Consider the following 432,990-nt stretch of genomic DNA (forward strand, 5'->3'; position numbering starts at 1 on the left):
GTCCGCTCACGCTCCCAAGATTCATCAAATTCCGTCGCGTAGCACTCGCTGAGCAGGTCTGCGAGCATTGTCCCAAACAAACTCTACGACCTGCTCACTTCTCAAGCTGGCCTAACTAGACACTGCCGTCTTCTTCGTCGCCCCAGTAGCGGGGTAGTGACGGTTTCTCGTTGAGTTTCCCAGCGTGGTATTTCTCGTTGAGGCTGAAGAACGACCGCCATGCTTCGCTGTTCTTGCGGATTATTTGCTGAGCGACACTACTACTGAGGACGCCTTTGTACTTGCCTTCGAGTCTACCAGTATCGGCACTCCAAACAGATTCGTCGTTGAGGAACTTTTGACGGCGAGCGTAGTTGGTTTCGTTCCAGAGACTGGCAGAAGCGTCCAACCAGCGTATGACCACCCGACGCTTCTTCTGCGAAGCAGGGCGGACGCTAAACTCGTTGGAACGCTTCATCACATTTGAGTACGTGAGGAGTATATGTAAAATTATTGTTTGACGTGGGAGACTCAGCCTGCTGTCTCGCGTGGATTGTGTCGTCCTTCGTCGGATTCATTCCACGACTAAAGTCGTGGGCTTTCTCCTTGCTCTCGTGTAATTACAGCGAGAACGAGGACGGATCCGAACCGCGGCGGAGGACGCTGATCCGGCGCTGGCAATCCCCCGAGAGGGGAACGGTGGAGTCGACTCCGTTCTGGATGCGACCCCTCCGGCCGACGCCGGGGGTCAGCAGGAACCCCGCCGTTCACGGCGGCGAGGGTGACAGCTATACCGTTGGCGTGCGTACTTGTATCATGATATCGAGTGCTGCGAAGACACCGCTCGAGGACATCGGGTACCTCGCGCGGTCGGACCACCGCGTGGCCGCGCTCGATGCACTCACCGAGCGCCCCCGTAGCAGGACCGATCTCCGGGAGCTGACCGGCGTTTCCCAGTCGACGATCCGACGGACGCTACGGACGTTCGAAGACCGCCACTGGATTCGGAAGGACGGCCACCAGTACGAGGCGACGGCGCTGGGTGCGTTCGTTGCCGCGGGAATGCGAGACCTGATCGACAGGTTCGAAACGGAACGGAAGCTCCGCGACGTCTGGCAGTGGCTCCCGATCGAGGCGAGCGGATTTCCGATCGGGATCGGTTCAGATGCGGTCGTCACGGCGGCCGAGGTCGATGACCCGTACCGCCCGGTGAATCGGTTCGTGTCGCTGCTCCGTGAGACGGACCGATTTCGATTCGTCGGATTCGATCTGGGGCTCCTCGAGCCGTGCAGGGACGAACTCGCCCGTCGAATCGTCGACGGGATGGAGACGGAGATCATCGATCCGCCGCGCGTTGCCGGCTACATCCTCTCGACCTACCCCGAGCACTGTTCCGGACCTCGTGAGAGCGATACTCTCACCGTCCGGTTGCACGACGACTTGCCGCCGTACGGCGTCGCCATCTTCGATCGTCGAATCGCGATCAGCGGCCACGATCCCGAGAGCGGGACGGTTCGAGTAGTGATCGATACCGGCGCGCCGGAGGCACGCGAGTGGGCGGAGTCGATGTACGAGAGCTACCGGCGCGACTCTCGACCGCTCGTTCCCGAACTGGTCGCGGAATGACCGCGCGACGCGGTGAACCCGGAGGCGGCCGCTGACTCCCGTCACCGCCCGCTTCGATGGCCACTCTCCGGGAGTACGCCGATCGCCGCGAACGCGATGATCTCGTGAGCGCCCCTCCTTCGCCGCCAGCCGGAGACCATCGGTCAGCGGCTGCACGGACGTCACCGACTGCACGGACTCCACTAGATGCCTACACGATCCCCCGACTCGTATCCGCTTTTGCCGGGAGGCGAAACCATGACCGACGATATGCAATCGCAAGACAGTACGATGGGCCTACAGGTAGCGTGTGACACGGCGGTTTCCGGCTGCGTGTTCCGCATGCGGACCGAGGAAGACGACAGGGAACGACTGCTCGAGGTGACGCGCGAACACGTCCGAGAGCGACACGGGCGGGATGTCACGATCGAGGAAATCGAAGATCAACACGTGGAAACGGTCGAGGTCCCGCTCGAGGAGCAGGTCCGATGAGTGTGAACCGGCCGACGGCTGACGGGTACGAGACCGAGTACGAACTCGAGCGGGGAACCCGGATCGGCTCGCTCCTGATGGCGTTCGCGGGCGTCGCCTTCGTCGGCTACGGGGTCGTCTTCCTCGCGAGGACGTTCTTCGGCACCGGCTTCGAACTCGGCGTCGCGACGTTGAACGGGGTCACTCCTGCGGACCTCGACGCGATCGATCCGGCCATCATGCACTACATCAACCACCTCCACGTCGCCACCGCGGCGTTCATCATCGCCACCGGGATCGCCATCACGGCGCTCGCGTGGTACGGCGTCCGAAGCGGACAGCTGTGGGCGTGGGCGACGGCGATCGTCGCCGCCGTAATCGGGCTCGCGATCGCGCTCCCGATGCACTACGCCGATCTCTTCGCCCACGACTGGGTGACGCACCTCGGTCCGATCTACCTCGCGACGATCGTGTTCGTGGTCGGGGCCGCGCTCTCCTACCGTGGCATCAGATCCGGCCCCCGAACGGCGAAAACCGGCGAGAACGTCGAGGCGTAACCGTTCCTCTTTTCGAGAGTCGATCGAACGACCTCGTCCGTCGCCCCGGAATCGCATAGCGAACCGTCGCTCGACTACCGACGGCGACCGCTCGAGAACGGTGACGGGTATTTTCGGCCGACGGTACCCGCGGCGGACGCGCGATCAGTCCCGATCCGTCTCGCTCCAGTCGCACTCCTGGCACTTCCAGCCGGTGACGAGTTCGGTGACCGACGGCATGTACACCACTTTCAACACGTTTTCGCCGCAGTCCGGACACGCTTCGTCGGCCTCTTCGATCGAATCGACTTCCATCACGGAGTCGCCTTCGACGAGCTCCGCGAGCTTTTCGGCCGTGACCATTCGCCCCTGAACGACGCGATTCTCGCTCACACTCGAGAGTCCGAGCGCAACGCCCTAAGCGTTTCCCGAACCGATCGCCGGCACGGCTCGAATCGATCGTCGACCGCCGTCCGTCCGTCACCGTCGCGGGACGACCACCCGAGGCTTCGCCGGGATTTCGCGAGACAAAAGAGAGAACTCCGAGACGATCGGTACCAGAACTCCGCGGCGCAGGGACCGGTCGGTCGCGGCCCGTCGGTTGACACCCCTCCCCATCCGTCGGCCGTCAGCGGCGTGCGACAGCGTGGTCACCGGCGTACCACCTACCGCATCGTACGCTTCGATTCGAAGGAGTATCAGTGTATGCCACACAGCGTGTGCATACCATGCACACCGCTCCCCGCCCCGTCCCGATCACCGACTCGAGTCCCATCTCGGGCCGAGACGCTCATTCCGCGATATCGATCGGCTCTGAGCGACGCTCGAGCGCGTCGAACCGGTCGATCGCCCACTCTCTGACGCGCTTGTCGGTCGACTCGAGGAGTGCAGTCGGCACGCCGTTTTCGTCGTAGACGGCGATCTGAACGGTTTCGTCCAGGACTCCCAGATAGAAGGAGATGCCGTCCTCGGCGACCGAGACGGTCATCGAATCGGCGTCGGCGATCGCCGCGAACGAATCCGAGACGAGCGGGTCAGTCCGCACCGTCTCCGCGACCGCCTCCGTGACGACCACCTCGAACACGGCACCCGAATCGATGGCCCGCCGCGATTGTTCGAGCTGGTTGGCACCCGTCGCCGGCAGTGCCAGTCTTGCGTGTTCGACCCCGGAGAGAGACGCGACGTGACGTTCGACCGGTCCGTACGGGTTCGCAGGGGTCGATTCGACGACCGTCGCATCGGCCAGCCGGTTCGGATCGAATCCGAGCGCGTCCGCCGGCAGTCGCTCGAGCACCGGCCGCAGCCGGACGGCAGCGCCGACCCGTTCCAGCGCCGTCGACAGTCCGGCGGCGACCAGGGACCCGGCCGACGTCAGCTCGTAGCGCCGGTCCCGTTCCCGGATCAATCCACGTTCCGCCAGCCCGATCAGGTTCCGCTGTAGCGTCGTTCGAACGACGCCGGTCTCGGCCATCAGCGATTCCCTCGAGACGGCCCCCTCGGCCGAGAGCGTCTCGAGGATTCGAACTCGGTTCTGCGATCGCGACACGTACTCGAGCGTCTCGATCGCGAGTCCGTTCCGGTCGCTCATCACATCACGTCCTCTGAGCGAGCCCACTTTACCGCACCGGCCGCGACGGGAACCGGCGGCGTTCGCGAAAGCGATCCCAGTGACCGACGCGAGTGGTCGCCGCCCCCGACCAACGCGTCGTAACCGGCCTGTGTCTGCGGGCACAACCGTATAGGCCGTGACGCTCGAACGACGGTGTATGGAGACGCGATGGGCGACCGTCGACGGTGTTACCCTCGAGTTACCGGCCGACAGTACGGTCTGTGAACTCCGAGACGGACTCTACAAACCCGATGACGCTGTGCTGATCGCAGTAACGGGTGACCTCGTTGCTGTCGTCCACGACGAGGACCGACCGCTGTCGGAGCTCGTCGCCGGCTGTGCGGACACCTACTACTTCCGTCGACCGGGCGAACCCGACCGAAACGAACTGATCGCCAGATTGGACCTCGAGGACACATTGGACCGGTCGGAACACGATCGAGAGGGGGCCGAAACGACGTTCCAGCGGCCGGGAATCGATCACTGAGTCTCGACGGTCTCGACCGGATCGTCAACGCGAAGGCGAGTGCCGCGATCGCGGTCGCGAACCCGCGTGATGATCATCAGCGAGTAGTAGTGATCGAAGGCGTCCGCGTCGGCCCACTCGGGGAAGGTTACCTCCCGCTTTCGGACGAACTGCTCCCGAAACCCCTCGATCGGCTCCCCGGTATCTGGATCGCGCTGTGGGACCACGCAGCGACCGCAGGGGGTGACCCCTTCGAACCGGACGTCACCGATCTCGAACGCCGGCGCGTCCGCACCGACGAACCGATCCTCCCAGAACGGATCGACGCCGCCGACCTCGATATTCGCCCGCAGTCGGCGGCGTGCGCCCTCGAGCGTCATCTCGTCGAACCAGGACGCGACGGTTTCGAGCGTGGCAGTGCTGACCACCGACGGCCCCATCTCGCGGCGGTCTACGAACCCGAGTGAGGCGTCCCGCTCGAGCGAGAGGTCCTCGTCGAAGAAGTCGCTGAACCAGGACTCGGCGCGTTCTCGATCCGCGTCGAGATCGAATTCCCGCGTCTCTCCGTCTGGCGCTTCGACGAGAAGCACCGACGTCTCCGAGTCGAAATCGGTCTCGAGCGCGTGTACTCGATCGGTCCGTTTCCCGTTGAGAACGTCGCCGGCCGCGTCGAACAGGGCGAACTCCCTGTCGCGGGCCACCGTGCCGCCCTCGAGGACGTCGGCGCTCTCGAGATCGATGCCGTCGAGGCCCTTCACCGGATAGACGGTGAGCCGCTCGAGTCGTGCCATCGGGTGGACGTTCCCGCCGATCCCCTATCAGTGTTCGTTCGAACGACCCAGCGACCGGAACGCGATCGCGGGACGGTCCACATGGGGGCAGTCGGTAGCCGATGCCTGGCCGAAACTGTGGACGAACGGCAGACCGGAAGATCGAACGACGGATCTCCGTCAATCGATCGTCACGAGGGGGACGTCACTCCCGTCGAACTCGACTGTCACCTGATGGCCCACGTACCTGAAGCTGATCCGGCCGGTTCGCTCGCCGCCCGACACCGTCGTCGCAAAGATCGCTGTGAGCGCGTCGGGATCGACTGCGCCGAACAGGGGCGGTAACGCCGTCGGGTCGACTCCCTCGAGCGCCGCAACCCCGGTGACGATTCGTTCGTGCACCGCGTCGGCATCGACTGCGAGGGAGTGTGTCATTATCAGGTAACCCCACACCGATCTATTAATAGCTTCTGAACGTTGGGTTATTTACAAAAAACAGCATACGATATTGATCCGACAGCTCGGACTGGGGGCCGACGGTCCATCGCGTTCGATACAGGGCGTACGGCCGGTCCGTCCGTGCTGACCGGTGTCTGAGTCTCCGCAACCGGCTCGAGGTCGACTACGGTCTCGGGAACACCCGCACTCAGGTCAGGTCGAAACGGGGCGATCGTCGACCGTTGTCGCCACCGATCGCGTCGGCGGACGCCGATTATCGAACCGACAGATCATCGCCACCGCTCGGTTCCGTGAACTCGAGTTCGATCTCCAACTCTCGGTCGCTGTGCTCGGAGAACTCGATTTCGACTTCGACCGGATCGCTGTAGTCGAAGGGGATCTCCCACTCCGAGGCGGAGATCGTAAACGAGGACCCGGCCTCGAGTTGGTCGGCGAGATCGTGCAGGAACGCCGCCGTCTCCTCCCGCGAGAGATACACTTCCCGTTCGAAGAAGCCGCTCGTGATCGTCCGCCGATCGTCGGTCCGGTCGTCCGGGAACTCCACGCGGTCGTTCATAGGGGGATCTGCCACGACGAGGCGAATAAAGCCCCGTTCACATCGTTCGACACGTCGTGGCACCGGCCGGCCTTGAACCGGGATCATCTAGACCGATCGCCGAAACCCTTCTTGTGGCCAGAGAGTGTCATTTAGTGGCATGAGTCTGCTCGAGGCCCTGGGAAACGGAACGCGACTCGCCGTTCTCAGAGAGCTCTCCCGGGAACCGATGTACGTCTCGGAGCTCGCGGACGCGACCGGAATGGACGGGAAAACGGCAGTTCACCACCTTTCGACCCTCGAAGAGGCCGGGTTGGTCTCTCACTACCGACGCGGGAACAGGAAGTACTACGAGCTCGTTCGGAGCGTCGAATTGCGAATCGCGCCGCCGCCGGAACGGACCTTCATTTTACAGGCCGACGACGCCGACGAAGCTGACAGCCACACACGCGGCTAGCCGGATCGGTCCCCGATCGTCGGATCCCGCCGCGTCCAGTCGGAGTGCCCGTGAGCGGCGAGATTCCGTGCGTGTATAGATTTCCAACGGACATTCCTCTCCGCCCTGTTAGATATATGTGAACAGGTGTCGTGAATCAGGGACATGATCGAAGCGGTCCTCGAGGGGCTCGTCGAGTCTCAGGGCACGTGGTTCGCGTATCTGGTGCTCGCCGTCGGCGCGATCGCCCTGACCTATAGCGTCGAAAAGCTCATCAGTTACCTCACGCGGGCGGCGATGGGGCTCGGCGTCTCGATATTCGCGCTCGCGATCGTCTTCACGGGAATCGAGTTCGACGACACCGTCGTCGCGCTCGTGTTCGGTGCCGGCGAGCTCGAGCAGGTTGCGCTCGGGACTGCACTCGGAACGGCCCTCGCCATCACCGGGATCACGCTGGCCGCCGCGGCGATCTACAGACCGTTCCCGGTCGACGTTCCCCGCGACTACCTGGCCCTCCTCGCGATCTCTCCGCTGGTTCTGGTACCGTTCGTCTTCGTCGATCCGCTCGCGCTCGGCCACGGGATCGTCCTGGTCGTGATCTTCATCCTGCTCTTCGGGTACATCGTCTCCCGGGAGGTTCAGCGCGACGTTCCCGTCTTCAGGGACTCCGAGATCGCAGAGCGAATCGAGGCCGACGGCGGCGTGCCGATCGACGAACTCGCGATCGAAGACGTCGATAGCAGAACCGTCCTCGAGGAGATCCCCGAAGATCGGTACGTGGGCGAGCGGTCGTACGAAGGCGTCTTCTGGCTCGGATTCGCCGCCGTCGCACTGCTCGGCATCGTGGCCGGGGCCATGCTCCTCGAGGCGGGATCCGAGGCGATCGTCGAATCGTGGGGGATCGAAGAGACCGTCTTCGGGGCGACAGTGCTGACGCTCGTGTTGACGATCGAGAACCTCCTGTTGACGATCGAGCCGGTCCGCCGGGGGATTCCGGAGATCGGAATCGGTCACGTCATCGGCAGTGTCATCTTCTCGGTAACGGCCAACGTCGGCGTGATCACGTTCGTCGCCGACGTGACCATTCCACGAGACGTTCTCCGCTTTCATCTCCCGGCCGTCGTCGTTCTCACCGTCGTCTCCGCCGCGTTCATCTCGAGCGGGCGGCTCCGGCGACGGCACGGCTACGTCCTCCTCGGTCTCTACGTCGCCTACTGGCTCGTCTCGCTGCTCGTCTTCGGTGGCGTCCCGATCCCCGAGGCGCTTTGATCGGAACCGGTCCGCTCCGGTCGTTCGTTCCTCCGAATCCGGACACGTCTTCGCGTCTCGTGGTACCGAGACCCGAGCATAAGTACGACGACGGTGTATTCCGACGATATGGTCGTTCCGGATTCTCCGGTCACCCTCGTCACCCTCTTCCTCGTCGGCGTCGTGCTGGTGATCTGGTGCGTCGAGGTCTTCATCGGGGCCGTCGCGCAGAGCGCCGTTTCGCTCGGGATGTCCGGGTTCTTCCTCGCGGTCGTCTTGGCCGGCGTCGACCTCGAGAACGCGGTCCTCGGCGTGACCGCCGCGTTCGTCGACCTGCCGGCGCTCGCGCTCGGGACGGTGTTCGGTGAGTCGCTGTTCGTCCTCGCCGTCGCCGTCGGGCTCGCGGCGATCCTCGTCCCGTTCCGAATGGACGTCCCGCGGGCCTATCTGCTCATGCTCGTTCTCGTCCCCCTGCCCGCGTTCGCGCTGTCGATCGGCGGGGCGATCGACCCGCTCGAGGGCGCGGCCCTCCTCGCCCTGTTCGTCCCGTTGCTCGCCTACATCTTCTGGCACGAGAGCCGGTCCGAAACGACCTACCTGCTCTCGGAAGAAGTGACGGCGGTCGTCGACCTCGAGCCTCGATCGGCCGGGGAAGCGCCGGACGGCGGCGACGAACCGGGCGGCTGGTCGGAACGGGACGTCGACCTCGATCTCGACGAACTCGTTCCGTCGTTCGAGCACCGGAGCGGGCTCTTCAATCTCGGCGTGGCCGTCCTCGCGGTCGTCGGGATGACCATCGGGTCCGGAATTACGGTGGTCAGCGCCGAGGGGATCTTCGTCGCGCTCGGAATCACTGAGCTGGCCTTCGGCGCGACTGTGTTGAGCTTCATCGCCTCGATCGAGGAACTGGCGCTCACCGTCGAACCGGTTCGGCGGAATCGGCCGGAACTCGCCGTCGGGAACGTCGTCGGCAGCACGGTCTTCTACATGACGGCGAACGTCGGACTCATCGCCGTTTTCCACCCCGTTACCACCGGCGGCGACGTCCTGGCGGTCCACTGGCCGTTTCTCGCCGCCAGCCTGCTCGTCGTGACCGCCATGCTCGCACGCGGCCGCGTCACTCGCGTCGGCGGAATCGCCCTGTTCGGACTCTACGTCGGCTACTGGATCGCAAATTACCTCTGAGACGCACCTGCGACGGGTTCGGGAACCCCGACTGACCGCAGACCTAGCAAGTGGAAAACCGTCTCGAGACGGGCATCCAACTCCGTCCTCGTGTCCGGTCGTCTCTATCGGCGTCTCGACGCCGACGGACGATCACTCCGTGTCGAGCTCGAACTGCTCGTTTTCGGAGACCGCGTTGAGGACGATGCTCGTGTTCGACTGGTTGATGTCCGGATCGGTGATCAGCGTCTTGATCTGATCGTTCATATCGTCGGTGTCTCTGAACTTCCCGATGGCGATCACGTCGTAGTCGCCGGTGACCTCGTAGACGGAGATCATCTGCCGGTGGTCTTTCAAGGTCTCCGTGATTTCGGGAAGCGCGTTTCCTTCGGCTTTGAGCTGCATAACGGCGGTGACGTCGTAGCCGACCGCATCGTAGTCGACCTTCGGCGTGTATCCTTCGATCACGCCCTCCTCCTCGAGATCGGAGAGGTGGTTCGAAACGGTCGTCACGGAGACGTCGAGTTCTTCGGCGAGGCTGCGGAGACTCGCGCGGCCGTCGTCGAGCAGTTCGTTCACCAGATCGGAGTCAAGGTGTTCGTATGTCATTGTGTGGTATGAATCCCTCCTCTTATTAGGAGTTTACGAATATCCAGTTCTATCCGATTCTGTTGAGTCGGTGTTGTGATGGGGAGATCCTTTCTATGCGAGGCGTGAATTAACTCAGAACGTTCGAACGCCTGCCGGAAAAGCTGTTTCTCGCGTTTCCGGGACCATCGAACGGTTCAGTACAGCAACGTTCGTTCTGATCGATATCCGGGTTTCGACGACCAATGAACGATTATCCGCCGTCTCCGGGAGGCCAACCCGTTATCAGATCGAGTACGGACTGAACTGGAGCGAATAGTGGACGAGAACGAGCTGGATCGAAACGAGGACGGCGATCGCGAGCGATCCACGGACCCTCCACGCATCGCCGGATTCGGTCGCGGGGAGGAGAATCGCCGCGGACAGCGTACTCGAGCCAAGAAGCGCGAACGGGAGCATCCGGTAGGGAACGCGGAAGTACTCTATGAGCGGCCAGTATCGATAGAGTATCGCGTACGGTGCCCACTCCGAGAACGGCCCCCACGCCAGGATCAGGCCGATACCGAACAGGAAGACGAACGGAACCAGTTGCCGTTGGCGACTGGGTGTCGTCGTCACGAGGACGACCGTTCCAAGGAAGAGGAGGCCGAGTCGGATGAGCATCTGGAGCGGAGTGTCGGCGGCGAAGAAGACACCGGGGCATTGTCTAGTTGAGTCAATTTGAGAAGTGAGCAGATCTGCGAGCATCTAACCAATTCACTCAACTAGACAGTGCTACCTACGTCGATGTCTCGGCCGACGATATTACGAACGTTTCTTCGGCCGACGAGTCTCGATTCTGCTCATCCGGCGTATTGATGCTCACCGAGAGATCGAACTCACCGTCCGCGAACGCTTTGCCGTCGAACTGAATCTGGTACGCGAGGGCGTCCCCGCCGTTGACGCCGTATCCGACATCGTCGCGTTCAGACTCGAGCGCGATATCGAGGGACGTCTCGAGTTGTTTGATATTGATCGTCTCCTTAGTGACGCCGGAGCTCCGCACGTCCAGTACGGTTCCGTCGGGAGCGAACGTGACCGTCACCGACTCCCCGGTATCGGTCATGATGACTACATTCAAACTATCGACATCGACCGGATCCGATCTCGTATCGACGACGGCGTCGAACGACGCCCGTTCGTCGGGCGTCACCTCCGACGGTCCGTCGACCGTGATATCGACAGCCGTAGCTGGCTGTGCCAGCACCAAGAGCGATCCAGCGACGAGCACCGTTACCACGAGCGCAACCAATTCGAGATCTCTATTCATTCATTTGTCACCGGACCCGTTGATCCTAGTTCCGTTCGTCGAGAAGCGCACACACAAAAGGATCGGACAGTTTTGGCCGGTAACCGAGGACAGATCCGCTGTTTCAGTCCGAAACGCGTGACTGGCCGGAAACAGAAATCGACTCTTTGATCCAGACATTATCGATCACCGACCGATCGAGATGCCGGTATATCGGTACTTTCGTCCTCTCGGTCGGCCGACTCCGACGCGACTTCGCGCCCTTCTTTCACCGCCGTCACGAGCGAGACGTTGAACAGGAGCGTCGAACCGACGCCACCGGCTAGCGTCACGAAGTTTTTCACCGCGTGATCGACGACCGCGGCCGCGAGAGCGACGCTCCAGCCGACCGGTGTGAGCGCAACGATGATGAATGCGAACGCGCCCTCGTAGAGCCCGACTCCGCCGGGCGTCAGCGGAAGGACCTTCGCTAGGTTGCCGACGGAAACGGCGAAAAAGCCGACCGCGAGGAGCATCCAGAGCGGGAGATTGACCCCGAAGGCGACGAACACGAGCAACGCCGTCAGGACGTCGATCGTCCAGATGACGGCGCTCAACAGCCCGACGCGCACGAACGCGCCCCGGTCTCGAGCGATCAGTTGCAAGTCGCTTACGAACCCTTCGATCGCATCGCGTAGCGATTCGACGGACGGTCCGCCGCTGATCCGACCGATCGTTCGATGAACGTAGTTCCGATCCGACCGCGCCGTCGTAACCAGACCTGCGACGGTAGCGAGCGTCCCCACGGCGACCGCTGCGGCGGCGACAAGTGCTGTACGTCCGGTTTCACCCGTCGTCGAGGCGCCGCCGGTGGCATCGCCAGCCCAGAAGACCGACACGTCGGTCCCACCGAGCGCGAGCACGCCGAACATCACGCCTGCCATGACCGTGATCACGAGCAGGTCGAAGACCCGTTCGATCGCGAGCGATGCGAACCCCGACGAATACGGGATGTTTCGCCGTGCTTTGAGTATGTACGCACGGATGCCGTCGCCGGCACGGGCCGGAAATACGAGGTTTCCGGTCTGACTAATAAACACCGCGCCGGTGAGAAATCCGGTCCGCTCGGAGAAATCCAGCTTCGCGAGGATGTCTCGATACCGGAGCCCGCGAATCGGCCACGACAGAAAATACGCGCTGGCGCCGAGAGAGACGAGCCCCGCATCGGCCGATCGAACTGTCTCGAGGAGGACCATCGGATCCAGGAACATTCCGGCGAGCAAAAAGAGTCCAACGGTCGCTAATATCCCGGTTATCGATTTGGTTCGAGCGGTTACCCGCGGGCTGACCGACCGCTCCCACCACAACCGGAATATCTGTGATCCCATCCCGAACACGTCTCGGGTGATATCGACTTTCGAATCCCCTTTCGGCTCCCAGTCGACCGGAAACTCCTTGACGTCGTACCGCTGTTGTGCCCGGACGAGCACCTCGGTGTCCCAGAACCAGTGGTCGCCCTTGACATCGTCTAGCAGTTCGAGCATCACGTCTCGATCGAACGCTTTGAATCCACACTGGTGGTCGCGGAGGTCCGATCGGAGGAACAGCCGGACGAGTCCGTTGTACCCTTGGGAGAAAACCTGCCGCTTCAACGGTCGATCCGCCATGTTCTCCGGTAACAGACGTGATCCCGTCACGACGTCGTACTCGGCCGACCGAACGCTTTCGACCAGTTCCTCGAGGTGGTGAAGATCCGTCGCGAGGTCGGTATCGAAGTAGACCAACACGTCGCCGTCGCCCTCCTGGAAGGCCCGTTTGAGCGCCCCGCCGCGTCCGAGCCGCTCGTCGCTGTGGAAGTGGCGAACGCGGGGGTCTTCGCTCGCGATTCGCGACGCGATTTCGGGTGTCCGATCATCGCAGCCGTCTTCGGCGACGATGATATCGAAGCCGCCTTTCGGCAAGAATTCTGCGAGCGTCTCTCTCGTTACTGCGATCGTTCGTTCGATCGTCTCGGCTTCGTTGTACGCTGGCAGGACGACGCTCACCTCTGGCGCTTCCAAATCCGTGCGGTCCGGCGGATCGGGTTCAGGCTGGCGATAACGCATACGATGGTTCCTCGAACGGTTTTATTAACCAGTCAGGACCGTCTCGAGGGAGAAGACGATTTTAACAGCGAAACTGTATTATGGGTATTTTTATAAGTAATAGCCGAAGCAAACAAATAGGAAGTTTATTATCAAAGATGAACAACCGCGCCCTCAGGTAATTTTTATTGGTCATGGCCGTAAGTAACCAAGTCGCAGTTTATGTCTGAGAGGGAATATGGAGGTGGATTGATGAATGGGAAATCATTCAATAAATAGGTAGTCAAAGCGAACTCTATAGGCTACAGATACTGGGCTATAACACGGCTAGCACCGTGATCCGGTGCATGATCGGAATCGTCGGCGGCGGGATCGCGGGGCTTTCGGCTGCGTACCGTCTCCAGCAGAACGGGTACGATGTTCGGGTGTTTGAAGCGTCCGACGACATCGGCGGCCTCGCAGCGACGTACGAGACGAGCGGAGACTCGATCGAGAAGTTTTACCACCACCTCTCGCAGTCGGAGGAGACGATTATCGAACTCGCCGAGGAGTTAGGACTGGGAGACGCCGTCGAGTGGCGCCACAAATCCGACGCGTTCTACGTTGACGGCGACGTCTACCCGATGGACACTATCTGGGAGATCGCGACGTTCCCTCACCTCTCGCTGTACGACAAGTTCCGCCTCGGGATGTTGACGATGGAGGTCGACGTGCGCGGGGGCCTTCCGTCGTTCGACACGTACGACGATTTCACCGATTTCGAATACGTCCCCGTTACTGACTTCTTACTCCAGCACACGACGGAAAACGTCTACGAGACGTTCTGGGAGCCGCTGCTTGACGCGAAGTTCGGCTCTCGGAAGGACGACGTCAGCGCCGCATGGCTCCTCGGACGAATCAAGTTCCGGGGCGAACGCGACATACTCCGCGGCGAGCAACTCGGCTACTTCGAGGGTAGCTTCGCCCGGCTCCTCGAGGCGCTCGTCGAGGCCGTCGGACGGGAGAACATCGTCACTGGTGCCCGCGTCTCCGACGTCCAATACGCGCGCGGGGCAGTGGAGTCCCTGACCGTGAGGAGGAGCGACGAGACGGAAACCCACGACGTCGAGACCGTCGTCGTCGCGACGATGCCGAACGTACTCGAATCGCTGACCAATTACGAGTGTGAGATCGATTTTCAGGGGACCGTCTGTGCCGTCGTGAGTATTCCTGAACAGTTGACGGACACGTACTGGCTCAACATCGTCGACGACGCACGATTCGGCGTCCTCATCGAACACACGAACTTCGTCCCCACCGACCGGTACGGCGGCGAGCACCTCCTGTACCTCGCGAGCTACGTCCAAGATCCCACCGAACCCCTCTGGCAGATGAGCGACGACGAGGTACGATCGTACTGGTTCGAGGGTATCCGTGACCTGTTTCCGTCGTTCGATCCGGACGCCGTCAACTGGATTTCGGTCGCACGAAACCCGCGGACCGCACCGATATATGAACAGGGCTACCTCGATATGGTTGTCCCGTACGATCTCTCGGACGAAGTCGCCGATGGTGTCTACTATGCTGGGATGGCGAGTCGCGCGCAGTACCCAGAGCGGAGCCTCAACGGCGGAATCGAGGCAGGTTACACCTGTGCGGAAAAAATCGACGAAAACGAGGTCGCAGCTCGTAGAGAGGCGACGATCCCTCGAGAGACGTGAGGTCCTCTCCGTCCGATTCGAGGCGGCGACGCTACTGCGCGAGGTCCGTCGCGAAGAGACACCAGGTGCCGTCTGGCAACAGCATGTAGAGCCCATCGCCCGATCCGTCGTCGGTATCGGTGTACTGGACGAGGTCGCCGGGCTGCCAGTCGTCGGCCGCCGGCCGCTCGCCGGTACCCGACGCCACACCGATCCCGCTTCGGGTCACGCAGTCGCGATCGATCCGCCAATTCTGGTTCATAACGTTCCGCGTGACGACGCTCTCGAACGCGATCGGCGTCCCCGTCTCGCCGGCGCCGCTCGCGAGAGAAATACCCTCTGTTAGGTCCTCGAGGACGAGTTCGTCGAAGCGGACGTTCGAGAGATCCACGCTACCATCGATCCAGACGCCGTCCCATTCGCCGGTGCCGACGACGCGGATGTCTCGCCAAGTCACGTCGCGCCACGTCCCACTCTGGACTTCCCACTTCGCTCCGGGTTCTGTCAGCCACGGGTTCTCGTGTGTGATATCCGAGAACGTCGCGCCCACGAGTTCTCCGCCCTGATCGTCCTGGTAGAACAGTTGTCCTCCGCTCTGGATCTGACAGTTCGACACGGCGACGTTCTTCACGTACGCAGGGTGTCCATCAACTGCGTTGTGGTTCCAGAAGTGACCGTACACGTTCGTGGCGGCGAAGTTCGAGATGGAAACGTTATTCACGTGACCCCACGTCCGGACGATATCATATGTGTGATCACAGGTGCAGTTGGAGACGGTGATATTCTCGAGTTGTCCGTAGTCGGACGTCCCACCGGAGTCGTTGTTGTTCATGAGCTTGATCTCTCCGCCGTTGTACCCGTGATAGTCGGTGACCGAGACGTTCCGAATCACCGTATCATTCTCAGTATACAGGCGGACGAACGGTCCGTGTCCCGTCTCGTTCGTCTCGTACTGATACATAACCCCGCCGCGGTATGCCAAAGTACTCAGATCGCCCCCGTCGCCCGCGAGCAGGTCGCTCTCGGACCAGTCGAGAGCGCTGTAGGCCGTCACGAAGTCGTCGTTGACCGTTCCAGCGAGGTTCGACATGATTCCGCGCTCGCCCGGACCGGCAAACGAGATGCCGTCCTGATTGTCGTGGGAATCGTCCTGTGCGATGAAGATGTCGTGGACGAACGCGTCCGTGAAATCCTCGACTATGCCGCCCCAACCGGCTGTGGGACCGAGCGTAAATCCGCCGACGCGTAGCCGTTCGACGTTGTGAAAGACGAATCCGTAGTGTTCGCTCACCTCGGGTTCGTTCCTGCCGGCGTCGTTCTCGTAGGGACGATTCTGTCCGGCGGCGTTGCCGTCTAGCCTCGCGGCCCCCCGCCCGACAACGGTGATGTCTTCGTCGCGATCTTTCGTGTTCTGGAACGCGAGTTCGTTCCGCAACAAGTTCGTTCGGGCGGCGTCGTCGAGGAACAGGTAACTGCCGTCGAGAACGAGCGTCGTCTCGGACGGGATGGTGACGGCATCGGTAACCAGCCACCCGTCGGCGCGCTCGCTGTGATCGTAGCCCGCCAAGTCGTCCGGACCTTCGGCGGGGACGACGACCGTTCCGCGGACTCCGTCGAGATCGTCAAGCGCCGCCTGAATCTGCTCACCGCCGTTGGCACCGTCGAACCGCGTCGCGTATACGACCTGGCTCCCGAGGGTCGGTCGTTCGCCGTCGACAACGAGCGAACCGAGTTCGAGACGGTCGCCGTTTTCGTCGAAGCCCCCGAGGAGCCGATCAAGTTTTTCGAAGTCAGTCCGGTGTTCCCACGATTCGCCGTTATCGAACAACTGGAACCCGTGGTTACTGGTGAAGGAGGGCATTGGGCACCCTTTCGAATCGAACGTCATGGGTACGTGGCTGGACACCTTCCACCTTTAAGCCGAATCATCGTCGTCCGAACTGTCGTTTCGTCCGATATTGTCCGAACCGACGAAAATGACGCACCGTCGGTAGTACGCTCGTCCTACAGTCGGATGGAACCTGTTCGAGCAGCAAGCACGAGTTGCATCCAGTGTCCCGGTTCGTCAGTCCATTCTCCTCGACGATCGAGTGATTCGGTCGGCTGCGCCGGTTTCGTCCTCCGGATTCCGCTCGAGGACGACCGTTATCCGCTCCAGTTCAACGGTGGCGGTGGGATCCAGCAGACGGCCGCGGAATTCGACGTCGCCGCGGGTTCGCTTGAGGTCGAACTCCTGGGTCACCGCCCGGAGTCCGTCCGTCTCGTTGACCGTCTGGTTCGCGAGAACCTCGGCTTCGGTCTGCCCCCGAACCATTCCGGCGGTCGTGTCGAGGGCGACGGCACCATTTTTGCTCTCGGTTCCGCCCGAGACGTCGAGGTAGTACGTCACCTCGTAGGTTCCCGGGTGGAACAGATCTCGCGGACCGTACCACGCGAAGTCGCGAGCGCCGGTCGCGACGAGCCGACCGTCCTTGAGCTCGGCCGACGAAGCAAGTGGCCGGAAGTCCGCCGGTTCGTACCGATATCGTTCGGTTATCTCGTAGGTCCCGTCGTATTCGAGTTCGTCGTGATCGATTTCGTAGATCGTGACCGCGTCGTTTTCGTAGGCGATGGAGACTCCCTCGAGTTCCGTGAAGGGCCGAACCTCGCCGTATCGGTCCTGCTCGAGCGGGCCCGCGTGGACGTACTGGACGTCGTACTTCTCGAGGATGTCGACGCGTTCGGCGGGCGTTCCCTGGTAGAGCGCGTCGACGTCGTGGGTACGCTCGTAGTAGGCGGTTTCGTCACGGTATACGCGCTGGTGTTCCCAGCCGACGACGGTGGGGATGCCGGTCAGGCTCGAGGGAGCGCTGTCCCAGCGCCACCGGCCGCCGGGCGCCGACGCCATCGTCGGCTGTCCCTCGACGTGGTCATCCAGCCAACTAATTGCGTCCATCTCCGCCGGGTGCAACGCCTTCGCGTAGAGGTGGCCGTCCAGCGTCGGATCCTCGTCGTTGACGGTGACGCCCGATCGGCCGTCCAGCGTCTCGAGATGCGTGACCGACACCGACTTAAGCCGTATCGTCGCGTTCTCCTCCTCGAGTTCGCCGGCGACGACGACGTTCTCGTGCGTGCGATTGATTCGCACTGTCGTCGACACCCGTTCATAGCCGTCGGTTTCACCGATCGGCATTGTTTCGAATCGGGTCTGCTCGCGTTCGTGTGGAATCCGGCCCTCGACGGCGACCGTCCCGACCCGTTCGTCTTCGTCCTCGCTCTCGGCAGTCGCGTTGACGACGGCAACAATCTCGTAGACGCCGGGCTGGAGCCACGTGTACGGGCCAGACCACACCCGTCTCTCGGCACCCGAGGCGACGATTTCGCCGTCGATAATGCCACTGCTGAGCGTCGTATCGAAGTCAGTCCCGCTGTACGTTCTGGTCTCGTGGACGCTACTCACCTCTAATCCGGGCGGTTCGTGGCTGTAATAGCCGGTGTTATCGGGCGGGGACGTCGATCCGTGGACGAACTGAGCGAAAGCGATTCCTCCGTATAACGACGTCATGACCAGTACTACTGCGACTAAAACGGCGCCTCCGTTCACCGGCCGATCTCGCGACGGGAGTCGATCGCGAGTGAGGAGACGCGCTGATAGCACGCCAGCGGCGATTCCCCAGAGAACCCAGGTCTGGAAGTACGCCCTGAAAAGGGTGTTCGTTCGGCCGACCACGATCGGGTCCGGGTCGTCGAGGTAGACGAACTCGATCGTCAGCAGCATCACCGAAACGGCAACGAGCAGCACCATCGCGAAGTTATCGTCCTCGCGAGCGGTCCACCACGCGAGAACGAGGAGCGGGCCGAATATGACGCCGGCCGCAAGATCGATCGTGAGCCAGAGGAGGAGAGCGAGCACGGCGGTGCCAGCAAGTTCGAGTCTGCGCAGACTCGTCTCCCGATTGAGCACCGGGATCGTCACGGTCCGAGTCCGCTGCGTTCCCCCGTCAGTCGATTGATCACCGCCGACGGTGGAGTCGACTCGGTCGACCACGACGAAGTAGACGATCGTTACACCCGCGAACGCACCGTACAGGAGGACGAGTTGGGGACCGGTGGTACGTTGGTCAGAACCGATTAGCGCGACGGTTCCGCTTTCGACGCTGATAGTCGCGAACAGGGGCGCCGAACTGGCGACCGTCAACACACCGATCGCGATCACAGCGACAGTGGCACGGAGGACCGACGACAGTTCGGCTACCAGCCGGTCTTCCGTTTCCGAACCATCCGCTCGACGGAGACGAGCAGCGACGTTGGCTCCGGCGGAGTCGAACGCCACGACGAGCCAACACAATCCAAGTGCCGTCGGGAGCGTCCAGACGTCGATAACGGTTGTCGTTCCGATAGCGATCGGAACCGCGGCGAAGAGGAGTGCTCGTCGGCGACGTCGATCCTCCAGTGGCGTCCGGTAATAGGCGTACAAGAGCGCGGCCGTGAAGACGAGAAACGGCGCGCTCGAGAGGTGTGCGTGGAGTTCACCGTGTAGCGCCTCGAGTAACGGAACGGGCGTCAGTCCTTCCTCGATCAGGAACTTCGGATCGTCGTACCGGAATTCGGATAAGCCGTCCCACAACAGCTCTGCCCTAGCCCACGTCAGGTGGGGAGCGAATATCACGAGTAGCGGCTCCGCAATCCTGTCCGGGACCCGGGACGTGACGACGATGAGCGGGACGAAGAGGTTGCCCGCGATACCGACGAAGAACGCGCCGAGGAGACCGGCGAGGCGGCGCGATCGATCCCGAGCTACCGCGATTGAGCCGGCGAGTTCGTACGATCCAGTTACCAGCAGCGCGTAGACCGTCGCGACGGCGAGATTGTGCCCGTAGCGCGGATCGACGCCCGACAGTTCGACCAAGATCGCCGATAGGAGAGGGCCGCCGTAGTGATATTGAATCGGCTCCCCGGCGAACCACGGGTCCTCCGGTGGGAGCGTCTCACCTCTGAGTATCGACTGTAGGATCGAATGGTTCAAGAAGTGTTCGTGCTGAGGCAACAGACTCGGATTCAGCGAGAGAACGCCGACGATGAACGCGAACGTGGCCGCGAACACGAGCGCCGACTCGACTGTCGCGCGACGGTCGATCGGAACACCTCGAGCGACGAAGAACACCGTCGCGATCGCGAGTATCGCGACGGCGGCAACCACCGTCATGCCCCCGAATCGAACGTGGCCGAACCAGAAGACGAGGAAGCCGACGATCGTCAGCGACGTCGGCAACGCGAAGCCGGCCCCGCGCCCGGGAAGCGACGCGAACAATACGCTCGCAACGGGGACGCCGAGACCGAGCAACACTAGCAGGACGAAAAACCAGCGGCCGACGATCGCGAGGTCGCCGATCATGGCGGATCAGCTCCCGTCCCAGTGGGGACGAGTTCTCGTCGTCGGTCGACATTTTCGCCGGGCCGATCCGGGTGAGTCTGCCTCGGTACACGAGCGGCTTGAGAAGTCGAGTTAGCCGCCGGTCCGGTCCGCTCGACGACGACCGACTCGAGCAGCTCCGCTCCGTTCCCGGGACCCACGATCCCCTCGAATCCGACGTCCGTCGTGGTTTCGTTCAACCGGAACTCTGTGGTGACGTTCTGCGATCCGTTCGCCGCTTCGATCGGCGCCGTCTCGAGCGTCTCGAACGTGGCACTCGGCGTCTTCCACCCCCTCGTTACTCCGACCTGGCTGATCGATTCGTCGTCGCTATCGGCGGCCGTTTCCAGTTCGAACGTTGCTCCGTACGTCTCTGGCCCGAACGCCTCGTACGGGCCGGCCCACGCTCGTTCCTGCGACTCGTTCGATTCGTTACCCCTCGCGACGATTCCGTCGTCCGTTCGCTCTCCGGCATCGATGGCGACGAGAGCGTCGGGATCTACTCGCCGCGGATCGTCGTCTCCGAGCCCGTCCTCGCGAACGACGTCGATCCCGGCCAGTTCGACGGTGGCGGTGGGGTCGAGCAGACGGCCGCGGAATTCGACGTCGCCGCGGGTTTGCTCGAGGTCGAACTCCTGAGTCACCGCCTGAAGTCCGTCCGTCTCGTTGACCGTCTGGTTCGCGAGCACTTCGGCCTCGGTCTGACTCCGGATCATTCCGACCGTCGTATCGACGGCGACGGCACCATTGTCGCTCTCGGTTCCGCCCGAGACGTCGAGGTAGTACGTCACCTCGTAGGTTCCCGGGTGGAACAGATCTCGCGGACCGTACCACGCGAAGTCGCGAGCACCGGTCGCGACGAGTCGACCGTCCTCGAGTTCGGCCGTCGGCGGGTGGCCCAACAGCGTCTCCGGTTCGTACCGGTAGGTCGTGTCGATCTCGTAGGTCCCGTCGTATTCGAGTTCGTCGTGATCGATTTCGTAGATCGTGACCGCGTCGTTTTCGTAGGCGATGGAGACTCCCTCGAGTTCCGTGAAGGGCCGAACCTCGCCGTATCGGTCCCGCTCGGGCGGGCCCACGTAGACGTACTGGACATCGTACTTCTCGAGGATGTCGACGCGTTCGGCGGGCGTCCCCTGGTAGAGCGCGTCGACGTCGTGGGTGCGCTCGTAGTAGGCGGTTTCGCCCCGGTATACGCGCTGGTGTTCCCAGCCGACGACGGTGGGGATGCCGGTCAGGCTCGAGGGAGCGCTGTCCCAGCGCCACCGGCCGCCGGGCGCCGACGCTAGCGTCGGCTGACCGTCGACGTGCTCGCCCAGCCAGTCGATCGCGTCCATTTCGGCTGGATGGATCGCTTTTGCGTAGAGGTGGCCGTCCAGCGTCGGATCCTCGTCGTCGATATCGACGTTGGAACGTCCCGCTAGCGTCTCGAGGGGAGTGACGGTTACAGACTCAAGCCGCATCGTCGCGTTCTCGTCCTGAAGGTAGCCGCGAAAGACGACGTTGTCTCTGGTTTGATTGACCCGGATCACGAGCGATATCCGCTCGTAGCCGTCGGTTTTGTTCACCGACGTGCCGTTCAGCACCTCGAAGTCGTGTTCCATTCGTTCCTGGCCTTTGACCGTTATCCCGCCGACTGGATCGTCATCGCCGGTCGCGTTTACGACGATGGTGACTTCGTAGACGCCCGGATAGAGCCACGCGTACGGTCCCGACCACACTTGCCCCGTATTGTTCGCGGCAAATACGTCGCCGTCCCTGATCGCGGTATCACCGAGCGGAACGAAATCAGCTCCATCGTACGTCGTCGGCTCGTGAACGCCGCTCACGTTCAGCCCCGGCTGGTCAGTCGTGTAGTAGCCGGTCGTGTCGGGCGGCTCTGTCGCTCCTTCAACGAACTGGCCGATTACGAGAACGCCGTAGATCGAAGTCGTCAGGAGTACCACCGTCACCAACGCGACAGTCGCCGTTCGCTTTGCTTTCCGACTCGAAAGCCAGTTCCGATCCAGCAACTGGAGCGAAAAGACGCCCGCGATAGCCCCCCAAACGATCCACGTCTGGAAGTACGCCCGGAAGACGGTGTTCGTTCGGCCGACGAGAATCGTCTCCATATCGTCGAGATAGACGAATTCGATCGTGAGCAGAATGCCGACCACGCCAATGAGAAGGACCATCGAGAACTCGCCGGTCGCTCGAGCACGTATCCAGCTGACGTACAGCAACGGCCCGAACAGTATCGCTGCGGGAAGATCGAGAGCGACCCAGAGGAACACACTGAGTAGCCCCGTTATGATCAATCCGATCTTCCGTCGATCCAGTTCCCGTCCCAATACGGAGGGAGCGTTTCGCTGGTCGATCACCCCTCCGTTCGTAGCGAAGAGGTGTTGTCTATACGCGAGGAGGTATCCCACCGTGATAGTTACGAACGCTCCGTACAGAATAACGAGCTGAGGAACCGTGGTGCGCTGGTCAGAACTGACGAGCGCGATTCCCTCTCCCCCGCCGACGATCGTACCGAAAAACGGCGTCAAACAGACAACCGAAAGAACTCCGACTAGTATCGCAGAGACGATCCCACGGTATATCGTCGATACTTCGCGCGTCACCCAGTCGGGCGCGTTCGTTCCTACTGCCCGTCTAACGACCGGTTGAACGGCGTCTGACGTGGTTCCAAACGTCACTGTGAGCCAGACAAATCCGACCGACGTCGCAAGTGTCCACGTGTCGATCAGCGTCGTCATCGCGATACCGAGCGGCAATGCGACAATCAGGAGCAGCCGTCGATGAAAGTGATCGTCCGAGGGAGTCGTGAAATACGCGTAGAGCAATCCGATGATCAGCACCAGAAACGGCCCACTCATCAAATGCGGGTGAAGCTCGCTGTGAATCCCCGCCAGGAAGGGAAACGAAGTCAATCCCTCTTCAAGAATAAATACCGGATCGTCGTAGCGGAACCGAGCGAAACCATCACGCAGTAACGCGGCTCTCCCGTCGGTCATGTGGGGTGAGAATATCGCGATAATGGGCGCCGCAAGCTCGTTCGGGAGCCATGTAGTAATCAGAATAAGCGGGACGAACAGATTGCTCGCGATGCCGACGAAGAACGCGCCGAGGAGACCACCGAGTCGGCGCGACCGTCCCTTCGTCGCAGCGATCGAACCGGCGAGTTCGTACGATCCAGTTACCAGTAGCGCGTAAAATGTTGCGACGGCGAGATTGTATCCGTACTGTGGTGAAATCCCTGTCAGCTCGATCAGAATCGCAGTGAGAAGCTGCCCACCGTAGTGGTAGCGGACCGGTTCACCAGCGAACCATGCGTCTTCCGGTGGGAGCGTGTTTCCCTCGAGAAGCGATTGCAGAATAGCGATGTCGAGAAAGTGTTCGTGCGAGGGCATAATACTCGGATTCAGTGATAGAATACCCAACAAGAGCGCGAATGCAGTCGAGAATACGACCACGGATTCCGCCGTCGCTCGACGGTCGATTAAATCCACACCATCACGGTACACGCGATACCCTCCCAGCGCCGTGAGTATCCCGATGGCGAGCAGGACGACGCTGTGACTGAAACGAAGGTGGCCGAACCAGAACACGAGGAGACCGACGATCGTTAGCGACACCGGTAGCGCGAAGCCGGCACCGCGCCCCGGGACTGAAGCGAATAACGCGCTCGAGAGCGGGAGTCCGAGACCGAACAGCACCAACAAAACGGCGAACCAGCGGGCGACGACTGTGAGTTCGCCGATCATCGATCGACTCCGGGGTGATCGGTCACTACCGATTGGAGAGCAGGTCGCCACGGCCACCGAGGCCGATTAGAGTTGATATGTCCGATGACGGCACGGAGACACCCACCCGTCTCGTCGGTCGAAATCACGAGATCCGTATCGAACCCGTCACTGATTCGATCTACTGTTCGCTCTGCTGCCAAGGCCCCACACTCGACGATGGCCCAGGGATTGGCCTTGATCGCGTGTTCGGTGTCCGTTCGACGTCGATTCATTACCATCAAGAGAAGTAATTCCTAAGTCCACCGACCGGACCGGCGGTTAGAAAACGAGTTGTCGGTTTCGCGAGGAAACGTCAAATGGAACGGTCAGTCGATTGACTACACTACTGTAGGATATCGTTTCGAATCGACTGTGGCTCAGGATTCAGTCGACCGATCGTCCAGCCGTGGACGGACGTAGATATGGATTTTCCCTTCACCGGTTTCAGCGGGGACCATGCCTGGACGAAGGGTGTCTACGCTTTCTCGAAACGGCAGACGAGCTTGGGACGGAAAGAGGACGCCGATTCGCGCTTGAGTTCCGGTCGATCCCGATCGATGGTCCGTCACGTTGCCGTAAACTGTCGTAACAAGATGTTACCAACGGAGGACGCTCGGACAAATGAATCGGATCCATGGAAGTTCGTATCCCGGTCAGCAGATCTACCGTTTCGTCGGCCGGGCGAACGTACTGCCCTCTCCCGGCAGGATCTGTTCAGGATTCGCTACTGATCGTCACAGCTCACTCTCAGTCCGGTACCCTTTAAAACGCTAATACGTCCACCCGCGGATAGATAGCTCGACGTGAACGTAGCTGTGTCATGCCCGACGAGAAGTCTGGAATGACGCAACGGCCACTCGATCGCTCGAGGAGGACTTCTTCACCGGTCGAAACGTTACGTGCGGGCGACGGCGATTCGACGATCGGCCGTCGATCGCTACTCGCGGTGCTCGGCCTCGCCGCCGTTCCAATTCCCGCCGCAGAGGAGACGAAAGCGGCGACATTTACCGGTTACGGCGAAGCTGGATACGGGACCGGCGGCTACGGTGGTTCGGACGACAGTAGCAACGAACCGACCGAGCCGGTCGTCGCGACCGGAACACCAACCGACGTAACCGCGTCGTCAGCGACGCTTCACGGCGAACTCGTCGACAACGACGGTGGTAATACCGTCTCCGTCTCCTTCTCGTGGCGCAAATCTGGGAGCGATACTTGGGAAATGACCGAGGCGCAACGACTCGAGTCGACCGTCCAGTTCAGCGAGTCGCTTGAGAGACTCTCGAGCGATGCAACGTACGAGGTCCGCGCGGTCGCGGACGCCGGCGACGGTGAGGTGTTCGGCGGCAGGCGCGAGTTCACCATTGCCGAGGAGTCCACCGACGAACCGCCCGTGATAGATGAGTTCAACGTGACGGCCCACGATACGCCGAACCCACACTCGTAGCTTCGCATCGACTGGACCGTGTCAGATCAGTACGGTGACCTCGAACGTATCACGCTCGAGGTGTACGACGATTCGAAACCGAACAAATCGATCGATTCCAAGACGATTGACGCGAGCGGATCGGTCGACTCCGGTGACCGAACCTTCGAGGTCAAGCACGGCGAAGGAAGTCAGTACCGCATCGTCTTCGAAGTCACGAATGGCAGTCACGTCCGCACGCGGGAGCGCGAGGTTCGCGGGTAGCCCCGCAACGATCACGGTCCACACCGACGTAATATCCTACCAGACCGACAACCCAGTCTCGCAGGCGGCCGCTTGGGCGTCGTCGACGCGGAGCTCGAGGGTGAGTGATCGGAACCTTCTCCTCGAAATCGTCGGCGTGATCGAAGAGCAGGGACTCGATCAGAACGAGTACCAACTGTGCCGAGTAGTCGATATCGAGGCACTCGAACACCTCGTTGACTCTGCAAGCACGGATCTCGAAGTAAGATCCGTTGTTGGTGAGTTTCGACTCTGCATTACCTAGCCAACATACCCCCACCCGGACGTTTCTATTCCTATCAAATAGCATACTACTCATGACCGGAAGCGGCACTGTCGAACGGGTTTTATTGCGCCTGAAGCCGAAGCGGAGATGGGAGAATCGCTATGAGGCATCGGGTTAGAAAGCACAACTCTCCCATCATCTTGGAGACTCTTGTCTACTCCAGTTGAGAGCGAAGTGAGAATTGCATGACAGCAAGGCCGTCGTATGCTCCGTCTGGGATTTGAACCCAGGTCATCGGCTCGAAAGGCCGAAATGATTGGCCGGACTACACCAACGGAGCACGTCTCGCAACTGGTTGTTGCCGAGGGCTAATGAAAAGCGTTCCGTTCCGATCCAGCAGTGGCACGGTATCACGCACGCTGACCGATAATATCTCTGACACCGATAGCGATCTCACGCCAGAGGACGTCGACCGTCCTACCCGCGCCGAAGCGACGTCCCCTCGAACGGCATCGACAACTCACCCTCGAGTCCGAGCAGATCCGCGATCGTCGGGGCCACGTCGATCGCGTCGACCGGCTCGTCCCCCTCGAGCGCGGGTGCTGCCGGACCACCGAGCCCGAAACACCCGAACGCGGACTCGTCGACGCGACCGTGGGAGCCGCTCACGTTCGAGGCGTCCAGCGAGACGAGTCCCTCGTCGCCGAAGAACAGCTCGCAGGGGTCGAAGCCGGGCTTGGCGTGAATGTCCATCTCGGTCGCGTACGGCGGCGCGTTCGCGCGGTCGTCCCACCAGTAGTACTGAAACCATGCGTTCGGCGCTGCGACGAGGACGAACTCCCCGGCGTTCGGGTGGTCGATCTCGCGCTCGGCTTTGCCCGCCTCCTCGAGCACGGTATCGATCCCCTCGAGCCCCGCGAGCCCCGCGAGCGCGTCGCGAGCGGCCTCGATCGCCCCCTCGTCGACGTAGACGTGTGCGATCTGGTGGTCGACCATGGCGAATGCGTCCGAGGCGGCGAGATCGACGTCGCCGTCGTCGGCCGTCTCGAGCAGGCCGGCGTCGCGGAGCGCGCGGTTGGGGAACACCGGCCGATCGACCTCGTGAAAGCCGTACTCGCTGACGAGGGTGAGCAGGGTCTCGTCCCAGCGGTCGGTCGCGGAGAGGAAGTCGAGGAACTCCTCGAGGAGCCCGTCGACGACGTCGAGCTGTTCGGTAAAGGCGTCGCTCTCGGGGCCGTCGCTCTGGCCGACGTAGTCCAGGTGGGGAACGTAGATCCAGAGGAGATCGGGATCGAACCGATCGATCGCCTCGCGGGCGGCCGACAAGATCCAGCGGCTTCCCTCCTCGTTCGCCCCGGGGCCCCAGTAGTTGTGCAGCGGGAAGTGACCCAGCTCCGCCCGGAGGTCGTCGTAGAAGCCGTCCGGGTTCGTCCAGCAGTTCATCTCGAGAATGTCGTTGTTCTCGTCCTCGATCGGCGAGGGGGTGACCGCGACGTCGGCGCTCGTCCCGATCAGGTGCTGGAAGTTCAGGACGCCGGTGGTCAGCCCCGCTTCGTCGCTCGCGGTCTCCCAGAGCCGGTCTCGTCCGTCGCGGTCGCGCTCCCAGAACTCGGCGGCGTCGCGCTCGCGGTCGTACTCGCCGCTCGAGATGTCGCCGTGCTCGCCGGGGCCGCGCCCGGTCCCGAGCGTCGTCTGGGCGGGAACCGTCACGGCGGGGAACGGCGGCCGGAGGTCGGTCATCGATTCGGTCGAAACGAACGACTCGAGCGCCGGCGTTCGGTCGGCGTCGACGTGTTCGGGCCGGAGGCCGACGACGTCGAGAACGATCACGCGGCCTGCAGTGTCAGTCGCGGCGGGAATCGTCGGTTCGGTCATGGTTTCACTGTGGGCAGGTGGTGGTCGGGGTCAGCGGTACCGCTCGGCGTAGTCGTACAGGCGATTCAGCTGCAGGGAGAAGTCGTGCTCCTCGACGCCGAGGGGCGCTTTGAAGAACGACGCGAGCTGGGGCTGGAGCCCGCCGTGTCCGTGCTCGTCGGCGTGGGCGATCAGGCGCACCAGATCGAGGACGAGCGGGGCGGCCAGCGCGGAGTCGGATCCCTCCCACGTGAACTGCATTTTCATCTCCGTCTCGAGGAAGCCCTCGAAGTGGATGTAATCCCAAGCCGTTTTCCAGTCAGCCAGCGACGGCGTGTAGTCGATCCGGACCCGGTTGTGATCGATGTCGGGCAGGATCGACTCGAGCACGTCGCCCTTGGTCGCGAGCTTCCCCGCGGCGTTGGCCTCGTCCTCGAGGACGAGCCCGTCCGCGTTGCCGAGGATGTTGTGCCCCTCCCAGCTCATGACGTGGAGGTTTCGCCCGGCGAACATGGGCGCCAGTGCGGACTTGACGAGCGTCTCGCCGGTCTTGGCGTCGCGTCCCGTGTGGGGGACCTCGTTTTCGGCCGCGAACTCGCGGATCCCGCCGAGGGCGTTGCCCGTACTCGGCGTGAAGTTGACGAACGGATGCCCGCCGGCGATCGCGGCGTAGGCGTAGCACACGCTCGCCGGCAGGTCGCGGTCGTCCTCGTCGATCGCCCGTTCGAGGGCGTCTCGACTGTCGTATCGTTCCGGATCGGGCAGTTCCGGTTCCGTCGAGGCGACGTTGACGACGACGAGCCGCTCGAGGTCGTGGCGGTCGCGGAACGACTCGTAATCGTCACCGATCTGCTCGACGACCTCCCGAATCGCCAGGTCTTCGTCTAACCGTTCGCTCTCTTCCGAGAGGGCGGCCCCGCAGTTGATCGCCGTCCCGACCTCGATCCGCTCGTCGATTTCGGCGAGGTCGTCTCGGACCGCCTCGAGCGCGTCCGCGTCCGGGACGCCGTTTCGGTCGCGCTGGCGTTCGGCCTGCGCGACGATCGATTCGGGTTCGATGTCGTGGCCGCCGAAGACGAGACCCTCGACCGGCGGGAGATCGAGGCTCGAGACCTGCTCGCGTTCCGTGACCATTCCGGTCGTCCCGGTACGCCCTCGGGCGATCGCGCGGGCACCGACGATCGCCATCGTCGCGACGTTCCCGCGGGCACCGACGAGCCAGACCCCCGTTCGCTCGTCGACCGGTCTATCCGTCCCCTGACTCATCGCGAATCCTCCCCGCTCGACGGGTAACGGCTATCGAATTGCGACCGCCCGCTCCCCCCGGGATCGATCGCGCGCCACCCGTCGACTCCGATCGCTCGTTCGGTCGGGATCATTCCCACGAACGTGGGGACCGTACCGGTTTCGTTATGGCTTCCGTAGCGGAAGTAATTCGGATTTGATCGGCCGTAACACCGTATTCCAGCGGAGGAGGAGTCGATCCGTCGGGATCAACGCCGGGTTTGCCGAGCGAACGATCACAGCACCAAACCGTCCGTTCGTCGGACGGCGGGTATGCGGATTATCGATCCTCACATGCACATGGTATCGCGCTCGGCCGAGGACTACCGACGGGCGCGGCGAGCGGGTGTCGAGTGCTGCATCGAGCCGGCGTTCTGGAGCGGCCAGGACAAACGCAACGCGGGCTCGTTCTTCGATTACTTCGAGCAGATCATCGACCACGAGACCGATCGCGCGGAACGAGCCGCTAATATGGATCACTACGTGACGATCGGCCTCGAGCCGAAGGAGGCCAACTACCGCGACATGGCCGAAGACGTCCTCGACCGCATTCCGGAGTACCTCGAGCGCGACCCCGTCGTCGGCGTCGGCGAGATCGGTTTCGATCAGGTGACCGACGACGAGGAGTGGGCGTTCCGCCGCCAGCTCGAGATCGCCGACGACCGCGAGCTGCCGGTCATTATCCACACCCCACACACCGACAAGCCGTCGGGCACCGAGCGCATCGTCGAGATCGTCGAAGAGATGGGCGTCACGCAGGAGCGGATCATCATCGATCACAACACCGAGAACACGATCGATATCTCGACTCGGACGGACTGCTGGATCGGCTTCACGCTCTATCCCGGCAAGATCGAGACCGGGTCGGCGATCGACCTGCTCGAGGAGTACGGGACCGACAACATGATCTTCAACAGCGCGGCCGACTGGGACCCCTCGGACCCGCTCGCGGTGCCGAAGGCCCGCGACGAGATGCTCGATCGGGGCTGGGACCGCGAGGACGTACGGAAGGTGGTCTTCGAGAACCCCTACGAGTTCTTCGACCAGTCGCCGAACTTCGACTACGAGGCCTGAACGCATGCAGTTCGGCTTCTCCACCAACGCCTTCCGGGAGTACCAGCTCGAGGACGCGATCGAGGCCGTCGCCGACGCGGGGTACGACGGCGTCGAGATTCTGCTCGACGAACCCCACCTGTATCCCCCCGACTGTTCCCGCGAGGAAATCGAGCGCGTCGCGGACGTCCTCGAGCGCCACGACATCGCCGTCAGCAACGGCAACGCGTTCATGCTGACCGCGATCGAGGACTTCCATCACCCCTCGTACATCGAGGTCGACGAAGGGTATCGGCAGAAGCGGATCGACTACACCCTCGCCGCGCTCGAGACCGCGGCCGACCTCGGTCTCCCGTACATCTCGATCGAACCCGGCGGACCGATTCCCGAGGGGAAGTCCCGCGAGTGGGCGATGGACACCTTCGTCGATAGCCTCGAGCGGGTCGTCCCGAGGGCCGAGGAGCTGGGCGTCGACCTCCTCGTCGAACCCGAACCCGACCTGCTGATCGAGACGGCCGACGAGCTCCTCGCGCTGCTCGAGCGCGTCGACTCCGAGCGCGTCCGGTGTAATTTCGACGCCGGCCACTTCTACTGCGTCGGCGAGGACCCCGCCGAACTCGTCGACCCGCTCTGGGAGCACACGAGCCACTACCACCTCGAGGACATCCCGGCCGACCGGAGTCACGAGCACACGCGACTCGGCGACGGGGCCATGGAGATCGACGCCTTCCTCGGCGAACTCGAGACTCGCGGCTACGACGGCTTCGTCACCGTCGAACTCTACCCCTACGAGGAGACGCCGGTCGAGACCGCGCGGGCGGCGATGGACTACCTCGAGGAACGCGGGTGGGCGTAGGGTGGCCGGCGGCGCGTCGTCGGACCGCGACGAGCGGGCGAGCGCGGTCGACGACGGCGACCGGAGCGACCTGCGGGCGATCCTCGGCGGGTACGCCGAACTGGTCCGGCTTCCGAATCTCTTCACCGCGCCGCCGGACGTGATTCTCGGCGCCGCGCTGGCGGCTCTCGCCGGTGGGACGCCGCTACCGACGAGAGTCGGCGGACTCGCGCTCGGATCGGTGCTCCTCTACGCCGGCGGGACGACGCTCAACGACGCCTTCGACGCCCCCGTCGACGCTCGAGAGCGACCCGAACGGCCGATCCCCTCGGGTCGGGTGGCTCGACGAACCGCGTTCGGACTGGGATTCGCACTCCTCCTCGTCGCCGTCGCGGTCGCGTTCGCCGTCGCGGGCGGTCCGGCCGGCGTCGCGGCCGGGCTGGTCGCCGTCGCAATCGTCGCCTACGACGGCTTCCTCAAGGGATCTGCCGCCGGTTTCCTCGCGATGGGAATCACCCGCGGGCTAAACGTCGTTCTCGGGACGACCGCGGTCGGAGCCGTGGTCCTCGAGTCGCCGCGTCGACTCCTGGCCGTGCCCGCGGTCGTCACCGCCTACATCGCTGCCGTCACGTTCATGGCCGCGCGAGAGACCGAGGGCGGAAATCGGCGCGCCGTCGCGGTCGCGTCCGCGGGTGCGGTCGCGGCGGTGCTCGCCCTCGGCTGGTTCCTCGCGGGCGTCGAGCCGGCAGCGCTTGAGGCCGCCGTCGCCCTCGCCTTCGCGGGCGCGTTCTGCTGGTGGGTCGGCCGACCGCTGCGGGCCGCGTTCGCCGATCCGGTGCCGAGTACCGTGGGGCCCGCGGTCGGCGCGTGCGTCCTCGGGCTCGTGTTGCTCGACGCCGCCTTCGCCGCCGCCGTCGGCGTTCGCTGGGGGCTCGCGGCCGGCCTCGCTCTCGTTCCGGCGGTGGGACTGTCGCGCGCGTTCGACGTGACGTGACTCACCACGTGCGCTGTGATCTCGTGCGGTGTGATGTGAGTAACCGCGTTGCGGTGGCGCGCGCTGAACCGCGGTGAGTCGATGACGAACCGCGGTTCGACACCGTGTGAGGGACGAGGGAGGGAGCACCGCGACCGACCGAGTCGGTTGGGGAGGGTGTGGAAGTTCCCCGTTGCCACGTAAGTGAGGAGTCGCGTTCGATTCAGCGCTCCCTGAATAAGATAGCTCTACTCGATCTGGCACCGGGGAATCGTCACGCCCCTCCCCACCCGACTCACTCGCGCAGTATCCTCGGCCGACAGCGCGCGCCACAGCAAGAGGCCGTCACAGTACGCAGGTCTGACTCCCGGTCGAGAGGGAGGGCCAACGAATTAGTGGCATTTCGGTGTACGAGGCACAGATCGATGGTCGAACTCGCATTCTCGACAAACGCGTACACGCGCCACTCCCTCCCCGAAGCCGTTCGGCGGATCGCCGACCACGGCTATACGGGCGTCGAACTCCTCGGTGACGATCCCCACGCCTACTTCCCCGAGTTCGGCGACGACGACCGTGCCGCCCTGCTCGAGACACTCGAGGAGACGGACCTCGCCGTCTCGAATGTCAACGCGAACACGGCGATGGGGTACTACGACGACGCGCCGCCGTCGTCGTTCTTCGAACCGAGCGTGATCCGCGCCGACGACGAGGCCCGCGAGTGGCGCGTCGAGTACACCAAACGGGCGATCGATCTCGCCGAGACGGTCGGCTCGCCGGCGGTCTGTCTGGCGAGCGGCCGCCCGCTCCCGGGGACGATGCCCGAGGCGGCCCGCGAGTACCTCCACCAATCGCTCCGCGAGATCCTCGACTACGCCGAGCCGCGCGGGGTCGACGTCGGCATCGAGTTCGAGCCCGAGTTGCTGATCGAGAACACCGAGGAGGTGCTCGCACTCATCGACGAGCTCGGCCGCGACTCGCTGGGCGTCAACCTCGACGTCGGCCACGCGGCCGTCTACGGCGAAGACGTCGCGGAGAGCATCCGCGCCAGCGCCGGCTCCATCACCGGCGTCCACCTCGAGGACATCGTCGGCGGCCGCCGGGGGAAACACTACCATCGGATCCCCGGCGAGGGTGATCTCGACTTTCGGGCGATCTTCGACGCGCTCGAGGACGTCGGCTACGACGGCTTCGCGACGCTCGAGCTCTACACCTACCCCGACGAACCGGATCGCGCGGCACGAGAGGCCTACGCGGAACTCGAGGCGTACGTGTAGCTCGGCGAATCGCGAACCGACCCCTCGGTCTGACCGGGTCCTCAATCCTTTTTACCCCCTGCGACCATTCCACCGAGCATGAAATACGTCCGCTTTCGCGATCCGGCCGGTGCGGTCCGCCGCGGCGAGTACGAGAACGGGACCGTCCACTTCGCGAACGAGAGCTACGACCTCGCGAGCGACGAGATCGACGTGTTACCGCCGTCGGAGCCGTCGAAGGTCGTCTGCATCGGGCGCAACTACGCCGACCACGCCGACGAGATGGGATCGGACCTCCCCGACCGCCCGATGCTCTTCCTGAAGCCGCCGAACGCGCTCGCGGCTCACGGCGATGCGGTGACCGTTCCCGCGGGCAAGGAGCGGATCGACCACGAGGCCGAACTCGGCGTCGTCATCGGCGAACAGTGTCGCCACGTCTCCGAAGCCGACGCCATGGACGTCGTCGAGGGCTTTACCTGCGTGAACGACGTCTCGAACCGCGACGATCAGCGCCGGGAACAGAACTGGATCCGCGGCAAAGCGTTCGACGGGGCGGCGCCAATGGGACCCGTCCTCGCGACCCCCGACGAAGTCCCCGGCGACGCGTTCGTCCGATCGCGCGTCAACGGCGAGCTCAAACAGGACGGCTCCCGCGAGCAACTCATCTTCTCGATTCCCGAACTGATCGCCGAGATTACCACCTATCTCACGCTCGAGCCCGGCGACGTGATCGCGACCGGCACGCCGGAGGGCGTCGGCCCGCTCGAGGACGGCGACGACGTCGAGATCGAGGTCGAGGGCGTGGGCTCGCTCGAGCACTCGGTTCGGATCCCCTGACCCGGGACGAGTCGTAGCCGATCGCGAGTCGAACACTTTTCGGCCTGCTCGAGAAAGAGTCCGGCAATGACCGTCCGATTCGACGCGGTGACCGTCGACTGGTTCGGCCTCGCGACCGTCCGTCTCGAGGGACAGACCGGCGCGGTCGTCTACACGGACCCCGGCCCGGAACGGTACGGGTTCCTGGACGACCGCGAGCCTCGAGACGGCGATCTGGTGCTCGTCTCCCACGATCACCACTACGACCCCGAATCGATCCGGCGGGTGGCTCGCGAGGAAGCGCTGATCGTGCTCCACGAGTCGATCGCCGCCGGCGAAATCGATGGTATCGACGAGCAGCCCGAAAGCCTCCCGTTCGAGGTCGAACGCGTCCGGGCGGACGAGTCGTTCGTCCTCGGGCCGCTCGATCTGTTCACGACGCCGGCGTACAACGATCCCGACGGCCCCCACACCGACGAACAGGGAACGCCCTACCATCCCGAAGGGCGGGGCTGTGGGTTCGGCGTCACTATCGACGGCATCACGGCATACTGGCCGGGAGATACCGATGTGCTTCCGGTTCACGAGGAGCTGGACGTCGATCTGTTCCTACCGCCGATCGGTGGCACGTTCACGATGGATCGCCGCGAGGCCGCGTCGCTGGCCGCCACGATGGAGCCCCAACTCGTACTTCCGGTTCACTACGATACGTTCGACGCGATCGAAACCGACGAGGACGCGTTCGTCGCCGACGTCGCGAGACGGGCCGTCCCGGTCGTTCTCGACGGGTAGCGGGCACGGAGAACGGTCGAAACGCGGGGACATCGAGCCATCGACGACCTCGAGTCGCGCACCGACGGACGGTCCGAACGCGAATCGGAGCTCGGTCGAGTGAAGACAGCGAACGGAGAGACCGTCTCCGACGGGATCAGACCCCCGTTCGCGACCAGGCGAACACCGCGATCGCGACGAGTACCAGCACCGCGAACGCGGCCCACTGTCCGAGGCCGGTGTCGGCGATCGGCGCCAGGACGTCGACGCGACCGGTCCCCTGGAGGAGACCGAGCGCGAGCAGGAGCGTGGCACCGATCGCGATGAGACCGATCGTGACCCCCTCTTTCATCATCCACGCGGTCTCGTCGGCCTCCTGCGCGCTCGAGGTCGTGGGCTCGTCGATCGCCTCCTCGTCCGGCTCACTGTGCGTCGGCCGTTCGCTGTCTTTGTCGTCGGCCATACGAGTCTAGACGATAGCACTCTCCACAGACGGGAACCGGTTGCACCTGCAGTCACAGGGAATCGGCGGCCAGCCGGTCGTTTTTCCCGGCGAGAGCGACAGCAGGGAACGTCGCATCGGTCCATTCCGGTTCTGTGAGCGGTGCGTACCCGAGCGCCGAAAGCGGTCGCCCTCGGCGATTCGCACGATATAAGTGGTCCCTGGGGAATTCTTCGACACCTATGATTCGTGTTGGCACAGTAAAACCGATTGATCGTCCCATCGCGCCGGTCTCGGGAACCGAGATGGCTGCACCTGCGACCGGTGATCACGATGGCCAGTGAGGGGGCGACGGAGGGTTCCAGAGCGGACCTCGAGTATCCGGAACGGGACTGGCGCGGCTTCTTCAGGGAGCATTTCGGACCGTCGATGCTGTGGGCGCTGATCAGCATCGGCGGGAGCCACATCGTACTGGCGCCCACGCTGGGCGGCACGTTCGGGCTCGCAGCGATCTGGATGTTCGGCCTCATCTACGCCGCGAAGTACGGCGCCTGGGAGCTCGGGATCCGCTACAACTACGGCGTCGGTGCGAACCCGATCGAGGCCTACGATCAGCTCCCCGGTCCCAAGAACTGGGCGCTGTGGGTGACGATCCTGGTGTTCACGGGCATGTACACGTTCATCACGGCCAGCGTCGGGATGAGCACGGCCGCGTTCGTCGCCGCACTGACTCCCGGCTGGTTCACCGCCACCATCGCGTACGTCGTCTTCGTCGGCGGCGCTGGACTGCTCGTCGCAGCGTCTCGCTATAGCCTGCTCGAGACGGCCCTGATCGCGTTTACCATCGCGCTGGGCGTCCTCGTCCTGCTCGGCGTCCTCGTCGGGCCGCCCTCGGGCGACGTCGTCCTCGAGACGGCCTTCGCGGTACCCGATCTGACCGGGCCGGTGTTCATCGCGCTGTTCGCCGCCGCCGCGGGCTTCGCACCGACCGGCTTCAGTACGAGCATCCTGATCGGGAGCTGGAGCATGGCGAAAGGCGAAGGCGCGAGCGAACTCGAGGAACGAGGACTCGATCCCGAGGATCCGAAACACCACGACTACATCCGCGCGTGGATCCGAACCGGTCGCCGCGACTTCAACATCGGCTACGTGTTCAGCTTTCTGTTGATCGTCGCGATGGTCGTGCTGGCGTCGAACGTCCTCTATCCGGAACCCCCGACGGACGCGAACCTCGCCTTCGCGATCGGCAACATTCTGAGCGATTCGTTCGGCGAGTGGTCGTATTACGCCATGTTGCTCGGCGGGTTCGCCGCGCTGTATTCGACCGTCATCACGCTACTGGACGGCGCTGCGCGCGCCACCGGTGATATTCTCCCCATGGCGCTCGAGAACGACGATATCGACAGCGAGCGAGTGCGGAAGCTGGTCGTCCTCGGCGTCGTCGTGGTCAGCAGCGCGATGGTCGTCGCGCTGGGCGAGGTCCCGCTGACGCTGTTGCTCTACGTCGCCGCCGTCCTCGCGGTCACGGAGATCTTCTTCTATCCGGCCAACTGGTACGTCGTCGAAAGGAACCTGCCCGGACCGTTCCGCCCGTCGCGGGCCTGGCACGCCTACTACGTCGTCAGCCTCGTTCTCGTGCTCCTCTTCGGTGCGATGGGTGCGGCGGTTCGGCTCGGACTCATCGGCTGACGCCCCGACCGACTTCTCGCCTCCGGGGGAACGGTGCTGGCTGTTCCACTGAACGAATCGGTCGAAGGAGAGCCGTGACGAACGATCGGTTCCGTTACTCGCCCCGATTACGCCGTCTACGGGACCGGATCCACGGCCGAATCGGGACGTTGTACGGCAGAAACTGTAGCGATTTCCTCGAGCACGGGCCTCGGTACGGCACGGAAACAACGGGTACGTGGTCCACCCAGAATTCGGTACGCGGCGGGAGTCGCCTCGCTACAGGACGCCCATGTCGTCCAGTCGGTCGGGCAGATAGGTGTCCGTCACGAAGTCGAGGCCGCGAGCCGCGAGCGACTGCTGTTCGGACTTCTTCCCGAGATCGAGCTGCAGTTCGATCTGTTCCTCCCAGTAGTCGGTCTGGAACCGCGGATCCTCGAGCTCGCTCTCCAGAGCGTTGACGTCCGAATCCGACAGCGGGTCGGACGGCAGGTCGTACTCGACGATGTCGGCGGGCTGAATGCCGATGAAGTCGGCCTCGGGGGTCGCGAGGTACTCCGAGAGGTGGGCGGACTTGATCGAGCCGTAGGCGACGGAGCCGTAGATGCGGTACGACCACGGGTCGCCGTCCGTAAACACCGTCACGGGAAGCCCGAGCTCGTCGTGGAGTCGCTTCGTGATTCGACGGGTCGCCCGCGCGGGCTGGCCCTTGAGGTGGACGATCAGGGCGTTGTACTCCTCGTCGAACCCGTTCTCGACGAGCCGGTCGCGCATCCCACCGGTCTCTACCGCGAGGATGAAGTCGGCGTCGTTGTCGAGGAACTCGATCGTGTCGGGGTTGTTCGGGATCTGGTAGCCGCCCTCGCCGACGTCCTCCTGGCAGTGGATCTCGCGCTCGCCCCGTCGGGTCTGCTCGCGGAGGAACAGCGGCCCCATGATGGTCGCCCCCGATTCCTCCGGGCGCATGTGGAAGTCCTCGCGGGTGACCCCCGAGACGATCTCGAGGTCCTCGACCATGCTGTTCGACTCGTCCTGATCGTTGAACTGGGCCTCGTTATTGTCCCAGCTCTCCGAGAGGTAGTAGAGCTCACGCAGGGTCGACGAGCGGTCTTCCTCGAGTTGCTCCGAGAGGAACTCGATCGTGTAGATCGCCTTCAGGAGCTTTCGCGCGCCGCGAACGGAGTTGGCCGAGCGGGTCGACTCGCGGTCGCCGTAGACCCAGACGTCCATCTCCTCGTCGTACTCGATGTTGTTCTTCGTCCGCGTCGGCACGGACATGTGGGGAATCTCGCCCAGTTCGAACTGGTCGTAGAACTGCGCCGCGAGATCGATCAACTGCTCTCGTGCCTCCTGGGTATCGTCCGTGCTCATTGTTTCACCGTCAACTTCTCGCTCTCGACGCCTTTGACGTCCAGATCGAACGTCGCGTCGTCCGGTATTTCGTATTCGAGTGCCGCCTCGTCGTCGCTCGAGACCTCGGGTTCCCACTTGACGAACCACTCGCCGTCCATCTCGACGACGGTCGCGCCGTCGGAGAGGTTCCGCGGCTCGGCCGAGACGATGTCGGTCACTTCCAGCGACTCGTTCGTACTCGAGTTGTTCTCGACGACGACGGAGACGGCGGTTCCGTCGCCGTTCGCCTCGGTGTGGCGCTCGACGAGGACGTTGTTCATGATGCGCGCGATCGCGTCGTCGATGTCCGGCTCCTCGCGGCCGGTGACTTCGGCCACCTTCTCGGCCATCTCCGGGAGGATCTTCCCGAGGACGTTCTGTTTCTTCCGGCGCTGTTGCATCGACCGGCGCTTGTTGAGGTAGCTCTTGAGCTCTCGAGCCGCCTCGCGAATCGCGAGCTCGATCTCGTCTTCGATCTCGGGGACGTTCGCGACGGCGTCTTTCGATTCGCTGGTGAAGGGAACGTTCGTCGAGGCGACGTGGACCATGATCACGACCGGCCCGTTGGGCAGGCCGGAGCCGCCGGGCTGGTCGAGGCCGTAGTTCCGCCAGCCGATCGACTTGACCACGTCCGTCGTCGCACAGGCACCGCGCTGGTAGACCAGCGGGACCCGATTCGCAAAGCGCATGACTTCGCCGGTTCCCTCGGCGGGGAGGTCGCCGCCGTACGCGATTCCGGCCTCGACGATGAACGGATCGCCGCCGGAGACGCCGGCGTCCCGCGTCGCGGATGCGTAGAAGTCGGCGTCGAACTCCTTCTCGAGGCCGGCGGTGATGAGGTCCTCCGAGATGGGGGCGAGACACCGCGTCGGCGGTGCCATGATGTCGGTCCCGCGCATCGCGTCGACGAGGTTGCTGGTGGCGTCGCGGTCGCCGTCGAGTTCCCGGACGAGCGGCGGGTCGTCCGGCACGGTGGCCATCACGTCCCAGATCGCGTCGGTGACGTTTTCGCGGGCCGTCTCGCCGAAGGAGACGTCGTCGTACTCCTCGGTGAGATCGGCGGCGCGATCGACGTGGTCCCGAAGCCGCTTGTGGGTGAGCCGGTGGCGAACGTTCCCGTCGTCCTCGTCGCCTCCCTCGAGTTCGTCCTCGAACTTGGCCGCGAGCCGGTCCGCGAAGGCGTCGATGACCGCGTCGTCCTTGCGAGTGCTCGTCGCGTCGTCCGCGAGGTCGTAGAGGTCGGCGACCAGTCGCGAGTCGACGTCTCCCTCGGACTCGTCGCTATCGTCGGCTTCGACGGCGTCGATCAGCTCGAGCCAGACGGCCTCGACGGCGTTTTCGCGGACGGTGTCGCCGAAGGTCGTTCCGTGGTCGTCCTCGACAGCCTCGGCGGCCGACTCGACGGCCGCGACCAGTTCGTGGTGGGCGATGCGGTCGGCGTCCGCGACCGCCTCGGCGACGGCGTCCGCGAACGCGGCCGTCGCGTCGGCTCCCTTGTTCGCCGTCGCGTCCTCGACTGCGGCGTGGAGATCGACGGCCTCGTGGCTGGCTGGCGGCCGCCAGCGCATCTCGCGGCCGTAGTGGCGGTCGCGGAACTCGTCGATGATCGACTCGGCGGTCTTCTTCCCGACGCGGGTGAACTCCTCCTGGACGAACCCCGACACCGTCTGGGAGTCCGTCGCCGCCAGCATCTTCATCACGGTCCCGAGTTCGACGCCGTGGGGATGGGGACGGATCTCCTCGGTTTCCTCGGGGAGCTGGTCGGTCGCGCGCTCGAACTTGAAGTGTTCCTGGGGTTCGCGCAGCTCGAGGCGGGCGTGGGGGTTGACGACCGCCGTGTGCTTGATGTAGTCGTGGAGCTGCTGGCGGGCGCGCATGTTCGCTTCCATCTCGAGTTCGATGCGCGTCCCGTGGGGCCGATCCCAGGTGGTCGTTTCCTCGACGCTAATCTCGGGCTCGTTGTTGTCGGTATCGACGATGAGCTCGAAGTACTCGGCCTCCTCCGAGCCCTGGGTTCGACTGGTGATCTTGGCGGGTTTCCCGCTGGTCAGCTGGGCGTAGAGAACGGCGGCAGAGATACCGATCCCCTGCTGACCGCGGGATTGTTCGCGCGCGTGAAAGCGAGAGCCGTAGAGTAGTTTCCCGAACACTTTCGGGAGCGATTCCTTCGTCAATCCCGGTCCGTTGTCCTCGACGATCAGGCGGTAGTAGTCGCCGGCTTCCTGAATTTCGACGTAGATGTCCGGGAGAATGCCCGACTCCTCGGCGGCGTCGAGGGCGTTGTCGACGGCCTCCTTGACGGCCGTGACGAGGCCTCGAGCACCGCTGTCGAAGCCGAGCATGTGCTTGTTCTTCTCGAAGAACTCGGCGATGGAGATCGACTGCTGGCTCTCCGCCAGCTCCTCCGCGATCCCCGCATCCTCACCGAGCGTCGACTGGAACGACGTCATCGTTGCCCCATACTAACGGAGAGGCTAAAAGGTGTGTGCTACCGGAGTGAAAGTGAATCCGCAACGGGTTTTTCGGTGATCCGCGGACGACGACGGCCCGCTGTCGGCTTCGCACTTCCGATTAGAAGGTGATGATCTCGTAGTCGTCGTCGACCAGCGAACGGATGCTCGGGTGACCGTCGTTCTCGTCGATGGTGACGACGCCGGCGTCGTTGATCGCCTGGTCGACGCCGAACGCGCCGGCACAGTGGTCGCAGGCGGCCGCTTCGTTGCTCACGGACTGATAGAGATCGTGGTAGTCGTGGTCCTCGTCCTCGAGTTCCGGGATCCACTGCGTTCCCGCGCCGTCGAAGATGAGTTCGAGTTCGTCCTCGGCGTTGTCGGCGAACTCCTTGGCCGCTTCGAGTCCGTTGACGAGACGGCCGAGGTCGCTGTGAGATTCGGTACCTGCCAGAATGATAACTGCTGCTTTCGTCATTACGGTCGATATACACGATGTGATACTAAAAGGGGAGTGCGGTCGTGTGCAACGAATGCACCTCCGTCGCCCGCGCGTGATTGTAGCGCGGTACTGCCGCGTCGCGAACGCCGCTTCCCAGTCCCGTTCCGATCCGTCGGGACCGTACCGATCAGTGATCGTGACTGTGGTCGGGAGAGCCGCCGCGAGTGAACTGCCCGGAGAACGCGCGCTGGACGACTTCCGAGAGGGCGGGATGGATGTGGACCGACTGGCGGATGTCCTGGACCGTTCCGGAGCCGGCCGTCATCGCGACGACGACCTCCTGAATCAGATCCGAGGCTTCGGGCCCGATGATGTGACAGCCGAGGATCTCGCCGTCGAGGTCGATGATCGGCTTGACGAACCCCTCCGCTTTCATCGCGCTCCCGCGGGCCGTCTCCTCGTAGCGGTAGGTCCGCTTGGCGTATTCCCGATCGCTCGCGCGGAGTTCCTGTTCGGTCAGTCCGACGCCGGCGACTTCCGGCGACGCGAAGACGGCGAAGGGCATCGCGGAGTAGTCGACCGGCTCGAGGTCGTCCCGGAAGAGGTTGCGCGTGACGGCCTGTGCCTCGTGATTCGCGTTGTGTTTCAGCAGGTACTCGCCGACGATGTCGCCGAGCGCCCAGACGCCGTCGGCGGTCGTCCGCAGGTACTCGTCGGTCTCGACGAACCCGGCCTCGTCGGTTTCGATGCCGGCGGCCTCGGGGTTCAGCGTATCGGTGTTGGGCACGCGACCGGCCGCGACGAGCAGTTCGTCGCCGGTGACCGAGACCGGGTCGTCCGAGTTCGCGTCGCCGCCATCGCCGTACGTGTAGGGGTTGGCCTCGACGGTGATCGAACCGTCGGATTCCGAGACGTTCGCGGCCTCGTAGCCGGTGTACAGGTCGAACCGGTCGGCGTAGCGCTCGGTGAACGCCTCGGCCACCTCCTCGTCGGCGTCGGGGAGCAGGTTCGGTCGCCGGCCGACGATCGACACGTCGCTGCCGAACGTCCCGAAGAACTGGCCGAGTTCGGCGGCGATGTAGCCGCCGCCGACGATCACGAGGTGATCCGGAGGGGACTGCAACTGCAGCGCTTCCTTGCTGGTGAGGTAGTCGACGGTCTCGATGCCGTCGATCGGCGGAATCGCCGGACGGGTGCCCGCCGCGACGAGGACGGTGTCCGCGGCGAGTCGCTCGCCGTCGTGGTCGCCGCCGGCGAGTTCGATCGTTCGGTCGTCGACGAATCGGCCCTCCGCGTCGTACAGGTCGTGGCGATCGGAAGACGTCAGTCCGCGCCGGATCGAGTCCGAACTGTCGTGAACGTCCTCGGTGACCTCCCGAACGATACCGGCGAAGTCGACGTCGTTCACCGTGGCGTCGATCTGGAACTCGTCGGCGCGCTCGATCGTCTCCATGACGTCGGCGTGGTACAGCAGCATCTTCGAGGGGATACACCCCCGATTGAGACAGGTCCCGCCGAGTCGGCCCTTCTCGACGACCGCGACCGATTGGCCCTGATTCGCCGCCGCGTTCGCCACGTCGAGACCCGACCCGGACCCGATGACGAGAAAGTCGTACTCCTCCATGGGGAGGAGTGGGTTCGGAGCGCAAAGAATCCTCCACCCCGTTTCCGCGTGAATCGACCTGAATACATCCGATACGTCGTCTGAACCGACCGCGGGGACGCGACCGACGGCGGTTCACTCTTCGACGGGCGGCCACTCCCACGCGTCGGCTTCGACCACCGCGAGGAGTCGCCGCCGTCGATCGGTCACCTCGGCGAGGGCCTCGGCGAACTCCCGATCCGAAACGGTCGGGATACCGTCGTCGCGCAGGCGCTCGAGGTCCGGGGCCCGCGGAACGGACGGCGCGGGCTCGATGAACGCCGTGTCGAGCGTCTCGAGGTAACTCTGCGCGCTCGAGCGGCCGTTCTCGATGGTCGCGGGGTCGAGGCTGTGTTCGTCCGGAACGGCGTGTCGAAAGAGCATGAGCGCTTCGTCGAAGATGGGGACGGCCACGGCCGAGGCGCGGTCGTCCTGTTCGCTGTGGTAGTAGTGCAAGATCGGGTAGGACTTGTGTTGCTCGGCGAGGGTGCTCAGCTCGGAGGCCAGCGTCTCGAGAGTGAGTTCGAGCCCCTCGAAGTCCTCGCCGGTCCAGCCCGTTCGCACGAGCGCCTCGCTTCGGTGTCCCAGCCCCGTGACGGTGCTGGCGAAGGAGCGTTTGTCGGAGACCGCGCCGAGAACGGTGAGGACGTAGGAGACGCCCAGCGTGACGAAGGCCATGCCGGAGGCCGTCGTGAACGCGCTGGCGACCTCCCAGATGTCGCCGCCGTAGACGGGGGTGTAGTCGCCGTTCCCGTCGGTGAACATCGTGTAGGCGACGTAGTAGAACCGTCCCCACCAGTCGGCGGGACCGCCGGTACGCGTGTTGACCACGGCGAGGGATTCGCTCGAGAAGACGATCGTCCAGCCGATCCAGATGAGACCGATCCACGTCGCGAGCGTGAGGACGAGAATGAGCGGGCCGGCGATACTGAGCGCCCTGTTGCGATCGCCGGTCGCGATGCGGAGCCCCTTCCAGACTGCGGTCGTGAGCCGACCGGAGACGGGACCGGATCCGCCGTCGACCCAGAGGGTCGTCCAGATGATGTCCACGATCGCGGCGACGAGGATACCGATTCCGACGACGAGATAGACCGGATTCATTCCACGATGGCTCGCTCTTCGACGACGCCCGCCAGCACCTGCGCGATCTCCGCGTTGGTCTCGGGGCTGTAGTGGCCTCCTTCCCCGCGTTCGACGTACAGCGACTCGACGTCGCCGTCCTCGGGAGTGAGGTGAGTCGCCATATCGATCGTCGTCAGGTCGTCGTAGCGCTCGTCGAGGCGGTCCATCAGGTCGCCGTAAATCGGTCCGTGTTCCGACTCGTACGTCGCGTACCGGAGCTGCTGGACCATCACGAACGTCGGCTCGAAGTCGTGTTCGTCCGCGTAGTCGACGAACCGCTCGATGAGCGCGTCGAAGAGGTACTCGTGCGTGTCGAACAGTCGCTCGTGGTACCGGACGCGGGGTTGCTCCAATCGCAGCGCGGACTGTGTCTGAGCTAGATCGAAATCGATGCCCGGGATCGAGCGCTCGAGTCGGCGCTCTAGCTCCTTTCCGGCCGTATACGCCGCGTACCGGACGTGTTCGTTCTTCTCGAGGAAGTCGGTCGTGTACGGACGCGACGCGAAGTGCGGCTCGAACCAGTGGTCGTAGTGAAAGTCGTACTCGCGGAGGAAGTCGGCCTTCGACTCGAGGTCGAGCAGATCCTCTTTCTCGTCGACGGGGCTTTCGACGCGCCGGAGGTCGCCGTCCTCGAGGACGTATCGGGGTTTGACCGCGAGGATGTTGCCGAACTCCTGGTAGTGTTTCCAGACGCTGAGGATGCGCGCGATCGAGGAGGCGGTGACGACCACGAAGACGTGATCGGTCGGGTCGTCGGGATACTGGCGCTCGAGTCGCATGAGCGCTTGATCGAGGCCGTAGTTGCCGCCGCCGTAGTTGGCCACGTGGGTATCGAGCTCCCCCGCGAGGTAATTCTGGAACGTCTCGTCGTTGTCGACCTCCCGGCAGAAACAGTAGGAGTCGCCGTACGTCGAGACCGTCACGTCGGCGTCGGGATCGCGGTCTCTGGCGGGACAGACCCGACTCCCGTACTCGTCGGTCGAGTACGTCACGACGCTGCGGAGCTCCTCGCCGGGGAGGTGATCGCCCGTGTCCTTCTGTTTCTCACGGTTCGGCTGTGGGCACCAGCCCAGTTCGGCGTCGAAACTGCTGAACTTCCCCAGTAATTCGCGGTCGATCTCGGGGAACTCCTCGGTCGCAACCGACGGAATCCGTTCGAGGGCCCGGTACGACACGATCTCGAGAACCACCACGCCGACGACGAGAGCGAGCGCGGTCGCGACGAGCGGAAGCATCGGACCACCATACCAGAACGGGGGATAAGTCGATTGGGCCGGAGTATGCCACTTTCACGATTGCGAAGAGGAACGGCCTCAGAGCGATCCGTCGACGGGAATCGGCGGTTCAGGTCGCCGTTCGTCGCACATCGACCTGCCGACGGCGGTCGCGGATCGCGTAGGCGCTGTAGGTGCTGACGGACGTTCTGTCGCGGCCGGTCAGTTCGTCGTCACCGCGACCGTCGTGTTCGGACGCACCGTCTTCGTCGCCCGGCCACGGGGTATCGCGGTTCTCCGTGCCGTCGTAGTCGCTCATCGTCGGTCTCGACTCGACGATCGGCATCGCTCACGCAAAGGTTCGCTGCCCGTGTATGCAGGCTCTTGTGACGGAGGTAACGGGAGATTCGACACGGCGTCCCCTCACCGAACCACGGTAACAGGAACCGGCGAGTGGCGGACGACGACTTCGGCGACGCTCCCGAGCACGATTCGTGCGACGCCGGATCGACCGTGACTGCCGATGACGACGTGGTCGATGGGGTTCCGTTCGACGTACTCGAGGATTTCCTGCGCCGGCGTCCCCGTCCGAGTCCGCGTTTCGACGTCCCTGCCGCGTTCGTCGGCGATGGTCTCGGTTGCTGTCCGGTCGGCAGTGGCTTCGCTCGGACCCGTCCGGGCGTCGTCGCTGGCTCCGGCATCGCCCGCGGCGTTCGGAATGTACGAGACCGAAGCGGTATCGATGACGGTCAAGACGACGACGTCGCCGTCGGGAAACAGGTCGAAGGCGTACTCGAGGGCGTCGGCGGCGGGCTCCGAATCGTCGAACGGAACGAGGACCCGTGGCGTCATGGGTTCGTCCGTCTATCCGCGTCCCCTTCAGTCTGGTTCAGGCGAGTTCACCGTTGCCGGGGACCGGTCGGAAACGACGATCCGGGGATCAGTGCTCGATTCGGCGGTCAGAGGGCGAGATAGGGGCCGACACCGAGCAGGACGACGCCCAGACCGACCTTCAGCCGCTCGGGATCGACGACGTGAGCGACCCGCCAGCCGATGACGACGCCGAGCAGGAGCGGCGTCCCGACGACGACCGCGACCGGAATCGAGACGTTCCCCTGCAGGAAGTAGCCCGAGGCCGCGAACGTCGCGATAAAGATCGACTGGACCTGTGCAGCGGCGACGGCGAGCAGCATCGGTACCCCGACGAGCACCAGGGCGGGGACGGCCAGTACAGGGCCGCCGATCCCGAGCAAGCCGCTGCAGACGCCGAGCACGAACCCGAGCCCGCCCAGGACGATCCGGCCGGACCGAGTCAGCGGCTCGAGGTCGTAGATCGGTCGAAATCCCCGGCGCTCGCGGTAGAGAATGATACCGCCGACGGCCATCGCGACGCCGCCGAGCAAGAGCCCGAACAGGGCGCGCGACACGAAGGAGTTCGCGTACGCGCCGACGAGCGCGCCGAAGACGCTCGTCGCGCTGAGGACGATCGCGATGGCACGGCCCTCCCCGGTGCCCATCTCGCCGGAGTACACGTAGGCGGCGCTCCCGACGAGTCCAGTGACCACGAAGGTCGCGTGAGCGGTGCCGGCGACCTGACTCGAGGCCAGCGGCGTCAGCGAATAGAGGGCGATCGTCACGAAGATCCCGCCGGGGCCGATGGTTGTGATCCCGATCCCGGAAAAGAACGCGATCGAGACGAGCAACAGCGTCAGCGAGAGGTGGAAGGGGAGTTCGAACATGGAGGGACGGCGTTGTTCACGTGTCCGTCCCGGCACGCCTGACTCTTCTGGTCGGACCCGGTCTGATCTCAGAGGAGTTCGACGATCGAGCGAGCCAGCGATTCGGCCGTCACGAGCGACGTGAGGAACACCAATACGACGACCGCGAGGAAGATCACGCGCTCGAGTCGACTCGGCTCGACGTACCGTTCGATCGCGGCGAACAGTGCGAGCGCCGTGATCGGCAGGCCGACGACACCGTTGACTGCGGGCATCAGTAGTGCGAGCCGCACTGGCGTAAACTCGGTAAAGGCGAGGATCGGGATCGCGAGGAGGACCGACAGTCCGATCAGGAAGTGGACGGTCCGCCGGAAGTGCATGTCGCCGAAGTGGGTCGTCAGTTCGTAGGATTGCGGGACCATGAAGCCGGCGGCGAACAGCGTTCCGGTCGCGCTCGTGAACGACGCAGCGCCGACGGCGAGGACGAACACCGAAAGCACCCACGGGCCGATCATATCGGTGAGCGGTTCTGCGGGTGCGGTCAGCGTGAGCGTCCCGTCGGGGATGGCCATGGCAGCCGCGATAATAACCGTCGCACTGAGGGCGACGACGGCGGCCAGGCCGACCGTGTGGTCTTTCCGATATCGAGAGACGGCCGTCCAGTCTTTCTCGTGTTGCATGCTGGTCTGAATGAAGAAGTTCGGATAGTAGACCGTCGTCCCCAGCAGTGCGATGATCATCGTCAGGTAATTCAGGTCGGCGGAGATCGTCGGAACGAACCCGAGAGCCACGCCACCGAGCGGGGGCTGAAGGTTCGCGACGATGACCAGATAGGACGCGAAAATCGCCAGCACGAGCGCCGCGATGACTCCCTCGATGCGGCTATAGACGCGGAGTTCGACGAGCGAGATACCGAGCGCCGCCGTGATGATGATACCCACGTACAGGTTCGAAACCGGGGTGAGAAAGACCAGCGCAGCCCCTGCGAGTGCGTAGTTGGCGACGCTCCAGAACTGCATGATGAACGCGATGCCGATCGCGAACGGTTTCGCAGCCCGCGGCCCGATCACGTCCCTGATGTAGTCCATCAACGGTTCGTTCCTCGCCGCCAATCGAGCGGACATCTCGTGCATCGTCAGTCCGACGCCGAGGGTCAGCGGCAGGACCCATAGGAGGCCGAACCCGAAACTGACGCCCGCCTGTGTCAGAATGTAGACGGACCCGGCTCCGAAAATATTCGCCGCAAAGAGGAGTCCGAGCCCGTACTGGTGAATTGTTTCTTTAGCCTTTTCGACAGGAACGTCGACCGCGGTACTGTGTTCTTCCATGTGTCGTAGTCTCCCGAAAAGCTCGGTTGTCGGATTCCTCGAGCCCGCGACCGATCCCGCGATTCGAGGGACTGCCAGGTGCATGTCATCCGTGTACTGTAGTACGGAATTCCGTAGCAGATGCAACGACCGGGATTCGGTTGAGGGGAAAGCTTGAGATAGCAGACACCCCTTCCCATCCGGGGTCGGGTAATATCGAAGTTGCTCGAACCGGCTACGACAGCGGCGGCCGAGCCTCGTGCGACGGCGAATACGCGATCGGAAAACGGGAGCCGGCGCGAAAGGAATTCGGGTGTCTCGGATAGCTACTCCGCCCCTAGATCGGAGACGTCGGCCCTATCAGGGGGGTCCGTTCGTCACGATCGACGCGCTCGAGAGTGTGCGGGCAGTACGTTCTTGTCGCTCCGGATCGAACCGACCGGTGGAGAGGAAGTTGCCTTCAGAAGAAGGCCTATATATTTCTATCCCTTACCAGAGGTGAAGACCGAAATCTATGCAAGGACAATCCAATCAGCAGGCGTACGACCGCGGGATCACCATTTTCTCCCCGGACGGACGCCTCTATCAGGTCGAGTACGCCCGCGAGGCCGTCAAGCGCGGAACCGCGAGCGTCGGACTCCGCACGCCCGACGGCGTCGTCCTCGCCGCCAACCGGCAGGTGAGCTCGCCGCTCATGGAACGCGAGAGCGTCGAAAAGATCCACAAGGCCGACGATCACGTCGGCGTCGCGAGCGCCGGGCACGTCGCCGACGCCCGCCAGCTCGTCGACCTCGCCCGTCGCCGCGCGCAGGGCGAACAGCTCCGGTACGGCCAGCGGATCGGCGTCGAAACGTTGACGCGAGCCGTCACCGATCACATCCAGGAGTACACCCAGACCGGCGGTGCCCGCCCGTTCGGCGTCGCCCTCCTCGTCGGCGGTATCGACGACGGCGAACCGAAACTGTTCGAGACCGACCCCTCGGGGACGGACTACGAGTGGAAAGCGGCCGCCATCGGCGGCGACCGCGACACGATCCAGGGTTACCTCGAGGAGCACTACCGCGAGGACCTCGACGTCGACGCCGGTATCGAGCTCGCGCTGAGCGCGCTCAGCGAAGCCGAAGAGGAAGTCGTCGATCCCGAAGACGTCGACGTCGCGACGATCACGACCGAGGACGAGTCGTTCCACTCGGTCGAGACGGACCACCTCGAGTCGATCGTCGCCGAGATCGACCAGCCCGAGGAGGAGACCGATGAATAACTGGACCCAGCCGTCGACGCCGCAGGGGAACGGCGATCCGTCGCCGTACGAGCCCGAACTGGGTTCGCTCCCCGACGGGAGTCAGGGAAGCGACGACTACGGCGAGAACGTGAACTCCACGGGGACGACGACCATCGGGATCACGACCGACGAGGGCGTCGTCATCGCGACGGACATGCGCGCCAGTCTGGGCGGCCGGTTCGTCTCGAACAAGGACGTCCAGAAGGTCGAGCAGATCCACCCGACCGGCGCGCTCACGCTCGTCGGCTCGGTCGGCGGCGCGCAGTCGTTCATCCGAACGCTGCGGGCCGAGGTCAACCTCTACGAATCGCGCCGCGGCGAGCCGATGCCGATCGAGGCGCTGGCGACGCTCGCGGGCAACTTCGCCCGCGGCGGCCCGTTCCGGGCGATCAACCCCATCCTCGGCGGCGTCGACACCGAGGGCAGCCACGTCTACAGCATCGATCCCGCCGGCGGCGTCATGGCCGACGACTACACCGTCACCGGCAGCGGGATGCAACTGGCCTACGGGCTCCTCGAGAACGAGTACGAAGACGACCTCTCGCTTGAGGAAGCCCAGTCGGTCGCCGCTCGCGCTATCAAGAGCGCGGTCGAGCGCGACACCGGCTCCGGGAACGGCGTCTTCCTCGCGGAGGTCACCGACGAGGGCGTCGACATTCGGGGCCACAACGACTTCGACGACGTCATCTAGGCTCGCATCGTTTTCCGGCATTGGATCGTTTCGGTTCGCGCTCGCGCGCGTACACGTGACTTTTATTAGGGGCGGACTGCTATCCGAAAGCAGGTTTTACATGTCCCAGGAAAGCGAGTACGGAGCCGGGCAGATTCAGGTCCTCGAGGGCCTGGAAGCGGTCCGAAAGCGACCGGCGATGTACATCGGCTCTACCGATTCTCGAGGCCTTCACCATCTCGTCTACGAAGTGGTGGACAACTCGATCGACGAGGCGCTGGCCGGCCACTGCGACGACATCACCGTCACCATCCACGAGGACGGCTCGGTGAGCGTCGCGGACGACGGCCGCGGTATCCCCGTCGACACACACGAAGAGTACGACCGCCCCGCACTCGAGGTCATTCTGACCGTCCTCCACGCCGGCGGCAAGTTCGACAACAAGTCCTACCAGGTCTCCGGGGGACTCCACGGCGTCGGGGTTTCCGTCGTGAACGCCCTCTCCGAACGCCTCGAGGCCGAAGTCAAACGCGACGGCGGCGTCTTCCGCCACGCGTTCGAGGCCGGCGAACCCGTCGGCGACATGGAGCGCGTTCGCGACATGGAGCCGGACGAGGAGACCGGGAGCCAGATCACGTTCTGGCCCGATACGGGCGTCTTCGAGACGGGCGACGTCTCGTTTTCGACCCTGTCGAACCGGCTCCGGGAACTGGCCTTCCTCAACTCGGGCGTGCGCATCACGCTTCGAGACGAGCGCGAAGCGACGGACGAGGGCGACCCCGTTTCCGAGACCTACGAGTACGACGGGGGCATCCGCGAGTTCGTCGACTATCTCAACGAGACGCGCTCGGCGATGCACGACGACATCATCTACTTCGAGGACGAGGAACAGAACATTCAGGTCGAAGTGGCGATGCAGGCCACCGAGGAACTCCAGGGTTCGATCCACGCCTTCGCGAACAACATCAACACCCGCGAAGGCGGCACCCACCTCACCGGGTTCAAGACCGCGCTGACCCGGACGGTCAACGACTACGCCAACGACAACGACCTCCTCTCCGACCTCGACAACAACCTCAAAGGAGAGGACATCCGCGAGGGGCTGACCGCGGTCATCTCGATCAAACACCCCGATCCCCAGTTCGAGGGCCAGACGAAGACGAAACTCGGCAACTCGGAAGTCCGAGGCATCGTCGAGAGCGCCATGCACGAGGGCCTCGGTACCTACTTCGAGGAACACCCAGACACCGCCGAGGCGATCGTCGCCAAAGCGGTCGAAGCGGCGAAGGCACGTATGGCCGCCCAGAAGGCCGAGGAACTGACCCGCCGGAAGTCCGCCCTCGAGTCCACCTCGCTGCCGGGGAAGCTGGCCGACTGCCAGACCAAAGACCCCGACGAGGCCGAACTGTTCATCGCGGAGGGTGACTCCGCGGGCGGCAGCGCGAAACAGGCCCGGAACCCCGAGTTCCAGGCCGTCCTCCCCATTAAGGGGAAGATCCTCAACGTCGAGAAACACCGGCTCGACCGCATCCTCGAGAACGACGAGATCCGGAACATGATCACCGCGATCGGCGCGGGGATCGGCGACGAGTTCGACGTCGAGGACGTCCGCTACAAGAAGATCATCATGGCGACGGACGCCGACGTCGACGGCGCGCACATCCGGACGCTCCTGCTCACGTTCTTCTACCGGCACATGCGGCCGCTGCTCGAGGGCGGCTACGTCTACGCGACCCAGCCGCCCCTGTACCGCATTCGGTACCGCGGCGAGACGTACGACGCGATGACGGAGGCCGAACGCGACGAGATCATCGAAGAGAAGTGCAACGGGAGTCCGTCCCAAGTCCAGCGGTTCAAGGGGCTCGGCGAAATGAACCCCGAGCAGCTCTGGGAGACGACGATGAACCCCGACAACCGCATCCTCAAGCAGATCACGATCGAGGACGCGGCCGCGGCGGACAAGATGTTCTCCGTCCTGATGGGCGACGCCGTCGAACCCCGCAAGCAGTTCATCAAGGATCACGCCCCCGAAGCCGAGTGGATCGACATCTAACGAAATTTTGCTCTGCGGGCCAGCGTAGCTGGCCCTCGGCAAAATTTCGATCAAAAGCACTCCTCCCTCCCCTACGGGTCGGTCGTCGGCCCGTTCGCGAGTTCGCGGTGCGAACTCGCTCACGGATGCAGTGCCTGCCAACCAACCGACAAAAACCAGTGAACGAATGAGTTCAGACGTACCCGATCCGACGGACGTAGAGGCACGGTCAGTCGAAAACGTCCGTATCGAAGACGAGATGGAGCAGAGTTACATCGACTACGCGATGAGCGTCATCGCCGGTCGCGCCCTCCCCGACGCCCGCGACGGGCTCAAACCCGTCCACCGGCGCATCCTCTATGCGATGCACGAGATGGGCGTCTCCTCCGGGAGCAGCCACCGCAAGTCCTCCTCGATCGTCGGGGAGACGATGGGTGACTACCACCCCCACGGCGACAGCGCGATCTACGACACCCTGGTCCGGATGGCCCAGGACTTCTCGATGCGGTATCCCCTCGTGGACGGTCAGGGGAACTTCGGCTCGATGGACGGCGACCCGGCCGCCGCACCCCGATACACGGAGGCCCGGATGGCCCCCGTCGCCGAGGAGTTACTCGAGGACATCGACAAGGACACGGTCGACTTCTCGCCGAATTACGACGACCGCCTGCAGGAGCCGGACGTGCTCCCGGCGGCGTTCCCGAACCTCCTCGTCAACGGTTCCTCGGGGATCGCGGTCGGGATGTCGACGAACATCCCGCCCCACAATTTGGGCGAGGTCATCGACGCGACGATCGAGCTGATCGATAACCCCGACGCGACCGTCGACGACCTGATGGAGCACGTCAAGGGGCCTGACTTCCCGACGGGCGCGAACATCGTCGGCCGGGACGCCATCTACTCGGCGTACAAGACCGGCCGCGGCCGCATCCGCGTCCGCGCCGAGTTCGAAGTCGAGGAGTGGCAGTCCAACCGGGAGCGGATCGTCGTCACCGAACTCCCCTTCCAGGCCAACAAGGCCCGCCTCGTCGAGCGCATCGCCGAGGACGTCAACGAGGGCGAGATCGAGGGCATCTCCGACCTGCGCGACGAGTCCGACCGCGACGGCGTCCGCGTCGTCATCGAACTCAAGCGGGGCGCGAACGCCGACGTCGTCAAGAACAAACTGCTCGAGAACCACCTGGAGCGGACCTTCGGCGTCATCAACCTCGCGCTGGTCGACGGCCAGCCGCGGGTCCTCTCGCTGAAGGAGACTCTTGCGGAGTACATCTCCCACCGCCGCGAGGTCGTCCGCCGACGCAGCGAGTACGACCTCGCGGAGGCCGAGGACCGAGCCCACATCCTCGAGGGCCGGCTGACCGCCGTCGAGAACGCTGAAGACGTCGTCGAGCTGATCCGCAACAGCGAGGATCGGTCGGCGGCGAAGGACGCGCTGCAGGAGGCCTACGACTTCTCGGCGGATCAGGCCGACCACATCGTCCGGATGCAACTCGGGAGCCTCACGTCCATGGAGGCCGCCGAGATCGAGGACGAGTACGAGGAGGTCCAGGCCGAGATCGAACGCCTGACCACGATCCTCGAGAGCGAGTCGGAACTGCTGACCGTCATCAAAGACGAACTCCGGGAGATCAGAGACGAGTACGCCGACGACCGCCGGACCTCGATCATCGAGGACCAGGGAACGGTCACCCACGAGGACCTCATCCCAGAGGAGGAGGTCTTCGTCGTCATGACGGAGGACGACTACGTCAAGCGGATGCCGATCGAGAACTTCGACCCCCAGGGTCGGGGCGGCAAAGGGATCATCGGCGCGGACGTCAAGGAGGACGACCGCGTGTCGACGGTCTTCCGGGCCAACACGCACGATTACCTGCTCTGCTTCACCAATCAGGGCGAGGTCTACCGGCTCAAGACCTACGAGATCCCGGAGATGGGCCGGACCGCCCGCGGCAAATCGGCGGTCAACATCCTCGATCTCGATCCCGGCGAGGACATCACGGCCATCGTCGACACCGACGCCTTCGGCGACGACGAGTTCGTGACGATGGCCACTCGGAACGGCTACGTCAAACGCACTGCCGGCGAGGAGTTCGACAACATCCTCTCGACGGGCATCATCGCGGCCGACCTCGAGGAGGGCGACGAACTCGTCGACGTCGAAGTCACCGACGGCACGCAGGATCTGGTCATCGCGACGGAAGGCGGGATGACGATCCGCTTCGACGAGGACGAGGTCCGTTCGATGGGGCGGAACGCCCGCGGCGTCAACGGGATCAAATTACAGGACGACGACGCCGTGGCGGGGCTGGTCGCGACCGACGAGGGCGACGAGCGGGCGCTGCTGACGGTCACCGAAAACGGCTACGGCAAGCGGACGCTGCTCGCCGAGTATCGCACCCAGTCCCGGTACGGAAAGGGGCTGATCGACATCAAGACCGGCGAGCGCAACGGTCCCGTGACGGCCGTCAAAGCGGTTGCAGACGACGATCAGCTCGTCCTGATGAGCGAGCGCGGCCAGATCGTCCGGACCCGGGTCGACGAGATCTCGACCGTGGGCCGGAACACGATGGGCGTCATCGTCATGGAAGTCGAGGACGGCGACGCGGTCGCCGCAGTCGACGACATTCCGGCGGCGGCGACCGCGGACGCCGACGGCGCAGTCGAGGAACCGAACTGAACGGACCGTCCCGTTTCGAGAGCGATTTTCCGATTCGGTCGACGACGGAGAGCAGACGCTAGAAGGATAGAGAGAGAGATAGCCGGCTGCTGCGGTTCAGTGGGCCGGTTCCTCGGCGGGCGCGACCATGTCGTCGATCCGCAGGATGATGATGTTGTTCGTGTCGTCTTTCCCGTCGACGGTCCCCTCGATGACGAGTTTCGAGAGCGGCGTCGGGCCGACGGTGACGGAGTCGTCTTCGTGAATATCGCTGAGCGTGCCCTGAATGTGGATCTCCGCGCGGCAGAGTTCGGGGTGGTGAACGCTCGAGAGATCGATCTCCTCGATGATCATGTCGTCGATGGGCTCCCCTTCGTGTTGCATCGGGACCGCAGCGGGCTCGTCCATCTGCTGGATCTCGAGGGCCTCGTAGGCCGTGGCCGTGGGCTTGTACCCCCCTTTCGGTCCCGGTACACCCTCTACCAGTTGGAGGGCTTTGAGACTCTGCATCTGGTTTCGGATCGTCCCCGGATTCCGGTCGACCTGTTCGGCGATATCCTCCCCTTTGATGGCGTCTTCGGTCTCTTTGTGAAGGTTCGTGAGCGCACGGAGGATTTTCTTCTGGCTCGGTGTGAGTTCGATTGATGACATAGGTATATATTCGTATTTGGTTTCCTTAAACCCGGCGGGTGAGCCGGATCGGTTTCCTCGTATTGGGACGTTTCACTCCGGTACGGGAAGGTGTTTCTCTTCGTTTTTCCGGGCGAGTACCATCTTTCTTGTCGATCACTGGTGTCTAGAAACACGACCACTGCCGAGTGAAACGCCGCTGGGGAGATATCGAGGGATCCGATGAGAACTGTCGGCGCACTCCGTGACGGTGAGACCCTCTTGAACCCTCGAGAGCTGCTGTGAATCGCGAAACCTTCCGGTTACGGTTCGGGTTCCGCGGGCGGGACGACCCACACGTGGCTCGCGACTGATTCGGGGAGCGAGACGGGGTCGTCGGCCTCGCTCGAGCGGGCGGTCACCATTCCGAACGGTGCGATCTCGATGATCTCGAGTTCGACGCCCGGTTCGACGCCGTGCTCCGCGAGATAGGAGAGGACCGCCGGATCGTGGTCGGCGACTTCGGCGACGGTGACGACGGTTCCCTCCTCGAACTCGGCGATCGACTCGCCGTCGGGACGCGTCGGTGGCTCGAGGTCTGCGCTGGGGATCGGGGAGCCGTGCGGGTCGACGTCGGGCTCGCCGAGGGCGGCGGCGACGCGCGCTTCGAAGTCCTCGCTGATGTGGTGTTCGAGCCGGTCGGCCTCCGCGTGGACTTCGGACCAGTCGTAATCGAGGTGTTCGGTGAGGTACGCTTCGAGGAGGCGGTGGTGACGGACGATCTCGAGGGCGACGGTTTCGCCCTCGTCGGTCAGGGTCACCCCGCGATACTTTTCGCGGTCGACCAGCTCCCGCTCCTCGAGCTTGTCGAGCATGCTGGTGACGGTCGGCGACGTGACGTCCAGTTCGGCCGCGATCTCGGAGGTCTTGATCCGATCGTCGGTCTCCCGCTGGAGCTGATAGATCGCTTTGAGATAGTCCTCCATCACGTCGCTCAACATCATTCTGTGCCGGATTTAGAGACGTCTAACCCTAAAGCTATCGCCAGCGAAACGGCACCGAATCGTCACGATCAAATCGGCCGTCGACGTATCGAAACTATGGAACGGAACGTCAGGATAATCGGTGCGCCGATGGACTACGGTGCGAATCGGCGCGGCGTCGACATGGGGCCGTCCGCGATCCGGTATGCCGGTCTGGCCGACGGCCTCGAGCGGGCGGGCGTCGAACCGATCGACGACGGTGATCTATCGATGCCTCGGGCGGAGGAGCGAGATCCGGACGCCGACCAGCCCAGCAGCGGGAACGCGAAGTTCCTCCGGGAGGTCCAGGACGTCTGTACGCGGGTCGGCGATCGGGTCGCGGCGACGCTCGCTGACGGCGAGTTCCCGCTCGTGCTGGGCGGCGATCACTCCGTTGCGATCGGATCGCTCAACGGCTCGTCGCGGGGAGCAGACCTCGGTGTCGTCTGGTTCGATGCCCACGCCGACCTCAATACGCCCGAGACCTCTCCCAGCGGGAACGTTCACGGAATGCCGCTGGCTGCGTCCCTCGGCCGCGGCGCGTTCGGCGAAACGGACTGGGCCCCCGCGCCCGATCTTCGGGAGTCGTCGATCGCCTACGTCGGCCTTCGGAGCATCGACGAACGGGAGCGCGAACTGATCCGGGACAGCGACATGACCGCCTTTACCATGTCCGATATCGACCAGCGCGGGATCTCTGCGGTCGTCGAGGACGCGCTCGCGGTCGCGACCGACGGGACCGACGGCGTCCACGTCAGCCTCGACCTCGACTGGCTCGATCCGAAGGAGGCACCCGGGGTGGGTACCCCGGTCCGGGGCGGCGTTACCTACCGAGAGGCCCACGCCGCGCTCGAGGCCCTGTCCCGCCGCGACGAGGCCGACGGGATTCTCCGATCGATGGACGTCGTCGAAGTGAACCCGATCCTGGACGAGGCGAACGAGACGGCGACCCTGGCGGCGGAACTGACGGCGAGCACGTTCGGCAAACGGATCCTCTGAGGGACGTTTCGGGGCGATCCGCTTCGTGACTGCGGATAAACAAGTGTGAATCTTTTGCACACCGATACTCGTTCCAACACCTTTGTATCATAGTGATTCCCAGTGTGGGATATGACTGAGAACGTCGTCGTGCTCGGTGCGGGATACGCTGGCACCGGGACGATCAACAGGCTCCAGTCGGAGCTCGGGGGCAACGCGCGGCTAACGTGGATCGCCGACGTCGATTATCACCTCGTCCTACACGAGTCCCATCGTGCGATCCGGGACCCGGATGTCCGCTCGGACATCACGTTCCCGATCGATCAGATCGCGGATCCGTCGACCCAGTTCATCGAGGACGAAGTGACCGGTCTCGACGTCGACGAGCAGGTCGTCGAACTCGCCGACGGCGACGACGTCGACTACGATTACGTTCTCGTCGGCCTCGGCAGCCAGACCGCCTACTACGGAATCCCGGGCCTCGAGGAGCACTCCCTGACCCTGAAGAGCCTCGACGACGCCCTCGAGATTCACGAAGCCGTCAGCGACGCCAGTCAGGAGGCGACTCGCGGCGAGCCCGCCCAGATCGTCATCGGCGGTGCCGGCCTCTCCGGCATCCAGACGGCGGGCGAGATCGCCGAGTTCCGCGACGAGCACCGCGCCCCGATCGAGATTCACCTCGTCGAGGCCCTCGAGGAGATCTTCCCGGGCAACGATCCGGAGGTCCAGCAGGCCCTTCGCGACCTGCTCGAGGAAGCGGGCGTTCAGATCCACACGGACGACCCGATCACGGAGGCCACCGAGGACCACATCGAGTTCGACGAGGGCGAGCCCCTCGATCACGACGTCCTCGTCTGGACCGGCGGGATTACGGGTCGCGACGCGATGGACGACGCCGACCTCGACAAGGAGCACAACCGCGTCAACACGGGGGCCAATTTCCAGACCTCCGACGAGCGCGTGTTCGCCATCGGTGACTCGGCGATCATCGATCAGGGCGACCAGCCCGCGCCGCCGACGGCACAGGCCGCCTGGCAGGCCGCGGAAGTCGCCGGCGAGAACATCGCGCGTGCGATCGAGAACCGGCCGCTCAAGACCTGGGAGTACGACGACAAGGGGACGGTCATCTCCGTCGGCGAGAAGGCCGTCGCCCACGACGTCAAGCCGGCCTTCGGCATCTCGCTGCCCGTCGACACCTTCGGCGGCTTCCCGGCCCAGAACCTCAAGAAGATGATCGCCGCCCGCTGGATCGCCGACATCACGTCCTGGAACGTCGCGCGCAAGTCCTGGTCGTCGCTGTAGACCCCCACTCGCGCACCCCCCAACGACTTCTTTCGTCTCCGTTTTCGAACTCGCCTTTCGGATCGCCGTTCGCGTCTCCCGGTAGCCGACCCGCAAATCAACGTAGTCGAGCGATACTTCGCCGCTCGAGTCCGGCCGTCGACTTACTCACTCGAATCCGAGCGAGGCGTCGGGGCTGACGGGTTCGACATCGCCTGCCGCCGCGGCTTCGTTGTAGATGTGACCCCACATGGCGAACAGCAGGTTGAGCTGATACGCCACGAGAACGAACGCCAGCGGAACGATGAGGACGATACCGAAGACGGTGATCATCAGGACGAACCAGACGATATTGACCACGATCGACAGCACGACCGAGAACGCGATGTACGCGAGCACGCCCTTGAGGTAGTGCATCGAGAGCGCGAACTCGAGTATTCGGCCGTCGGAGAACACTTTCCTCACACTTCCCGTCCCGATCACGACGGGCACGATCGCACCCGTGAGGTAGGATCCGGCCAGCGAGAGGAGGAATCCGAGTCCGGCGATCGCGATGACGAGCGACGGGGTATCGCTGACCGCGATGATCGCGAGCACGAGCGCCCCGATCGCTGCGCTGAACGCGACCGTGATACCCAGGAGGAGCCCGCCGAGTAGCAGTCCGTCTCTTCCCAGTCCGCCCCAGTCGTCGAACGACGGCGGGACCTCGTCACCGCGGGCCGCAGCGCGGCCGACCCGATAGGCGTAGCCGAGAGCGAAGATCAGCGGGATCAACAGAAAGGAACCGAAGAAAACGAGGACGGAATCGATCAGCAACGGTTTCCCGTCCTTGCCGAGGGGGAATTTGAACGAGAACTCGAGGAGATCCCGGTCGTGTCGTTTCGGCCTCGACTGATCGTCCGCGTCCGTTGCAGCCGAAACCGGGTCTTCGTGTATGCTCGACGTTGTGTCTCCCCCCGTTGAATCGGTACTCGACCAGCCAGCCGATCCGTCGGCATTCGCGGAGTCGGCGCTCGACCACTCGGACCTCGGCTCCGCGTCGCTCCGATCCGCTGCGAGCTTCGAGCCGCAATCCGGACAGAGAATCGTCCCCCCTTCGAACCCCTCGTCACAGTCGTGACAGTACGGCATAGGCGAAGACTCGTTCACATCTGTATATGAATTCTGGTTTGAATGATGAGACCGATCGAACGAGTTCTGCATGTCCAGTACTGTACGCACAGCCGTTCTACTGTGCGACATCGACTACTCGGCGGCCGGTGGTTCGTCCTCATCCCCCCGGTCCTTCCCCATCGGCCGGGCCGGGACGCCTGCGACCGTCGTGTCCGGTGGCACGTCTTGGGTCACGAGCGAGTTCGCCGCGATGCTGGCCCCCTCGCCGATTTCCACGCCGGGCAGGACGATCGCACCGGCCCCGATCATCGCCCGTTCGCCCACGATGACCTCACCCGTCCGGTACTCGTCTTGCAGGAATTCGTGACAGAGGATCGTCGCGTCGTAGCCGATTATCGCGTCCGCCCGCACGGTGATCAGGTCCGGCCAGAAGACGTCCGGCGTGGCCTCGAGGCCCCAGGAAACGCCGTCACCGACCGTGACGCCGATGCGGCGCAGGAGCCAGCGCTTGAGCCGGAGGCTGGGCGATATTCGGACGAGCCACACGACGACGTAGTTGATCGCGACCCGGAGCGGGTTCCGGGCGGTAGTCCAGTGGGACAGCGAGTTTCGCGGCCCCGGGGTCGCGTGGCGCTGGACGCGGTCCTGTCGCGGCGTCGTATCGTCGGAAGCTGTCACTGATCGCATCGTTTGACGTATCGGTACATCAAACCGACCGGTTCGGAAACCGGATCGCTCGATCCGGCCGTGCCGGACCGCCGGGACAGCGACGATGGCCCGGTGTGAATCCGCGATCCGGCGATGGAGCCGATCGGTGGTCCGGCGAAACCGTCGCGCCACACCGGTCCGGCCCTCGAATTCTCGTGCCACAACTACTCCCCGATCGAATTCCGACTATCTCGACCGTGTGTGGACGACAGATCCCTGCTTGGTTAGGGGATGTCGCTGTCCGGACGGCCGACAACGACGACCTATGCGACAGCCCCACTCGACGCACCTCGAGACGGATACAGTCTTCGCGATTCTGTCGAACCCGACGGATCGGTCCGTCGTGCGGTATCTCTGTACGGTTCGGGAAACGACCGTTCGAGAGCTCGCGAGACAGATTGCGACGTCGGAGCGAAACGACGCTCCCAGCGAGGCGGGACCGACCGCCCGACCGGCCGTCGTCACCGCACTGCATCACAATCACCTCCCGCGGCTCGATACACACGCCGTGGTGTCGTACGACGACTCCGCAGACAACGTAACGCGCGGGGCGAACTTCGAGGAGATCGAAGCGTTCGTCGAACCCCTCGAGGCCCGCCACGTCGAATAGACTGGATCGATCGAATCGACATCGTAACTGCGAGGCCCGAGCAGCGGTTTTGCCGGGTCTCGGTCGAGACGGTTCTCAGACGATATCGGACGCCCCGCTCGAGCGTTCGCCGGGGAGTCCCACTCGGTCGCGGAACGCGGCACCCGAGAGATCACAGCGATAGGCCGGCTTGAACATCATGTTCGCGCCGCCGGCCTCCACGTTCAACGCGGACGCGATCTCCTCGCGCAAATAGTACTGCGCCCGTTCGTTGCCGTCCCTGACGTAGTAATCGCTGAGCCGAATCGGGTCTCGTTCGAAGCAGCCGCCGGGCTCGCGACCGTCGACGATCACGACCGGCTTCTCGAGGTAAAGGTCGCCGTCCCGGGCGCGTTTCGCGTGGGCGTTGTCCGAATGCGCCTCGAGAATCGCCTCGCGCTCGGCCGGCGGGGTGTCGGGGCCGACGACGGCCACCTCGTCGACGGTAAAGTAGCCGATCAGGTAGCGATGGGCGCGGTCCCCGCCGGGGCGGCGCAGGCCGGCGTAGAAGCCGACGACGTCGCCGGGCTCGAGCGCGCCCAGTCGCGAGACGTAGCCGCTGGTCCGGTGTTCGCCGTAAGTCAGCGCCTCGAAGTTCGGATCGCGGTGGAGCGGCCACGACTCGAGGGCCTCGCCGGTGACCGTTTCGGTCCCGTCGTGGACGGGCTGGGGCGTGATGCGAGTCGTGAGATCCGCCGCAGTGCCCTCGCCGGTACGGAGCGACCACGAGCCGAGGGTTTCCGACTCGGTCGTCTCGCGGGTTTTCTCCGGGATCGGAACGTACTCGAACCGGCCGTCGTCGTACAGCGGGGCCAGCGCGCCGACGTTCGTGCTGTCAGCGCCGACGCCGGCGAGAACGACAGTCATGGGAGTATTCGTATCCCGAGATGGGATCGAGGCGGCGATAAAACCGCTGGTCGGCGGCCAGCGGGGACGGTCCGTCAGCGATCGGTCGATCGAGCGGCGTAGTAGAGGGGGAGAGCGAGGATCAGAAAGACCGACCCCATCGCGACGATGCCGATCCAGACCGTCGACAGCCAGCGTTCGGGAAACACCCCGGCGATCTCGAGGACCCAGAGGAGACTGTAGACGCCTGCGACGAGGACGATCGCGAGGTACGCCCGCAGGAGCCAGCCGACGACGCGATATAGCGTCGTCTTCGTGACCGACGGCGGGAGCGACTCCTCGAAGCGGCCGATCATCCCCTCACCGTCGGATCGGCGACGTGCGATTCCATCGAAACGATATCGGAGATGATGGTTCCATTCGCTTGAATCTTTGTGCCGGCTCGAGGCGTCCCGATCGCCCGTCGACGAGCGGGCGGAGCGGCGACGACGGCGAGCACTACCCTTATCGGGGAGGCCGTTCCAGAGCCGCGTATGCGTGTTACCTTTCTCGGAACGGGCAGCGCGATGCCCACGGGCGAACGCTATCAGGCGGGAATCCTCGTTCAGGACGACGGGCGAACGCTGCTGGTCGACTGCGGTGCCGGCGCGCTGCAGCGGCTCCAGCAATCGGGCGTCGGCTACGAGAACGTCTCGACCGTCCTCCTCACCCACCACCACCTCGACCACGTCTCCGACCTGTTGCCGCTGATGAAGGCCCGCTGGCTCGCCGGGGAGGAGCACCTCGAGATCGTCGGCCCGCAGGGGACCAAGGCGCTGGTCGACGACCTGCTCGGGGTCTACGAGTACATGCGTGACAAACTCGAGCTCCAGGTTCGGGAGGTCGTCGCCGGCGAGTTTTCCGTGGCGGGGTTCGACGTCTCGGCCTACGAGACGCGTCACTCGGTGCCGTGTCTGGCCTACCGGTTCGACGACCGCTTCACGTTCAGCGGCGACAGCGAGGCCTTCGCCGGGCTCGCGAACTTCGCGGAGGGGTCGGCGATCCTCGCTCACGACTGTTCGTTCCCCGACGACGTGGACGTCTCGAACCACCCGACGCCGGAGTCCCTCGGGCGAGAGCTGGCGGGCCGGGAGATCGGCCGCGTCTACCTGACTCACCTCTATCCCCACACCGAGGGTCGCCACGACGAGATGCTCGAGTCGATCGCCACCCGCTACGACGGGGACGTCCGATTCGCCGAGGATCTCACGACGGTTTCCATCGAGTGACCGAGAACTGACCGCCCACGGACCTCGGTGTGAGTTATCGTCGACAAACGGACGACGGAACGGTGGAAGCCAGTTCGAGACCGGGTACCGGTCGTCTCCACCGCCCTGAAAATCGGTGAGACGGAGCGGGCAGACATATCCGCGGCCGTGAAATTGTTGTTAGTATTCGACTAACAACAGGTATATGTTCCCACGTTTACGAGAAGAGTACAACGAATGCATTCGACGATCAGACCGGTGGACGGTGATCGACGGTGAGCCTTCCAGAGCGCATCGCGGACGTGGTCACGACGCACTCGGCGATCGTCCTCGTCGCACTCCTGTTGACGACGGCGGTGGTCGGCGCGGGAGCGCCGATGGTCGACGACGAGTCGTCCCTCGACCAGTACGAGAGCGACTCGCCCGAAGGGGACGCCCTCGAGTACGCACAGGAGAACTTCTCGTCCGACGACCGAGAGAACACGACGACGGTACAGGTGATCGTCAGGGGCGACGACGTCCTCGCGAAGGAGTCGTTGCGCTCCTCGCTCGAGTTCCAGCAGACGATCCGCGAGAACGAGTCGATAAACGCGACGCTGGTCGACGAGGAGCCGATCGTCGGCGTCGAGAACCTCGTGGCGACGACCGCGATCCGCGAAGAGCAGGCCGACGAACTCGCCGACCGCGGGGCCGAACTCGAGGCCCGCAGCGCTGAGCTCAACGAGACCGCGGCCGCCCTCGAGTCGTCGCTGAACGAAACTGTCGCGCTCGAGACGGAGTACAGCGAGCTCAACGCCTCCTACGAGGCCGGCGAGGTCTCCGAGGAGGAGTACGAGCAGCGTTCGGCCGAACTCGAGGCCGAGTTCGACCGCGTCTCCGAGAACGCCACGGCCGAACTGGACGACGAACAGGCGGCCCGATTCGCCGACGCGATGACGAACGCGCGGGGGATTCAGTCCGAAATCGTCGCCCTCGAGCGATCGTACGCGGCCGGTGAGATCTCCGAGGAGGAATACGAGTCCCGCTCCGAGGAGCTCGAGGGACAACTCGAGGACGTCTACGTACAGGGGACGGAAGGCGTTCTCGAGGAGGAGTTCGCGCAACTCGAGGCCGACAGCGAACGGCTCGCGGAGGACCGCGAAGAACTCGAGTCGGCCGGGCAGCCGCCCCTCGACGAACAGATCGACGCGCTCGAGTCGATGAACGAGTCGGAGTACGAGGAGACGCTCACGAGCGTGCTCTCGGAAGACGGCGGTCAGGGCGGTGCCATGGCACTGCGCCTGATGCCGACGTCCTACGATCCGGGCACGACGGAGGCCGATGCGCGGATGCTGTTCGTCGTCCAGTCGACCGAGAACGGCGATTTCCAGGGCCCGGGATCGGTCGACGAGACGATCAGCGAGAGCCAACTCGAGTTGCGGGACCTCGCGGACGCGAACGACCAGGAAATGGTCGTCTTCGGCTCGGGTATCATCACCGACGAGATCGACCGCTCGATGAGCGACAGTCTGGCGATCGTCTCGCCGCTCGCCCTGCTGTTCGTCGTCGTCGCGCTATTGATCGCCTACCGCGACCCGCTCGACATCGGTCTCGGCATCGCCGGGATTTTCGCGGTGCTGCTCTGGACGTTCGGCTTCATGGGCTGGGCGGGAATCTCCTTCAACCAGATGTTCGTCGCCATCCCGGTGCTCCTGATCGGGCTCTCGATCGACTACGCGATCCACGTCTTCATGCGCCACCGGGAGCAACGCGAGGCGGGCGTCTCGGACGCCGGGAGCGGATCGGGGGCTCGCGGGGACGTGCCGACGGACGTGCGCGGTTCCATGTCCGTCGCACTGGCGGGCGTCGGCGTCGCGCTCGTCTGGGTGACGGCGACCACCGTCATCGGCTTCCTCTCGAACCTCGTCAGCCCGATCGCTCCGATCCGGGACTTCGGTATCGTGAGCGCGTTCGGCATCCTCGCCGCGATGATCGTCTTCGGCGCGATGATTCCCGCGGCGAAAGTCGAACTCGACGCGCGACTCGAGGACCGCGGGATCGACCGCCACAAGCGAGCGTTCGGGACCGGTGGCGGCCGACTCGCCGACGCGCTCTCGGTCGGCGCGATCATCGCCCGGAAGGCGCCGCTCGTCCTCCTCCTCGTCACGCTCGTCGTGACCGCAGGGGGCGTCTACGGCGCGACCCAGGTCGACACCAGCTTCGATCAGAACGACTTCATCGCGGACAGCCCGCCGGCCTGGACGAACGACCTCCCCGAGCCGTTCGAGCCCGGCGAGTACAGCGCGAAGTCCGACCTCGAGTACGTCAACCAGAACTTCCAGCGCCAGGACTCGCAGGCCCAACTGCTCGTCAGGGGTGCGGTGAGCGACGACGAGACGCTCGATCGGGTGGCCGCTGCGCAGGACGACGCCGCGAACAGCTCCGTCGCCTTCGAGCTGGCGAGCGGCGAGGCCGACGTCCGCAGTCCGCTGTCGGTGATGGAAGACGTCGCTGCCGAAAACGAGTCGTTCAACGAATCGTTCCACGCTGCGGACACCGACGGCGACGGGGTTCCCGACGAGAACGTCGAATCGCTGTACGACGACCTCTACGAGACCGACTCCGAAGCCGCGAGCGACGTGCTCTACCGCAGCGACGGCGAGTACGAGGCCGCCCGACTGGTCGTGTCGATCGAGGGCGACGCCTCGAGCAGCGAGACGACCGAGGGAATGCGCGAGATCGCCGCTGACTTCGCCGACGGCGACGACCGCTGGTCCGTGATCGCGACCGGCGATCCGATCGTCAGCTACGTCGTCGAACAGGACCTGCTGGACACGGTCCTCGAGAGCCTGCTGATAACGCTCGTGGCCTGTCTCGCCTTCCTGACGATCGCCTACTGGCTGACCGGAAACAGCGCGACGCTGGGTATCGTGACCCTGCTCCCGGTCGCGCTCGCGGTCAGCTGGATCCTCGGGACGATGTACCTGATCGGGATGCCGTTCAACGTCCTCACGGGGATGATCACCAGCCTGACCATCGGGCTCGGCGTCGCCTACAGCATCCACGTCAGCGCCCGCTACACGCTCGAGCTCGAGCGGCAGGGCTCCGTCTGGGACGCGATGGAGACGACGGTCACGGGGACCGGCGGCGCGTTGCTCGGCAGCGCGGCGACCACCGTCGGCGGGTTCGGCGTCCTCGCGTTCGCGATCTTGCCCGTGCTCGAGCAGTTCGGGATCATCACCGCGCTGACGATCGTCTACGCGTTCCTCGCGAGCGTGCTGGTCTTGCCGACCCTGCTCGTGCTCTGGACGCGGTACTTCGGCCCGGACGTGCCCTTCGAGTCGCCCTCGCCCGCGAGCCCGCAACCCGCGAGCGACGGCGGCCACCGCGAGGACGGAGGTGACGACGAGTGAGTGCCGACGAAGCCGACGCCCTCGAGGCCTTCGAGCGGCTCGGGCTCACGAGTTACGAGGCGAAGGTGTTCATCGGCCTCCACCGCATCGGGTCCGGGACCGCCCGGGACGTGGCCCGAGTCGTCGACGTCCCGCGCTCGCAGGTCTACGGCGTCGCCGAGAGCCTCGGCGAGCGGGGGCTGCTCGAGGTCCAGCAGTCGAACCCGATCCGCTACCGGCCCGTGAGCGTCGACGAGGCCCGGGAAATCCTCCGCGATCGGTTCGAGGCGGAGCAAGAGCGGGCGTTCGAGTACGTCGAGGACGTCGTCGAGGAACCCACCGTCGAGGAGGAACTGGAGGATATCTGGACGGTTCGCGGGAGCGGCCGCGTCGAGGACCGCATCGTCGACCTCGTCGCCAACGCGGAGGACCGCGTCGTCTTCGTCGTCCGGTTGCCGGAACTACTCACCGAAGAGATCGGCGCAGCGCTCGAGGAACGGGCCGCGTCGGGCGTCGACGCGTTCGCCGTCAGCAGCACAGTACCGGTCCGCGACCGGCTCGAGCAACTCGCGGACGTCGCCGTGTTCTCGCCGCCGACGCACCGGCGGGACGACGAGCGCTCGGGCCGCATCGTCATCGCGGACGACGACGCGATCCTGCTCTCCGTCGTCGACGACGACGGGAGCGAGACCGCGATCTGGAGCGCCGGATCGCTGTTCGCTTCGGTCCTGATTCAGTTGATCGAGGCGGGCGAGGAGACGCCGTTCGGATCGGCGTAGGGTCGCTGCGGACGGTTGTGCTGGGGGCGGTCACTCGAGGCGATAGCGCAACAGCGCCGCGATCCCGCCGAGGTTCGACAGCTGCTGGCCGGGCGGGAACTCGCTCGAGAAGACCGTCACGTCGCCGCCCTTCTGCTCCGTCGTGCGGACGATCTCGTCGACGCTGACGGCCCACTCCCCGTCCGGGCCGCGTTCCTTCTGCAAGCGATCGTCGAGCACGAGCAGGCGCTCGATCGCGCCGAACTCGGCGGCCTTCTTCACCTGTTCGGGGCCGTACGCCGCCTTCGCGCCCTCCGCGATCCGCCGGGTGAGGTCGTCGATGTACTCGGCCTCGCTCTCGATGCGGGTCTCCTCCTGAACGTCCGCGACGGCCCCGCGCTTGAGCACCTCGTGGACGCCGCGGTCGCCGACGGCCGCCGTGTCGACCATCGTGATCTGCTCGGCGACCTCGGGCTCGTTGTTCTCGAGGTGCTTGTAGGCGTCCTGCTTCGTGAAGCCGGGGCCGGCGAGGATGATCGCATCGACGTCGAGCCGTTTGAGGACCGTCGCGAGCTCTTCGAACAGCTCCGAGCGCCCGCGGGCGTACTCGCCTTTGCCGGTCGTGCCGGTGATCGTCGCCCGCTCCTCGGTGCCGTACTGGGCGACGGTGTGGACGTGGGCCTGTCCCTCCTCGACGGTCGCGATCGCGACGTCCGGGTTCTCCGTGGCCTCTTCGGCTTCCTCGAGGCGGGCCGTCTGATCGGGCTTGAACCGCTTCTCGATCGAGATCTCCTCGCGTTCCTCCACGTTGAGCGTGTGGTGAAACCCGAGCTGGTCCTCGCGCGAGCAGGCGACGATCTCGCCGCCGACTCGCAGCCGATTGGCGAACTTGTGGAACTCGATGTCGTCGACGGCGATGGCGACCCACATGGGCTCGCGCTCGCCGCCCGTGTCCCGCATCTGGTCGTCGTTGCGCTGGATGCGCCGTGTCGTATCGCCCGCGACGCGGTCGCCGGGCTCGAGGACGTACTGCAGGTGCCAGAGGTCGTCGACGCTCTCGGGGACGACAGTGACCCGTTCGCGCCCGCCCTCGACCTGCTCCCGGTCTTTGATCTGCATGGGCGGTCGTTCGCGGGGTGGCGGTAAGTGGACTGCGATCGGTACATGTCGCGGGGATCGAGATTCGCGACCTTTGTCAACAATCATCATAGTTAGGGACTGAGGGTATGACCGCTGCGAACCTCCGTACGAGTATGAACCTCGGATACATCTCCCAGTTCGAAGACTTCGGCACGCGGTCGCTCGCGACCCACGCTATCATGGCGCTGACGTTTGCCGGTGCGGTCGTGACGGGACTGTTCGTCGGCGGCGATATCGGCCTCGTCTCCTTCGTCGCGTTCCTCAACTTCACCGCCGGCGTCTGGGTCGCTCAGTCGATCCACTCTCTCGGGAACGCACGGACCGACGACTCGTACAACGGAATCCTGTCCGTATTGTCGGATACGACCGGCGAGAAGGAGTTCCACGGGCTCGATACCGGGCGACTCGCCCGACTGCTCACGCTGATCGCGGCCGTCACGGCGGTCTCGCTGCTGGTCTCCGGACAGGTCCTCTCGGGCGCGGTGGCTTCGATCGGTGCCGTCGCGATCGGTGCCGTCGCCCTCGTGACCGCGATGGTCGGCTTCCTGATCGCGATGGGATCGGCGTACGATGCGTCCGAACGCCGGACCGATCGTCGCGTCGAAGGCGACGGCGCCCGCATCGAACGGGATCAGCCCGACCGACCGACGACCGAGTTCGACGACGCTTCCGACATCCGCATCTCGATTCACGAGATGCACATGGACGACTCGCCAGCCAAACATCGGTAGCGACGCCTCTCGGAATCCGGTTCGCTCTTTACTCGAGCTGTCGTCGCCCGAATCCTCGGCCGTCGTCAGGAGAGTTCCGCAGTGACGTCGGTCGAGGAGATCATCCCGACGTAGTCGTCCTTCTCGACGACCGGCAGGTGGCCGATGCCGAGACCGGTCATCATCGCGGCGATCTCTTCGAGGTAGAGGTCCGGCGGCACGGTCTCGACGGACTCCGTCATCACCTCGCTGACCTGCACGTCGGTCGGGTCACGGCCCTCGGCGGCCACATCCACGAGGTCGGTGCTGGTGATGATCGACGGTGGATCCGTCGTCACGACTAGCGCGGTGATCTCCTCGTCGCGCATCACCGTCGCGGCCTCCTGAATCGTCGCCGTCTTCGAAACTGTCTCCAGCGGCGTCGACATCACGTCCTCGACGCGGGTGCTGTTTGGTGACATACGCACTGATACAGCGACGACCACCATGGGTTTTGCCCTCTCTCTGCCGTCCGAAACGGCGGGCGGACCGTCGTCGATCCGGCGTCAGTCTCGGAGACCTTCGATCTTCTCCTTCGCTTTCTCGAGGCCGGACTCGAACGTGTCTTCGATCTCCTCGACTGAACGTTCGACGTAGTGGACGCGCTGGCGGGGGACTCGGCGGACGACGTCGTTCCCGTCGTCGTCGGTACCGTACGCGAACAGCCAGTGGTCCTGAAAGTAAGCGATCCGGTCGTTGTCGACGGTGACTCGCTCGACGTCTTCCTCCGGCGTCCGGTAAACGACGGTCGCAGTGCCCAGTTCCGGCTCGGTCTCCGTGTCTGTATCGATATCTACCATGGACGGGTCGTCCACCGTCGCGCGTGTAGTCGTGGGCCCGGTAGTCGCAGCCTTCGCTCGAGACCCGAGCCGAGAAACGGCGTCCCGGAGAAACGAGTGCTACCGTCCGTCACCCGGACTCGGAGCCGCGCCGCGAATCGGGTCGGTCCTCCGCGTCGGCGTCGCGATCGCCCTCGTCGTCGGTCGGCGTCGGCTCGGCGCTCTCCGCCTGATACGGTTGCGTTCCGGGACCGAACGTCAGGAATACGACGACACCGATTATGAGCACGATCGCGACGACGAGGACCATGCCGATGACGTCCGTCGCGTCGATTCCGCCGCCGAGGACGGCGGGGTGGAGTGTCTCGAGTGGGAGGGACATCGTCTCCCCTAGTCAGGGCGTACCGATCAGTGTTGGGCCGTCAATAGCGGGGGTCAGTCGGATCCCCGGCGGGCGAGTCGCGATGACTCGCGACGGTCGAACCGGTCTCCCGTCCGATCAGTCGTCTTTGATCCGGCTACCGCCCGGCGGCATGAAGTGTTGGATCCTGTCGGGGCTGGCGATCTTGCGGACGAACGTCTCGTCTTCGAACCGCTCGCGGAACTCGCGGTAGAGCCGCTTGGCCGTGTCCGCCTGCGCGTACTGTCCCGGCTCGAGTTCGATCGTGGTCACCGCTCGGCCCTCGATCGCCGACGGCGGGCCGCCGATGACTCGCGTGTACGGTTCACACTGGATTCCGACCGCCGCACCGACCGCCGTATCCCGGTAGTACGTTCGGTCGCCCCGAATCGCGAACCCGCCTTTCTCGAGGTACTCGCCGCTCTCTGGGGTCTTCGAGACCTGATCGGAGTCGACGGCGTAGACGTCGCCCGCGTAGCGGCCGTCCTTCCAGATCGACGAGTAAGAGACCGCGAACTGGGCGGCCTCCTCGAGGCTCGACTCGGGGAGTTCGATGTCGCTCGAGGACGCCTCGCTGGGATCGGTCGCTTTCAGCACAGTGACGGGGCCGCCGTGGGCCTGCGTGTGGAGCACCATATCGCCGGGCTCGAGATATTTCTTGACGAGTTCCTCGTTCTGGTCGGCGCTTCGCCCGCCGATCACGAGGAAGTCGTCGCTGGTCTCGAACCAGCGGAATCGGTCGAACCAGGGCTCGTTTTCGCGGATCGGGATAGATGGCTGGGAGAGCCAGTCGCGCGGGGCGGACTCCTCCTCCTCCGACTCGTCTTTCTCCGCCTCCCCGCTCTCGTCGGCCTCCCACTCGTCGCGGCGGCGCTTGGCGTCCTCGAGGTCCTCGCGCGTGTTCTCGATCGCCGCCAGCGCGCCCTCCTTCTTCTCCTCGACCCGCTTGGCCTCGGTGTAGAGCCGATCGGCGTTCTGCTCGACGCCCTGCCGAGCGACGAGATCGATCCGTTCGCCGTCGATCTCGACGGTGACCGTTCCGTCGCTGCCGTCGACACCGACGACGGCTTCGGCGGCGTCGATGCCCCGGTCGGCACCTTCCTCGAACCGGTCTCGGATCTCGTCCCAGGACCGGTCCTGCTCCCGGGCCTCCCGGACCGTCGAGAGGATGTCGTCGACCAGCCCGTACTTCGCGTACAGCAGTTCGGCCTGCTCGCGGAGGGACTCGGCCTCCTGTTCGAACCCCTCGATCGCCCCCTGCTGTTGTTCGATGATCCGCTCGTGTTTGGCGATCTCCGACTCGAAGTCCGGCCGCTGATCGGTCGGGTCCGGCTCCTCCTCGTCGGCGAGCTCGAGCCGGAAGAAGTAGTCGTCCAGCGCCGACAGGAACGAGTCGTAGGGTTCACCGTCGAAATCGGCGTGTTCCTCGAGCGGGAACGGCGTCACGTCGACGACCTGCCCGCCGCTCGCGTCGTCGTCCTCGTCGGACTCGTCGTCGCCCTCGAGGTAGAGCCGCGGGTCGAAGTTTCCGTTCCGCAGGTCGAGCGCCAGCCGTTCGATCGCCTCGTAGAGCCGATCGTAGACGGCCTCGTCCGCGTCGTCGATGTCCATGCCCTTCTCGACCCCGGCGCGGGTACACAGCTCCTCGGCGTAGAGCCCCCCGAAGTTCAGTTGCGTGGCGAGCGTTCGAACCACGTCCGTATCGGAGTCCTCCATCTCGTGATCGAACGCCTCGCGGGAGATCGTCAGCGGGTTCGTCCGGGTGTCGGGGAACTCGTAGCGCGAGCCCGGAACGACGGTCCGCGATTTCAGGCGCACGGTCTCGAGGCAGTCGATCACCTCGTACTCGCCGTCGGTGACCGCGACGTTGCCCTGGCCGAACAGCTCGACGATGATCCGGGTCGTCCCGTCGTCGCGCTCGAAGACGAACTCGAGGATGCGGTCGAACTCGTACTGTTCGACGCCGGCGAAATCGGCTCCGGACAACCGGTTCCGGAGCATCATCGCGAACTGCGGCGGGCGGCCCGGCGCGTCGGGGACTCGCTCGGGCGCGACCGTGTGTGCCCGCTTGACCTCGCCGACCTCGAGAATGAGTTCCATCCGGCCCCGATCGAAGTCCCGCATCTTGAGGCGGACGAGATCGTCGCCGTAGAGGTAGGCCTTGTCGACCTTCGCCCCCTCGTAGGCACCGAACTCCCCGACGAGGGCGGCGAGGTCGACGCTCGTAAGCTCCCGCTTTGGATCCATACTCACACTGCCCGGTCCGGTCAAAAAGACGTGTCGCTCCGACGGCGGGGCCGGGTCGACGGTCGTACTCGCGTTCGAGGTCGACTCCCGGGAGCGTAGCCGAGGTCGGAAAACCTAATCCCCACCGGCACGCAGTGTCCGACATGGACGACGATATCGGTGGCGCTACCTGCGATTCGACCGGGTCGATATCGCACGACGGAGACGCGTGCCGAGCACGCGTACCACGAGGAGGGACGGCCGTATGAGCGCGGACGACGAACAACCGTGGGAGAACGTCTCCCAGTTCCCGGACTTCCTCGATCACCTCCACAACCAGGGCGGCGCAACCGTCAGCGGAATCATCGATCGGATCGACGCGGACGTCGACATGGACGGGGTCGTCTACCACGACCGCGGGATCCGATCGCCGGGCTACGACGCGACCTTCGTCCCGGAGCCGGAAGGGTCGCGCATGCGCCCCGCGTTCAGCGTCGAGCTCCACACGATCGGCCCGCGCAGCGTCTGGGCCGTGTTCGACGCGACGCTCTCGTGGGACTTCTACCTCCTCGAGGCCGACGACATCGCGGCGATCGCCTGGGTGAGCGACGAGGAGTACAACGCCGAGGAAGCGGGGATGTTCCTGTCGAAACACGAGGCCCTCGCCGCGGGCCGGTTCTCCTTTGGCACTTTCATCTACGCCGGCGACGAGTGGCAGGAACAGCGCGATCTCATTGACGGAACCGACACGCCGGCGTTCCTCCAGCGCGACGACGGCAGCACGCTCGTGCCGACCAGCCAGTCCGATTTCTACAACGTCGTCAACGCGACCCCGGAGGACTTCCGAACGAACGGCGGCGGTGCCCCCGCTCATCTCGGACTCCTCGAGCTCGAAGTGACGATCGAGTAGGAACCCGCTCTCGGTTCGCTCGGGTCGGCGCAGCCAGAATCGTTTTCGGTCAGTGGTATCGGCTTCGAAGTGGACGCGATCGCCAGATTCGGGTCACTCGGTCGGTCCGGAATCGAGCGGTCGCTGCTCGTCGCCCTTGCAGACCGAACCGACGTATCCGGGTCCATCCCCGAGCGAGTCCGAGCCGCCGCCGTCGCTCGTTCTATCGACTACTGAACGCGGCCAGTCGACGGCAACTGTCCCCCGAGTCGGTCAGCGTCGACGTCCGGAGTGACCGATCCGAGAGCGAGTCCGTCCGATGCCGACGATCATAAAGGGGGTCCGGGTAGTGAGCGTACCGAACCGTCGCTCCAGGGGATCGAGCGAACGGGCGGGTGGAATCGGTACGCTCGGACGAGGGGCGATCAGAGTACCGCTGTCGAAGTGGGGTGCTGACAGCGGTGCCGACGGATGTCGGCATTAGCTATTACCATTTCGGCCCTTATGAATTTTTCGAACAGTGTCAGTTCGATAATAACGAGGGCCAGCCGTCGGATTCGAATGAGCGCGGAGACCGGCGATCGGTCGACCGCCAGCAGCGATGGAACCAACGATGCGAGGGGCCGTTCGATGAGATCCTACAGGCGTTTGCTGACGTACGGCCCGTCCTGATGGTAGCCGAGCTTGTTCCGATAGTACTCGCGAGCGCCGATGCCGGAGATCACGCTCACTTTGTCGTAGCCGGCGTCGGCGGCGAGCTCCTCGGCCCGATCCATCAGCCGGCGACCGTACCCCTGATGCTGGTGCTGGTCGGTTGCTCCCTCGTCACCCATCGCGACCTCCGAGCCGTAGACGTGGAGTTCCCGGACCAGCGCCGTGTTCTCGAGTTCGGGCCGAACCGGGTCGTTCGGGAACCGGAGCCGACAGAAGCCGACGAGGAGGTCCTTCTCGAAGTCTTCGAACGAAATGAAGTGCTCGGTGCCGCCGCAGGCGTCGTACGTCATCACGTCGAGTTCGACGTTCTCCGCGGTCTCCTCCTGCATCCCGGCCTCCCGACAGCGGATGCACTCACACTCCCAGCCGTGCTCGTCCATGCGCTTGCGAGCGAGCTGCCGGAGGTTCGACTTCCAGACGCCTGCGTCGATGAAGTCCGCGGGAATGTCTCGCTGGACGCGCTGGAGTCGGGTGTAGCGGGGGATCATGTCCTTGATCTCCGCGATCAAGTCCGCCGCCTCGTCGTTCGAGAGGGGGTCGTACTCGTCTTTGTGCCACCAGTCGTAGGTCGCAGTGCCCCGCACCACGAGCGTCGGGTAGATCTTCAGGTAGTCGGGCTTCCACTGTTCTTCCTCGAAGAGCCGCCGGAAGTCCTCGAGACACATCTCCTTGCTCATCCCGGGCTGGCCCGGCATCATGTGGAAGCCGACCTTGAACGCCGAGTCCCGCAGTCGCTGGTTGGCATCGATCGACTCCTGGACGCCGTGGCCGCGGTGCATGTCGCGGTTGATCCGCTCGTAGGTCGTCTGGACGCCGACCTCGACTTTCGTCCCGCCGAGGTCGAGCATCCGATCGATCTGTTCGGGATCGCACCAGTCCGGCTTCGTCTCGAACGTCGTCCCGATGTTTCGGATGTCCGCGGTCTCGTTCTCCGCGATGACGTCCTCGAGGTACTTCCACTCGTACTCCGCGGGGTCCTCGGCGAAGCTGACGCCCTGGGCCGGCTCGGGCTCCTTGTCGACGTCGTAGTCGTTCATCGCCTCGAGCGCCCGCTTGACGAACCACTCCTGGTAGTCGTGGCTGCGGGCGGTCATCGTTCCGCCCATCAAGATCAGTTCGACCTTGTCGACGGGGTGGCCGATCTGGCGCAGCTGCTCGAGCCGGAGGGTCACCTGCCCGTAGGGGTCGTAGTCGTTCTGGACGCCGCGAGCGGCGGCGGGCTCCTCGCCCGTGTAGCTCTGTGACGACGAGAACTCGGAGTCCGGACCGCCGGGACAGTAGAGACACTTGCCGTGGGGACACCGCTCGGGCGAGGTCATGATCGCGACCGGCGAGACGCCCGACGCCGTCCGAACCGGCTTGCGCTGGAGTACGGGTTCCAGGTCCTCCCGGTACTCTTCCGGCGCGTAGTCCAGCAACTCGGAGTTCTTCGGTACCTTCGGTGCCGAGTGTTCCGAACAGGCCTCGAGTTTGGCTTTCTCGACCTCGTCGCGTTCGACCTCGCCGGCGAGGATTCGCTCGACGAGCGTCTCACAGACCCGTTCGAACGCTTCGGTCTCGGTCGGTTCTGGCGTCTCGGTACTCACTACACGTGAATCGTCGCCGTTCGCGAATAAGCGTGTCGGACTCGTCGATCAGGTTTCCAAACGAGACCTAGGTCATCGTTTCGCCCTCGAGTCCGGCTGCGAACTCGCGGAGTTCGCGATTGAACCGTTCCGGCTCCTCCCAGAACGGGGAGTGACCCACTTCCGGGTAGAACGACGTCTCCGCGGTCCCGATCAACTCCGCGTGCTCCTCTGCGGCGGCGGGGAGGACGATCGTGTCCGCCTCGCCATGGGTGATGAGAACCGGCTTCTCGATCGCGCGGAGGTCCTCGTCGTGTGTGAGTGTCCGGGAGTGGAGACCCTCTCTGACGTGCGGCGGAACCACGGCGTTGTATCCGAGCATGAAATACCGGTCCTCGGGAAGCAGTTCCCCGTGGACGCAGCGCTCCACGAACGTCTCGAGCGCGTTCACGCTCTCTTCGGCGTCCGTCGACTCGAAGCCGGGGATCAGTTCGACGAACTCCTCCCCGATGACGGCCATCGCGTCGTCGGTTCCGTTTTTCGAAATCGCACCGACCAGGTTGATACCGGCAATCTGCTCGTCGCCGTACTTCTCGAGGTAATCGGAAATGATCAACCCACCGTACGACCAGCCGACGAGCACTGGCCGGTCCAGTTCCAGCGTCTCGATCACCCGCTGTACGTCGTCAGCCCACAGTTCCGACTCGGCGTACGCGCTTTCCGGTTTCTCCGACTGGCCGTGACCGCGATTGTCCATCGCCACGAGCCGGAAGTCGTCCGCGAGAGTCGACTCGAGCTGTTTCGTCCACGATCTCCGAGACTGAGTATAGCCGTGGATGAACAGAATGGGGCGGCCGTCTGCGTTTCCACGTTCCTCGACGTGGAGTTCGATCCCTCCGCCACCGGTAACAGTATGTTCCTTCATAACTCACTCCATGGTATCTTATTGCACGATATAACTCTAGGGCCGAGTTGACGGTCACTGTGCCGTTACTCTCGATCGTGGCGGAAACACTGTCACCGCTTGAGACGCGACGCGTTCCGGTCACCGCTCACTGAGAGCACAGCGAGAGCCGAAACCCTCGCTTCTCGATGTACGTGGCGGTGTTCCGAAAGGTAATCTCTTAAGGGACGTCTCGCCCTATCCTCCGCGTACCGAATGTCCCCCGACCTGGCGATCGTCGTCGCCGCGGTCGCGTTGCCCTTCGTCGTCGCAGCACTCACGCCGGTGCTGTTCCGCGTGCTCGGCGAAGGAACGGGATTCGCCGGGACCGCGGTCGCACTGACGTCGTTCGGGCTTCTTGCGACTCAGTACGGACGAGAGGGGGCCGTCGCCCTGCCGTGGGTCCCGTCCCGAAACATCGCACTCCAGTTCTACGTGGACGGCTGGGCCTTGCTGTTCGCGCTGTTGGCCTGCGGGATCGGCGCACTCATATTCTCCTATTCGCCCGCGTACATGCACGGTGAGTCCGGTCTCGTCAGGTACTACGCGGCGTTGCTCGCCTTCATGGGATCGATCGTCGGGGTCGCACTCGCCGCCGATCTGATCGCTATTTTCCTCTTCTGGGAACTCACCAGCCTCGCGTCGTTCGTCCTGATCGGCTACTACACCGCCGACGACTCCTCGCAGTACGCCGCCCGGATGGCCATGTTCATCACCGTCGGCGGCGGTCTCTTCCTGCTCGTCGGCCTCCTCTTGCTCTCCGTCGTCGCCGGCGACGTTCTCGGTCCCGGCGCGGCGTTCGATCTCGCCGCGATGCTCGAGAACCCCGACGAGATGCAGGGGGCCCTGCGCGATCGCGGGCTGTTCCTGCCGGTGCTCGGACTGCTCGCCATCGGAGCCGGAACCAAGTCCGCACAGGTCCCGTTGCACTTCTGGCTGCCCAACGCGATGGCCGCGCCGACGCCGGTCTCCGCATTCCTCCACTCCGCGACCATGGTCAAGGTCGGCGTCTACTTCGTCGGACGGACCCGACCGTTGCTCGTCAGCGCGGAGTGGCTGTTCCTCTTCGCGTCGCTCGGACTGACGACGATGACGGTCTGTGCGATTCTGGCCGTCGCGTCGACGGACATCAAGGAACTGCTCGCCTACTCGACGGCGAGTCACCTCGGACTGATGATCGCCGGCTTCGGTTTCACTTCCGTGTACGGCGCTGAAGCGGGCGTCTTCCATCTCCTCAATCACGCCCTGTTCAAGGCCGCGCTATTCCTCGTCGCCGGCATCGTCGCCCACGAAGCCGGCACCCGCGAAATCGACGAACTAGGCGGCCTGCGACGCGATCTCCCGATCACGGCGGCGATCACGACGGTCGTCGCGCTCAGCATGGCCGGCATCCCGCCGTTCAACGGGTTCTACTCGAAGGAGTTGCTCTTCGAGGCCGCCGTCGAGGCGAGCCACCACCACGATATCGGGATCCTGGGCTGGCTCTACCCCGCAGTCGCCGTCTTCGGGAGCATCTTCACCGTGTTGTACTCGCTGAAATTCCTCTCGCTGTTCTTCGGCGAGCGACCCGAGGGGCTCGATCACGTCCACCGGCCGCCGGTTTCGCTGCTCGTCCCGCCGGCCGTCCTCGCCCTGCTCGCCGCGTTCGTCAGCGTCGACCCCCAGCGAGCCGTCGACCTCATCGTCCAGTCCGGCCTCGAGGCGACGGCGGTCGATCCCCACGAGATGCACGTCGGCATCCCGACCTCGTACTCGCCCGCGCTGGGAATGAGCGCCGTCACGATCGGGGTCGGCCTCCTCGCGTATCCGACCTACGGACGGCTCCACGACGGGATCCGTGCGATCCCGCGAACGGTCCCGCAGGTCGGCGCGAACTGGTGGTACGATACCGTCGTCGACGGCCTCAGCGACGAGGGCCGCCGGTTCGCCGAGACGGTCCACAACGGCATGCTCCGGACGTACGCGACGTGGACGCTGGGTGCGACCTGTGCGCTCGCGCTCGCCGGCTTCGTCGCGGCCGGTGCGATCGAGCCGACCGCGCTCGGGATCAAGGCCACGGTTCCGATCGCGCTCGTCTTGCTCGTCGCGGTGATCGGCGCGGTCGCCGTCGTCACGTCCGATTCACACATCGCGGGCGTCCTCACGCTCTCTATCCTCGGGTTTATGGTCGCCATCTTCTACATCCTCGCGAGCGCGCCCGACCTCGCGCTCACCCAGCTCGTCGTCGAGACGCTCGTCCTCCTCATTTTCCTGCTCGTGATCGAGGAGATCCCCGAATACTACGAGGTCGGGATCGGACGGGTCGCCCGCGATGCCGTCCTCTCGGTCGCCGTCGGTGCGACCGCGTTCGTGACGGTGCTGGTCACCACCGACGCTCGCCCCGACGGCCCGACGGAGATCGCCCGCGGATACGCCGAGCAGGCGGTCCCCCGGGGTGGCGGAACCAATATCGTCAACGTCACCCTCGTCGACTTCCGCGGGTTCGACACGCTGGGCGAACTCGCCGTCGTCGCGCTCGCCGCGATCTCGATCCTGACGCTGATCGTCATGCGCGGTCGCGACGAGGGACGGATCGGTCCGAGGGGAGAGGACCGTCCCGACGATCCAGCCGGGGCCCGCAGCGACGGCGACCCGTCCGGGGGTGACGACGAATGACGACGGTTATCATGCGCACGACCGCGCGAGCGATCGTTCCGATCATCCTGGTCGTCGCCATCTCGCTGTTCTTCGAGGGGCACAACCTGCCCGGTGGCGGGTTCATCGGCGGCGTCCTCACGGTGACGGCCTTCGCGATCATCTACATGGCCTTCGGACTCGACTTCCTCGAGCGGGGCATCCTCGGCCGCGACGTCGACCCCGGGAAGGGGCCGTCGCGGGACCGAGTCGTCGTCGCGTACCGCCGCCTCTTCGCGTACGGGTTCGCGATCGCGGTCGGCAGCGGCCTCGTACCGCTGCTGTTCGGCCGGCCGTTCCTCACGCAGACCTACGAATCGCTCGAGGGAGTCCCGATCTACGGCTACCTCGGGATCGCCAGCGCGCTGGTGTTCGACTTCGGGGTCTACTGCGTCGTCGTCGGTGGCCTGCTCACGATCCTCTCGGTGGTGGGTGCCGAATGACGGGGGTCGTGCTCGCGGCCGCGATCGGTGCGCTGTTCGCCCTCGGGACCTTCCTGCTCCTGCGGCGGGACCTGATCCGGGTCGTCTGGGGGCTGGCGATCATCAGCCAGGCCGCGAACGTCTACCTGCTGACGATGGGCGGGATCGCGCCGGCGACCGCCGACTCGGTCCCGGTGTTGGCCGGCCGCGGCGAACACGTGCCGGTGACGGCGGACCCGCTGGTGCAGGCGCTGGTGTTGACCGCCATCGTCATCGGCTTCGGGATGACCGCCTTCGCGCTCGTGCTGTCGTATCGGGTCTACGAGGAACACGACACGCTCGACGTCACGGAACTGGGTGATCGCGAATGACCGCGGTGACGACGAGACTACTGCTGGGAACCGACCGACGACGGCCGCCGGCGGACGCGACGGGTGATCGGCGATGACGGCGACGCCCGGCGGGATGGAATCCCAACTCGTGATCGCGCCGATGGTGGTCGTCCTCGTGACGGCGGTCGGCTCGTTGCTACTGAGTCGGCGGCCGCGGGCTCGAGCGGCCGTGAGCATCGCCGGCGGTGCGGCCTACGCGATCGCAGTCGGGGCGATCGACTGGTATATCGTCCTCGCGCCGGACGCGCCGGGGATCGCGACCTACCAGGTCGGTGACTGGCCAGCACCCTTCGGCATCACGCTGGTCGCCGACGGGCTATCGGCGTTCATGCTGACGATGGTCGCGGTCCTCGGGGTCGCGTCGCTGGTCTTCTCGACCAGACACCTGCCCGGCGGCGGGGGGCGCAGTTACTACTTTCCGCTCTTTCACTTCCTCGCGCTGGGCGTCACCGGCGCCTTCCTCACCGGCGACCTCTTCAACCTCTTCGTCTGGTTCGAGGTGATGCTGATGGCCAGTTACGTCTTCGTCGCCTACAGCGGCGGTCCCCAGCACACTCGGGCCGCGTTCTGGTACGTCGCGCTCAACCTGCTCGCCAGCGCCATCTTCCTGCTCGGCGTCGGCGGGATCTACGCGACGACGGGGACGCTGAACATGGCCGATCTCGCCCTGCGGCTCGCCGATCCGGCGGCCTACGGACTCGATCCGGTCCCGGTCGTGGGCCTCCTCGGATTGCTCCTATCCGTGTTCGCCATCAAGGCCGGCCTCGTCCCCTTCCAGTTCTGGATTCCGACCGCCTATCGGGCCGCTCCACCACAGATCACCGCGTTGCTCGCAGGTGCGACGAAAAAGGTCGGGATCTACGCCATCATTCGACTCTCCTTTACGGTCTTCGCCGGTGCGGAGGTCGCCGTCGACTTCCCGATCCCGCTACTGGGGCTGTCGATCGCGGGCGATTCGCCGCTCCCGTTCGTCGGCGCGGCGCTGTTCCTCATGGCCGGTGCCAGCATCCTCGTCGGCGGTATCGGGGCCGTCGGCCGCGACTCCATGGAGGGCGTCTTCGCCTACTCGAGCATCGGACAGGTCGGCTTCATCGCGATCCCGGTCGCGATCGCCGCGACGACGATCGATCCGGGGCTGCGGGAACTTGCCATCGTCGCTGCGCTGGTGTACGCCCTCAACCACACGCTGGCGAAGGGGCTGCTCTTCCTCGCGGTCGGCGCGGTCCGATCCGCGACGGGGACGAGCCGCTTCGCCGATCTCGGGGGGATAGCGAGCCGATCGCCCCCGCTGGCGATCGCGGTGTTCGTCGGCTCGCTCGCACTCGTCGGGATCCCGCCGCTGTCGGGCTTCTTCGGCAAGTTCCTCGTCTTCGAGGCCGCGGCGAAGGCGCGGGCGGGATCCGTGCTCGTCCTCCTGCTCGTCGGCTCGCTGTTGACGATCGCCTACGCGACCCGCACGTGGAATCGGAGCTTCTGGGGGGCGCAAACGGACGCCGTGGAGACGTCGACGGTCGATTCCGTGCAGGTGGCCGTGCTCGTCCTCCTCGCGGCGACGATCGTCGCCGTCGGCGTCGGCTTCGAACCGGTCTACGCCTTCGCGGAAGCCGCGGCCGAAGCCGCCCTCGACACTGAGGGATACGTCGACGCGGTCGATCCCATCGATGCGAGCGAACTGGACGACTCGACCGGAGGTGACCACTGATGCGAGTTCGGACCTGGCCGGTCGCCGGCGTGGTCTTCGCGGTCCTGTGGGTGTTCGTCGTCGGACAGTCCCTCACTCCCTCGTCGCTCGTGGGTGGCTTCCTCGCCGGACTGATCGTCGGCCTCCCGGTCGCGTACGTCTTCCGGCGGCTGTACGGCAAGTACCTCGATCTCGGTCGCGGACTCCGCGTCCTCCCGTACGCCGGGCTCTATCTGGGCGCGTTCACGCGGGAACTCCTCCGAGCCAACGTCGACGTCGCCTACCGGGTGCTCTCGCCGGGCATGCCGATCGAGCCCGAAGTGATCCTGGTGCCGCTCCGCGTCGAGTCCGATATCGCGATCACCGTCATCGCGAACAGCATCACGATCACGCCCGGCACGGTGACGCTGGACTACGACGACGAGACCAACGCCCTGTACGTCCACGGCGTCAACGGCGAGGACCCCGAGGCGATCGCCGAGCCCATCCGCACCTGGGAGGACTACGCCCTCGAGCTGTTCGACGAGGACGCCTCGCCCTCGGATCCGCCGCCGGCGATCGTCGTCTCCGGCGGGGAAAGAGACAGGACCCCGGACGGACAAAGCGGGGGTGACGGCGATGACTGACGCGACTCCGGCCGTCCTCGAGACGGCGATCCGCGGTGCCCTCGTCCTCGTCAGCGGGCTCTGCGTCCTCTGTGGCTACCGCGTGATCCGGGGACCGACGAATCCGGACCGCGTGGTCGCGCTGGACGCCATCGCGACCAACGTCGTCGCGATCGCCGTCCTGTTCGCGCTCCTGACCGGGCGCGGGCTCTTCATCACCGTGAGCCTCGTGCTCGCGATCATCGGCTTCATCGCGACGGTCGCCGTCGCCAAGTTCGTCACCGACGGCGAGGTGATCGAATGATCCACACCGTCGTCGTGATCGCGCTGGTCATCGTGGGCGTCTTCTTCCTGACCGTCGGCACGATCGGCCTGCTCCGCCTGCCGAACGTCTACAACCGGATGCACGCCACGAGCAAGCCCACGACGCTGGGCACCGCCGCGATCTTCGTGGCCGGCTTCGTCCGGTTCGGCCCGGGCAGCGAGGGGTTGACCGCACTCGTCGGGATCGTCTTCCTCTTCCTGACGGTCCCGACCGGCTCCCACATGATCGCCCGCGCCGCCGAGAGAATCGGCGTCCCCTTCCTCGGTAGCGTCACCTGGCCCGACGCCTCGGCGGTCGAGCGACCCGACCGCGCCGAGCAGGCGGAGGAAGCCGAGACGGACGACGACTGAGATCGAGTCTCGCGGGTGCTCGAGACTGGTTCCACGATCCCGGTATCGAGAGTCTGTGAGAGACCGTCCCGCTCACTGCGGGAGGGGAGTGACCATTCAGACGAACGAAACTATTTCACCGCTGTGAAAAGTATTCATAGACGATGAAAGAGGTTCTGCACCGGCTCGAGCGACCGTTACTGTATCTGATGGGGCCGGCCTACGTCGTCGCAGGCGCGTTGCACTTCGTCGTGCCGGAGTTGTACGTCCAGATCGTCCCACCGATCTTGCCGGCAGCGCTCGCACTCGTCTACCTGTCCGGGCTCGCCGAAATGGCCGTCGGGGTCGGGCTATTGATTCCCCGAACGCGACGGCGCGCAGCGTGGGCGACGGTCGCGTTACTCGTCGCGATTTTTCCGGCAAACGTCTACATGGCGACCCATGGGGTCGTCATCGAGGGGGCGCCGGGCGGTGGCGACCCCTCCGACCTCGTTCGCTGGGGACGACTGCCACTTCAGGGCGTGTTGATCCTCTGGGCGCTCTGGTATACCCGACCACCGACCGATACGGATCGCCGGTAACACTGCCGGAAAGCGACCCTCTTCAGGCGGTTCGTAACCCAGCACCGGCGAGAATCGTTCGGCGGTCCACAGCAGGCTATACTGGGCAGAACATACCATTACGATTGTATTTCAGCAGTATCGTATAGGATCGACCGGTCAGAATCTCTCTTCGTACCGAGTCGTACCTGACTCCCAAACGGAACCAACGGACGTTTTCACCGTTCGTACTCGAGGTCCCGATCACGATCCCGATCGCCGCGATCGCGTTCTCGAGCCCACCGTTCGGCGTCCTCGAGCGTCTCCGTGTCCAGTAGCCGCTCGAGTTTGCGTTCGAACTGGTCGTCGGTCAGTTCGCCCGCCGCGTAGCGCTCGCGAAGGGTCTCGAGCGCGTCGCGCGTGTCGGGGTCCCCGGCGGTCGTCGTTTCGGACTCGGGTTCGTCCGTACTCGTGTAGTCGTCGGCCCACTCGTCGCCGTCTATCTCGTCGTCGAACAGGATCGCGGCTAACGGCACGACGACGATGTACCCGACGAGCAACGCTGCGAGCCACCACTCCTGCCCCGTGAACATGGCACCGAGCCAGACCGCCGTCACGAGCAGCGACACGACGCCGCTGGCGTTCTCGCGGAGGCGGGTCCACGGCGTGTCGGCACTGCGTTCGCGACCGTCCCCCTCGATCGCATCCATACTGCACCCTTCACCACGGTATCGGAAATACGTTACCGGTCCGAGGTGTTCGCGGCTCGAGACCGCGCTCTCAGTGGACCGCTCAGTGACGGACGGCGTTCGGTACAGACAAGCTGCGCATTGCTATCGATTGATCAATCGACACGCGGTGGCGCACGCCGTCGGACGACCGAACGATAGTGAGGGCGGCCGGCAAAGCCGTGCGAGGGATGAGCGAGTGACCGACGGGAACGAGCGAATCGGCTGGGGAGGGCGTGGCGATTCCGTGTTGCCAGAATGGCAGAACGCGTCGTCTCTGTCTCCTCCGAGTCGTATCCAGTCGCTCTATTCGCATGTATGGCGTCCCCCTTTGTCGGTCGATATCTAACCGAAAGACCGATTCGATGGCACTGCTTCTGACGCAGTCTGCACTCTGTATCTCCGGACCCCGCTTCCCATCTCACGACCGCTGGTACTCGAAGCCCAGTCCCCACTCACGCCGGCTCTCGCTCGAGCCACAGGATAAATCCATCACCGAAAACAATAGGTATAAGTAACAACGCGGTGACGAGTAATTCGGAGGCCACGTCTCCGTGGGGGCGTACGCAAACGCCCCGGGTGCTAGGAACACCCGAGACTGGCTTCCAAACCGTGACAGGTTTCGGAAGCATGATTCCGTACATTCTACCGGGATATAAACGTCCCGCACGACAGCCGAATCGCCCGACAGGATTAGCCTCGCCGCCGTCGCCGGACTCGAGGCGCGATCGCCATGTGTGACGACCGCGACGCGAGACGTGACGACTCGGACGCGTGCGATGAGCACGACGTGCCGGACGGCCGCGACTCGTTGCCGCCCGACTGTCCCACCTGCGGCGAGTCCGTGCACGTCGTCACCGCCAGTGGTCCGTACGCGGGCACCGCCTTCCCCTGTGGCTGCTCGGTGGGTCCGGGCCGGATCACGCGCGATCACGACGGGCGCGAGGTCGACGGGAGGACCCAATGAGCGGGCCTCGAGAACTGGGGTCGAAGCGCTGCCTCGAGTGCGGGGCCGTGCTCCCCATACCCGACCCGATCGTGGGCTGGTGGCTCTGTGATGACTGCGAACTCGCGTTTAACTCGGACGGTGAGCGGGTGACGGAGCGGTAGCCGGTCGGACCCGTTCAGTGGGGCCGCGGGTGGCGGGCAGGAACCGACCCGTGTACCACCGTTGAGTGCGTCGGTCCCGTGGAACTATCTCAAAACGACGAGGAACGTTCCGACGCTGCGCTGTCGCTACTCGATCTAACGGACGACGGAGAAGGCGAGTCTTACGCGAGCGTCTCGCCGAGCGCCTCGAGTGCGGCCTTGCGGACCGCGTCGCGTTCGCCGGGCAGGAATTCGACGTGGCCGTCCCGTCCGCCGACGACGCTGACGCCGCCGTTCGGTACCGCTTCGGCGATCGCGTCGCCGAGATCGCGCACGTTCACGGGTTCGGTCGCGCGGACGTGGAGTTCGTCGTCGCCGACGCCGAGCGTGACGACCGGCGGGTCGGCCCGGTCGCGCTCGCTCCGGTGGAGCGCGTCGAGCAGCAGGATCGTCGTCGGGAAGTTGTACCGGTGGGTGAAGGCGTCCGTATCGAGCACGGAGACGGTGACCCCGTCGACGCCCTGTACCGTGAGGTTCTCGCGCGCCGTCTCGAGTTCGGTCTCGAGCTTGTCGCGGAACTGCTCGGAGACGTGGGCGGCCAGGTCGCCGTTTCGGGGCCGATCGGACGCCTCGCCGTCGCCGAACAGCAGGTCGATGATGAGTTCGCGTTTGTCCTTGTAGGACTGGTAGTAGGCCTCGAGCGCGACGGCCTCGCGGCGCTCGGAGATGCCGGTCTCGTCGTAGCCGGCCTCGGTCGCGAGCTCGAGGTAGTCCTCGGGGGCGTCCTCCCAGTAGCTGACGGCGGGGAGGTGCTCGAGGTCGCTTCGGACGTCGTCGTTGACGTGGGCGGCGACGTTGGACGCCAGCGCGGTCGCGGTGACGTCCGAGACGTCGACACCGGCGAGCGAGGGCGCGACGGCGACGTCGACGGCGTCGCCGACCTCGTCGTCGGCCCGGCTGTCGTCGATGACGAGCGAATCGGCGTCGTACAGCGAGAGGAACTCGTAGCCGTCGGTGGACTCGATCGTCGAGCCGGCGTCGACGAGGACGACGAGCGGTACCTGTTCGCCGTGGCGGTCGCGGGCCTCGAGCATTGACGTGACGTCGTTCGTCGCGGCGTCCATGTCGTAGACGCGACCGTCGAGCGGCCGGCGCTCGAAGTAGTGATACTCCGCGTCCTCGCGGGTGTGTTTCTCGCGGATCAGCGGGAGCACGGCGCGTTCGATGGCGGCGCCGGCGACGTAGCCGTCGGCGGTCGCGCCGTGACGGACGACGATCGGGCGCGCCTCCATGACGGCGCGACGGATCGCGGTCGCGGCGTCGCCGATGTTCTCCTCGACGGCTGCGACCGCGTCGTGGTCGGCCAGTGGCGCGACCTCGGCCGGACGCGCCTCGCGTTCGATCGCGCTCTCGAGGCGGTCGACGATCGTCTCGCCCTCCTCGCCCTCGAGGATGTCGAGGGACTCGGTCTCGACTTGCAGGTCGCCGTGATGGCGTTCGACCTCGCCTTCGAGGCGGACGACGTCGTCGAGTTCGACGTCGGGGTAGGCGCGGACGCCGGCTTCCTCGAACGCCGCGCACTCGACGGTGCCGGTCTCGTCGCGCAGTTCGAAGACCGTGGGGCCGCTGGTCTGGCGGACGCCGGTGATCTCGCCCTCGAGGCGGACGACGCTGCCGACCTGGTTCTCGATGGCCTCGACGGTTGTTCGCTTGAGTCCGGGTTCGGACGCGGCCTCGTGGTCGGCGTCGGTGGCTTCGTCGGTCGCCGGCGTCGATGCGGCCGCGGATTCGGTCGCGACGGAGCCGCTACTCGCGACGGCGCCGGCCGTTTCTGCGGCCGCTGGCTGACCGCCCTCGGCGGAGTCGGTCTCCGATTCGGAGTCCGTCTCCTCGGCGGCCGCCTGTAGCTCGCCGGCTTTCGCCGCTCGGTCGTCGGTGAGGTCTTCGGTTGCGGCGGCCGATTCGTCGGACGACTCGTCAGCCGTTTCGGTGGCCGTCTCGCTGGTGGACTCCTCAGCCGATTCAGTGGTCGGTTCGGAAGACGACTCGTCGGTGTCGTCTTCGAGCTCCTCGGGCCGATACTCGTCGTCGGCCGTCTCGATCAGGTGCCCGCGGAACTCGCGTTCGCGCTGGCGGATCGACCAGCCGAGGTCGACGTTTCCGTTGTCTCGAACGTCGAGCACCTGGACGAAGACGTCGTCCCCCGGTTCCCAGTCGAGACTTTCGAGCCGCTGGTCGAGTTCGCTTCTGTGCAACAGGCCGGTGACGTGATCTCCGATGTCGACGAAGACACCGAAGTCGGCGTAGCCGTCGACGGTCCCCCGGTAGTAGCGACCGGGTGTGAGCTGCGAGGCGGTCGTGCCGCGAAATTCGAAGACAGCATCCTCCTCGTGACTCTCACAGATCTCGCCGTCAACGGGTGTGCCGCAGATGATACAGTTACCCATCTACTCGAACCAAGCGGTTTCGCCCTAAAACGGTTGTCGAAATGCGTTCGCGAAGCGAGTCGCGGTCACAACTGCGGAACAGCGCCGCCGTCACTCGAAAACGGGCGAATCCTCCTCGAGCGACTCGATCTGGTCGACGAGATCCCGAACGTCGTCCGGGAACAGCGAGACCTGGATTTCGTTGTCGTCCTCGTCCTCGAAGACGAGCTTGACTCGCTTGTCGCCGAACTCCCTGGCCTCGGCGGCGTCGACGTCGAACAGCTTGACCGTCGCCGCCTTGTTGTTCGGACCGACGTTCTTGATCGCGCCGTCGTTCAGCTCTACCATGAACTCCTCGAGCGTGAGTGCGAGCATAGTCGCCGTACGGCCCCCGGGTAAAAAACGGCACGGCATCGCCGTCCGGACGGTGTGTGCCAACGTGAACGACGCGGGCGTTCGGACGGCTGCTGCCGAGGGGATGGGAGGGGGTCGTCCTGGAAATCGCAGCGGCGTCGCCGACGGCACTCGACCGGCGGTCGAACGGGGTGCGATCCCAGACCGCATGCGTGGTGTGTCAGTTCGCGTGCGGCTTTCTATCGTACTGAGAACGAACGTATAAACATTGGTGATAGTACATGTCCTCCGCGGCGTCTCAACCGCGTATTTATGACTTTTATAATGGAGGGACGGAGCGACGTTCCGTCCGGCACCAGTCAGTCATCGGTGCGAACCGGACTGACGCTACCCACTTTTATGGTGATCTCGTCCGAACGACGTAGGTGCTATGGAACTCACCTGGCACGGCCACTCGACGTGGCACGTCACCGTTGGAGAAACGGAACTGTTGATCGATCCGTTCTTCGACAACCCGAAGACCGATCTCGAGCCGGCAGACGTCGACACGCCGGATTACGTCCTGTTGACGCACGGCCACGCCGATCATATCGCTCACGCGGGCGCGTTCTCGGACGCGACGCTGGTCGCCACGCCGGAGTTGACGTCCTACTGTCAGGCGGAGTTCGGCTTCGAGGACGCCGTCGGCGGCATGGGGATGAACCTCGGCGGCACGGTCGAGTGCGGCGACGCCTACGTCACGATGCACCGCGCCGACCACACGAACGGGATCATGACCGAGAACGACTCGAGCGGCGGGATGCCGGGCGGCTTCATCGTGTCGGATACGAAGCCGACGCAGGTCGGCGACGAGGAGTCGACCACGTTCTACGACGCCGGCGACACCGGCCTCATGACGGAGATGCGCGACGTCATCGGCCCCTATCTCGAGCCCGACGCGGCCGCGGTCCCGATCGGGGACCACTTCACCATGGGGCCGATGCAGGCCGCCATCGCCGTCGACTGGCTGGACGTCGACCACGCGTTCCCCCAGCACTACGATACCTTCCCGCCGATCGAACAGGACCCCGACGACTTCGCCAGCGAAGTCCGAGGCGTCGGCAGCGACGCCGAGGTACACGCGCTCGAGGCCGACGAGCCGTTCGAACTCGAGTCCTGAGCCGACGGGAACTCGAGCGGCTGACGATCGCTTCGTTATTCTTCGCTCGTCGCACTGTACTGGCGCTCGTCGGCCGCCGTTCGAGTCCCGATCCGGTATCGCGTCTCGATCGGGTACCGCTCGCGTCGAGCGAGCACCAGATGGAGGCCGACGGCGACGGCGAGCAGTCCGAAGTTCCAGAGTGGCGAGTCGTAGTAGACGACGTCGACGATGATCGGCTCCGAGTAGATCGGCCAGAACGGCTTGATCGGCGGGGCGATGTCCGGCGCAGAAAGGATATCGGCGAACAGATGGCTGACGCCGCCGAGGAGTAGCCCGCCCGTCGCGAAGACGAAGACCGTCTCGGCTGAGATTTCCGTGCTTCGGATCCACCGGTGATCGTTGAGCCATGCGGTGAGCCACTTCGCGGCGACGACGCCGACGAGGATGCTCACCAGGAAGACGAACAGCAGCGAGTGTGTCACACCGTGATGAGTGATAGGGAGGTACTGCTGGAGAACGAGATCGACGTCAGGTAGCATCGCCGTCCCCAGCGTGAAGGCGACGAACGCGAGCGCTACTCGTCGACCCCAGATCAGCCACGCCGGCGCGGCGAACAACAGCGCCATCCCGAGGTGCCCGGTGACGTCGACCATCGTTCACTCGAGTCAGCGGAACCGCCGGATCAGCCGGAGTAACAGCGAGACGGCCGTCCCGATACCGGGAATCCGGGACGAAAGCGCCGCCGCACCGAGGAGCAGGAGGCCGCTCTTCGGATGGCCGCGCCGGAACTCCATCACGCTGTCTACTACCGTCGAGAGCATGCTGATCTTGTTCACCGATCGCCTGTTGAGGGTCGCCATGGTTCGTTCGCTAAGGTACCGGCGCGGGTACTAAATGATATTTCGCTGCAGGCGCAGGGTGTCGACGCCGCCACGTCCCGACCCCGTTCGGTCGGCTCGGAAAGTCGATTTCGCCGCTCCAGTCGTGAGATATCCGTCGCAGTGTCTCCCTCGAGCGGACGGCGATCGTTCGACCGTCGAAACGCTTTTGCAGTGATCTTTCGTTCGCCGTCGTATGCTAGATCTGCCGCTACAGACGGGTATGGGGGGAGCCGTCCTCGGTATCGCCTTCGTGATGTTCGTCATTCTGGTCGTGGCCCTTTTCAGCGCGATCGAAATCGTCGAGCCGGACGAGCGGAAGGCGCTGTTCGTCTTCGGGGAATTCAGGGACGTGATCGAGCCGGGGCTCAACGTGGTACCGCCGTTCGTCTCCCGGACGAAACCGATTCCGACGTCGCTCCAGACGGTCGAGGTCGTGCTCGAGGACGTCGAGACTGCCGACGGATCGACCTGTTCGGTACTGATCCGGGTGGACGTTCGCGTCGTCGATGCCAGCGCGGCGTTCACCGAAGTGGACAACTACCGATCCGCGTTCACCGACGTGGCCCTGTCGACGACCCGCAGTGCGGTGCAGTCACACGAGATAGCGGCGCTGCGAGACCCCGGCCAGCTAGAGCGGCAGATTCAGGACGATCTCTCCGCTGCCGTCGACGAGTGGGGCCTGGTCGTGCCGGCAGTCGAACTGGAGCTCGCGTCGCGAGCGCCGGAGGCGCGCCCGTGAGCGGAGTCGACGGAGCCCGTCCTGACGAACCGGGGCGAATCGAGCCGACGTGGTCGCGTCCCTCACTCTCCGCCCATCACACCGACGGGACAACGTTTACACCGTCGCTCGTGGACGTTTCGACTGCCATGGCGAAGCGAGTTACCACCGTCTCCGACGAGGGGTACAGCGCGACGAACGAGATTCGCGACTTCGAGACGACGATCGACGCCAACGGCGAGGACGCTCCCGACACGCTCGAGACGCTGCTGGCGGCTTACGGCTCCTGTTACGTGCCGGCGGTGCGCGTCGGCGGCCAGCAGCGCGGGGCCGACGATCTCGGGCGGATCGAGATCGACGTCGACGGGGAACTCAACGACGACGACAAACTCGAGTCCGTCGCCTTCGACATCCGCGTGGAAGCCGACGTGGACGACGACACCGGCGAGGAAATACTCGAGCGCGCGTTCGAACTCTGCAAGGTGCACGACGCCCTGAAGGATAGTCTTCACGCGGACACGAGCTTCGAAGGCAACGCGTTCTGAGGACGGGGGCACTCCCCTCGAGCCGGGATCTCCGTGACAGGGCGAGCAGGGTCGGCCCGTCGTTTGCGGCCGCGAATCCGTCGCCGTTTGCTCTCCGAGTGACGGCAACCACGTGATCCCTACGTGTTAGAAAATTCAACTTTCAGTCCCTCAAACGAGCCAAAACGACCAAATCAGTCCAGCGCATGGGAGTGGAACACGAATGCGACGACCCCTCCTGGTCGTGGCGGTCGCGGGGCTACTCGTCCTCTCGGGATGTAGCGGCGTGATCGACGACGTGGACAGCGACGACGAGTCCGTCACGCCCGACGTCAGCGGCGAACTCGAGATCCACCACATCGACGCCGGGCAGGCCGATTCGACGCTCGTCGTCACGCCGGCGGGGGAAACGATCCTGATCGATACGGGCGATTATCGCGACGACGGAGAGACCGTCATCGAGTATCTCAGAGCCCACGATATCGACCGCATCGATCATCTGGTCGCGACCCACGGCCACGCCGACCACATCGGCGGCCATCCCGAGATCATCGAGTACCTCGAGGAAGCGGGCGACGGCGTCGGTGCGGCCTACGACTCCGGCGTCCCCCACACGACGGCGACCTACGACAACTATCTCGACGCCATCGAGGAGTACGACGTCCGGCTCTTCGAAGTCGCGGCGGGCGATACCCTGCCGCTCGAGGACGACGACCTCGAGGCGACGGTCCTGAACCCGCCAGCGGAGGAGAACGGAGACGACGTCGACGCCAACGGCGTCGTTCTGACCCTCGCGTTCGGCGAATTCTCGTATCTGACGACCGGCGATATCGAGGCGGGAACCGAGCAGCGGCTCGCGGACGAGTACGGCGACGATCTCGCGGTCGACGCCTATCAGGCGGGCCACCACGGCTCGTCGACCTCCTCGAGCGAGCCGTTCCTCGAACGGGTCGATCCCGACGCGGCGATCGTCTCGAGCGCGCTCGACTCCCGATACGGACACCCCCACGATGAGGTGCTCGAGGCCTTCGCCGATCGCGGGATCGAGACCTACTGGACCGGTGTCCACGGCGACATCGTCCTGACGACGGACGGGACCGACTGGTCGGTCGAAACGGAACGCGACGGCCCGACCGACCCGGACGAACTGCTCGAGCGGAAGCAGGAGGCGCAGTCCGCACTCGGGGTTCCGCCGGCCGACGGAACGCGGCCGCTGATCGACGGCGACCGACCATCGATTGATGGCGCTGCCCCGCGTACCGCACCCCGATGACCGATGAGTGAGACGCACACCGCAGTCCTCGACCGCATCGTCGACGGGGAGAACGCGGTCCTCCTGCTCGAGGCGGACGGCGAGGTAGTCGACGAGCGCATCGTCGACGTCGAAACGCTACCCGAAGACGGGCGACACGAGGGCGCCGTCTTCGAGGTGATCGTCGAGGAGGGCGCGCTGCTCGAGGCCAGCTACCGCGGGGCCGCTGAACGGGAGCGACGGGAATCGGCACAGGAGCGGTTCGACCGGCTCTCGGAGCGGTTGCCGAGCGACGAGCGGGACGAAAGGTAGGGACGACGGGCGGCGAACCTGCCGGCTCCCGGATGGGCACCTTCAAGACGGTCCTCGAGACAGAAACGGCCATGCTACGATCGTTCGACGGAACGGAACCGCAGGTCGCCGAGTCGGCGTACGTCGACGACGCCGCGGTCGTGATCGGCGACGTCGTCATCGAAGAGGATGCGAGCGTCTGGCCGAACACCACGATACGCGGCGATCACGGGACGATCGTCATCGGCGAGGGGGCGAACGTTCAGGACAACGCCGTCCTCCACGAGACGGCCGAACTCGAGCCCTACTCGACGGTCGGCCACAGCGCCATCGTCCACGACGCGACCGTCGGCGAGCGCGCGTTAATCGGGATGAATGCGGTGGTCCTCGACGGCTCCTACGTCGGCGAAGGTGCGGTCGTCGCCGCCGGCAGCGTCGTCACGGAGGACACGGAGATTCCCGAGGCCACGCTCGTCGCCGGTGCGCCCGCCGAACCGAAAACAGAGATCGACGATCCCGCCCTCGAGGCGACGGCTGATCGGTACGTCGAACTCTCGAAAACGCACGCGGAAACGTCCGAACGACTCGACTGAGGGTTCAGTCGGTACGCTCGCCGTCGGCGTCCGCTCCGAAGACGACCTCGCGGACGTCGTCCACTCCGGCGCGGCGGACCACGGCTCGGACCGGGTCGCGCGCACCGACGAGATTGTCCGAAGCTCCGTCGAGCACCAGAAGCCGGGCGTCTCGTCCGGGCTCGAGCAGCCCGTACTCGAGGCCGGCGATCTCGGCCCCGTTTATCGTCGCCGCCCGGAGGATCTCGGGGGCCGGCAGTTCGGAGAGCTTCGCGAGGAACTCCATCTCGCGGAACATCGACGGCGAGTTGAGGAAGACGTTGTCCGTTCCCAGCGCGAGCGTCGTCCGTTCGCTGAGTTCCTCGTACGGCGATAATCCGACGTCGGTGACGAGGTTCGAGCGCGGGCAGACGACGATCGGCACCTCCTGCTCGGCGACGCGTTCGAGGTGATGCGCTTCGGGGTGAACCATGTGGACCAGGAAATCCGGCTCGAGGTCGAGCGCGGGATCGATGTCGCTCTCGTCGACCTCGCCGGCGTGGATGCCGAAGGGCTTGCCGGCCTCCCGCGTCGCCTCGCGCTCCCGGCCGAACTCGGAATCGTTCGCCCCGCTCGCGCCGAAGCCGTCCCCCGCGCGCATCGCATCGACGGAGCCGCGAGCGAAGGAGAGCGCGTCGATCGGGAGTCCGTCCGCGGCGGCCTCGAGCATCGACACGCCGTCGACGTCGCCCTCGCGGAAGTCCAGACACGCGGCGGTTCCGGCCCGTTGCATGAAGCGCAGTGACTGCGCCATCGCCGTCACGAGCTCGTCTCGCGAGGCGGCCCGGAGCAGCCGGTGTTTCAGGCCGTCCGGCGGCGCGACGAGTTCCTCGAGCGAGAGGCCGCCGCCGGCCTCCTTGGCGATCGAGTCGCCGATGTGAGTGTGGGCGTTGACGAACGCCGGCAGGATTATGTCGTCGCTCTCGGTCGACGTCTCTTCGATGGCCTCGATGCGGCCGTCGTCGTCGACGACCACCCGTCCCTCGACGGGTTCGAACTCGCGGCCGCGGAGAATCGTTCCCGTTCGTTCCATACGAATGGGTTCGCGGTCAGTGCCTTCAACCGTTCGGGGTCGGAACGGCGCGGTGTCTTCGCCGGTTCGGCGCTGGAACGGCGGCGAACTCGATTCGGGCCGTCGATCTCGAGCGCTCTACACTTCAAAAGCGACTGTAAAAGCCCTGAAATCCGCTAGTCGACGAACTGATCCAGCGTCGCGTCACGGCCGTCCCGGACCTCGGTGACCAGCGCACCGTCGATATCCAGGCCGAGGACGTCGACGGCGGTCCGACCGATTCGCTCGCGCAGGTCCGGCGGCGAGTAGACGCCGAGGCGCCACTGCGAGTACTGGGCCGCACGCAGCGCGTCCACGAGCGGCGACTGCTGGCCGAGTCGCCGGATCTCGCCGTTGACCATGACGCGCGTCGTCGATTCGGTCATCGACGGGCGACTCGGGACGTCGAGGATGACGTGGTCCGGGTCGACGCCCGCTCGATCGCTGATCTCGCGCTCGAACTCGCGGATCGTCCCGTGATCGGCCTCGATGATCCCGCCCGGAACGTCGTCCATTTCGGCCCACACCGCTCGCTTGAACAGATCGCGGTGGTCCAACCGGCGGGAGAACGCGGCCGTCTCGTCGCACGAGCGCAGCGCCGCGATCAGATCGTGATCGTCCATCCGCTGGAGGGTCTCGGCCTCGAGATCGGTCGCTGGGGACTCGAGCAGCCGCTCGGACGCCCGGCGGAGCATCGCCTTGCTGATCCGGGCGACGCTGTGGCTGTAGACGGTCGGGTTCATCAGCGCCCGGGCGACCAGCAGGCTCTCCGCGGTCTGGACGTTCCCCTCGTCGAGGACGAGTTCGCCGTCGACGAACGTGAGCTCTCGCACGAGCCGGCCGTGATCGATCGTCCCGTAGGGAACGCCCGTGTGGTGGGCGTCGCGCACGAGGTAGTCCATCCGATCGACGTCGAGCTCGCCCGAGACGAGCTGGCCGAATCGGCCCTCCCCGGCGACCAGATCCGCGACCGCCGCGGGCTCGAGGCCGTGGTCCCGCAACACGTCGCCGACCGCTCCGTCCGCCAGTAGCTCGTGGACGTCGTCGTGGTAGCGCCCCGTCCGGCGGTGCGTGAGCGATTCGATGTTGTGGCTGAAGGGGCCGTGGCCGACGTCGTGGAGCATGGCCGCGGCGCGGACCCGTTCCGCTCGCCGGCCGTCGACGGCGAGTTGCTCGAGGGCCTCGCAGGCGAGGTGGTAGACGCCGAGGCTGTGCTCGAAGCGGGTGTGGTTGGCCGAGGGATAGACCAGGGAAACGGTCCCGAGCTGGCTGATTCGCCGGAGCCGTTGCAGTTCCGGCGTGTCGAGGAGCTCCCGGGCGACGCCGTCGACCTGAATGTGGTCGTGGACGCTGTCCTTGATTATCTTCATCGGTCGCGTTTCGGCCCGTTCCTACAAAAACGGTCGTCCGAAACGCGCGGTCTCGAGTTGCGAATACCGGCTCAACTACTACCGGCGTAGGCCCCCTCCGGTACGAATAGATGACCCACCTGACGATCCCCACGGACGCTGATACGAATCGAACTGAGGCGCTCGTTCGAGAGCATCTCGAAATCGGCGATTTCGTCGAGGTTCGCAGCGAGGAACGAACCGAAGACCACCTGACGGACGCCACCGGCGAGGTGACGGGCTTCGAAGCCGGCTATCTCGAGCTCGACGAGCAGCCGCCCGGGGAGGGAAGCGTTCGATACGACGAGATCCACACGGTCGACCGGATCGAAGACGAGTAGTCGACGGTCGAGGGCGATTCGAGTCGATCTGGGGAAGACGACCGGCGGCATCACTCGGGGACGGAGACGGCAGTTGTTACTCGGCTTCGGCTACTCGAGCCCGACCCACTCGCCGCGGTCGTCGCTCTCCTCGATCGCGGCGAGGACCCGCTGTGCGGCCAGGCCGTCCTCGAAGTTCGGTGCGAACTCGCGGCCCTCCGCCACGGCGCTCAGGAACTCGTAGTTCTCGTGGACGAACGTGTGCTCCCAGCCCAGCACGTGGCCCGGCGGCCACCAGTGATCGACGTAGGGGTCGTCCTCGTCGGTGACCAGAATCGTCTCGTAGCCGCGATTGTCGTCGCTTCGGAGCACCTCGAGTTCGTTCAGCCGCTCGAGGGAGAACCGCAGACTGCCCTCGGAGCCGTGGATCTCGATGGTGTGGTCGTTCTTGTGGCCCGTCGCCGCCCGGGTGGCCTCGATGGTGCCCATCGCGCCGTGTTCGTACGCGAGCTGTGCGGAGTAGGCGTCGTCGACGGTGACCGGCCGCGTTTCGACGGCGTTGCCGTCTCCGCGAGACTCCTCCGGAGTCTCGCCCTCGACCGGCCGTTCGTCGACGAACGTCTGCAAGTGACCGCTGACGCGTTCGATCTCCCCCGCGAGGTCGTCGTCACCGACGAGAAAGCGAAGGAGATCGACGGTGTGCGCGCCGAGGTCGCCCAGCGCCCCCGAGCCCGCCATCTCCTCGTCGTTGCGCCACGACCACGGTGCCTCGGGGTCGACCAACCAGTCCTGCAAGTAGCGCCCGCGGACGTGGCGGATCTCGCCGAGTTCGCCGTCGTCGAGCAGTCGCTTCGCGTACCGGATCGCCGGCACGAAGCGGTAGTTGAACGCACAGCCCGCGGGTACGTCGCCCCCGGCCTCGCGCGCCGCCTCGGCCATCGACTCGGCGTCCGCGAGGGTCGGTGCCAGCGGCTTCTCGCAGAAGACCGGCGTGCCGGCCTCGAGGGCGGCGATCGACGGCTCGGCGTGGACGTGGTTCGGTCCGAGGTTGTAGAAGACGTCGACGTCGTCGACGACCTCGGCCCAGTCCGTCGAGATCGATGAGAACCCGAGTCGGTCGGCGGCATCTGAGAGCGCGTCCTCGTCGCGACCGACTAACACGCTGCGTTCGATCTCGGGCGCGTCCGGGAAGAACATCGGGAGCCGCGCCATCGCGTTCGCGTGTGCCTTCCCCATGAATCGGTAGCCGAGCACGCCGACCTCGAGTGTCATACCAATTGGTTCACGGTTGGTGCTGTTAGAAGTTTCCGTACGGCCGTTCGGTCCGTCAGAACTGCCACCGGGTTCGACGGACTCTGGATCCGAGGACGGCTACGCCGCCCGGTACGCCTCGCCCGGTTGTCCCTGGAAAACCGCTCGCTCGAGGGGGTCGATCGCCTTCTCGAGGCCCCTCTCGCGAACTGGTCGCACGTTCGACTCTAGTAGTCGTTGAAAGTCATTGCACTCCCGCTCGAGTGCGAGCGGTGAGTAACTCGTTTCAACGACTACTATCGCTATAGCGGTGCATCCGCGGACCGGACGACGCTACTCGTACCCGGATCGACCGAGAGCACGTCGCGATGAATCGCTGGAATCGGTTCGTCTGCGAACACGTCCGTTCAATGTGTCACGACAACGTTTCACTCACTCGGGGCCTACGCGGGGGTGCGAAGACCGAATGAGTATCCGAATCGATCCCGACGAGCACGAGAGTATCCGATTGACCGGTGTCGACGTCCGGACGGTGCCACCGGATCGTCTCGAGTTCGCTATCGAAGGGACCCTGACGGTCGGTTCCGCCCTGCTCGCCGAGTTCGAGGGAGCGACGCTGAATCCGGTCGCGGTCACGGTCTCCACCGCGGACTCGGAGCCCGTCTCGATCGACCTGACGGGGCCGGCATCGGTTCGCCTCGAGGACGTCGACGTCGGCATCGCCGCGCCGGACGGGGAGGACATCGCAGACGACATTCGCGCCGTTCGTCCGTCGACTGACGGCGCCGATTCGGTCGATTCGCCGTCCGGTGTGATCGCGTTTACCGTCGAGGGGACCATCCGAGGCCTGACTGCGACGACGTTCGAGCCGATCGCGGACGACGGGCCGACGATCGACTCGGTCGAGTTCGCCGTCGACGAACCGATCCGCGGCGACGGCGGGTCGGAGACCGACGTGATCTTCGAACTGACCCTGTTCGGCTACGGGATCACCGTTCGTCGGGACGGCGCGATCGGCATCGGAACGGGCGGTCGATCGTTCGGTGTCGATCCTCGCGACTGGGAGCACGGTTCCTGACGCCGTCCCGTCGTCGCTCTCGAGGAGGCGACGCTCCGTCACGGACTTCCGTTAACGGCTCGGATCGCCCCTAGCGATCCCGATCGCGTCCGCGCCCGCGTTTCTCCCGCCACTTCCGGCGTTTGAGTCGCCGGTAGAGGGCCATCACGTCCTCGAAGTCCTCCTCACCGTCGCCGTCGATGTCGTACCGGCCGGGTACCGGCTCCGGGTCCGTGATCGACGCCTCGTTCTCGACGGTCAGCGTCGTCGTCTCGTCGCCGACCGAGAGCTCGTACTCGCCGGCCTCGACCACCCTCGCCCGGTCGCCGGGCACGTCGCCGGGGACGACCTCGAGCGTCGCGAGGTCGAGTTCGACGTCGACGGTCGCGGACTCGCCGGGCTCGAGGGCGACTCGCTCGAACCCCATCAGCCGACGGTGGGGCTGCAGGACGGACCCGTAGAACTCGGTGTTGTACACCTCGACGATGTGCTCGCCGGGCCGCTCGCCGGCGTTTTCGACGCCGACGGTCGCCGTGACGGTCGAGGTCGACGACGGGTCCCGGACCGAGTCCGTCGACAGCGAGAGCCCCGAGTACTCCCAGTCGGTGTACGAGAGGCCGTGTCCGAACTCGTACTGAATCATGCCGTCGGCCGCGCCGATCGACTGGCGCGGCGGATAGTCGTCGTAGAACAGCGGCACGTGACCGACGTTCGCCTCCCAGGTGAACGGGAGCCGCCCCGAGGGATTGTAGTCGCCGAAGAGCGCGTCGGTGACGGCGACGCCGGTATCGCTGCCGGGCTGACCGGCGAACAGGATCGCGTCGAGATGACCGAACGTGTCGGCGGTTCCGCGCGGACTACCGGCGAGGATCACGCCGACGACCGGAACGTCGTCCGCGGTCTCCTCGTCGATCAGTTCCACGAGCTCACGCTGGGCCTTCGGGAAGCGCATCTTGTCGCGGTCGCCAAAGCCCTCGTTGTGGGGGCCTTCGCCGAGAACGACGACGACGGCGTCGGCAGTCCCCGCGGCGTCGACGACCGCCGCCTCTTGGTCGTCCGTCACGTCGAAGAAGCCGTTATCGAAGTTCTCGTAGATGCTCGCATAGGGAGCGGCCTCGAATTCCGTTGGGACGTGCGTGAACCGCTCGCCGAGCCGATCCGACAGCTCCCCCGCGATCGTGTTCTGTCGCGGCCGCGGACCGTCCTCGGTCAGATCGCCGTCCTCGATCCCCTGCCAGCCGAGCGTCCAGCCCCCGTGTTGCATCAGGAACCGATTCTCCGTTCCCGCCTCGATCCCCGGCCCGGTCAACAGCAGTGACTCGGACCCCTCGAGCGGGAGCGCGTCGCCCTCGTTTTCCAGCAAGACGAGCGACTCCTTGGCGAGTCGCTCCGAGACGTCCCGCGCACCGCCGACGAGGTCGCCGATCTCGCCTTCCGGGACCGTCGGTCGATCGAACAGACCGAGATCGCGCTTCAGTTCGAGGATCCGACGGACCGATTCGTCGATACGATGCTCGGAAATCTCGCCGCTCTCGACGAGGTCGATCGTCGTCTCGATAAAGTCCGTCGGTGCCGTCTCGCCGCCGCACATGTGCATGTCGATCCCGGCCTCGAGGCCCTGCTTGACGGCTCGTCGCCACCCCGACTCCATGTCGGGCAGGTACTCGTGGTTTGAAATCAATCGCCGGAAGTCGTCCCAGTCGGTGAGCACGACGCCGTCGAATTCGTAGCGCTCCCGGAGCACCTGCGTCAGCAGCCACTGCGAGACGTGGGCGGGCTTGCCGTTGACCGCCCCGCTGTTGACCATCACCGTCTTCGCCTCCTCGAGCGCTCGCGCGTAGGCCGGGAGCTGGCGGGTGCGGAGATCGCGCATCGACGTCCGAGCGTGTGCGCGGTCCTTCCCGGTGTTGGGCGTTCCGTAGCCGGCGAAGTGTTTGACCGTCGCGGCCACGCGATCGCTCTGCTGGAACCCGCGCGCTCGTGCACGTCCCAGTTCGCCCAGCAGCATCGGGTCCTCGCTGTGGCCCTCGAAGTACCGCCCCCAGCGCATGTCGCGGAGCACGTCGACCGTCGGCCCGAAAATCCAGTGGCCGCCCATCGCCGCGATCTCGGTGCCGGTGTGCGTCGCCGCCGCCTCGACGAGGTCGACGTCGCGGGTCGCCCCCATGTTGAGCCGCTGGGGGAAGCTCGTACAGCCGTCCAGCAGGGTGTTCCCGTGGAGGGCGTCTCCGCCCCAGAGGAAGGGGATTCCGTGCTCGGTGGTCGTCACGGCGTACTCCTGAAGCCGGTTGAGCCCCGCGACGAACTCCTCCCCGTCCCACGTCGGGCCGGACGCGCCGCCGTTGAGGACCGATCCGACGTGGAGGTCGGTAAACAGCTCGCCGAGCGTGTCGGCGTCGTCGTGGTCGTTGAACTCGGTGTCGGGACCGAACCCGTCGCCGAGGTCGTCGATCGCCACCTGCGTCATCTGTCCGACTTTCCGCTCGAGGCTCATCTCGGCGATCAGACCGCCGATATCGTCGCCGCCTCCCTCGGCGGCGGCCGTATTCGCTCCGACGCCGATCGCGGACGTCGCAGTCGCCACACCGGTCGATTTCATGAACGTTCGGCGCGATTCGTCGATCGATTCACCCTCGTATCTCGATGTCGTTTCTTCTGACATGCAAGCACATACGACTATCTTATACTGTATAAAAATTGCCTACAGAAATAGTAATAAATAATATTTTTTGGACGACTACATGGTTTTTCGATTATGGGTTCGTCGCGGGTTCGTGCGGTCCGGACCGCCGGTTCTCAATTACTGCCACCGCTCGATTCGGATCGACAGCCCGAGTCGTCCGAGATCGTACCGCCCGGACGGATCGAATCGGCGTGCAACGGTACAGCGCTGTTCTCAGTTGGCTTCGGGCACCACATGCCACGTATCGGAACGGAGTCAACAGTTCGTACTATCCAGTCAGTTGAACACCCCTTTCGTCGCACGTGGCAGTAAACGAACGATCGGACGAGCCGACTCGCGTCGAAGTCGCCGCGGTCGACTGCCGATCGAGAATCAGGATACTCCGTCCCGTCGATTCAATACGTGGCCGAAACGCCGTCGGACTCGGACGCAAAACGTTCCGACGCCGTCCCGATCAGTCGTCGGCGGGCGTCGGCGCGCCGCGCTCGACGTCGATGTTACCCGCGTCGAGATCGGCCTCGACGTTACGGGCCGCCTGCACCATGTTCGCCATCTTGCCGTAGGCGACCTCGCGGGGCAGCAGCTTCACGCCGCAGTCCGGCGAGACGACGAGCTGTTCCGGCGGGACGACCTCGAGACCCTTCTTGATGTTCTCCTCGATCTGCTCGACCGACTCGACTTCCGCGACGTGGGCGTCGCAGACGCCGAGGGCGAGGTCCTTGCTGAACTCGGGGTCTTTGAACACGTCGAGCTGGTCGTAGTCGCCGTTCGCGAGCTCGAGGTCGAACTCGTCGACCGGGAACTCGAGGATCTCGGGGTAGATGCGGGAGTAGTCGCCGTAACAGACGTGGAGGCCGATGCGGACGTCGTCGGGAATGTCGGCGACGATGTGCTCGAGTGCCTCGCCGACGATCGCGTGGTCGTCGGGCGTGGTCGCGAGCGCGGGCTCGTCGATCTGGATGTAGCGCGCACCGGCGTCGACGAGCTTCTCGATCTCCTCGTTGACGAGGTCGGCGAGCTCGAGGGTGAGCTCGTCGTCGTCATCGTAGGCCTCGTTGAACGACCAGTTTGCGAGGGTGTAGGGACCCGTGATCGGGACCTTGACCGGCCGGTCGCTCGCCTCGGCGGTGAACTCGTACTCGTCGACGAGCCAGCTCTCGTCGTACTCGACCTCGCTGACGACGCTTGGCTTGTCGAAGTAGTTGTGTCCCCAGACCTTGACGGGGCCGTTGAACTCGTAGCCCTCGATGCGGTGGGCGAAGAACTCGACCATCTCGTTGCGCCGCATCTCGCCGTCGACGACGACGTCGAGGCCGGCGCGCTCGTGTTCGTTCGTGATGAGGCGGGCCGCGTCGTCTTTGGCCTCCTGATAGTCGTCTTCGTCGAAGCCGTGATCGTCGTCCTGATAGAGCTCCTTCGCGCGGTTGAGCCACTTGGGCTTCGGGTAGGAGCCGACGACGGTCGTCAGCAGGAAGTGGTCGGACTCGTGATCCGGCTGTCGGAACTGATCTTTGTTTTCGTTGCTCATGCTGCTTTCACCTCCGCGAGGTCCGCGGCTTCCGCGAGGACCTCGAGTTTCTCCACGTACTTGCCGTAGGGCAGGTAGAACGTCTCCGTGTTCGTCGTCAGGTAGACCGTCTCGAAGTCGGTGACGCCGAGTTGGCCTTCGACCCACTCGGTCCGGTCGCGGATCGCTTCGGGATCTTCGACGAGCGTGTTCTGGCCGTCGGCGAGGCCCAAGGCGATGTCGTCGGGTGCGCCGTACTCCTGAATGTTGTAGAGGTTGTCGTCCTGGTTCGCGACGAAGTCGAAGCCGACGGCGTCGATGTCGGCATCGAGCAGGTGCGCGTAGACCTTCTCCTCGAGCGCGCCCCAGTAGGGCTGGACGACGACGTCGGCGTCAGTCGCGCTCGCGACGCGATCGATCGCCTCGCTCGCTCGCTCGTCCTGCCCGTCCTCGGGCGCCGACTCGACCAGCGAGGGTTCGAGCAGGAACAGCGTTTCGTGCTCGGGGAAGGCGTCGACCTCGCCCTCGAGGAACTCCGCAACGGCGCCGAGGAACGCCGCCTCGTCACCGTAGTGTTCGTCGGTGGCGAGATCGGCGAGCGAGTACGGACCGGGGAGAACGGCCTGCAGGTCGTCGGCGGCGGCGAGTTCCGCCGCGGTCTCGAGTTCGTCGGCGACGTCGCCGGTGGGCTCGAGATCGTCCTGTACGACCGGCTCTCGGTAGAAGTTGTTGTTGTCGTAGTAGCGGACGATCCCGCGCGTTTCGACGGCGTCGGCGACCGCCAGCGGGTGGGCGAGCATGTCGTCCCAGCGCAGCTGGCCCTCGACGATGCGGTCGAGACCGGCATCCTGCTGGACGCCGATCACTTCCTCGCGAGCCTCCTCGTAAGCCGTCGTGATTTCTTCGCCCTCATCGCCGCTGATGAGGTCGTGTTTCTGGTGCCCTTTCAGATCCGAAAGGTCGTCTTTCGCCCAGTCCGGGAGCGGATACAGCCCCGGCGTGGTCGAAACGTACTCAGTCATCGTGTCCCCGGCTAGGCTATACCGACGCTTAATATTTTCCATCCGTTCTAATACACAGCAGTAATTTGCTCGGGTTTCGGCCGATTCCGGCCCCGATTTCGAGACGTGCATGAGCAAGCGTCACACATCTGCTACCCGACAAACAGCTGTCGGATCGAAACCGAAACGAGCCGCTGTCGATCGGCAAGTCGACTCGAGTGTGTCGGACGCAGCGATGGGATTCGCAGTATCACTCCAGTGCCAGCAGGGCGTATGTCCCGTCGTCGACCTGTGCGACGACGTAAACCGTGCCGTCGTCGAGCACCGGTCCAGGGCCGACACGCCCCGCGAACTCGCGCTCGAAGCGGACTGCTGGGCCGCCGCTCGGACTGTCTCCCGGTGTCGGATCCAGGGCGCGGAGACGATCGCCGCCGACGAAGACGGTATCGCGACCGTACGCCGGCGCGGTGTGTCGCCAGTCGCCGATGTCGTAGTCCCAGTACCGATCACCGGATTCGGTATCGACGGCGTGAATCCCTTGCCCGTTCGCGACGAGAGCGATCCCGTCGGCCACGGCGATACCGCGGTCGGCCCAGCCGGTATCGGCCGTCCAGTTCCGGGTCGGGTCCGATAGCCCGTCGTCCATCAGCGCGTACGTGGTTCCGTCTCTGCAGTTGACGTAGACCGAGTCGGTGTCCGCACTGGGCGGCGCCGTCGGCTCGGCGGGTAGTTGCCACCGTCGTCCACCCGTTCCGTCCCCGTCCAGCAGATACACCATCCCGGCTCGAGTGGTGATGACGAACCAGTGGGCCTTGAAGACGGCCGGATGGTTCTGGACCTGACCGAAGACCTCGCGGTCCCAGCGAACCGACCCGTCGTCGGGATCGAGCGCGACGACCCGTTCCCCTGCGCCGCAGACGAGTTGCTCACCGGCGCGCGTCGCCGGCGTCGTCACCACACCGGGCGTCTCGAATTCCCGTTCCCACAGCTGCTCGCCCGTGTCGGCCTCGAGCGCGCGAATCGCATCTCCGGTCGAGACGTAGGCGACATCGTTCCAGAGCAACGGCACCGTCCCGACGGTCTCGGTCGTCCACAGTTGCGATCCGTCGGTGGCATCGAGGACCCGAAGGGTGTCCACGTCGGGCTGGTAGACACGGCCGCCGGCGACGACCGGTGCCTGATACGCGGTTTGTGCGACCTCCACGCGCCAGCGCTCGGTGACGCCATCGACCGGTGCCTGACCGTCGGCAACCTCGCGCGTATTGGCCCCATTGCAGCCGAACGTCGACCACTCGCCGTTCGCACCGCGGGCGCTATTCCCGGGATCCGGTAGCTCGTCGACACCGGACGGCGGCGGGTCGTCGGGGCCCCTAACTCGCGAGAGCAGCGAACAACCGGCGAGCGCGACGCTCCCGCCGGTCGCACCGACGCTCGCCAGTAGAGTCCGTCGGGTGGAGGGCATCACGCGAGACCTCCCACTCATCGGAAAAGAATCTTCGGATGACGTATTTCCACCGACCGCCTCTCGGCTGCTATCGGAGCAACTCGAGCACCGTCAGCGTCTCGAACGGGAACGACTCGTCGGCGACGGCGACCGCGCTGAAGCCCGCCTCGCCGGCCCGCTCGACGACCCCGTCGACTCCGGTGAGGCTGCTCACGAGCAGATAGACGACGCCGTCGGGAGCGAGGACGCGGCCGACGTTGTCGAGGAACGGATCGATAACGGCGCGGCCGTCCTCGCCGCCGGACAGCGCGTGTTCCATCCAGTCGTCCCACTCGTTCTCGGGGTCGGTCGGCAGGTAGGGAGGATTGAACACGACGGCATCGAACGTCTCGTCCCGAAACGGCGAGACGAGATCCGCCCGCACCGTCTCGACGCCCTCCCGACGGGCCTGTCGCACGGCGTGTGGGTTCAGATCCGACGCGATCACGCGAGCGCTCGTCCCGTCGGCGATCCGTCCGGCGACGTAGCCGGAGCCCGTTCCGACCTCGAGGACCAGGTCGCTCCCCCCGAGGCGCTCGCAGGCCGCCTCGGCGAGCAGTTCCGAGTCCTCCGCGGGCTGGTAGACGTCCGGTTCCCGATCGCGGCGCTCCTCGAGTCCCATCTACGTGTCCTCCGGTGTCGTCATGCGGTGTTCCGTTCCGGTATCATCCTGATCGTCCGAGGGCGGGCTTCGGTCCTCGTCGGCGATCCGGAAGCCGTCGGTTTCCGCGCGACCGGAGAGTTCGCGCTGCGGGAACGGGATCTTGACGTCCTCGTCCTCGAAGGCGCGTTTGACGGCGTCGATCGCGGCGGTTCTGGCCTTCCAGTAGCGTCTGGCACTCGGCTTGTCGATCCAGAACCGGACTCCCAGTACCACTTCGGAGTCGCCGAAGGACTTGCCGACGACCTGCGGTGACGGCGCGGTCATCGCCTCCTCGACGTCGTCGATCGCTTCCTCGGCGAGTTCCGCCGCCCGGTCGACGTCGGTGCCGTAGTCGACGCCGACCTCGATCTCGAGTCGCAGTCGCCCTCGTTTCGAGCGGTTCGTCACCATGCTCGAGGCGATGACGTCGTTGGGGATCATGATGTACTCGCCGTCGAACGACCGGATGCGGGTGTTGACGATCGAGATATCGGTGACGATCCCCTCGTTGTCCTCGACTTCGATCCAGTCGCCGATCTCGAAGGGCCGTGCGAACATCAGGACGAAGCCGGACAGCATCGTTCCGAGGGTCTGCCGGGCGGCCATACCGAGGACGATCCCGAGGAACCCGGCCCCGACGAGCAGGCTACCGAGGTCCTCGATCCAGATCCCCAGAATGATGACGAGCGAAGCGGACCAGATGGTCACCTGCGAGAGCCGATGTGTGACCTGTCGCTGGTGTTCGGTGACGGCCGCCGCCGAATTCATCACCTCCTCGATGATCCGTCGAACGAATCGGGAGACGATGACGGTCGCGATGAGCAGAACGAAGGAAAACACGGCACGCGGAACGGTGTCGGTACTGAGATTGAGGCCCACGAAGAGCTGCTGGATCGCGTTCGTCCGACCCCACACGCCCGTCACGACGACGAGGCTCACCAGACAGCTTCCGATGAGCAGCGTCATCGAAAGCACGTCGGCGTATATCGGTCTCGTCCGATCGGCCAGCCACGTGTGATGCCGCCGGTAGGAGACCAACACGGCGATGACGAGTCCGACCGCTACGACCGACACCGCGAGTTTGAGGGGGGTCGTCGGAAACAGCTCCGACAACCAGTCGGGCCCAGTCAGTAGTCCGGTCATGCGTTCGTCTCTCAGCCCCTCGTCCGTGCAGCTTTGAGTATCCGTTGATTGGGGGGTGCCGGGGATAGTCGCCGGATCCGGTCGAATCAGTCGTCCGCCGCCGCTCGAGACGGGATCAGCGGTCGTCGGGCTCGCCGACCTCCCACGCGAGCTGGGCGAGCGCCGCAAAGTCGGCCGGGGCCATCGCGCCGGCTCGCTTCCGGAGCACGTCCTCTTCGGCCGCGTCCACGACCGCCTCCGGCTGCTCGAGCCCGGAGATGTGAGCCGTGTTCCGTATCGCGTTCCGGATCGTCTTTCGCCGCTGCGTGAACAGCGCCTTGACGAACCGCAGGAAAAAGTCCTCGTCCTCGACCGCGTAGTCGGGCTCCCGCGGAACCGCTCGAATCACCGCGCTCTGGACCGCCGGCGGCGGCGAGAACGCCTCCTTCGGGATCGATTCGACGAGTTCGATATCCGCGTAGTGCTGGCTCGAAACGGACAGTCGCCCGTACTCCGACGTATCGGATTCGGCGACCATCCGCTCGGCGAACTCCTGTTGAAACATCAACACCAGCGGCTTCTCTTCCGGGAAGAGTCGGAACGCGATCTCGCTCGAGACGCCGTAGGGAAGGTTCGAAACCGACGCCGAAAAGTCGGGCAGGTCGACGTCCAGAGCGTCGCCCTCTATCACGGTCAGTTCGCCGGCGTCGATCTCTTCCGCGAACTCCTCGCGCAGGAAGGCGGCGAGATCGCGGTCCCGCTCGACGACGGTGACCTCGTCGCCGATCGCGAGCAGTCGATCCGTCAGCGCGCCCGTTCCGCCGCCGATCTCGAGCAGGTGGCTCGTGTCGGCGTCGATCTCGGTTAGATAGGTCGGTAGCCGGTCCAGAACGCGATCGTCGACGAGGAAGTGCTGATCGCGGTCCGGATCGCCGCGGACGCCCGCGCGGGCGATCAGTCCGTCTGGATCTCTCATTGTCGACGCTTTGGCCGGGGCGGGTGTAAACGCACCGTCTCGGGGTCTCGGTCGGTATCACTCGAGCGGTCCCGATGGAGAGCGACTCACAGCCCGTAGAGATACCGATCGAGTATCGAGTCGAGCACAGACAACACGACGGCGAAGGCGGCCATCAGAACTGCGCCGCCGACCGTCTCCAACACCAGCCACCCGAATGCGAATCCGGCGCTTCCGACGAACCCGCCCACGACGACTCGTCCGTTCATGAGTACAGACCGATTCGGAAACTATCCCGAACTCGGGTGAGAGATCTCGTTACTGGTTCTGTTCCTGCTCGCGCCGGCCCACGAACGTCTGGTACTTCAGATCGTCGTCGCGAAGCTCCTCGAGGATGCGGTCGACGAGTATCTGATCGGGATCGTGCAGCCCGGAGACGCGCTCAGAGAGCTCCTCGAAGCTCTCGAAGGGCTTGCGCTTGCGCTCGTCGAGGATGCTGTTGCGGAGTTTCTTCCCGATGCCCGGCAGCAGGTTCAGCTGGTGGAGTCGCAGCGTGATCGGCTGGGCGTCGTTGTAGAAGTCGACGAAGCGCTCCTCGTCGTCCTCGACCAGATCCTGGACGACGTACTCGAGTTCCGATTGGGCCCCCGACGAGAGGTCCTCGTACTCGACGCGGTGGCACTCGGTGACGATATCCCGTTCGTCCGGCGGTTCGACGACGACCTCGCTCCCGATGGTCAGGCGCTCGTCTTCGTCGAACGCGACCTGGTAGAGCTGGAAGTCATCGATGCCGACAGCGTAGCCTGCCGGGGATTTCGCGTACTGCGGTCGGCCGTCGTCCGACAGCCCGTGTGCGAGGTAGTCCAACACGACCGCGCGCCGAACGTCCGTCTCGTCGCCATCGGCTTCGCTCATTGCGGTATGATACGGTGACGGCGTACTTAAAGAGTCGGCTCGCTCTCAGGCGTACTTGGCGACGACGTTGAGAATCTCGTCGAGTTCGCCCCCCGACAGCGAGTACCGCTGCTTTGCGTACACCGACCGGAGTTCGTCCCGATCGCGTGGCAGGAGGTTAGCGATCTTGTAGGCCGTCGCTTCGTCGACCTTCTCGATGTCCCGCAGGTCGTCGACCAGCGCCTGTGCCTCCTCGGGCTCGAGGAGGGCAAAGCGGTTGGCGTGTTCGATCGCTCGCGCGAGCTCGTAGCGCAGCTCGCGATCCTCGTCCATCGCGCGTTCGGCTTCGATGTCGGCGAGCAGCTCCTTCGTTTCCGAGACCGTCAGGAACTCCTCGTCGACGATCTCTTTGAAGATCGTCATCCTGCGGTTAGATCCGGTTCTTCTCCTGGTTCTGTGCGCGCATGTGGGCCGCGGTCACGAGCAGGGTCTTGTCTTTCCCGCCGTCGTTGATCGCGACCTTGAACGCGTCGCCCTGTTTCCCGACGACTTCGCCGGTGCGACCGTCGAATCGCGGGTGGAAGCGACCGTCCGGGATACTCGGGTCGATCTTCAGGTGGACCTTCTCCCCTTCCTCGTACTCCTGAATCGCGCGCTGTGGCGGCGACGTACCGCGATCTCGAGGACTGTTCGCGAGCTTCTTCCGGGTTCCCTGACGAGGGCCATTAGATTTCGGCATAGTCGTACGACCGCTTTGTCCGGTGACGGTTATAAAACACACGTATTACGCCCACCTTTTTTATCGGAGTCCTCGGCCGGCTGCGCCGGCCTCGAACCCCGATAAAAAATCTGGACCAAAAAAAGGCCGCGCTCGCTCCGCTCGCGCGGTACTACTGCTTGCAGCCGACCCGACTGCACACTAATATCTTCCCCAACAGTGATCTAACCGCGAACCGCCTATCCCAGTATGGACGACGATTCCGACCATCGGATCGAGACCAGATCCATCCACGCCGGCCAGGAACCCGACGCCGACACCGGCGCGCTGATGACGCCGATTCACGCGAACTCTACGTACGAGCAGGACGCCCCGGGGGACCACCGCGGCTACGAGTACTCGCGGACCGGTAACCCGACCCGAAGCGACCTCGAGGCGAACCTCGCGAGCCTCGAGAACGCCGCGTACGGGCGCGCCTTCGCCAGCGGGATGGCCTCGATCAACACCGTGCTCAACCTGCTCGAGGCCGGCGATCACGTCGTCACCGGCAACGACGTCTACGGCGGTACCCACCGCATCTTCACGCAGGTCTACGAGGACTACGACCTCGAGTTCAGCTTCGTCGATATGACCGATCTCGACGAAATTGAGACGGCGTTCCGAGAGGAGACGGCGCTGCTCTGGCTCGAGACGCCGACGAACCCGCTCATGTCGATCGTCGATATTTCGGGAGCGGCCGAGATCGCCCACGCTCACGACGCGCTCTGTGCGATCGACAACACGTTCGCGACGCCGTACCTGCAGCGACCGCTGGACCTCGGCGCGGACATCGTCTCCCACTCGCTGACGAAGTATCTCGGCGGCCACTCCGACGTCGTGGGCGGGGCCTTACTCACGAACGATGAGGATCTGGACGAGCGGCTGGGCTTCTATCAGAACTCCGTCGGCGCGACGCCCGGCCCCTTCGAGTCCTTCCTCGTCCTCCGCGGGACCAAGACGCTGCCCGTCCGGATGGACCGCCACTGCGAGAACGCCCGGCGGATCGCGGGCTGGCTCGACGACCACCCCGACGTCGACCGCGTCTACTACCCCGGGCTCGAGTCCCATCCCGGCCACGAGATCGCCGCCGAGCAGATGGACGACTTCGGCGGCATGCTGAGCTTCGAACTGGACGCGAGCCTCGAGGAGGCCAGCGAGGTCGTCTCGAACACCGAGGTGTTCACGCTCGCGGAGAGCCTCGGCGGGGTCGAGAGCCTGATCGAACAACCCGCGCCGATGACCCACGCCGCGATTCCGCGCGAAGAGCGGCTCGCGGCCGGCCTCTCGGACAGCCTGATCCGCGTCAGCGTCGGGATCGAGCACGTCGACGATCTGATCGCGGACCTCGAGGGCGCGATCGAAGCGGCGCTCTCGTAGCTACTTCTTCCCTTCGCTGGCCATGTGGTAGCGGAGTATGGTTTCGAAGCCCTCGAGGTACGCGCCGATGTCGACGCTCTCGATGTCGGGCTCGAACCGGCTGGCGTTCTCGTACTCGGTTCGCCAGCGATCGAGGAAGTAGTCCTCGACGCCGGAGTCGCTGATCGCATCGACGACCGGGTCGATCGCGTCGTCGGTCGGCTGCTGCCGGATCGACCGGAGCTGCTCCCGTGAGATAATGTCACTTTCGAGCGCGTGGACGACGACGCCGGAGCACCAGTCGCCCTCGTCGAGTTCGCGCTTCCAGGTCGAGAGCCAGTTGCCGATACGGGCCATCCGTTCCGTTCGATCGATGACCTGCCGCAGCGAGGCGAGGTCGCTCGAGTCGAACGACGACGCGTTCGCGAGGTCGATGTCGGCGTAGACGAACATCAGCATGTTGCGGGCGTCGTACCGCCAGAGCGCCCGCTCCGAGACGAGACCGGGATGGCGATTCGCGAGGTACGAGTACTCGATCGCCTGGAGCGCCTGTCGGAGGTCGAACCGGAGCAGGTCCGCGAACTCGTCCGCGCGCGGTCCCGCGTCGTACGCCACTTCGAAGCGGTCCCAGAGATCCATTAGGAACCGAACCACGTCGCCGTCGACGGCGGATCGATCCGGGTCGGGACGGCGACCGTCGAACGGGATCGTCGCGAGTTCGTCGAACGTCGCCCGATCGGCGTGGCGTTCCGCGACGTCGTCCGCGACGACGATGTACATCGTCGCGATCAGCTTCGCGTCACGGACCGTCCGACTCCGGTCGGCGTCGACGCACGACAGCCGAAACGACGGAAACAGGTGATAGAGCCAGCGCCAGAGGAATCGATCCCTGTCGCCGACGGTTTCCTCGTACGTATCGATCAACGGAACGACCGTCTCGGGGAGTCCCTGCTGCCGAACGGCAGCGAGCTGCGCATCGTCGTCCTCGAGCAGTGGCACCTGAACCTCGTTTTGCATCGCGCTCGACTACATAGCCGATGGTAATAAAACGAATGTAATTAAATTGCTTACGCCGGAATAAATGTTTTCCGGGCGACTCGAACGCGCTCCGCGCTCGCGGAGGGGCAAATCTATCGTGCCGGCACCGAATACCTCCTGTATGCAGAACGATGCCGGCGTTCACACGCTCCCGATTACGGTCGAATACGACGACAGAGAGATCACGGTCACCCCGACGGCCGTCGAGACCGATCGCGGACTCGTATTGATCGACGCGGGTCCCCAGGGTGCCGTGGGCGGCCTCGAGACGCATCTCCGATCACTGGGATACGAGCTGACGGACGTCTGGCTGGTGATTTTGACCCACCACGACGCGGACCACGCCGGCGGTCTCGCGGCCCTGCTCGAGAGAGTCGATGCGATCGTCGCAACCCATCGCGACGAATCGGCGTACGTCTCGGGCGAGACGGAACCGATCAAGGGCGACGGTGACCGATATCCGCCGGCCGACGTCGATATCGAACTGGCCGATGGGGTCCGGTTCCCGACGCTCGCGGGACCGATGGAGGTCGTCGCGACGCCCGGCCACTCGCCCGGGCACGTTTCGCTGTACTTCCCGGACGGGTCGTTGCTCGTCGCCGGCGATGCCCTCGTCGCGGACGGAGCGGAGCCGCTCGACGGTCCGAAACCCCACTTCACGCCCGACATGGACCGCGCCGTCGAATCGCTCGGGACGCTGGCCCAACTCGAGATCGAGCACACCGTCTGCTATCACGGCGGGTACGTCGACCGGGGAACCGAACGAATCCGAGAGATACGCGAGCAGTTGGCGGAGTGACTCGAGGCCGCCGGATCACCGTCTCGGCGTTGCGAGGGGGCGAGCGCGCGGTCGCGGTGGGGCGAGTAGAAGCGGAATTCTCATCGGTATCCAATGCCAACGGACGTGTAATGCGAATCGAACTCCGCGTCTGTCAGCACTGTCTCAACGGTGAGCACGGCAACGAGCGTCGGACCGCCCTCCTCAACGACATGGTCGACTGCGCCGAGCAGATCAAGGAGTACAAGGAGGTAATCGACCTCGACGAGGTACACATCCGCAAGGTCAGGGACGACGAGCCGGGGAAGCCCGCAGCCCTGCCGGTCGTCTCGGCGACGATTCAGAACGACCAGGTCGTCCTGAACGATACCCAGCTCGTCGCGGAGGGACAGGACGGGAACATGCTGGTCTACACCAGTCCCGACGACGTGGTGACGGTCCTCGCGGGGAACCTGGACGAAATCAGTAAAGCGGTTACCGAGGACGTGACGGTCGATCTCTCCCCGGTCGGTGCGGAGATCGTCTCGGAGGCCGATCTGGGAGCGAATCGGGATCGAGATCGATAACGCGGTTCCGAACCCCTCGCCGTGCCGCCGAACGGGATTCTCGAGCATTTCGTTTCGTCGAAATGCGCACCTCCGACGCGCCGGGAGCCCGTTCTCGATAGCCACTCTTCGTCCGTATGCAGCCTTCATCGATGACCACGGCAGCGGTTCGTCGCGATGCCGGTCGACTCATCCCACCACTGAGACCAGCGTCGTTCCGAGGACGACGACGGTCGCAGCGGCTGTGACGCGCCACGTGACGCGCTCGAGTCGCCGCGGGAGAAAGAGTACGGAGAGAACGACCACGAGCAGCGGCGTGAGCTGTAACAGCGGCATGACCACGACGACGGGAGCGACGGTGAGCGCCGCGAAATACGCGAGGAAGGCGACGGTAGTCGAGACGCCGCCCGCGACGTACCACGCAGTAGACGCGCTCCGGAGCGGAACGCGACCCAGCGAACCGGCCCAGGCGAGGTAGCCGGTAAAGCAGACCGTTGCGACGGTGGCCATGACCGCGAGTCCGGGCAGAATCGGGGTTCCCTCGGCGAGCCCGGTCGACACGAAAATCGGTTCGATACCGATACAGACGGCGGCGGCCACCGGGAGCGCCAGCATCGTCCCGGTCTCCCGAAGCGACCGGTCGGGACCCGTCGCGGCCGCGGTTTCCCAGGAGACGACCGCGATCCCGGCGACGATCAGCACGATCCCCAGGAAGTGACTGGCAGTCAGCCGTTCCCCCAACAAAACGACGGCGAAGACCGTCGCGAAGAGGACGTTCGAGGCGATCACGGGCGAGGTGATGCTCGCACCGAGCGCGTCGATACTCGTGAACATCAGCAGGCGGGCGACGAACATCCCCGCGATACCGGCCGCTGCGAAGGAGATAGCCGAGAGCGGCGTGAAAAGCGCCGAATACGGCGGTGCGTGCGTGACGAACGCGATCGGAACGACGATGAGGACGTTACAGCACAAGACGACGAGGACCGCGTCGGTGACGTCGCCGTCGTCCGTCCCGAGCCGAACGCAGAGAAACTGCCCCGCGAACCCGACGGCGGCAACGCTCGCCAGACCCACACCGAGCAGCGAGTTCGACGCCTCGAGAACCATACAGCCAGATTCCGCTCGCAAGTCATAACGCCGCTGAAACCGCTTCGAAACCGTCGAGTCCGAAGTTCGATTCGATGCGATCCGATCGGTTATCGTAGCCGCTGACACGAGTTACACACCACTCACAATGTCATCATGCGATTCGGCGCGACCGCGACTCACGGCTGTGGGACGTCGCTATCGGTCGAAGAAAATCAACGGTTTCGAAGATGTACCGTCACAGTGGTTGGGATCGAATCGGTTCGAGTGGCCAGTCGGCGTGATCGAGTCGTATCGTTTCTCCCACCTCTATGATAGTCGGTAGCACACCACACGATATTAAACGTTGGTGTTGAGGCAGATCTGGCCCCGGTTTCGAGATCCGTCCGCTCACTCGGTATCTCAAAACTGTCTCCATCACACTATTCCGGAGTCGTTCTCGCAGCGACGGGGGTCCTCTCCGACCGAGGTGTCCGAAAACCGCGCCGGAGTCACGTCACGATGACGGACCCGCATCTGGGCTTCGCCGAGATCGATATGGCCGTTAGTACATCCCTGAACGTCGATCTGATGTGGACGCGAGGGCGACTCCCGACCTCGATCTTCGCGCGGCGACACGCCAGCCGGTCCCCGATGGGGTCGGAACTCGTCACCGGCGACGAGTCTCGCGAATCGGTGGGGCCGTCTCGAGTGCGGCGGCTTTTCCATCAGCTCGACACGGCCGCCGCTATCGTGGAGCGACGAACGGCTGCAAAACGCGAGAACGGCGGCTTATATCCGACCGACGTTTTCGACGGCGACGCTCTCGACACCGTCGACGTCGGCGAAGCTCTCCTCGACGGTCTCCGTGCCGCCGGATCCGTCCGGAACGATCACGGTCGGGTAGAGCGCGACGAGACCGAACGCGACTTCGTCGCGTTCGACGCCGTTGATCTTCGCGCCCTCGGGGAGGGCGCTCTCGAGGCGCTCCTGGAGCGCGTCGAGATCGATGTCGGGGCTGTCCGGCATGACCTTGATTTTGGCAGCGACTTTTCCCATTGTTATGGTCCGGTGAACCCGCAGTCGGGGCACTCGTAGAGGTTGCTCTGTTTGCGACACTTGGCACAGCGGTAGATCTGCTGGCCGCAGTCGGGACACTTGAACGCAGCGGCGTTCGTGCCCGCGATGTTGAGCCCGCAGGAGACGCACGAGCGCGTCTCTCGGTCGTCGGTCGTACTCATACGTCTCCTTTTCCGCCCGCCGTTTTTAACGGTTGTCTTTCGGCGGCCGTCCGAACGTCGGTCGACGACCGACTGCACACACCACCCGATGGTGTACTGTCGGGTGACCGTTTTCAGCCTCAGAGAAAGCGCTGTCGGATATTTCATACACCGGATCGAACACGGGAGTGGGGTTCGGTCGCCCGCCGGACCTCTGCCTCTGACACGTTTGCGGTCGCCGGGTAGACGAAACCGGCGGCCCGAAACTCAACATTCAACACCGTGCCCTCCCTCTTTCGAGTGAATGCGCCTCGACGACTACATCGAGGACCTCGAGCCCGACGAGGAGGCCGAGCGCCGCCGCCTCGCCAAGGAGAAGTCCTACGCGATCACGGATCATCTGGCGGATTTCGAACGGAAGTTCGACGACGCCCTGAGTGGCGACACGCTCGTCGGCTCGACCGCGCCGTCGATCTTCGTCGGCCGGTCGAACTACCCGGACATCCCAGTGGGACTACTCTCGCCGGTCGGCGACGAGGACGCCGCCGCGGAGTACGTCACCGACGGCGACTGGTACCAGCAGGGGTACGCGATCGACGACGTGCTCCAGCGCCGGACCGGACTCCTGAACTCGAGCAAGCGCGCGAACGTCGACTCGCCGTCCATTGCGAGCCGGATGACCCCCTCGGTCGACGACGTCTGGGACGGCTTCGTCGGCGTCCAGCGCGAGGTCGCCATCGCGGATCGACCGGTCGACCTCGAGATCGGACTGGACGACAAACCCGACCTCGGACTGGACGCGGGCACGGACGTCGCCACGCCCCGCGGTCCGCGCGCCAACGCAAGCAACGCGGAGCTGCGGGAGAACCCCTACGTCCCGCGGCCGGTCAAGAAGACGCTCGAGGACGACGACTGGCAGGCTCAGGGGGCGATGACCTACCTCTACCGGCGCGGGTTCGACGTCTACGAGATCAACTCGATCCTCTCTGCGGGCGCCCTCGGGCAGACCGAGCAGCGGCGGCTGGTTCCGACGCGATGGTCGATCACCGCGGTCGACGACACCGTCGGCAAATTCCTTCGCGGCCGCATCCGGAATGCACCCAGCATCGACGAGGTGCAGGTCTGGGCCAACGAGTACGTCGGGAATCGCTACTGGATCGTCCTCGCGCCCGGTAACTGGGAGTTCGAACTCGTCGAGATGAAGGCTCCGGGCAGCATCTGGAACCCCGACCCCGAAGACAACATCTGGATGGCGAGCGCCTCGGAGGGGTACGAGGGCCGCTCGAGCTACGTCGAGGAGACCGCCGGCGCTTACTACGCCGCCCGGCTGGGCGTCCTCGAGCACCTCGAGTCGATCGGTCGCCAGGCGAAGTGTCTCGTCCTGCGAGAGGTGAGCGACGACTACTGGGCACCGGTCGGCGTCTGGCAGGTCCGTGAAAGCGTTCGCAACGCCTTCGAGGGCGAGTACGGCGAAGCGGAGACCTTCCACGACGCGGTCTCGGGGGTCGCGAGCCGGTTGCCGGTCTCTTACGCACGGCTGCGGCGCAAATCCGAACTCGCGGCCGGGTTGCAGTCGAATCTGAGCGCCTTCTCTACCCCCGACTGAACGACCGGCGTCTCCTCCTGTGGTAGCCACCGCAAGTGGCCGGTAGCGGTCCGAATCCAGCAGCGGGACTGTCGTGACTACGGTCGCGTCGCGAGCCCTGTCGAATGGGGCCCCGACGCCTCGAGTTCGAGCGATTGTGACTGATTTGGATATCTAACTGTCCCGTCGGCAGTAATATGGCCACTGGTACCGCAAGGCATACGTTTGAGTAATAAACCACTCTATTTTTATGCTCCAAACGCATACTGCGGATGATGACATTCGACTTTACACCGACGTCGGTCGACGATCTCGACCCCGAACGGCGGCCGTCGTTCGGTCTCGCACTCGTTCCAGTGCTCGCGGTGATCGTGTTTCTCGGCATCGGCTCGGCCCTGTTCGGGCTGGCACCGCACGTGCCACTCCTCTGGAGTATCGTCTTCGTCGGCGCGTACGGTCGCTACCTCGGCTATCGGTGGAGCGACCTCTCCGAGGGCATCTCGAACGGACTCCTGATGGGGCTCCAGGCCCTGCTGATCCTCTTCACGATCTACGCGCTGATCGCCACCTGGGTCGACGCCGGAACGATCCCGGCGATGATGTACTACGGCCTCGAGCTGTTGACCCCGACGGTGTTCCTGCCCGTCACGGCCGTTCTGGCGGCGGTCGTCGCGTTCTCGATCGGCTCCTCGTGGACGACGGTCGGAACGCTGGGCGTCGCGTTCGTCGGGATCGGCGCGGGGCTCGGCGTCCCGGCACCCATGACCGTCGGTGCGGTCATCTCGGGCGCCTACGCCGGCGACAAGCAGTCGCCCCTATCGGACACGACCAATCTCGCGGCGGGCGTGACGAACACGCCGCTGTACGATCACATCTACCGCATGCGAACGGGCACGGCCGTCGCGTTCGGTCTCGCAGTCGCCGGATTCGCCGCCCTCGGCCTCCGACGGAGCGGCGAGATCCCCGTCGGCCGCGTCGCCGAGATTCAGACCGCGCTCGCGGGCACGTACGACCTCTCCGTGCTCGTCTTCCTGCCGCTCGCGGTCACCTTCGGTCTCGCGCTCTACGGCTACCCCGCGCTCCCGACGCTCGTGGCCGGCGTCTTCGCCGGGGTCTTCACCTCCATTCTGGTCCAGGGCACTGGCTTCGTCGCCGCCTGGGAGGTCTTCATGAACGGGACCGCGCCCGAGACGGGCACGGATCTCGTGAACGATCTCCTCGCGACCGGCGGGCTCACCGGCTCCGCCTGGACGATCACCGTCGTCGTCGCCGCGCTCTCGCTGGGTGGCCTGCTCGAGCACACCGGCGTGCTGGCCGTCCTCGCCGATCGCCTCTCTCGAGGCATCCGTAGTTCCGGCGGCCTGATCGCCGGCACCGGCCTCTCCGCGATCCTCATCAACGCGCTCACCGCCCAGCAGTACATGAGCATCGTCATGCCGGGACTGACGCTCCGAAACCTCTACGAGGAGTTCGGCCTCGACAGCGAGGAGCTCTCACGGGCCGTCGAAGCCGCCGGGACGCCGACCGGCGCACTCATTCCGTGGCACGCCGGCGGCGTCTTCATGGCCTCCGCGACCGATGTTCCGACCCTCGAGTACGCGCCGTTCTACCTGTTCGGGCTGCTGTCGCCGCTCGTCCTGTTCGCGATGGCGCTGACCGGTCGCGGCGTGCCGACGAGTCGGCGCACGGAGCGCGCTCAAACCGCCGACTAAACGCCTCTCGAGCCTCTTCGAACGAAACGCTGCGGCGTGGCTCGTCGGACCCGTTCTTCCGTTCGATATCGGTTTCGGAGAACTGTCTCGAGACGGAGTCACGACCGGTTCGACTAGAGGTTCGCGTACGCCTCGTCGACCATCTCGCCGGTCGCGTCGACGATCTCCTGCCAGTTCTCGTCGTCGGGCGCGATGCCGAGCAAGCGCGCGATCTTCATGATCGAGACGTGGTAGACGACCTGTCGGCCGGGTTCCTCCTCCCAGACGACGACGTTACAGGGGAACAGCGCGCCCATCCGTTCGGTCACGTCCAGTACTCGGTCGGCCATCTCGGGATTACAGGCACCGAGCACGTAGTAGGGATCCCGATCCGCGTCGACCTTCTCGTTGAGCAACTCCGAGGGAGAGAACTCGGCCGGCACGCCGAAGCCGGCCTCGGTGAACACCTCGCGGGCGTGTTCGATGGCTTCCTCGTGGCCCATCTCGAGCACCGCGCGGTGTTCGCCGTAATCCTCCGGTTCGATCTTCGTCGGGTCGATTGGCAGTGTCATACCGGACTCTTGGCCGGCCTGTTCCTTATACTGGTCGCTGAAGATGTGTGGCGGGACTGACTGATCAGACCGTCGGCTACACCGGAATCGGCAGCCACTCCAGGAACCGCACCACGAGTATCGGATCGAACACCGGTTCGTGGAGGACCAGCCAGTCGAGGAGGACGAGGCCGCCGCCGTGGGCGACGACCGAGGGGAGAATGGAGTCGGACTTGTAATCGATAGCGCCGAACAGGATATCGGTCGGCCCCGACAGCACGAACTCGATCGGGGGTTTCGAGGCGTGGTGTAGCATGTAGACGACGGGGCTGATGAACACCGCGCCGAAGCCGATCTCTCTGACGCCGACGCAGAGCAACCCGCGGTAGTAGGTTTCGGCCGCCAGGGCGAGTGCGAAGAGTTTGATCGCGTGCGGGACGAACGCCGCCGGCGCCGCCGAGGTCGACCAGATCGGGTAGAACGCCCGGATCGTCGGCAAGGTCGACCCGACGAGGTAGAAGGGGAGGACGAACAGCGCGAGGAGGACGGTGTTTCGAACGGCGGTTCGATCGACGCGCCAGCCGATGCGGTTCCCGTGTGACAGCCCGAGCGCGAGCGGGGCGCCGATCAGGAGCACGCCGTCGACGACGACCCGCCGGGTCAGGTCGCTGGGGACGAATCGCATCCACAGCACCGTCAGTACGGCACCGAGCAGTAACGCCTTCTGGACCCAGGACAGTTGCAGACGGTCCCGGAGCCAGCGGCCGCTGCCGCGACCCGACTCGGAGGCCACGGTGTTACTCGTCGGCGGTCGGGACGGGGCCGGTCCCGATCACGTCGCGGACGTGGCCCTCGAACTCCTGGTGGCGCTGGAAGTACGTCTCGTCGACGGCCTCGAGCACGCCGGATAGCTCCCGGGGGCCCTCCGGCGTGCGAATGACCGTCTCACCCTCGAGACGGTCGACCTCGCTCTTCTCTTTGGGCCAGGTCAGCCGCGAACTCACGCGGGCGAGGGGGGCGCCCTCGACGGGAGTGTGCTCTCCGAGCGAAACCGCCGGTTCCGCATCCTCGTCCTCGTCGCTCATGGCCGGTCGTTTGCGAGGGCGGTGATTCAAGCTTTCGTTTCCACGGGTCGCGATTGAGCCACACCCTCGCCCTACGATACAGCCGATGAGAGCTTGGAGCCGGGACTGACTCATCGCCGGAATCGACCCGTCCCGAATCACGACCGGGATACACCTCCAACAACCGAGATGTGTCTGACGTATCGTTTTGTGATGGGACGCCGAACGACCGGGTATGACAAGCCTGACCGAAGCCTACGATGGGACCGCACCGGGGGTGACGAGTCGCCGGTTGTACGCGGGAACGGCGCTCGTCTTCCTCGGCGCGCTTCTCGCCGTCGTGGCCGTACTGGTGGCGACGACCGATCTCTTCGGCGGGTACGCAGTCGCCTTCTGGGGAGAGCTAGCCGCTCGATTCGCGACCGTCCGGGCTGCGGGAATTCTGGCCGGGCTCAGCGTTCCGACCGTTCTCATCGGCGTCTTCGTCGTCTTGCCGGCCAGCCGTCGCATCCAGGCCACGGCCGCGATCAGCGCGAGCCTCTGCCTGCTCGGCGTCGTCCTCTTCTGGCACGCCTACCCCGAACACTGGCGTTACGGCGGCGACCAGCTCACGTTCGAGGTCTCCGCGATCTATCTGCTCGGCCTCTTGCCCGCGCTCTGGTGTCTGTTCGTCGCCGTCGCCACGTTCAAGCGGCGCAACGACCCCGGCGGTCACCTCGAGATGAACGTCACCCGTCACAACCGGACCGTCCTCGAAGTCGACGAGTCGACCGACTCGAGTGGACTCGGCGGCATCGGTTTCTTCGGCGGCACGCCGGACGGTGAAGTGGAGACGCAGACTAACGGGGACGACGAAAGCGGGACGGCGCTCTCCTACGACGAGAACGCGGGGAGCCGATCCTCGCAGCGGTCATCTCAGTCGTCGCGGACTGGATCGACCCCCGGTCGGGCCGTCGGCGCTGCGACCAGCGACGGTGGCTCCGCGGCCACGGATATTTCCTCGCCGCTCGATTCGAGCGGTGGAACCGACGCCGAGATCGTCGAATCGCCGACCGAAACGTCCGACGAGCCGGCGGATCGCTACTGCGGCAACTGCGAACACTTCGAGTACGTTCGCTCCTCGGAGGGGATGGTTCCGTACTGCGCTCGCCACGAGACGGCGATGGACGATATGGACGCCTGCGAGGAGTGGACGGCGAACCGGCGATAGGACACAGGCGGTCGTAGACGGGCCTTTTTTGAGAGCGAGACTCGTATACGGTCTCTCGGTGAGGACGGATACGTACTGACGAAGAGACGGCCGATTCGCGGTTCGGCGGGCACGCGTCGTGTACCGAGAACGGAGGCGGCGATCAGACGCCGAGCATCTGGCGACTCATCTCGAAACCCCGCTGAGGGATCTCGAAGACGAACAGTGCGACGATCGCCAGTTCGGCCACGGTGACGATTACCATCATGATATCCGACCGCTTGCTGCTGACCGCGACGCCGATCGGCAGCCCGAATTCCTTCTTCCAGAGCGGGTAAAACAGCGCGATTCCGCGCTTGCTCCCCGCGATGTCGAGCACGTAATGGGTCAGGATACCGATCCAGACGAACTCGAGGTTCCCGAAGAAAATCGGAAACGCGTAGAACCCGGCCAGAATCGGGAGGTTGTGTAACGTCTTTCTGTGTTTACCGAATTCGGTGTCGACGTCGGGAAAGAGCGCACCCAGCGTCACCGGGACGCCGACGACGAGGATCGTTCGAAACGTTTCCAGGCTTCCCGACGGCTCGAGGATATACCCCAGCCCGAGGCTCAACAGGACGGCGTTCAGCACGTGTCCTTTCTTGTTCATCTACTCGCATCTGGGAGTCGGCAGGGGAATAGTTTTCTCTCGAGACTGTCCGCCGTTCCTCTATTCCACCGGAAGCGAAGGGTAAACGAGCTAGGGAGATTCCGTTCCGATTCGTCGATCGACGGTCTCAGCGCGTCTCGACTTCTTCGAGCAGATCCTCGAGCCCCCGCTCGACGGTTTTCGCGCGAACGGCCGCACGATCACCGTCGAAGACGTACCGAGAGACGGTCGCGTACGATTCCTCGCTTCCCCACGGGGCGCCGTAGGAAATTCCGATGTAGACGGTTCCGACCGGGTTCTCCTCGGTCCCGCCGGTCGGCCCGGCGATTCCGGTCGTCGAGAGACCCCAGGTCACGTCCGTGACGTCTCGAACGCCTCGCGCCATTTCGCGGGCCACGGGTTCGGAGACGGCACCGTGCTCGTCGAGCGCTTCGCGACTGACGCCGAGGTGACGGCGCTTGGCGTCGTAGGCGTAGGTCGTCAGCCCCGTATCGAAGTAGTCGCTCGCCCCCGGAACGGCGGTGATCGCAGCGCCGATCAGCCCGCCGGTGCAGGATTCGGCAACTGCCAGCGTCTCGTCCGTTTCCCGAAGCGCGTCGCCGACGGCCATCGGCAGATCGCGATCGATGTCGTCGTTCATAGTCGACGCCACGCGGGGCTCCGTTGTGAAAGCGAGGGGTACAGCAGTGTCCGTCGGTCCGATTCGAGCGCGAGGCGATGGCAATCAACGGACCGCTGCCGCGTTCGACCCCCAAACGGAAAGAAAGACGGGATCTGAATGCCGAGTACCGGCTATGAATTACGAGACGCCGCTGTTCTTCCGCGTGATGAAGTACGCGGACGCGGCTGACCGCGACGTCGTCGACATGGTCAGCGGGAATCCCGACTGGGAGCCCCCGGAGGCGCTTCGAGCGGGGCTGCGCGAGTACGCCGATCTCGCCCCCGATCGGTTCCAGTATCCGCCCAGTGAGGGCCTGCTCGAGCTCCGCGAGGAGATCGCGGCCCGCCGGAGCGTCGACGCGGATCAGATCGTCGTCACGAACGGGGCCGGCGAGGCGAACTACCTCGCGATGGCGCGGGCCCTCGAGCGTGACAGCGGCGAGGAGATCCTGCTCACGGACCCCGTTTATCCGTACTATCCCGGGAAGACGACGATGCTCGGGGGGACCCAATCCTACGTCGCGACGGACGACGAGGGACAACTCGACCCGGAGGACATCCGCGCGGCCGCGAGCGAGGAGACGGCCGCGATCGTGGTGAACACGCCGAACAACCCGACCGGTGCAGTCTACCCCGCCGAGACTATGCGGGAACTCGTCGCCATCGCGGAGTCCTACGACGCGATTCTGGTCAGCGACGAGGTGTACGACCACTACGACCTCTCGGGGCGATTCGCGAGCGCGCTCGAGACCGACTCTACCCACCGGGTCGTCACGAACGCCTTTTCGAAGTCGATGGCGATCACCGGCGTCAGAGTGGGCTATGCGATCTTCCCGCCGGAGCTCGTCGCGGACGCCGAGAGCCGGCACATGCTGGTCAACGTGGCTACCACCCGCCCCGGCCAGTACGCGGTTCTGCAGGCGCTGCGCGAGACGGGACCGGACTACTACGAACGCAACCGAAAACGGCTCCGCGAGCGCGTCGAGACGTTCACCGACGCGCTCGATGCCGCCGGAGCGGCGTACACGCGCCCCGACGGCTCGTTTTACGTGATGGCTCGCTTCGACGGCTATCCCGGCACGCTCGAGAACGTCGAACGGCTCATCGACGAGGCCGGCGTCGCCGGAATGCCGGGCGAGGCCTTCGGGAGTTCGCGAGCGGAGTGGCTTCGGTTCGCGCTCGTGACCCCTCGCGTCGAGGAAGCGGCCGAGCGGCTGGCGACGTTCTTCGACTGACGGCCCGACCGAGTCGATTCGACTCGACTGACAATCCGGCCGAAATACCGATACGTCGGGGGTGCCGATCCACCGCGTGATGGTGCTCGAGTTCGTCGTCGCGGTGTTCGCCCTGACCCAACTGGCCTACTTCGTCGGTAACTGCGCGCTAGTGACGCTGCTCGTGCACCGGTCCGACACCGTGGTCGACGACGCCACCGTAGATCGGGTCATCGCCGAGGCGGCCGAAAGCGATCGTGAGCGGCCGCTAGCACGAGCGGACGGGGGTTCGGACGCCCGCGTCGATCCGTCGCTGACGGGGGCGGAGAAGCCGATGCGCGGGTCTCGATCCGGAGCCACCTCGGACTGCCGGCTCCCCTCGTCGGCGGTCCGCCGGATCTGCGTCCTGATGCCGATCTATCGCGAGCGGCCGGCCGTCATCGAGGAGACGCTGGAGAACCTCGCGTCCCAGCGGTATCCGACCGCTGACGTCTCCGTGTACGTGATTTACGAACCGGACGATCCGACCGTGCCGGCGGTCCGCGAGGCGATCGCGGCCCGCGAGGACGGCCTCAGCGTCGAGTTCGTCGCCGTCGATCGGGAAGCGCTCGCGGCCGACCGCGCGCCCGGCGACTGGACGTTCAGCGGGACTGGCGTCCCGCGGACGAAAGCGGCCGCCCTGACGTACGCCTTCACGACGCTGTCGTTCGCGGCCGACGACGTCGTGACGGTCTTCGACTCCGACACGCAGGTTCCCCGCGACACGTTCGAACTCGCCGTCGCCGGCCTCGCGGAGTACGACATCGTGCAGGCGAAACAGACCGCGCGAAACGTCGCGGACGGCTGGCTCCCGCTGCTCGAGTCGATGGGGATCGCGGCGTGGTCGGACACCGTCTACGCGAACTCGACCGACGGGCCCTACCAGCTGCTGGGAAAGGCCTACTTCGTCCCAGCGGGCGTCCTCTACGATCTCGATCGGTGGCAGCTCGACGCCGTGACAGAGGACATGGCGCTGGGTATCGCCGCCCACGAGCGCGGCTGCACGCTCGGCATCATCGACCGCTACGTGCAGGACTTCTGTCCGGCCGACTTCGAGGCGTGGATCCGGCAGAAACGCCGCTGGGTTCGCGGCCCCTACCGCCACCTGCTGACACCCGGGTGGTCCGGGCTCGAGCGCGGGCGGTTCTGGGCCGGGACCGTCCTGACGCAGCTCCTGTCGGTGACGAACGTCTTCGGACTGCCGGTCGGGCTCGTCGTCCTTGGACTGACCGTCATCGGCTCAGCGGGGACCGTCGTTCCGTCGGCGCTGTTCCCGCTGGTCCTGTTCAACGGCGTCGTCTGGCTGTATTACAGCTGGCGGTCCTACCGCGCCGCCTGGGACGCCGTCCCCTTCGAGAGCCGATGGGACCGACTTCGGTACTCGCTGGTCTCGAACCCGATCACGCAGGCCCTGTACGCGACGCTGTGGACCGTCCCGATATGTCTGGCACTGGCCGATGCCCTCCGCGGCGTCGCGCCGACCTTCGACGTGACGCCGAAACGGTAGCGCCGGGGCGGGTCGGTCCACCGATGGCGAGCAATCGACGAATACTCGTGTCCGGACCGGGAAACGCGGCGTATGAGCGGCATCGACGCCGAGTCAACCGACGAGGACGAGGACGTAGCGAGGGACAGCGACGGCGGCGGACACACCATCGAGGTGACGCCGACCGATTCCGTCGACGACGCGGAGCCGGACGAGCGCGAGACGATCGACGTCGAGCCGTCCGACGAGCCGATCGACGGGCCGGACTACGTCCTCTACGGCGGCAAGGGCGGCGTCGGAAAAACGACGATGGCGGCCGCGACCGCGCTCGACAGCGCCCGCGGCGGCACTCGGACGCTGGTCGTCTCGACCGACCCGGCCCACTCGCTGTCGGACACGCTCGAGACCGACGTTCCGGCCGAACCGGGACGGATCCGCGACGATATCCCGCTCTACGCGGCCGAGATCGATCCCGAAGCCGCGCTCGAGCGCGGGGACACCCCCTTCGGCGGCGCAGGCGCGGGGACGGGAGACGAAACTCCGTTCGCCGGCGGCGGGGAGAGCGGGTCTCCGTTCTCCGACGATGACGGAAGCGGGTCGCCGTTTCCCGGCGGAGAGGGCGGCGGAGCCGGCCCCCTCGGCGGCCTCGGCGAACTGCTCGGCGGCGAGTCGCCGATGGACGCCCTCTTCGGCGGTGCGATGCCCGGAGCCGACGAGGCGGCCGCGATGCAGCTGCTGCTCGAGTACATGGACGACGAGCGCTTCGACCGCGTCGTCGTCGATACGGCACCGACGGGCCACACCCTGCGGCTGCTCCAGTTGCCCGAAATCATGGACACGATGATGGGCCGACTCGTGAAGTTCCGCCAGCGTATCAGCGGAATGGTCGACGGAGTCAAGGGGATGTTCGGCGGCGGGGCCCCCGACGACGGAGCGGAGCTCGAGGATCTCGAGGAACTCCGCGAGCGCATCGAGCGCCTGCGGGCCGCCCTGCGCGATCCGGCGCGGACCGACTTCCGGATCGTGATGGTTCCCGAGGAGATGAGCGTCTTCGAATCGAAACGCTTGCGCCAGCAACTCGAGGAGTTCGAGATTCCCGTCGGAACCGTCGTCGTCAACCGGGTGATGGAGCCGCTGTCGAACGTCACCGACGACGTCGACGGCGAGTTCCTCCAGCCGAACCTCGATGACTGCGAGTTCTGTCAACGACGCTGGGACGTTCAGCAGTCTGCACTCGCCGAAGCACAGGATCTCTTTCGCGGAACAGACGTTCGGCGCGTCCCGCTGTTCGCCGAGGAGGTTCGCGGCGAGGGAATGCTCGAGGTCGTCGCGGCCTGTCTGCGGTAGTCGCGGTCCGTCCCCGCTTCGGTACTCTACGAGCCGGTTTCGCGTTGTTTCTCATTCAGCGTCGGAGGAGACCACAGTCACCGGCCGGTCGCTGTCGAGAATCACGGCCTGTGCGACGCTCCCGAACAGCACCTTGCCGACCGGCGATCGGTTGCGGACGCCGATAACGATCACGTCACTGTCGTACTCCTCGGCCGCCGCGAGGATCGTCGCCGCGGGATCGCCCGTCGCCCGCCGAACCGTCCACTCGACGTCACCCGCCTCGAGCGCGTTTGCTGCCGTTTCGACCGAGTTCGGGAGGGAATCGTCCTCGGTTACTCGTTCCATCTCGGCGGCGTACTCGTCCGCGAACCCGCCGGCCGCCCACTCGGCGTCCGCTTCCGTTTCCGCCTCGCGGACGTGGAGGAGGGCGACCGACACGTCGGTCGCAGCGCCCGGGAGTCCGCGGACGGCCGCCGCCTGCGCCCGCGCTCGCGATTCGTCGTCGTCGATCGGACACAGCGCGCGGTACATACGAGTACGTACGGGAGCGAGACGGATAGTGGTTTCAGCGCCGATTCGGGCAGGTTCCACCGACTCAGATCGACCGCTCGGTCGCCGACCGCGTGGACTCGAGGGTCACCCGGACAGTTCGCCGTCGCCGTTCCACTCGCCGCCGACGCGGTCGACGCCCATCATCGCCTCGCCGGGGTGTTCGGTGAAGACGACCTTCATGTTCTCGTCGGGAACGTCGAAGGTATCCCCGGCGTACGCCATGGTAGCGAGCGCGAACGACCGTTTTCGCTCGAACGAGCGGCCGCGACGGATCTCCGCGTCGAGAAAGAGCAGCGGCCCCTCGACGGCGCGCCCGAGGTGGAGGGCTGCCCCGTCGCGCTCGCGGATCGTGACGGCGACGTGTCCCGCCGTCGTCGACATCTCGGCGGTGTACAGGTCCGTTACTCGCTCGGCGAAGGTCGTCTTCTCCGCGTCCGATAGCGAGAGCGTCGTGTCGAACTGTAACAGCGGCATACCGCGACTCGTCCGGCCATCGGTTTGTGCGTTCCGCCGACCGACGAATCCGATCCGTGTAAGCGACCACTATTTATTGACGTGCTCGTGGGAGGATCGAGCGTATGGTGGGCGAACGCGAGCGGACCGCTCGAGCGGTTTCGCGGCGGCTGTGGCGATATCTGTGGGTCGCTAACGCCCGAACGAAGGCGTATCTCACGCTCGATGCACCGGGCATGATCGCTGATCTCGACGGGCTCACCGCCGAAGAACGACGCCTCGCGCGACGGGTGTTTCCCGACGGCGGGCGCGACGGAGACCGGAGCGGCGGAACGGGACCGAGAAACGAGGGAGATTCCGGTGGCGGTTCGTCTGGTGGTGGGGCCGGGGGAAGCCGCGGCGACGATTCGCCGTTCGACGTCGGCGGGACGTACGGTCTCCGACAGCGGATCGGCTTCGTTCTCGGACCGCTCTTGTTCGGTCTCATCTTCCTGTCCCCGACGCCGGACGGGCTGTCGGCCGCGGGGAAGGCGGTCGCCGCCGTCACCGCGTGGGTCGCCGTCTGGTGGATGTCCGAAGCGATCCCGATCCCCGCGACGTCGCTGCTGCCGATCGTCCTGTTCCCGCTGACCGGTGCACTTCCCGTCGCGGACACGACGCCGTCGTACGGTCACCCGTTGATCTTCCTGTTCATGGGCGGGTTCTTCCTCGCGATGGCGATGCAACGGTGGGGGCTCCACCGGCGGATCGCGCTCCGCACGATCAAGGCCGTCGGCACCGAGCCCTCGAGGCTCATCCTCGGGTTCATGCTCGCGACGGCGTTCCTCTCGATGTGGGTGTCCAACAGCGCGACCGTCATGATGATGACGCCCATCGCGCTGGCGGTCATTTATCAGACCGCGGACCTGATCGACGAGACCGAACTGGCGATCGATACGAGCGAAGGGCATTTCTCCTTCGGGATCGCGCTGATGCTCTGTATCGCCTACGGCGCGTCCGTCGGCGGCGTCGCGACGCTCATCGGCACGCCGCCGAACGTCCTCTTCGCGGGACAGGCGGACGCGCTCTTCGACCAGTCGGTCTCCTTCGCCGAGTGGATGCTCTACGGCGTTCCGATCTCACTGATCGGTCTCGCCGCCGTCTACACGTACGTTACGCGCGCAGTGTCGCCGCAGTTCGACGAACTCCCAGCCGGCGCGGACACTATCGACCGCGAACTCGAGCGACTCGGGCCGATGAAGCGACAGGAGAAACTGGTCGCCGTCGTCTTCGCCGGGATGGCCGCGGCGTGGATCGGCTCGAGCCTGCTCGATCCGCTGCTCGGAGTGACGCCGCCCGACGACGCCGATACGATCGTCGCGATCGGCGGCGCGATGGTCCTGTTTACGTTCCCCACGAGAACCCCGGACGGCGACAGAACCTTCCTCCTCGACTGGACGAACGCCGTCGACATCCCGTGGGGCGTCATCCTCCTGTTCGGCGGCGGCCTCGCGATCGCCACCGGCTTCGGCGACACCGGCCTCGCGGAGTGGATCGGCGAAGGGCTCGGGCTCCTCGAGGGCGTGCCGATGATCGCCATCCTGTTCGCCGTGGTCGTGATGACGATCTTCCTGACGGAGGTCACGTCGAACACGGCGACGACGGCGATGCTCATGCCGATCCTCGCCGGCGTCGCGGTGGGAATCGGCGTCCACCCGTTCGGGCTGATGATCGCGGGCGCGACCGCCGCCTCGTTCGCGTTCATGCTGCCGGTCGCGACGCCGCCGAACGCGATCGTCTTCGGGAGCGGCTACATCACCCTCCCGCAGATGGCCAAAATCGGCGTCGGACTCAATCTCATCGGTATCGTCCTCATTACGCTGGTCGCGATCGGCTGGCTCCCGATCGCCTGGGGAATCGAAGTGGGAACCTTGCCGACCGAGTTCGCGGAGGCGTTCCAGGGGTAACAGTGAGAGGGACGGCGATGGATTCCGTTCTCGAACACCGGTCTCTCTCGAGTACCCGATTCGAACGGGAGACGAGGACCAGCGGTGAGTTCCGAGATCGGTGTGGTCTTGTGGGTCCCGCGAGTAGGGCCGTATATGCCCGTCCCGAAATCCGAGTTCGAGGAGCTCCCGCCGTGTGACTTCTACACGCCGGCGGAGCTCTTCGAGGACGACCAGATGTACACCGTCTACGAGATCGCTCGCATGCTGCAGGGAGTCGAACCCGACGCCGAACTCGACCCCGAGACCGAGGACATCCTGCTCGACTGGGCCATCCCGTGGGTCATGACCAACGCCGACGACCTCGTCGTCGCCGAGCCGCGAGACGAGGACGAACCCGGCTACTACGGCCTGAAAGAATGATCCTCCTCGTGGTCGGTGGCGATCGCGTCGACGCGGGCAAGACCACGTTCTCGGCCGGCTTGCTCGAGCGAACCGGCGCGGTCGGCTACAAACCCCGCGCCGGGAACGACTTCTGGTTCGACCACGACGACTGCCGGCGCGCGCTCGCCGACGGCCGGCTCTACGGCAAGGACGCGGCGCGCCTCTCGGCGGCTGACGGTCGGGACCGGCCGCCCGAGCGACTCAACCCCGTCCACCGACTGTGGCGGCCCGCCCCCGGCGGCGGGACCGGATTGCTCGGACGGGCTGACAGGGAGTTCGTCGTCGATCGGATCGGCCGGACCACCGACGACCCGCTGTTCGTCCGCAACGCGACCGCCGACGTCCCGGACGCGGTCTCCGAGGCGCTCCCGCTCGAGGACGCCGTCGCGGTCGAGACCGTCGACGAGTTCAACGAGCTCGCGGAACGCGAGTACGTCCCCGCCTTCGATCGGGTCGCGACCGAGATCGAGGAGACGGACGTCGCCGTCGTCGAGTCCTACAGCGACATCGCACGCCCTCTCGAGGGACTTCCGCCGTCGTCGGTCGCCGCGGTCGCGGTCGTCGAGCCCGGACGCGCGCGGATCTACCCGGGGGATCGCTACTGCCGGGCCTGCGACATCGCCAGCTCCAGTCCCAGAGACGGGGCCATCGAGAAGCGCGTTCCCGACGTCCTCGACTATCTCGACCCGCTCGAGCGCGTTCCGCTCCCGGCCCTCGAGAGCGATCACCGCGACGATCCCGCCGGAATCGCGACCGCGTACGCCGATGCATACGACGCCTTACTCGACGCGGCCGGACGGGTCTAACCGGTCTCGAGTCCCACCTCGAGCGGGAGACCACGGACGGCGGTCTCGAGTCTCGAACGAGCGATTTCAGGCCTGTCGAGCCATCTGTGCGGACAGTTCGACGTGATCGTACGGATCCGTCGTGACGCTCGGTCCGTGGCCCGTGTGCATCGCCGCGAGGCCGGGGTCGATCCGCTCGAGCACGCGGTCGATGCTCTCGATCAGGGCCTCGCGGTCGCCTTCCTCGAGATCCGTGCGGCCGAAACTCCCGTTCTGGAAGACGAGGTCGCCCGCGAACAGCACGCTCGCGGCCTCGGAATAGAAACAGAGGTGGTCGTTCTTGTGCCCGGGCGTGTGGAGCGCGACGTGCTCGTGATCGCCCAGCCGGACGGTTTCCTCGTCCGCGATGGCGCGGTCGACGCCTTCGATCGAGGTGTCGTACCCCCACGCGTCGACGTCGAAGGCGTCTTTGACGGCCGAGAGGTTGCCGACGTGATCCCGATGCGTGTGGGTCAGGATCACCGCATCGAGGTCGTCGACCTCGGAGCGGACGGCGGCGACGGCATCGAAATTCGCACCCGTATCGACGAGTACGGTTCGGTCGCCGGATACGAGGAAGACGTTGCTGGTGAACGCCTGTACGCCCTGCGCGAGGTTCGTGATCATGAGCCCCGATATGGGGTCGACCGATTTGTGCGTGTCGACACGCGATCACGAATCGAAACCATCCCGGGTCCGCAATCAGACCGATCACAAAGGGGCTGAGGGACCGATACCGGATCCGAAGACGGAACGACCGAGTCGATTCGAAATATTCACAAGGATTTTTAGCTGCGGCACGTAGTGGTAGACGAATGATTCGGCCGGTCTCCGTCGGACTCGTCGTTCTCGTGATCTGTGCGTCCGTCGCCGGCATCAGCGGATCGGTCGCCCTCGCGACTGCCGGACCGGCCGCCCCGTCGACGGCGGAACCCGGTCCCACGGGGGGAGGTCCCGTAGCGACGATCGATCCCGCGGACTCGAGCCCGTTCGTCTCGCAAGAAACGCAGAATTTCGACAACACGACGTTCGAAATTACGATTCACGAAAACGGAAGCGCGACGTGGACGTTCCGTCACGAACTGTGGTTCTCGAACGAGGACAACGAAAGGGAGGCGAAAGAAAACTTCAGAACCTTCGTCGAGGCGTTCGAGGCGAACGAAACTGGGTTGTACGATCGGTTTATCAACCAGTCGCGCCTCCTGACGCAGACCGGCGCACAGGAGACCGGCCGGGAAATGGAGGCGACGGATTTCCGGCGGTCCGCTCGGATCGAAGACTGGCCGACGGAACGTGGAGTCGTCGAAATGACGTTTACGTGGAACGGGTTCGCCGCCGTCAACGACGAGACGATCGTCGCGGGTGACGTCTTTCAGGACATCTACCTCTCGTCCGATCAGGCGATCGTCTTCGAGGCCGACGGCGATCTCGTGTTTCGGTCCGTCGAGCCCGATGCGGAGTACGCGGGGACTTCCCTCGAAGAGACGGGATCGGTCCAGTGGAACGGGCAACGGGAGTTCGTCGATGGTCGTCCTCGTGCGGTCCTCACCCGACCCGACGGTGCCGCCGCTGGCGGTGGGAACGCCGGATTGATCGCGACGATGACCGGCGCTGACGTCGTCTGGTATCTGGTCGGTGGGCTCCTCGTTGCTGGGGCCATGGTTACCGCAGCCGTCTGGTACCGGCGACACGGATTCGCAACTGACGAGGCCGGTGGGTCGGCGGGAGACGGAGCGGCCGGGTCGACGGCAGCAGCCGCTGACATGGACGGTCACGGATCGAACGAAGGGGGACCGACGAACGCGGACGACGCAAACGGAGCCGCTGCCCTCTCGGACGAAGAGCTCATGACCGACGAGGATCGCGTCGTCAAACTGATCCAGGAGAACGGCGGTCGGATGAAACAGGTCAACATCGTCGACGAAACCGGCTGGTCGAAATCCAAAGTCAGTATGCTGCTCTCGGAAATGGAAGACGAGGGGATCATCAGCAAACTTCGGGTCGGACGCGAGAATATAATCAGCCTCGATGGGTTCGAACCGGAGGCGACGAAGTCGCCGTTCGAGGAGTGAGGGATCCGGCGACCCGATCACCGACTGGTTCTCCCGTGAGACAGTCCGACACTCTCGGAACGAAACGGAATGCTTAAACATCGTACTCCGCTACGATTGGGTGTAGACGACGCCCGCTCCGGTGGTGTAGTCCGGCCAATCATATTGCCCTCTCACGGCAATGACCTGGGTTCGAATCCCAGCCGGAGCACTCTTCTGAGGAACGAAGTGACGAAGAAGAAAGCGCACGCTCTGGGATTTGAAGCACGGAAATCCGAGCGGAGCAAGGATTTGCATCGGGTTCGAATCCCAGCCGGAGCATCTCGACTTTCGGGATTTTTCCTGACTCAGAGACGGGACAGTACTTCGTCCCTCTCGAGAGCAGCCCCAATTAGCGACGAGGAAGCGAGTGAGATCGGTGGGGGGAATCTTGCTTGCGAGCGTCGGATTACGATAGGTATCGATGTGTCGGGGGATATCGGAGACGGCGGACACGTACCCATCGTTCACATACAACATTTTCGCAAGGTTCGTATGAGACACCTACCTATGAGGGACAATGCCGGAGTGTGAGTACTGTGATGCGTCGTTCGAGGACGAGGAGAGGTATAACACGCACCTCGAAACGGACCATTACGACGAGCTCGGGCCGATCGATCGGCGGCGAATCGGTGCCGAAACCGATGACGAGAACAGCGACCGCCCGATCGGCCTCATCGTTCTCGGCGTCTTTCTCGTGGTCGCCATCGGCGTCGGTGTCTTCGTGTTCCTGTCGTCCAGCAACGGCTCGTCGGCCGAGTTCGAGGCCGAACAGCAGCCGTCCAACATCGGAAGCGTTCATACGCACGGAACGATCGAGGTCGCTATCGACGGGCAGCAGATCGATTTCAGCCAAGAGCAGTACCAACTGCAGGCGGACGCGTTCCACTTCGAGAACGGTGAGGGGACTCGCTGGCACGTCCACGCTCAGGGCGTGACCCTCGAGTACGGGATGGCGACGCTCGGAATCGACGTCACGGAATCGACGGTGACGTTTCAGGGGACCACGTATCGGGATAGCGACTCGAATACGAGCGTCACCGTGACCGTGAACGGCGAGTCGGTCACCCCGAGCGACTACGTTCTCCGAGAGGGAGACCGGGTCCGAATTATCGCCGACCGATCGTGACGTACCCGACAACTGTGAACTGAGTGGGGCGTAATGACACTTTCTGGATACCGTCTCTCAGTCACGGTGGTTTGGGCTACCGCTCGAAACGACGGTTCCTCTCGTGGAACGGAATAGTGCTCTACCGACAAATCTCGGACAGCGACCCGTCCCGCGGAAACCGCAACCACTGCCGTCACCCTCTTTTCGCTGGTCACCGATCCACCGGTATGGACCTTCCGCGACTCGGACTCGGGACGATGGGGATCGACGACCCCGCGGCCATCGAGACGGCTATCGATCTCGGATACCGCCACCTGGATACCGCACAGATATACGACAACGAGGCCGTCGTGGGCGAGGGCATCGAGCGCTCGCCGATCGATCGCGAGGAACTGACCGTCGCGACGAAGCTCTGGGTCGACCGGCTCGGTGCCGACGCGGTGTCCGAGAGCGTCGAAGCCAGCCTCGAGCGCCTCGGCCTCGATCGCGTCGAACTGCTGTACGTCCACCGCCCCCGCGGCGAGTACGATCCCGAGGGGACTCTTCCGGCGTTGGCGGAGGTTCGCGAGGACGGCCTCGTTGGCGGCGTCGCCGTCAGTAACTTCGAAGTGAGCCAGCTGGAACGGTTCCGGGACGTACTGGGACGATCACCGGCCGCCAACCAGGTCGAGTACCACCCGCTCTTCCAGCCCGAAGATCGGCTGGAACACGCCCGCGAGCACGGCTACCCGCTGGTGGCGTACTCGCCGCTGTCCGGTGGACGAGTCGGCGACGTCGAGGCGGTCGTCGCGGTCGCCGAAAAACACGACGTCTCGCCCGAGCAGGCCAGCCTCGCCTGGTTACTGGCGAAGGGCATCTACCCGATCCCAAAGGCGTCCAGTCGGGCGCACCTCGAGGCGAACCGCGCGGCCCTGGATATCGCGCTGGACGCCGAGGACGTCGCCCGCATCGACGGCGTCGAACGCGAGGAGGAGCTGTATCCCGAGTAGCACACCATCCCCGTCGACGCGTTCCGAGGGCCAGCGAGTCCGGCACAGGGGCATCCCTGAACCGGCGGAGCGGCCCGAAAGAGGAGAGAGCGATACCGTCACTCGGCTTCTTCGCCGTCGCCCATCCAGCGCACGCCGAGCATTCGATACCCGTCGAATTCGCCGCTGTCGATCTCGGCTTCGATCTCCTCGTGGGTCTCCGAGTCGATGCGCGCGAGGTGGCAGAGCGGGTGCCCCGGGAGCGCGACCGGGTTCTCGAGGACCCCGACGAGAAGTCCGGTAAACGGTGCCTCGACGACGTGTTCTTCGGTGCTGAAGTGGTCGCTGATCGCACAGATCGTCTCTCCCTCGTGGACGAGCGGCGTCGGTCCCCACTGCATATCGACGAGTCCGCCCGTGTCGGCGCGCAACCAGCGCTTCTCCTGATCGCCGCCGAGGATCTTCTGCCAGCCCGGCCGCGTGACCGATTCGTCGGGGAGGACGTCGTATTCCGCGAGGACGCTTTCGACGCCCTCGAGCGCCTTGTCGATGAGGGGTCGCTGGAACCGGTGTGCCTTCCCCATCTCGATCGTGATCGTAGGGATCCCATCGGCCGTCGCGACCGAGCGCAACGACGTGTCCTCGCCCGCTCCTGCGAGGATCACGTTGGCACCGAACGCCTCCGCCAGTCGCTCGACCGCCGGATTCGACATGTCCGCACGGCTGTGGTACATCGTCGTTCGGTTGCGCGTCGACGTGTGAAAGTCGAGTCCGAGATCGCACTGGCTGATGAACCGTTCGTAGATCTGATAGGCCATTCGTTCCGCGGTATTGCTCCGTTCCCTGCCGGGAAACGAGCGGTTGAGGTCCTGATCGTAGATCGGAATGTCCCGCTGCTGGGCGAGGTAACCCGGAACGTTGACGACGTGAAGACAGACGAGCGTGCCGTGGAGGTCCGACGGCTCGTATCGGTCGGCGACTTCCTGGAGCACTTTCACGCCGTTCAGTTCGTCGCCGTGGAGCGCCGCCGTCAGGAAGACCGTCGCACCCGCCTTCTCGCCGTTGACGACCGTTATCGGAATTTCGACTGGATCCCCGAGGTACGTCTCGCCGATTTCGTAGCGGACGTGTCGGGTCTCACCCGGATCGACTTCCGCATCGTATCGGAACGGTTCGGGGGACGTATCAGCCATGTACGCCGTTCTCCGCAGCGACATCCATTAAACACGCCGATCGGCCGACGGCGGCGGGTTCAATTCTGCTTGTATCGATTCGGGACGTACTCGTTGACCGATTCGGGAACGGAGCCGAAGACGACCGGCGCGATATTCGCGAGTCGTCGTCGGAGAAGTCCGTAGAGGCCGCCGACCACGAGTGCCACCCCGACGAGCCACTGGAACGGCTCCTCGAGCACGACCAACAGCGGCAGCCCGACCAGGATCGCGAGCAGGAGATCCTCGGGTGCACCGTCGTACCGGACCCAGCGTTTCGGTGCACGCCAGCGGCTCCGAACGTGATCGTAGACCGCTCGATCGGAGGTCCCCTCCCACGGCCGGAGCTCGAGACCGCCGCCGTATCGGTCCATCCGACAGTGGAGCGCGGCCCCGAGGAACAGGAACGTGAGAGCGACGAGCCACGGCGTCAGGAAGAGCGCCGTTGCGATGGCGACCGGAACGGCGGCGATCGTGTACAGCGTCGGATAGTGGAGCGTGCGCCGATGTCCCGCGTAGAGATCGAGGTCCGGTAACAGGCCGCCGGCGAACGCGCCGACGAGCGCCGCCGACGCGAGGTCGGGGGCGACCACGACGAGTGGCGCTGCTATCGCGAGTCCCATCAGCGCGTGCGTCGGAAGCATCATATATCGTCTGAAAGGCGTGGGCTCGAGATAAGCCCACCGGCGGATTTATGCCTCGATAGTGTTTGGCTCCTCGAAATGGCAAGGAGCGACGGAAAGTCGCGATCGGAAGACCGTTCGGACGCGGTGGAGGACGTCCTCGAACGACTGTTTCGGGACAGTCGAACGAACGCCCTCCTCGCGTGGGTCGTGGTCGGCGTCCTCGCGATGGTTTTCGTCGAGAGCGCGCTCGATTTCGACCGGCAGTGGCTCGCTTTCGTTACCATCGTCGGCGCGATCGTCGTGATTCCGCCCGCGGCCTACCGCGAATGGCGGGCCATGCTGCCCTGGGAGTTGCTCGTCCTCGCGACGTTACCGATCCTCGTCAGGGGCGTGTTCGACGGTAGCGTCGGTACGTTTGCCGCCTATCTCGCCGTGGCCGGTCTCGCCCTGATCATCACGGCGGAACTGCATATGTTCACCTCGCTGCGGGTGAGCCACTGGTTCGCCATCGTCCTCGTCGTGTTGACGACGTTGGCGTCCGTCGCGGCCTGGACCGTGCTGCGGTGGAACCTGGATCGGCGGTTCGGCACCTCGTATCTCTCGACGAACGACGCGCTGATGGCCGAGTGGCTCTCCGTGACCGTCGCGGGGCTGGCAGCGGGCGTGCTGTTCGACGCCTACTTCAGACGCCGCGATCGGCAGCTCCGACGGGCGCTCAGGCGGGTGGTCAGCCGATGACGCGTCTCCCGCGCCCCTCGATGCGAACCCAGCGCCGCCTCACGCGGCTCATGCAACTCGTTCTCGTCGGACTCGTCGCCTACGGCCTCGTCGACGGCCAGCCGAAAGCGATCGTCAACGGCAGCGTCGCGCTGCTCATCACGTTCTTCCCGGCCCTGCTGGAACGGAACTACGACCTGCCGCTGGATCCCTGGCTCGGTCTCTGGATCACCGCCGCCGTGTTCCTCCACACGCTGGGGTCGGCCGGCCTGTACGGCCAGATCGACTGGTGGGACCACCTCACGCACGCGCTGTCGGCGTCGCTCGTCGCCGGCGTCGGCTACACGGTTGCCAGAGCGGTCGACCTCCACGCGGACGACATCCACATCCCGAGTCGGGTCGCGTTCGTCTACATCTTCGTGCTCGTGATGGCCTTCGGCGTCATCTGGGAACTGTTCGAGTTCGCGCTCGACATCATCGCGGCGTCGACCGGCGTCACTATGCCGCTGGCTCAACACGGACTCGACGACACGGTTCGCGATCTCATGTACAACTCCCTCGGCGCGCTCCTCGTCGGTACCTTCGGACAGGTGTACCTCACCGACGTCGCCGAAACGGTTCGCGAGCGCCTGCTATCGGTCGAATCCTGAATCGAGTACCGCAGCCCGCTCCGCGGCGGCGTTCGTAATCGACTAACCGCTTCCCCTGGCCGTCCGCGCCGTCGTCATCGCTGCCTGAAGCATCGATAGTCCTCGAGAGAGTCTCCCACCGCCCTCAGCAACCGCCGTCAGTGGGAACTTACTCCTCGCCGGGATTCCGACGCGCGATCATGCCGTGGGCGATCCACGAAATGACGACGTCGCCGTCCTGGGTGACACCCTCGAGGCGGCTGTCGACGTAGCCCCGTCTCGGATCGCTCTCGGAAACCTGCTTGTCCAGGATCTCCGTGCGAATCGAGAGCGTATCACCGGGTTTGACCGGCTGTTTCCACCGGAGCTCGTCGACGCCGCGGGCACCCATGCTGGCGCGGTCCTGAATGGGGCCGTCGACGAGCAGCCGCATGCACATCGACGCGGTGTGCCAGCCCGAGGCGACGAGTTCGCCGAACGCGGAGTCTTCGGCCGCTTCTTCGTCGACGTGGAACGGCTGCGGGTCGTACTTTTCGGCGAACTCGATGATCTCCTCCTTCGTGACGTGATACTCACCGAACTCCCGAGTGTCGCCGACCTCGAGATCCTCGTAGTAGCGCATGGCCGTGAAATGTGGGACGTACCTGCAAGAACCTGTGGGCCGAGGCAGAATGGGGTCGGGAAGCGGGTTCGATCGACTCGGTAGCTGATTCCGACGGTCTCGAAACCGACCGGGGGTGGTCAACTCGCCGGCTGCTCGACGTCGGTCTCGGATTCGAGAGGGCGATCGTTGCGCGTCCGGACGTGGAGCGCAATCGCGCAGATCGCGGCGATCAGTCCGGAAGCCGTCGCGATGGCGAACGCGACCCGGTACCCGAACTCAGTGTAGACGCGGGTACCGTTGACCGTTTCACCGGTCCAGTAGGCGTCGAGTGCCGCGCCGAGGAGGACCGGGAAGACGGCCGCGCCGATCCACCCCATCGTGTTGATCAGTCCGATCACGGTGCCGCTCGCACCCTCGGGGTGGCGCTCCTTGATGACGGTAAAGGCGAGCGGAATCCCGCCCCGCAGGACCCGTGAGAAGAGGAAGATCGCCCCGACGAGCGCCAGCGGAACGACGCCGAAGACGGCGAAGATCCCCCAGCTCAATCCGAACACGACCGTCGAGAGGACGATGAGGCCCGTTCGGTTTCCCGACCGATCCGAGAGCCAGCCGAACAGTGTCGGACCGATCATGCCGCCGACGTTCCCGACGAGGAGGTAGACCGACGCCTCCGTCACGGAGATGTCGTGGGTCTGGACGAGATAGGGAATCCCCCACAGACCGAAGATCGTGATGCCGATTCCGGTCATAAAAAAGAGCATGATCCCCAGCAGCCACGTTTCGGGTTCGCGGACCGCATCCGCGACGTATCGCCTGAGCGTCGCCGCGGAGGTCACGTCCGGTCGTTCCGGAACGTTTTCGATGGGCGGCAGGCCGGCATCGGCGGGCGAATCGTGCGAAAAGAGGACGATACCGACCCCGGTCGCGAGACCGAACAGTCCGAGCCCGACCATCGATGGCCGCCATCCCGCGCTCGAGACGGCGATCGCCAGCGGCGTCGTCGCGGCCAACCCGCCCAGAATGCCGACGCTGAACGTCACCCCGGTCATCGTCCCGAACTCGTCGGGACGGAACCAGTTCGCACAGAACCGAAGCGTCGCGACGAACAGGACGCTCGCACCGAACCCGATCAGGAGTCGACCGGTGAAGGCGAGCGCGTACGTGGGTGCGAGGCCGAAAACGATCGCTCCGATGCTCATCAGACCGGTTCCGATTGCGGCGATCGCCCGCGCCCCGTACCGGTCCGTCAACAGGCCGGCCGGGACCTGAAACGCCGCGTAGAGGTAGAAAAATGACGAGTGCAACAATCCGAGACTCGTCCCGGTCGTGTCGAACGATCGCATCAACGCTTCCGAGAGGACCCCCGTCGACGACCGATGGAGACTGACGAGAAAAAAGGCGGAGACGAGCAATCCCCATCCGATCCACCGTCGTCGATACGGGTCGGCAAGTAGTGTCACCTGTGATCGTTTGACAGGGTTTTTATTAAATCTGTGTCCACATTCGGGCTTCGAGACGGGTGCTCGAGACCGAACCGTCGTTCGCGTTCGACCCTCGTCCGTGCTCGGGTCTTCAAAACATCTATGCGTTGCCGAATGGGGGGTTTCGGTATGACTCTCGAGGACCACTCCGTGCTCGTCACCGGCGGCGCGGGATTCATCGGATCGAACCTGGCGAACGAACTCGCGGAAACGAACGACGTGACGGTTGTCGACGACTGTTATCTGGGAACACCGGAAAATCTCACCGAAGACGTCGACTTCGTGCAGGCGAGCGTGCTGGAGGACGATCTGCCGACGGACGTTGACGTGGTGTTTCACCTCGCGGCGCTGTCCTCGTACGCGATGCACGAAGACGACCCGACGACGGGTGCGCGAGTGAACGTCGAAGGGTTCGTCAACGTGGTCGAGCAGGCTCGGCAGGACGGCTGCGAGACGGTCGTCTATGCCTCGACGTCGTCGATCTACGGGAGCAGGACGGAACCCTCGCCCGAGGACATGGACGTGAGCGTGAACACCGGATACGAAGCGTCGAAGCTGGCCAGAGAGCGCTACGGCGAGTACTTCTCGAACCACTACGATATGTCGATGGCCGGCATGCGCTTCTTCTCGGTCTATCAGGGGTACGGCGGCGCGGAGGAACACAAAGGCGAGTACGCCAACGTGATCGCGCAGTTCGCCGACGACATCGCCAACGGCGAGTCGCCCGTCCTGTACGGCGACGGCACCCAGACGCGGGACTTCACGCACGTCTCCGATATCGTCCGCGGGCTCGAGCAGACCGCTGCGGCCGAGCTCGACGGGATTTACAATCTGGGAACGGGCGAGGCCTACGACTTCAATACGGTCGTGGAGATGCTCAACGACGAGCTCGGGACCGACGTGGACCCCGAGTACGTCGAAAACCCGATCCCCGACTCGGTCTACGTCCGCGACACCTGTGCCGACGCCGCGAAGATTCGGGAAGAAACCGGCTGGGAGCCCCAGATCGACTTCGATGAGGGGATCCGGCGGGTCTGCGCCCAGTACGCGGACGAGTGAACTCGATCACGCGGTGTCTCGATCCGTATCGGACCGTTTCGCATTCGTCTCGTCGCTACCGATAGCCGGGAATCGAAATCCGTCCGCCGCGAGAATAATTTATGATCGTAGTGAATTTTCGGATCAGACTGATGGAGTAACCAGTAACGGACGCTCTCTGCGAACGAGCGTCTCGATAATCGGTCATCGACCGAACCCGCTCGCCGGAATCCTTCACGGAAAACGATGTATAAGCCAGTTAGCGCACCTGCTAGGGGTTTTTATCGTGGCACCCACATCCTCACGATATGCGACTCCATAACAGGAACGTTCGACAGGACGTCCGGGAGCTCGGCGCGTTGCTCGGCGACGTCCTCGAGGAACAGACGTCTCGCAAAGCGTTCGAGACGGTCGAATCGTGTCGGCGGGCCGCGATCGATTACCGCTCCGGGGAGCTCGATTCGCGCGAGCCCCTCGTCACGGAGCTCGAGAACCTCTCGCCCCATCAACAGCGGATCGTCGCTCGCGGGTTCACGACCTACTTCGAACTGATCAACCTCGCCGAGGAGCGCGAACGGGTCCGGACGATCCGGACGGAATCTCACGAGGGGACCCTCGACGACAGCCTCGAGACGGCGGCCGAGGAACTCGGCGAGGCCGACGTCGAGACCGTGCGTCAGATCCTCGACGACGTCCTGATCGAACCGACCTTCACCGCGCACCCGACGGAGGCGCGCCGCAAGACGGTCAAGTCGAAACTGCGGGACATCTCGACGGATCTCGAGACGCTGGACGAGCGCCTGCTGACCGACAAGGAGGAGAGCCAGCGCTGGCGAGACATCGACGCCGAGGTCACGAGCCTCTGGCAGACCCCGCAGGTCCGCAATCGCCAGCCCGAGCCCGAAGACGAGGCGCGCAACGTCCAGTGGTACCTCGAGAACACCCTCTTCGACGTCGTCGGGGAGATCTACGACGAGCTCGACGACGCGATCGACGAGGAAGTCCCCGGCAACCTCGAGATCCCGAAGCTCTTCGAGTTCCGCTCGTGGGCCGGAAGCGATCGCGACGGCAACCCGTACGTGACCCCCGACGTGACCGCCAACACCCTCGAGCGCCAGCGCTCGGTCGTCCTCGAGCAGTACCGCGAGCAGCTCAAGCGCCTCTCGGGCGTGCTGAGCCAGGACGGCAGCCGGATCGACGCCGGCTCCGCGTTCCAGGCCTCGCTCGAGCGGGATCGCGAACGACTCCCCGGCAGCGCTCGCACCGCCGAGGATCGCTATCCCGGCGAGCCCTACCGGCAGAAACTCAAGCTCATGCGCGAGCGGATCCGCCGCGTCGGCGACGTCCGCCCGGGCGGGTACGACGACGTCGACGAACTCCTCGAGGACCTCGAGGTCATCGCCAGGAGCCTGCGGAACAACGGCGCCGAGAGCGTCGTCGACGCGCACGTCGACCCGATCCGCCGGCAGGTCGCCACGTTCGGCTTCTCGCTGGCCAGTCTGGATCTCCGAGAGCACCAGGCGAAACACACCGACGCCATCGCCGAAGCCCTCGAGGCAGAGGGGATCGATTACCACGGCTTCTCCGAGGACGAACGCGTCGAGTTCCTGACCGAGGCCGTGTTGCAGGACGAGCCCGTGATCGACCTCGGTGACACCGAGGCGCTCTCCGACGACTCGGCGCGGGTCCTCCGGCTGTTCGACAGCCTCGCCGACTGGCAGAGCGAGTACGGCAGCCACGCCATCGACACCTATGCCATCTCGATGACCGACGAGCCCAGCCACGTCCTCGAGGTGCTGTTCCTGGCCGATCAGGCCGGCGTCGTCTCCCTGCCCGAGCACTCCGGGATCGACATCGTTCCCCTGCTCGAGACCGAGTACGCCCTCTCCGGCGCGCGCCGGATCATGGGCACGCTGTTCGAGAACGAGGCCTATGCGCAGGCCCTCGAAGCCCGCGGCCAGACTCAGGAGATCATGCTGGGGTACTCGGACTCGAACAAGGAGAACGGGTTCCTCGCCGCGAACTGGTCGCTGTACAAGAACCAGCGCCGGCTCGGGGAGATCTGTGATGACTACGACGTGACGATGCGGCTGTTCCACGGTCGCGGCGGCTCGATTTCGCGCGGCGGCGGCCCGATGAACGAGGCGCTGCTCGCGCTGCCGAACTCGACCGTCACGGGGCAGGTCAAGTTCACCGAGCAGGGCGAAGCGATCGCCGAAAAATACGCCAACCCGCGTATCGCCGAGCGAAACATCGAGCAGATGCTCAACGCGCAGCTCCGGGCGCGCAAGCAGTCCCTGGACCAGCCCGAGGAGGAGGTCCACGACGAGTGGGTCGAGGCCATGGAATCCATGGCCGACGCCGCCCGACGGGAGTACCGCGATCTCCTCGAGAGCGACGGCTTCGTCCAGTACTTCGAGCAGGCCACGCCGATCACCGTCATCGAGAACCTCGATCTGGGTTCCCGGCCGGCCTCCCGATCGGGCGAGCGCACCGTCGAGGACCTGCGGGCGATCCCGTGGGTGTTCTCCTGGACCCAGTCGCGGTGTATTCTGCCGGGCTGGTACGCGATCGCGACCGGCGTCGAGGCCTACCTCGAGGACGGCGGCTCGATGGAGACCTTACAGGAGATGTACGAGGAGTGGCCGTTCTTCCGCACGACGCTCGACAACGCGGCCCTCTCGCTGTCGCGAACCGAACTCGAGATCGCCGAGCGGTACGCGAACATGGCCGAGGAAGACCTCCGCGAACGGTTCTTCCCCCGCGTCTCCGACGAGTACGAGCGAACGGCCGATCTGATCACCGAGATCGGCCAACGGGATCGCCTGCACACCCGCGACTGGCTCGGCGAGAACCTCGAGCGGCGGAACCCCTACGTGGACCCGCTGAACATGCTGCAGGTGTACCTCCTCAATCGAACCCACCGGACGGACATCGAGGAGCGAACCCTGCGCCTGACGGTGAAGGGGATCGCGGCCGGAATGAAGAACACGGGCTGATCGGAGGCGTCGTCGTCCGTTCGGGCCGGGCTGACCCTCGCGACTCGAGCGGGCCATCCCTCCCTCGCCGGTGAGACAATCGATCTCAGGGAGAGCGAAGAATCGAAACGGGTAAAAACGTCACTCGGGTACGTATGAGTGAGCCGAGATAGCCTAGCCCGGCCAAGGCGGTAGATTCGAAATCTACTGTCCTCACGGACTCGGGAGTTCAAATCTCCCTCTCGGCGCTTTTCCACCAGCAAATCGCTGAGCGTCGCGTAGCGGAGCGAAGTAAACCGTGGCTGGAAAACGATCAGTGATTTGAATCAGGAAGTGAAGCGGAGCGAAACGACCGTGGTTCAAATCTCCCTCTCGGCGCTTTTCCAGCAGCAAACCGCTGAGCGCCGCCTCAGTTACTCGTCGGCCTCGAGTAGCGCGGAGCGTACTGCGGCGACTCGTCGCCAGACGCGGAGTGGACCGCGACCACCGAGACGGCGGGCGGGCCCCCATCACTCGCAAGCAGTGTCACTATGCGAAGACTTGGAATATGTGTGGTGACACGAGCCACAATGATCGCCACTCGAGAGACAGCAACTCGACCGCGGTGGGGACGATGAGTGCGGACGACGAGCCGCCGGACGACGAGGCGTTTCACCCGCTCGGTGAGTCGTGGCAGGACGACCTCGAGGAGTTGCTCGACGACACGGAGTACGACACGGAACTCGGGATGGAGATGGGGCGGGACGCCATGCGAGTCACGAAGGGGGAGCTCTCGGAGGAAGAGTTCCACGAGCGGTATCACGAGGACGTGATGGCGGAGTTCGGTGAGGACGAGCGACCGATCGCCAGGTCGGACGACGCCGACGGCGACAAGGAGGGTATCGGGTCGACGCTCTTGCAGCTCACCGACGGCGACGAGTCACGTCGGGAGATGCTCAAAAAGGCGGGAGCCGGGCTGGGATTCGCGAGCCTGGGCTGGGGTGCGGTCGATCAGCAGGAACCGGAGCCGGAACCCGCAGTCGAGGACGCGGGCGAGGTCCAGGACGCAGACGAGGGGACCCAGTGGGGGATGACGATCGACCTCGAGCACTGCGACGGCTGTCTCGCCTGCGTAACGGCCTGTAACCAGGAACACGGGTGGGATCAGGGAGCCAACTGGATGTACGTACTCGCCTACGAGGACGGTCAGGTCGAGTCTCCGGATCCCGACAGCGTCGACGTCGAGCCCGGAGAGTGCTCGCAGAACGATGCCGTCCACGATTTCAACTACCTCGTCCGCCCGTGTCAGCACTGCACGGACGCGCCCTGCGAGAAGGTGTGTCCGACCACGGCTCGCCACACGCGCGACGAGGGCGGGCTCGTGCTGACCGATTACGAGGTCTGTATCGGCTGTCGGTACTGTCAGGTCGCCTGTCCGTACGGGGTCAACTACTTCCAGTGGGACGATCCGAACGTCGACCGGGAGGAACTGGACCCGGAGCGGATTTACGACGAGCGCGGCCGACCGGTCAGTCGCCGCGCTCCCCGCGGCGTCATGTCGAAGTGCGTCTTCGATCCGACTCGGCAGGACGGCAAGGCGGGCGAGGAACTGATCGGAACGAGCGCCTGTGAGCAGGCCTGTCCGCCGAACGTGATCCAGTTCGGCGACAAAAACAACCCCGCGAGCGACCCGGAACGGTACGCGGACGAGCCGGCCAGGTCGCGAACGATAATCAATCTATTCACGGCGCTTCCGTCCCCGAACTCGGTCGAATCGTCGCTCGAGGGCGTCGACGGGGAGCTCGACGCCGTCGTCGATGCCGTCGACGAACTTACCGTCGGGTTGATCGCGCTCGCGAAAGCGGTCGATCTCACGCAGGAGGAGTACGAGGAGGAACCCCCACCGGGCGATTCCCTGCCGGACAAAGAGCAGACGGTGCTGGACGTCGTGAACGCGATCGAGAACGCCGGAGTCGACCTCGAAAGCGAGGAAGGCATCAGGGAGATCGGGCTGTCGCCGGAGCAGTTCGAGGGACCGACACAGGACGTTCAGGTCGCCAACCCGGAGGAAGTCGCCTACGAACTGTTCGAGGACTACGTCGACGCACCGGAGGTGGAGTTCGAACTGCTGGCGGACATCGGAACGAATCCGAACGTCACCTATCTCGGCCACCAACCGGGGCCCGAAGCCCATCAGGTTCCGGGGCCGGTTTCGTACGACGACGTCGGGTTGCTCGACAAACGACAGAACGCGCTCGACGACGAAACGGTCGGGCTCGGTTTTCGAGACGCGTAGCGCGAGCGATCGGAGTCGTTGAAACGAGTTCCTCACCGCTCGCACTCGAGCGGCCAGCACGAACGGTGCTGGCAGTTGATTCGCGAGCGGGAGTGCACTGACGCTCAGCCACTACTATCGCACCTCGGCGGGCTGACTCCGTTTCTCGCCGGCGGGAGCCGCGGGCGCTGTCGGTGAGATTTCCGGCGGCGACCTGTTCGAAACCACACGTATTCAAGCGCCTCGAGACGCACCGTCGGGTATGGACCGTCGAAAGCGACTGATCGTCGGGGGGCTCTGGATCGGGGTCGCGGTGGTGATGGCGACGACCCTCGACGTCGGGATTCCGTCGTCGGCGGACGGCGTCGCTCGTCTGTTCGTCGTCGTTATCGCCCTGTTTCTCGCCAGTGTGTACCTGCTCGATCCGTGGAACGTCGTTAGCGATCCCTTCCGACAGGGGTAGCGCGGAGACGTCCGACTGACAGCACGGGATCGGTCGTCGGAAAAACGAGTCGTCGCGATTGCGGACCGTCGAGTCAGTCGTCTGCCGGCGCGAGCGGTTGCTGATCGGCCGCGAGCAGCCGATCGAGGGCGTCGACCATCGCCGTGACGCTCGCGCGAGTGATGTCGGCCTCGCTGCGGGCGACCGTCACCGAGCGGTCGTTTCGAGCCATCGTCACCTCGACGGTGACGACGGCGTCGGTACCGCCCGTCACCGCGTCCACGTGGTAGGACTCGAGTTCGGCGTCGGCCATCGGGCCCAGCGCCTCGCGGACGGCGGAGACGGCGGCGTCGACGGGGCCGGAGCCGGTGCCGCTGGCGACGCGTTCCTCGCCGTCGACGTCCAGTCTGACGCTCGCGGTCGGTACGGCACCGCCGCTGGTGGCGGTGACGTCGAGCAGATCGACGACGCGCTCGCGATCCGCTCCGGTGACGTCCTCGGCGATCGCCAGCAGATCGGCGTCCGTCACCCTGCGGCCGCGATCACCGAGCTCCGTTACGCGGTTGGCTATTTCTGCGACTTCGTCGTCCTCGGCATCGACGCCGTGTTCCTCGAGCGTCGCCGCGACGCCCGCGCGGCCGGTGTGTTTCCCGAGCGCGAGCCGGCGCTCCCGCCCGACCGTCTCGGGCGCGTAGGGCTCGTACATCTTGTCGTCCTTGAGCGTTCCGTCCGTGTGAATGCCGCTCTCGTGGGTGAAGGCGTTCTCACCGATGACGGCCTTGTTCGGCGGGAGCTGAACCCCCGTCGCTCGAGCGACGGTCTGTGCGAGTTCGTAGAGCTCTTCGAGCTCGAGGGTCTCGAGCTCGTAGACGTGCGAGAGGGCGATCGCGACCTCCTCCAGGGCGACGTTTCCGGCGCGTTCGCCGAGCCCGTCGACCGTACAGTGGACGAGATCGGCACCGGCCGAGACGGCCGCGAGCGCGTTGGTCACGCCCAGCCCGAGATCGTCGTGGGTGTGGGCGCTGACCGGGCCGAGTTCGGCGAGCCGGGAGACCGCCTCGTGGGTGTGTTCCGGGCCGGTGTGACCGACGGTGTCGGCGAAACAGAACCGATCGGCCCCGGCGTCGAGCGACGATTCGGCCAGCTCCTCGAGGTAGTCGAGATCGGCCCGGGAGCCGTCCTCGCCGATGACCTCGACCCAGAGGTCGTTCTCTTTCGCGTAGGCGACGAGTTCGGCGGTCTTCTCGAGGTTGTCCTCGCGGGAGGTACCGACCTTGCCCTCGACGTGGCGGTCGCTTGCGGGAACGACGATGTGAACGCCGTCGACATCGCACTCGAGCGCGAGGTCGATGTCGCCTCGCATCCCGCGACAGAAGCTGGTGACGCGCGCGTCGAGATCGAGATCGGTCACCCGCGAGATCGCCTGTCGCTCACCCGCGCCCGTACAGGCGCTCCCGGCTTCGATGACCGAAACGCCGGCGCGCTCGAGCGAGCGAGCGATCTCGACTTTCTCGTCCGGAGAGAGCGAGACGCCCGGAGCTTGTTCGCCGTCGCGAAGCGTCGTGTCGAGAAGGCGTACTGTACGGTCCGATGCGATCGTCTGTTCGGGGGAGTGAGTTACAGGCAAGAGTAGTGAACTACGGGTACTGCGGTTACGTTCGTGGGAGAATTTCGCATCCAGCCGGGTCGCCCCGACTTCCTCTATCCTCGTCGTGCGGCGATGAGACGGAATCTCGTGCCATTGTACTATGGGCCAACGTATCATGCTGACTTAAATCCGCCGGTCACGGCTCGGTCCCGCATTCGACGGGGAGAGTTCGCAGTGACGGTCGACCGTCTCACTCCTCGAGAACGAGCCGATCGCCGGGATCGACGTCGGCTGCCGTCCCGGCCGGGAGCTCGACGATCAGGTCCGCCTTCTCGCGAGCGAACCCTCGCCACGGGCGGAGCGTCTCGACGCGCTGGACGACACCGTCGACGACCCAGACCGCGTCGATGGGGACGAAGACGAACAGCATGTGGAGATCGCGGGTTTTGGTCGAATCGAACTGGAACGCAAGCCCGTAGTCGTCCGGTATAGACCGGCGAAACATGAGCCCTAACGTCTGGCTCACGAGCGAATCCGCGAGGTCGACCGTCGTCGCCAGCGTCTCGGGCTCGGTCCCGTCACGGGACGCATCGTCGGCGACCGGATCGTGGACGAGTCGCACGCCCTCGAGTCGGTGCGGCGACGGCAAAAACGTTCCCGCCGGAGTCGGTTCGACTCGGAACCCATGAACCGGCACACCGTATTTGGCCACGCGGTCAGAGGAAGACGGTGGCGACGGCGCTCGCCGAATAGACGGTATTGATCAGTGCGTGCGTAACCGTGCTGCTCGCAGTACCCCAGCGGTGACGAACGACGCCGAGAAGGAGTCCGAGAGTCAGCAGCATCGTCAGACGGGACACCGACAGATCGACGATGACGTGCTTGAGAGCGAACGCCACCGACGCGATACCGATGCCAACGACGACACCGAATCCGTCGACGAGGTCGGTCTGGACGATCCCCCGCCACACCTGCTCCTCCGCGACCGGGACGACGAACCCGTTCCCGACGAGAAAGAGGATCGCGAGTGCGGGCCTGGCTTCGAACGCCGCTGTCAGTGTCTCACCACCAGCCCTGCTCGTCTCTCCGAACCCGAACAGTACGATATCGATCAGGATAGCACCGTTGAGCAACACGAATCCGACGATGGCGGCGATGAGCCCCCCGGCGAGGGCGCGGGCCGTCACGTCCCGCTCCCACGACTCGCTTCGCTGTCCCTGCTCGAGTGCGTACAGGGTAAGGATCGCCGCGATGAGCGGAAATCCGATCGCGAGGACCAGATAGTCCGCCAGCAGCGGGTCGATTCCGACTGCGGGAGCGACCGAAACGAAGCCCCGCCGCAGTGCGACCTCGAGAACGATCCAGCCCCCGACGACGACCGCAGCGATTTTGATCGGATTCGAGCGGGCCATGAGGGGAAATCCGGAACGCTAATATATTTATTTTTAAATTTGGATTGGAGAAAGAGTCGCAGGTCGGTATGATTCGAGTTCCGGAACTCCGCTCCGGAAGACCGATCGTCAAGGCGCACGCCGATTTTAATCCCGGCAGGCGTCCTCGCGGATTCGGACACGTTCCCTCGAGGACCCGGCTACTCTCCGAACGAAAACGCCGAGTCGTCGGCGTCCGTCTCGGTCCGATCGGGGTCGTCGTCCGTCGGGTCTGGGTCAGCACTGTCCGCTGCGGCGTCCGTCATCTCGGGAAGCGAGTCGACAGCCGTCGCACTCCCACTGGCGTCGGTCTCGAACCGATCGAGCGCCTCCGAGAGCGCCACTGCCTGCTGTGAGAGGTCGCCCGCCGATTCGGACACCGCCGTCAGTGCGGACGTCTGTTCTTCGGCCGAGGCGGCGACGGTTTCGGCTTCGGCGGTCGTCTCCTCGGCGATCGTCGCCACTTCGTCCACCATTGCGACGACTTCCTGCGTCGACGACGCCTGCTCTTCGGTGGCCGTCGAGATCGATTGAACGCCGTCGTTCGTCTCCTGGGCGTACTCGGCGATTTCCTCGAGCGAGGAGACGGTGTCCGTGACGAGGTCGTGAACGCGTTCGATCTCCTGACTCGTGCGGTCGACCTCCTCCGCCGACTGTTCCGTCTGATCCTGGATCCGCTCGAGCCTGGACCCGATCTCGTCGGTCGCGTCTTTGACGTCCTGCGAGAGCTCCTTGACCTCGGCGGCGACCGCCGCGAACCCGCCGTCGTCGTCGGCGGCGGCCGCGGATCTGGACGCCTCGATGTTTGCGTTGAGCGCGAGCATGTTGGTCTGTTCGGCGATGTCGGCGATGCTGTCGGTCAGATCGTCGACCTGCGCGACTTCCTCGCGAAGCCGTTCGAACTCCTCGACGACCGCGTCTCGCTCCGTCTCGAGGTGTTCGCAGGCATCGATCGCTTCCTGGGCGGCGTCGTGACCCTCGCGACTGGTCCGTGCGGTTCGCTCCGCGGCGGTCGCGACCTCGTTCGACGTGGCGGCGATCTCCTCGGTCGTCGTCGAGAGGGTGTTCATCTCCGCGTCGACCGAGCGAAGCGATTCGTACTGGTCGTCCGCACCGGTCGAAATCTCCTGGATCGACTCGCTGACCTGTTCGCTCGCGGATTTGACTTCCTCGCTCGAGGCGGTGACCTGCTCGCTGGCGGTCGCGACGTCGGTGGCGAACCGACTGATCTGTTCGACGGTTCCCTCGAGTTCGGTGAGCATCTCGTTGAAGTCAGTCGCGATGGCCTGCATGGTATCGTTCGACGACGTCTCCGCATCCATCCGAACGGTGAGGTCGCCGTCGGCGGCCGCACCCATCACGTCGCAGTACGAGGCCGCCGCATCCTGGAGATCCTCGTTGATCTCCTCGACGCGCTCGCGTTCGCGTTCGGCGTCCGCTCGCGCCGCTTCGGCTTCGGTGATCTTCTGTTTCAGTTCGTCTCGCATCGAGGCGAATCCGTCGTACAGCCGACCGATGTTGTCGATCCGTTTCGTTTCGACCGCGACGTCGAGGTTTCCGTCCTCCATCTCGCCGACGGCTCGAGTCAGCCGATCGATCGATCGCGCCGTGGTCCGACCCAGTACGGCACCGAGCAGGCCGATCAGGAGGACGCCGCCGAGCGTGATTCCGGTGCCGAACCGGTTGACCGCGTTGACGAAGCCAAACGCGTCCGACTCGGCGGTATGGACGAGGACCGTCCACCCGTCAGCGGTCGTGTGATAGCCGACCACGTAGCCGTCGGGGGCGAAGTCGTACGGCTCTCCGTGGAGTATTTCGGGTGGCTTTCCGTCGAGTTTCGTCGCACCCGGTCCCTCCTGTGCGGATTCGAGGAGGTCGTCGTTGCCCTCGTAGGGCTCGAAAAAGGTCACCGCTTCGCGGCCGTCCTCGTAGCCGAGGTAGGCGTCGTCGCCGATGATTCTGCCTTCCTCGTCGACGACCGTCATGACGGTGTCCGAGTCCGTGCTCGAGAGAACGTCCGTCGACCGGTCTTCGAGGTTGAAAGTAACGACGAGCGCCCGATCCTCGCCGACGCCGACGTAGTAGGATACGACGGGACGGGTGTCGAACGCCAGTCCCGACTCGTCGGGCATGGCATACGGTTCAGTTCGCTGAACGTTGTGCTGTGAAAGGTCCCCGTCGAGTTCGTCAACGGCGGGAAACTGCACCTCCTCGAGGGTCGCGGCGTCGGTGTCGACACGCTCTCGAATCTCACCGTTGGACGTATCGACGACCATCGCGTTCATCCGGGAATCCGGGAAGTCGGAATAACTCTCCTGTAGATATGCTTCGATCGCTGCATCGTCGCCCGTGTCGAAAACCGAGGCGTGGGACGACGATGCGACGAGTTGCGCGTTCCGTTCGTCCCAGTTGTCTATCGCCTGCGCCTCCCGTACCGCAGTATCCTGCTGGTCGTCGAGCGTCGTCGTTTCGACGCTGTCGGTGAGCGTCGCCGTCGCGACCAGGCCCAACGAGCCCACCGAGATCGCCATGACGAGCAACACGATTCCGAATTTCAGCGCGTAACTCTTCCGGATGACCGCGGGTACGACGTTCCGTAGGTCCCCCATCATAACTGATAACTTCCACCAGCTATCTTATTCTTTACGAATTATTACATCAGACATTCAGCTTCTGGCAAGGGCCGGGGACCGGACGCTCGGAGCATTCAAATCGACTCGAGCCGAATCCGGAAACCGGTATGGAGAAAACGCCACGGGGAACGTCCGTCGGCGTCGACGACCCCTACGAGTTCGCGGGCCTCTGTGATTATCTCACGGGCGAGGGTCAGTGTCGGTACGCGCTCGAACACTACCAGCAGGATCCGGGATTCGCCAGCGAGCGCGCGGACGACGACTACGAGTGTCCCGTCGTCGATCCCGAATCGGACTGGACGTGGGCCGACTGTCCCCACTTCCGTTCGCGCAACCGCGACCGCGAGTGCGTTCGCTGCGGGCTCGAGGAAAAGCGAATGGCCCACGACGACGAGCGCCCGCTGCTCGAGGAACACCACCTCTCGTACGATCGCGACGGCGAGACCCTCTCCCACGAGATCACGATCTACCTCTGTCGGTGGTGTCACGCCAACGTCCACAACTCGTGGGCGCGGATCACCGACGATGCCGCGCCGGATCCCGACGCGATCGCGGCGCTCGAGGAGCGGCGCAGTCAGGAACAGTCGGAACTGGGGTTCGAGTCGGCGGCCGAGCGGTACGACGACACCGACCGATAAGGGGCGGTGGCCGCGTCGATACGGCGGTCAGGCCAGCCTTCGAGCGAGCCCGTAGACCGCATCGCGCAGCCGGTCCGGGAGATAACGAGCGTACAGTCCGTATTGGGCGAGCGGCCCGACCGGATACCGCGCCGGCGGATCGGGGCTGGTCGCCGACTCGAGGATCGCGTCCGCGATGTCTTCGGGCTCGGAGGCGAAGGGGCCGCCGGTTCCGCCGCCGATCAGCTGGGCGTCGTCGTAGAGTTCGTACAGCGATTCGTAGGCCGGGGTTCGTTCGTCACCCGGGAGTTCTTCGTCGACGCGGTCGGTGAACTCGGTCTCGACCGGACCGGGTTCGATCAGCACCACGTCGATGTCGAACTCGTCGACCTCCGCGCGGAGGGAATCGCTCATCGCCTCGAGCGCGTGTTTCGACCCCGAGTACGCGCCCGAGCCCGGGAAGGATATCCGCCCGGCGACGCTCGAGACGTTGACGATTCGACCCTCGCCCTGAGCGCGCATGTGCGGCAGTGCGGCGCGGGTGAGCCGATGCGGGCCGTAGACGTTGACGTCGAACTGCCGGTGGAGGTCGACCGTGGCGACGTCCTCGAGCGGCCCCATCTGGGCGTAGCCGGCGTTGTTGACGACGCAGTCGATGGAGCCGGCGACGTCGACGGTCTCCTCGACGACCGACGCGACCTGCTCCGGATCGGTGACGTCCAACTCGAGCGTGTCGCAGCCGGCGTCCTCCAGCGCCTCGATGTCGTCGACGTTGCGGGCCGTCGCGAACACCTGCCAGTTCTCCTCGAGGAAGGCGCGGGCGGTCGCGCGGCCGATCCCGGACGAGCAGCCGGTAATGAGGACCGATCGCTTGCGCGTATAGCGGCTGTCGTCGGTTCCGGCGGTGCTCTCGCGACTGCGGTCGTCCTCGACGACGGAGCCCTCCGGCTCGTCGTCTGCTGTCCCGTCGACGTCCTCAGCGGTGGCCATACGGACAGGTTCGGGAGACGATACCTAAGTATCGACGGTTTGTCGCGCTAACCGTAATTTTCGTCTCCGAGTACGATCCGTCTGGATCGGGCGACCGGATTGCGGCGATAACACCCTCGAAAGTCCCCTCTCAGCCCCGCCCGCCGCAGGCGGATGGTCGTCCGGCTGGAAACGACGGGCGATCTACTCGCCGAGGCTCTTCTTGGCTTCGTCGGCGTACTGATCGGCCAGTCGAACCGGCTCCGGGAGTTTGTACGACGAGGCGAGCTCGAGGACGATATCGGCCGCCGTCTCGGGGCCGACGCGGTGGCCCGGGCTGACGTAGAGCGGATTGATGTACCGGTTCGGCGAGTCGTACTGGCGCGTCTGGACGGCGTAGCCGAGCAGCGTGCCGTCTGGCGCGTCGACTCGAGCGTTCGACTCGATACCGATCGTCGTCCCTGCCGGGAGACCGTCGGTGTCTTCGACCGGCGTGCCACAGAGCAGGCTCTTCGCGACGCCGACGCTCGGCACGTCCCTGACGACGCCCATGTGGGTCGCGATTCCGGCCTGCCGGAAGTGAATGCGGCCGCTGCCGTCGAACAAGAGGAGGTCCGGATCGACGGATAGCTCCTCGAGCGCGGCGAGAATCGGTGCCCCCTCGCGAAAGGAGAGGAGGCCGGGGATGTAGGGAATCTCGAGCGGCGTCACCGCGTGCACGCGCTCGATCACTTCGCCCCCGCGCATCGCGACGACGGCGCTCAGGGCGCGGTCCTGGTCGCCGTCGTCGTTCGTGAGAAACGACTGGTCGATCCCGACGACGATAGGCGGTTCGGCTCCGCTCGCGGTCGCCTCGAGCGGGTTCGAGAGGGCACTGGGGTCGAACGAAAAATCGTCCTCGAAGAGGGCGACGTCGGCGATCTCGCGCTGGAGATCTTCCATCTCCCCGCGCGAGAGGGCGGCGTCGGGTGCGAGATCGGCACGGGCATGGCTCATCGGTTAGGGGATGATAGACGCCGTGTGAAAATCAGTTGCGTGGTTTCGGGAACCGTCGGGAGTCAGAACCGGCCGCGTCCGGGACCGCCGGGGCCACCCGGACCGCCGGGGCCGCCACCGCCGCCGAACTCGAGGCGGTTCGGTGCGCTGACGTTCCGGTTCTGTTTGAGGTACTGTCCGTAGGCGAGCCCGATCGCGAGACCCACGAGGTGGGCCATGTGGGCGACGTTCCCGCCACCACCGGTACTGACGAAGAAAATGCTGTACACTGCGTACCCTCCCGTGAGGACCCAGATCGGAACGGGGAGAATGAAGTAGATGTACACCTTGAGATCGGGGTTGAGGATCGTTAGAACGCCCAGAAGCGCGAGTGCAGCACCGCTCGCTCCGACGACACCCTGTGTGAACGGTGTGACCGTACTGGACTGTAGTATTTGGATACTGATCTGACCGAGGCCCGCGAGCGCACCGCTCACGAGGAAGAGAATCGCGAATTTTCGCGACCCGACGTACCGCTCGACGAGCGGGCCGAAGAAGAATATCACGATGCTGTTGAAGACGATGTGGAAGAATCCGCCGTGTGCGAAGATCGAGGTGAACCACGTCCAGACGTACTCCGGATAGTAGGGCCGCAGGACGAACAGGGTCTGCATCAGTTCTGGTCCGAAGACGGCACCGACGACGAGTTGACTGAAGAACGTGATCCACATCAGCGCGAGGAACGTGTACGTCGCGTTCCCGCGGAAGTACGCCAGCGGGCCCCCCGTCCCCGTGTCGATCGGGACCTTGTCGGCGAGACTCGAGGCCCGAGACGTATTCCCGCCCGAATTCACGTCGTCGTCGAAGCCGCTGTCGAAGACGCCCTGCGGGTCGTTCCAGTTTTGCAGCCCCGAGCAGTCGTGGTTCTCGGGGAGCCGATGGTCGGCACAGTAGGTGCCGCCGCAGTGCCGACAGTTGTACGGCATGTTTTCGTCTTTCCCACACACGTCGCACTTGGCCATTGAGCGGGAGTATGTGCGGCGTCGCTAAGGGATTTGGGATTTTTCGCGGGATTCTTTCGGATCGGTCGACCGACTCAGTAGTGGTGGGAGCGCGTCATCGAACGCGATCCCCGTCTGCTCGACCGCCGCCAGGGACTGTACATTTTTGCCTCCCCGTCCCCCACACTCGAGTGTGCAGGAGTACGAGCGCAAGCAACTGCTCGAGCGCGTCGAGCGCGAGGGCGCGACCGTCGGTGCGGACATCCCGGAGACGATCGCGGTCCAGGGGGAGGAGATCGACCTCCGGACGTTCGTCTTCGAGATCAAGCGCCGCGAAACGGTCCCCGCCGGCGAACGCGAGCGCGTCGAGCAGGCGAAGAAGAACCTGCGACGCGAGCGCCTCGAGCGACTCGAGCGGATCGAAGAGGGGGCGATCAGCCGCGAGGAAGGCGAGCAGATCGTCCAGAGCATCATCGGAATCGACCGGGCGCTGAACGCCCTCGAGAGCCTCGGGCCGACGGACCTCGAGCGCGAACAGCAGGTCCAGAAAGCCCAGGATCGGAAACGCTGGATGTCGTTCCTGAAGAAGGCCCTCGGCCAGGAGGACGACGCCGGCGCACGGAGGGGGCGCTGATGGCGACCAACGCCGAAATCGCCGGCCGCTTCGAGGAGTTCGCCGACCTGCTCGAGGCCGACGACGTCGAGTACAAACCCCGCGCGTACCGGCGCGCGGCCGAGAACATCCGCTCGTACCCGTCGCCGATCGCCGATCGGATCGAGGCCGGCGACCGCGAGGCCGTCGAGAACATCGACGGCGTGGGCGACGCCATCGCCTCGAAGATCGTCGAATACGTCGAGACCGGGGAGATCGAGGAGCTCGAGGAGCTCCGCGCCGAGCTGCCCATCGACATCGCGGATATCACGCGGATCGAGGGCGTCGGCCCCAAGACCGCGGGCAAGCTCTATCGCGAACTCGGCGTGCAGAGCCTGGACGATCTCGAGGAGGCCGCCGAGTCCGGCGAGATTCAGGACGTGAAGGGGTTCGGGCCGAAAACCGAGCAGAACATCCTCGAGAACCTCGAGTTCGCGCGAACCGTCGGGCAGCGCCAACTCCTCGGTGAGGCGCGACCGCTCGCTGACGACGTACTGGCGTTCCTCGAGTCGATCGACGCGGTCGAGCGCTGTGAGGTAGCGGGCTCGATCCGCCGGTGGCGCGAGACGATCGGCGACGTGGACGTGCTCGCCGCGACGGACGCCGGCGAGGCGGTCGTCGAGCAGTTCGTCGCGTGGGACTCGGTCGACGACGAGATCGAGTCCGGTCCCGAAAAGGCCAGCATCCGCGTCGGCGAGATCCGCGTGGACCTGCGCGTGGTGGTCCCCGAGGAGTTCGGCTCGGCGCTGCAGTACTTCACGGGAAGCAAGGACCACAACGTCGCCCTGCGCAACTACGCGATCGACCGCGACATGAAGCTGAACGAGTACGGTGCCTTCGACGTGAGCGAGATCGATGACCCCGATGCGGGCCAGCGCGTCGGCGACCGCGTCGCGGGCGAAACCGAGGCCGGAATGTACGAAGCGCTGGGCTTGCAGTGGATTCCGCCGGAGCTCCGGACGGACCGTGGCGAGATCGCCGCCGCCGAAAGCGGTGACTTACCGGATCTCGTCACACGCGACGACATCCGCGGCGATCTCCACAGCCACACCGAGTGGTCGGACGGCAACACGACCATCGAGGCGATGGTCGAGGCCGCGGCGGATCGGGGCTACGACTACTTCGGGATCGCGGATCACGCGGAAGGCCCCGGTATCGTCGGCGGGATGGGACTCTCCGATACCGAAATTCTCGAGCAGGTCGAGGAAATCCGCGAGGTCGCGGCCGCGGCGGATATCGAGGTGTTCGCTGGAATCGAGGCCAACGTGGACGCCGACGGCGAGATCGGACTCTCCGAAGAGGTGATCGACGCGCTGGACGTGATCGTCGCCTCGACGCACAGCGCGCTCGATCAGGACGCGGAGACCGCCACCGAGCGGCTCGTCCACGCCGTCGAGAACCCCGCAGTCGACGTACTGGGCCATCCCAGCGGCCGCATGCTCAACGAGCGGTCCGGGCTCGAGTTCGACGCGAGCGCGCTGGGGAAGGCTGCCGCGGAACACGACACCGCACTCGAGGTCAACAGCAATCCCCACCGCCTCGACCTGTGGGGCAGCGCCGTCCAGGCCGCCCTCGAAGAGGGTGCCGCCATCGCGATCAACACCGACTCACACCAGCCGTCGACGCTCGAGTACATGCGCTGGGGCGTCCACACCGCGCGCCGCGGCTGGGCCGAACCGGCCGACGTGATCAACGCGTGGGAGCTCGCGGAGCTGCGCGAGTTCCTCCACTAACCCGCTTGGGACTGCCTCGTGCGCCTCATCCTCGACGTCATGTGTGGCGGACTCGACTCCTACCTGCGGATGTGCAACCACGACACCGTCTACGCGGGAGACCGCGGGCTCGAGGCCGACGACGACCTGCTCGCCGTCGCTCGGGACGAACGCCGGACGATCGTCACGCGAGACGTCGACCTCGCGAGTCGCGCGGACGAGCCGATCCTCCTCGAGTCACGCGACGTCGAGGCCCAACTCGCCGCGCTCGACGCGGCGGGAGTCGACCTCACGCTGGCGGCCGAGCCCGAGTTCTGTGGCCGGTGTAACGGCCCGCTCGGGGCTGTCGATCCGACGGAATCGACGCCGGACTACGCGCCCGATCCCGCGGCGGTCGAGACGTGGCGCTGCCGGGACTGCGGACAGTACTTCTGGCGCGGGAGCCACTGGGAGCGGGTGGAGAAGACCCTCTCTCGGATTCGAACGCGGGGTGGGGAGTCGACGGACGAATCGTAGCTCACTCGAAGCCGTCGGTTCCGGGCAGCAGGTGCTCCTCGAGGACCGCCTCGTCGAGTTCGATACCGAGCCCCGGCTCCGTCGGAACGTCGATGTGGCCGTCGTCGATCAGCGGCGCGTCGCGTTCGAGCAGGTCGTCCCACCAGTCGACCTCGAGCGCGTGGTACTCCAGCACGTCGGCGTTGGGAACGGTCGCACAGAGGTGCACGCAGGCCATCGTTCCGACCGGGCTACAGACGTTGTGCGGCGAGAACGGGATGTAGCGCTCCTCGGCGCGTTGGGCGATTCGTTTGGACTCCGCGAGTCCGCCGCAGGTGGTCGGATCCGGCGTGATCACGTCCACCGCGTACTCGTCGATCAGTTCGCTCAGCTCGTGGATGCGAAATCGATTTTCGCCGGTGGCGAGCGGCGTCTCGGTTCGGCGGGCGACCTCGCGTTGGGCCTTCGTTTCCTCCGGGGGAACGACGTCCTCGAGCCACATGAGGTCGTAGGGCTCGAGCTTCCGCGCGAGGCGGGTCGCGCTCTCGACGGTGTAGTCCCAGTGGCAGTCGAAGGCGAGGTCGATCTCGTCGCCGATCGCGTCGCGAACGGCGGCGACGACGTCGACCTTGTGAGCCAACGCGGCGTTCGTCAGCCGCCCGTTGTAGGGGTCCGGGTCGTTGTCCCGTTCCATGTCGAGGTCGAACTTGATCGCGTCGAACCCCATGTCGACGACGCGCTCGGCCTCCGCTGCGTAGGCCTCGGGCGTGTACGCCTCGGCGTCGGCGTACTCGGTGAAACCCCCGTCGTCGACCGCGTACGCTTCGCCGGCGTGGCAATCGCAGTAGATTCGGATTCGATCGCGATACCGGGAGCCGAGGAGCTGATACACCGGCAGCCCCAGGATCTTGCCGGCGGCGTCCCACAGCGCGATTTCGATGCCCGAGGCGGCGGTGACGACCTTGCCGGTCGTTCCCCCGTGTCCCGACATCTCCTGAACGATGTACCGGAACAGGCGTTCGACGTCCAGCGGGTTTTCACCGACGAGGAACCGGTTCGCGTACTCGACGAGTTCGGGGACGCCACCGCCGCGATACGCCTCGCCGATCCCCGTCACGCCCGCGTCGGTGTGGACTGCCACGAGATTCCACTCGAAGTTCCCCTCGACGACGGCCGATTCGATCCCGGTGATTTCGACGTCGTGGTCTGCAGGACGATCCGTCGCGTGATTCGAGAAGTCCCTCACTGCCGATCAACTCCCCGGCGAGTTCCGTCGGTGATACCATTGTACGCGTTCGCGGGGAGATAGCGAGTCGAACTCATAGTTACAGATGGTGCCATTCGTTACCACGTGTATCTTCCGATCGGGCGGCGATCGGTTCGCCCTCCCTCGATCGGCGGCGATCGGTCGAGAGAGCGGACGGAGCGTCTCAGAACAGCATTTCCGGACCGTCTTCAGTAGACGGCGACGTCATCGAATCGACCGTCGTAGGCGATGTGGTGGGGATGGGTCGGCTCCGTTCCCGAGAGAAAGAGGCGATCGACCTTCTTCCAGGTGTTTTCGTAGACGAGGTGGCCGAGCTCCGCGGCGGTCGTTCCCCACCGATCGAGGCCGTTGTCGTAGACGACGCGCCGGGCGGCGCCGTTCCCGAACGCAGTCAAGAGGTCCGCCTCGCCGTCGATCCGCGACTCGAACACGGTGTGAGCGATGCCGACGGATCGCGGGAGGTGTGCGTACGAGGACGTAAACGGCGGGATCGAGAGGGTGTCGGCGAGTTCGCGCGCACGGCGATTGTTCGACGGAAAGTGACGGGGATTGAAAATTTCGATCGCGTCGACCGTCTCCGCGTACGTCCGGAGGTCTCGTTCGGAGAGGCTCACGTTCGCGAACTCCGGATGCGGGACCAGCACGGTCGCGTCCTGCCGATCGAACTCGGCCATCGCCGCTTCGAGCGTAATGAAGTCCGGAACCGGATCTTCGAGGCCGATCGCGAGGACGTGTTTGCGGTTCCGCCACGTGCCGGTGAACACCTCGCGGCCGGGGATCACCAGCAGGTCTCCGTCGGAGTACGACGCCGCGCGCTCGCGAACCTCGGGGAGGCGAACGAAGTGCGGTGCGTACACGAGCGCGTCGAGGCCAGCTCGCTTGGCTCGTTCGACGATCGTGTCGTCGAGCACCTTCACGTGACAGTCGACTCGGAACGTCACTCCATCGGTCACGAGAGTTCCTTTTGGGACACCCGAGTTATGAATTCTGATTTGGTGGCCACTCGAGAGTCGCCTTGATCGCATCGACGATCGGAACGACGGGTTCGTCGGGTTCGATCGCGATGAAGAGGCCGTCGTCGTCGATGTACACCCGGAGGACCTTCAGGAAGTCCATCGCGGTGGTGACGTACTCGACGCGCTCCGCGTCCGGAAACAGCGTGTTCTTGAAGAGTTCGCTCTGCATGAAGTCCATGTGGACGTGCGTGTGGATCCGCTCGAAGTGCTCGAGCATCGCGTCCCGACTGTCGTACATCGAGATCGTCCGATCGTCGACGTAGAGCGGCCGGAACGATTCCGTATCGTACTCACAGAACGTAAGCAGCGGCCCGGAAACCGTGTCCTGAACGGTCCGTCGGACCGCATCGGCATCGAACGCGGCAAGTTTCGACCTGTTTGTCGCCGGCATACTGCAGACCGACGGCGGCGACGACCGAAACCGTATCGGGCACGTGTGTTCTGGCTGATAGCCGTCGCTGCGAAAAGATCATTAGGGCGGCCGTTCGAGTGACAGTATCGAATGGCCTGGGAATGCGGGATCGACGGCTGTGGAGCGGTCTTCGAGGACGTCGAGTCAGCCGTCGTCCATCAGGCGACGGAGCACCAGCGACGAGAGTGCGAAGTCTGTGGTACCGTCGTCCCCGACGGCTATCTCGCGATCCGCCACGCCTTCACGGAACACAGCCGCGCCGAATACGTCCGCGCGTACGGTGCCAGCTCCGAGGAAGTTCGCGAACGCGAAGAGCTGCTCGAGGAGGTCGCGTCGGTCGCGGACATGCAGGCGATCGCGACGGAACTGAAACGGTAGCGTTCGGTCGGCGGTACCGCTATCGACGCCGGTCTCGCTCTCGGAATATTTCCCGATTTCGACACTACGGGCAGCCGCTCGCGGTGCTTAGTAGTTGTCGACGATTTTCGACACGCAGCCCGCGCTCTCCTTGTACGCCGAGTGGCCCGAAACCGAATCGCTCACGTCGACGTCCTCGTAGTTGTCCGGGAGGGTATCGTCACAGTACCAGCCGCTGCAGTCGGCCGGTCCGCCGCCGAGCTTCGCGATCCAGTCGTTTGTCGAGTAGTAGTTGTGTACCTCGCCGGCGGAGTCCCGAATCGCATCGTAGAAGTCGCCGCATTCGCAGGGAGCGTCCGACTCTTCGTAGGAGCCGATACTGTCTGCCGTGTCGACCGTAAACGCGCCGTCGATCGCCGCCAGCGTTTCCATCTGGACGATCCCGCCCATGGAGTGTCCGAGGATGCGGATCGTCGTGTCCGGGTTCGCGTTCGTGTAGTCCTCGAGCCACCCGGCGAACAGGTCGCCGGTCTCCCGGGCGCTATCTTCGGCCGACCACGGGAGCCCGCTATCGTCCCAGGTCACGGCAGTTACGGTTTCGGTGTAGCCGACGCTTCTGGCGGTTTGCTGGAACGTTTCCGCTCCGGCGACGCTGTCGGACGACCCCGTGTAGCCGTGGACGACGAACACGACCTCGTCTTCTCCCTGCGGCGCGTCCGAAATCGGTGGCACTCCGCCGCGGAAGTCGACCTCCATGATCTCGTCGGTGTCGGCCGCTACCGATCCCGACGCGACGCTCAGCCCAGTGCCCGCGACGACCGCCGTTGCCGTGGTCCGGAGGAGCCCTCGTCTCGAGACGTCGTTCGTGGTATCGCTGTTCCCCGCAGCCGAATCACGTTGTCTGTCGAATGTCATCGGTTGTCGTTCGCTTCGTGATGGCGAACACCACATTGTTCCACACGGACATATAAATTTCTTTCACGTTGTAAACTAGTTATTTTATAAACGGCGTGGAACACGTTCAGCCGGAACTCGTCGGTCGTGAAACGAAGTGAGATGTCTTCCGGAGAACGGACGCTTAGTGCTCGTTAAGGTCAGTACGCGGGCGCGTCGCACCCGCTCGCATGGTCCGACGAACTACCGTTCGTCACTGTCCAGCACGCGAATCTGGTCCCCGCGCACCGTCACGGGAATCGGGACGGTCGCCTCGTACAGTTCGACCGTCACCTGATCTTTGCCCTCGTCGATCCGCTGGACCTGCGCTTTCTCGCCCTTGAACGGGCCCGCAATGAGTTCGACGATGTCTCCCTCGGCGATCCCCTCGACGTCCGGCTTCGGCGAGAGGAAGTGCTCGACCTCCGAGATGTCCGACTCGCCGGGAACGATACTCCGCGCGTGGGGAATGTCCTCGAGGACGCGATTGAGGACGGCGTCGCCCTCGGCCTCGACCATCACGTAGGATGTCAGCGAGTCGGGAGCGAGCGCGGCGTGAATCTCCGCCTCCTCGCGGTTGATGATCATGTCCGCGACGGTGCGCTCCTGGCTCGCCGTCGTTTTGACAGCGAAGATGCCCATTAGATGCCACCACCGCTCGTCAGGAACAGCATAATCGCGCCGATCAGGAATCCGATGAGTCCGACCAGAAGGACCCCTGCACCGGCGATTTTCGACACCTGGAGGAACTCCTCAGTAGTGGGTGTCGTCGCCATTTTCAACACCCGGATGTACGAGGTGAGGTCGTACGGAACGTCCATGTCTGTCTATTCACAGCGTAGGGTCTTTTATCTGTCTTTCGTGTCCCCGCAACGACGACTGCCATCACCGCCCCGTCACCGCCGCTCGAGGACGCCGCGAGCGCGGTCGATAGCCACGTTGCACTCGACGGCCCCGAGCCCAAACCGAGCGACGCCGAAGCCGGATTCATGGCCGAAGACGATACCGACAGGGCGACCGAGCGCGAAGCGGAACGAGAGGCAGAAATCGAGGACGAACTCGAGCGGATCGACCGCGACCCCGACGAGGTCGATGAGGGAGACGACGATCTCGGGACGCAGAACGCGCCGCGCGAGGACGCCGAGGATCTCGAGGACCTCGAGGAGGAGCCGGACGAAACGGACGGAGAGACGGCCGAGGAGAATTGAGACGGTCACGGAAGCGACGGCGACCGCCCCCGGTGGGCCGCGTCTATCTCGGCGTACTCGACGGATCCGGACGCTGTCGCCGGGCACCGATTACGGCCTGATCGGCGGTCGTGGGCCCGGTTCGCCACCGATGGGCGGCTGGGGCCGCTCGAACTCCTGCCGTGAAGCGAGCGTCAGTTCGACCGTTTGCCGTTCGCCGTCCCGAACGACCTCGAGTTCGATCGTATCGCCGGGCGAGGTCTGGAGCGCGAGATACGACTGGAGCTGTGCCTGAGTCGTCACCGCCTGCCCGTCGACGGCGACGATCACGTCACCGCTCGACGGTTGGCCGCGCTGGGCGGGTTGGAGGACGCCGTCCGCCGGTGCGTTCGGAACGACCTCTCCGACCAGCACGCCGATTGCTTCTTCGAGGCCGATCGCATCGGCGATGTCCGGTCCGACGGGAATCACGCCCACACCCATATACGGGTGTTCGTACGAGCCGTCCTCGAGTAGCGCGGAGACGACCCGGTTCGCGAGGCGGGCCGAGATCGCGAATCCGATCGTCTGGTCGGCACCTGCGAAGACGACGCCGATCACCTCTCCCTCGAGGTTGACTAACGGACCCCCGCTGTTGCCCGGATTGATCGGCGCGTCCGTCTGGATAGTGGCTGGGATCGAGGTCCCGGCGGGACTGGGCAGTACCCGATCGACGCCGCTGACGATTCCCTGCGAGACCGAGGCGTTGAGTCCGAGGGGGTTGCCGATCGCGAGCACCTCCTGGCCGATGGCGGGTTCGGAGTCGACGAGGGAGAGTCCGGCGGCGATGTCTGGCATGTCCTCGACCCGCAGGACGGCGAGGTCGCTGTATGCGTCCGCCCCGACGACCGACGCGGTCCGCCACTCCTGATTGTTGAACTGGATTTCGATACCGCCCTCGCTGGCACCCTGGACGACGTGGTTGTTAGTGACGATGTGCTGTTCGTCGATGACGAATCCGGAACCGAGTCCCCCGCCGCCGCGACCGATACCCGTCGGAGCGACGGTGACCAGGACGACGGAGTCGATCGTGTTGCGATACGTCTCCGTGTACGGGCTATCGAGAGCGTCACCGTCGGCCTCTCCGTTCTGCCCGGCGTCGCTCGAGCCGTCGGTTTCGTTCTGTGCCGTGCCGACTCCGGTCCCGCCGATCCCGAGCGCCGTGGCGGCTCCGGCGGCGCGCAATACGTGTCTCCGAGTGCATCGGTCTGGATCTGCCATTACGCTCCACTCCCACCCCGACGAACGGGATAAAACGATTACCAGCAGCAGTCGGGTGCACTCCGTCCGGGTAGGTGTCCGCTCGTAGGAATCACGTGTACTCTCGTGGGAAAGACTTCGTGTCGGGGGATTTCACTCCTCGAGTTCCCGAATAGTGACCGACTCGGCCTCGTAGTCCTCCAGGAACGCACCGGTCCCACCGATGGTGTAGCGCTCGCCGTCGACCTCGAGTTCGAACGCGTTCTCGATCGGCAGCGTCGACGTGACCGGTCGGACGAGACTCTGGCGGACGTCGACGACCTCGCCGGAGAGCGACGACGGGAGGTCCCGCTCGCCGACCGCGGAACCGGTAACCGACGCTTCGATCCGCGTATCCGTCGCTCGATGGAGAGCGATCTGGAAGACCGCGTTTCGGAATCCCTCGTAGGTACAGGGGAGGTCGCGGGGCGTGGTAACGTATCGCTCTTCGGCGGTCGGCCAGTAATTCGCCAGGAAGGATCCGGCGAGAACGGGCACTAACTGGTCTTGAGAGAGCGAGATCGCCCGCGTATCGCTCGTGGAAGTCGTCAGTATCTGGCTCGGGGCGAGCAGCCCGTGACGGCCGTCGACAGTCAGCATCGTCGGCACGAGCGCGTCCCAGGTACGGACCGTGCTGGCCGTTCCGGCCAGCGACGCGATGTCCTGATCGCCCTCGGTCGCGCCCAGCAGGAGGAGGACGAGGACGCCCCGATCGACCGTCTCCTCGAGCGTCGATCGGATTCGCGGGAGGATCTCCGCCGGCAGGGAGAGGGTCACTTCCGTTTCGGCGTTCGAGAGCAGCGTCTCGATTCGCTTGAGTACCGTCTGACGGGACTTGATCACCTCGAACTGCTCGCCCGAGCGCTCGGTCGTCGTGTACCGCGATTGCAGCTCCGGTTCGATCTCCTCGACGCTGTGCGTGAGTCGTTCGATCACGGTTTCGGGCTCGACGGGCCGAATCAGCGTCGGTACCGAGTGATCGTCGACTTCCGCGAACCCGCGCTCTTCCAGTTCCTCGCTGATGCTGTAGACGTACCGCTTGGAGACGTCGGCGGCGTCGGCGATCGTGCTGGCTTTCGACTCCCCGTGTTCGAGGATCGCGAGGTAGGTGTCCGTCTCTTTCTCCGACAGTCCGAATCGCTCGAGCAACCCGGCGAGCTCGTCGTCGTCCATAGATGGTCAGTACGTGACTGATTGAGCGGTCGTTGTAAAATATGCTCGGTCCGACCACCCCCTCGAGCTGACGGAGATCCGACCCGATGCGGCGAGCAGCGATCTCGGGGACGCCGAAAAGTGGGAATAAATTTTTCAACAAAGTTTATTGCCCCGGACCTGATCTGAGAGAACGATGGAACTACACGGTGCCCTCAACGACTTCAAGCGCTCGCAGGGGGACCCACAGCGGTTTCCCGGCGAGCGACGGTCGACGACGGGGCTCTTCTCCGGCCTCGACGAGCGGCTCGTCCACGTTTCGCGGGACGGTTCGGTCAGGGACTACTCCTACCCCCTGTCCGGTCTGACCGGTATCGAACGCTCCCGATTCGGGCTCGAGCGCGACGGTGACGTCCACTGGTTCGAGAGCGGCGACACTGACCAGCACTACGTTGAAGAGACGGCTGTCGTCGAGACGACCCACACCGTCGGCGAATCGACCTGCGTCCAGTACGACCTCACGATCGGGCGGCTCCACCTGACTCACTTCGCGCTCGAGGAGGGAACGGGGGGCGACGACGGCAGCCTGCACGCCTGCCTCGGATTCGCTCCGGAGGGGCGGGCGGGCCGGATCGGGCAGCTCTGGCACGGCGATGCCATCGAGATTCACCACGACACCGAACACGATTTCCTCGCGGCCTCGGCCGAACTCTCCGTGACCGGGCAGGTCCCCGAGCGGTTCGCGGAGTTACTCGCGACGGAACCGGCCGACTTTCCGCGGTCACCGACCGACGACCGCTACGAGGAGGCCCGCCTCAGTCCGATCGTACTGGGCGAAATCGAACTGACGGAGACGTCCCCGGACGCGACTATCGTGACGCTACTCTCCGACGGCGGTGACCGGGCCGATGCGCTCGAACGGGTTCGAACCGCTGCGGCCGAGTACGCCGATCTGGAAGCGATACTCGAGGCTGGCCGCGAGCAGGCCCGGGATCGCCTTCCCGACCCCGATCACGGAATCGAAGGGGGAGTCGCTGATCTCCGCGCGCTCGCGCTCTTGCGCGCGCCGACGGGTGCCCGAATTGCGGGCCCCGAATTCGATCCGTTCTACCGGTACTCCGGCGGCTACGGCTACACCTGGTTCCGCGACGACGCCGAAATCTCCCGGTTCCTGCTCGACGCCGATCGGCGGCTCGGACTCGGCCTCGAGGAGTGGCACGCGAAGAGCGCCCAATTTTACATCGAAACGCAGCTGTCGGACGGGACCTGGCCCCACCGTGTGTGGCCGTCTAACGGCGACCTCGCACCCGGGTGGGCTCACGGCCGAATCGAGGAGGGTGACTCCGAAGAGTATCAGGCCGACCAGACCGCGAGCGTCGCGGCCTATCTGGCCGCATCTCTCCGTCACGTCGATCAGACCGACGAGCGGGTGCGGGAAACGCTCGCTGCCGCCCTCGACGGACTGGACGACTCCCTCGCGGCCGACGGCCTGCCCGTCCGGGTCCAGAACGCCTGGGAGAACATGACCGGCCGGTTCGCACACACCGCGGCGACGTTCCTCGAGGCGTACGCCGCGATCGCCCGGGCACCGATCGACGACGCGCTCGCGGCGCGGGCGCGCGAGAACGCCCGGTCCGTCTACGAGAGCCTCGACGACCTCTGGGTCCCCGAACGCGGGATCTACGCCATGCGGACGGCAGACGGCGACGTGGACGACCGGATCGACGGGAGCACGCTCGCGCTGGTCTCCGCCCACCGCGAGTACGATGCGCTCGAGGACGTCGACGACGAGCGGCTCGATCGGTTGGTCTCTCACGTCGAGACGACCCTCGACGAACTCTATCGGAACCCGGAGGGTCCGGTCGAGGGCCTCGCTCGGTTCGAGGGCGACCCGTGGCGAGTGCGCGATCAGAACGCGGCAAAGATCTGGACGGTGACGACGGCGTGGGGAGCCAATGCCGCCGTCTCGCTGAGTGAGCTACTGGCAGCACACGGTCGAACCGAGGAGGCGCAGGCGTTCGAAGAGCGCGGTCGGACGCTGCTGGCGCTCGTCGGTCCCGGCGGTCCCCTCCGTCGACCCGGCGGGTACCTCCCCGAGCAAGTGTTCGACGACGGCACGGCCGACAGCGCGACGCCGCTCGGGTGGCCCCACGCGATCCGGCTCGCGACGGCGAGCGCGCTGGAATCGACGGGGACGTCAGCGCTGGCGGATACCGAAACCCGTCCGCAACTCCGGGAGTAACGACGGGGCAGCGCTGTCGCTCGGCCACTGGTTCTTTCGGGACGATAGAACGGGCGATAGCGGCAGTTCGAGAGCGCAACCTCGCTCAGTCGGACGCGACTGTCCGAGCACCGACCTCCTCGTCGAGGACGTTTCGGCCCGTTTCCGGATCGAACAGGTGGACGTCGGACTCGTCGAACGTGAGCGTCACCCGATCGCCCGGCTCGAGGCCGACGTCGGAATCGACGCGGGCGATGAATTCGTTACTCACGTCGAGGTGGAGGAAGTTGTCGGAGCCGACGGGTTCGACGACGTCGATAGCCGCCGTGATCGTGTTGGAACCGCCCCCGTCCGCGATTCGCACGTTCTCCGGACGGATGCCGAGCGTGTACCGGCTCGAGTCGAGTTCCTCTCGATGTCGTCCGACGTACGCCCCCGAGAGCTCGAACTCGAACCCGCCGTCGGGGCCAGTCAAGCGGAGTCGATCACCCGTCGGTTCGACGGCGACGTCGACGAAGTTCATCGACGGCGAACCGACGAAGCCGGCGACGAACTCGTTGACCGGATTCTCGTAGACCTCGGTCGGCTTCCCCTGTTGCTGGAGTTCGCCGCCGTCGAGGATGACGATCCGATCGCCCATCGTCATCGCCTCGTGTTGGTCGTGCGTGACGTAGACGGCGGTGATCCCGAGCTCGTTCTGGAGCCGCTGAATCTCGGCGCGCATGCTCGTTCGGAGCTTGGCGTCGAGATTGCTCAGCGGTTCGTCGAACAGGAACAGGTCGGGTTCCCTGACGATCGCCCGACCGAGCGCGACCCGCTGTTTCTGGCCGCCGGAGAGCTCGTCCGGTCTGTCCTCGAGGAGGTCCTCGATGTCCATCATCTCGGCCGTGTCGACGACCCGCTGCTCTCGCTCGGACTCGCTCAGATCGGTGCTCATCCGGAGCCCGAACGCCATGTTCTCGAAGACCGTTTTGTGGGGATAGAGCGCGTAGTTCTGGAACACCATCGCCACGTTCCGGTTCTTCGCGTGGACGTCCGTGACGTCGTCGTCACCGATTTCGATCCGCCCGGACGTGGGCTTCTCGAGGCCGGCCAGCATTCGCAGCGTCGTCGTTTTTCCGCAGCCAGACGGCCCGACGACGGTCACGAACTCGCCGTCCTCGATCTCGAGATCGAGGTCGTTGACGGCGACGACGGAGCCGGCGTCGTATTCCCTCCGCAGCGATTCGACCGTTACTCGTGCCATTTCACTGGTCGTTCGGAGAGGGTGCGTAAAACCTTTTCCCAAATAGTGGAATTTGAGAAGTAATATTACACCAAATATATTCGTCTCTCGCTGGTCGTGCGCCGGGCGGGGACCAGTGGCTCCGATCCGCCGATACATAGATGTATCTCAAGTACAGTTACGTGATGAAACTCGGAACAGACCACCGAAAAAATCGGTACGGGAGGCAAAACGCCGCGTTCGTCCAGTACGGATCGCGGCGGCGAGTCGCCATCCTAACAATTAAATATATGAAGATATTATTCATCACTGATTGCCCATGACACTGCATCGCAGGAACGTACTCGCGGGGATCGGCGGGGTTGCATCACTGACAACGGCGGGGTGTCTCAGCGGAGCGCTCGGCGAAAGCTCCCAGGAGACGACGCTCTGGAACCAGTTCACGGGGAGCGAGCAGGACAGCCTCGAGACGCACCTCGAGACGTTCAACGAGGGACGGGACGATACGATGGTCTCGGAGAACCTCTCGGACGTCAAAAAGCAACTCAAGACGGCGATTCCGGCGGGGAACGGCCCTCACACCTTCCCGTGGGCCCACGATCGAATCGGCAAGTATCAGAGTCAGGACTTCCTCTACGACGGGAGCGACGATCTGGAGCTCGACCTCGAAGGGACGTTCACCGACAACGCCGCCTCCGCAGTTCAGTGGGAGGGCGGCGTATACGGACTCCCCTACGCGTCCGAGACGGTGTCGCTCATGTACAACCCCGATCTGGTCGACGAACCGCCGGAGACCCTCTCGGAGATGGTCTCCATCATGGAAGACCACCACGATCCCGAGAACAGCTCGTGGGGACTCTCGTGTCCGCCGAAGACGGCGTACTTCGTCAGTGCGTTCTTGCACGCCTTCGGCGGGCGGATCTACGACGAGGAGAGCCGCGAACTCGGTATCGAAACCGACGAGTTCATTCGGGGAATCGAACTCCTCCAGGACTCGATCTGGCCGTACGTCGCGGACGATACCACGTACAACGGACAGATGCCGCCGTTCGCCGACGGCAACGCACCGTTCGCGATCAACGGCCCGTGGCAACTCGGTAGCTTCCGCGACAGCGGCGTCGACGCGACCGTCGCACCGCTTCCCGACGTCGACGGTGGTAGCCCAACGCCGTACACGGGCGTACAGACGTGGTACTTCACGGCACAGCTCAACGGCGCGAGCGAGGCGTCGTTCGACACGACGCTGGAGTGGGCCGAGTGGTACACGACCGACGAAGACGTGATCACTGGCAACGCACGGAATCACGGCTTGATCCCCGTTCACACGGATCACGTCGAGTCCGACGAGCTCGGCGACGACGTCCCGATGTTCGCTGAAACCGTCGATATGGGGACGCCGATGCCGGCCGATCCGCGTATGGATACCGTCTGGACGCCGTTCGAGAACGCCCTCGAGCGGGTCTTCAACGATCAGTCGGAGGCCGACGAGGCGATGAAATCGGCCGCCGACGAGATCCGCAGCCGCTGGGAGTAACTGACTGCGCTCACTACGCACCTTCATGTCAACATCGTCATTCCTCAGCCGCGTATCAAAGCGGAGTCAGCAGCCGCTTTCGGGTATCCTGGACGATCTATTCGGTCTCCTCCTCGTGTTACCCGGTGCCGTCCTCTTCGGCTCGTTCATGCTGTTCCCGATCACGTTCCTGATTTACCTGTCGCTGACCGACGCGACTCACGCGGGGACGGTCATCGGAAGCGGGTCGAACGTGGTCGGCCTCGAGAACTACAGGGCGCTCTACACGGACATCCAGTTCTGGAACTCGTTAGCCATCACCTGGTTGTTCGTCCTGGTGAGTCTGGTGATCAAGATCGCGCTCTCGATCGGACTCGCGATGGTGCTCACGCACGCCCGCGTCGTAGGCAAGCGGTTCATGCGGGCCGTCGTCATCGTTCCGATGGGATTTCCGACGATCTTTACGATCACGGTCTGGAAGGGGCTGTTCAGTAGTGCCCGGTTCGGTCCGCTGAATCAGTTACTCGACTACTACAACGGTATCGTCACTGGCCTCGCGAGCGGGGTCGATACGGTCGTCGTCTTCGCGACGATCAACGCCCCCGAACTACTGCTCGCCGACGTCCCGGTTTCGTGGCTCAGCGGTGGCCGGTGGAGCGCGTTCTTCGCGTACGTTACGACGGAAGTCTGGCTGGCGTATCCGTTCATGGTCATCATCATCGTGAGCGCGCTGCAGGACGTTCCGGGCGAGCTCCACGACGCGGCGAAGGTCGACGGCGCGGGGTTCCTTCACCGGTTCCGTCACGTCACGCTTCCGTCGATCAAGCGCCCGGTCATGTTCGGCGCGATCCTGACCGCGGCGACGTCGTTTCAGCAGTTCCTCGTCCCGTGGATCTTCAATCAGGGCGGTCCCTCGCGGCAGAACGAACTCCTCCTCGTCTACGGCTACCGTGAAGCGACCGCCCTCGACGAATACGCGTTCGGCTCCGCGATCATGGTGACTGCCATCGCGTTCATCGGCATGTTCATGTGGCTCGCAGTGCGGAAAGGGGACCTCGCAGAGGGGGTGAACTCGTAATGACGCCATCCGAATCCGAGACGCAGGCCGACGACCGGCTCAGGAATCGACTCCGAAATCCGCGGGACACCGCCAAAACGGTCGCCGGGACCGGCGGTGCCATCGGCATTCTACTGGTCCTCATGTTCCCCGTCTACTGGGTTCTCAGCGCATCGCTCTCCCAGGGCTCGGGTCTGATGAGTACCGAGGGGATATTCGCCGATCCCTCCACCTACAATCTCGATGCCTACCGGTGGGTGCTCTTCGAGTCTGCGTTCCGGGACGCACTCGTCAACAGTCTGGTCGTGGTGACCGTCACCGTCCTCGTCTCGATGTCGGTCGTCATTCCCGGTGCGTACGCGCTCTCGCGGCGGGAATTCATCGGTCGCGAGAAGATCCTCTACGGCTACGTCCTGTTCACACAGGTCGGGGCCGGCCTCTCGATCGCGACGCTGATCGCCCTGTACGCGCTGTTCGTCAATCTCGGGCTGAGCAACAACCTGCTCGTGCTGGGGCTGTTCTACGCGGCCGGAGCGATCCCGTTCAACACGTGGTTGCTCAAGACCTTCATGGACAACATCCCGGTCTCCTACGAGGAGGCCGCAATTGTCGACGGTGCCGGCCGGTGGGACGTCATCCGCGAGGTGATCCTGCCGCTGTCGAAACCCGGTATCGCCGTCGTGCTGGTCTTTACCTTCCTGGCGGGGTGGAACGAGTTCATCATCGCACAGACGCTGCTCCGACCGGACAACTACACGCTCGCGGTCGAACTGTTCTCGCTCGCCCAATCCGGCCGGTTCGAGACGCCGTGGACTCAGTTCTCGGCGTTCGCGATCCTGTTCGCCTCCCCGGTGGCGATCATCTACTTCTTCGCGCAGAGTTACGTCGAGAGCGGCCTCTCCTTCGGCGGCATGGAAGGCTGACCCACCGACCGGCCGCTCGCTTCGATTTCTTCGGAGTTCGTCTCACTCGAGGGTGCGCGAGCCATCGACGTGGCCATCACCGTCCGCGTCGAGGACGGCGACCGAATCCACTGCGACCGTGCGCTCCCACTCGAGCCCGTCCGTCCCGATTAGCAGATCGGTTTCGCCGACCGATTCTTCGAGCTCGACCGTTGCAGTCCCCGTTCCGAAGTGAAGCACTACGACGACGCGGCGATCCGTTTCGGAATCCGTCCGAGCGAAGGCGACGGCGGCGGCGGTGTCCGCTTCGTACGGAATCCGCTCGAGGTCCGCGCCGGCCTGTAACGCCGGATGCGATTTCCGAAGGTCGATCAATCGCTCGTAGTGCTCGAGCAGGTCCTCGTCGAACGCCCCCCAGTTCATCGGATCGCGTCGACCCGTCACGCCGGTTTCCTGCCCGTAGTAGAGCATCGGCGAGCCGGGAAGCGTGAGCGTCGCCGCGCCAGCTGCCAGTTGCGCGTCCCGTCCGTACTCGGCGAGGTACCGATCGGTGTCGTGGTTCTCCACGTACAGTAACCACTCCGAGTCGGGATGGGCACCGCGGCGTTGTCGATCCTCGATGGCCTCGAGGATCGCGTCGGCGGTCGTCGTGTCCAGCCCGGCCGCGGAATCGGTGAACTCGTCCGCGACCGCGTCCTCTTCGTCTTTCCTCCCCGTCTCGTCGGACTCGTCCGTTCCGTCGCCCGCGACCGACTCGCCCAACTGCTCGAGCGTGTCGTGGAGGACGTCGTCGTGGTGCATGTGGAATCGGCCGCCCCCCATCTCGGTATCGGAGGGAAGCGTCTCGTCCAGCAGGAAGAAGTCGCTGTCCCTGCCCGTCAATCGATCGGAGACCTCGGTCCAGAAACTCAGCGGAACGCCCCACGCGACGTCGGCCCGGAAGCCGTCGACTCTGCCGGCCCAGAAGTCCACGACTCCGAGCAAATATTCCCTCACCGCGGGATTGGCGTAGTTCAGATTGGGAATCCCGTCCCAGCCGAAGTACGTGTCCGCGTCTCGCTCGTCGAAATCGACCCAGCGATACCAGTCGCGGTAGCGCTCGTGATCGGGGTGGGACTCGTCGACTGCGGCCTCGTAGAACGGATGCGTCTCCGCCGTGTGGTTGATCACGAGATCGAAAACGACCCGGATACCCCGCTCGTGACAGGCGTCGACCAGTGCCTCGAAGTCGGCCATCGTCCCGAGGTCCGGATCGACCCGGAAGTAGTCCGTCGTGTTGTACCCGTGCGGACCACCGGCCTCCATCGGCGTTCCGAACCCGCTCTCGGCCGCGAGAAACGGCGTCAGCCAGAGGACGTCGATCCCGAGGTCCTCGAGGTGGTCGAGTCGATCCGCGATCGTCTCGAACGTGGGGTCATCCTGATCCGGGAACCGGCGCGTGAAGATCTCGTAGACGATCGCGTCGACGGCCCACTCGGGCGGTTCGAAGGGATATTCGATGGCGACGGACTGCGTATCCGTGCCCTCGCTGGCGGGAACGAGTTCGACCGCGTCCGGCACCGAATGTCGTTCGTCCACGGCGACTGCGTAGACCCGAGTCGGTTCGTCGGTCGCGCTGACGGGAATCGTGCCGTCGGCCTCGAGCACGTCTCCGTGCCGGTCGTCGACGTAGAACTCGATATCGGGGTCGCCGGTGCCAACGACGCTCGCGGTTGCCGAGAGCGACACGCGGCCGTCCTCGACCGTCGCGTCGAGTTCGACCTGCGGTCGCGGCGCGTCATCGTCTGCCTCGGGAAACGCGCGGACCGTCAGCTCGTGCGTTCCGTCGGGTGCCTCGAGCCCGAGCGTGTACTCGCCCGGTACGTCCGGTTCGAACTCGGCGACCGGGCCGTCGGTCGGTACAGCAGTCGAACCCGGCGGTGACTCGAGGACTCGCCAGTCGTACGTCGTATCGCTGTCCGGGTTCCAGGGGGCCAGCGAGTCGCGCGTCTCCATTTCGTTCCCGTTCGGGTCGACGATTCCCTCACCGACGGTGACGAAACGGGGCGGGCCGGGATGGGACGACCCGTCGCCGCTCTCGAAGGACGTTTTGAACTCGGTTTCCCCGCCGTCGGTACGTAGCCGTCGCCAGTCCATGGGACACCTTTCGCCCCGGAAATTAAATGTGTGGTGTACTGGTATACCACGATATTCGAAATGCCATCGACTGACCCTGACCGGTGGCGGCGGAATCGGCAGCGGTCAGCGTTCGTCGACGGCCACGGAACGAAGCGCCGCGGGTGCGACGCGACTTACACCTCGTCGAACAACGGAAGATCGCGACGCTCGTCTTCCGAACTCGACGAAGCTACGCTTCGTCGAACAGCTCTTCGCCCTCGACCATGTGCTCCTCGACGGCGTCCATGTCGAGCGTCACGCCGAGGCCGGGTTCCTCCGGAATCTCGATGTAGCCCTCCTCGATGACGTCTTCTTCGACGAGGTCCTCCCACCAGCCGAGCTCGTAGGAGTGGTACTCGACGGCCAGCGAGTTCGGAATCGCCGCACCGACGTGCGCGCTGGCGACCGTCGCGACGGGGGATGCGACGTTGTGCATCGCGACCGGCACGTAGTACATATCGGCCAGATCCGCGATCTTCCGCGTCTCGCGCATGCCGCCGACCTTGGGCATGTCCGGGGCGATCATGTCGACGGCCTGCTCCTCGATCAGGCGGCGCTGGCCGTGTTTCCGGTAGACGTTCTCGCCGACGGTGATCGGCGTCGACGTCGACTGCGTGACCTCCCGCTGGACGTCGTGGTTCTCCGGCGGGACGGGGTCCTCGAGCCACCAGACGTCGTAGTCCTCCAGGCGCTTCGCGAGGCGCTTCGCGCTGCCCCCGGAGAAGGTCCAGTGACAGTCGAAGGCGACGTCGGCGCGGGAGCCGACGCGCTCGGTGACCGCTTCGACGATCGAGACCTTGTGGTCGATTTCGGGGCCGCGGAGGTGGCGGTTCGCGCGATCCTTCTCGTGGCCGCTGGGGACGTCGAGGTCGAACTTCAGGGCGTCGTAGCCCAGCTCCTCGACGACCCGTTCGGCCTCGTCGGCGCAGGCGATCGGGTCGGCTTCCTCCTCGGTGTGGCAGTCACAGTAGACCCGCATCTCGTCGCGGTACTTGCCGCCCAGCAGCTGGTAGGCCGGCACCTCGAGGATCTTGCCGGCGAGGTCGTGGAGCGCGACCTCGATGCCGGAGATCGCGGTGACGGTGACGCCGCCGATCGAGCCTTCGCCGGACATCTTCTGGACGAGGTGCTCGGTGAGTCGGTCGATATCCAGCGGGTTCTCGCCCTGCAGGAACGGCGTCATCCGTTCGATCAGTTCCGGCGCGCCGGCACCCCAGTAGGCTTCGCCGGTGCCGACGACTCCCGCGTCGGTGTAGATCCGGACGAGCGTCCACGGGAAGTTCCCGTCGACCATCGTCGTCTGGATGTCGGTGATTTCGACGTCCCGTCCCCCGCCGCGCTCGCGCGTGACCCCCATCGTCTCCGACGAGAGGTCTCGCATCGTGTACTCGGCGTTCGGATCGTGTAAGTCAGAGTAGTCTACTCCCATGGATGGATATTCACTCCGAAGATAGTAATAGTTTCTACCTTTCCTCGGCAAGGTTTCGGACGCGGACTCGATCGGCGTGCGACTCGCTTCGGTGACACAATACTGGCCGAGGAACCTGAACGCACTGCTTGCAACGAGACCCGTGACCCCTCGATCGAGACTCAGCGACTACGGGCAGTTCTCACGCGCTCGAGTTCGTCGGTCACGTTCTCTAACTCGACGTCCAACGCCGCAGTCGCGGCGAGGGCGGCCCGTTTTTCGGCCGTCCGGTGGTCGATCGCCTGCGGTCCGACGGCGAATTCGATCCGGGTCACGCCGTCGGTCGACCTCGAGCGGCCGAGCACCGTCACGGGGCCGACTTCGCGAGTGTTCCGAACGTGCGTGCCGCCACAGGCCGTGACGTCCCACGGATCGGCCGAGCCGTTCATATCGGAGAGTCGATTCCGATTGCGGTTGTCGTTCTCGTCTTCGATCGTGACGACGCGAACCCGTCCCTTCTCGACGGCGGCGGCGTCGAGTTCGGCATCGACGGTAATCCCGTCGCGCTCGCGTGCGCTCGAGAGCGGCATATCGTCCCACGACACCGGTCGCGACTCCCAGACCACGCGGTTGACCAGTTCGTCCAGTTCGATTAGCGTCTCGTCGTCGAGGGTCGCGCTCGTCTCGAGATCGACGGCGACGGTTTGTGCGCCGATATCGAGTCCGACGCAGGTCGGTTCCTCGAGCAGTCGCCGCGCTGCACCGGCGAGGACGTGACTGGCCGTGTGGGCCCGCATGCAGTACATCCGGAACGACCAGTCGACCGAACAGAGGACGCGGTGACCCGTCCGAAACGACGGCTCCTCGGCCAGCACGTGAACTTGCTCGCCGTCGGCGTACTGGACGTCCGTGACGGCGATGTCTCCGACGGTCCCGCGGTCGGCCGGCTGCCCGCCGCTCGCCCCGAAGAAGTGGCTGCGCTCGAGCCAGACCCGTCGGCCGTCGATCGACGTTACCTCGGTTTCGAACCGCGTGGCGTACGGTTCCGCTGCCGCCCGTTGCCCGGTCATCGGTTGAAATGTGTCGTCAGCGGTTAAAAGTCTGCTCGCCGATACTGTCACCGGAGACGAACGGGCCGTCGCTTACTCCGCGAGCGTCACGTCGAGTCGGTCCTCGAGGGCCTCGATCAGGCCGCCACCGATGCCGGCCTGCGCCGCCCGCCCCTGTTCGACCGCGAGGACGTCTTTCTCCGGTGCATCGAGTTCCTCGGCGAGCTCCTCGCGCTGGAGCCCGGCGTCCCGTCGGGCCTCGACGAGCGCGTCGCCGTAGTCCGAAACCAGGTACGGCAGCGGGTCGTCGTCGTAGTTCGTCCCCTCGCTCTCCCAGTGTTCGGAGTCACCGTCCCAGACCGGGTTCGCTTTCGCGACGTTCTGGGCCGCCTTTCGTTTGCGGCTCGGTTCGTCGTCGGTGCCCGCGTCCTGCTCGCTCCGGTTCTCGGTCCGGTCTTGGCCGCGCGCGTTGGAATCGTCGTGTGGCGCGCAGTCCGGACAGACCTCGAGTTCGGCTCCGGCGACCGACGCGAGCGTGAGCGAACTACTCTCGGCACCGCAGAGTTCGCAGTTCGTCCCGCCACCGCTACCGGACGAACCGGTCGAGTATTTGGCCATGCGAGTGTTTGGCATCTGTCGCATTTCAACTAATCGGTAGCGCGGACCTCGATGAGGGTCCCACTCACACGGCCGATAGTGTCGGATTCGGCTCGTCTCCTGCGGGCCACGGACCACGCCGCGCCCTCGCGGCAGCGAGACCGGTCAGAGAGTCGGACCGAAATCGTCCATGGCGGCGCGAACGAGTTTCGCCTCCGCTTTCTGCAGGTGACCGCTGGCCGTCGCGGGCGCACAGTCGAGTTCCGCAGCGATATCCTCGTGAGTCGCGCGACGGGGCCGTTCGTAGTATCCCATCTCGAAGGCGACCGAAAGCGCCTCGCGTTGTCTGTCGCTGAGCGCTCGCACCGGGTCGTCGAGTTCGCCCCTGAACTCCCCGATCTCGTCGACCCGAATCTCCATCACGTCGGACGTCTCCTCGAGTGCCGCCTGAATCTGCTGCGGGTCGCCGACCCCGCTGCCGTACATCTCGCCGTCCCGGTAGATGATCGGGGTCCGAACGATCAGTTCGAGACGAGAACTCGCTCGCAGGATGCTGTCGTACATCGGCATCTCCAGCGAGCGCGCGACGACGAGCGCGTAGGTGCGGCCCCGGCTCGATTCGGACAGCCGTACCGACTCGAGGCCCTCGATCTCCGGTGCTCGCTCCGCGAGGACGGTCGCGTCGCCGTCGATCGAGAACAGATAATTGTCGACGCCGTCCAGCGTCGTGTTCACCTCGAGCACGCGCGCCTCCTCGATCGCGGGCGTATTGGCGAGGAGATCGAAAAACGGCGGTGCCCTGTCGGGGTCGACACGAACGGTGACTCGGAGCCGCTTCATACGTCACCTCGTCCGGTGGTACCCCATAAATCCCGCTTCTATACGTGGCAGAATCCTCTCGATAAACGGACGGTTTCCGTACGACGATGCGAACGAAACCGCGAACGGCAGCGGACGTGACGAGCCGATTGAAAGGGGACGAGACGCAGTGGAGCAGTGTCCACTCATCGATCCGCCGGTCCGGGAACTCGAGCGTGACCCAGATCGCAAAGAGCGCGCGTGATCGCTGGCTCGATCCAGTGTCCGACAGGCGACTCGAGCCGAACGGGGAGGTGAGGTCGTAATGTCCCGGATCGATCGCATCGCGACGGTGGTCACCGAATACAGCTGGATCGTCATCGCCGTGATGGTGCTGACGACGGCTGCCGTCGGCGCTGGAACGGGCGCGATGGAAGAATCGTCGTCAGTAACCGGTCTCTCGGACGATTCGGAGGTCTCGAATGCGTACGACGTCGCCAGGACAGACTTCTCACCCCGAGAGGCCAACACGACGACGTCGGTGATCGCGATCAGCAACGAGAGCGGGAACGCGCTCTCGAAGGCGACGCTCGTGCGGACGCTTCGATACCAGCAGAAGCTCCGGGAGAACGGGACGCTCAACGCCACGCTGGTCGACGACCGGCCGACCGTCAGCGTGGCGAACCTCGTTGCGACGGCGGCGATCGCGAGCGACCGTCGACACCCCGATCGGAACACCACGGCCGCGACGACCGGGCGGCGGACTGCCCCGCCGCTCGAGGAGCAGATCGCACGACTGGAATCGATGGACGACGCCGAGGTGGCGGCCGTCGTACGACGGGTACTCGACCCCGAGCGTCCCACGGCCGCGAGTCGGACGGCATCGCGGCTGCTGCCGCGGACGTACGAGCCGGGATCCGCGACGGCCGCGAGTCACCTCCTCGTGCTCACGCAGGAGACCGACGGGGCAGTGCAGGTCGACGTGGCGCTTTCGAAACCGGTCTCGGACGGGCAACGGGCAGCGCGCTCGCTGGCCGCGACCCAGCCCGGAACCGAGGCGTATCACGTGTTCGGCGGCGGCCTCGTGAGCGGCCAGCAGAGCGCTGCGATATCAGATAGCCTCGCGTTGCTGGGGCCGCTGGCACTGGCTTTCGTCCTCGTCTCGCTATCGGTCGCCTACCGCGATCCGATCGACGTGGTGCTCGGGTTGGTCGGTGTCGTCGCCGTGTTGCTCTGGACGTTCGGCGCGATGGGCTGGCTCGGTATCGCGTTCAATCAGACGATGATCGCCGTCCCGATCCTGCTGATCGGGCTCTCGGTCGATTACGCGCTACACGTGTTCATGCGGTATCGAGAGGAACGCGCCGCGGACGAGATCGGGACGAGACCCGCAATGGCCCGGTCGCTACGGCGCGTGGGCCCGGCCCTCGTGGTAGTCACGGTGACCACTGCGATCGGGTTCCTCGCGAACCTCACGAGTCCGATGGGCGACATTCGCTCGTTCGGGCTCGTCGCCGCCATCGGAATCACCGCGACCCTGATGGTCTTCGGGCTGTTCGTGCCGGCCCTCAAATTCGCGATCTCCTCGCGTCTGGATCGGTCGGGATCGGATCGGACCCCGTCGCCGCCGGGATCGGCCGGACGTCTCGGGCGAGTACTCGGCGCGAGCGCGTCGATCGCCAGCGCCGCACCGCTGGCAGTGGTCGTGTTCGCTCTCGTCCTCAGCGCGGGTGCCGCGTACGGGGCGACGGGGGTCGACGTCGCCAGCCCGGACGAGGCCTTCATGGCCGACGATCCGCCGGAGTGGACCGCTAGCCTCCCGGATGCGGTCCGGCCCGGCGAGTTCTACCTCAAGGAAAATCGCCGCTATATCGACTCGCGCTTCCAGACGCCCGATACGCAAGGTTACGTTCTCGTCGAGGGGAACGTAACCGATCCGGAGGCGCTCGAGCGAGTCGCCGCCGCCGAACGGACAGCGAGCCGATCCGAGGCCGTCGCGACTGGCCCGAACGGAGCGGCGACGATCGTGACGCCGCTGTCGGCGATGGAGCGGGCTGCGGCGCAGAATCGGACGTTCAACGAGACGTTCCACGCCGCCGATACCGACGGCGACGGCGTCCCCGACGCCGACCTTCGACCGCTCTACGACGAGTTCTACGCGGCGACACCGGACCTCGCAACGCGGACGATCCATCGAACGGACGAGGACGGGCAGGCGTCGGGAGACGCTGCGAGCGGGAGATACACTGCAGTTCGGCTCCGGATAGCCGTCGACGGAGACGTCGACCGGGCGACCGCCGTTGCACCGCTCCGCGATAGCGCAGCCGCGTTCGACGAAACCGACGATGTCGACGCGACTGCGACCGGTCAGCCGGTCATCGCGAAGGAGCTGAACGACCGCCTCGCGATGACGTTGCTCGAGGGTCTGGGGCTCACACTCGTCGTCGTCCTCGGATTCCTGCTGATCAGCTTCCGCCTGCGAGAGGGAACCGCCTCGCTCGGAGCCGTGACGCTCGTCCCGGTCGCGTTCAGCGTCAGCTGGCTGCTCGGAACGATGGCGCTGCTCGAGATCCCGATCGGACTCGTCACCGCTCTCGTCGGGAGCATCTCCGTCGGGCTCGGCGTCGACTACGCGATTCACGTCAGCGAACGCTTCGCGGAGGAGTACGGCACCCGCGCCGATGCGGAGACGGCCCTCGCGAGGACGGTGAGGGGGACCGGCGGTGCGCTGTCGAGCAGCGCCGTCACCACGGCCGCGGGGTTCGGCGTGCTGTCGTTTGCGCTGCTGCCCGCGCTTCGCCAGTTCGGGTTCATCCTCGCGGTCGGGATCGGGTACTCGTTCCTGGCGAGCGTATTCATCCAGCCGAGCCTGCTGCTGCTCTGGACGCGCTACGGCGCCGGGTCGACGGTCTCAGAGAACGTAGACGGCGGGACGGCCGAGAACGTCTCCCATCGATAGGTCAACCGCAAACTCGAGTCAACCCCGAACTGACGCTCCCGATCGGTTCGGCGCTGTCTCGTGCCCGCGGGAGGGCGCTACCGGCCGACGTGTTTCTTGAGCGTTGCCCGCAACGGTAACGCTACGCCACCGCCGATCGGGAGGAGCACGAACGCGACGAGATCGACGGGTACCGTACCATAGCTCGCCGCGGATAACCCCACCCCAGCGAGCGGTGCGAACACCGGAAATACGTACAGATACGACGGTTTCCAGCCCGGTCCGCGCCTCGTGTGGCGGACGACGACGCCGAACAGCAACGGCATGAGCAGTGCACCCGCGAGCAGCGGGCCGCCGACGAGCGTCGCGGTGACTCCCACTGCGAGCGCGACGACGATCGTCTCGTCGATCGTCACCGGCCCCCAGCTGTGCTCCCGACTGACGACGCGGACGACGAGCAACGCACCGACCGCGACCGCCACGACGCCCGCGAGCGCGCCGTACCAAAGCGTCGGCTCCACCGGCGGCGCCACGATTTCGACGCCTCGGAAGAACGCGGTCATCGTCTCGAGTCCGTGGCGGCTCTCGGAAAGCAGCGTCCAGATCCCGGCCGGATCGGCACCCACTGCACGGAGATCGGCCCAGAGCGATTCCAGTGGTCCCCGGTTCTCGTGTCCGAACTGGCCGAGGCCGGCGGCGTAGGCGAGTACCGAGAGCCAGAGCAGCGGCAGCGAGAAGTTCTGTCGCCGCCACCAGCGTGCGACGGCATTGTCCGGTCCGGCGCTGGAGGTCGTCCTCGATCGACCGGTACTCGAGGTGGTCGCGCCGCTCGTACTGCCGGTTCGACTGGTCGACGCCGAGCCGCTACCCCCCGTCTGTCCCGTCCCGGTCCCGGTCCCGGTCGCACTCGAGGCACCACCGGCGGTTCCGGCCGAGGCCGATGCCGCGCCGGCAGCCGCTTTCGACCCGTTCGATCCCGTCGCGGACGACGATCGGCCGGCGGTCGTCGATCCCGACGCCGTCGAGGCGGCCGCCGGCGTCGCCGCGGTCGCCGATGCGTCGTCGTCGCTCTGCCAGACGTCGGGGGAGGGCAGGCCGCTGGTTCGCTTCGCGACGTAGTCCTCGTGGCCGAGACGGTCGTAGGCCTGTCGTTCGACCGGATCGCCGAGGATGTCGTAGGCGGTCTTGACCGCGGTGAACTGGGCCTGCGCGCGGTCGTCGTCGTTCAGATCGGGGTGGTAGACCCGGACCTGATCGCGGTAGGCGTCCTTGATCTCGTCCTGGGAGGCGTCGGGCGGGATTTCCAGCAAGTCGTAAAAGTCCTCAGTCATGTGAGCATAGGGCGGTTTGTTTGCTACGGTGATTGTCGGGGTGGGGTTATAATTTCGGTGTTCTGTCCGGTTCGGTTGCGTATGGTCATCGCTCGAGGGTTGTGGGTATTTCGGCCGTTCGGCTGTGGTTCCGCGAGACCAGTCCCGCTCAGGAGAAGTCCGCGAGCGACGACTGACCGGCCGTTCGGTCGTCGCGGACCGGGTTTGCGCCCGGATCGGATTCCTCGGTCTCCCCCTCGTCCGCCCCGGTTCCGGTCCCGCTGGCGTCGCGTTCCCACCCGTCGAGACTCGCCTGATCGGCGGCCGCGAACTCGAGGTTGGCCACCCGGACGCCGAGCTTGCGGACGGGATCGGTCTCGAACTCGGTGAACAGGTCCCGAGCGATTCGGTCGACGAGGTCGGGGTCGTCGACCGGGCCCGGCAGGGACCGCTCGCGCGTGTTGACGTCGTACGGCGGCGTCACGGCTTTGACACCGATGGTCCGGTAAAGTGCGCCCTCTCGCCGCGCGCGGTCGGCCACGGCCGCTGCGAGCGTTTCGATCAGCTCGTATTTCGGTGTCGGGTCCTCGACCGGGTCGGCGAAGGCCGACTCGCGGGAGAAGCTCTTCGGATCGCCTTTCGGCTCGACGCGGCGGTCGTCTTCGCCGCGCGCGCGGTCGAACAGTTCCCGGCCGCGCTCGCCGAAGCGTTCGACCAGCGGCTCCGGGTCCGTTTCGGCGACGTCGCCCGCGGTCTCCAGGCCCATCTCACGCAGCTCGCGTGCCGTCACGGGGCCGACGCCGTGAAGCAGCTCCACCTCGAGCGGCGCGAGAAACTCGCGGATCTCGCCGGGCTCGACGACGGTGAGCCCGTCGGGTTTGTCGAAGTCGCTGGCGATCTTGGCCGTGCTCATCGTCGGGGCGACGCCGACGCTGACCGTGACGCCGACTTCCCTGCGGATTCTGTCCCGGATGTGACGGGCGAACCCGTCCGCGACGCCCCAGGCTGTTCTGTCGGTCACGTCGAGGTACGCCTCGTCGATGCTCACCTCGCGGACGACGTCGGCACAGTCGTGGAGGATCTCTCGGACGTCGGCCGCGACCGACTCGTAGTAATCCATGTCCACCGGCCGGTAGTAGCCGGTCTCCCCGCGATCGAGGTCCGACTCGTCGATCTCACCGTTTTCGAACGCCGCGCGTCGGGGGAGTCGCTCGAGGGCCGTCGAGATCGCCTGTGCGCTCTCGACGCCGAACTCGCGGGCCTCGTAGCTGGCGGTGGCGACCGCGCCGTTGGTCGCTCCCGCCTCGTACCCCATCCCGACGACGAGCGGTTCGTCGCGGAGTTCGGGCTCGCGCAGTCGCTCGCAGGAGGCGTAGAAGCAGTCGGCGTCGACGTGGCAGACGATCCGGTCTTCCTCGTCCGCTTCGTCGACGCCCGGTAGCCGCGGCCCGTCGGACATTCGTCTATCGGTCGATTCGTCCGGACCGACGTGAACGTTGCGCCCGCGACGTGCCCGCCGGAAGTAGCGTCCGCGCGACCGATACCGCAGAATACCGGCGTGGAAAACAACGCTCGTCAGTTTCGCCAGTTTTGGGCGGCCGGCACCCATCTTCGATCTACTTCCCGTCGACGTCGTCCTCGGCGGTAACGACGGCCTCATCGACTACCGTTTGGTCGTCGGCTGTGCGGTACGGTCCGTCTTCTTCTCCTTCGGTTTCGAGCAAGTCGAACTCCTGATTGTCGTTCGTATCGCGATGGGCGACCGCGATCAGCGTCTCGTCCGCTTCGATGGACTCGTCGAGTTCGATTTCGCTATTCTCCCGTGTTCCCGGATCGTGGAAGTCGGAGACACCGCGGAAACTGGCCGTGATTTGTCCCTCGAGCAGCCCGCTGTCGTAGACCGCTACGAACCCACCGTCGGGTAGCGTCGCGGTTTCGATATCGATCGTGTCGCCGTCACTCGTCTGGTCGCCGAAGGTCACGCTGGCCTGTCCGCTGTCGCCGTCTTCGTCCCGGGCGTCCACCGCATCGGCGTCCTCGTCCGCGGCCTCTTCATCGTCGACATCTACTTCTTCGCCGTCGTCGCCGTCCTCCTCTTTGGGACCGGTCGGTCCTTCGGGTCCCGTGAGTTCTTCGTCGGTTTCGCTGGGTTCCGCTTCGATTTCGGTCTCTTCGTCGGTTTCGTTTGGCTCGTCTTCGGTCTCTTCGTCGGGTTCCGCTTCGGCTTCGCTCTCCCCGATGACGAAGACATCCACCCGTTCGATGAGGATTTCGAGGAAGCGGTCGCCGTCCACGGTTCTCTCATCGTCTCCGAGCATCTCTTCCGCCGGTTCGTCCTCGACACCGTCGAGGGAGACGACGGCGTCGTCGGTCACCGGTTCGTCGTCGGGCGTTCGGTACGGGACGTCCAGTCGTCCCTCAGTTTCGACGAAATCGTATTCCCGATTGTCGTTCGTGTCGCGGTGTGGCATCGCGAGCAGCGTCTCCGCGTCCGTGAGCGGCTCGTCGAGGGTCACCGCGACGTTCTCGTGCGTTCCCGGCCCGAGAAACGCCGACACGCCGATGACACTGCCGACGACCTCGCCCTCGAGCAGCGTACTGTCGTGGATCACCACGAACCCCCCACTGGCCATCGTGACCTCGTCGACGACGACCGAGTTGCCGTCGCTCGTTTGATTTTCGAACGTCACTGTCGCTCCTTGCTGTTCGTGATCTCGCTCCACGTCTCGGTCGTCCGCAAGCGCCGCGTCGTCGGCCGCCGATCCCCTGTCATCGGTTTGTTCAGCATCCCCGATCCCGTTTCCACTGACGGCGTTCGTCCCGGACGCCGTGCCGGCGGCTATCGCCCCGCTCGAGCACGCGACCAGTAACGCGACGGTCAGCGCCAGTGCCTGTTTGCGTGTATTCATGGTGGCGTCCGGTACTCATCCTCGAGACAGCAAATGATAAACTGAGGTCACCTTTCCAGTGAGAAACCGAAAAATGCGGTCGGGAAGCGGTTCGTCGGGTACCTCTTTCGAATCCGGAAAACGACTCTTATCGATATTTCTCCGCATCGCATCCGACCGTTGTAGCTGGCCTACGAGAACCTCACCGTTTCGAACGGCGAACCGACGGCGACCTGCGGTGCCGTCCCGGTCGAAGATGCCGACCCCTCGGTCGGTGAAATCGCGGTTACCGCCGAAGGAGTGCCGGCATATCCGAGATCGTCGATACGGGTATCGGAGACGAGATCGGCGAATTCGAGGACGTCACGCTCGAGCAGGCGCACCCATCCGAACTCCAGAACGCCGCCTGCTAACCGAGTCACCGCTCGGGTGACCCGTTCGAGCTTGTCCTGTAGTACCGTTTCACACGATTTATCGTGACCAACGCAAAATTGCCATCGAGTGACGCCCGCCGATCCGCATCGCAATTCGACCGTGGGTCCGCTGCTCGGCCGTATCAATCGGTTCCAACGCCGGATTAGCAGTGAACGATCGCTGCGATTTATTCGACCTTTTCCTGAACGGCGCGGTGGAATGGCACACCGAACAGCACACGCGATCGGACTGGTAACGCTGCTGCTGATCGCGACCGTCGCCTGGGGGATCGCCGCACCCGTCGGAGCGACGACGGACGCGGACGAATCAGCCGCGGATGAACAGCTCGAGGAGAGGAAGCAAACGATCGACCCGACGGCGACCGAGCGAGCGATCGTCCAGGGCGACAATGAGTCGGCGGACGACGAGTCGGAAGAAGCGAACACCTCTCGGATCCGGATCGTTCACCTGTCACCTCTCATTCCGGAGATTACGGCCGATGTCGGCTTCGAGACGGTAGCCGAAAACCTGAGTTTCGGGACGGTCTCCGATTACGAAGTCGTCGAAGCCGGCGAGACGGACCTCGAAGTGGAGACGACCGAAAACGGGGACGAGATTCTGGAAACCGAGCAGACTCTCGAGCCGGCGGGCAGTTATTCGTTCGTCGTGATCGGCGACGTCACGGCGAACGAGACGGTTCAGTTCCAGCCCGCGCTCCTCCGGGACGAGTTCGAGGCACCGAACGAATCCGAGGCATCGATTCGGTTCATACACGGGTCGCCGGACGTGTCAGCGGTGGACGTCACGGTCGCCGAGACGAACACGACGATCGCGGAGAACGTGAGCTACCGGGAGGACAGCGACTACGTCACGGTCCCGGCCGGTAACGTCACGCTCGAGGTTCGCGAAGCGGCGGACGACAATTCCGGCGAGATCATCCGTCACGTAAACCTCTCACTCGAGTCCGGAACGATCTACTCGGCGGCCGTCACCGGATATCGCAACCCCGACGAGACGCCGGTCGACGTACCGCTGAACGTCGGAGTATTCGAAGACGCTCGCCTCGAAAACGAGTCGAACGAGTCCGAGTGAGACCGCGGCGAAACGCTGCCAGTATCGACCACCATGCCGTGCTCGGTCACGGTGGTCCCGCGGACCGATCCACCGAATAAGTCCATAATTATACATAATCGAATAATTCGTATCTCATCGGCCGTCGAGTATCCGAGCGGTAAGAGGCCCACCGAGGAGTTACAGGCTTACCACAAGTGCACTAACTGACCAGTCACTCACATGACCTTTATGGGCGTGTGACCGGTAGTTGCCGATACTGTCACGGTCCGGGCCTGACCGCCTCCCTTCCCGGGACCTGTGACGACCATCCACATATGAACAGAACAATACAGACTGCAGTCGTCGCATTCCTGGCGCTAGTGGTAGCGGTGGGAATGACGATGCCGGCGGCCGCCCAGGACGACGGCGTCGACATCGAAAACGACGACTTCGACATCGAATTCGACGGTGACACCGCCGACATCGAGTACGACGACCTCGAACTCGAGACCGAGGACGACCGCGACGTGGTCGACCTGGAGGTCGAGGACACCGAGATCGAACAGGACGGTAGCAACTCGGCGGTCGAAGCCGGTGATACCGACTTCGAGGGCGAGGAGGGCGGTGACGTCGTCGACCTCGAGGCCGCCGATTCCGAGATCGAACGGGACGGCGACGACGCCGAAATCGAGAGCGACGAGATCGACTACGAGAGCGAAAGCGCCGGTGAGGTCGTCGACCTCGAAGCCGCCGATTCCGAGATCGAACAGGATAGCGGTGATATCGAGGTCGAAGACGACGTCCTCGACGTCGAAGCAGACGGCACCGGGACCGACGACGTCGACATCGAAACCGACGGCGCCGGTGGAGTCGACCTCGACCTCGCCGACGACGAAACCGAACTCGAGACCGACGATCGCGAACTCGAGTTCGACGACGAGAACAATCTCGAGGTTCAGAGCGAGGACGTCGACTTCGAGAACGACGAGTTCGGCACCGAACTCGTGACCAGCGACGCCGAAATCGAACATGCGGAAGGCGAACTCGAGGCGTTGACTAACGACGTCGAGTTCGACCAAGACGAGTTGGAAACCGAAGCGCTGACCACCGACGCTGACATCGAACAGAGCGAAGACGGACTCGAAGCGTTGACGAACGCCGTCGACTTCGAGAACGATGACAGCGAGCTGGAGGTCGACGACAGCAACGTCGTCATCGAACTCGACGACGAGACCCTCGAAATCGAGAACGACCTCGATATCGAGACCGACGGTGAAGACGTCGAAGTCGAGGACAGCAACGGTGGAAACGACGGGGACGACGGAGATGACTGACTAGCCGCGACCGGTTAGTCCATTTTTCGCGTTATTGACGACCCGACCCAGCGACCGGTAGCCGCTGGTCCGCCGACGACCCACGGGTTCAGCGGATTTCGATCGCGTGGCCACGCGGTAGTTTACCGACCACGCAGTTATGTACTAACCGTGTTTCAACCTACTAACGTACCCGTTGGCTTGAACTTATATGGTCGACAATCGTATTTATTCGTAGTCACAGTTTGCCACGCTCCCTGTGCAAAGACGCTGTGATGACAATCCGATGAAGAAAACAATACAGACAGTGTTTGTCGTAATCTTGATATTCGCGGTGGCAGTGGGGATGACGATGCCGGCGGCCGCCCAGGACGACGGCGTCGACGTCGAGGGCGACGACTTCGAGATCGAATTCGACGGGGACGCTGCAGATCTCGAGTACGACGACCTCGAGCTCGAGACCGAGGACGACCGCGACGTGGTCGACCTGGAGGTCGAGGACACCGAGATCGAACGGGACGGTGACACCGTCGAGGTCGCGGCGGACGACACTGACGTCGAGAGCGAGGACGACGGGACTGTCATCGATCTCGACGCCGCCGAGACCGAGATCGAGCGGGACGATGACGATACCGAGATCGAGGTCGACGATACCGACTTCGAGAGCAACGGCGACGTCGTCGACCTCGAGGCCGGCGATTCCGTGATCGAACAGGACGACGGTGAAATCGAAGTCGAGGACGACGTGATCGACGTCGAAGCTGACGGATCCGGTGATCTCGACATCGAGACCGACGGCGCCGGATCGGTCGCGCTCGATCTCGGCGACGGTGAGATCGACCTCGAGACCGATGACCGCGAGGTCGAGCTCGATGACGACGAGCTCGAGGCCGAACTCAACGATATCGACTTCGAAAACGACGCCTTCGGTGTCGAAGCGCTGACCGGCGACGCCGATATCGAATTCGACGAGGACGACCTCGAGGTGCTGACGAGCGACGTCGACTTCGAGAACGACGAACTCGAAACCGAGGCAGTGACCAGCGACGCCGACATCGAACTCGACGAGGACGACATCGAGGTGCTGACGAGCGACGTCGACTTCGAGAACGACGACCGCGAACTGGAAGTCGACGATGGCAACGTCGACATCGAACTCGACGACGAAACCCTCGAAGTCGAGAACGACCTCGATATCGAGACCGACGGCGAAGACGTCGAAGTCGAGGACAGCAACGGCGGAAACGACGGAGACGACGGGGACGACGGAAACGGCGATGACAACTAACTAGCCGTCCCGTCAGTCCAGTTCCGTTTTTTGAATGGATACGACGACTGGAACGTGATTCGCGAGCGGGTGCGACCTCGCCGTCGAAACGTATTCGCGAGCGGGTACGGTTCTGCCGCGCGAGATCGTCACTAGGGCGCGGTACCCCTGCTATCGAATCGCCCCGCTCGGTCGGTATCGGTGGATTCTCTTGCCGATCGTCCGGTCGTTGCCGCCCAGTTCGCGGAACTCCGTTCGACGGGTCGGACCTGACCGGTCGTCGTCCGCTCACTCGTGATCGGTGTCAGGTCTCCGCGACCGATCAGCTATCGTGGCAGTTCACATCCCATTCCCGTGGCGAGAATTATGGTGCTCACCCCCATGCGAGAGAATACCACATATGACGAGACGGACTGCATTCGTCGCGCTCCTCGCGCTGGCCGTGGTGGCCGGTCCGGCGATGCCGACGGCCGCTCAGGAGGGCGATCTCGATATCGAGTTCGACGGTGACGCAGCGGGCGTCGAGTACGACGATCCGGATTTGGAGACCGAGAACGACTCCGAGGAGATCGATCTCGAGATCGGAGACTCCGAAATCGAACGGCGCGGCGAGGACGTCGACATCGAGGTCGGCGACACTGACTTCGAACACACCGAAAACGGAGCGGTCGACCTCGAGACGGGGAGCATCGACATCGAACAGAACGGCGACGCCGTCAGGGTCGAAGACGACATGATCGATTTCGAACGACACAGCGACGGCAGCGTCGACCTCGAGACGGACGGTGCGGGACCGGTCGACGTCGACACCGACGACGGGAGCATCGAGATCGAGACCGACAACCACGATATCGAACTCGACGACGGCGAACTCGAGGTCACGACTGACGAGGTCGACTTCGAGAACGACGCGTTCGGGATCGACGTGGTGACCGACGACGTCGACATCGAATTCGATCACGAACTCGAGGTCACGACCGCCGACGTCGATGTCGAACTCGACGGCCGGGAGCTTGAGGTCGAAACGAGCGGTCAGGACATCGGCGCCGACGGCTGATAGCCGGGTACGGTCGCTCGATTTCTGCCGAGCGGATACCCTCGACGTAACGTCCCTTCGGAGTAGTTACGATGTTACCATACGTCCATACAGTGACTAGTTAGTTACCTTACCTTTATTCACACGCGCCGCCTAGGAGAGCACGTTACCGCCACGTACGGCCACACCGCGGTATGTACAGAGGAAAGAATGAAACTAATACGAATATTGATAGTAATCGGACTCGTCTTCGTCGTGATCGCCGGATCCGGACTCCCAGCGACAGCACAGGAGGACGTCGACATCGAGAGCGAGGACGTCGACGTCGAACACGCTGCCGATCGGGCCGAGGTCGAGAGCGACGACGTCGACTACGAGCGTGACGCCGACCGCGTCGATGTGGAGAGCGGGGACTACGACATCGAACAGGACGGCGACGCCGTCGACGTCGAGACCGACGAATTCGAGTACCAGCGGTTCAACGGAACGATGGAACTCGAAACGACGGACGGAAACCTCGAGATCGACAAGCGGTCGTTCGGCGTCGAAATCGACTTCTTCGGGGTCGAAATCCAGCAAGTCGGTGACGAACTCGAGGTCGAAGACGACAGTCTCGACTACGACAACGACGGTCGGGAGGGAGACGTCGACGTCGATACCGACGACTACGAGATCGAACAGGCGATCAACGACACCGAAGTGAAGTCCGACGCGCTCGAGTACGCGTTGACCGACGACACGTTCGAGTTCGAGACGACTCGAGGAGCGGATATCGACGTCGAAGTGACGGGCGACAACGACGTCGATATCGAGGTCAACGGCCAGGACCTCGAGCAGGTCGACGACGAACTCGACCTCGAGAGCGACGAGATCGACTTCGAGAACGGGGACGGTCGCACGGAGTTCGAAACGGGCGACTACGACATCGAACAGGACGATACCGATCTCGAGGTCGAAGACGGGACCCTCGACATCGAAAGCGACGGTGAGGACGTCGAGGTCGAAGGCGACGGCTGAAATCGACACCGAGTCGTGATCGCGGTTTCCCCCGGTCACCGCTCGCGCGAGTGCGAACCGCTCGTCGAACGAGTTGCGGTCGACAGCTGCTACGAACCAATGAGTAAGATACCCAGACGAACGATACTGAAACAGGCCGGAGTGACGGCAACTATCGTTGGCGGCATCGGCATCGCGGGAGCGAACCCGGCAATTCAGGAGGACGACGCGGTCGACGTTCTCGAGGAGATCAGAGACGCGCTGGTGGATCTCGATGACGAAGTCGAAAGCATAGCCGAAACCCTCGAAGAGGTCGTCGACGAGGGCGAGGATACCGACGATGACGAAGACGGAGTGAATGGCCCGGATTTCGACGGTCTCGACGACGGCTCCGACGGCGGAAACGGGATCGACGGTCCCGACTTCGACGGCGGCAACGACGATGACGACGAGGAAACTGACGAAACACCCGACCTCGAGGACATCGATGACCTCACGATCGACGGTATTTCGATCGGCGACGCGGAATCGATCGAGGATCTGAACGAATCCGCTCTGGAGGGATTCGAGGGAACGATCCTGATCGACGGCGTTCCGATCGACGTCGACGACGAGAGCGACAACGGAAGCGACGAAGACGACGGGGATGAGAGCAACGGAGACGAGGATGACGATGACGACGATGATCTCCTCGAGGACGTCGAAGAAAGCATCGAGGAGGCGGAAGGGTTCCTCGAAGATGCGGAAGACGCCCTCGACGACGGGGAGGACGCCCTCGACGACCTCGATACCGACGATCAGGAGACCGTCGAGGAGGAAATCGAGGAGACGGCGGAGTTGCTGGACGAAACCGAAGGCGACCTCGCCGACGCTGAAGACGAACTCGATGACGACGCAGACAGCGCCCTCGAGACGGTCGACGGAATCGACGAGAATCTCGACGATCGAATCGAAGAACTGGAAGCCGTCGTGGAAGACCTCGAGGAGGACGAGGAAGACGACGCGGAGGACGGAGAGGACGAATCGTAACCCGTTGAGAGCCGAATTCGAGTGGTCGTCGAGCGGATGTATACGTTCCTGGAACCCGTCGAACCGGCTGGACAGTCGGCGTACTCGGAATCGCAGACGTCGGTGTGCGGGCCGAGTGGGAGGCGACAACGGTGGTCGACGTCTCGGAGTGGTCCACGCGTAACTCCCTCACTGGTCGGTAATCGAACGCTTATACCCGTTCGTCCGCTATCGTAGATTGAGAGATAATTGATATCATACCGCAAGGGGCGTTACTATGAACGACGAACCGCGACACAGTTCCGTGATTGCCGACGAGGTGGCCGCAGTCTACGATTCGCTTGCTCGAACGGTCGATACCGTCGACGGCGGTATCGAGCAGCCGTCAATCGATGGTCTCGATCTCGCCGTTCCCCCCGTCGCGGGGCAGCTACAGTTACCGCTGGATCTCTGGGATAGCGGCCGGAAACCCACGCGGACGGTGCCCGCACTCGTCGCGTACGACCGTCGACTCGAGCCGGACGACGCGGACGAGCTCAGGCGTCTCCTGGTGGGGCTGGACGTCCTCGTGACGATGCTCGACGAGTTCGTCGATCGCTCCGACGGCCACTCTCGCCTCCAGTTGACGGTCAACGTCGCGTTCGGGAGTTTCCTCTCGTTCGCGAACCTGCCCGACGACGAGCCGGCGGCCACCGACGCCGTGCTCCAGTACCTCGTCGAGACGGCCCGAATCCCCACGGTCGAACGAGCGGTCCAACGGGAACTCGAAACGATCGACACGTGGGAGCGAGCGCGAGAAGCGATCCGATTCGTGTACGCCTACCGGGCCCGAGACATCTCCGTCTTCGGTCGTCTGCCGGCGCTCGTCGCCGACATAGACGATCGAACCGCCGAGCGGATCGTGAGCGACCTCGAGACGTACAGGGCCCACTATCTCCTGTTCGACGATATCCGAGACGTTCTCGAGGACGTCCGAAACGGCACCGAGACGCCCATCGTGTGGTTGTTGCGGACCCACGACGACCCGGACGAAATCGTGGACTCGTTCCTCGAGATAGTCCGGGAGTTCGAGTACGCTGAGACGCCATATCGAGCACAGCTCCGGGAACTGGAACGCGAACCCGACGACGTACGCGCGGAGCTCGAGGTCGCGATGGCCGAGGTAGATGCGGTTCCGGATCCGGTGAAACCGGACCGAAATCCGCGCTGAGAAAAGACCGCCTCCCTGTGCAGTTGATGGACGATCGGCACGTCGACCCCGCGTCTCACTCCGTCCAGTCGTCGCGGCACTCCTCGCTACAGAAGGAGTGTATCTCCGTCTCCTCGTCGGTCGTCGCAATGTGCCAGTCGTTTACGGGGATCCGGTCTCCACAGACCGCACACTCTTCGACGGTGTCACATGTAGCGCGCTCTGGTCTATCACTCATCATGTCGATCAGGTGCCGGTGCCCGTTCGTCGATACGGACCGCTCGTACGTTACTTTCCCGAGTCAGACCCGGGTACGATCACGAGCGAGTCCGACGCGTCGAACCATGGTTCGCGTCGCAACGCACGGCCGCCTCGGGGCCCTGACGACGAACTGTGGGTATCGTCGATCGTCACTCGAGCGAGTCTATCGAGGGCGAGCTCGCGCCGGATCGGTACCGTTCCCACTGTTCGCGTCCCCAGTGGTACGCTCGTTCGGTGTCGTTCGAAATAACTCCCATGAGGGCACCCGAACTCTCGTAGACGATGATCGCGACTCTTCGCGTCGGTTCCTCGATGACGAGCAGTCCGTACGGCAGTTCCGCGTCGGTGACCCACACGTCGAGGTTGTCGCTCTCGATCGCCCGCTGGAAGTACTCCTCGTAGTCGGTCCGTAGGTGATCGAACACCGGCCGTTCGAACACGAGTTGGGCCTCGAGCTCGTCCGACGCGAGTTGGTCCGAAAAGAATTGGGCGTAGCGGGGCAAGACGACTGGGCCGGTGCCTTTTACCGCCGACGACTCGTCGACGAGGCGTTCGACCTCGCGGACGGGTTCGTTGGGAGCGTGGCGGTCGGAAACGGAAACGGCTGCGTCTGCGAGAGCCGCGAACGGAAGTTCGGTCTCGCGGGGGAGAGCGGCGAGCAAGCGTCCGGGACGACAGATGTCCGTAATCCGATCGAGGAACCGGCGATACTCATCGAAGAGGAGTCTCCCCAGCGGGGTCAGCTCGTAGCCGTCGTCGCCTCGACGAGCCATGCCCAACTCTTCGAGTTCGGAGACTGCTTTGTACGCGGTCGACCGAGAGACGTCGAGTTCGTCCCGTATGTCTCGGTTGTACTTCGGACCGTTCAGCAGGGCTTCCATTATCAGTGCGCGACGCGAGACGATATCGAGCGCCTCGTCCGCGTCGAGTCCGGTATTTTCGGTCATAACTCTTCTAACGTCCGTGTCGAGTGCAGTGTCTCAAGTCACCGCCGTCCTCTAGAATGTGGTCACTCGAACGTAAATTTGTTTGGCCAAAACATAGCACGAAGGGGTGAAAAAAATCGACATTTGTGTATTATTTCAACTTATTTCACCACTAGTCAAACCATATTCGGGCGAATATCGTAATTCGATTTGCCGTCCGTAACGACTGACGTTGCGGGCGATCGGATCGCTCTGAATCGAATTCTTCGGCGGTCGGCGCGACAGGTACCCGAATCGTCGGTCGAAACCGACTGGCCGGCAAGGTGGCCCGGCGACGGCCAGCGGGAACGGCGCGCCGTCCCCGCGACTGTTCCGGCACCGCCCTCGAGGTATCGCGGGGTATCGAGCCGAAATCCGGCGTCTGGCCCCGCGATCCGCGGGTCATAGTCGGAGCGAGATGACCCGCTCGAGCGAGCGAGTATCGAACGGACCACTCCGACCGTCGCGGTACGTACCGCGGAAATCCGGTCTATTGTCCGACGCCAAAAATTACGACGGATCGGTGGCGAAACCCGCGCCGCGACGCTCAGTCGACGTCGATATCGAGGCCGTCACCCTCGTAGTCGACGTCCGCGTCCTCGCCGTCGATGTCGACGTCGACGTCGTCGGTCTCGACCTCGACGTCCTCGCCTTCGGTCTCGAACCCACCGTCGCCGTAGTCGAACTCGGCGTCGTCGTCGATATCGACGTCGATATCGTCCCGCTCGAACTCGAGATCGTCGTCGCCGTCGGCTTCGAATTCCTCGTCGGGTTCGTACTCGGCGTCTGCGTCGTCGTCGAGCCCGAACTCGGTCTCTTCGCCATCGAATTCGACGTCTTCACCCTCGACCTCGAGTCCGTCATCGGCTTCGTAATCGGCCGCCGCATCGTCGTCGATATCGAGATCGAAGTCGTCGCGGTCGACCTCGATATCGTCACCGTCGATCTCGAGGTCGTCGGCCTCGTCGTACTCGAGATCGGGGTCGTCTCCGTCGACGTCGAACTCCTCGTCGTCGGTATCGACCTGGACGTCGTCTTGGGCGCTGGCGGTGCTGACGGCCAACCCGCTCGTCGCGACGACGAGCAGGACGACCGCGAGTATCGAACCGATCTTGTGTCGTGTCGTGTGCATAGTGTGTGATCGGTAACTCGGTGACATTTAAGTCACCTCTGGTCAGTGGGTTACTCTTCGTAACCCAAATCAACCGAAGCGGTGTACGATATTCACGTTACTGACTCGGACGTGGGTCGGCAGTCGACCCGTGACCGAGTTCGGTACCCAACCGAAACGGTCCCGGACAGCGACTCCGTTCCGCGAGATCACGAACGGGATGGCGGCGACCGGATACTCGTCTCTCACGCGCAAAATCGCCTGCACCGACGTACGTAGGGTTGCGTATTTACGTTACCGAGCCGGTCGTGTTTCGAGACTCGGACCGGTACTGCGAGGGTACGTCCCCGTGGGATCGAATTATCGATGGCTCACCGGATCACGCCGGATCCGAGTCGTCGCTCTCGCGGGGCGTCACGTCCGAAGCGAGTCCCCGTCCGCTCTTTCGGTATCCAAGCCACGTCGGGTGGACACCCACGAGATACCTCGGGACGAAGTCTATGCTACGATACCGCATATCAACGTACGAGATATCAATGTGCCCAGCATCGAATCAGATCGCGGTGGCGAGCGGGGAATCGAGCGAGTTCTCGAAGCGCGAGCCCGATCGAATACAGGCGGAGCTTACTGCACTCTCGAACGTCCTCGGCCGGAAGTGGAATCTGGTCATTATCGAGCGGTTGCTCGCGAACGGTCCGCTCGGTTTCAGCGGCCTGCTCGAGGACATCGACGGCATCTCGAGCAAGGTACTCTCGGAGAGCCTCGACGATCTGGAAGCGAGCGGACTCGTCGACCGCGAGATCGTCAACGAGCGACCGATCCGGGTCGAGTACTCGCTGACACAGCAGGGAGCGGCGCTCGAGTGGATTATCGAAAAAGTCCGCGAAGGGTCTCTGACGGTCACCGCGCACAGTGAGAAGTGAAGAGAGACGTCCCCAGAACAGGTACCACAGAGATCCGACGCGAAATACGCCCCGAAATAGAGTATAATGACTACAGAAACGGACGGCACGGATTATCTGCGACCGGATGACAACGAGTTGCCGTCGCTCGATCGATACTCGGTCGTCGTAACGCAGACGGACGCCCTGATCATTTACGACGAAGCCGAGAGAGACGCATGGATCCAGTCGGACAGGTGGCTGTCCCTTCTGAGACGCGAGTGAGGCCGCGTCCGAGCGGTGTCTTCCAGTCCCGACTGCCGGCGCAGCACCGGGCTACAGGGCGACGCTCGAGGAGCCGAAACCGATGGTATAGAGGGAATACCATCGAAAATCTGGAGGGGAACGGTGCTCGAACTCGATCGGGGAGCGGTGACGCTCGCTCGTCGACGTATCGAAACCTGGTATTGATCGCACAATCCACGGACATAATTCGATTGTACCCGACTCGTTCGCTATCAGAAAGAGGTCTCACCGAAGCAGAACTGTCACAACCAGTTACTGCGATATCCGACCACAGTCGGACGACCGCGATCCGTTGGCTCCAATTTACGGGAGGGTTCTCCGACGCTGACGGAGAACAGTATTATACAAACCCGCGTCGGATCCCATCTCATGGGGATAGTGTCACCGATCATAGACGATCCGTTCGTCGAGGATATCCTCGCGACCGTCTCGGACGGAATCGTCGTCGTCGACACGGACGGGTCGATCGCGTTTGCAACGCCCCAGATCACGGACGTAATCGGTTATACGCCCGACGAGGTGGTGAATCGGTCGATCGAACTGTTGGCTCCGACGGAGAACGCGGAACGGCCCCTGTTCGACGTCGTTCGAAATCGGGCGAGCGAAACGGAAGGAAACCCCGGCCGGGAGACCGACGACGTCCAACTCAGCCACAGCACTGGCCGATACGTGCCGGTCTCCCTTTCCGTTAGAGAGACGTACTCCGACGACCGACGATATTTCGCGGTATCCCTCCGCGAGGTTTCCGACCGTCTCGAGCGAGAACGAACGATCGAGGAGTGTGAAAGCAGATTCCGGACCACGTTCGAACACGCGTCGGATCCGTTTCTGATCGTCGATCCGGCGGCGGACGTGATCAGGGCGTGTAATCCGAAGAGCTGCGAGCTGCTCGGATACGACGAGGCGGAACTGCGCTCGCGGAGCCCGTCCGATATCTATCCCCGCGACGAAGACGCGTTCCGAGCGTTCGTCGAAAGTACCCTCGAGGACGGAGAGAGCCGGACTGACGGGATCCGTTGTCGTCGCGCTGACGGCGAATTGTTTTCGACGGCGGTCTCCGGGACGGTCCTCGAACTCGACGGGCGGCGTCACGTACTGGTTCGAGTGTGCGAGACCGCCGACGACCGCGAACGGGATCCCCGGGACACCGACGAACTGTTCCGGGCGATCTTCGAGAACTCGAACGACGCGATCCTCATCTTCGATCCCGAGGGGGACGAGTTCCTGGAGGTCAACCCGCGGGCGTGCGATCTGTTGGGCTACGACGAAACAGAACTACTGCGTCGAGGACCGTCGGACGTCCACTCCCACGAGTTAGACGCGTTTCGGGAGTTCGTCACTGAAGTCCTCGAGCAGGGGGACGGCTGGACACGCGAACTCAGCTGTTCCACGCGCGACGGAGGGGTCGTTCCGGCGGAAATCTCCATGGCACGGATCGAGTTCGACGGCGAGCCGCGCGTCCTCGCGAGCATTCGGGACCTCACCGAGCGGCGAGACCGGGAACGGAAACTCGATCGCTACCGGACGATCGTCGAGACGGTCCAGGACGGCATCTACACGTTGGATTCCCGCGGTCGATTCACCCAGGTCAACGATTACATCGTCGAGCGAACGGGATACACGCGGGACGAACTCGTGGGGAGTCACGCATCGACGGTGCTCGATCAGACGGACCTCGAACGGGTCCGAGAGGTAATCGGGGGACTGCTGCGGACGGACCGAACGGTCGGAACGTGCGAGGTGACCGTACACAGGGCGGATGGAGGGACGGTTCCCGCCGAACTTCACATCGCATCGCTGTCCGACGGGGAGGAGTCGTTCCGGGGAACGGTCGGCGTCGCTCGAGACGTCAGCGAGCGAAAGGAGCGGGAACGGGAGCTGGAATGGTACGAGACGATGGTCGAAACGATCGGGGAGGGGGTGTACGCGCTCGACGAGGAGTTCCGGTTTACGACCGTCAACCAGGGGATGGCGAACCTGACGGGATACCCGAAAGCGGAACTGACGGATATGCACCTCGACGCGTTGCTCGTCGGTGAAGCCGACGACCGGACCGCGACGGAACACGTCGACAGACTGAGCGGTGATCGGCCCGCAGTCGTCGACCTCGAGTCGGCACGAGCGGCGCGAGAGCAACTCCGGCGGTCCGATCGCGATATCATGAAAGTAGAGTGCCTCATCCTCTCGGCCGACGACGAAGTGATTCCCTGCGAAGTGCGATTCAGCGCGCTCTCGGCCGACGAGGACTTCGCCGGTACGGCGGGCGTCGTCATGGACATCTCCGAGCGACTCGAACGACGACGGCGCCTCCGCGAGGAACGCGACCGGCTGTCTGCACTGTTCGAGAACACGACCGACCCGATCGTGGAAACCGCTTACGAGGACGGAACGATGGTTATCAAGGAGATCAATGCCGCGTTCGAAGAGACGTTCGAGTACGGCCCTGCGGACGTGATCGACCGACCCGTTCCGGACGTCCTCGTTCCGGACGAGACCGAAGAGAGTACCACCCACGAGAGAATCGTCAGACGGGTACTCGACGGCGAGAAAGTCGAGGCGGAAGTCGAACGCAAAACCGTCTGCGGGGCTCGCGAGTTCTGGCTGCGTGCCGTTCCGTTCACGACGGTCGACGACACCCTACGGGCCTACGGTATCTACACGGACATCACTGATCGAAAGGAATACGAGCGCCGACTCGAGGCCCTCAACGACGCGAGTCGGGAGCTGATGAGCGCCGACACCGAGACGGAAATCGCTGACACGGCCGTCAGCGTCGTCCACGAAGTACTCGATCGATCGCTTACCGCCCTCTGGCGGAACGATCCCGAGTCCGACGAGAAACTACTGCGACCGCTGGCCGCCAGCGACGGCGCGACCGCGTTACTCGATTCGGACGATCGGCCGGACGTGTTCCCACCGATTCCGGACGGATCCGACGAGATGGCGGCTTTCCGCGCCGGAGAACCCCGCCTTCTCGAGGACTACGAAAACCGAGCGAACCCGGCGCATCCGGAGCTACGGATTCAACAGCGGCTGATCGTGCCACTCGACGGCCACGGAGTTCTGGCCGTCGGAGCGACGAGCGACGAAGAAATCGATGCCGGGATGCGGAATCTGGTCACTATCGTGGCACAGAGTACCTGCGCGGCGTTCGACCGACTCGACCACGAGCGGGAGATCCGTCGGCGTTCGGCTGCCATGGCGGCGGCGATAGACGGGATGGCAGTGCTCGACGAGACCGGAGAGTACGCTCACGCGAATCAGGCTCATGCGAACATCTACGGCTACGACGACCCCGAAGAACTGATCGGCGAACAGTGGCGGCGTCTCTACGACGACGACGAAACGGAACGGTTCGAGCGTGAAATCCTCCCGGCCGTCCGAGAAGAGGGATCCTGGCGCGGTGAAGCCGTCGGTATGCGTGCCGACGGTTCTCGATTCCCACAGGAAGTATCGCTGGCCCCGCTCGAAAGCGGTGGGCTGGTCTGTATCGTTCGCGACATCACCGACCGGAAGGAGTACGAGGAGCGCCTCGAGGCACTCAACGAGGTGAGCCAAGGGTTAGCGGAGGCCGAAACCGCAGCAGAGGTCGCACGAACGGGCCTCCGAGCGGTCGAACGGATTTTCGGTTTCGATATCGGTTGCGTGCGGTTGTTCGACACCGAGACGAACGCGCTCGAGATGGCCGTGATGACCGACGCGGCGGCGGATCTGACGGATTCCAGACCCGCATTCGATCTGGACGCGACCCTCGCCGGACGCGCCTATCGGCAGAACGATCTCGTCGTCACAGATCCGGAACAGGAGCAAGACAGAACGCTCGAACTGCGGAGCCTCCACCAGTCGCTCGGCGAGTACGGCGTTTTGACGGTATTTGTGCCCGCTGACGAGGGTATCGATACCCTGGAACGTTCGCTCCTGAAGACGTTGGCGGCCAGTATCACGGCGGCACTCGGTCGCGCGAATCGGGAACAGATGCTCCGCACCAACGAGCGGGAACTCCGGAGACAACACGAACAGCTCGACACGCTGTACCGGATCACCTCGCTCATACAGATGGTTCAGGACAACCTCCTCGAGGCGACGACGAGACAGGAACTCGAGCGGACCGTCTGCGAGCGGCTCGTCGAATCGGATCTCTACCGGAGTGCGTGGATCGCCGAAGTCGGCGTCAACGCCGACCGAGTGGACGGTCTCGTGGGTGCCGGCGTCGACGATTCTTACCTCGACGCCCTCGACGAGATACCCCTCTCGATGCTCGGATCCGGGACCGTCGAAGAAGTCATCGAGACGAAAAAGACGCAAGTCGTGCAGCAATACGAACGGAGGGGGTTCGCCCTGGAGGAAGACGACGAGCAGCACATCGAAGCGATAGCGGCAATTCCGCTCGTGTTCGGGGATCGAATCTACGGTGTACTCGTCGTAAACGGCGTTCACGAAGACGTTTTCAGTGAGAACGCGGTCGCCGGATTCGAATCGCTCGCCAAATTGATCGGATTCGCGATTCTGGCGCTCACGAACAGAAAAATTCTCTTATCGGATACGATCGTCGACCTCGAACTGCAGGTGGCTGATCCGTCGATCTTCTATCTCTCAGTGACGGACGAACTGGATTGTCAGTGTCGGTTCGAACGGTCGGTTCCAGTCGAAGAGGGAAACGTCCTCGAATATCATCGGATCGAGGGCGCCGATCAGGAACGTGTGCTCGACCGAGCGGCGGACGCCGATCACATCGCGGACGCGCGGATCGCCGCGAATCGGGACGACGGATTCGTCCTCCAGACGATCACGGACCGATCGTTGAGTCAGGTCGCCCTCGAGGCCGGTGCGACGATGCAGTCGGCGATAATGGTGGACGGTGAAGCACGGGTGACGCTCGAAGCGCCTCGATCGGCCGATCTCCGCGAAATTATCGATGCGCTCGATTCGGTGTTCGCCGACACCGAACTGGTCGCGAAGCGAGAACACGAGCAGGAAGTACGGTCGTCCACGACGTACCGCGAGCGCGTCGACGAGCGACTGACCGAGAAACAGCGGTCGGCGCTCGAGGCCGCCTACGCGTCGGGATACTACGACTGGCCGCGCGAGATCACCGCGGAGGAACTCGCCGAGTCGATGGGAGTCTCCTCGTCGACCCTGCACCAGCACCTCCGGAACGCCGTCCGGAGCCTGGCCGCGGCGTTGTTCGATGAACAGCAAGTGTGACGGAACTCCGCCGGATACGTCACCCCTGTAGAACGTTCCCGCACGAATACGGATCGAACCGGTCGGCTCTCTTGCGTTCTCCTCGCGTCGCTCGCCGGGCTACTCGCCGCGCGCTACTCGGCGGGTCGTTCGAAGCCCGAATCCGGCATCCGAGGGGAGCACCACCGATTCAATTGTACTCCCTCCACCTGTTACCGCAGTCCGTACACTTGAAAAAGCGAGTCGGCGGTTCGTCGGCCGATGCGGTCTGTTTGAGCGTGTACCACGCCTCTTCGGCACCGCACTCGTCGCAGATGACGTCCGTCGCCTTCGGTTTCCCTTCGAAGTTCGCCTCCTCGCTGGACTCGATTACGTCGTCGTCGGTCTGGGATTCCGTCGTGACGAACGCGTCCTCCTGCTCGCGGTCCCGTTCGTTCGACGCCCCGCAATCGTCGTTCGTACAGACCATGCGGTCGCCCTTCGCTTTCATCATGGAGCCGCAGTCGTCACAGAATTGCATATCCGTCGCCTACGATTTCGGCACGCAAAAATACACCACTTGACGGCGTGACGATCGGGCGGGCGCGTTAGCGCTCCCCCTCGAGCGCCTCGTCTTCGAGCACGAACGGACAGTCCGCGACTCGGAACGTCGTCATCGTCGGAACGGCGAGGATGTCGGTCCCCTCGCGACCGCAGGCGACGTCCGGCGGGTCGGAGAAGTGTTCGCAGTCCTGGCAGTACGATCGCTTTTCGACCTCCCGGATCTCGCGCTCCGCCGACCGGGGCTGCTCGTCCAGTTCGTCGCCCTCGAGTCGCTCCCAGAGGCGATCGCCGTCGATCTCGGTCGTCTCCTGGCGGTCGAATAGATCGTCGAAGTCGGGCGCGCTCGACTGCGAGCGATCCGAGCCGTCCGACTCCCCGACGGTCGCGGCGAGCTCTCCGAGCGGGGCGGATCGATCCGGCGTCTCCGGGGATCGGCCGGCGTCGGCATCGGCCGCTGAGTCCCGATCGTCGTCGTGAGTGAATTCGGTGCCCTCGGTGTCGTCGTTCGGGTCCGATCGGTCAGTCATCGGGTGTCGCCTCCGGAATCGGTGTTCGTCGACCCGTCGGGATCGGCATCTCCGGGTTCGGCGTTCGCTTCGACGGCATCGAAAATCGCGTCCGGCGGCGACTCGTCCGACGGGTCGATCCGTCCCTCGAGCGCCGGCGGATCGCCGGTCAGGAGCCGACTCGAGCCGAAGAGAGACGTCTTTTCCTCGACATCGACGAAGCCGCTCGCACAGTGAGGGCATTCGGGCGCGGTCAGCAGCGCGATATCGACGCTCGAGCCGCAGTCCGCACAGGCCGCCGTTCTGATTCCGAGTCGGTTGGCGGCCAGTTTGAGATCGTCGGCGACCGCACGATCCCGCTGGCGGGTAGCGAGTTCGTCCCGCCGATCTCTGAGGCCGACCACCGCCCGGGCCAGGAGCGTCGAGCGCTCGGCGAGTTCGTCGGTCTCCCCGAGGACCTCCTCGAGGACGGTTTCGAAGTTATCGAAGCCTCGTTCGACGGTGCGCTCGAGCGCGGTGAGTTCGTCGCGGATCGACTCGAGGTCGTCGTCGGACGGATACTCCGGATGCTCGTGGTCCGCCGGTGCCTTCGCGTCGGTCTCGCGTTTGACCTGGATCACTCGAGACCGGACGTCCTCGAGCAGCTCCTCGAACTCCTCGCGCTGGGCCTCGAGTTCGTGTTGCAAGTCGACGAGTTCGTCTCGATCGGCGAGCTCGAGTTCGTCGTCGGTTGCGACGGTCTGTGCAGCGGTCACCAGCCGACGACAGATCTCGTCGCGGGTCTCGCCGCGTCGCGTCGCTTCCTCGGTCAGCCAGTCGTCGACGTCGGCGGGGAGTGCAAACGAGACGCCGCCGTCGTCGTGGTCCTGGCTCGACATCTGCCTGTACTAGGGAGATCAGTCGTATAAGCGTTGGTCCAAACTCAGCCGGTGAGTCACGCGATCGAACGGCGATACACCACGTCACCGGATCTTTCGGACGTTGCTGATATCGAAGCCGCCGTCGTGGATCTCCGTTTCGAACCGAACGATATCCTCGTCCTCGAGCCGGGAGAGGACGCCGCGGAACTGTTCGACGACGAGCGTGCGGGCTCGCTCCGAGCCGCCGCTCTCCCACTCGAACAGCAGCGTCCCGTCGGTGGCTTCCTTGAGCTGCCCGAGCTGCGTCGAACCGAGTAGCTCCGCGTTGACGAGCAGGAGGATCACGCCGCCCCAGCGATGGGATGCCCGTTTGAGTCCCTTCAACAGCACGGTCAGGTCCGACCAGCCGAGTCGGTCGTCGGCCGCCGCGACCAGATCCGTTATCGAGTCGATCACGACGAGGTTCCCCGTCGCGTGCTCGGTCAGGTACTCTCCGAGGGCCTCGAGGACATCCGTGCGGTCGTTGTGACTGCCGAGTTCGGTGATATCGGCCATGCCGTCGGCGTACCAGTTCGTCGGAACCGGTGTCAGCTGGAAGTACTCCTCGGCGAACTCGACGAACCGAACGTCGTCCATCCCGGCACCGACGAGTTCGTCGTCCATGACGAACTCCATCTCGCTGACGACGGCGCTCCGTTCGTCGGTGAACGAGACGTAGTGGACGTCCTCGGGGGTCGTCACCTCCGGCTCCAGATCGCCGTAGTAGAGGTCGAACAGGTCGGGATCCGCGTCGACGAGTCCGTTCATCGCGGCGCTCGTGTAGCAGAACTCCCGCGCGCCGGCACCGGATTCGCCCGCGAGGAGGACGACGCTGCCGGCGGGTGCACCGCCGCCGATCATCCGGTCGAGCCGTGAGATTCCGAGCGGCATCCGCTCCATAAGGGTTCGTTCGGTCGAACCCGTTTACCTGTTGTGGCGGAGAGAGTCCGGCTGCAATCGTCCCTCGGATCGGGGACTAAGACGGTGCGGACCGTATCCGCGACATGGCAATCATCGCCGAGATATCGATCGCGGCCGACGAGTTCCTCCTCGGACAGATCATCGCCGAGTACCCGGGACTCTCGGTGGAGATCGAACGCGTCGTGCCCGCCGCAAAGCGGGTCATGCCGTACATCTGGGGGTACGGAACCGACCTGAAATCGTTCGAAACGGCCATGGACGAGAGCCCGAACGTCAAATCGATCGCCGTTCTCGACGAGTACGAAGACAGGGCGCTTTACAAAATCGAGTGGGAAGATCCCGCCGAACAACTGATCACCGGAATCGCCAGGACCGACGCGACGATCCTCGAGGCCCACAGCGACGACGAGTGGCTCTTTCGGATTCGGTTCGCGGAACACACCGGGTTGTCGCGGTTCAACCGGTACTGTGCCGAGAACGATATCGCGTACCGACTCAACCGCGTCTCCTCGCTCGCGGATCTCGGAACGGACGGGGACGAGTACGGACTGACGGAACCGCAGTACGAGGCGCTCTCGCTGGCCGTCGAGCGGGGTTATTTCAAGGTCCCGCGCGAGGTGGAGTACGAGGAACTGGCGGACGAACTCGGCGTGTCCGTTCAGGCCTTCTCCGAGCGGGTGCGCCGCGGGGCGGACAAGGTCCTCGAATCCGTTTTCCTCCGGCCGGGACCGCGAAACGCTTAACACCGATATTCAGGGAGACCATTACCACTGCGATAAAGACCATGAGTAGCCCGGAGGGGAAGCTTTCGTAGTTCGATTCCACCGAGTGACCATGGTAAAACGACTGCGACTCGAGCAGGTCGACACGTCCGAATTCCTCGACACGATACACGTGTTGTTGGCCGATTCGGTCAGGCGGAACGCGCTCCGGTATCTGACGACTCACCGAGAACCGGTGAGCCTCGATCGGCTGGCGATCGAACTCGCAGCGGCCGACGAGGAGTGTGACGCTGCGGAGATCCGACCCGAACAGCGCCGAGACGTCGTTCTGCGCTTGCGACACGTAGATCTCCCGATGCTTCATGACGCGGGCGTCGTCGACTGGAATCGAGACGCGGATCTGATCACGCTGACGCCGCTGGTGGAGCACCTGTCGGTTACCGCCCCGAACTCCCGCGGCTTGCTCGGCGTCTCCGTCTCAGTCCGTCCGGAGCCGAACCACTGACGACCGCCCGAATACCGTGCGCGACGATTCCCGATCGAAGCCGCCGAGCGAGCTCGTCGTCGAAGCGGTCGCGACGGACCGCGGGGTCGACCCGACCGAACTCGAGAACCTGCTGGCGGACGCGATCGACCCCACCGCTCTTGACGCGCTGTTCGAATCGACTGCAACCGGCCGCGACCCTCCGGATTCGTCGAATTCGCCTACGTAATCGCGTGGTCACGGTCCGCGCAGACGGGACCGTCGACGTTCGGTAGCCACCGTCGGCGTTCTCCGGACTCGAAACGGCATCACCGCTGGTCACCGCGCACTCGAGCCCCTGTCTCTGCCGTCGACGCGAGAATAACACGTCCCTCGAGCCCGCAGTCCGCGAGGGCGTCTTCGGCGGCGGCTTCGGCTTCCGGCGCATGTGCGACATCGGTCACGCCGTAGACGACCGGCCCCCACGACGACTGGCCGACGCCGGAGAGGACCTGACAGTCCTCGAGCGCTTCGACGAGTTTGCCCGCCGGCGGTCGGAAGACGCCCCCCTGCGCGTCGGCGTACCACGCGCCGTTCTTGCGGCCGATTTCGGCGATCGCCTCGCCGAAGGGCTCGAGGCGGCCGGCGGCGGCGGCCGGCAGCAGTTTGCGGGTGACGACGCCGGCGATCTCGTCGGCGATCGCGGGATCGGCGCGTTCGACGACGGCGCGCATGCTCGCGTCCTCGTCGTCGCCGCTGCGACCGGGGTCGGCGTCGGGGACGACGACCAGGAACCGCCACTCCGCCGGGAGGGAGTGTCGCGCGACGACCGGCGGCACCGTCCAGTCGCCCTCCGCCGGGGGCTCGGTGGTGAACCGGTTCGTCGGATGGCCCGCGTCGACGACGAACCCGCCGCCCTCGAAGGTGGCGACGCCGACGCCGCTGCGACCGCCTCGGCCCATCGCCGGCGCGTGCTCCCGGACCCGCGGCTCGAGCCCGTGTGCCCGCGCCGTGGCCGTCAGCACGGCGAGGGCGAGCTGGGTCCCGCTGCCGAGGCCGACGTGTCGCGGCAGTGATTCCTCGAGCGTGACTGCGACACCGGAGACGTCGAGAACCTCGACGGCCCGGCTCGCGTAGGTCCCGACCAGCGGATCGTCGGCCGCGACGCTCGCGGCGGGTTCGGCGGTCACGGTGACGCGTGGCTCCGCGAGCCCGACGCCGATGCCGCCGTAGAGTCGCTCGCGGGCGAGCGAGAGGTTCTGGAAGCCGACGTGGAGTCGCGCACCCGCGCTGACGGTCGCCATGTCGCGGCGTAGGGGAAGCGTCGTCAAGGGGATTTCGACGGTGGCAACGAACGACGGCGATACGACCGCGTCGAGTCGGCACTCCGTACCAAACGGCGACCGTGCGCCGGCTGAACGATACCGCGCGCAGGCCAACGGACGATAGGGACTCGAGGACGCCCGAATGGACACAGCGGTTATGGTACTCCCGCCGCCAGTCTCCGACGATGCCGGACCCCGACGCCTCGGTCGTCGTCCCCGCTCGCGACGAGGGGCCACGCCTCGAGCGAACGCTGGCATCCCTCGCCGCACAGCGGTTCGAGGGACGCTTCGAGGTGATCGTCGTCGCCAGCGGCGCGCGAACGGTGGCCGTCGCTCGAGCGCATTCGATCGTCGATCGGGTCGTGATCGACGACCGGCAGGCGGGCCCCGGTCCGGCGAGAAATCGGGGTGCGAGCGCGACAGATGGGGAGGTGTTGCTCTTCACGGACGCCGACACGGTCGTTCCGCCGTCGTGGGTTCGTCGTCACCGGCGGCATTACGCCACGCCCGACGTGGTCGGCGTCGGCGGTCCGCTCCGGCCGCTCGAGGACGGGCTCCGACACCGCGTCCTCTTTCGGCTCCTCTCGGACTGGTGGTATCGGGCGTGCTGGCCGACCGGCTTCGTTCAGCAACCCGGCTGTAACTGCAGCGTGCGTCGGACGGCCTTCGAGGCGGTCGACGGCTTCGACGACTCGCTCGGCTTTCTCGAAGACACCGACCTCTCCTTGCGACTGCGCCGCGAGGGGACCCTCGTGTACGATCACGCCTGCCCCGTCGACACCTCGAGCCGGCGGCAAGAGCGCGTCGGCTACGGGCGGCTGTGCTGGATCTACCTCGTCGGCTACCTCGAGTACGTCCTGCCCGGCCGGTCGCCGACGCGGGACTACTTCTAGGTCGTTGTCGATGGTCTCCCGATGGACTATCTGCGTTCTCTGACGAATATGTTCGGACGAGACGTCCTCGCGGGAACGATTGACCGAGAAAGGACGACTTATACGGGTTCCGAGTCAAGGGACGGGCATGAGTAGCGACGACCAGTTCGACTACGGGAAAGACGAGCAGTTGCGGAGCCGCGAAGTGACGGAGGGGCCGGACAAGGCGCCACACCGCGCGATGTTCCGCGCGATGGGGTTCGACGACGAGGACTTCGGCTCGCCCATGATCGGCGTCCCGAATCCGGCGGCGGACATCACGCCGTGTAACGTCCACCTCGACGACGTCGCGGACTCGGCCCTCGAGGGGGTCGACGAGGCCGGCGGCATGCCCATCGAGTTCGGGACGATCACGATCTCCGACGCCATCTCGATGGGGACCGAGGGGATGAAAGCCTCGCTGATCTCCCGTGAACTCATCGCCGACTCCGTCGAACTCGTCTCGTTCGGCGAGCGCATGGACGGGCTGGTCACCATCGGCGGTTGTGACAAGAACATGCCGGGGATGATGATGGCGTCCATTCGGACGGATCTCCCCTCCGTCTTCCTCTACGGCGGCTCCATCATGCCCGGCGAACACGAGGGCCGAGAAGTCACCGTCCAGAACCTCTTCGAGGGCGTCGGTGCCGTCGCGGACGGCGAGATGTCCGGCGAGGAACTCGACGAGATGGAGCGCAACGCCTGCCCCGGCGCGGGCTCCTGCGGTGGCATGTTCACCGCCAACACGATGGCCTCGATCTCGGAGGCGCTCGGCTTCGCGCCGCTCGGCAGCGCCAGCCCGCCCGCCGAGGACGAATCGCGCTACGACGTCGCCCGGAAAGCCGGTGAACTCGCCGTCGAGGCCGTCGAAGCGCAACGCAAGCCGTCCGACTTCCTCAGCAAGGAGTCGTTCGAGAACGCCATCGCCCTGCAGGTCGCCGTCGGCGGGTCGACCAACGCCGTCCTCCACCTGCTGGCGATGGCCGCCGAGGCCGGCGTCGACCTCTCCATCGAGGAATTCGACGAGATCAGCCGGCGCACCCCGAAGATCGCCGACCTCCAGCCCGGCGGCTCGCGAGTGATGAACGACCTCCACGAGGTCGGCGGCGTCCCGGTCGTTCTGAACGCCCTTTACGAGGCCGATCTCCTCCACGGCGACGCGCTGACCGTGACGGGGGACACGATCGGCGAGGAACTCGAGCGAATCGACCCGCCGGCGATCGAAGACCTCGACGTCGACTTCCTCTACACCGTCGACGAGCCGAAGAACGAGCAGGGAGCCATCCGGATCCTGACGGGCAACCTCGCGCCCGGCGGCTCCGTTCTCAAGGTTACCGGGGACGACGACCTCCACCACGAAGGACCCGTCCGCGTCTTCGAGGAGGAAGAGAACGCCATGGCGTACGTCCAGGAGGGCCACGTGGAGAGCGGCGACGTGATCGTCATCCGCAACGAGGGGCCACAGGGCGGCCCCGGAATGCGCGAGATGCTGGGCGTCACGAGCGCGGTCGCCGGGCAGGGCCACGCCGAAGACGTCGCGCTCATCACCGACGGTCGCTTCTCCGGCGCGACGCGCGGATTCTCGATCGGCCACGTCGCCCCCGAAGCGTTCGCCGGCGGCCCCATCGGCCTCATCGAGGACGGCGACGTGATCACGATCGACATCGCCGAGCGCACCCTCGAGGTCGACCTCGACGACGAGGAACTCGCGGCCCGACGCGAGGAGTGGGACCAGCCCGAACCCAACTACGAGAACGGCGTCCTGGCGAAGTTCGGCCGCGCCTTCGGGTCGGCGGCCAACGGCGCTGTCACCAACCCCGGTGTGAAGGAAGAGTGAGGAATTCACCCCGCGGCTAAAGCGGGGGTTTTCTCCCGCCATCTGTCATCCCTCTCCCCGTGTCCGGCATCGTCCGTTCACCCGCTCACGTGTGACAGTTTTGCGGCAGTCTGCCCTTCGATTTCCTGCACGAGTCTTTCCCGCCTTTGTGACCGACTACCAGTTAGAGCCACGTATGTGTAAATACTGTCTCGAATGCGACTGGCAACTCAGCACTGCCGACGGCTACACCGAAAAGGAGGTCTCGGAGAAGGCCATCGAACACTTCGTCGAGACGGGGCACACGGTCGATTCGCTGCGACTGCCGCCCCCGGTCGTCCTCGAGAACTGATCGAGCCGCACTGAGAACACGCGATCGAGGTGCGTCTCACCCTCGTCGCTCGAGGATCCGATCGATGATCAGTCGGGTCGAGAGCAGTTGGTCGTCGGCAGCCGACTCTCGAGCGCTCGCCCGGCGAACCTCGCAGTCGATCCCGCGGCGGTCCAGTTCGGCTCGGATCGCATCGTCGTCGTGGTGTTGGTCGTGGCCGAGCGCGATCACGTCCGGATCGATCTCTTCGATCGGGACGAAGATGTCCTCCTCGTGGCCCAGCAGGGCCTCGTCGACCGCCTCGAGCGCGCCGACCACGTCGCGGCGCTGCGTGGCCGGACAGATCGGTTGCTCCTTGTGGTCGACGTTGGCCGACCGGGCGACGATGACGGACAGCTCGTCGCCCATCGCGGCGGCCTCCTCGAGGTAGTGAACGTGGCCGGGATGGAGGATGTCGAACGTTCCCTGGGCGATGACCCGCCGCGTCATGCGTGCCTCGCCGTCGATCCGGTCGCGTGCGGTTTCTGTGGCGATCCCGTCGTCGGTCGTGCGGTAGTCACTGGTGCCATCGTCTCGAGTAGCGAAACGCTCATCGTCGCAGTTCCTCGTCGATATCCGCCTGCGTGAAGTCGAAGAAGTCCTCGGTGTCCGGCAGGTCGACGTCGATCACGTTCAGCGTGGCCGGCTTCCCCTGTGAGTCGAACGCCTTCCAGTCCGTCCGCCGGTAGGGCGCGCCGATGATGATATGGACGCTCCCTCGACCGAACGTGTCCAGATCCGCATTGCTGGGCTTGATGACGCCGTTGGGATGGGAGTGAATGCTCCCGAGTGCCTTCACGTCGTTCGGAATCTGGTTCGTCTTGACGGTCGCGCTGACGCTGTTGGTCTCGGTCCCGGGAACCACGAGAACGTCCGTGATCACCAGGCCGTCCCGGTCCAGATCCAGGCGATCGGCCTCGGTCCCCCGGAGGAATCCCATGTACTCGTTCGGATGGGTCTCCTCGGAGGACTCGAGGGCGAACTCGAGGGTCTCCTCGGCGATGCCGAGAATCTCGCTCGAGCGAAACAGCGCGTCGAACAGCCCCATACACCCCTCTGGGGCCTTGCGGTTGCTAAACGTTCCGATGGCCGTCCCATCGGCCGGGACGGACGACGCTATTCGTCGTCGGAAACCGCGTTTTTCGGGATGAGGCCGTCGATTTCCGCTCGTAGCACGTCCTCGCCGTTCTCGTTCGTACAGACCGCCGAGCTCTCCACGTCGTAGTAATCGTCGCGTTCGGTCACCGACTCGAGGCGACACGTGCAGGTGATTCGCTCGCCGGTGTAGACCGGCTTGCGGAACTCGAACGCCATGCTGCGAGCGATGTAGTTGAGATCGCCGCCGATCTTGGTCGGCAAGGTCGCGGTGAGCAGACCTTGAACGGTCAGCCGACCCGCCTCGTCCGGCTCGGTGTGGATCGGCTGCTGGTCGCCGGACAGCTCGCCGAACTCGCGGACGTCCTCGTGATCGAATGTTCGTTCGAAAACGTACTCGTCACCTTCCGCTGGCGGATGTGAGACGTCCATGTGCGGACATCCCGCCGAGGTCGTTTGTAGCTATTGCTCGAGTGGGCAGGGACCGTTCGGGGCCCAGAACAGCGCCTCGAGTCGCCAGTACGTCTTGACAAGGGTTATACGCGACCGTCTCGAACAGCGAACCAAGATGACGCGTGACTCCGCCGGGGAACCCGGCGCAGACGACGGGGATTCCGTCGTTTACGATCTCGCATCCGATTGTACCGCCGACGACGTCGAACAGGACACGTCCTATCTCGCCGAAATTAACGGCATCGTCGACTACGGCGTCTTCGTCGATCTCTCCGATTCCGTCTCCGGGCTCGTCCACGAATCCGTCCTCGAGGGCACCTACGCCGTCGGCGACGAACTCGTCGTCGAACTCGAGAGCATCCGCGATAACGGCGACATGGCCTTCCAGCCGGTCGATATCGATGACTACACGATCGAGGAAGTCGGCCACGACTACTCGCTGACCGGCACGGACCGTCTCGAGGGCAACATCGGCGAGCAGATCCACGTCGAGGGAACGGTCACCCAGGTCAAACAGACCGGCGGCCCGACGATATTCCACGTCTCCGACGAGTACGGCGTCGTCCCCTGTGCCGCCTTCGAGGAGGCCGGGGTCCGCGCCTATCCCACCATCGAGGTCGGCGACGTCGTCCGCGTCACCGGGACGCCGGAACACCGCGAGGGATCGGTCCAGATCGAGGTCGACGGCCTCTCGAAGCTCGAGGGCGAGGACGCCGAAGAGGCCCGCCAGCGACTCGAGGAGGCCCTCGACGAGCGCGCCGAACCCCACGACGTCGAGCCGCTGATCGACTGGCCGGCCTTCGAGAAACTGCGGCCGAATCTCGAGGAAGTCGCCCGACTGCTCCGACGGACGGTCCTCGAGGGGCGGCCGATCCGCGTGCGTCACCACGCCGACGGCGACGGCATGTGCGCCGCCGTCCCCGTCCAGATCGCGCTGCAGCGGTTCATCGCCGACGTTCACGAGGACGAGGAGGCACCCCGCCACCTCATCAAGCGGCTGCCGGCGAAGGCCCCGTTCTACGAGATGGAAGACGCGACGCGAGACCTCAACTTCGCGCTCGAGGATCGCGAGAAACACGGCCAGCAACTGCCGCTCCTGCTCATGCTGGACAACGGCTCGACGGCCGAGGACGTCCCGGCCTACGAGACGCTGGCCCACTACGACATCCCGATCGCGGTCGTCGACCATCACCATCCCGACCCCGACGCCGTCGAGGATCTCCTCGACGCACACGTCAATCCCTACCTCCACGACGAGGACTACCGGATCACGACGGGGATGCTCTGCGTCGAACTCGCGCGGATGATCTACCCCGAACTGGGCGACGAACTCCGTCACATCCCCGCCGTCGCCGGCCTCTCGGACCGCTCGAAGGCCGACGCGATGGACGACTACCTCGCGCTCGCCGCCGAAGAGGGGTACGACGAGGACCGCGTTCAGGACGTCAGCGAGGCGCTGGACTACGCCGCCTTCTGGCTGCGCTACAACTCCGGCGACCAGCTGATTCAGGACCTGCTGCAGGTCGACAGCGACGACGAACAGCGCCACCGCGACCTCGTCTCCTTCTTCGCCGACCGCGGCCGCGAGGAAGTCGACGAGCAACTCGAGGACGCGATGCCCCACCTCGAGCACGAGACGCTCGAGAACGGCGCGCACCTCTACCGGATCGACGTGGAGAACCACGCCCACCGCTTTACCTACCCCGCACCGGGGAAGACGACGGGCGAGATCCACGACCGCAAGATCGAGGAGACCGGCGATCCGGTCATCACGGTCGGCTACGGGCCTGACTTCGCCGTGCTCCGCAGTGACGGCGTCCGACTCGACATTCCGAACATGGTCACGGAACTCGAGGCCGAGATCGCGGGCGGCGGCGTCTCCGGCGGCGGCCACCTCGTCGTCGGCTCGATCAAGTTCGTCTCCGGCAAGCGCGAGGAAGTGATCGACGCCTTAGTCGAGAAGATGGCCGAGGCCGACATCGACGAAGCGCTCTCGAGTGCCGCGCCGATCGACGACTGAAGATTATTTGCCGTTCGTTTTTCGGGTCTAAACCAGCACACCAGAAGTGTCAATAGCGTTCAATTGTCTCCCAGAGAGGACTCGGTTGCACCTCACTCCTCGTCAGCTACGTCGCTGGTCAGTTTCGAAAGCGCGTTCCGATCTTTCCGCAACTGTTCTTTGAACTGCCCAGTGACTTCGGCAAGGTCATCGATCGTGGGAATATTCGTCAGCACTATTTCGTCATCCAATGTTCCGGTTCATAGACAGATATAATTGCTGTGCTCGATACTCGCCTGCCCCGATTGCGCAGTACTGACGACGACCCGACCCGCAAAAAACGGGTCCGTCGCACCCCAACCCTTCCCTTAGTCGGAGCTGGGCCCGGTCTTCTCGAGCAGGCTCCCCGAAACCGGACAGCCACAGGGCGTGGCCCTGTGCGTCGTCGGGCCGTAGCTCACGACCACCGCGACGGGCGTGTCACACCGCGGGCACGGAACCGGCTGTCGCCGTCGCGACGAATTGCTGGGAGCGATCGAGTCGGCGTCCATCGTCAGTTCGTCGGCCAGCGGCGACTCGTCGTCGCTGCTCATCGATCGCTCCGAGTTTGCGTCTTCCGATGGCGTCGCCACTCGAGCGATAGTCGATCGACCGTAGTCGATACTTGAGTCCGATGCCGTCGTCGTGCGAGACGTTTATGTCTCGGTGGGAGTAAGTGAAACATGGCTTCGAGCCGTTGCGGTTGGAAGCCAGTCTCGGGTGTCTCAGCACCCGGGGCGTTTCGACGCACGCCCCCGCTGGAGCTGACTTCCAGCTATTCATACGAGAAAGTTAAACTTATATCTATTGGAATTTATTCGCGGATAGAATGCTGTTCGTCTGGGAGGGAGACAGCGTCTGCCCTCTGTGCGGTCTGAATCAACAGATTCCCTTTCCACCTGTTAGATGATCGCTACTCGACCATTGACTCCTACTATTTATCGTAGTAAATTTTTAGTGACCGTATGGGCATGTATGAGGTGGCATGGTTGATGAGAAATCACACCAAACATTGAAAACGTACGGGCGACGCGGGGTACTCGGCGGCATGGCGTCGCTGCTCGCCGCGTCGGCCTATTCGCTGAACGTATCCGCGGAGGCCGCATCGCCGGTCTGGGAGGGTGACGATTCGCTGACCCGAGTCGTCCCCTCGCCCGACGGGCGGGTGCTGGTAATCATCGACGTCGAGGACGGCACCCCGACGTACAGCGTGCGGTTCGACGGGCGAACCGTCGTCGACTCGTCGCGTATCGGGTTCGAGTTCCAGAATCAGCCCGCCTTCGGCGTCGGCAGCGACGCGGCCGATCTCGAGGTCACGGGCAGCGAGTGGGACCGGGTCGACAGCACCTGGGAACCGGTCTGGGATCAGTACGACGAGATCGAGGAACGGTATACGGAACTCCGGATCGGCCTCGAGGAGACCGAGGGACCGGGCCGGGGCGGCACCCTCGAGATCCGGGTCTTCGAGGACGGGTTCGGGTTCCGGTTCCTCTTCGACGAGCGCTTCGGTGACGAGTTCGTCATCACCTCGGAGCGAACGGAGTACTCCTTCGCGGGCGATTACGACTCGTGGTGGGTGCCCGGCGATTACAACAGCTTCGAGTACGAGTACGAAGCGACACCCCTCAGCGAAATCGGCTCGACGCTCGAGTCGGAATTCGGCGGTTCGTTCGACGGCGTCCACACGCCGATGACGATGCGGACCGACGACGACCACTACGTCAGCGTCCACGAGGCGAACCTCGACGACTACGCGTCGCTGGCGATCACACCGCAGGCGGACGGCTCCACCGATTTCGAGGCGGCGCTGGCCCCGCTTCCGGACGGCACAAAGGTGTCCGCGTCCGCGCCCCACGTCACTCCGTGGCGGACGATCCAGCTCGGCAGGCGGCCGGGCGACCTCATCGAGTCGAACCTCATCGTCAACCTCAACGAGGACTACAGCGACGACGTGTTCACGCGGGGCACCGACTGGATCGAGCCCCAGAAGTTCATCGGGGTCTGGTGGCTGATGATCACCGGCCGCGCAGACTGGGAGTACCAGGGTCCCCAGACCGGCAACCACGGCGCACAGACCGGCCGCGCGAAGCAGTACATGGACTTCGCCAGCGAGCACGACATTCCCGGAGTCCTCGTCGAGGGCTGGAACCAGGGCTGGTCGAGCTACCCGGGCGACGGCAGCGAGTTCAGCTTCACCGAGTCGTATCCCGACTTCGATCTCGAGGGCGTCACCGACTACGGCTCGGGCCTCGAGCCGGCGACGCAGATGACGATGCACAACGAGACGGCGGGGGACTTCCGGAACTACGAGTCCCAGCTCGACGAGGCGTTCGGGCTGTACGACGACCTCGGTATTCGGACGATCAAGAACGGATACGTCTCCGACAGCGGTGATCTCTCCGGGGAGGGATACAGCCACCACAATCAGGTGCTGGTCAACCACCACACGCTGGTCGCGGAGACGGCGGCGGCCAACCGGCAGCTGCTCGACGTACACGAGCCGATTCACCCGACCGGTCGCCGGCGAACGTACCCCAACCTGATGACCCGCGAGGGCGTGAAAGGCCAGGAGTACGACGCGTTCGGAAACGTCAGTCCGGACCACCACGTCACGTTCCCGTTCACGCGCATGCTCGGCGGCCCAGTCGAGTACACGCCGGGGATCTTCGACATGGAGTCGGGCTCGGGCGGCATCGAGACGACGCGAGCGAAACAGCTCGCGATGTACCCGACCTACTTCAGCGGCCTCCAGATGGTCGCGGACCTGCCGAGTTCCTATCTGGCCGACCAGCCCGCCACGCTGGGCGTCGGCGAGGTCGCGCAAGCCCAGCACGCCGACCTCGACGGGTTCGTCACCCAGTCGGAGTGGGCCAACGCGCAGGGCGAGGCGTACGTTCCCTTCGACGCCAACAGCGTCGACAGCGGGTCGACGGCCACCTGGACGCTCGAAGACGCCCCCGCCGGCGAGTACGACGTCCACCTCCGAGCGGCCAACTACGAAGCCGACAACGGGCTCGGCTTCGAGGTCGACGCGACCGCCACGCTTCAGGTCGACGGGGAACCGGTCGAACAGCTCTCGATCCCCGGAACCGACTACTGGGACGACTGGACCGCGACGGCGACGACGGTTTCGCTCGAGGACGGCGATACCGAGCTCTCCCTCGCGCTCACGGACGAGGACACCGGCGGCTTCAACCTCGATGCGATCGCCGTCACGGAGACCGGCGCGCCGATGCCGGAACCCGACGAGCCGCCGATCACCGGGCCGACCGTCCCCGCGTTCCAGTTCGTCGAAGACGTCCCGGCAGCGGGCTGGGACGACACGCGCGTTCTGGATTCGTCGATCGGCGACTACATGATCACCGCCCGCCAGAAGGGCGACGAGTGGTACGTCGGTGCGATGACCGACGAGAACGGCCGCGCGCTCGAAATCCCGCTCGACTTCCTCGATTCCGACTCCGGTCACTGGTGGGAGGACGGCGACCACGGCTGGTGGGACGATGACGACGACCGCGGCTGGTGGGAGGACGACGATCACGACTGGGGAGACGACGACGGCCCCGGTTGGTGGGACGACGATGGCCACGGCTGGGGAGACGATGACGACGAGGGCCACGGCTGGGGCCGCGGCAACGGTCACCGGAAAGAACGCGCTCGTGGCCAACGAAACGGACGCGGGGAGCATCGAGGCCGTGGACACGGGAACGACAAGTACGTCGCGGAGATCTACTCCGACGGCGTCGATGCCGACTACGACGGCAACCTCGAGGACGTCCGCATCGACGAGGCAATCGTCGACGCATCCACGACGCTACTGGCCTCGATGGTCGGCTCCGGCGGCACCGCCGTTCGGCTCCGTCCGGCGACGGAGGAGGACCTCGAGCAACTCCCGAATTACGAACGGCCCACCCAGGAGGTCGACGTCTCGATCGACGACGAGACCTTCGTGCGGGAGCCGTTCGTTTCGGCGACCGGCTCCAACAGCGGCGACTACATCGGCGGGACGACCGTCGAGCTCGTCGTCGACAGTGACGTCCGCAGCCTCGAAAACGTCCGGTTCGGTCCGGGCGCGACCGACGAGTCGTTCGGGTTCGGAACGACGATCGACACCGCAGGTACCTACGACGTGACCGTCCGGACGATCGACGGCGAACCCCTCGCCAGCCGAACCGTGACGGTGACGCCGCCGGAGACCGTCGCATCGTTCGCCGACTCGAGCGGCGACGATTACGGCCCCGGGGAGTACACGTACCCGACCGCCGGCGCGTTCGAGGACGGCGTCTTCGACCTCCGGTCGTTCGAGGTCACGCGAACCTCGAGCACCGTCCAGTTCTCCTTCGCGGTCGAGACGCTGAACAACGCCTTCGGAAGCGATCGCGGCTTCTCGCCGCACATGTTCGTCCTGTGGCTCCGCGATCCGGCCGCAGACGGCGGGGGTACGACCGAGGTCGGCGACCTCGGACTGGCTGCGGAGTTCGAGTCGGATTGGCACTACCGCCTCGAGGTCAGCGGCTTCACGAAGAGCGCGGTCGACGCGGGCGGGAATCCGCTGACCGACGCCGATGGCGACGAAATCAGCGTTCGGGACGACGTAGACACGGAGGCGAACACCGTAGCGATCTCGGTCGATCGGGCCGCGTTCGGCGGAACCGATATCTCGGACCTGGAAGTCGTGGCGATGGTCCAGTCGGAGGACCGCGGGACGCTCCGTCCCGTCGCCGAGGACGCCGCGGACTACGTGTTCGGCGGTGCCATCCCCGGCGCGGCCGAGAACGCGCCGCGCATCATGGACATGGTGACGCCGGACGACACCAGTCAAGCCGACGCGCTGGCCTACTCGGCCGACCAACCGGCGGTGCTGCCGTTCGTCCCGCTGGGCGACGGCTGATCGGCGCGCCGTGATCGCAGCGACCGTCCCGTGACGGTCGTGATCATCACGTTCTCACGGACTACCGGAGAGACGCGCTTGACCGGATTGGTTCGAATCGAAACGGAAATCTGAGAGAGGAGAGCGTTCGGTCAGTCGGCGCCGTGACGCGGCGTGTACCCGCAGTCGTCGCAGGCGAGCGACTCGTATCGAGTTGCCAGCGGAGCCGAGCATTCGGGACAGTGGTAGTCGGTTTCGAGGGAATGTTGACTGGTAGTCATGTAAAAGACGAGGGTGCGAGCAAGCTTAAGCACACCTAGTATGCAGCTAAAAGTGTTCTCTGTGACTAGAACACGTATCGATATCGCTGTCGAAGCGAGCCGAGGACGCGGGACGGCGGGAGACGACTGATCCCGTGGCCGTCAGAACTGGTAGCGTCGCTCGTCGTCCATCGACGGGTACTGGTCCGCACCGGTCATCTCCTCGAAGGTCATGCCCGACAGATACTCGTCGTAAGTCACGTCGTAGGCCGACCGGAGCTGGAAGTCCAGCTTACCGGTGTCGACGGTCGACTGAAAGAGCATGTGAATCGCCCGCCGGACGAGCTCGTCCGTCTCCTCGGGCTCGAGCGCCGTCTCGAGCAGGGCCAGTTCGTTTCGCGCCTCGCGGTCGAGCGAGACGGTGAGGTCGTCGCCAATGTCCGTGTACGACTCCGTCACTTCGTCGTTGAGGTCGTCGAGACTCATACGAGAGGGGACTCGAGCGGGCCGGATAGGCCTTTCTGGTTACGGTGATCGACCGGTGGCCCTCCGTGAGCGCCGGCGGTCACGTACCGACCCGAAAGTCGGCGTCGAAATCGCCCGCTCGACCAGCACTGATAAACCGCCGCTTCCCTAATCTCCGCCGATGACAGCAGAGGCCGAGGAGTGGGCGTTACCGGCCGACCGCGAGGCCGTTCGCGAGGCGTTGATCGAGTGGTACGAGGACGACCACCGCGAGTTTCCGTGGCGACGGACCGACGATCCCTACGAAATCCTCGTCAGCGAGGTGATGAGCCAGCAGACGCAACTCGGCCGCGTCGTCGAGGCCTGGGAGGAATTCCTCGAGCGGTGGCCGACCACCGCAGCGCTGGCCGACGCCGATCGCGCGGACGTCGTAGGATTCTGGACGGACCACAGCCTGGGGTACAACAACCGGGCGAAGTACCTCCACGAGGCGGCCCAGCAGGTTCAGGAGGAGTATGACGGCGACTTCCCCGGCACGCCCGACGAACTCCAGGAACTGATGGGCGTCGGCCCGTACACGGCCAACGCGGTCGCGAGCTTCGCGTTCAACGACGGCGACGCGGTCGTCGACACGAACGTCAAACGAGTGCTCTACCGGGCGTTCGATGTCCCGGACGACGACGGCGCGTTCGAAGCGGCGGCGAGCGAACTCATGCCCGCGGGGCGGTCGCGAGTCTGGAACAACGCGATCATGGAACTGGGCGGCGTCGCCTGCGAGCAGACGCCCCACTGCGACGAGGCCGGCTGTCCGTGGCGGGAATGGTGTGGTGCGTACGCCAGCGGCGACTTCACCGCTCCCGACGTTCCCACCCAACCGAGCTTCGAGGGCAGTCGCCGGCAGTTCAGGGGTCGGATCGTCCGAACGCTCAAGGAGTACGACGAACTCGAGCTCGACGCGCTCGGGCATCGCATTCGCGTGGACTACGCTCCCGACGGCGAGTACGGCCGAGCGTGGCTCGAGGGCCTCCTCGACGATCTCGAGTCTGACGGACTGGTCGACCTCGAACGCGACGATACCGACGGCCCAGTGGCGCGGTTACAGCGGTAGTGACGGTCGGTCGCTCCCGAGCACCCGGGTATCGGGCACGGAATATCTCGGACGTCTCTCTGCTCCGTCAGCGACTGTCCACTCGAGGAATCGATCCGAGAGATTCGACCGGCACGGTCGACGACGCCGTTCGCGAGAACGACGGACGGCGGTCGTCGCGCATTCCCTGTCGGCCAGTGCTCGTCGATGGCCACTCGAACGGAGGCGGTGAGGATACTTGTAGCTGGCCGGGAGTTACAGGGACTGAAAATACGACCGACTGCGCCAGTGAAGCGTTCCCGTCGCTCGAATAAAATGTTAGATAAGACCCATAACGAGCGGCGTAATCGAATTGCGATAGCAGAAATCGGCGCGATTGTAGTACAGGGGCCTCGCGGACGGATATATAATTATCCGGCACCCTCGAGCAAACGTGACGGTCATCGGAATTGGGTGGCGGGAAAGGCTACCGGAAACACAATCCGTGTATACGTCTCTGTGGTGGCTTTCGATGATGACCACAGTCGTCGAACTCGGGATCCCGACCGATCGACTCGGATTCGCTCGCACGTTCGATCGAGTGTCGACGTTCGAGTTCCAGGTCGGCGGCATGATCGGTGGCTCACCGCCGCTCGTCTGGACGAGTGGACCGGACCGGGATTCCGTTCGGCGGGCGCTCGAGGAGGATCCGTCGGTCGACGTGATCGCGAGCGTCGCCGACGACGCGGGAAGGTCCACGACCGACGAGGAGACCGCCGTCGGCCCGAACGACCGCTGGCTGTTTCGGCTCGCGTTCGGTGACGGCGTCAAGCTATTCGAGGAGATCGTCACGGAAAACGACGGTGCAATACTGACCGCTCAGGGCCGAGACGAACGCTGGATGGTGAAATTACTGTTCCACGATCGGGAATCGGTCTCGGCGTGTCACGAGTTACTCGAGCAGTACGACTTCGCGGCGGACGTCTGTCGAATCAGTGGCGTGAACGATCTCGCGACCGCGCGGACTCCCCTGACAGATACCCAGTACGAGACGATCTGTAAGGCCCACGAGCTCGGCTATTTCGACGTGCCCAGAGGAGTGACGCTCAAGGAACTGGCCGCGGAACTGGGTATCTCACATCAGGCGCTGTCCGAACGACTCCGTCGGAGCCACGCCGCGCTCGTCAGCGCGGAACTCTCCGATCGAAGCGCACCGATGGAGATCGATCCCTGAGCGTTCGGCCGTCGTCACCTCGAGCCACACAGATCGGTAAATCGAGCGGCCGACTCTGTTTATATCTGATTGTGTGGGATGATATGCGCCCTGTTTTAGCTCGATCGTTGGTGTATTCTCCATACTATGAGGTATTTGACCCAATAAGTAGCTTTATTATCGGACAAGACAACAGTTAGATGTCGGCGTGGTCCGACCACCCGACGCGCTAGCATCGCTGTCAACGCCGGTGGATCACCCGTGCTCAATCACCGATCCGCGGTCATTCGTGGCTGTGTGACCGCCTCGATGCCGGACTGCTGATGGGGTGACTACCCACCCCCTGCTCCTCTGTTACTCGTCGATGAGGAATCACGTTCCGGACGAGCCACTAGTTTTATATATTCAACATGAATACCCTCCAGAAGAGTCGACGTGTTCGGACGCAGTCGGACAACCGCCTCGAACGAACCGACTCGCGAAACCGAGACAGTCGCTTCCTCGCCGGAGTTGTCGCTGGACGACGTCTATCACTTGCTTCAGACGAAACGCCGTCGGGACGTGCTCCGATACCTCCGCGAGGCAGAGGAACCCGTCCGATTGCGCGAACTCGCCGAACAGGTCGCAGCCTGGGAACAGGAGACGACCATCGACGAGCTCAGTTCGGACGAGCGCCAGCGCGTGTATATTTCGTTGTATCAATCCCACCTTCCGAAACTCGACAATCACGGAATCGTCGACTACGACAAGGACCGCGGTCGGGTCGAACCGACGGCACGGACGCCGCTACTCGATTCGTATCTCGAGCCGCCCACCGGAGCCGATTCCTCCGACCGGTGGCCGCGGCGGTACGCCGGGACGATCGTCTGCTGTACACTGCTGATCGGAGCGATCGCGACGGGACTCGTCCCGGTCTCCGGTCTCGTCGGGTCGGGACTCGTTCTCGCCGCGTTTGCTATCGTTACGGGCGCACATGTCTGGTCGACCGGTGCCTATCGGTAGTAGTCCCCGAGGGAGCGGCCCGGCCGAACCCGGGAGCCGATCGACGACCGTCAGTCGGCGCGGGAAGCGAGTGGCGCGGTCGATTCGGCGGACCGCTCGAGGAGTCGGCGGGCGTGAAACGCGACCGAAAAGTCCTGCGGGCTCGGGAGGGCGCAGGCGAGCCAGCCGATCGCCGCGCCGGCGACGACCGGCGTGTCGGTCGTCACGTGGCCAGCGATTCCCAGTCCGAAGACGGGAACCGCGAGCGAGAGAGGCGCGAGCGCCGCGACGCGGAGAACCCAGGCGGGCTCGCTGCCGGTCGGGCGGGGAGAGACGGCAGCCCAGGGACGGGTCAGGAGGAGCGCGATGACTCCGTCGGAACGGCCGGGGAAATAGGAGACGGAGTACTCGACCCGCGCGAATCGCAGGACGATCGCGTGTGCCCACTCGTGGACCACCAGTCCGACCGCTACCGCGAGGAGCAAGGCACAGCCAGCAACCACCACGTTCGGTCCGATCATGCGGAACGCGAGACGCACACTGTCAGATGCCAACGGGTGGACAGCGCTCATCTCACGCACTCGAGTCGATGAGCTACCCGTGCAAGGTCCTCCGCCTGTACCAGTTGTCCGTTTAAGATCCACGGAGCGGACGGAGCGTATCGATCTCGAATCGACCGAATCCGTTCGCCCGTGAACCGCCGACGAGGACGGAACGCCCTTCCGTACGCCCGGTTCCGGCGTGGCTATCGACCGGACAAGGATTAAGTATTGTTTCGTGGTAGCAGTTATCATGTCGTCAACTGATACGCTCGAGTTCGGCCACGCGGACCGCAAGGAGATCTACGAGTACGTCGAGCGACACGGGGCGGTCGACCCGGAGGAGACCCAGGAGCACCTCAATCTCGATCCGAGCGGGTTCCGACACCACGTCGCGATCCTCAAACGCGACGGCCGGATCGAGGAACAGGACGGCACGCTCAGGGTCACGATCGATGCGGGTGCCGAGGAGGAGTACCTCTCCGAGGACCTCGAGTTCCACATCCGTCCGGCGCGCCAGGAGGACCTGACGGGCATCGTCGGCGCGATCCGACAGGTCGCGGAAGAGAAGACGTACATCGAGGCCGAGAGCGTCGCCGACGAGATCGACCACGAGGACGCGCTGCTCCGGCACAACGAACTCGAGTCTCGGATGTTCTTCGTCGCCACGGTCGAGGACGACGTCGTCGGGTGGGTCCACCTCCACGCGCCGGAACTGGAGAAGTTGAGTCACACCGCCGAGCTCACCGTCGGCGTGCTGGAAGAGTACCGCGGCCACGGGGTCGGCTCGCACCTCCTCTCGCGGGGCCTCGAGTGGGCCGGCTCCAACGGCTACGAGAAGGTCTACCAGAGCGTCCCGTCGACCAACGAGGAGGCGATCGCGTTCCTGGAGGAACACGACTGGGAGACCGAGGCGATCCGGGAGGACCACTACAAACTCAACGGCCACTACGTCGACGAGGTGATGATGGCCGTCGAGCTGTAGCCCCGTTCCGATCGGTGAACGTGTCGGGCAGGAATCAGTCCGATTTATACGACAGTCCCCGGAACTGAGAGGCATGCGTTTCGCCACCCCCGTACAGTACCGGTGGGAGGGATGGGGGGAATCGACCGCTGCCATCGTCGCGATGGGGCTCGCACTGGCGGTCGCCGGAATCGTCCGGACGCTCGAGACGCCGGTCTCGCAACCGGCCCTCGCGTTCGAACTGTTCGTTTCGTTGCTCGTCCCGACGGGGCTAGCAACGGGCGGCGTCTGGCTGGCGGGTCGTGACGTTCCGTCCGACGCGCGCGCCAGAGTCGCGACTCGCGTTTCGATCGGGATCGTCGCCGCCTGCGCGCTCGCACTCTGGCTCGTCGGCTACGTAACGCTCGAGGGCGGCGCGGTCCGGGATCCGATCGCGCTGGTGACGATCCTCACCGCGGTCGGCGGCGCGACCGGCTTCGCGACTGCGGTTCGGCCGTCGCTCGAGGGTGCCAGTGCGAACGCGACCGGCGCGCGTGAAAATCCTCCGGACGGCGAAACCGAATCGTCGTCGGCGACGGCACCGAAGGCGACACCGCCAGCCGATCGGCCGACCGAGACGCCCGCCGGAGTGACCGAGTTGACCGGTCCGGCGGTCTCCGACGCACCGACGTCGGCCCGCGCCGCGGCAACCGACGGTGAAACGGCGACCGCGAGTGCGTCGACGACGGCACCGGCGTCGCACCCTCGTCCGTCGCCGAACGCCGAGGCGGGCCCCCGTTCCGGAGATTCCGCAAGGTCCCCGTCGACCACCACGACCGTTCCGACGGCGACTCGGGAGCCGGGCGTCGTTACCGTCGCGTCGGTCCCCGCGACCGCGGACGAGGTCCTCGACGTGCTTCGGAACGAACGCGCCCGAATCGCTCTCGCCGTCCTCTACCACGAATGGGACGACGAGACGCGGTCGGTGGACCATCTCGCCAGCGCCGTCTCGTATCACGTCGACGACTCCGCCGACGCCGTCGAGGCCGGCCTGCGACACGCGACGCTTCCCCGACTCCGAGCGATCCGGGCCGTCGACTGGGATCCTCACGCGAATCGCGTCTCGGCGTCGGACTACGCCGTCTTCGAAGAAGGGGTTCGGGAGGCGTCGATCCTCCTCGAGTCGTTCGAGCCGGGAACCAGATAACGATCGGCCGGGGCGCTCCCTCGAGCGAGCTGCGGTGCGGCCGATTCTGAGCGATGAAACGGTCCGTCGTCATTTCCGACCCGGAGTTGCGGAATCGAAAGGTAGTTTTCCCGGACCCTGCTACCCAGAGTCATGCTCTCGATTGCGCTTGCCGGGAAACCGAACGCCGGCAAGTCCACGTTCTATACCGCGGCGACGATGGCGGAGGTAGACGTCGCCAACTATCCCTTCACGACGATCGACGCCAACCGCGGCGTGAGTTACGTCCGGACCGAGTGTCCCTGCCTCGAGCGCGAGGAACGCTGTAACGCGGACAACTGCGAGAACGGCAAGCGTTACGTCCCGATCGAACTCCTGGACGTGGCGGGGCTCGTCCCCGGTGCTCACGAGGGGAAAGGCCTCGGCAACCAGTTCCTCGACGAACTCACGAACGCGGACGTAATCGTCAACGTGGTCGACGCCTCCGGCGGGACCAACGAGAAGGGCGAACCCGTCGACATCGGCGACCACGATCCGCTCGAGGACATCGACTTCATCGAGGAGGAGATGGACCTCTGGCTGGCGGGCATCGTCGAGCGAAACTGGGAATCGGTCGAGCGCAAGTCCCGTTCACCCGACTTCGACATCGACGACGCGCTGGCGGACATGCTCTCGGGCTTCGGCGCGTCACCGAAACAGATCGCGATGGTCCTCCGCGAGGTCGACTACCCCGACGACCCGATTCAGTGGGAGGACGAACACCGCGAGGCGCTGGCACGCGACGTTCGCCGGCGAACCAAGCCGATCGTCGTCGCGGCGAACAAGATCGATGTCGCCCCCGAGGAGAACGTCGAACGCTTGCTCGAGCTCGACAAACCGGTGATTCCGACGACTGCAGAGGGGGAACTCGCGCTCCGCCGGGCGGCCGACAACGACCTGATCGAGTACGACCCCGGCGACGAGACGATCGCGATCGGCGACGGCGTCAACGACGCACAGCGCGGGGCGCTCGAGGACCTCGCGGACACGATGGCCGAGTGGGGCGGCACCGGCGTGCAGGCGGCGCTCGATCATGCGGTCTACGACCTGCTCGACCACCTCACCGCCTACCCGGTCGAGGACGCCGCAAAGTGGTCCGACGGCAGCGGCAACGTCCTCCCCGACGCGTTCCTGCTTCCCCAGGGATCGACGCCCGTGGATCTGGCGTACAGCGTCCACTCCGATATCGGCGACGGCTACCTGCACGCGGTCAACGCGAAATCGAACCGGGAGATCGGCGAGGAGTACGAACTCGAGGAGGGCGACGTGATCAAGATCGTTTCGACCGCCTCTTGACGAACAGACGTGAGTCGGAGTTCGTCCAGCACCGAGTCGTCACGAGGACGGAAGCCGATTCGTAGAGGGGTTCTCTCGTCCTCGAGCGCCCCAGTTCATCAGGGGTACGATTTATTTGAGGGTTCGTGGTGAGAGCCATCCATGGCCGAAAAGCAACTCTCGGAGGAACAGCTCACTCGTGACGAGGCCGCCGACCGACTGCGAGCGCTGGCCGACGAGCTCGAGGGTGATGGATCGGCGCAGGTCCGGACCGGGAACAAGACGGTCGAACTCCGGCCGCCGACCACGATCGCCTACGAAGTGGGAATTCGCGAGCGATCATCGATCCTGCGCGGGGGGCGTGAGACGGTGACAATCAAGATGGACTGGAAGCCAGCGAACGTCTCCGAGGAGTCCACAGCGGCGGAGTAGCGGCCGTCGCCGTGAGTGCCACCGCCGAATCCGATAGAGTTCCGCAGTATCACGGCTGCTATCGGATAGAGATGCAGTTTTGCCTGCTGGCGTCCTATAGCGGCCATGACCCCCCGTCCCACCCGCGTTTCCCACCCCCGGCGCGAACGAGACACCGCGGTACAGTTAGCCGTCCTCAGCGACCGTCTCGAGGCCGCCGAACGCCGACAGCGCCAGCTGCAGAACACCATCGCCGCGATCGGCCGGGAGGCCGGCGTTTCGGTCGGCTGCCTGTGCGGGCACTGCGAGGAGAGCTATACGCTCATCAAGAACGGAGACATGTACTGTCCGCGGTGTGGGCACCGCCGGTCGCTGTAGCGCCGCCTCGAGCGGCTCCGTTTCGAGCGATCCTCCCTCGAGCCCACTAGTGATTACACCAGCCGACCGATCGGATCGAACCGGACGGCGGCGACGAGCACGGCGAGGAAGACGTACGAGCCGCGGATGAGCAGCATGGTCGCCAGTTCAGGGTCGGCTCGCCGCGCGATACCGGCGACCGCCGCGAACGCGAGGGCCGCCACGAGCGCCGTCAGCGGGAAGATGCGAGCGGCCGCGAAGGCGACCACGGCCACTAACGCGACCGTCATCAGCCCGTAGGCGATGTCGTAGGCGCGGTCGGGACCGAACGCCACTGCGACGGTTCGCTTCTCGATCGACCGGTCGTAGGCGTAGTCCTGTGCGTCGTCGATCACCTTGATCCCCGAGAGGAGCGTGAGGAAGACGAGCGCGAACCCGAGAGGGACAGCGGTGATCGTCCCCGCCTGCACGTAGAATCCGCCGAGCACCGACAGGGCGATGCCGAGCGGATACCCCGTCGTCGCCGTCAGGGGATTCGTATCGAGCTGTGGGGCGTGATGGTAGGCGATCAGCCACGTCGGAAGCGTCACCGCGACTGCGAGCGCGTCGACGAGGAGTCCGAGGGCGAGACAACACAGCGCGAACGTCGCCGTCGAGAGCGCGAGCGCGGTCCGACACCCGGTCTCGGTCAACGGGTGGTCATCGTCCTCCCCGCGGACGTGAAAGTCGACGTAGCCGTCTTTCACGTGCGCCGTGTAGACGGCCGCGAACATCGCGACCACGTGAACCGCCGCGACGACTGGATCGACGTCGCCGGCGAGGATCGCGCCGAACAGCGACGCGGCAAGCGGCGGGGTCATGAAGACGGGATGGACCTGCGACCAGAGGGCTCGAGCCGTCGGCCCGACGCCGCTGTCGTCTCTCGCGATAGCCATACACCGAGCGACAACGAACTGACCTATAATACTCCGGTCGGGGCCGCGGAGCTGGGATCGAGCTTCCGAGACACACAGTTTGATGTGCCGTGCAGTACCACGAAAAAGCATGACAGATGGCTACACCGGTGCGGATCTCTTCACTGACGCCCTCGAGTCCTACGGGGTCGACTACGTCTTCGGCAACCCGGGGACGACGGAACTGCCGATCATGCAGGCGATCGGCGAGAGCGACCTCGAGTACAGGCTCGGACTCCACGAGGACATCGCGGTCGGGATGGCCGGCGGCTACGCCCAGCGGCGGCGGTATCACGCCCACCACGACGACTCGGTCACGCCGGTCGGCGTGGCGAACCTCCACATCGCTCCGGGGCTGGCTCACGGGCTGGGCAACCTCTACGCGGCCAAGATCGCCGGCGCGCCGCTGGTCGTGACGGCGGGCAACCACAGCACCGATTTCCGCCACGAGGAGCCGATCCTCTCGGGCGATCTGGTCGACATGGCCGACCAGTTCTGCAAGTGGTCCGACGAGGTGCTCGACGTCTCGGCGCTGCCGACGATGCTCCGGCGGGCCTTCCGCGTCGCGATGACGCCCCCGACCGGGCCGGTCTTCCTCGGCCTGCCACTCGACGTCATGCTGAGCGAAACCGACGCCGAACCCGAACGACTCGGCTCGATTCCGAACGCCGGCAGCGGCGATCCGGTGCAGCTCGAGCGCGCGGCCGAACTGCTGGCCGAGGCCGACGATCCGGTGATGGTGGTCGGCGATCACATCGCTCGTTCGGGGGCCGACGCCGTCGCCGCGGCGGTCGAACTCGCGGAGACGACGGGAGCACGAGTTCACGGCGAGATCCTCTCCTGCGAGGTCGACTTCCCGACGGACCACGAGCAGTGGGTCTCCTACCTCCCGACCAGCGAGGACCTCGCGGCGATGTTGATGGACACCGATACCATCCTCTTCGCTGGCTGTTCGACGAACACGACGCTGACTCGCCACGAGGAGGCGCTGGTCGACGACGACACGACCTGCATCCACCTGAGCGACGATACCTGGCAGATCGGCAAGAACCAGCCCGCTGACGCTGCCGTGATCGGCGATCCCGGACTCGTCATGGACGGGATCACCGAACGCGTCCGCGGGAAGCTCGCCGACGACGTCGTTGCCGACCGACTCGAGGCGGTCGCGGAGGTCAAGGAGATGGTCGAGGCCAAGATGGCGGGCTACGGCGAGGGCGGCGGAGAAGACGACCCGCGCTCCTCGAAGGCCGAACTGGTCGACGCCATGGAACGCGTCGCGGGCGATGCCGCCATCGTGGACGAGGGCGTCACCTCAAAGTACGCCATGTTGACCCGGTGGGATCTGGCACCCGAACAGTACATCTCGAACAAGGGCGGCGGCCTCGGCTACGGGCTCCCGGCTGCGGTCGGTGCCGCCGTCGCCGAGGAACAACGCGACGACCCTCGCGACGTCGTCGGCTTCATCGGGGACGGTTCCTACCAGTACTACCCCCACTCGATCTACAGCGCTGCTCGCTACGATCTGGACCTGACGGTCGTCATTTCGGACAACCGCAACTACCGCATCCTGAAGGACAACACGCTCAATATCATGGGCGGCGAGGAAGACGACTACGAGTTCGTCGGGATGGACTTCGACCCCGCCGTCGACCTCGTCAAGAACGCCGAGAGTCACGGTGCCCGCGCCGAACTCGTCGAAACGCCCGACGGGATCGAGGGCTCGATCGAGGACGCGCTCGATCGCGAGGGGACGGACGTGCTCGACGTGCTGGTTCACGACTGATCTCACCGTCGAACGGAACCGACTGGAATCCGACGCGGACTCAGCGGCGTCAGGACCGCCAGTACGCCGGCGTCAGGATCACGAGTACCGAGAGGATCTCGAGCCGGCCGATCCACATGAGAAAGATCATGTACAGCTTCGCCGCCCTCGAAAACGGCTCGTAGCTGTTCATCGGGCCGACGACGCCGACGCCCGGACCGACGTTCCCCAGCGTCGCGATGGTGGCACTGATCGCCTCGAGCGCCGATAGCTCGAGCCCGGGCGTGCGATAGGCGTCGAGGAAGAGCAGGACGGTCGAGACGGCAAACAGCGTCAGAAAGACGAGGATGAAGACGAAGATGCTGTAGACGGTGTCATCGTCGATGACCTCGCCCGTGGTGCCCATTCGAACCGGCTGGATCACACGCGGGTGGACCATTCGGAACAGCTCCTGTCGCATCGACTTCCCGACGACGTACCAGCGGACGATCTTGATCGAGCCGGCCGCGGAGCCCGCCGAGCCGCCGAGGAACATCGCGAACAGGAGAATCACCTGCGTCGACTCGCTCCAGGTGTTGAAGTCCATGCTGGCGTACCCCGTCGTCGTCACGATCGCGAGCGTCTGGAAGAGCCCGTGGCGCAGCGAGCGCTCGAGGCTCCCCGGGATCGGGCCAACGTTTTCGGGACCCGCGGCGAGGCCGACCCCGAGGAACAACAGGAGCGAGAGGAGCCCGCCGACGATCCCCATCGATAGGACGTACGACCTGAACTCGGCGTTGTCCGTCAGTCGTCTGGGTTCACCCCGCCAGACGTACCAGTAGAGGGCGAAGTTCGTCCCGGCGATGACCATGAAGGGCATGAACGCCCACTGGACGATCGGTCGGAAGGCCTCGACGCTGCGGCCTTCCGGCGAAAAGCCCCCGGTCGGCAGCGTCGTGAGCGCGTGGGCGACGGCGTTGTAGAACGTCATGTTCTCGGCCAGTCCGACCAGCTGAAGCCCGTAGTAGACGACCACCGCGGCGAGCGTGAACCAAGCGTAGATCAGCCAGAGCGCTCGCGCGGTCTGCCTGATCCGCGGCGTCAGTTTCTCGACCTGGATCCCCGGGGATTCCTCCCGGATGAGCTGCGTGCCACCGACAGAGAGCTCCGAGAGGATCGCGACCATGAGCACGAGGATCCCCATGCCGCCGAGCCACTGAGTCAGCTGTCGCCACATCATGATCGACCGCGAGTGAGTCTCCACCGAGATACTCCCCATGACGGTCGCGCCGGTCGTCGTGAACCCGCTCATGCTCTCGAAGAAGGCGTTCACGGGATGGCCGATCGTCCCCGTTCCCGCGACGAGATACGGAATCGTTCCGACGAGGGGAACCACGAGCCACGTCAGCGCCACCATGAGGAACGCCTCGCGGTGCTCGAGCGAGGGCTCCGGCTCGAGGCGCTCGAGGGCGATCCCGACGGCGACGGCGACGACGAGGGCGACGAGAAACGGCAGCGGACTCTCCCGGTAGTACAGCGCGACGAGGGTCGGAAACGACAGCGAGAGGGAGAGATACTTCAGTACGGTTCCGAGGAGGCTACAACTGGACCGGACGTCGACGTGAATCCTGCGTGTCATAGATAGCTGGGTTCGCAGCGAAGCGCACACTCGTCGCTTTCCCGATCGTGCGAGGCCATTCGGTCGGAGCCGGGGAAACTCAATAAAAACTGCGTTACGACCGCCTCACACGACTCGGCACGACGGTCGGCGACTCGCGCTATGCTACTGGTCGGGCCTGCGGATCCGCTCACCGTCGGCCGTCTCGGGGAATATCTTCCCCGGATTGAGCGTGTCGGTCGGATCCAGCGCTCGCTTGATCGTTCGCATGGCCTCGACCGCGCCGGCGCCGTGTTCCGGCTCGAGGTACGCCTGTTTACCCTCGCCGATCCCGTGTTCGCCCGTCGCGGTCCCGCCCATCTCGATCGCGAGTTCGACGAGCCGTCGATAGAGCTCCTCGCCGCGCTCGACCTGCTCGGGATCGTCGGGATCGACGAGCACGCTGTAGTGGAGGTTGCCGTCGCCCGCGTGGCCGAAGCACGGAACGAGGAGGTCGTACTCGTCGGCGAGCCGCTTCGCCTCGTGAACGGTCTCAGGGTAGGAACTGATCGGGACCGTGACGTCGCCGGGGTGGAGCGACTCGAGGTCGGGGTCGTAGCTCGCGACGGCGAACGCGAGCTCCCGGCGCGCCTCCCAGAGCTCGTCCATCTCGTCGTCGTCGTCGCTCATCTCGAATCGGACGACGTCGTGGTCTTCGAAGATCGTCCGACAGAGCTCGATCTCCTCCTCGACGCCGTGGTTGGCGTGGAACTCGAGGAAGACCATCGGTGCGTCGGGCAGGTCGCTGCCGAGGTAGTCGTTGGCCATCGTCGCGCTCAGCCCGTCGACCAGTTCGATCCGGGCGACGCCGACGTCGGTCCGGACCGCGTCGAAGACGGCCTCCGCCGCGTCGTCGAGCCTCTCGAAGATCGCCCGGCCGCCGCGGATCTGTTCGGGCCGGCCGGCGAGCTCGAGCGTGGCTTCGGTGACCACCGCGAGGGTCCCCTCGCTGCCGACGATCAGATCGGTCAGGTTGTAGCCGCTCGAGGTCTTGATCGCCCGCGATCCCGTCCGGACGACGGTGCCGTCGGCGAGCACCGCCTCGAGGCCGAGCACCCAGTCGGCGATCTCGCCGTAGCGGACGGTCTGCATCCCGCTGGCGTCGGTCGCGATCATCCCGCCGATCGTCGAGATGTCGCCCGAGGATGGCAACGGCGGGAAGAAGAGGCCGTCACCGGCGACGTACTCGTCGACGTCCGAGCCGATGATCCCCGGGCCGACGTCGATCTGGAAGTCGTCGGGCCGGTAGTCGACGACGTCGTCCATTCGCGTGAGATCCAGGCTAATTCCCCCGTGGGCGGGGACGGCGTTGCCCTCGAGTCCGGTCCCCGCGGCGTAGGGCGTCACCGGAACGCCGCGGTCGGTTGCAGCGGCGAGCACTGCCGACACGTCGGCCGTACTCTCGGGCCAGACGACGGCGTCGGGCACCACGCCGCCGTCCTCGCTCTGCTCAGTCCCCCAGTCGGCCGCGTGCGATTCCCGGCGTCCGTCCGCGAACGATAGCTGGTCGTCCGCGAGGTCGACCTCCTCGAGGAACGAACAGTCGTGTGTCATACCATCACGTTAGTCACTGGCAGTATCAACGTTTCCCACCGGTTCGAACGATGAGGGAACGCCCGGCGCTCCTGACCGGGCGGCAGCGGAAACCGTCACGGTGCTCGGGACCGAACGCACGACCGTGAGCGACGACGCATCTCCAGCTTCAGCCGACGATGACATATCCGCGTCCCTCGAGGTCCGAATCCGCGCGCTCTCCCGCCACCTCGAGGCGACCGCCGAACTTCCGATCGATCGCCGGACGAACCGCTGGCTCGGCGAGGCCGAGGCGGTCGCTCGCGACCTCGCGACGAGCGACCTCGATAGTGAAACCACCGTGGAGCGCGTCGAAACGGTCCGACGCCTGCTCTCCGAAGTCGACGAAACCGGCCATCCAGGTGGTGACGATCACCTCGAGGCGGCGACACGGATCTGTACGGAGGTTCTCGAGGACGACGATCAGGAAGACCCGACGAGTTCCTGACCCCGGCCGCGCTCGAGGGCAGCCGTGGGTATTTGTCTCAACGTACCGCTCAGTCCGGTACACAGCTATCGACGGCTCCCGCTGGCGAGGACTGGACTCAGGCGCGACGGCTACTCGTGACTGGACGGAAACGCTACAATTTTATGTGAATGCGTGACGCGGTCAAGGATGATGACACGTCGAGACGAGACTCGAGCGCCGACGCGGAGGGGAGCACTGTGAACGCCGAACTGGACTTGCTGGTCAGACTGGGCGACTACGATCGGCCGCAGGGCGTCGCCGATCGCGCCGTGCAGGCGGAAGAGCTGGGCTTCGACCGGATCACGGTCGGGGAGACGACGGGCTGGAACATCGTCCCGCCGCTGACACTGGCGGCCGACCGAACCGAGGACCTCGGCATCTCCAACGACGTCATCTCCCCGTACGGACGAACGCCCTCGATGCTCGCCCAGACGGCGCTGACGATGCAGGCCGCCGCCGACGGCCGGTTCCGGTTCGGGATCGGCCCGAGTTCGCCCGCGATCACGGAGCGCTGGCACGGACAGGAGTTCGACCGGCCGCTCCGGCGCACGCGCGAAGTGATCGAGATCATGCGCGCGGTCTACGACGAGGGCAACCCCGCGTACGACGGCGAGATTTTCGAGATTCCCGGGCTGGACTACGAGCGCGGCCCGAGCGAGAACCCGCCGCCGATCGACGTCGGCACGCTCGGCCCCAAGGCCACCGAGATGGCCGGTCGCTTCGGCGACGGCTGGGCACCGCAGCTGTTCACGAGAGACGGGCTTCGGGATCGGCTCGAGGACCTCGAACGCGGCGCCGAACTCGGCGGGAAAGAGCTCTCGGATCTGCGAGTGGCCCCGATCGTCCGCGGCATCGCATCGGAGGACCGAGAGACGGCGCGGGCGAAAGCGCGTAGCACCGTCGCCTTCCTGCTCGGAGCCTACGGCCCCTATTACGGGAACTCGGTCGCCGAACAGGGCTATCCGGACGTCGTCGACGAGATCCGTGCCGCCTGGGAGGAACGGGACACCGACGCGATGGCCGCGGCCCTTCCCGAAGACGTGCTCGACGAACTGGCTCCGGCGGGCACGCCCGAGGAGGTCCGCGAGTGGGTCGAAGCGTACAGCGAGATCGAGGGCGTCGACGCCGTTCGGCTGGGATTCGTCAACGGGATGGACGAGGCGGACAAGCGGACGACGATGGAAGCGGTCGCCGAGCTGTCCTGACGCCGCCCCGTTCTTCCACTCGCGCTTATTACGGTATCGAACGGGTTCGATGATCGACGAGACGATCCTCGACGATGACAACAGGAGGTAGTGTTTCGATCAGACTCACACGTTGTATATATACGAGCCGAGGCTTACCGACCGTATGATCCCACTACTGAATTCCCCCGAAAGCCTCACTGCGTTCGGTGAAGGTGCCGACGCCGTAGATACGGCACTGGATCTGTTGGCGAATCAGCGACGGCGCGGGGTACTGGAATACCTCGAGGAGAGCGGCGGCTCCGCCCCGCTCACCGAACTCGCGGTGGAGATCGCGGCACAGGAGGCGGGCGCGGAACCGAACGCGATTTCGGATCACGGCGACGTCTCCGCGCGGGATCGACGGGCCGTCCGCATCTCGCTGCACCACACGCACATCCCGAAGTTAGCGAACGCGGACGTGGTCGACTACGACACTGCGACGGAGACGGTCACGCTACGCGAACGCGGACGGACCCTGCTCTCCCGACGAGAGTCCGTTCAGGGGCCGCCCCGGTAGCCGAGCGGCGGCCCGGCGTACACGGGCTATATACCCGACGGCGTTTGCTGGAACCGCCGTCCGCTGCCGGTCGAGTCTCACGCGGTGTGATCCCTCGAAGAATTCGGCCTGACCGAGTCGGAGACTCGCAGCTCCGTTGCCCTTGCGCGTCCAGAACGGTTCGCCACGCGAGCGGATCGCAGCGGCGTGTTCCGTCGGTCGCTACGGCTCGATGACGAGTTTTCCGAGGAAGCTGTCGTCCATGACGGCCCGCTGTGCGTCGGCGGCGTCCTCGAGGTCGTAGCTCCGTGCGACGTCGATCGAGAGATCTCCAGTGTCCATGAGGTGAGCAGCGCCGCGGAGCGGGACGCGCAGATCCGGCGTGTTGAACATACTCATGAACTGGTAGGAGACGTCTTTCGATCGGGCAGCGCCGTCGTTCGTAAAGGCGGGATCGGGACTGTTCTCACCGATTCCGACGACGCGCGCACCCGTCGCCGCGACGTCCGCGTCGAACTGCAGGTAGTCGTCGAGGCGGTGGTCGAGGATCGCGTCGACGCCGCCGTCGGCGGCCTCGCGGACGGCGTCGGCCAGATCGTCGCGACCGTAGTCCAGTACCGTCTCGGCTCCGTAGTCGGCGATCGCGTCGTGGTACTCCTCGGCGGCGGTCGTAATCACCCGCGCGCTCACGGCGCTCCCGATCTGGACGGCCGCGTGGCCGACGCCGCCGGAGCCGCCGTGGATCAGACAGTACTCCGCCGGCTCGAGGTCGGCGTGGTCGATCAGCGCGCGCCAGGCGGTGACGGCGGCGACGCCGGCGGCACCCGCTTCGGTCGCGTCGGCACCGTCGGGGAGGTGGACGACGCGGTCGGTCGGCACCGTGGCGAACTCGGCATAGGATCCCTGGAACCCACCGTTTCCGATACCGGTTCCGTAGACGCGGTCGCCCGCTTCGAACGCCTCGACGGTGTCGCCCATCTCCACGACGGTACCCGCGAAGTCGACGCCCGGCGTGAACGGGACGTCGACCGGCGTGTACGACCCGTCTCGGAAGTACGTATCGACGGGATTGACGCCCGCGGAGGCGACCTCGATCAGGAGTTCGTCCGCGGCCGGGTCCGGTCGATCGATCTCGTCTACCTGCAGGACGTCGGCGTCGCCGTGCTCGTGAAGGCGGACAGCTCGCATGATACTGGAGTCGACGGACCGATACCGTATAATGGTACACGTGTCGGCAGTCGCCGGGAGCGACTCCACTGATCCGAGTGCGTAGAGTCCGCTGTTGCATTAGCAAGTAGCACCCTTGTCCACGCGACGGTCCTCGCATTCGTATGAGTGAAGCAGAAAGCAGGCGGCTCGAGGACATCACGGTCGGGATCTTCCTCGCGCCCGAAGGCACGGAGGAGATCGAGTTCACCGAACCGAAGGCGACCGTCGCCGAGGCCGGCGCCACCGTCGACGTGCTCGGCAGCGAGACGGGCGAGGCAGCGACGGTGAACGACGATCTCGAGGGAAGCGAGAGCTACGAAGTCGAGAAGACCTTCGCGGACGTTTCCGCGGACGACTACGACGCGCTGATCGTCCCCGGCGGGACCGTGGGCGCGGACACGCTTCGCACCGACGAGGACGGCGTGGAGCTCCTGCGACGGCATCTCGAGGACGGCAAGCCCGCGGGCGTGATCTGTCACGGTCCGTGGACGCTGATCGAAGCGGACGTCGTGGACGGACGAACGCTGACCTCTTATCACAGCTTGCAGACCGACGTTCGCAACGCCGGCGGCGAGTGGGTCGACGAGGAAGTCGTCGTCGACGGCGGGCTCGTGACGAGTCGGAATCCGGACGACCTCGAGGCCTTTTGCGAGGCGATTCTCGAGGAGTTCGCTTCTCAGAGCGGTTAATCCATCCGAAGATGAGCTAATCGGGTTCTCGAGGAACAGCGTTTTATTGAAAGCACGCTAATGAGTTGATATGGCACAGGCGGCTCGCCGAATCGTCACGGAGGTACACGACGAGCCCCACGTCGAAGGGCATCGCGTGACGGTCCGCCGACTGCAGGGGCTCGTCGAGGAGACCGGAAAGTCAGCGACGGAAGTAGCCAAACAGTTCAATCTCGACGCAGCGGACGTCTACGCTGCCCTCCAGTACTATCATACCCATCCCGATGAGATGGATCGAGCCGAGGAGACGCGGCGGTCTCGAGAAGATGATGCCAGGCGAGCGGGTGCGAAGTCGCTCACTGAGATCCGGCAGGAACGAGATGAGGGGTCGAATGGAGTACCGGATTCTCGTTGACGAAAATACCAGCCTCGGGTCGCCGAATTGCTTCGTGGAAAGGGCCACGACGCGGTTCACGTTCATGACGTGCTCGAAGAAGGGGCAACGGACGAGCGTATTGTCGCGCACGCCGACACGAACGGGTATCTCGTTTTGACCCACGACGACGATTTCCTCCGTCCCGAATATCGCCGCGAGATTCGGATTCTCTACTATTCCAGTGATAGTATAGACAGCTACGAGATCGCGGATCGCGTCGACCGTGTCACTCGATACGTTCCAGATCCGATCGATCTCCCTCGAGTGACGAATATCGGCGAGTGGTCGTGAACGCAGTCACCATCCGGAGTGGAGTGAACGAAGAGACGGCTCCAGTCGGTACTATCGAACCGCCCGGGTCGCGTCGGCCATGATCTCGAGCGCTTCCTTCAACTCCTCCGTCCCCGTCGCGTACGAGAGCCGCGCGTAGCCCTCGCCGTTCGCGCCGAAGGCGTCGCCGGGGACGACGACGACGCCGCGCTCGAGGACTTCCTCGCACCAGCCCTCGGGGACCTTCGGCATCGCGTAGAAGGCCCCTTCGGGGGTGGGAACCTCAAGGCCGGCGTCGGTCAGTCCGTCGAGCACGAGGTCGCGACGCTGCTCGAACGTCTCGACCATCTCCTGCACTCGATCCTGCGGCCCGGTCAGGGCGGCCTCGGCGGCGTACTGCGCGGGCGCGGAGGCGCAGGCCTGCCCGTACTGGTGGACCCGGAGCATGCGTTCGATGCGGCGATTGGAGCCGACGACCCAGCCGAGCCGCCACCCCGTCATCGAGTAGGTCTTCGAGCAGGCGCTGACGACGACGACGTTGTCCGTCTCGGCGAACTCGAGGGGCGAGTGATGGTCGCCCTCGAAGACGATGTGTTCGTACACCTCGTCGGAGATGCAGAGCACGTCGTGCTCGTCGGCGATGCGGGCGAACTCGCGCATGTCGGCCTCGCTCTGGACCGCGCCGGTCGGGTTCGCCGGACTGTTGACGACGAACGCCGCCGTCTCGTCAGTGATCGCGTCCTCGACCGCCGCGGGATCGAGGGTGAGATCCTCCCGGAGCCCGACCGGCTTGGGCGTGCCGCTGGCGATGTGCGTCAGCGCGTCGTAGGAGACGAAGCCGGGGTCGGGGAAGACGACCTCCTCGCCCGGATCGACGTGGGCCTCGAGCGCGAGGTGGAGCGCCTCGCTGCCGCCCGACGTCGCGATCACGTCCGCCGGATCGACCTCGAGACCGTAGTCCCGGTCGTACTTCGCCGAAATCGCCTCCCGGAGCTGCGGGGTGCCCTTGTTCGACGTGTAGGCGTCGGCCCGCCCGGCCTCGATGGCCTCGATCGCTCCGCGGCGGGCGTGGGCGGGCGTCGGGAAGTCCGGCTGTCCGAGTCCGAGATTGATCGCGTCGTCACCGGCGGCCTCGAACACTTCGCGAATGCCGCTGATCGACACCTGCTCGACCCTGTCTGCGAATTCGGTCATGACTAAGTGGGAGGGGGCGATCCCGATAACTCTTGATGTGTTCGTCAGCCCCGATCCGGCACCGGCTGTCAGGAGTTCGTGACGTTCTTGTCTACGAAACCGAACGTGCCACAAGGAATATACCGCTCGTACCGCATTCTCGGACAATGACACCCTCTCGACGATCGCTGCTCGCTGCGGGCGCGACAGGGACGATCGCGCTGACCGCCGGCTGTCTCGGGTTCGTCCTCGGCAACGAGCCGCTCGAGTTCGACGCCGACCGCGTGGCGCCCACTGATCGAAAACTCGACGAAACGGGCTACGAAGAGCAAGAGGTCAACGAAGAGACCATAGAGCGGTCCGAAGAGATCGGCGGCGTCGAACGGGATTTCAGAGCGTCGCTCTGGACGTCGGTCTACACGAAGACCGTCGAGTACGGCGGCCAGGAGCGCGAGGGAAGCGCGTTCGCCGCCGTCTCGATACCCGGGATGACGGTCGCCGGCCGATCCGTCAATCCGCTCGCGGATATGTCGAACGAGGAGCTCCTCGAGGAGTTCCTGAGCCAGCTCGAGGGAGAGAACGGCAATATCAGCGATATCCAACACGACGAGACGTTCTCGCTCGATATCCTCGGTGAGAGCCGCGACGTCGACGCCTTCACGGGCGAAACGGAGATGGACGGGCAGACGGTCGAGATCGATATCAAGGTCACGTCGTTCGATCACGAAGACGACCTGCTCGTCTTGCTCGGGGTCTACCCGAAGCGACTCACCGAGGAGTCGGCGAACGTCGAGGAACTGATGGAGTCCGCCGAACACCCGCTCGATAGCTGATCCGCACGGCTCGCTGGCCTCGCTCAAAACCGCGCGTTTCGGCGGCCTGACTTTCGTTCGGTATCCCCATAGCTGCTCGCACGCGGAAAAACGAAAAATGCGAAGACGGAAGACCGCGGTTAGTAGAACTCGCGGACGAGGTCCATCGCGTCGTCGGGCGCGCCGTCGGGGATTTCGGACATGTCCTCGGTGACGCCGTGTTCTTCGTGGTAGGGCACCGAGTTTTCGTTCTGGTACATGACTCCCTGATACTCCTTATCGGAGTCCAGAATGACTCCCTTGGCGGCCTCGTAGTCGTTCGGATCGTGGTCCTCGTCCTGGAGGTCCACGAGGTTGTCGCGGAAGTAGTCGTACGTGTCGACGTCGTTGAACGTGACACACGGGCTGAAGACGTTGACGAAGCCGAAGCCGTCGTGCTCGATGGCCTCCTCGATGATCTCGGCGTGGCGCATCGCGTCCGAACTGAACGACTGAGCGATGAAGCTCGCGCCGGAAGCGAGCGCGAGCGCGAGCGGGTTGACCGGCGGCTGCTTCGGGCCTTCGGGGGTCGTGCTGGTCTCGAAGTCCGACCGCGAGGTCGGCGAGGCCTGTCCCTTCGTCAGGCCGTAGATGCGGTTGTCCATGACCACGTAGGTCATGTCGACGTTCCGGCGGACGGCGTGGACGAAGTGGCCGGCACCGATCGAGTAGCCGTCACCGTCGCCGCCGGCGACCATCACTTCGATGTCGGGGCGGGCCATCTTGACGCCGGTGCCGACCGGGAGCGCACGGCCGTGGACCCCGTGGAGGGCGTAGCTGTGCATGTAGGTCCCGATCTTGCCGGAACAGCCGATCCCGGCCACGACGAACGTGTTGTCGGGATCGTTGCCGGTGTTCGCGAGGGCTTTCATCATGCCGTTCATCGTCCCGAAGTCGCCGCATCCGGGACACCACGTCGGCTGCTTGTCGGACTTGAAGTCGGTGAATCGTACGTCGGAGCTCATTATGCTGGTACCTCCTCGGTGAGTTTCTCGGTAATCGCGTCTGCGAGTTCGTCCGCCTTGAATCGGACGCCTGTATACTTGTTAATGCGTTTCACACGGGTAAGGACGTCGCGTTCGATCACGTCCGCGAACTGCCCGGTCGCGTTACACTCGACGACGATCGTGTCGGCGGCGGCCTCGATCTCTTCCGTCAGATCCGGCCGCGGATAGATATAGGGTACCGAGATGACGCGAACGTCGATCCCGTCGTCCTCGAGGTACTCGAGCGCTTCGACGAGCGCGCCTTCGTTCGAGCCCCACGAGATAATGAGGTTCTCGGCGTCGGCGTTTCCGAACTCCCGGTAGTCCCAGTCTTCCTGTTCTCGGGCGGTCTCGACCTTCCGATACCGCTTGTCAACCTGATGAACCCGTTCGTCTTCCTCCTCCGTCCGGCGGCCGAGCTCGTCGTGCTCGAGGCCGGTGGACATGTGGGCGGCGTCGGTCGTGCCGGGGATGGCTCGGGGGCTGACGCCGTCCTCGGTGACGGCGTGGGCCCGGAAGTGGCCCTGCGCGTCGAGCCACTCGTCGACCTCGTCGTCGTCGACGAGCTTGCCGCGGTCGATCTCGACCTCGTCCATGTCGAACGCTTCCGGCGGGAACGTCTGTTCCGTGACGGACATCGCCAGGTCGGAGACCAGGAAGACGGGCGTCTGGTACTTCTCGGCGAGGTTGAACGCCTCGACGGTCTTCCAGAAACACTCGGTGATCGACGTGGGGGCGACGACGAACCGCGGAACCTCGCCGTGGCCGCCGTACAGCGCCATGTTGAGATCGCCCTGCTCCTGTTTCGTCGGCATCCCGGTCGAGGGGCCGGATCGCTGGACGTCGGTGATGACCAGCGGCGTCTCGCTGGTCGCGACCAGACCGAACGTTTCGGTCATGAGGTCGATCCCGGCGCCCGACGTCGCGGTCATCGATCGGGCACCGGACCGCGCGGCACCGAGCGCCATGTTGATCGCCGAGAGCTCGTCCTCGGCCTGCACGACGTGGCCGCCGTAGTCGTCGATCCGGCCCGTCAGGTATTCCATGATCGACGTCGCGGGCGTGATGGGGTAGCCGGCGTAGAACCGACAGCCGGCCGCGAGTGCGCCCATCCCGATCGCCTCGTTCCCGTTGAGCAGCACGTAGTCGCTGTCCGTCGTCTCGATGTTGTAGCCGAGGTGGTCAAGATCGTAGTTCTCTCGAACGTACTCCTGCCCCACTCGGGCGGCTTCCTTGTTGTTCTCGACGATCTTCGAGCCCTTCCCGCCGAAGCGCTTCTCGAGGGCTTCGTCGAGGTACTCGACGTCGAACCCGGTGATCTCGCAGGCGGCACCGAGCGCGACGATGTTGCGCATGATCGCGCCGCCGGCCTCCTCGGCCAGCGACTTCAGCGGCACGTCGACGGCGGTCATCTCGTCGGGAATCTCGGCCTCCCAGGAGCGCTCGCCGTCGTAGATGATGGCGCTGCCCTCGTGGAGCTCGTCGAGGTTCTCGTCGATGGTCCGCTGGGTGAGCGCGACCAGAATATCGAGCCGATCGACGACACTCTGGACTTGCTCGACGGAGGTGCGGATCTTGTAGGAGGTGTAGCCGCCACGGATCCGCGACGCGAAGTCTTTGGAGGTGAATACGTGCCGTCCGGCTCGGGAAAGTGCCTGAGCGAAGATTTTCCCCGTGGAGTCGATACCGTCGCCGGCCTCGCCTCCGACCGCCCAGTTGAGATCCTCAGCCATGTTATGCTGGGCCTTGCCTCCCATAAATGAAAAGGCTTCTGAAACCCCAGTCGGACGGCCGCAACAGCGGGAGATATGTTCGATAGCGGGGGTCAGTTCCATTAACCAGTATGGATTTCGGCGATAACGTTTCGCGGCGATAAACTGACAACTTCGTGTGCGTGTATCCCCGCAGCCCAGGATATGTGACGGTCCAGATTCGTAACTGCTGTCACCACGGGGTCGCGGAGGGAACGGAACGTCTTTTCAACCGGCCGCCGAACCGGTTCGATATGGAAGGGACGCCAGTCAGCGTCGAATCGGTCAGCGAAGTCGGTCCCGATACGGTCACACTCGAGCTGGAGACGCCCGAGGGGTTCGACGCCCTGCCGGGGCAGTTCGTCTTGCTCCGGGCCGAACCAGACGACGAGGTACTCTCCCGCCACTACACGCTCTCCTCGCCGTCCGTGGGTGAGACGTTCGAACTCACCGTGGGCGTCGATCCCGACGGCGATCTCTCGCCGTGGCTCGCCGACCTCGAGGCCGGCGAAACCGTCCACATCGACGGACCGTTCGGCCGGATCACCTACGAGGGCGAGAGCGATATCGTCGCGGTCGCCGGCGGCCCGGGAATCGGCCCCTCGGTCGCGGTCGCCGAGGCGGCCCGCGACGCGGGCCACGAGGCCGTCGTGATCTATCAGGCGGACGAGCCGGCACACACCGCTCGGCTCGACGCGCTCGAGTCGGCGGGCGCGACGGTCGTCATCGTCGACGGGGACGCGACGGACGAACTGGTCGATGCGATCGCGACGCACCGCGATGCGGGGCAGCTGTACGCGTTCGGGTTCGACGATTTCGTCACGGTCGTCGCCGACGCGATCGAGGACGCCGGCGGCGACTCGGAGGACGCGCTGATCGAAAACTTCGGGTAACGACCGGCGGGAACCTCGCTCGGTCTCCTTCGAGTCACCGACGCGACGGACTCACTCCTCGGACGCTTCGGACAGTCCCAGTTTCAGGAACGCGAGCGCCGCCCCGAGCAGCGCGGTGTTCTTGGCGAAGTGGAAGAACTCCTGTTGTCGCATCTCGGGATCGTCCATCTCCCAGAAATCGTGCATTAGCGGGGTGGTACCGGCGAAGAACGCCGCCACCGCAGCGGCCGACGCGACGGGCACTCGCCACAGCGCAACGCCGAGACCGCCGAACAGGAGCCCCCCGCTCGCCGCCGGGACCGAAAGCGCCGGGACCGGCGCGTCCTTCGACTCGGCGTACTGAATTCGGCCCTCGAGGTTCCGGAAGTTGTCCGTCGCCATGACGGCGAGGACGGCACCGAACAGGACGCGTCCGAGCCGAAACAGCCCGCTCTCGCCGATTGACTCGTCCGCCGGTTCCGACTGACGGAGCGGCGTTCGCTCGTCGGTCCCCGTCTCACGCTGTATCAGGCTACGCATGGTCGGAATAGACGCGCGACGGCTTTCAGTCCGGTCGTGACATATGCCTGTCTCGGGAAAGCTGACTAACGTGCGAAATGATGGGTTAGAGTGCCTGACAAAGGTGTTTATCCCTCATCGTGGTTGAACCAGGTATGCGACGCCGAACCCTCCTCGCCGGGACGACCGGCGTGCTCTGCGGGCTGGCCGGGTGCACGAGTTCGGAGTTCGAGCGGCTCCGTACCGCGAGCGGTACCGATGGAGGCGACCCATTCGGAACCTCAAGCAACGAATCCGACCGGAGCGGGACGGATTCCGAGTCGGACACGCCGATCGAAGTCGGGGATCCCGACGACGTTCCGTTCCCATCCGCACACCCGCCGCACGAAGTCGTCCTCCGGAATCCGGGTGACACCGAACGAGCGGTTTCGGTAGCGATCACGACCAACGGGGACGAGCGACCCGATGGGAGCGGCGATGATACCGGTGATGACGGCAGCGGCGATGACGATCCGCTACTCGAGCGCGAGTTCGACCTGCCGGCGGGAGACCGGCTCGCGTTCGTCCTCGTCGAACCGCGTTCGTACGCGATCACTGTTCGAACCGACAGCGACGATGGGACGGGCGAGTCGACCGTGACGAGCGGGGTCGACCGACAGCCGTTCGATTGCATCCGATCTCGAACGACCATGACGCTCCGCGAAACCGGCGTTCGAACCGAGTCGGTCTCGACGTCCGTTCCCTGTCCGGTACCGGCGGTCGCGGACGCGTCGCTCGAGGTCGACGATCGGACGTGTGCGGGCCGGATGGACGGCCATCAGGCAGTCGTCGAGTTCGCCGACGAGGCCGTGATCGTCGACGGCGAGATCACGATTCCGACGCCCTGTCACGGCGTCTCGTTGACGGAGACGGCGTACGACGAGCGTCGCGACGTCCTCGCGATCACCGTCGCCGTCGGCGACCGGGAAGGTGACACCTGTATCGACTGTCTCGGCGTCGCCGATTATACGGCCCGAATAGCACTCGAGGGCCGCTATCCCGGCCGCGTCGCGGTCTCCCACGAGACCGTTGCAGAAACGAACGAAATCACGACGGTCGAGTATCCCGGGGACGAGTGACGCGCATCGATCGACCGTCGATTTCGGGGCCCCGAACGCGGGTACGGCCGCCGGCCGATCCGATCAGTGTTCGACGAGTTCGATCAGGATGCCGCCAGTGTCTTTCGGGTGCAGGAACGCGACCGAGTGGCCCCACGCGCCCGGTCGGGGCTCCTCGTCGATCAGCGCCACCTCGTGATCGCGGACCGTCTCGAGGGCCCCCTCGATGTCGTCGGTCGCGAGCGCGAGGTGATGAATTCCCGACCCGTTGTCCTCGAGGTACCGAGAAATCGTTCCCTCCTCGAGCGGTTCGAGCAGTTCGAAGTAGCCGTCGCCACACTCGAGGAAGACGACGCGGAGCCCGTCGAACTCCTCCTCGTGGGCCACCTCGAGGCCGAAGAGGTCGCCGTACAGTTCCGCAAGCGCCTGTGCGTCGTCGGTCGCGATTCCGGCGTGATCGAAGTGCATCTGGTTGTACTGGTCGGAGCGTCCGTGTTACTGTTATGATTTTTCGTGGTGTTCGTACGGGGGACGACGGTGGCGGCGCGTCAGTCGAACTACGAGTTCAGTAGCGACCGTCTCGATTCGAATCGATGGGTGGCGATCGGTCCGATGCGGCTCCGGCGGTTCGAAAAAAGGCGGTAATCGAACGACTCGTCGGTCGGACGGTTACTCGTCGACCGTCGCGTTCGATTCGTTGTCCGTCTCGTTCTCGAAGCCCTCCTCTTCGATTTCGGTCTGATTCGCCGTCTCGTTTCCGGCATCGGTCTCGTTGCCCTCACTGTCACCGGCATCGGCTCCGCCATCGCCTTCCTCGGGCGGCGACAGCGACTCACCCTCACCCGGCGGAACGATCTGCATGACCGCACCGGTGTCGCCTTCGGGGACGCCCGCCTGGTTCGCGAGCACGTAGACGTTGCCGTCGTCGTCCTGTCCGAACTGCCGGACGAAGTACGGGAACGAGCCGTCTTCGGTTCCCGCGACCTGAAGTTCTTCCATGTCCCAGAGCTCGTCTCGCGGGACGACCTGTTCCTGACCGTCACCGTCGGCGGTCGGCATGTCGCCACCGGCCGTCTCGTTGGTAGCGTTGGTTTCGTTAGTCTCGTTCTCGAGGCCTTCCTGTTCGACATCCGGGGCGTCGGTCGCGTTGGTGGCGTTGGTGTCGTTAGTCTCGTTCACGAAGCCTTCCTGTTCGATTTCCGGGACGTCGGTCGCGTTAGTAGCGTTGGTGGCGTTGGTTTCGTTGCCGCCGGCGTCCTCGGCCATTTGTCCGCCTCCGCCGTCGGGCTCGGTGGCAGCGAGGAGCCGTCCCTGCGGACTCTGCCGGGCCGGATCAGCCGTCCAGTCGCCGAAGATGTACTTCCCGTTCAGCTCCTGCACGGCGTCGGCCTCGTAGACGTGACCGCCGACGATCGCGATGCCGACGATTTGCTCCTGATACGTGTGGGGGTACTCGACGATCGGGTCCTGAAGCTCCTGCCCGTCATAGGGCGCTTCGTCCGGGGCCGAGTCGGGACAGTCTTCGGGCGGACTGCCGGGGTTCTCCGTGCTGAAGCAGTGAGTCCCTTCCTTGACGTTCCAGCCGTAGTTCCCGCCCGACTCGACGATGTCGACTTCTTCGAAGAGGTTCTGTCCCACGTCGGCGACGAACAGTCGGTCGTCGCTGTCGAACGAGATGCCGAAGGGGTTCCGGAAGCCCCACGCGTAGTGTTCGGGGTATGCCTCCTCGGAATCGGCCAGCGGGTTGTCGTCCGGAATGCCGTACGGTCGATCGTCGCCCTCGGAATCGACGTCGATCCGCAGGATGCTCCCGAGCAGGTTCTCGCTGACGTCCTGCCCGTTTCCGCCCGCGTTGTCGTCGTACCAGTCCTCAACGTGGCCCTCCATGTCGTCGTTCGCCCCGCCGCCGTCACCCATGGGGACGTAGAGGTAGCCGTCGGGACCGAACGCCATCGGGCCGGCGTCGTGGTTGTACTGGGGTTTCTGGAACTCCATGAGAACGCGCTCCGACTCGGGATCCGCCGCGGTCATGTCATCGTTGGCCTGGAACTCGGAAACGACCTCGACGTGGCTCCAACCGTCCGGCGTCTCGTCGTTCGGCGGCGCACTGTAGTGGACGAACAAGCGCCCGTTCTCCGAGAAGTCGGGATGGGGGTCCACGCCGAGCAGCCCTCGTTCGTCGTACTCCGAGTTCGGATCCGCGTAGTCGCCCTGGAAGGTTCCCAGCTCGACCATCCGATCGCTCACGTCGAGGAACGGCTCGTCCTGCAGTCCGTCGTCGGTGACGACCCAGAGTTCGCCGGTCTGGTCGGTGACGAAATAGCGGCCCTCGTCGGCGACCGCCATGTCCGTCGGCGCGGTCATGCCCTCCGCGATCGTCTGGACGCCGATCTCGGTTCCCGACTGGAAGAAGCCCTCCATCTGGCCGGCCGCCTCCTGCTGGCCACCGCCGCCACTACTGAGTTCGATGCTCCCCCGCATCGTGTTGGGGTGGACGACACAGTAGTACTCGGCCATTTCGCTCGTCGCCTCGAACTCGAGGGTCTGCGTTTCTCCCTCGCCGGTGATGATCTCGGTGCTCTCGAGCTCGTTCCCCTCGGAATCGAGGATGGCGATGTTGTGGGCCGCGCCGTCGACGTTCTCCCAGGTGATCTCGTAGGTCGTTCCCTCCTGTAACTCGAGGGTCGGGTTCGTCTCGCCCTCGATATCCGAGGGGGACCGACCCATCCAGCCGCTCGTCTCGCCACCGAGTTCGATCGTTTCGGTGTCCTGACCGACGGTGACCCCGCCCAGAGCGGCGATACCACCCGCGGCCGCCGCCGCTTGCAGCACGCGGCGACGGGACGGATAGTCGTCAGCGGCCTCGGTTACAGGAGTCGATCGCTCGTCGGGTTGCTCGCTCATGTTGCGCTCACGACAGCGCCGTCGCCCGATATGAGGATAAACGGACCCGACCGTTCCCCCGAATTCCCCGCTCAATTGGATGTTATCTTCGAACCGCCGGACGGGAGCAGGTGTAAAACGAAATTACTCGAGCGAAATCGCCGGTGTTACTCGACTCCCGTTCGGCGTCGACCGCTCACATCGCGCCGCCGGGTTGATACTCTCCGAACTCGTCGCGCATCACGTTACAGATCTCGCCGACCGTGGCGTACGTCTTGACCGCGTCGATGATGTAGGGCATCAGGTTCTGGTCGCTCTGGGCGGCGTCCCGCAGCGCCTTGAGCGCCGCGTCGACGGCCTCGTCGTCGCGCTCCTCGCGGACGGCGGCGAGGTTGTCGATCTGGCGCTGCTCGTCCTCCTCGGTGACCTCTTCGACGTCCATCGCGGGGTCCTCGTCGACCTCGAACTCGTTGACCCCGACGATGATCCGCTCTTTCTCCTCGATCTCCTTCTGGCGGTCGAAGGCCGTGTCCTGGATCTGGCGCTGGACCCACTGTTGCTCGACGGCCTCGAGCATGCCGCCGCGGTCGTCGACCTCGTCTAAGATCTCGTAGGCTTCCTCCTCGACCTCGTCGGTCAGCGATTCGACGTAGTAGCTGCCGGCGAGCGGGTCGATGGTGTCGGCCGCGCCGGACTCGTGACCGAGGATCTGCTGGGTTCGTAGCGCAGTACGGACGGATTCCTCGGTCGGCAGGGCGAGTGCCTCGTCCTTGCCGTTGGTGTGGAGGCTCTGGGTGCCGCCGAGGACGGCCGCGAGCGCCTGATAGGCGACGCGAACGACGTTGTTCTCGATCTGCTGGGCGGTCAGCATCGAGCCCGCCGTCTGGGTGTGGAACTTGAGCTGTTTGGACTTGGGGTCGTCAGCGTCGAAGCGCTCGTCGATGATGTCGTGCCACATGCGGCGGGCCGCGCGGAACTTGGCGACCTCCTCGAAGATGTTGTTGTGACCGTTGAAGAAGAACGAGAGCTGCGGCGCGAAGTCGTCGACGTCGAGGCCGGCTTCGATCGCCGTCTCGACGTACTCGATCCCGTCGCCCAGCGTGAACGCGAGCTCCTGTGCGGCCGTCGATCCGGCCTCGCGGATGTGATAGCCCGAGATCGAGATGGTGTTGAACTTCGGCGTTTCGGAGGCGCAAAAGTCGAAGATGTCCGTGATGATCCGCATCGACGCTTCCGGCGGGTAGATGTAGGTGTTGCGCGCGATGTATTCCTTCAGGATGTCGTTTTGAATCGTCCCCCGGAGCTCCTCGCGGTCGACGCCCTGCTGATCCCCGACCGCGATGTACATCGCCAGCAGCACCGACGCCGGCGCGTTGATCGTCATCGACGTCGAGACCTCGTCGAGCGGGATGCCGTCGAAGACGGTCTCCATGTCGTCCAGCGAGTCGATCGCGACGCCGGCCTTCCCCACCTCGCCCGCGGCCATCGAGGCGTCGGAGTCGTACCCCATCTGGGTCGGCAGGTCGAAGGCCATCGAGAGCCCCGTCTGCCCCTCGTCGAGCAGGTAGTGATAGCGCTCGTTGGTGTCTTCCGGCGTCGAGAATCCGGCGTACTGGCGCATCGTCCAGAGCCGACCCCGGTACCCGGTCGAGTACACCCCGCGCGTGTACGGCGGTTCGCCCGGGTTCCCCAGATCCTCCTCGTAGTCGAGATCGCCGACGTCCGCGGGCGTATAGAGCCGATCGACCTCCTGACCGCCCGTATCAGTCGTGAACGTTTCCTTCCGCTCGCCGAAGCGCTCGAGGACCGGCTCGACTTCCGCCTCGTGCCACTCCTCCTTGCTGGCCCGGATTTCCTCGAGTTCGTCGGGATCGAACATTATAGTTGTCGTGTACCGGGCGGGGCTTGAACTTTGATGAACACGTCAAGATTCCGCGCCGCGGTCGCGGCCCCTCATCCGGATTTCCCTAGACGCTGTCCTCCGGGTCGTGTCGGGCCGCCATTCGCGACGCTTCCTCGGCGTACCGGTCCCGCGTCGCCGGATCGTCGACGGTCCCGAGCGCGTCGGGGGAGACGAGCAGTCCGGCCTTCGTCTCTCGAGCGGGGCCCGTAAAGCTCGTGAGCGCACGCTCGCGGCGGTGGTACCGCCGGCCGTTTTCGGTCGCGTACACGAGGATGACGATGTTGAGTTCGTCGTCCCCGTATGTTCGCTCGACGAGCCAGACGCGGGTCTCGTCGCGGTCGGTCTCGGACTCGGTGCTGCCGGTCGTCGACTCGGAATCCGTCGCGTTCATGACTGTCTGTCGTATCGGCACGGCCGCTTATGTCTCGAGGCGTCGATACACCGCGCATGTCCAGGGACCCGTCCGGGCCGTCGGTGGCGACCGACGACGCGGGCGACCGCCGGCGCGCTGCCCGGTACGTGCTGCCGCTGCTCGCGATCGGCGTCGCGAACCTCGTGCTCTTGCTCCGGTGGGGACTGGACCCGCTCTGGGCGTTCGCGATCCTCCCGCCGACGGTGTTCCTCTCCGGTATCGGCTGGATCGCGTTTCGATACGGCTTCGACGAGCGACCCACCGGCTCGGGATCGAACCGATGAGACGCACCGGGTGGCTGCGATCACTGTCCTACCGACCCGTGTCGTACTTGTACGTCGCCGACTCCGGGTCGATGCCGAAGTCCTCCGGCGAATCGTCGTCGTCCACCTCCCCGCGCCCGTCCGGGGCCCGCTTGAACGCCTCTCGGAGCTCCTCCGGCATCCGAAACTCCGCGACGTCGATCGTCAACGGCACCGCCTCGGGATCGGACCCGTCGCGTTTGTCCTCGAGGCGCTCCCGCAGGACGGCCGGCAGGTCGGACTCGTCGATCCGCTGGAAGCCGAACTGGGCGAGATAGGCCCCTTCGCCGGTCAGGACGTAGACGGTATCGAACCCCTCGTCGCTGGCGTACTCCACCAGTCGCTCGACGATGTGTGCGCCGACGCCCTGTCCGCGCCAGCCCTCGAGGACGCCGATACTGGTCAGTTCACAGACGGCGTCGTCCGAGTCGCGGTCGGTCTTGTGGATTCGAATGCGGCCGAACCCGGCTTTCTCACCGGACTCTTCGTCGATCGCGACGACGTAGTCCCGGGAGCGAAACGCCGTCTCGTCGAGCCCCATCGACTCGATGTGATCCAGCAACCAGACCTCCTCCCTGTTTTTCGCGTCCCGAACGTACATGATCGGACGTAGGAGGTGTGCGGCCAAAAGCGTTTGTGGGCTGCCAGTATCGCGCAGTCACCGTTTCGCGGTGCCTGCGGGCCGACCGGCCGGCAGTGGTCACCGAGTTGGCGGACAACTACTTCGAATCGTACGACAAACAGCGGATGATCATGGCCTCGCGGATCGTCGAATTCCGGGCCTGGAACGTCGGCGGCGGGGAGCTCCACGCGGGCTTCCAGCAACTATCCAAACTCGACCATCAGCCCGAAGTCTACCGGAACCTCGCGTCGTCGACCGTCGACACGCACGTCTACGGCGAACTCGACCGGGAGCCGCTCCCGGAACTCGAGCTGACGGTTCACGGGGGTGACAGCGAGGAACTCCGCCGTCACTGGTGGGTCGCCTCCGACGGGAACGGCGACGACGAGGAAAAAGTCGTCCTCCTCGCACAGGAACGAGGTCCCAACCAGTTCTACGGGTTCTGGACCGACCGGCCCACGGTCGTCGACGACGTCATCGCTCGCACGGAGTTCCTCGCCTGAGTCGCGTCGCGGCTCGATCGCTACCGAGGCGACTCCCTCCGACTACCAGTCCGACGGCCCGCCGTCCGACAGCCGGGTTCGGAGTCGGCTCAAACGCGCCACTCGCGCCCAGAGGGCATATCCGCCGATCGCACCGAGCGAGGTGAGGAGCAGAAACGAGCAGAAGTACCAGGGCTTCGACTGAACCACGACCAGTCCCTTCGCGGGAGCGGGCACGACGCCGAGCGCCAGCAGGTAGAACGCGGTGAGGAGCGCGAGCGAAGACCGGCGGTAGCCGTGCCAGTAGAGGATCCCCACGAGCACGCCCGAGAGCAATCCGAGTTGGCCGGAGTGAAGCTCGGGAATCGTGCTAAAAATCGACGATAAGACAGTCTCGACTGTGGCCATGAATGCGTTGCTTCGCCGGAGACCCCGTATGAGTGCCCCTGCACCGATCCATGTACTATAACGGCGCCGAACGCGGGTTTCGACGGAGCACCGATCGCTCTCTTCGCGGAGAATCCTCGACTGTCAGCGCCTCCCCGAGCGATCGCCCAGCGGACACGCCGCTCGAGCGATCGCCCAGTGGACACGCCGCTCGAGCGATCACCCGGTGGACAGCGCTTCCTCGAGTCGGTCCTCGATGGCGTCCAGTTCCTCGCGAAGCTCTTCGCCCTCCGCTCCCTCGAGGTCGCCGATGCGGTCGGCGATCCCCTGCAATCGCGAGTACTTCTCGTCCTCGTCGACGCCGGTCTTCTGGACGTAGACGTCCTCGTCGACGTCGTAGACCGCCTCGTCCTCGAGCGCGGTGACGGCGAGGACGACGTCGAGCTTGTCCCGGTCGATGCCCGTGACCCACTCGCGCGGGATGCCGTGTTCGTCGAGCGCGTCGAAGACCGTCTCCTCGTCTCTGGGTCGCTGGCGCTCCCGGGTCGTCCGTCGGACGGTCCCGTACCGCCCGTGGAGTTCCTGTTCGGGCCCGAGTCGCTCGAGCAGCGGGTCCCTCGCGGACCGGCGCAACCGATCGGCACCGTGTTGGACGTCGGACGCGAGCACGTAGAGGTCCGTCAGCGAGTCGGTATCGAGCGCCGAGGGATCGTCGGCGTCGAGGCGCTCGAGCAGCGCGGCCAGCACCATCGCGTCGTCGTGAACCCGATCGGGCGGCTCCCGCGCGTCCGCTGCCGACACGAGAAACGGGCTCTCCCCGCCGACGGCGTCGGGATCGTAGCTGATCTCGTCGTCGGAAACCCCGTACTCGTCGCCGAGCGTTACGATGCTGGCGTAGGGCTCGACCCCTGGTTGGAGGTGCCCGATCGACACCGCTCCTTCGTCGAGTTGCTCGAGGAAGACGACGAACTGCTCGCGCCAGAGCGGACGGGTCTCGCCGCTGTCGCCGAAGCGGACGACGATCCGGTCGTCGTCGGTCCGCTCGATCTCGAACGGACGGTCGGAGACCGGTGTCACCAGTTCAGACCCCGGCTCGAGGTCCTCGCAGTGCGTTCGGAGGGTCGTCCAGGTGTCGTCGGGTTCCATAGTCGGAGTACGACGAGCGAGCGCAAAAAGCGCGGCCACGAATCTGCCACCGCGGTCTCGCTCGCCGGACGGTGGCGTCGTCAAAACGCCGGAGGAGCGGACGGCTCGAGGGGATGCTTACCGCCGACCGTGAGAGGCGGCCGACTACCGGAGAACCGAGGGGAGTTTCGAGAGGGACGGAATGTGATGGGTCGGCGTCACGGCGGTCTCGTCTCGGCCGCTCTCAGCGGACCGCGAGAGCAACGCCGAATCGATCCCGGCGTTGTCCGCCGCCCGCACGTCGACCGCCCGGTCGCCGACGTACAGCGCGGATTCCGCCTCGAGAGCGTCCATGGCGGCCTCGATGTTCGTCGGATCGGGCTTGCGCCGATCGAGCCCGTCGGGAGTCAGCGGACAGCCGTAGACGGTCTCGAACGGCGATCGGAGCCCGAACCGGTCGAGCAGCGTCGAGACGACGGTCGGGTGGTTGTCGCTGACGATTCCGAGCGGGCGCTCGAGCGACCGTACGACGGCGACGTCGTCGTAGGCCGATCGCAGTCCGCGCTCGACCTCTTCGCGCTGAGTCCGAACCATCTCGCGGGCGGCCTGCGCGCAGAAGACGTCGGTTTCGATATCGAGGGTCTGACACCGCGCGGCGATCGATTCGAAATCGCCGGATACGAGTTCCCGGAACGTCTCGGCCGCCGGTCCGGATCGGCCGAGTTTCTCGTACGTTCGTCCGAGGGCATCGGAGAGCCGCTCGGGCGAGGGCGTCTCGACCACGACCCCGTCGAAGTCGAACAGGACCGCGTCGTATTGCATTGTCGGCTGGAAGTTCAGCTCCCGGAACAATAATTGTATCTGATATGTGTGGGTCGAATTGTCACGTTTTGCACACGGTGTCGACGGAACGCAAAGGTGAACTACCCCTGCCTACTCACTCGCGGCTACTGCCGCTCGTTCCTTGAGGAAGGAGCTTCCTGCTTCGACGACACGACTTGCGGACACTGAACGAGCGTCCACAGCGGTCGCAGTCTCCACAGGCGTTCGAAAATCGCTGTGCGATTTTCGCAGCCCATCAGAATCGCACTGCAATTCTGAGGACGTTGCTTTGGAGTGAACCACTCCTAGCTTCGACAACCCGCGCGATTTCACGTTCAACGCGGCGTTCCAATCCCTATCCACCTCGAACCCACATGACGGACACGAGTGCTCGCGAACCCACAATGGTTTCTCGGTCTCCACACCACACGACGCGCATTCTTTCGTCGTCCCACATGGGTCGACTTCAACTACGTGGCAGCCGTTCTTTCGACCGTGGTGCTTGAGGATGGTGATGAAGTTACGCCACCCAACCTCAGCCTTGTTCTGCGCGTTGCCATCCGCTTCCAGCATCGACTTCACATGGAGATTCTCGACGAACACGGCGTCGTACGCTGTCGTGTAGAAGTGCGCGAGCTTGTGCTTGTAATCGCTCTTTTTGCTCGACATTCTCGCGTGAACCTCAGCTACTCGACGGCGTTGCTTCTCCCAGTTGTTCGACCCATGCTGCTTGCGAGAGAGCGACCGTTGCTCGCGTTCGAGTCGCTCTCGTTCTTCGGACAAGTCGAGCCGCCCGATGGACCGACTGTCCGAGTCGTGAACAAAGTTGAGGACGCCAAGGTCGAGGCCTACGCTATCTTCAGAGCCGATGTCGTCTACATCGGGTTTCTCTGTCTCGTCGGTGCTGATGCAGAACGAGGCATACCACGCTCCCGTGGGTTCCTTCTTCACTGTGACTTCCTTGATAGCGTGGTGCTCGGGCAAGTCACGGTGGAGCCGGATTGGAATCTCCACCGTTTCGCCGCGGATTTTCTTCAAACGGAGAATTGCTCGGTCTCTCGGGCCACTCTTTTTGTCGAGTTCGAAGCCCGATTGCCGATACGTGAAACTCCTGTACTCACGTGGAGACTTCCAATTCAATGAGCCAACATCGTGTCCCTTGGCTTTCAGTTTGGCGAGATTGTTGATGTTGGTACGAATACGTTCGACAGCTTTCTGTAACACGGTGGAGTAGACCCGTTTCAGGTCCGTCCACTGTTGCTTGAGTTGTGGGAGGTCGTCTCGGACTTGCCAGACTCGCTGTCGAAGCGTACCCTCGTCTTCTCGTATCTGGTTGAATTCGTACAGTGCGTGGTTGTAGACTTGTCGCACGATGTCACGGGTCCAGTCGAGACTCTCGCGCTGTTCGGTCGTTGGCAAGAGTCTGTATCGTGGACTGTACTCCATGCGACTTATTATCATCTATGTATTGTAGTTTATTAATACCTTTGCCGAGAGTTGTTTGAGAGTCGTGCGGGCACTGTATCTCCGCCCTACTCGCTCGGCTTCGCCTCGCTCCTTGAGGACGGGGGCTTAGCGCCCTATCCTTTAAGCTAAGACCCCTCGACTGCTAATGTGTATCATGCTCCACGCGGACGGGCCACTGCTCACCGTCGACGTCGGTGAGCGAACTGCGACCGAGAGCACCATCGACGAAACGCTCGAGGCGGCCGTCGGCGGACGGGCCCTCGCGACCGCCCTCGCCCACGAACGGATCCCGTTCGACGCGGACCCGTTCGGCCCCGAGAACCGCGCGTATCTCGCCACGGGGCCGCTCCAGCAGTCCCGGATGTCCTTTACCGGTCGAATGAACATGACGGCCCTCTCGCCGCTGACGGACGGGCTGGTCTCGACCAACGCCGGCGGCTATCTCTCTCGGAACTTCGTCGAGACGGGGATCAGCGTCCTCGAGCTCGCCGGCGAGAGCGACGAGTTGCTGGCCGTCCACGTCACCGATCGGGGCGTCGAGTTCGAGGCAGTGCCGGAACTCGAGGGCGCGACGGTGCCCGAGACCTCCGCCTACGCGGCCGAGCATCACGACCTCGGCCCGGAGAACTGCATCGCGATCGGCCCGGCCGGCGAGAACGGGGTCCGGTTCGCCTCGGTGATGACCTTCGACTCGCGGGCGTTCGGCCGCGGCGGCCTCGGCGCCGTTCTGGGATCGAAGAACGTCAAGTGCGTCACCTTCGAGGGGGACAGCGCGCCGCCCGTCGAGATCCCGGATCCGCCGGAGACGGACGTCCACCGGGAGGCGGCACAGTCGGACGACAGGATGCGACGGCAGGGAACGACGGGCGGCACCGAATTCATCAACGACAACTTCGCGCTTCCCACCCGCTACTTCAGCGAGTACGAGTTCGAGCACGCCGATCGGATCGGCGGCAACGCCGTCGAGGCGAAGAAGTACAAGAAGGGCGCGTGCTCGGCCTGCGCCTACGCGTGCAAGCTCCCGACTCGAGACGAGGACGCCGGCGTCGAAACTGAAGGACCCGAGTTCGAGACCGTCTACGCATTCGGCTCGAGCCAGGGCGTGGGCGACATCGTCGACGTGATGAAAGCGAACGAGCTGTGTGACTCCCTCGGGATGGACACGATCTCGGCCGGCGTCACCGTCGCGGCCTACCTCGCGAGCGAGGACGAGTTCGGAAACGCCGAACTCGCCCGGGAGATCACCGAGAAGATCGCCTATCGGGAGGGGATCGGCGACGCGCTCGCGGAGGGCGTCGCCCGCTGCCACGACGAGCTCGGCGTCGACGACTACACCGTCAAGGGCATGGAGTTCGCCGCCCACGACGGACGCGTCCTCCACGGCCAGGGGCTCTCCTACGCGCTCGCGAACCGGGGCGCGGACCACATGTACGCCGGCATGTTGACCCTCGAGTACAGCGGCGAACTCGACCCGGAGGGCACCCTCGGAAAGGCCGAGCGGCTCGTCCGCGAGGAGAACGCGGCGGCGTTCCGGGACACGGGCATCGTCTGCGCGTTCGGCAGCGATTACGTCACCGAGGACCGGCTGGAAGCGCTGTTCGACGCCGACTACGAGGATCTCATGGAAATCGGGGCACGAACCGTCCGCCTCGAGCGCCACTTCAACAACCGGCGGGGGTTCGACCGGAGCGACGATGGACTGCCCTACGAGATCCCCGACCTCGAGGCCGCGATCGACGAGTATTACGCGGCCCGGGGCTGGACCGACGACGGAATCGTCCCGGACGCGGCGCTCGAGTCGGTCGCGCCGTCGGCGGATTGAAAGGTCGCGATGCTGGCCCGACGCGACCGGTTAGCCCCCGTAGACCGACGGCACCAGTCGGATCACCGCGTCCTCGTCCAGATCCGTCTCGAGGCCGTCGATGTGGACGACGTTCTTTTCGTCCTTCGTGACGACGGTGTCACCCGACAGCCCGTCCCCGCTGCCGGCCACGAGTTCGCCCTCGAGTTCCGGGTACGCCGCCTCGAGTTCGACAAGTAGTTCGCCGACGGTTTCGGCGTCCGTTTCGAAACGAACGGTCTTCTCGCCGACGATGTCGCGAAAGGGCCCGAAGAAGACGCACTCGAGTTGCACGGCGTGATGTTCGACGCGAGACGTCTTGTAGTCGACGGCCTTTCGCTACACGATTACGCCACGTCGTCCGGCACGTCGAAATCGTGGAAGTGTTCGCCCTTCTCTTTGCTGAGGATGTCCAGCGCCGCCGATGCGCCGTCGCCCGCGGCGATGACGGCCTGCCACTCCTCGTCTCGGACCGTCGCGCCCGTCGCGTACAGGTCGTCGATGCTCGTCTCCGTATCGAGGTCGACGTCGACGGTACCGTCCTCGTCGAACTCCACGTCGAGGTCCTCGGCCATCGAGCGGTCCGCACCGGTCGCGAGCACGACGTAGTCCGCATCGTACTCGCCGTCCTCGGTGTCGACCCGGAAGCCGTCGTCACCGGGATCGACGTCGGTGACTGCCTCCCCGACGCGAACGTCGGCACCGCGGTCCCGGACCTGGCCGCGCGTGAGTGCCATGAACTCGCTGCCGCTAATGCTCCGGATCCCGGGATAGTTGAACAGGTGGGCCTTGTGCATCCACGTCTCGTCGGTGTCGAAGACGACGGTCTCGAGGCCGTTCTTCGCGGTGAAGAGGGCTGCGCTCAGGCCGGCGGGGCCACCGCCGACGATGACGACGTCTGGCATGGGCGATCCGACCACGAACGACGAAATAAACGATTTCACCGACCTGCGTGACTCTCACGAGCGACTACATACGGACGCCGATATCGTCTACTGGTTTGACGGGACCTCGAGAGGAGGCCGGGAAGACGGACCGATCCGCCGCGACCGCAATCCTGTTGATATTCCTCCCCCGAGGCGAACCCAGTGGCAACCGCGACGGAGCTTCGGCGGTCCCTCTGGGTGCTGGTCGCGGCAGCGACGCTGACGGTCATGGCGGGGGCGATCCTCGGCCCGATCGTGCCCCAGATCCAGCGTGAACTCGGCGTCTCCGGCGCCGCGGCCGGTCTCATCATCACGACCCACGGCGGCGTGATCGTCCTCGCGAGCCCGCTCGTGGGATCGCTCGTCGATCGAATCGGCCCCCGCCGCCCCTTCGTCGGCGGCCTGCTCGTCTACGGCCTCGGCGGCGGCGCGGGACTGGTCGTCGACTCGTATTACCCGCTGCTGGCCTCTCGAGTCGTCCTCGGGCTCGGCACCGCCGGGGTCTACACGTCGATTACCGTGCTCATCTACGAGCTCTACGAGGGACAGGCGATGGAGCGCGCGCTCGGCTATCGGAGCAGCGCGAACAGCGCCGGCGCCGCAGTCTGGCCGCTGATCGGCGGCGCCGCCGGTGCCCTCGCGTGGAACGCCCCGTTCGGCGTCTATCTCCTCGCGCTCCCGCTGGGCCTCCTCGCCGCGGCGACGATCCCCGACACGCGTTCCTCGAGCGACGCTGACGATGCGGCCGCAGATGGGAGCGGGAGGAGCGACGAGACGTCCGGCGGTATCGCCGAGCTCCTCGCCGTGTTCCGCGATCGGCCCGCGCTTCCCCTCGTGTACGTGCTGTACTTCGGTGCGAACGCGTTGCTGTACGTGATCGTCGTCTTTTACCCGCAGTTCCTCGCCGGGATCGGCGTGACTGCATCCCTGGATATCAGCCTCTATCTGGCGGCGAACGGTGCCGCGGGCGGCGTCTCGGCTCTCGCGTACGACCGGCTGCTGCGGTACGGCGGCCGGTCGACGCTCGTAGGAGCGGCGTTCGTCCTCTGGACGGCCGGGTTCGGAATCGCGACGGTGGTGGGAACCGCCGTCGGTGCAGCGCTGCCGGTGATACTGTTCGGTCTCGGTCTCGGGCTGGTGTTCCCGTCGACGTTCGCGTGGGTCGAAGCGTTCGCACCGGCCGACCGGCAAGGCCAGTTCAGTTCCTACGTCGCCTCGTTCGGCTACACGGGACAGTTCCTCTCGCCGGTACTGTTCGGCGCGCTCGTTCCGTTCGCGGGCGTCGAAGGCGTCTTCGCCGCCGCCGCTGCCGTCGCCGGCGTCGCCGCAGTCGGGCTCGGAGCACACCGCTTCCGCGGTGGGTAGAAGCGGAGTCCACGTCTCCCGTGGGATGGACGGACGTTCGAGCGGGCACTCTCACCCCTGATCCCTTTTTCACCGGGTGTGGATAGCACGAGTCGGTGATCCCAGTGTCGGACGATATCGAACCCGCATCCGAATCCCCGCGACCGGAGTCGCTGTGGCTGGCCACGACTCCGACGACCGACTACGACCCCCTCGAGGACGGCCTCGACGTCGACGTGGCAGTCGTCGGCGGCGGCATCACCGGACTGAGCGCGGCGATCAATCTGAAAGAGACCGGTCGAAGCGTCGCCGTCCTCGAGTCGGATCGAATCGTCGAGAGTACCACCGGTCACACGACGGCGAAACTGACCTCCCAGCACGGGCTGTACTACGAGCCGCTCGCCTCTCGGTTCGGTGAGGAGAAAGCGAGGCAGTACGCGAACGCCAACGAGGCGGCGATTGACGAAGTCGAACGCCGCGTCGAGGATGCCGAGATCGACTGTGACTTCCGCCGGACGGACGCGTACACGTACGCCGCCTCGGCCGACGATCTCGAGCGGGTCCGCGACGAGGTCGACGCGGCCCGGCGGCTCGGCCTGCCGGCCTCGTACGTCGAGGAAACGCCGCTCCCGTTCGACGTCGACGGGGCGGTCCGCTTCGACGACCAGGCCCAGTTCCACCCGCGGAAGTATCTGCTCGCCATCGCCGAAGGGGTCCACGGTGACGGCAGCTACGTCTTCGAGGAGACGCGGGCGCTCGACGTCGATCCCGGATCGCCGTGCCGCGTCGAGACGGAGCGCGGCGACGTCGTCGCCGACGACGTGGTCGTCGCGACCCACTTCCCGGTCCTCGACCGCGCCGGGTACTTCGCGCGGATGCACCCCCACCGCGCGTATCTGCTCGCGGTTCGAATCGACGGAACGGTGCCCGAGGGGATGTTCTACAACACCGCGTCGCCGCCGGCGACGATGCGGCCGTATTCGGTCGCCGACGATACGGAAACCGCTGACGATGAGGACGAAGCGCTCCTGATCGTCGGCGGCCAGAGCCACGAGCCGGGACTCGACGGACCGCCGACCTCCGAGCGGTACCGGCGCTGCGAGGCGTTCGCCCGCGAGCACTTCGACGTCGAGTCGGTCGAGTACCGCTGGTCGACGATGGACTACTATCCGGTCGATCAGGTTCCCCTCATCGGACCGATCGATCCGCTGTCGGAGCACGTCTACGTCGGAACGGGGTTCAAAGGCTGGGGAATGACGACCGGCACCGCCGCGGGGATGATCCTCACCGATCTGATCACCGAGGGATCGAACCCCTGGGCCGACGTGTTCGACCCGCAGCGACTGACGCCCGGCGCCTCCGCGAAGCGCTTCCTCGAGGAGAACGCGAAAGTCGGCGGCAGTTTCGTGGGCGACCGGATCAAGTCGCTGCTCGCGTCGCTCGGGTCCGACGGTGCGAGCAACATCCCCCGGGGCGACGCCCGCGTCGTTCGCCGCGCGAGCCAGCCCGTCGGACTCTACCGCGACGATTCGGGGACGACCCACGCCGTCTCTGCGACCTGTCCCCACATGGGGTGTCTGGTGCGGTGGAACGACGCCGAGCGGACCTGGGACTGCCCCTGTCACGGCTCGCGGTTCACTCACGAGGGCGAGGTCCTGTCCGGACCCGCCGTCGAGGGACTGCTGTACCGAGAGCTGTAGGCGGGCTGTGAGAGCCGCTCGCTCCTACAGAAGGGAGACCGCGTGGAGATCGATCCGGTTCGGCTCCGGAACCGATCCGCTCGAGACGGCGTCGCTCCCCCGCTCCTCCGCGGTCCCGGTCTCGTCGCCCGGAAGCACGATGACGCCCTTGGCCAGCAGCGGCGCGATCACGCCGGCCACGACGGTCCGGGGATCCGACAGCGGCGCGCGGACGACGACGCGATCGTCCGCTCCGAGGTCGTACTCCTCGAGAACGCCGCGTGCGGCCTCGAGTACTTGCGCGTGAGTGACGGTTCGATCGCCGTCGGTGAGGATGGTGGTCTCGGGATCGATCGAGAGCGGCGGGAACGACGGGTTCTCGCTCCAGAGGCCCGCGTCGAAGTGGTGGACGTCCGGCGCGTCGGGTTCGTCGCCGTAGCCGACCCGCTGCGCGCCGCGGGGGAGCTCGTAGTCCGCGAGCCGGTCGACGGGCGCGACGAGCGTTCGGAAGTCGTCCTCGGCCGCGAGATCTCTCGGCGGGTCGAACCGGGTTGTTCCCTCGAGCAGCGTCGTTCCGAAGAAGGCGAGCAGCGCGAGGGGACCGTCGCCGACGACGCCGACGGTGACCCCGTCGCGAACCCCGGCGTGCCGCAGGAAGTTGCCGGCCTTCCACGACGTCGTACACAGCCAGTGGTAGTCGTACTCCCGGCCCGTCGCGTCGACGAGCGCGATGGTGTCGTCGCGGAGCTCGCGGGTGAGCAGGTCGTCGACCGTCCCAGCGTTCATACAGGAGACTGAGGGCCGGGGCGGAAAAAGCGCGCCGACTCACTATGACGGCACGCTCGGTTTGTACCCTCATACGACGGGACTCGTCGGCGACGTCGACGACTGCCGACGCTCAGTCGTCCGCGGCGGCCGGCTCGGCGTGATCGATGTCTGTTCCGAGACACTCGAGGAATTCTGCGAGCCACTCGGGATGATCCGGCCACGCCTGCCCCGTCACGAGATTCCCGTCGCGCGTCACGCCCTCCGCCCAGTCGCCGCCGGCGGTTCGGACGTCCGTCTCGAGCGCCGGATAGCCGGTACAGGTCCGGCCCTCGAGGACGTCCGCCGCGGCGAGGAGCTGGACGCCGTGACACAGGCAGGCGACGGGTTTGTCTTCCGCGAAGAAGTGTCGGACGTGCTCGAGGACCTCCTCGTAGGTCCGGAGGTACTCGGGTGCGCGGCCGCCCGGAACCACCAGCGCGTCGTACTCGGCGGGATCGACGGCGTCGAAGTCGTGATTCAGTTCGAACCGGTGACCGGGTTTCTCGGTGTAGGTCTGGTCGCCCTCGAAGTCGTGGACGGCCGTCGGACAGGTGTCGCCGCTCTCTTTCTCCGGGCAGACGGCGTGGACGTCGTGCCCGATCATCTCGAGCGCCTGAAACGGCACCATTACCTCGTAGTCCTCGACGAAGTCGCCGGCGAGGAGCAGGATTCGCTGTGGCGGCATGTGCGTTCGGTACTTCGGTCGCACCGGCCATAATCTATGTTGAATGCTATCATGACACTCACGCAGGTGGACGGATATCGTTCGCCCCAGTCGCGACCCGCGCGTATCGGGCGAGCGTTCTATGTGTCCGGTAGTCCTCAGTGACCACATGGAACTCGTCTCGACACCGGCACTGGACTGTTCGGCGTGTGGTGACCGGATCGAAGACACCGGCTACATACCGGCGACCGAACGCGACGACGGATACGAACCGCTGGCCGACGGGACGGTCTGCGAGGCGTGTGGATTCAGCGAGATCGGACTGATGGGGTGTGCGCCCGAACTCGAGGACGTGATCGATGCCGGTACCGACGATATCCTCCTGTACGTCCGCACGACGGACGACGGGATCGACGTGGTGAGTACGAAGAGGTAGTCAGTTACAGCAACTGGAGGCGATAACGGGAGTGTTACCACATTATGTGGGGAACAGAGTTAGATATCAACGACCTCGAGATTACAGTGGCGAGAAACGACGGACCTGATCGCATCGTCGCTATCAGCTCCGCTCCGAGACATCACCAGATGCTCGCCGTCCGAAATCGATCCACCGAAGTCAATTGCCATATTGCCACCGGTTTCGGACCACCAGTCCCCAGCCGAACACCCATTGGCAGGGGGCGCCAACGCTGGCCCTCCCCGTCAGCGTTTCTCCGCAGCAACGATACGCATCGGGAGCGACCGGACTACTCGGTACGAACCGGCATCGGAAGGACCTCTTCGCTGCAGTCGCTTGCGCTCGGTGTTCGTACCGACGGCAGAGGGGGAGTCTACAGACAGCTACGAGGTCGTGGCAACTCGCGATCAGCAGGCGGGTTCTCAACAAGCGACCGGATCCCGTCCCCCACGCACGGGTTCGTACGGGACTCGACGGTTGCGTACCGCAGGCCGGGCCACGGGACCGGATACACGATTCGGCCTAGAACGCCCGCTTGATCTTCTCGAAGAAGCCTTCCTTCACTTCGATCTCGTCGCCGCCGGCTTCCGCGAACTCCTCGAGCGCCTCGCGCTGATCCTCGTTGAGGCTCTCGGGGGTGACGACCTGCACTTTCACGTAGAGGTCGCCCTGTCCGCGACCGCGCAGGCGCGGCATGCCCTTCCCCTCGAGACGGAACGTCTCGCCGCTCTGGGTCCCCTCCGGGATCTCGAACTCGACACCGCCCTCGAGGGTGGGGACGGTGACGGTGTCGCCGAAGGTGGCCTGCGGGAACGAGATCGGGAGCCGGTAGCGCAGGTCGTCGCCCTCCCGTTCGAACTCCTCGTGCTCCCGAATCGACACGTCAATCAGCAGGTCCCCGTGGGGACCGCCTTCGGGGCTCGGCGCGCCCTCGCCTTCCATTCGGAGGGTCTGGCCCTCCTGAATCCCGGCCGGCACCTCGACGGTCAGCGTCGCCTCGTTACGGACGTAGCCCTCGCCGCGACACTCGTCGCAAGTTTCGGAGTACAGGGTGCCCTCGCCCTCACAGCGGGGACAGGCGGTCGTCTGCTGGACCCGACCCAGCGGCGTCTGCTGGACCTGCGTCACCTGCCCGCGGCCCTGACACTGTGAACAGGTTTCCGCGTCGGCCTCGGCCGGGTGGCCCTCGCCCTCGCAGACGTCACACTCCTCCGGGCGCTCGACGGTGAACTGCTTCTCCGCGCCCTCGTAGGCCTCCTCGAGATCGATCTCGAGTTCGGTTCGGAGGTCTCGTCCTTTGCGCGGCCGGCGGCGACCGCGACCGCCGCCACCACCGCCGCCGAAGACCTGTTCGAAGAGGTCGCCGAGCCCGCCGCCGCCCATGCCACCGCCGCCCATGCCGCCACCGCCCATGCCGCCGAACGGACCGCCGCCCATGCCGCCGGCACCGCCGGACTCGCTGGCGTCGAAGCCGTGCTTCTCGGCCTGCTCGTAGCGGTCGTGGCCCATCTGATCGTAGGCCTCGCGCTTCTCCTCGTCGGTCAGGACCTGCTTCGCCTTCTGGATTTTCTTGAATTTCTCCTCGGCATCCGGGTCGTCGCTGACGTCCGGATGGTACTCGGTGGCCTTCGACCGATACGCCTGTTTGATCTCCTCGGTAGACGCGTCGGAGCTCACGCCGAGAACATCGTAGAAGTCCTCGCTCATTGGTTGTTCCACCGTTACTCGGTTGAGACACTTGAAACGAACGTTCCGCACGTACCGTTTTCCGCCTCGGGTTCGCTCGCTTCGCTCACTCACCGCTCGGCGCAAAAATCTACGCTAAAAAGGCCGCTCGCGGGTGCAGTGCTTCTGCCCCGACAGCAGCGTCTGAGTTAGTTAGACTACGCCTGGAAGGTGACGAAGCCTCGCTACTCCTCGTCTTCGTCGTCGTCGAAGTCGACGTCCTCGAAGTCCGCGTCGACGAACTCCTCGTCCTCATCGCCGGTAGCGCCGGCTTCCGGGCCGGGGTTCGGGCCGCCGCCCATACCGCCGGGACCTGCGCCTGCGGCACCGCCAGCGCCAGCCGCACCGCCGGCACCTGCTGCGCCGCCGGCACCTGCTGCGCCCGCGTCGGCGTCCTGGTAGATCTGCTTGCCGATCTCCTGCAGTTCCTCGCTCAGGTTCTCGGTCGCGGTCTCGATATCGTCTGCGTCCGCGTCGTCGTCGTCGATCGTCTCCTCGAGATCCTCGATCGCGCCCTCGATGTCGCCGCGGAGGTCGTCGTCGACCTGCTCGTCGTTCTCCTCGAGCAGCGTTTCGGCGCGCTGGATCGTGGCCTCGGCGGTGTTGCGGGCCTCGATCCGCTGGCGCTTTTGCTGGTCCTCTTCGGCGTGTTTCTCGGCCTCTTCTTGCATCTTCTCGATCTGCTCGTCGGAGAGACCGGCACCGCCCTCGATGGTGATCTCCTCGGTGGTGCCGCTGCCCTTGTCCTCGGCCGAGACGTTGACGATGCCGTTCTCGTCGATCGAGAACGTGACCTCGATCTGCGGCGTTCCGGCGGGGGCCGGCGGGATGCCGGTCAGGTGGAACTCGCCGAGCATTTCGTTTTCTTCGGCCAGCTCGCGCTCGCCCTGGAAGACCCGGACCTGCACCGTGGTCTGGTTGTCTGCCGCGGTCGTGAAGATCTTCGACTCCTCGGTCGGAATCGTCGTGTTCTTCTCGATGAGTCGCTCGAAGAGGCCGCCTTTGACCTCGATACCGAGCGAGAGCGGGGTGACGTCGAGCAGCACGATGTCGTCGACCTCGCCGCCGAGGACGCCGCCCTGAATCGCCGCGCCCAGCGCGACGGCCTCGTCGGGGTTGACGTTCTTCTGGGGCTCCTTGCCGGTCAGCTCCTCGACCTTCTCCGCGACCTGTGGCATTCGCGTCGAGCCGCCGACCAGCAGGACTTCGTCGATCTCGTCCTCGTCGTAGCCCGCGTCCTCGAGCGCCTGCTCGGTCGGCTCGACGGTCCGGTCGATCAGATCCTGCGTGAGCGACTCGAACTTGGCGCGCGTCATCGACTCCTCGAGGTGGATCGGGCCGTCGTCGGTCGCGGTGATGAAGGGCAGGTTGATCTCCGTCTCCTTGCGCGAGGAGAGTTCGATCTTGGCCTCCTCGGCGGCGTCCTTGAGCCGCTGGAGGGCCTGCCGGTCGTCTCGCAGGTCGATACCGTGTTCGTCCTCGAACTCGTCTGCGAGCCAGTCGATGATCGCCTCGTCCCAGTCGTCGCCGCCGAGGTCGTTGTCACCGTTGGTCGCGACGACCTCGTAGACGCCGCCGCCGAGATCGAGAATGGAAACGTCGAACGTCCCGCCGCCGAGGTCGTAGACGAGGACGGTCTGATCCTGATCGTCCTCGAGGCCGTAGGCCATCGACGCGGCCGTCGGCTCGTTGATGATGCGCTCGACCTCGAAGCCGGCGATCTCGCCGGCGTCTTTGGTCGCTTGGCGCTGCCGATCGGAGAAGTACGCGGGGACCGTGATGACGGCTTTCTCGACGTCGTCGCCGAGGTAGTCCTCGGCGTCGCGTTTGATCTTCTGGAGGATCATCGCCGAGATCTCTTCGGGCGTATACTCCTCGCCCTCGATCTCTACCGTGTAGTCCTCTTCGCCGATGTGGCGCTTGATCGACGCGATCGTCTTCTCCGGATTCTGGATCGCCTGGTTCTTCGCCGGTTTGCCGACGAGTCGCTCGTCGTCGGTAAAGGCGACGACGGAGGGCGTCGTCCGTTCGCCTTCCGCGTTGACGATGATCTCCGGATCGCCGCCTTCCATCACCGCGAACGCGCTGTTCGTCGTCCCGAGGTCGATTCCGAGAATCTTGTTGCTGGCCATCGTGGGCGGGTATTGTGCGCACTTTGTTTTAAAGGTTACTAGGAACGAGCGGGGTCCGAATTAAACGCGTCTGAGTGGGGTCAAACCGCTAATCGGCGTACTTTGGCCGCAGTAAAAACGGCAGTAAGATCCGGCGCGCCCCGATCGATCGAGAGAGATAGTAGCCACTGACAGTCACTGTACACCGAATCGAGCGACTGCGTTGCGAGTAGTGTGGAACTAGCTTCAGTGGCGACGATAGTCAGCGCCGTCTTCGCTCACGACTCGTCCGCGTCGGCGCTCGTATCGTCGCTGTCGTCCGCGGCGACTTCGCCGCCGAGTTCGATCGCATCGTCCCCGTCATCGGGTTCGGAACCGTCGTCGCTCTCGACCTCGGCCGAATCGTCGGCGTCAGAAGACTCGCCATCGACCGCCTCGGCACCGTCGCCGTCGCCGGATCTCTCGTCGGATCCGTCCGCCGTCTCACCGTCGCCGCTATCGTCAGCGAGTTCCCCGTTCGAAACGGTCACCTGGGCGTTCTGAATGACCTTGTCGCCCATCTCGTAGCCGGGGGTGTACACGTCGGCGACGGTCCCTTCGGGCTGATCGCTGTCGACCTGCATCATGACCTCGTGGCGCTGCGGATCGGACTCCGTCCCCGGCTCGGGATCGATCTCCGCGACGTTTTCGTCCTCGAGGATGCGATCGAACTCGCGCAGCGTCATCTCGACGCCGTCTCGGAGACTCTCCGCGTCGCCGCTGTCCTCCTCGAGCGCGCGTTTGAGGTTGTCGCGGACGCCGATGAGCCGCTCGACGAGGTCCTCGGTGGCGCGGTCTTTGATCTGCTGTTGGCGCTTTTTCGCCCGTTTCTTGTAGTTCTGGAAGTCGGCCTGCTTGCGCTTCAGCCGACTCTTCAGATCCTCGACCTCGTCCTCGTACTCCTCGAGGTCGTCCTGTAACTCGCCGATGGTCTCGGCCTGAGAGTCGATCCGTTCGGTGAGATCATCGAGTTCCTCGCGCTGGTGTTTGACGGTCCCGTTGAGATCGCGAGCCTCTTCGACGATGGCCTTGACCTTGCGCGCGAGGTCCTCGTCGTACTCCGACGCCTGATCGAGGATTTCCTGGACGTCCGTGCTCGTTTCGGGTCCGTCAGCGGACGCGTCGTCCGCGTCCGTGCTCGTCTCGGACCCGGCGGTCGCGTCGATCTCCCCGTCGGTCGCCTCGCCGCTCGAGTCAGCGTTCTCTGCCGCAGGGTCCGATGTGGAGTCCTTCGAGTCGGGAGTCGGTTCCGGTTCCCCATCCGACGACTCCACGGGATCCACGTCGGCCGTCTCGCCGTCGTCGGATTCCTCCTCGGACGGGACACCCTGGGCGGACGAATTCGTGCCCTCGTCTTCGCTCATGTCCCAGTCAACGAACACCGGTAATAAAAGGGTTGAGGTACCCGGATCGTCGGCGGCCGAACGAGACGACCTACCGCGACACGCGTACACCGAATGTGCCGTCTGAACTGACGCCGGGCACCCTTCCCGACAGTATATTGTATCGTCTCCCCCGAGTGTGACCCGTGACGAGGCGTGCGACCGACGAACCGACCAGGATCGCCCTGCGGTACGAGGACGGCACGATCCGAATCGACGGGCTCGAGGAGTCGTCGGTCTCGCCGTCATCGATTCGGACGGCAGTTTCCGACCTCGAGTCCGATCAGCGAACCGGCTGTTGGCGGGTTCCCGCGGGCGGCTACGCCGACCTCCGAGCGGCGCTGGCGCGAACGGACGCGGGAGTCGACGACCGCGTCCTCGATCTCGCCTCAGTCTCGGACCTCCACTCGGCGTACGAACTCCGCGAGTACCAGACGACGGCGCTCGAGGCCTGGCTCGAAACCGACCGCTGGGCCGACACGGCCCTCGAGACAGTCTCCGGAGCGCCCGCCGGCGTCCTCGAACTGCCCACCGGAAGCGGGAAGACCGTCATCGCCCTGAAAGCGATCGAACGGCTCTCGGTGCCGACGCTCGTCGTCGTTCCGACCATCGACCTGCTCGAGCAGTGGGAGCGGGAACTCGAACGGGAGTTCGGGGAGCCGATCGGTCGGTTCGGCGGGGGCGAGCAGCGACTCGAGCCGATCACGGTTTCGACGTACGACTCGGCGTACCTGAAAGCCGATTCGGTGGGCGATCGGTTCGGGATCGTCGTCTTCGACGAGGTCCACCACCTCGGCGGCGAGGGGTATCGAGAGATCGCGCGGCTGCTGGCCGCCCCCGCGCGACTGGGTCTGACGGCCACGTTCGAGCGACCAGACGGCGCACACGAGGTCATCGAAGACGTCGTCGGACCGCTCGTCCACCGCGTCGACGTGGACGAACTCGCCGGTGACCACCTCGCGAACTACGACGTCAAGCGACTCGCGGTCTCGCTCACCCCCGACGAGCGCGAGGAGTACGAGCGAAACCAGGAGGTGTTCACGGACTACCTCGCGACGTCGACCATCGACATGCGAAGCGGCTCGGACTATCAGGAACTCGTCAAGCGCTCCGGCAACGACCCCGAAGCGCGCGAGGCCCTGCTCGCACGCCAGCGGGCGCGAGAGATCATGTTCGGCAGCGAGGCCAAACTCGACGCACTCGCGGGAATCCTCGACGATCACCGCGGCGAGCGCACGATCGTGTTCACGGCCCACAACGATCTCGCGTACGACGTCAGCGAGCGGTTTCTGATCCCGACGATCACGCACCAGACCGGTACCGCGGAGCGACGGGAGATCTTGGAGCGGTTCCGCGAGGGCACCTACACACGGATCGCCACCTCCAACGTGCTTGACGAGGGGGTCGACGTCCCGGACGCGTCCGTCGCAGTCGTGCTCTCGGGCAGCGGCAGCGAACGGGAGTTCGTTCAGCGACTCGGGCGGATCCTCCGTCCGAAAGCGGACGGCGGGCGAGCGATTCTCTACGAGGTAATCTCCGACGATACGAGCGAGGAGCGGGTCGCGGGCCGTCGTCGCGACTAACTACCGCAGTCGTTCGTCCGCGGGGGAGTGAACGCGATGGGGGCGGCCCGGAGATGGAGCCTCTATTACCCCGGTCGTGGAACGCGCACAACTGCGACGGCTCGGAAATCTACGGAGATATCGATCCCGGCGACGTCGAACACCGCGAAGTCGGCGCGGGACTGTTAGAGGAGGAGGTGGCACCGAGCTCGTCGATGGCACACCTCTACCGCGGGGAGGCCGTCTAACTGGCCGGTCATCGTCATGAGCGGCGTCCTCACGTGGGGCTTCTCGGGCCGAACACGACCGCAGTACATCCTTTTGTCGGGCATCGCGGCGCTGACCGCCTTCTTGCTCATGGAGGCACCGTTCAACGCGGTCGGCGCAGTGATCGTCGCGATCTGGGGGACCGACTCCGTCGGCAAACTCGTCGGGTTCTTTCGGCGACGGCTCCGGTCCGGGTCCGAGAACTGACGCGCCGGTCGGCCGAACCGAGCGCTGGATCGCCCGTCGTCTACCGAAGCGGTATCGACGTCCCGGGTATCAGGCCCATTGAGTATCCATGGCTACGTGTTATCCGGTTTGTTCGTGATGTCGTCCACGTGCCAATAGCTCCAGATCCAGCGGAGATATTCGATCGGGCAGTCGCGGAAGGCGAGCGACGGCTCGACCAGTCACTGCTCGAGCTCGCGGCGACCAGCTTCATCGCGGGATTCACGATCGTGTTCGGCATCGCCACGCTCGGGGTCGTCGACGGGTTGGTCGAACCGCAGTACGGTGACGTCGCGCATATCGCGGGCGCACTCACCTTCGGGGTCGGCGTCGTCTTCCTGGTCGTGGGCCGATCGGAGCTGTTCAACGAGAACTTCCTCGATCCGGCCGCGGCGGCGATCGACCAGGACGGGTCGTGGCTGCTTGGACCGCTCCTCCGCCTGTGGACCGTCACCCTCGTCGGCAACCTCCTCGGCGGATTCCTCTTTGCGTTCGTCTTCGCCGTCGATGGCGTCCTCCCGTCCGGTTCGGCGCACGCGCTGTCCCGGACGGCCGAAGAGATCGTTCATCGGCCGATGAGGGGGATGTTCGCGAGCGCCGTCATCGGCGGTGCGCTCGTGAGCTTACTGTCGTTTCTCCTTCAGGGCGTCAACAGCGTTCGGAGCCGTATCACGATGGCCTACATCGTCGGGTTTCTGTTGGCCCTCGGACCCTTCGACCACGTCATCGTCACTGCGATCCACGTCTTCTTCGGACTTCTCTTCGACGCTGCGATCGGCTACGGAGCGCTGGCCGAAACGATCGTCGTTGCGACTGCGGGAAACTTCGTGGGTGGAATCGGTCTCGTTACGTTCACCCACGTTGCCCAGGTGAAGGGTGCAGAGAAATGAACGCTCCACGAATGGCTGTCCCGCCGCGTCCAGTTGGGGGGTGCTCGGTGGCCCATCCCGTTCGACCCTCGTCTGATCAGGGCGGCGCGAGTTCGTCGGACCGATCGCTCGACCGGCAGCATACGCAGCGAAAAGGCGTTTCGGTGGGACGGATGTAGTCACACGGCATGACCGACCAGCGCGAAACCGACTGGGAGTTCGACGTCGAGTTCGCGGACGCGCTCGAGACGGTGCCGGACGACCAGTTCGACCCCGACCGGTTCGTTCCGGGCGTCGGTCCGCTGTCGGCGGACGTGATGCTCGTCGGGGAGGCCCCGGGCGAGCAGGAAGTCGCTCAGGGCGAGCCGTTCGTCGGGCAGGCCGGGAACCAACTGGATCGAGCGCTCGAAGCGATCGGCCACGACCGGCGAGATCTGTACGTTACGAATCTGGTCAAGGTGCGACCGCCGGAGAACCGCGACCCGTACGTCGACGAAATCGACGCCTGGTGGCCGGTACTCGAGGCCGAGATCGAACGCGTCGATCCGGCCGTGATCGTCCCGCTGGGGAGTTTCGCGACGGCCGAGATCCTCGACACCGACGAAACGATTACCGACCTCCACGGGCGGGAATTCGAACGTGACGGCCGGGTCATCGTGCCGGCGTTCCATCCCGCCGCGGCGCTGTACGATCGGAGCAAGGTCGACGCCGTCGAAGCGGATCTGCGGACGGCCCTCGAGGCGACGCGATGAGAGCGGGTCCGTCTCAGATAGAGCGTCGTCCCGACCGAACCCAAGACGTTGGAGTACAACCATCCGGCCGTCCGCCGTGCCGGTCGCGGATCGACGCGTCCGGGCGACTTTTGACCCCGACGCGCCGAGTGAGAGTCGATGCTGAGGAAGAACCTGCTCCGCGTGTCGCGAGCCGGGGGCGGCTACCGCCCCCAGTTCGCCGACCGCGAGCACCGCCCGCTCGCCGCTCGAGTCATCGGCACCTATCAGGGCCACGTCGGCGAGTCGCGTGCGGAACTCGAGGCCGCACTGACCGCGCTCGAACGGGAATCCGACGATTTCAAGCTCGTGCGCGGCCTCTCGGCGCTGCTCGATCGGGAGGCGACCTTCGAGACGAACGTCGAGATCGATCCTGAGCGGGCCCGCAGAGCCGCATTCGAGGCGGCCGAAACGGTCGGCGTCGTCACGGAAGACGAGCGCACGACGGCGCTCGTTCGGGCGAGTGACTCGCTCGGGGTCTCCGCCGACGAACTCGAGACTGCCCTCTACGCGGACCTCGAGGAGCGGCAGGTCCTGACGGCGGTCGAGCCGCGCTGGGATCCGAACGGACTGATCGCCCAGTACAACCTCTCGCTCGCACAGACGGCGCTGTTCGACGCGACCGAGGTACGAGTGCGATCGAGCGACCCGAGGGCCCTGATTTCGACGATCAAGCGCCTGCGTCTGATGTACGAGATTCGACGACTCGACGGCGAGTCCGCCGAGTCCCCGGACGGAAGATCGGCCGTCTCCGAACGCGAGGTCGTCGTGACCGGCCCGACGCGCCTCTTTCGGGCGACACGGCGGTACGGAACGCGGTTCGCTCGCCTGTTGCGGACCGTCGCGACGAGCGAGCGGTGGGCACTCGAGGCGACGATCGACGATCGGGGGACCGAACGCACGCTCGCGCTCTCCGACGGGGATCCGATTCGGATCCCCGACGCCGAACCGATCGCTGACGTGACGTTCGATAGCGGCGTCGAAGCCGACTTCGCCGCCCGGTTCTCGAATCTGGACCTCGACTGGACCCTCGTCCGCGAACCGGAGCCGCTCGCGACGGGAACGCGGGTGATGATCCCGGATTTCTCTTTCGAGTACGATCCGACCGGAACGGCCCGTAGCGACTCGGGAGAAGACGGTCACAGCGACTTCCGCCTCTACTTCGAGATCATGGGCTTCTGGACGCCCGAGTACGTCGCGAAGAAGCTCTCCCAGCTCGCCGACCTCGAGGACGTCGACATGCTCGTCGCGGTCGACGAATCGCTTGGCGTCGGCGAGGAGGTCGCGGCCCGCGACCACCGGGCGATCCCCTACTCGGGGACGGTTCGAGTGAAAGACGTCGCCGACGTCCTCCGGGAGTACGAACGGCAGCTGGTCGCCGAGAGCGCGGCCCGACTCCCCGACGAGCTGCGACCCGAGGAAGACGTGCTCTCGCTCGAGACGCTCGCCGCTGCCCGCGGTGTGAGCACGGACGCCCTCGCGGACGCGGCCACGCCCGAGCACGAACGGGTCGGGCGGACGCTGATTCGGCCGACAGTCATCGAATCGCTCGCCGCGGAGATCGAGTCGGGGATGGAACTCGCGGAGGCCGAGGCGGTGCTCGAGGAGTACGATATCGCCGACTCGAGTGCGGTACTCTCCCGACTCGGCTATCGAGTCGAATGGGACGGGCTGGCCGGCGGTGTTCTCGCCGACCGGGAGTAGTCGATGCGGAAGTCGTCGACGGGAAACGTACTGCGTTGGGCCGACCGACCCGGCGACGGACTGGGAACCAACGTGTGTTGTACTTACGCTTAAAATGGTGAAGCCCTACGTATCGAGTAGTGTCCCAGTCCTCCTCCAGCGACTCGGTCTCTCTCCTCCTCGTCGAGGACAATCCCGGCGACGTCCGACTTATAAAGGAAGCCTTCAAATCCGCCGGGTTCGCGACGACGTTTCACACGGTCAGCGACGGCGACGCCGCGCTGGAGTTCCTTCGAGAGCACGCGGCGTCCGAAACGAGCCCCGATCTGATACTTTTGGATCTGAACCTCCCGAAAACGAGCGGGTTCGAAGTGCTCGAGGGAATCAGGGACGATCCGAAACTGCCGTCGGTGCCGGTGCTCGTCCTGACGAGTTCGGCGGCGACCGAGGACGTCGTCAAGAGTTACGAACTGTGTGCGAACGCCTATCTCACCAAGCCGACCGACCCGGACGAGTTCGCCGATATCGGCCGGGCGGTCGAAGCGTTCTGGATCGACGAGGCGACGCTGCCGCCGCTGCCGTCGTAAGGTCGCTCCCCTCGATACCGGGGAGCGACCACGAGTAGTCTCGCTACGACTCGAGGTCTCGCTGTCGCCCCTTCGGAACCATCGAGCGGAGTTCGCCGTGGACGTAAAGGCCGACGCCGAGCGGTTCGAGCTCGCCTCCCTCGACGGCGTCGCCGTCTCGTACCGGTCGGCCCTCCGGTCCGACCCCGACCTCGTGGGCGGCGATGAGATACCCCCAGTCGCCGTCCCACCACTCGAGGTCCTGGTCCTCGCCACTCGCAAAGCGCCGCGCCTGCTCGCGGTCGAGTTCGATCACGCAGTCGGTCGCGCGGTGGCCGAACCGCTGGACGAAGTCCGTCGTGGGTTTCCAGTGTTCCTGCCGGGTGCGCAGGCAGGTCATGCCGATCGCTTCGATTCGGAGCGGGGTCGGGGCCTCGCCGCCGTAGATCCAGATCTTGCCCGCGCCCTTCTCCCAGAACGTGTAGTCGTCGAAGGTCTCGGGCGGAATCCCGAACCGGTCCGCGAAGAGGTCGACGACCTCCTCTCGCGTGGCTCGTCCCTCGACCGTGCGCTCGGCGTCGGTCGCCGGCAGCCGATCGAACCGCTGGCCGTCGTTCGTCTCGCGCTCGTCGCTCTCGCGTCCGTCGCTCATTCGGCGGTCACCTCCAGTTTCGCGACGAAGAAACCGCCGGTGTCGTTCTGATGCGGGTAGATTCGCGCCGCGTTCTCGAGGCTCGAGTCGAACGCGTCGCCGTCCCACTCGGTCAGTCCCGGCGAGTGCTCGAGGGCCAGATCGAAGTCGACGACGCGGCAGCCCTCCTCGTCCAGCGCGTGCTGGACGACGGCCTCGTTCTCCTCGGGCGCGAAGGTACACGTCGAGTAGACCACCGTGCCGCCCTCGCGAGTGGCCTGGATCGCCCGGCGGATGATTCCCTTCTGGATGCCCGCGACGGAGGAGATGTGTCCTTCGGACCAGTTGTCCAGCGCGTCGGGGTTCTTCCGGATCGTCCCCTCGCAGGAACAGGGGGCGTCGACGAGGGTCCGATCGAAGCGGTCGAAGTCGAACCGCTCGAGCGAGTAGTTTCGGGCGTCGTCGTTGGTCACCGCGAGGCTGGTCGCGCCGAGGCGCTCGGCGTTGAATCGGAGCGCGGAGATGCGCCCGAGGTTGTTGTCGTTCGCGACGACCGTCCCGCGGTCGTCCATCAGCGCCGCGATCTGGGTCGCCTTGCTTCCGGGGGCGGCACAGCAGTCCCAGACGCGCTCGCCGGGATCGGGATCGAGAACGACCGGCGGCACCGCCGAGACCTCCTCCTGGCCGGTGGTGAAGCCGTGGAACGAGGACCAGGTCGAGCCCGGCGAGTCCGTCTCGAGGCGCAGCACGCGCGGGTTCCAGTCCGCCTGCTCGTAGGTCACGCCCTCCTCCGCGAGGGCCTCGAGCGCTCGCTCGACCGAGGCCTTGATCGTGTTCACGCGGACGGCGTTGCCGAGCGGCCGCTGGCAGGCCGCCAGAAACGCGTCGAAATCGTCGATAATCGGTCGATACCGCTCGAGTGGCTCCATCGGCCGTTGGTTCGAGCGGGCAGCGCTTGTGGGTTTCGAAGCCGACGGGAGGGGACGGGACGTCGATCAGCCGCGTTTCCGTCGCCCTCGATTTTATGCCGCTGTCGATCGATATCAGGATATGGCAAGAATCCGCGTTCAGGGACCGGAAGCGGACCTCGAGAACCCGATGCTCGTCGAGGGGTTTCCGGGCGTCGGTCTCGTCGGAAAGATCGCGACCGACCACCTCATCGAGCAACTGGATATGCGCTATCACGCGAGCGTCCACTGCAAGGGACTGCCCCGGATCGGCGTCTACCGAAGCGGTGACCGGACGGCGCAGCCTCCCGTGCGACTCTACGTCAGCGACGAGCACGATCTCCTCGCCCTGCAGAGCGACGCGCCGATCAATTCACAGGCGGTCGAGAGCGTCTCCGACTGCTTGACCGGCTGGATCGTCGATCGGGAAGCCACGCCGCTCTATCTCAGCGGGCTCCCCGCAGAACGGGAGGCCGAGGACCGACCCGACATCTACGGGATCGCGACCGGGGACGCCGGCAAACGACTCGAGGCGACCGACATTCCGGTTCCGCCCGAGGACGGCGTCATCACCGGGCCGACGGGGGCGCTCATCAACCGCGCCGCACACGAGAACTACGGCAGCGTCGGTCTCGTCGTCGAGTGTGACCACCAGTTCCCGGATCCCGAGGCCGCGAGCGTCCTGCTCGAGGACGGGATCGGGCAGGTCGCGGACCTCGAGGTGGACGTCCGGGAGCTCGTCGACCGCGCGGAGGAGATCCGCGCGAAACGGGAGGAGTTGGCCCAGCAGATGCAGGCGATCGGACAGGACGAGAGTTCGCAGGCACAGCCGCTGCGGATGTATCAGTGACGGATTCGGACGGGTTTGCAGCCGTTTTCGACCGATTCGGATCGGTACCGACGATTGCTCCGACCGACCGACGGCCAGATTCACGCCCGATAGCGTCGAAAATCGAGCTAACATATATCGTACTTCGTGTGGGAGTTGTGGTATGTCACGCGAGACGGAACTCACGGGGCTTTCCGCGACGGAGCTCGCGGCCCGAATCCGAACCGGCGACGTCACGGCGACCGACGCCGTCGAGGCACACCTCGAGCGAATCGACTCCCTCGACGGCGAGATCAACGCGTTCGTCACCGTCTGCGAGGACGAAGCGCTCGAGGCGGCCGCGGAAGCGGATCGGGCGCTCGAGGACGGAGCGGACGTCGGCCCGCTCCACGGCGTCCCCCTCGCGCTGAAGGACCTCGGTTCGGTGAAGGAGGGCGTCCGCCACACGTACGGCTCCGCGCTCTTCGCGGACCACGTCGCCGATCGGACCTCGGCGATCGTCGAGCGCCTCGAGGACGCCGGCGCGATCGTGATCGGAAAGACGAACACGCCGGAGTTGGGTCACAAGGGCACGACGGATAACGAACTGATCGGCGCGACGGCGTCGCCGATCGACACCGACCTGAACGCGGGCGGCTCCTCCGGCGGCTCGGCCGCGGCGCTCGCAGCGGGTATGACCCCCATCGCGACGGGCAGCGACGCGGGCGGCTCGCTGCGCATTCCGGCCGCGGCCTGCGGCGTCTACGGGTTCAAACCGACCTTCGGCCTGATACCGGACGACGGCAGGCCGAGCGCGTTCGGTCGGGAACTCCAGCACACAACGAAGGGGCCCATGACTCGAACCGTCGAGGACGCAGCGCTCTTGCTCTCGCTGATGGACGGCCCCCACCCCGACGATCCGAACAGCGTCCCCGTCGATATCGACTACCGCGACGCGGTCGAGCGGCCGATCGACGACTACCGGATCGCCTACAGTCCCGACCTCGACGCCTTCCCGATCGACGACGACGTGCGTGCGGTCGTCGACGACGCGGTCACCGCGTTCGCGGATGCGGGTGCGACGGTCGACACGGTTCCGCTCGACCACGGCTATTCGATGGCCGAACTGAGCGAGGCCGCGATGCCGGCGTACACGACCTCCGTCCTCGAGAGCGCGACGGTCATCGAGGAGGCCCACGGCGTCGACTTTCTGGAGCGGTCCGACGAGGTCTCCGACAGCCTGCTCGCGATGTTGCACGTCGGGGAGGAGTACGGCCCCGAAGACGTCGCTCGGTCCGGCATCGTCCGGACCGGCGTGTACGACGCGGTTCAGGACCTGTTCGCCGACTACGACCTGCTCGTGGCACCGACGCTCTCGCGGGCGGATCTCGGTCTTTACGAGGATCTCGAGGCCGAAGCCTGGGATTGGCCGCTGACCTGGCCCTTCAACTGGACCGGCCACCCCGTCGCGTCCGCGCCCGCCGGACTGACCGACCGCGGTCACCCCGTCGGTCTCCAGCTCGTCGGCCGCCGGTTCGCCGACGACGAGATCCTCGCGGCGAGCGCGGCGCTCGAGCGCGAGCGGCCCTGGAACCACCTCTACGAGTAGCGATCGAGCGAATCACGGTCACCGTTCACAGCCCTCGTTCGGCCGCTTTGCGGGGTATTCCGCTGTCGCAAGGCGAACCGATGACCGGTACCAAAACCCATTTTCGCGTCCTGGGCGTTCGGTCGGACATGGGAACTCACGACGCCGAAGCGATCGCACCGGAGACGTGTCCGACCGCGAACGGCATGCCGATGCTCGGCCTCGGCACCTGGCAGAACGACGATCCCGAGCAGTGCGCCGAGAGCGTCCAGACGGCCCTCGAGACGGGGTATCGACACATCGACACCGCTCAGGCCTACGACAACGAGGAAGCCGTCGGGGAGGGCATCGCGGCCGCCGACGTCGACCGCGAGGACGTCTTCCTCGCGACCAAGATCTGGATCTCGAATCTCGCCCGCGAGGACGTCCTCGAGACGGCTCGCGCGAGCCTGGATCGGCTCGGCGTCGACTACGTCGACCTGCTGTACGTCCACTGGCCGTCCGGAGAGTACGACGCCGAGGAAACGCTGTCGGCCCTCTCGGAACTGTACGAGGAGGGACTGATCGAGAACGTCGGCGTCAGTAACTTCCGGCCAGAGGATCTCGCGGTCGCCGTCGACGTCTGCGACGCGCCGATCTTCGCGAATCAGGTCGAACTGCACCCGCTGCTTCCCCAGGAAGCGATTCGGGAAGCCTGCGACGAGTACGATATCGAAGTCGTCGGCTACTCGCCGCTGGCCCGCGGACAGGTCTTCGACCGGCCCGAAATCCGGGAGATCGCGGAAAAGCACGGCGCAAGCGAGGCGCAGGTCAGCCTCGCCTGGGCGCGCGAGAAGGGCGTCACCACGATTCCGAAGGCGACGGGCGGGGACCACATCGGCGACAACTGGGAATCGCTGACGGTCGACCTCGATCGGGAGGACCGCGATACGATCGACGCGATCGACGAGACGAGTCGCGCGGTCGACCCCGACTTCGCGCCCTGGAACTGATCGGCGCGGCGACTGCGGGTTCCGTTCGATTTTCTCGAGATCGTCTCTTCGGTTATCGTCCCTGAGATTCGGCGTCCGAGATCGGAGACGCGACCGACTCGCTGTCGACGTATCACCGCGGAAGAAAAAGCAGGAAAGTTTACGGTACATCGGCTTTTTGGCTCGCGTATGTCTACCCGCTCACGAAGCGGTGGCGGAGGGTTCGTCGGCGCGGTCAGAGCCGACATTCAGCGGTTACACGGGGCCTGGATGGAGATCGTCTTCCCCCGGCAACGCGGCCGCGGCCACTCCGTCATGGGCAAGTGGAAACCCGAGACGCTTCCGCAGAAGATCGGCTATCACGGCTGGAGCGTCCTCGGGATCCTCGGCCTGTTCGCCCTCTATCCGCTTACCGTCATCGGCCTCGGTACCCGCTACTACGCGGCGAAACTCGACTCGACCAGAACCAGACTGGGGATCGTCGGCGTCACGGGCGTCGCGCTACTCGGCTGGGGGCTGCTGACACTCGCATGGGGTGCGATGTCATACATGGAACAGGTCGCCATCCCCATCGATTCGGTCCTCGCCGTCGCAGCGGCGAGCGGCGTCGCGACGGTATCGACCGCACTCGCGGCGACGACATCGAAGGTCGGCGGCCGCGGTACGACGGTCGGTCTCGCTTACCCCTTCGCGATGACGGCGCTGTTCCTGCCACCCGTCGTCGCCGCGCTCGTCACCCCGTCGCTGCATCCCTACGTCCTCGATCCCAGCTACGACTTCGCCGTCTGGGTCCTCGACAACGTGTTGTTCGTCGGCGGCGTCAGCGAGTACCTCCGATCGAACTTCACCCTCGAGGGAGCCGCCTACGCCGCGATGTGGGTCGGCATCTCCTTCCCGCTGGGGTGGTTCCTCGGCGGCGTCGTCACGCTGGCGAATCTCGTTCGACCCTCGGAGTAGTCTCGTCGCTGCGTTTCTGTTTCGGTCAACACTCGTGAACGGACTGCCGATTCCCGATATCATTAGGGGCCTCCTTCCTAACGGCCGCATATGGAGTTCGACCTTCCGAAGACTGCAGCCGTGTTCGTCGTCGTGATTGCGATCGGTGTCGGCGGCTTGATCGGTATGGACGTGATGCCGATGAACGTCATGTTGATGATGGTCGCACCGTCGATGATCGCGTTCGGGTTGCTCATGCTCGTCCTCGGTGTCAAACACGGCGAGTACCGAACCGCTCACTGACTCGGTATCCGACGTACCGCCTCGACCGCTCGAATCGGTTCGAGAAACACCGCGACGGCGGCGTCCTGACCGTCGATCGGGCCGCTGAAATCGATCCAGAGCGTACGATTTCTCCGTTAGCTACGCCGTTCCAACGTGACCTACCCCTTCCCGCGACAGAAATGCAATCGATTTCCGTCGTTGACCGTCGTTACTCACCCCACACTCGCCAGTAAAAATCGCTATGCGGAATGTCCGATCCGGGTTCGTAGTTTCTGTTACTCCGCACCTGAACGCATGCATTGATCTGTTGTGGGCTACTCCACGAACTCCAGAAACCGGTCGCGTCTTTCAGTTCGACGGTGACGTGTCCGGCGTCGTCGACATTCACACTTTTGTTGTGTTGGTAGGTTTCGCTCGTCGATGCCTGACCCGAAATCCCGACCGTTCCACCCGGCGTCGAGATGTCGAAACCGACGTCGGCCGTATCCCCTTTATTGACTCGAGAAGACGGTGAGAAGTCCGTCACCTCGACGCTACCGTCAGTGACGTCTAACTTGCTTCTGATCGCCCCGAGTTGCCAGATCGTCTGCGGTTTTCCGTTCGACCACATCCAGAAGAAGTAGATTCGCTTGTCCGATTCGGCCCTGTATTCGCCCCGATACATCGAAAGCGTGTTTTCGACTTTACCCATCACATCGTTCCCGGGACAGCAGGTGACGTCGTACTCCAGATTCCAGCCACCGACCCAGCCGAGATTGGTCGTATCGATGTCCGCGCTCTGTGTTCCGATCTCATCCGAAGAGGCTGCCGTCGGAACGATATCACGTGCGGGGATATCGTACTCCTCGGCTTTCTCTTCGGCGTACGTGATCATCTCGTCTTCGGATAGCATATTCTCTCCGGACAGTTCTAGTGCCGCGCCGTCCGAATCCGAGAGTTCGTCCCGTCTGTCGGAGGCGTCGTTCGAATCGACCGTCGCGCCAGCGACGGTTCCGCTGATGAAACTTCCAGTCAGTGCTGTCCCAGCCGCCGTCAAGAGAGTCCGTTTTCTCATGTCTGCATCTGCTTCTTAGTTACTGTAATTTAATATTTCTACTAATATTATCAAATACTGATGTAGCTTCAAAACTACATATAGGAAGGCGTGGATACGACGGGAAAGCAATGCTACGGCAACGAGACTACCGGAAATCAGAGGGCCTGAAACGGACTACTGATAGCGGTACTTACGACGCAAAAATACGATACCGATCAATGATCGGCGAACTGTAAGTCGATCGATCGGCAGCTTACATGTAGCCGAGGTCGCGCAGGCGCTCCATCAGGTCCTCCTTGTCCTGGGCGCGGCCGGCGCGCTCGGTGGTTCCCTCGAGGTCCTGCAGCCAGGCGGGGTCCTCGGTGTTCTTTTCGGTGCTGATCTCGCTGCCGAGCGAGCGGAAGCCGGCGAAGTACTTCGGCGAGATCGGGACGTCGTCCTGGTCGACGCCCTCGGGGAGGTCGTCGTCGGCTTCGGGGACGTAGCCCTCCTCGGGGAAGTTCTCGACGGTGTCCGGCACCACGAAGTTCCAGAAGGCCTCCCACACTGCGGCCTCGTCGAACTGCAGGATGGGCTGGATGCGGTCGTGGGGCGGGTAGATGTCGGGATCGTGGCGCGGCGAGAAGAACGTCTCGTCGGCGCGGGCCTCCTGCTCGTCCCAGCGGACGCCGGAGATGACGCCGTCGATATCGTACTCCTCGAGCGCGTCGTTGAGCGCGACCGTCTTCAGCAGGTGGTTGCCGACGTAGGTGTCGAGCAGGAACGGGAACGTGTCCTCCTCGTACTCGAGGATGTCCCGGACGTGGTGCTGATTGTGCTCGGAGAGCTCGGAGATGTCGATGTCGTCGCCGGGCTCGAGGCCGTGTTCGTCGACGTACTCGCCGATGTCCTCGTTGCGCGCGTAGATTACCTCGAGGTCCCACTCGTCGGCCCAGTGGTCGACGAAGTCGTGGATCTCGTCGAAGTGCTGGTAGTGGTCGATGAACACTGCGGGCGGTACCTCGAGGTCGAAGCGGTCCGCGACCTCCTTGATGAAGTACAGCGTGAGCGTCGAGTCCTTGCCGCCGGTCCACATGACCGCCGGGTTCTCGTACTCCTCGAGGCCCTCGCGGGTGACCTCGATCGCCTTCTCGATCTTGTCCTGAATGTGCTGGTAATCGACGGGGTCTTCGCCGGTACCGTCGTCGTAATCGACGTCGACGTACTCTGGGAAGTTCTCGGTCATCTCGTAATTATATCTAATTAGGAGTTGTAAATCCTTTGGGTCGGCGGAAAGGCCTGTCGACATCTCGGACCGTTCAGCGTTCGTCTCCGGGCCCGCGTCTCCCCCTCGTAGTCCATCCTGTGACGTCGCTGCCGACTGGATCGAGTGAGCGGCCGCAATTCGGATCGCTCGAGTCCCCCCGCTGATTCCACGACTGGGGCGCGTGGAACGGGCAGCGTCGACGGTAACGGAAAATATTTCGATCGGCAGCCGGACTGGCGGTGAACTGGGAAGGGAACCCCGATTCGAGGGGCGACAAACGAACGTATTACTTCCCCCGTCACGACTGTCACCATATGACGAATCTAGACGGCGAGACGATTATCGTCACCGGTGCGAGCAAGGGACTGGGTCGATCGATGGCGCTTCACCTCTCCGAGCTCGGTGCGAACGTCGTCCTCACGGCCCGAAGCGAAGGCGAACTCGAGGCCGTCGCTGCGGAAGCGGCCGGCGAAACGCTGGTCGCGCCGGCGGACGTTCGCGACTCCGACGCGGTCGACGACGTCGTTCGCTCGACGATCGATCGGTTCGGCCGCGTCGACACGCTGATCAACAACGCCGGGATCCCGGGCGAGCACTTCGGCGACGAGCGCGGCTCCATCCTCAATACGGACGAAGGCGAGTGGGATCGCATCATGGAAGTTAATCTCAAAGGAGTCTACCTGTTTACGAAGCGCGTCCTCGAGGCGATGCTCGAGACCGGCCAGGAGTCGGGGAACGTCCTCAACGTCTCCTCGGGCCTCGGGAGATACGCGGTGCCCAACGCGTCGCCCTACATTACGTCCAAGTGGGGACTCGAGGGGTTCACTCGCGCGATCGCGCTCGAGGTGGAGGGCGACGGGATCAACGTCAACGCGATCGATCCCGGCGGGCGGGTCAACACGCAGATCTGGGGGCACTTGCCCGAAGACGAGCGCGCGGAGATCCTCCAGCCCGACGTGATGGACGACGCCGCCGCCTCGCTCGCGGCTCAGGGTGCCGACGGCGCGACCGGCGAATCGAAGACCACCGAGGAGTGGGAAGCGCACTTCGAGTGACGGTACCGCCGTCGGGTTCGAGCGGGGAGCGGACGTCGATCGCGACGGTCGAGCGGGACCACAGAACGCACGAGCCGTCAGGGCGATCCGAGCCGCCCCTGACACCCGTGACAAAACGACACATCAGCTCGATTGCGCGTTCCACACGCCGGACAGCGGACGGTCGACGAGTCGTCGGTCTGGATTCCGACCCCCCTCGCCACTACTGCGAGCACGTCGTCCCGTTCGGTGACGTCGTGGTCGGCCCCGCGAGTCCGCGCCCACTCGTTGATCAGATCGTCGTCGCGCAACCGCTCGAGCCCCCTGATCAGACCCAGGAAGCAAAGCGTCGGCGCGATCATCACGAAGGCCGCCACGGCGAGCCGACCGAGAGTCTCGTACGGCCCCGGATCGTCCATAGGCACGATTCGCCGTGTGGAGTACAAATCGTTACCGCCGACCGAGCGGTCGCCGCAGCGATCGAGTAGGGCGTCGTCGCGACGGCAACAGTCACGGGGCGGGGATCACGCGATAGAGCCCACCCCCGTCGACACCGGTTCCGAGGACGTAGAGTTCCCCCTCCTCGTCGCGGCCAAAGGAGAGGAGTCGCTCGAGTCGCTCCCCGTTCGCGACCTCGACGACGGTGGTCGGCCACAGGTCGTTCCCGTCTTCGGGACGAGTGGCAGCGAACAACCGTCCCGAAGCCAGAAAGTCGCCGAAAACGTATGCGTCCGCCAGTGACGGTACTCTCTCACCGTCGTACACGTAGCCGCCGATGACCGAGACGCCCGCCACCCCCGTTTCCGCGTTCTCGCGCGGATATTCGATGATCGGATCGAGGAGCGGCTCACCACCGCGAACGTCCCCCGGCGTCTCGTCCGGACACTCGTCGGCGTCGTAGCAGTGAGTCCCCTCCTTGATGTTCCAGCCGTAGTTTCCGCCCTTCTCCACGAGGTTGACTTCCTCGTAGTCGTTCTCGCCGACGTCCGCGGCGAAGAGGTCGCCGTCGTCGAACGAGATCCGCCACGGGTTCCGAAAGCCCCACGCGTAGTACTCGTCGAGTCCCCTTCGACCGACCAGCGGATTGCCGTCCGGTACCGCGTACGCCTTCTCCCCCGCTCGTTCGTCGACGTCCAGACGCAAGATGCCGCCCAGAAAGTCCGTGGTCACGTCTTGCCCGCCCCCGCCGCCACCCCCGCCGGCTCCGATGGCGACGTAGCAGTAGCCGTCCGGCCCGAAGGCGATATCGCCGCCGTTGTGGTAGTTCTTCGGTTGCGGGATCTCGAGGATCACTCGCTCGGAGCCCGGTTTCGCCCGCCCGCCGTCGTCGGTAGCCTCGAACGCCGCGAGGACGCCCGTGTGATCGAAGTCCGCCGGCGTTCCGGATCGAGACGGCGAACTGTAGTGGACGAACAGGCGACGATTCTCGGCGAAGTCGGGATGCAGGCTCAGTCCCAGCAGGCCTCGTTCGCCACCGGTCACGACCGTTTCGCGCAGGTCCAGAAACGGCTCGTCGCGCCGGCCGTCCGACTCGTGAGCGTAGAGACGGCCGTCCCGTTCCGCGACGTATCGTCGGTCGCCATCGGCCGCGAATTCGACGGCCACGGGCGCTTCCAGTCCGCCGAGGACTCTCTCGAGGCCGACCGTCTCCGGCAGCCGGTCGATACTCGCGGGCGACTCGGGGTCAGTGACGGCCGATCCGATCGAGGACCCGGCGAGTCCCGTCGCACCGGCGACTGCCATCGACAGGAAGCGCCGTCGGCCAGTGGGAGATACCATAGCGCTCGTCGTACGACTTCGAGATGCAAATAGCCGTGTGGGCTCGAGAGCGGCCGCTGTCGGGAGACGAAGCGTCCCGACTGAACGTCACCGATGGCGTTCAGTCAGTGATGAACTTGTTATCTCGCCAGTTGACGCCGCCCTGGCCCGAGCCGTGGTCGCGCGGCCCTTCGACGACCTCGATGTCGGCCGGTCGCGGTTCGCCGTCGACGATGCGGGTCGCCTCGAGATCGCCGTCGCGTTCCGAGATCGCCGTCAGGGTACCTTTCTCGGCGGCCTCGGCGATCCCACAGAGGACGAGGAACATCTGGTACTGCAACAGCGAGTTCTGGAGGACGGTCTCGCGGTCGCCCTTGAACGCGGCGAACTCGACGAGTTCCGACTCGATCTCCTCTTCCTCTTCCTCGTCCCAGCTGAAGGACTTCTGTCGGCGCTCGTCGGGGTCTTCCTCGTAGACCCGGTTTTCCGTGACGCTGGCCTTGAGCTGGGCCGTCGGGGTGTACTTGCTGACCGACTGATCCTCGGCGACGGCCTTCAGAATCAGCGTGTTGTTCCGCCGCGTGATCTCGACGTCGGTGATTCCTTCGGGAAAGGTCGCGTCGTCGATATGCTCGCGAAGGTCTTCGAGGGGCAATTCGAGCGTCGAATGGAGCCGATAAACGTGTCTGGATTCCTCTGTTGACATTGTGGGAAGGTGTGTACGGCGATACTCGTGATCTGCTAGTACGAGCGCGTGACTTATATGACCTGCTATTAAATCCGTGACGTTTCGGAACAGATAAATCAACGCAGCGGTCGCGACAATTATGCGCTCGTGAGCGTCTCCTCGAGCTCGCCGCGTTCGTCGAGTTCCTCGAGCACGTCCGAGCCGCCGACGAATTCGCCGTCGACGAACGTTTGCGGAATGGTCTCCCAGTCGCTTCGGTCCGCCAGCGCCGCTCGGAACTCGTCGAGCGACTCGAGGACGTCGACGGTCTCGTAGTCGTCGCGATACTGGTCGATCAGGCCGAGCGCCTTGCGGGAGTAGCCACACTGGGGCATCAGTTCCGTTCCCTTCATGAAGAGAACGACCTCGTTCTCCTCGATGGCGTCGGCGACCTGCTCGTTGACTTCGTCCTGGTCGAGACCCTGATTCGGTGGGAACTCCATACCCATCCATACGGCCGTGACGGGCATATGCCTTGCGTCATCGGCACTCGGAAAGCCGGACTCGAATCCCGACCGATGTCGGGTCCGAAACGAGAGGGGCCTACTACTGGAAGAATGCTGGAAGAACGCGGAACGCGGTAGATCCGTCAGTCCGCCGCAGTCGGCGTTTCGAGGACCTCGAGTTTCTCCGCGGCGTAGCCGAAGACGTTCCGATAGCCGTTCGACGACATGAGAACCGGGTAGAACGACTCGTCGGCGATCTGCTCGTCGCCGTCGGCGGCGGCGAAGGGTGCGCCCGCTTCGACCTCGGTGAAGTTCTCGACGAAAACCTCGTAGCTGTCGGCGTCACCCTTGTCGATGACGTCGGTGAGCCGGTAGACCGGCAGATCCTTGTAGATCGTGTCGCCCGGTAGCGCGCCCACTGCAGTGAGAAACGCGCGAGTCAGTCGATCGGCGTTTTGTGCGGCCGTCTCCGAGCCCTGCAGGCCGCACTCGACTTCGACGGTGTCGACGGCCGAGAAGAGTCGCCCCTCCGCGAAGTTACTCGTCTCGACCATCGCCGTCACGGGGAGTTGGGGAACGATCTCTTTGGCCGTCTCGCTGACGCCGTTGACGATCGCGAACGGATCGGCGTGACTCTGCGTCGAGTGCATCGAGAAGGTCAGACACCCCTCGAGTTCCGCGACGAGTTCGTTCGCGAGTTTCCCTTCGTGTGTCTTCGCGTTCGGATCGCCGGGGAACGCACGGTTGAGGTCTTCGTCGATGAAGCGAACCCGCCGTTCCAGCGCCTCTTCGTTCGCGATGATGAGTTTGACGGGCCGTTTGACGGTCGGGCGTTCGTCGAGCAGCCGCTCGACGGCCCGGACGCCACAGGGTTCGTCCCCGTGAACGCCCGCGACGACTGCGACTTCCGGCGTCCCCGACCCAATCTGTGCGACTTTCATTACCTATTACTTGGGCTGAGACGGGAAAGGCGATTCGGTCTCTCACAACCCGAACCGGTCACCGGTCGCGAACGACCGCCGGCGTCCGTGCCAGCGTCACCCACTAATCACCCGTTTCCCGACCCCGTCTCGGTCGACCTGTCACGACCGACGACCGACGATCGACGACGGCGACGGCGACCGGTCAGTCCTCGAGCGACTCGGCGTAGTCGTAGTCGGCGGGACCGGCGATCGGCCGCTCGCCGTCGAGCGGGATCCGCCAGCCGTCGATTTGCGCGGGGTCCTCGAGCGCGTTGGTAAGTGCGGTTCGGACCGCGAGCACGTCGACGCCGTAGTAGTCGTTCGGGACGCCGTGCAGGTACTGGAGGGCGGTCTCGAAGAGGCTCCGCATTCCGTCGTCGTTCGCGAAATCGACGCGTTTGTAGGCACCTGCCGCGACCTGCACCATCCCGTGGCAGTACTTGCTCTCGGTGGTGCCGTTGCCGTAGTTATACCATTCGTCCTCGAAGCAATCGTGCGACTCGTGGAACGCACCGTCGTTGAACAGTCGAACGCCGTGTCCCGTCGCACGGCGGAGCGTCGCGTGGTCCCACCGGCCCGCGGACGGCTGCCATCCCGTCGGGTTGCCGGCGGGTGCCTCGACGGTGGAGTCGCGGGTGTGCTCGTCCATGATCGTACGGAGGAGCGCCGAGCGGGTAATTTCGTCGGTTCCGTGCCCCGATCGCGCGGAGGCACCGGTTTTATTTCACTCCGCCCGGTACATGAACCAGATGCCTCAACCGTACGGCCGGTGCCCGCAGTGTGGTGAGCGCCTCTACGCCCACATCGAGGGCGGCTACCAGTGTCTGAACTGCGATCGGCGATATACGGAGTCGGAGATCGACGAACGAACGGCGTAATCCGGTACGGATCGGCCGTCTCGACCGGTCCGGTGCTCGGCCGCTCCCGGCGATCCCTCGAGTCCGGCCCGGGAACGCTTAGGAGGCCGCGCACTGAGGCAGAGATATGCTACCGGATTTCGTCTGGGACCGACACTCGAACCCGAAAAGCGGGTGGACCCGCCTGCTCGCGTATCCCGTATTGATCGCCGCCGGCTTCACGCGCCGATGGCGGCTACTCGCGCTGACGGTGGCGTTTCTCGTCTGCAATCCGCTCTTGTTTCCCGAGCCGGAGTCCGAATCGGACGACTGGATGCATACCGTCGTCCGCGCCGAACAGCAGTGGAGCGATCGCGGACGGCCGTTCATCGGACTGGGATTTCCGCAGATACTGAACCTGCTCCAGCTGCCGGTGTTCGCGTCCAACATCTACGCAGTGTACGAGCGACGACCCGTCGCGACGGTCGTCACGACCGCGGCGACGATGGGACTGAAACTGTGGTTCGTCGCCGAACTGGTCCGACGATACGATCCCGCAGACGGGTCGACGTCGTGAGTTCGTTGCCGACGCGATCGAGCGGTGGGGCGGCGTTCGCTCGAGCGGTGAATCGCACGATTTAACCGCTATGAGAGTCGAGAGACGACTGCGTGCGAGGGTAGCCAAGCGGTCAACGGCGGCGGACTCAAGATCCGCTCTCGTAGGAGTTCGTGGGTTCGATCCCCTCCCCTCGCACTCACCACAGTGCGCGGCAAGACGGAGCGTCTTGCCCTCGCAAACTTCTGACGAGGACCGATATAGGAGAACAGCGACCGGTTCGTCGTTACGTGGTGGCTCCCGTCTGTGCTTGTCGTCCCGTCTGTGCTTGTCGAACTGACACGGCTGCGCGCTCGTTCGTGCGCGGAAGCGAGAGACTCGAGACGCCGAGATGTGGTGCTACGGCAGACCGACGTACCGCTGTCTGTTGAACAGGTAGATACCCGACCGTGATCGTATTGAACCGACCGTCGAGAGCCCGATGGTGGTCGGCGGCGATCGAATACTCGCGCTCGAGGGAGCGGCCAGTCCCCGGAGTGACTGTTCAACTGCACGCGATGTGTCGCCCGGATTTATAGCCTCGACCGTGGGAGGCGGCCACGGAGACCCATGAGTAGCGACCAGATCCCCGGTTACGACTACGGTGCCGACGAGATTCCCGACGCGCCGATCAGCACGGACGAGTTCGAGCGGCTCCAGCGAACGGTGCTCTTCGACGAGGACGACGAGGAATATCTGCGGATGGCCGGCGACGTTCTGGAGGGACAGATCGACGACGTCCTCGAGGTGTGGTACGGCTTCGTCGCGGATCACGACTTCCTGGTGTACTACTTTACCGACGGCGACGGCAATCCAGACGAGGAGTACCTCGAGCGGGTCCGCGAGCGGTTCGGGCAGTGGATCCGCGATACCTGTGACGCGCCGTACGACCGGGAGTGGCTGGCGTACCAGTTCGAGATCGGCCGGCGGCACACGCGAGAAAAGAAAAACGAAGTCGACGACGCCGACGCGGTCGATCACATCGATATGCGATACCTCGTGGCGTTCGTCTATCCGATCACGGCCACGATACGGGAGTTTCTCGCTGACAGCGATCACTCCGAGGCGGACGTCGACGCGATGTACCACGCCTGGTTCAAGTCCGTCGTGTTGCAGGTGACGCTCTGGACGTACGCGTACGTCCCCGACGAGAACTGGTGACGGTCGATCCGACGGGCCGGCTCGAGCATCGTAGCACGACCACTTTTCACTCCCGCCCGCCGAGAAGGGCCATGAACGACCCCGCATCGGACCACGATCGCGCGGCCGTCGCGGCTCGCGCAGCCCGCGACGGTGCCGCCGTCGCGGCGGACTCGTTTCGGACCGATCTCGCAGTCGAGGAGAAGGACGGAAAGACGGACGTCGTGACGCAGGTCGATCGCGACGCACAGGCGGCCGTCATCGAGACCATCCGGGAGGCGTTCCCCGACGACCCGATCGTCGGCGAGGAGGCCGACGCGCTGAAGGAGGTCCCCGAAACGGGCCCGGCATGGATCGTCGATCCCATCGACGGCACGAACAACTACGTCAGCGGCTCGCGGGCGTTCGGGACTGCCGTCGCGGCCGTCGCGGACGGCGAACCGGTCGGGGCGGCGTTCGACTGTCCCGCGCTCTCGGACACGTACAGCGTCGGTCCCGAAGGGGCGTCTCGGAACGACGACCCGCTGTCGGTCAGCGACTGCACCGACCCGGAAGCCGCCACCGTCTGTCCGACCTTCTGGTGGGATTTCGACCAGCGCGACCAGTACGCCGCGGCCGCCCGCGCGGTCGTCGAGCGATTCGGCGACATGCGCCGGTACGGCTGCGCGCAACTCGAGCTCGCGATGGTCGCCTCGGGTGGACTCGAGGGGACGATGACGAATCTACAGGTGAACCCGTGGGACACCGTCGCCGGCGTCGGGCTGATCCGCGAGGCCGGCGGCGTCGTGACCGATCTCGAGGGGGACCGCTGGCGACACGACAGCACGGGGCTGGTGGCGTCGAACGGGGAGATCCACGACGAATTGCTCGCGGCCGCCCGCGAGATCGAGGCGTGAGCCGACACGCGTTCGCGGTCACCCAGCCGGATAGTCCGTCGCGTTGAAACCGGAAACGGTAAGCGGCCCCCACTACCCGATTCGGGTATGGACGACTTCATCGAGCGGTTCGGGGCCGAGCGGGTGTGGGCCGCGACCGTCGCGACGCTCGTCGCCATCGTCGGACTCGGCGCGATCCTCTTCCCCCAGCAGGTGTACGTCGAGTTCATCTGGCAGTACTACTGGGGGCCGGTCGTCGCCGACGCCCATAGCTGGAGCTGCGTCGCCTGGGCCGACGGGCAACAAATCCCCTGCGACGACGCCGGTGCAGGTGCCGGCCCGACCGCCGAGCCCGGCTACACGTTCGTCTCCTACGCCGGCTACATCCCGACGCTGGTCCTGTTACTGGTCGGGATCATCTTCCTCCTCCGGCGTCTCGGGATCGAACGGTTCCGGAGAGCCTTCTTCGCCCTGTTCCCGTTCATGCTCTTCGGCGGGGCACTGCGGGTCGTCGAGGACGCCAACGCCGCCGCCTTCGCGGCGACCGGCGAGATGGCGATCCAGCTCCCGTGGTCGGGGCTCATCATCAGCCCGCTGATCTACTTCACCGTCTTCTTCATCGCCCTCTTCGCGCTCGTCGCTTCCATCTGGCTCGATCGCAACGGCTACGTCTCGGGGTACGAGTATCCGCTGGCTGGATTCGGGACGGCCATACTGACCCTCACGGTCGGCTACCTCGCCTACGTCGCGGCGACGGAGCCGTACGCGCAGTTCTATCCCCTCATTCCGCTGGTCATCCTCGTCGGCGCGACCCTGACGACGGCGATCACGTGGGCCGCGATCGGTCGCTACGCTCCCGAACTGAACCGCGGCACCGAGTCGATGGGGATCGTCGTCATCTGGGCGCACGCGGTCGACGGGGTCGCGAACGTCGTCGGCCTCGACTGGGCGACCTCGCTGGGGCTGCGGGCGAACCTCGTCCCGAAGCACCCGGTCAACAGAGCCATCGCCGAGACGACCGCCGACGTGCTTCCCGCTAACATCGTCTCGCTTACCGGCTCGGCCTGGCCGTTCCTGCTCGTGAAGATCGCCGCGGCCGTCTTCATCATCTGGATCTTCGACGAGACGGTCTTCGAGGACAGCCCGCGCTACGCGATCCTGCTCATGATCACCGTCGTCGCCGTCGGGCTCGGCCCCGGGACCCGCGACATGCTGCGGGCGACGTTCGGCGTCTGATCGGCTCGGTTCGGTTTTTCGACGGCTCGTGTGCTATCGTCACACGTCGATTTCGATCCCGTCGCCCGTTCCGGACCGGCTGTCTCACTGACCGTGTTCGCGAGGGGACCGTCTGGTGAAGGCGAACATATTACAAAGCGTACTCTCATGTGAGCGTATGGTCGAGACACCGGTTCGCGAATACGCCTCACAGCACGAGGCGATGAGCGAGTTGCCGCTGATCACGCAGTCGGCCGAGGTAACTGAGGTGGTGAAGATGGACGAGGACCGCCGGTCGGAAGTGACCGCGGCACTCAACCGCTGGCTCGAAGACGCGGGCCTCGACGAACAGTACGGCCCGGTGTCGGGTCCGGCCGACTGGGACGGCCTCGGCGAGCGGCTGGTCGACGCCGGCGAAGCAGCGCTCGCGCGTCGAGTCGCGACGTTGACCGACCGCTACGAGCGGCCGAAACCGATGCTCGTCCGCGCTCGCTTCGGGCCGGACATCGACTTCCTCGCCGGGCAGTACGTCGGGCTCGCGTACAACGGCACCCCGCGCGCGTACTCGATCGCGAACTCCCCGACGGAGGACGAACTCGAGATCTGCGTCAGACGAGTGCCGGGCGGGAAGCTCTCGCCGCAGGTCTGTGACGATCTCACCGTCGGAGAGACGGTAACGGTTCGCGGACCCTACGGGGAACTCGTCTTGCAGGACCGCTCGCCGCGAGACATGGTCTTTCTCGCGACTGGCACCGGTGTCGCGCCGTTCAAGGGGATGATCGACTACATTTTCGAGACCGATCGCGACCGATTCGAGGGCGAAGAGAGGGACGTCTGGCTATTCCTGGGGACCGCGTGGCTCGACGATCTGCCCTACTACGAGGCGTTCCGAGCGCTGCAGCGCGAGCACGACAACTTCCACTTCGTTCCCTGCCTGAGCCGCGAACCCATCCTCTCGGACTGGGACGGCGAGTCCGACTATGTCCAGCACGCGCTCCTGAAGCACACCGACGCCGCCACCGTGACGGCACCGCTCGGCGACCGGCTCGAGCGCTGGCTCCGCCGGAAGCCCGACTCTAGCGTCGAGGCGCGGTTGGACCCGACCGACGTCGACGTCTACGCGTGTGGCATCAATGCGATGGTGTACAGCCTCGTCAAGGCCGTCGAGCGGCTCGGCGTGCCATCCGAACGCATCGAGTCGGAAGGATTCGGGTAATCGGGTGTTCGAGTCGTCGCCTCAATCTCACGACCCGTCGAAACAAACGCGTTCGAAAATAGTGCGGCGTCGGCCGTTTCACCGACGGCCGAGCGTTACAGTTCGTCCGTCTCGACGCCGTCGTCGCCGTCTTCTCCGCGGAGCACCTCGAGCGCCGCATCGAAGTGCGCCTGCGTAAGCACGATGTCCTCGACGGCCGTCGGCGTCTCCTCGGACTGGGACTGGACGTGCTCGCGAACGGCCGTCGTCGCCGCCTCCCGACACAGCGACGCCAGATCGGCACCCACGAAGCCGTCCGTCTCGGCCGCGAGGGAATCGATATCGACGTCGTCGGCCAGCGGCCGGTTCCGGGTGTGGATCTTCAGGATCTCGAGTCTGGTCTCCTCGTCCGGCTCGCCGACCTCGATCTTGCGCTCGATCCGACCCGCTCGGGTCAGGGCGTCGTCGATGAGGTCGGGTCGGTTCGTGGCTGCGATGACGATCACGTCCTCGAGTTCCTCGAGACCGTCGAGCTCAGTGAGGAGTTGACTGACGACGCGTTCGCCGACGTTCGAATCGCTGCCGCCGCTCCCGCGCTTCGTCGCGATGGAGTCGATCTCGTCGAAGAAGATCACGGTCGGTGCGTTCGATCGGGCCTTCTCGAAGATCTCTCGGACGCCCTTCTCGGATTCGCCGACGTACTTGTCGAACAGCTCGGGTCCTTTGATCGAGATGAAGTTCGAATTGGCTTCGTTCGCGACGGCCTTCGCGAGCAGCGTCTTCCCGGTACCCGGCGGCCCGTGGAGCATGATGCCCTTCGGCGACTGGAGGTCGACCTGCTTGTACGCGTCGGGGTACTCCATCGGCCACTGGATGGCCTCCTGCAGTCGGGCCTTGGTCTCCGCGAGCCCGCCGACGTCGTCCCAGGTGACGTCGGGCGTCTCGACGAAGACCTCACGGAGCGCGCTGGGCGATATCTCCCGGAGCGCCGTCCGCATGTCCCGCTCGGTCACCTCGAGCGTCTCGAGCGTCTCGGCGTCGATCTCGTCGCCGTCGAGGTCGAGGTCCGGCCGAACGCGCCGGAGGGCGTTCATCGCCGCTTCGCGGACGAGGCTCTCGAGGTCCGCGCCGACGAAGCCGTGCGTGTTCTCGGCGTACTGCTCGAGATCGACCGACTCGGCGATCGGCATCTCGCGGGTGTGGATCTGGAGGATCTCTTTCCGGCCCTGCGTGTCCGGCGCGCCGATCTCGATCTCGCGATCGAAGCGGCCGCCGCGGCGGAGCGCGTTGTCGATCGAGTCGACCCGGTTCGTCGTCCCGATGACGGTCACCTGCCCGCGGTCCTCGAGGCCGTCCATCAGGGAGAGCAGCTGCGCGACGACGCGGCGCTCGACGTCGCCCTGCGTGTCGTCTCGCTTCGGGGCGATGGAGTCGATCTCGTCGATGAAGATGATCGCCGGTTCGTTCTCGCCGGCCTCCTCGAAGACCTCGCGCAGGCGCTCCTCGCTCTCGCCGTGGTACTTCGACATGATCTCCGGCCCGGAGATCGTCGAGAAGTTAGCGTCGATCTCGTTGGCGACCGCTTTCGCGATCAGGGTCTTGCCGGTTCCGGGCGGTCCGTGGAGCAAGACGCCCTGGGGCGGCTCGATGCCCAGCGCCTGGAACAGCTCGGGGTGCGTCATCGGCAGCTCGATCATCTCCCGAACCTGGTCGAGCTCGTCGTCGAGTCCGCCGACGTCCTCGTATGCGACTCCCGGCGGTTCGGCGCTGTCAGTCGCTTCGGTTCCGCGTTCGACATCGACGTCCTCGACGGACTGGTCGGCCACCGTAATGTTCGTCGACTGCGTGACGACCACGGTCCCGTCCGGGTCCGTATCGACGATTCGGATCGGGATCCGGCGACTGGATCGCCCCATCATGGAGCCGAATCCGAGCGCCAGTGGCACGGTCTGTCCGGCCTGCACCGCGCGGTTGGCGAGCTTCTCGCGGAGATACGAGGCGAGATCGCCGCGGATCTGCAGCCCGTCGGGCAGTGCGACGGACAGTTCGTCCGCCGGTGCCACGTCGGCCCCCTCGACCGCCACGAACTGATCGATTCTCGAGCCGGTGGTCTTCCGCGTCTGACTGTCGACGTCGACGACACCGCGCTGTTGTTCGCCGGGTCGGCCCGGTCGGACGCGGGCGACTGCGGCCCCTGCATCGCCCCGGATGGTGACGAAGTCGCCGCTGGAAACGCCGAGTTCCTCCATGGCCTCGCGATCGATCGCTGCGATACCTTTCCCCGCACTCTGCCGGTCAAGTGGTTTGACAAGTAGTTTCATAAGATTCTGTTTGCGCGCCCAAGCTGTTCCCGTACGAGAACTGCTGATACCTCGGACTACCGAGAGAAGTACAGCGCTGGACTTGGTGTATACAATGGGCCACGCCGGAAATAGGTGTGGCCCAGACAGTTACGCTCGCGAACAATTTCCGAATACGGACGGGAGCGCCATCGCGTCGAGCGGTCGATCGCTCGCCGAAGCAGTTTCGACGAGGACGGGACGAGTCCCCGGCCCGCGGAAGCGACCGCTCGTCGTTTCGGGAACGCCTTTACAACCGCGGGCTCTACCCCGCTGTAATGACTGACGAGACCGAGACCGCGAAGGCGGGCTGGTTTTCCGATCTGGACTCGGGGGATCTCGAGGCCGCCGAGGACGCGATTACGGAGGGCGAAGCTAAAGCGCCGCGCGAGTGGCCGGCCATCGCCGTCGAGTCCGGCTACACCGACTCGAGGGACGAATACTACGATCGGCTGCATGAGGCGACGATGACCGCGACTCGAGCGGAGGTGCGCGAGCGCGAGCGGGCGGACGATCAGCAGCTGGTTCACGCGATCAGGGCGATGGACGACTGCAGTCGGACGGCGAACGAACTCGCGGAACGGCTGGCGGAGTGGGCCGGCACCGTCGACCCCGACGCCGGGACCGGCGTCGAGTACGCGCGCACGCTGGCTCGCGGGGAGAGCGAAGACGGACTCGAGGAGCCCGCGATCCGCTCGCTGGCCGAACGGGTGGCGGGCCTCGCGGACGAGGCCGACGAGCTTCGGGAGTTCGTCGAGCGCCAGACGCCGGCCGTCGCGCCGAACCTCTCGGCGCTGGCCGAGCCGGTGCTGGCGGCGCGGCTGATCTCCCTCGCCGGGGGACTCGAGGAGCTCGCGAAGAAGCCCAGCGGGACGGTGCAGGTCCTCGGCGCGGAGGACGCGCTGTTCGCCCACCTGCGGGGGCACGCGCCGTCGCCCAAGCACGGGATCATCTACACGCACGACGCGGTGCGGGGGACCCACCCCGAGAATCGGGGCTCGGCGGCGCGTGCAGTGGCCGGCAAGCTCTCGATCGCGGCCCGCGTCGATCACTACTCGGGCGAGTTGAAACCCGAACTCGAGGCCGAACTCACAGAACGGATCGAGACGATTCAGGCCCGGACGACGGACGAGGACGTCGACAGCGACGGAGGTGCGGACGATGAGTGAACAGCTTCCCGAGGGAGTCCAGCGCCGCGAATTCGACGGGACCGAGCGACTCGCGACGCGAGGGGAGCCGGTCTACGGCGAGCCGACGGACGGCGAGTGGCGCGCGTGGAACCCCCACCGATCGAAGCTGGGTGCCATGCTCGAGCTGGGGATGGACACCGCCCTCTCGGGGGGCGAAACGGTCCTCTATCTGGGTGCGGCGAGCGGGACGACCGTGAGCCACGTCGCGGATTTCGCCGGGCCGACCTACGCGGTGGAGTTCGCCCCGCGGCCGGTCCGGGACCTGCTCTCCGCCGCTGAATCGCGCGAGCGGCTCTTTCCGCTCCTGAAGGACGCCCGGAAGCCCGCGACCTACGCCCACGTCGTCGAGTCGGACGTGGACGTGCTCGTGCAGGACGTGGCGACGCGGGGGCAGGCGCGGGTGGCGCTCGAGAACCGGCAGTTCCTAGCCGACGACGGGCGGTTGTTGTTGGCGGTGAAGGCGCGAAGTGAGGACGTGACTCGAGAGCCAGAAACTGTGTTCGAGGACGTTCGCGAGGAGTTGTCAGAGGGGTACGAGGTGCTAGAGGCGCGGCGGCTCGAGGAGTATCACGCGGATCATCTCGGGATCGTGGCGCGGCCGCGTTGAGTTTGGGTATCTCCTAAATTAGATACTATCCGTAAGGTTCAAATAATTGGATAGAAAAGATAGGAGGGAACCAATCCTCTTCGGGTGGAGGCTTTTCGCCCGTAAATCTCCACGACCGTAGAGAGTTACTTTACAGAATTTGGTTTTGAAGCCTGTCATAGCTTGGAAGATACATTCTAACTTGGTTCTGACCTGATAAAAAGAACGTATTCTGCTCCACATCAAAAACCCCTCGGCGAGTGTCCCCAAGGGGACTGAGCTAAAAAATTACACCGCCCCTGCCACAGCCTCCGCAATCTCCAGTTGAATCACATGTAATAGGGGTGGGCGATATGGGTCTATCCGCGGCATTTTTGGTATTGATTTTAAATATATTTCCTTATATGAAACTTTCATTTCATACCTTCATCATACAGATCGGAGTGTTCGATCGACGCATCAACATTGTATTCATCAACTATGTCTGTGACCAAATCACTAAACCAGTCTGGAGATGTTGGTGACACATAAACAGCGTCTATCAATGAGTCAACATCAACAGAGACATATTCCCCACTAGGAAGATCACTTAGCGGTGTTTGACCATCTTCCGTGATTACATCCCATCGTGCAAATACAAACCTAATCTCATTTTCATGCTCAAAGCTTCGGCGTTTAAAAAATGCAGGTGATAACAGGTTGTTTTCGGGCAGTAATATGTCATCATAGTCTACATAATGGACCTTGCCAGATATGATTGAATGCTGTGACTCATCAAATGCGGACTTCACTTGTTCTGGAGTAGACCTTACCGCAATGCCTTGATCATTACTTAAATACAGGTCCCACATCGCGGCCGATTGATAGTCATTTTCATGCCAACAATTAGCAAATGTGATGGATTTCGACAATTGGAGAAAATCTGTGATTTCTTTTACTTTATTTTGGGGTATCTCTGTGTCTGCGTATCGGTCTTGGATGGTTGAATAGTTGTTGTCCGGTACTTTGCCCTCAAAAGGATCTTCAAACTGATCAACTCTATTGAACCACATAGATTTATTTTGCAAAATAGAAATAAATTGAGTGAAATCCATATATCGCCAAATAAACTGGTCAGGATTTGGTTTTTGAATTGACCATCGATCTTGACTATCATTTTCAGCAGTCATTAAGCATCCTATGGACCTGCTCGAATACAAAACCCCCAGAGGTTCCATGTAGACTGAACCCGATTCTCAAATATGCACACAAGATTGCACTCGCTGTGTGTATAATCGAATCTATCCGCTTCTTGGATCGCCGTCTTTTTTCCAAATTGGTTGATGTGTTCCGCCAATCTAAGGTGAAAATAGACCATTCAGACAGTCGAAAAACTAGTATTCTCGGACTCCTGTGTACGTGTTTGTGAATTAGAGCTAGCCTGATTCCTCTTCGACCTCTTCAACTTCGTCAAGTAGCTCAGTTATTACATCGTCAAAACTATCGCCTGGATCTTTCCGCAGAGTAAGCCGCTTCCAGGTTTCCGTAGAAACGGTTACTGTCGTTGTCTCATCGGCCATAGAGCCACTATGAAACCCTGATCTCAAAGTTTTGCGTATATCATGATATGACTTTTCTACTATACGATGGTTTTATTGAGTCATGAGATAATGAAATAGATGAGGAGCTAAACACGGACCTATCTCTCAGGTCTTGAACCAGCGGACCGGTGCTGAGACACCGAGTCCGCGAGAAGCTCCCGAAATCCACCTCCGGAAGCCATGTTAGACGACAATTCGCGGGACCTTCAAAACCCCGCTCGAGCAGATGCATCACCCCCAACTAACGACCCACCCCGGTCTGACGGCAGTGAGCCGAGTGAAACGAACCGATCTGCGTCAGACCTCCGTGCTGACGGGAGCACCACCTGGATCGGCCTCACCGCCTTCCAGCGCGACTGTCTCGAGGCGGTCGCCCGCTGTGACCACACGAGCGAGACCACCGACGAGCGCGCGCTTACGTACGCCCTCGAGTACGCCTACCCCTACATCGACTACGCCCAGCTCCAATCGAATCTGGCCACGCTCGTCGCCCACGAGCTGGTCACCAGCCGGCGAGTCGATGAATCGACGAGCGAGTACACCCCCACCGACGCGGGGCGCGCGCTGGTGGCGCGGCGCGCCACCCAGCTCGCGGCCGCCTGCGGCGTCGCGATCGGGGACCGCTCCGCCGCGGAGCTCGAGGCGCTCGAGGACGCGGCCGCCCCGCCGAAATGCGAGCGGGACGGATGACCGGGGCTCGAGGCGAGGATCCGATACGCTGTCCCGACTGCGGCGCGGTGATCCCCGAACGCGACCCGCTGATCGGCTGGTGGCTCTGCGACGATTGTACGGTCGCCGTCACCGACGACGGCACGCGGATCGCGTGATCGGCGACCTCGCGGGATTTTTCGAGATCGCGACTCGATCGATCCCACGCGCTGTGTCGTGAGCCGATCGCACTGGCACCGCCCGCAGTTGGATTCGAGCTTGTCGCCCCCGCTCGAGGAGATCACGAGCACTAGGAGTGTACTCACCAGCACGTTTTTGCGAACGGAACTGGTATCCAGCGCTGTGAGCCTCACCACCGACGACCTCGCCGACTTCATGGCCGACGACCCGGAGGACGACGAAGACGTGCCGCTCGGTGATGCACTCGCGGAACTGGCGGTCGACGTCGACACCGATGCCGACGAAGCGGTCCGAGACGTTCGCGAACACTTCTGAAATTCGTCCCCGTTACGTTCGAACGCGACCCGCTGATCGGCTGGTAGCTTTGCGACGACTGCGTGCTCGCGGTCGACGAGGACGGGACGCGAGTCACCTGAGAGGATGGCTCGAGACGCGCGAAGTGGTGGGAAAAAACGGATGGCGATCGCTACAGGTCCGACTCGTTGTCCGTCGTCTCGTTGTCGATCAGCTCATCGTCCTCCATCGTCTCGTTATCTGCCGTCTCGTTCATCCCCTCCTCGAGCGTGACCATCGCGTCGTCGGTCACCGGCTCGCCGTCTTCCGTGTAGGGATCGTCGGCCTCGGGGAAGTCGTACGTCTCGTTGTCGTTCGTGTCCTGATGGGCCATCGCGATCAGGACCTGACTCTCCTCGAGGGACTCGTTGAGCTCGACGGTCACGTTCTCGTGCTCGCCGGAGTCGAGGTAGGTGGAGTTACCCAGGACTTCGCCGGGCTCGTAGTCCTCGGACATGTTCGTCACCGTCTCGTTTTCGGACGCGTTCTCGTCGGTGAGGGCGGCCGCGTGGATGACGGCGAAGCCACCCTCGGGCAGCGTCGTGTTGTTGACTACGACTGCGGTCCCGTTCGACGTCTGGTTCTCGAACGTCACGTTGGCCGTTTCGTTCTCGGTTTCGTTGTCGGTCTCGTTCACCTGTGTCGCGACGCCGCCGTCGGTCGCGGCGAACGCGAAGCTCGCCCCTGAGAGGAGAACGAGCGTCGCGACGACTACGACACCGATAGATCTTGCGCGGTGCATTGCGTCACGTAGAACCGCCGTAGCTCGGCAAAAATCGGAAGATTCGTTCGACCGTTTCGGGGTCAGAAACCCACACATTCGGGAGCGGGCGCGAGCGAGGTAATCGAGTTATTCCGATTGTTAGTGTCGAAATCATATTCGTAATATCATTTTCTGTGGTGGAGTCGTCCGCAGAGACGTCCGAACTCGCAGTAGCGGTGAGGGAGATCCGCCGAGCCTCGACCGTCTGCGCTCTCGTTCGGTCACACTCACAATCCGTCGATCGGTCCCGTCGGAGTCGAGACGGGTGTCGCCGGGACGCCTCGAAATTACGTCGCGACGCGACGGAACCCCGTCTGAACTGGTCTCGAGCCCCGACGACCGGGGTCCCCCGCCGACGACGGAGTAGCCGGCTCCGCTCGCTACTGTCGGGCCCCCGGAAGGCTCATAAGAGTCGGCCCCTCACCCCGACATCACGATGGACCGATATGCGGATCGACAGTGCCCGGAATGCAACGGCAAGCAGATCGCGCGGGCCGACGGCTCGATCTGGTGTCCGAACTGCGCCCTGTTTAGCCCCGAGAAATCGAGCCCGTGAGGGGACCGATCGGGCGATCACACGGGACCGATCAGTCGCCGTAGTATCGACTCCGGGAGATCGCCACCCAGGGGAGAGACGCTGTCGGCGACCGCTCGAGCGCGGTAGTACGGTCGCGACGACGTCCGGCAATCGTATCGGATAAAAAATATAAGGTACTTCGTCGTACGTATCTGTGGTATGTCAGAACACCCCACGATAGGAGACACGCTCGAGCAGACGGTCGATCGCCACCCCGAGCGCGACGCGATCGTCTATCCGCGGAAGGACCAGCGGTGGACCTACGCGGAATTCGATAACCGAGTCGATCGGCTGGCGAACGCCTTCCTCGAGGCCGGCATCGAAAAGGGAGATCGGGTCGCGACGGTGCTGTACAACGGGTCGGAGATGGCCCTTACCGTCTACGCGTGCGCGAAAATCGGGGCCGTCTTCACCCCGCTGAACTTCCGGCTGCCGGCGGGCGAGATCGAGTACATCGTCGACGACGCCGAGGCCGAGATGGTACTCTTCGAGGCCGCGACGCGGGAGGCGGTCGAGGGCGCGACCGAACCTCGAGACCGTCGGCGACTACGTCTTCATCGACGACGACCGCGAGGACGTGCCGGACTACGCGAGCGGGTTCTACGAGCTGCTCGAGTCGGGCTCCCCCGACCGGCCCGACGTTCGCGTCGACGAAGACGACGTCTACGCGTTCATCTACACGTCGGGGACGACGGGTCGGCCGAAGGGCGTCGTCCACGAACACCGGAACATGGTCGAGCACAACCTCCTGTGTATCGCGGAGGGAAGGATTACGCGGGACGACGTCGGCCTGTCAGTGATGCCGCTGTATCACTGCGCCGAACTCCACTGCAACCTCTTCCCGCGGGTTCACCGCGGCGCGACCAGCGTCATCCACCACGAGTTCGACCCCCGGGCGGCCCTCGAGGCGGTGGAGGAGCACGACGTCACGCTCCTCTTCGCGGCGCCGACCGCGTGGAACGCGCTGTCGATGACCGCCGCCGAACTGGACGTCGACGCGTCCTCGCTCCGACTCGGGCTGTACGGCGCGGCCCCGATGCCCGAACAGGTCCTCGAGAACTGTCGGGAACACCTCTGCGAGGACTACCTGCAGGCCTACGGGATGACCGAGATCGGCCCCGCCGGCGTCTTTCAGCCGCCGGAGGACCAGCTCTCGAAACAGGGAACCGCCGGGTTGCCCGCGCTCAACCACGAACTTCGCATCGTCGAGCCCGACGCGGACCCCGATCGAGAGGTCGATCGCGGCGAGATCGGCGAGATCCTGATCGCCAGTCCGTGTACGATGCGGGAGTACTGGAACCGGCCCGAGGCGACCGAGCGGTCGCTGCGCGAGGCCGACGGCACGACGTGGTACTACACCGGCGACCTGGGATACCGCGACGAGGACGGCTACCTCACCGTCGTCGACCGGAAGGACGACATGATCGTCTCCGGCGGCGAGAACATCTATCCCGCCGCCGTCGAGGACGTCCTGTTCGCACACGACGGGGTCGACGAAGCGGCCGTCGTCGGCGAGCCCGACGACGAGTGGGGGGAGCTCGTCACCGCCTACGTCGTCGCCGACGACGGCGTCGACGCGGCCGCGCTCGACTCGTTCCTCCTCGAGAGCGACCGGCTCGCCGATTTCAAGCGACCGCGGACGTACTACTTCGTCGACGACCTCCCCAAGAACCCCAGCGGCAAGATCCAGAAGTTCAAACTCCGCGAGGACGAGGCGGACCTCGAGCCCGAGGCCGAAACCGTCGCGTCCTGATCGGCACCGTCGGGACACCGGCCCGACGTTCCGGCCGAACGCTCCGACTCCAAACCGTATTTACTATCGGGGCCGAAAGCTGGGCACGATGGAACGCGGGTCCCGAGAATCGTTCACGCGCATGGGTACGTTGGGGATCGAGGAGGAGTGCTTCGTCGTCGACGAGGACGGCCGCCCCACCAGCGGGACCGACGAACTCGTCTACGAACACGATCCGCCGGAGATCCTCGAGGGGCGGCTGGATCACGAACTGTTCAAGTTCGTCATCGAGACCCAGACGCCGCTGATCGAAGAGCCCGGCGACGCCCGCGACTCGCTGCTCGCGATCCGGCGGGCGCTTCTCGAACACGCCGAAAATTACGGCTACCGGATATCGGCCGCCGGCCTCCACCCGCTCGCGAAGTGGCGCGAACTCGAGCACGCGGAGAAACCGCGGTACCGCTCGCAACTCGATCGCATCCAGTATCCACAGCATCGGAACACGACGGCGGGCGTCCACGTCCACGTCGGCGTCGACGACGCGGACAAGGCGGTCTGGATCGCCAACGAACTCCGATGGTACGTGCCGATCATGCTCGCGCTGTCGGCGAACTCGCCGTATTGGAACGGCTTCGACACCGGCCTCCAGTCCGCCCGCGCGAAGATTTTCGAGGCGCTTCCCAACACCGGGATGCCCACCTACTTCGAAGATTTCGAGGCGTTCGACCGGTTCGAGCGACGGATGCTCGAGACCGAATCGATCAACGACCGGGGCGAACTCTGGTACGACGTGCGCCCGCACACGGCTCACGGCACGGTCGAACTCCGAACGCCGGACGGACAGGCCGATCCCGAAATCGTGCTGGCGTTCGTCGAGTACGCCCACGCGCTCGTCGAGGCGCTGGCCGAGGCCTACGAGGACGGGACGAGCGGGCACCGCCACCGCCGGGAACTGCTCGACGAAAACAAGTGGCGGGCCATCCGCTACGGGCAGGACGCCTCCTTCATCGACCGCGAACTCGAGGGGACCGTCGACCTGGGCGAACTCGTCGACCGCGAGTGCGAGCGGCTGGGAATCGACGGCATCAAGCGCGTCTACGAGCGCGAGAGCGGCGCGGATCGACAGCGACGGTTGCTCGAGGAGGACGGGGCGGACGCGCTGTGCGAATCGCTGTTCCTGCGAGACGAGGTGTAGTCCCGCCAGTCGATCGGTTCCGGTCGGAGGATCACGGCCGACCGCCCGCACTCGTCGATATCTGGGTTCTCCGGCGGAGATAGTAGCCACTGCAGGTCAATGAGCCCGATCGCACGATAGCCGTGCGATCAGCGTGCGAATAGTCACAGTGGCGACTATAGTTCGATCGACGCCCTTGCCCGAAGCGGAGCGTCGCGCCACCCGCTACGATCCGCTACCCCGATACCCCCGCCCCCGCAAAGGTTTAACTCCGCGCGAAGCCTCATCCTGTACGAGCAGACACATGAGTTCCGACGACACTGACGAGCACCCGGGCGACGGTGCGAACGACGGAGACGAATCGCTCGAGGGGTCGACCGATTTCGTCGACCACGAGGGAGAGGAGTTCGGCCGAAACCCGACGGTCGAAGAACTCGATCAGCGGATCGTCGACTTGCTGTCGTGGATTCTGGACACGGAAACCCGCGCGAAGATCTACGTGTTCCTGTTGGCCAACCCCGGAAGCACCTCCGAGGAGGTCGCGAAGGGGACCGGGCTCTATCCCAGCACCGTCCGCGAAGCGCTGGCGGAGCTCCACGACGAAGAGCGCGTCACGCGAGAAAAGCGTGCCAACGAGGGGGCCGGGAACAACCCCTACGAGTACACGGCGATCCAGCCGAGCGACCTCGTCGGCGGGGTCGTCGATCAGGTCCAGCGGGAGCTGAATACCATCTTCACCCTCGATCGGGTCCTCGACCGGGAGGAAGAACGCGAGCCCAGCGTCGAACCCGGAGACGACGTCGAACCGGTGACGATCACCGTCGACGACACGGCGCCGATGCCGCCCGAGGAATCGGAATCGAACGACGATTCCGACGCCGGGGCCGGCACCGACGTCGTCGAGTTCGAAGACGACGACATCGACGACGAAGACGACGATTAGGCCGTCGTCCGAACCGTCACTCCGCCTCGAGTTCGAGGATCTCGGGTCGCTCGAGTTCGAGGTCCCGATCGACCGCCTCGACGGTCGTCGTCGGCCAGCGGTCCGTCGCCGTCAGGACCTCGAGTTCGTCGTCGGTGACGAGGACCGTGTCCTCGCTTTTCGCGCCCCGGACGGTCGGGTTCCACGCGTAGGCCATCGGCGTTTCGACGGTGGCATCGTGCTCCGGCGTGGCGATCCACTCCCGGCCGGCGAAGCCAGCGGCCCCGCCCTGATGGTGGTGTTCCCACTCGCCCTCGTAGCCGACTCCGTCGTAGGCGTTCTGGATGGCGGCGAAGACGTCGCCTGCGGTGCCGTCGCTTCCGTCCCCACGCCGTTCGTTCGTCGCCTCCGCCCGGGTCGCCGCCAGCGCCGTCGCCTCGACGCGAGCGGCGGCTTCGTGGCGCTCAGCGAGCCACGACGGCGGATCGAAGGCGACGGTACGGGTACAGCTCGCGTGAAGCCCGGCCCGCTGGGCGGTCACGGAGACGAGCGCGTAGTCGCCGAGTTCGGCCTCGGTCGGCGTGTAGTGGCGGTACTGCTGGGCGCGTTCCGATCCACCCACGAGCACGACGGGGGCTTCGATGTCCCGCGCCGAGAGGGCGATCCGCAGGGCGGAGGCCACTTCGTGTTCCGTATCTCCCGACTGGAGTTCCCGGCAGACCGCCTCGACGGCCGACGCCGTCTGCTCGCCGAGTTCGCGATACCGCTCTCGGTCCCGCTCGGTCAGCGGTTGACGAAGTGCGGTCGGATCGACCTCTTCGAAGCCGGGGATCTCGACGTCCGCTGCGGCCCGTTCCTCGCTCCCGACGGCGTCTTCGATCGCGTCCGCCAGGGACGACGCGTACCAGGGAAACCGCTCGACCGAGACCTCGTCGGACTCGAGGTCGGGGAGCTCTTCGGCCGCGATGCGATCGGCTTCGATATTGTTCGTCACGAGAGTGAAGTCGTCGCCGTCGTACCCGACTGCAGCGACGCCGGTATCGCCCTCCCGATCGATCACGCTGTTGCCGCCGGTGAGCCACGCAAACGAGTTCGGGCGGGCGAACCAGACCGAGTCGAGATCGTGGGACTCGAGGAAGGCCTCGAGTCGCTCGCGTTTGTCCATGTCAGGTGCTGGCGAGGGCGACTCTTGAATGCGGCGAACACTGAGCCGTCGGCCGCTCCCGGACCCGTCCGAGCCCGTCGGCACGTGGCTCGAGTAACAGGTCGGACGCCGATACGCGACTCCCGACCGGGGTGATTCGATGCGGGTCGATAAAAACAGGCAGTTTCGGGAAACTACCGATTCCCGTCGCGATACGAGTCGACTCTCGATTCGGCTCTCACCTCCCGTTCCATCGAACCGACTCGTTCGAATCCGCGATCAGGGCCGTTTCGATCGCGTATAGATCCATTAATTAAAATATATATTTTTGTGATAGCTACGGTGAAATTCAAGTAACAGGGAATGAAATCGACCCTATCGAAATGCGGGCATCGTATCAAAACGCAAATATTCGCGGAGGGAACGAGTCGACGCTCCTCCGATTTACGACCGACGATGGAACGCGGGCCTGCATTCTCGTCGACGCCGGTGACGGCGTCGATCTCGATTCGTTGCTCGCGGACGACGAATATCTAAGCGCCGTCCTTCTCACGCACGCACACATCGACCACTACCGGACGCTCACCAGAAACGTTCGACACAGCGCGCCGATTTATGCGACGCCGGCGACGGCGACCGTTCTCGAGCACGCACTGCCGGAAGCGCGGAAGGACAACGACCTCGGCGACGTCTCCGCCGCCCTCGATGCGCTCGAGCCGATCGACGACTGGACGTCGATCCTCCACGACCTCGAGGTGCGGCCGGTCAGTGCCGGCCATACACCCGGTGGGGCGGGCTTCGTAATTCGCTTTTACGACGAGAACGGAAGCGGCGAACTCCTGAACGGCGAACGGCACGTTTTGATAACGGGAGATTTCACGACGCGCCCCTGTGCGGGGTTTCCGGGACTGGAATCGAACTACCCGTTCGATATCGATACCGTGTTTCTGAACGCGTCGACCGAGGACTCCTATCCGACCGCGCTCAACGATTCGATACAGACGATTCTCGAGCGGGCGTACGCCGGCTCTCGAGTCGTCGTCGCCACGAGCTCGTTGACCGGCGTTCAGTACGCGACGCTGTTGCGACACGTCACGGCAGCGCTCGATCGCGACCTTCCGATTACGCTCGTCGGACAGGCGGCCAAACTCCACAACGGACTCGAGTTGGACAGTTCCGGTATCGACACGCGGGAAGTGTTCGACCGACCCGCGGCAGTACTCGAGAGCGGCCGCGTGACGATCTGCGGTCCCGATACGCCGACGCGAGGCAGCGCGTCTCGACTCCTGGGTGCGATCGAGGACGATCCCGCCGGGGTCTTTCTCCAGATCGCGACGGGAAGCGCCGAGACGGTTTCGAACGTGCGCTGTACGACGCGGTACGTCGAACTCCGGAACCACCCCGCCGCGGAAACGATCGACGAGTTCGTCCGCGATCTCGCTCCGAGGCACGTCGTGGTCAAGCACGCGCGGGGAGAGACGCTCAAGCGATTCCAGCGTCGCTTCGATCACTGTTTCACGTGGGGGACGAACGACGAGGAGATCCACCGCTTCTACCGGGACGGAGAGTGGCTCGCTCCCGGATGGATCGCCGAGACCACCGCGAGACAGATCCGAACGAACAGACGGGCTCTCGTCCGGGACCAGCCGTTCGATGCCGACGGGACGTTGCCGCCCGTTCGGCGGGGACCGGTCGACCTCGACGCGGAAGGCATCGATCTCGACCCGCTCGAGAACGCCTTTCGTAGCACATCGAAAGACCCCTACGCGGCTTCGGATACGGATGCGACACCCGCGGATATCGAGGCTGCGACCACGCCCGCCGATACCGACGTAGAGACGGCAGCTGCCGATCCAGCGATGAATCGGGGAGGGGGTGACGGCGACGGGTCGGTCGAGGCGGAACTCCTCGAGCGGCTCGAGGATATCGAAGCGAAGCTGGATTCTTCGGACGAAACCGTTCGGGCACGCGTTCTCACTGACGGAGACAGCGAGCAGTTCCTGCGGCTACTGGAACGGGCCGACGTCGACGCGGGGGACGTAGTCGAGATCGCGATCTCTCGATCGGGCACCGAATCCGAGTCCGAGTCTGAGTCTGAGTCTGAGTCTGAGTCTGAGTAGTCGAACCGATCCGGGTTCGTCCGGTGGGTCGTTACCCTACGCGGACACGGATCGCACGATACTCGTGACCGAGCGCTGACATTCAGTAGTCCCGGAGCGCCGTTCGATGCCTCCCATCGAACGTCGGAACCTCCCGTTTGCCGCGCGGATTCGGCGATCCCACTGGATCGGATGACTCGGTCAACATAAGTACGGTCCGTCCTAACCCCCGACTGAACGACCGTGTCGTACGATACTCACGCGCCCGATTCGAGACTCCGATCGGCGATCGACCGGTTCGGCTTTCCGCACGTGGTGACCGCGACGCTCGTGTTGGTCGCAGCGACGATTCTGCTGGGGATCGCAGCGAAGGCGACCGGCTCGGGGCTCGCCTGCGAGGCCAACTGGCCCCAGTGCGACGCCGGTCCGTACAACCTGTTCCCGGGGAGCCTGCCGAGTTTCTACGAGTGGTTCCACCGGTTCGTCGCGATGTTCGCCGGCTTCGCCATCATCGGCTCCGCGCTCGCGGCGTGGCGACTCCCCGACGTCGACCGTCGCGTGACCGGGCTGCTCGTCCTCGGGATGGCCCTGACGCCGGTGCAGGTCGCACTCGGCCGCGAAACCGTCCAGCAGTACACGATAAACGTCCTCTCGTTGCACTTCTGGACCGCCGTCGCGATCTTTACGCTGTTCCTCGTCGCGACCGTCCTGGTCTGGGAATCGCGGCTGACAGGCACCCACGTCACCGGCGCGCTCGCGCTCGGTATCGTGGCGCTCCCCGTTCACGTCGTGCTCAGCCCCGTCGTCGGCTCGGCGATCTCCTCGTACTCGCCGACGATGCAGATGACCCAGTACGGCGTGACCCTCACCCTGTTGGGCGCGGCCGTCGTTGCGATGATGATCGGTCGCCGTCGCTTCACCGGCCGCGCCGTCGTCCCGCTGCTGGCGGCACCGCCGCTCGTGATCGGCGTCCTCTTCGTCGGCCGACAGGCGGTCAATCCGGCCCTCGAGGTTCCCTATCTGATCGCCGCCGCCCTGCTCTTCGTGACCTTCGTGGCGGGGCTCGTGCTCACTCGCGGCGACACCGGTGCGACGAACGCCTCCGACGCGCTCTCGCGGTAGGTGCGGATCGAGTTCGACGACGTTTCGCAGACGTGTTAACCGACAGTGACGGCGATAGCGGTTCCGGCGAGCGCGGCACCGACGCCGAGTCCCAACAGCACGTAGTTGGCGAGGGGGTTCGCGGCGGTCGTGACGTCCAGCGAGTACCGGCGGCGGGAAACCGGCCAGAACGGGCGAATCCCCATCGGCGTCAGCGCATCCACGATGAGGTGCGAGCCGATCGAGACGAGTCCGACGAGAAACCCGAAGGAGACGAATCCGGCGTCGGCAAACGCCGAGGACGCATCGACGAGGACGGCGGTCAGCGCGGCGAGCCCGGCACTCACGAGCAGCGCGAACGCGATCGTGTGCGTGGGGCCGCGGTGGTCGATCAGCGGGAGTCGATGATCGTAGTCGGGAAGCGTCGCGAGTGCGACACAGACCAGGCCGCCGACCAGCGCGACCTCCGCGTGACCCCCCAGCGAGACGACGGTGCCGAGCGGCGCGTACGCCAGCAATGCACCGCCGTAGTGTCCCACCTGGTACATGTCCGACGGGAACGAACGAACGGATGATAAAGCCACCGTCGTTTGGCCAGTCGCCCCCGTTCGGAGCAGCCCCCAACGACCTCTCGGACCGCAGCCGTGATCGCTGGGGTTTTGATCTCCGATCGCCTCCTCACGTTCGTGAAAAACGTCACCGAGAGGACGAGTAACCCGTTCGGACTCCGACCGCCCTTCGACCGGTCCGACCCCGGCGACCGGACGGCCGTCTTCGGCTACGGTGACGCCAACGCCGACTTCCACGTCGTCGGTGACTTCCCCGGCGTCCACGGCGGCGAAACGACCGGCGTCCCCTTCACCGAGACCGAAGACGGAGTCGCGATCCAGGAGGTCCTCCGCGAGACCGGCTTCGCGAGCGGCCCGCGAGACGAACCCGTCCTCGAGAACTGCTTCTGTAGCTACGTCCACATGTGTAGCCTCCCGGACGGGCAGGCACCGACCGAAGCGGACTACGCCGACCTCGAGCGCTTCTTCGACGCCGAGCTTCGCGCGATCAACGCGCACATCCTCCTCCCGGTCGGTGCCCGCGCGACCGACCACGTCCTCCGGGAGTATACGACCCAGCGCCACCGATTCGAGCTCGACATGGCGTCGCTGCACGCCCGCGACGTTCGCGGACGCGGCTTCATGGTCGTCCCGATCCAGGAGCCGGTCGAGTGGGTCGACGGCGACCGCGAGGCGATCGTCTCGAAACTCGAGGCGATACTGACGAGCGATTACCGCCAGACGAAAGGCGTCGCGACGACGGTCGGGTGAGAGGAAGCGGGAGCGATCGCTTACGACTCCGCTTTCGGCGCGAAGACGACGAGCGCCGTACTGTCGTCGACCGCGTAGGGTGACACGTCCTGATCGCCGTCGAACTGGACGAGATCGCCCGGCTCGAGGTCGTAGACGTCGTCGCCGAGCGTGAGTTCGACGGCACCGCTGAGGACGTGCAAGACGACGTTCGATTCCGGATGGCGGTGTTTCGGAACGCGTTCGTCCGCAGCGAGTTGCAGTCGAACGGTTCGCGGGGCATGTTCGTCGAATACCTCTGCATGGGGCGCTTTCTCGAGGGACTCGAGCGACGTAGCGTCGGGCATAGACGAAACGAGACGGTCGAGCGACTTGTCTTCGTGTCCGTATATGTTCGGCCAATTACCACACAGTATCGCAGCAGCACCGAACGAACGGTCTCGCTCGAGCCAGACCTGTCCGTCGGGTTCCGTACTAAGGGGGGGGGGCGAACAGTGATCGGCGCTCTGTCGGCCGTTTTCCGTCCGTGCGAACCGGCGGCCCGGGCCTTCATTTAAATAGTATCGGAGAACATGTTCTCGGGACTTCCCGCTTCGTAAGAACCGGCTCACCCCGTTATACGTCGGCCCTTCTTACGTCCGGTTGTTATGAGCGATCGAATCGGCGCACCCGGATTGGGGCTATCGCGACGCGAATTCGTTGCTGCGACCGGCGGCGCGGCCGCATTGACCGGACTGGCCGGCTGCATGAGCCAGGGGGCGACCCAAGAGTCCGTGCCGGCGAATTCGACGGAAGAGTCCACCGACTCGTCCGAACCCGAGCTGCCGTGGACGAGTTCGCCGGAGGTCGTCCAGGTCGACGAGCAGGGCGGCAGCGTGACGCTGCAGTCCGTGACTGCTCAGCACGCCGTCCACCCGATGGACTCGATGGGCGGCCCCGTAGAGCTCCCGCAGGTCTGGGCGTTCAAAGCCGACGACGGGAAGCCGAGCGTTCCCGGGCCGATCCTCCGGACGACGGAGGGCAACGACATGGAAGTGACGCTCGACAACACGGGGAACGACCACCCGCACACGCTCCACTTCCACGGCGCGAAGAAGACCTGGGAGAACGACGGCGTCCCCACGACGACCGGCGTTCGTGTCGATCCGGGCGAGAAGCACACCTACACTATCCCCGCGAACGTCCCGGGCACCCACCTCTATCACTGCCACTACCAGACCCATCGCCACATCGATATGGGGATGTACGGGATCTTCCGCGTCGATCCGAAGGGGTACGAACCCGCGGACAAGGAGTACTTCTTCACGCTGAAGGACTGGGACTCGCGCGTGAACCGTCAGATGGCCGGCGAGGACGTCGAGTACAGCGCTCGCAATCGCAACCCCGACGTGTTCACGATCAACGGAAAGAGCCTCCCGCGGACGCTCCACCCGGAGGAAGGCTCCCCGATCATCGTCGACCACGGCGACACCGTCCGCCTCCACATGGCCAACGCGGGCTACATGTCTCACCCGATGCACACGCACAACCACCGGTTCCGGCTCGTGGAGAAAGACGGCGGGCAGCTCCCCGATGCGGCCCAGTACGAGCAGGACGTCACCAACGTCGCACCCGCGGAACGCCACACGATCGAGTTCGAGGCCGACGCCGATCCGGGCATCTACCTCATGCACTGCCACAAGGTCGACCACGCCATGAACGGCGAGTCGTATCCCGGCGGGATGGTCAACGGGATCGTCTACCGCGACGCGATGGATACCGACATCTTCGCGAACCTCATGGAGTACGCGGGCTACGAAGGATAGTTACGGCCGACTTTCCCGCTCCGACCGAGCGTCCGATCCGCCGGTCGCCGGCCCCACGTCGGCCAACTGTCGGCGACCTGATGCGGTGATCTCGTACCGTCGGCCTCCGATAGAACGAATAGCACCGTCCGCCTGCAGGCGCTCACACGCCCCCTCGACCGTGATCGGATGATCGTCTACCTGCGCGGCGAGATCGACGACGGAGGACGGGTCGTCGACCAGCGAGTCGAGGACGCGTCTCTCGAGGGCCCTCCGGGACGTCATCCCTCACGAGCCTCGCCGTACGCGTCGAGCAGTTCCCGATACCGGTTCCGGACCGTGACCGAACTCACGCCCGTTTCCTCGCCGACCGTTTCCTGCGTCAGTCCGTCGTTCGTGAGCCGAGCGGCCCCGTAAATCGCCGCCGCGGCGAGCCCCGCGGGGCTCCGGCCGCTGTGGAGGTCTCGCGCTTTGGCCGCCTCGAGGATCTCTCGAGCGAGATGTTCGGCGTCGTCGCTGACCTCGAGTGCCGAGGCGTACTGCGGGAGGTAGTGGATGGGGTCGGCGGGCTCGATTTGCAACCCGAGTTCGCCGGAGAGGTAGCGATAGGCCCGCTGGACGGGGAGTTTGTCGACGCGACTCACTGACGCGAACGCGACCAGCGTGCGCGGCGTTCCGTGCTGTCGAGCGGCCGCGTAGAGACAGGCCGTCGCCATCGCCTCGATCGATCGGCCGGGGAGCAAGCTCTCTTCGACGGCGCGCCGATACAACACGCCGGCGGTTTCGCGACACGGCTCCGGCAGTCCGAGCGCGGACGCCATGCGCTCGATCTCGCCGAAGGCGTGTTTCAGGTTCCGCTCTGCGGCGTTCTTCGAGGTGAAGCGTTCGTTCCACGTCCGCAATCGCTTGAACTGTTCGCGCTTTCGCCCCGAGAGGCGGTTTCCGTACGCGTCCTCGTCCCGCCAGCCGATCGTCGTACTGAGTCCCTTGTCGTGTCTCAGCGTCGATTCCGGTGGGCCGACTCGCCGTCGATCGTCGCCGTCGTCATCGAAACTCCGCCATTCCGGGCCGTAATCGATCGCGTCGGAATCGAGGACGAGGCCGCAGTCGGAACACGTTCGTTCGCCGTGTTCCTCGTCGTGGCGGATCGAGCCGGTGCATTCCGGACACTCCGACTCCCGCCGCTCGGGAGCGGGCTGGCGCTCGCGGTTGCGGGTCGATCCCCCGTCAGCCGTATCGACGATCGTCTGAGTCATGGGCACTGTGTCCACCGGGGTCCGTTCCCCGGTCGTGTGCGACATCTTCGCTTGGATTGCAGTGGAGCGACAGTATCAACGATCGGTGGATTCCCAGCGCGTGGGAACGGCACCGGCGGTCGTCGTTTCGGAGAGCTGATCACCGGATTCGAGAGGAACAACGTTTATTCGCTCCGAGACGACAGCACACACAGATGAGTCGTGACGGAGACCGGACCGAGGACGACAGCGAGGAGGCCGTCGACCCGACGCTCGAGGCGGACGACGACCGGGTCGAACTCGGGCTGGCACTGCTCGCCCGGCTCGAGCACGAATCGCTTCCGCTCGCCGACGCCGTCGACCGAATCGAGACGGTCACGACCGATCCGACGGTGACGCGGACGATCCTCGACGAGGCCGAACTCCGCGGGCTGATCGAGCGTGACGATGGGATTATCCGCCCGAAGAGCCGCCAGTACGTTCGGTTCGAGCAGGACGTCATCACGAAGGAGGGAGAGTTCACCTGTCGACGCTGTGGCTCCAGTCTCTCGACCGGCCACTTCATGGCTCTCGAGGCCGGCGAACTCGGCCCCTTCGGCTCCTCGTGTATCCGAAAAGTGACTGGACGGGAGTAGCGTTACCGTCCCTGCCGGAGTTCCGCGATCAACTGCTCGATCGTCTCCTGTTGTTGCTCGATAACCTCCGTCTGGCGCTCGACGGCGGCCTCGAGCGTCTCGATTCGCTCGAGCAGTTCGGGATCGGTTTTCGGCGTGGCCGTCCCGGAGTCGCTGTTCGCCGCTTCGATCGCGGCCTCGGCGGCCGAGGCGTCCGTCTCGACTGCGTCCTCGAAGATCGAGCCGGTCTCCGCCTCCGGGGGTTTCGTCTCGGACTCGGGATCGCCAGTCCGTTCGTTCGGTGTCGATTCACCCCGCATCGCCGACTGTGAGCGCTGATTCTCGTTCTCGGCGGAGTCCGTTCTCGTCGGCTCCGCGCTCGCACCGACGTCAGCACCCGCGTCGGCGAGCGGGTCGGTCGATCCGGACCGCTCCGCCTCGGCCGCCCCCTCGTCGATTACATCGCGATCGTCGGGATCGGGCGGGTCGGCATCGAGCGGATCCACGCCGCCGCCGAAGTCGACCGACCCCTCGTTACTGGTCGTCTCCTCGTCCTCGTCGCCGATCGCCTCGTTGAGTTCCTCGAGCGAACCGACGTCGTGATAGTCGAACAGCGCCCGCTGGAGCCGTTCGCGGAGATCGTTCGCTTCCTCGTTCGGTGCCTTGATCCGCTGGGGGCGGCCGTCGGCCACCAGCACGATCTGGGTGGCGACGCTGCCGTCCTCGAACGAGAGGTTGGTCACGTCTCCGAAGTGGTACTCCTCGTAGTCGCCGTCCCAGACCGCGCCGCCGATGTGTTTGACGAGTCGGTCGCTCGTGATGATCAGGGTGAGCTCGCTGAAGCGATACGTCTTGACGACCGTCTCGCCGGCGTCGGTGATGTCGTTGCCGTTCAACACGCCCGCGAGGACCGGATGCAACACGTCGTCGGTCGTTCCGGACGGCACGGTAAACGATCGTTCGCCGTCGAGGGCGTACTCGAGGGTGAACTTGGTCTTGCGCCGCCCTTCGGAGATGGTTAGCCGGTCGGCATCGTGTGGAAATTCCTTTGCCGATTCGTCGCTCAGGAGGCCGTCAGCGCGGTACACGATCGTCCTCGTGGGGGTGATGAAGAGCTCGTCGTCGCTGCCAAGAGAGACGCGCGCCGCGATCTCCTCGCCATCGAGGGTAGAGTGGACGATACCGGGAACGCTCATGCAGCGCAGTTCGTAACAACATGTGATAAATCCGTGGGTGATCCGTGGGTCCGCGTTGCACGGCGGTGTCGAATGGGAAGGTTAAAGAAACGGACCGCACTACTCGTAACCGAGCCCGGGTGGCTTAGCTGGACATAGCGCCGCACTCATAGGGTTCAGAGATTCGGTGCGGTTTCGCCTTGGAAGCCTCCGTGTCCCTCGAGGACTGCCGAGCCTCGAACCTGGGACATGCGGAGATCGAGGGTTCGGAGCCCTCCCCGGGCACTCGCTTTCTACGCGACCTCACGAACGGAGTGAGTGACGAGTCTGAAAGCGAGTGCCGAAACGGGGCGACGAACCCGTAGATCTTCGCGAACGAGTGAAACGAGTGAGCGAAGGCTCGCGAGAGCGAAGCTCTCGCGGTGGTTCGGAGCCCTCCCCGAGCACTTATCAAATTCTTCATATGCCCGCGTAAGAACCCCCTCTCAAGGGCGTGGGCGACTCGATTCCAACAGTTCCAATACCGTAGCCGATGATCGACGTCCCGCGATAGCGACTTCTGACGGAGGGATCGAGTCTTGAGCTTCGCTCCCGACGGGTTCGACCCGTCCTGTGGGACCCTCAGCGGTACTGCCGACGCCGACGTCGTCATCGATTACCCGACGCACGGTGAATTGACCCATCTACGATACCTGCAGCGAGGGTCACCCGGTGATGCGACGCGTCTGAGTAGTCCGATATCCGGCCGGAAGATGCTCTCCAAGTCGCCCAGTGAGCGCTCACTACGGTGAACGACCTCGAGGACGAAGTACGACGGCGACGTTCTGCGAGCTCGCGTTGTCGAGTACGTGACCGAGGATGAGGACCTTCGACAGATCCTCGATTGGTTCAATTAAAATGTAATATTATACTACTAATCTATATGCATGCTTGACTTATAATCTCCTTAATGTCCAAGAAAGGTCACCCGAACGTCGAATCAGTGGATGATACCGGAAGTTCCCCGCTGATGAAGCGCCGAACGGTCCTCGCATCGGGTGGCGCTGTCGTACTCGGGAGCCTCGCCGGCTGTACTGCGCTCGATGGACTGCGAGACCGGGCCAGCGACGAGGCCGTGGCGAACAGGGCTGCCTCGCCGGCCGGGTTCTACGCCGGCGGCGATATCGACGACGAGACGGCGTACAGAAGCGGTCCGGTCGACGTGCGGTTCGTCCCGCCGAGGCTGCAGGCCGACTCGCGACGCATCGAGATCGACGGCTGGAGCACCAGCGGAGCCACGAAAGCCAAGGACCTCAACTCCTCCCGCTCGAACAAACCGAGTACGATCTGGGTGCCCGATCCCCGCGACGAGGATTCCGACGGCGACGGAATCCCGGCGCTCGCGACGGTCCTGGACATCGAGCGGGCGCTGCTGGTCTACGCCGACGCCGCCATCGCGGCCGTGGACGACCGGTCGACCGACGACGCGAAGGCGTCACTCGACGCGTTCATCAACGCGACCACCAAGGTACGGGCGGAACTCGAGAGTTGTTCCTCGGAGACCTGCACGAGCGTCCGGGAGAACGCCGACAGCCGGAAGGGACTCGCCCGGGACGCGAGCGACGCGGTGGACGCTGGCCAGTGGGACAGCGCGCGAAAGTTCCTCCAGCGGGCCCGCCGCATCGTCCAGGGCGACATCGAACGACTGGTCGGTGACCTCGACAGCGACGGGGACGGACTTCCGGACCTCACAGCACCCCTCTACGACTACCTCGACGGAGAGCCGACGATCGGCGAGCACTTCGTCGTTAGCCTCCCCGACGCCCGCGTACGGGGCGACGGCCCGGCGCTTGCGGACGAACTCACGCCCGAGCGGGTGCTCGAGTACTTCACCGGCGAACGGAACGCCGAGAGCTGTGGGGAAAGCGACGGGACCGTCGCGATACACCGGGATCTGGCGTGCCGGGACCTCCTGACTTCGACACTGGAACTCGGTAGCGGCTTCGACCTCAGCCAGTCTCGTGGTATCGACAAGAAGGACATTCGCCGCGGCGTCGCCGCCTTCGGAACCTCCGGCGGTGTCGTCGTCACGGGCGCGACGCCGGCGGCCGAGGTCGCGGCTCCGATGCTCCGCGTCGCACCGGACAACTCCGTATCGCCGGTCGACTCCCTCGACTCCTGGGGTCCGGAGGGGAGTTCGGGGGAGGCGACCGTGTCGGCTGCTCTCGTTTGTCCCGTCGTCGCGACGCCGGCGGACTGTCCGTGCCCGATGCCCGCGCTGTTTCACGTGCGCCGGATCCGACACGACGACCAGCTGCTCTTCGTCGGCGGCTGGCAACTCGACGACGGCACACTCTACGAGAACTCCGCGACCCTCCTGGTCGCCGACGGCCCGAACGTCGTCGCCGGCGTGACGCGCTCGGACCTCGAGGATGGCGCGATCGAACTACGGTCGCGCGTCGAGGGGCGGAAAAATCCCGGGCGGACGACGTACGCGAACATCACGCTCACCCGCGAGTACGACTCGAACGACGACTCCCTCCCGCCGGGCGCTCACCAGATCTGCAGGGACGACGGCGAATTATACTGCTGGGGGGTCCAGTCCCGAGAAGGGCTCGCCACACACGAGACTGGCGGCTGTCCCGGCAGGGACGGCGACGCTCCCGCGTGGTCGGTCGTGACGGCGCTCGATGCACCGGTCCTCCATCTCGCTGGAGCGGCCGACGCATCGAACGACGTGAAGTTCAAAGCAGGGGCGGAACTGTCGAAAGCGGTCAACTGAGCGCGTCAGGTTCGATGCCGTGTCATCCGCTACATTCGGAGCTATCCGTTCAGTCGGTCTTTTCGATGCACTAAACGTCGATTTCGACCAGCCTGATCCGGTATCGCGACCGTCCAAGTGCCGTCTGAATCAATTATCAGGGGCGCCACTCCAGTCGGTAAAGCAATCTTCGGGCCGGACGTCCCGTATAGCATCAGTTCCTTCCTCCGGAATGTGTTTGAAACACCGCGGTTCGCCCTCCGCTTTCGCGATCCACGCGGCTTCGTCACCGCACTCCGCACACCGAGGAGCGCCGCCGAATCGCAGCGCGTACCACCAGCGAAGCCGCTCGAGCCGGTCCCGAAGCCCGGCCGGAAGTTTCGATTGAATACCCGAAAGACGACCGTCGGTCACGATCGATCGACCCCCGCGAGTCGGTCACTGGCGTCGTCTCCCATACGGTACGATCGCGTGGCGCGAGAGTTACGTCTTCGGATCCGCGAGGCCGATGGGATGAGGGTCACCGAGTCTCCGCCGCGGGGAGGGTAAACGAGAACGTCGATCCGTCGCCGGGCTCGGAGTCGACCCAGATCTCGCCGCCGTGGCGTTCGACGATGCGCTGGCAGAGGGCGAGTCCGATGCCCGTTCCGTCGTACTCTTCGCGGCTGTGCAGTCGATCGAAGACCGTGAACACCCGGTCGTGATCCCCCGGGTCGATCCCGATCCCCTCGTCGCGAACCGAAATCACCCACTCGTCGCCCCGTCGCTCGGCACCGACGTGAACCCGCGGCGGGTCGTCACCGCTGTAGGTGAGTGCGTTCGAGAGGAGGTTCTGGAGGACCTGCCGTAGCTGATTGGCGTCGCCCGACACGTCCGGAAGGTCCTCGCTCGTAATCTCGGCGTCGCTCTCCTCGATCTGTATCTGCAGGTTCTCGAGGACGTCCTCGAGAATCGCGTTCAGATCCGTCGGTTCGAACGGGTCGCCCCGCGTCTCGACGCGAGAGTACTCGAGCAGCCCGTCGATCATCTCGCGCATGCGCTCGGCACCGTCGACGGCGTAGGCGAGGAACTCCTCGCCGTCCTCGTCGAAGGCGTCACCGTACCGTTTTTCCAGCAGCTGGAGGTAGCTCGTGACCATCCGGAGCGGCTCCTGGAGGTCGTGGGACGCGGCGTAGGCGAACTGCTCGAGGCGTTCGTTCGATTCCTCGAGTTTGCGCTGATACTCCGTCCGTTCGGTGATGTCGGTGAGGGTGACGACCGCGCGACTCACCTCGCCGTTCGCGTCCCGAACGGGCATCCCGTGGTTCAGAACGGTGCGGCGCTCGCCGTCGAAGCCTTCGATCTCGATCACGTCCGGGTCGGTGACCTCTTCGCCTCGAAGCGCTCGCGCGAGCGCCCACTCCTCCGGTTCTACCCGTTCACCGGTGTCGGCCCACCAGCCGTCGTACCGCTCGTATTCGGCCACCGACTGTGACTCGGCGATCTCTCCGCCCCAGATCTCCTCGGCGGCCTCGTTCCACTTGACGATGCGGCCGTCGGCTTCGGCGACGAACACGGCGACCGGAAGCAAGTCGATGAGCGTCCGGAGCTGATTTCTGCTCTCCTGGAGCGCCTGCTCGCGCTGTTTGCGCTCGGTTATGTCGCGGTCCGAGACGACGATCGACACCACCTCGCCGTCGTCGTTCGTGACCGGTCTGAAGACGCCCTCGAGCGTGTACTGCCGCCCGTCCGGCCGGGTGAGATCCGCCTCGAAGTCCACGTACTCGCCGTCCGCCGCTCGATCGACCCACTCCCTGACGGCGGACCGAATGCCGGCGGCGTCGTCGCCCGACGGTTGCCCCGCGCTCCGAGAGGTCGTCGCGGCCTCACCGTCACGAACGGCATCGCTCTCCTCATCGGCGGTTTCCTCCCACCACGGCGTTTCCCAGAACGGTTCGCCGATCACTGCCTGGTGCTCGGCGTCGACGTACTCCATCGCCGTCCCGTTGACGTCCAGCACCGTTCCGTCGGTATCGAGCAGCCCCACGAGAATGTTCGGGTCCTCGAAGATCGCTTCGAAGCGGCGTTCCGTTCGCTCGAGTTCCCGTTCGCGCTCCCTGCGTTCCGTGACGTCCCGGAAGTACACCGAGATACCGGTCTCGGAGGGATAGAGGTTCGCCTCGACCCAGAAATCGAGCGTGTCGTAGTAGAGTTCGTAGCTGGTGGGTTCCTGCGTTTCCAGCGCGGTGTGGAAGGCGTCCCAGACCTCGTCGAACTCGACGAGATCCGGAAACACCTCCCAGAGCGATTTTCCGAGCAGCTCCGCCTCGGTGTGCTGGAGGAGTTCCGCCGCTCGGTCGTTGACGTGGGTGAACCGGAACTCGTCGTCGACCGCGTAGAACGCGTCCGAGATCCTGCCGAGAATCCGCTCGAGTTCGGTCTCGAGTTCCCGCTTGCGTTCCCAGCGGTCCGTCATGTCACGCGTTACCTTCAGAAACCCCCGATGGGTGCCGTCGTCGTCCCGAATCGGCGTGATCGTTACGTTCGCCCAGAACTGCGTGCCGTCCTTTCTGCGGCGCCAGCCCTCGTCTTCGGCGGAGCCGTTCTCAAGTGCAGCCTCGAGGTTTCGTTCGGGAACGCCGGCCGATCGGTCCGCTGCGGTGTAAAACGTCGAGAAGTGTTCGCCGAGGATCTCGTCGCGATCGTAGCCTTTGATCTGTTTCGCGCCTTCGTTCCAACTGATGACGTGGCCGTCCGTGTCCAACCGAAAGATCGCGTACTCCTCGACGGCGTCGACCAGCGAGCGAAAGGCTTCCGTACGCTCCCGTAGCGCCCCTTCGGAGCGCTTCTTGTCCGTAATGTCGGAGTAGAACTCGACGCGTCCCCCCGCGTACGCTCCCGACTCGATCGGCTTGCTGTAGTGCTCGAGCCAGCGCTCGTCCCGGTCGTCGTCCTCGCCGGTCAGTACCCGACACTCGAACCGCTCCGTGTCGCTGTTGTGGTCGTACGTCGCCAGAACGGTCTCGCTGAACGACGCGGAGTCGGCGACGGTCTCCCGGATGTCGTGTTCGAGCACGTCGCGTTTGTCCCGACCGATGACCGACGCGCGATCGAGATCGAAGTACTCCTCGATCGTTTCGTCGATCCACTCGATCCGGTACTCGTCGTCGAGGACGAAGACGCCGATGTTCGCCGCGTCGAGGACGTCGGTGATCGATTCGTACGACGCCCGAGCCGACTCGAGCGTGCGCAGTTGCCGCGTTCGCTCGGAGCGGTCGCGAACGATGCCGAGCGTCCCCTGAAACTCGTCTCCCTCGACGAGCGTGCTGATGCGAAGCTCGCAGGGGACGCTGTTTCCGTCGGCGGTTCGGAGGACGAGGTGGAACGGATCGATACCGTCGCCCGTCTCGATGTCGGTCGCGATTTCGCGTTCGATGGGCGGAACGTCGTCCTCGTGAACGACGGACGTGACGTGTTCGCCGAGGAGTTCGTCGCGAGAATAGCCGACTATCTCGACGAGTTCGTCGTTGACCGCGACGAAGTTGCCGTCGGCATCGAGCTGGTAAATTCCGTCATCGAGCGTCTCGACGAGTGTCCGATATCGCCGCAGTGCGACATCGGCGTCGGCATCCTCCCAGAATGCCTCGTCGGTTGCGCCCGCTCGAGTACTCATGCTACTGTAATCGCCGCTGACGAAGATAAGTCTCTTGCCGATCGTGGCAACCGGATCTTTCCCGCTCGAGTCCGAAGGGCAGCCGTGAACGTGATCGACGTCCTGCCGAGAGACGCGATTCCGAGCATCGACGAGCCGTCGTTCGGAAGCGAGTACGGGGGCGATCCGGACGACGACGTCCTCGTCGTCGACGGCGACCCGCCGCGGGCGTACCCGATTCGGATCCTCAACTATCACGAGATCGTCAACGACGAGATCGACGGGCGACCGATCGCGGTCACGTGGTGTCCGATCTGCGGCAGCGCGATCGTCTACGATCGGATCGTCGACGACCGACGACTGTCCTTCGGCGTCTCGGGCAAGCTCGCCGACGACGACCTCGTCCTGTACGACCGGGAGACCGAGTCCGAGTGGAAACAGTCCACCGGCGAGTGTATCGCGGGCGAGTTGGCGGGCGAACGGCTGACGATGCGTCCGGGTCCGATGACGACGTACGAAGCGTTTCGCGAGGACTATCCCGACGGCGTCGTTCTGCAACCCGAAGCGGGGAGCGACGCAGCGGTACAGAACTACGACTCGTCGGGATACGACGACTACGCCCGGGGCGATGGATTCGGTCTCAGCGCGATGCGCGGCGTCGGTCCCGACCGCGAGTGGTCCCGGGACGACCTCGAGCCGAAGACGGTCGTGCTCGGTATCGAACGCGACGGCGAAGCGCTCGGATTCCCGGTTCCGATCGTCGAATCGGCCGGCGGCGCCCTCGAGGCGACGGTCGGCGACACCGACATCCTCGTCGTCTCGACTGACGCCGGAATCCACGCGTTCGAGGAGCCGGGATTTTCGCTCCGTCTCGATGAGGGCGGCCGGCTCGTCGGTGACGGCACGGCGTGGTCGGTCGCGACGGGGGCGAGTGGGGACGGGCGACGACTACGACGAGTCCCGGCGAAGCGCCTGTACGCGTTCGGGTGGCAGGACGATCACGGTCCCGACGCGTTCTACCAGCTATCGGCGTAGGGTGCGGTTACGCGATCGAGCTATCCTTGTCCGACGCGGCCGCGAGATGCTCTTTCCCCCACGCTTGCATCTCCTCGATGACGGGCTCGAGCGATTCCCCGATTTCGGTCAGGGAGTACTCGACGCGAACGGGTTTCTCGTTGACGATCTCCCGATTGACGAGCCGTTTCTCCTCGAGGTCGTCGAGCACGTCGGAGAGGACCTTGCTCGAGATGCCGCCGATCTCCTCCTGAAGCGCGTTGAAGCCGAGCGGTCCGTTGGCGAGCAGTCGGTGAATGACGACCGTGTGCCACTTCTTGCCGATCAGCGTGGCGGTGGAGGTGATCGAACACCAGTCCTCGCCCGCACACCAGACTTCCAGTTGCTGATTCGGTTCGTCCATGCTCGTTCCTAGACCGCGGGTTCCCTTATAGTTACGTGCTGTAACCTAGTTACCTAGTATAACTGTCTTCTGACGGGCGAAACGGACCGGGCGATCGCGTCCACCGGCCGCAAGGGCCACGCGATAACCGCGAGTGTCGACCCCTCGAGCGGCGTCACTCGTGTCGACGGAGTCTCCGCGCCGCCGTTCGCGCCGAATAAGCGAGCCACTCCCCGCCGTAACAGAACAGACACCCGCGAAACCGCGGCCGCGACGGCGAATCGCCGCTCCCGTTTCTCGTCGATTCGGTCATGTCATTCGGATCTACTCACCCGTCCATCATAACCCCTTTGCGACCGTGTCCGACCGATGCCGAACCGCCACTTACCGCGTCGTAACCGAGTAACTGATTTGTTAGCTGACGTTTATGACTATGCAGTCGTAACCAAGTTACCATGAGTGACCAAGGAGACGAGACTCGCGACGGTATCGAAGCCGATCACGACTACGAAGTCGTCGTCGTCGGCGGCGGCCCGGCCGGACTGACGACAGCGCTGTACGCGGCGCGACTCGGCCACGAGACCGCAGTCTTCGACCGCGGTGGCGGCCGAGCCGCGATGATGCAGGACACCCACAACGTCATCGGCGTCCCCGAATCGGTATCCGGAAACGAATTCCTCGAGACCGCCATCGACCAGATCGAGTCCTACGGCGCCGACTACCGCCGGGAGTTCGTGACGGACGTCGAGCGCGTCGACGGCGCGTTCGCGCTCGAGACCACCGACGGCTCCGCGATCGCCGACAACGTCGTTCTCGCGACCGGCTTTTCGGACGAGCGCCCCGAGCCGCCGTTGCCCCGAACCGGGCGCGGACTCCACTACTGTCTCCACTGCGACGCCTACATGTTCGTCGACGAGCCGGTGTACGTGATGGGCCACGGCGAGAGCGCGGCCCACGTCGCGATGATCATGCTCAACTTCACCGACGAGGTCGACCTCCTGCTCCGCGGCGACGAGCCGACCTGGAGCGACGAGACGGAACGGCTGCTCGAGGGCCACCCCGTCGACGTCGTTCGCGAGGACGTCACCGGCGTTCGAAACGGTGACGACGGCTGGCTGGAGGCCCTGGAGTTCGAAGACGGTACGGTTCGCGACTACACCGGTGGCTTCGCGATGTACGGGAGCGAGTACAACAACGACCTCGCGACGTCCCTCGGCGCGGAGCTGACCGACGACGGGACGGTCGCCGTCGACGATCACGGCCGAACCTCGGTCGACGGGCTGTACGCGGTCGGCGATCTGACGCCGGGCCATAATCAAGTCTCCGTCGCGATGGGACAGGGCGCGAAGGCGGGGATCGCGATTCACACGGAACGCCGGGAGTTCCCGAAGTCCCTCGCGGAACTCGAGGCGGAGGGAGCCGTCGCGGCGAGCGACGTTCCCGCGATGCCCGACGGGCTTCGGAGTCAGGCGAGCGGGCACTCGTCGGCCGAAGGCGACTGAGCCCCCGGACGCGATACGGAACCGGGGACATGAGAGCGCGTCCGGCGCGCTGAGGGCGGCGTCAGGTTTCGTTCGCGGATTCGCTCGTCGATGGCTCGCCGCGTGATCCGGACCGCCGTTCGGGATAGACGTCGTCCTCGGAGACGTGGGCGCTGACCGGTGGGTCCCTGCCGAGCACGTTCGCGACGATGTCTCGATTGTTCGAGAGGACGTGATAGAAGGTCTCCCGGAGCCGGCCGTACGTCTCGAACCGTCGCAGGAACTCGATCGGTCGTCGCGGCAACACGCCGGCGAGGACGAGCGATTCCTCGGTCGCGGCGCCACAGGAGTACACCGCGTTCTCGGTGATCAACTGTGCACACTCCTCGTAGTCGTCCGGGAGGTGCTCGCGTTCGAACTCGCTGAGTCGGGATTCACCCGCCTGCACTTCCGATAGCTTCACCGGCTGGATATCGGCCCGGCGAACGGCGAACGTGGCCGACCACGTACAGAAGTGACAGTCATCGTCGTAGACGAGTTTCGGAACGGAAGCCATTACGCGACGAATTACGACAACGAGTCACGTGAAGATTCAGCCTGTTGCATATTTCGAACACGTCGATACCGGCTCAAACGATCGCTCCCTGCGTGGTCCGCTTTTTTCCTGCTGCTCGTCGAACGGAGTCTCGTGTCCGACACATCGCTTTCCGTTTCCGTCCCGTTCCTCGCCTCGATCCGTGGCGCGGGTGATGTCGGTGACTGATTCCAGCGCGTATCCGCCGATCGAAGCCTACGCCCTCGTCGGTAACCTCGAGACCTGCGCGCTCGTGGCGCCGAACGGCTCGGTCGACTGGTTTCCCTTCCCACACCTCGAGTCGCCGAGCATCCTCGCCGCGATTCTCGACGCCGAACGCGGCGGTCGGTTCCGCGTCGGGCCGGTCGATCCCTTCGAGACCGAGCGACGCTACGTCGACGGGACGAACGTCCTCGAGACGACCTTTCGAACCGAGGGGGGCGCGGTGACGGTGACGGACTTCATGCCGCCGGCCGGTCGAACCGATCACCCGAAAAAGGTCCTCTACCGCAAGCTCTCCTGTACGGACGGTGCCGTCGATTTCGAGATCGAACTCGACCCGCAGTTCGATTACGGCCGTGCGGAGACCACGATCGAAGCCACGGACCGCGGGGCTCTCGCGGAGGGACGGGACGAACGAACGCTGCTCGAGAGCCCGATCGACCTCGAGGTCGAAAACGGGCGAATCAGCGGCGACTCCTCGATCGAGGCGGGCGACACGGAGTGGTTCCTGCTCCGGTGTACGGGTGCCGAAGACGCGAACACGGACCCGAACGCCGCGCTCGAGGAGACCCTCGAGTACTGGACCGACTGGGTCCACGACTGCGACCCCGGAGACGACTGTGCGTTCGCGGGGCCGTGGCACGATCCGGTCGTCCGTTCGCAACTCGTCCTCAAGCTCCTCACGCACGCCGAATCGGGGGCGATCGCCGCCGCACCGACCACGTCCCTGCCCGAAGACGTCGGCGGCGTCCGGAACTGGGACTACCGGTTCAACTGGCTTCGAGACGCCGGCTTCACCGTCCAGGCACTGATGAACCTCGGCACTGCCGAGGAGGCGACCGAGTACTTCGACTGGTTCATGGACCTCTGTCAGGCGGACGATCCGGCGGCCATCCAGCCGCTGTACGGCCTTCACGGTGATTCCGACCTCGAGGAGCGGGAACTCGAGGGGTTCGACGGCTATCGCGGCTCACGCCCGGTCCGCATCGGAAACGGGGCCGCCGATCAGCGTCAACACGATACCTACGGCGAACTCCTGCTGGCCGTCGACGAGATGCACCGGCACGGACGAACGCTCGACGACGGCGAGTGGGCCCGGATCAACGACATCGTCGAGTACGTCCGCGAGATCTGGGACGAACCGGACGCGGGTATCTGGGAGGTTCGCGGCGGAAACGAACACTTCGTCTACTCGAAAGTGATGTGCTGGGTCGCCCTGGATCGAGGGATCGCGATCGCGACCGACGGCGACCACGACGCTCCCCTCGAGAGCTGGCAGGAGACTCGCGAGCGGATACGAGCGGACGTGCTCGAGAACGGCTACGACGAGGGCGTCGGCGCGTTCGTCCAGTCCTACGGGACGGACGCGCTCGACGCGACCGGACTTCTGGTACCGTTGGTCGGGTTTCTGCCGTTCGAGGACGATCGCGTTCAGGGGACGATCGATGCGATCGAGGAGACGCTGGTCGACGACGAGATCTTCGTATCGCGGTACGACGGCGACGACGGACTTCCGGGCGACGAAGGGGCGTTCGTCCTCTGTTCGTGCTGGCTCGTCGACGCGCTCGCGCTCTCCGGGCGCGTCGACGAAGCGCGGTCCCGATTCGAGTCGCTGCTGCAGTACCTGAACCCGCTGGGACTCGTCGCCGAGGAGATCGACCCGGAGTCGGGAATGCACCTCGGGAACTATCCGCAAGCGTTCAGCCACATCGGGATCGTCAACAGCGCCCTCTATCTCGGCTACGCTCGAGGACGCGAAACGGACGGCCCGCCGCCGATGGGGATCCGCCTCGGAGATCCCGTCGGGATCGACGGAGGGTGACCTTCCCGGTCAGTGCTACCGCAATTTTCCGGACAGCACCTTCGCGGCGACCAGCACCGGATCCCACGTGGTGTTGAACGGGGGCGCGTACGCGAGGTCGTAGTTTTCGACGTCGGCGACGGTGGCTCCCTCCGAGAGCGCCGCGACGATCGCGTGACTGCGGTGGACTGCACCCTCGCCGTACTCGCTGACGAGGCTCGCCCCGAGGACGCGTTCTGAACCGCGATCGGCGGTCAGTGTGACCGTCACGTTCCCGTCTTCGGGGTAGTAGCCCGCCCGCGATTTCGCCGTCACCGTTTCGGTAACCGGATCGAATCCGGCGTCACGGGCTTCGTCGGGGTCCAGGATTCCGGTTCGTGCGGCTTCGACGTCGAAGGCTTTGACCGCCGCCGTGCCGGCGATATCTCCCCCCTCGGTCGGCGTACCGGTGACCGTCTGGCCGACCGCGCGACCGTGTCGATTCGCGGTCAGCGCCAGCGGAACGTACGCCGGTTCGCCGGTGACGACGTGGATCGCCTCGGCGCAGTCACCCGCCGCGTAGACGTCGGGTGCGCTCGTCTCGCGATAGGCGTCGGTCGCGATCGCGCCGGTCTCGCCGAGCTCGATACCGGCGTCCTCTGCGAGGTCCGTTCGGGGGCGAACGCCGGTGCCGATCAGCACCATCTCGACTTCGACCCGGTCGTCGGCGGTGACGACGGCTTCGACGCGGTCCTCGCCGACCAGTTCCCGAACTTCTGCGTCGAGGTGGAGCGCGACGTCCTCGTCCCGGAGATGGTCGGCGACGTGCTCGCTCGTTTCGTCGCTGAAGCCCTTCAGCACGCGATCCCCGCGCTGGAACAGGTTCACTTCGAACCCGTTCGCCGCCAGCGCCTCGGCCATCTCGATGCCGATGTAGCCGCCCCCGACGACTCCCACGGGACCGGTGCAGTCCTCGAGGTACCGACAGGCCGGCCCTCGATCGGGTTGCTGGAGATCCTCGCCGTCGCGGGCTCGAGCGACGTACTCGCGCAGTTCCTTCCCGTCGCTCATCGAGCCGAGCGTGTACACGCCCTCGCGGTCGACGCCGTCGATCGGCGGCACGACCGACTCCGATCCGGTCGCGATCAGGAGGTCGCCGTACGGCTGGACGACGGTTCCGGCGTCGCCCTCGGCGGTGACCGTCCGCTCGCCGGTATCGATCGCGACGACCTCGTGGCCCGTCCGGAGGTCGATGTCGCGCTCCTCGCGGAACTCCTCGGGCGTGACCGAGACGAGTTCCTCGAGGGACTGGATCTCGCCTTTGATATAGTAGGGGAGCCCGCACGCGCCGTAGGACACCCACTGCCCTTTTTCGAAGACGACGATGTCGCGATCGGGGTCGTCCCGTCTCGCCTTGCTCGCTGCGGACATTCCCGCTGCGTCACCGCCGACCACGACGAATGGGTCGCTCATATCGACAATAGAGAGTGCGAGACATATAATCCCTCACTGCCCGTGTGCGAAGCCCCCGGAAGCGTCGGTCGCTCGCTATACGACGCGGGACCCGACGAACCGGGTCGCGCTATCGTCGACGGCGCACGAGCGCGACACCGATCGCGAGGACCCCGACCGCACCGACGGCAACGGCAGTGCCGACGCCGGATGCGATGCCGGACAGACTGGTCTGATTACCGTCCGTACTCGAGGCCGACGTATCGTTCGTCTCCGAGTCGGTACCGGGGTACTCGAGTTCCGCGCGATCGTGAACCTCCTTCTCGAAGTGCGTGTGGACGGCAGAGCCGTCGATGCTCCCCTCCAGATGGACGACGTAATCGCCGGATTCGGTGAAGACGACCGGGGCCTCGTAGACGCCGGGTTCACCGTGCTTCTCGCTGAGTTCGAGGGCCGTCTTCTCGTGATCTCCCGTCTGGATGGAGACGGTCAGATTCTCGGAGAGGTTTTCGACCGGTTCTCCGGACTCCGCGTCGACGATTTCGAACTCGAGCCACATCCGCTCGCCGGTGATCAGCGGTTCGTCGGCCCCGCCGAAGGTCACCTCGTTTCCGTCGAGATCCTGTGTTTCGTGGGCGACGGCCGGACCGACCGTGCCGACGAGCAGTACCGCAATCGTTCCGACGACGAGCAGCCGTTTACCGAATTGCATCGCGTAGAATACCGACGTATCGCATAGAAGCCGTTCTGGTTCGATTCACGAAGCCAAATGCGTCGGCGAAGACACGTTCCCGTCCGTACCGGTGGCCGGTAGTCCGGGGTTCGCGTGTGGACGACACGCCGATGCGACAGTCCGGCTGCTGACGAACGTCGAGCAGCCTCGAGCCGACGGCAATCGAAAACGGGCGCGAATCAGTCGCCCCGGGTTCGCTCTTCCTCGGAGATCCCCCACGGCGTCTCGACCTCCGCCGGAGCCTCGTCCCTCGAGAGGGGCACGTTGTGGTACAACTGGTCGAGGTGCTCCATGGTGTACCCGACCGAGTAGCGTTCGACCGCCGCTCTGGTCTCGCGGTCGGTCGCGAGACACGTTTCGATGGCCTCGACCATCGAGTCGAGATCGCCGTACGCGAACCGCTCGCCGTTGTCGGGCCCGATCGTTCGGTCGAAGGGCGGCGCGTCGGTGGCCGCGACGGGCGTCCCGCAGGCGTTCGCCTCGAGCGTCGAGAGGCCGAGCGTGTCGGCGGTCGACGCGGTGACGAACGTATCGATCGACGAGTAAAACGTCGGTAACTCCTCCCGAGGGAGGAAATCGCGGAGTTCGACGTTGTCGGGTGCCTTGCGTTCGAGGGAGTCGCGGTACGGTCCCTCGCCGACGACGACGAAGTCGTACGCCGGCAGCTCCTCGGCGGCTCGCAGGATCTCGCTGACGTTTTTCTCCATGCTGAGACGGCCGCTGTAGCCGATCACCGTCCGGTCAGGGTACCAGTCTTCCGCGGTCGGCCGGAAGAAGTCCATATCGATTCCGACTGGGAGTTGGACGTGCTCGACGTCTCGTTCGATCCGTTCCGTCGACGCAGTCACCACGTCGAAGCTCCGGAGGAAGGCGTTCTCGACCGGCACGTAGCAATTCGAGAGCAGTCCCGCGACCGACTCGAGTTTGATGCTCTGGTGGAAGTACTCCTCGAGGGGCGTGTGGTGCGTATAGATCGTCGGCAGGTCGTGCTTCCAGGCGTAGTACCGACCCAGGATGCCGATCGGGGCGGGGCCGTGGCAGTGGACGACGTCGAGCTCGGGGAGGGTCGAGGCGCGTCTGGCGAGGGGAATCCGGTATCCGGCGTAGAACGGGTTCGGTAGGGATCTCACCGGATACTCGCGGTCACCGGGTTCGTAGTCACCGTCGGGATAAATGACGTACACCTCGTGTCCCCTCCGTTCTAGCTCCTCGCGCCAGAGCTTGATCGTATACGTTACGCCGTCTATCTCGGGGAAATAACTGTCCGTAAAGAATCCGATCTTCATTCAGACCACCTCCTCGTACAGCGACTGGTACCGATCCGCGACCGTCTCGAGCGAGAATTCCTCGCTCCGTCGTCTCGCGTTCGTTCCGAGCCGGCTCCGGAGCTCCGGATCCGTGAGTCGCTCCAGCGCGTCCTCGAACCCGCTCACGCCGGATCCGGCCACCTTGAGGCTGTCCTCGCCGTCGGCGAGCCACGAGAACGTCTCGATGTCTCGGACGAGGACCGGCTTCCCGGCGGTCATCGCCTCGAGCAGCGCGATTCCCTCGTTTTCTTCGTGCGTCGGGAAACAGAAAATGTCTCCCGCCGCGTAGGCACCGCGGATGTCGTCGACGTAGCCCGTGAACGTACAGTTCTCCGGGGATTCCTCGATCAGCGCCGTCGTTTCCCGTCCCTTCAACGAGAGATCGAGCGGCCCGAACCACGCGAAGTCCAGCTCCGGCAGCCGGCGAGCGAGCTCGACGAACGTCTCGAGGCCCTTGCGCTTGATCACGTGGCCGACGAGGAAGACGGTCGGCGGGTCGAGGTCGTACCGCTCGCGGTATGCCGCCTCGAGCGACTCGAACCCCTCGAGTTTCTCGCGGTCGACGCCGTTCGAAACGACTCTCGTCGGCGTGTCGGTATAGGTCTCGATGAGCCCCCGGTTGTACGCCGACGGACAGACGAGGGCGTCGGCCAGTCCGTACGCCCATCGGAGATACGGTTTCAGCGGTTTGGCGAGCGCGTTGGTGAAGCGAAAGCTGTCGCCGAAGTCCTCAGCCGTCACGTGCGTGTTCGCGACGACGGGAATACCGCGGGACCGGGCACGCTTTGCGTACCAGACTGACCGAGGCCCCATGAGGTTGCAGTGGAGTACGTCGGCCTCGAGGCTCGGCTCGACCGTGTACGCCAGGTTCAGCCGATCCAGCATCTTCCGCTGGTGGACGACGGACTCGCGGATGCCGCCGGTGACGTGGTCCTCGAATTCGAAGTAGTGGCTGATTTTCATCCGGATCCCCCCTGTCCGTGGTGTCGTCGACGGTCGAGACGGCGAGCCGAGTCGACAGCGGCTGTTCGCGGGCGAGTCGGTCTCACGTTAGTGAACTTCGAGCCACGGGACCTCCATCAGCGGCGGAATGTGCGTCTCGATGTGGTGCTCCCAGACGCCCTCCTCGCCGAAGGCCTCCCCGTGATCGGCGGTCACGACGACGCGCCCGTCGAGTTCGTCGACCAGTTCGGCGACGGACTCGAGCGCGATCCGCAGGTTCTCTTCGTACAGTTCCATCGCCGCCTCTCGCGTCCCGTTCTTGACGAGGTCCGTCGGGTCGAGTTCGAGCCAGAGCCCCGCCTTCTGTGCGAGTTCGCTCCCCTCGAGCGTGTTCTCGACTTTCGGGCGGATCGTATCGCTGAGCGACGAGAGCGCGCCACCGTCGTCGTCGGCGTTTTCGGCCTCCTCCTGTTTGCGGATCCCCTTCTGGATCTGTTTGAGCTTCTGCCCCTTGCCGCGGGAGAGATAGGGCGCGTGGGGCTGCATGTAGTGGAGCACCGTCCGGTCGGCCTGCTCGACGGCGTCCGGGTGATCGCGGAACGCCTCCGCGAGGCTGTCCGGCGGCACCGTTCCGAGGTCGTCGTCCCAGCCGGATTTCCAGACGTCGAAGACGTCGCTGATGTGGTCGGACGCCGACCACTCGTAGTCGCAACTGGCCCCCCACTTGAGTTCGTTCAGCGGAATACCGAGATCGTTGATGAAGGGGTTCCCGGAGAAGTACGCGATATCGTGTTCCTCGGTAAAGGTCCGGTAGGCCCACTCCGGCGTCGACGACCCCGTACTCCAGCGCTTTTCCAGCGTCCCGTCGAGATACTCGTCGTAGATCTCGCTGAACACGTCGTACCGACACGCATCCAGCACGAGACAGTAATCCCACTCCGACTCGAGGAAGTGCTGGTCGTCCATTAGTTGCGGCTAGCTTTCGATTCGACCACTGTATTCTTATTGGTTCCTGAAAGTCAGCGCGAGCGAACGTATTTCGTCGGTAGACGCCGCGATCGGCCGTCGGAGCGCGGCCGATCGACGGGGCATGTCACTCGAGATACCCGAGTTCGCGCAGCCGATCTCGAGTCGCATCGTCGGCGTCGGCCACGGCGTCGATGTCGTCGGTGTCCGTCTCGCTCGGCTCCGTCCACGCGCCGCCGACGGCGTCCTCGAACCGGGCGAGCGCTCGTTCGGTCGCGGCCACGACGGGGTCGTCGGCCGGATCGACGGGCGAGCGCTCGCCCGGATCGGTATCCAGCCGGAATCCCTCGTCGGGAACGAGATCCGCGCGGACGTATTTTCCGTCGGTGCTTCGAGCCGCTCGCAGCCGCGAGTAGGCCCGATGATCCGCCGGTAGCGTGACGCCGGCCTCGCTCGCCGTCCGCTCGAGGTGATGCAGTTCGATCACCGGCTGGGCGTACTCCACGAACGCGTACTCGGCGTCGCCGTCTCCCTCGAGGACGGCTCGCTGCCCGGGATCCGGATCACGAACGCCGTCGAACGTCCGATACTCGCTCGAGAGCAGCGAGCGGGTCGGATCTCGAGGGACTGGGTCGTCGCTCTCGGCAGCGCCGACCGCGGCAGCCGGGTCGACGGCCAGCGCGTCGAGGGTCGTGTGATAGAGATCCAGCAGTTCGACGAGGTCGTCGCGCCGACCGATCTCGAGTTCGGGGTGTTTCACCAGCAGCGGGACGGTGATCAGTTCGTCGTAGAGGGCGAACTCGTGGCCGTAGAGCCCGTGTTCGCCGTGGAGTTCGCCGTGGTCGGCACAGACGACGACGGTCGTCTCCTCCCACCGGCCGGTCGCGCGCAGCCAGTCGAACAGGCGACCGACTTGTGCGTCCATGTGGGCGATCTCGGCGTCGTAGAGGCCCCGAATATCGTCCCACTCGTCGCCGTCGACGTCCCGGACGCCGGCGTTGTACTCCTTCGAGTTCTGGCACACGTCGTCCGGGTCGACGCCGGGCGCGAACGCCTCGCGGTACTCCGCCGGCGGGTAGTACGGCAGGTGGGCGTCCATCAGGTTCACGAACGCGAACCAGCCCCGGTCGCTCTCGCTGTCCTCGATGAAGGACCGCGTCCGGTCGATGACCGACGGCGTCTTCGTGTCCGCTCCCTCGCCGCTGGCCAGTCGCTCGTGGGCCATCGCCCCGAATCGGACTATCTTCGCCGCCATTTCCTGGAGGTACTCGTTATCGTTGACGGTCTCCCACGCACGGGCCAGCGGTCCGGAGAGCACGTCTCGAGGAAGCACCTCGAAGAACGAATCGTGCTCGTCGAACCCGTCGGTGAGTCCGGTGTAGGGCGTGATCCAGGCGTTCGAGGAGTAACACGCCGTGTCGTAGCCGGCCCCCGACAGGACCGACGCGAGGGTCGTCGCCTCCTCGAGGTACGGGCTCTCCTGATCGGCCCCGTGCTGGCTCGGATAGAGACCGGTGAACAACGAGGCGTGAACCGGGAGCGTCCAGGGTGCGGGCGCGACCGCTGACTCGAAGACGGTCGCCTCGTCGGCGAAGGCCGAGAGCTCGGGCGTCGTCTCCCGTTCGTACCCGTACGGCCCGAGGTGATCCGCGCGAACCGTATCCAGCACGACGAAGAGAACGTTCGACGGGCGGGTCCCGTCGTTCCCCGAGCGGGGGGCTCCGGTCCCTCGAGCGGTCCGCAGCGAATACGCGGCGTCGCTGTCGCGAATGGACGGCACTGACGGGACGATCGGAGAGGACATGTGACGTACTGCCCTCACTCGGCGGTGTCTCAATTTGTTATGAAGCCGATACAGTACCGAAACGGCCCGGGAACTGTCGTAGTGGGGTATTGATCGGCGGTAACTGGTGTAACGGCAAGTGTGGCAGCCGTGACAGTCCCGACGGACCGACGGCGACGACGAGGGCGACGGGCAATCGAGTTCGCCCGTCGATATCGATCAGACGTTTCAAGTCAACTGACGATTCATACCATCCATGGACGAGCGAAACCGCCGCGCGTTTCTCATCGGTGCCTTCGGGGCGATCGCAGTCCTCGCCGTCCTGTTCTTCGTCGTCGGCGCACGGCCGATCCTCGACTCGCTGCTTTCGGCCGAGCCGTCTCTCGTCGCGGTGACGGTCGCCCTCGCGCTCTGCTGGCTGGCCGCCTGGAGCCTGATGCTCAGAACCGTCCTCGGCACGCTCGGCGTCGAGATTCCCCTCGTCAAGTCGTTCTTCGTCTACGCCGGTGCCGTCTTCGCTAACAACGTCACGCCGTTCGGGCAAGCCGGGGGCGAGCCGATCGCCGCGTTGCTCATCTCGAAAGTCTCCGACTCGCGCTACGAAACCGGGCTCGTCGGGATCGCGAGCGTCGACCTCCTCAACGTGATCCCCTCGATCTCGCTCGTCTTCGTCGGCGTCGGCTACTACGCGACCACTGCCGCCATCGGCGACCGCCTCGGGACGGCCGTCGGCTCGGCCGTCGTCCTGATCGGCGGAATCGTCCTTGCCATGGCGCTGGTCTGGCGCTACCGCGAGTCGATCATCGATCGGCTGCCCGCCATCATCGCGCCCCGTATCGGCCGACTCGGCCTCGAGCGGTTCGATCCCGAGACCCTCGAGGACGATCTCACGGATCGGATGGGGCGGTTCTTCGAGAACATCGAGCGGATCGCGACGGACCGGTGGCGACTCGGGGCGATCATCGGCCTCTCGCTGTGCGGCTGGCTCTTTCAGACCGCGGCGCTGCTGGCCGCCTTCGCCGCGCTCGGGTACAGCGTCCCGGTGTACGTCCTCCTGTTCGCGATCCCGCTCGCGAACATCGCGGGTGCGGCCCCGCTCCCCGGCGGACTCGGCGGCATCGAGGCCGCGTTCGTCACGCTGCTGGTTCCGACGACGACGGGCATCGAGGCGTCCGCCGTCACCGCGGCGGTCCTGATCTTCCGGGGCGCGGTCTACTGGATGCCGATCCTCGTCGGCGGCGCGTCGGTCTCGGCGTTCGGGATTCGGACCCTCAAGTGAATCGAGGTGGGGTCCGTCCCAGCAGTTAAGTCGCCGGGCACCGGAGGGGTATCGACCACCCCAACGCGATGTACCGAGACGGCCACGCCGGATTCAACGCGCTCCTCTACGCGCCGTTCGTCCCGCTCGTGAGCGCCGGCCACTCCCTCGAGCTGGCCCTCTGGGGAGCGGTGCTCGCGCTCGCCACGGCGACGCTCCCGGACTTCGATCAGGGGCTCCCGCGGATCGACCACCGCGGCCCGACCCACACCGTCTGGTTCGCCCTCCTGATCGGGCTGGTAACCGGAGCGGGAACGGCGCTCGTCGCCCGCTCGAGTTTCGGGGCCGGCGGCGGATTCAGCTTCGGTTTCGGGTTCGTCGTGGGAACGTGTGGCATCCTCGCCCATCTCGCGGGAGACGTCGTGACACCGATGGGGATCAGCCCGCTGGCTCCCGTCTCGCGGGCCCACCTGACGCTCGGCTGGTTCAAATCGAAGAACGGACGGGTCAACAGAGCGTTTCTGATCGCCGGCTCCGTCGCGTTACTGGGGGCGTTACTGCTGGCGATCTACCGGCCGGTACTGATCGCGTCCGCGGGCTAATTCGACTGCCCCTGCGAGTCGTCGCCGTCTCGAGCCGACGACCGTCTGACTCCCGCCAGATCGTTCGTTCGCCACGCGAGGACCCCGAGCGAGAGCGACCAGAGCAGTATCGTTCCGATCGCGCCGTGGACGTCGAGACCGGGACTCCACGTCGTCTCGATCGGGTACAGCCACTGAATCCCCATCGGTGACAGCGAGTCGATCAGGAGGTGGGAACCGATCGCGAGCGCGGCAGCGAGCGCGGCGGCACGGGTCCGACGAATCGCGTACACGGCGGCGACGACCGCCAGCGCGAACACCGGCGAGTGGGTGATCCCGCGATGGACGAACGGCCACCCCCAGGCCGCCGGAAAGAGGAAATCGGCGTCCGGAAGGAGGCCGAAGACGACGCCCAGCCACGTCCCCGTGCGCGGATCGACGGCCGTGAATCCGCGAACGAGTGCGAGTCCGACGACGGCGTGTGTCGCGAACGCCACCGTCAGGAAGAGCACGCGTCCCGGTTCCATACTGCCGACTCTCGAACGGAACTGTCGTATAAATTGTGGGTCCCGACGCGTCGATCACCGATCCGCGTCCGGTCGCGGCCCGATCGCACCCGAGACTTACGGGGGCTGCAGTCGCAAGCCGACGACTTCTGTCGCCGAGCGAAGTCACTGTCGAGACGGACTACGATCGGCAATGGACCCGCTGCAACGCGCGGACGTCCCCTCCTGGCTCGAGTCGCTGTTCGCCTCCGAGGTCGGATTCGCGATCCTGTTCGGTCTCTGCGTCCTCGAGGGAGCGATGCTGCTGCGGTTCATGCCGAGCGAACTCGTCGTGCCGGCCGCGCTGGCGCTGATCGGCTCGTCGATCGCCGAGGCCGTCGCGATCGTCGTCCTCGCGGTCGTCGGGACGACGATCGGGCAGCTCCTCCTGTTCGGTCTCGTCCGGCGCGCGGGCCGGGAGTACGTCATGCAGACGCGGTGGGTCCCGATCAGCGAGTCGCGACTCGAGCGCTTCGACGGCTGGTTCGACCGCTGGGGACCCGTCGCCGTGCCGGTGAGCAACACCATGCTGTTCGTCCGGGGACTGCTCACCGTGCCGGCGGGATTGTCGGAAATGGACCGGCGGTCGTTCCTCGTGTTGTCGGCGGCCGGGTCGCTGTCCTTCCAGTCGATCCTCGCCGCGCTCTACCTGTTCGGCGGCTATCTCCTCGTGTGAGTCAGTCACCGCCCCGCCGATACACGGGCAGCCGGAACCCGACGCCCGCGTCCCGGAGCCGCCACCTGCACTCGAGGCCGACCCAGACCAATCCGGTCAGGAGCGCGACGCCGACGGCGACGAACTCGGTGGCACCCATCCAGACGGGTGCCACGAAGAACAGGGCGTTGTAGATCCGGTGTGGCAGGAGCGTTTCGATGAGATTCTCGAGGAACCCCACGGGATCGACGCCGAGGGAACCGCCGTCGTCGCCGTCGTCGCTCTCGGCAGCCGTGCGGGACTCGAGATCGAGCGCCTGCGCGCTCCGCCCGCCCTCGCTTTCGGCCCCGGTCTCGAGGCGCTCGGCCTCGTAGGGGAGCGTCGATTCGACCTGCCAGACGATCGCTCCCGACTCATTGACCTCGATGACGCGATTGCCGTGGGTGTCCGTGATGAGCGTGTTGCCGTTGGGGAGCCGGTCGGCGTCTCGCGGCCACTGCATCCGGTCGTCGGACCACTCCCAGCTGCGGGTCCACTCGCCGTCCTCGCGCTGGAACTCCTGGACGCGGCCGTTCTCGGAATCGGCGACGACGACGGCCGGACCGCCTCGGCTCTCGGGGATGTAATCGGGGTTGTGCTGTTCGTACTGGGTATCGTAGTCGTCCTCCGAACCGAGGGTCCAGTCCTCGAGCAGTCCCTCTTCGCGATCGAGGAAGACCACCTGATCCTGATTCCGGAGGCTGGCCATGATCGTTCCCGACATCTCGCCCTCCTCGATGTACTCGACGTCGTTGATGTGGGCCCAGTCCTCCGGGTACGGACCGCCCTCCTCGACGGGGAACTCGCTCTGGGCGTCCCAGAGCCACTCGACGACTTCCGTCTCGGTGTTCACGACGAACACCTGATCCGCGACGATATCGGCGACGACAACGTGGGTTTCGTTGATGCGGTCCGCGTCGTGCCACTCGCCCGCGGTCTCCTTGTAGTCGTAACGCTCGTAGAGCACCTCGACCTCGCCGGTCTCGAGGTCGACCTGCTCGATGACGTTCCGCGCACACGGCGGCTCCGAACAGGTCGGGCCCTCGGTGTGGATCGTGTCCGTGGCGGTGTATTCGACGGTCAGCGGGTCGCCCGCGACGGGATCGGCGTCGAAGTACTTCGTCCGCGTGTTGTTGTAGTACAGCACCTCGCCGTCGGGAGCGTAGGCGGTTATCGTCCCGGCTCGCCCCGATTCGGTGACGACCGTGTGATTCTCCGTCGGCGGCGCGTCGGGAACGGCGGCTCTCGAGGCCGTCGAGATCTCGTCCGACGAGGCCGTGGCGACGACGGCCGCCGAGAGGACGAGAACGACGACGAAGGCGACCCGAAGGCGGTTCCGCGAGAGGAGCGATCGAACTGGGTCGAGCGATGAACGTGGTCGGTCAGGCATCGGTCACTGTCGGGTACTGTGTGGCCAGCAGGGGAACCGTTGTGCTTCGTTCGCAGTTCGTGACAGTCGGCGCTCGAACGACGCTTCCAGCGGCGTTCAGCGGTGCGACGGTCGACGTCCGGTCACTCCAGCTCGTCGCCTCGTCTCGTGGTGAGGACTGGAACCGGCGACGTCCGGATCACGCGGTCGGTGAAGCTCCCGAGCAGGTGACGGTCGAGTCCGGTGTGTCCGTGGGTCCCCATGACGACGAGGTCGATCCCCTCCGCCTCGGCGTAGGACGTGATCTCTCTCGAGACCGATCCGGCCGTCACGGTCGTCGTGACGTTCTCGACTCCTGCACGCTTTGCGGTCGATTGGGCGTCGTCGAGGAGTTCCTGAACGTTCTCCTCGAGTTGCGACGACAGTCGGGTCGATTCCGTCTCGATCACCTCCGGAAGTTCGTCGACGACGGAGAGCAAGTGCAGGGTCGCGCCGTGTCGCTCGGCCACCGTCGTTCCCAGTTCCAGCGCGGCCGTCGCGTGGTCGCTGCCGTCCGTCGGAACGAGCACGTCGTCGTACGGATATGCCCGCGTCGCATCCTCGGCGGCGCGAACCGTCAGCACCGGGATCTCGCTTCGGTTGACGACGCAGTCCGTGACGCTCCCGAGGACGTACTCGCCGATGCCACGCCGTCCGTGGGCACCCATCACGATGAGGTCGAACGCGTCGCCGGTGGCGTATTGGGTGAGCACGGTTCTCGGGTCCCCCTGAACGACGTCTGTCGTCACGGAGACGCTCCGGTCTTCGGCCAGCGCGGCGGCCTCGTCGACGACCTCGTCGCCCTCCTGTTCGAGCACGTCGACGACGTCGCCGCCGAGCCGCGTCAGGCTCGGTTCCTTCGTATCCGCGACGTAGACGAGCTGAATCGTCCCGTCCTGATCCGCTGCGATATCTATCGCGTGCTTGAGGGCTGCCGTCGCAGGATTGCTCCCGTCGGTCGGCACGAGTAGTCGGGTAGTCACGACCGGGTGTTCGACCCCGACCGGCTTAGTTTGTGGGACGGCCGAGGCCGAGGAGAACGCTGTTTGCACTGGGAACGGACTGTGCGGTCACGGGTTGTCCGGTCGAAACCGAATCTCAGACGGACTCGACGCGAATCTCGCCGTTCGCAGTGACCGTCACCAGACAGTCGCTGTACTCGAACGCGACCGAACCACCGGGTCGCAGCCCGTTCGCACGCGGTTCGAACAACCGCTCGAGTGCGTCGGCGTTGATCGAGTAGTGAAGCGGCTCGAGATCGGTAATACTCGTATCACGAAACGTTGCGACGGCGTCCGCGACGGCAACGCTGAGCGGTTCGTCGTCGAGCCGATCGTACTGTGCGGAATAACAATCCCCCATTGCGGTGGACGGAGATTCTGAACTCATTTCGGTCATTGGTAGTACGTACCCCCCAGTACGTCCGTGGGAAGTCATCCGTGGGTTCACGAGGTCCCGCAAAGAGCCTGATCGTTAACTGTGTAATGGCTCCAAAAAAAGATGGTTAATCAGTTAACCCCGGCGGCAGTCGACCCCTCGAACAGCACCGCGAACAGCTTCCGTTCCGCCGATCGGACGTGTTTGTGGAACGCCGGCGGGGAGATGTTCAGCGACGTGGCGATCTCCTCGCCGTTCGCCCGTCGCGGCCACTCGAAGAACCCGCCGTGGTACGCCGTCTGGACCACCTCCCGCTGTCGATCGGTGAACGTCTCGAGCAAATCGTTGCGCGCCGAGGCGCTGACCGTCGACGGGTCGTCCGTGGTCTGTTCGCGCCGTGCGATCATCGACACCGTCGGGCCGCTCCGGTTGATGCCGGAGAGCACTTCCCGAATTTCGACCGCGTCCGGAACGTCGATGATCGCACGCCCGCCCGACTCGTCGGCGACGAACTCCCGCAGTCGAACGCCGTGCGTGTCCGCGATCGACCCGAGGAACGGATCGGTCAGATGCACCTGAAGTAACGTCTCGTCTTCGTGTTCGGCGATCGTCGAGAGCTCGCTGACTCCGTCGATCGCCGTCAGGTCGAACGCGTCGGCCGGATCGGCGATCCGTCCCTCGACCGCGACGAAGACGATCTGCAGGCCGTCGGTTCGGCTCGTCGCACCCTCGTAGGTCACGCTCTCACCGAGCGCGGACGCGAGCTGACACAGCGTCGCGTCCGCTGCGACCGCGAGCTCCACTTCGGTCCGGTCGTCGCCCACCAGCGCGTTCTTTCGTTTGACCGCGTCGATCGCGTACGCGATCGTCTCGCCGAGTTCCGCCAGCGTGGTGCGAAGCGTTTCGTCGAACGCGTCCCGTTCTTCGCCGTAGATCGACAGCACGCCGTAGAGGAATCCGTCGTAGACCAGCGGGACCGCGTAGACGGACTGGAAGTTTCTCGAGAGCGCATCGCCTCGCCAGTCGCCGTCGTGAACCGACTCCGCGACGTTCTCGACGTAAACCGGAGCCCGCGTGCGGGCCGCTCGACCCGCCGGTTCGGCGGCCGATTCGTCGACCGTCGTTACCGATACCGAATCGAGATAGCCGCGCTCGAGTCCGGCGTCGGTTCGCGACTGGAGCCGGTTGCCGCTCGGGTCCGGTTCGCCGATCCAGGCCAGCGAACACGCCTCCAGATCGGCGAGCAGGTCGGGAATTCCGCGCTCGATTTCGGTCCGAGATTCGGCCAGCAAGAGGTGTTGTTCGATCTCCTGACGGATCTCGTTGGCGGCGTTGAGTCGCTCGAGATGCCGGTTCTGTCGCTTGAGTTCCCGCTCGCGATCGTGGAGCCGTCGGGTCCGACCGATCCGATCGAGGGCGGCTTCGGCCGTCGTCGCGAACAGCTGAGCGAGTTCCGCGGTATCGTCGTCGTACTCTCCGGGCGTCGTCGAGAGCGCGACGAGCACGCCGTGTTCGCCCAGCGGGACGTAGAGGCCGCTGCGAGCGCCGGTCGACTCGTCGTAGACGGTGGCCGCGTTCCTGACGTCGTCGTAGATGGACGCCTCCCCCGTCACGAACGTCTCCCAGGAGATGCTCCCGTTGGGGCCGAGCCGCGGCGGCGTCCCGAACGCCGACTCGAGGGCCGTCGAATACGCCGCCGGGACCAGTTCGTTCAACTGGTCGTCGAACTGGTAGACGACGCTGTCCAGATCGAGGACGTCCGTCGCGACGTCGACGATGTACTCGCAGGCGTCGTCCTCCGAATCGACGCTCAGCAGGTGATTGGTCGCTTCGTGCAACGCGTTGAGCGCCTCCTGATACTGGACCCGCTCGGTGACGTCGTTTGCGACGCCGATGACGCGGTCGATGGTGCCGTCGTCCGTGATCGGGCGGTACCACGTTTCGAAGACGCGATCCCCCAGCCGGCGACGCGAGTTGACTTCCGTGCCCTCGAGGGCCGTCCTCGCATCGGCACAGACCTCGGGATAGTCCTCGAGGAGGTCGAAAAACGAGTTGCCGAGGATCTCCTCGGAGTCGGAGCCGAGATTTGCGAGTCCTCGTCCCTCGGCGAGCGTGAAGGTTCCGTCCTCGTCGAGGACGAATAACACGACGGGGACGTTCTCGACCAGCGTCTGGAGTCGCTCCGTCCGTTCGGTCAGGTCCTTATTGCGCTCGACGCGGTCGGTCACGTCGCGCCAGTACACGGAAATACCCGACGGGGACGGGTAGATTCGCGCTTCGATCCAGGCGTCGTAGGTGTCGAAGCGCGCTTCGACGGTGCGGGGTTCCTGTCGGTCCATCGCCTCGATGGCCTCGCGCTGGAACGCCGAGTCCTCCATCCCCGGGAAGACGTCGAGGATGCGTCGCCCGAGGAGGTCCGATCGGTCGATATCGAGCTTCTCGATCGTGCGATCGTTGACGTACGTGAACCGCCAGTCGGCATCAAGCGCGTAGAAGGCGTCCGTCACCCGTTCGAACGACTCGCTCAACTCCTGTGCGATACGGTGGTGTTCCGTGACGTCCTGGATCGATGCGACGACGCCGTCCACGATGCCGTCGTCGCATCGGTTCGTGAGGATCGCCTTGTGAACGTACCAGGTGCCGTCGGCGTGCTTGCACGTGTATTCGACGGTCCGCGTCGCGCCGGTCTCGGCGCTGCGAACGGCCTCGAAGCCGTCCACTACCGTCTGTCGGTCGTCGGGATGGACGTAATCGAGCATGTGAGTGCCGGACATCTCGTCCGAATCGAACCCCCCGACGCGTTCGACCGCCGGACTGACGTAGGTGACTATCCCTTCCTCGTCGACGATCACCAGCAGATCCGACGACTGGTCGATCAGGATCTCGTACCACTCCGCCCCGCGGCGGTCATCACGTTGCAACGCGGTGAATTCGACCGCCCGCCGGAGCCGGTGGGCCAGCAACGGCGGCTCCTGAATCGTCGTCTTGGCGATTACCTCGGCGGCACCGTCCGCTCGGAGTTGCGCGACCGAGTCGTCCGCTGCCGGATCGCTGGCGTACACGATCGGACACTCGCCGTCCGTGGCAGCCAGCACCGCTCTGTCGTCGGTCAGAATACAGTTCGCCGGGCCGATCCGGTCGGCCGTGAGTTCGGACGGGCTCGAGACGGTTCCCGTGACGGTGATCGACTCGTCCGCGAGTCCCGCCGTCGCCGTCCGAATCCAGTCGGACGTTCCGACGGCGAGTACACGTATCGGGGTCGTCTCGACGTCCTCGAGACCGCGAGCCATATCGCTGGGTGGGCCGGCACGAATAAAAAGTTCGCGTCGATTTTCGTTTCAAGAATTCAGTATCCGATCGCGACACCGTCTTTCCGCGGCTCGGTCGCCCCGGCGAGGGTGCCACCGCGTCGGCGAACGAGCTGGGCACCGCCGAACATGACCGGTGGGAGAACGCGGACGTCGTGGCCCCGTCGCGCGAGCGCCGAGGCGTTCGGGAGCCGCTCCTCGACGCCCAAGCACCCGTCCTCGCGGTACCGCCAGCGCGGCGCGTCGAGCGCCGCCTGCGGCGACAGTCCGTAGTCGACGACGTTCGAGAGGACCTGTACGTGTCCCTGTGGCTGCATGTAGCCGCCCATGACGCCGACGGCCATCCAGTCGTCCTCGTCCAGTCTCGCGATCGCAGGAACGAGCGTGTGGAAGGGACGCTTGCCCGGCTCGAGACCGTTCGGATGATCGGGATCGAGCGAGAACGACGCCCCGCGGTTCTGGAGCGCGATACCGGTGTCGCCGGCGACCAGTCCGCTGCCGAAGCCGGCGAAGCGCGAGTTGATGTACGAGACGAGGTTGCCCTCGTCGTCGCCGACGGTCAGGAGCACGGTGTCCGCGTCCTCGGCGGCCGCGTTCGGAACCCCGACCTCGGGATCGCGTATCGGTTCCGAGCCGATTGCGCGCGCTCGCTCTCGAGCGTAGGATTTCGACGCGAGCGGCGGAACCGACTCGTAGGCCGGGTCCGCGACGTAGTGGTGGCCGTCGACGAACGCGAGCTTCGTCGCCTCGGCGAAGGCGTGGACCCGTTCCGGCGAGTCGTAGTCGTGCTCGCCCGCGCCGATCGCCTCGGCGATGTTCAGCGCCTCGAGCGCGATCAGCCCCTGGTTGTTCGGCGGGAGTTCGTACACCGTCGCACCGTTGTAGGTCGTGCTCACCGGGTCGATGAACTCGGGTTCGAACCCCGCGAGGTCGTCGCGAGTCATGAGGCCGCCGGCCGCCCGAATTTCCGAGACGATCTCGTCGGCGATGTCGCCCTCGTAGACGACGTCGGCCCCCTGCTCGGCGATCGTTCGCAGCGAGTCGCCGAGCTTCGGCAACCGAACCGTCTGGCCCGGATTCGGACTCTCGCCGTCGAAGAGGTACGCCTCGCGGGCGTGATCGTCGGTGAACAGGTCCTCGGCCCCCGTCCAGTGGTGGGCGATCACCGGCGAAACGGGATACCCGTCGGTTGCGTACTCGATCGCGGGTTCGAGGACCGTCCCCAGCGATTTCCGCCCCAGCCGCTCGACCGTCGCCTCCCAGCCCCGCGCGGTTCCGGGCACGGTCACCGCGTGGGGTCCGAGGAAGGGCATCTCGAGGTCGTCGCCGCTCGCGTCGCCGTCGACGGCGTACCCGCGCGATTCGGGGTAGTAGCGATCGCGGTCGTCGTCGGCCTCGAGCGTGCTCCTGACGGCGTCGATCGTCGCGTCGGCCGGGGCACCGCCGCAGGAACGCATCGCACCGACCTCGCCGTCGGCGGTCCGATAGAGCGCGAAGACGTCCCCGCCCAGCCCCGTCGAGGTCGGCTCGACGACGTTCAGGGCGGCCGCCGTCGCGACCGCCGCGTCGAAGGCGTTCCCGCCGTCGCGGAGGATCGAGACGCCCGCCTGCGCCGCGAGCGGCTGGCTCGTCGCGACCATCCCGCGAGACGCGTAGACGGTCGACCGCCGCGAGTCGAACCGGTCGAGATCCGCGGTGTCGTCCATGGTTCTACCGGGCGATCGAGGAACAAAATACTAGCGTCCCGAACAGTCGCGGCGACTCACTCGAGCGCGAGCGGCGCGTGATCGACCCGGTAGCCGTCGTCGATCTCGTCGATACCGCTCACTTCGCGCAGTCGGAGGCCGCGTTCCATCTTCGTCACGACCGGCGTCTCGTAGTAGTCGGCCTCGTACTCGAATCCCTTGCCCTCGTCGCGGCGGCGCTCGACGAACTCCTCGTGGCGCTCGAGGCGGGCCCGTCCGATCGACCGCGACAGCGCCGGGACGTCGTCGACGTGCTCGTCGAAGACCTCGAGGAAGGCCGCCTCGAGTTCCGAGCCGACCGAGTTCCGGCCGGTACACATCGCCGCGAGCGTCGTCGTGCCGGTCCCCCAGAAGGGGTCGAGCACGGTGTCGCCGTACGCCGAGTACATGCAGATCAACCGGTAGGGTATCTCGAGGGGGTAGGCCGCCGACCGCTCCCGCAGGTCGTCGTCCGCGGGCTCGTCGATCGCCTGTAGCTCGCCCCTGACCTCGGTCCAGACGTCGGTAAACCAGCGGTTGCGCTCCTCCCAGAAATAGGCCGCCTCGTACCGCCGGTCGGCTTTCGGCTCGAACTCGCGGCTCTCGGCCCCCTTTCGAAACACCAGGATGTACTCGTGTTCCAGCGTGACGTAGGCGTTGGGCGGAATCATCCCGCTTCCCATGAACTTGGCCGCGCTGTTGGCCGGCTTGCGCCAGAGCACGTCCGGCAGGGGCTCGAATCCGCGGTCCTCGAAGGCCTCGAGCACGCGGGCGTGGTTGGGGTAGACCCGAAAGCTCCCGTCGACCGATCGAGTCGCGTCGCCCACGTTGACACAGGCGATCCCGCCGTCGACCAGCACCCGCTCGAGTTCGTCCCAGACGCGCCCGAGCTGGGCGTGCATCGCCTCGAACGCCTCGTACCCGTCGCCGGCCGCCAGCGCGTCGTCGATCGCGGGATCGAGCTCCGTGAAGAGGTCGTCCCACATCTCGATCATCGGATACGGCGGGGACGTGACGACGAGTTCGACGGACTCGTCGGCGACCGCCGAGAGATCGCGAGAATCGCCGACGAACACGCGGTGGGTCGTCTCCATTGGATTCACACTGTCGGCGTGGCTCCCTTATCTCCTTCGTCAGTGCAGTGACGTGATTTCAGCATCGAAAACGGTACCTCGGATAGCACCCGCGCGGATCCGATCGATGGAAAGGAGTCGCTACTCCTCGGTTTCCTCTTCCATCCCGTCGCCGTCACCCTCCATTTCGTCCGCGCTCTCCTCGTCGGGTTCGCCGCTCGTCGCCGGTTCGAACTCCTCGATCGGTTCCCACTCCTCTTCCTCGCCCGCCGAGAGGCGACGCCGGAGCACCACCGCCCCGGCGGCGGCACCGAGGACGAGCAGCAGTCGCGGCAGACGCGAGCCCGACACGCCCCCGCTTTCGTCGGTGTCGCTCGTCAGCTCCGGCGTCGTCTCGGTGGTCTCTTCGGCGGTCTCCATGACGTCCTCGATGATCTCCGGCTCCTCGATGTCCTCGATCGGCGACTCCTCGAGCGCGGGTGATTCCCGACCCACCAGAAATCCGACGACCGCACCGAGGCCGAACAGGGCCCCCGCCAGCGGGAGTCGGCCGCCGGACCGACCGCCCTCCGACTCCTCTACGGCCTCGAGAATCGACTCGCGCATCGGCGACTCCATCCCTCTGTTGACCGCTTCCTTGACGATGAGCTCGGATAGGGTTCTGTCTTGTTGTTCCATCTCGGGCATAATCCGCCACGACCACACCACCGTACATAATTCTATCCACCGTTTCCGTCATCGGATCCGTCTCGACGTGCGTTATGCAGCGCTTAACCCGCCCAAGGCACTCGATATCCGAATCATACTGCTGTAGCATATATCTACTACTAATTAGGCGGCGCGTTCTAGACCCGAGTAACGATCCGCGCCGCGCCGAACAATACGCACCACGGGATCCGGAAACGTCAGTGGTCGGCCGGTCAACCGGACCCTGACCGAGGAGTGCCGTCCGAACCGACTGTTGCTATCCCGTGCGTGCCCACGGCCGCGGCGATGCGGCTCGACGCTCGAGCCGTGACGGTCGACACTGGGGCTGTTCGGGACGGTATCACGATCGCTCAATCGAAAGCTGTCCGTCGTATAAGGGCGTCTCGATGCGAAGAGCGCCGGCTCGGTCCCGAGAATGCCTCTCATAACGAAAGGGATCCCACTGAAAGCGCTCGGGTATGAGCGTCATTCGGCAGCCGGAGGTCCTCGGCCGAACGACACAGCGGCGCGTCGTCGGCGCCGCTGCCGCGCTCTCGGCTGCGGTCGTCGAAACGCTCGCGGTCGGGCTCTGGTTCGGTCTCGTCGTCGGCCCGCGGACGGCGTCGACCGCGCTCGCGGGACTCGGGATTCTCTTCTGTGGCTCCCTCCTCAGAACGGTAGTGCTCGGTGCAACGATCGACGATCTCGGAGCTCTCATGGAACCCCACCAGCTCGGTTCGGCGGTCGTCCTGACGACCGGCTGGATCGTCTGGCTGCTCGTCGCCGAACTGATCGGCGGCGGGTCCGGCATCGCCGTCGCGACGACGCTCCTCGCGGGACTGTTGACGACGCAGTTCGTCCTCGAGCGGCGCGCGTTCGGACTCCCGTCGGCCGGCGGCGTGGCGGTCCGACCGATGGTTCCGGGTGTCCTGCTGGCGGCCGGTGCGGCGACGCTGCTCGCGACGGCCTGGTTCACCGACTGGACGGTTTCATCACCGCCGCTCTCCGTCGGGTTCGCGACGGCCACCGTCGAAATCGTGGCCCTCCATATCGGCGTCCTCGTCTTCGGTCTCTTCGCGTTTCTCGCCCATCAGCGACGGTTCCAGCGAATTCTCAACCCCTGACTCGGCAGCCTGACCGCGACCGTTGGCCGTCGTCGCGGATTACTTCCCCTCCGCACCCACGTTCTGGTCGCTCTCGAAGGAATCCGGATCCGGCTCGATCGTGGCGTACTGCACCGCTCGCCGGCCCAGCGTTCGAACCCGTTTCTCGAGCTTCGGATCGACGAATTCGCCGTCTTCCAGAGCACTGCTCGCGTTCGGAATCGCCGCCTCGTGGGGGATCACCCACGCGTTCAGCGCCCGGCAGACCGAACGCATGTGCTCAAGGGCCGTGACGGGGAAGGCCCCGCCCGAGACCGCGAGGAGTCCGACGGTCGTGTCCTCGAACTCGTCGAAGCCGCAGTAATCCAGCGCGGTCTTCAGCGGGGAGGCGTACGAGCCGTGGTACATCGGAGACCCGAGGATGACGGTGTCGGCTTCGCGGACGCGCTCGGCCAGCTCCTCGGCGTCGCCCGCCGCCTCGCGGTCGCGATCGGCGTCGAAAATCGGCAGTTCGTACTCCCGTAGGTCGAGCAGTTCCGTTGTCGCACCCGCGTCCGCCGCGGCCGAGAGGGCGACTTCCAGTGCGGTTCGGGTATGACTCCCGTCGCGCAGACTGCCACAGAGTGCAGCCACGCGGGGTGTGTCGTCGCTCATGCCTGTCCGGACGAGGGGGAGCGGGAAAAGCGACCCGAATGTAATGACAGATGACAGGAGTCGGGTCTCGGGAAGCAGTCGGTCGGTCTCGCCGCATCCGACGCCACTATACTATCGGAATTCGAACGCGTCGTCGTGCAGTCGGTCCTCTCCGTCTTGCTGAACGAGGCGCTCCCGCGCGTGCTGACGATCGCGGTCCTGATCGGCGCCGGTGTCGGTCTGGCCAACCTCGCAGTAGAGTACGGGCTCGTCACGGTCATCGCTCGCGCGGGTCGGTACCTCACGGAGCCGGCGAACCTGCCGCCGGAAGTGGGAACCGCCGTTCTCACGAACACGGTCTCCGTGACGGCGGGCTACGGGATGCTCGCCGAATTCCGCGAGGAGGCCCTCCTCGACGACCGGGCCACGCTGATCGCCGTCGTCATCAACACCTTCTTCGGCTTCGTCCAGCACATCTTCACCTACTACGGCCCCGTTCTCGTGCCGATTCTGGGAGTACAGGTCGGCCTCATGTACGTCGGCGCTCGCGCCGGCATCTCGCTGGCCATCACCGGCGTCGGACTGCTCGCCGGTTCACTCCTCCTCCGCGGCTACGAGTACGACAGCGGTGCTCTCGAGCCCGAGACGCCCGACGACGAACCCCGAACGAACCGCGAGAAGGTCCGGAGTGCGGGGGAGAGCACCCTCGAGCGCCTGCGCTCGATCGTTCCGCGCCTCGCCGTCGTCTACTCCCTGGTCTTCGTCGCGCTCGAGTACTCCGACCGGATCCTCGCCGGGTTCGCGTCGGTCGGGGTCGACGAGCCGGGGGCCGTTCTCGAGCCGATCGCCGGGCTGTTGGGTCTCCCGGGGGCAGCGGTACCGGTAATTCTCGTCTCGCTGGTCGATCCGACGACGGGCGCGATCACCGTCGCGCCGCTGATCGGCGACGTCCTGACGCCGAACGAGGCGGTGATAACGCTACTCATGGGGAGTCTCGTCTCGTTGACGATCGGGACGGTCAAGCGCTCGATCCCGTTCCAGTTCGGTATCTGGGGGGCGGAGTTCGGAACGAAAGTGATCGTCGTCAACGTCTGCCTCAAAGCGGTCTTCATCCTCGTCGCGATCGCGGGCTTCTTCGCCGTCTAACGTCGGTCGGAGGGAGGAGCGTATCGACGTCACCGAACGACGGTACGACGCCGAGAAAACGGCCGCGACCGCTGATCGCGCTCGGAGCTACGCGCTCGTCGCGGTGGCGTTCGACGTCTGGACGGTCCCGTATACACCGGCGAGTGACAGGATCACGATCAATACCCCGGAGACGCCGTTGATCCCCAGTACCAGATCTCGCTGGACGTCGAAGAGGAGGATCGGTGCGATCGCGATCCAGATACCGAGCACGGCGAGCACTGCCGGGATGGCGATACTGAACGACCCCTGCTCATCCGTTCGATAGGCCTGGACCGAGGCGACGAAGGCAATTATCGCTCCCGCGATGACATTGTGGATACCCATCGTGTCCGTGATCGTGAAGACGGCCGTCGAGACCATCACGAACGCGCCGAGTGCCGCCGTCAGTCCGGCCGTTCGAACGACCAACGCTGCCTTCCCGTCGGCTGATCGGCTCATAGTAGAACGGTAGCGACTGCCAGATATTTCATGGTATCGATATAGAAGATACCTGGTACGTGGGGTTGCTCGTCGAGACGATCACACCGATATCGCGGGCGGTCTCTCCAGGAAGGACTGGGTCTCGGAGAACGTCACGACCGGTCGAACGTGTGGTCGCGTTCTCGCGGTGGGCTCCGGTCCGTTTCCGGAAACGAGTTGGCCGCACTCCACAATAGCCGCAGCGAGTGGGAGGGGTGGGGAGTCTCCCACGCGTCTGCGCGTAGAGTTACGGATGTCGTGGTTGCAGGTGGGTGCCTGATCCGTGGTGTGTCGACGTAACGTACAGTTTCCTGTGCTCCTGTCCGGTCTGGTACCGCCATTTCGCCCCCGACGGGAGCGGATTTACGGCGGTAGCGGAGAATTGTATCGAACAATAATTAACTTTCTCCCTCATCAGTTTGGATGGCGACCGGGGCACCGATTCGGGCGTGTCGGAAGCGGCCGCGAGCGACCCGCGTCCGGAACACGTCGAGCAGCGCTGGGCTGCGCCGACGGGACGGTCACTCGATCAGATCTCTTCGAGCAGTTCGAGGATGTCCGAGAAGCCGAATCGGCCGTTCTCGTCGAAGTCGAAAGCCTCGGGGTTGTTCTGGACGCCGTCTGCGTCTCGGTTCTCGAAGAGGGCATTGACGTCACCGTGGGTGGTCGTCTCGTCCCCGTTGACGTCCTCATAGCGGCCGTCGTCATCGGGGTCGCGGGCCTCGTAGTCGCCGACTGCAACCGTGTCGCCGGTATCGCCACACCGGTCAGCGCCTGCCGGGGGAACCGACCACTCGGCGCTCGGCGTTCCATCGTCGCCGACGATCGGCCACCCGTCGTCGTCCCACCGAATCGGATCGATCATGAGCACGCGCACGTCTCGGTCCGCAGTGGCTTCGACGTGATAGACCATCCACCACTCTCCCTCGTCGTCCTGAATCGCCGTGTTGTGACCCGGCCCGATGAACTCCTCCGTTCCCGAAAGCACGGCGACGCCCTCGTGATGGGCGTTCAACTCGCGGAGGTCTTCCCCGCGCTGGTTCTCGTAGGGGCCGAAAAACGACTCCGATCGGCCCACCGCGACCTCGTACGTGCTGTCGGCACCGTCACAGCAGTGGCCCGTCGAGTAGAAGAGGTAGTAGTAGCCGTTCTCCTCGAGTATCATCGGCCCCTCCTTCTTGTCCCCGGCCATGTGGAAGGTGGTGCCGGGGACGTAGTCCGCAGCGTCCGGTGTCAACTCGACGCCGTAGATGCCGTACCAGCTTCCCCAGACCATGTACGGCGTGTCGTCGACGACCACCAGCTCGCCGTCGATGGCGTTCGTCATCCCGAGGTCCGCAGCGCGGAACACCGGTCCCCGATCGGTGAACGGCCCCTCGGGATCCGACGCGGTCGCGAGCCCGATCCCCGGATTGTCCTGGCTCCCCCAGGTCGAGTAGGAGTAGTACAGGTGATACTCGCCGTCGTACTCGGCGACCGACGGTGCCCACACCCCCGCGTCCGGATCGTCCCGCCAGTCCGGTTTGGTCTCGAACGCCGACCCGATGTAGGTCCAGTTCACGAGATCCGTCGACCGGGCGATCGGAACCACGTCCTCCGGGTTTTCCGTCCCGTACGCGTAGTAGATGCCGTCGCAGGTCCGGACGACGCTCACGTCGCCGAACCCGATCGGTCCAGTCGGATTGCGGTAGCTGTCCTCCTGCTCGGCCGCGCGTCCCGTCTCGCTGACGCCGATTGGACTCGCAGTGGCTACCGCACCCGCGCCGACCACCCGTAACACGTCCCGTCTGTCCACGTTCGTTCGAGTATCGCGCATCGTATCGTACTCCCACTCAGCGCTGAAGCCACATATAATTTCTCTATATTAAACGTAATTTTATCTACGATAGTGTGAGGTATGTAGTTTCGACTCCCCGCGGACACTGTTCGGTCCGCGAGTGGAACTGCTGGCTCACTCGTTCCACTGCGGAGATGACGGTCGATCCATCCAACGCCGGCAGTCCGGAGACGACCGTCAATCCGACTGCGACTCTAGAATGGCGTCCAACTGCGCCACGAGGTGCTGTTTCCGTTCGGCTGACAGCCCAGTGATGAATTCGGTCTCCGACAGCTCCGACAGGGTCGCGCCGGTCTCGAGCAGTCGCAGTCCCTCCGCGACGGCCGCCCGATTCCCCACCTTCGCGACGCGGTTGCGCGAGGTCCAGAGGTCGACGTTCTGCCGCCGAGCGTCCCGCCGGCTGACGCTCGGCAGGACGTATCCCTCGCAGCCCTCGATCGGCGCGAGCACCGCCTCCGGATCGCCGGTCACGTCCTCTCGGAGCTTCACCACCTGTCCTTCCGCGACGAACGTCTGCCAGTCCCCGTCGCTGGCGACGGTCGGCGGCTCCGACAGCGCACTCCCGTCGGCGACGTCGACGCTCGCGAGATCGGCGCGACGCCACGCCGAGACCACCGGGACGTCGCTGTCCCGGAGCACGCGCCGTTCGAACGCCGGCGTGCGGTACGCGACCGCATCCTCGTCGACCGACACCGTCCCGACCCGACGGGCCGTCTCGAGCAGGTCGCGGCGCTGCTCGGCCGCCGACGGGCGGACGAGCGGCGGAAACAACACGAACTGAACCCGCCCGCCGGGGCGAACGTGCTGGCAGGCCCGATAGAGCCACGCTTCCGTGTGTTCGGGATACCACGGCGGATCGAAGAACGCGACCGAAAACGTCGACTCGAGGTCCAATGGCTCGTGGACGTCGCCCCGAACGAATCGGAGCGACTCCAGGTCGGTCGCGAACCGCTTTTCGACCCGGCCGCTCCGATCGACGAGCGTCACGGGAACCCCCCGCCGAGCGAGGCGGACGGCGACAGTCGGCGCGCCGAGACAGAGGATCGGTTCGCCACCCTCTCGGAGGCTGTCGGCGACGGCGGTCGTCGCCTCCGCGGTGAAATACCACTCGTAGTCGAGGGGGTGTAGTTCGGGCGTGTGGACGGCGTCCGTTTCGCCGTCCGACTCGAGGGTGCCGGTCGGAAGCGTGTCGGCGACGCCCCGTTCCCGTAACCGGTCGTAGACGATGGTCGGGAACGCGCCGCGGGCGTTCCGAATCACGTCCGCAACCGTCGCGTCGGGAGCCGCTGTAAGCGCGGTCACTCGGTCGTCGAGGCGACGCTGGTAGGTCGTCTGGGAAGCGGTCTGCTCAGACATCGGTCGCGTGCTGTCCGGGAGAGCTCGGTCGGCGGTACTGATTCGATTCGTCTCGATGGTCGGCAGGACAACGAGGGTCGCTCTGCACCGGCCGTGTCATACAGGTACGTATCAACTGAGGCGAATTTAAAGGTTTATCCGAGTGACGTGTAGTGACAGCGGACCGCTTCGGAGTGGCGCGACGAGCCGATCACGCGATCCGCGTGCCGTCGTCGGTGACCGCGACCACACAATCGTCACAGAGTAATCACTCGAGAGCGATTCCCGACCGGTATTCGGGAACGCCTGAGACGTCGACGTCCGAGACCCGGAAGAGTGCCCCCGCACCGTCGCCTTCGGTCTCCCGATCGCCGTTGTCGAGGGCGGTCGTCAAGTAGAGATCGCTGTACTCCGGGCCGCCGAACGTGACGGAGGAGACCTTTCGCGCCGGGAGCTCGATCTCGTCGAGTTGCTCCCCGTCCGGAGAGTATCGGACGACGCGCCCGCCGTTCCACCGCGCGGACCAGATGCAGCCCTCCTCGTCGACCGTCATGCCGTCGGGGACGCCGTCGTCGGCAGGCGTCTCGACGACCGTCCGCTCGTTCGACAGCTCGCCGGTCGCCCGATCGTACTCGTACGCGGAGATCCGGCGTGCCTCCGACTCGGTGAAGTAGAACGTCTCGCCGGCGAACCCCATCCCGTTGGGGATGTCGACGTCCTCGATCGCGACCGTCGAGGTGCCGTCCCGCTCGAGGCGATAGAGATCGCCGAGCGTCTCCTCCCCGGGCATCGTCCCGCAGAAGACCCGTCCGTTGGGACCGGCGATCACGTCGTTGAATCGCGTGTCGGCGTCGATCGAAGCGACGGGCTCGGCGTCGTCGCCGGGATCCCACCGATTGATGGCCCCGTGGGTGAACAGGAGCAACGCGCCGTCGGCTTCGATCGCGTACCCGCCGAGCGGAGCCCCGTCAGTTTCGTACGCGATCTCGTGGTCGTCGGTCCCGGGATCGTACCGATAGAGCCGGCCGGCCGGAATATCGACCCAGTACAATTGCTGGTCGTTGGGGTGCCACAGCGGCCCCTCACCAGTATGCGCGTGGATATCAGCGACGCGTTCGACACGAACCATGATACCCGATTTGAGGGATATCCCTTAAATCATCTAGTTTGTGGTACTATATTCCCAGATGACAGTGTAGAGTAGCGATATATCGCGTTTTATATCGGATTCTGAATACGTAGTTCTAATTAATAGATGCCAATTCCATACGGTATATGGTATATTGAAAGTTCTTAATTTCTAGGGTCCATCCCGGTGGTGCTGCCATGGTCAAGAGGGATACAGTCCGAGCCCACCCATCCCGGAACCCAGAAATTAGAACATGAAGACGGGACGATTCTTCGATGATTTCTCCACTGAAGTCAGACGCTAATCACCGAGAGGAAGAGCGCTACGGCTACTTTAATCTAGTTCGACAATAGGTTATTATACATACACAATTTATGGCCATATACATATATGCTAGCTTGTATTTAATTTTTTAATATGTGTATCGATCAGTTAGGAGCCCTATTCGAGCTCTGCGGAGACTCGCTCATGCATCACCGCTCGAAGTTCGTATCCGTTTCAATTACAATACAAAATTTTTATATTTCGGCGAATGATTCTACATCGGACTATTACCCGGATTGGGTGCGCTCGGGCGACACGAAATCGAAGAGTGAACGTTCCAGCAATCAGGGACCCGATCCGTCAAAAGGACTCACGTTGGAGAATATTTATAATAGCCGGGGGTAATCCCTTAGCCACGCATGAGACCAGTCACACGGCTGTGTGAGCAGTCCCTGATTTCGTCCGGGGGATCGGCTCCCGACGACGGACTGACTATCCGAGACAGTGCCACCGCGATATCCGCCACGAGCACCAACTGAGACATGTCCGAGATCGTCGATTACGACCTGTACGAAGTACCGCCCCGCTGGTTGTTCCTCCGCATCGAAACGAGCGACGGGATAGTCGGCTGGGGCGAACCGGTCGTCGAAGGGCGAGCGGCGACGGTTCGAACGGCAGTCGAGGAGCTCATGGACAACTATCTGGTTCGGAACGATCCCGCGAGAATCGAGGACCACTGGCAAACGATGTACCGCGGCGGGTTCTATCGCGGCGGGCCGATCCTCATGAGCGCCATCGCCGGAATCGATCAGGCGCTCTGGGACATCAAAGGGAAGCGCTTCGACGCACCCGTCTACGAGCTCCTCGGCGGCCGTGCTCGCGATCGGATCCGCGTCTACCAGTGGATCGGCGGTGACCGACCGTCGGAGGTCGGTGACGCGGCCGCCGACAAAGTCGCGAACGGATTCACCGCGCTGAAAATGAACGCCACCTCGGAGCTTCGCCGGGTGGACAATCCGGCAGCCATCGAGAACGCCGTCGATCGGCTCAGAGAGGTCCGGGAACGCGTCGGACCCGAAATCGACATCGGCGTCGACTTTCACGGCCGCGTCTCCAAACCGATGGCCAAGCGACTGGCCAAAGCGCTCGAGCCGTACGATCCGATGTTCATCGAAGAACCGGTCCTGTCGGACCACAACGACGAACTCCACACCCTCGCCCAGCACACGACGATCCCGATCGCGACGGGCGAGCGACTGTACTCTCGATGGGATTTCAAGGAGATCTTCGAGAGCGGTGCGGTGGACGTTATCCAGCCGGACCTCTCCCACGCGGGCGGGATCACCGAAGTCAAGAAGATCGCCGCGATGGCGGAGGCGTACGACGTCGCACTCGCCCCGCACTGTCCGCTCGGACCGATCGCGCTGGCCTCATGCGTTCACGTCGACACGATCTCACCGAACGCCCTGATTCAGGAACAGAGCCTGAACATCCACTACAACGAATCGAGCGACATTCTGGAATACCTCGAGAATCGAGACGTCTTCCGGTACGACGACGGCTACATCGAGGTCCCCACCGAGCCCGGGTTGGGGATCAGTATCGACGAGGACTACGTCGAGCAGCAGGCCGAAAAGACCGTCGACTGGCACAATCCGGTCTGGCGAAACGAAGACGGGAGCGTTGCAGAGTGGTAACGTACGGCGAAGACCCATCGCCCCGTCGAAAACGAAACCGTGACGAACGGAACGCCGTTCCGTCTCGCCAGCCGGACCGCGATCGGTACCCGGTCCGAGCGCGGGATCGCGGGACAAGAAGACGGGGTCAGTTCTCCGGCCCGTTACCGGGACCGAGCCGATTCGACGGCGTCGACGAACGAGGCGGCAGTCTCCCGCACCCGGGCCATGTCGTCGGCCTCGATGGCGTCGTAGTCGACGATCGCGCTGCCGGCACCGACGGCGACGGCACCACCGTCGAAGAAGTCGCCGACGTTGTCGGGCGAGATGCCGCCGGTCGGCATGATATCGACGTCCCCGAGCGGGCCCTGTATCGCGCCGATGTGGTCGGGACCGACCGTCGTCGCCGGGAACATCTTGAGCATATCTGCGCCGGCCTCCATGCCCCTGACGGCCTCCGTCGGCGTCATCACGCCCGGAACCGAAACGACGCCCCGCCGGTTACAGGTGCGGATCATCTCGGGGTTGCAGTCCGGCGCGAGGACGAACTCCGCGCCGGCGTCGATAACCGACTGCGCCGTCGGGGCATCGAGCACCGTACCGGCACCGACGACGGCATCGGTACCCGTCAGTTCCCGATCCACCGCGGCGATCTTCTCGCTCGCTCGTTTGCCGTCGGCAGTTACCTCGATCGCGGTGACGCCCGCCTCGTGAATCGCCCGAGCGACCGACGCGATCTGCGCTTCGTCTACGCCGCGAAGGACTGCCACGACGCCACTGTCGATGATTCGGTCCCGAACCTCGGTTTCATTTGCCATACCCTCGTTTAGCGGAGCGGTCTCTTTAACGTAATGACTTCCGCGATCGACGTATCCAGTGGGTACTCGATCCGCTGGCCGCTCTCCGTCCGGCACCCTGATCGTTGATAGGTGACGGGCAGTTCACGGCGGCTTATCAGCGGCGGTTCAGCGATGCGAGCAGGGTGGCAAAGACGCCACATGACTGCGATTACGTTTCGTAATGAGAACATTCGACCGGCGAGGAGACGGTTTTCTCGAACGACCGACCGAATGACGGCGTTACACGGCTCGATCGTTCGCCGATCAGAAACACAGTGCTTCTGGATTCACTCACCGGAGGAGACCGTGCTCGGCGAGGAACTCCTCGACGATATCGAGACAGAGGGACGGGCGATCTCGGAAGATCGTATGCCCCGCTCCGTCGACGGTGTGGACCCTCGTCTTTCCGTTCGCCCACTGGCGGTCCCGTTCGGGATCCGTGTAGGAGGCGACGGCGGGGTCGGGACGGAGGAGGAGCGTCGGACATGGCGGGTTCGGGAGCGCGAGGTCTAGCGGTTCGAATCCGCGCTTCGTAATCCCCAGCACGTGCGGTCGCACTTGTTTCCGAGCGGTGGCCAGTACGTCGGCGAAGCGGGGGTGTTGCGGTTCGAACCGCTCGCGCAACGATGCGTGCGTCGCGGTACTCCACCGCTCGAGCTGGTCGCGCTTGTTCGACAGGTGATCCCCGCCGAGCGCCGCGAAGAGCTGTGCGGGATGGTCCTCCAGAACGATCGCTCGAGGCTGCAGGTCTGCCCGCCGGGCGACACGAGCGACCGAATCCGCTCCGAGCGAGTGCCCGTACAGAACGGGATCTACGATGTCCAGTGTTTCACAGAGTTCACCGAGATCGTTCGCCATCGTTTCCGCATCGTACCCCGCGTCCGGGGCTTCGCTCAACCCGTGACCGCGGGCGTCGTAGAGTATCACGTCGTGGTCGTCGACGAACCGTGCCGCGAGCGGGGAGAGGCACTGCCAGTTGTCCGTGAACCCGTGTGCGAGCAGCACGGTCGGTCCGTCGGTCGTCCCCGATCTCACGTACCGGTGTCGACACCCGTTGACCGTAACGTGGTCCGACGACCAGCTCGATTGCAAGTCCAATTCCGACGGCGGTGTGATCCGACTCATCTCAGCAGTCAATACCCGTTCTCCGTTCTCTCTCTCCCGACAGACTGCAGGCCGTTCGACGGTTCGTCCAGTACGGTCGATGCGATCCGGGACGGCGGTGCGGTATCATTTACATACATATGGCTGTAATATCGAGCGTGACGCTACTCGAGGTTGCGGTTCGTTCGGCCGTCTCGCATCGTTCATCCAGAAGACGTTCTATGTTCGGCTTATGACGGAGACATCGCCGGATTTCGGCGGCCGTTCGACGTCGGTCGGGTGCACATGTTCGACTAGTAAGGGGAGCGGTAACCGATTATAAATTCGCCCCCCTATATCGGGGTTTTAACTACTGATTCGATTCCCGATCGCCGTTGAGTTCGTCTCCGCCGTCGCCGACTCTATCGGTTCGACTGCATTCGTTGCCGAGATTGGAAGGTCACGGCCCGACCGATTTAGAATCATAAAATCTAGATAAGCTATTTACATGACGGTTTGGTACTACGGGTATGGCGTATAGTTACAGGCCACACCATTTCGAAGACTTCGAGCCGGGACAGGAGTTCCAGAGCGTCGGTCGGACGGTCACTGAGACCGATTTCGTGATGCATTCGGCGTTGAGCGGCGATTGGACGGAACTCCACACGAACGAAGAGTACGCGGCGGAGCAAGACTTCGACGAGCGCATCGCTCACGGACCGATGACGTTCGTCCAGGCGACGGGATTCGTGTATCGAACGGGCATCGTCGAACGGACCGCGTACGCGTTCCTCGGAATGAATTACATGGACCTGCCGGAACCGGTCCACATCGGCGACACGGTCTCGCTCGAGATCGTCGTCGACGAGAAGAAAGAGATCGGAGATCGCGACGACGTCGGTCTCGTCGTTCTCGACACGGAAATGACGAACCAGGACGGTACCGTCGTCTTCCGTGGTGATATGAAATTCCTGATTAAGACGAAGGAGTAGCCCGCGACGTTCGGCGGTTCGTTCGAAGCGAGCGGTCTCCCGTTCAGAAGCGGGAAAGGAGAGCCGAAGACCGCCGGATACTCCTCAGGAAAACGTCTCGAAGGGCTCCTGACAGCGCTCGCAGAAGTACATCGATCGACAGAGCGAGGGGCCCTTGGGATGGTCGCGGTTCGTTTCCGTCGATCCACAGTAAGGACAGCGGGCGTCGTCTTCCCCCGTCGTCGCCGTGCTTGGATCCTCCGTCGTCATACGCTGAGCCCGAAGTCTCGAAGCCTGTCTTTCCCCTCGTCGGTCACCATGGCCACGTTCCATTCCGGCGAATACCGGAGCGTGACGGTCGCTTCACTGATGCCGGCTACCGTTTCGGCCGCACACGCGACGTCGTTCAGCAGGATATCCCGAGCGGGACACCCCGTGTAGGTCAGCGTCATCTCGACGACGCAGCGATCGCCCTCGACGCTCACGTCGTAGATGAGACCGAGATCGACGATACTGACGGGCATCTCGGGATCTTCGACCTCGTACAGTGCCTTCCACACCTCGGCTTCGATTCCCGTTGCGTCCGCTCCGGTTTCCGGATACTCACTGGACGGGTCACCGTCACTGAATTCGGTGAAGGTGCAGGCCTCGGAATCCATCGGTACGTCCGTCGGCATTGTCACTCCTCCGTTGCGCGGAGCGTGGCGGGCGTTTCGAACTCGAGCTCGTGATACGTCGCCGTGAACTCGTCGTAGAGTTCGGTCCACGCATCGGTATGCGTTCCGTCGCGACCGCGTTCATCGGGTCGCTCCACCTCGTCGGGCTCGGGAACGGTCAGATCCAGCGACTCCAGAAACGGACTGACCGTTTCGAGCCACTGGGTACGCATCTCCGCGACCGGCTCCGTTCGGAAGCCGAATTCGACGATATCCTCCTCGCGCGGCCCCGGGTGGAACAGCGACAGCGCATAGGGGAACAGCTCGTCGAGCGCGTCCTGCACCCGACCACGCCCGTCGTCGTCCGCAGTCAATCGCTCCAGCCAGTTCACGGCGTGCTCCCGGTGGTAGTTCTCCTCCTCGAGGACCTTCCCGACGCGGTCCGCCAGCGGTGCGTAGCTCGTGTCAGCCACCGCCTCGAGGCGGATACGCTCCGCGACGTCGTAGAGATAGCCGCGGAGAACGGCGTCAGCCCAGTCACCGTCGCCGAAGGGACGCTCGACGAGTAGACTGTGGGTCCACTCGGTCGGATCTCGCTCCCAGAGACACTCCGGCTCCGTGTACCCGAGCCGTTTGAGGAGATCGTACCACAGTCGCGCGTGGCCGAACTCGTCCTGTGCGATGTTGGCGATCGCGAGGTCCGACTCGAGGGTCGGCGCGTAGATCTGCCACTCGGTCAGGCGCTCGGCGTGAACGAACTCGTCGTCCGCCAGGCGGAAGAGTAACGCTTCGAGCGCGACCTGCTGTTCGGCGGAGAGATCGGCTCGACCGATGCGTTCGGAGTTCGGAGTCCCACTCATGCTTCGTTCCCCTCGTCTCGGAGCGCCTCTCGGCGCTTCCGAGCGGCTTCGCGTTGTTCGGATTCGCTGTCAGCGACCTCCTCGGCGAAGGAGGCGTCGATCTCGTTGTACGTCATCGCCCACCGGTAGGACTTGTCAGTTCGACCGTCGAACGCGGCGTCCTCGGCGCTGACCTCACCAATCTCCTCCCGCGGTGTGACCCACAGGGAGTTCGTTTGCATTCGCCTGGCGTGCTGAATCCGGGCGAATAATTTGGCCATCTCACGATCCGGCGCGTGGACGTTACCGACGTGCTCGTGGTAGTCGCCCGGGGCCTCCTGTCTGAATACTTCCCAGATCATCGTTCTAATCGGCCGCCCGTGGGGTGGTTCCGGCACTGGACTCCCACGAGTCCAGCGATTTTCGGACCCAGTCGACCGCTTCCTGTCGTCGGCGTCGCGAACCGATCTGTTCGTGCGATCCCTCGTATTCGTTCCTCGAGATGGTCCGGAACTCGTCCCAGTCGAGATCGTCCTCGCGAACGGCCATCGTCCCGTCATCGCGCTCGTAAATACGCGGGTACTCCGGTATCTCTAACCCGTGTTTTTCGGCCTTCGGGATGTACATGTTCAGGAAGGAATTCCGGAGTTCGTCGTTCGTCACCGTTTTGAGACCGACGGCCCGGCCGAAGTCGTCATGAACGCTCTCGTCGTTCGTCGGTCCGAAGAACTGGAGGATGCGAGGCCACCATTCGTCGAACGTCTCCTGCGTGCGCTCCTGCGTGGCTTTCGACCCGTTCATCAGCTCGCGAAGGATCGATTCGCCGTGTTTGACGTGGAACCCCTCCTCGAAACAGATCTTATCCATCGCGTGTGCGTACGGCGTCCAGCTCGTCGATTTCAACGTTGCCTGCCGACGCATCGCACCGCCATCGACGAAGAAGTCGATCATCGGCGCCTCGTACCACGAATCGACGGGATAGTGAAAGCAGTTCAGGAACTTCCCGTCACCGTTCGCGAGTTCCTCGAGCATCTCCGCCCGGGTTTTCACACCTAACGTCTCAGCAGCTCTGTACAGCAGCTGTGCGTGGCCGATTTCGTCCTGTACTTTCGCCGTGTTCGCCAGTTTCCGATCCAGCGACGGTGCCTTTCGGGTGAACGTTTTGTCGAGGTAGCCGCCCATGACCTCGCTGTTCGCGTGAAACTGGATCATTCGGGTCGCCGCGGTGCGATATCGTTCCGGCATATCGTCCGCGGGACCGAACTCCCGCGGGCCCGCGCGTTTTCTGACCGTCTCGAGATCCATATCGGATGGTTCGTCGTATCGTTCCTTACCGATTTACCCGCCTATGTGGTGGATTTATATTTCGGTTTCGAATAGACGACGGTAATGATCAGTGACTGTCTGATCGTCGATTTCCGCATTACGGGCGATGACTGCCCGCTTTCGGAGGCGACGCGGCTGACGGGGACGGACGTCACTGCACAGCCGCCTCAGATCCGAGACGACGGGAACGTCCTCCTTCAGTTCAGCACGCCATCGGCGGACGACTTCGCCGACACGCTCGACCGCGATGACCGGATCCGCTACCTGCACCGATCGCAAACGGTCGACCGCGATAACTACCGCTGTCTCTCGAAACACCCCTGCGTTATCCATCAGCTCATCAGTGCCGGACTACTGGTCGACGCCATCGAATACCGCGACGGGGAAGCGCTGTTGACCGGAGCGGTCGTCGGCCGAGACGTACTGACGGGCGTCATGGAAACTGCGGGCGAAACCGTCGGGGTTCGACTGGAACGCATCTGCCGGCTTCACGAGGAGGACGACGAACCGGTTGCCAGTCGGTGGGATCTCACGCCCGCCCAAATCGAGAGCGTTCAGTGCGCCCTCGAGATGAATTACTTCAGCGTTCCCCGGGAGGCGACCGCGACCGACGTCGCCGACGAGATGGGCATCAGCAAGTCTGCGTTCCTCGAGCGGCTCCGACGAGCACAGGACTCTCTATTCACGGACCTCTTCAGCTGACTCAACAACCGAACCCGATCCTCGACCGACCGGGAGACGGTGCTGTATCGAGTGAGTTGGAGTCGGGCCGCGGAAAGCGGTCGGCGTATCCGGCGCATCGCCGGAATCAACCGTGACGTATCAGGTCCGACCGACCGGTCCGAATTCATGCGACCCTCCGAGTTGGAACGTTTCATCGGTCGGTCGTTACGGAGAACTCTCTCGGAGAGCACCCGAGGCGCTGACGTGTCGAACCGGTCTCGTTGTGAGTGATCCGCGACGAGAGTGATTTCGACGGGTGTCGACGCGACGACATCGGTCTCGTCGTGATCGGCATCAGCGACAGCTCCTCGGACGTGTCACGGAAAGCGTCGTTCGAAACGCCGACGCGCCGGTGATTCGCGTCCCGATGATCGAAGCAAAAAGCGTGTGATTGAATACCAATTGGCGGGACTTGGCACGGACCTCTATATAATGACCGGCTGTATGTCCGACCATGACGGCGTCAATGATCGGTGACGAACTCGAAGCCGAGCTGATTAGCGTCTGCCGGACGGCGATCGGTGATGGACTCCGAAGTATCACCTACTTCACCGCTGACGACTACGAGCAGCTGTACCTCCGTGACGACCTCGAGCGAGACGCCGATACGGAACGGTTCGTCGCGAACGAACGACTCGGGTTCACGTCCCAGCAGACGTACGGTGACTCCGAGCTCGGTGACTACGAATTCACGATCCGCTCCTTCGAGTGGGGGTACGTCACTCGGGTCATCGATGGAGAACACGGCGTTTACGTGACGACCGACTCACTCAACATGAACGAGTTCGACGAAGTGGCGACGGCCATCAGGACGGTACTGGACGACACCGCTCCGTGACAGAGAGTTGAAGGAGTACGGGGGACGCGTCCGGAATCCTCGCCGGACGGGCAGTGTGTTCGGGATATTGTCCGACCGACGGACGAGATCGAGATAGCGCTCGCGGTTCGCGCTGATATCCGTCGCAACAGCCCAGAACGGAGCCGATTCTACCGCGTGAGACGCAGCTATCGACGGTCGCCCGCCGACGCGGTGAAATTTCCGAGAAGATGATCGCCGAGGACGAGTACGATACCGGCACCGACGAGATTGAAAACGAGGTCGTAGAACGTGTCGGTCTTCCCGTAGGTGACGAGTACCGGCTCGAAGCCGATTCGGTTGGCCGTCGCGTGAATCGTGTACTCGACGAGTTCCCAGAGGATCCCGGCGCAGGCGACGACAGCAATGACCCGGGGGCGGGGATCGCGCCCGCGACGACGGGCCGCTGCGAAAGTCAGTCCGCCGAGAATCGTCGCCGAATGGGTGTGCGTCAGGTGGTCCCACCACCAGACGTCGTCGTACTGACCGAGCATGCCGACGGCGTGCGTGAGCATGGCGGTCTCGAGATAGACGCGCTGCCACGGTCGGAACTCCATGTCGTATCGCCGTTCGATAACGTCTGGAAGAGAGATCCCAACGAACCCGAGGATAGCGTTTACCGCAGCACCGGGATCCCGGCGGCGAACGCCGATGGCGAGCACCGTCACGAGTCCGTACCGGGTACCGCGTTCTATCTCTCGAACGATCGACGGTCGCATATCCCTCTATACAGGCGTCTGTCAGATAAAGATGGAGTATCGTCTGTCACGTCCACAGCCCTGCGGGTATCCGTTGAAGAGACGAACGAGCCGTCGGGCACGGAGGGCGACAGAATTCGGTCATCGTTCGAGGGTCTCCCGTGGATGTCGATACTTCTGACGGGATCGATCTCGGTCGTTCCCGAAACGGAATGGGACGACCTCGAGGAGATCCCGGACGGCGTGTGGCGGCCGGGCGTCTTCGAATCGGCGACGTGGAGACCGTCGACAGTCGCACCGAAAGCCCGGGCAAACTCGAGACCGCGTTTCGCCGCCCGTCTGGCTTCGTCACTCCCGTCGACCGAGAGCAGGATATGCTCGTACATCGTCCCGGGACTCGACGCGCACGACCTTCAGTACTAGTCGCTACTTCGAGGTCGTCTACTCGAGTCGCTCCCGTGTAAGCGGAACGGTTCTATGACACGGGAACTGAGGATGCTTTGATACGACGGGCCGACGAAATGCGGATCTAATGGACCCCCTCGAAATCGGCCTCCGGTTGATCGCCGGCATCGGCCTGATCCTCGCGAACGGCTTCTTCGTCGCGATCGAGTTCGCGCTCACGCGCGTCCGCCAGTACCCCGAGTCAGCGTTCGACGAACCGGGGCTTCGCCGCGCGTGGGAAATGACGGACGATCTCGAGATCTATCTCACCAGTTGCCAGGTCGGGATCAGCGCGACGAGCATTGCCGTCGGAATCATCGCCGAACCGGCCCTCGCGACGATCATCGGACCGATCTTCGCAGATACCGCGCTCGCATCTGCGGGGGCCGGCGCACTCCTCGCGTTCGTGATTATCAACCTCCTCCACCTCACGCACGGCGAACAGACGCCGACCTACCTCGGCGTCGAGCGAACGAAGTTCGTCGCCAGATACGGCGCGACGCCGCTGTACTGGTTCGCGTGGCTGCTCTCGCCCGTGATCTGGTTCGGCGACGCCGTCGCGAAGTGGACGCTCCGACAGTTCGGAATCGAGATGACCGGCGCGTGGCTCGAGACCGAAACGGAGATCATCGAGACGCGGGCCGACCTCCGGAATCGGCTGACGTCCGTCCTCGAGCAGGGCGACCTCCCGACCGACCGGCGAGAAGAGATCATCAACGCGCTTACCGTCGGCGAACGACCGATCGAAGACGCGATGACCGATATCGAGGATGCCGTCTTTCTCTCGACGAACGCGTCAGTCGACGAAAACCTCGAGCGTATCGGCTCGACTCCCCACACTCGATTTCCACTGATCGAGGGGACGCCCGCCGAGTTCGTCGGCATCGTCTACGTTCCAACGGTCGTCGACCGAATCGACGAGCTTCGTGGCGGAGACGTGACGTTCGAGGATCTCGCGACCCCACCGAACACGCTCCCTGCAGACACGCTGATTAGCGACGCGATCGACGAGCTTCAGGCGGCTCACCAGGAACTCGCACTCGTTGCGGACGACGGCGAGATCGTCGGATTGCTCACGGCCACGGACGCCCTCGAGGAGTTGGTCGGTGCGTTCGAGGATCCACTCGACACGGTGGACTTCGTCCCGGATCGGTCCTGACGAACACCAGTCTCCCGGGCGGTGTACATCGAACTCGAGGGAGAGTTCCACCAGCTGCCGAACCGTCGCTGCCCGTTTCGTCCCCGGACGAGGACAGGACCGCACTCAGGCGGTCCGACGAAATTCGGAATTCGCTCTCGGTTCCGATTCCGTCGATGGCAGCGAGCCGTCGATCGCTGCGCTCGAGTGCTCGCGAGATCGCGTTCGACCACGGATCGACCGTTCAGAGGCGACTCGATTTCCCCACCAACGGACCGAGTCTCACTCGGTGCGAGACGGCCGGTATCGACTTCCGCGAGCGAGATGGAAGAGATGTCTTTACGGATAGTCTAGATAGTCGATTAGCGGATAGTAACTTCGTGGACGGCATCGTCCGGGATAGCCTCGAGGCCCGGACGGTCGACGCTACGGAGAACCAGTATATCGCCGGGAGAACATCGTTGAAGGGGAACGAAACGCACCGATCGCTGCCAGACGTGTATACCAGCGTATGAGAAGGCGCCTGTCCGCGTTACAGTGCCCAGAGTAGCCGGTACCAGCATATACGCGGTTCCGTAGCCTCGTGTCAGCGGTTGCTGAATTCGGGCGTTCAAAACAATTTTGAACTGGTAGGTGATCTAAACCATATTATAAATTATATATCTAACAGGGGGTCGGCTTCCGTGTTTTTCGTACCGGAATCGGAACTCGTGATGGCGGAGTGTAGCGTCGAACCGTGGAGCCGAATCGACGACAAACGCCGTCTCTACGTTGTCGCATTTCTCCTCGAGTTCACAGGTAGATTTCAGACGGTGCGGTTGTGCGTACTCGATGACGGCTTGAATCGAGCGATCCGTTCGTATTGGTATCGGAAACGGCGGACGACCAGTGCCATCCGTCGTCGAGTTAGATCACCGCTCATCGACCGTAACGCGATCCGATCGGTTCCCAGTTGTCGGCGGCGAATCGATCCTTTCTATCGAATTTCTAGTAGCGATTCTACTCGCAGGGAGTCAGATCTATACAACGTAAATATAGTATGCGAAACTCGTCCTTCCGAGACAGGAGTGTGGTTGCGCAACCGAATCGGCTCGCACAGTGTCGCCTCGTACCTCACACCAGCTAGCTCGATACCCGACCGGCGTCGATGAGGCGAAGTCGCTCCGACAGACACGCCGAAAATTCCGAGCCGTCCGTTTCGGATTTGTATACCGGACTGGGATCGGACGGGCCGTTACTCGAGCAAGCCGAGGTCCCCGAGGCGTTCGACGATCACGTCGACGGCCCGTTCGGCGTCTTCGACCTTCTTTCCGCCGGTGATCACCAGTTTCCCGGAGCCGAAGAGGAGGGCAACGACTTCGGGGTCGTCGAGCCGATACACCAGTCCGGGGAACTGCTCCGGTTCGTATTCGATGTTCTCGAGTCCGAGCCCGATCGCGATCGCGTTCAGGTTGAGGTCGTGGCTGAGATCGGCACTGCTGACGATGTTTTGGACGATGATCTCCGGATCGTCCTCGACCTGAATGTGGAGGTCGCGAAGTTCATCGAAAACGAGATCCAAACTCTCGTGGACCGCTTCAGTGCTTTTCGCGCCGGTACAGACGATCTTCCCCGATCGGAAAATCAGCGCCGCGGATTTGGGATTTTGGGTCCGGTAGACGAGGCCGGGGAACTGTTCGGGGTCGTAGTCGGCCCCCTCGAGGTCCATCGCGACGCTCTGGAGATCGAGTTCCTGGCCGATACCAGTCGACGCGACGACGTTCTCGATGGAGATAGATTCCTTCGGGTCAGGCATAAGTCACTAAAAGAGATGCATTTAAGACTTATAAACCTCCGGTCCCGCCCCCTTCTCCGATCGGCGTCGCGAGACACCGGCTACCGTTATGGAGAAAGTATATCCGCCGCAAGCCCTTCGTATTCGTTACTTGACAGTGTTCTATGAATAACGATATGAACGACGACCCTCCCGACGACGCTCCGGGCGCTGCTCCCGACGAGGAGGCTGACGACCTCGAGACCGTCGACGATCTCGGTAGCGACGTCGAGGTCGATTCGGACCTCGAAATCGACGAGGAGATCGCCGAAGACGACCTCCTCGGCGGCCTCGTGATCGACTCCACCGAGGAGATCGAGGTTCCGGAACGGCTCGTCGATCAGGTCATCGGTCAGGAAGAAGCGCGCGAGATCATCATCAAGGCGGCCAAGCAGCGCCGCCACGTCATGATGATCGGCTCGCCGGGGACCGGGAAGTCGATGCTGGCGAAGGCGATGAGTCAGCTGCTACCCCAGGAGGATCTGCAGGACGTCCTGGTCTATCCCAACCCGGACGACGACAACGAACCGAAGGTCCGGACCGTTCCCGCCGGCAAGGGCGATCAGATCGTCGACGCTCACAAGGAGGAAGCCAACAAGCGTAACCGGATGCGCTCGATCGTGATGTGGGTCGCCATCGCGGCGATCCTCGCCTATACGATTCTGTCGGGGGCCTCGCTTTTGCTGGGACTCCTCGCAGCGGGTGTCATCTGGTTCATCTTCCGGACGCTGGGACGGGGTTCGGACGCGATGGTACCGAACTTGCTGGTCAACAACGGCGATCAGCGCGTCGCCCCCTTCGAGGACGCGACCGGTGCCCACGCCGGTGCGCTGCTGGGCGACGTCCGTCACGACCCCTTCCAGTCCGGCGGCATGGGGACGCCCAGCCACGAACGGGTCGAACCCGGTTCGATTCATCAGTCCAACAAAGGGGTGCTGTTCCTCGACGAAATCAACACGCTCGATATCCAGACCCAGCAGAAGCTGATGACGGCCATTCAGGAGGGCGAATTCTCGATCACGGGCCAGTCCGAGCGCTCCTCGGGCGCGATGGTCCAGACCGAGCCCGTCCCCTGTGACTTCATCATGGTCGCCGCCGGGAACCTCGACGCCATGGAGAACATGCACCCCGCGCTCCGCAACCGGATCAAGGGGTACGGGTACGAAGTCTACATGGAGGATACCATCGATGACACCCCCGAGATGCGGCGCAAGTACGCCCGCTTCGTCGCCCAGGAGGTCGAACGCGACGGTCGTCTGCCCCACTTCACCGACGACGCCCTCGAGGAACTCATCCTCGAGGCCAAGCGCCGGTCGGGCCGGAAGAACCACCTCACGCTGCACTTCCGTACGCTCGGCGGGCTGGTCCGGGTTGCGGGCGACATCGCCCGCGCCGAGGACCGGGAATTCACGACCCGCGACGACGTTCTGCGGGCCAAAGATCGCTCGCGCTCGATCGAGCAACAGCTCGCCGACGACTACATCGAGCGCCGCAAGGACTACGAACTGCAGGTCAACGAGGGCGGCGTCGAGGGTCACGTCAACGGCCTCGCCGTCATGGGCGAGGACTCGGGCATCATGCTTCCCGTGATGGCCGAAATCGCGCCCACACAGGCCGGCGGGCAGGTGATCGCCACCGGCCAGCTCAAGGAGATGGCCGAGGAGTCCGTCCAGAACGTCTCCGCGATCATCAAGAAGTTCTCCGACGTCGATCTCTCGGAGAAGGACGTCCACATCCAGTTCGTCCAGGCCGGCGAAGGCGGTGTCGACGGCGACTCCGCCTCCATCACGGTGGCGACCGCCGTCATCAGCGCACTGGAGAACATCCCGATCGACCAGTCGGTCGCGATGACCGGGTCGCTGTCGGTGCGCGGTGACGTGCTTCCGGTCGGTGGGGTCACCCACAAGATCGAAGCCGCCGCGAAGGCCGGCTGTACGAAGGTCATCATCCCCGAGGCGAACGAACAGGACGTGATGATCGAAGAGGAGTACGAGGAGATGATCGAGATCATCCCCTGTGCGAACATCAGCGAAGTCTTAGACGTCGCCCTGATGGGCGAACCGAAGAAGGACTCGCTGGTCGACCGGCTCAAGTCGATCACCGGGACGACGTTCGATCAGAGCACCGTCGGCTCCGCCGGCGGTTCGAACCCGAGCATCCAGTAGCGGACTCGATCACAGGATCGATCCGTTCGCAGTCCTCAGGAGAGAGGTCGTACTGGTCGACCCACCCTGCAAACTGCGTCACTCGATATCGGAATCGATCGTCACGCTGGTGGGGGGAATTATCGGAGCAGATACCCGCATAGGAGCAGTCAGTCACCCGGCTGCAGGTAGGTCTGCAGGTCAGTCGTCGTACTGTAGACGTTTCCGTGGACGCGGACTTCGTCCCGTCCGAGCGGCCGGTCTCCTGCGGGCGCCTTCCTCGTCGATCGGGTGAGCTGCCAGAGCGGCCGGATATTGCAGAGCGCGAATCCGACGACGATGAGCGCGAACCCGGCGACGGTCGCCGCGGTGATTTCCTCACCGAGGAGCGTCGCACCGAAGATCGTCGCGACGACGGGTGAGGCGTAGTTGATGAGGCTGACGTTCGTTGCGCCGATTCGGGTCAGTAAGGTGAAGTAGAGGAGGAATCCGCCGGCCGTAGCGAAGACGCCGAGGTAGACGAGTGCGGCGACCGCTGACGGCGTCCACGTCACCTGCAGAAGCGACGCGCCCGAATAGACGGCGGCCGTGGCGTGGAGGAATACGGCACCGGTAATCATCGACCACGCGTGAAGGGACGTCGTGGGGAGGACTCCGGTCCAGCGTTCCGTGAGGACGGACCCGAGCGCGAAGACGACCGCGGAGGCGAGGATGAGTGCGACGCCGATGAGCTGCCCGTCGAAGGATCCGCCGGCGGTCGCGATGGCGATTACGCCGGCCAACCCCGTGCACAGTCCGATGACGTCCGTCCCGTAGACGCGTTCCGTTGCGAGGAGTCGGATAGCGATGACGGGAGTGATGATCGGAGTGAAACTGAGGACGATCGCGGCGACGCCGCTCGTGACGTGACTCTGGCCGAGGAAGGAGAACGCGAAGTGGGCTCCGATAACGAGAATCCCGTTCGAGAGGATGAGAGCGACGTCTGCTTTCGTCCGGGGGAGCCACTCGGTACGGCTGCGGAGGACAGCCCCGATGAAGATGACCGCAGCGATGTCTAATCGGGCCGCTGCGAAGAGGAGCGGGGGAAGGGTTTCGAGTCCGATTTCGATCGCCGTGAACGCCGTGCCCCAGACGAACGCGAGCGCACCGAACAACAGCACGTCTTCTGTATTCGTCATGTTATCATTGCATAATATGTGATGGGTTCGAAGTCGATGGAGTGACTATACGGGCCTTAACTAAACGATTTGCGAGGAGTGTGATAACACGGTTCAACGGAGATAGAGCCGTGTGAGTCAGTCAACAGACATGGGGTCCGGAAGAGAGCGAGACCGCTCGATGACTGCCTCGTGATCGGCGCCCCTCGAGAACGTACCACTCGGGTCGCCCTGAGACACATCTTTCGGACTCTACAGTCACCGTACGATCGTGGCCGGATGCGCCACGGTGCTGGTGTCCGCTCAGCCGGAGCCGTGACACTGGTCGAGAGCCGCCGTTGCTTCGTCGCATCACCGAGGAGACACTGTGTGCAGCGGTCGACATCGTCGCGGCCGATGACGGAGTCCGTCACTGTCTCCCGGCTGCTCGGGCCCGGGGCAGTCACGTTCGGGTAACCGACTAACCGAGACGTTAGATTACCGCTTATACCGTTGCAGACTAACGTTCTATCCGGAGGCACCCCCGTACACGCTCCGTACTCGAGTCGATCGCGACCCGACGACTGCACCGCCCGCGTTCCCCGGTCGTCACCGCTCTGGGACATATCATCGCGATTCGATGCCGCGGGACGCGCTCGAGCGGGTCGCAGCTACCGAGACACACCGCGACGGTGCCTCCACTTTCTGTCGAACGGACGGCGTCGATATGCGATTCGCAGGGACCCCGCGGAATCGCTATTTCGCGGGTCCCCCGCCACGCCTCGAGCGGATCGTCGGCGTTCACCGGCCGCGACGGAACTCCGCGGCCCGTTGCTCGCCCAGTTCCATCAGCTCCCGAACGAACGACGGACTTCGGTCGACCTTCGTCGAGGTGTGATACTCCGTCCCCATCGCGATCCGGTGAATCTCCGTCCTCGAAAAATCGCTCTCGGGGAGGTGTCCCTCATCGATCCACTTGTTAACGCGTTCGATCACGCCCAGTTCCTGGTTCAGCGAAATGTTCCCCGACAGTTCGTTTCGCCGATCGGCGATCTCCGCGAGAGTCGTGGGTTCGCCCTCCCGCTCCTGAGAATTGATTTGAATGACCCACAGCTCCTCGGGCTTTCGATCGGCGTCGACGGTCATCAGGTCGTCGATCGGCGGGTTCTGCGAGAACAGGCCGTCCCAGTGATAATGGCCGTTGATCTCGACGGCCTCGAACAGCGCCGGCACGGCCGCGGACGCGAGGATCGCCTTCGGTGTCACGTCCTCGTTGGTGAACGTCTCGAAGACGCCGGCGTTGATATTGACCGTCCCGACGACGAGTTCGGGCGTCTCCCGGCCGCACAGATCCGAAACGGCGTCGAAATCGACGTGTCGCTCGAGCGTCTCGCGGAGCTCGTCTTTGCCGATTTCCTGGCCGGGAATCTGGTACGGGCTGAGCTCGAGCAACGGAACCCCGGCGCTCTCGAGGCGGGACAGTCCGACGAGAACGTTGTTCAGAAACCGGTCGGAGAGGTCGGACGCCGACAGGTCCTCCCAGATGGCGTCGAGGAGTTCGATCGCTCTGTCCTCGTCGGCCGTGACCAGCCCGTACCACGCCGCGAGCGCGTTGAACGCGCCGCCGGAGGTCCCGCTGATGCCGACCAGTTCGTATTCGTCGTCCCACTCGCGGAGGAGCCCTTTCAAAACGCCGGCCGTGAACGCCGTGTGACTCCCACCGCCCTGGCAGGCGATCGCCACTCTCGTGGGATCGCCGTCGCCGTCTGTCACGGTATCGCTCATGTATCGTGGTGTCGTCGCCGTCGCAGGATAAGTCACGGCGGTCTCGGTCGGCTGGAGCGCTGGTTGGGGTCGACCGAGTCGTGAGACTCGGTAACGGCGAGCGCGCTCCGGGCGGGCCTGCGTTTGCGGGTACCGTTACCAAACGGATGCTCGATAAACGTTGTCCGGGTGACGTAATGAAGCGAGACGTTCTCGAACGGACCGATCCGTCGTGGTCGAACGGATCGCGGGACCGATGGTCGCCGCCGGGTCGACGACCCTGGCGTCGACGAACCGATCAGCCACACGCGTCGGAGGTGAGTATCCCGTGTCCACGGAACAACGGGATGTGACGGACCGAGAGCCGTTTGACAGTCAGGATTCGGAGCCCTCGAGACGGCCGCTCGAGCGGGGCGGCCGGATCGCCGCGGTGACCGTTGGCGGAACGATCGCGGCGCTCGGACTCAGGCGGCGGTCGCTCGGCGGTGCGATAGCGGCGCTCGCCGGCGGCTGGCTGCTCTATCGGGGACTCGTCGGCGGGCGCTCCGAGGACGAACCGGTCGATACGGACGCGGCCAGCGGGGGCGGTCGACCGGACGCAGCGGACGCGTCCGGCGCGGTGGAGACGACCCGCTCGGTCACGATCGGCGCGTCGCCGGACGAGGTATACGAGCGCTGGCGTGACCCGGAGACGATGTCGCGCCTCTACGGCGGCCTCCTCGACGTGACGGCTCGAGACGAGGACCGCTGGAACTGGACCGCGAGCGGGCCGCTCGGGGCGACCGTCTCGTGGGACACGCAGGTCGTCGACGACAGTCCCGGCGAGCGCCTGCGCTGGGAATCCCACGAGAACGCGCCCGTCTCCAACGAGGGGCAGGTCAGTTTCCGAGAGGCACCGGGCGACCGCGGGACGAAACTGACGTTTCGGTTCCGGTTCGAGCCACCGGGGGGCTCCGTCGGCACCGCGGTGACGAAGCGCCTCGAGATCGTCCCCGAGTCGCTCGCGGCCGTCGTGCTCGATCGCTTCAAGAGCCTCGTCGAGACGGGCGAAATGCCGACACTCGAGCGGAACCCCTCCGCCCGCGGCGCGGGTGATCTGCTGTGAGAGCGCTCTGCTGGCACGGCGAGGAGGACGTCCGCGTCGACGAGGTACCCGACCCCCAGATCGTCAACCCCCACGACGCCATCGTCGAGATCACCGCCACGGCCATCTGCGGCTCGGACCTCCACCTGTACGACGGCTACGTCCCGACGATGCGCGAGGGCGACGTGCTGGGTCACGAGCCGATGGGAGAGGTCGTCGAGGTCGGAAACGCCGTGGAGACCCTCGAGGCGGGCGACCGCGTGGTCGTCCCCTTCACGATCAGCTGTGGCTCGTGTTGGTTCTGCGAGGAGGAGCTGTACTCGCTGTGTGACAACTCGAATCCGAACGCCGAGATTGCCCGCGAAGTGATGGGGCAGTCGCCGGCCGGGCTGTTCGGCTACTCACACATGCTGGGCGGTTACGCCGGCGGACAGGCGGAGTACCTGCGAGTCCCCTTCGCAGACGTCGGCCCGCTGAAAGTCGAGTCGGACCTGCCCGACGAACAGGTGCTGCTCCTCTCGGACGTCTTCCCGACGGGGTACATGGCCGCCGAGAACGCCGAGATCGAAGGAGACGATACGGTCGCAGTCTGGGGTTGCGGTCCGGTCGGCCAGTTCGCGATCCAGAGCGCCTGGATGCTCGGCGCCGGCCGCGTCGTCGCGATCGACCGCGTCCCCGAGCGCCTCGCGATGGCCCGCGAGCACGGGGACGCCGAGACGATCCACTTCGAGGAGGAGGACGTCTACGATCGCCTGATGGCCATGACCGGCGGCCGCGGCCCGGACCGCTGCATCGACGCGGTCGGGACCGAGGCCCACGGCACCGGCCTCATGGGCCTCACCGACAAGGCGAAACAGCAGGTAAACCTCGAGGCCGATCGGCCTCACGTCCTCCGCCAGGCGATCAAGTGCTGTCGGAAGGGCGGGACGCTCTCGGTCCCCGGCGTCTACGTCGGCCACGCGGACAACGTCCCGGTCGGGCCGCTGATGAACAAGGCGCTGACGGTCAACACGGGCCAGACCCACGTCCAGCGGTATCTCGATCCGCTGCTCGAGACGATCGAGGACGGCGACATCGACCCGTCGTTCGTCGTCACGCACCGGGAACCGCTGGAGCGGGGGCCCGAAATGTACGAGACGTTCCGCGACAAGGAGGACGGCTGCGTCAAGGTGGTACTCACTCCGTGAGCGTGACCGTCCGTGCCGATCGGTCTCGACCACCCGCCCCTGCTGAGGATGGCGGTCTGTTCGTCGTCGATGGGACTGACACTCGCTCTCGAGCGCGGTGGCAGGAACTCGCACGAGCTCGGCCAGAGCCATTCAACGTCGTCCGATCGATCGACTCTTTGACCCTCGGCAGTCCACTGGTCAGCCCCGGGTGCAATCGACGGGGAGTATGCACCGTCGCGATCGGGCGCCTGAAATACGGGTGGAGCGGTTTCCGCCGAGCGAGCGGTCCCGAAGAAATGAAAGCAATTAAACAACGTTCCGGAATCGCTCGAGCCGTCTCCGTCGAACCCAATAGACAGACGTCTACTACTCCGATTTCGACGGGAAAATTATTCGGATCGACATTCAATATTCCAGCCACTGCAGACACATATGTCGTGGACAGCGAGTGAATGATAACCCTTAATCGTGACCCGCAAATAGGGACATGTAGCGGGATGGGATAGCCAGGAGATTCCGGCGGGCTCATAACCCGCAGATCGGTAGTTCAAATCTACCTCCCGCTACTTTTCAGGGATTCAACGACGAACGACGAGCATGGCGAGGAGTGAGTGCTGAATCCCTGAAAATATGACGAATAGATTTGAATCAGGGAGCAGCTTTGCTGTGACCGTAGTTCAAATCTACCTCCCGCTACTTTTCGACGCGAACAATACCGAGAAGCGAAGCGACGAGTGTCGTGAGCGTCGAAAGTAGGAGAAGGGAGATTCGAGACAGACGGCACCCGTACGCAGTGAAGATGACGGTGTGGTTCAAATTCCCCTTCCGCTGCGTTTCAGATATTCAACAACGACCGACGAGTACGGCGAGGAGTGATTGCTGACTGAGCCCGTCGGTTCGATGAGACCCATCATCCCTCAATTACCTCCCCCTCATTCTCCGATACACAGTGGTTTATCAGGGTTGGTATCGTTCCACACACCGATGCTAGAATTGTATCAGTTTGAGGGATGTCCCCACTGCAAAAAGGTTCGAGAGAAACTCTCTGAGCTCGGAATATCGTACGTGAATCACAACCCGCGTCTCGGGAAGTCCCACGACCAGAAAGTAACCAATCAGCAGACGCACGAGGAATTGGTGGAGGTAGGGGGGATGGATCAGGTCCCCTATCTCGTCGACACGCAACGTGAAACGTCCCTCTACGAAAGTGACGATATCGTCGAGCACCTCGAGACCTATTACGGGTAAGCAAAATCGCTCAGTAGAATTTTCTATAGATAGCGCCGGGAACACCGCTCGAGGGCGGAAAATACACCGAGCCCGTGAAGCTCCGAACGTTCCCGCCCTATCCGCCGCTGCGGTCGCACGAGGACGTCGACGCGGTCATCGAGGAGAGTTTGCAGCGCTAGGCGTCGAGGTCCTCATCGACGAGGAGATTCGATCGAAGTTGATCTACGGCGAGTACAAAGAGGTCGGTACAACCGACGGTGACGACGAAGGTGACGTGGAGGCGGACGCCAAGAGCGCCTCGATGGATCGTAACGGCAGGGGAAAGAGCGAGAAGGGCACCAGAGGTGGTGAAAAAAGCGACAAGAGAGAAAATACCGGGGAACAAATCGATCTGAGCGGTCGGAATCGACAGAAACCAACCGTTGTCTGTGAACTTAGTTCCGTCCGATGAAAGAGTGGGGTCGGAGGGATTTGAACCCCCGATCTACTGATATCTCCGGTGCGCCTCGGAACTCCAGAGGGTCATCACACGGACACTGATCAGGTGTCCGATCAGTATATCAGTCTGGAGTGTCGTCCCGGGCGCCGTAGCCTCTGGAGTCAGCCGCCATGCCTGGCTTGGCCACGACCCCTCGAGTCTCCGTTGGGGGATCGAACCTAAAGTGGTTTCGATTCAGAATCGCCCTACAGCCACGGGGCCCGCCCCGCGGTGTCCGTCCCGTCGTCAGCCGGATACGGATCGGGTTCCTCCCCGTGATCCGGAGTCACCGGCTCGCTCGAGGCCTCGGCATCGCCGCCGTCGGCCACCGCACCCATCTGTGCTGCCGCAGTGTCACGGCCGGGATTCGGGTCGGAGCTCGAGTCGCCGTCGGAATCGCGAAACGGGATGTCGACGGCGAAGAGGGCGGCGACGATCAGGGCGGCGAGCGGGGCCTGCCCGAAGGCCATCCAGAGCAGCGATAACGGGAGCAGACCGAGCGCGACGGCGCTTCCGAAGCGGAACCGGTCGATATCCATGTATTCCCGCAGGTACGGGCCGGTGAGGGCGATCGCGAGCGCAAAGCCGACCCCGACGGCGGCCGCCAGCGTCCCGTGGGCGACGAGGACGGGATCGGTCGTCACCGAGAACGTCGCCCCGGTGGGATCGATACTCGCGACCAACCCCAGCCCGATGATCACGACGGGGTTGGGGAGGTAGTCGCCGATCGTCGCGCTGGCGGTCTTGGCCGCGATCGCGAGGATGACCAGCGCCGCGAACCGCTCGAAGATGACGATATCGAGCACGCTTTCGATCGCCGGCGCGAGGGCGGCCTGGACTGCCGCGAGTAGTATGAGCGGGATCCCGACGAGCAAGACGACTTTCGCTTGCTCGCGGGGCGTTCCATCCATCTCCGCCAGGATGACGGCGACCGTCGCGCTCCCGCCGAAGATCAGGAGTCCCACCTGAATCGCCCCCAGCGGCTCGTCGAGCGCCCCCGCCAGAATGAGCGCGGGGAAGACGCCGTCGACTAACGGTAGCATCATCACCAGCGCCAGGAGTCTGGCGTCACCCCCGACGATACGCTCCATCTGGAGCGCGACCGGGTGTTGTGACGTACTCATCGGTCAGGGTCGATGGCCGTGACCCGAGGCCGGTGGGCGATAGGACGGACGGTCCCGTACCAACTGGTCTGCACACCAGTCGATCGCGTTCCACTTGGGGCCTCGTGCTGTGAGATTCGGTGTAAAATTCCCGAAGGTGGCGACGAAGTCGGAACTCGTCCGGCCAGCGGTTCGGGGCTCGGCTGCACTCACAGCGAACATACCCGATCAAACGGGAGGATTGTCAATAAACGTTGCGTGAGATAGGGTTTCACGACTCGACGTGTTTCGGGGCAGTACTGCGCATATTCGTGCGGAAATGCACAGAGATGGCGCGCATTCGGCCACCCTGTACGGAGATTCACTCGAGTCGGCTCGAGTCCGACCGCTCGAGCCGACTCGCAATCCGATGACGAGAGCGGATGCGGAACTGACGGCCGGCCGAACGCACCGAATCGGTCGACCGGTGCTCGAGACGGACTGTACTCGAGAGGAGACGAATCTCCCGCTGAGTGGCTCGTTACACGTTGACAATCGATTTTATCTCGCAACGCTTTTGGCCCGGGGCTCCCGACGGTTTACATGGCGAACGACGTTCCCGAGCACGAGCCCTATTCCTCGAAACTCCAGGTACCGGAAGCGCTAACGTTCGACGACGTCCTTCTCCGTCCGAAGGAGAGCCGTGTCGAACCCGACGACGCCGACCTCACGTCCCGCGTCTCGAAAAACGTCGAGGTCTCCGTCCCGATCCTCTCGGCGGCGATGGACACTGTCACGGAGAGCGGCATGGCCATCGCGATGGCCCGCCACGGCGGCCTCGGCGTCCTCCACCGCAACATGAACGTCGACGAGATGGTCGAGGAGATCGGCCGCGTCAAAAGCGCGGACGAACTCATCATTCCCCTCGACTCGGTCGTCACCGCCGATCCCGAGATGTCCGTCCGGGAGGTCGACGAACGGATGGCTCGACAGGGCGTCGGCGGCGCGCCCGTCGTCAACACCAACGGCGAAGTCCTGGGAATCATCTCGAGTACGGACATCCGGCCTCACCTCGAGGTCAACGAGGACGACCCGGTCACGGAAGCGATGACCGACGAGGTCATCACGGCCCCCGAGGACATCGACGCCCGCGACGCGTTCGAACTGATGTACGAACACAAAATCGAGCGGGTCCCGGTCGTCGACGACGAAAATCTCCTCGTGGGACTCGTGACGATGCAGGGGATCCTCCAGCGCCGCGAGTATCAGGAGGCAGTCCGCGACGAGGACGGACGCCTCCGCTGTGGCGTCGCCGTCAGCCCGTTCGAGCAGGACCGCGCGGCGGCCGCCGACGAGGCCGGTGCGGACGTCCTCTTTATCGATACCGCGCACGCGCACAATCTGAACGTTATCGACGGCGCACGCGAGATCAAGGAGTCGGTCGACGCGGACGTCGTCGTGGGCAACATCGGCACGCGAGAGGCGGCCGAGGACCTCGTCGATTTCGCGGACGGCCTGAAGGTCGGGATCGGTCCGGGTTCGATCTGTACGACCCGCATCGTCTCCGGGTCGGGCATGCCACAGATCACGGCCGTCGCGCAGGTCGCAGACGTGGCCGCGGAACACGACGTGCCGGTGATCGCCGACGGCGGCATTCGGTACTCCGGTGACGCGATCAAGGCGATCGCCGCCGGGGCCGACGCGGTCATGCTCGGCTCCTACTTCGCCGGCACCGACGAGGCACCGGGCCGCGTCGTCACCATGAACGGCAAGAAGTACAAGCAGTACCGCGGGATGGGGTCGGTCGGGGCGATGAAGTCCGGCGACGGCGACCGCTACCTCAAGGACGAACCCGAGGAGGAAGACGAGTACGTCCCCGAAGGCGTCGAGGCCGCAACGCCCTACAAGGGGACGCTCAAGTCCGAGCTCCATCAACTCGCGGGCGGCATGCAGTCCGGCATGGGCTACGTCGGCGCGGAGACGATCCCCGCGTTCAAGGACCGCTCGGAGTTCGTCCGCGTCTCCTCGGCCGGGCAGGCCGAGAGCCACGCCCACGACGTCGTCATCACCGACGAAGCGCCGAACTACTCGCCCGACAGCGAGTAACGGCCGCGGCCAATTCGAGCGACGCGCCCCCTATACGCGGCATTAAGTAACATGACCATTTAGCACACGAAACCACGAGCCCCTATCCGAAAGATTCGGCAGTAAGACGACTGTACGAGGGCACGGGTCGTCTTATCGACGCTTCTGACGTCGTCGCCTCCGCCGGATTCAGTTACCGCTACTCGAGGTCGATCGGGGACGACTGCAATCCGGATTGTGTTTCGATCGCGACGGCTAGATCTCTATCGTCGGAGTCGTGAACGACCCCTCGTCGCGTTCCGGATCGTACTCTTCGATCGCGGTTCGAACGAGATTGAATACGCCGGTTTTGCTCCAGCGTGCGGTGTTGATGTGCAGGTCGTAGAACGACCGATCACCGATGTCGATTTCGTAGTACGACTGATATCGGCCGGCCTCGCTGACCTCGCGGACGCGCATCTCCGCGTCGCTTTCGCTGCGATCGTCGATGCGCTCGAGTCGGACGTCCTCCGGTGCGTCGAGCCAGATCCGCAGGTCTGCACGCTCACCGGCGAGCCAGCCCGCCAGCCGGGACTCGAGGATGAACGGTTTGTTGGCCATCCCCCATTTCTCGGCGATCTGCTGGAGTCGCTGATCGAGCGCGCGGTCGAGCTCGTCGGACTCGTCGGCTTTCGCGATGAGCTGGTTGAGGTTCATGCCCCGATCCTCGGCGAGTTCGCGGAAGATGTCGCCGCCGGAGACGTACGGACAGCCCATCGCGTCGGCGAGGCGTTCACTGAGGGTGGTCGCCCCACAGCCCGGCGGTCCGGATACGGTCACGAAGAGCGTCGTGTCGATCTCCACGTCTGAACTGCCTTGGACGGACATACGTGTACCCACTCAGTCATTCCCGAAAAGGTTCCGGCTACGAATCGCCGGTCGGCTCCGTCCCGGCTACTCGACCGGGACGAGAGAGTCCCATCGATCGAACGCACCAGAATTACCCGAGCGTGAACGTGTTCTCACAGCCGGTACAGGTCAGTCGGAACGCGCCCTCGTCGGTGAGCTCGAGGTCGTGTCCGATCTCCGCTTCGCAGTCCTGGCAGTAGACCATCGATTCGAGCTGGTCCCAGTCGTGTTTGGATTTGGGCGCGCCGAAGGCGAATCCGATAACTCGCTCGTCGCTATCGTTGTAGCCGGTCTGGAAATCGCCGGGTTCGAACCGGATCACTTCGCCCTCGTCGACGACGACCTCGCCCTCCTCCGTGTCGAACGTCGCGGTCCCCTCCTGGATATAGAAGACCTCCTCCTGATCGTGGTGCGTGTGCATCCCGCCCGAAAAGGACTCCTCGGGCTCGAGTTCGAAGTAGTTCATCGCGAAGTCCGTGAAGCCGAGCGCGTCCGAGATCGGCCGCCGAACCGAGTGGACTTCCATCGGGTTGATTTCGATATCGACGTCGTCGATCGCAACTTTCTCCATGATCTTACATTCGCCGTTCGGTTCAAAAACCCAATGGATGAGGATATTCGATCGATCGAGGAGGAACCGAATCGGCGGGGCGTCGCCGGTCCGTTGCCGGGAAGAGTAACGCATACGGTCGTCCGACCCCGAGTGTCGACCGTGAACCGTCGTACGGTACTTCGAACGGCCGGCGTGGCCGCCACCGTCGGGCTGTCTGGCTGTATCGAGGCCTTCGAGGAGCACTATCAGGGCAGTTTTCAGGGGCTGATCCCGATCGAGATCCACAGCGAAACCAGTCGCCACTACAACCTCCAAATGGAGGCGTACGATAGCGAATCGAACCGCCAGACCTACGACGAGAGCTACACCGTCACGGCCGATCAGTCGGTCACGCCGCCGCATCTCTCCGCGACAGAGCAGTTCTTCCGCGTGACCAAGTTCGGCGAGGACGACGAGGTCCAAGCGGTCGAAGAGACGCTGGTCACGGAGGACACGAAGCTGGTGACGATCCGACTCACCGACGACGATCTGACCCTCGAGATCGAGCGCAGCGGGAGCGCGGAGGACGATCCGTCCCCCGAGCCACCGACGAACGATTCCGGGACGAACGACTCGACTTCGGACGACGGCTCGAACGACACGACGACCGAGTCGGAGGCGTAGCGGTCCCGGTCGGTCCCAATCGCGTCCGACGAGCGAGCGGTTCGAAGCGGGGCCGTCGCATCTTCTCCGGAGGCGAACCACAACGACCGATCAGGGGTACGGATGAAACGCCCGATCGAGGCGCGGCTCGAACCCGAGTGCCGCCGGGACGGACCGCGCCCGCTCCCCGAAGAACGGATCACCGGTGAACAGCGGTTGTGCGCCGGGAACCAGTACCCGGACCGCCTCGAAGCCGATTTCTTCGACGTCGCGAGTCGTCAGCCGCGCCGCGTAGGGCGTCAACCCGGCGTCGGCCGCCCGCGAACACAGCGCCTCGAGTCGGTCGACGCCCGCCGGCACGGGATCGGGGCCGACGCTCGCCGCAGGTACCGTCCGCTCGGTGTCGACGAACTCCCGGACGGGAGCAGGGAACGAGGCGTACTCGCCGATCTCGCCGCCCGCATCGTCGGCGTCTTCCGGTCCGAGATTTCGGAGCTCCATCCAGTTCTGGAGGGCCTCCGCCAGCGCCGACGTCGCGGCCGCAGCGGCGTCGAGTCCGGCGGCCGAGCCGACCGCGAACGCCGGCCACGAGTCGTCGGACGTCGCAACCGGCTCGCCGTCCTCGAGCGCGTCCGGCTCGCGATGGACGGCCACGGCGACCACGGGAACGTCGATATCCTGCGTGACGAGCAGCGGCGTCACGGACAGCCCCTCGCTCCGGGCGCGGCGCTCGAGCGTCGCGAAGGCGTCCGTCTCGACGGTCAGCCCGAGCGGGTCGAACGTCGAGTACCACGCGAGCATCGTCGCGTCGCGCTCGATCACTTCCGTCAGTCCGGACACCAGCGCGTCGACGGTCGAGGAACCGAGTCCCAGTCCGGTCGTGATCGCCGGAACCAGCGACTCGCCGGGCTGGGGGAACCGGACCGCCGCGGCGGGCAGCCGTGCCGCTTCGCCGGTGGCGAGGTTCTCGCCCGCCACCCAGCGGTGTTCCTCGTCCGGTTCGTAGGCCGGTGCGTCATCCGGTCGGACCAGTTCAGTCGGAGAGACCGCGTTCTCGAGGGCGGCCTCGCTCGCGTGCACGAAGTCGTCCTCGCGGTAGACGCCGGCGCAGTAGCGCTCCAGTCCCTCGCCGACGGCTTTCATCAGCGCCGCGTTCCAGTCGTCGGCGACGCCGGCCGCCTGTCGCGGTGCGCTGGCGTCGCTGTACGCGGTGGTGTCCGCGACCGTGGACAGGTAGTACGGTGCCGGGAACGACTCGATCTCGCCGATGCTCGTGATCGGACCCACGCGCTCGTCGATCGCCCGCTCGGCGGCCGCGACGGCCGCGTCGAGGTCGAGCGTTTCGGCGTCGCGTGCGAGCCCGCGATCACGGTCGCCACCCGCACACTCGCAGCCGGGAACGGGCAGAAATCCCCGTCGAGCGTGGGGGACTTCGAGCACGTGCCCCATAATCGATTCCGGCTCGCCCGAGAGGACGCGGACGCATTCGCGGCCGGCGACCGCGCCTGCAAATCGCGCTGCGCTGCGATCGGCCTGCGGGCCCTCCCCGCGTTCCTCGAGGTTCGACGCGACGCGAGCGCGGAGACAGTCGAAACAGCCCGTTTCGGCCGCGAATCCCGAGACCGATGCGTCGACGTCCGGAATCGGCTGGCCGCCGATCCCGCCGATCTCGACGGCGATCCAGGGGGTTCCGCCGTCGCGAGCGGCCTCGTTTGCATGTTCGAACGACGCCGAGCCGGCGACGTCGCTGACGACCGCGAAGCGAGCGTCGGCGAGATCCGCCGGAGCGGCGTCGCGGACGCCGACGTCGACGTCATCGAGCGCGGTGACGACCGCCTCACGGACGGGATCGTCACCGACGACGGAGACTTGCATACCCCTACCTGCTGGCGCGGGCGGCAAAAGCGCCCCGCTCGAGCCTCGCCGTGACGGGACCCGGCAGACTCGAGCGGGTACCGGTCGACCGACGCGTCAGTCTTCCGTCGGCACCCCGGAATCGACGTAGACGAGTTCGTCCGCGCTCTCGAGCATCCGGACCCCCCAGGTGACGGTCACGGGGACGAGCGCGGTCGTGAAGACGGCGATGAACACGAGAATCGAGAACATCGACTGGTCGATGACGCCGGCCTCGTAGGCGACCTGCGCGATGATGATCTCGACGGTCCCGCGGCCGTTCATGCCGAATCCGACGACCAGGCCCTCGAGGGAGGTGAGCGACGTCGGCAGCGAGAACAGCCACGAGCCGATGATCTTGCCGAGGAACGCGATGGCGACGAGCACGGCGAGAATCCCCGGCGTGTCGGAGAACACGCCGAAGGTGATCTGGAACCCGACGGTAACGAAGAAGACGGGCGCGAAGAACCCCATCGCGAGATCGTACATCACCGTGTGCATGTGCTCGTAGAGATCGGGTTCGACGTCGGCCTGTCGGAGGAACATGCCCGCCATGAAGCCGCCGACGATCATGTGCAGTTCCGCGAGGGTCGCGAGGTAGGCGAACAGCAGGGAGACGAGCAGGGCGAACGTGAACGCCGTCGTCCGATCGACGAACCCGTACCGCTCGCGCTGGCGTTCGATGTACCGCCAGGCGACCGGCAGAAAGCGGTACCCGAGGACGAGCGTGACCGCGAAAAAGCCGATCGCCTGCAGGACGATCGTCCCGATTTCGCTCGGCTCGAACGTCCCCACCGTCACGTAGCTGTCGACGCCAGCGAACGCGATGAGGACGCCGACGTCCGACGCGAGCGCGCCGCCGAGTAATACGTTCGCGATTCGGGTGTCGAGGAGGTCGAGGTCCGCGAGGATCCGAGACTTCGTGGCCAGCGACGTCGCGGCCATCGCGAGACCGAGAAAGAGCGCCGCCCCCGTCGAAATCGCGAGCCAGACGCCGGCCGCGTAGCCCATGCCGAAGGGGATAACGAAGGCTCCGAAGGCGATCAACAGCGACTGCGGGCCGAGCTCGAACAGCTCCCGGAGATCCACCTCCATCCCGACGTAGACCATCAGGAGGAACACGCCGAGTTCGGACAGCACCGAGAGCAGTTCCGAGGGTCGCAGGAGTCCGATCAGCGCCGGTCCGAACGCGATGCCGGCGAACAGCTCTCCCATCATCGTGGGGTACCCCAGGCGCTCAGCGAGGGCACCGAACACCCACGCGACCGAGAGGACGAGCAGGAGGCTCAGGATGTCGATGTCGACGGCTTCGACCATCGGTCACCCCTGCGAAGCGTGACTGGACCGGTCGCGGCGCTGTTCCCGTCCGTCGATCCGACAGCGGGGGCTGTTACGCGGTCGTTTCATTGTGACTACTCCCGGTCGATTACGTCGACTCACGGGCACTTCACTGGTGTGGGTACTCCACCGTTCCGTAGTGACAGCCCGCTCAGTCGTCGGTCCCGGCCTCACCGACCTCGAGATCGTCGCCCAGCTTCGGAGCCCCGTCGTCGGTGAGGTCGACGTCGCGCCACGTCCCGCGTCGATACCAGCCGTACGCGAGCCCGGCACCGACGGCGTTCGAGACGGCGAAGGCGATCCAGATCCCGCGGTAGTCGATGGCCTGTGCGAGGACGTAGGACATCGGGAGACGGACGAGCCCGTAGATCACGAGGACGATCGCCGCCGCGGTGAGCGTCTTCCCGGTGCCACGGAAACTCCCGTTGTAGGCCCGCATTACGCCGATGAAGCCGAAGGAGGGAGCGACATACTTGAGGAAGGAGGCCCCCGCCTCGATGACCTGCGGATCGTTCGTAAAGATGGCCGTAATGGGTCGCGCGCCGAGCCACGCCACGACCCCCAGCGCGCCGAGGACGACGAACATCGTGCGGGCGGCGAAGTCGGCGGTCGCTTTCGCTCGCTCGGGTTTGCCCGCGCCCACGTTCTGACCGGTCATCGTCTCGACGCCCCGAGCGACCGCGATCGCCGGCAGGAAGATGACGGAGAACACGCGCGTGCCGATCCCGTAGGCCGCGACGACCGTGTCCGGGAAGAAGGCGACGATCACGAGCAGGAGGTTGATCGACAGCGCTCGCCCCATCCCCTCGATCGACGCCGGAAACCCGATCGAAACGAGTTTCTCGGCGAAGGAGAGATCCGGGCGCATCTGCTCGAGTCGAATGCGGACGCCTCGAGTTCCGCGGAACATGATTACCAGTCCGACGGCGAGCGCGATGCCGCGCGAGAAGACCGTCGCGATCGCCGCCCCCTGGATCCCGAGCTCGGGGAACACCCACCAGCCGAAGATCAAAAACGGGTCGAGGACGACGTTGAGCAGGACCGAACCGAACATCACGAGCATCGGCGTGATCGTGTCGCCGTAGCCCCGCATCAGCGCGATGAAGACGAAAAAGCCGAACATGAAGGGCATGCCCAGCGAGATGACCTGCATGTACTCGGTCGCCAGCGGCAACACGTCCCGTGACGCGCCGAGCAGTCCGAGCAGGTCCTCGACGAACGCGTAGCCGACGAGTCCGAGGATCAGCGCCGCGAGCAGCGACAGGGCGACGGTCTGGGAGGCCGCGTACTCGGCTTCGGCCTCCTCCTCCGCGCCGATATGCTGGGCGACGAGCACGCTGCCGGCGACCGACAGCCCCAGCCCGACCGAGATGAGCAGGAAGACCATCGGGAACGCGAAGCTGATCGCCGCGAGCGCTTCGGTGCTGTACTGCCCCAGCCAGAACGTGTCGATGAGGTTGTAGGCCGTCTGCAGCAGGTTCGTCACCACGATCGGGAGGGAGAGGTAGAACAGCGGTTTCGCGATGCCGCCCGAGGTGAGATCGAACTCGTCGCGGCTCTTGAACAGCCCGGTGACTCGGTCGAGCCGAGCGCGGAGCCAGCCGACGAGCCGATCCAGCAGGCTCATTCGTCGGCCCCCGTGTGCTCGTCCTCCACCGCAGTGTCACCATTGATCGAGCCGTCTGCCCGAAGGTGTTCGTCGATGTACTCGTGGACGTGGCGCTTGGTGTGCTCGGGCGACCGATCGACCGCGGCCGCCCGCGCCTCAGCACCGTTGAAGACGGTGACGAGGAAGTCCGCCGTTTCGTCCGGATCGACGTCGGCGCGGAACTCTCCCGCCTCGAGCCCGTCCGAAACGAGACCGGCGATCCGATCCCGCAGCGCACGGTCGAACTCGCGCAGTTGCTCCCGATAGGCCTCATTGTACGGCGACTGGGCCTTGATCTCGAGGATCGCCGTCCGGAACTCCTCGGCGGAGTCCGGGTCCGACGGGGTCAGGAGTTCGTCGAGGAACGCGCGGAGCCGCTCGTCCGGCGTCTCGCCGGGCACGGTCTCGGTTCGGTCCTCGAATCTGTCCAGCAGGTACTCCAGAAACGACTCGAGGAGGTCCTGTTTCCCCTCGAAGTGATAGTGTAGCGTCCCCTTGGTCTTGCTCGACTCTTCGGCGATGTCCTGCATCGTCAGCTCCGCGTAGCCGTGTTTGCAGAGCGCGCGGTACGTCGCATCCATCAGGTCATCGATCGTGTCGTCCGTCATTCGGGGAGGGTCTACACGAACTTACTGACTGGTCAGTCAAAAGTCCTCGGTAACGGACCGGTTACCGGTCGCACTCGAGAGCGGTGAGACGACACGGGACGCGCTGTCGTCGCTAAAACCGGAAATCGATCGGAAGAGGATCGGAGGGAGAAGTCGTTACTCCTGCTCGCGCAGTCGCTCGAGGACTTCTTCGGCGTTTTCGACGGCCTGCTCTTTCTTCGCGGGATAGGCCTCGACTTTCCCGCGGAAGGTGATGCCGTCGCCGAGTCGAACGTCGCCGCCGAAGGCCGCCTGTTTGTCGAGTCGCAGGAAGAGTTCGGTGTTCTCGGTGACCCGCTCGTCGAGTTCGTCGATTAGCTCGTCGAAGGACTCGAGGTCGGCAAGCCGCGAGAGGACGTGCCGGACGTCGTCGGCGTTTTCGACGCGCGCCGAGAGGACGAGGATCCGGTCGCCGTAGTGGCCCTCGCTCTCGGTGCGCTCGAGCTCGAACGGCTCGTCGTCGCCGTCGGGGAGGAAGGTTCGGAGCGCCTCCTCGACGCGTTTTTCGTCCTCGGTGGCGTAGCAGAACGTCCGGAGATCGACGTAGTGAAGCGGGATCTGTGGCATCTGCGATTCGAATGTCGGGATAGCGGGGGCGCGGTGATACTCGGTGCCGGGACTCGAGGGGATGTCGTCCCGCGAGCGGTGCTTACTCCTCGTCTTCGTCGGCGTCGGCGTCGGCGTCGTCAGCGTCGGCTGCCGCCTCGAGGTCGTCCTCGGGGACGCCGGCCTCCTGGCCGTCGTCGAAGCTGATGGTGTAGGTGACGTCGCCGAACATCGATTCCATGGTCTGGGTAACGGTGCCGGTCTCGCCGTCGTACTCGCTGTGCTCGTCGTGCAGGACGACGCGGTCGTCTTCCTCGAAGCTCATAGCGTGTAATTTCCCGTCTGCGTGTAAAAAGGGACTGATTCGCGGCAGGTGATCGAGCGTCCCTCGAGAGGGCAGAATACTCGACAAAGGGAGGATCCGATAGAAACGGTGCCGGCGGACGTTCCGCTTACGTGGCTGCTATCGTGACCTCCACACCCTCCCCAGCCGATTCGCTCGGTCGCGACGCTCCCTCGCTCATCCCTCGCGCATAGTTACACGGCGGTTCGCCGGTGGCTCACCGCCGTCCAGCGCGCGCCATCGCACTGTCGGTTACCACGGATAGAGAGGTGGGTCAGTTCAGGTCGGCCCGTTCGAAGCGCCGGTAGCCGATCGCGATCGGGACGACGATCCAGGCCAGCAACACGACGGGGGCGAACCACTCCGAGAGGTAGAACGGCACGTCTCCGGCGACGCGGTTCGACGTCAGGAGCGTTCCCTCCTGGAACGACCCCGCTGGCACGTCCTCGACGATGTTCTCCCAGCCGACCAGCGCCGGCACGTACGCGTCGATCATCGAGGCGATCGCCTGCCGGTAGGACTCGAGCGGGTTCAGTCGGAGGGCGAAGAGGTACCACGCCGGTGCCTCGACGCCGACGAGTTCCCCCTCGAGCGCGTAGTGGAGACCGGCGATCAGCGGATGCCACAGCATCGTAAACAGAATGTAGCTGCCGATCGCGCCGCCCATCGCGCCCATTCTGGTGTCAGTCATCGCCGAGACGCCGACCGCGATGGCGGTGAAGGCGGCCCCGAGCAGGACCGTCAGGGCGACGAACCCCAGTACCGTGGGGACGGGCAGCGAGCCGAACAGGGCGAACATCAGGGCGGCGGCGAACGCACAGGCCGCGAGCGTGGCGACGACGATGACGCCGGTTCGACTCGCGAGCTTGCCGACGAGGACGTCGCGGCGGTTGTGGGAGAGGCCGAAGAGGATCCGGAGGCTGCCGGACTGGCGTTCGCCGACGATCGCCATGTAGCCGACGACCAGCGCGATGATCGGAACGAACAGTTGCCCGCCGATATTGGTGAAGAAGAAAATCACGTCCGTCGCGCTCGCATCGTCGATCTGGGACGACGCACCGAGCGTCACGATCCCCATCAGAAGCAGGAAGACTGCAGTGATTCCCCAGACCATCCGCGACCGCACGACGTCCTCGAAGTCCTTGCGCGCTATCGCGGTCCAGGTCATCGGTCCCCCTCCTCGGTGTCCGCTTCGAGTGAGCCCTCGTCTTCGATCACCACGTCCCCCGCAGGGGCCGACTCGGTCGTCGAATCCGAATCGGGACCGGCGATGGTTCCCGTCCCGGTAAACGCCGCGAACAGGTCTTCGAGCGTGGCCTCCTCGATATCGAAATCGAGGACCGCCGTGTCCGATTCGACGAGGCGGTGGACGACCGTCGCCTTGGCGCGCGGATCGGTGTAGGAGACGTACAAACCGTCAGCGTCTCGAGTGACGTCGGTAACGCCCTCGATCCCGGATAGATCGTCGACCGCATCGTCGGGTTCGCCGGCCGTTTCGAGGACGAGTCGCGACCCGACGCCGGCCGTTTCTCGGAGCCCCTCGATGGTATCGACGGTGACCAGTTCGCCGTCGTCGAGGATGCCGACCCGGTCACAGACCGCAGCCACCTGCCCGAGGATGTGACTCGAGAAGAAGACGGTCGTCCCGCGTTCGGCTTCCTCGCGAACGATTTCCTGCATCGTCCTGATCCCGTGTGGGTCGAGACCGCCCGACGGTTCGTCGAGGACGAGCACCGCCGGATCGCCCGCGAGCGCCATCGCCATGGCGAGTCGCTGGAGCATCCCCTTGGAGTAGTCGCCGACCGGCCGCCGCCCGTCGGTCCGATCGAGTCCGACCCGCTCGAGGAGGGCGGCGGGATCGGCGTCGCCGTTCTGGGACGCGATCGCGAACTCGAGGTGGCGATACCCCGATGAACGGTGCCAGAGATCGAACCCCTCCGGCAGGACGCCGACGCGGTCGCGGACTGCGTCCGTCTCCTCTTGCGTATCGTAACCGTGGACCATCGCGGCTCCCTCGGTCGGACGGACGAAGTCCAGTAGCAGATCGATCGTCGTCGTTTTCCCGGCGCCGTTCGGCCCGAGAAAGCCGAACACTTCCCCGTCGGCGACCTCGAGGTCGAGGCCCTCGAGCGCCACGACGGCGTCGTCGCCGGACCCGTAGCGTTTCGTGAGTCCCCGCGTTCGTATTGCCGTCATGTGAATCTCACAACACGACCAGATAGAAATAGCATTCGAGCGGTCGCATTTCTGAAATGAAGGGGCACCGGAAACGAGCGCTCGGACGGACGCCGACGAGGCCCCGGACGCCGGACGAAGGACCCCTGTAGAAGCGGTCTCCGTCAGATAGCGACGTCCGATGTGATGCGGTGCGAACGAACCGAAAAGCCGCGATCGAAACCGAATCGAACCGCCGTCAGATCAGGCTTCGACCTCGATGCCGAGTTCCTCGAGCAGCCTGTCGGCCGCTGCGCTCGAGGAGCCGGGGCCGCGCGCGGTGATGAGGTCGCCGTCGACGGTGACGCTGGTGGCGGCGTCGAGTTCGGCGTCCCAGTTACCGCCGGCCGCTTTCACTTCCTCTTCGGTCCAGTAGGGCAGTTTCCGGCCGTCGGGCATGCGGTCGGCCTCGTCGACGATGCCCTCCTCCCACTCGTTGGGGAAGCCGGTCACGTCGCGGCCGTTGACGATGAACGCGCCGTGGCTGTCGCGGGCGAACCCGAGGACGCCGACGGCGTGACAGACGACGAGCGCCTTGCCGTCGCCTTCGACGATGTCGCGGAGCAGCTGACGGACGTGTTTGTCCTGATTGATGTCCCAGGCGGTGCCGTGGCCGCCGGGGAGGACGACGGCGTCGTACCCCTCGGCGTCGGCCTGTGCGACCGGGATCGGATCGTTCAGTCGCTCGTCGTTCTCGTGAGCGTCCCGGACGCGTTCGATGGTCTCCTCGTCGACCTGGTCGGGGTCGAGGGATCGCTCGTCGATCACCGGCGGGCTCCCCGACGGCGTCGCGACCGTGATCTCGACGCCCGCGTCCGAGAGCGTCTCGAGCGGCTCGACGCATTCTTCTCCCCAGTACCCCTCTTCGCTGACTACGAATAGTGCGTCAGTCACGCCCGGCCCTACGAGCGGGACGGTAAAAACGACCAGCCCTTCACTCAGTTCTGCCGGAAATTTACGCGCGAACGGATTAGTGTAACGGATCGTCAGTCCGACGGAGGGTGGCCTTTTTCGCTATCGGTCCCGTATACTCGGTAGGTGATACCATGGCAGACCGCTCCCGTCCGTTCGACGGTATCGACGAACTGCTCGACAGACTGAACCGCCAGATCGAAACGGCGGCCCGATCGTGGGAAACGCAGGTCGATAACCGGAGCCAGCTCGATCTCTCGATGGGTGGTTCGGAGACGAGCCTCGACCTCGCGGACGAAGGCGACGAGTTCGTCGTCACGATCGACGTGCCCGGGTACGAAAGCGACGACCTCGAGTTGCGGCTTCGCGGCGACACGCTGGCCGTCTCCGGTGAGCGAGAGCACCAGCAGGAGGCCGGCGACGAGGGGAATTACATCCGGCGCGAGCGGAAGACGCAATCGTTCAGCCGACAGCTTCGGCTGCCGGACCCGGTCGACGTCGACGACGTGGCGGCCAGCGTCAACAACGGGATTCTGACGATCCACCTCCCGAAACGCGAGTCGAGCGAGGAGGCGCGCTCGATCGACATCGAGTAGCGAACCGTCGCTCGCGCCGATCGATCGAGTCCGCGCTCAATCGTCGAGGTTCAGCGCGTCGAAGAAGCGACGAGTGATCCTCCCGCCGACGAACGCGAGCAGTTCGTCGTCGTCCTCGCCGTGATCGGCGAAGAGGCCGAGTTCGATCCGGCCGCCGGCCATGTCGTGGTGGCCGCCGACCGCGCCGAGTTCGTCGAACCCCGCTTCGAGCGTTTCGCCCATATTGACCCGCGGGTCGATCGAGCGACCGCTGAGACGGATCGCGTCCTCGACGATCCCGTAGACCAACACCGTGTCCACGCCCTCGAGGTTGAGCAGGTAGTCCGCGGCCTGGGGAAGCGCGTCCGTCTCCCCGGTCTCGCCGACGCTCGCGACGAGCGACGATCCCCGGCGCTCCCGACTCGCGATCGCGCGTCCGATCGCGTCGAGCGTCCCCGGGGAGAACGCGCTGCCGTACAGTTGCTCGAGGATCTCGAGTTCCGCGTCGGGGTAGACCGCGAGGGCGGCCTCGTACTCGCGCCGCGTGGGTTCGCGAACGAAGTCGAGGCGCTCGCGATGGAGCGCGAAGAGCAACGCGGAGGCGAGCCGCGTCGTCAGATCGACCTCGAGGTCCCGGAGATACTCGATGAAGATGGTCGCCGTCGCGCCGTACCCGTCGCGGACGTCCTCGAACGGCGCGTGAGCCGACTCACCGGGGTGGTGATCGACGACGACGTCCGGCGTGACGCTCGCCGGCACTTCGGTGTTCGCTCCCGGTCTGGTGTGGTCCACGAACCCCACGCTGTCGTAGTCCTCGATCGTCGTTTTCGATAGCGTCTGGAGACTGATATCGAGCAAGTTGACGAACGCGCGGTTTTGCTGGTGAGAGATCTCGCCGCCGTAGGCGATCGTCACGTCCTCGACCTCGTATTCGCGGGCGATCGCCTCGAGTGCGAGCGCGCTGGCGAGACAGTCCGGATCGGGGTTGTCGTGACAGACGATCGCCAGCGAGTCGGTCCGCTCGAGGACGGACACGAGTTCGTCCGCGCGTGACATACCCGAGATACGCGGACGAGCCGCTTGAATCCCGCGTCGTCTCTCAGTAGTGCTGAACGTCGTCGCGATCGATCACCGAGCTGATCAGTTCCCGTCGTGCGCGGTCCCCGTTCCGGATCACTGTCGGCATCTCGGTCGGCGTCGAGTTAGCGAACTGCAATGAACGATCGTTACCAAGTGTACAGTTATTTCACAGCGGCCAACAGAGGGAAGAGTATGCGAGACGCCTACCTCGTCGGCGCGGGACAGTCGGATTACGGGGCCTTCCCGTCGGAAAGCTACCGGTCACTGTTCCGCACGGCGTTCGAAGCGGCGACGGACAGCGTTCCGAACGGACTCGAGGCCGCGGACGTCGACGAAGCGTTCGTCGGCAACCTCGGCGTCGGCGGCCGGCAACTCGGCCTCTCCGGGCCGGCGGTAACCGAACACGTCGGTCTCGACGGCGTCCCCTGTACTCGGGTCGAAAACGCCTGCGCGGCCAGCGGGTTCGCCGTCAGACAGGCCGTTCAGGCCGTCAAATCCGGGATGGCCGACGTCGTCCTCGCGGGCGGCTTCGAGATCATGTCCGACATGAGTTCGGACGCGACGAAGTACTGGCTCGGCGTCTCCGGCGAAACCGAGTGGGAGCGACTCTCCGGGACCACGTTCTCGGGCGTCTACGCCCAGATGGCCAGCGTCCACATGGAGCGCTACGGCACCACGCGCGAACAGCTCTCGCGGGTCGCCGTCAAGAACCACGCCAACGGCGCGAAGAACCCCCACGCGCAGCTGGGCTTCGAGTGTTCGCTCGAGGACGCGCAGTCCGCTCCGGTCGTCGCGGACCCGCTCAACCTCTATCACTGCTGTCCGACCTCCGACGGCGCGGCCTGCGCGCTGATCGTCAGCGAGGACGTCGTCGACGACTACACGGACGATCCGATCCGGGTTGCAGGCGTCGGTGCCGGCAGCGACACCGTCGGCCTCTTCCAGCGCGACACCTACACCGGCGTCCCCGCGAGCCAGCGAGCGGCCGAGTCGGCTTACGAGATGGCCGACGTCGAACCCGACGAGCTGGACTTCGCGGAGGTCCACGACTGTTTCGCCATCGCGGAACTGCTGGCCTACGAGGATCTCGGCTTCTGCGAGAGAGGCGAAGCCGGTGACCTCATCGAATCGGGCGCGACCGAACTGGGCGGCGAACTCCCGGTCAACACCTCCGGCGGGCTCAAGTCCAAGGGTCACCCCATCGGCGCGACGGGTGCCGGCCAGGTCGTCGAGACCTACAAACAGCTTTCCGGCGAGGCGGGCGAGCGACAGGTCGAGGCCCCAACGCGCGGGCTAACACACAACGTGGGCGGGAGCGGTGGTGCCGCCGTCGTTCACATCTTCGAGAAGGAATCGGGGGTGGACGCATGAGCGCGATCACCGGCGTCGGCGCGTACGCACCGCGGTTCCGCATCAGCGCGGAGGCGTTCGAAGACGCGTGGGGCCAGTTCCACGCCGCCGGCGTGACCGAGAAGGCCGTTCCCTCGGCCGACGAAGACACCCTGACGATGGGCTACGAAGCCGCGACCCGGGCACTGGAGGCGTCCGAAATCGAGCCCGCCGAAATCGACTGGCTCGCGTTCGCCTCGTCGCGACCGCCCGAAGCCGAGGAGGACCCCACGGCCAGACTGGGCGCGATGCTCGCCCTCTCCGAGTCGGCGACCCGGCAGGTGCTCACGGGTAGTACGCGCGCCGGAACCCGCGCGCTCTGGGCCGGGCTGGACGCGCTCGAGGCCGACTCGACGACCGCGCTCGTCGTCGCGGCCGACGCGCCGAAGGGCGACCCCGACGACGGAACGGACCACGCCGCCGGCGCGGGTGCCGCGGCGTTCGTCCTCGAGAGCGAGGGGGCGGCCGAAATCACCGACCGCGCCGAGTACGCCGCACCGTATCCGGGGACTCGATTCCGGACCACCGGTAAGGACGAGACGCAGGGACTCGGCGTCACTCAGTACGACCGGCAGGCGTTCACCGAGACGATCGGCGGGGCGGTCGACGGCCTCGAGGTCGACCCCGACCCCGAAGCCGTCGCAATGCAGGCCCCCGATGGAAAGCTTCCGTACCGCGCAGCGGGCGCGGCCGGCGTCGGGACCGACGAAATCCAGGCGGCCGCGACGGTCCACGAACTGGGCGATATCGGCGCGGCGAGTGTCCCTCTGTCGCTGGCGACCGCGCTCGAGGACGGGTACGGCTCCGTCCTCGCCGTTTCCCACGGCAGCGGTGCCGGGGCCGACGCGTTCGTCGTGGAGGCCGACGGCGACGTTCCGGCGGTGACCGCACTCGAAGGCGACGACCCGCTTTCCTACGCCGAATATCTGCGCCAGCGCGGCGTCGTGACCACGGGCCCGCCGTCGGGCGGCGGCGCGTACGTCAGCGTTCCCTCGTGGCGGCGCTCGATTCCCCAGCGCTACCGGCTCGAGGCCGGACGCTGTTCCGAATGCGGTAGCCTCTCGTTCCCGCCGGAAGGAGCCTGCGACGAGTGCGGCGCGCTCGCGGAGTACGAGCCCGTCGAACTCGCGGGCGGGGGAACGATCGAGGCCGTCACGACCATTTCGCAGGGCGGCGCGCCGCCGGAGTTCGCCGAGCAGCAGGCCCGCTCGGGCGACTACGCGGCCGCGATCGTCGCGCTTGAAACCGACAACGGCGACGAGACCGTGAGCGCTCCGGCGATGGGAACCGACGCGGACCCGGCCGACTTCTCGGTCGGCGACCGGATCGAGACGACGATCCGCCGGATCTACACGCAGGAAGGCGTCACCCGGTACGGGTTCAAGGTTCGGCCCGTAAGCGAGTAGCGGGCTCGAAACGCAGGACGACTGGGACCCCTACGCGGGGAATCCTCGCCCTTCGAGGCGGGGAGGATGTCGAGACTCGAAGTTCGGCAAGCTTTTTCCGGGAATCAGCTCGGTTTCGCCACAGCACCCACACGCTGCGGGTGCTTCGTACTGGTGACCGCTATCGGTCCGTACGGAGACCGTACCGGCGTGCATCGTCTGACAGGCCGTACAGACGTACTTTTCCGGCATCTCTGACATGAGCCGTGGAAACAGCTACCCCTGCTAGCGAGATATAAGCGGGGCGTGAACCGCACGCAGACGAGTTGCTCGAATGCATCGAGTCCCCCACCCCAACGGTCGGTCCCAGTCAGCGCCTCGTTCGCCGGGCGAAATCGATCGTCGTTCCCGGCCCCTGCCCCGTGCGGTCGTAGAGCAGGGTCTCGAGGATGGTGGCACAGCTCGTAAACGGTCCGGCGGAATCGCCCGGAGGGTACTTCGAACGGGGCTGGGCGGCGGCACCGTTTCCGCGCTGGCGATATCCCTCGCGGACGGCGTCGACGTATTCGGCCACTCTCGCGACGTCGGCGACAGCGTCACTGGACAGGAATAGGGCGTCAGTCACGGCGGATGGCACGAATCGGAGACGGGAAAAGAACTGAAAGCAAGGGTCGAAAGACAGACTGGAGATCAGTCGGCGTTCATCGGCGGCCGCGCGGACCGAGGCTCGTCGGCGGTGTCCGCCGGCGTGTTGACGAACATCGCGTGGCCGATGATGCCCATCGCGACGAGCGAACCGAGCGGTACCGCCGCAGTCAGCGAGATTCCCACGGTCATCAGGGCTGCGGTGATACCGAGCAGTGCGACTGGGATGAGGCCGAGAACAATGTCGTAATATCCAGTCATAATCTAACCTATAGTAGGAGGAATTCCCATATAAGTGTTTCCCATAATCGGCCCGTGGTAGATGGGTTTCTGACTGGCATCCAATACAATGGATGTCCATAACTTATGAAGTAGTTATTTTGCTACGGAGAGCGATATTTCGCGGTCTGAATTATCAGGTCGATCGAGATACAGGCGGTATCAATCGGTTTGAGTGCCTTTAATCGCCAAGCAGAGGGAGGACACCCAAATAAAACATGCCGTATGAGTCAGAACCAGTATGCGCTCCGGTTCCGAGCGACGGCGAGACGGGTCACTCCGTCGCAGCGAAGAGCAAAGAATAGCCGAGTCGCCATCCCATCAACACGACCAGAACGGAGGCGGTTATGACGACCGGGAACGGCCACGTCGTCCCGCCGTCGAACAACGGGGACCCCCGGATCATGAGTCCGACGTTGGCGGCCGCGATCCAGGTAACGGCCGTCACGCGGAGCCCGTGACCGCTCAGTGGACTCTCGAGCGTGTACACTCCCGCGAGCAGTGCAACGGCGAGCCAGCCGACGACGAACGGTGCGATCGTCCCGAGGGATCCGACCGGGTCGGCGATCGGATCGCCCCCGTGATCGATGTATCCGTACAGAACCATCCCGGCCACGAGAACGACATCGACGAGTCCGGCGACGACACGGTGACGGTCGGGTGCGCTGTCACGGACCCCGGTCTGAACTGCGGTGTCCATACCCGACCTCGGTACGGGGGCCCTATTGATGTCTCGGTTCTGCCCGATCACCGGGAACGAGATCGATCGGTGGCGAGCGGCGGTCCGGGTCGACAACCGTCCGTCTCACTTTCGATCGGCCGAGAGCGAACCACGATACGAATCGATCCACGACTGTCAGAAGAAGAACTAATATACGACCACCTCGAACCGAACGCGTGATGGCTGTGGTCAGCGAACATCGGGTCGACTGCGACGGGTGCGGCCGAATGGTTGCGTTCGAGGAGCTGACACCAGTGACGATGCCGGACGGCGAACAGGTCGTGTGCTGTCCGGAGTGTGAGCCCCACGCCAGAGCGACCGCGCGGAACGAGAACTCGCTCGACCAGCGACGGGACGCCTGCGACGGCTGTACCGGCACCTATCTCACGGAGGACCTCGAGGACGTGGTGCTCAAAGACGGGACCGTACTGACCTGTTGTCCGGAGTGTGCGGCCGAAGCCCCGGACGGTGACGACGCGGCCGCCGGAGACGGGACGGCAGGTACTGCGACCGGTTCGAAGGCGACGACCGACTCCGACCGGACCGCGACCAGATGGACGGCGACGGCCGAGTCGGACCGCTCCGCCACCGACGACACCGACGCGGACGAAACCCTCTGTAGCCAGTGTCGAGAGTGGGTCTCCGAGGAACGCTTTCGGATCACCACGATCGACGATCGGACGGAGACGCTCTGCGCCGACTGCAAGGCCGACGCCGAGGAGAAGGGGATCGTCGCCGACGTCGCCATGCGAGAGACGCGAGCCCGCGAGGTACTCGGCGTCGATGCGAACGCGAGCGACGGCGCGATCCGCGAGGCGTTTCACGAGCAGGTGAAACGCGCCCATCCGGACCGGGAAAGCGGGAGCAAATCGGCGTTCAAACTCGTGAACGAGGCCTACGAGCGGCTCCGGGTGGACGACTGAGCCGTCACGCCGTCCTCGCGGCCGACGAAACCGATCGTCGCCGGGTTGAAGTAGTACCTCGAGCCACAGACCGTACACGACGTCGTCAGGTGTTTGCCGTGGCTGTGAAGTTTCCAGAGTTTCGTCTGCCCCTGCTCAAGTTCGAGCGTTACCGGCTGGTCACAGTCGGGGACCGTACACGGGAACCGAATGTACCAGTTCGGGACCGACAGCGCGCCCAGCGGAGCGAGCTCGCTCCGGAGCCGACACAGCAGGTTGAAAATCGTAAACGTCAGATTGTTCCGATCGATCGCCACGCCCTCGACGTCGCCGATGAACCCGCGGCGATTGCGATCCTCGTCGTGGAGCGGCAGAACGGGGATGCCCTTGGCCACCGCGTAGCCGATCTCCTGATTGATCCACCGGTTCTCGGCCGCGTCTTCCGTTAGCACTGCGACGACGACGTCACTGTTGGCGAGTCGGCCCTCGAGTCGCGTTCGCGACCGGCCGGACTCGATCTCCTCGAGCGCGATGTGGACGCCGAACGGGAAGTTCTTGACCGTCGAGAACAGATCCTGGACGAGTTCGAGATCGCCGGGCGCATGAGAAACGTACACCTGTTCTCCGGTCATTGAGTCGTCTACGATAAGCAGGTTTGTGAGCCATTATTAATCTACCTCTCTTTCGTATTTATTGCCGCTCTCATTCGCTCTGGTGATGTTTTACGGTTGTCAGCACGCGTTCGGAAAATTCGACCTGCGAGAGGTCGTCCCCGAGTCGGTCGAACCACTCGCGTTCGACGTACCACCAGCCCCGGACGTCGCCGTCGGTCGTCACCGACGTCACTTCGAGGCGACCGGGCGTCCACTCCCGTTCCTCGCCGACCTCCAATAGCGTCCGGAGGACGGCTCCGACCTCGTTGCTCGTCACACCCGGCGCGTCCGTGACGGCTTCGTACTCGAGTTCGATTCCGGCCCCGTCCTCAGGTGTCCGTCCGTGCGGGTCGGTCTCCGCTGCGGACTCGTCCGCGGTCGTCTCGGCCGCCACATCGTCCATCCAGGTGAACGACGTGACGTAGTAGCCGTGGCTCATCAGTCTGTTCTCGAGCGCGACGCCCACGGGTCGCTCCCCCGCGTCGGTCCCGTCGTCGACGTCGGCCTCGCTCCCGGTTTCGGGCCCTTCGTCAGTCATACGCTCACGTTCGACGGGAACCGAGAAAAGTCGGTCGGCACGACCTCCGCACCGTCGATCGGCGTCGGCACCCAGCTCAGAGGGGTTCGACGAGGTTCTCGAGCGCCGCTTTCGGGTCGTCGGCCTTCGCGACGCCGCTCGCGAGCAGGACGCCTTCGGCCCCGAGTTCGCCGGCCGCGACGACGTCGTCACCCGTACTGATACCGGCGCCACAGAGGACCGACACCTCGGAGTCGACGTTCGCCGCGGCTTCGACGGCCCCTTCGACGACCTCCGGGTCGGCCTGGCTCACCGGCGTTCCGGTTCCGATAAGTGCGGGCGGTTCGACGGCGACGGCATCGGGGCCCAGCGCCGCGGCCGCACCGATCTGGGCCGGGTTGTTCGCACAGACGACCGTCTCGAGATCCGCACGCTGGGCCGCCCGAACTGCGCCATCGATGTCGGCCAGTTTCAGCCGGCGCTCGGAGTGATTGATGAGCGTCCCGACCGCGCCAGCCTCCGCGACGCTCTCGGCGAGGGTGTGGCCGGTGTTGCTCCCGTGCTCGATCGAGTCGACGTGCTGGGCCCAGGTCTCCGCGCCCGTGTCGGCGACGCGCTCGAGGTGTGCCGCCTGCGGCGCGACGGCCAGACGGGCATCAGTGGTTTCGTTGACGTCGCGAACGGCGTCCGCGACTGCGACCGGGTCGCACGGATACGTCTTCAGGTTAACGAGGACGAACATATCGGCTACCCCACTCGCGGGTAAGAAATAGCTTGCGAGTCGGGGACGCTATCGAGGACGGACCCGACGATCGGACTCAGTCCTTGCGCTTGACCACGTCACCGAGCGTGTAACTCCCGGACGAGGAGCCACCCGACCACTCCGAATCGTCGCCGGAGCTGCCCTCGGCGTTCAGCGAAATTTCGAGGAAGTTTTCGAGTTTGGACTGGACCTCGTCGCTCGGGAGCGTATCGCCGCGTTCGATCTTGCGGATCAGACTGGCCTTCTCGTTGAGTTCGTTCGCGAGATCCGACTGACTGAGCCCCTCGTTCTCGCGGGCGTTGCGGACGCGATCGTCGTAATCGGTCGCGAGCTCGTCCATGTCGTCGAACATGTCCGAGCGGCGCTGGCTCGAGCCGCCCGAACTCGATGAGCTCGCACTCGATCCCGACGACTGGCCGCCCCCACCCGACGAGGACGAACTCGAGCCGGTCGAGTACTTCGTCGACCCGCTCGAACTCGACGTGTCTTTGACTTCAGTGCCGAAGTCCGTGCAGTTCGAACACACGTCTAGCTTCGCGCCCTCGACTTTGATGGTGTTCGGGGACGACGTCTCGGCCCCACACATCTCGCACTGAACCATGTCGACTCCTATATCGCGGTGAGGGATAAAGTATGCGGCGTGGTTTCAGCCCGTAGAAACCCCCAGTCAGCGGGCGGAGACGGGGATTACTCGAGAGCCGCCCAGGAATAATAGAATCGCTGAAGCGCGGTCAGGTGCCCGACGACCGCGAGGAAGACGAGCAACCAACCCACGAGCGTGAACCCCCCCAGTGTCGTTCCCGCCAGCGGATAGGCCAGGAAGCCGGCGATCCCGATGATCGCGAGGCGGTCCGCCCGGCCGACGAGTCCGCCGTAGACCCGATCGAGGCCGACGGCCTGAGCCTGCGTGCCCAGATACGACGTCATGACGACGCCCGTGACGGCGAGGAACCCGAGCAGATAGTTCTCGACCCCCGCGGCCAGCCCCGCGATGACGACGATGTCCGCGTACCGATCGAGGACGTGATCCAGCAGGTCGCCGCCGGCCGAGGCCACCTCCTGCTCGCGTGCGAGCGCGCCGTCGACGATATCGAGCCAGCCGTTCAGGAAGACGAGCACCGCCGCCGCGACGTACCAGATTGGAGCCTCGAGCCCGCCGAGTGCGAACGCCACCGCGGCCAGAACGGCCATTCCGAACGCGATCACGCTCACCCCGTTCGGCGTCATGCCGACGCGGTCGAAGCCCTTCACGAACGGGTCGAGGAACCGCGAGACGTACGGCCGGAATTTGTCGAGCGTCACGTGAGATACCCCACGAAGTCGACCTCGCCGGCGCTCGGGTCGCGCTCACCCGCAGCGACCGCTTCGAGTTCGTCGGCGACGGCTTCCGGATCCCGGTCGGTCGTGTCGACCTCGTAGACCGATTCGAGGCCGTGTTCCTCGACCGCCTCCGAGAGGATCACGTCCAGTGCTTCGCTCTCGGCGTTCTCCCTCGCTTTCGCCTCGGTCTCGCCGCGTTCGAGCAGCCGCTCCTCGAGCGTTTCCGGCTGACACCGCAGGACGACGACCCGGTCGGCGTCGAAATGGTGGGCGAGGTGGGATTCGATCAGGACGTCGTCCCGCCCCGCGAGCCACTCGCTCAGGGCCTCGAGGTCGGCGACCTTGCTCTCGCGGTCGGCGTCGACCTCGGTGTAGAGCGCCTCGTCCTCGAGGACCCGGTTGAGATGGATTACCTCGAGATCTGGGGCGGCTTCGTCGTCAGTTTCCTCGGCGGCCGTCGAACGGGATTCGTAGCGGTCCGTCGCGGTCGTCTTTCCGGTTCCGGGCGTACCGGTGACGGCGACCCTCATGAATCGGCGACCTCCGCGTCGGGATCTTCGACTCCGTCCGTCGGTTCCGTCTCGAGGTCGAAATCCTCGAGAACCTCGTTCAGCGTCGCGACGGCGCGCTGGGTCTCGTCTTCGGTCCCGCAGGTGATGCGGATACAGCCCGGCAGGCCGAAACTCGAGCAGTCCCGAACGATGACCCCGCGCTCCTGCATTTCCTCGGCGACGGCCGAGGCGTCCCCGACGGCGACGAGGACGAAGTTCCCCTCGCTCTGCCAGACGTGGGCATCGATGTGCTCGCGCATGTACGCGCGCGATTCGCGGGTCGTCTCGACGGTTCGCACGACGTGTTCGTCGTCGTCGACGGCGGCGAGGCCGGCCCGGCAGGCGAGCTCGCTCGCCGCGAACGGCGTGTTCACGCGGGTGTAGGCCTCGCCCCACTCCGCGGGGACGACGGCGTAGCCGAGTCGAACGCCGGCGAGCCCGTAAGCTTTCGAGAACGTCCGGAGGATCGCGACGTCGTCGCGGGCCTCGAAGCCGTCGCACCCCTCTATCAGCGCGATGGCGCTGTCGCGGTCGGCGAACTCGCCGTAGGCCTCGTCGACGGCGATCAGCGTCTCGTCGCCGGTTTCGTCGGCGAGTCGCTCGAGCTCCGCCAGCGGCATCGTCGAGCCGGTCGGGTTGTGCGGGCTGGTGATCCAGATCACCCGCTCGCCGTCGTAGGCCTCGAGCACCATCTCTGCGTCTTGCTCGAAGTCTTCCTCTCGCGAGACGGAATACTCCCGAACGTCGCCGTGGTGGAATCGGGAACTCATTCCGTAATAGGCGAAGCCGGGCGCGGGGACGAGCACGTCGTCCCCCGGCTCGAGGGTCGCTCGATGGAGGTAATCGATCGCCCCGTCGCCGCCGTTGGCCAGCCAGACTTGCTCGTCGGTAACGTCCCAGCGATCGGCGACGGCGCTCGTGAGGTCGGCGTGAGCCGCTTTCGGATAGGAATTCACGCTCGAGGCCGTCTCGCGGATGGCGACGGCCGCGGCCGGCGAGGGACCGTGCGGGTTCTCGTTCGAGGCGAGTTTGATGAACTCCGAGGGATCGCGCCCGAGTTCGCGGGCGACCTCCTCGATGCCTCGACCCGCCTCGTATGCGACGTGATCGGACAGGTCGCGCGGTTGCATACGCGAATCCTGTTTCCCACGGCTCTTAAGAGTGATTACATGTGGTGAGTCGCTCGACGCCGACCATCAACCTGCGGTGGCGCACGCGGAGCCGTGACGAGCGAACAGCGAGTCTCGGCTCGAAATCGTGCGAGGGACGAGCGAGGGAACGACGTGACCGAGCGAGTCGGCTGGGGAGGACGTGGAAATCCCTAGCGTCCGCGATAGCAGAACGCTTTCCCGTGAGTTCTCGAGACAGCACCGGTCGAGTCGACGGCCCTCGATCACCACTGATTTCGTAATCGCTCGAGGCACCTGCCACCGTCCTGTCACTCGGGACGGCTCGAGACGGCTTGCGAACCCCGTCGCAGTTATAGTAGTCGTTGACAGTCATTGTACTCCCGCTCGCGAATCAGCGGCCAGCACGACGGGTGCTGGCCGCTCGAGTGCGAGCGGTGCGTAAATCGGTTCACCGACTACTATAGCAGTCACCGTCGGCAGAACACAGTACCCTCATTTACGGGGACCGAGCGTCAACACCGCGACCGATGGTTTACATCCACGCCCGCCACGAAGTCGAAGATTACGAGCGGTGGGAACGACACCACGAGGCCAACGCCGAGACGCGTGCGGCCCACGGCTCGCTCGGGACGCAGGTGTTTCGCGTGGACGACGATCCGACGACGCTCGTCCTCGTTCAGGAGGTCGCAGACGACCGGCTCGAGGACCTGTTGACTTACTACGAGTCGGACGAGTTCGACGCACTTCTCGAGAACGCGGGTGTGATCGACATGGATGCGACCGTCGCAGATCTGGTTCACCGACAGGATGCCTGAATTCGACCCGATGGCGGGATGAAATCTCCTTCTCAGTCGCTCTGCAGTCGTTCCAGCCGCTCGAATGAATCCGCATCAGCCGGATCCTTGTCGGGCCGCACTCCGACGAACCGCGGGAACCGCAGCGCGTAGCCCGACGAGTACGTCGGCGACGACTGGATCTCCTCGTAGCCGACCTCGAAGACGACCTCGGGTTCGAGCTCGACCTCCTGTCCCTCCTCGGCAGTGATGTGGGACTCGAGTAGCTCGGTCAACTCTTCGAGTTTCTCGTCGGTGATCCCGGTCGCGACCTTGCCGACGGTTTCGAGGGTGTCTCCAGCGCGCACTGAGAGCTCGAACGTGCCGAGGAAAGTAGCGCGTCGACCCTCGCCCCACTCCGCACCCGTCACGACGCAGTCCAGCGTCTCCACGTCCGGTTTCCGTTTTCGCCAGTGCTTCCCGCGCCGCCCCGGCGAGTACGTCGAGTCGGGGTTCTTGAGCATGATCCCCTCGTGGCCCGCCTCGAGGGCCTCGGCGTCGATCGACTCGATCTCGTCGGGGTCGTCGGTGCGCCAGAGCAGCGACAGACCGTCGATATCGGTATCATCGACGGCGTCGGCATCGCCGTCGGCGCGGCCGTCGACCAGCACCGAACGAAGCCGGTCGTGGCGGGTGGTCAGCGGCTCCGCGAGCAGATCCTCCCCGTCGGCGTGCAGACAGTCGAAGAAAACCGGTCGCACGGTGACGTCCTCGCGGGCCTTCGCGACGTCGTGTTTGCGTCGGAACCGCTTGAGCACTTCCTGAAACGGCAGCGGGGAACCGTCCGCGTCGATCGCGACGACTTCGCCGTCGAGGATCGCGGCCTCCTCGAGGTGGGCCTCGGCGAACTCGACTACTTCCGGGAGGGCGTCGGTAACCTCCTCCATGTTTCGCGAGAAGACGCGGGTCTCGGCCGCCGAATCCTCGGATACGTCCGGATCGTGGTGCAACTGGATCCGGGCGCCGTCGTACTTCCACTCCACGGCGGCTTCCTCCCACTCCTCGAGCGCGTCCGTCACCGTCCCCGCCTGTGCGAGCATCGCCTGGACCGGCCGGCCTACGTCGAGCACCATCGAATCCAGCCCCTCGAGCCCGTCGTCACGGGCGATCCGTGCGACCCGTCCGTAGTCGTTCGAGACCTGCAGAGCGCGCTCGACCCGATCCGTGGGGACGTCGAATGCGTCGGCGATGGCGTCCCGAACGGTCCCCTCGCCCACGCCGATGCGCATCTCCGAGAGCACGATGCGCGCGAGGTAGCGCGCTTCCTCGCTCGAGCAGCGATTGAACAGCCCGAACAGCAGGTCGACCTTGCGGTCCTGGCTCCCCGATCCCTCGGCGGCCGCGAGCTCCTCGAGCGTCTCGTAGACCTCGCGAACGGTGAGATCGCCGCCGTTGCCGTCGCTTCCACCGCCGGTTCCACCCGTGCCACCGCCGGTGAACGCACCCAGCCCCTGCTGGCCGCCGAAGTCGTAGCTCGCGGCCACGTCGCCGATCTCGCCGACCTCGGCGAGGCGGTCCTCGACGTCGTCACTACTCACGTTCGTCCCCGCGGCGCGGGCGATCGCCTCGTAACACGCGCTCGGCCCGATATCCAGCGTCGTCGAATCCCAGGCCGGAAACACGCGTCCCTGAACGAAGCGAGCGGCGACCTCGAGGTCGGATCCGGCGTCCGCGATCAGGTCCCGAACGTGAGCGATGACCTCGAGATCGGCGGGTTCGGCCTCGATCGTCCCGGCGCGGTCGGCGAACGTGGCAAACTCCATCGGCGACGTGTATCGTCGCGGGGGGTAAAACGGTTCTGAGACCGCTCGCGCATCCTCGCTCGAGTGACGTGCTTTAAAGGCAGTCGGCCACTCACTCGGAGGTATGCCAGAAGAGGAACTCGCCGCACGGGTCGCGGACGTGCTGGGGGTCGACGCCGTCGACTTTCGCGAGCGAGCCGAGGCGGACGCCGAGGTGATCAAAGACGCCGTCGAGGAGGGGGTCTTCGACAACCCGCAAGCCATCATCGGCCTCGAGTACGAGTTCTACGCGGTCAAGGCCGACGACTGTACGCTGCGGCGGGTTCCGCGCCGACTGCTCGAGTTGATCGGGTTCGAGAAGGAACTGGGGCTGCACAACGCGGAGATGACGACGAGTCCGCAGCCGCTGAACGCCCACGGGCTGACGGCCCAGGAGTCGGAGGTCAAGGCGCGCCTGCGGACGGCGCTCAACGTCACCGATTCCGAACGGATGCGATTAGTGAGCGACGCCCTCTGGACGATTCCGCCCGAGGGAGAGGAGGCGGGCACCTACCTCACCGACAGCGTCGAGCGGACGGCAACCACCCCGGACGGGACCGACCGGCTGATCAGGATCGCGACGAACATGAGCGACTCCGCGCGCTATCACGCGATGGCCAACACCGATCAGGCCGACTCCGCGGGGATGCGCATCGAGGCCCCGAACGTCTCGCTGCAGGGCGATACCGTGATGCCCGAGAGTCTCATCACGTCCATCCAGCCCCACTATCAGGTCGCCCACGCCCCCGATCTGCCCGACTACTTCAACTACGCACTCCGGATCGCCGGCCCCCTTCTCGCGCTCGGCGTCAACTCCCCGTTCTTCCCCGCCGACCTCTACGACGACGACGCGAGCGCCGACGAGATTCTCCGGGACGCCTGGATGGAACACCGCATCAGCGTCTTCGAAACCGTACTCAACGACCCCACCACGGGCGAAGGGAAGGTCCGCTTCCCGCACGACCTCGAGACCGTCGACGAGGCGATCGACCGAATCACCGGCGACGATACCATCGTTCCCATGCCGGTCGACGGGGGCGAACGGTTCGACGACCAGTTCCCCCACTTCAGCCGCAAACACGGCACCTACTGGCGGTGGATTCGCCCGGTCTTCGGCGGCCCGACTCGCTCCGCGGCCAACGCCCGCATCGAGTTCCGGCCGATCCCCGCCCAGCCCACGGTCCGGGATTCGGTCGCCTTCCTCGCCGCCTTCGCCGGCCTGATGGAGAGCCTGACCCGCCTCGAGCACCCCGTCGTCGAACTCGACTGGCAGCTCGCCCGGGGGAACTTCTACGCCGCGATGGTCGACGGCCTCGAGGCCGACATGACCTGGATCACCAACGACGGGAAGGAGACCACCGACAGCCTCGCGCTCTACGAGGACCTGCTGGCCCACGCCGAGGACGGCCTGACCAACCGCGGGCTGAGCGAGGAAGACGCCGCGAAGTACCTCTACCCGCTCCGACGGCGCGTCCGGCAATCGGTGACACCCGCGAGCTGGAAGTGCGAGCAGGTTCGCGACGCCCTCGAGGACGGCGCGGCTCTCGAGGAAGCGATCGCGACGATGCAACGCGAGTACGTCAGTCGGCAGTCCGAAACGTTGCTCGAGGGGAGCTTCGCGGACTGGATCGGCGACTGGCGTGCCGAAGGCGAGTAGCAACGGCCGAAAACGAGTTTACCGGGCGGGGGCGACGTTCTGGTTCATCCGGAACAGGTTCTCCGGATCGTACTCGGCTTTGATCTCGGCCAGCCGATCCTGGTTCTCCCCGTAGGCGAGGGACTCCTCGCCTTCGTCCTCGCTGATGAAGTTCACGTAGACGCCGCCGGTGGCGTAGGGAGCCATCGCGTCGAAGAACTCCCGGGACCAGGCGATACATTCGTCGTCCGTCGCGGGGTCCTCCCAGCGCGTGTGGACGTTCATCGCGTATTCGGCGTCGCGGTGTGGGTACGCCGTCGCGTCCGACGGCACGCGCGCCATCTCGCCGCCGATCTGTCCGAAGAAGATCTCGGACAGCGGCGTCGGCAGATCGGCCGCGTACTCGACCGCGGTATCGATGGCGTCGTCTGAGAGTTCGCTGAAGTTGTGCGATTTCCAGTAGTTCCGGGCCCCTTCCGTGAGCAGCGGGTCGAAGGCCTGCTGGAACGCCGCGTACTGGTGGGGGCCGACGGCATCGGCGATCGGATCCCCGTACTCTCGGATCGGGGCCAACACCTCCTCACCCTCTTCCGTGTCGCCGGCGTAGAACGTCACGACGAGGACGACGCCGACGCCGTGGACGTCCTCGGGGAGGAACGGGAGCGGCGGTGCCTTCCGGAGCACGACCCAGACGGCGGACTCGTCCGGCGCGTTCTCGTTGAAGTCCCTGACGTGTCGGATGACATCCGGTGCGTCCTCGCCCGCGTAGACGACCGGTCCGGAGAGTATCTCGGGGCCGACCTCGTGGAGATCGAACTCGAAGGTGGTAACGACGCCGAAGTTGCCACTGCCACCACGGATTCCCCAGAAGAGATCCGAGTTTTCGTCGTCGCTCGCGTGACGCAGTTCGCCGTTTGCGGTGACGATATCGACGGAGCGCAGGTTGTCCACCGTCATTCCGTACCTGCGGGTCAGCCAGCCGAAGCCGCCGCCGAGCGTGAGCCCCGCGACGCCGGTCGTCGAGTTGATCCCGAGCGGCGTCGCCAGTCCGAACGCCTGCGCCTCGTGGTCGAAGTCGGCGAGGGTCGCCCCCGCTTCGACTCGAGCCGTTCGTTCCTCTGGATCGACGCGAACCGAGCGCATCATCGAGAGGTCGAGCATCAGCCCGTCGTTACAGACCGCCTTCCCCGCGATGTTGTGTCCCCCACCGTGAACTGCGAGCTCCATGTCTTCCTCGCGAGCGAGGTTCACCGCTGCCATCACGTCCGAAACGCCCATCGCTCGAACGATCAGTGCCGGTCGTCGGTCGATCATCCCGTTCCAGACGGCTCTCGCCTCGTCGTAGTTCGGATCCCCGGGGCGGAGCAACTCGCCGCGGAGCCCCTCGCCGAATCCATCTATTGCACCCTCGTCTACGGGCGTCGTCGTTACTGCCATGATTACTCAGTGTTCATACGCTTCGTGCGGAGATATAGTTATGCATGATTAATAATTAAGATAGGTCCGGGGGCGAGAGAGACTCGAGAACGGGGGTGACAGGACGCGACTCGTGGGAAGCGATCTTCGAGCGCCAACGATCTGAGACGGTGACACGGAGCGCGACGAGTCCGACGCGTCTCGTGCCAGGGATCGACGTGCTCGGAGCGGCCGAAAGCGATTAAGTACCCACGCTCGAGAGGTGTAGGTATGGTAACCTTCCTCTCCGGGGGCACCGGAACGCCGAAGCTGCTAGACGGTGCAGCCGCCGCGTTCTCGCCGGAGGAAACCACGGTCGTCGCCAATACGGGCGACGACATCGAGCTCGGCGGGCTCTTCGTCTCGCCGGACGTCGATACGCTGCTGTTTCAGGGCGGTGGGATCCTCGACCGAGAGACGTGGTGGGGAATCAAGGGCGACACGCACCGAACCAACTCGGCGCTGATGGACATCGCCGCGGCCGCGGACCTCCCCGAGGGTCCGCAGTACCTGCCCGAGGACAAACAGACCGAGAGCCGTGAGCTCGCGAACTGGCGGCGCTTCTCCGGCGTCGCCGAGTTCATGACGATCGGCGATCGCGACCGCGCCGTCCACATCACGCGGACGAGCCTCCTCGACGAGGGCCACACGCTGAGCGAGGCGACCCAGCGGCTCGCGGACGGGTTCGGGCTGACCATCGATCTGCTGCCGATGAGCGACGATCCCGTCGCCAGCCTCGTCCACACGGACCAGGGACTCATGCACTTTCAGGAGTACTGGGTCGGTCACGGCGGTGAGCCGACCGTCGACACGGTCGAATTCCGCGGTTCTTCGAAGGCCGAACCCGGGCCGGGCGTCCTCGAGGCGCTCGAGGAGCCCGTCGTCATCGGCCCCTCGAACCCGGTCACCAGCATCGGCCCGATGCTCGCGCTGCCGGGCGTCGCGGACGCGCTCGCACAGACGACGGTCGTCGCCGTCTCGCCGTTTCTCGGCGACGACGCCTTCTCCGGGCCCGCGTCCGCACTCATGGAAGCCGTCAACGCGGATCCGAGCACGGAAGGGCTGGCGACCGCGTATCCGTTCGCAGATGCGTTCGTAATCGACGAGAACGACGACGCCGAGTTCGACCGCCCGGTCGTCAAGACGGACATCGCGATCGACTCCCGAGCGGACGCCAAGCGAGTTGCTCGCGCAGTCAACCACGCGATCGAGAACCTGCCCTGAGATGGCCTCGACGCTGCCCTTCGCCCCGCCGCTCGCGCTCGCGAGCCTGAGCGGCGAGGCCGACGCCGACTGGGCCCGTGCCGGCGCAGCGTACGCCGGTGCCGCGTTCCTCGGCGGTATCGCCCTCGACGCGGACTCGAGAGCCGCCGCGCGCGAACTCGTCGACCGCGATCGCACCGAGTTCCTGCCCGACGATCCGCTCGCGTTCGTCGACCGCGAACTCGAGGCGCTGGCAGACGCTCCGATCCGGCCGGCGTTCAACGTCCGGAGTGCGACCGTCGATCCGATCCCGGCGGCGGCCGAGATCTGCCGGGATCGAAGCGCTCTCCTCGAGATCAACGCCCACTGCCGACAGGACGAGCTCTGCGCCGTCGGCTGCGGCGAGACGCTCCTGCGGGACGGCGAGCGGCTCGCTGGCTACGTCGAGGAAGCCGCCGAGACTGGCGCGACCGTCGGCGTGAAAGTTCGGGCGGAGGTACCCGGTGTGGACCTGCCGACGCTGGCCCGGAGCCTCGAGCGCGCTGGCGCGGATTTCGTCCACGTCGACGCGATGGACACCGAATCCGTCGTCGCCGACGTGGTCGACGCGACCGACCTGTTCGTGATCGCCAACAACGGCGTCCGCGACGACCAATCCGTCCGCGAGTACGTCGAACACGGTGCGGACGCAGTCAGCGTCGGTCGGCCCAGCGACGACCCCGCCGTGCTCGAGCGGGTCGCCGATGCGGTCGAACGGCACCTCGGAGCCGCCGCGAGCCGGTAGCCCTGAGACGGGTCGTTTCCGGCCCGCTTCACGGTCGTATCCGTCATTGAGTACCGAATCGTAGTCGGGCCGACGACAGTTTTTGGTATATCGGGAGACGAGAACGTCTGGTCCGCGAGACCACGAGGCGGCGGTTCCTCACGGCGACAGGCGCGACGGTTGCGACAACAGGTATCGTCGGGACGGCCAGCGGAGCCGGTCGCGGGACGTCGACGTGGAACCCCAACGCCACGCGATACGCGGCGTTCAACGTCATCGAACTCGAGACCGAGCAGGTCCAGGAACCGGGCGACGGGCAGGCGGAAGCCGCGGCTCGGATCGTCCAGGAGGTTCGCCCGGACGTGCTGGTCATCAACGAACTCACGAACAACATGCAGGAGGGGAAGCGAACGGATCGGACGAACATCGACGCGTTCGTCGAGAACTACCTCTCAGTGCCCCAGCGCGATGATCTCGAGGGAATCGACTACCCGCACACGCTACAGCCCGAGAGCAATACCGGCGTTCTTCCCGATCAGGCGTACGACTTCAACGAGGACGGCGACCCCGTCTCCGGTCCCTCTCGACCCACAACCCCCACCCCTAAGCCGTCCCGGGACGCACGGGGACGTATATGCGATCACCGGCAGGGAACGCGGAACTGGCGTTGCTCCTCGAGGTCGCGGGGACCCCGAAACCGGGGAACGTCGACCGACACCGAGACCTCGCCGACCTGCGGTTCGAGCACTTCCTCGCCGGGGCGGTGGGGGCTCGCGAGGGGCTCGAGCTGGCGGCCGACGGCGCGGCGGTCGGGCCGGCGTTCGAACGAGCCGTGGAGGGGATGGCCGCCCAGGAGGGCGGCAACACCCAGTTCGGAGCGCTCCTGTTGCTCGTTCCGCTCGTCCGAGCCGCCCGCGAGGATCTCGCACCGCCCGTCGCGGAGTCCGTCGTCCGGGAGACGACCGTCGGCGACGCGGCGGCGTTCTACCGCGCGTTCGAACACGTCGACGTCGCCGTGGCCGACCCGCCCGACGACATGGCGACGCTCGACGTCCGCCGCGGTGCGGACGCGGTTCCGGCGCTCGAGGAGCGGAGGCTGACGCTCTTCGATATCATGGACCGGAGCGTCCCCGGCGACGACGTCGCTCGGGAGTGGACCGCGGGATTCGACCGCTCGTTCGCGGCGGCCGAGCGCCTCGCCGAGCTCGACGGACCGATTCCCGATCGAACCGCCGCCGTCTTCCTCTCCGCGCTCGCCGAGCGACCGGACACGCTCGTCGCGACGAAGCACGACGAGGCGACCGCTCGAGAGGTGACCGAGCGCGCCGCGGAACTGGTCGCCGACGATGCGCTCGAGCGGGACCGGGACGCGGTCGAAACCTTCGCCGACGAGCTCGTCGACCGGGGCGTCAATCCCGGGACGACGGCCGACATCGTCGCGGCCGGGTTGTACATCGCGCTCGAGCACGAGGCGATCGAGCTATGAGCCGCGACGTTGCCGCGGAGACCGCGGAGTGGCCGGTCGCGCTCGCCGGCGTCACCGAGTCGGTCGTGACGACCTTGGGACCGAACGGGCTGTGGAACGCCGCCGCGCTCGGCCTCCGCGCCGGCGATCGCGTCACCGCTCGGACGTGGGGGAACACCCGCACCCGCCGGAACTTCCACCGACGCGGCGAGGGCTACGTCCAGTTCGTCGACGACCCGGTCGCGTTCGCCGACGCCGCCCTCTCGATCGTCGAACGCGAGGAGCCGATCCTCGAGTCCGCGACCGCCTGGGCGCGCGTGACCGTCGAACCGGTCGATACCGGGACCGACGGCGAGACGGACTGGGAGGAGTGGACGCTACAGCCCGTCGAGGCGGCGATCGAGCGCGAAACGGTCCCGACGATTGACCGCGGATTCGGCGCGGTCGTCGAGGCGACCGTCGCCGCGTCGCGACTCGAGGTCGACGAGTACGACGAGCGCGAGCTCCGGGACCGCCTCGCGTACTGTGCGTCCGTCGTCGACCGCGCCGGCGGCCCCCGCGAACGCGAGGCGCTCGAGCGCGTACGCGAGCATTCGGCGTGGTAATCGTCGACATCGAGTACGCGAGATGTAATCGGGAGCCCGGAGCAGCAAAGAGAAAGGGATTAAGAGCCTCTGGACGGAAACACCCGATATGGCAATCAAACCGGCCTACGTCAAGAAGACCGGGAACCTCCTGCTCGAGCGGTACCCGGAGGCATTCACGACCGATTTCGAACAGAACAAAGACAGCGTCACGAAGCTCACGAACGTCGAATCCAAGGGCGTTCGTAACCGCATCGCGGGCTACGTGACCCGGAAGAAAGGCGCGGAAGTCCCTGCATAAGTCGATTTTTCACCTCGATCGGTAGCCGTCTGACCGAGAACAGCAACGTGTATGCTCGAGGGATAGCCGACGGTCTTTACACTGGTGTGTCCGACTGGACCGTGTACGTCTTCGCCTTCTCGTAGCGCTTGTACAAGTAGATGACCGGGAACGGAACGAGAAGCACCGTCAGCAGGTACCTGCCGCGGCCGGCGGTGAATCCGACGAGTACAGTCGCCATCAGAATCGACACGTGGCCGTACATCCAGAGCCACCGCTTCATCGATTCCCAGTCACCGTACAGATACGTGTAATAGAACGATTCGATACGCTCGATCATAGCGAACGGACGGAGAGCCAGTCAATTAAATGTCAGGGCGAGATGGCGGAACCAGACGGCAGTGGAATCACTCTCCATCGGGCACGCCGGTCTCCGAATTCGACTACTGTCTCACCGTTTTCGACTCGAGATCCGCGTAGAGAATGGCCCCGTTGCGGACAGCGAACGGCCGCGGACCAGCTGCGAACTCGCGTCGGCGTTACTCGTCGAACCCGGGTTCCATGTAGACCGCGGCGATGGCCGCGACGAGCGCGATACCGAGTGCGAACAGCAGTCCGACGACGCCGGTCAAGATGGACAGATCCAGACCGATCACCGGGAGCGATCCGTCGTTGTACCCCGTCCAGGCGAAGACGACGCCCAGCAACACCGCGATCGCTGCGATCGCCGCGGCACCCATGCTAAAGCGGGTCTCGAGCAGCCCTCGATCGCTCGTACTCGCGGTCGAACTCGTCATCGGGACCACCTCTGGCCTGCGGCCTCGAGTCGATCCTGTCGGTAATGCATCGGTCGATAGCTGGCGCTCCCGTTTCTTAACATCTTCTATCCGTTTTCAGCGGCTGCGAGTGACGACCCGTCAGAGCGCGTTGCCGGATCGGGACCTCGCTGGTAACTACGTCGATTGACACCTGCTACCGAAAACCCAAACGGTTTTGCGGACACGACTCGGAGTGGCGGAAAATGGCAGTACGAGTAGGCGTACTCGGTGCGACCGGCGCTGTTGGACAGCGACTGATTCAGCTCCTCGACCCCCATCCGGAGTTCGAGATCGCGGCACTGACCGCGAGCGACTCCAGCGCCGGCAAGACGTATCGACAGGCAGCGAAGTGGCGCGTCGACAGCCCGATCCCGACGGACGTCGCGGAGATGACCGTCACGGCGACCGAGCCAGACGCGGTGCCCGACGACGTCGACATGCTGTTCTCGTCGCTCCCCTCGAGCGTCGGCGCGGCGGTCGAACCGGGGTTCTGTGAGGAGGGCTACGTCGTCTCCTCGAACTCCTCGAACGGCCGCATGGACGACGACATTCCCCTCGTGATCCCGGAGGTCAACGCCGAACACGTCGACCTGCTCGAGGTCCAGCGCGACGAGCGCGGCTGGGACGGCGCGCTCCTCAAGAACCCCAACTGCTCGACGATCACGTTCGTTCCCACGCTCGCGGCCCTGACCGACTTCGGCCTCGAGAAGGTCCACGTCTCGACCCTGCAGGCCGTCTCCGGCGCGGGCTACGACGGCGTCAGCTCGATGGAGATCATCGACAACGCCATCCCCTTCATCGGCAGCGAGGAGGACAAGCTCGAGACCGAGTCCCGCAAGCTGCTGGGCGAGTTCGACGGTGCCGAATTGACGCACAACGGCATGGACGTCGCGGCCTCCTGTAACCGCATCCCGACCATCGACGGGCACCTCGAGAACGTCTGGGTCGAGACTGAGGAGGAACTCACCGTCGACGACGCCGCCGATGCCATGCGGGAGTACCCGTCGCTCGATCTGCGGTCCTCGCCCGACCCGCTGATCCACGTGTTCGAGGAACCGGATCGGCCACAGCCCCGACTGGACCGCACGCTCGGTGACGGAATGGCCATCGCCGCGGGCGGGATTCAGGAATCGCCCTTCGGCCTGCAGTACAACTGTCTGGCTCACAACACGATCCGCGGTGCCGCCGGCGCGAGCGTCCTCAACGGCGAACTCCTGCTCGAGAACGGCTACATCTAGAGCTGACGGGATCGATCGTCGATTTCTCAGTGGACGATACGGCTCGAATTCTACCTGTACGGGACAGGGGCCCCGCTCGTCGATATCGGTCATTCGACGAGGAGAGAGTCAGTTTTCCGCGTCTCTCACCTCGGCCGTCGGTGTAGTATACAAGTATCGGACTCGTAAGCGAAGCGAGTGAGTCGCCTATGTCCCTGATCGTCGAGTTCGAAATAGCGACACCGATCCTTCGGCGGACGGTCGAGGCTGCTTCCCGGATCGACATCGAAGAGATCTACCAGTCCGAGACGGGCGAAACGAAGCTGCTCTGCTGGGCCTACGGTGATTCCCTCGCGGATATCGATGCGGCGATCGACGACGACGATACCGTACGGACGTACACGCTCATCGAGGAGCCCGGCGACCGCCGGCTATACAGCGTCACGCTGTCTGAACTGGGGGAAAATCATCTGACATATCCGACGGCAGCGGAGTACGACATCGGATACCGTGATGTCACGGTCACGACGGATACGGAGATTCGTGCCCGCGTTCCGTCGCGGGAAGCCCTGTTCGCCTATCGCGACGTCTGTCGCGAAAAGGACATTCCGTTTCGAATCCAGCGAATATTCCGGGAATCGAATCGATCGAGCGATCGCTACGACATTACCGATCGGCAACGGGAAGCGCTGCTGGTCGCCCTCGAGAACGGATACTTCGACGTACCCCGCGGGACGACGCTAACCGCGGTCGCTGAGCGGCTGGATATCTCCGATCAGGCCCTGTCCGCCCGGCTTCGGCGTGGCCAGGCCAACCTCCTTCGCAGCACGGTCGCATGACGATCCCCGATTTAAAACGTTGACCATCCAATCGTGTTCGCTTCCCACGTCGGTCCGATAGAGAGGGTATGGAAACTGAATCTTCGACCGGCGGGCCGCGACTGCAAAACGAGACCACCATGTACCAGTCCGATCCGGATCAGCCGCTCAGTGAAGCAGTCCTCGAGGCAATCGCGTCGGAATCGGGGCTGGACGTCCTCGAGCTCGCGGACGAGTTCGGCCCGCTGTACGATTCGATCGATCCGAACGCGCTCGATTCGCTGTTTCAGTCGACTGCGACCGCGGAGCGGTCCGTCGGCTCCGTCACGTTCGAGTACGCGACCTATCAGGTCACGGTCGACCAGACGGGCTGTGTGGAACTCTCGGACCAGCAGTAGAGGTCGGGCTCGAACGACCGATACCAAGTCGAAGAACCGAGGCCGGCAACCGACTGATTCTGTTTCGAGTCGTATTCGTACAGAGTCGTCCGTTCACCCGTCGTTTCGTGGCAACGCGACCACCGGAACCGAGGCCTCCTTCACCAGTCGACGAGCCGTATCGCCGGTGAGCAGTTCCACGAACCGGCTTCCGTCGCGAGGCTCGAAGACGACGGCGTCGACGTCCCGCTCGAGCGCCGCCTCGAAAATCGTCTCGACGACGTCGGTACCGAAGAGGATCGCCGTCTCGACGGTTCCGTCCCGCCCCTCGAGCGGTCCGCGGGTGCGCTCGAAGATTTCTTGGGCGTACTCCTCGCGCTGCTCCACCGACGCCTTGTCAGGCGCGCCGCCGGCCTTCTCGATCACGTTGACGACCAGCACCGTACTCGAGGGGGAGAGATACGGTGCGAGCGCCGCCGCGGTCCGCTCCCCGTCGTCGGGATCGGCCACGGGGACGAGAACCGTCCCGTCGAACGTCAACGACATGGATCGCCTCCGGGCGCTGCGCCGCGTCCTGCTCGAGCGGGTCGATCGGCCAGTGATAGGTCCATACGCGTGATTCGGCGCAGGGAGTCAAAAAGGTGCGTCGAACGGCTTCGCGGAGACTCGAGCGGCTGCCGGCGGGAGCAAACGTGGATCGGACGTGGATACCGATCAGGGCAGCACCTGATTCTCGAAGGCGGCGTCCGATCCCGACTCGTCGAATCGGCGGACGTTTTCGGCGACGATGTCGGCCAGCCGGCTGTAGTAGTTCGGCGTGTGGCCCGCGTTGTGGGGCGTGATCTGGACGTTCTCGAAGTTCCACAGCGGGTGCTCCTCGGGCAGGGGCTCGGGATCGGTGACGTCCAGCGATGCACCGCGGATCCAGTTCGAGCGCAGCGCCGCGACGAGCGCGTCCGTGTCGACGACCGGCCCGCGGGCGATATTGATCAGTACCGACTCGGGATCCATCGTGACGAACGCTTCCTCGTCGATCAGTCCGCGCGTCGTCTCCGTCAGCGGACACGCGAGCACGAGGTAATCCGTCCGCGCAAGCGCGTCGTCGAACGCCTCGTCCCCGAACCCGACCACTTCGTCCGTCGGCCCGCCCTTCTCGGGTGTGTAGCGCACCCCGATCGTGTCGACGCCGAAGGGCTCGAGGCGGTCGCAGACGGACTGTCCGATCGCACCGAGACCGACGACGGTGACCGTCGACCCCTGCAGTTCGGTGGCCTTGTAGTGGCGCCACTCGCGGCGGCGCTGGCGGCGCGCGCCGACGTGGAAGCGGCGCGTGAAGTACAGGATCGCGCCCAGCACGTGTTCACCGATGTTCGGTCCGTGGACGCCCGAGGCGTTCGTCACTGCGACGCCTCGGTCCGCGAGTTCGTCGAGGGGGAGATGTCCGGTACCCGCGTAGGCACACGCGAAGACTTCGAGGCTGTCTGCGGCCTCGAGCAGGTCGTCCTCGAGGGTCATGCCGGTGACGAAGCGGGCGTCCCGAATCGCCGCGCGCTCTTCGGCGGGCGTTCGCGCGAGCGCGACGGTGTGGTCCGGCAGTCGGTCCCGGATCGCGTCGGCGTACTGTTCGATCGGCGTCCCGTGGGTTCCCTTCCGGAGGACGAGCACGTCCGCGTCGTCGTCGGTCATGTCCGGAGCGTCGGTCGGTGCGATCAAAAGGGTTCGTCTCGCGGCACCGCGATCGGATCGATCGTCCATAAATTCGCCTCGCAGTTTTTATAATGGCTCAATGAGTCTCCACGGCGTATGGAACGCGTAGACGTCGCGATCGTCGGCGGGGGTCCCGCTGGTGCATCCGCGGCCGAACGGGCCGCCGCCCACGGCGCAGAGACGGTCCTCTTCGAGCAGGGGGTGCCCCGAGAGGACCGCGAGGGGCCGGGACCGGATTCGACCGACGCCGCCGGGATGCTCGACTACTGGATCGACATCATGGGGTTCGACTATCGAGAGATTCCCGACGAGGTCATCCACCGGGAACTCGAGGCGACCGAGTTCGTTGGACCGAACAGCCGCGTCGAATTGACCTCGACCGGCATGGAGGCCACCTATCCCAAGTTCGGATACACCTTCCACCGCGCGCGCATGGACGACTGGCTCCACGAACGCGCGGCCGACGCGGGCGCTGACCTGCGCGTCGGCACCGGCGTGAAGGACCTCGAGACCGACCTGCGAGCCTCGAGTTCGAAGGGACCGACCCACACGCTGACGCTCTCGAACGGCGACGAGCTCGAGGCCCAGTACGTCGTCCTCGCGGACGGGCCACAGCGCCGAATCACGCTCGACGCCCTCGATCAGTTCACGGGACCCGGCCGGAGCGTCTCCGATCACCTCTCGCCGCCCGAGGCGAACCACATCGCCTACCAGGAGTATCGGGAGTTTCCGGACGAACTCTTCGCGGAGTTCGAGGACACGTTGAAGTTCTGGTGGGGGTACATGCCCGGCGAAACGGCCTATCCCTGGGTCTTCCCGAACGACGGCACGGTCGCTCGCGTCGGGCTCACGATGCCCATCGGGATGACCCTCGAGGACGTGGACGACCCCGGATCCTACAAGCTCCTGCGGCCGGACGACGAGCGGATCCCCTCGGGGGCGGAGTACATCACGCGCCTGCTCGAGCAGGAGTACGGCGACGAGTACGACGTCGAGGAAGACATTCCGCGCGTCGAGGACCGCGGCAAATCGAAGGGGACGGAAACCTATCCGATCTCCTCGACGCGACCGATCGAGTCGCCCGTCGGCGCGAACATCGCCGTCGCCGGCGGCGCGATGGGGACGACCTCCGCCTTCCACGAAGGCGGCTACCACGTCGCCGTCCGCACCGGCAAGATCGCCGGCCGTCTGGCCGCGACGGACTCGCTCGCGAACTACAACGACGTCTGGAAGCGCGCGATCGGCGACGAGATCCTGCGCAACGTCGCCTTCGCCGATATCGTCGCCGACTACGGCCCCGACGACTGGGACTGGGCCTTCGACACCATCAACGACATGCAGGGTACCGGGTCGGACAACGCGCTGGTCAGCAAGAAGTTCTCCGCCGGCCTCGACGCCGCGAAGGTCATGGCGACGTACAAACGACAGAAATTCAAGTACCGCGGCGGCGGGTACGTCCAGCTCTCGGAGGACGACTACTTCTACTGAGCCGACCGTTCTGCGGTTTCCCGGGGTTCTGACGACTGGTCACGCGAGCTCGCGCCTGCGGTCGACGGTGGCGCTATGGCTGTATCAGCAGCCTAACTGCCCGTACGCCGTGGTCCTTTTTCCGGGCCGACGTGGAAGCGGGGATATGGCCTCTGGTGGCCGCGCCGATCCGCCCGACGAGAACGGTCCTCGAGCCGACGGCTCCGATCACCGCGTTCCCGGGGGGCAGGCACCCGAAGAGTACGGCGATCACCGCGGCCGCGGCGACCACGACGATCACGGCCACGAACACCGGAGTCGCTGGCCGCTGATCGCCGCCGCCGGGGCCGCCGGGCTCTACGGCGGAGCCGCCGTCTCCATCCTCGGACGCGAGACCGGACTCCTCCCGCCGCTGCTCGGCGTCGGCCTCGCCGTCGTCGGGACCGTCGTCCTGCTGGCCGGCGTCTTGGGCTGGCTCGAGCAGGCGTTTTTAGCACCCGCTCGAGACGCACAGGGCGTGTCCAAGTCCCGCGAATCGTACGTCTCGACGACGCTCCTCTTCCTCGCGACCGACGTGTCGACGTTCGGCGCGCTGTTCATCTACTACGCCTTCGTCAGAATCGGGAGCTGGCCGCCCGAGGAGCTCCCGCCGCTGCTGGGCTCGCTCGTGCTCGTCAACACCGCCGTTCTGGTCACCAGCAGCGTCACCTTCCACTACGCACACGAGGCGCTCGAGGGCGGCGACCGGCGGCGATTCCTCGGCCTTCTCGGGACGACGCTCGGACTCGGCCTAGTGTTTCTCGCCGGTCAGGTCTACGAGTACTACGAGTTCGTCACCGCGGAAGGATTCACGCTCGCGAGCGGGGTCTTCGGGACCGCCTTCTTCGGCCTGACCGGGCTCCACGGATTCCACGTCGCCCTCGGCGTCGCCGGTATCGCCGTGCTCTGTTGGCGGACGCTTCGGGGCCACTACGGCCCGGATCGAGACACGTCAGTCGCGACCGTCTCGCTGTACTGGCACTTCGTCGACGTCGTCTGGCTCGTCCTCGTCGCCGTCCTCTACGTCGGCGCATCGGTATGACGGTCTCGAGGCGAGGCGACAACGGTCCGGCGAAAACCGCCACGAGCGTCAGCGGGCACTCACACCGGTGGTTCGGCGTAGGGATCCTCGACCGCTCGAGCCCACTGCGCCAACCACTCCCGAAGCCCAGTGTCGGGAACCGACAGCGAGTGTGCGGTTTCCTCGAGGGTCGGATAGCCGCCGACTTCCTCCTGACTGTCGATGATCGCCCCCGACTGCTGCTGAACATCGTCGATGAGTCGGCGGTCGTGGGGCGTCCGGTCTGCCGGACGCGCACCCGCGTTCACGACGGCGTGATCGAGCACGTACCGGTTCGGCAATGCGTCCAAACTGTCGGGCCACAGCGGTCGGGACTCGAGTTCCGTCACGTCTCCGGTGAGCGGCGCGTTCACGTCGGAGGTGTTGTCCGCGAGGTACGCGCGACCGTGTTGGATGACGTAGTCCTCCGAAGAGTACGGCGTTCGGCGGTATGTGTTGCCGACGATATCAGCGACGGCGTCGTCGTCCAGGTTCGTGACCTCGTTACCGGCCGCGATCACGTTGTTGACCGCGACGCTTCTGGTTCCGGACTTCAGTCTCGGCTGTCGGTTGTCGCTCTGGGCCCAGACGTTCCCCAGGAGGGCGACGTCCGTGGCGTCGTCACCGACGAGCGTCCCCGCGGAGTGTGGGTACGGCCCGCTGGCGTCGTGAAGCCCCTCCGCGATGAGGTTGTTCGAGAGCGTCGTCCGGTCGGTCCGGTAGCCGACCGACATGACCTCGTCGACGCTCCATGTCGCGGTGCAGTGGTCGATGACGTTGTTCGACGTCCCGTGACCGGTGTTGATCGCGTCGGGAGTCCAGTCGCGCTCGTTGCCGGCGTCGCCCGGTTTCGACCGGATGTGCTGGACGATGCAGTCGTTCGCGCCGATGGAGAACTGCCCTCGGACGAGGGTGATCCCCGGCGAGGGTGCCGTCTGGCCGGCCAGGAACAATTTATCGTTTTCGACCGTGAGCCACTGCTCCTCGAGATCGATGACGCCGCCGACCTCGAAGACGACCACGCGCGGCCCGCTGGCGTTGACGGCCGCCGCCAACGCTTCCCGGGTCAACTCCGTGACCCTGATAACGCGGGTGTCGTCGTCCAGCCACTCGGCCGCCGTCGCGAACCCGTCGTCGGGTGCGAAGTGAGATTCCGGTTCCGCCGCCGACCCCGAGTCATCGCCGCCGTCCGAAACCTCCGTAAACCGGAAGTGCTGGTTGGCACTGTTCCCCCATCCCCACTGCTGGAGCGACGCGCCGTGGTTCGTTGACCCACCTGTAACGTCGAGAACGAGACCGCTACCGACGTTTTCGATGCGGTATCGATCACCGGTGACGTGTTCGATGCGGAACCGCTGCCTAGGCCGATCCAACCAGTCCCACTGCTCGACCGCTGCGCCGTGGCCGTCGGTCCCCCCGTCGATCGTCAGCGCCTTGCCAGTGTAGTCGTTGATGAGACGGTATTCGTCACCGTCACCGACCCGTTGGACGTGCCATTTCTGGTTTTCTCCCCGCCACCATCCCCACTGCTGGACGGCCCCGCCGTTCGCTGTCGACCCTCCCTCGACGTCGAGAACCAGACCCGAATGGGCGGCTTCGATACGGTACGTTTCGCCTGCCAAACGGTCATCAGTCCCCGTGTTTGACGAACCGGTGACGCTCCCGGCCGCGCTACCCAGTACCCCCATCGATGCGACTGCCGCGAGATACGATCTGCGTGTTTCGTTTCTGTCTCCCATCGTCCTTTCCCCTGAACTGCGACGGCTACCGTCGGTGTCTCTCCGCAGTAGCGCCGCGACCGTAATGCGTTGTTATATCACTTTAACCTATTGTAATTTTCTATATAATGGTTGTATAAAGTGAATAATGTGTGACGGAAATCGTCCACAAACTCCTGACCACCCTGCTGGAAGCCGAAAAGCGGTCCACCGAAGACGGCTGCGGAGAACGCTCCCCAGTCTGCACCATAACTCCGACATATTGATGAGAATCGTCGCCGACGACTCTCGAGACGCGGGAGCGACACCTGCCAACGGAACAGTACGAGACTCCCGGTAGCGGCCATGCATCGCACGGGCGTCCGTGGGACGGCCTTCACAATCGAGTTCGCGGACTCGGTCACTCGAGATCGATCTCGAGGACGTGTAGCCTCGGTGAGTTACACTCACAGAAATTCGACTGACCGAGGGGCTGCAGACTGCCATCGGGCCGAATCTGGACGATACCGATCTCCTCACAACGGTCACATCTGGCGGCCACTCGTTGGTTGTCGTCGTTGTCGCCCACCGGACTCACCTCGGGAGCGGATCGTACCACGGCGAGCGACGAAAAACCCCGGTGGTCGCCCGGTTACGGGGGACGGTGATACGAATGCTCAATTCGAGTGAGTCCGCAACCCGTCGACGAACTCCGCGGCCCTCGAGGCGACACGCTATCGGTATCCAGATGTCAGTCATTCGGTCAACCTATCGTCAGCGCCGACCGATCTCGCTCGAACTAGTACCAGCCAGTCTTACGTTCACTACCGTCCACGACAGTGGTTTATTTCGGTGGTTGTGGACAAAGTCGAGTGGATGTTCTACCAAGAACCGGAGCTACAGTACGAGGTCACCGTCGAACAACCGGACCCCCACTTCGCGAAGCTCCTCCAGCAAGCGATCGGTGGACAGGAAGGCGAGATGCGCGTCGCCCTCCAGTATATGTTCCAGGCCTGGGCGGTTCCGGAGGACCACGCCGAATACCGGAACCTGTTGATGGAGACCGCCGCCGAGGAACTCGGCCACATCGAAATGCTCGCGTCGGCCGTCACGAAGAACCTCCGCGGCTCCTCGAAGAGCATGAGCGACGAGGTCGAAGAGACCGCGGAGGCGGCCGAGGCGATGACCGCACAGAGTCCGCGTCAGTTCCTCTCTTCCGGCGAGTCGGCGATGCCGGTCGACAGCAACGGCGTCCCCTTCACCGGAAACTACGTCGTCGCGTCGGGCAACCTCGCCGGCGACCTCTACGCGAACGTGATGGCGGAGGCGACCGGCCGTACCCTCGCGACCAGACTCTGGGAGTACACCGACGATCCCGGCATGAAGGACATGCTCTCGTACCTGATCGCCCGCGACACCCAACACCAGAACCAGTGGCTGCAGGCCTTAGAGACGCTGGACGATCCGGTCCCCGTCCCGGCGAGCTTCCCGCAGGATCAGGAAAACCAGGAGTACAACTACACGTTCATGTCGACGAGGCGTGACGAGCAGCCCGACCCCGAGATGCCCTGGACGCAGGGGGATTCGCCGGACGGCAACGGCCAGTTCTCCTACGCACCCGGCCAGCCGGGCGACGGAGAGGTCATCGCCCCCGACCCGGACCCGATGACGAACGACGAGCCCAACAGGACCGACGACTGAATCGGCCGCCGTCTCGCGACGGCCCCGATATCGATCCATCAGTCCGTCCGGTCAGACCCCTCAGTCCGCCCGGTCACCCTGAATCCGCTCCTCGAAACCCGCCAACTTCCGATATATCGGCGGCGTCAGGACGCCGATGATTCCCAGAAGAATCCCGATCGCGCCGATCGGGAACAGCAACGGCGCGACGTCGAGACAGGAGTTTTGCGACGTGATCTGCACGTAGAAGCGATCGCCCTCGTACTCGACGAGCACCCCATCGAGCAACGCCTCCCGGTTCGCCAACTCGCCGTCGACTTTCGCCTCCCGGAGCGGGCTCTCGATCGCCTCCTCGAGGGCCTCTCGTTCGGCCGGCGAGAGTTCCCCCGCGGGCAGTGTTTCGATAGTCGCCGGCGGCGTCTCACCGTCGGCCACGGGCTCCGCCGTGATACTGGGCGACCCACAGAGACCGATCCCGTCCTGAACGACGACGTAGCCCCCCGCGATCGCGAGGGGGAGACCGGCGGCGATCAGGAGGACGCCCAGAAAGGGGGCCGCATAGGTCAATACCAGCGATTCGGAAGATATCGTCGGCTCGATTGGACCAGTGCTATCGGTCGCGGGCGGTTCGGTCGCGTCGGGCGAAGCGTCCTCACCGTCGCTCATCGGTACTCGTCCTCCCCCGTCGACGGACGACGTCGACGGCCCCCGAGATACGCGATCGTCCCCGCGAGACCCAGCCCGTAGATCCAGTGTGCGAGCAAGACGAACAGCAGGTACGCGACCACCTCGAGCCCGGTCTGACCGGTGTAGAAGGCGATCGCGAATCCGGAAGAAATCACCGTCGCGTACCACAGGCCGGTGACGAGCGTGAGTTCCCCCGGCAGGTACTCGCCCAGCGACAGAAACAGCAGGGACCAGACCGACATCCCGCCTGCGAGGAACAGGCCGTATCCGAGGCCGAGGTTCGCCGGCAACCCGACGAGCGTCGCCAGATTCGCGAACGACTCGAGGTCGAACACGCCCAACGCCACCGCCAGGAGGAGCACCCCGGTCATGAGCATCGTCCCGACGAAGCCACCGGCCGCGCCGATACCGGCGTCGTTCGCGACCGTTCGTGCGACGGGCTCGATACGATCATAGAGCGATCGCGGGCGCTCCGCCTCTGCAGGCACATACGACCGGCGGACCGTCTCGGGTTCGGTCGGCGCGATTCCGCGCTCGCGCTCGAGTCGATCCTCGAACCACTGCCACTCGGGCGTGAACTGCTCGGTCGCCTTCAGCTCCCAGGGATCGGTCGTCTCGATCGGCGTCCCCTGAAAGTACGACCAGAGCATGTTGTAGAGCCACATGAGGACGCTGATCCCGATGATGAACGCCCCCACCGTCGCGACGACCTGTAGCCCCGAGTACCCCGGTGGATAGGTCGCGTATCGGCGAGGGAGCTCGAGAAAGCCGAGCGCCATCAGGGTCATGAACGTGAGCGCCGACCCGATGACCAGCAGCGACGACTGGAAGATCGCGAGCCGTCGATCGTACATCCGGCCGGTAAGCATTGGATACCAGTAGTAGCTCGCGGCGAACATCATGAGCGGGATGATCCCCATGAGGATGAGGTGGAAGTGGCCGACGACGTAGTAGGTCCCGTGATACATCACGTCGACGGGGATGACGGCGAGGAAGATCCCCGTGACACCGCCGACGATGAACAGGCCGATCGAGCCGATACAGAGGATCGTCGGTGCGGCCAGCCTCACGTCGCCGTTCCACATGGTAGTGATCCAGTTGAACACCTTGATCGCGCTCGGGACGGCGATGGCGATCGAGGTGGCCATGAAACTCGCCCGAACGCGGGGATCGACGCCGGTTACGAACATGTGGTGTGCCCAGACGCCGAACGAGAGCACCCCGATGGCGATCGTCGAGTAGACGATGAACTTGAATCCGAACAGCTTGCGGCCGACGAACTTCGGGAGGATCAGGCTCATCAGTCCGGTCGCCGGCAGGAAAATGATGTAGACTTCCGGATGGCCCCAGAACCAGAGCAGATGTTGCCAGAGAATCGGACCGCCGCCCTCGACCGCGAAGAACGTCGTCCCGAAGTTGCGATCGAACAGGAGCATGAGCAGGGCCGTGCCGAGCAGGGGGAACGCGAAGACGATGATCGCGCTCGTGACGAGCATGTTCCACGAGAAGATGTCGAGGTTCGCCCAGCCGATCGACTCGTCGCGCTCGTAGATAACCGTCGTGATGAAATTGATCGCCCCGATCGTGGTAGCGATGCCACTCAAGTGGAGCCCGAGCAAGAGGAAATTAGTCTGCGGATTCGGGGCCAGCGATAACGGCGGATACATCGTCCACCCGATCGCCGGCTCCTGAAACGCGAGCAGAACCGAGATCCAGTCGGTCGGCACGATGACCGCGAGGATCATACCCGTCACTTCCGCAATTATTCCCAACCTGGAAAGCAAGAGCGCGGGCGGCAGCAACCAGAATCCGACCGCGTTGAGCCGCGGAAACGCCATGTCGTCGGCCCCGATCAGCAACGGGAGGAAGTAGTTCCCGATCCCGAAGAACACCGGCGTAACGAAGAAGATCAGCATGGTCAGCCCGTGCATCGTGAACAGCTCGTTGTACGTCTGCTCGGTCCAGATATTCGCCTCCGGCGTCAACAGATGCGTTCGGATCATCATCGCGTCGATCCCGCCCCAGATCGCCGCGACGGTCCCGAAAGCGATGTAGAGCATCCCGACTTCCCGGTGGTTCGTCGTCGTCGTCCAGCGAACGGCTGCGGCCTTCGCGTCACTGAGGGTAACCCGTCCGTAGCGGCCCATCGCGTAGCCGCCGTCCGGCGCTGGCTCCACTCGTCCCCGCTGTGCCAGGAGGACCACTAGCAGACAGCTGCCGACGACGGCACCGAATACCGAAACCTCGGCGAGCGCACGGTTCATCGTCGTCCGTCACCTCCGCTGGCCCGAGCGCACTGCCCGTCGCCGTACATAGCGATGGACTCACCATCGGCCCCAATAAAGTTGAACTGACAATTACGTGAGTGTCGTCATCATTGACGCATCACTCAGCCCGTATCTGCGGTCTACGACCGGTACACTGTCGTGACAGTAACTCGAGCTATGACGGACATATATTACGCCGACCGTCGAAGCCACGGCAATGAGTCGCCGTCGACGCACCTTCACCGCAGTCGTCGTCACAAGTTTCTCGAGCCTTCTCGTACTAACTGCATCCGTCGCCGCACAGTCGGAAAACCGCGATCTCATCGACGGCCTCGAGTACCAGCTTCTCTACGTCGCTCTCCCCCTGACGCTCTTCGTCCTCGTGATCCTGATCTACGCGGCCGTCAAGTTCCACGACAACGACGATCCGCAGCCGACCACGGAGGATCCTGCCCTCGAAATTACCTGGACCGCCGCGACGGCGATCATCCTGCTGTTCGTCGGCCTCTCCGGCTACAGCGTCCTCGTCAGCCCGTACGTGTCTCCGTCACAGGCCCTCGACGCCGACGACCGCAGTCAGGGGGAAATCGGATCGTTCGAAGACCTTCCCGACACGGGCGACGAGGAGATCCACGTTCGCGGATACCAGTGGGAGTGGCAAGCGACCTATCCCGAATCGAACGCCACGACCGAGGACGAAATCGTGATCCCGGCCGATCGAAACGTCACCGTCTGGCTCACCAGTGACGACGTCGTTCACTCGCTGTTCGTGCCTGATCTAGCCGTCAAACAGGACGCATTCCCCGGCCGCTATACCCGCGCCCGAACGATCGTCTCCGAACCCGGCCGCTACGACGCCGTCTGCGCCGAATTCTGCGGTGCCGGCCACTCTCGGATGGACGCCGCGATCGTCGTCGTCGAACCCGACACCTACGATCAATGGCTCGCGGAGACCGACGGTGAGAACGTCACCGAGCCGCCTGAGCCCAACTGAGAACCGACGCTGTTCGGTCACTCGAATCGTCTCACGCCGGATCGGTCGCACGAACGGGGACGGGACGACAGAGGCGACTCGAGCCTGCAAGAGTTAAACCGGCCCCGTTCCTAGAACTGGTGCGTGCCTTTAGTCCCCGTCCGAGCAAACCCATTCGGGTGCGATGACAGCACGGCGAACCCGGGCACGCAACAGTAGTACCCCGGGGAGCTCCCACGAGGTCCCCCGCCCGGCACGAGGGTTAGCCAGCCGACGCGGCACGCCGCCACGGGATGAGGCTGGACGTTAGTGTTCCGGGTGACATTTTCACGCAATAGTAGATTACGAACCATAATTCCGTTATACTCGACGAAACGGGTCAGCGCTGGCTATTCGAGAACGTCGCAGTGACTCCTTAGAGAACGATTCCACGTCGGGAGGGGGCGTGACGGGGTCAGTCGGTGTCTGATACGAGCTCGGTCGCTCTGCATCGTCGGGACGGTTCGAATATCGGTTCCGAATACAGTGTTACTACTGGAACCAGCGGTATATACGCAGAAACCCCCACAGGACCACGACGCAGTGGCTCTGTGGGGGTGAAAGTATGAGTGGTGGCGGCGAAACGAGTTTCCCAGAGGGTCGCCCACTCCAGTACTCACCGTAACGCAGGCGAGCTTATCTTCCGTGTTCGGGATGG

416 protein-coding genes, 7 tRNA genes, 1 rRNA gene and 3 pseudogenes are annotated in these 432,990 nt (G+C 64.8%); 198 read left to right on the forward strand and 229 right to left on the reverse strand.

From position 1 onward, the window contains the following. Together NDI89_RS14265 and NDI89_RS14270 are read right to left on the reverse strand one after the other, a co-directional pair. A pseudogene (locus NDI89_RS14265) lies at positions 1 to 68 on the reverse strand (IS6 family transposase); the annotation flags it as partial. Between the two features lie 47 nt (positions 69 to 115). After that, complete coding sequence (locus NDI89_RS14270; protein WP_277522283.1) at positions 116 to 457, reverse strand: hypothetical protein; 342 nt, start codon at positions 455 to 457, stop codon at positions 116 to 118. A 338-nt stretch (positions 458 to 795) separates the two neighbouring features. Between NDI89_RS14270 and NDI89_RS14275 the strand changes: the two genes are divergently transcribed. The 3 genes from NDI89_RS14275 (at position 796) to NDI89_RS14285 (ending at position 2,612) form a co-directional block, all read left to right on the forward strand. Beyond that, positions 796 to 1,605: a helix-turn-helix transcriptional regulator gene (locus NDI89_RS14275; RefSeq protein ID WP_277522284.1), complete on the forward strand. Its 810-nt coding sequence runs from the start codon at positions 796 to 798 to the stop codon at positions 1,603 to 1,605. Positions 1,606 to 1,842: 237 nt separating this feature from the next. Continuing rightward, on the forward strand, positions 1,843 to 2,076 hold the full coding sequence (locus NDI89_RS14280; protein WP_277522285.1) for a DUF1059 domain-containing protein: 234 nt from the start codon (positions 1,843 to 1,845) through the stop codon (positions 2,074 to 2,076). After that, positions 2,073 to 2,612, forward strand: coding sequence for a hypothetical protein (locus NDI89_RS14285; RefSeq protein WP_277522286.1), 540 nt, complete (start codon positions 2,073 to 2,075; stop codon positions 2,610 to 2,612). Before NDI89_RS14280 ends, NDI89_RS14285 begins: the two co-directional genes overlap by 4 nt. Before the next feature lie 144 nt (positions 2,613 to 2,756). On the opposite strand, the gene NDI89_RS14290 is transcribed toward NDI89_RS14285, so the two are convergent. Then, a complete protein-coding gene (locus NDI89_RS14290; protein WP_226006967.1) occupies positions 2,757 to 2,984 on the reverse strand; it encodes a DUF5795 family protein in 228 nt (75 codons plus the stop codon). 397 nt (positions 2,985 to 3,381) lie between these two features. Then, on the reverse strand, positions 3,382 to 4,179 hold the full coding sequence (locus NDI89_RS14295; RefSeq protein ID WP_277522287.1) for a helix-turn-helix transcriptional regulator: 798 nt from the start codon (positions 4,177 to 4,179) through the stop codon (positions 3,382 to 3,384). Positions 4,180 to 4,357: 178 nt separating this feature from the next. On the opposite strand from NDI89_RS14295, the gene NDI89_RS14300 reads away from it, so the two are divergent. Beyond that, the gene (locus NDI89_RS14300) at positions 4,358 to 4,687 is read left to right on the forward strand and encodes a hypothetical protein (protein ID WP_277522288.1); all 330 of its coding nucleotides are present in this window, start codon (positions 4,358 to 4,360) and stop codon (positions 4,685 to 4,687) included. On the opposite strand, the gene NDI89_RS14305 is transcribed toward NDI89_RS14300, so the two are convergent. The 3 genes from NDI89_RS14305 to NDI89_RS14315 all read right to left on the reverse strand — a co-directional run bounded on the left by NDI89_RS14305 (position 4,681) and on the right by NDI89_RS14315 (position 6,451). After that, on the reverse strand, positions 4,681 to 5,457 hold the full coding sequence (locus NDI89_RS14305) for an MOSC domain-containing protein (RefSeq protein WP_277522289.1): 777 nt from the start codon (positions 5,455 to 5,457) through the stop codon (positions 4,681 to 4,683). The genes NDI89_RS14300 and NDI89_RS14305 overlap by 7 nt on opposite strands. 159 nt (positions 5,458 to 5,616) lie before the next feature. Continuing rightward, on the reverse strand, positions 5,617 to 5,871 hold the full coding sequence (locus NDI89_RS14310; RefSeq protein ID WP_277522290.1) for a HalOD1 output domain-containing protein: 255 nt from the start codon (positions 5,869 to 5,871) through the stop codon (positions 5,617 to 5,619). Between the two features lie 277 nt (positions 5,872 to 6,148). Further along, the gene (locus NDI89_RS14315; protein ID WP_277522291.1) at positions 6,149 to 6,451 is read right to left on the reverse strand and encodes an amphi-Trp domain-containing protein; all 303 of its coding nucleotides are present in this window, start codon (positions 6,449 to 6,451) and stop codon (positions 6,149 to 6,151) included. A 139-nt stretch (positions 6,452 to 6,590) separates the two neighbouring features. On the opposite strand from NDI89_RS14315, the gene NDI89_RS14320 reads away from it, so the two are divergent. The 3 genes from NDI89_RS14320 to NDI89_RS14330 all read left to right on the forward strand — a co-directional run bounded on the left by NDI89_RS14320 (position 6,591) and on the right by NDI89_RS14330 (position 9,299). Next, on the forward strand, positions 6,591 to 6,887 hold the full coding sequence (locus tag NDI89_RS14320; protein ID WP_277522292.1) for an ArsR/SmtB family transcription factor: 297 nt from the start codon (positions 6,591 to 6,593) through the stop codon (positions 6,885 to 6,887). Positions 6,888 to 7,031: 144 nt separating this feature from the next. After that, the gene (locus tag NDI89_RS14325; RefSeq protein WP_277522293.1) at positions 7,032 to 8,135 is read left to right on the forward strand and encodes a sodium:calcium antiporter; all 1,104 of its coding nucleotides are present in this window, start codon (positions 7,032 to 7,034) and stop codon (positions 8,133 to 8,135) included. A gap of 108 nt (positions 8,136 to 8,243) precedes the next feature. Further along, on the forward strand, positions 8,244 to 9,299 hold the full coding sequence (locus NDI89_RS14330) for a sodium:calcium antiporter (protein ID WP_277522294.1): 1,056 nt from the start codon (positions 8,244 to 8,246) through the stop codon (positions 9,297 to 9,299). A gap of 132 nt (positions 9,300 to 9,431) precedes the next feature. Here the strand turns inward: NDI89_RS14330 and lrp are convergent, their stop codons facing one another. The 4 genes from lrp to NDI89_RS14350 form a co-directional block, all read right to left on the reverse strand. After that, positions 9,432 to 9,887: an HTH-type transcriptional regulator Lrp gene (gene lrp, locus NDI89_RS14335; protein WP_277522295.1), complete on the reverse strand. Its 456-nt coding sequence runs from the start codon at positions 9,885 to 9,887 to the stop codon at positions 9,432 to 9,434. Positions 9,888 to 10,151: 264 nt separating this feature from the next. Further along, the gene (locus NDI89_RS14340) at positions 10,152 to 10,529 is read right to left on the reverse strand and encodes a hypothetical protein (protein ID WP_277522296.1); all 378 of its coding nucleotides are present in this window, start codon (positions 10,527 to 10,529) and stop codon (positions 10,152 to 10,154) included. Between the two features lie 115 nt (positions 10,530 to 10,644). Continuing rightward, a complete protein-coding gene (locus NDI89_RS14345) occupies positions 10,645 to 11,175 on the reverse strand; it encodes a hypothetical protein (RefSeq protein ID WP_277522297.1) in 531 nt (176 codons plus the stop codon). Between the two features lie 158 nt (positions 11,176 to 11,333). Beyond that, positions 11,334 to 13,238, reverse strand: a complete 1,905-nt coding sequence (locus NDI89_RS14350) for a flippase-like domain-containing protein (protein ID WP_277522298.1) — start codon at positions 13,236 to 13,238, stop codon at positions 11,334 to 11,336. A gap of 326 nt (positions 13,239 to 13,564) precedes the next feature. On the opposite strand from NDI89_RS14350, the gene NDI89_RS14355 reads away from it, so the two are divergent. Continuing rightward, positions 13,565 to 14,917 (forward strand): NAD(P)/FAD-dependent oxidoreductase, encoded by a 1,353-nt coding sequence (locus NDI89_RS14355; protein WP_277522299.1) that lies wholly within the window; start codon positions 13,565 to 13,567, stop codon positions 14,915 to 14,917. Positions 14,918 to 14,948: 31 nt separating this feature from the next. Here the strand turns inward: NDI89_RS14355 and NDI89_RS14360 are convergent, their stop codons facing one another. The 3 genes from NDI89_RS14360 to NDI89_RS14370 form a co-directional block, all read right to left on the reverse strand. Next, positions 14,949 to 16,784 (reverse strand): glycoside hydrolase family protein, encoded by a 1,836-nt coding sequence (locus NDI89_RS14360; protein ID WP_277522300.1) that lies wholly within the window; start codon positions 16,782 to 16,784, stop codon positions 14,949 to 14,951. Between the two features lie 177 nt (positions 16,785 to 16,961). Next, complete coding sequence (locus NDI89_RS14365) at positions 16,962 to 20,270, reverse strand: DUF2298 domain-containing protein (RefSeq protein ID WP_277522301.1); 3,309 nt, start codon at positions 20,268 to 20,270, stop codon at positions 16,962 to 16,964. Further along, positions 20,267 to 24,037: a DUF2298 domain-containing protein gene (locus NDI89_RS14370; protein ID WP_277522302.1), complete on the reverse strand. Its 3,771-nt coding sequence runs from the start codon at positions 24,035 to 24,037 to the stop codon at positions 20,267 to 20,269. Before NDI89_RS14370 ends, NDI89_RS14365 begins: the two co-directional genes overlap by 4 nt. A gap of 862 nt (positions 24,038 to 24,899) precedes the next feature. Here NDI89_RS14370 and NDI89_RS14375 point away from each other — a divergent pair. The 3 genes from NDI89_RS14375 (at position 24,900) to NDI89_RS23935 (ending at position 26,028) form a co-directional block, all read left to right on the forward strand. Then, the gene (locus NDI89_RS14375; protein ID WP_277522303.1) at positions 24,900 to 25,502 is read left to right on the forward strand and encodes a hypothetical protein; all 603 of its coding nucleotides are present in this window, start codon (positions 24,900 to 24,902) and stop codon (positions 25,500 to 25,502) included. 18 nt (positions 25,503 to 25,520) lie between these two features. Continuing rightward, on the forward strand, positions 25,521 to 25,745 hold the full coding sequence (locus NDI89_RS14380) for a hypothetical protein (protein WP_277522304.1): 225 nt from the start codon (positions 25,521 to 25,523) through the stop codon (positions 25,743 to 25,745). A 100-nt stretch (positions 25,746 to 25,845) separates the two neighbouring features. Further along, positions 25,846 to 26,028, forward strand: a complete 183-nt coding sequence (locus tag NDI89_RS23935) for a hypothetical protein (RefSeq protein WP_277522960.1) — start codon at positions 25,846 to 25,848, stop codon at positions 26,026 to 26,028. 226 nt (positions 26,029 to 26,254) lie between these two features. Here NDI89_RS23935 and NDI89_RS14390 read toward each other — a convergent pair. The 3 genes from NDI89_RS14390 to NDI89_RS14400 all read right to left on the reverse strand — a co-directional run bounded on the left by NDI89_RS14390 (position 26,255) and on the right by NDI89_RS14400 (position 29,109). Next, a tRNA-Glu gene (locus NDI89_RS14390) sits at positions 26,255 to 26,329 on the reverse strand. Between the two features lie 137 nt (positions 26,330 to 26,466). Continuing rightward, the gene (locus tag NDI89_RS14395) at positions 26,467 to 27,864 is read right to left on the reverse strand and encodes an alkaline phosphatase family protein (RefSeq protein ID WP_277522305.1); all 1,398 of its coding nucleotides are present in this window, start codon (positions 27,862 to 27,864) and stop codon (positions 26,467 to 26,469) included. Between the two features lie 30 nt (positions 27,865 to 27,894). Continuing rightward, positions 27,895 to 29,109, reverse strand: coding sequence for an inositol-3-phosphate synthase (locus NDI89_RS14400; protein ID WP_277522306.1), 1,215 nt, complete (start codon positions 29,107 to 29,109; stop codon positions 27,895 to 27,897). Positions 29,110 to 29,400: 291 nt separating this feature from the next. On the opposite strand from NDI89_RS14400, the gene NDI89_RS14405 reads away from it, so the two are divergent. From NDI89_RS14405 to NDI89_RS14430, 6 genes are all read left to right on the forward strand, one after another. Continuing rightward, on the forward strand, positions 29,401 to 30,201 hold the full coding sequence (locus NDI89_RS14405) for a TatD family hydrolase (protein ID WP_277522307.1): 801 nt from the start codon (positions 29,401 to 29,403) through the stop codon (positions 30,199 to 30,201). A 4-nt stretch (positions 30,202 to 30,205) separates the two neighbouring features. Next, entirely contained in the window at positions 30,206 to 31,036 is an 831-nt protein-coding gene (locus NDI89_RS14410; RefSeq protein ID WP_277522308.1) for a sugar phosphate isomerase/epimerase family protein, read from the forward strand. 1 nt (position 31,037) lies between these two features. Then, entirely contained in the window at positions 31,038 to 32,009 is a 972-nt protein-coding gene (locus NDI89_RS14415) for a UbiA family prenyltransferase (protein WP_277522309.1), read from the forward strand. A 404-nt stretch (positions 32,010 to 32,413) separates the two neighbouring features. Continuing rightward, positions 32,414 to 33,262 (forward strand): sugar phosphate isomerase/epimerase family protein, encoded by an 849-nt coding sequence (locus NDI89_RS14420; RefSeq protein WP_277522310.1) that lies wholly within the window; start codon positions 32,414 to 32,416, stop codon positions 33,260 to 33,262. Between the two features lie 78 nt (positions 33,263 to 33,340). Then, the gene (locus tag NDI89_RS14425; protein WP_277522311.1) at positions 33,341 to 34,078 is read left to right on the forward strand and encodes a fumarylacetoacetate hydrolase family protein; all 738 of its coding nucleotides are present in this window, start codon (positions 33,341 to 33,343) and stop codon (positions 34,076 to 34,078) included. Positions 34,079 to 34,144: 66 nt separating this feature from the next. Further along, the gene (locus tag NDI89_RS14430; RefSeq protein WP_277522312.1) at positions 34,145 to 34,849 is read left to right on the forward strand and encodes an MBL fold metallo-hydrolase; all 705 of its coding nucleotides are present in this window, start codon (positions 34,145 to 34,147) and stop codon (positions 34,847 to 34,849) included. 136 nt (positions 34,850 to 34,985) lie between these two features. Here the strand turns inward: NDI89_RS14430 and NDI89_RS14435 are convergent, their stop codons facing one another. After that, positions 34,986 to 35,291 carry a hypothetical protein gene (locus tag NDI89_RS14435; protein ID WP_277522313.1) on the reverse strand — a complete coding sequence of 102 codons (306 nt, stop codon included), beginning with the start codon at positions 35,289 to 35,291 and terminating at the stop codon, positions 34,986 to 34,988. Between the two features lie 312 nt (positions 35,292 to 35,603). Between NDI89_RS14435 and NDI89_RS14440 the strand changes: the two genes are divergently transcribed. Beyond that, positions 35,604 to 36,959 (forward strand): Nramp family divalent metal transporter, encoded by a 1,356-nt coding sequence (locus tag NDI89_RS14440; RefSeq protein WP_277522314.1) that lies wholly within the window; start codon positions 35,604 to 35,606, stop codon positions 36,957 to 36,959. A gap of 258 nt (positions 36,960 to 37,217) precedes the next feature. On the opposite strand, the gene NDI89_RS14445 is transcribed toward NDI89_RS14440, so the two are convergent. The 10 genes from NDI89_RS14445 to NDI89_RS14490 all read right to left on the reverse strand — a co-directional run bounded on the left by NDI89_RS14445 (position 37,218) and on the right by NDI89_RS14490 (position 48,246). Next, the gene (locus NDI89_RS14445) at positions 37,218 to 38,309 is read right to left on the reverse strand and encodes a DNA topoisomerase IV subunit A (RefSeq protein ID WP_277522315.1); all 1,092 of its coding nucleotides are present in this window, start codon (positions 38,307 to 38,309) and stop codon (positions 37,218 to 37,220) included. Continuing rightward, a complete protein-coding gene (locus NDI89_RS14450; RefSeq protein WP_277522316.1) occupies positions 38,306 to 40,780 on the reverse strand; it encodes a DNA topoisomerase VI subunit B in 2,475 nt (824 codons plus the stop codon). Before NDI89_RS14450 ends, NDI89_RS14445 begins: the two co-directional genes overlap by 4 nt. Positions 40,781 to 40,901: 121 nt before the next feature. Further along, the gene (locus NDI89_RS14455) at positions 40,902 to 41,258 is read right to left on the reverse strand and encodes a hypothetical protein (RefSeq protein ID WP_277522317.1); all 357 of its coding nucleotides are present in this window, start codon (positions 41,256 to 41,258) and stop codon (positions 40,902 to 40,904) included. Positions 41,259 to 41,409: 151 nt separating this feature from the next. Beyond that, positions 41,410 to 42,846: a dihydrolipoyl dehydrogenase gene (locus NDI89_RS14460; protein ID WP_277522318.1), complete on the reverse strand. Its 1,437-nt coding sequence runs from the start codon at positions 42,844 to 42,846 to the stop codon at positions 41,410 to 41,412. Between the two features lie 114 nt (positions 42,847 to 42,960). Then, positions 42,961 to 43,965: a two pore domain potassium channel family protein gene (locus NDI89_RS14465; RefSeq protein WP_277522319.1), complete on the reverse strand. Its 1,005-nt coding sequence runs from the start codon at positions 43,963 to 43,965 to the stop codon at positions 42,961 to 42,963. Then, entirely contained in the window at positions 43,962 to 45,221 is a 1,260-nt protein-coding gene (locus tag NDI89_RS14470; protein WP_277522320.1) for a hypothetical protein, read from the reverse strand. Before NDI89_RS14470 ends, NDI89_RS14465 begins: the two co-directional genes overlap by 4 nt. A 109-nt stretch (positions 45,222 to 45,330) precedes the next feature. Further along, the gene (locus NDI89_RS14475; RefSeq protein WP_277522321.1) at positions 45,331 to 45,519 is read right to left on the reverse strand and encodes a hypothetical protein; all 189 of its coding nucleotides are present in this window, start codon (positions 45,517 to 45,519) and stop codon (positions 45,331 to 45,333) included. A 104-nt stretch (positions 45,520 to 45,623) separates the two neighbouring features. Then, positions 45,624 to 46,052: a universal stress protein gene (locus NDI89_RS14480; RefSeq protein ID WP_277522322.1), complete on the reverse strand. Its 429-nt coding sequence runs from the start codon at positions 46,050 to 46,052 to the stop codon at positions 45,624 to 45,626. A gap of 107 nt (positions 46,053 to 46,159) precedes the next feature. Continuing rightward, entirely contained in the window at positions 46,160 to 46,939 is a 780-nt protein-coding gene (locus tag NDI89_RS14485; RefSeq protein WP_277522323.1) for a sulfite exporter TauE/SafE family protein, read from the reverse strand. A 68-nt stretch (positions 46,940 to 47,007) separates the two neighbouring features. Then, positions 47,008 to 48,246, reverse strand: coding sequence for an NRAMP family divalent metal transporter (locus NDI89_RS14490; RefSeq protein ID WP_277522324.1), 1,239 nt, complete (start codon positions 48,244 to 48,246; stop codon positions 47,008 to 47,010). Positions 48,247 to 48,739: 493 nt separating this feature from the next. Here NDI89_RS14490 and psmA point away from each other — a divergent pair, with 493 nt between their 5' ends. The 4 genes from psmA (at position 48,740) to gyrA (ending at position 54,886) form a co-directional block, all read left to right on the forward strand. Then, entirely contained in the window at positions 48,740 to 49,486 is a 747-nt protein-coding gene (gene psmA, locus NDI89_RS14495; protein ID WP_277522325.1) for an archaeal proteasome endopeptidase complex subunit alpha, read from the forward strand. After that, positions 49,479 to 50,198 (forward strand): archaeal proteasome endopeptidase complex subunit beta, encoded by a 720-nt coding sequence (psmB, locus tag NDI89_RS14500; RefSeq protein ID WP_277522328.1) that lies wholly within the window; start codon positions 49,479 to 49,481, stop codon positions 50,196 to 50,198. The genes psmA and psmB overlap by 8 nt, the downstream gene beginning before the upstream one ends. A gap of 100 nt (positions 50,199 to 50,298) precedes the next feature. Then, complete coding sequence (gene gyrB, locus NDI89_RS14505) at positions 50,299 to 52,230, forward strand: DNA topoisomerase (ATP-hydrolyzing) subunit B (RefSeq protein WP_277522329.1); 1,932 nt, start codon at positions 50,299 to 50,301, stop codon at positions 52,228 to 52,230. Positions 52,231 to 52,396: 166 nt separating this feature from the next. Further along, complete coding sequence (gyrA, locus tag NDI89_RS14510; protein WP_277522330.1) at positions 52,397 to 54,886, forward strand: DNA gyrase subunit A; 2,490 nt, start codon at positions 52,397 to 52,399, stop codon at positions 54,884 to 54,886. Positions 54,887 to 54,982: 96 nt separating this feature from the next. On the opposite strand, the gene NDI89_RS14515 is transcribed toward gyrA, so the two are convergent. Together NDI89_RS14515 and NDI89_RS14520 are read right to left on the reverse strand one after the other, a co-directional pair. Beyond that, on the reverse strand, positions 54,983 to 55,516 hold the full coding sequence (locus NDI89_RS14515) for an Rrf2 family transcriptional regulator (protein WP_226006935.1): 534 nt from the start codon (positions 55,514 to 55,516) through the stop codon (positions 54,983 to 54,985). Positions 55,517 to 55,797: 281 nt separating this feature from the next. Further along, a complete protein-coding gene (locus tag NDI89_RS14520) occupies positions 55,798 to 56,478 on the reverse strand; it encodes a metal-dependent transcriptional regulator (RefSeq protein WP_277522333.1) in 681 nt (226 codons plus the stop codon). Between the two features lie 96 nt (positions 56,479 to 56,574). Here NDI89_RS14520 and rocF point away from each other — a divergent pair, with 96 nt between their 5' ends. Then, a complete protein-coding gene (gene rocF, locus NDI89_RS14525; RefSeq protein ID WP_277522336.1) occupies positions 56,575 to 57,495 on the forward strand; it encodes an arginase in 921 nt (306 codons plus the stop codon). A 111-nt stretch (positions 57,496 to 57,606) separates the two neighbouring features. Next, positions 57,607 to 58,776 carry an NAD(P)/FAD-dependent oxidoreductase gene (locus tag NDI89_RS14530; RefSeq protein WP_277522338.1) on the forward strand — a complete coding sequence of 390 codons (1,170 nt, stop codon included), beginning with the start codon at positions 57,607 to 57,609 and terminating at the stop codon, positions 58,774 to 58,776. Positions 58,777 to 58,923: 147 nt separating this feature from the next. Here the strand turns inward: NDI89_RS14530 and NDI89_RS14535 are convergent, their stop codons facing one another. After that, positions 58,924 to 59,886, reverse strand: coding sequence for a DUF4013 domain-containing protein (locus NDI89_RS14535; protein WP_277522340.1), 963 nt, complete (start codon positions 59,884 to 59,886; stop codon positions 58,924 to 58,926). Between the two features lie 114 nt (positions 59,887 to 60,000). Then, positions 60,001 to 60,546 carry an acyltransferase gene (locus tag NDI89_RS14540; RefSeq protein WP_277522962.1) on the reverse strand — a complete coding sequence of 182 codons (546 nt, stop codon included), beginning with the start codon at positions 60,544 to 60,546 and terminating at the stop codon, positions 60,001 to 60,003. A gap of 295 nt (positions 60,547 to 60,841) precedes the next feature. Here NDI89_RS14540 and NDI89_RS14545 point away from each other — a divergent pair, with 295 nt between their 5' ends. Further along, on the forward strand, positions 60,842 to 61,186 hold the full coding sequence (locus NDI89_RS14545) for a DUF7344 domain-containing protein (protein ID WP_277522342.1): 345 nt from the start codon (positions 60,842 to 60,844) through the stop codon (positions 61,184 to 61,186). A gap of 75 nt (positions 61,187 to 61,261) precedes the next feature. Here NDI89_RS14545 and NDI89_RS14550 read toward each other — a convergent pair whose 3' ends face one another. Beyond that, on the reverse strand, positions 61,262 to 62,071 hold the full coding sequence (locus tag NDI89_RS14550; protein ID WP_277522343.1) for an Nmad3 family putative nucleotide modification protein: 810 nt from the start codon (positions 62,069 to 62,071) through the stop codon (positions 61,262 to 61,264). 74 nt (positions 62,072 to 62,145) lie between these two features. Beyond that, positions 62,146 to 62,406 (reverse strand): hypothetical protein, encoded by a 261-nt coding sequence (locus tag NDI89_RS14555; protein ID WP_277522345.1) that lies wholly within the window; start codon positions 62,404 to 62,406, stop codon positions 62,146 to 62,148. 177 nt (positions 62,407 to 62,583) lie between these two features. Here NDI89_RS14555 and NDI89_RS14560 point away from each other — a divergent pair, with 177 nt between their 5' ends. The 3 genes from NDI89_RS14560 (at position 62,584) to NDI89_RS14570 (ending at position 67,447) form a co-directional block, all read left to right on the forward strand. Continuing rightward, entirely contained in the window at positions 62,584 to 63,318 is a 735-nt protein-coding gene (locus tag NDI89_RS14560) for an MBL fold metallo-hydrolase (RefSeq protein WP_277522346.1), read from the forward strand. A 254-nt stretch (positions 63,319 to 63,572) separates the two neighbouring features. Then, positions 63,573 to 66,689, forward strand: coding sequence for an MMPL family transporter (locus NDI89_RS14565; protein WP_277522349.1), 3,117 nt, complete (start codon positions 63,573 to 63,575; stop codon positions 66,687 to 66,689). After that, positions 66,686 to 67,447, forward strand: a complete 762-nt coding sequence (locus NDI89_RS14570; protein WP_277522350.1) for a TrmB family transcriptional regulator — start codon at positions 66,686 to 66,688, stop codon at positions 67,445 to 67,447. The genes NDI89_RS14565 and NDI89_RS14570 overlap by 4 nt, the downstream gene beginning before the upstream one ends. Before the next feature lie 30 nt (positions 67,448 to 67,477). On the opposite strand, the gene NDI89_RS14575 is transcribed toward NDI89_RS14570, so the two are convergent. Then, complete coding sequence (locus tag NDI89_RS14575) at positions 67,478 to 68,545, reverse strand: mRNA surveillance protein pelota (protein ID WP_277522352.1); 1,068 nt, start codon at positions 68,543 to 68,545, stop codon at positions 67,478 to 67,480. Between the two features lie 134 nt (positions 68,546 to 68,679). Here NDI89_RS14575 and NDI89_RS14580 point away from each other — a divergent pair, with 134 nt between their 5' ends. Then, a complete protein-coding gene (locus tag NDI89_RS14580; RefSeq protein WP_277522353.1) occupies positions 68,680 to 69,297 on the forward strand; it encodes a hypothetical protein in 618 nt (205 codons plus the stop codon). Positions 69,298 to 69,362: 65 nt separating this feature from the next. Here NDI89_RS14580 and NDI89_RS14585 read toward each other — a convergent pair whose 3' ends face one another. The 4 genes from NDI89_RS14585 to rqcH form a co-directional block, all read right to left on the reverse strand. Further along, the gene (locus NDI89_RS14585; protein ID WP_277522964.1) at positions 69,363 to 69,704 is read right to left on the reverse strand and encodes a CBS domain-containing protein; all 342 of its coding nucleotides are present in this window, start codon (positions 69,702 to 69,704) and stop codon (positions 69,363 to 69,365) included. A gap of 117 nt (positions 69,705 to 69,821) precedes the next feature. Then, complete coding sequence (locus NDI89_RS14590; RefSeq protein ID WP_277522354.1) at positions 69,822 to 70,115, reverse strand: hypothetical protein; 294 nt, start codon at positions 70,113 to 70,115, stop codon at positions 69,822 to 69,824. 109 nt (positions 70,116 to 70,224) lie between these two features. After that, a complete protein-coding gene (locus NDI89_RS14595; RefSeq protein ID WP_277522355.1) occupies positions 70,225 to 70,476 on the reverse strand; it encodes a hypothetical protein in 252 nt (83 codons plus the stop codon). A 117-nt stretch (positions 70,477 to 70,593) separates the two neighbouring features. After that, entirely contained in the window at positions 70,594 to 72,741 is a 2,148-nt protein-coding gene (gene rqcH, locus NDI89_RS14600; protein ID WP_277522356.1) for a ribosome rescue protein RqcH, read from the reverse strand. 244 nt (positions 72,742 to 72,985) lie between these two features. On the opposite strand from rqcH, the gene NDI89_RS14605 reads away from it, so the two are divergent. Next, entirely contained in the window at positions 72,986 to 73,630 is a 645-nt protein-coding gene (locus NDI89_RS14605) for a hypothetical protein (protein ID WP_277522357.1), read from the forward strand. A gap of 617 nt (positions 73,631 to 74,247) precedes the next feature. Here the strand turns inward: NDI89_RS14605 and NDI89_RS14610 are convergent. Both NDI89_RS14610 and NDI89_RS14615 read right to left on the reverse strand, forming a co-directional pair. Further along, on the reverse strand, positions 74,248 to 75,909 hold the full coding sequence (locus tag NDI89_RS14610) for a tRNA uridine(34) 5-carboxymethylaminomethyl modification radical SAM/GNAT enzyme Elp3 (protein WP_277522359.1): 1,662 nt from the start codon (positions 75,907 to 75,909) through the stop codon (positions 74,248 to 74,250). Positions 75,910 to 75,976: 67 nt separating this feature from the next. Then, complete coding sequence (locus tag NDI89_RS14615; RefSeq protein ID WP_277522361.1) at positions 75,977 to 76,813, reverse strand: alpha/beta fold hydrolase; 837 nt, start codon at positions 76,811 to 76,813, stop codon at positions 75,977 to 75,979. A gap of 234 nt (positions 76,814 to 77,047) precedes the next feature. Here NDI89_RS14615 and mbhE point away from each other — a divergent pair, with 234 nt between their 5' ends. The 8 genes from mbhE to NDI89_RS14655 all read left to right on the forward strand — a co-directional run bounded on the left by mbhE (position 77,048) and on the right by NDI89_RS14655 (position 83,839). After that, entirely contained in the window at positions 77,048 to 79,486 is a 2,439-nt protein-coding gene (gene mbhE / locus NDI89_RS14620; protein WP_277522363.1) for a hydrogen gas-evolving membrane-bound hydrogenase subunit E, read from the forward strand. Beyond that, positions 79,483 to 79,947, forward strand: a complete 465-nt coding sequence (locus NDI89_RS14625; protein WP_277522365.1) for an MnhB domain-containing protein — start codon at positions 79,483 to 79,485, stop codon at positions 79,945 to 79,947. The genes mbhE and NDI89_RS14625 overlap by 4 nt, the downstream gene beginning before the upstream one ends. Continuing rightward, positions 79,944 to 80,297, forward strand: a complete 354-nt coding sequence (locus NDI89_RS14630; RefSeq protein ID WP_277522367.1) for a sodium:proton antiporter — start codon at positions 79,944 to 79,946, stop codon at positions 80,295 to 80,297. Before NDI89_RS14625 ends, NDI89_RS14630 begins: the two co-directional genes overlap by 4 nt. Before the next feature lie 73 nt (positions 80,298 to 80,370). Next, positions 80,371 to 82,020 carry a complex I subunit 5 family protein gene (locus NDI89_RS14635; RefSeq protein WP_277522368.1) on the forward strand — a complete coding sequence of 550 codons (1,650 nt, stop codon included), beginning with the start codon at positions 80,371 to 80,373 and terminating at the stop codon, positions 82,018 to 82,020. Next, entirely contained in the window at positions 82,020 to 82,625 is a 606-nt protein-coding gene (locus NDI89_RS14640; protein WP_277522369.1) for a Na+/H+ antiporter subunit E, read from the forward strand. Before NDI89_RS14635 ends, NDI89_RS14640 begins: the two co-directional genes overlap by 1 nt. Beyond that, positions 82,618 to 82,908 carry an MrpF/PhaF family protein gene (locus tag NDI89_RS14645; RefSeq protein ID WP_277522371.1) on the forward strand — a complete coding sequence of 97 codons (291 nt, stop codon included), beginning with the start codon at positions 82,618 to 82,620 and terminating at the stop codon, positions 82,906 to 82,908. The genes NDI89_RS14640 and NDI89_RS14645 overlap by 8 nt, the downstream gene beginning before the upstream one ends. After that, complete coding sequence (gene mnhG, locus NDI89_RS14650; RefSeq protein WP_277522372.1) at positions 82,905 to 83,279, forward strand: monovalent cation/H(+) antiporter subunit G; 375 nt, start codon at positions 82,905 to 82,907, stop codon at positions 83,277 to 83,279. The genes NDI89_RS14645 and mnhG overlap by 4 nt, the downstream gene beginning before the upstream one ends. A gap of 143 nt (positions 83,280 to 83,422) precedes the next feature. Continuing rightward, positions 83,423 to 83,839, forward strand: coding sequence for a DoxX family protein (locus NDI89_RS14655; protein ID WP_277522374.1), 417 nt, complete (start codon positions 83,423 to 83,425; stop codon positions 83,837 to 83,839). Positions 83,840 to 84,036: 197 nt separating this feature from the next. Here the strand turns inward: NDI89_RS14655 and NDI89_RS14660 are convergent, their stop codons facing one another. Beyond that, positions 84,037 to 84,507 (reverse strand): SHOCT domain-containing protein, encoded by a 471-nt coding sequence (locus tag NDI89_RS14660; RefSeq protein WP_277522376.1) that lies wholly within the window; start codon positions 84,505 to 84,507, stop codon positions 84,037 to 84,039. Positions 84,508 to 85,258: 751 nt separating this feature from the next. Here NDI89_RS14660 and NDI89_RS14665 point away from each other — a divergent pair. Beyond that, on the forward strand, positions 85,259 to 85,492 hold the full coding sequence (locus NDI89_RS14665; RefSeq protein ID WP_277522378.1) for a hypothetical protein: 234 nt from the start codon (positions 85,259 to 85,261) through the stop codon (positions 85,490 to 85,492). Further along, positions 85,489 to 85,635 (forward strand): hypothetical protein, encoded by a 147-nt coding sequence (locus NDI89_RS14670; RefSeq protein ID WP_277522380.1) that lies wholly within the window; start codon positions 85,489 to 85,491, stop codon positions 85,633 to 85,635. Before NDI89_RS14665 ends, NDI89_RS14670 begins: the two co-directional genes overlap by 4 nt. 161 nt (positions 85,636 to 85,796) lie before the next feature. Here NDI89_RS14670 and NDI89_RS14675 read toward each other — a convergent pair whose 3' ends face one another. Beyond that, positions 85,797 to 88,061, reverse strand: coding sequence for a DHH family phosphoesterase (locus tag NDI89_RS14675; RefSeq protein WP_277522382.1), 2,265 nt, complete (start codon positions 88,059 to 88,061; stop codon positions 85,797 to 85,799). Positions 88,062 to 88,151: 90 nt separating this feature from the next. Then, positions 88,152 to 88,415, reverse strand: a complete 264-nt coding sequence (locus NDI89_RS14680; protein ID WP_277522384.1) for a hypothetical protein — start codon at positions 88,413 to 88,415, stop codon at positions 88,152 to 88,154. Positions 88,416 to 88,824: 409 nt separating this feature from the next. On the opposite strand from NDI89_RS14680, the gene NDI89_RS14685 reads away from it, so the two are divergent. Next, on the forward strand, positions 88,825 to 89,553 hold the full coding sequence (locus NDI89_RS14685; RefSeq protein ID WP_277522386.1) for a metal-dependent hydrolase: 729 nt from the start codon (positions 88,825 to 88,827) through the stop codon (positions 89,551 to 89,553). 35 nt (positions 89,554 to 89,588) lie between these two features. Here the strand turns inward: NDI89_RS14685 and NDI89_RS14690 are convergent, their stop codons facing one another. Further along, positions 89,589 to 90,188, reverse strand: coding sequence for a metal-dependent hydrolase (locus tag NDI89_RS14690; RefSeq protein WP_277522388.1), 600 nt, complete (start codon positions 90,186 to 90,188; stop codon positions 89,589 to 89,591). A 12-nt stretch (positions 90,189 to 90,200) separates the two neighbouring features. Beyond that, positions 90,201 to 90,395 carry a hypothetical protein gene (locus tag NDI89_RS14695; RefSeq protein ID WP_277522390.1) on the reverse strand — a complete coding sequence of 65 codons (195 nt, stop codon included), beginning with the start codon at positions 90,393 to 90,395 and terminating at the stop codon, positions 90,201 to 90,203. A 214-nt stretch (positions 90,396 to 90,609) separates the two neighbouring features. On the opposite strand from NDI89_RS14695, the gene NDI89_RS14700 reads away from it, so the two are divergent. The 5 genes from NDI89_RS14700 (at position 90,610) to NDI89_RS14720 (ending at position 93,794) form a co-directional block, all read left to right on the forward strand. Further along, on the forward strand, positions 90,610 to 91,155 hold the full coding sequence (locus NDI89_RS14700; protein ID WP_277522392.1) for an SPFH domain-containing protein: 546 nt from the start codon (positions 90,610 to 90,612) through the stop codon (positions 91,153 to 91,155). 128 nt (positions 91,156 to 91,283) lie between these two features. After that, entirely contained in the window at positions 91,284 to 91,679 is a 396-nt protein-coding gene (locus NDI89_RS14705; RefSeq protein WP_277522394.1) for an OsmC family protein, read from the forward strand. Positions 91,680 to 91,881: 202 nt separating this feature from the next. Beyond that, positions 91,882 to 92,931 carry a ComEC/Rec2 family competence protein gene (locus tag NDI89_RS14710; RefSeq protein WP_277522396.1) on the forward strand — a complete coding sequence of 350 codons (1,050 nt, stop codon included), beginning with the start codon at positions 91,882 to 91,884 and terminating at the stop codon, positions 92,929 to 92,931. Between the two features lie 3 nt (positions 92,932 to 92,934). Then, on the forward strand, positions 92,935 to 93,222 hold the full coding sequence (locus NDI89_RS14715) for a DUF3006 family protein (RefSeq protein ID WP_277522398.1): 288 nt from the start codon (positions 92,935 to 92,937) through the stop codon (positions 93,220 to 93,222). A gap of 71 nt (positions 93,223 to 93,293) precedes the next feature. Continuing rightward, on the forward strand, positions 93,294 to 93,794 hold the full coding sequence (locus tag NDI89_RS14720; protein WP_277522401.1) for a gamma carbonic anhydrase family protein: 501 nt from the start codon (positions 93,294 to 93,296) through the stop codon (positions 93,792 to 93,794). A gap of 4 nt (positions 93,795 to 93,798) precedes the next feature. Here the strand turns inward: NDI89_RS14720 and NDI89_RS14725 are convergent, their stop codons facing one another. Together NDI89_RS14725 and NDI89_RS14730 are read right to left on the reverse strand one after the other, a co-directional pair. Next, complete coding sequence (locus NDI89_RS14725; protein ID WP_277522404.1) at positions 93,799 to 94,845, reverse strand: amidohydrolase family protein; 1,047 nt, start codon at positions 94,843 to 94,845, stop codon at positions 93,799 to 93,801. A gap of 155 nt (positions 94,846 to 95,000) precedes the next feature. Continuing rightward, positions 95,001 to 96,233: an HD domain-containing protein gene (locus NDI89_RS14730; RefSeq protein WP_277522406.1), complete on the reverse strand. Its 1,233-nt coding sequence runs from the start codon at positions 96,231 to 96,233 to the stop codon at positions 95,001 to 95,003. Positions 96,234 to 96,343: 110 nt separating this feature from the next. On the opposite strand from NDI89_RS14730, the gene NDI89_RS14735 reads away from it, so the two are divergent. After that, complete coding sequence (locus NDI89_RS14735) at positions 96,344 to 96,592, forward strand: hypothetical protein (RefSeq protein ID WP_277522408.1); 249 nt, start codon at positions 96,344 to 96,346, stop codon at positions 96,590 to 96,592. Between the two features lie 90 nt (positions 96,593 to 96,682). Here NDI89_RS14735 and NDI89_RS14740 read toward each other — a convergent pair whose 3' ends face one another. Further along, positions 96,683 to 97,843 (reverse strand): Gfo/Idh/MocA family protein, encoded by a 1,161-nt coding sequence (locus tag NDI89_RS14740; RefSeq protein WP_277522410.1) that lies wholly within the window; start codon positions 97,841 to 97,843, stop codon positions 96,683 to 96,685. Positions 97,844 to 98,288: 445 nt separating this feature from the next. Here NDI89_RS14740 and NDI89_RS14745 point away from each other — a divergent pair, with 445 nt between their 5' ends. Next, a complete protein-coding gene (locus NDI89_RS14745; RefSeq protein ID WP_277522412.1) occupies positions 98,289 to 98,900 on the forward strand; it encodes a hypothetical protein in 612 nt (203 codons plus the stop codon). 70 nt (positions 98,901 to 98,970) lie between these two features. Here the strand turns inward: NDI89_RS14745 and NDI89_RS14750 are convergent, their stop codons facing one another. The 11 genes from NDI89_RS14750 to NDI89_RS14800 form a co-directional block, all read right to left on the reverse strand. Continuing rightward, complete coding sequence (locus tag NDI89_RS14750) at positions 98,971 to 101,478, reverse strand: glycoside hydrolase family 3 protein (RefSeq protein ID WP_425607763.1); 2,508 nt, start codon at positions 101,476 to 101,478, stop codon at positions 98,971 to 98,973. A gap of 538 nt (positions 101,479 to 102,016) precedes the next feature. Next, positions 102,017 to 103,090: a methionine synthase gene (locus tag NDI89_RS14755; RefSeq protein ID WP_277522416.1), complete on the reverse strand. Its 1,074-nt coding sequence runs from the start codon at positions 103,088 to 103,090 to the stop codon at positions 102,017 to 102,019. Next, the gene (locus NDI89_RS14760; RefSeq protein ID WP_277522418.1) at positions 103,087 to 104,091 is read right to left on the reverse strand and encodes a 5-methyltetrahydropteroyltriglutamate--homocysteine methyltransferase; all 1,005 of its coding nucleotides are present in this window, start codon (positions 104,089 to 104,091) and stop codon (positions 103,087 to 103,089) included. The genes NDI89_RS14755 and NDI89_RS14760 overlap by 4 nt, the downstream gene beginning before the upstream one ends. 229 nt (positions 104,092 to 104,320) lie before the next feature. Further along, the gene (locus NDI89_RS14765; protein ID WP_277522421.1) at positions 104,321 to 105,532 is read right to left on the reverse strand and encodes a PQQ-like beta-propeller repeat protein; all 1,212 of its coding nucleotides are present in this window, start codon (positions 105,530 to 105,532) and stop codon (positions 104,321 to 104,323) included. A 70-nt stretch (positions 105,533 to 105,602) separates the two neighbouring features. Next, positions 105,603 to 106,175: a HemK2/MTQ2 family protein methyltransferase gene (locus NDI89_RS14770; RefSeq protein WP_277522423.1), complete on the reverse strand. Its 573-nt coding sequence runs from the start codon at positions 106,173 to 106,175 to the stop codon at positions 105,603 to 105,605. Next, positions 106,176 to 107,339: a mechanosensitive ion channel family protein gene (locus tag NDI89_RS14775; RefSeq protein ID WP_277522425.1), complete on the reverse strand. Its 1,164-nt coding sequence runs from the start codon at positions 107,337 to 107,339 to the stop codon at positions 106,176 to 106,178. Positions 107,340 to 107,454: 115 nt separating this feature from the next. Beyond that, positions 107,455 to 108,294, reverse strand: a complete 840-nt coding sequence (locus NDI89_RS14780; RefSeq protein ID WP_277522427.1) for a 16S ribosomal RNA methyltransferase A — start codon at positions 108,292 to 108,294, stop codon at positions 107,455 to 107,457. Between the two features lie 86 nt (positions 108,295 to 108,380). Further along, positions 108,381 to 108,542 (reverse strand): hypothetical protein, encoded by a 162-nt coding sequence (locus tag NDI89_RS14785; protein ID WP_277522428.1) that lies wholly within the window; start codon positions 108,540 to 108,542, stop codon positions 108,381 to 108,383. A 49-nt stretch (positions 108,543 to 108,591) separates the two neighbouring features. Next, a complete protein-coding gene (locus tag NDI89_RS14790) occupies positions 108,592 to 109,188 on the reverse strand; it encodes a DUF655 domain-containing protein (RefSeq protein ID WP_277522430.1) in 597 nt (198 codons plus the stop codon). A gap of 45 nt (positions 109,189 to 109,233) precedes the next feature. Next, positions 109,234 to 109,590, reverse strand: a complete 357-nt coding sequence (locus NDI89_RS14795; protein ID WP_277522431.1) for an RNA polymerase Rpb4 family protein — start codon at positions 109,588 to 109,590, stop codon at positions 109,234 to 109,236. A 7-nt stretch (positions 109,591 to 109,597) separates the two neighbouring features. Further along, the gene (locus tag NDI89_RS14800; protein ID WP_226006872.1) at positions 109,598 to 109,906 is read right to left on the reverse strand and encodes a 50S ribosomal protein L21e; all 309 of its coding nucleotides are present in this window, start codon (positions 109,904 to 109,906) and stop codon (positions 109,598 to 109,600) included. Between the two features lie 228 nt (positions 109,907 to 110,134). Between NDI89_RS14800 and NDI89_RS14805 the strand changes: the two genes are divergently transcribed. Then, the gene (locus tag NDI89_RS14805) at positions 110,135 to 111,301 is read left to right on the forward strand and encodes a cystathionine gamma-synthase (RefSeq protein ID WP_277522435.1); all 1,167 of its coding nucleotides are present in this window, start codon (positions 110,135 to 110,137) and stop codon (positions 111,299 to 111,301) included. Here the strand turns inward: NDI89_RS14805 and NDI89_RS14810 are convergent, their stop codons facing one another. After that, the gene (locus NDI89_RS14810) at positions 111,302 to 112,297 is read right to left on the reverse strand and encodes a hypothetical protein (RefSeq protein WP_277522437.1); all 996 of its coding nucleotides are present in this window, start codon (positions 112,295 to 112,297) and stop codon (positions 111,302 to 111,304) included. A 142-nt stretch (positions 112,298 to 112,439) separates the two neighbouring features. Between NDI89_RS14810 and NDI89_RS14815 the strand changes: the two genes are divergently transcribed. Next, the gene (locus NDI89_RS14815; protein ID WP_277522439.1) at positions 112,440 to 113,117 is read left to right on the forward strand and encodes an MBL fold metallo-hydrolase; all 678 of its coding nucleotides are present in this window, start codon (positions 112,440 to 112,442) and stop codon (positions 113,115 to 113,117) included. A 110-nt stretch (positions 113,118 to 113,227) separates the two neighbouring features. Then, entirely contained in the window at positions 113,228 to 113,662 is a 435-nt protein-coding gene (locus NDI89_RS14820) for a hypothetical protein (protein WP_226006868.1), read from the forward strand. A gap of 168 nt (positions 113,663 to 113,830) precedes the next feature. On the opposite strand, the gene NDI89_RS14825 is transcribed toward NDI89_RS14820, so the two are convergent. The 3 genes from NDI89_RS14825 to NDI89_RS14835 form a co-directional block, all read right to left on the reverse strand. Beyond that, positions 113,831 to 114,748, reverse strand: coding sequence for a DMT family transporter (locus NDI89_RS14825; protein WP_277522442.1), 918 nt, complete (start codon positions 114,746 to 114,748; stop codon positions 113,831 to 113,833). A gap of 750 nt (positions 114,749 to 115,498) precedes the next feature. Next, entirely contained in the window at positions 115,499 to 115,765 is a 267-nt protein-coding gene (locus NDI89_RS14830; RefSeq protein ID WP_277522443.1) for an elongation factor 1-beta, read from the reverse strand. A gap of 2 nt (positions 115,766 to 115,767) precedes the next feature. Beyond that, the gene (locus tag NDI89_RS14835; RefSeq protein WP_006184530.1) at positions 115,768 to 115,947 is read right to left on the reverse strand and encodes an HVO_2753 family zinc finger protein; all 180 of its coding nucleotides are present in this window, start codon (positions 115,945 to 115,947) and stop codon (positions 115,768 to 115,770) included. 283 nt (positions 115,948 to 116,230) lie between these two features. On the opposite strand from NDI89_RS14835, the gene nreA reads away from it, so the two are divergent. Together nreA and arcD are read left to right on the forward strand one after the other, a co-directional pair. Further along, positions 116,231 to 117,532, forward strand: coding sequence for a DNA repair protein NreA (nreA, locus tag NDI89_RS14840; RefSeq protein WP_277522457.1), 1,302 nt, complete (start codon positions 116,231 to 116,233; stop codon positions 117,530 to 117,532). A 254-nt stretch (positions 117,533 to 117,786) separates the two neighbouring features. Further along, positions 117,787 to 119,223 carry an arginine/ornithine antiporter ArcD gene (gene arcD / locus NDI89_RS14845; RefSeq protein WP_277522460.1) on the forward strand — a complete coding sequence of 479 codons (1,437 nt, stop codon included), beginning with the start codon at positions 117,787 to 117,789 and terminating at the stop codon, positions 119,221 to 119,223. Positions 119,224 to 119,336: 113 nt separating this feature from the next. Here the strand turns inward: arcD and NDI89_RS14850 are convergent, their stop codons facing one another. From NDI89_RS14850 to NDI89_RS14860, 3 genes are all read right to left on the reverse strand, one after another. After that, the gene (locus NDI89_RS14850) at positions 119,337 to 119,774 is read right to left on the reverse strand and encodes a DUF302 domain-containing protein (RefSeq protein WP_277522462.1); all 438 of its coding nucleotides are present in this window, start codon (positions 119,772 to 119,774) and stop codon (positions 119,337 to 119,339) included. Positions 119,775 to 119,850: 76 nt separating this feature from the next. Beyond that, positions 119,851 to 120,546: a CPBP family glutamic-type intramembrane protease gene (locus tag NDI89_RS14855; protein ID WP_277522464.1), complete on the reverse strand. Its 696-nt coding sequence runs from the start codon at positions 120,544 to 120,546 to the stop codon at positions 119,851 to 119,853. A 4-nt stretch (positions 120,547 to 120,550) separates the two neighbouring features. Continuing rightward, complete coding sequence (locus NDI89_RS14860) at positions 120,551 to 120,838, reverse strand: DUF5789 family protein (protein ID WP_277522465.1); 288 nt, start codon at positions 120,836 to 120,838, stop codon at positions 120,551 to 120,553. Positions 120,839 to 121,052: 214 nt separating this feature from the next. On the opposite strand from NDI89_RS14860, the gene NDI89_RS14865 reads away from it, so the two are divergent. Further along, complete coding sequence (locus NDI89_RS14865; protein ID WP_277522467.1) at positions 121,053 to 122,027, forward strand: cell division protein CdpA domain-containing protein; 975 nt, start codon at positions 121,053 to 121,055, stop codon at positions 122,025 to 122,027. Between the two features lie 142 nt (positions 122,028 to 122,169). Here the strand turns inward: NDI89_RS14865 and NDI89_RS14870 are convergent, their stop codons facing one another. Continuing rightward, positions 122,170 to 122,655: a metal-dependent hydrolase gene (locus NDI89_RS14870; protein ID WP_277522470.1), complete on the reverse strand. Its 486-nt coding sequence runs from the start codon at positions 122,653 to 122,655 to the stop codon at positions 122,170 to 122,172. 127 nt (positions 122,656 to 122,782) lie between these two features. Next, entirely contained in the window at positions 122,783 to 123,295 is a 513-nt protein-coding gene (locus NDI89_RS14875) for a CinA family protein (RefSeq protein WP_277522472.1), read from the reverse strand. Between the two features lie 154 nt (positions 123,296 to 123,449). On the opposite strand from NDI89_RS14875, the gene NDI89_RS14880 reads away from it, so the two are divergent. The 3 genes from NDI89_RS14880 to NDI89_RS14890 all read left to right on the forward strand — a co-directional run bounded on the left by NDI89_RS14880 (position 123,450) and on the right by NDI89_RS14890 (position 127,401). Next, complete coding sequence (locus NDI89_RS14880) at positions 123,450 to 124,550, forward strand: pyridoxal phosphate-dependent aminotransferase (RefSeq protein ID WP_277522474.1); 1,101 nt, start codon at positions 123,450 to 123,452, stop codon at positions 124,548 to 124,550. Positions 124,551 to 124,629: 79 nt separating this feature from the next. Further along, positions 124,630 to 126,075 (forward strand): glycosyltransferase family 2 protein, encoded by a 1,446-nt coding sequence (locus NDI89_RS14885; RefSeq protein ID WP_277522476.1) that lies wholly within the window; start codon positions 124,630 to 124,632, stop codon positions 126,073 to 126,075. 72 nt (positions 126,076 to 126,147) lie between these two features. Then, a complete protein-coding gene (locus tag NDI89_RS14890) occupies positions 126,148 to 127,401 on the forward strand; it encodes an ArsA family ATPase (protein WP_277522477.1) in 1,254 nt (417 codons plus the stop codon). A 51-nt stretch (positions 127,402 to 127,452) separates the two neighbouring features. On the opposite strand, the gene NDI89_RS14895 is transcribed toward NDI89_RS14890, so the two are convergent. Both NDI89_RS14895 and NDI89_RS14900 read right to left on the reverse strand, forming a co-directional pair. Then, positions 127,453 to 127,914: a universal stress protein gene (locus tag NDI89_RS14895; protein ID WP_277522479.1), complete on the reverse strand. Its 462-nt coding sequence runs from the start codon at positions 127,912 to 127,914 to the stop codon at positions 127,453 to 127,455. Positions 127,915 to 128,019: 105 nt separating this feature from the next. Then, positions 128,020 to 128,409 carry a tautomerase family protein gene (locus tag NDI89_RS14900; protein WP_277522481.1) on the reverse strand — a complete coding sequence of 130 codons (390 nt, stop codon included), beginning with the start codon at positions 128,407 to 128,409 and terminating at the stop codon, positions 128,020 to 128,022. Positions 128,410 to 128,513: 104 nt separating this feature from the next. Between NDI89_RS14900 and NDI89_RS14905 the strand changes: the two genes are divergently transcribed. From NDI89_RS14905 to NDI89_RS14915, 3 genes are all read left to right on the forward strand, one after another. After that, positions 128,514 to 130,334, forward strand: a complete 1,821-nt coding sequence (locus tag NDI89_RS14905) for an SLC13 family permease (protein ID WP_277522483.1) — start codon at positions 128,514 to 128,516, stop codon at positions 130,332 to 130,334. A 135-nt stretch (positions 130,335 to 130,469) separates the two neighbouring features. Continuing rightward, entirely contained in the window at positions 130,470 to 130,736 is a 267-nt protein-coding gene (locus NDI89_RS14910; protein WP_006432521.1) for a DUF5827 family protein, read from the forward strand. Beyond that, positions 130,733 to 131,563 (forward strand): ATPase, encoded by an 831-nt coding sequence (locus NDI89_RS14915; RefSeq protein ID WP_277522490.1) that lies wholly within the window; start codon positions 130,733 to 130,735, stop codon positions 131,561 to 131,563. Before NDI89_RS14910 ends, NDI89_RS14915 begins: the two co-directional genes overlap by 4 nt. Before the next feature lie 66 nt (positions 131,564 to 131,629). Here NDI89_RS14915 and NDI89_RS14920 read toward each other — a convergent pair whose 3' ends face one another. Beyond that, positions 131,630 to 132,208, reverse strand: a complete 579-nt coding sequence (locus NDI89_RS14920) for an MBL fold metallo-hydrolase (RefSeq protein WP_277522492.1) — start codon at positions 132,206 to 132,208, stop codon at positions 131,630 to 131,632. 188 nt (positions 132,209 to 132,396) lie between these two features. Here NDI89_RS14920 and NDI89_RS14925 point away from each other — a divergent pair, with 188 nt between their 5' ends. The 4 genes from NDI89_RS14925 to NDI89_RS14940 all read left to right on the forward strand — a co-directional run bounded on the left by NDI89_RS14925 (position 132,397) and on the right by NDI89_RS14940 (position 135,771). Next, positions 132,397 to 133,653, forward strand: a complete 1,257-nt coding sequence (locus tag NDI89_RS14925; protein ID WP_277522494.1) for a DUF7343 domain-containing protein — start codon at positions 132,397 to 132,399, stop codon at positions 133,651 to 133,653. Positions 133,654 to 133,768: 115 nt separating this feature from the next. Then, positions 133,769 to 133,843: transfer RNA gene (locus tag NDI89_RS14930), tRNA-Glu, on the forward strand. A gap of 348 nt (positions 133,844 to 134,191) precedes the next feature. Then, positions 134,192 to 134,800 (forward strand): flagellar basal body-associated FliL family protein, encoded by a 609-nt coding sequence (locus NDI89_RS14935; RefSeq protein ID WP_277522496.1) that lies wholly within the window; start codon positions 134,192 to 134,194, stop codon positions 134,798 to 134,800. A gap of 209 nt (positions 134,801 to 135,009) precedes the next feature. Next, the gene (locus tag NDI89_RS14940; RefSeq protein ID WP_277522498.1) at positions 135,010 to 135,771 is read left to right on the forward strand and encodes an aldo/keto reductase; all 762 of its coding nucleotides are present in this window, start codon (positions 135,010 to 135,012) and stop codon (positions 135,769 to 135,771) included. 98 nt (positions 135,772 to 135,869) lie between these two features. On the opposite strand, the gene NDI89_RS14945 is transcribed toward NDI89_RS14940, so the two are convergent. Continuing rightward, positions 135,870 to 136,943, reverse strand: a complete 1,074-nt coding sequence (locus NDI89_RS14945) for a succinylglutamate desuccinylase/aspartoacylase family protein (protein ID WP_277522500.1) — start codon at positions 136,941 to 136,943, stop codon at positions 135,870 to 135,872. 59 nt (positions 136,944 to 137,002) lie between these two features. Next, positions 137,003 to 137,608, reverse strand: a complete 606-nt coding sequence (locus NDI89_RS14950; protein ID WP_277522501.1) for a metal-dependent hydrolase — start codon at positions 137,606 to 137,608, stop codon at positions 137,003 to 137,005. A gap of 75 nt (positions 137,609 to 137,683) precedes the next feature. On the opposite strand from NDI89_RS14950, the gene NDI89_RS14955 reads away from it, so the two are divergent. Together NDI89_RS14955 and NDI89_RS14960 are read left to right on the forward strand one after the other, a co-directional pair. Continuing rightward, positions 137,684 to 138,325, forward strand: a complete 642-nt coding sequence (locus NDI89_RS14955) for a hypothetical protein (protein WP_277522504.1) — start codon at positions 137,684 to 137,686, stop codon at positions 138,323 to 138,325. A 20-nt stretch (positions 138,326 to 138,345) separates the two neighbouring features. After that, positions 138,346 to 138,954, forward strand: coding sequence for a DUF2238 domain-containing protein (locus NDI89_RS14960; RefSeq protein WP_277522966.1), 609 nt, complete (start codon positions 138,346 to 138,348; stop codon positions 138,952 to 138,954). A 148-nt stretch (positions 138,955 to 139,102) separates the two neighbouring features. On the opposite strand, the gene NDI89_RS14965 is transcribed toward NDI89_RS14960, so the two are convergent. Both NDI89_RS14965 and NDI89_RS14970 read right to left on the reverse strand, forming a co-directional pair. After that, positions 139,103 to 139,555, reverse strand: coding sequence for a MaoC family dehydratase (locus NDI89_RS14965; protein WP_277522506.1), 453 nt, complete (start codon positions 139,553 to 139,555; stop codon positions 139,103 to 139,105). Between the two features lie 119 nt (positions 139,556 to 139,674). Beyond that, entirely contained in the window at positions 139,675 to 140,997 is a 1,323-nt protein-coding gene (locus tag NDI89_RS14970) for an MFS transporter (protein ID WP_277522508.1), read from the reverse strand. A 150-nt stretch (positions 140,998 to 141,147) separates the two neighbouring features. Here NDI89_RS14970 and NDI89_RS14975 point away from each other — a divergent pair, with 150 nt between their 5' ends. The 5 genes from NDI89_RS14975 (at position 141,148) to NDI89_RS14995 (ending at position 147,751) form a co-directional block, all read left to right on the forward strand. Beyond that, positions 141,148 to 142,077, forward strand: coding sequence for an NAD-dependent epimerase/dehydratase family protein (locus NDI89_RS14975; protein WP_277522509.1), 930 nt, complete (start codon positions 141,148 to 141,150; stop codon positions 142,075 to 142,077). A gap of 287 nt (positions 142,078 to 142,364) precedes the next feature. Next, the gene (gene ppc, locus NDI89_RS14980) at positions 142,365 to 145,055 is read left to right on the forward strand and encodes a phosphoenolpyruvate carboxylase (RefSeq protein ID WP_277522511.1); all 2,691 of its coding nucleotides are present in this window, start codon (positions 142,365 to 142,367) and stop codon (positions 145,053 to 145,055) included. Between the two features lie 142 nt (positions 145,056 to 145,197). Next, a tRNA-Ser gene (locus NDI89_RS14985) sits at positions 145,198 to 145,282 on the forward strand. Positions 145,283 to 145,647: 365 nt separating this feature from the next. After that, the gene (locus NDI89_RS14990) at positions 145,648 to 147,309 is read left to right on the forward strand and encodes a 4Fe-4S ferredoxin N-terminal domain-containing protein (protein ID WP_277522513.1); all 1,662 of its coding nucleotides are present in this window, start codon (positions 145,648 to 145,650) and stop codon (positions 147,307 to 147,309) included. A 241-nt stretch (positions 147,310 to 147,550) separates the two neighbouring features. After that, the gene (locus NDI89_RS14995) at positions 147,551 to 147,751 is read left to right on the forward strand and encodes a hypothetical protein (RefSeq protein ID WP_277522516.1); all 201 of its coding nucleotides are present in this window, start codon (positions 147,551 to 147,553) and stop codon (positions 147,749 to 147,751) included. A 73-nt stretch (positions 147,752 to 147,824) separates the two neighbouring features. Here NDI89_RS14995 and NDI89_RS15000 read toward each other — a convergent pair whose 3' ends face one another. The 4 genes from NDI89_RS15000 to NDI89_RS15015 all read right to left on the reverse strand — a co-directional run bounded on the left by NDI89_RS15000 (position 147,825) and on the right by NDI89_RS15015 (position 153,360). Next, on the reverse strand, positions 147,825 to 149,357 hold the full coding sequence (locus NDI89_RS15000) for a 2-isopropylmalate synthase (protein ID WP_277522518.1): 1,533 nt from the start codon (positions 149,355 to 149,357) through the stop codon (positions 147,825 to 147,827). Positions 149,358 to 149,568: 211 nt separating this feature from the next. Then, positions 149,569 to 149,940, reverse strand: coding sequence for a DUF192 domain-containing protein (locus NDI89_RS15005; protein WP_277522520.1), 372 nt, complete (start codon positions 149,938 to 149,940; stop codon positions 149,569 to 149,571). Between the two features lie 94 nt (positions 149,941 to 150,034). Further along, entirely contained in the window at positions 150,035 to 150,730 is a 696-nt protein-coding gene (locus tag NDI89_RS15010) for a CPBP family intramembrane glutamic endopeptidase (protein WP_277522522.1), read from the reverse strand. Between the two features lie 179 nt (positions 150,731 to 150,909). Then, positions 150,910 to 153,360, reverse strand: coding sequence for a methyl-accepting chemotaxis protein (locus NDI89_RS15015; protein WP_277522524.1), 2,451 nt, complete (start codon positions 153,358 to 153,360; stop codon positions 150,910 to 150,912). Between the two features lie 128 nt (positions 153,361 to 153,488). Here NDI89_RS15015 and NDI89_RS15020 point away from each other — a divergent pair, with 128 nt between their 5' ends. Then, a complete protein-coding gene (locus tag NDI89_RS15020; protein ID WP_277522526.1) occupies positions 153,489 to 154,019 on the forward strand; it encodes a DUF7097 family protein in 531 nt (176 codons plus the stop codon). Positions 154,020 to 154,046: 27 nt separating this feature from the next. Here NDI89_RS15020 and NDI89_RS15025 read toward each other — a convergent pair whose 3' ends face one another. The 3 genes from NDI89_RS15025 to NDI89_RS15035 form a co-directional block, all read right to left on the reverse strand. After that, positions 154,047 to 154,988, reverse strand: coding sequence for an SDR family oxidoreductase (locus tag NDI89_RS15025; RefSeq protein WP_277522529.1), 942 nt, complete (start codon positions 154,986 to 154,988; stop codon positions 154,047 to 154,049). 183 nt (positions 154,989 to 155,171) lie between these two features. After that, positions 155,172 to 155,963, reverse strand: coding sequence for an endonuclease V (locus NDI89_RS15030; protein ID WP_277522531.1), 792 nt, complete (start codon positions 155,961 to 155,963; stop codon positions 155,172 to 155,174). A 62-nt stretch (positions 155,964 to 156,025) separates the two neighbouring features. Further along, positions 156,026 to 156,964: a rhomboid family intramembrane serine protease gene (locus tag NDI89_RS15035; protein WP_277522533.1), complete on the reverse strand. Its 939-nt coding sequence runs from the start codon at positions 156,962 to 156,964 to the stop codon at positions 156,026 to 156,028. 172 nt (positions 156,965 to 157,136) lie between these two features. On the opposite strand from NDI89_RS15035, the gene NDI89_RS15040 reads away from it, so the two are divergent. Genes NDI89_RS15040 through NDI89_RS15050 form a run of 3 tightly spaced genes read left to right on the forward strand, consistent with a single transcriptional unit; the run spans position 157,137 to position 159,823 of the window. Then, entirely contained in the window at positions 157,137 to 157,577 is a 441-nt protein-coding gene (locus NDI89_RS15040; protein ID WP_277522535.1) for a DUF5788 family protein, read from the forward strand. Next, the gene (gene polX / locus NDI89_RS15045) at positions 157,577 to 159,328 is read left to right on the forward strand and encodes a DNA polymerase/3'-5' exonuclease PolX (protein WP_277522538.1); all 1,752 of its coding nucleotides are present in this window, start codon (positions 157,577 to 157,579) and stop codon (positions 159,326 to 159,328) included. Before NDI89_RS15040 ends, polX begins: the two co-directional genes overlap by 1 nt. An 18-nt stretch (positions 159,329 to 159,346) precedes the next feature. Continuing rightward, the gene (locus tag NDI89_RS15050; protein ID WP_277522540.1) at positions 159,347 to 159,823 is read left to right on the forward strand and encodes a Mut7-C RNAse domain-containing protein; all 477 of its coding nucleotides are present in this window, start codon (positions 159,347 to 159,349) and stop codon (positions 159,821 to 159,823) included. A gap of 1 nt (position 159,824) precedes the next feature. On the opposite strand, the gene NDI89_RS15055 is transcribed toward NDI89_RS15050, so the two are convergent. The 3 genes from NDI89_RS15055 to NDI89_RS15065 all read right to left on the reverse strand — a co-directional run bounded on the left by NDI89_RS15055 (position 159,825) and on the right by NDI89_RS15065 (position 162,476). Beyond that, positions 159,825 to 161,048: a mandelate racemase/muconate lactonizing enzyme family protein gene (locus tag NDI89_RS15055; protein ID WP_277522542.1), complete on the reverse strand. Its 1,224-nt coding sequence runs from the start codon at positions 161,046 to 161,048 to the stop codon at positions 159,825 to 159,827. 209 nt (positions 161,049 to 161,257) lie between these two features. Next, complete coding sequence (locus NDI89_RS15060; protein WP_277522968.1) at positions 161,258 to 162,010, reverse strand: PHP domain-containing protein; 753 nt, start codon at positions 162,008 to 162,010, stop codon at positions 161,258 to 161,260. Between the two features lie 37 nt (positions 162,011 to 162,047). Beyond that, a complete protein-coding gene (locus NDI89_RS15065; RefSeq protein WP_277522544.1) occupies positions 162,048 to 162,476 on the reverse strand; it encodes a hypothetical protein in 429 nt (142 codons plus the stop codon). A 111-nt stretch (positions 162,477 to 162,587) separates the two neighbouring features. On the opposite strand from NDI89_RS15065, the gene NDI89_RS15070 reads away from it, so the two are divergent. Then, positions 162,588 to 162,875, forward strand: a complete 288-nt coding sequence (locus tag NDI89_RS15070; RefSeq protein ID WP_226006823.1) for a DUF7565 family protein — start codon at positions 162,588 to 162,590, stop codon at positions 162,873 to 162,875. Positions 162,876 to 162,962: 87 nt separating this feature from the next. Here NDI89_RS15070 and NDI89_RS15075 read toward each other — a convergent pair whose 3' ends face one another. The 3 genes from NDI89_RS15075 to NDI89_RS15085 all read right to left on the reverse strand — a co-directional run bounded on the left by NDI89_RS15075 (position 162,963) and on the right by NDI89_RS15085 (position 164,608). Next, positions 162,963 to 163,769, reverse strand: a complete 807-nt coding sequence (locus tag NDI89_RS15075) for an alpha/beta hydrolase (protein ID WP_277522546.1) — start codon at positions 163,767 to 163,769, stop codon at positions 162,963 to 162,965. A gap of 222 nt (positions 163,770 to 163,991) precedes the next feature. Continuing rightward, on the reverse strand, positions 163,992 to 164,429 hold the full coding sequence (locus NDI89_RS15080) for a transcription elongation factor Spt5 (protein ID WP_226006821.1): 438 nt from the start codon (positions 164,427 to 164,429) through the stop codon (positions 163,992 to 163,994). Continuing rightward, complete coding sequence (locus NDI89_RS15085; RefSeq protein ID WP_226006820.1) at positions 164,429 to 164,608, reverse strand: protein translocase SEC61 complex subunit gamma; 180 nt, start codon at positions 164,606 to 164,608, stop codon at positions 164,429 to 164,431. Before NDI89_RS15085 ends, NDI89_RS15080 begins: the two co-directional genes overlap by 1 nt. A gap of 168 nt (positions 164,609 to 164,776) precedes the next feature. Between NDI89_RS15085 and NDI89_RS15090 the strand changes: the two genes are divergently transcribed. Then, on the forward strand, positions 164,777 to 164,995 hold the full coding sequence (locus tag NDI89_RS15090) for a hypothetical protein (RefSeq protein ID WP_277522549.1): 219 nt from the start codon (positions 164,777 to 164,779) through the stop codon (positions 164,993 to 164,995). A 90-nt stretch (positions 164,996 to 165,085) separates the two neighbouring features. Here NDI89_RS15090 and NDI89_RS15095 read toward each other — a convergent pair whose 3' ends face one another. Both NDI89_RS15095 and NDI89_RS15100 read right to left on the reverse strand, forming a co-directional pair. Continuing rightward, entirely contained in the window at positions 165,086 to 166,234 is a 1,149-nt protein-coding gene (locus NDI89_RS15095) for a S1C family serine protease (RefSeq protein WP_277522551.1), read from the reverse strand. A gap of 132 nt (positions 166,235 to 166,366) precedes the next feature. Then, a complete protein-coding gene (locus NDI89_RS15100) occupies positions 166,367 to 167,425 on the reverse strand; it encodes a TrmB family transcriptional regulator (RefSeq protein WP_277522552.1) in 1,059 nt (352 codons plus the stop codon). 175 nt (positions 167,426 to 167,600) lie between these two features. On the opposite strand from NDI89_RS15100, the gene NDI89_RS15105 reads away from it, so the two are divergent. After that, positions 167,601 to 169,646, forward strand: coding sequence for a DUF7997 domain-containing protein (locus NDI89_RS15105; RefSeq protein WP_277522554.1), 2,046 nt, complete (start codon positions 167,601 to 167,603; stop codon positions 169,644 to 169,646). 85 nt (positions 169,647 to 169,731) lie between these two features. On the opposite strand, the gene NDI89_RS15110 is transcribed toward NDI89_RS15105, so the two are convergent. Next, positions 169,732 to 170,871 carry an ABC transporter ATP-binding protein gene (locus tag NDI89_RS15110; protein WP_277522556.1) on the reverse strand — a complete coding sequence of 380 codons (1,140 nt, stop codon included), beginning with the start codon at positions 170,869 to 170,871 and terminating at the stop codon, positions 169,732 to 169,734. A 298-nt stretch (positions 170,872 to 171,169) separates the two neighbouring features. Here NDI89_RS15110 and NDI89_RS15115 point away from each other — a divergent pair, with 298 nt between their 5' ends. From NDI89_RS15115 to NDI89_RS15125, 3 genes are read left to right on the forward strand one after another with little or no spacing between them, the layout of a single operon-like run. Continuing rightward, complete coding sequence (locus NDI89_RS15115) at positions 171,170 to 172,384, forward strand: extracellular solute-binding protein (RefSeq protein ID WP_277522558.1); 1,215 nt, start codon at positions 171,170 to 171,172, stop codon at positions 172,382 to 172,384. Positions 172,385 to 172,409: 25 nt separating this feature from the next. Then, complete coding sequence (locus NDI89_RS15120) at positions 172,410 to 173,441, forward strand: carbohydrate ABC transporter permease (RefSeq protein ID WP_277522560.1); 1,032 nt, start codon at positions 172,410 to 172,412, stop codon at positions 173,439 to 173,441. Continuing rightward, complete coding sequence (locus tag NDI89_RS15125; protein ID WP_277522564.1) at positions 173,441 to 174,343, forward strand: sugar ABC transporter permease; 903 nt, start codon at positions 173,441 to 173,443, stop codon at positions 174,341 to 174,343. The genes NDI89_RS15120 and NDI89_RS15125 overlap by 1 nt, the downstream gene beginning before the upstream one ends. Positions 174,344 to 174,385: 42 nt before the next feature. On the opposite strand, the gene NDI89_RS15130 is transcribed toward NDI89_RS15125, so the two are convergent. From NDI89_RS15130 to NDI89_RS15150, 5 genes are all read right to left on the reverse strand, one after another. Then, positions 174,386 to 176,458 carry an alpha-amylase family glycosyl hydrolase gene (locus tag NDI89_RS15130; protein ID WP_277522566.1) on the reverse strand — a complete coding sequence of 691 codons (2,073 nt, stop codon included), beginning with the start codon at positions 176,456 to 176,458 and terminating at the stop codon, positions 174,386 to 174,388. A 211-nt stretch (positions 176,459 to 176,669) separates the two neighbouring features. Continuing rightward, positions 176,670 to 177,908 (reverse strand): mandelate racemase/muconate lactonizing enzyme family protein, encoded by a 1,239-nt coding sequence (locus tag NDI89_RS15135; protein WP_277522568.1) that lies wholly within the window; start codon positions 177,906 to 177,908, stop codon positions 176,670 to 176,672. 161 nt (positions 177,909 to 178,069) lie between these two features. Then, positions 178,070 to 178,957 (reverse strand): alanyl-tRNA editing protein, encoded by an 888-nt coding sequence (locus NDI89_RS15140; RefSeq protein ID WP_277522570.1) that lies wholly within the window; start codon positions 178,955 to 178,957, stop codon positions 178,070 to 178,072. Between the two features lie 72 nt (positions 178,958 to 179,029). Then, positions 179,030 to 179,554, reverse strand: a complete 525-nt coding sequence (locus NDI89_RS15145) for a helix-turn-helix domain-containing protein (protein WP_277522572.1) — start codon at positions 179,552 to 179,554, stop codon at positions 179,030 to 179,032. Between the two features lie 144 nt (positions 179,555 to 179,698). Then, complete coding sequence (locus tag NDI89_RS15150; RefSeq protein ID WP_277522574.1) at positions 179,699 to 180,373, reverse strand: helix-turn-helix domain-containing protein; 675 nt, start codon at positions 180,371 to 180,373, stop codon at positions 179,699 to 179,701. Positions 180,374 to 180,656: 283 nt separating this feature from the next. On the opposite strand from NDI89_RS15150, the gene NDI89_RS15155 reads away from it, so the two are divergent. Then, a complete protein-coding gene (locus NDI89_RS15155) occupies positions 180,657 to 183,290 on the forward strand; it encodes an efflux RND transporter permease subunit (RefSeq protein WP_277522576.1) in 2,634 nt (877 codons plus the stop codon). Between the two features lie 77 nt (positions 183,291 to 183,367). Here NDI89_RS15155 and NDI89_RS15160 read toward each other — a convergent pair whose 3' ends face one another. From NDI89_RS15160 to NDI89_RS15175, 4 genes are all read right to left on the reverse strand, one after another. Further along, entirely contained in the window at positions 183,368 to 184,600 is a 1,233-nt protein-coding gene (locus tag NDI89_RS15160) for a J domain-containing protein (RefSeq protein ID WP_277522578.1), read from the reverse strand. 148 nt (positions 184,601 to 184,748) lie between these two features. Then, complete coding sequence (locus NDI89_RS15165) at positions 184,749 to 186,038, reverse strand: DNA polymerase Y family protein (protein WP_277522580.1); 1,290 nt, start codon at positions 186,036 to 186,038, stop codon at positions 184,749 to 184,751. A gap of 157 nt (positions 186,039 to 186,195) precedes the next feature. Then, positions 186,196 to 187,488, reverse strand: coding sequence for a DUF7282 domain-containing protein (locus NDI89_RS15170; RefSeq protein WP_277522582.1), 1,293 nt, complete (start codon positions 187,486 to 187,488; stop codon positions 186,196 to 186,198). Between the two features lie 170 nt (positions 187,489 to 187,658). Next, positions 187,659 to 187,889, reverse strand: coding sequence for a hypothetical protein (locus NDI89_RS15175; RefSeq protein WP_277522584.1), 231 nt, complete (start codon positions 187,887 to 187,889; stop codon positions 187,659 to 187,661). Between the two features lie 211 nt (positions 187,890 to 188,100). On the opposite strand from NDI89_RS15175, the gene NDI89_RS15180 reads away from it, so the two are divergent. The 7 genes from NDI89_RS15180 (at position 188,101) to NDI89_RS15210 (ending at position 195,764) form a co-directional block, all read left to right on the forward strand. After that, positions 188,101 to 188,973 (forward strand): DUF4397 domain-containing protein, encoded by an 873-nt coding sequence (locus NDI89_RS15180; protein ID WP_277522587.1) that lies wholly within the window; start codon positions 188,101 to 188,103, stop codon positions 188,971 to 188,973. A gap of 296 nt (positions 188,974 to 189,269) precedes the next feature. Further along, entirely contained in the window at positions 189,270 to 190,268 is a 999-nt protein-coding gene (locus NDI89_RS15185) for a hypothetical protein (protein ID WP_277522589.1), read from the forward strand. 331 nt (positions 190,269 to 190,599) lie between these two features. After that, positions 190,600 to 191,535, forward strand: coding sequence for a putative sodium/potassium/calcium exchanger (locus NDI89_RS15190; protein ID WP_277522592.1), 936 nt, complete (start codon positions 190,600 to 190,602; stop codon positions 191,533 to 191,535). Between the two features lie 379 nt (positions 191,536 to 191,914). Then, the gene (locus tag NDI89_RS15195) at positions 191,915 to 192,571 is read left to right on the forward strand and encodes a hypothetical protein (RefSeq protein ID WP_277522594.1); all 657 of its coding nucleotides are present in this window, start codon (positions 191,915 to 191,917) and stop codon (positions 192,569 to 192,571) included. 189 nt (positions 192,572 to 192,760) lie between these two features. After that, positions 192,761 to 193,567 carry a putative sodium/potassium/calcium exchanger gene (locus NDI89_RS15200; RefSeq protein WP_277522596.1) on the forward strand — a complete coding sequence of 269 codons (807 nt, stop codon included), beginning with the start codon at positions 192,761 to 192,763 and terminating at the stop codon, positions 193,565 to 193,567. Between the two features lie 99 nt (positions 193,568 to 193,666). Beyond that, on the forward strand, positions 193,667 to 194,575 hold the full coding sequence (locus NDI89_RS15205) for a hypothetical protein (RefSeq protein WP_277522598.1): 909 nt from the start codon (positions 193,667 to 193,669) through the stop codon (positions 194,573 to 194,575). Between the two features lie 256 nt (positions 194,576 to 194,831). Next, positions 194,832 to 195,764 (forward strand): hypothetical protein, encoded by a 933-nt coding sequence (locus NDI89_RS15210; RefSeq protein WP_277522600.1) that lies wholly within the window; start codon positions 194,832 to 194,834, stop codon positions 195,762 to 195,764. Positions 195,765 to 195,819: 55 nt separating this feature from the next. Here NDI89_RS15210 and NDI89_RS15215 read toward each other — a convergent pair whose 3' ends face one another. The 3 genes from NDI89_RS15215 to NDI89_RS15225 form a co-directional block, all read right to left on the reverse strand. Continuing rightward, the gene (locus NDI89_RS15215) at positions 195,820 to 195,981 is read right to left on the reverse strand and encodes a DUF7576 family protein (RefSeq protein ID WP_277522603.1); all 162 of its coding nucleotides are present in this window, start codon (positions 195,979 to 195,981) and stop codon (positions 195,820 to 195,822) included. Between the two features lie 172 nt (positions 195,982 to 196,153). Next, positions 196,154 to 196,951 carry a helix-turn-helix transcriptional regulator gene (locus tag NDI89_RS15220; protein ID WP_277522605.1) on the reverse strand — a complete coding sequence of 266 codons (798 nt, stop codon included), beginning with the start codon at positions 196,949 to 196,951 and terminating at the stop codon, positions 196,154 to 196,156. Positions 196,952 to 197,516: 565 nt separating this feature from the next. Next, positions 197,517 to 198,101 carry a hypothetical protein gene (locus NDI89_RS15225; protein WP_277522608.1) on the reverse strand — a complete coding sequence of 195 codons (585 nt, stop codon included), beginning with the start codon at positions 198,099 to 198,101 and terminating at the stop codon, positions 197,517 to 197,519. 515 nt (positions 198,102 to 198,616) lie between these two features. Between NDI89_RS15225 and NDI89_RS15230 the strand changes: the two genes are divergently transcribed. From NDI89_RS15230 to NDI89_RS15240, 3 genes are all read left to right on the forward strand, one after another. Further along, entirely contained in the window at positions 198,617 to 199,003 is a 387-nt protein-coding gene (locus NDI89_RS15230; protein WP_277522611.1) for a winged helix-turn-helix transcriptional regulator, read from the forward strand. Positions 199,004 to 199,069: 66 nt separating this feature from the next. Continuing rightward, complete coding sequence (locus NDI89_RS15235; RefSeq protein ID WP_277522613.1) at positions 199,070 to 199,246, forward strand: hypothetical protein; 177 nt, start codon at positions 199,070 to 199,072, stop codon at positions 199,244 to 199,246. Between the two features lie 390 nt (positions 199,247 to 199,636). Then, positions 199,637 to 204,472 carry a PAS domain S-box protein gene (locus NDI89_RS15240; protein ID WP_277522615.1) on the forward strand — a complete coding sequence of 1,612 codons (4,836 nt, stop codon included), beginning with the start codon at positions 199,637 to 199,639 and terminating at the stop codon, positions 204,470 to 204,472. A gap of 169 nt (positions 204,473 to 204,641) precedes the next feature. On the opposite strand, the gene NDI89_RS15245 is transcribed toward NDI89_RS15240, so the two are convergent. From NDI89_RS15245 to NDI89_RS15260, 4 genes are all read right to left on the reverse strand, one after another. Next, positions 204,642 to 204,971 (reverse strand): transcription factor S, encoded by a 330-nt coding sequence (locus NDI89_RS15245; protein ID WP_277522617.1) that lies wholly within the window; start codon positions 204,969 to 204,971, stop codon positions 204,642 to 204,644. A 67-nt stretch (positions 204,972 to 205,038) separates the two neighbouring features. Next, a complete protein-coding gene (locus NDI89_RS15250; RefSeq protein WP_277522620.1) occupies positions 205,039 to 205,521 on the reverse strand; it encodes a DUF8135 domain-containing protein in 483 nt (160 codons plus the stop codon). Continuing rightward, on the reverse strand, positions 205,518 to 206,378 hold the full coding sequence (locus NDI89_RS15255; protein ID WP_277522623.1) for a hypothetical protein: 861 nt from the start codon (positions 206,376 to 206,378) through the stop codon (positions 205,518 to 205,520). The genes NDI89_RS15250 and NDI89_RS15255 overlap by 4 nt, the downstream gene beginning before the upstream one ends. Positions 206,379 to 206,462: 84 nt before the next feature. Beyond that, positions 206,463 to 207,299, reverse strand: coding sequence for an RAD55 family ATPase (locus NDI89_RS15260; RefSeq protein ID WP_277522625.1), 837 nt, complete (start codon positions 207,297 to 207,299; stop codon positions 206,463 to 206,465). A gap of 104 nt (positions 207,300 to 207,403) precedes the next feature. On the opposite strand from NDI89_RS15260, the gene NDI89_RS15265 reads away from it, so the two are divergent. From NDI89_RS15265 to NDI89_RS23940, 3 genes are all read left to right on the forward strand, one after another. Then, complete coding sequence (locus NDI89_RS15265) at positions 207,404 to 208,063, forward strand: helix-turn-helix domain-containing protein (protein WP_277522628.1); 660 nt, start codon at positions 207,404 to 207,406, stop codon at positions 208,061 to 208,063. Between the two features lie 91 nt (positions 208,064 to 208,154). After that, positions 208,155 to 208,547, forward strand: a complete 393-nt coding sequence (locus NDI89_RS15270; RefSeq protein WP_277522630.1) for a DUF7344 domain-containing protein — start codon at positions 208,155 to 208,157, stop codon at positions 208,545 to 208,547. 16 nt (positions 208,548 to 208,563) lie between these two features. Further along, positions 208,564 to 208,755, forward strand: coding sequence for a HalOD1 output domain-containing protein (locus NDI89_RS23940; protein WP_277522631.1), 192 nt, complete (start codon positions 208,564 to 208,566; stop codon positions 208,753 to 208,755). A gap of 79 nt (positions 208,756 to 208,834) precedes the next feature. Here NDI89_RS23940 and NDI89_RS15280 read toward each other — a convergent pair whose 3' ends face one another. After that, positions 208,835 to 209,809, reverse strand: coding sequence for a beta-ribofuranosylaminobenzene 5'-phosphate synthase family protein (locus NDI89_RS15280; protein ID WP_277522633.1), 975 nt, complete (start codon positions 209,807 to 209,809; stop codon positions 208,835 to 208,837). 206 nt (positions 209,810 to 210,015) lie between these two features. On the opposite strand from NDI89_RS15280, the gene NDI89_RS15285 reads away from it, so the two are divergent. The 3 genes from NDI89_RS15285 to NDI89_RS15295 all read left to right on the forward strand — a co-directional run bounded on the left by NDI89_RS15285 (position 210,016) and on the right by NDI89_RS15295 (position 212,909). Continuing rightward, on the forward strand, positions 210,016 to 210,723 hold the full coding sequence (locus NDI89_RS15285) for a glycosyltransferase family 2 protein (protein ID WP_277522635.1): 708 nt from the start codon (positions 210,016 to 210,018) through the stop codon (positions 210,721 to 210,723). 127 nt (positions 210,724 to 210,850) lie between these two features. Beyond that, the gene (ilvD, locus tag NDI89_RS15290; protein WP_277522636.1) at positions 210,851 to 212,578 is read left to right on the forward strand and encodes a dihydroxy-acid dehydratase; all 1,728 of its coding nucleotides are present in this window, start codon (positions 210,851 to 210,853) and stop codon (positions 212,576 to 212,578) included. 175 nt (positions 212,579 to 212,753) lie between these two features. After that, on the forward strand, positions 212,754 to 212,909 hold the full coding sequence (locus tag NDI89_RS15295) for a hypothetical protein (protein ID WP_226006795.1): 156 nt from the start codon (positions 212,754 to 212,756) through the stop codon (positions 212,907 to 212,909). Positions 212,910 to 212,945: 36 nt separating this feature from the next. On the opposite strand, the gene NDI89_RS15300 is transcribed toward NDI89_RS15295, so the two are convergent. From NDI89_RS15300 to NDI89_RS15310, 3 genes are all read right to left on the reverse strand, one after another. Next, on the reverse strand, positions 212,946 to 213,377 hold the full coding sequence (locus tag NDI89_RS15300) for an FAD synthase family protein (protein ID WP_277522639.1): 432 nt from the start codon (positions 213,375 to 213,377) through the stop codon (positions 212,946 to 212,948). A 100-nt stretch (positions 213,378 to 213,477) separates the two neighbouring features. Beyond that, on the reverse strand, positions 213,478 to 213,975 hold the full coding sequence (locus NDI89_RS15305) for a Mov34/MPN/PAD-1 family protein (protein WP_277522641.1): 498 nt from the start codon (positions 213,973 to 213,975) through the stop codon (positions 213,478 to 213,480). A gap of 68 nt (positions 213,976 to 214,043) precedes the next feature. Beyond that, the gene (locus tag NDI89_RS15310) at positions 214,044 to 214,454 is read right to left on the reverse strand and encodes an FAS1-like dehydratase domain-containing protein (protein WP_277522643.1); all 411 of its coding nucleotides are present in this window, start codon (positions 214,452 to 214,454) and stop codon (positions 214,044 to 214,046) included. A 136-nt stretch (positions 214,455 to 214,590) separates the two neighbouring features. Between NDI89_RS15310 and han the strand changes: the two genes are divergently transcribed. After that, on the forward strand, positions 214,591 to 216,495 hold the full coding sequence (han, locus tag NDI89_RS15315; RefSeq protein ID WP_277522645.1) for a Hef-associated nuclease: 1,905 nt from the start codon (positions 214,591 to 214,593) through the stop codon (positions 216,493 to 216,495). Positions 216,496 to 216,842: 347 nt separating this feature from the next. Here the strand turns inward: han and NDI89_RS15320 are convergent, their stop codons facing one another. Next, positions 216,843 to 217,067 carry a hypothetical protein gene (locus NDI89_RS15320; RefSeq protein WP_277522646.1) on the reverse strand — a complete coding sequence of 75 codons (225 nt, stop codon included), beginning with the start codon at positions 217,065 to 217,067 and terminating at the stop codon, positions 216,843 to 216,845. Between the two features lie 431 nt (positions 217,068 to 217,498). On the opposite strand from NDI89_RS15320, the gene NDI89_RS15325 reads away from it, so the two are divergent. Continuing rightward, positions 217,499 to 221,401, forward strand: coding sequence for a glycoside hydrolase family 97 N-terminal domain-containing protein (locus NDI89_RS15325; protein WP_277522648.1), 3,903 nt, complete (start codon positions 217,499 to 217,501; stop codon positions 221,399 to 221,401). A 131-nt stretch (positions 221,402 to 221,532) separates the two neighbouring features. On the opposite strand, the gene NDI89_RS15330 is transcribed toward NDI89_RS15325, so the two are convergent. Both NDI89_RS15330 and NDI89_RS15335 read right to left on the reverse strand, forming a co-directional pair. Next, entirely contained in the window at positions 221,533 to 221,661 is a 129-nt protein-coding gene (locus NDI89_RS15330) for a hypothetical protein (RefSeq protein WP_277522650.1), read from the reverse strand. 141 nt (positions 221,662 to 221,802) lie between these two features. After that, positions 221,803 to 222,126 (reverse strand): ribbon-helix-helix protein, encoded by a 324-nt coding sequence (locus NDI89_RS15335; RefSeq protein WP_277522653.1) that lies wholly within the window; start codon positions 222,124 to 222,126, stop codon positions 221,803 to 221,805. 160 nt (positions 222,127 to 222,286) lie between these two features. Between NDI89_RS15335 and NDI89_RS15340 the strand changes: the two genes are divergently transcribed. The 3 genes from NDI89_RS15340 (at position 222,287) to NDI89_RS15350 (ending at position 225,386) form a co-directional block, all read left to right on the forward strand. Beyond that, positions 222,287 to 223,213, forward strand: coding sequence for an HhH-GPD family protein (locus NDI89_RS15340; RefSeq protein WP_277522655.1), 927 nt, complete (start codon positions 222,287 to 222,289; stop codon positions 223,211 to 223,213). A 493-nt stretch (positions 223,214 to 223,706) separates the two neighbouring features. Next, positions 223,707 to 224,405: a helix-turn-helix domain-containing protein gene (locus tag NDI89_RS15345; RefSeq protein ID WP_277522657.1), complete on the forward strand. Its 699-nt coding sequence runs from the start codon at positions 223,707 to 223,709 to the stop codon at positions 224,403 to 224,405. A 414-nt stretch (positions 224,406 to 224,819) separates the two neighbouring features. Further along, the gene (locus NDI89_RS15350) at positions 224,820 to 225,386 is read left to right on the forward strand and encodes a DUF7344 domain-containing protein (protein WP_277522658.1); all 567 of its coding nucleotides are present in this window, start codon (positions 224,820 to 224,822) and stop codon (positions 225,384 to 225,386) included. Between the two features lie 50 nt (positions 225,387 to 225,436). Here NDI89_RS15350 and NDI89_RS15355 read toward each other — a convergent pair whose 3' ends face one another. Next, the gene (locus NDI89_RS15355) at positions 225,437 to 225,886 is read right to left on the reverse strand and encodes a hypothetical protein (protein ID WP_277522970.1); all 450 of its coding nucleotides are present in this window, start codon (positions 225,884 to 225,886) and stop codon (positions 225,437 to 225,439) included. A gap of 271 nt (positions 225,887 to 226,157) precedes the next feature. On the opposite strand from NDI89_RS15355, the gene NDI89_RS15360 reads away from it, so the two are divergent. The 5 genes from NDI89_RS15360 to NDI89_RS15380 all read left to right on the forward strand — a co-directional run bounded on the left by NDI89_RS15360 (position 226,158) and on the right by NDI89_RS15380 (position 230,136). Beyond that, the gene (locus NDI89_RS15360; RefSeq protein ID WP_277522659.1) at positions 226,158 to 226,889 is read left to right on the forward strand and encodes a GNAT family N-acetyltransferase; all 732 of its coding nucleotides are present in this window, start codon (positions 226,158 to 226,160) and stop codon (positions 226,887 to 226,889) included. 73 nt (positions 226,890 to 226,962) lie between these two features. Continuing rightward, a complete protein-coding gene (locus NDI89_RS15365) occupies positions 226,963 to 228,054 on the forward strand; it encodes a hypothetical protein (protein ID WP_277522660.1) in 1,092 nt (363 codons plus the stop codon). A gap of 132 nt (positions 228,055 to 228,186) precedes the next feature. Further along, positions 228,187 to 229,368: a redox-regulated ATPase YchF gene (locus NDI89_RS15370; protein WP_277522661.1), complete on the forward strand. Its 1,182-nt coding sequence runs from the start codon at positions 228,187 to 228,189 to the stop codon at positions 229,366 to 229,368. A gap of 141 nt (positions 229,369 to 229,509) precedes the next feature. Beyond that, on the forward strand, positions 229,510 to 229,779 hold the full coding sequence (locus NDI89_RS15375) for an amphi-Trp domain-containing protein (protein WP_277522662.1): 270 nt from the start codon (positions 229,510 to 229,512) through the stop codon (positions 229,777 to 229,779). Positions 229,780 to 229,884: 105 nt separating this feature from the next. Then, on the forward strand, positions 229,885 to 230,136 hold the full coding sequence (locus NDI89_RS15380) for a hypothetical protein (RefSeq protein WP_277522663.1): 252 nt from the start codon (positions 229,885 to 229,887) through the stop codon (positions 230,134 to 230,136). 53 nt (positions 230,137 to 230,189) lie between these two features. On the opposite strand, the gene NDI89_RS15385 is transcribed toward NDI89_RS15380, so the two are convergent. Further along, a complete protein-coding gene (locus tag NDI89_RS15385) occupies positions 230,190 to 231,050 on the reverse strand; it encodes a UbiA family prenyltransferase (RefSeq protein WP_277522664.1) in 861 nt (286 codons plus the stop codon). 109 nt (positions 231,051 to 231,159) lie between these two features. On the opposite strand from NDI89_RS15385, the gene NDI89_RS15390 reads away from it, so the two are divergent. Then, positions 231,160 to 232,851 (forward strand): thiamine pyrophosphate-binding protein, encoded by a 1,692-nt coding sequence (locus NDI89_RS15390; protein ID WP_277522666.1) that lies wholly within the window; start codon positions 231,160 to 231,162, stop codon positions 232,849 to 232,851. Between the two features lie 49 nt (positions 232,852 to 232,900). Here NDI89_RS15390 and NDI89_RS15395 read toward each other — a convergent pair whose 3' ends face one another. Next, positions 232,901 to 234,448: a TrkH family potassium uptake protein gene (locus NDI89_RS15395; RefSeq protein WP_277522668.1), complete on the reverse strand. Its 1,548-nt coding sequence runs from the start codon at positions 234,446 to 234,448 to the stop codon at positions 232,901 to 232,903. A 144-nt stretch (positions 234,449 to 234,592) separates the two neighbouring features. After that, complete coding sequence (locus NDI89_RS15400) at positions 234,593 to 236,020, reverse strand: FAD-binding oxidoreductase (protein WP_277522670.1); 1,428 nt, start codon at positions 236,018 to 236,020, stop codon at positions 234,593 to 234,595. Between the two features lie 124 nt (positions 236,021 to 236,144). Here NDI89_RS15400 and NDI89_RS15405 point away from each other — a divergent pair, with 124 nt between their 5' ends. The 3 genes from NDI89_RS15405 to NDI89_RS15415 all read left to right on the forward strand — a co-directional run bounded on the left by NDI89_RS15405 (position 236,145) and on the right by NDI89_RS15415 (position 238,250). Next, positions 236,145 to 236,486: a DUF8152 family protein gene (locus NDI89_RS15405; protein WP_277522672.1), complete on the forward strand. Its 342-nt coding sequence runs from the start codon at positions 236,145 to 236,147 to the stop codon at positions 236,484 to 236,486. Between the two features lie 218 nt (positions 236,487 to 236,704). After that, positions 236,705 to 237,712 carry a TIGR04024 family LLM class F420-dependent oxidoreductase gene (locus tag NDI89_RS15410; RefSeq protein WP_277522972.1) on the forward strand — a complete coding sequence of 336 codons (1,008 nt, stop codon included), beginning with the start codon at positions 236,705 to 236,707 and terminating at the stop codon, positions 237,710 to 237,712. A 145-nt stretch (positions 237,713 to 237,857) separates the two neighbouring features. After that, the gene (locus NDI89_RS15415) at positions 237,858 to 238,250 is read left to right on the forward strand and encodes a DUF7344 domain-containing protein (RefSeq protein ID WP_277522675.1); all 393 of its coding nucleotides are present in this window, start codon (positions 237,858 to 237,860) and stop codon (positions 238,248 to 238,250) included. Between the two features lie 201 nt (positions 238,251 to 238,451). Here NDI89_RS15415 and NDI89_RS15420 read toward each other — a convergent pair whose 3' ends face one another. Continuing rightward, positions 238,452 to 239,417 (reverse strand): NADPH:quinone reductase, encoded by a 966-nt coding sequence (locus NDI89_RS15420; protein WP_277522678.1) that lies wholly within the window; start codon positions 239,415 to 239,417, stop codon positions 238,452 to 238,454. 143 nt (positions 239,418 to 239,560) lie between these two features. Between NDI89_RS15420 and NDI89_RS15425 the strand changes: the two genes are divergently transcribed. The 3 genes from NDI89_RS15425 (at position 239,561) to NDI89_RS23975 (ending at position 240,833) form a co-directional block, all read left to right on the forward strand. Further along, positions 239,561 to 240,127, forward strand: a complete 567-nt coding sequence (locus tag NDI89_RS15425) for a type 1 glutamine amidotransferase domain-containing protein (RefSeq protein WP_277522680.1) — start codon at positions 239,561 to 239,563, stop codon at positions 240,125 to 240,127. Positions 240,128 to 240,197: 70 nt separating this feature from the next. After that, positions 240,198 to 240,521, forward strand: a complete 324-nt coding sequence (locus NDI89_RS15430) for a DUF433 domain-containing protein (RefSeq protein WP_277522682.1) — start codon at positions 240,198 to 240,200, stop codon at positions 240,519 to 240,521. A gap of 27 nt (positions 240,522 to 240,548) precedes the next feature. Further along, positions 240,549 to 240,833: a DUF5615 family PIN-like protein gene (locus NDI89_RS23975; protein WP_345781973.1), complete on the forward strand. Its 285-nt coding sequence runs from the start codon at positions 240,549 to 240,551 to the stop codon at positions 240,831 to 240,833. 51 nt (positions 240,834 to 240,884) lie between these two features. Here NDI89_RS23975 and NDI89_RS15435 read toward each other — a convergent pair whose 3' ends face one another. Beyond that, positions 240,885 to 242,006 (reverse strand): pyridoxal phosphate-dependent aminotransferase, encoded by a 1,122-nt coding sequence (locus tag NDI89_RS15435; RefSeq protein WP_277522684.1) that lies wholly within the window; start codon positions 242,004 to 242,006, stop codon positions 240,885 to 240,887. Positions 242,007 to 242,152: 146 nt separating this feature from the next. Between NDI89_RS15435 and NDI89_RS15440 the strand changes: the two genes are divergently transcribed. Next, positions 242,153 to 242,818: a DUF6517 family protein gene (locus tag NDI89_RS15440; protein WP_277522686.1), complete on the forward strand. Its 666-nt coding sequence runs from the start codon at positions 242,153 to 242,155 to the stop codon at positions 242,816 to 242,818. A gap of 119 nt (positions 242,819 to 242,937) precedes the next feature. Here NDI89_RS15440 and NDI89_RS15445 read toward each other — a convergent pair whose 3' ends face one another. Next, on the reverse strand, positions 242,938 to 243,801 hold the full coding sequence (locus NDI89_RS15445; RefSeq protein ID WP_277522688.1) for a 2-oxoacid:ferredoxin oxidoreductase subunit beta: 864 nt from the start codon (positions 243,799 to 243,801) through the stop codon (positions 242,938 to 242,940). After that, positions 243,801 to 245,555, reverse strand: coding sequence for a 2-oxoacid:acceptor oxidoreductase subunit alpha (locus NDI89_RS15450; RefSeq protein ID WP_277522690.1), 1,755 nt, complete (start codon positions 245,553 to 245,555; stop codon positions 243,801 to 243,803). The genes NDI89_RS15445 and NDI89_RS15450 overlap by 1 nt, the downstream gene beginning before the upstream one ends. A gap of 272 nt (positions 245,556 to 245,827) precedes the next feature. On the opposite strand from NDI89_RS15450, the gene NDI89_RS15455 reads away from it, so the two are divergent. Further along, complete coding sequence (locus NDI89_RS15455; protein WP_277522692.1) at positions 245,828 to 246,466, forward strand: ferredoxin--NADP reductase; 639 nt, start codon at positions 245,828 to 245,830, stop codon at positions 246,464 to 246,466. A 51-nt stretch (positions 246,467 to 246,517) separates the two neighbouring features. On the opposite strand, the gene NDI89_RS15460 is transcribed toward NDI89_RS15455, so the two are convergent. Beyond that, entirely contained in the window at positions 246,518 to 246,985 is a 468-nt protein-coding gene (locus tag NDI89_RS15460; RefSeq protein WP_277522694.1) for a DoxX family membrane protein, read from the reverse strand. A 134-nt stretch (positions 246,986 to 247,119) separates the two neighbouring features. Here NDI89_RS15460 and NDI89_RS15465 point away from each other — a divergent pair, with 134 nt between their 5' ends. Next, positions 247,120 to 248,082 carry a hypothetical protein gene (locus NDI89_RS15465; RefSeq protein WP_277522696.1) on the forward strand — a complete coding sequence of 321 codons (963 nt, stop codon included), beginning with the start codon at positions 247,120 to 247,122 and terminating at the stop codon, positions 248,080 to 248,082. Between the two features lie 63 nt (positions 248,083 to 248,145). On the opposite strand, the gene mce is transcribed toward NDI89_RS15465, so the two are convergent. From mce to NDI89_RS15485, 4 genes are all read right to left on the reverse strand, one after another. Further along, on the reverse strand, positions 248,146 to 248,529 hold the full coding sequence (mce, locus tag NDI89_RS15470) for a methylmalonyl-CoA epimerase (protein ID WP_277522698.1): 384 nt from the start codon (positions 248,527 to 248,529) through the stop codon (positions 248,146 to 248,148). A 201-nt stretch (positions 248,530 to 248,730) separates the two neighbouring features. Next, the gene (locus tag NDI89_RS15475; RefSeq protein WP_277522700.1) at positions 248,731 to 250,965 is read right to left on the reverse strand and encodes a PQQ-dependent sugar dehydrogenase; all 2,235 of its coding nucleotides are present in this window, start codon (positions 250,963 to 250,965) and stop codon (positions 248,731 to 248,733) included. Positions 250,966 to 251,140: 175 nt separating this feature from the next. After that, on the reverse strand, positions 251,141 to 252,823 hold the full coding sequence (locus NDI89_RS15480) for an acyl-CoA mutase large subunit family protein (RefSeq protein WP_277522704.1): 1,683 nt from the start codon (positions 252,821 to 252,823) through the stop codon (positions 251,141 to 251,143). Positions 252,824 to 252,911: 88 nt separating this feature from the next. Next, positions 252,912 to 253,238, reverse strand: coding sequence for a DUF7967 family protein (locus NDI89_RS15485; RefSeq protein ID WP_277522706.1), 327 nt, complete (start codon positions 253,236 to 253,238; stop codon positions 252,912 to 252,914). A gap of 56 nt (positions 253,239 to 253,294) precedes the next feature. Between NDI89_RS15485 and NDI89_RS15490 the strand changes: the two genes are divergently transcribed. Continuing rightward, entirely contained in the window at positions 253,295 to 253,543 is a 249-nt protein-coding gene (locus tag NDI89_RS15490) for a DUF8142 family protein (RefSeq protein ID WP_277522708.1), read from the forward strand. A 28-nt stretch (positions 253,544 to 253,571) separates the two neighbouring features. Here NDI89_RS15490 and NDI89_RS15495 read toward each other — a convergent pair whose 3' ends face one another. Continuing rightward, positions 253,572 to 254,162 (reverse strand): GNAT family N-acetyltransferase, encoded by a 591-nt coding sequence (locus tag NDI89_RS15495; RefSeq protein WP_277522710.1) that lies wholly within the window; start codon positions 254,160 to 254,162, stop codon positions 253,572 to 253,574. A gap of 95 nt (positions 254,163 to 254,257) precedes the next feature. Here NDI89_RS15495 and NDI89_RS15500 point away from each other — a divergent pair, with 95 nt between their 5' ends. After that, a complete protein-coding gene (locus tag NDI89_RS15500; RefSeq protein WP_277522712.1) occupies positions 254,258 to 254,686 on the forward strand; it encodes a DICT sensory domain-containing protein in 429 nt (142 codons plus the stop codon). A gap of 42 nt (positions 254,687 to 254,728) precedes the next feature. Here the strand turns inward: NDI89_RS15500 and NDI89_RS15505 are convergent, their stop codons facing one another. From NDI89_RS15505 to NDI89_RS15520, 4 genes are all read right to left on the reverse strand, one after another. Beyond that, positions 254,729 to 255,073, reverse strand: coding sequence for a hypothetical protein (locus NDI89_RS15505; RefSeq protein ID WP_277522715.1), 345 nt, complete (start codon positions 255,071 to 255,073; stop codon positions 254,729 to 254,731). Between the two features lie 198 nt (positions 255,074 to 255,271). Continuing rightward, positions 255,272 to 256,198 (reverse strand): DUF7983 family protein, encoded by a 927-nt coding sequence (locus NDI89_RS15510; protein WP_277522718.1) that lies wholly within the window; start codon positions 256,196 to 256,198, stop codon positions 255,272 to 255,274. Between the two features lie 144 nt (positions 256,199 to 256,342). Next, the gene (locus NDI89_RS15515) at positions 256,343 to 256,999 is read right to left on the reverse strand and encodes an HAD family hydrolase (RefSeq protein WP_277522720.1); all 657 of its coding nucleotides are present in this window, start codon (positions 256,997 to 256,999) and stop codon (positions 256,343 to 256,345) included. A 111-nt stretch (positions 257,000 to 257,110) separates the two neighbouring features. After that, positions 257,111 to 258,445: an RNA-guided endonuclease InsQ/TnpB family protein gene (locus tag NDI89_RS15520; protein ID WP_277522723.1), complete on the reverse strand. Its 1,335-nt coding sequence runs from the start codon at positions 258,443 to 258,445 to the stop codon at positions 257,111 to 257,113. A gap of 175 nt (positions 258,446 to 258,620) precedes the next feature. Between NDI89_RS15520 and NDI89_RS15525 the strand changes: the two genes are divergently transcribed. Continuing rightward, positions 258,621 to 260,288, forward strand: coding sequence for an aldehyde ferredoxin oxidoreductase C-terminal domain-containing protein (locus tag NDI89_RS15525; protein WP_277522724.1), 1,668 nt, complete (start codon positions 258,621 to 258,623; stop codon positions 260,286 to 260,288). A gap of 30 nt (positions 260,289 to 260,318) precedes the next feature. Here the strand turns inward: NDI89_RS15525 and NDI89_RS15530 are convergent, their stop codons facing one another. Next, on the reverse strand, positions 260,319 to 260,600 hold the full coding sequence (locus NDI89_RS15530) for a MoaD/ThiS family protein (protein ID WP_277522726.1): 282 nt from the start codon (positions 260,598 to 260,600) through the stop codon (positions 260,319 to 260,321). A gap of 53 nt (positions 260,601 to 260,653) precedes the next feature. Next, complete coding sequence (locus NDI89_RS15535; RefSeq protein WP_277522728.1) at positions 260,654 to 261,211, reverse strand: NAD(P)/FAD-dependent oxidoreductase; 558 nt, start codon at positions 261,209 to 261,211, stop codon at positions 260,654 to 260,656. A gap of 183 nt (positions 261,212 to 261,394) precedes the next feature. On the opposite strand from NDI89_RS15535, the gene NDI89_RS15540 reads away from it, so the two are divergent. Both NDI89_RS15540 and NDI89_RS15545 read left to right on the forward strand, forming a co-directional pair. Beyond that, on the forward strand, positions 261,395 to 262,597 hold the full coding sequence (locus NDI89_RS15540) for an MFS transporter (RefSeq protein ID WP_277522730.1): 1,203 nt from the start codon (positions 261,395 to 261,397) through the stop codon (positions 262,595 to 262,597). Between the two features lie 104 nt (positions 262,598 to 262,701). Continuing rightward, on the forward strand, positions 262,702 to 264,276 hold the full coding sequence (locus NDI89_RS15545; RefSeq protein ID WP_277522974.1) for an FAD-dependent oxidoreductase: 1,575 nt from the start codon (positions 262,702 to 262,704) through the stop codon (positions 264,274 to 264,276). A gap of 24 nt (positions 264,277 to 264,300) precedes the next feature. Here the strand turns inward: NDI89_RS15545 and NDI89_RS15550 are convergent, their stop codons facing one another. Together NDI89_RS15550 and NDI89_RS15555 are read right to left on the reverse strand one after the other, a co-directional pair. After that, positions 264,301 to 265,041, reverse strand: coding sequence for a hypothetical protein (locus NDI89_RS15550; RefSeq protein ID WP_277522732.1), 741 nt, complete (start codon positions 265,039 to 265,041; stop codon positions 264,301 to 264,303). Positions 265,042 to 265,153: 112 nt separating this feature from the next. Next, positions 265,154 to 265,747, reverse strand: a complete 594-nt coding sequence (locus NDI89_RS15555; protein WP_277522734.1) for a DJ-1/PfpI family protein — start codon at positions 265,745 to 265,747, stop codon at positions 265,154 to 265,156. Between the two features lie 148 nt (positions 265,748 to 265,895). On the opposite strand from NDI89_RS15555, the gene NDI89_RS15560 reads away from it, so the two are divergent. Next, entirely contained in the window at positions 265,896 to 266,162 is a 267-nt protein-coding gene (locus NDI89_RS15560; protein WP_277522736.1) for a hypothetical protein, read from the forward strand. Between the two features lie 543 nt (positions 266,163 to 266,705). Here NDI89_RS15560 and dnaJ read toward each other — a convergent pair. The 3 genes from dnaJ to NDI89_RS15575 all read right to left on the reverse strand — a co-directional run bounded on the left by dnaJ (position 266,706) and on the right by NDI89_RS15575 (position 271,422). Continuing rightward, complete coding sequence (gene dnaJ / locus NDI89_RS15565) at positions 266,706 to 267,890, reverse strand: molecular chaperone DnaJ (RefSeq protein WP_277522737.1); 1,185 nt, start codon at positions 267,888 to 267,890, stop codon at positions 266,706 to 266,708. Between the two features lie 203 nt (positions 267,891 to 268,093). Beyond that, positions 268,094 to 270,040: a molecular chaperone DnaK gene (gene dnaK / locus NDI89_RS15570; RefSeq protein ID WP_277522739.1), complete on the reverse strand. Its 1,947-nt coding sequence runs from the start codon at positions 270,038 to 270,040 to the stop codon at positions 268,094 to 268,096. A gap of 257 nt (positions 270,041 to 270,297) precedes the next feature. Next, the gene (locus NDI89_RS15575; RefSeq protein WP_277522742.1) at positions 270,298 to 271,422 is read right to left on the reverse strand and encodes a nucleotide exchange factor GrpE; all 1,125 of its coding nucleotides are present in this window, start codon (positions 271,420 to 271,422) and stop codon (positions 270,298 to 270,300) included. Positions 271,423 to 271,586: 164 nt separating this feature from the next. Between NDI89_RS15575 and NDI89_RS15580 the strand changes: the two genes are divergently transcribed. The 7 genes from NDI89_RS15580 (at position 271,587) to NDI89_RS15610 (ending at position 277,403) form a co-directional block, all read left to right on the forward strand. Further along, a complete protein-coding gene (locus tag NDI89_RS15580; RefSeq protein WP_277522744.1) occupies positions 271,587 to 273,023 on the forward strand; it encodes a DEAD/DEAH box helicase family protein in 1,437 nt (478 codons plus the stop codon). Positions 273,024 to 273,076: 53 nt separating this feature from the next. Continuing rightward, complete coding sequence (locus tag NDI89_RS15585) at positions 273,077 to 273,250, forward strand: hypothetical protein (RefSeq protein ID WP_277522745.1); 174 nt, start codon at positions 273,077 to 273,079, stop codon at positions 273,248 to 273,250. Positions 273,251 to 273,266: 16 nt separating this feature from the next. Then, complete coding sequence (locus NDI89_RS15590; RefSeq protein ID WP_277522747.1) at positions 273,267 to 273,476, forward strand: hypothetical protein; 210 nt, start codon at positions 273,267 to 273,269, stop codon at positions 273,474 to 273,476. Positions 273,477 to 273,604: 128 nt separating this feature from the next. Next, positions 273,605 to 274,384: a formate/nitrite transporter family protein gene (locus tag NDI89_RS15595; RefSeq protein WP_277522749.1), complete on the forward strand. Its 780-nt coding sequence runs from the start codon at positions 273,605 to 273,607 to the stop codon at positions 274,382 to 274,384. A gap of 167 nt (positions 274,385 to 274,551) precedes the next feature. Continuing rightward, the gene (locus tag NDI89_RS15600; RefSeq protein ID WP_277522751.1) at positions 274,552 to 275,115 is read left to right on the forward strand and encodes a uracil-DNA glycosylase; all 564 of its coding nucleotides are present in this window, start codon (positions 274,552 to 274,554) and stop codon (positions 275,113 to 275,115) included. A 138-nt stretch (positions 275,116 to 275,253) separates the two neighbouring features. Next, positions 275,254 to 276,837, forward strand: a complete 1,584-nt coding sequence (locus NDI89_RS15605) for a DUF790 family protein (RefSeq protein ID WP_277522753.1) — start codon at positions 275,254 to 275,256, stop codon at positions 276,835 to 276,837. 119 nt (positions 276,838 to 276,956) lie between these two features. Further along, entirely contained in the window at positions 276,957 to 277,403 is a 447-nt protein-coding gene (locus tag NDI89_RS15610; RefSeq protein ID WP_277522756.1) for a response regulator, read from the forward strand. A gap of 43 nt (positions 277,404 to 277,446) precedes the next feature. Here the strand turns inward: NDI89_RS15610 and NDI89_RS15615 are convergent, their stop codons facing one another. Together NDI89_RS15615 and NDI89_RS15620 are read right to left on the reverse strand one after the other, a co-directional pair. Then, positions 277,447 to 278,034 (reverse strand): DUF7122 family protein, encoded by a 588-nt coding sequence (locus NDI89_RS15615; RefSeq protein ID WP_277522758.1) that lies wholly within the window; start codon positions 278,032 to 278,034, stop codon positions 277,447 to 277,449. Continuing rightward, the gene (locus tag NDI89_RS15620) at positions 278,031 to 278,942 is read right to left on the reverse strand and encodes an RsmB/NOP family class I SAM-dependent RNA methyltransferase (RefSeq protein ID WP_277522759.1); all 912 of its coding nucleotides are present in this window, start codon (positions 278,940 to 278,942) and stop codon (positions 278,031 to 278,033) included. The genes NDI89_RS15615 and NDI89_RS15620 overlap by 4 nt, the downstream gene beginning before the upstream one ends. A gap of 121 nt (positions 278,943 to 279,063) precedes the next feature. On the opposite strand from NDI89_RS15620, the gene NDI89_RS15625 reads away from it, so the two are divergent. From NDI89_RS15625 to NDI89_RS15645, 5 genes are all read left to right on the forward strand, one after another. Further along, positions 279,064 to 279,810, forward strand: a complete 747-nt coding sequence (locus NDI89_RS15625) for a proteasome assembly chaperone family protein (protein WP_277522761.1) — start codon at positions 279,064 to 279,066, stop codon at positions 279,808 to 279,810. Positions 279,811 to 279,952: 142 nt separating this feature from the next. Further along, the gene (locus NDI89_RS15630) at positions 279,953 to 281,377 is read left to right on the forward strand and encodes an amidase (RefSeq protein ID WP_277522763.1); all 1,425 of its coding nucleotides are present in this window, start codon (positions 279,953 to 279,955) and stop codon (positions 281,375 to 281,377) included. 128 nt (positions 281,378 to 281,505) lie between these two features. Beyond that, positions 281,506 to 282,348: an aldo/keto reductase gene (locus tag NDI89_RS15635; protein WP_277522765.1), complete on the forward strand. Its 843-nt coding sequence runs from the start codon at positions 281,506 to 281,508 to the stop codon at positions 282,346 to 282,348. A 168-nt stretch (positions 282,349 to 282,516) separates the two neighbouring features. Beyond that, positions 282,517 to 283,284, forward strand: a complete 768-nt coding sequence (locus tag NDI89_RS15640) for a hypothetical protein (RefSeq protein ID WP_277522767.1) — start codon at positions 282,517 to 282,519, stop codon at positions 283,282 to 283,284. A 90-nt stretch (positions 283,285 to 283,374) separates the two neighbouring features. After that, positions 283,375 to 283,566, forward strand: a complete 192-nt coding sequence (locus NDI89_RS15645; RefSeq protein ID WP_277522769.1) for a DUF7333 family protein — start codon at positions 283,375 to 283,377, stop codon at positions 283,564 to 283,566. Positions 283,567 to 283,756: 190 nt separating this feature from the next. On the opposite strand, the gene NDI89_RS15650 is transcribed toward NDI89_RS15645, so the two are convergent. Together NDI89_RS15650 and NDI89_RS15655 are read right to left on the reverse strand one after the other, a co-directional pair. Then, the gene (locus NDI89_RS15650) at positions 283,757 to 284,602 is read right to left on the reverse strand and encodes a hypothetical protein (protein ID WP_277522771.1); all 846 of its coding nucleotides are present in this window, start codon (positions 284,600 to 284,602) and stop codon (positions 283,757 to 283,759) included. 235 nt (positions 284,603 to 284,837) lie between these two features. After that, on the reverse strand, positions 284,838 to 285,809 hold the full coding sequence (locus tag NDI89_RS15655; protein ID WP_277522773.1) for a phosphoadenosine phosphosulfate reductase family protein: 972 nt from the start codon (positions 285,807 to 285,809) through the stop codon (positions 284,838 to 284,840). A gap of 335 nt (positions 285,810 to 286,144) precedes the next feature. Here NDI89_RS15655 and NDI89_RS15660 point away from each other — a divergent pair, with 335 nt between their 5' ends. After that, positions 286,145 to 286,885 (forward strand): SDR family NAD(P)-dependent oxidoreductase, encoded by a 741-nt coding sequence (locus tag NDI89_RS15660; protein ID WP_277522775.1) that lies wholly within the window; start codon positions 286,145 to 286,147, stop codon positions 286,883 to 286,885. A gap of 77 nt (positions 286,886 to 286,962) precedes the next feature. Here NDI89_RS15660 and NDI89_RS15665 read toward each other — a convergent pair whose 3' ends face one another. From NDI89_RS15665 to NDI89_RS15690, 6 genes are all read right to left on the reverse strand, one after another. Next, positions 286,963 to 287,283 carry a DUF7577 domain-containing protein gene (locus NDI89_RS15665; RefSeq protein WP_277522778.1) on the reverse strand — a complete coding sequence of 107 codons (321 nt, stop codon included), beginning with the start codon at positions 287,281 to 287,283 and terminating at the stop codon, positions 286,963 to 286,965. Between the two features lie 91 nt (positions 287,284 to 287,374). Then, on the reverse strand, positions 287,375 to 288,643 hold the full coding sequence (locus NDI89_RS15670; protein WP_277522780.1) for a PQQ-dependent sugar dehydrogenase: 1,269 nt from the start codon (positions 288,641 to 288,643) through the stop codon (positions 287,375 to 287,377). Positions 288,644 to 288,743: 100 nt separating this feature from the next. Continuing rightward, positions 288,744 to 289,328, reverse strand: coding sequence for a DUF7110 family protein (locus tag NDI89_RS15675; protein WP_226006725.1), 585 nt, complete (start codon positions 289,326 to 289,328; stop codon positions 288,744 to 288,746). Positions 289,329 to 289,447: 119 nt separating this feature from the next. Beyond that, entirely contained in the window at positions 289,448 to 289,792 is a 345-nt protein-coding gene (locus NDI89_RS15680) for a glutaredoxin family protein (RefSeq protein ID WP_277522782.1), read from the reverse strand. 146 nt (positions 289,793 to 289,938) lie between these two features. Beyond that, positions 289,939 to 290,736 (reverse strand): M14 family metallopeptidase, encoded by a 798-nt coding sequence (locus tag NDI89_RS15685; protein ID WP_277522785.1) that lies wholly within the window; start codon positions 290,734 to 290,736, stop codon positions 289,939 to 289,941. A 184-nt stretch (positions 290,737 to 290,920) separates the two neighbouring features. Then, complete coding sequence (locus NDI89_RS15690; RefSeq protein WP_277522787.1) at positions 290,921 to 291,406, reverse strand: DUF309 domain-containing protein; 486 nt, start codon at positions 291,404 to 291,406, stop codon at positions 290,921 to 290,923. Positions 291,407 to 291,506: 100 nt separating this feature from the next. On the opposite strand from NDI89_RS15690, the gene NDI89_RS15695 reads away from it, so the two are divergent. The 7 genes from NDI89_RS15695 to NDI89_RS15725 all read left to right on the forward strand — a co-directional run bounded on the left by NDI89_RS15695 (position 291,507) and on the right by NDI89_RS15725 (position 296,634). Then, positions 291,507 to 291,635, forward strand: coding sequence for a hypothetical protein (locus NDI89_RS15695; protein WP_277522789.1), 129 nt, complete (start codon positions 291,507 to 291,509; stop codon positions 291,633 to 291,635). A 106-nt stretch (positions 291,636 to 291,741) separates the two neighbouring features. Then, the gene (locus tag NDI89_RS15700; protein ID WP_277522791.1) at positions 291,742 to 292,170 is read left to right on the forward strand and encodes a DUF6653 family protein; all 429 of its coding nucleotides are present in this window, start codon (positions 291,742 to 291,744) and stop codon (positions 292,168 to 292,170) included. 94 nt (positions 292,171 to 292,264) lie between these two features. Continuing rightward, positions 292,265 to 292,347: transfer RNA gene (locus NDI89_RS15705), tRNA-Leu, on the forward strand. 411 nt (positions 292,348 to 292,758) lie between these two features. Next, entirely contained in the window at positions 292,759 to 293,349 is a 591-nt protein-coding gene (locus NDI89_RS15710; RefSeq protein ID WP_277522793.1) for a protoglobin domain-containing protein, read from the forward strand. A 71-nt stretch (positions 293,350 to 293,420) separates the two neighbouring features. Further along, on the forward strand, positions 293,421 to 294,224 hold the full coding sequence (locus NDI89_RS15715) for an inositol monophosphatase family protein (RefSeq protein ID WP_277522794.1): 804 nt from the start codon (positions 293,421 to 293,423) through the stop codon (positions 294,222 to 294,224). An 87-nt stretch (positions 294,225 to 294,311) separates the two neighbouring features. After that, the gene (locus tag NDI89_RS15720) at positions 294,312 to 295,439 is read left to right on the forward strand and encodes a DUF63 family protein (RefSeq protein ID WP_277522796.1); all 1,128 of its coding nucleotides are present in this window, start codon (positions 294,312 to 294,314) and stop codon (positions 295,437 to 295,439) included. A 157-nt stretch (positions 295,440 to 295,596) separates the two neighbouring features. Next, complete coding sequence (locus NDI89_RS15725) at positions 295,597 to 296,634, forward strand: ferredoxin--NADP reductase (RefSeq protein ID WP_277522798.1); 1,038 nt, start codon at positions 295,597 to 295,599, stop codon at positions 296,632 to 296,634. A 95-nt stretch (positions 296,635 to 296,729) separates the two neighbouring features. Here the strand turns inward: NDI89_RS15725 and NDI89_RS15730 are convergent, their stop codons facing one another. Beyond that, positions 296,730 to 298,934 carry a CDC48 family AAA ATPase gene (locus NDI89_RS15730; protein ID WP_277522800.1) on the reverse strand — a complete coding sequence of 735 codons (2,205 nt, stop codon included), beginning with the start codon at positions 298,932 to 298,934 and terminating at the stop codon, positions 296,730 to 296,732. A gap of 296 nt (positions 298,935 to 299,230) precedes the next feature. Between NDI89_RS15730 and NDI89_RS15735 the strand changes: the two genes are divergently transcribed. Together NDI89_RS15735 and NDI89_RS15740 are read left to right on the forward strand one after the other, a co-directional pair. Beyond that, positions 299,231 to 300,121, forward strand: a complete 891-nt coding sequence (locus NDI89_RS15735; RefSeq protein ID WP_277522801.1) for an NOP5/NOP56 family protein — start codon at positions 299,231 to 299,233, stop codon at positions 300,119 to 300,121. Beyond that, positions 300,114 to 300,749: a fibrillarin-like rRNA/tRNA 2'-O-methyltransferase gene (locus NDI89_RS15740; RefSeq protein ID WP_277522803.1), complete on the forward strand. Its 636-nt coding sequence runs from the start codon at positions 300,114 to 300,116 to the stop codon at positions 300,747 to 300,749. The genes NDI89_RS15735 and NDI89_RS15740 overlap by 8 nt, the downstream gene beginning before the upstream one ends. 392 nt (positions 300,750 to 301,141) lie before the next feature. Here the strand turns inward: NDI89_RS15740 and NDI89_RS15745 are convergent, their stop codons facing one another. Both NDI89_RS15745 and NDI89_RS15750 read right to left on the reverse strand, forming a co-directional pair. Continuing rightward, positions 301,142 to 301,897, reverse strand: coding sequence for a hypothetical protein (locus NDI89_RS15745; RefSeq protein WP_277522805.1), 756 nt, complete (start codon positions 301,895 to 301,897; stop codon positions 301,142 to 301,144). Positions 301,898 to 302,143: 246 nt separating this feature from the next. Beyond that, the gene (locus NDI89_RS15750; protein WP_277522807.1) at positions 302,144 to 302,287 is read right to left on the reverse strand and encodes a DUF7557 family protein; all 144 of its coding nucleotides are present in this window, start codon (positions 302,285 to 302,287) and stop codon (positions 302,144 to 302,146) included. 201 nt (positions 302,288 to 302,488) lie between these two features. Here NDI89_RS15750 and NDI89_RS15755 point away from each other — a divergent pair, with 201 nt between their 5' ends. The 3 genes from NDI89_RS15755 to NDI89_RS15765 all read left to right on the forward strand — a co-directional run bounded on the left by NDI89_RS15755 (position 302,489) and on the right by NDI89_RS15765 (position 303,472). After that, positions 302,489 to 302,998: a PadR family transcriptional regulator gene (locus tag NDI89_RS15755; RefSeq protein ID WP_277522809.1), complete on the forward strand. Its 510-nt coding sequence runs from the start codon at positions 302,489 to 302,491 to the stop codon at positions 302,996 to 302,998. Continuing rightward, complete coding sequence (locus NDI89_RS15760; protein ID WP_277522810.1) at positions 302,995 to 303,135, forward strand: hypothetical protein; 141 nt, start codon at positions 302,995 to 302,997, stop codon at positions 303,133 to 303,135. The genes NDI89_RS15755 and NDI89_RS15760 overlap by 4 nt, the downstream gene beginning before the upstream one ends. A 184-nt stretch (positions 303,136 to 303,319) precedes the next feature. Beyond that, positions 303,320 to 303,472: a hypothetical protein gene (locus NDI89_RS15765; RefSeq protein ID WP_277522812.1), complete on the forward strand. Its 153-nt coding sequence runs from the start codon at positions 303,320 to 303,322 to the stop codon at positions 303,470 to 303,472. Between the two features lie 151 nt (positions 303,473 to 303,623). Here the strand turns inward: NDI89_RS15765 and NDI89_RS15770 are convergent, their stop codons facing one another. Continuing rightward, the gene (locus tag NDI89_RS15770; RefSeq protein ID WP_277522813.1) at positions 303,624 to 304,232 is read right to left on the reverse strand and encodes a DUF7282 domain-containing protein; all 609 of its coding nucleotides are present in this window, start codon (positions 304,230 to 304,232) and stop codon (positions 303,624 to 303,626) included. Positions 304,233 to 304,989: 757 nt separating this feature from the next. On the opposite strand from NDI89_RS15770, the pseudogene NDI89_RS15775 reads away from it, so the two are divergent. From NDI89_RS15775 to NDI89_RS15785, 3 genes and pseudogenes are all read left to right on the forward strand, one after another. Continuing rightward, positions 304,990 to 306,583, forward strand: a pseudogene (locus tag NDI89_RS15775) (fatty acid--CoA ligase). Positions 306,584 to 306,671: 88 nt separating this feature from the next. Next, positions 306,672 to 307,757: a glutamate--cysteine ligase gene (locus tag NDI89_RS15780; protein WP_277522815.1), complete on the forward strand. Its 1,086-nt coding sequence runs from the start codon at positions 306,672 to 306,674 to the stop codon at positions 307,755 to 307,757. A gap of 283 nt (positions 307,758 to 308,040) precedes the next feature. Further along, on the forward strand, positions 308,041 to 308,679 hold the full coding sequence (locus NDI89_RS15785) for a helix-turn-helix domain-containing protein (RefSeq protein ID WP_277522818.1): 639 nt from the start codon (positions 308,041 to 308,043) through the stop codon (positions 308,677 to 308,679). 16 nt (positions 308,680 to 308,695) lie between these two features. Here NDI89_RS15785 and NDI89_RS15790 read toward each other — a convergent pair whose 3' ends face one another. Further along, positions 308,696 to 309,823 carry a M24 family metallopeptidase gene (locus tag NDI89_RS15790; RefSeq protein ID WP_277522820.1) on the reverse strand — a complete coding sequence of 376 codons (1,128 nt, stop codon included), beginning with the start codon at positions 309,821 to 309,823 and terminating at the stop codon, positions 308,696 to 308,698. Between the two features lie 362 nt (positions 309,824 to 310,185). Between NDI89_RS15790 and NDI89_RS15795 the strand changes: the two genes are divergently transcribed. Together NDI89_RS15795 and NDI89_RS15800 are read left to right on the forward strand one after the other, a co-directional pair. Beyond that, positions 310,186 to 311,922, forward strand: a complete 1,737-nt coding sequence (locus NDI89_RS15795; protein ID WP_277522822.1) for an MBL fold metallo-hydrolase — start codon at positions 310,186 to 310,188, stop codon at positions 311,920 to 311,922. Between the two features lie 222 nt (positions 311,923 to 312,144). Continuing rightward, positions 312,145 to 313,023 (forward strand): COX15/CtaA family protein, encoded by an 879-nt coding sequence (locus tag NDI89_RS15800; protein ID WP_277522823.1) that lies wholly within the window; start codon positions 312,145 to 312,147, stop codon positions 313,021 to 313,023. 35 nt (positions 313,024 to 313,058) lie between these two features. Here the strand turns inward: NDI89_RS15800 and NDI89_RS15805 are convergent, their stop codons facing one another. Continuing rightward, positions 313,059 to 313,550 (reverse strand): metal-dependent hydrolase, encoded by a 492-nt coding sequence (locus NDI89_RS15805; protein ID WP_277522824.1) that lies wholly within the window; start codon positions 313,548 to 313,550, stop codon positions 313,059 to 313,061. A 138-nt stretch (positions 313,551 to 313,688) separates the two neighbouring features. On the opposite strand from NDI89_RS15805, the gene NDI89_RS15810 reads away from it, so the two are divergent. Further along, positions 313,689 to 314,321 carry a uracil-DNA glycosylase family protein gene (locus NDI89_RS15810; RefSeq protein ID WP_277522825.1) on the forward strand — a complete coding sequence of 211 codons (633 nt, stop codon included), beginning with the start codon at positions 313,689 to 313,691 and terminating at the stop codon, positions 314,319 to 314,321. A 20-nt stretch (positions 314,322 to 314,341) separates the two neighbouring features. On the opposite strand, the gene NDI89_RS15815 is transcribed toward NDI89_RS15810, so the two are convergent. Next, entirely contained in the window at positions 314,342 to 314,647 is a 306-nt protein-coding gene (locus NDI89_RS15815) for a cupin domain-containing protein (protein ID WP_277522826.1), read from the reverse strand. Between the two features lie 300 nt (positions 314,648 to 314,947). On the opposite strand from NDI89_RS15815, the gene NDI89_RS15820 reads away from it, so the two are divergent. Further along, on the forward strand, positions 314,948 to 316,105 hold the full coding sequence (locus tag NDI89_RS15820) for a multicopper oxidase domain-containing protein (RefSeq protein ID WP_277522827.1): 1,158 nt from the start codon (positions 314,948 to 314,950) through the stop codon (positions 316,103 to 316,105). Here the strand turns inward: NDI89_RS15820 and NDI89_RS15825 are convergent, their stop codons facing one another. Together NDI89_RS15825 and NDI89_RS15830 are read right to left on the reverse strand one after the other, a co-directional pair. Continuing rightward, on the reverse strand, positions 316,106 to 316,369 hold the full coding sequence (locus tag NDI89_RS15825; protein WP_277522828.1) for a MarR family transcriptional regulator: 264 nt from the start codon (positions 316,367 to 316,369) through the stop codon (positions 316,106 to 316,108). Then, complete coding sequence (locus NDI89_RS15830; RefSeq protein WP_277522829.1) at positions 316,366 to 317,340, reverse strand: transcription initiation factor IIB; 975 nt, start codon at positions 317,338 to 317,340, stop codon at positions 316,366 to 316,368. Before NDI89_RS15830 ends, NDI89_RS15825 begins: the two co-directional genes overlap by 4 nt. A gap of 194 nt (positions 317,341 to 317,534) precedes the next feature. Between NDI89_RS15830 and NDI89_RS15835 the strand changes: the two genes are divergently transcribed. After that, positions 317,535 to 317,954 (forward strand): DUF5830 family protein, encoded by a 420-nt coding sequence (locus tag NDI89_RS15835; protein ID WP_277522830.1) that lies wholly within the window; start codon positions 317,535 to 317,537, stop codon positions 317,952 to 317,954. Between the two features lie 2 nt (positions 317,955 to 317,956). Here the strand turns inward: NDI89_RS15835 and NDI89_RS15840 are convergent, their stop codons facing one another. Continuing rightward, positions 317,957 to 319,129, reverse strand: coding sequence for a DUF7115 domain-containing protein (locus tag NDI89_RS15840; protein ID WP_277522831.1), 1,173 nt, complete (start codon positions 319,127 to 319,129; stop codon positions 317,957 to 317,959). A 113-nt stretch (positions 319,130 to 319,242) separates the two neighbouring features. On the opposite strand from NDI89_RS15840, the gene NDI89_RS15845 reads away from it, so the two are divergent. Both NDI89_RS15845 and NDI89_RS15850 read left to right on the forward strand, forming a co-directional pair. After that, a tRNA-Met gene (locus NDI89_RS15845) sits at positions 319,243 to 319,393 on the forward strand. A 664-nt stretch (positions 319,394 to 320,057) separates the two neighbouring features. Beyond that, positions 320,058 to 321,869 (forward strand): hypothetical protein, encoded by a 1,812-nt coding sequence (locus tag NDI89_RS15850; protein WP_277522832.1) that lies wholly within the window; start codon positions 320,058 to 320,060, stop codon positions 321,867 to 321,869. A gap of 129 nt (positions 321,870 to 321,998) precedes the next feature. On the opposite strand, the gene NDI89_RS24065 is transcribed toward NDI89_RS15850, so the two are convergent. Continuing rightward, positions 321,999 to 322,262, reverse strand: coding sequence for a hypothetical protein (locus NDI89_RS24065; protein ID WP_425607761.1), 264 nt, complete (start codon positions 322,260 to 322,262; stop codon positions 321,999 to 322,001). Positions 322,263 to 322,368: 106 nt separating this feature from the next. Continuing rightward, positions 322,369 to 325,500 (reverse strand): PAS domain-containing sensor histidine kinase, encoded by a 3,132-nt coding sequence (locus NDI89_RS15855; protein ID WP_277522833.1) that lies wholly within the window; start codon positions 325,498 to 325,500, stop codon positions 322,369 to 322,371. An 84-nt stretch (positions 325,501 to 325,584) separates the two neighbouring features. Here NDI89_RS15855 and NDI89_RS15860 point away from each other — a divergent pair, with 84 nt between their 5' ends. Then, complete coding sequence (locus NDI89_RS15860) at positions 325,585 to 326,514, forward strand: DUF3179 domain-containing protein (RefSeq protein ID WP_277522834.1); 930 nt, start codon at positions 325,585 to 325,587, stop codon at positions 326,512 to 326,514. 7 nt (positions 326,515 to 326,521) lie between these two features. Here NDI89_RS15860 and NDI89_RS15865 read toward each other — a convergent pair whose 3' ends face one another. Continuing rightward, the gene (locus tag NDI89_RS15865) at positions 326,522 to 326,896 is read right to left on the reverse strand and encodes a winged helix-turn-helix transcriptional regulator (RefSeq protein WP_277522835.1); all 375 of its coding nucleotides are present in this window, start codon (positions 326,894 to 326,896) and stop codon (positions 326,522 to 326,524) included. Between the two features lie 434 nt (positions 326,897 to 327,330). Here NDI89_RS15865 and NDI89_RS15870 point away from each other — a divergent pair, with 434 nt between their 5' ends. Then, positions 327,331 to 328,377: an NAD(P)/FAD-dependent oxidoreductase gene (locus NDI89_RS15870; protein WP_277522836.1), complete on the forward strand. Its 1,047-nt coding sequence runs from the start codon at positions 327,331 to 327,333 to the stop codon at positions 328,375 to 328,377. Positions 328,378 to 328,438: 61 nt separating this feature from the next. On the opposite strand, the gene NDI89_RS15875 is transcribed toward NDI89_RS15870, so the two are convergent. Next, the gene (locus tag NDI89_RS15875) at positions 328,439 to 328,912 is read right to left on the reverse strand and encodes a DCC1-like thiol-disulfide oxidoreductase family protein (protein ID WP_277522837.1); all 474 of its coding nucleotides are present in this window, start codon (positions 328,910 to 328,912) and stop codon (positions 328,439 to 328,441) included. Between the two features lie 193 nt (positions 328,913 to 329,105). On the opposite strand from NDI89_RS15875, the gene NDI89_RS15880 reads away from it, so the two are divergent. Next, positions 329,106 to 330,974 carry a glycoside hydrolase family 15 protein gene (locus NDI89_RS15880; RefSeq protein WP_277522838.1) on the forward strand — a complete coding sequence of 623 codons (1,869 nt, stop codon included), beginning with the start codon at positions 329,106 to 329,108 and terminating at the stop codon, positions 330,972 to 330,974. A gap of 15 nt (positions 330,975 to 330,989) precedes the next feature. Here the strand turns inward: NDI89_RS15880 and NDI89_RS15885 are convergent, their stop codons facing one another. The 6 genes from NDI89_RS15885 to NDI89_RS15910 all read right to left on the reverse strand — a co-directional run bounded on the left by NDI89_RS15885 (position 330,990) and on the right by NDI89_RS15910 (position 338,136). Then, positions 330,990 to 332,405: an FAD-dependent oxidoreductase gene (locus NDI89_RS15885; protein WP_277522839.1), complete on the reverse strand. Its 1,416-nt coding sequence runs from the start codon at positions 332,403 to 332,405 to the stop codon at positions 330,990 to 330,992. A 109-nt stretch (positions 332,406 to 332,514) separates the two neighbouring features. After that, on the reverse strand, positions 332,515 to 333,096 hold the full coding sequence (locus NDI89_RS15890) for a FixH family protein (protein ID WP_277522840.1): 582 nt from the start codon (positions 333,094 to 333,096) through the stop codon (positions 332,515 to 332,517). Positions 333,097 to 333,296: 200 nt separating this feature from the next. Beyond that, positions 333,297 to 334,403 (reverse strand): glycosyltransferase, encoded by a 1,107-nt coding sequence (locus tag NDI89_RS15895; RefSeq protein ID WP_277522841.1) that lies wholly within the window; start codon positions 334,401 to 334,403, stop codon positions 333,297 to 333,299. After that, complete coding sequence (locus NDI89_RS15900) at positions 334,404 to 335,387, reverse strand: glycosyltransferase family 4 protein (RefSeq protein WP_277522842.1); 984 nt, start codon at positions 335,385 to 335,387, stop codon at positions 334,404 to 334,406. A gap of 87 nt (positions 335,388 to 335,474) precedes the next feature. Beyond that, the gene (locus tag NDI89_RS15905; RefSeq protein ID WP_277522843.1) at positions 335,475 to 336,332 is read right to left on the reverse strand and encodes a hypothetical protein; all 858 of its coding nucleotides are present in this window, start codon (positions 336,330 to 336,332) and stop codon (positions 335,475 to 335,477) included. Between the two features lie 127 nt (positions 336,333 to 336,459). Continuing rightward, positions 336,460 to 338,136, reverse strand: a complete 1,677-nt coding sequence (locus tag NDI89_RS15910; protein ID WP_277522844.1) for a sulfatase — start codon at positions 338,134 to 338,136, stop codon at positions 336,460 to 336,462. 235 nt (positions 338,137 to 338,371) lie between these two features. Between NDI89_RS15910 and NDI89_RS15915 the strand changes: the two genes are divergently transcribed. Next, entirely contained in the window at positions 338,372 to 339,394 is a 1,023-nt protein-coding gene (locus NDI89_RS15915) for a lysylphosphatidylglycerol synthase transmembrane domain-containing protein (RefSeq protein WP_277522845.1), read from the forward strand. 68 nt (positions 339,395 to 339,462) lie between these two features. Beyond that, positions 339,463 to 339,975 (forward strand): metal-dependent hydrolase, encoded by a 513-nt coding sequence (locus NDI89_RS15920; RefSeq protein WP_277522846.1) that lies wholly within the window; start codon positions 339,463 to 339,465, stop codon positions 339,973 to 339,975. Here the strand turns inward: NDI89_RS15920 and NDI89_RS15925 are convergent. Then, positions 339,972 to 340,481 (reverse strand): metal-dependent hydrolase, encoded by a 510-nt coding sequence (locus NDI89_RS15925; RefSeq protein WP_277522847.1) that lies wholly within the window; start codon positions 340,479 to 340,481, stop codon positions 339,972 to 339,974. The two genes, NDI89_RS15920 and NDI89_RS15925, sit on opposite strands and share 4 nt — an antisense overlap. 172 nt (positions 340,482 to 340,653) lie before the next feature. Between NDI89_RS15925 and NDI89_RS15930 the strand changes: the two genes are divergently transcribed. Then, complete coding sequence (locus NDI89_RS15930) at positions 340,654 to 341,175, forward strand: DedA family protein (protein WP_277522848.1); 522 nt, start codon at positions 340,654 to 340,656, stop codon at positions 341,173 to 341,175. A gap of 1 nt (position 341,176) precedes the next feature. Here NDI89_RS15930 and NDI89_RS15935 read toward each other — a convergent pair whose 3' ends face one another. The 7 genes from NDI89_RS15935 to NDI89_RS15965 all read right to left on the reverse strand — a co-directional run bounded on the left by NDI89_RS15935 (position 341,177) and on the right by NDI89_RS15965 (position 350,770). Beyond that, the gene (locus NDI89_RS15935; protein ID WP_277522849.1) at positions 341,177 to 342,583 is read right to left on the reverse strand and encodes an aryl-sulfate sulfotransferase; all 1,407 of its coding nucleotides are present in this window, start codon (positions 342,581 to 342,583) and stop codon (positions 341,177 to 341,179) included. Positions 342,584 to 342,705: 122 nt separating this feature from the next. Next, positions 342,706 to 343,584: a universal stress protein gene (locus tag NDI89_RS15940; RefSeq protein ID WP_277522850.1), complete on the reverse strand. Its 879-nt coding sequence runs from the start codon at positions 343,582 to 343,584 to the stop codon at positions 342,706 to 342,708. 115 nt (positions 343,585 to 343,699) lie between these two features. Then, a complete protein-coding gene (locus tag NDI89_RS15945; RefSeq protein WP_277522851.1) occupies positions 343,700 to 343,963 on the reverse strand; it encodes a HalOD1 output domain-containing protein in 264 nt (87 codons plus the stop codon). Positions 343,964 to 344,109: 146 nt separating this feature from the next. Beyond that, positions 344,110 to 347,268 carry a PAS domain S-box protein gene (locus NDI89_RS15950; RefSeq protein ID WP_277522852.1) on the reverse strand — a complete coding sequence of 1,053 codons (3,159 nt, stop codon included), beginning with the start codon at positions 347,266 to 347,268 and terminating at the stop codon, positions 344,110 to 344,112. A gap of 56 nt (positions 347,269 to 347,324) precedes the next feature. Then, positions 347,325 to 348,992, reverse strand: a complete 1,668-nt coding sequence (locus NDI89_RS15955) for a gamma-glutamyltransferase family protein (RefSeq protein WP_277522853.1) — start codon at positions 348,990 to 348,992, stop codon at positions 347,325 to 347,327. Between the two features lie 56 nt (positions 348,993 to 349,048). Next, positions 349,049 to 350,104 carry a DNA-methyltransferase gene (locus NDI89_RS15960; protein WP_277522854.1) on the reverse strand — a complete coding sequence of 352 codons (1,056 nt, stop codon included), beginning with the start codon at positions 350,102 to 350,104 and terminating at the stop codon, positions 349,049 to 349,051. A gap of 120 nt (positions 350,105 to 350,224) precedes the next feature. Then, positions 350,225 to 350,770 carry a hypothetical protein gene (locus NDI89_RS15965; protein WP_277522855.1) on the reverse strand — a complete coding sequence of 182 codons (546 nt, stop codon included), beginning with the start codon at positions 350,768 to 350,770 and terminating at the stop codon, positions 350,225 to 350,227. Between the two features lie 479 nt (positions 350,771 to 351,249). Between NDI89_RS15965 and NDI89_RS15970 the strand changes: the two genes are divergently transcribed. Next, a complete protein-coding gene (locus tag NDI89_RS15970) occupies positions 351,250 to 351,894 on the forward strand; it encodes a hypothetical protein (protein ID WP_277522856.1) in 645 nt (214 codons plus the stop codon). Between the two features lie 39 nt (positions 351,895 to 351,933). On the opposite strand, the gene NDI89_RS15975 is transcribed toward NDI89_RS15970, so the two are convergent. Then, positions 351,934 to 352,527: an NADPH-dependent FMN reductase gene (locus NDI89_RS15975; protein ID WP_277522857.1), complete on the reverse strand. Its 594-nt coding sequence runs from the start codon at positions 352,525 to 352,527 to the stop codon at positions 351,934 to 351,936. 135 nt (positions 352,528 to 352,662) lie between these two features. On the opposite strand from NDI89_RS15975, the gene NDI89_RS15980 reads away from it, so the two are divergent. Beyond that, positions 352,663 to 353,652 carry a nucleoside recognition protein gene (locus NDI89_RS15980; protein ID WP_277522858.1) on the forward strand — a complete coding sequence of 330 codons (990 nt, stop codon included), beginning with the start codon at positions 352,663 to 352,665 and terminating at the stop codon, positions 353,650 to 353,652. 87 nt (positions 353,653 to 353,739) lie between these two features. On the opposite strand, the gene NDI89_RS15985 is transcribed toward NDI89_RS15980, so the two are convergent. The 4 genes from NDI89_RS15985 to NDI89_RS16000 all read right to left on the reverse strand — a co-directional run bounded on the left by NDI89_RS15985 (position 353,740) and on the right by NDI89_RS16000 (position 358,454). Further along, on the reverse strand, positions 353,740 to 354,132 hold the full coding sequence (locus tag NDI89_RS15985) for an SPW repeat domain-containing protein (protein ID WP_277522859.1): 393 nt from the start codon (positions 354,130 to 354,132) through the stop codon (positions 353,740 to 353,742). A 550-nt stretch (positions 354,133 to 354,682) separates the two neighbouring features. After that, positions 354,683 to 355,969 (reverse strand): family 43 glycosylhydrolase, encoded by a 1,287-nt coding sequence (locus NDI89_RS15990; protein ID WP_277522860.1) that lies wholly within the window; start codon positions 355,967 to 355,969, stop codon positions 354,683 to 354,685. Between the two features lie 198 nt (positions 355,970 to 356,167). Continuing rightward, the gene (locus tag NDI89_RS15995; RefSeq protein WP_277522861.1) at positions 356,168 to 357,346 is read right to left on the reverse strand and encodes a class I SAM-dependent methyltransferase; all 1,179 of its coding nucleotides are present in this window, start codon (positions 357,344 to 357,346) and stop codon (positions 356,168 to 356,170) included. 247 nt (positions 357,347 to 357,593) lie between these two features. After that, positions 357,594 to 358,454 (reverse strand): SMP-30/gluconolactonase/LRE family protein, encoded by an 861-nt coding sequence (locus tag NDI89_RS16000; protein WP_277522862.1) that lies wholly within the window; start codon positions 358,452 to 358,454, stop codon positions 357,594 to 357,596. Positions 358,455 to 359,260: 806 nt separating this feature from the next. Between NDI89_RS16000 and dgoD the strand changes: the two genes are divergently transcribed. Continuing rightward, positions 359,261 to 360,415: a galactonate dehydratase gene (gene dgoD, locus NDI89_RS16005; RefSeq protein ID WP_277522863.1), complete on the forward strand. Its 1,155-nt coding sequence runs from the start codon at positions 359,261 to 359,263 to the stop codon at positions 360,413 to 360,415. A 143-nt stretch (positions 360,416 to 360,558) separates the two neighbouring features. Here dgoD and NDI89_RS16010 read toward each other — a convergent pair whose 3' ends face one another. Then, a complete protein-coding gene (locus NDI89_RS16010) occupies positions 360,559 to 361,212 on the reverse strand; it encodes a bifunctional 4-hydroxy-2-oxoglutarate aldolase/2-dehydro-3-deoxy-phosphogluconate aldolase (protein WP_277522864.1) in 654 nt (217 codons plus the stop codon). Between the two features lie 312 nt (positions 361,213 to 361,524). Beyond that, the gene (locus NDI89_RS16015) at positions 361,525 to 362,268 is read right to left on the reverse strand and encodes an alpha/beta fold hydrolase (protein ID WP_277522865.1); all 744 of its coding nucleotides are present in this window, start codon (positions 362,266 to 362,268) and stop codon (positions 361,525 to 361,527) included. Between the two features lie 578 nt (positions 362,269 to 362,846). Between NDI89_RS16015 and NDI89_RS16020 the strand changes: the two genes are divergently transcribed. Further along, positions 362,847 to 363,308 carry a MaoC/PaaZ C-terminal domain-containing protein gene (locus NDI89_RS16020; RefSeq protein WP_277522866.1) on the forward strand — a complete coding sequence of 154 codons (462 nt, stop codon included), beginning with the start codon at positions 362,847 to 362,849 and terminating at the stop codon, positions 363,306 to 363,308. A gap of 84 nt (positions 363,309 to 363,392) precedes the next feature. Here the strand turns inward: NDI89_RS16020 and paaE are convergent, their stop codons facing one another. From paaE to NDI89_RS16045, 5 genes are read right to left on the reverse strand one after another with little or no spacing between them, the layout of a single operon-like run. Beyond that, positions 363,393 to 363,557, reverse strand: coding sequence for a 1,2-phenylacetyl-CoA epoxidase subunit PaaE (gene paaE / locus NDI89_RS16025; protein ID WP_277522867.1), 165 nt, complete (start codon positions 363,555 to 363,557; stop codon positions 363,393 to 363,395). Further along, on the reverse strand, positions 363,554 to 363,964 hold the full coding sequence (gene paaD, locus NDI89_RS16030; protein ID WP_277522868.1) for a 1,2-phenylacetyl-CoA epoxidase subunit PaaD: 411 nt from the start codon (positions 363,962 to 363,964) through the stop codon (positions 363,554 to 363,556). Before paaD ends, paaE begins: the two co-directional genes overlap by 4 nt. 2 nt (positions 363,965 to 363,966) lie before the next feature. Beyond that, complete coding sequence (gene paaC, locus NDI89_RS16035) at positions 363,967 to 364,803, reverse strand: 1,2-phenylacetyl-CoA epoxidase subunit PaaC (protein WP_277522869.1); 837 nt, start codon at positions 364,801 to 364,803, stop codon at positions 363,967 to 363,969. After that, positions 364,800 to 365,144: a 1,2-phenylacetyl-CoA epoxidase subunit PaaB gene (gene paaB, locus NDI89_RS16040; protein WP_277522870.1), complete on the reverse strand. Its 345-nt coding sequence runs from the start codon at positions 365,142 to 365,144 to the stop codon at positions 364,800 to 364,802. The genes paaC and paaB overlap by 4 nt, the downstream gene beginning before the upstream one ends. Positions 365,145 to 365,148: 4 nt before the next feature. Continuing rightward, positions 365,149 to 366,087, reverse strand: a complete 939-nt coding sequence (locus tag NDI89_RS16045; protein ID WP_277522871.1) for a Phenylacetic acid catabolic protein — start codon at positions 366,085 to 366,087, stop codon at positions 365,149 to 365,151. 84 nt (positions 366,088 to 366,171) lie between these two features. On the opposite strand from NDI89_RS16045, the gene NDI89_RS16050 reads away from it, so the two are divergent. Together NDI89_RS16050 and NDI89_RS16055 are read left to right on the forward strand one after the other, a co-directional pair. Next, on the forward strand, positions 366,172 to 366,810 hold the full coding sequence (locus tag NDI89_RS16050) for a helix-turn-helix domain-containing protein (RefSeq protein WP_277522872.1): 639 nt from the start codon (positions 366,172 to 366,174) through the stop codon (positions 366,808 to 366,810). A 475-nt stretch (positions 366,811 to 367,285) separates the two neighbouring features. Continuing rightward, on the forward strand, positions 367,286 to 367,669 hold the full coding sequence (locus NDI89_RS16055; RefSeq protein WP_277522873.1) for a DUF7522 family protein: 384 nt from the start codon (positions 367,286 to 367,288) through the stop codon (positions 367,667 to 367,669). A gap of 167 nt (positions 367,670 to 367,836) precedes the next feature. Here the strand turns inward: NDI89_RS16055 and NDI89_RS16060 are convergent, their stop codons facing one another. After that, entirely contained in the window at positions 367,837 to 368,406 is a 570-nt protein-coding gene (locus NDI89_RS16060) for a DUF2238 domain-containing protein (protein ID WP_277522874.1), read from the reverse strand. Then, on the reverse strand, positions 368,379 to 368,771 hold the full coding sequence (locus NDI89_RS24070) for a universal stress protein (RefSeq protein ID WP_425607762.1): 393 nt from the start codon (positions 368,769 to 368,771) through the stop codon (positions 368,379 to 368,381). The genes NDI89_RS16060 and NDI89_RS24070 overlap by 28 nt, the downstream gene beginning before the upstream one ends. Positions 368,772 to 368,917: 146 nt before the next feature. Between NDI89_RS24070 and NDI89_RS16070 the strand changes: the two genes are divergently transcribed. Further along, positions 368,918 to 369,988, forward strand: coding sequence for a CNNM domain-containing protein (locus tag NDI89_RS16070; RefSeq protein WP_277522875.1), 1,071 nt, complete (start codon positions 368,918 to 368,920; stop codon positions 369,986 to 369,988). Between the two features lie 1,213 nt (positions 369,989 to 371,201). On the opposite strand, the gene NDI89_RS16075 is transcribed toward NDI89_RS16070, so the two are convergent. After that, positions 371,202 to 371,762: a TATA-box-binding protein gene (locus tag NDI89_RS16075; protein ID WP_277522876.1), complete on the reverse strand. Its 561-nt coding sequence runs from the start codon at positions 371,760 to 371,762 to the stop codon at positions 371,202 to 371,204. Positions 371,763 to 371,905: 143 nt separating this feature from the next. Here NDI89_RS16075 and lonB point away from each other — a divergent pair, with 143 nt between their 5' ends. Then, positions 371,906 to 373,945 carry an ATP-dependent protease LonB gene (lonB, locus tag NDI89_RS16080; protein ID WP_277522877.1) on the forward strand — a complete coding sequence of 680 codons (2,040 nt, stop codon included), beginning with the start codon at positions 371,906 to 371,908 and terminating at the stop codon, positions 373,943 to 373,945. A 149-nt stretch (positions 373,946 to 374,094) separates the two neighbouring features. On the opposite strand, the gene NDI89_RS16085 is transcribed toward lonB, so the two are convergent. Continuing rightward, positions 374,095 to 375,102 (reverse strand): DMT family transporter, encoded by a 1,008-nt coding sequence (locus tag NDI89_RS16085; protein ID WP_277522878.1) that lies wholly within the window; start codon positions 375,100 to 375,102, stop codon positions 374,095 to 374,097. Between the two features lie 759 nt (positions 375,103 to 375,861). Continuing rightward, positions 375,862 to 376,845 carry a patatin-like phospholipase family protein gene (locus NDI89_RS16090; RefSeq protein ID WP_277522879.1) on the reverse strand — a complete coding sequence of 328 codons (984 nt, stop codon included), beginning with the start codon at positions 376,843 to 376,845 and terminating at the stop codon, positions 375,862 to 375,864. 307 nt (positions 376,846 to 377,152) lie between these two features. Here NDI89_RS16090 and NDI89_RS16095 point away from each other — a divergent pair, with 307 nt between their 5' ends. The 5 genes from NDI89_RS16095 (at position 377,153) to NDI89_RS16115 (ending at position 380,758) form a co-directional block, all read left to right on the forward strand. Next, positions 377,153 to 377,929 (forward strand): SRPBCC family protein, encoded by a 777-nt coding sequence (locus NDI89_RS16095; protein WP_277522880.1) that lies wholly within the window; start codon positions 377,153 to 377,155, stop codon positions 377,927 to 377,929. Continuing rightward, positions 377,926 to 379,095 (forward strand): zinc-dependent alcohol dehydrogenase, encoded by a 1,170-nt coding sequence (locus tag NDI89_RS16100; protein WP_277522881.1) that lies wholly within the window; start codon positions 377,926 to 377,928, stop codon positions 379,093 to 379,095. The genes NDI89_RS16095 and NDI89_RS16100 overlap by 4 nt, the downstream gene beginning before the upstream one ends. A 473-nt stretch (positions 379,096 to 379,568) precedes the next feature. Next, a tRNA-Met gene (locus tag NDI89_RS16105) sits at positions 379,569 to 379,643 on the forward strand. Positions 379,644 to 380,061: 418 nt separating this feature from the next. Then, positions 380,062 to 380,325 (forward strand): glutathione S-transferase N-terminal domain-containing protein, encoded by a 264-nt coding sequence (locus tag NDI89_RS16110; protein ID WP_277522882.1) that lies wholly within the window; start codon positions 380,062 to 380,064, stop codon positions 380,323 to 380,325. A gap of 199 nt (positions 380,326 to 380,524) precedes the next feature. Beyond that, a complete protein-coding gene (locus tag NDI89_RS16115) occupies positions 380,525 to 380,758 on the forward strand; it encodes a hypothetical protein (RefSeq protein ID WP_277522883.1) in 234 nt (77 codons plus the stop codon). Positions 380,759 to 380,763: 5 nt separating this feature from the next. Here the strand turns inward: NDI89_RS16115 and NDI89_RS16120 are convergent. Beyond that, positions 380,764 to 380,939, reverse strand: a tRNA-Trp gene (locus NDI89_RS16120). A gap of 52 nt (positions 380,940 to 380,991) precedes the next feature. Continuing rightward, the gene (locus tag NDI89_RS16125; RefSeq protein ID WP_277522884.1) at positions 380,992 to 381,909 is read right to left on the reverse strand and encodes a DUF5794 domain-containing protein; all 918 of its coding nucleotides are present in this window, start codon (positions 381,907 to 381,909) and stop codon (positions 380,992 to 380,994) included. Positions 381,910 to 382,470: 561 nt separating this feature from the next. On the opposite strand from NDI89_RS16125, the gene guaB reads away from it, so the two are divergent. Beyond that, on the forward strand, positions 382,471 to 383,973 hold the full coding sequence (gene guaB / locus NDI89_RS16130) for an IMP dehydrogenase (RefSeq protein WP_277522885.1): 1,503 nt from the start codon (positions 382,471 to 382,473) through the stop codon (positions 383,971 to 383,973). A gap of 234 nt (positions 383,974 to 384,207) precedes the next feature. Here the strand turns inward: guaB and cmk are convergent, their stop codons facing one another. Next, positions 384,208 to 384,819, reverse strand: coding sequence for a (d)CMP kinase (gene cmk, locus NDI89_RS16135; RefSeq protein ID WP_277522886.1), 612 nt, complete (start codon positions 384,817 to 384,819; stop codon positions 384,208 to 384,210). A 112-nt stretch (positions 384,820 to 384,931) separates the two neighbouring features. Beyond that, entirely contained in the window at positions 384,932 to 385,411 is a 480-nt protein-coding gene (locus NDI89_RS16140) for a cupin domain-containing protein (RefSeq protein WP_277522887.1), read from the reverse strand. Positions 385,412 to 385,552: 141 nt separating this feature from the next. Between NDI89_RS16140 and NDI89_RS16145 the strand changes: the two genes are divergently transcribed. Continuing rightward, a complete protein-coding gene (locus NDI89_RS16145; protein WP_277522888.1) occupies positions 385,553 to 386,056 on the forward strand; it encodes a hypothetical protein in 504 nt (167 codons plus the stop codon). A gap of 90 nt (positions 386,057 to 386,146) precedes the next feature. Here the strand turns inward: NDI89_RS16145 and NDI89_RS16150 are convergent, their stop codons facing one another. The 9 genes from NDI89_RS16150 to NDI89_RS16190 all read right to left on the reverse strand — a co-directional run bounded on the left by NDI89_RS16150 (position 386,147) and on the right by NDI89_RS16190 (position 395,558). Beyond that, a complete protein-coding gene (locus NDI89_RS16150) occupies positions 386,147 to 387,910 on the reverse strand; it encodes a YcaO-like family protein (protein WP_277522889.1) in 1,764 nt (587 codons plus the stop codon). Positions 387,911 to 388,006: 96 nt separating this feature from the next. Continuing rightward, on the reverse strand, positions 388,007 to 389,245 hold the full coding sequence (locus NDI89_RS16155; protein WP_277522890.1) for a cation:proton antiporter: 1,239 nt from the start codon (positions 389,243 to 389,245) through the stop codon (positions 388,007 to 388,009). 172 nt (positions 389,246 to 389,417) lie between these two features. Further along, entirely contained in the window at positions 389,418 to 390,893 is a 1,476-nt protein-coding gene (locus NDI89_RS16160) for an MATE family efflux transporter (protein ID WP_277522891.1), read from the reverse strand. Then, complete coding sequence (locus NDI89_RS16165) at positions 390,890 to 391,495, reverse strand: TetR/AcrR family transcriptional regulator (protein ID WP_425607764.1); 606 nt, start codon at positions 391,493 to 391,495, stop codon at positions 390,890 to 390,892. Before NDI89_RS16165 ends, NDI89_RS16160 begins: the two co-directional genes overlap by 4 nt. Positions 391,496 to 391,678: 183 nt before the next feature. Then, the gene (locus NDI89_RS16170; RefSeq protein ID WP_277522893.1) at positions 391,679 to 392,128 is read right to left on the reverse strand and encodes an RNA-binding protein; all 450 of its coding nucleotides are present in this window, start codon (positions 392,126 to 392,128) and stop codon (positions 391,679 to 391,681) included. An 82-nt stretch (positions 392,129 to 392,210) separates the two neighbouring features. Further along, complete coding sequence (locus NDI89_RS16175; protein ID WP_277522894.1) at positions 392,211 to 392,432, reverse strand: DUF1918 domain-containing protein; 222 nt, start codon at positions 392,430 to 392,432, stop codon at positions 392,211 to 392,213. Between the two features lie 292 nt (positions 392,433 to 392,724). Beyond that, positions 392,725 to 393,618, reverse strand: a complete 894-nt coding sequence (locus NDI89_RS16180; protein ID WP_277522895.1) for an ABC transporter permease subunit — start codon at positions 393,616 to 393,618, stop codon at positions 392,725 to 392,727. Continuing rightward, positions 393,615 to 394,646: an ABC transporter ATP-binding protein gene (locus NDI89_RS16185; RefSeq protein WP_277522896.1), complete on the reverse strand. Its 1,032-nt coding sequence runs from the start codon at positions 394,644 to 394,646 to the stop codon at positions 393,615 to 393,617. Before NDI89_RS16185 ends, NDI89_RS16180 begins: the two co-directional genes overlap by 4 nt. A gap of 222 nt (positions 394,647 to 394,868) precedes the next feature. After that, positions 394,869 to 395,558 (reverse strand): type 1 glutamine amidotransferase domain-containing protein, encoded by a 690-nt coding sequence (locus NDI89_RS16190; RefSeq protein ID WP_277522897.1) that lies wholly within the window; start codon positions 395,556 to 395,558, stop codon positions 394,869 to 394,871. A 152-nt stretch (positions 395,559 to 395,710) separates the two neighbouring features. Between NDI89_RS16190 and NDI89_RS16195 the strand changes: the two genes are divergently transcribed. Next, complete coding sequence (locus tag NDI89_RS16195; protein ID WP_277522898.1) at positions 395,711 to 396,172, forward strand: Hsp20/alpha crystallin family protein; 462 nt, start codon at positions 395,711 to 395,713, stop codon at positions 396,170 to 396,172. 36 nt (positions 396,173 to 396,208) lie between these two features. Here NDI89_RS16195 and NDI89_RS16200 read toward each other — a convergent pair whose 3' ends face one another. Next, the gene (locus NDI89_RS16200) at positions 396,209 to 397,207 is read right to left on the reverse strand and encodes a DHH family phosphoesterase (RefSeq protein ID WP_277522899.1); all 999 of its coding nucleotides are present in this window, start codon (positions 397,205 to 397,207) and stop codon (positions 396,209 to 396,211) included. Between the two features lie 216 nt (positions 397,208 to 397,423). Here NDI89_RS16200 and NDI89_RS16205 point away from each other — a divergent pair, with 216 nt between their 5' ends. Both NDI89_RS16205 and NDI89_RS16210 read left to right on the forward strand, forming a co-directional pair. Further along, positions 397,424 to 398,602 (forward strand): thiolase domain-containing protein, encoded by a 1,179-nt coding sequence (locus tag NDI89_RS16205; protein WP_277522900.1) that lies wholly within the window; start codon positions 397,424 to 397,426, stop codon positions 398,600 to 398,602. Continuing rightward, the gene (locus NDI89_RS16210) at positions 398,599 to 400,026 is read left to right on the forward strand and encodes a zinc ribbon domain-containing protein (protein WP_277522901.1); all 1,428 of its coding nucleotides are present in this window, start codon (positions 398,599 to 398,601) and stop codon (positions 400,024 to 400,026) included. Before NDI89_RS16205 ends, NDI89_RS16210 begins: the two co-directional genes overlap by 4 nt. A 424-nt stretch (positions 400,027 to 400,450) precedes the next feature. Here NDI89_RS16210 and NDI89_RS16220 read toward each other — a convergent pair. From NDI89_RS16220 to NDI89_RS16230, 3 genes and pseudogenes are all read right to left on the reverse strand, one after another. Further along, positions 400,451 to 400,630: pseudogene (locus NDI89_RS16220) on the reverse strand (ornithine cyclodeaminase family protein); the annotation flags it as partial. 65 nt (positions 400,631 to 400,695) lie between these two features. Beyond that, positions 400,696 to 400,911 carry a DUF8015 family protein gene (locus tag NDI89_RS16225; RefSeq protein ID WP_277522903.1) on the reverse strand — a complete coding sequence of 72 codons (216 nt, stop codon included), beginning with the start codon at positions 400,909 to 400,911 and terminating at the stop codon, positions 400,696 to 400,698. Positions 400,912 to 401,203: 292 nt separating this feature from the next. After that, on the reverse strand, positions 401,204 to 401,629 hold the full coding sequence (locus NDI89_RS16230; RefSeq protein ID WP_277522904.1) for a DUF3054 domain-containing protein: 426 nt from the start codon (positions 401,627 to 401,629) through the stop codon (positions 401,204 to 401,206). Between the two features lie 200 nt (positions 401,630 to 401,829). On the opposite strand from NDI89_RS16230, the gene NDI89_RS16235 reads away from it, so the two are divergent. After that, positions 401,830 to 402,573, forward strand: coding sequence for a J domain-containing protein (locus NDI89_RS16235; RefSeq protein ID WP_277522905.1), 744 nt, complete (start codon positions 401,830 to 401,832; stop codon positions 402,571 to 402,573). On the opposite strand, the gene NDI89_RS16240 is transcribed toward NDI89_RS16235, so the two are convergent. From NDI89_RS16240 to hisC, 7 genes are all read right to left on the reverse strand, one after another. After that, a complete protein-coding gene (locus tag NDI89_RS16240) occupies positions 402,546 to 403,184 on the reverse strand; it encodes a toll/interleukin-1 receptor domain-containing protein (protein WP_277522906.1) in 639 nt (212 codons plus the stop codon). The genes NDI89_RS16235 and NDI89_RS16240 overlap by 28 nt on opposite strands. 70 nt (positions 403,185 to 403,254) lie before the next feature. Next, positions 403,255 to 403,743, reverse strand: coding sequence for a DUF8159 domain-containing protein (locus NDI89_RS16245; RefSeq protein ID WP_277522907.1), 489 nt, complete (start codon positions 403,741 to 403,743; stop codon positions 403,255 to 403,257). Between the two features lie 76 nt (positions 403,744 to 403,819). Then, positions 403,820 to 404,464: a triose-phosphate isomerase gene (gene tpiA / locus NDI89_RS16250; protein WP_277522908.1), complete on the reverse strand. Its 645-nt coding sequence runs from the start codon at positions 404,462 to 404,464 to the stop codon at positions 403,820 to 403,822. Between the two features lie 76 nt (positions 404,465 to 404,540). Continuing rightward, positions 404,541 to 405,086 carry a multiprotein bridging factor aMBF1 gene (locus NDI89_RS16255; protein WP_307729410.1) on the reverse strand — a complete coding sequence of 182 codons (546 nt, stop codon included), beginning with the start codon at positions 405,084 to 405,086 and terminating at the stop codon, positions 404,541 to 404,543. A gap of 86 nt (positions 405,087 to 405,172) precedes the next feature. Beyond that, on the reverse strand, positions 405,173 to 405,787 hold the full coding sequence (locus tag NDI89_RS16260) for a CDP-alcohol phosphatidyltransferase family protein (protein WP_277522909.1): 615 nt from the start codon (positions 405,785 to 405,787) through the stop codon (positions 405,173 to 405,175). After that, complete coding sequence (locus NDI89_RS16265; RefSeq protein ID WP_277522910.1) at positions 405,784 to 406,335, reverse strand: adenylate kinase family protein; 552 nt, start codon at positions 406,333 to 406,335, stop codon at positions 405,784 to 405,786. The genes NDI89_RS16260 and NDI89_RS16265 overlap by 4 nt, the downstream gene beginning before the upstream one ends. Continuing rightward, positions 406,332 to 407,486: a histidinol-phosphate transaminase gene (hisC, locus tag NDI89_RS16270; protein ID WP_277522911.1), complete on the reverse strand. Its 1,155-nt coding sequence runs from the start codon at positions 407,484 to 407,486 to the stop codon at positions 406,332 to 406,334. Before hisC ends, NDI89_RS16265 begins: the two co-directional genes overlap by 4 nt. A gap of 527 nt (positions 407,487 to 408,013) precedes the next feature. Here hisC and NDI89_RS16275 point away from each other — a divergent pair. Continuing rightward, positions 408,014 to 408,301 carry a cyclase gene (locus NDI89_RS16275; protein WP_277522912.1) on the forward strand — a complete coding sequence of 96 codons (288 nt, stop codon included), beginning with the start codon at positions 408,014 to 408,016 and terminating at the stop codon, positions 408,299 to 408,301. A 32-nt stretch (positions 408,302 to 408,333) separates the two neighbouring features. On the opposite strand, the gene ligA is transcribed toward NDI89_RS16275, so the two are convergent. Further along, entirely contained in the window at positions 408,334 to 410,082 is a 1,749-nt protein-coding gene (gene ligA / locus NDI89_RS16280; RefSeq protein ID WP_277522913.1) for an ATP-dependent DNA ligase LigA, read from the reverse strand. 103 nt (positions 410,083 to 410,185) lie between these two features. Here ligA and NDI89_RS16285 point away from each other — a divergent pair, with 103 nt between their 5' ends. Next, positions 410,186 to 411,757: a glutamate-cysteine ligase family protein gene (locus tag NDI89_RS16285; RefSeq protein ID WP_277522915.1), complete on the forward strand. Its 1,572-nt coding sequence runs from the start codon at positions 410,186 to 410,188 to the stop codon at positions 411,755 to 411,757. Positions 411,758 to 411,775: 18 nt separating this feature from the next. Here the strand turns inward: NDI89_RS16285 and NDI89_RS16290 are convergent, their stop codons facing one another. After that, positions 411,776 to 413,173 (reverse strand): FAD-binding oxidoreductase, encoded by a 1,398-nt coding sequence (locus tag NDI89_RS16290; protein ID WP_277522917.1) that lies wholly within the window; start codon positions 413,171 to 413,173, stop codon positions 411,776 to 411,778. Between the two features lie 249 nt (positions 413,174 to 413,422). On the opposite strand from NDI89_RS16290, the gene cofD reads away from it, so the two are divergent. The 5 genes from cofD (at position 413,423) to NDI89_RS16315 (ending at position 417,507) form a co-directional block, all read left to right on the forward strand. Then, complete coding sequence (gene cofD, locus NDI89_RS16295; protein WP_277522919.1) at positions 413,423 to 414,415, forward strand: 2-phospho-L-lactate transferase; 993 nt, start codon at positions 413,423 to 413,425, stop codon at positions 414,413 to 414,415. A gap of 1 nt (position 414,416) precedes the next feature. Further along, positions 414,417 to 415,178: a tRNA-dihydrouridine synthase gene (locus tag NDI89_RS16300; RefSeq protein WP_277522921.1), complete on the forward strand. Its 762-nt coding sequence runs from the start codon at positions 414,417 to 414,419 to the stop codon at positions 415,176 to 415,178. Between the two features lie 613 nt (positions 415,179 to 415,791). After that, the gene (locus NDI89_RS16305; protein ID WP_277522923.1) at positions 415,792 to 416,643 is read left to right on the forward strand and encodes a triphosphoribosyl-dephospho-CoA synthase; all 852 of its coding nucleotides are present in this window, start codon (positions 415,792 to 415,794) and stop codon (positions 416,641 to 416,643) included. Next, on the forward strand, positions 416,640 to 417,227 hold the full coding sequence (locus NDI89_RS16310) for a DUF447 domain-containing protein (protein ID WP_277522926.1): 588 nt from the start codon (positions 416,640 to 416,642) through the stop codon (positions 417,225 to 417,227). The genes NDI89_RS16305 and NDI89_RS16310 overlap by 4 nt, the downstream gene beginning before the upstream one ends. Before the next feature lie 88 nt (positions 417,228 to 417,315). Continuing rightward, on the forward strand, positions 417,316 to 417,507 hold the full coding sequence (locus NDI89_RS16315) for a 30S ribosomal protein S17e (protein ID WP_005559773.1): 192 nt from the start codon (positions 417,316 to 417,318) through the stop codon (positions 417,505 to 417,507). A 76-nt stretch (positions 417,508 to 417,583) separates the two neighbouring features. Here the strand turns inward: NDI89_RS16315 and NDI89_RS16320 are convergent, their stop codons facing one another. Together NDI89_RS16320 and NDI89_RS16325 are read right to left on the reverse strand one after the other, a co-directional pair. Continuing rightward, complete coding sequence (locus NDI89_RS16320; RefSeq protein ID WP_277522931.1) at positions 417,584 to 417,826, reverse strand: hypothetical protein; 243 nt, start codon at positions 417,824 to 417,826, stop codon at positions 417,584 to 417,586. Between the two features lie 199 nt (positions 417,827 to 418,025). Continuing rightward, entirely contained in the window at positions 418,026 to 418,292 is a 267-nt protein-coding gene (locus NDI89_RS16325) for a hypothetical protein (RefSeq protein WP_277522934.1), read from the reverse strand. A 215-nt stretch (positions 418,293 to 418,507) separates the two neighbouring features. On the opposite strand from NDI89_RS16325, the gene asd reads away from it, so the two are divergent. The 3 genes from asd (at position 418,508) to NDI89_RS16340 (ending at position 420,737) form a co-directional block, all read left to right on the forward strand. Further along, positions 418,508 to 419,542 carry an aspartate-semialdehyde dehydrogenase gene (gene asd, locus NDI89_RS16330; protein ID WP_277522936.1) on the forward strand — a complete coding sequence of 345 codons (1,035 nt, stop codon included), beginning with the start codon at positions 418,508 to 418,510 and terminating at the stop codon, positions 419,540 to 419,542. 188 nt (positions 419,543 to 419,730) lie between these two features. Continuing rightward, complete coding sequence (locus NDI89_RS16335; protein ID WP_277522939.1) at positions 419,731 to 420,360, forward strand: helix-turn-helix domain-containing protein; 630 nt, start codon at positions 419,731 to 419,733, stop codon at positions 420,358 to 420,360. 68 nt (positions 420,361 to 420,428) lie between these two features. Then, on the forward strand, positions 420,429 to 420,737 hold the full coding sequence (locus NDI89_RS16340) for a HalOD1 output domain-containing protein (RefSeq protein ID WP_277522942.1): 309 nt from the start codon (positions 420,429 to 420,431) through the stop codon (positions 420,735 to 420,737). A 93-nt stretch (positions 420,738 to 420,830) separates the two neighbouring features. Here the strand turns inward: NDI89_RS16340 and NDI89_RS16345 are convergent, their stop codons facing one another. Both NDI89_RS16345 and NDI89_RS16350 read right to left on the reverse strand, forming a co-directional pair. Next, positions 420,831 to 421,262 carry a universal stress protein gene (locus NDI89_RS16345; RefSeq protein WP_277522944.1) on the reverse strand — a complete coding sequence of 144 codons (432 nt, stop codon included), beginning with the start codon at positions 421,260 to 421,262 and terminating at the stop codon, positions 420,831 to 420,833. Between the two features lie 168 nt (positions 421,263 to 421,430). After that, entirely contained in the window at positions 421,431 to 422,402 is a 972-nt protein-coding gene (locus NDI89_RS16350; protein WP_277522978.1) for a D-2-hydroxyacid dehydrogenase, read from the reverse strand. 117 nt (positions 422,403 to 422,519) lie between these two features. On the opposite strand from NDI89_RS16350, the gene NDI89_RS16355 reads away from it, so the two are divergent. Beyond that, positions 422,520 to 423,911 carry an NAD(P)/FAD-dependent oxidoreductase gene (locus NDI89_RS16355; RefSeq protein ID WP_277522946.1) on the forward strand — a complete coding sequence of 464 codons (1,392 nt, stop codon included), beginning with the start codon at positions 422,520 to 422,522 and terminating at the stop codon, positions 423,909 to 423,911. A 145-nt stretch (positions 423,912 to 424,056) separates the two neighbouring features. Next, positions 424,057 to 424,971: a cytochrome c oxidase subunit 3 gene (locus tag NDI89_RS16360; protein WP_277522947.1), complete on the forward strand. Its 915-nt coding sequence runs from the start codon at positions 424,057 to 424,059 to the stop codon at positions 424,969 to 424,971. Positions 424,972 to 425,030: 59 nt separating this feature from the next. Here NDI89_RS16360 and NDI89_RS16365 read toward each other — a convergent pair whose 3' ends face one another. Then, positions 425,031 to 426,611 (reverse strand): RICIN domain-containing protein, encoded by a 1,581-nt coding sequence (locus NDI89_RS16365; protein WP_277522949.1) that lies wholly within the window; start codon positions 426,609 to 426,611, stop codon positions 425,031 to 425,033. A gap of 951 nt (positions 426,612 to 427,562) precedes the next feature. On the opposite strand from NDI89_RS16365, the gene NDI89_RS16370 reads away from it, so the two are divergent. Beyond that, entirely contained in the window at positions 427,563 to 428,387 is an 825-nt protein-coding gene (locus NDI89_RS16370; RefSeq protein WP_277522952.1) for a manganese catalase family protein, read from the forward strand. A gap of 60 nt (positions 428,388 to 428,447) precedes the next feature. Here NDI89_RS16370 and NDI89_RS16375 read toward each other — a convergent pair whose 3' ends face one another. Both NDI89_RS16375 and NDI89_RS16380 read right to left on the reverse strand, forming a co-directional pair. After that, a complete protein-coding gene (locus NDI89_RS16375) occupies positions 428,448 to 429,032 on the reverse strand; it encodes a DUF7979 domain-containing protein (RefSeq protein ID WP_277522953.1) in 585 nt (194 codons plus the stop codon). Further along, positions 429,029 to 431,317 (reverse strand): DUF6789 family protein, encoded by a 2,289-nt coding sequence (locus tag NDI89_RS16380; RefSeq protein WP_277522955.1) that lies wholly within the window; start codon positions 431,315 to 431,317, stop codon positions 429,029 to 429,031. The genes NDI89_RS16375 and NDI89_RS16380 overlap by 4 nt, the downstream gene beginning before the upstream one ends. A 220-nt stretch (positions 431,318 to 431,537) precedes the next feature. On the opposite strand from NDI89_RS16380, the gene coxB reads away from it, so the two are divergent. Then, positions 431,538 to 432,314: a cytochrome c oxidase subunit II gene (gene coxB / locus NDI89_RS16385; RefSeq protein ID WP_277522958.1), complete on the forward strand. Its 777-nt coding sequence runs from the start codon at positions 431,538 to 431,540 to the stop codon at positions 432,312 to 432,314. Between the two features lie 588 nt (positions 432,315 to 432,902). Here the strand turns inward: coxB and rrf are convergent. Then, a 5S ribosomal RNA gene (gene rrf / locus NDI89_RS16390) occupies positions 432,903 to 432,990 on the reverse strand; the annotation flags it as partial.

It is taken from the genome of Natrinema salsiterrestre, from assembly GCF_029502005.1.
Taxonomy (GTDB): domain Archaea; phylum Halobacteriota; class Halobacteria; order Halobacteriales; family Natrialbaceae; genus Natrinema; species Natrinema salsiterrestre.

Bases quoted from the DNA above. Each gene is read 5' to 3' on its own strand.
- lonB (WP_277522877.1), top strand. From the start codon at position 371,906: ATGAATAACGATATGAACGACGACCCTCCCGACGACGCTCCGGGCGCT.
- NDI89_RS15325 (WP_277522648.1), top strand. From the start codon at position 217,499: ATGGTTGATGAGAAATCACACCAAACATTGAAAACGTACGGGCGACGC.
- NDI89_RS16085 (WP_277522878.1), bottom strand. From the start codon at position 375,102: ATGACGAATACAGAAGACGTGCTGTTGTTCGGTGCGCTCGCGTTCGTC.
- tpiA (WP_277522908.1), bottom strand. From the start codon at position 404,464: ATGTTCGTCCTCGTTAACCTGAAGACGTATCCGTGCGACCCGGTCGCA.
- NDI89_RS14665 (WP_277522378.1), top strand. From the start codon at position 85,259: ATGTGTGACGACCGCGACGCGAGACGTGACGACTCGGACGCGTGCGAT.
- NDI89_RS16110 (WP_277522882.1), top strand. From the start codon at position 380,062: ATGCTAGAATTGTATCAGTTTGAGGGATGTCCCCACTGCAAAAAGGTT.
- NDI89_RS14725 (WP_277522404.1), bottom strand. From the start codon at position 94,845: ATGGAACGAACGGGAACGATTCTCCGCGGCCGCGAGTTCGAACCCGTC.
- NDI89_RS15160 (WP_277522578.1), bottom strand. From the start codon at position 184,600: ATGACTGAGGACTTTTACGACTTGCTGGAAATCCCGCCCGACGCCTCC.
- NDI89_RS14890 (WP_277522477.1), top strand. From the start codon at position 126,148: ATGAGCGGCATCGACGCCGAGTCAACCGACGAGGACGAGGACGTAGCG.
- NDI89_RS14345 (WP_277522297.1), bottom strand. From the start codon at position 11,175: ATGAATAGAGATCTCGAATTGGTTGCGCTCGTGGTAACGGTGCTCGTC.
- NDI89_RS15930 (WP_277522848.1), top strand. From the start codon at position 340,654: ATGGACCCGCTGCAACGCGCGGACGTCCCCTCCTGGCTCGAGTCGCTG.
- NDI89_RS16370 (WP_277522952.1), top strand. From the start codon at position 427,563: ATGTTCTACCAAGAACCGGAGCTACAGTACGAGGTCACCGTCGAACAA.
- NDI89_RS15780 (WP_277522815.1), top strand. From the start codon at position 306,672: ATGGAACGCGGGTCCCGAGAATCGTTCACGCGCATGGGTACGTTGGGG.
- NDI89_RS14950 (WP_277522501.1), bottom strand. From the start codon at position 137,608: ATGATGCTTCCGACGCACGCGCTGATGGGACTCGCGATAGCAGCGCCA.
- NDI89_RS16230 (WP_277522904.1), bottom strand. From the start codon at position 401,629: ATGGACACCGCAGTTCAGACCGGGGTCCGTGACAGCGCACCCGACCGT.
- NDI89_RS15935 (WP_277522849.1), bottom strand. From the start codon at position 342,583: ATGCCTGACCGACCACGTTCATCGCTCGACCCAGTTCGATCGCTCCTC.
- NDI89_RS15385 (WP_277522664.1), bottom strand. From the start codon at position 231,050: ATGGCTATCGCGAGAGACGACAGCGGCGTCGGGCCGACGGCTCGAGCC.
- NDI89_RS15390 (WP_277522666.1), top strand. From the start codon at position 231,160: ATGACAGATGGCTACACCGGTGCGGATCTCTTCACTGACGCCCTCGAG.
- NDI89_RS15700 (WP_277522791.1), top strand. From the start codon at position 291,742: ATGCTACCGGATTTCGTCTGGGACCGACACTCGAACCCGAAAAGCGGG.
- NDI89_RS15550 (WP_277522732.1), bottom strand. From the start codon at position 265,041: ATGAACGCTGGGACGGTCGACGACCTGCTCACCCGCGAGCTCCGCGAC.
- NDI89_RS15745 (WP_277522805.1), bottom strand. From the start codon at position 301,897: ATGACTGCTGAAAATGATAGTCAAGATCGATGGTCAATTCAAAAACCA.
- NDI89_RS15590 (WP_277522747.1), top strand. From the start codon at position 273,267: ATGAGCGGCGTCCTCACGTGGGGCTTCTCGGGCCGAACACGACCGCAG.
- NDI89_RS15995 (WP_277522861.1), bottom strand. From the start codon at position 357,346: ATGTCTGAGCAGACCGCTTCCCAGACGACCTACCAGCGTCGCCTCGAC.
- NDI89_RS15135 (WP_277522568.1), bottom strand. From the start codon at position 177,908: ATGGGAGTAGACTACTCTGACTTACACGATCCGAACGCCGAGTACACG.
- NDI89_RS15975 (WP_277522857.1), bottom strand. From the start codon at position 352,527: ATGAGCGACGACACACCCCGCGTGGCTGCACTCTGTGGCAGTCTGCGC.
- NDI89_RS14370 (WP_277522302.1), bottom strand. From the start codon at position 24,037: ATGATCGGCGAACTCACAGTCGTCGCCCGCTGGTTCGCCGTTTTGTTG.
- NDI89_RS14880 (WP_277522474.1), top strand. From the start codon at position 123,450: ATGAATTACGAGACGCCGCTGTTCTTCCGCGTGATGAAGTACGCGGAC.
- NDI89_RS15560 (WP_277522736.1), top strand. From the start codon at position 265,896: ATGGAACTCGTCTCGACACCGGCACTGGACTGTTCGGCGTGTGGTGAC.
- NDI89_RS16055 (WP_277522873.1), top strand. From the start codon at position 367,286: ATGACGGCGTCAATGATCGGTGACGAACTCGAAGCCGAGCTGATTAGC.
- NDI89_RS15270 (WP_277522630.1), top strand. From the start codon at position 208,155: ATGGTAAAACGACTGCGACTCGAGCAGGTCGACACGTCCGAATTCCTC.
- NDI89_RS16200 (WP_277522899.1), bottom strand. From the start codon at position 397,207: ATGTCACGCGCGGACGAACTCGTGTCCGTCCTCGAGCGGACCGACTCG.
- NDI89_RS14775 (WP_277522425.1), bottom strand. From the start codon at position 107,339: ATGACCGGACTACTGACTGGGCCCGACTGGTTGTCGGAGCTGTTTCCG.
- mbhE (WP_277522363.1), top strand. From the start codon at position 77,048: ATGTCCCCCGACCTGGCGATCGTCGTCGCCGCGGTCGCGTTGCCCTTC.
- NDI89_RS14575 (WP_277522352.1), bottom strand. From the start codon at position 68,545: ATGCAGATCAAAGACCGGGAGCAGGTCGAGGGCGGGCGCGAACGGGTC.
- NDI89_RS16155 (WP_277522890.1), bottom strand. From the start codon at position 389,245: ATGGTCGAAGCCGTCGACATCGACATCCTGAGCCTCCTGCTCGTCCTC.
- arcD (WP_277522460.1), top strand. From the start codon at position 117,787: ATGACATTCGACTTTACACCGACGTCGGTCGACGATCTCGACCCCGAA.
- NDI89_RS14700 (WP_277522392.1), top strand. From the start codon at position 90,610: ATGCTAGATCTGCCGCTACAGACGGGTATGGGGGGAGCCGTCCTCGGT.
- NDI89_RS14770 (WP_277522423.1), bottom strand. From the start codon at position 106,175: ATGGGACTCGAGGAGCGCCGCGATCGGGAACCGGACGTCTACCAGCCC.
- mce (WP_277522698.1), bottom strand. From the start codon at position 248,529: ATGCACTTCGATCACGCCGGAATCGCGACCGACGACGCACAGGCGCTT.
- NDI89_RS15065 (WP_277522544.1), bottom strand. From the start codon at position 162,476: ATGCCGGCGACAAACAGGTCGAAACTTGCCGCGTTCGATGCCGATGCG.
- NDI89_RS14655 (WP_277522374.1), top strand. From the start codon at position 83,423: ATGAAAGAGGTTCTGCACCGGCTCGAGCGACCGTTACTGTATCTGATG.
- cmk (WP_277522886.1), bottom strand. From the start codon at position 384,819: ATGTCCGTCCAAGGCAGTTCAGACGTGGAGATCGACACGACGCTCTTC.
- NDI89_RS14470 (WP_277522320.1), bottom strand. From the start codon at position 45,221: ATGCTTCCGCTCGTCGCGACCGCGCTCGCTCTCGTCGTCGGCGTGGTG.
- NDI89_RS14755 (WP_277522416.1), bottom strand. From the start codon at position 103,090: ATGAGCAACGAAAACAAAGATCAGTTCCGACAGCCGGATCACGAGTCC.
- NDI89_RS14545 (WP_277522342.1), top strand. From the start codon at position 60,842: ATGCGACAGCCCCACTCGACGCACCTCGAGACGGATACAGTCTTCGCG.
- NDI89_RS15965 (WP_277522855.1), bottom strand. From the start codon at position 350,770: ATGCCCGAGATGGAACAACAAGACAGAACCCTATCCGAGCTCATCGTC.
- NDI89_RS14785 (WP_277522428.1), bottom strand. From the start codon at position 108,542: ATGAACGGACGAGTCGTCGTGGGCGGGTTCGTCGGAAGCGCCGGATTC.
- NDI89_RS14270 (WP_277522283.1), bottom strand. From the start codon at position 457: ATGAAGCGTTCCAACGAGTTTAGCGTCCGCCCTGCTTCGCAGAAGAAG.
- NDI89_RS16175 (WP_277522894.1), bottom strand. From the start codon at position 392,432: ATGAGCTTCGAGGAAGACGACCGCGTCGTCCTGCACGACGAGCACAGC.
- NDI89_RS15415 (WP_277522675.1), top strand. From the start codon at position 237,858: ATGATCCCACTACTGAATTCCCCCGAAAGCCTCACTGCGTTCGGTGAA.
- NDI89_RS15165 (WP_277522580.1), bottom strand. From the start codon at position 186,038: ATGTCCGACGGGCCGCGGCTACCGGGCGTCGACGAAGCGGACGAGGAA.
- NDI89_RS15735 (WP_277522801.1), top strand. From the start codon at position 299,231: ATGACTGACGAGACCGAGACCGCGAAGGCGGGCTGGTTTTCCGATCTG.
- NDI89_RS15525 (WP_277522724.1), top strand. From the start codon at position 258,621: ATGCTCCACGCGGACGGGCCACTGCTCACCGTCGACGTCGGTGAGCGA.
- NDI89_RS14795 (WP_277522431.1), bottom strand. From the start codon at position 109,590: ATGACGATCTTCAAAGAGATCGTCGACGAGGAGTTCCTGACGGTCTCG.
- NDI89_RS16070 (WP_277522875.1), top strand. From the start codon at position 368,918: ATGGACCCCCTCGAAATCGGCCTCCGGTTGATCGCCGGCATCGGCCTG.
- NDI89_RS15955 (WP_277522853.1), bottom strand. From the start codon at position 348,992: ATGGACGACACCGCGGATCTCGACCGGTTCGACTCGCGGCGGTCGACC.
- NDI89_RS14820 (WP_226006868.1), top strand. From the start codon at position 113,228: ATGCGAATCGAACTCCGCGTCTGTCAGCACTGTCTCAACGGTGAGCAC.
- NDI89_RS15960 (WP_277522854.1), bottom strand. From the start codon at position 350,104: ATGGAGACGACCCACCGCGTGTTCGTCGGCGATTCTCGCGATCTCTCG.
- NDI89_RS15010 (WP_277522522.1), bottom strand. From the start codon at position 150,730: ATGGCCCGCTCGAATCCGATCAAAATCGCTGCGGTCGTCGTCGGGGGC.
- NDI89_RS15895 (WP_277522841.1), bottom strand. From the start codon at position 334,403: ATGAAGATCGGATTCTTTACGGACAGTTATTTCCCCGAGATAGACGGC.
- NDI89_RS14515 (WP_226006935.1), bottom strand. From the start codon at position 55,516: ATGTCATCAATCGAACTCACACCGAGCCAGAAGAAAATCCTCCGTGCG.
- NDI89_RS15205 (WP_277522598.1), top strand. From the start codon at position 193,667: ATGAGTAAGATACCCAGACGAACGATACTGAAACAGGCCGGAGTGACG.
- NDI89_RS14330 (WP_277522294.1), top strand. From the start codon at position 8,244: ATGGTCGTTCCGGATTCTCCGGTCACCCTCGTCACCCTCTTCCTCGTC.
- NDI89_RS14860 (WP_277522465.1), bottom strand. From the start codon at position 120,838: ATGAGCGACGAGGACGAGGATGCGGAACCGGCGGTTTCGCTCGGAGAG.
- NDI89_RS15025 (WP_277522529.1), bottom strand. From the start codon at position 154,988: ATGGCCACCGCTGAGGACGTCGACGGGACAGCAGACGACGAGCCGGAG.
- NDI89_RS15795 (WP_277522822.1), top strand. From the start codon at position 310,186: ATGCGGGCATCGTATCAAAACGCAAATATTCGCGGAGGGAACGAGTCG.
- NDI89_RS14720 (WP_277522401.1), top strand. From the start codon at position 93,294: ATGCTACGATCGTTCGACGGAACGGAACCGCAGGTCGCCGAGTCGGCG.
- NDI89_RS15185 (WP_277522589.1), top strand. From the start codon at position 189,270: ATGAACAGAACAATACAGACTGCAGTCGTCGCATTCCTGGCGCTAGTG.
- NDI89_RS14945 (WP_277522500.1), bottom strand. From the start codon at position 136,943: ATGGCTGATACGTCCCCCGAACCGTTCCGATACGATGCGGAAGTCGAT.
- NDI89_RS14580 (WP_277522353.1), top strand. From the start codon at position 68,680: ATGAACCTCGGATACATCTCCCAGTTCGAAGACTTCGGCACGCGGTCG.
- NDI89_RS14590 (WP_277522354.1), bottom strand. From the start codon at position 70,115: ATGGTAGATATCGATACAGACACGGAGACCGAGCCGGAACTGGGCACT.
- NDI89_RS15725 (WP_277522798.1), top strand. From the start codon at position 295,597: ATGGTCGAGACACCGGTTCGCGAATACGCCTCACAGCACGAGGCGATG.
- NDI89_RS16315 (WP_005559773.1), top strand. From the start codon at position 417,316: ATGGCAATCAAACCGGCCTACGTCAAGAAGACCGGGAACCTCCTGCTC.
- NDI89_RS15330 (WP_277522650.1), bottom strand. From the start codon at position 221,661: ATGACTACCAGTCAACATTCCCTCGAAACCGACTACCACTGTCCCGAA.
- NDI89_RS14895 (WP_277522479.1), bottom strand. From the start codon at position 127,914: ATGTACCGCGCGCTGTGTCCGATCGACGACGACGAATCGCGAGCGCGG.
- NDI89_RS14740 (WP_277522410.1), bottom strand. From the start codon at position 97,843: ATGACACTCGAGGTCGGCGTGCTCGGCTACCGATTCATGGGGAAGGCA.
- hisC (WP_277522911.1), bottom strand. From the start codon at position 407,486: ATGCAACCGCGCGACCTGTCCGATCACGTCGCATACGAGGCGGGTCGA.
- rqcH (WP_277522356.1), bottom strand. From the start codon at position 72,741: ATGGATCCAAAGCGGGAGCTTACGAGCGTCGACCTCGCCGCCCTCGTC.
- NDI89_RS16375 (WP_277522953.1), bottom strand. From the start codon at position 429,032: ATGAGCGACGGTGAGGACGCTTCGCCCGACGCGACCGAACCGCCCGCG.
- NDI89_RS15585 (WP_277522745.1), top strand. From the start codon at position 273,077: ATGGAGCCTCTATTACCCCGGTCGTGGAACGCGCACAACTGCGACGGC.
- NDI89_RS16165 (WP_425607764.1), bottom strand. From the start codon at position 391,495: ATGGATGCGACGTACCGCGCGCTCTGCAAACACGGCTACGCGGAGCTG.
- NDI89_RS15430 (WP_277522682.1), top strand. From the start codon at position 240,198: ATGGCACAGGCGGCTCGCCGAATCGTCACGGAGGTACACGACGAGCCC.
- NDI89_RS15140 (WP_277522570.1), bottom strand. From the start codon at position 178,957: ATGACCGGGCAACGGGCGGCAGCGGAACCGTACGCCACGCGGTTCGAA.
- NDI89_RS14745 (WP_277522412.1), top strand. From the start codon at position 98,289: ATGAGTATCCGAATCGATCCCGACGAGCACGAGAGTATCCGATTGACC.
- NDI89_RS14475 (WP_277522321.1), bottom strand. From the start codon at position 45,519: ATGAGCGACTACGACGGCACGGAGAACCGCGATACCCCGTGGCCGGGC.
- NDI89_RS15915 (WP_277522845.1), top strand. From the start codon at position 338,372: ATGGACGAGCGAAACCGCCGCGCGTTTCTCATCGGTGCCTTCGGGGCG.
- NDI89_RS14715 (WP_277522398.1), top strand. From the start codon at position 92,935: ATGAGTGAGACGCACACCGCAGTCCTCGACCGCATCGTCGACGGGGAG.
- NDI89_RS16300 (WP_277522921.1), top strand. From the start codon at position 414,417: ATGGCCTCGACGCTGCCCTTCGCCCCGCCGCTCGCGCTCGCGAGCCTG.
- NDI89_RS14530 (WP_277522338.1), top strand. From the start codon at position 57,607: ATGACTGAGAACGTCGTCGTGCTCGGTGCGGGATACGCTGGCACCGGG.
- NDI89_RS15190 (WP_277522592.1), top strand. From the start codon at position 190,600: ATGCCGGCGGCCGCCCAGGACGACGGCGTCGACGTCGAGGGCGACGAC.
- NDI89_RS16265 (WP_277522910.1), bottom strand. From the start codon at position 406,335: ATGAGGGTCGCCGTCACCGGTACGCCCGGAACCGGAAAGACGACCGCG.
- NDI89_RS14535 (WP_277522340.1), bottom strand. From the start codon at position 59,886: ATGCCGTACTGTCACGACTGTGACGAGGGGTTCGAAGGGGGGACGATT.
- NDI89_RS16125 (WP_277522884.1), bottom strand. From the start codon at position 381,909: ATGAGTACGTCACAACACCCGGTCGCGCTCCAGATGGAGCGTATCGTC.
- NDI89_RS15445 (WP_277522688.1), bottom strand. From the start codon at position 243,801: ATGAGCTCCGACGTACGATTCACCGACTTCAAGTCCGACAAGCAGCCG.
- NDI89_RS15520 (WP_277522723.1), bottom strand. From the start codon at position 258,445: ATGGAGTACAGTCCACGATACAGACTCTTGCCAACGACCGAACAGCGC.
- NDI89_RS14800 (WP_226006872.1), bottom strand. From the start codon at position 109,906: ATGCCGAAATCTAATGGCCCTCGTCAGGGAACCCGGAAGAAGCTCGCG.
- NDI89_RS16185 (WP_277522896.1), bottom strand. From the start codon at position 394,646: ATGACGGCAATACGAACGCGGGGACTCACGAAACGCTACGGGTCCGGC.
- dnaJ (WP_277522737.1), bottom strand. From the start codon at position 267,890: ATGAGCGAGGACTTCTACGATGTTCTCGGCGTGAGCTCCGACGCGTCT.
- NDI89_RS16090 (WP_277522879.1), bottom strand. From the start codon at position 376,845: ATGAGCGATACCGTGACAGACGGCGACGGCGATCCCACGAGAGTGGCG.
- nreA (WP_277522457.1), top strand. From the start codon at position 116,231: ATGCGCCTCGACGACTACATCGAGGACCTCGAGCCCGACGAGGAGGCC.
- NDI89_RS15485 (WP_277522706.1), bottom strand. From the start codon at position 253,238: ATGAACGCGACGGATTCCGAGTCGACGACCGGCAGCACCGAGTCCGAG.
- NDI89_RS14550 (WP_277522343.1), bottom strand. From the start codon at position 62,071: ATGACTGTCGTTCTCGCCGGCGTCGGCGCTGACAGCACGAACGTCGGC.
- NDI89_RS14480 (WP_277522322.1), bottom strand. From the start codon at position 46,052: ATGACGCCACGGGTCCTCGTTCCGTTCGACGATTCGGAGCCCGCCGCC.
- NDI89_RS15070 (WP_226006823.1), top strand. From the start codon at position 162,588: ATGGCCTGGGAATGCGGGATCGACGGCTGTGGAGCGGTCTTCGAGGAC.
- NDI89_RS15710 (WP_277522793.1), top strand. From the start codon at position 292,759: ATGAGTAGCGACCAGATCCCCGGTTACGACTACGGTGCCGACGAGATT.
- NDI89_RS15080 (WP_226006821.1), bottom strand. From the start codon at position 164,429: ATGGGCATCTTCGCTGTCAAAACGACGGCGAGCCAGGAGCGCACCGTC.
- NDI89_RS16305 (WP_277522923.1), top strand. From the start codon at position 415,792: ATGCGATCACCGGCAGGGAACGCGGAACTGGCGTTGCTCCTCGAGGTC.
- NDI89_RS15250 (WP_277522620.1), bottom strand. From the start codon at position 205,521: ATGACTGACCGATCGGACCCGAACGACGACACCGAGGGCACCGAATTC.
- NDI89_RS16380 (WP_277522955.1), bottom strand. From the start codon at position 431,317: ATGAACCGTGCGCTCGCCGAGGTTTCGGTATTCGGTGCCGTCGTCGGC.
- NDI89_RS15835 (WP_277522830.1), top strand. From the start codon at position 317,535: ATGAGTCGTGACGGAGACCGGACCGAGGACGACAGCGAGGAGGCCGTC.
- NDI89_RS14420 (WP_277522310.1), top strand. From the start codon at position 32,414: ATGGTCGAACTCGCATTCTCGACAAACGCGTACACGCGCCACTCCCTC.
- NDI89_RS15515 (WP_277522720.1), bottom strand. From the start codon at position 256,999: ATGCAATACGACGCGGTCCTGTTCGACTTCGACGGGGTCGTGGTCGAG.
- NDI89_RS14670 (WP_277522380.1), top strand. From the start codon at position 85,489: ATGAGCGGGCCTCGAGAACTGGGGTCGAAGCGCTGCCTCGAGTGCGGG.
- NDI89_RS16255 (WP_307729410.1), bottom strand. From the start codon at position 405,086: ATGGTTCAGTGCGAGATGTGTGGGGCCGAGACGTCGTCCCCGAACACC.
- NDI89_RS15720 (WP_277522796.1), top strand. From the start codon at position 294,312: ATGGACGACTTCATCGAGCGGTTCGGGGCCGAGCGGGTGTGGGCCGCG.
- NDI89_RS15990 (WP_277522860.1), bottom strand. From the start codon at position 355,969: ATGCGCGATACTCGAACGAACGTGGACAGACGGGACGTGTTACGGGTG.
- NDI89_RS15020 (WP_277522526.1), top strand. From the start codon at position 153,489: ATGGAGAAAACGCCACGGGGAACGTCCGTCGGCGTCGACGACCCCTAC.
- NDI89_RS16320 (WP_277522931.1), bottom strand. From the start codon at position 417,826: ATGATCGAGCGTATCGAATCGTTCTATTACACGTATCTGTACGGTGAC.
- NDI89_RS15225 (WP_277522608.1), bottom strand. From the start codon at position 198,101: ATGCACACGACACGACACAAGATCGGTTCGATACTCGCGGTCGTCCTG.
- NDI89_RS14925 (WP_277522494.1), top strand. From the start codon at position 132,397: ATGATTCGGCCGGTCTCCGTCGGACTCGTCGTTCTCGTGATCTGTGCG.
- NDI89_RS15310 (WP_277522643.1), bottom strand. From the start codon at position 214,454: ATGGACGTCTCACATCCGCCAGCGGAAGGTGACGAGTACGTTTTCGAA.
- NDI89_RS14315 (WP_277522291.1), bottom strand. From the start codon at position 6,451: ATGAACGACCGCGTGGAGTTCCCGGACGACCGGACCGACGATCGGCGG.
- NDI89_RS15625 (WP_277522761.1), top strand. From the start codon at position 279,064: ATGGCAAGAATCCGCGTTCAGGGACCGGAAGCGGACCTCGAGAACCCG.
- NDI89_RS16195 (WP_277522898.1), top strand. From the start codon at position 395,711: ATGGCAGACCGCTCCCGTCCGTTCGACGGTATCGACGAACTGCTCGAC.
- NDI89_RS14960 (WP_277522966.1), top strand. From the start codon at position 138,346: ATGCGAACCCAGCGCCGCCTCACGCGGCTCATGCAACTCGTTCTCGTC.
- NDI89_RS15815 (WP_277522826.1), bottom strand. From the start codon at position 314,647: ATGCCCGACGCTACGTCGCTCGAGTCCCTCGAGAAAGCGCCCCATGCA.
- paaB (WP_277522870.1), bottom strand. From the start codon at position 365,144: ATGATCTGGGAAGTATTCAGACAGGAGGCCCCGGGCGACTACCACGAG.
- NDI89_RS15840 (WP_277522831.1), bottom strand. From the start codon at position 319,129: ATGAGCGTTCCCGGTATCGTCCACTCTACCCTCGATGGCGAGGAGATC.
- NDI89_RS15645 (WP_277522769.1), top strand. From the start codon at position 283,375: ATGGAGTTCGACCTTCCGAAGACTGCAGCCGTGTTCGTCGTCGTGATT.
- NDI89_RS14870 (WP_277522470.1), bottom strand. From the start codon at position 122,655: ATGAACAAGAAAGGACACGTGCTGAACGCCGTCCTGTTGAGCCTCGGG.
- NDI89_RS15145 (WP_277522572.1), bottom strand. From the start codon at position 179,554: ATGGCCAAATACTCGACCGGTTCGTCCGGTAGCGGTGGCGGGACGAAC.
- NDI89_RS15900 (WP_277522842.1), bottom strand. From the start codon at position 335,387: ATGAAAATCAGCCACTACTTCGAATTCGAGGACCACGTCACCGGCGGC.
- NDI89_RS16170 (WP_277522893.1), bottom strand. From the start codon at position 392,128: ATGCCACAGATCCCGCTTCACTACGTCGATCTCCGGACGTTCTGCTAC.
- NDI89_RS14750 (WP_425607763.1), bottom strand. From the start codon at position 101,478: ATGAAATCGACCGGTGTGGCGACTGCGACGTCCGCGATCGGCGTCGGA.
- NDI89_RS15295 (WP_226006795.1), top strand. From the start codon at position 212,754: ATGTGTAAATACTGTCTCGAATGCGACTGGCAACTCAGCACTGCCGAC.
- NDI89_RS14430 (WP_277522312.1), top strand. From the start codon at position 34,145: ATGACCGTCCGATTCGACGCGGTGACCGTCGACTGGTTCGGCCTCGCG.
- NDI89_RS15880 (WP_277522838.1), top strand. From the start codon at position 329,106: ATGTCGGTGACTGATTCCAGCGCGTATCCGCCGATCGAAGCCTACGCC.
- NDI89_RS15335 (WP_277522653.1), bottom strand. From the start codon at position 222,126: ATGAGTCTCGACGACCTCAACGACGAAGTGACGGAGTCGTACACGGAC.
- NDI89_RS16180 (WP_277522895.1), bottom strand. From the start codon at position 393,618: ATGACCTGGACCGCGATAGCGCGCAAGGACTTCGAGGACGTCGTGCGG.
- NDI89_RS14830 (WP_277522443.1), bottom strand. From the start codon at position 115,765: ATGGGAAAAGTCGCTGCCAAAATCAAGGTCATGCCGGACAGCCCCGAC.
- paaE (WP_277522867.1), bottom strand. From the start codon at position 363,557: ATGACGACGGAGGATCCAAGCACGGCGACGACGGGGGAAGACGACGCC.
- NDI89_RS14560 (WP_277522346.1), top strand. From the start codon at position 62,584: ATGCGTGTTACCTTTCTCGGAACGGGCAGCGCGATGCCCACGGGCGAA.
- gyrB (WP_277522329.1), top strand. From the start codon at position 50,299: ATGTCCCAGGAAAGCGAGTACGGAGCCGGGCAGATTCAGGTCCTCGAG.
- NDI89_RS15115 (WP_277522558.1), top strand. From the start codon at position 171,170: ATGACACTGCATCGCAGGAACGTACTCGCGGGGATCGGCGGGGTTGCA.
- NDI89_RS16160 (WP_277522891.1), bottom strand. From the start codon at position 390,893: ATGAGCCTGCTGGATCGGCTCGTCGGCTGGCTCCGCGCTCGGCTCGAC.
- NDI89_RS15950 (WP_277522852.1), bottom strand. From the start codon at position 347,268: ATGGCTCGCGGTCTCGAGGACGTCGAGACGACCCCGATACGTGTACTC.
- NDI89_RS15245 (WP_277522617.1), bottom strand. From the start codon at position 204,971: ATGCAATTCTGTGACGACTGCGGCTCCATGATGAAAGCGAAGGGCGAC.
- NDI89_RS16000 (WP_277522862.1), bottom strand. From the start codon at position 358,454: ATGGTTCGTGTCGAACGCGTCGCTGATATCCACGCGCATACTGGTGAG.
- NDI89_RS15380 (WP_277522663.1), top strand. From the start codon at position 229,885: ATGACCCCCCGTCCCACCCGCGTTTCCCACCCCCGGCGCGAACGAGAC.
- NDI89_RS15155 (WP_277522576.1), top strand. From the start codon at position 180,657: ATGTCCCGGATCGATCGCATCGCGACGGTGGTCACCGAATACAGCTGG.
- NDI89_RS15970 (WP_277522856.1), top strand. From the start codon at position 351,250: ATGAGCGTCATTCGGCAGCCGGAGGTCCTCGGCCGAACGACACAGCGG.
- NDI89_RS15920 (WP_277522846.1), top strand. From the start codon at position 339,463: ATGTACCGAGACGGCCACGCCGGATTCAACGCGCTCCTCTACGCGCCG.
- NDI89_RS14810 (WP_277522437.1), bottom strand. From the start codon at position 112,297: ATGCAAAACGAGGTTCAGGTGCCACTGCTCGAGGACGACGATGCGCAG.
- NDI89_RS15255 (WP_277522623.1), bottom strand. From the start codon at position 206,378: ATGTCGAGCCAGGACCACGACGACGGCGGCGTCTCGTTTGCACTCCCC.
- NDI89_RS14920 (WP_277522492.1), bottom strand. From the start codon at position 132,208: ATGATCACGAACCTCGCGCAGGGCGTACAGGCGTTCACCAGCAACGTC.
- NDI89_RS15200 (WP_277522596.1), top strand. From the start codon at position 192,761: ATGAAACTAATACGAATATTGATAGTAATCGGACTCGTCTTCGTCGTG.
- asd (WP_277522936.1), top strand. From the start codon at position 418,508: ATGGCAGTACGAGTAGGCGTACTCGGTGCGACCGGCGCTGTTGGACAG.
- NDI89_RS14455 (WP_277522317.1), bottom strand. From the start codon at position 41,258: ATGACGAAAGCAGCAGTTATCATTCTGGCAGGTACCGAATCTCACAGC.
- NDI89_RS16245 (WP_277522907.1), bottom strand. From the start codon at position 403,743: ATGACTGACGAAGGGCCCGAAACCGGGAGCGAGGCCGACGTCGACGAC.
- NDI89_RS14365 (WP_277522301.1), bottom strand. From the start codon at position 20,270: ATGATCGGCGACCTCGCGATCGTCGGCCGCTGGTTTTTCGTCCTGCTA.
- NDI89_RS16240 (WP_277522906.1), bottom strand. From the start codon at position 403,184: ATGACCGGAGAACAGGTGTACGTTTCTCATGCGCCCGGCGATCTCGAA.
- NDI89_RS14350 (WP_277522298.1), bottom strand. From the start codon at position 13,238: ATGCGTTATCGCCAGCCTGAACCCGATCCGCCGGACCGCACGGATTTG.
- NDI89_RS15355 (WP_277522970.1), bottom strand. From the start codon at position 225,886: ATGATCGGACCGAACGTGGTGGTTGCTGGCTGTGCCTTGCTCCTCGCG.
- NDI89_RS16290 (WP_277522917.1), bottom strand. From the start codon at position 413,173: ATGGCAGTAACGACGACGCCCGTAGACGAGGGTGCAATAGATGGATTC.
- NDI89_RS15400 (WP_277522670.1), bottom strand. From the start codon at position 236,020: ATGACACACGACTGTTCGTTCCTCGAGGAGGTCGACCTCGCGGACGAC.
- NDI89_RS15620 (WP_277522759.1), bottom strand. From the start codon at position 278,942: ATGGAGCCACTCGAGCGGTATCGACCGATTATCGACGATTTCGACGCG.
- ppc (WP_277522511.1), top strand. From the start codon at position 142,365: ATGCGACTCCATAACAGGAACGTTCGACAGGACGTCCGGGAGCTCGGC.
- NDI89_RS15870 (WP_277522836.1), top strand. From the start codon at position 327,331: ATGAGTGACCAAGGAGACGAGACTCGCGACGGTATCGAAGCCGATCAC.
- NDI89_RS14635 (WP_277522368.1), top strand. From the start codon at position 80,371: ATGACGGCGACGCCCGGCGGGATGGAATCCCAACTCGTGATCGCGCCG.
- NDI89_RS16150 (WP_277522889.1), bottom strand. From the start codon at position 387,910: ATGCAAGTCTCCGTCGTCGGTGACGATCCCGTCCGTGAGGCGGTCGTC.
- NDI89_RS15375 (WP_277522662.1), top strand. From the start codon at position 229,510: ATGGCCGAAAAGCAACTCTCGGAGGAACAGCTCACTCGTGACGAGGCC.
- NDI89_RS15300 (WP_277522639.1), bottom strand. From the start codon at position 213,377: ATGACGCGGCGGGTCATCGCCCAGGGAACGTTCGACATCCTCCATCCC.
- NDI89_RS15855 (WP_277522833.1), bottom strand. From the start codon at position 325,500: ATGAGTACTCGAGCGGGCGCAACCGACGAGGCATTCTGGGAGGATGCC.
- NDI89_RS15320 (WP_277522646.1), bottom strand. From the start codon at position 217,067: ATGAGCAGCGACGACGAGTCGCCGCTGGCCGACGAACTGACGATGGAC.
- NDI89_RS14705 (WP_277522394.1), top strand. From the start codon at position 91,284: ATGGCGAAGCGAGTTACCACCGTCTCCGACGAGGGGTACAGCGCGACG.
- NDI89_RS16310 (WP_277522926.1), top strand. From the start codon at position 416,640: ATGAGCCGCGACGTTGCCGCGGAGACCGCGGAGTGGCCGGTCGCGCTC.
- NDI89_RS16335 (WP_277522939.1), top strand. From the start codon at position 419,731: ATGTCCCTGATCGTCGAGTTCGAAATAGCGACACCGATCCTTCGGCGG.
- NDI89_RS14760 (WP_277522418.1), bottom strand. From the start codon at position 104,091: ATGACTGAGTACGTTTCGACCACGCCGGGGCTGTATCCGCTCCCGGAC.
- NDI89_RS15755 (WP_277522809.1), top strand. From the start codon at position 302,489: ATGTTAGACGACAATTCGCGGGACCTTCAAAACCCCGCTCGAGCAGAT.
- NDI89_RS14805 (WP_277522435.1), top strand. From the start codon at position 110,135: ATGGACGACGATTCCGACCATCGGATCGAGACCAGATCCATCCACGCC.
- NDI89_RS14585 (WP_277522964.1), bottom strand. From the start codon at position 69,704: ATGTCGACGCCGCTGGAGACAGTTTCGAAGACGGCGACGATTCAGGAG.
- NDI89_RS15760 (WP_277522810.1), top strand. From the start codon at position 302,995: ATGACCGGGGCTCGAGGCGAGGATCCGATACGCTGTCCCGACTGCGGC.
- NDI89_RS14520 (WP_277522333.1), bottom strand. From the start codon at position 56,478: ATGATGTTGAGCGACGTGATGGAGGACTATCTCAAAGCGATCTATCAG.
- NDI89_RS15260 (WP_277522625.1), bottom strand. From the start codon at position 207,299: ATGGAGCGGATGCCGCTCGGAATCTCACGGCTCGACCGGATGATCGGC.
- NDI89_RS14900 (WP_277522481.1), bottom strand. From the start codon at position 128,409: ATGCCGCTGTTACAGTTCGACACGACGCTCTCGCTATCGGACGCGGAG.
- NDI89_RS14685 (WP_277522386.1), top strand. From the start codon at position 88,825: ATGGAACTCACCTGGCACGGCCACTCGACGTGGCACGTCACCGTTGGA.
- NDI89_RS15770 (WP_277522813.1), bottom strand. From the start codon at position 304,232: ATGCACCGCGCAAGATCTATCGGTGTCGTAGTCGTCGCGACGCTCGTT.
- NDI89_RS16285 (WP_277522915.1), top strand. From the start codon at position 410,186: ATGCCAGAAGAGGAACTCGCCGCACGGGTCGCGGACGTGCTGGGGGTC.
- NDI89_RS14975 (WP_277522509.1), top strand. From the start codon at position 141,148: ATGACTCTCGAGGACCACTCCGTGCTCGTCACCGGCGGCGCGGGATTC.
- NDI89_RS15890 (WP_277522840.1), bottom strand. From the start codon at position 333,096: ATGCAATTCGGTAAACGGCTGCTCGTCGTCGGAACGATTGCGGTACTG.
- NDI89_RS14375 (WP_277522303.1), top strand. From the start codon at position 24,900: ATGACGCAACGGCCACTCGATCGCTCGAGGAGGACTTCTTCACCGGTC.
- NDI89_RS15265 (WP_277522628.1), top strand. From the start codon at position 207,404: ATGGCAATCATCGCCGAGATATCGATCGCGGCCGACGAGTTCCTCCTC.
- NDI89_RS15750 (WP_277522807.1), bottom strand. From the start codon at position 302,287: ATGGCCGATGAGACAACGACAGTAACCGTTTCTACGGAAACCTGGAAG.
- NDI89_RS15630 (WP_277522763.1), top strand. From the start codon at position 279,953: ATGTCACGCGAGACGGAACTCACGGGGCTTTCCGCGACGGAGCTCGCG.
- NDI89_RS14660 (WP_277522376.1), bottom strand. From the start codon at position 84,507: ATGGATGCGATCGAGGGGGACGGTCGCGAACGCAGTGCCGACACGCCG.
- NDI89_RS15220 (WP_277522605.1), bottom strand. From the start codon at position 196,951: ATGACCGAAAATACCGGACTCGACGCGGACGAGGCGCTCGATATCGTC.
- NDI89_RS15425 (WP_277522680.1), top strand. From the start codon at position 239,561: ATGAGTGAAGCAGAAAGCAGGCGGCTCGAGGACATCACGGTCGGGATC.
- NDI89_RS14965 (WP_277522506.1), bottom strand. From the start codon at position 139,555: ATGCGCTACTACGAGGATCTCGAGGTCGGCGACACTCGGGAGTTCGGT.
- NDI89_RS15095 (WP_277522551.1), bottom strand. From the start codon at position 166,234: ATGGCAGATCCAGACCGATGCACTCGGAGACACGTATTGCGCGCCGCC.
- NDI89_RS14865 (WP_277522467.1), top strand. From the start codon at position 121,053: ATGACAAGCCTGACCGAAGCCTACGATGGGACCGCACCGGGGGTGACG.
- NDI89_RS14645 (WP_277522371.1), top strand. From the start codon at position 82,618: ATGACTGACGCGACTCCGGCCGTCCTCGAGACGGCGATCCGCGGTGCC.
- NDI89_RS14435 (WP_277522313.1), bottom strand. From the start codon at position 35,291: ATGGCCGACGACAAAGACAGCGAACGGCCGACGCACAGTGAGCCGGAC.
- NDI89_RS15905 (WP_277522843.1), bottom strand. From the start codon at position 336,332: ATGGACGACCAGCACTTCCTCGAGTCGGAGTGGGATTACTGTCTCGTG.
- NDI89_RS15455 (WP_277522692.1), top strand. From the start codon at position 245,828: ATGGAAGGGACGCCAGTCAGCGTCGAATCGGTCAGCGAAGTCGGTCCC.
- NDI89_RS15370 (WP_277522661.1), top strand. From the start codon at position 228,187: ATGCTCTCGATTGCGCTTGCCGGGAAACCGAACGCCGGCAAGTCCACG.
- NDI89_RS16355 (WP_277522946.1), top strand. From the start codon at position 422,520: ATGGAACGCGTAGACGTCGCGATCGTCGGCGGGGGTCCCGCTGGTGCA.
- psmB (WP_277522328.1), top strand. From the start codon at position 49,479: ATGAATAACTGGACCCAGCCGTCGACGCCGCAGGGGAACGGCGATCCG.
- NDI89_RS15215 (WP_277522603.1), bottom strand. From the start codon at position 195,981: ATGAGTGATAGACCAGAGCGCGCTACATGTGACACCGTCGAAGAGTGT.
- NDI89_RS15180 (WP_277522587.1), top strand. From the start codon at position 188,101: ATGGCACACCGAACAGCACACGCGATCGGACTGGTAACGCTGCTGCTG.
- NDI89_RS16340 (WP_277522942.1), top strand. From the start codon at position 420,429: ATGGAAACTGAATCTTCGACCGGCGGGCCGCGACTGCAAAACGAGACC.
- NDI89_RS16140 (WP_277522887.1), bottom strand. From the start codon at position 385,411: ATGGAGAAAGTTGCGATCGACGACGTCGATATCGAAATCAACCCGATG.
- polX (WP_277522538.1), top strand. From the start codon at position 157,577: ATGGCGACCAACGCCGAAATCGCCGGCCGCTTCGAGGAGTTCGCCGAC.
- NDI89_RS15535 (WP_277522728.1), bottom strand. From the start codon at position 261,211: ATGCCAGACGTCGTCATCGTCGGCGGTGGCCCCGCCGGCCTGAGCGCA.
- NDI89_RS15730 (WP_277522800.1), bottom strand. From the start codon at position 298,934: ATGAAACTACTTGTCAAACCACTTGACCGGCAGAGTGCGGGGAAAGGT.
- NDI89_RS24070 (WP_425607762.1), bottom strand. From the start codon at position 368,771: ATGTACGAGCATATCCTGCTCTCGGTCGACGGGAGTGACGAAGCCAGA.
- NDI89_RS14490 (WP_277522324.1), bottom strand. From the start codon at position 48,246: ATGGAAGAACACAGTACCGCGGTCGACGTTCCTGTCGAAAAGGCTAAA.
- NDI89_RS14675 (WP_277522382.1), bottom strand. From the start codon at position 88,061: ATGGGTAACTGTATCATCTGCGGCACACCCGTTGACGGCGAGATCTGT.
- NDI89_RS15510 (WP_277522718.1), bottom strand. From the start codon at position 256,198: ATGGAACCCGACGACACCTGGACGACCCTCCGAACGCACTGCGAGGAC.
- ilvD (WP_277522636.1), top strand. From the start codon at position 210,851: ATGAGTAGCGACGACCAGTTCGACTACGGGAAAGACGAGCAGTTGCGG.
- NDI89_RS14915 (WP_277522490.1), top strand. From the start codon at position 130,733: ATGATCCTCCTCGTGGTCGGTGGCGATCGCGTCGACGCGGGCAAGACC.
- NDI89_RS15655 (WP_277522773.1), bottom strand. From the start codon at position 285,809: ATGACCGAGAACTTCCCAGAGTACGTCGACGTCGATTACGACGACGGT.
- NDI89_RS15440 (WP_277522686.1), top strand. From the start codon at position 242,153: ATGACACCCTCTCGACGATCGCTGCTCGCTGCGGGCGCGACAGGGACG.
- NDI89_RS16050 (WP_277522872.1), top strand. From the start codon at position 366,172: ATGATCAGTGACTGTCTGATCGTCGATTTCCGCATTACGGGCGATGAC.
- NDI89_RS15605 (WP_277522753.1), top strand. From the start codon at position 275,254: ATGCTGAGGAAGAACCTGCTCCGCGTGTCGCGAGCCGGGGGCGGCTAC.
- NDI89_RS16020 (WP_277522866.1), top strand. From the start codon at position 362,847: ATGGCGTATAGTTACAGGCCACACCATTTCGAAGACTTCGAGCCGGGA.
- NDI89_RS15340 (WP_277522655.1), top strand. From the start codon at position 222,287: ATGACAGCAGAGGCCGAGGAGTGGGCGTTACCGGCCGACCGCGAGGCC.
- NDI89_RS15555 (WP_277522734.1), bottom strand. From the start codon at position 265,747: ATGCCGCCACAGCGAATCCTGCTCCTCGCCGGCGACTTCGTCGAGGAC.
- NDI89_RS15130 (WP_277522566.1), bottom strand. From the start codon at position 176,458: ATGGACTGGCGACGGCTACGTACCGACGGCGGGGAAACCGAGTTCAAA.
- NDI89_RS15495 (WP_277522710.1), bottom strand. From the start codon at position 254,162: ATGTACGTTCGGGACGCGAAAAACAGGGAGGAGGTCTGGTTGCTGGAT.
- NDI89_RS15785 (WP_277522818.1), top strand. From the start codon at position 308,041: ATGAGTTCCGACGACACTGACGAGCACCCGGGCGACGGTGCGAACGAC.
- NDI89_RS14680 (WP_277522384.1), bottom strand. From the start codon at position 88,415: ATGCTCGCACTCACGCTCGAGGAGTTCATGGTAGAGCTGAACGACGGC.
- psmA (WP_277522325.1), top strand. From the start codon at position 48,740: ATGCAAGGACAATCCAATCAGCAGGCGTACGACCGCGGGATCACCATT.
- NDI89_RS14835 (WP_006184530.1), bottom strand. From the start codon at position 115,947: ATGAGTACGACCGACGACCGAGAGACGCGCTCGTGCGTCTCCTGCGGG.
- NDI89_RS14425 (WP_277522311.1), top strand. From the start codon at position 33,341: ATGAAATACGTCCGCTTTCGCGATCCGGCCGGTGCGGTCCGCCGCGGC.
- NDI89_RS15575 (WP_277522742.1), bottom strand. From the start codon at position 271,422: ATGAGCGAAGACGAGGGCACGAATTCGTCCGCCCAGGGTGTCCCGTCC.
- NDI89_RS14595 (WP_277522355.1), bottom strand. From the start codon at position 70,476: ATGTCCCTCCCACTCGAGACACTCCACCCCGCCGTCCTCGGCGGCGGA.
- NDI89_RS15305 (WP_277522641.1), bottom strand. From the start codon at position 213,975: ATGGGGCTGTTCGACGCGCTGTTTCGCTCGAGCGAGATTCTCGGCATC.
- NDI89_RS14605 (WP_277522357.1), top strand. From the start codon at position 72,986: ATGAGCGCGGACGACGAACAACCGTGGGAGAACGTCTCCCAGTTCCCG.
- NDI89_RS16275 (WP_277522912.1), top strand. From the start codon at position 408,014: ATGGTTTACATCCACGCCCGCCACGAAGTCGAAGATTACGAGCGGTGG.
- NDI89_RS15150 (WP_277522574.1), bottom strand. From the start codon at position 180,373: ATGAAGCGGCTCCGAGTCACCGTTCGTGTCGACCCCGACAGGGCACCG.
- NDI89_RS15460 (WP_277522694.1), bottom strand. From the start codon at position 246,985: ATGCGTAGCCTGATACAGCGTGAGACGGGGACCGACGAGCGAACGCCG.
- NDI89_RS15285 (WP_277522635.1), top strand. From the start codon at position 210,016: ATGCCGGACCCCGACGCCTCGGTCGTCGTCCCCGCTCGCGACGAGGGG.
- NDI89_RS14910 (WP_006432521.1), top strand. From the start codon at position 130,470: ATGCCCGTCCCGAAATCCGAGTTCGAGGAGCTCCCGCCGTGTGACTTC.
- NDI89_RS14445 (WP_277522315.1), bottom strand. From the start codon at position 38,309: ATGAGCACGGACGATACCCAGGAGGCACGAGAGCAGTTGATCGATCTC.
- NDI89_RS15685 (WP_277522785.1), bottom strand. From the start codon at position 290,736: ATGAAAGTCGCACAGATTGGGTCGGGGACGCCGGAAGTCGCAGTCGTC.
- dgoD (WP_277522863.1), top strand. From the start codon at position 359,261: ATGTCCGAGATCGTCGATTACGACCTGTACGAAGTACCGCCCCGCTGG.
- paaC (WP_277522869.1), bottom strand. From the start codon at position 364,803: ATGAGTGGGACTCCGAACTCCGAACGCATCGGTCGAGCCGATCTCTCC.
- NDI89_RS14815 (WP_277522439.1), top strand. From the start codon at position 112,440: ATGCAGAACGATGCCGGCGTTCACACGCTCCCGATTACGGTCGAATAC.
- NDI89_RS15490 (WP_277522708.1), top strand. From the start codon at position 253,295: ATGTCCAGGGACCCGTCCGGGCCGTCGGTGGCGACCGACGACGCGGGC.
- NDI89_RS15650 (WP_277522771.1), bottom strand. From the start codon at position 284,602: ATGAGAAAACGGACTCTCTTGACGGCGGCTGGGACAGCACTGACTGGA.
- guaB (WP_277522885.1), top strand. From the start codon at position 382,471: ATGGCGAACGACGTTCCCGAGCACGAGCCCTATTCCTCGAAACTCCAG.
- NDI89_RS14825 (WP_277522442.1), bottom strand. From the start codon at position 114,748: ATGGTTCTCGAGGCGTCGAACTCGCTGCTCGGTGTGGGTCTGGCGAGC.
- gyrA (WP_277522330.1), top strand. From the start codon at position 52,397: ATGAGTTCAGACGTACCCGATCCGACGGACGTAGAGGCACGGTCAGTC.
- NDI89_RS15125 (WP_277522564.1), top strand. From the start codon at position 173,441: ATGACGCCATCCGAATCCGAGACGCAGGCCGACGACCGGCTCAGGAAT.
- NDI89_RS16045 (WP_277522871.1), bottom strand. From the start codon at position 366,087: ATGGATCTCGAGACGGTCAGAAAACGCGCGGGCCCGCGGGAGTTCGGT.
- NDI89_RS14285 (WP_277522286.1), top strand. From the start codon at position 2,073: ATGAGTGTGAACCGGCCGACGGCTGACGGGTACGAGACCGAGTACGAA.
- han (WP_277522645.1), top strand. From the start codon at position 214,591: ATGACGCGTGACTCCGCCGGGGAACCCGGCGCAGACGACGGGGATTCC.
- NDI89_RS15665 (WP_277522778.1), bottom strand. From the start codon at position 287,283: ATGGACGATCCGGGGCCGTACGAGACTCTCGGTCGGCTCGCCGTGGCG.
- ligA (WP_277522913.1), bottom strand. From the start codon at position 410,082: ATGGAGTTTGCCACGTTCGCCGACCGCGCCGGGACGATCGAGGCCGAA.
- NDI89_RS14850 (WP_277522462.1), bottom strand. From the start codon at position 119,774: ATGACACTGCCAATCGACCCGACGAAGATCGAACCGGAGGATTACGGC.
- NDI89_RS15695 (WP_277522789.1), top strand. From the start codon at position 291,507: ATGCCTCAACCGTACGGCCGGTGCCCGCAGTGTGGTGAGCGCCTCTAC.
- NDI89_RS14640 (WP_277522369.1), top strand. From the start codon at position 82,020: ATGCGAGTTCGGACCTGGCCGGTCGCCGGCGTGGTCTTCGCGGTCCTG.
- NDI89_RS15670 (WP_277522780.1), bottom strand. From the start codon at position 288,643: ATGGTATCTCCCACTGGCCGACGGCGCTTCCTGTCGATGGCAGTCGCC.
- paaD (WP_277522868.1), bottom strand. From the start codon at position 363,964: ATGCCGACGGACGTACCGATGGATTCCGAGGCCTGCACCTTCACCGAA.
- NDI89_RS15420 (WP_277522678.1), bottom strand. From the start codon at position 239,417: ATGCGAGCTGTCCGCCTTCACGAGCACGGCGACGCCGACGTCCTGCAG.
- NDI89_RS15360 (WP_277522659.1), top strand. From the start codon at position 226,158: ATGTCGTCAACTGATACGCTCGAGTTCGGCCACGCGGACCGCAAGGAG.
- NDI89_RS14320 (WP_277522292.1), top strand. From the start codon at position 6,591: ATGAGTCTGCTCGAGGCCCTGGGAAACGGAACGCGACTCGCCGTTCTC.
- NDI89_RS14955 (WP_277522504.1), top strand. From the start codon at position 137,684: ATGGCAAGGAGCGACGGAAAGTCGCGATCGGAAGACCGTTCGGACGCG.
- NDI89_RS15875 (WP_277522837.1), bottom strand. From the start codon at position 328,912: ATGGCTTCCGTTCCGAAACTCGTCTACGACGATGACTGTCACTTCTGT.
- NDI89_RS15170 (WP_277522582.1), bottom strand. From the start codon at position 187,488: ATGAATACACGCAAACAGGCACTGGCGCTGACCGTCGCGTTACTGGTC.
- coxB (WP_277522958.1), top strand. From the start codon at position 431,538: ATGAGTCGCCGTCGACGCACCTTCACCGCAGTCGTCGTCACAAGTTTC.
- NDI89_RS14485 (WP_277522323.1), bottom strand. From the start codon at position 46,939: ATGTTCGAACTCCCCTTCCACCTCTCGCTGACGCTGTTGCTCGTCTCG.
- NDI89_RS14460 (WP_277522318.1), bottom strand. From the start codon at position 42,846: ATGGAGGAGTACGACTTTCTCGTCATCGGGTCCGGGTCGGGTCTCGAC.
- NDI89_RS14465 (WP_277522319.1), bottom strand. From the start codon at position 43,965: ATGAATCCGGTCTATCTCGTCGTCGGAATCGGTATCCTCGTCGCCGCG.
- NDI89_RS15925 (WP_277522847.1), bottom strand. From the start codon at position 340,481: ATGGAACCGGGACGCGTGCTCTTCCTGACGGTGGCGTTCGCGACACAC.
- lrp (WP_277522295.1), bottom strand. From the start codon at position 9,887: ATGACATACGAACACCTTGACTCCGATCTGGTGAACGAACTGCTCGAC.
- NDI89_RS14765 (WP_277522421.1), bottom strand. From the start codon at position 105,532: ATGCCCTCCACCCGACGGACTCTACTGGCGAGCGTCGGTGCGACCGGC.
- NDI89_RS15865 (WP_277522835.1), bottom strand. From the start codon at position 326,896: ATGGACGAACCGAATCAGCAACTGGAAGTCTGGTGTGCGGGCGAGGAC.
- NDI89_RS15435 (WP_277522684.1), bottom strand. From the start codon at position 242,006: ATGACCGAATTCGCAGACAGGGTCGAGCAGGTGTCGATCAGCGGCATT.
- NDI89_RS16235 (WP_277522905.1), top strand. From the start codon at position 401,830: ATGGCTGTGGTCAGCGAACATCGGGTCGACTGCGACGGGTGCGGCCGA.
- NDI89_RS15240 (WP_277522615.1), top strand. From the start codon at position 199,637: ATGGGGATAGTGTCACCGATCATAGACGATCCGTTCGTCGAGGATATC.
- NDI89_RS16205 (WP_277522900.1), top strand. From the start codon at position 397,424: ATGCGAGACGCCTACCTCGTCGGCGCGGGACAGTCGGATTACGGGGCC.
- NDI89_RS15480 (WP_277522704.1), bottom strand. From the start codon at position 252,823: ATGTTCGATCCCGACGAACTCGAGGAAATCCGGGCCAGCAAGGAGGAG.
- NDI89_RS15365 (WP_277522660.1), top strand. From the start codon at position 226,963: ATGCGTTTCGCCACCCCCGTACAGTACCGGTGGGAGGGATGGGGGGAA.
- NDI89_RS14360 (WP_277522300.1), bottom strand. From the start codon at position 16,784: ATGACGTTCGATTCGAAAGGGTGCCCAATGCCCTCCTTCACCAGTAAC.
- NDI89_RS14995 (WP_277522516.1), top strand. From the start codon at position 147,551: ATGGACCGTCGAAAGCGACTGATCGTCGGGGGGCTCTGGATCGGGGTC.
- NDI89_RS14310 (WP_277522290.1), bottom strand. From the start codon at position 5,871: ATGACACACTCCCTCGCAGTCGATGCCGACGCGGTGCACGAACGAATC.
- NDI89_RS14275 (WP_277522284.1), top strand. From the start codon at position 796: ATGATATCGAGTGCTGCGAAGACACCGCTCGAGGACATCGGGTACCTC.
- NDI89_RS15100 (WP_277522552.1), bottom strand. From the start codon at position 167,425: ATGGACGACGACGAGCTCGCCGGGTTGCTCGAGCGATTCGGACTGTCG.
- NDI89_RS14885 (WP_277522476.1), top strand. From the start codon at position 124,630: ATGGTGCTCGAGTTCGTCGTCGCGGTGTTCGCCCTGACCCAACTGGCC.
- NDI89_RS15085 (WP_226006820.1), bottom strand. From the start codon at position 164,608: ATGGACGTTCCGTACGACCTCACCTCGTACATCCGGGTGTTGAAAATG.
- NDI89_RS15690 (WP_277522787.1), bottom strand. From the start codon at position 291,406: ATGGACGAGCACACCCGCGACTCCACCGTCGAGGCACCCGCCGGCAAC.
- NDI89_RS15850 (WP_277522832.1), top strand. From the start codon at position 320,058: ATGTCCAAGAAAGGTCACCCGAACGTCGAATCAGTGGATGATACCGGA.
- NDI89_RS14625 (WP_277522365.1), top strand. From the start codon at position 79,483: ATGACGACGGTTATCATGCGCACGACCGCGCGAGCGATCGTTCCGATC.
- NDI89_RS15475 (WP_277522700.1), bottom strand. From the start codon at position 250,965: ATGAGCGAGCAACCCGACGAGCGATCGACTCCTGTAACCGAGGCCGCT.
- NDI89_RS15450 (WP_277522690.1), bottom strand. From the start codon at position 245,555: ATGGCTGAGGATCTCAACTGGGCGGTCGGAGGCGAGGCCGGCGACGGT.
- NDI89_RS15230 (WP_277522611.1), top strand. From the start codon at position 198,617: ATGTGCCCAGCATCGAATCAGATCGCGGTGGCGAGCGGGGAATCGAGC.
- NDI89_RS14450 (WP_277522316.1), bottom strand. From the start codon at position 40,780: ATGACGTCGTTCCAGTCGACGCTCGGTGAGGATGCGGGGATCGCGGAG.
- NDI89_RS15790 (WP_277522820.1), bottom strand. From the start codon at position 309,823: ATGGACAAACGCGAGCGACTCGAGGCCTTCCTCGAGTCCCACGATCTC.
- NDI89_RS16010 (WP_277522864.1), bottom strand. From the start codon at position 361,212: ATGGCAAATGAAACCGAGGTTCGGGACCGAATCATCGACAGTGGCGTC.
- NDI89_RS14395 (WP_277522305.1), bottom strand. From the start codon at position 27,864: ATGACCGAACCGACGATTCCCGCCGCGACTGACACTGCAGGCCGCGTG.
- NDI89_RS14340 (WP_277522296.1), bottom strand. From the start codon at position 10,529: ATGCTCATCCGACTCGGCCTCCTCTTCCTTGGAACGGTCGTCCTCGTG.
- NDI89_RS15395 (WP_277522668.1), bottom strand. From the start codon at position 234,448: ATGACACGCAGGATTCACGTCGACGTCCGGTCCAGTTGTAGCCTCCTC.
- NDI89_RS14555 (WP_277522345.1), bottom strand. From the start codon at position 62,406: ATGATCGGCCGCTTCGAGGAGTCGCTCCCGCCGTCGGTCACGAAGACG.
- NDI89_RS15210 (WP_277522600.1), top strand. From the start codon at position 194,832: ATGAACGACGAACCGCGACACAGTTCCGTGATTGCCGACGAGGTGGCC.
- NDI89_RS15345 (WP_277522657.1), top strand. From the start codon at position 223,707: ATGACCACAGTCGTCGAACTCGGGATCCCGACCGATCGACTCGGATTC.
- NDI89_RS14325 (WP_277522293.1), top strand. From the start codon at position 7,032: ATGATCGAAGCGGTCCTCGAGGGGCTCGTCGAGTCTCAGGGCACGTGG.
- NDI89_RS15035 (WP_277522533.1), bottom strand. From the start codon at position 156,964: ATGGCCAAGTGCGACGTGTGTGGGAAAGACGAAAACATGCCGTACAAC.
- NDI89_RS14905 (WP_277522483.1), top strand. From the start codon at position 128,514: ATGGTGGGCGAACGCGAGCGGACCGCTCGAGCGGTTTCGCGGCGGCTG.
- NDI89_RS16210 (WP_277522901.1), top strand. From the start codon at position 398,599: ATGAGCGCGATCACCGGCGTCGGCGCGTACGCACCGCGGTTCCGCATC.
- NDI89_RS16075 (WP_277522876.1), bottom strand. From the start codon at position 371,762: ATGCCTGACCCGAAGGAATCTATCTCCATCGAGAACGTCGTCGCGTCG.
- NDI89_RS14875 (WP_277522472.1), bottom strand. From the start codon at position 123,295: ATGAACGACGACATCGATCGCGATCTGCCGATGGCCGTCGGCGACGCG.
- NDI89_RS15985 (WP_277522859.1), bottom strand. From the start codon at position 354,132: ATGAGCCGATCAGCCGACGGGAAGGCAGCGTTGGTCGTTCGAACGGCC.
- NDI89_RS15635 (WP_277522765.1), top strand. From the start codon at position 281,506: ATGGGAACTCACGACGCCGAAGCGATCGCACCGGAGACGTGTCCGACC.
- NDI89_RS15235 (WP_277522613.1), top strand. From the start codon at position 199,070: ATGACTACAGAAACGGACGGCACGGATTATCTGCGACCGGATGACAAC.
- mnhG (WP_277522372.1), top strand. From the start codon at position 82,905: ATGATCCACACCGTCGTCGTGATCGCGCTGGTCATCGTGGGCGTCTTC.
- NDI89_RS14710 (WP_277522396.1), top strand. From the start codon at position 91,882: ATGCGACGACCCCTCCTGGTCGTGGCGGTCGCGGGGCTACTCGTCCTC.
- NDI89_RS14630 (WP_277522367.1), top strand. From the start codon at position 79,944: ATGACGGGGGTCGTGCTCGCGGCCGCGATCGGTGCGCTGTTCGCCCTC.
- NDI89_RS15885 (WP_277522839.1), bottom strand. From the start codon at position 332,405: ATGAGCGACCCATTCGTCGTGGTCGGCGGTGACGCAGCGGGAATGTCC.
- NDI89_RS15715 (WP_277522794.1), top strand. From the start codon at position 293,421: ATGAACGACCCCGCATCGGACCACGATCGCGCGGCCGTCGCGGCTCGC.
- NDI89_RS16350 (WP_277522978.1), bottom strand. From the start codon at position 422,402: ATGACCGACGACGACGCGGACGTGCTCGTCCTCCGGAAGGGAACCCAC.
- NDI89_RS14305 (WP_277522289.1), bottom strand. From the start codon at position 5,457: ATGGCACGACTCGAGCGGCTCACCGTCTATCCGGTGAAGGGCCTCGAC.
- NDI89_RS14935 (WP_277522496.1), top strand. From the start codon at position 134,192: ATGCCGGAGTGTGAGTACTGTGATGCGTCGTTCGAGGACGAGGAGAGG.
- NDI89_RS15640 (WP_277522767.1), top strand. From the start codon at position 282,517: ATGTCTACCCGCTCACGAAGCGGTGGCGGAGGGTTCGTCGGCGCGGTC.
- NDI89_RS15910 (WP_277522844.1), bottom strand. From the start codon at position 338,136: ATGTCCTCTCCGATCGTCCCGTCAGTGCCGTCCATTCGCGACAGCGAC.
- NDI89_RS15805 (WP_277522824.1), bottom strand. From the start codon at position 313,550: ATGTACCAGGTGGGACACTACGGCGGTGCATTGCTGGCGTACGCGCCG.
- NDI89_RS15030 (WP_277522531.1), bottom strand. From the start codon at position 155,963: ATGAGCCATGCCCGTGCCGATCTCGCACCCGACGCCGCCCTCTCGCGC.
- NDI89_RS14295 (WP_277522287.1), bottom strand. From the start codon at position 4,179: ATGAGCGACCGGAACGGACTCGCGATCGAGACGCTCGAGTACGTGTCG.
- NDI89_RS15105 (WP_277522554.1), top strand. From the start codon at position 167,601: ATGGAACTACACGGTGCCCTCAACGACTTCAAGCGCTCGCAGGGGGAC.
- NDI89_RS14440 (WP_277522314.1), top strand. From the start codon at position 35,604: ATGGCCAGTGAGGGGGCGACGGAGGGTTCCAGAGCGGACCTCGAGTAT.
- NDI89_RS15740 (WP_277522803.1), top strand. From the start codon at position 300,114: ATGAGTGAACAGCTTCCCGAGGGAGTCCAGCGCCGCGAATTCGACGGG.
- NDI89_RS15825 (WP_277522828.1), bottom strand. From the start codon at position 316,369: ATGACGTCCCGGAGGGCCCTCGAGAGACGCGTCCTCGACTCGCTGGTC.
- NDI89_RS15945 (WP_277522851.1), bottom strand. From the start codon at position 343,963: ATGGGGGATTGTTATTCCGCACAGTACGATCGGCTCGACGACGAACCG.
- NDI89_RS14410 (WP_277522308.1), top strand. From the start codon at position 30,206: ATGCAGTTCGGCTTCTCCACCAACGCCTTCCGGGAGTACCAGCTCGAG.
- NDI89_RS15280 (WP_277522633.1), bottom strand. From the start codon at position 209,809: ATGGCGACCGTCAGCGCGGGTGCGCGACTCCACGTCGGCTTCCAGAAC.
- NDI89_RS14780 (WP_277522427.1), bottom strand. From the start codon at position 108,294: ATGAGAGATCCAGACGGACTGATCGCCCGCGCGGGCGTCCGCGGCGAT.
- NDI89_RS15465 (WP_277522696.1), top strand. From the start codon at position 247,120: ATGCGACGCCGAACCCTCCTCGCCGGGACGACCGGCGTGCTCTGCGGG.
- NDI89_RS15505 (WP_277522715.1), bottom strand. From the start codon at position 255,073: ATGGCCACAGTCGAGACTGTCTTATCGTCGATTTTTAGCACGATTCCC.
- NDI89_RS15075 (WP_277522546.1), bottom strand. From the start codon at position 163,769: ATGACATTCGACAGACAACGTGATTCGGCTGCGGGGAACAGCGATACC.
- NDI89_RS15820 (WP_277522827.1), top strand. From the start codon at position 314,948: ATGAGCGATCGAATCGGCGCACCCGGATTGGGGCTATCGCGACGCGAA.
- NDI89_RS14300 (WP_277522288.1), top strand. From the start codon at position 4,358: ATGGAGACGCGATGGGCGACCGTCGACGGTGTTACCCTCGAGTTACCG.
- NDI89_RS15680 (WP_277522782.1), bottom strand. From the start codon at position 289,792: ATGGAGTTCCCACCGAATCAGGGTCTCGACCAGGACGAAGTCAACGAG.
- NDI89_RS14730 (WP_277522406.1), bottom strand. From the start codon at position 96,233: ATGAAGATAATCAAGGACAGCGTCCACGACCACATTCAGGTCGACGGC.
- NDI89_RS15015 (WP_277522524.1), bottom strand. From the start codon at position 153,360: ATGATGGGGGACCTACGGAACGTCGTACCCGCGGTCATCCGGAAGAGT.
- NDI89_RS16360 (WP_277522947.1), top strand. From the start codon at position 424,057: ATGGCCTCTGGTGGCCGCGCCGATCCGCCCGACGAGAACGGTCCTCGA.
- NDI89_RS14400 (WP_277522306.1), bottom strand. From the start codon at position 29,109: ATGAGTCAGGGGACGGATAGACCGGTCGACGAGCGAACGGGGGTCTGG.
- NDI89_RS14405 (WP_277522307.1), top strand. From the start codon at position 29,401: ATGCGGATTATCGATCCTCACATGCACATGGTATCGCGCTCGGCCGAG.
- NDI89_RS16060 (WP_277522874.1), bottom strand. From the start codon at position 368,406: ATGCGACCGTCGATCGTTCGAGAGATAGAACGCGGTACCCGGTACGGA.
- NDI89_RS14615 (WP_277522361.1), bottom strand. From the start codon at position 76,813: ATGAAGGAACATACTGTTACCGGTGGCGGAGGGATCGAACTCCACGTC.
- NDI89_RS15120 (WP_277522560.1), top strand. From the start codon at position 172,410: ATGTCAACATCGTCATTCCTCAGCCGCGTATCAAAGCGGAGTCAGCAG.
- NDI89_RS15615 (WP_277522758.1), bottom strand. From the start codon at position 278,034: ATGAGCGACGGACGCGAGAGCGACGAGCGCGAGACGAACGACGGCCAG.
- NDI89_RS14735 (WP_277522408.1), top strand. From the start codon at position 96,344: ATGACCCACCTGACGATCCCCACGGACGCTGATACGAATCGAACTGAG.
- NDI89_RS16345 (WP_277522944.1), bottom strand. From the start codon at position 421,262: ATGTCGTTGACGTTCGACGGGACGGTTCTCGTCCCCGTGGCCGATCCC.
- NDI89_RS14695 (WP_277522390.1), bottom strand. From the start codon at position 90,395: ATGGCGACCCTCAACAGGCGATCGGTGAACAAGATCAGCATGCTCTCG.
- dnaK (WP_277522739.1), bottom strand. From the start codon at position 270,040: ATGGCCAGCAACAAGATTCTCGGAATCGACCTCGGGACGACGAACAGC.
- NDI89_RS15675 (WP_226006725.1), bottom strand. From the start codon at position 289,328: ATGTCAACAGAGGAATCCAGACACGTTTATCGGCTCCATTCGACGCTC.
- NDI89_RS15110 (WP_277522556.1), bottom strand. From the start codon at position 170,871: ATGGCACGAGTAACGGTCGAATCGCTGCGGAGGGAATACGACGCCGGC.
- NDI89_RS15660 (WP_277522775.1), top strand. From the start codon at position 286,145: ATGACGAATCTAGACGGCGAGACGATTATCGTCACCGGTGCGAGCAAG.
- NDI89_RS15195 (WP_277522594.1), top strand. From the start codon at position 191,915: ATGACGAGACGGACTGCATTCGTCGCGCTCCTCGCGCTGGCCGTGGTG.
- NDI89_RS15830 (WP_277522829.1), bottom strand. From the start codon at position 317,340: ATGACTCAGACGATCGTCGATACGGCTGACGGGGGATCGACCCGCAAC.
- NDI89_RS14690 (WP_277522388.1), bottom strand. From the start codon at position 90,188: ATGGTCGACGTCACCGGGCACCTCGGGATGGCGCTGTTGTTCGCCGCG.
- cofD (WP_277522919.1), top strand. From the start codon at position 413,423: ATGGTAACCTTCCTCTCCGGGGGCACCGGAACGCCGAAGCTGCTAGAC.
- NDI89_RS14990 (WP_277522513.1), top strand. From the start codon at position 145,648: ATGAGTGCGGACGACGAGCCGCCGGACGACGAGGCGTTTCACCCGCTC.
- NDI89_RS14940 (WP_277522498.1), top strand. From the start codon at position 135,010: ATGGACCTTCCGCGACTCGGACTCGGGACGATGGGGATCGACGACCCC.
- NDI89_RS15090 (WP_277522549.1), top strand. From the start codon at position 164,777: ATGGCCGAAGACGATACCGACAGGGCGACCGAGCGCGAAGCGGAACGA.
- NDI89_RS14355 (WP_277522299.1), top strand. From the start codon at position 13,565: ATGATCGGAATCGTCGGCGGCGGGATCGCGGGGCTTTCGGCTGCGTAC.
- rocF (WP_277522336.1), top strand. From the start codon at position 56,575: ATGGAACGGAACGTCAGGATAATCGGTGCGCCGATGGACTACGGTGCG.
- NDI89_RS14280 (WP_277522285.1), top strand. From the start codon at position 1,843: ATGACCGACGATATGCAATCGCAAGACAGTACGATGGGCCTACAGGTA.
- NDI89_RS15600 (WP_277522751.1), top strand. From the start codon at position 274,552: ATGACCGACCAGCGCGAAACCGACTGGGAGTTCGACGTCGAGTTCGCG.
- NDI89_RS14790 (WP_277522430.1), bottom strand. From the start codon at position 109,188: ATGAGCGAAGCCGATGGCGACGAGACGGACGTTCGGCGCGCGGTCGTG.
- NDI89_RS16225 (WP_277522903.1), bottom strand. From the start codon at position 400,911: ATGACTGGATATTACGACATTGTTCTCGGCCTCATCCCAGTCGCACTG.